We start from the raw sequence: 456641 nt of genomic DNA, 5'->3' as shown, positions 1-456641 counted from the left end.
GGGGCACACAAGGACCGGCACGAGAACATCGGCGCCGGTCATATCGGCGCGGAGCCGTTCCGTGAGCTGTTCACGCATCCGGCGACCGACGGGGTGCCGCTGATCATCGAGACGCCCGGCGGCATGGAGGGGCATGCGGCGGACGTGGCACGCCTGAAGGAGCTCCGGGGCGGCGCCGTTCTTCCGTAACCCAAACGGAATACCCCAGGGGGGTATCTGGTTTCCCTGGGTGTCAGGAACCGAGCGATCCGGCCCCGGAGGTCTCTCATGCAGCACGACTCGCGCCACGACCTGCGGCACGACACGCATCACCACCCCCAGGACGAGGGTGAGGCCGCCGGCTGGGCCATGGCCGCCCGGGCCACCCTGCACTGCCTCACCGGCTGTGCGATCGGTGAGGTCCTGGGCATGGTGATCGGCACCGCGCTCGGCTGGGGGAACGCGCAGACGATGGCGCTCGCGATCGTCCTGGCGTTCTTCTTCGGCTACGCGCTGACGCTGCGCGGCGTCCTGGGAACCGGGGTCGGCCTCCGCACGGCGGTCCGGGTGGCCCTGGCCGCCGACACCCTGTCCATCGCCGTGATGGAACTGATCGACAACGGGGTGATCGCCCTGTGGCCCGGAGCGATGGACGCCCACCTGGCGGACGTGAAGTTCTGGGCGGTCCTGGCCATCGCACTGGCTGCCGCGTTCGTCATCACGACACCGGTCAACAAGTGGATGATCGGCCGGGGCAAGGGCCACGCCGTGGTGCACCGCTATCACCACTGAGCCCGGCACGCCCGGGACCGCGGGATCAGAGCTCGGGGCCGTCCCCGGGCTCCTCCTGGTAGGAGTAGCGCTGTTCGCTCCACGGGTCGCCGATGTTGTGATAGCCGCGCTCTTCCCAGAAGCCGCGACGGTCGGCCGTCATGTACTCGATGCCGCGGACCCATTTCGGACCCTTCCACGCATACAGATGCGGGACGACGAGCCGCAGCGGGAATCCGTGTTCGGCGGTGAGCAGTTCACCGTCCTTGTGGGTGGCGAAGAGCGTCCCGTCGGAGGTGAAGTCGGCCAGTCGCAGATTCGAGCTGAATCCGTATTCGGCCCAGACCATCACATGGGTGACGTGGGGCGCGGGCGGCGCCAATTCCACGACCTCGCGGGCGAGGATTCCGCCCCATTCGGCTCCGAGCATGCTGAATTTCGTCACGCAGTGGAGGTCGGCGACGACGGACGAGAACGGCAGGGCCGAGAATTCCTGATGATTCCAGCAGTGTTTCTCACCGTCGGCCGTCGCCCCGAAGACCCGGAACTCCCAGCGGTCGGGCTTGAACTTGGGCACCGGGCCGTAATGGGTGACCGGCCAGCCGCGCTGCAGTCGCTGCCCCGGCGGTAGCCCGGACTGTTCCGCTGTGCCGCGTTCCCGGCTTTCCGGCTGACCCATGCCTCCATGGTGACAGACAGGCAGGGGTGGTCATGACCAGGGGAGAGCCGATTCGGGCAACTCGTACTAAGCATGCACTTACTGGACGACCGCCGGGTGCGATGCGAGGATGCGGCGCACACATGCCCAGTTCACCGGTTGGAAGGAGCCTCTGCGATGCAGGGCGACCCCGAGGTCCTCGAGTTCCTGAACGAACAGCTGACCGCCGAATTGACTGCCATCAATCAGTACTTCCTGCACGCGAAGATGCAGGACAACTTCGGCTGGACGAAGCTGGCCAAGTACACCCGGGCCGAGTCGTTCGACGAGATGAAGCACGCCGAGATCCTCACCGACCGGATTCTCTTCCTGGACGGTCTGCCCAACTATCAGCGGCTCTTCCACGTGCGGGTCGGCCAGACGGTGACCGAGATGTTCCAGGCCGACCGCCAGGTCGAGGTGGAGGCGATCGACCGCCTCAAGCGCGGCATCGAGGTGATGCGCGGCAAGGGCGACATCACGTCGGCGAACATCTTCGAGTCCATCCTGGCGGACGAGGAGCACCACATCGACTACCTCGACACCCAGCTGGAGCTGGTGGAGAAGCTCGGGGAGCCGCTCTACATCGCCCAGCAGATCGAGCAGCCGGAGAGCTGACCCGCTCGGGGCGGCCGTCCCGGGCCGGCCGGCCGCTCAGGCGGCGTCGGAGAGCCGGACGTCCTGCCCGGCACCGAAGGCGGCGGGCGCACCGGCCGGGGTGCCCGCCGGCTCCGTGCGGCCCTCCACGAGCTCGCGGCGCGGGCAGTCGCCACGGCCGAGAAGCGCCTGGATCCGGCGGACGCAGCCGCCGCAGTCCGTGCCGGCCTTGCAGGCGGAGGCGATCTGGCGGGGCGTGCCCGCGCCGTCGTCCGCATGCTGCTTGACCTGCTGCTCGGTGATGCCGAAGCAGGAGCAGACGTACATGCGGTTCGCCTCCCGACGGGGTCGATCAGTGCGCCGTCCCCGACTTTCGGTGAGGCTAACCTAACCTTACCCGTCACCACCGGCACACAAAAGCCCCGGGAGCGTCTGTGGGGCACGGATCACATGGATCCGTGCCCCACGCGCGTCGTCGGCGGCGGTGCTACTGGTCGCGGTACATCTCGGCGACCAGGAACGCCAGGTCGAGGGACTGGCTCCGGTTGAGGCGCGGGTCGCAGGCCGTCTCGTAGCGCTGGTGCAGATCGTCCACGAAGATCTCGTGGCCGCCGCCCACGCACTCGGTGACGTCGTCACCGGTGAGCTCGACGTGGATGCCGCCCGGGTGCGTTCCGAGGCCCTTGTGTACCTCGAAGAAGCCCTTGACCTCGTCCAGGACGTCGTCGAAGCGGCGCGTCTTGTGGCCGGACGCGGCCTCGAAGGTGTTGCCGTGCATGGGGTCGGTCACCCACACCACGGTGGCACCGGAGGCGGTGACCTTCTCGACCAACTCGGGGAGCTTGTCGCGGACCTTGTCGGCGCCCATGCGCACGATGAAGGTCAGCCGTCCCGGCTCGCGCTCGGGGTCGAGGCGGTCGATGTAGCCGAGCGCCTCGTCCACGGTCGTCGTCGGGCCGAGCTTGACGCCGACGGGGTTGCGCACCTTCGAGGCGAACTCGATGTGCGCGCCGTCCATCTGCCGGGTGCGCTCACCGATCCAGACCATGTGGCCCGACGTGTCGTACAGCTGACCGGTGCGCGAGTCGGTGCGGGTCAGCGACGACTCGTAGTCCAGCAGCAGCGCCTCGTGCGAGGCGTAGAACTCGACCGCCTTGAACTCGGCCGGGTCCGTGCCGCACGCCTTCATGAAGTTCAGCGCGTTGTCGATCTCGCGGGCCAGGGCCTCGTAACGCTGGCCGGACGGCGAGGACTTCACGAAGTCCTGGTTCCAGGCGTGCACCTGGCGCAGGTCGGCGTAACCACCGGTGGTGAAGGCGCGGACCAGGTTCAGCGTGGAGGCGGACGCGTGGTACATCCGCTTCAGCCGGTCCGGGTCCGGGATGCGGGCCTCCTCGGTGAAGGCGAAGCCGTTCACCGAGTCGCCGCGGTAGGTCGGCAGGGTCACGCCGTCGCGGGTCTCGGTCGACTTGGAGCGCGGCTTGGAGTACTGGCCTGCGATCCGGCCGATCTTGACGACGGGCACGGAGGCCGCGTACGTGAGGACGGCGCTCATCTGGAGCAGCGTCTTCAGCTTGGCCCGGATGTGCTCGGCCGACACGGCGTCGAAGGCCTCGGCGCAGTCACCGCCCTGCAGCAGGAACGCCTCGCCCTTGGCGACGGCTCCCAGGCGGGCACGCAGCTGGTCGCACTCGCCTGCGAAGACGAGCGGCGGATACGACTCGAGGTCCGCGACTACATCGCGCAGAGCCTCGGCATCGGGGTACTCGGGCTGCTGCGCCGCGGGAAGGTCTCGCCAGGTGTTGCCACCGGCGACGGAGGTATTGGCGTTCACGGTCACGCTCACCACATTACGGGGTCGGTGACCCCGTCCATCCGCGCGCTCAACACGTGAGACACCCGCTCGTTCGTGCGCTGCGTCCGCTAGGGTTCGGGACATGTTCGCGCCGACGATTCAGAACTGGTGGTGGACCGCTCATCCGGCGGCCCGCTGATTCATCGCGCGTACAGACTTCGCGAAGGCCGCCCGAGGGGCGGCCTTCTCTGCGTTTCGGAGCCGGGAGCCGTTCCTCCATCCGGAAGGAACGCCCATGCCCGACCGTGCCGAGCACGTCCCCGTCACCGAACTCGTCCAGCGGCTGCTCCGGGACGACTCCCCGCCCTTCGCGCTGCTCCGCAGGCGGACACCCGGCCGGGACCACGACACCGTCGAGGTCCTGATCGGCGGGGTGCACGAGGTGGACCGGCTCGCCGAGATCCCGGTGGGCGAGCGGCCCTCGCTGGCCCTGGTGCCCTTCCGGCAGATCGCCGAGCGCGGTTTCGACGTGCGCGACGACGGCACCCCGCTGGCCGTGCTGATCGCCGACGAGGCGTACGAGCTGCCGCTGGCCGACGTCCTGGCCGGGCTGCCCGCCCATGACGTACGGGTGGAGGGCGGTGCCTTCGACGTCCCGGACGAGGAGTACGCGGACATCGTCCGGCGGGTCGTCGAGGACGAGATCGGCCGGGGCGAGGGCGCGAACTTCGTGATCCGGCGGACCTTCGGGGGCGAGGTCCCCGGGTTCGGCAGGGCCGACGCGCTGGCGCTGTTCCGGCGGCTCCTGGCCGGTGAGCGGGGCGCGTACTGGACGTTCGTCGTGCACACGGGCGGCGGGAGCGGCGGAACCCGCGCATCGGGGCGGCGGGGGACGGGCGGTCGGACGCTGGTGGGGGCGAGTCCCGAGGTGCATGTGCGGATGTCCGGCGGGACGGTCGTGATGAATCCCATCAGCGGGACGTACCGCTACCCGGCCGGCGGGCCGACCGCCGAGGGCCTGCTGGCCTTCCTCGGCGACCGGAAGGAGACCGAGGAGCTCTCCATGGTGGTCGACGAGGAGCTCAAGATGATGTGCACCGTCGGCGACATGGGCGGCGTGGTGGTCGGCCCCCGGCTCAAGGAGATGGCCCACCTCGCCCACACCGAGTACGAGCTGCGCGGGCGTTCCTCGCTGGACGTGCGCGAGGTGCTGAAGGAGACCATGTTCGCGGCGACGGTCACCGGCTCCCCCGTGCAGAACGCCTGCCGGGTGATCGAGCGGTACGAGCCCGGGGGCCGCGGCTACTACGCGGGGGCGCTGGCCCTGCTGCGACGGGAGCCGGGCGGTACGCAGACACTGGACTCTCCGATCCTGATCCGGACGGCCGACATCTCGGCCACCGGGCGGCTGCGCGTGCCGGTCGGAGCGACGCTGGTGCGCCACTCCGACCCGGCGGGCGAGGTCGCCGAGACCCATGCGAAGGCGGCCGGGGTGCTGGCGGCGCTGGGCGTCCGGCCGGCCAGGCCCGAGGCGGAGGCGAACCGTCCGCCGCTGGCGTCCGATCCGCGGGTGCAGGCGGCCCTGGACGACCGGCGCGGCGGCCTCGCCCCGTTCTGGCTGCGGATGCAGGAGCGCACGCGGGAGCTGACCGGCCATGCGCTGGTGGTGGACGGCGAGGACACCTTCACCGCGATGCTGGCCCATCTGCTGCGCTCCTCGGGCCTCACGGTGTCGGTGCGCAGGTACGACGATCCAGGGCTGCGAGGCGCTGTGCGGGAGCACGCGGGCCCCGTCGTGCTGGGTCCGGGACCGGGTGATCCGGGGGATGCCTCCGATCCGAGGATGCGGCTGATGCGCGGGCTGACCGCCGGCCTGGTGCGGGACCACCGGCACGGTCTGCTGGGTGTCTGCCTGGGCCATGAGCTGATCGCGGCGGAGCTGGGCCTGGAGATCGTGCGGAAGACCGTGCCGTACCAGGGTGCGCAGACCCGGATCGAGCTGTTCGGCCGCCCGGAGACCGTGGGCTTCTACAACAGCTTCACCGCGCGGTGCGATGAGGCGGCGGCGACCGAGCTGGGTGCCCACGGCATCGAGGTGAGCCGGGACGCGCTCTCGGGGGAGCTGCACGCGCTGCGGGGGCGGGGCTTCGCGTCGGTGCAGTTCCACCCGGAGTCGGTACTGACGCTGCGGGGCTCCACGATCGTCACCGAGCTGCTGGCGGCGCTGCCGGTGCCCGGCTGAGGAACGTCCCCGTCGGGCCCCGGAGCGCCGGGGTCCTACGGGGCGGCGGGGGGCGCCGGGACGAGGATGTTCTCGCTGGGGCGGCCCGCGAGGTAGTCGGCGACGTTCCGGACCGTCGCTTCGATGATCTGGCCCACGGCGTCGCTCGTGTAGTACGCCTGGTGCGAGGTCACGATGACGTTCGGGAAGGTGACGAGCCTCGCCAGGGTGTCGTCGTCGATGCCCTCCAGGGACTTGTCCACGTAGAAGAGCCCCGCCTCCGCCTCGTACACGTCGAGTCCGACACCGGTGAAACGGCCGGCCCGCAGCTCGGCGACGAGTGCGGTGGAGTCGATCAGGCCGCCGCGGCTGGAGTTGACCAGGATCGCGTCGTCCTTCATCACGGACAGGGCGTCCTTGCCGATGATGTGCTGGGTGGCGGGCATCAGCGGCACGTGGAGACTGATCAGGTCGGCCTCGGCGAAGAGCCGTTCCTTCTCGACGTACGTCATGCCGAGCGCGGTGCAGGCCGGGTTCTCGGCGATGTCCCAGCCCAGCAGGTTCATCCCGAAACCGTGGGCGATGCGGGTGAACGCCTCGCCGATCTTGCCGGTGCCGACCACCCCGACCGTGCGGCCGTGCATGTCCCGGCCGAGCAGCCCGTCGAGCCGGAAGTCGAAGTCCCGGGTGCGGCTCACCGCGCGGACGATGCGGCGGTTGACGGCCATGGCCAGTGTCCAGGCGAATTCGGCGACCGAATGGGGTGAGTAGTACGAGACCCGGGAGACCTGCAGGGCGAGCCGCCCGGCGACCTCGAGGTCGATGTTGTTGAAGCCCGTGGAGCGCTGGGCGATCATCTGCGTGCCGCCCTCCGCGAGGGTCCGCAGGACCGAGCTGCCGAGGTCGGCGTTGACGCTGGTGGAGATGATCTCGTAGCCGGCCGCGATCGGGGCGGTGTCCTCGGTGAGGAAGACGTCCAGGCAGCGCACGTCGTGCTGCCCGGCGAAGGCTTTCTCGATCAGCGGCTTCTCGTCCGACTGCACACCGAATGCCAGGATTTCCACAAAGTCTCCAGGGATGGAGGTACGGGCCCTGCGAATATACGGCCCGCACCCCCGGATCGCCGCCGCTCGAAGAAGCCCCGGCCTCAGCGTACGGGCCGGGTCGGGGCGTGAGGCGCGCCGACGCCGTGCGGCCGGAAGCCGGTGGCGAGCCGCCGGCCGGACGCGCCGGGAGCGGCCGAGGACGTGGTCAGACGTCGTCGAGGCCGGCCTCGATCGCGTACCGCACGAGTTCCACCCGGTTGTGCAGCTGGAGCTTGCCCAGGGTGTTCTGGACGTGGTTCTGCACCGTCCGGTGCGAGATGACCAGGCGCTCGGCGATCTGCTTGTACGAGAGCCCCTTGGCGACCAGCCGCAGCACCTCCGTCTCGCGGTCGGTGAGCTGCGGGGCCTTCGGCTCGTTCGAGGCGGCCGGGGCGGGGTCGGAGGCGAGCCTGCGGTACTCGCCGAGGACCAGCCCGGCGAGGCCGGGGGTGAAGACCGGGTCGCCGGCCGCGGTGGCACGCACGGCGTCGGTCAGCTCCTGGGTGCTGGCCGACTTGAGCAGATAGCCGGTGGCGCCGGACTTCACGGCCTCCAGCACGTCGGCGTGCTCGCCGCTGGCGGAGAGCACCAGGACGCGCAGCCCCGGGCGGGAGCCGACGAGCTCCTTGCAGACCTGGACGCCGGGCATCCCCGGCAGGTTGAGATCGAGCACGAGGACGTCGGGGCCGGCGGCCCCGGCCCTGCGCACGGCCTGCGGGCCGTCCCCGGCGGTCGCGACGACGTCGAAGCCGGACTCGGCCAGATCGCGGGCCACCGCGTCGCGCCACATCGGGTGGTCGTCGACGACCATCACCTTGATGGGCCGCGCCTCGGACGCCTCGGTGTTCGGTGTGTTCATCTGACCGGTCCTGCCTTCCCCCGTGAAACCTTCGGAATCCTCAATTCGACCTCGGTGCCCTGGCCGGGTACCGAGATCAGCTCTGCCGTGCCGCCCAGGTCGCGCAGCCGCCCGCGGATCGACAGGGCGACGCCGAGCCGCCCCTCCCCTTCCGCCTGGTCGAGCCGGCCCTCCGGAATGCCGGGGCCGTCGTCCCGCACCGTGACGATCACCTCGTCCGGCTCGTCCTCGACCAGGATCCAGGCCTGCGCGTCCGCTCCGGCGTGGACCCTCACATTGTCCAGCGCCGCGCTCACCGCGGCGGCGAGCTCACGCGCCGCCCCGGGGGCGAGCAGCACCGGGGCGCCCGGCTCGGCGAAACTGACCCGGGAGCCCGCGTGCGGGGCGAGGAGGGTGCGCAGGTCGCATCCGGACGCCCCGGTCCCCTCCTCGTCGGAGTCCACCTCCACGGTGCGGACCACGGCGCCCTCGGCGCTGTCCTCGGAGACCCGGGTGGTGGGCACCAGTCCGCTGGAGACCAGGGTGCGCAGGGCGACCTCCTGCTCCCCCGCCATCCGGCCCAGCTCGGCGGCCTCGCCGCCCAGTGCGGTGCCACGGCGCTGCACCATGGCGAGGACCTGCAGGACGCTGTCGTGGATGTCGCGGGCGAGCCGCTCGCGCTCGCGGGTGGCGGCCTCGATCTCCAGGGCGCGGGCCAGGGTGCGCTCACTGGCGCGGGCCACCTCGACGACGTACCCGATGGCGATGGACGCGACCCAGACCAGCAGGACGTTGTGGACGGTGTCCCTGCTGGGCTCGCCGCGCTCGACGATGTTGGCCGCGGCGACGAGCGTGGAGGCGAAGGCCGCCCAGCGCCAGCCGCCCTTGAGCGCGAAGGCGAGGACCGAGCCGGCGGTCCAGATCGACGGAAGCGTCGAGCCGTCGACGTGCCGGGCGCTGAAGTCGGCGAGGGGGGTCAGCAGGATCCCGGCCAGGGCGACGGCGAGGTCGATGCCGAGGAAGCGCTTGGTGCAGCTCGCGGCGTTGGCCACCCTGGGAAGCGTGACCAGCGTCCACAGGGCCAGGACCGCGAGGAAGGCCATGGCCACCCAGGGCCGGTCGTACGGTGTGTCGCGGAGGCCCGCGAGCAGCACCGCGTAGATCAGGGTCAGTACGCGATACGCGGTCAGCGCCCGCCACAGCGGCTGCTCGACCGACATCCGTACGACCCGCTCACGCCTGGTCATGTCCCCTCCCCCGTATCCCCTGCCGCCCGGGCGGTGCACGACGCGGTCACGCGCCGGACCGCTCCGTGCCCTTCTTCTTCTTCGCCTCTTCCGCGAGCTGCCTCTTGGCCGCGGTCGCGTAGATGTCCACGTATTCCTGGCCGGACAGCTTCATGATCTCGTACATCACCTCGTCGGTCACCGAGCGCAGGATGAAGCGGTCGCCCTCCATGCCCTGGTAGCGGGTGAAGTCGAGCGGCTTGCCTATCCGGATACCGGGCCGCATCAGCTTGGGCATCACCTGGCCGGGCGGCTGGATCTTCTCCGTGTCGATCATCGCGACGGGGATGACCGGTGCGCCGGTGGCGAGGGCCACCCGGGCGAGGCCGCCGGGCTTGCCCCGGTAGAGCCGGCCGTCGGGCGACCGGGTGCCCTCCGGGTAGATGCCGAAGAGCCCACCGCTCTCGATGACCTGGATGCCCGCCCTTATCGCGGCCTCGCCGGCTCCGCGGCCGCCGGAGCGGTCCACCGGGAGCTGGCCGACCCCCTTGAAGAAGGCGGCGGTGAGCCTGCCCTTGACTCCGGGGGAGGTGAAGTACTCGGCCTTGGCGATGAAGGTCACCTTGCGGTCGAGGACGGCCGGCAGGAAGAAGGAGTCGGAGAACGACAGATGGTTGCTCGCGAGGATCGCCGGCCCCTGCTCGGGGATGTTCTCCAGGCCTTCCACCCACGGCCGGAAGGCGAGTTTCAGAGACCCGCCGATGGAGAACTTCATTGCGCCGTAGATCACTCGGGTGCCTCCTGTGTGCTGTCGGTCAGACCTTAGCCTGTGGGGCCCGCGGCCCCTTCCGCCCGGCACGGGGCCCTGTCCGCCGCGGGCCGACGCCGCTCGGGCGGTGACGGCCCTGGTCGGTGTCGGCCCGGTCGCGTACGGTGAGGTAATCCTTTTGCACTCCCCCCGCACGCCCCGTCCCGCTCATGAACAGGAGACCCCGGTGCCGGTCCTCCCTGGAGCCGAGCCGTTCCGCCACGAGGGCGGAGAGGTCGGCGTCCTCCTCTGTCATGGTTTCACCGGTTCCCCGCAGTCGATGCGTCCCTGGGCCGACTATCTGGCGGAGCGCGGGCTGACCGTGTCCCTCCCGCTGCTGCCCGGACACGGCACACGCTGGGAGGACATGGCGGTCACGGGCTGGCAGGACTGGTACGCCGAGGTGGACCGGGAGCTGCGGGTGCTGCGGGACCGGTGCGAGCAGGTCTTCGTCTTCGGCCTCTCCATGGGCGGCGCGCTGTCGCTGCGCCTCGCCGCGAAGCACGGGGACACGGTCACGGGCCTGGTGCTGGTGAACCCGGGGAACAAGGTGCACGGCCTGGCGGCGTACGCCCTGCCGGTCGCCCGGCATCTGGTGCGGACGACGAAGGGGCTGACGAACGACATCGCGCGGGAGGGCTCCGAGGAGATCGGCTACGACCGGGTGCCGCTGCACGCCGCGCACTCGGTGCGGAAGTTCTTCCGGCTGGTCGACGCCGACCTGCCTCAGGTCACCCAGCCGATCGTGCTGCTGCACAGCCCGCAGGACCATGTCGTGCCGCCGGCCGACTCCGCGCGGATCCTCAGCCGGGTCTCGTCCACGGACGTCGAGGAGATCCTGCTGGAACAGAGCTACCACGTGGCGACGTTGGACCATGACGCGGAGCGGATCTTCGATGAGAGTTACCGGTTCATCGGCCGCCTCGCACCCGGCGTCGGCAAGAAGGGGAGCACGTCCGGTGGCTGAGCACGACGCGGAGCGCGCGGGCAGTGACGAGGAGCGCGAACCGCGCCCCACGGAGGGGACGGCCGTCCCCGACGGTACGGAGGGGAGCGGGCAGCTCGACGAGGCCGCGGCCTGGGAGGCGATCGTCGCCGGATACGGCGAGGAGCCGCCGGACCCGCCGGGCGCGAAGCCGTTCAAGTCGGTCGAGGACCTCGCCCTGCTGGAGGACGACCAGCTCAACACCCTGCCGGGTACGGACCCGGACGCGGGCGACGACGCGGACAAGGGCACGGACAAGAAGGTGCCCGGCGGGCCGCCGGAGAAGCCGCTGGGCAGTTCGGTCGTCTTCGCCCCGGGGGTCGCCGGTCCGCGCGACTACGAGGTGGCGGAGCCCGTCGACGGCGATGCCGACGATCCGGACGACGGCGAGGAGGGGCACTTCGTCCCGCCCGAGCCGCCGCCGCTGCCGGAGGCCGATGTCACGGCGAAGTTCGCCTGGCTCGCGGTCGTCGGCGGCCCGGTGCTGATGCTGATCGCGGTGCTGCTGCAGTGGGAGATGACGTGGTGGCTCACCACGCTCTGCATCGGCGGCTTCCTGGGCGGCTTCGCCACCCTGGTGGCGCGCATGCCCCACGACGACGAGGACGACCCCGGCCCGGGCTCCGGCGCGGTCGTCTGACCGTGCCGCCGGGGCCCGGCGCCGCGGTCGACGGACTCAGCCCCCGGCGGGCACCCTGAGGGCGGCCAGTACGGGCAGGTGGTCCGTGGCCGCCCTCAGGTCCGCGTCGGTGATGCCGGGCAGCCCCACGGGCACACCGCAGCCGAGCACCTCGATCCCACCGGTCGCGAACACCGCGTCGATGCGCTTGCCCGGAGCGTGGGGCGGGAAGGTGTGCTCACCGCCCCACGGCCGTACGGACCAGCAGTCCTGGAGCCGCCCGGCCAGCTGCCGGAAGGCCTGCCCCGGCGGCACCTCGTTGAGGTCGCCCGCGACGACGGCGTGCGGGACGCCCATCGCCTCGACGCGGTCCAGCAGGAGCCCGGTCTGCACCAGCCGCTCCTCGCGCCGCAGGCTCAGATGGCAGCTCACCACGCCGAGCCGGGCCCCGGCGATCCGTACCACCGCCGTGGCCAGCCCTCGCCGGTGCAGCCCGGGGGTGAGTGGCAGCAGGACGTCCTCGGTGCGTTCCACGGTGGCGCGCAGGGAGCAGAGCAGCAGCGGCCCTGCCGCGGTGGCGCCGCCGCCCAGGATCACCAGGTCGGTCATGGCGGCGAGCCGGGCGGCGGCCTTGCGCCAGCGGAAGAAGCGCGGGGCCTCCTGGACGCACACCAGGTCGGGTGCGCAGGCGCGGATGACACGGGCCAGTGCCTCGGTGTCGTCGCGCAGCGAGCGGACGTTGTAGCTGAGCACCCGGATGACGGCCGAACCGTCCGGCTCGGTGCGGGAGTCGGGCAGCGGCATCGGCGTGGTGACCATGCGATGCACGATACGACGGACGCCCGCCGCTCCCCGGAGGGCGCGACGGGCGTCGGAGTGCTGCGTGGTGCCTAGCCCTGGCGGGCCAGGTCGGCGGCACCCACCAGGCCTGCCTTGCCGCCCAGTTGGGCTGCCAGGACCTGCGCGTGCGGGCGCCACTCGCCGCCGATCAGCCAGCGCCGGAACGACTTGCGGATCGGGTCGAGGACCAGTTCGCCCTCGTCCGAGACGCCGCCGCCGACGATGAACGCCGACGGGTCGAAGAGCGAGGCGAGGTCGGCGAGTCCGGCGCCGGCCCAGCGGGCCAGCTCGCGGAACGAGTCGACGGCCACCGGGCAGCCCTGACGGGCGGCCTGGCTGATGTGCTTGCCCTCGATGCCGTCCACCGTGCCGTCGCCGAGCGACAGCAGTATCCCGGCGTTCTCCGGGGTGGCGTTGGCGCGCTGCTTCGCGTACCGGACGAGCGCGCGCCCGGAGGCGTACTGCTCCCAGCAGCCCTGGCTGCCGCAGCCGCAGAGCAGCCCGTCCGGAACCACCCGGACGTGACCGAACTCCGCCGCCACGCCGAAGCGTCCACGGCGCAGCTTGTTGCCGATGATGATGCCGCCGCCCAGGCCGGTACCGAGCGTGATGCAGATGACGTCTTCGTGCCCCTGGCCGGCACCGAAGCGGTATTCGCCCCAGGCCGCCGCGTTGGCGTCGTTCTCGACGACGACCGGCAGGCCCGTGCGCTGTTCGACCTTGTCCTTCAGCGGCTCGTGCCGCCAGTTGATGTTCGGGGCGAACAGGACGGTGGCGCGCTTGTCGTCGACATATCCGGCCGCGCCGATACCGACGGCTTCGACGTCGTGGCCTTCGCTCGCTCCGGCCACGGCCGAGCTGATCGCGTCGACGATCCCTTCGGCGGTCGGCGGGGTCGATACCTTGAACGTCGAGAGGATCCGGCCCTCTTCGTCGACCACTCCAGCCGCGATCTTCGTGCCGCCGATATCGACGCCGATGGTGAGTCCCATGAATCCCTCAGTTTCGGTCGAGCCCCGCTACGGCCAACCGTACCCGAGCCGGGGACGGGTATTTCCGGCCCCGGGTCAGTCCAGGTCAATGTGTTCGCTGCCGCCGGGGCCCTCGTCACGCGGGTCGGAGGGGTCGTCGGCGGCCTTCTTCGCCGGACCGGACGTGCCCGGGGCTTCCTCCGCGGTGCCTCCGGCGCCCTCGGTGCCGCGGGTCCAGCGGCTCTCCTGGCCCTCCACGGCGGAGCGGTAGGCGGCCAGGAGTTCGTTGCCCGCTGCGGCGAGATGGTCGAAGAGGTCCGGATTGCGCTCGATGACGGGCTCGACCGCGGACCTGGCCTGCCGGATGACCTGCTGGACGGTGCCCTGGGCCGCCATGCCGAGCAGCGGCGACCGGTACGAGGAGACCTTGTCGGCCACCGCGTCGAGCAGCTTGCGCAGCTCCTCGGCGGTGGATCCGGGCCGCGGTCCGTGCTGGGCACGGCGGCGGGCCCTCTCCGCCTCCAGGTCCTCGGCGCAGGCCTCCGCCCACGCGTCGTCGTCGGCGGGACGATCGGTGGCTTCACTCATGGCGGACTCCTGCGACGCGGTTGCCTGGGGTGGCCGTGCGGGCCACCTCCTACCGACGTTACCCGAACGGTGATATGGCGTTCACGGTGTCCGGGGCCAGAGCGCCGGGTCCGGTGTGAACCGGACACGCAGAACGCCGTCGGTCAGCGCCGCCCCGGACACGGTGCAGCGGCGCAGTGCGGACTCCAGGCGGATGACCCGGTGGAACGGGCCCGCGGTGAGGAGCAGTTCGTCACCCCGGCGGACGAGCCGGAGGTCCTCCTTGAGGACGCCGGGCAGCGGCAGGCACCACAGGAGGACACCGGCGCTCCCGTCGCGGGCGTCCTCCGTCCACCAGGGGTCGTCGGCGCGGCCCGGTGTCCGGTCGTCCGGTGCGGGTACCGCGTCGAGGAGGGCGAGGTCGTCGAGGGTGCGCGGGTCGCGCCCGAGGTGGGCGGCCTCGCTCAGGGGTGTACCGGTCTCCCGCCGGCTCACCAGCCACTTCTCCTGGCGGGCGGCGAGATCGGCGAACCAGGGGTCGCACGAGTGCCGGGGCAGGACGCGGTTGGCCACGAGACCGTCGACGCGCAGCCCGTGCAGGGCCAGCCCGGTGCGGGCGGTGCGCAGGGCGTCCTCGGCGGCGGGTCCCGGTTCGGCGACCAGCCGTACGGTCGTGGCCCTGTCCCCGATCAGGGCCTCGACGGCGGCCAGCTCGGCGTCCTTGCGGGCGGCGGCCTCGTACAGCCACTGCGCCGGCATGGGGACACCGGCGAGCTGCGCGAGCATCGGGCGCAGCGCGCGGGCGGCCTGGCGTTCCCGGGGCAGGAGGCGGCGCAGGTAGCGGCGCAGCTGCCCGGGCAGGGCGAGCAGGGCGAGGGCGTCGGGCAGCGGGGGGAGGTCGACGACGAGCACGTCGTAGCCGTCCTCGGACCAGTCGCCCTCGGCCGCCCGGCGCAGGGCGTGCAGGAGGGCGAGCTCCGCGCTGCCGGGCAGCTCGGTGAGCTCCTCGCCGTCCAGCCGGCGGGCGCCGAGCAGGTCGAGCACTCCGGAGGCCCGGTCCTGGAGTGCGACGAATTCGCCGCGGAAGTGCTCGGCGGAGTCGACGCGGGCGTGATGGAGGCCGTCCGCGACCTCGGTGGCCGTGGTGGTGCCGTCCGGGAAGCCGGGTACGGCGTCGGTGGTGACCAGGAGCGTGCGGCGGCCGCCTCGGGCCGCTGCCAGCGCCGTCGCCGCGGCGACGGTGGTACGGCCTGCGCCGCCGGGGCCGGTGACGAGGACCGTACGCATGTGATCAGGCCTTCGGAACGGATTCGACGCGCTTCTTCAGCCCGGCGAGGGCGCGGTCGATGATGACCTTCTCCGCCTTGCGCTTGATCATGCCGAGGAGCGGGATCTTGACGTCGACGGCGAGCCGGTAGGTGACCTCGGTGCGGTCGCCGTCGCCCAGCGGGGCCAGCGCGTAACTGCCGTCGAGGGCGCGCAGCATCTGGGACTTGACGAGGGTCCAGCCGACCTCGTACTCGCTGTTCCAGGTGTAGGCGAGGACGTGGTCGTCCTTGATCGCTCCGGCGTCCAGCACCAGCCGGACCTGCTCGGCGCGGCCCCGGTCGTCGGTGGCCAGGATCTCGGCCTCCTTCACCTCGCCGGTCCATTCGGGATAGCGGGCGAAGTCGGCGATCACTCCCATGACGTCGGCCGGTGCCGCCTCGATCGTGATGCTCGAGCTGGTGTGTTCAGCCATCGCCGTGGCCCTCCAGTGCGGTGATACCGGTCGCGTTCGGCAGAGGCCTGCCGTGTGCAGGCTATCGCGTGCCCGCCCCCGCCCCGTCCACGCCCCGGCCGGTGGCCGCCGCCCGCGCCGTCACCACTCCAGGGCCCAGGGCCGTCCGGTCGAGGCGAAGTGGCCGACGTTGACGCACTCGGTGACGCCGATCCGCATCCGGCGGGCCAACGGCTGGTGGACATGGCCGAAAATCGCATACCGGGGGCGGGTGCGGTGGATGGCGTCCAGGAGCGCACGGCTGCCGCGTTCGAAGCGGCGGGCCACCGTGTCGTACGCCAGCTCGGGCACCTCGGGCGGGATGTGCGAGCACAGGACGTCCACCGGGCCGAGCGCCTCGACCTTGGCGGCGTACTCCTCGTCGTCGATCTCGTACGGGGTGTTCATCGGGGTCCTCAGGCCGCCGCCGACGAATCCGAACACCCGGCCGCCGATCTCGACGCGTTCGCCGTCGAGCACGGTGGTGCCGGGCCCGGCGTACTCCGGCCAGAGTCCGGGCACGTCGACGTTGCCGTAGGTGGCGTAGGTCGGCGTGGGCAGGACGGCGAACATCTCGGCGTACTGCCTGCGCACGGCCTGGAGGATCACGGCGTCGCGGTCCCGGCCCGCCCACAGCCGGCGGCCGAGGTCCCTCGCCTCCTCGAAGCGCCGCGCGGTGCGCAGCGCGACGATGCGGTCGGCGTTCTCCACGCCGAACAGGTCGGGGAAGATGCCGCGCGAGTGGTCGGCGTAGTCGAGGAAGAGGACGAGGTCGCCCAGACAGATCAGCGCGTCCGCGCCGTCCCCGGCCCGTGCCAGCGCCTCCGTGTTGCCGTGCACGTCGCTGACCACGTGCACGCGCGTCCTGCGGGCCGGTGTGCCCCCGCCGATCGGTCCGCCGCCCCGTACGCCTCGCATGGGGATCACCCTAGGTGCCACGCCCCGCGCCGGGTAGTGCCCGCCGGACCTGCGATTACTTCCGGCGCGTGAGGTGAGTGGACTAATGTGCGCGGGAGGACCACTTATATGTGTGATGCATAAGACATCTGGCCGGAAACCCCTATCCGGAACCCCGTACCGGTGGGTAACGTCCGGCCAGTCCAGTCGTGCTCACCCCACTGAGCACCTGCCAGTCTTGGACCGCATCCGGCACGTCGCACAGAGCCGTGGAACCGGAGCCCGATGAGGAGCAGCAGTCTTGCGCGAGTTCAGCCTTCCGGCCCTGTACGAGGTCCCTACGGACGGCAACCTGACGGATCTCATCCGCCGCAACGCCGCTCAGCATCCCGACGTCGCGGTCATGAGCCGCAAGGTGGACGGAGCCTGGACGGACGTCACGGCCACCCAGTTCCTCGCTGAGGTCTCCGAGGCCGCGCGTGGCCTGATCGCGGCGGGTGTGGAGCCCGGCGACCGGGTCGCGCTCATGTCCCGCACCCGCTTCGAGTGGGTGCTGCTGGACTTCGCCGTCTGGAGCGCGGGTGCGGTCACCGTGCCGGTCTACGAGACCAGCTCCGCCGAGCAGGTCCAGTGGATACTCGGCGACTCGGGCGCGGTCGCGGTCATCGTCGAGAGTGCGGCCCACGCCGAGTCCGTCGCCTCCTTGCGCGACCGGCTCCCCGACCTGCGGCACGTGTGGCAGATCGACGGGGGCGCGGTCGCCGAGCTCGCCGCGACGGGTGCCGGTGTCTCCGACGAGACCCTGGACCTGCGCATGGTGAGCGCCAAGGCCGATGACCCGGCCACCATCGTCTACACCTCGGGCACCACCGGTCGCCCCAAGGGCTGTGTGCTGACGCACCGCAGCTTCTTCGCCGAGTGCGGCAACGTGGTGGAGCGGCTGAAGCCCCTCTTCCGTACCGGCGAGTGCTCCGTCCTGCTCTTCCTGCCCGCCGCGCACGTCTTCGGGCGGCTGGTCGAGGTCGCCTCGGTGATGGCCCCGATCCGGCTCGGCTGCGTCCCGGACATCAAGAACCTCACGGACGAGCTGGCCTCCTTCCGGCCGACGCTGATCCTCGGTGTGCCGCGGGTCTTCGAGAAGGTCTACAACTCGGCGCGCGCCAAGGCCCAGGCCGACGGCAAGGGCAAGATCTTCGACCGCGCCGCCGGCACGGCGATCGCCTACAGCCGTGCGCTGGGCACGCCGCAGGGCCCGTCGCTCGGCCTGCGGATCAAGCACAAGATCTTCGACAGGCTGGTGTTCGGCAAGCTGCGGGCCGTGCTCGGCGGCCGCGGCGAGTACGCGATCTCCGGCGGGGCGCCCCTGGGGGAACGGCTCGGCCACTTCTTCCGCGGTATCGGCTTCACGGTGCTGGAGGGCTACGGCCTCACGGAGACCTGCGCGGCCACGGCCTTCAACCCGTGGGACCGGCAGAAGATCGGTACGGTCGGCCAGCCGCTGCCCGGTTCGGTCGTGCGGATCGCCGACGACGGCGAGGTGCTGCTCCACGGCGAGCACCTGTTCGCCGAGTACTGGAAGAACGAGGCCGCGACCGCCGAGGCGCTGGCCGACGGCTGGTTCCACACGGGCGACATCGGCACGCTCGACGAGGACGGCTATCTGGCGATCACCGGCCGCAAGAAGGAGATCATCGTCACGGCGGGCGGGAAGAACGTCGCCCCCGCCGTGATCGAGGACCGGATCCGCGCGCACGCCCTGGTCGCCGAGTGCATGGTGGTCGGCGACGGACGGCCGTTCGTCGGCGCCCTGGTCACCCTCGACGAGGAGTTCCTCTCACGCTGGGCCGAGGAGAACGGCAAGCCGGCCGGCTCGACGGCGGTGTCGCTGCGCGAGGACGCCGATCTGCTGGCCGAGGTGCAGCGGGCGGTCGACGACGGCAACGCGGCGGTCTCCAAGGCGGAGTCGGTACGCAAGTTCCGCATCCTGTCCGCGCAGTTCACCGAGGAGGCGGGTCACATCACGCCGTCCCTGAAGCTGAAGCGCAATGTCGTGGCGAAGGACTTCGCGGACGAGGTCGAGTCGATCTACCGCGGCTGAACGCGCACGCCTGAGGACCCGCACCACGGTGCGGGTCCTCAGGCGTGCGCGGGGCTTCGTCGTGCGCGCCGAGCGGCGTACGCCCTCAGAGCAGCGTCCGGAGCTCCTCGGCGAGCTGATCCCAGCGCCACTTCTCCTCGACCCAGGCCCTGCCCCGCTCCCCCATCCGCCGGCGCAGCTCGGGGTCGCCGAGCAGGGTGAGGATCCGGTCGGCGGACTCCTCGGCGGAGCCGCCCCGCACGACCCATCCGGTCTCGCCGTCGAGCACGGCGTCGGGAGCGCCGCCCGAGTCGCCCGCCACCACCGGCAGTCCGGTCGCGGAGGCCTCCAGGTACACGATCCCCAGGCCTTCGACGTCGAGTCCGCCGCGCCGGGTACGGCAGGGCATGGCGAAGACGTCCCCGGCCCCGTAGTGCGCGGGCAGTTCCTCCCACGGCACCGGTCCGGTGAAGCGCACGGAGTCCTGGACGCCCGTCTCGGCGGCCAGCTTCCTCAGCTGCCCGGCGTACGGTCCGCCGCCGACGATCAGCAGGACGGCCTCCGGCTCGCGGGCCAGGATCGCGGGCATGGCGAGGATGAGGGTGTCCTGGCCCTTGCGCGGGACGAGCCGGGACACGCACACGACGACGGGCCGGTCCGCGAGCCCGAGCCGGGCCCTGATCCGGTCCCCGCCGGAGGCCGGGTGGAAGGTCTTCTCGTCGACCCCGGGGGGCAGCTGGACCATGCGGCCCGCGGCGTCGGGGGTGAGCGCGGCGGCGATCCTGGAGCGGGTGTACTCGCCGAGGTACGTGATCGTGTCCGTGCCCTCGCCGATGCGGCGCAGCAGCTGCCGGGAAGCGGGCAGCTGGGCCCAGCCCGCCTCGTGCCCGTGCGTGGTGGCGACGATCCGGCGGGCTCCCGCCCTGCGCAGCGCGGGGGCCATCAGCCCCAGGGGGGCCGCCGCGCCGAACCAGACGGAGGAGCAGCCGTGGGCGCGCAGCAGCCGGGCCGCCTGCCGGGTCACCCGTGGGGTGGGCAGCAGCATCGTCGTACGGTCGCGTACGACGGTGAAGGGCTGTTCGGCGTCGAAGGCGGCGGTGGCCTCGGCACCCTCGGCGCCCCGCTTCCAGGTGGAGGCGTAGACGACGAGCTGTCCGGGGTCCAGGCGCAGCGCCATGTTGTGCAGAAAGGCCTGGATGCCGCCGGGGCGGGGCGGGAAGTCGTTCGTCACGATCAGGGTCTTGTCCATCGCCGCCGACAGTACCGGGCGTCCGCGCGGCCCTGTCCGACGGCTCCCGCACAGCCCGGGGCGGCATCATGAGGCTCATGCGTCTGTCCCTCGCGACCTGGACCCTCACCCGAGCGGCGCTGCTGCTCTGCGTCTTCAAGGTGTTCACCGTGCCGGGCCCGGACGTCACGAGCGATGTGTCGGTGATCTACCACGGCTGGTACGAGGTGTTCCTCGCCAGCTCGTACCCGCTGGACGACGTCACCTGGCAGTATCCGCCCGCCGCCGCGCTGGCCGTGCTGTCCCCGGCCCTGCTGCCCTTCCTGGAGTACGCGTCCGCCTTCTTCGTCCTCGTACTGCTCTGTGACGCGCTGGTGCTCGGGCTGCTGCTGTACGCGGCAGGGCGGCCCCGCACGCGTGCCGCGGGCGCCTGGGTGTGGGTGGTGGGTGTACCGCTGCTCGGTCCGACCGTGTACGCCCGGTACGACCTGATGGTGACGGCCGTCGCGGTGGCGGCGCTGCTGGCCGGGGTGCGCCACCCGCGGGTGCTGGGCGCGCTGGCCGCGTTCGGCGCGCTGCTGAAGGTGTGGCCGGTGCTGCTGCTGGTGGGCACCGCGCGGGGGCGGGCGACCCGGCGCGCCTGGCCGGCCGCGGCGGTGACGGCCGGTGGACTCGCCCTGGTGGCGGCACTGGCCCTGCCGGGCGCGTTCGCGTTCCTGACGTTCCAGCGGGACCGGGGCCTGGAGATCGAGTCGCTGGGGGCGCTGGTCATCCATGTCGCGCGGCGCTACGGCTGGGAGGGCGGGGTGGAACTGCGCTACGGCTCGATGGAGTTCACCGGCCCGCACGTCGCCCTGGTGAGCACGCTGGCACTGTGGCTGAGCGTGCTCGCCCTCGCCTGGCTGCTGGTGTGGCGGCTGCGGGCCCGGAGGTTCGTGGTGCACACCCCGGCGGACGCGGCGTTCACCGCGGTGCTGCTGTTCACCACGACCAGCCGGGTCATCAGCCCCCAGTACCTGGTGTGGCTGGTCGGTCTCGCCGCGGTGTGCCTGGTCTTCCGCGGCAGCCGGATGGCGCTGCCCGCGTGCCTGGTCCTGGTGGCCACCGGCGTCACCCTGCTGGAGTTCCCGCTGGGTTTCGCGCACGTGGTGGCCAGTGACGGGCGGGGCGTGGCGCTGCTGGCCGTACGCAACGGGCTGCTGGTCGCCGCGACGCTGACCGCCGGGTGGCGGCTGTGGGGCGGGACCGTCCCCGGTGCGCGGGGCGGGCGGGCGGAGGCGGCGCGGGTCAGCCGAGCCGGTCGCGCAGATACTCCCGCCAGCGCGCCGTGAAGTCCTGCGGTGTCGTGCCGAGCACCCTCTGCAGGGCGTGCTCCACCGCCCCGTCCCGCCCGGAACGGGCCCCGACGGCCTTGTAGAAGGCGATCAGCTCCTCCTCGCCCCAGTCCCGCACGATCAGCTCGCAGGCCAGCCAGCCGCCCTCGTACGCCCTCGCGAGCGTGTCCGCGTCCCCGCCGAAACCGAAGTCCTCGTCCACCGGCAGCCGCGCGGGCAGGTCACCGCGCCGTACCGCCTCCGCCAGCCCGGGGGCGAGCTCCTGGGCGGTGCGGCTCTCCTGGCGGTAGGCGGTCCGGTCGGCGAAGCCCTCGGAGAGCCAGACGGGCGTGGCGGCGGAGGTGTGGGACCGGGTCGCCACGTGGGTGGTCTCGTGGGTGAGGACGACCCGCTGCCCGAACTCGCCGAGCATTCCGTACGCCTGCGGGTTGACGATCACCCGGTCCGCGGGCCGCCGGCCGCTGCCGCCCACCTCGCCCGTCGTGACGGCCGCTATGCCCCGGTAGCTCGTCACGGGTGAGCCGAGGAGATCCGCCATGTCCTCCACCGACCCGGGTACGAGCACCACGACCCGCCCCGCCCACGGCTCCGGCCAGGCGCCGGAGACGGCGGGCACGGCCCGGTCCGCGGCGCCGGCGATCCGGCGCAGCTCCTGCGCCGGGCGGCCGACCCCCAGGACGAGGCTGTGCGTGCCCCGTACGACTTCGACGTCGCCCTGTTGCCAGAGCAGCCCCGGAGTGTCCTTGCCGGCCCGGTCGGCGGCGATGTACCAGGGGCCGTCGGCGCCGCGGCGCACCAGCTCCACGGTGCGGGACGAGGACATGGGGGCGTGGTCGTAGCCCTTGAACCGGTAGCGGAGCTCGACCTCGGCGCTGACCCGGCCGTTGCCCGTCCCGGAGACGCCGTTCACCTTGTACGCCCAGGACTCCAGGGGCACGTCGGCCAGATTGCGCAGCTCGGTGCGCTGGGCCTCCCGGAAGGCCTCGGCCCGCGGGTCGAGCGCGGCCAGGTAGGCGCCGGTGTCGTGCTCCATGACGGCGGCGGCGCGCCGGTCCAGGGTGGCGCCGATCTCCTCGGCCGTGATGCCGTCCGCGGTGTCCCGGGGCGCGGCGCAGGCGGACGCGAGCAGCAGTCCGGCGAGCACGGCGCCCGCCGTGCTCCGTCTGCGGGTACGCCCCCGCCGCGCGTCCTGCGTCCGAACAGCCATCCAGCCGATCGTACGGTCGGACGCGGGTGACCGGGAGGCGGGCATCATGCCGACGCGGTCGCAGCGCACCGGGGTACCCGGGCGGGGGCCTGGACGACCTGCCCGTTCCCCATGCCTGGGCCGCGCGGCGGACGACACGGCGACGCCCCGCCGGTGACCTGTGGGTCTCCGGCGGGGCGGGTGTCAGCGAGGGGTGCGGGAACCGGCCCGTCCGGGCGTCAGATCCGCACGCCGAACTGGAAGGTGCCCATGTAGTCCATCGACTCGTAACGGACCACGGTGCCCGGCTTGGGGGCGTGCAGGATCTGGTTGTTGCCCGCGTACAGGCCCACGTGCGACGTGTTGTTGAAGAACACCAGGTCGCCCGGCTTGAGGGCGCCGCGGCCGATCCGCGTGCCGTCGTTGATCTGGGTGTACGTGGTGCGCGTGATCTGGGCGCCGGCCTGGGCGTACGCCCACTGGGTCAGACCCGAGCAGTCGAACGAGTTGGGGCCGGTGCCGCCGGAGACGTACGGCTTGCCCTGCTGCGTGGAGGCGGCCTGGAGGGCTGCTGCGCCGAGGGCCGAGGCGGGGACCTCGTTGCCGAGCTGGACCCGCTCACCCGCGGCGCGGCTGGCGCGCTGCTCGTCCGCGTCCATCTTGGCCCGCTCGGCGGCGGTGAGGGTGTTGAGCAGCTTCTGGGCGTCGGCGAGCTTGCCCTGCTGCTTCTTCTTGTTCTCGTCGAGCGTCTTGCGGACGTCGGCGAGGTCGCCCATCTTCGCCTGGGCTTCCTTGCGCTGCTGCGCCAGGGCACGCTGCTTCGCTTGGATCTTCTGCAGCGACTCGGCCTGCTTGGCCGTCAGCTGGTCGAGGGCGGAGGCCTGGTCGAGGAAGTCGTCCGGGTCCGAGGAGAGCAGCAGCTGGACGGACGGGTCGAGACCACCGGAGCGGTACTGCGCGGTGGCGAGCGAACCGAGCTCGCCGCGCAGGGTGTTGAGCTCGTCCTGGCCGCGGGCGACCTTGTCCTGCAGAGCGTCGACCTGCTTCTTGAGCTTGCCCTGCGCCTCCTCGGCGCCGTTGGCCTTCTCGGTGGCGACCTCAGCCTCGTGGTAGAGCTTGTCGACCTTCGCCTTGACCTCGCTCTTGGTCGGCTTGGGGTCGGCGTGGGCGGCCTGAGAAGTCAGGGCCACGGCCGCAGCGGCGGTCGCGGTGAGCACGGTCACGCGGGTGCGGCTCGGCTGCTTGGGACGACGGTGGGACGCCACGAAGGCGAGCTCCTTCTTCCTCGAGCCGCCTACCGGGCTGTGGGGGACTGATCCCCGGCTCCGTACACGTCACGGATTCGGCGGTTCCTTCGCCGTCACCCCGGGTGGGCGATCATCCGTGCGAAGGTTCGAGGCCTGACCCTAGTGACCATCTTGTGATCAGTTCAAATCCTCGCAAGAAAAATCTCGTCACATCTGGCACTTCTTTACTTTCATCGCACGGCGTGTAGCGACCAGTTGACGGTACGTTCCGCAAATTCCGGCAAGTCACCCATGTCACACATGAGGCACTAGACGCGTGAAAGCCGCTTCAGGAGCAAGGCGGACGCGACCGGTCTGGCTCCCGCCTTCGCCACTCCGTCGGCCACCTCACGGTCGGTGGAGACCACCACGACGGGTCTGCCCGGCGGTTCGGCACGGGCCAGTTGCCTGATCAGCTCGTCGGCGGTCACCCCCGCCTTGCTGAACAGCACACGAACCCCCCGCGGCGGCGCGAGCAGCACCGGGGCGGCCAGCTCGGCGCCGTCGAAGACACAGGTCATCTCGGCGCCGGTCTGGGCGGCGAGGACCGAGAGCCCGCCCAGGAGCCGCAACCGCTGCTTCTCCAGCGGCATCTGCGGATAGCCGGTCTTCGTGACGTTGTAGCCGTCGACGATGAGATGCGCCTGCGGCAGCGCGAGGAGCTGGTCGAGCAGGGCCGGATCGGTCTCCGAAAGGGCTCTGGCCGCGATGTCCTTCGGCGACATCCGGCCCGGCTCCACCGCGTCGACGCCATCCGCCGGGCGGATCGACGAGGGCGGCAGGGCCAGTTCGCGGCGGAGCCCCTGCGCGGCGTCCAGCACGGTGTCCAGGAGCAGCCTCAGCCGCATGTCCTCGACCGAACGCCCCTCCCTGGCAGCCCTGCGGCCCGCCTCGACGGCGGTCTCCGCCTCGGCGAGGCGCGCCTTGAGCCGCCGGGACTCGCTCTCGGCCGCGGAGACCTGGGCCGCGGCCTCCACACGCACCACGTCCCTCTCGGCGCCGCTCCTGCGCAGGGCCGCCTCGCCGCGCTTCACCTCGCTGAGGGCGCTGCGCAGCTTGCGCTGCAGGGACTCGGCCTCCTTGCGGGACGCGTCCAGCTCCGCGCGGAGCCGTTCGGTCTCGGCCCTGATCTGGCCGCGCGCGGCGGCCAGCTCCTCGCGGAGCCGCTCCACCTCGAGCCGGGTCTCCTCGTCGGCCCGCTCGGCGTCGGCCCGCTGGACCTCCTCGCCGGCGGCGGCCACCAGCTTGACCCAGCCGGCCGGCCGCAGCACGTAGGCGGCGGCGGCCACGTCGACGGGATCGGCCGCGGCCGGCGGCGCACCGGACTCCAGCGCGCCGGCCAACTCCGGCTGGGTCTGACCGATCCGCTCCCCGATGCGCCGGCGGAACTCCGGGTCGCCCTCCAGCGCGGCAGCCATCGCGTTACCCGCGAACTTGGCCCGCCTGCTCGGGGTGAACCGGGCGTACTGCCGGAGCTGCGTGGGGAGTTCGCCGACGGTCAGGCCACCGAAGGCGTCCGAGACGAGCGCCACGACCTTGCGGCGCACGCCCTCGGGCAGGGGACGGTCGAGCGACTCCGCGGCACCGCCGGCCGCGTCGGCCGGCCGGGCGCCGCCTGTCGGCTGCTCCACCATCCATCACCCCAATGTGTCTGTCCGCGCGGCCCCGTCAGGAGTCGGCACCCGGCCTGTCGACCAGCTCGATCTGATCCACCGCGTTGCACCAACGGCAGCGGACCGACTCGATGGTCTCACTGACCACCTCGCGCTCCTCGACACTCGGCTTCCCGGCCAGGTCGAGATGTACGTACTCCACGACCTTGGAGGAGCGCGTCACATCGAACCGGGTGAGGTTGCCGCAGAGCGTGCAGCGCCAGCGGGTCCCGTCCGTCGGCAGGGGAACCGTCGTCATCGTTGCGTCCTCTTTCGTCGTTCGTCGAGTCCCGTGGGTGCCCAGGTCTTCGATCTCGCGGTGCGCCGTCGAACTGCGGATGTCCTCAGGTAACCCTACGGCCTGGCGCATACCCATCGACACGGCGAGGCGGTCCGTCCCTCTGCCTCCCGGTACGTCATGCTCTGTGCGTGATCGATTGGCGGGAGGCCGGCCGGCGGATCCGGGCCAGGGAACCGGGGGCGGTGACCGCGCCGGTCACCTACGGGCTCATCGCGCTGTGCTGCGCCGTCTTCCTGCTCAGCCCGCTCTCCGGCCTCGCCCCGGTCCGCGGCTCCGCCGACGCCCTGCTCGCGGCGCAGGCCGGCTACTTCGAGCGGTGGGGCGTGATCCCCAGCGAACTCCTGGACGGCTCCGCCCACGCGGCCCTCACCCCGCTCACGGCGCTCTTCGTGCACGGCAGCTGGCTGCACCTGCTGGGCAACATGCTCTTCCTGTACGTGTTCGGCTCGATGGCCGAGGAGCGCATGGGCCGCGCCGAGTTCGCCTTCTTCTACGTCTGCTGCGGCTACTTCGCCCTGGTGGTCTACGCGGTCGTGCACCCCGATTCCGACCAGACCCTGGTCGGCGCGTCGGGGGCGATCTCGGCGGTGCTCGGCGCGTTCCTCCACCTCTTCCCCCGGTCCCGGGTCACCAGCCTCTTCCCGTTCCTCTTCTTCCTGCCGCTGCGCTTCCCCGCATGGATCGTGCTCGTGTTCTGGTTCGTCCTGCAGTGGCTGGCGGCGCGGAGCGCGGGCAGCGGTCCGGGCGTGGCGTATCTCGCCCATGTGGCGGGCTTCGCCGCGGGGTTCCTCTACTCCTGGGGGCGCTTCCGGGGTGGGGTTAGGGTGAAGGCTCCAGCCAGGGCCACCGAGGGAGAAAGCAAGCCGTGATCACCGCGATCGTGCTCATCAAAACCAGCGTGGACCGGATTCCCGAGATCGCCGAGGCCATTGCCGCGCTGGACAGCGTCAGCGAAGTCTTCTCGGTCACCGGCACGTACGACCTGATCGCCATGGTCCGGGTGGCCAGGCACGACGATCTGGCCGACGTCATCCCCGGCCGCATCAGCAAGATCCCGGGCGTCGAGGGCACCGACACCCACGTCGCCTTCCGTACGTACTCGCAGCACGACCTCGAGGCGGCCTTCGCCATCGGTCTCGACGCCTAGCAATGCTTCGGGCCGGGGACGCGGCACCCCTCGTCCCCGGCCGAAGCCGTACGCGGTCCCGTCAGACCTGTGCCGCGCCCCGGTCCGGGACGCAGCGTCCGTCCTCCGTGCGGTAGGTCCACCGCGCGCCCGCGCCCACCAGCTCCCGGACCGCGCCCAGGAACCGCTCGATGTGCTCGTCCGGCGTACCGGCTCCGAAGCTCACCCGGATGGCGTTGAGCGACCCCTCCCCCGGCTCGGCCTCGGGCGCACCGCACTCGCCCGGGTCCTGCGGCTCGCTGCCCAGCAGCGTCCGGACGAGCGGGTGGGCGCAGAACAGTCCGTCGCGCACCCCGATGCCGTACTCCGCGGAGAGTGCCGCGGCGAAGTGCGAGCTGCTCCAGCCCTCGACGACGAACGAGATGACGCCGACCCGCGGGGCGTCGTCGCCGAACAGCGAGAGCACCTTGACCTCGGGAACCTCCGCCAGTCCCTCGCGGACCCGGGAGACGAGCCGCTGCTCGCGGGCGACCAGCCGGTCGAACCCGGCCTCGGTCAGGGCCCTGCAGGCGGCGGCGATGGAGTGGACGCCGATGACGTTGGGCGATCCCGCCTCGTGCCGGGCCGCCGTGGTGTGCCACTCCACGTCCACGCCGCCGTCGGTGCGCCGGGCGACCTTGCGCGAGGCGCCGCCGCCGGCGAGGTACGGCTCCGCGTCCCGCAGCCAGTCGGCGCGGCCCGCGAGGACGCCCGAGCCGAACGGCGCGTACAGCTTGTGCCCGGAGAAGGCGACCCAGTCGACGTCCAGCTCCGCGATGTCCACCGGGTGGTGGGGCGCCAGCTGCGCCGCGTCCAGCACGATCCGCGCACCGTGGGCATGGGCGGCGGCGGCCAGTTTCCCGACCGGCCACAGCTCACCGGTGACGTTGGACGCGCCGGTCACGCAGACGAGCGCCGGCCCGTGGGGCTCCCGCCCGGCCAGCGCCCGCTCCAGCGTCGCGACGGCCTCGGCCGGGGTACGCGGGGCGTCGAGGTACGTCACCCGGGCATCGCGCCAGGGCAGCAGCGAGGCGTGGTGCTCGGTCTCGAAGACGAAGACCTGGCAGTCGGCGGGCAGTGTGGCGGCGAGCAGGTTGAGGGAGTCCGTCGTCGAACGGGTGAAGACCACCTGGTCCTCGGGGCGGCAGCCGAGGAAGTCCGCGACCGTCGTGCGGCTGCTCTCGAAGAGGTCGGTGGAGAGCTGCGAGAGGTACCCGGCGCCGCGGTGCACGCTGCCGTAGTACGGGGCGTAGGCGGCCACGTCGTCCCACACCCGCCGCAGAGCCGGGGAACTCGCCGCGTAGTCGAGGGCGGCATAGGTGACGTCACCACCCGTCACCAGCGGAACAGTGACATCGGCACCCAGGACCGGCAACGGCGCACAAAAGGACTGGTCGAGGGCAGCGGTGGAGACGGACATGGCGAACTCCCGTAACAGGCAGGCGAAATCCTCGCGCCGGCGATACGCGGCAGCACGGGGAAGAAGGAAAAGACACAGGTGCGGAGAAGGGCGTGGAGCCCTAGCGCATTCGCTTGCTCACAAGAGGCTCCCTAGGGACCAGGACCCCGGGGGTTGGCATACACAGATGCCGAGGGGCCCGCGCTTGCCGCAGACCTCACTGCCTGCGGCCCGGTCTTCACCCGGGGCACCCCGCCACGGACGGAGGGTTGCCGGACAGCGGGCCGGGGCCGTAGTCGCTGTCACTCATGACCTGCGCAGCATCTTGCCATACCCGTCCGTACGCGCAAGGGCGCGGTCCGCGATCCGGACCGCGCCCTGCTGCACCTCGTACACCCCGGGCCGCTCCGGACCCGTCGGCCGGATCGGAACACGGCCCGGACGAAGGGACCTACGCGTTGCTCGCGGCCACCCAGCGCTCCAGCGCGCGCTTGGCCGCACCCGAATCGATCGACTCGGCGGCCCGCGCGATCCCGGCGGCGATCTGCTCGTTCAGCGTGCCCTCGCCCGGGTCGAGGGCGACCAGCGCGGCGGCCGAGTTGAGCAGGACCGCGTCGCGTACCGGACCGGTCTCCCCGTCCAGCAGCCGGCGGGCCACATCCGCGTTGTACGAGGCGTCGGCGCCGCGCAGCGCCTCGACCGGCACCAGCTCCAGGCCGACGTCACGCGGGTCGAACCGCTCCTCCCGCACGGTGCCGTCCCGGACGATCCAGACCCGGGAGGCCGCCGTGGTGGTCAGCTCGTCGAGACCGTCGTCGCCCCGGAAGACGAGCGCCGAATTGCCGCGGTCGGCGAGCACGCCCGCGACGATGGGCGCCATCCTCAGGTCGGCGACCCCGACGGCCTGGGACCGTACCCGGGCCGGGTTGGTGAGCGGGCCCAGGATGTTGAAGGTGGTCTGTGTGCCGAGCTCCTTGCGTGCCCTGGCCGCGTACCGCAGGGCGGGGTGGAACTTCACGGCGAAGCAGAAGGTGATGCCCGCCTCCTCCGCGACCTCGACCACGCGCTGCGGCGTGAGTTCGAGACTGACGCCGAGCTTCTCCAGGACGTCGGAGGCACCGCTCGCCGAGGAGGAGGCGCGGTTGCCGTGCTTGACGACCTTGGCGCCGGTCCCCGCGATCACGATCGCCGACATGGTGGAGATGTTGACCGTCTTGGCCAGGTCCCCGCCGGTGCCCACGATGTCGACCGTGCGGCCGGGCACGTGGATGGTCCGGGCGTGCGCGTACATGGCGTTCACGAGGCCGGTGACCTCGTCGACGGTCTCTCCCTTGGCCCGCAGCGCGACCGCGAATCCGGCGATCTGCACATCGGTGGCCTCGCCGCTCATGATGCGGTCCATGGCCCACGCGGTGTCCTCGGCGGTCAGGCTCTCGCCGCGCAGGAGCGGGGTCAGCACGCCGGGCCAGGAACGGGCCGCCACGCTGTCGCCGCCGTCCGGGGTCACCACGTTCATGGTCCGCTCCTGGGGTCCACTGCCGGTAAGGGGTCGCTGCACACCCTATCCAGCCCCGGGGACGGCGAAGAGCCCCGTCCATCGAATGGACGGGGCTCCTGCTGTGGCGTTCAGCTGAGGTGATCAGTGGTGGCCGTGGCCGCTGGTGATCTCCTTGTACTCCTCGGCGGTGGGCTTGGCGATCTGGTTGTTCTCGCCGTAGTAGCTCCTGCTGAGCCTGGCCCGCAGCCTCTGCAGCGCCGACGGCTTGCGCTCGACACCGTTCTTGTCGACCGTGGGGCCGATCTCGAACGGCTTGTACTGCTCGTGCGCCGTGAGCGTGTGCAGCTGCGCCGGGCTGAGCGGCTCGTGGATCTCCACGAACTCACCGTGCGGCAGGCGCTTGATGGTGCCGGACTCGCGCCCGTGCAGCACCTTCTCCTTGTCGCGGCGCTGGAGGCCGAGGCAGATCCGCCGGGTGACGATGAACGCCAGGACCGGGCCGACGAAGAAGGCGATCCGGACGAACCAGCTGATCGCGTTGAGCGACAGGTGGAAGTGCGTCGCCCAGATGTCGTTGCCGCCGCCGATCAGCATGACGAAGTAGACCGTCACCCAGGCGACACCGAGGCCGGTACGGGTCGGAGCGTTGCGCGGACGGTCCAGGATGTGGTGCTCGCGCTTGTCCCCGGTGATCCACGACTCGATGAACGGATAGAGCGCCAGCGCCGCGAGGACGACACCGAAGAGAACCAGCGGGATGAGCACGCCCAGGGCCAGCGTGTAGCCCCAGAGGTTGATCTCCCAGCCCGGCATCACACGGACGAAGCCTTCCGCGAAGCCCATGTACCAGTCCGGCTGGGCGCCCGTGGACACCTGGTCGGGCCGGTAGGGGCCGAGCGCCCAGATCGGGTTGATCGTGGCGATCGCGGAGAGGATCGCGATGAATCCGAAGACCAGGAAGAAGAACCCTCCGGCCTTCGCCATGTAGACCGGCAGCAGCGGCATGCCGACGACGTTCTTGTTCGTCCGGCCCGGACCCGCGAACTGCGTGTGCTTGTGGAAGAACACCAGGATGAGGTGGGCGACCACGAGACCGAGCATGATGCCCGGCAGCAGCAGGATGTGGATCGAGTAGAACCTCGAGATGATCTCGGTCCCAGGGAACTCCCCGCCGAACAGGAACATCGAGATGTACGTACCGACGAGCGGCATGGCCAGGATCGCGCCCTGCGTGAAGCGCACACCCGTACCGGAGAGCAGGTCGTCCGGGAGCGAGTAGCCGGTGAACCCGGTGAACATGCCGAGCACGAACAGCAGGAAGCCGAACAGCCAGTTGATCTCACGCGGCTTGCGGTACGCCCCGGTGAAGAACACCCGGAACATGTGCACGAACATGCCGGAGAGGAAGATGATCGCGGCCCAGTGGTGGATCTGGCGGACCAGCAGACCACCACGGACGTCGAAGCTGATGTCCAGCGTCGACGCGTACGCCGCGGACATGCGGATGCCCTGCATCGGCTCGTACGAGCCGTGGTAGACGACCTCGTTCATGCTCGGGTTGAAGAACAGCGTCAGATACACACCCGTGAGGATGATGATGATGAAGCTGTAGAGGCAGATCTCGCCGAGCATGAAGGACCAGTGGTCCGGGAAGATCTTGCGCATGTTGGCCTTGGCGAGGCCGTAGATGCCCAGCCGGCCGTCCGCCCAGTCGGCCACCCGCTCACCGGCGGGCGCCTTGCGCTGTGTTTCCGTCGCAGTACTCATCCGCGCTCCCAGAAGGCAGGACCGACGGGCTCTTCGAAGTCACCGAGCGCCTCGAGGTTGCCCTCGCTGTTCACACCGATCCGCAGCTGCGGGAGGGCGTGACCGGCCGGACCGAAGATGACGCGGGCGCCGTCGGAGAGGTCGAAGGTGGACTGGTGGCACGGGCAGAGCACGTGATGCGTCTGCTGCTCGTACAGGCTGATCGGGCAGCCGACGTGGGTACAGATCTTGGAGAAGGCCACGATTCCCTCGTGGGCCCACTCGCGCTCACGCTTGTCCTTGATGTTGTCCGGCTCGATGCGGATGATCATCAGGGCGGCCTTGGCGATCTGCGTCTGGAAGTCGTGCGCGTCCTCCTCCAGGCCCTCGGGCATGGCGAAGGTCAGCGAACCGACGACGATGTCCTCGGGACGCAGCGGCTCCATGGTGTTCATGTTGACGAGCTGCTTGCCCTTGGCCCACAGGGTCTTGCGGAGTTTCTTCTCCGGCAGCGGACCGAGGTCGCGCAGCAGCACCACACCGGAGAGCGGCACCAGGGCCAGCGCGCCGAACATGGTGTTGCGGATCAGCTTCCGCCGCCCGATCGCGGACTCCTTGGCACCGGCCGCGAAGTCGGCCATGACCTTGGCCTTGACCTCGGGCTCCGCCTCGATGGGGTGCCGGTCGTCGGCGACCTCCACGTCGGACATCAGGGTGCGCGCCCAGTGGACGGCGCCCGCGCCGATGAGGAAGAGCGCCAGACCCAGGGTCATCCCCAGGGAGAAGTTGAGCGCGCTCACGTGGCCGAGCGGCCAGATGAAGACGATCTGGTCGACCGGGAAGATGACGTAGGAGGCGATGAAGCCGATCGTCGACAGCATGGACAGCGTGAACATGAACGCGACGGCTCGCTCGGAGCGCCTCGCGGCCCGTTCGTCGATGTCCTGGATGCGCGGCTTGTGGGCCGGCAGCCCCGGGTCGGCGAACGGGTCGTCCGCAACCTCCACCGCGCCGTGCGCGGTGCCCTGCTCTACCGGCAGGTTCTTTTCTGGAATCTGTTGGCTACTCATGACTTCTTGGCCTTAGCGGTGTGGGCCGCGACCCATACGGCGATGGCGATCAGACCGCCCAGGCCGAAGATCCAGCCGAAGAGACCTTCACTGACAGGGCCGAGGCCACCGAGCGCGAGTCCGCCGGGGGTCGGGGACTCATCACCGTTGACGGTCTTGATGTACGCGATGATGTCTTTCTTCTCCTGCTCCGGCATGGTGCTGTCCGGGAAGGAGGGCATGCTCTGCGGGCCGGTCTGCATGGCCTCGTAGATGTGCTTCGGGCTCACGCCGTCGAGGGCCGGGGCGTACTTGCCGTTGGTCAGCGCGCCGCCCTTGCCGGTGAAGTTGTGGCACTGCGCACAGTTGGTGCGGAACAGGTCGCCGCCCTTGGCCACGTCCGCGCCCGCGGGGTCGACCTGGCTCTCGGTCGGCGTGATCGGACCGGCACCCAGCGACGCGACGTACGCCGCGAGCTGGTCGATCTCGGCCTGGGTGTAGATGACCGGCTTCTTCGGTACCTGGGCACCCGGCTGCTGCGCCGGCATACGTCCGGTAGCGACCTGGAAGTCGACGGCGGCGGAGCCGACGCCCACGAGGGACGGCCCGTCGGTGGTGCCCTGACCGCCGGTTCCGTGGCAGCTGGCGCAGCCTACGGAATAGAGCTTCTTGCCCTCGTCGATCGCGAGGGACTGGGCGGTTTCGTCGGCCTGCGCCTTACCCGCAGGAGCAAACGCGGCGTACAGCCCCCCGGTAGCCGCCAGCGCGAGGAGTAGTACGACGACCGCCGCCAGCGGATGGCGTCGTCGTGCGGAGAGCTTTTTCACGGATTACCCCGGTGTCAGGATCTTCTGCGTCGATGGTGGGTGGGTGCGAGCCCGGTTACTTGATCATGTAGATCGTGGCGAACAGGCCGATCCAGACGACATCGACGAAGTGCCAGTAATAGGACACGACGATGGCCGCGGTGGCCTGCTCGTGGGTGAACCTCGAGGCCGCGTATGTCCTGCCCAGAACGAGCAGGAAGGCGATGAGACCGCCTGTCACATGCAGACCGTGGAAGCCGGTCGTCAGGTAGAACACCGAGCCGTACGGGTCGGAGGACAGGGAGAGACCCGCGTCCTTGACCAGCTCGGTGTACTCGAGGACCTGACCTCCGATGAAGATCGAACCCATCACGAACGTGATGATGAACCAGGTGCGGAGCTTCTTCACATCGCCCCGCTCCGCGGCGAAGACGCCGAGCTGGCAGGTGAGAGAGGAAAGCACCAGGATCGTGGTGTTCGTCGCCGAGAACGGGAAGTTCAGATGGTCGGCCATCTCCTTCCAGTGGTCGGGTCCCATCACCGATCGCAGGGTGAAGTACATCGCGAAGAGGGCCGCGAAGAACATCAGCTCGGAACTCAACCAGATGATGGTTCCGACGCTGGTGAGGTTCGGCCGATTGACCGACGGGTGCGCGTGCCCGGTTTCTACTGTCGTTGCTGTCGCCACGACCGACATTATGTCGGTCGCTTATCCCGCCCTCACTCCGGGGGGTGCTGTTCGGTGTGTCAGTGGAGTGTGTCCTCACCGAACGGCCCATCGAAACGCTGTCATTACCGGTGCTGACAGGCTGTCCACCGGAGTACGATCCGCCCATCGGTTCATGCCCCGAGAGCCCCGAAGACACAGATGTCACGGAGGAACAATGCAGCCGACCGCCACGGTCCTGGTCTACAGCGACGACGCCAACACCCGCGAGCAGGTGAAGCTGGCAGCCGGCCGCAGGCCCGCGGCGGACGTGCCCGCGGTGGAGTTCCTGGAGTGCGCCACGCTGCCCGCGGTCCTGAGCGCGCTCGACCGGGGCGGTGTGGACGTCTGCGTGCTGGACGGCGAGACGGCGCCCGCGGGCGGTATGGGCGTGTGCCGGCAGATCAAGGACGAGATCTTCGACTGCCCGCCCGTGCTGCTGCTGATCGGGCGCCCGCAGGACGCCTGGCTGGCCACCTGGAGCCGCGCGGACGCGGCGGTGACGCATCCGGTCGACCCGGTCGGTTTCGCGGACGCCCTGGCCTCCCTGCTGCGCCAGAGGCTGTCCGTCCAGGCCTGACCGGGCCGCGTACGGTTCCTCCCCGGCGCGGCGCACTCCCCGGCCGGATCAGACCTGGGGGCGCAGCCGCGCCGTCTGGACGTCGGTGCCGGCGTCCGGGGTGCCGCTCCGCAGCGCGCTGCCCTTCTGCCAGCTGTCCCAGGGCAGGTTCCAGTCGCCGAAGCCGTTGTCGAACGGCGTCATCGTCTCGCCCTCGCTGCCGACGACCTTGACGATGTCGCCCTCACGCACGGTGTCGAAGAACCATTCGGCGTCGGCGGTGCTCATCCCCGTGCAGCCGTGGCTGACGTTGGCGTTGCCCTGTGCGCCCGTCGACCAGGGGGCCGCGTGGACGTACTCACCGCTCCACGTGACCCGGGTGGCGTAGTAGACCGGGAGGTCGTACGACTCGGACGAGCCGGCGGCGATGCCGATGCTCTCCCCGCGCATGCGTACGTAGTACTCCTTGCCCAGCACGACCTTGACGCCGTTGCGGGTGGAGAACCCGGGCTTGCCCGTGGTCACCGGGATGGTGTTGATCACCTCTCCGTTGCGCAGGACCGTCATGGAGTGGTCCGAGGCGTCGGTGATGGCCTCGATGCGGTCGCCCGTGGCGAGCTTGAGGGGCTTCGCGGCGGCTCCGTAGAGGGCGTTGGTGACCTTTATGCCCTTGAGGTTGCTGCGGACGTCGATGGTGGCGTCGGCGGGCCAGTACTCCTTGGGCCGGTAGTGCAGGTTCTTGTCGTCGACCCAGTACCAGGAGCCGGTGACGGCGGGGGTGGACCGGACCTGGAGCCCGCGTTCCACGGTGGCCCGGGCCGCCCGGCCGGTGACCGGAGCGCTGAGTTCCGCCGTCACGGGCTGTCCGACGCCGTAGGTGCCCGCCTGCGGGCCGAAGGCGACCTTCAGGAACTTCTTCGCCGAGGTCGTACCGAAGGCGTAGGTACGGGCGCCCGGGGCGCCGTCGCCGTCCTCCGTGGAGACCTTGACCGTGTACCGGGTGCCGGCCGCGAGCGAGGCGGTGGAGTGCCAGCGCTTCCCGTCGGCGTCGAGTTCGCCCGCCAGGTGCCGGCCGTCCGTGTCGACGGCCGTCACGTCCGTGATGCGGGCGTCGTCGTCCTTGACGGTGACTTCGAGGGGCCTGTCGGGGTCGGCCTTCTCGTCCTTGGCGGGACCGTTGAAGCTGACCAGGTCGGCCGCGTCGTGCGGCTTCAGGGACAGTGGATGGCCATCGGGCTCGCCACAGGCGGTCGCACCTGCAACCAGGGTCACGACCAGCAGAGTGCAGCTCACCAGGGTGCGGATGCGCGGCGTGTGGTTCATGAACCCACGCTAAGAAGATTCATCCGATCCAGCGCGTTCAATGACTGCAAACGGGGGCCCGTACCGCTCGGCGACGAGCGGTACGGGCCCCCGTACGGGTGCGGCCGTCCGTGAACGGCGCGGTGCTACTGGGTGCGGTTCTCGCCCCGGTAGTACTCGAAGACCCAGCCGAAGAGACCGATCAGGAGCAGCGGGGCCGAGAAGTAGGCCAGCCACCAGCCGAAGACGACGCCCAGGAACAGGAAGGCGCCACCCATGGCCAGCGAGAGCGGCTGCCAGCTGTGCGGGGAGAAGAAGCCCACGTCACCGGCTTCGTCCGCGATGTCGGCTTCCTTGTTGTCCTGGGCCATCTGGTCGACCCTGTTGGCCGTGAAGGCCAGGTAGAAGCCGATCATGACGGTCAGTCCGAAGGACAGGAGAAGCGCGGTGGTACCCACCGGCTCCTTGGCCCAGACGCCGTACGTGACGGCGATGACCAGCATGAAGACGCTCAGCCAGAGGAAGAGCTTGCCTTGGATCTTCACTTGCCGTCCTCCTTGCCGCCGACGAGGACCTTGTCACCCTCGGAGAGGTGGTCGAGCTGCTCGAGCGCCGCGATCTCCGGGTGGTGCAGGTCGAACGCCGGGGATTCGGAACGGATCCGCGGCAGGCTGAGGAAGTTGTGCCGCGGGGGCGGGCAGGACGTCGCCCATTCGAGCGAACGGCCGTAGCCCCACGGGTCGTCGACCTCGACCTTCTTGCCGTACTTCGCGGTCTTCCACACGTTGTAGAAGAACGGAAGCATCGACAGGCCGAGCACGAACGAGGAGACCGTCGAGATCGTGTTCAGCGCGGTGAAGCCGTCGGCGGCGAGGTAGTCCGCGTAGCGACGCGGCATGCCCTCGGCGCCGAGCCAGTGCTGCACCAGGAACGTGCCGTGGAAGCCGACGAACAGCGTCCAGAACGTCATCTTGCCCAGCCGCTCGTCCAGCAGCTTTCCGGTGAACTTCGGCCACCAGAAGTGGAATCCGGCGAACATCGCGAAGACCACGGTGCCGAACACCACGTAGTGGAAGTGCGCGACGACGAAGTACGAGTCGGAGATGTGGAAGTCCAGCGGCGGCGAGGCCAGGATCACGCCGGTCAGGCCACCGAAGGCGAAGGTGATCAGGAAGCCGACCGACCAGAGCATCGGTGTCTCGAAGGACAACGACCCCTTCCACATCGTGCCGATCCAGTTGAAGAACTTCACACCGGTCGGCACCGCGATCAGGAATGTCATGAACGAGAAGAACGGCAACAGCACACCGCCGGTGACGTACATGTGGTGCGCCCACACGGTCACCGAAAGGCCGGCGATGGCGATCGTCGCGCTGATCAGGCCGACGTAACCGAACATCGGCTTCCGGCTGAACACCGGAATGATCTCGGAAACGATGCCGAAGAACGGCAGGGCGATGATGTACACCTCAGGGTGTCCGAAGAACCAGAAGAGGTGCTGCCAGAGCAACGCGCCGCCATTTGAGGCGTCGAAGATGTGTGCGCCGAATTTCCGGTCGACCTCCAGCGCGAAGAGTGCCGCGGCCAGGACCGGGAAGGCCAGCAGGACCAGGACACCCGTCAGCAGGACGTTCCAGGTGAAGATCGGCATGCGGAACATCGTCATGCCGGGCGCGCGCATGCAGATGATCGTGGTGATGAAGTTGACCGCACCGAGGATCGTGCCGAAGCCGGAGAAGGCCAGGCCCATGATCCACATGTCGGCGCCGATGCCCGGCGAGCGGACCGCGTCCGACAGCGGGGAGTAGGCGAACCATCCGAAGTCCGCCGCGCCCTGCGGGGTGAGGAAACCGGACACCGCGATGATCGAACCGAAGAGGTACAGCCAGAACGCGAACATGTTCAGCCGCGGGAACGCCACGTCGGGCGCGCCGATCTGCAGCGGCATGATCCAGTTCGCGAACCCGGCGAAGAGCGGCGTCGCGAACATCAGCAGCATGATCGTGCCGTGCATCGTGAACGCCTGGTTGAACTGCTCGTTCGACATGATCTGCGTACCCGGGCGGGCCAGCTCGGCGCGCATGAAGAGCGCCAGGAGACCGCCGATGCAGAAGAACGCGAACGAGGTGACCAGGTACATCGTGCCGATGGTCTTGTGGTCGGTGGTGGTCAGCCACTTGACGACCACGCTCCCCGGCTGCTTGCGCCGTACCGGCAGCTCGTCCTCGAACGAGTCGTCTGCTGCCGCGGCACCCTGGGATTCGTTGAGGATGCTCACAGTGTGTTCGTCTCCGCATTCCTGGCCGGGTCCGTCTGCTCGATGCCTGCCGGCACGTAGCCCGTCTGACCCTTCTCCGCCAGCTCCTTGAGGTGCTGCCGGTAACGCTCGGGAGAGACGATCTTGACGTTGAAGAGCATCCGGGAGTGGTCGACGCCGCAGAGCTCGGCGCACTTACCCATGTAGGTGCCCTCCTTCTTCGGAGTCACCTCGAAGGCGTTGGTGTGGCCCGGAATGACGTCCTGCTTCATGAGGAACGGCACCACCCAGAAGGAGTGGATGACGTCACGCGAAGTCAGCACGAAGCGGACCTTCTCACCCTTCGGCAGCCACAGGGTCGGACCCGGGTTGCCGTTCTGCGGGTTGCGCGTACCGGGGATGCCCACGTCGTAGACGCCGCCGGCGTCCTTGGGGAAGTCCTTGCGGTACTTGTCGGGGATGGCGTCGAGTTCCTTCGGGATCTCGCCGCCGGCGGAGGGCTGGCCCTCCACGTTCTCGATGTAGTTGAAGCCCCAGCTCCACTGGTAGCCGACCACGTTGATGGTGTGGGCGGGCTTCGGGCTGAGCTCGAGGAGCTTCGACTCATCGCGTGCGGTGAAGTAGAAGAACACCGAGACGATGATGAGGGGGACCACTGTGTACAACGCCTCGATGGGCATGTTGTACCTGGTCTGCTGAGGTACCTCCACCTTGGTCCTGCTACGCCGGTGGAAGATGACGCTCCACAGGATCAGCCCCCAGACCAGGACACCCGTGGCGAGCGCTGCCGCCCACGAGCCCTGCCAGAGGGAGAGGATCCGAGGGGCCTCTTCCGTTACCGGGGTGGGCATACCGAGGCGGGGGAAATCCTCCCAGTTGTATTCACAACCGGAGGCTGTCGCCAGAACCAGGGCCGCAGTCAGCACCTGCGGCAGCTTCCGCCGCATCGGGCGCCGCGACGAGCGGTCGGAGCCGTTGGGACTCACGTAGCGCCTTCCCGAGAGTCTCGCCCGCACGGTCGGCGCGGCCGTTTCGCTTGGTCGGTCGCCGGCCCTGACGCGGGCAGGGGTTTGGATGTTTATGCGGACCAAACCCTACTGGACGCTATTTGGGGTCGCGCGGGGAGGGTGCCCAACGCGCCGCCCGACACCCCGAAGGGGTGGAATCCGGGCCTCCGGCCGCTGTCTGACGCCCCCTCTCCCCCGTCGGGCACCGGCCCGTCCCCGGGTGACGCGCCGCGCGGGCTAGCGTGGCGGTGTGTCCTACTTCGATGCCGCTTCCTCCGCCCCCCTGCATCCCGTCGCCCGCCAGGCACTGCTTGCCTCCCTGGACGAGGGCTGGGCCGATCCGGCCCGGCTCTACCGTGAGGGGCGGCGGGCCGGGCTGCTGCTGGACGCGGCCCGGGAGGCCGCGGCGGAGGCGGTCGGATGCCGGCCCGACGAGCTCGTCTTCACCTCGTCGGGAACGCGTGCGGTGCACTCCGCGATCGCCGGGGCTCTTTCCGGCCGTCGGCGTGTCGGCCGCCATCTGGTCCTTTCCGCGGTCGAGCACTCGTCGGTGCTCCACGCGGCCGCGGCGCTGGAGGCCGCCGGCGGATCGTTCACCGAAGTGCCGGTGGACCGGTCCGGGGCGGTCGACCCCTCCGGATTCGGCGCGGCGCTGCGCGCGGACACCGCGCTGGCCTGCCTGCAGTCCGCGAACCACGAGGTGGGGACCGAGCAGCCGGTGGCCGGGACCGCGGAGATCTGTGCGGCGGCGGGCGTGCCGCTGCTGGTGGACGCCGCCCAGTCGCTGGGCTGGGGACCGGTGCCGGACGGCTGGTCGCTGCTGACCGCCAGTGCCCACAAGTGGGGCGGGCCGGCCGGGGTCGGGCTGCTCGCGGTCCGCAAGGGCGTCAGGTTCGCACCCCAAGGCCCGGCCGACGAGCGGGAGTCGGGCCGGGCAGCCGGCTTCGAGAACATTCCGGCCGTCGTGGCGGCGGCGGCCTCCCTGCGCGCGGTACGCGCCGGGGCCGCCGAGGAGTCCGTACGGCTGCGCGCCCTGGTGGACCGTATCCGGGCCGCGGTGGGTGGCGGCCTGGTGCCCGACGTGGAGGTGGTCGGTGATCCGGTGCGGCGGCTGCCGCACCTGGTCACCTTCTCCTGTCTCTATGTCGACGGGGAGACCTTGCTCCACGAACTGGACCGGGCGGAATTCTCTGTTTCGTCCGGTTCATCCTGCACGAGCAGCACCCTGACGCCGAGCCATGTCCTCAAGGCGATGGGGGTGCTCACGGAGGGAAACATCCGGGTCTCGCTTCCGTACGGGACCACCGGGGCCGAGGTCGACCGCTTCCTCGCGGTGCTTCCGGGCGTGGTGGCCGGGGTACGGGAGCGGCTCGGCGCGCCGACCTCGGCGGCCCCCTCCCCCGCACCGCGTGCGTCGCTGGTCGTCGACGCGCTGGGCAGGCGCTGCCCGGTCCCGGTGATCGAACTCGCAAAGGTGATCGGAGAGGTACCCGTGGGCGGCACGGTGACGGTCCTCGCCGACGACGAGGCCGCCCGGCTCGACATTCCCGCCTGGTGCGAGATGCGCGAGCAGGAGTACGTGGGTGAGGAGCCGGCGGACCGGGGCTCGGCCTACGTGGTCCGCCGGCTCCTGTGAGCCCGCCCTAGGAGAGGTGAGCCCGGACCTCGGTGGCCGCCTCGTCCCCGTACGCCTTGGTGAAACGGTCCATGAAGTGGGTCCGGCGCAGGGTGTACTCCTGGGTGCCGACCGTCTCGATGACCAGGGTCGCGAGCATGCAGCCGACCTGGGCGGCGCGCTCGAGGCCGACGTTCCAGGCGAGGCCGGAGAGGAAACCGGCCCGGAACGCGTCGCCGACACCGGTCGGGTCGGCCTTCCGCTCCTCCTCGGCGCAGCCGACCTCGATCGGGTCCTCGCCGGCCTGCTCGATGCGGACGCCGCGGGCGCCGAGCGTGGTGACGCGGTGGCCGACCTTGGAGAGGATCTCCTCGTCGCTCCAGCCGGTCTTGGACTCGATGAGCCCCTTCTCGTACTCGTTGGAGAAGAGGTACGTGGCGCCGTCGAGGAGGATCCGGATCTCGTCGCCGTTCATCCGGGCGATCTGCTGCGAGAAGTCCGCGGCGAAGGGGATGTTCCGGGAGCGGCACTCCTCCGTGTGGCGCAGCATCGCCTCGGGGTCGTCGGCGCCGATGGAGACGAGGTCGAGGCCGCCGACCCGGTCGGCGACGCTCTTCAGCTCGATCAGCCGGGCCTCGCTCATCGCACCGGTGTAGAAGGAGCCGATCTGGTTGTGGTCCGAGTCCGTCGTACAGACGAAGCGGGCCGTGTGCAGGACCTCGGAGATGCGCACCGAGCCGGTGTCGACGCCGTGCCGGTCGAGCCAGGCGCGGTACTCGTCGAAGTCCGCCCCGGCGGCGCCGACCAGGATGGGCCGGGTGCCGAGCAGACCCATACCGAAGGCGATGTTGGCGCCGACGCCTCCGCGGCGCACGTCGAGGTTGTCGACCAGGAAGGAGAGCGAGACCGTGTGCAGCTGGTCCGCGACGAACTGGTCGGCGAATCGGCCGGGGAAGGTCATGAGGTGGTCGGTGGCGATGGAGCCGGTGACTGCAATGCGCACGGGGAGGCTGCTCCTGCGGAAGGCGAAGGGAACGCGTGAGCGCCCCCTCCGGGACGGCATGACAGTTCACGCTACCCGGTATCGCGACCGGCCCCGAAGGGGAAAACTACCCGATAGTAGGTCTTTCTACCTGAGGTCCCCCTGCGTACGGTGCGGATATGTCGAACAACATCGTTCCGCGCGAGTCCGAGACGAGCCTGGCCGAGCTGCGCGGGGACTGCGCACGCATGGCGCCGCACTGGGTCGTCCCCACGAAGACCGCCACCGAGCCGGTGGCGCCGTCCCGGATCCACGGGGTCACGGTGCCGCCCTCCTCGGCCCGGCTGATCGACGCCATGTCCGACTACGGGGACTGACCGGCCGGCGGCGCCCCGGCGCCCGCCGGGGGAACCGTGCGCTCCCCTGCTCCGTCCCACCGTTGTCCCCACTCGGGGTACGGGCGATGAGCCAGTGGCGGCTATGCAGTCGAAGGAGCGATCCGGTGAGCACCGAGCGACCCGAGAATGACGTGACCGGTACCCGGCGGCGGCGTTCGCCGCTCGCCGTGGCCTCGGTGGCGGCAGCCGTACTGGTGGCCGGTGGCGGCGGCGCCTACTGGGCCTCGACGGCTGCGGGCGAGGCCGGCCCGGGACTCCTCCCCGATCCCGGGACCGGCTCGCCTCCCGTGCTGTCGCTGGACGACGGCCCGTCGGCTCCTCCGACGGGCATCGCTCCGGGTGAGCCGGATCCCCGGGGCGGCGGGACTGTCTACCGCGCCGCGGGCGAGCTGCCCGACGGCCCGGACACGGCCGCCGTGCACCGCGCGAAGGGCGCGGTGACCGCGGCGGAGGTGGCGCGGCTGGCGAAGGCGCTCGGGGTGCCGGGAACACCGCGTACCGAGGGCACCGCCTGGAAGGTGGGCAGTGACGGGGACGGGTCGGGACCGGTTCTGCGGGTGGCCGGGCAGGCTCCCGGCACCTGGACCTTCGCCCGGTACGCCTCCGGTGGCCCGGACGCGTGCGAGTCGGCCGCGGTCTGCTCGAAGGACCCCGCGCCGGGCACCGGCTCGCCCGTGAGCGAGAAGGCCGCCAGGGCCGCGGCGCTTCCGGTGCTGAAGGCCGTGGGGCAGGACGACGCCGCACTCGACGCCCGCCAGCTGATGGGTTCCGTACGCGTGGTGAACGCCGACCCGGTGGTCGGCGGGCTTCCGACGTACGGCTGGTCGACCGGGATCCAGGTGGGTCCCGGGGGTGAGGTCGTCGGCGGCAGCGGGCAGCTGAAGGGTCTGGACAAGAGCGACACGTACCCGGTGATCAGTGCCGAGGAGGCGCTGAAGCAGCTGAACGCGGAGGCCCGGCGGGCCGCGAAGGACGGTACCGGCGGCTGCGCGACCCCCGTACCGCTGGAGGGCGACCCGGCCGCGCCGGACGGGACGGACTGCTCAGGCCCGGGCGGCACCCCGCAGACCACCACGGTGACGGTCGGGAAGGCGGCGCTGGGGCTCGCCGCGCGCTACGCGGACGGGGAGCGGGTGCTCGTGCCCTCGTGGCTGTTCTCCGTACGGCCCCGAGGGGGCGGCCCGGAGAACACGGTCGTGCGGGTGGCGGTGGCCCCGGAGTACCTGGCGAAGGAGACCGTCCGGCCGGCCCCGGAACCCACGAAGGTCCCGCAGGACCCGGGAACGGGCTCGGACGGCACCACGGCCGGGCAGCGGCAGATCATCTCGTACCGCGCCGAGGGCAGGACGCTGAAGGTGACCTTCTGGGGCGGCGTGTGCAGCACGTACGCGGCGCGCGCCGCGGAGAGCGGCACGGCGGTCCGGGTCACGGTCACCGAGTCGGAGCCGGAGCCCGGCAGGGCGTGCATCCTGATCGCCGAGGAAATGACCCGGACGGTGACGCTGGACGCCCCGCTGGGCGACCGGAAGGTGGTCGACGCGGTGTCGGGAGCCGCGGTGCCGCGCGGCTGACGGCCCCGTGCGCGCACACAGCGGCGGCGGCGCTCCCGGATCCCCCGGGTGCGCCGCCGCCGTCGTACGCACCAGGCTCAGCTGAAGGAGTCACCGCAGGCGCAGGAGCCCGTGGCGTTCGGGTTGTCGATCGTGAAGCCCTGCTTCTCGATCGTGTCCACGAAGTCGACGGAGGCGCCGCCCAGGTACGGGGCACTCATCCGGTCGGTGACGACCTTGACTCCGCCGAAGTCCTTCACGACGTCGCCGTCGAGCGAGCGCTCGTCGAAGAAGAGCTGGTAGCGCAGGCCCGAGCAGCCTCCGGGCTGCACGGCGACGCGCAGCGCGAGGTCGTCACGGCCCTCCTGCTCCAGCAGGGTCCTGACCTTGTCTGCGGCGGCGTCGGACAGGAGGATGCCGTCGCTCACGGTGGTGGTCTCGTCCGATACGGACATCTGCTTCTCTCCCGGGTTGTTCGGACTGCTTGCCGACGGTCCAACCATCGGGGCCGCGGATTCATTCCGGGCCAGGCGCTTGTCTGTTCCCTTCATGCTCGCACAATCCCCCGCGGGGGGATGCGTCACATCGACGCTATCGGCATCGTCAATCCGACGTGCGGCGGTTATGATAGATAGCGTCAATTAGACGAAAAGGCTTGTTCGCAGAGTTCGCAGAAAAGAAAGGGTGCGTGTCGTGACCACCGCCCAGCCCCTGGATGTCCAACCGACGCCCCTCGCCCTGCTGCTGCTCGGCCGCGAGGCCGACCCGAGGAGCGAGCGAGGCGTCGAATGCCCCGGCGACCTGCCCTCGCCGTCCGACCCGGACCTGGTGGAGCGCGCCCGCGCCGCCAAGGAGAAGCTCGGGGACAAGGTCTTCGTCCTCGGGCACCACTACCAGCGCGACGAGGTCATCCAGTTCGCGGATGTCACCGGCGACTCGTTCAAGCTGGCCCGGGACGCCGCCGCGCGGCCCGAGGCGGAGTACATCGTCTTCTGCGGCGTGCACTTCATGGCCGAGTCCGCGGACATCCTGACCGGTGACGACCAGAAGGTCGTGCTTCCGGACCTGGCGGCGGGCTGCTCGATGGCCGACATGGCCACCGCGGAGCAGGTCGCCGAGTGCTGGGACGTGCTGACCGAGGCGGGCGTCGCCGAGCAGGTCGTGCCGGTCTCGTACATGAACTCCTCCGCCGACATCAAGGCCTTCACCGGCCGGCACGGCGGCACGATCTGCACCTCCTCGAACGCGAAGCGCGCGCTGGAGTGGGCCTTCGAGCAGGGGGAGAAGGTCCTCTTCCTTCCGGACCAGCACCTGGGCCGGAACACGGCCGTGCGGGACATGGGCATGAGCCTGGAGGACTGCGTCCTCTACAACCCGCACAAGCCGAACGGCGGCCTGACCGCCGAGGAGCTGCGCGACGCGAAGATGATCCTGTGGCGCGGGCACTGCTCGGTGCACGGGCGGTTCTCGGTGGAGTCCGTCGAGGACGTACGCGCGCGCATCCCGGGCGTGAACGTCCTGGTGCACCCGGAGTGCAAGCACGAGGTGGTGGCGGCCGCGGACCACGTGGGCTCGACGGAGTACATCATCAAGGCCCTGGAAGCGGCTCCGGCCGGCTCGAAGTGGGCCATCGGTACGGAGCTGAACCTGGTACGCCGTCTGGCGAACCGTTTCGCCGCGGAGGACAAGGAGATCGTCTTCCTCGACAAGACGGTGTGCTTCTGCTCGACCATGAACCGGATCGACCTGCCGCACCTGGTGTGGACGCTGGAGTCGCTGGCCGAGGGGAACCTCGTCAACCGGATCCAGGTCGACCCGGAGACGGAGAAGTTCGCGAGGCTGGCCCTGGAGCGGATGCTGGCGCTGCCGTAGGGATCGCCGGGCCCCGGAAGCCCGAGGGGAAGGCCCCCGAACGCCGGTGCGGCGTCGGGGGCCTTCCTGTTGCCTCCGGGGGTCAGGCCTTGGCCGGCTCCGGCTCTTCGGAGGAGGCCTCCGCCGAGGAGCCGGGGGTCGCGATGCCGGACCTGGCCTCGCGCCTGGCCGCCTTCTTCCCGGCGCGGCGCTCCTTGCGGAGCTCGACCATCGCGTAGAGCGTCGGCACCAGGAGCAGGGTCAGCAGCGTGGAGGTGATCAGACCGCCGATCACCACGACCGCCAGCGGCTGCGAGATGAAGCCGCCTTCGCCCGTCACGCCGAGCGCCATCGGGAGGAGTGCGAAGACCGTCGCCAGTGCGGTCATCAGGATCGGGCGGAGACGGTGACGGCCGCCCTCGACGACCGCCTCGACGACGCCCATGCCCTGCGACCTGTACTGGTTGATCAGGTCGATCAGCACGATCGCGTTGGTCACCACGATGCCGATGAGCATCAGCATCCCGATCATCGCCGGGACGCCCATCGGGGTGCCGGTGATGACGAGGAGGCCGATGGCGCCCGTCGCCGCGAAGGGGATGGAGACCAGCAGGATCAGCGGCTGGACGAGCGAGCGGAAGGTGGCCACCAGCAGCATGAAGACGATCGCGATGGCCGCCAGCATGGCCAGCCCCAGCTTCCCGAAGGCGTCGTCCTGGTCCTGGGAGACGCCGCCGATGGTGGCGGTGGCGCCGTCCGGGAGATCCAGGGCGTCGATCTTCGTCTGGAGCGAGGCGCTGACCGCGCCGGTGTTGTCGCCCGTCGGCTTGGCCGTGATCGTCGCCGCGCGCTGACCGTCGATCCGGGTCATCGTGACCGGGCCGGGGACCAGCTTCACGTCGGCGATCCGGCCGAGCTCGACCGGGCCGAGCCTCAGGGCCTTCAGCTCGGCCGTCGTGGTGGCCGGGCTGGACGACCGCACGACGATGTCACGCTCGGTGTCGTCCATGATCGCCTTGCCGGACGGGGTGCCCCGCACCGCGCCGGCGACCGCCGCGCCGAGCGTGCTCTCGTTGAATCCGGCCTCGGCCGCCTTGTCGTTGGCCCTGACCGAGATGCGCGGAACGCTCTGCGCCAGGTCGCTCTGGACGTCGGTGACGTCGTCGAGTTCGGCGACCTCGGTCCGCACCGCTTCGGAGGCCTTCTTCAGGACGTCCGCGTCGGCGGCCTTCACCACGACGCTCAGGTCCTGGCTGCCGAAGCCGTCGCCGGCGGCGATCGTCGTGTCGCCGATGCCGTCGAGCTTGCCGAGGGCCTCGTCGATCCGCTCCTGCGTGGCGTCGAAGTCCGCCGCGTCCCCGAGGGTGACCTGGTAGGAGGCCTGATTGGCTCCCGTACCGCCGCCGAACGCCGCCATGAAGCCGGACGAGCCGACGGTGACCTGGTAGTCCTTGACGCCACTGTCGGCGGCGAGGACCTTCTCGACCTTCCGTGCGGCCGCGTCGGCCGCCTCCAGGCTGGTGCCGGGGGTCAGCTCCTGCTTGATGGAGAGGACTTCCTGCTCGCCCTGGTCGAAGAAGTTCGTCTTCAGCAGGGGCGCCATGCCGAAGGTGCCGAACAGCACCACGAAGGCGATGACGATGCTGGTGACACGGCGCCGGGTCGCGAAGCGCAGCACCGGGACGTAGATCCGCTGGAGCCGGCTCGCGGCTTCCTTCTCCTCGGCCTGGCGGCGCGCCTCGTCCGGGTTCTCCGCGGTGCCCCTGGGGGCGCGCAGGAACCAGTACGACAGGACCGGCACCACGGTCAGCGAGACCAGCAGGGAGGCCAGCAACGCCGCAGTGACGGTGAGGGAGAACGAACCGAAGAGCTGGCCGACCATGCCGCCGACCAGGCCGATGGGCAGGAAGACGGCGACGGTGGTGAGCGTGGACGAGGTGACCGCGCCGGCCACCTCCTTGACCGCGGTGATGATCGCCGACTGCCGCTCCTCGCCGTAGCCGAGGTGCCGCTTGATGTTCTCCAGGACCACGATCGAGTCGTCGACGACGCGGCCGATCGCGATGGTCAGCGCGCCGAGCGTGAGCATGTTCAGAGACAGGTCGCGGGTCCAGAGCACGATCAGTGCCAGCACCACGGAGAGCGGGATGGAGACCGCGGTGACAAGCGTCGAGCGGACGGACGCGAGGAAGACCAGGATCACGATGACCGCGAAGAGCAGGCCGAGCGCGCCCTCGGTGGTCAGACCGGAGATCGCCTTGGAGACGGCGGGGCCCTGGTCGGACACGACGGTGAGCTCGGCGCCGGCGCCGAGGTCCTTGCGCAGCTCCGGGAGCTTGTCGTGGACGGCGTCGGAGATGGCGACGGCGCTGCCGTCCTGGTCCATGGTCGCCACGACGGCGAGGCTCGGCCTGCCGTTCGTGCGGGTGATGGAGACCGCCGTGGAGGGCTCCTCCTTCACCGTGGCGATGTCACCGACGCGGACCGGCTTCCCGGGCCTGCCGGCCGCCGGGTCCTGCGCGGAGATCCTGAGGTCCTCGATCTGCTGGAGCGAGGTGAAGGAGCCGCCGACCTGGATGGTGCGGCTCTTGCCCGACTCGGCGAAGGAACCGGCCGGAACGGTCGCACCGCCGGCCTGCAGGGCCTGGGCCAGCGAGCCGGCGTTCAGTCCGGCCGCCGCCAGCTTCCTGTCGTCGGGGACGACGGAGACCTGGAGGTCCTGGACACCGTCGACCGAGACCTGGCCGACACCGTCGATGTCCTCGATCGCCGGGACGACCGTGCGGTCGAGCCGGTCGCTGAGCGCCTGCTGGTCCTCGTCGGACGTGACGGCGAGGACGACGGTCGGGATGTCGTCCGTCGAACCGGCGATGACCTGCGGGTCGACGTCGTCGGGCAGCTGGATGCGGGCGCGGTTGACGGCCTGCTGGATGTCGGCGACGAGCTGCTTCGTGCCTTCGTCACCGAAGTCGAAGCTCGCCATGATGACGGCGTTGCCCTCGCTGGCGGTCGAGGTGATCCCCTCGATGCCGTCGACGGCCTTGATCGCGTTCTCGAGGGGTTCGACGACCTGCTTCTCGACCACGTCGGGGGACGCACCCTGGTAGGGGGCCAGCACCGACACCATCGGGAGTTCGATGGTGGGCAGCAGCTGCTGCTTGAGCTGCGGGATCGCGATCGCTCCGAAAACGAGCGCGACGATCGAGATCAGCCCGATCAGGGCCCTTTGCGCGAGGCTGAATCTGGACAGCCAGGACATGGGTGGGTCTCTCTTCTGTGGCGTACGCGGCAGTGGGGCGGCTGATCAGGAACGAAGGCCGAAGGCCCGGGTCCGAAGATCAAACGAAGGGGACACAGCCTGCCCAGCTACACGATCGCCGATCCCGGGGGCGAATTCGTCGGTCCCCGGGTTGCTTTCTCATGAAGCGCATACCGCAGCTGGAGTACGCCGGATCTCCACCCCTCACTCGGTCCTGGGCCGCACCAGGCCGGATTCGTACGCGACGACGACCAGCTGGGCCCGGTCCCGTGCGCCCAGCTTCGCCATCGCCCTGTTCACATGGGTCTTGACGGTGAGGGGGCTGACCACGAGCCGCTCGGCGATCTGGTCGTTGGAGTGCCCGCCCGCGACCAGGACCAGCACCTCGCGCTCACGTCCGGTGAGCGCGGCGATCCGTTCGGAGTACCCGGCGGCGTCCGGGCCCACGCCGGCGCTCCCGCCCTGGGCGAGGAAGGTGGCGATGAGCCCCTTGGTCGCGGCCGGGGAGAGCAGCGCCTCGCCACCCGCGGCGATACGGATGGCGTTGAGCAGCTCGTCCGGTTCGGCGCCCTTCCCGAGAAAGCCGGACGCGCCCGCGCGCAGGGACTGCACCACGTACTCGTCCACCTCGAACGTGGTGAGCATGACGATCCGTACGTCCGCCAGACCGGGGTCCGCGCTGATCATCCGGGTGGCGGTGAGCCCGTCGGTGCCGGGCATCCGGATGTCCATCAGCACCACGTCCGCGCGGGTCGAGCGGGCCAGTGCGACGGCCTCGGCACCGTCCGCGGCCTCGCCGACGACCTGCATGTCGGGCTCCGAGTCGACCAGCACCCGGAACGCGCTGCGCAGCAGCGCCTGGTCGTCCGCGAGCAGCACCTTGATCGGTGTCATGCGCGTCCCCCCGTCCGTTCCGCGGTGGCCGGTCTCTCCGGCTCAGCCGTGCGGGACATGACGGGCAGGATCGCATGGACACGGAATCCACCGCCGTAACGGGGACCGGCGGTGAGGGTGCCACCGAGCGCGGTGACGCGTTCGCGCATGCCGATGAGGCCGTGCCTGCCGCCGCCGCCGTCGTCGTCGTGCCCGTCGGCACGGCCCGTACCGGCGCCCCTTCCGTTGTCGAGCACGGTGATCTCCGCCGTCGCCCCGACCCGTACGACGCTCACCTCGGCCTCGGCGTCCGCGCCCGCGTGCTTGCGTACGTTGGTCAGGGCCTCCTGGATGATCCGGTAGGCCGCGAGGTCGACGGCGGCGGGCAGCGGGCTGTCGCGGTCGGTGCAGGCCACCACGACGGGGAGGCCCGCGTTCCGGAAGGTGCCGACCAGCTCGCCGAGGACGGCGAGTCCGGGGGCCGGCTCGGTGGGCGCCTCCGGGTCGCCGGACTGGCGCAGCAGCCCGACGGTGGACCTGAGTTCGTTGAGCGCGCAGCGGCTGGCCTCCCGTACGTGGGCGAGCGCCTCTTTGGCCTGGTCCGGGCGCTTGTCCATGACATGGGCGGCCACCCCGGCCTGGACGTTGACCAGGGCGATGTGGTGGGCGACGACATCGTGCAGGTCCCGGGCGATCCGCAGCCGTTCCTCGGCGACCCGGCGGCGGGCCTCCTCCTCGCGGGTGCGTTCCGCCCGCTCGGCCCGTTCCCGGATCGCGTCCACGAACGCGCGCCTGCTGCGCACGGCGTCCCCGGCGGCACCGGCCAGACCGGTCCAGGCGAGGACGCCGACGTTCTCCTGGCCGTACCAGGGGGCCGAGCCGACCGCCATCGCTGCCACGGTCAGCACCACCATGGTCAGCAGGCCGACGCGCCAGGTGGTGGGGCGGTCGGTGCTGGCCGCGACGGTGAAGAGCGCGATGACGGAGCTCATCACCACGGGGGCGGGCGGGTCCATCAGGAGGAACTCGAGGGCGGACAGCACCCCGGTCACGGCGAGCACCGCCATGGGGTTGCGCCGCCGCAGGACGAGCGCCGCGGCCCCGAGCACCATCAGGAGGACGCTGAGGGGTTCGGGGGTACGGACGCCGAAGATGGGCCCGTGTCCCGGGTTCGGCTCGGCGAACGACGCGCAGAGCATGGCGGCGAGCACCGCCGTGGCGAGCGCCCCGTCGAGGGCGAGGGGGTGGCCGTGCAGCCAGCGCCGGGCACGCACGAGTCCGGTTCCGAGGGTGGTCACGTCGAGCCACGGTACGGCGTGCCGTCCACCGGACGTCCGTGCGGTGTCCGGACGCGGTCCCGCGGTGGCGTCGGGGAACCACTCCCGCAGCACCGTGCCCCGCACCGGTGGGACCGGTGCGGGGCACGGTGGGGAGTGTGGAGCGGGCGTACGGTCAGCCGGCGATGAGCCCGTCGTCGCCGAGCATCGCGCGCACCTCGTCGAGGGTGGCGTCCGGTGACGGCAGGATCAGCTCGGACGGCTCCAGGGAGTCGTCCGGCAGTGGCGAGCCGAGCTCGCGCACCTTGTCGAGGAGCGCGTGGAGCGTGGTGCGGAAGCCGGGTCCGTCACCGCTCTCCATCTCGGCGAGCAGTACGTCGTCGAGCTTGTCCAGCTCGGCGACGTGACTGTCGGCCAGGACGACCTGGCCCTCCCCCATGATCCGTACGATCATGACGCTGCCCTCACTGCTTGTCGAACTTGTGCGGAGACTGCTGCGACTGCGGTGCCGCGTCCTGCGCACCGCCCTCGATGGCCTGCTGCTGCGCGGAGGAACCGCCGGCGAGCTCGGCCTTCATCCGCTGCAGTTCCAGCTCTACATCCGTACCACCGGAGAGCCGGTCCAGCTCGGCGGCGATGTCGTCCTTCGCCGTCCCGGTCGGGTCGTCCAGGGCGCCGGAGGCCAGCAGCTCGTCGATGGCTCCGGCCCGGGCCTGGAGCTGCTGGGTCTTGTCCTCGGCCCGCTGGATGGCGAGGCCGACGTCGCCCATCTCCTCGGAGATGCCGGAGAAGGCCTCGCCGATCCGGGTCTGCGCCTGGGCCGCCGTGTAGGTGGCCTTGATGGTCTCCTTCTTCGTGCGGAAGGCATCCACCTTGGCCTGCAGCCGCTGGGCCGCGAGAGTGAGCTTCTCCTCCTCGCCCTGCAGCGTCCGGTGCTGCGTCTCCAGGTCGGTGACCTGCTGCTGGAGGGCGGCGCGCCGGGACAGCGCCTCACGGGCCAGGTCCTCGCGGCCGAGCGCGAGTGCCTTGCGGCCCTGGTCCTCCAGCTTGGACGACTGTCCCTGCAGCTGGTTCAGCTGCAGCTCGAGCCGCTTGCGCGAAGTCGCCACGTCGGCGACCCCGCGGCGCACCTTCTGAAGCAGCTCCAGCTGCTTCTGGTACGAGTAATCGAGGGTCTCGCGCGGATCCTCGGCCCGGTCAAGGGCCTTGTTTGCCTTCGCGCGGAAGATCATTCCCATACGCTTCATGACACCGCTCATGGGCTTCGCGCGCCCCCTTCTGACGGACTGGGCTCCAGCACTCCAACAGAACCCACAGTACGGGCCCTGTCTCCATTACCGCACTGTTCGGGCGTTGATGTGCTCCTCCCCAAGGACGACTGCGAGCGGTGACCGCTCCCGCCCAGGGAGTAGACGGCAATCGGGGGCACGCCGCACCGGAGTCCGTTCTGCCCCTGTCAGGACAGTTATCAGGACGCGGTCCGTTGCCGGATCGTTCCCGCCCGGTCCCGTGTTGCCCGCACCGACCCCGTACCCTTGGGTTTTGTGTTCCGTAGCCGTTCCAAGGAAGAGAAGGCCCCCACCGGCAAGGTGACGGCGGACCTCTCCAAGCAGCCCCGCGACCCTGAGGCTCCCAAGGGTCGCCCCACCCCCAAGCGCAGCGAGGCCCAGACGCAGCGCCGGCGAGCCTCCAGCGGCACGCCGACCGATCGCAAGGAGGCGATGAAGCGCCAGCGCGAAGCGCGACGCGCCGATCTGGCCAGGCAGCGTGAGGCACTCGCGTCGGGTGACGAGCGTTATCTGCCCGCGCGTGACAAGGGGCCCGTGCGGCGCTTTGTCCGTGACTTCGTGGACTCGCGCTTCTGCGTCGCGGAGTACTTCCTCCCGCTCGCGGTGATCATCCTGATCCTCAGCGTGATCCAGGTCCAGAACATCCAGAACATCTCCCTGATGCTCTGGCTCGGCGTGATCGTGCTGATCGTGGTCGACTCCGTCGGCCTCGGGTTCCGCCTGAAGAAGCAGCTGGCCCAGCGCTTCCCGGACGCCCCGAAGCGCGGCGCGGTGGCCTACGGCCTGATGCGTACGCTCCAGATGCGCCGGCTGCGGCTTCCGAAGCCGCAGGTCAAGCGGGGAGAGCGGCCCTGAGCACGGAGACCTCCGGTTTCACGGGGGTCTCTTCCCAGTGGCTCGAGGGGCTCGGCGGCCTGCGCAACACGGTCCGCCAGGAGCTCGTCGCCCGGCAGCTGGACGAGCAGATAGCCGCGCGCTTCCCCGTGGGGCGGCGGCTGCGGGTGCTCGACGTCGGCATGGGCCAGGGCACGCAGGCGCTGCGTCTGGCGCGGGCCGGGCACTCCGTGACGGGCCTGGAGTCCGACGGCGAGATGCTCAGGACCGCGCGGGAGTCGCTCGCGGGTGAGCCCGAGGGCATCCGGGAGCGGATGCGGCTCGTCGAGGGCGACGGCCGCGACACCGGGGTCCACTTCCTGCCCGGCAGCTTCGACGTCGTGCTCTGCCACGGCGTCCTGATGTACGTACCCGAGCCCGATCCGATGCTGGCAGGTCTCGCCCGGGTGCTGGCGCCCGGCGGCCTGCTGTCCCTGCTCGTGCGGAACGCCGACGCGCTGGCCATGCGGCCCGGGTCGGCGGGCGACTTCGCCGGGGCCCTCGCGGCGTTCGACACGGACACCTACACGAACCGGCTCGGCCTCACGGTGCGGGCGGACCGGCTCGGCACGCTGAGAGCCACGCTCGCCGGGATCGCCGCGCCGCTGCACGCCTGGTACGGCGTACGGGTCTTCACGGACAACGTGGGCAACGAGGTGGAGCTGCCCGGCGCCGAGCAGTTGGCACGTGTGCTGGACGCGGAGGACCGGGCGGGGCGTACCGATCCCTACCGCGGGGTGGCCGCGCTGCTGCACCTGTGCGGGGTGCGCGGCTAGGGTCCCCGGTCCGGATGCGGGGCTCGGGGCCGTACGCCTGACCGGCCCATCAGCGCGGGCCCCTCGCCGGGGGCCCTGGCGATACTCCGGGCATGGACGCATCCCCCGCACCCCCTTCCCCCTGCCGCTCAGGACGCCGCCGCCGGCTGCCCCTGGCCGCCGGCGTGGGCGTGCTCGCCCTGGTCTGCGGCTGCGCCGGGCCGGACACCTCCCCCTCCGGCGCCCCCGCGCGACAGGCCGTGGCCGCCCGCGCGGCGGACGGCCTGGAGGAGCGGTACCAGGACGTCATCACGGACGTGCTGCCCTCCGTCGTGCAGATCGCCGCCGGGGACGGCCTCGGCTCCGGCGTCGTCTACGACGACAAGGGCCACATCGTCACGAACGCCCATGTGGTGGCCGGCGGGAAGACCTTCGACGTCAGCGTCCCCACCGGCGAGAAGGTGTTCAAGGCCTCCCTGGTCTCCTCCTACCCGGAGCAGGACCTGGCGGTCGTGAAGCTGGACGACCTCCCGGCCGGGCTGAAGGCCGCGCGGTTCGACGACACCGACGAGGTCGAGGTGGGGCAGATCGTGCTCGCGATGGGCTCACCGCTGGGCCTGTCCGGCAGCGTCACCCAGGGCATCGTCTCCGCCGTGGGCCGGACCGTGAGCGAGAGCGGCCCGGGCGACGGCACCGGGGCGACGCTCGCCGGCATGGTTCAGACCTCGGCGGCGATCAACCCGGGCAACAGCGGCGGCGCCCTGGTGAACCTCGACAGCGAGGTGATCGGCATCCCGACCCTCGCGGCGGCGGAGGGCGACAGCGCCGCACCGGGAATCGGGTTCGCGATCCCGGTCTCGACGGTGCGGACGGTCGCCGACCAGATCATCAAGTCCGGCAAGGTCACCGACTCGGGCCGGGCCGCGCTGGACATCACGGGCCGTACGGTCCTCGACGCCGGCTACCGGCCCGCCGGGGTCGCGATCGTCAGCGTGGAGAAGGGCGGTGCCGCTCAGGACGCCGGGCTGCGCGCCGGGGACGTCATCACCCGGATCGACGGCACCCCCGTCACGACGATCACCTCGCTCTCCGAGGCCCTGGCGGACCACAGACCCGGCGACGAGGTCGAGGTGACGTACGTGCGCGGGGACGCGGAGAAGTCGGCCGAGGTCACCCTGGGCGAGATGTGACGAGGAGGGCCCCGGGGCGGGGACGGCAGCCGCCCGCCCGGGCCGAGGGCCTGGTGACGGGCGGGCCGGCGGGGCCTATTCGGCCTGGAGACTCATCGGGCCGTAGATCTTCGTCGTGTCCTCGAAGAGCGTCACCTGGTGGGCGCCGCCCTCCAGCAGCTCCTTCCAGAACTCACCGATCCAGGACTCCGCGTCGCCCTGGGTCGTGAACTCCTCCGGCTGCAGGGCCGGCTCCGTCTCCGTACCGTCGGACTTCTCGAACCGCCACGTCCACGCCATGTCCGCCTCCTGGGTCACGTTGCTGACCGCAAGCCTAGTGGTGCCCGGCCCGGGCGCGCAGGTGGTGCGTGGACACGGGAGGATCAGCAGCGTGGAACTTACTCTGCTCGGCACCGGCGCCCCCGACGGGCTGCCGCGGCCCCACTGCCCCTGCGCCGTCTGCGCATCGGCCCGCGGTGCGCGCGGGCGCGCCCCGACCGCGCTGCTCGTCGACGACGCCCTGCTGCTCGACCTCACCCCGGGCGCGGTGTTCGCCGCCGCCCGTGCGGGCCATTCGCTCAGCGGCGTACGGCAGGTGCTGCTGACCCACCCGCACGACGGTCCCGCCGTGGAACAGCCCCCTTCGCTGCCGCCCGCGGGACGGGTCCCGGACGGGCAGGAGCTGACGCTGATCACCGGTCACCGGATCCGGGCCGTGGCGATGGACGCTCCGGGTACCGGCTACGAGGTGACGTCGCCGGAAGGCGAGCGGCTGCTCTACCTGCCGCCGGGGGCCGCCCCCGCCGGGCTCGCCGGCCGGGCCGCGGAGCCGTACGACATGGTCGTCTGCGACGTGGTCGCACGCCCCGACGCCGTGGCCGGACTGCGGGCCGTCGGGGCTGTCGGGGCGGCCACCGAGGTGATCGCCGTCCATCTGGACCATGACGCGCCGCCCGGCGAGCAACTGCACCGCAGGCTCGCGGCGGGCGGGGCGCGCGCCGTGCCGGACGGGACGACCCTGCCGGTGGGTCACTACCGCGCGGTGCCCGATGTGCCCCGGCGCACGCTGGTGACGGGCGGCGCCCGGTCGGGGAAGTCGCTGGAGGCCGAGCAGCGCCTGGAGACGTTCCCCGAGGTGGTGTACGTGGCGACCGGAGGCCGCCGGGACGGCGACGCGGAATGGGTGGCCCGGGTCGGCCTGCACCGGGACCGCAGGCCTGCCGCGTGGCGCACCGAGGAGACGTGCGAGCTGGTGGGGCTGCTGGAGGCCGACGGTCCGCCCCTGCTGATCGACTGCCTCTCGCTGTGGCTGACGGACGCGATGGACCGGGTGGCCGCGTGGGACGACGCCCGATGGGCGGACGGCGGGGAGGAGGCCTTGCGGAAGCGGGTCGCCGAGCTGGTCCGCGCGGTGCGCGGGACGCGCCGTACCGTCGTCGCCGTGACCAACGAGACCGGCTCGGGGGTGGTCCCCGCGACGGCCGCCGGGCGGCGCTTCCGGGACGAACTGGGCCGCCTGAACGCCGCGTTCGCCGCCGAGTGCGAGCATGTGCTGCTGGTGGTGGCGGGGCAGGCGCTGGTGCTGCGGGGCTGAGTCCGCGGGGCCGGGGGCACGGAAGGCCGCCGGGTACTGTTCCGCACAGGAGCCCTCCGCCGGGCTCCGGCCCACCATGTGACGACCCGCGAGGCAGACCCCCGTGAATCTGGACGACTTCTCCGACCTGATCGAACGCCCCGACGGGGGTGTACGCCGTGATGCCGAGGAACGCCGGGAGCGGCTGGCCGTCCCCTCCGGCGCCCTCGGCCGCCTCGACGAGCTGGGCGAGTGGCTGTCGGCCGCTCAGCAGGCGGTGCCGGTCAAGCCGGTCGACCAGCCCCGCGTGGTGCTCTTCGCGGGTGACCACGGGGTGGCGGAGCTCGGGGTGTCCGGCCGGGCGGCCGGGACGGCGTACGAGCTGGTCAGGGCCGTGCTGGACGGCGCGAGCCCGGTGGCGGTGCTGTCCCGGCGCTTCTCGGTGCCGGTACGGATCGTGGACGCGGGTCTGGACTGCGACCCGGAGCTGCTGCCCGACGCGGTCGTGCGGCACCGGGTGCGGCGCGGCAGCGGCCGTATCGACGTCGAGGACGCGCTGACGGCCGAGGAGGCCGAGCAGGCGGTGCGTCTCGGGATGCGGATCGCCGACGAGGAGGCCGACTCGGGCACCGATCTGGTGGTGCTCGGCGACCTGAGCGTCGGCGGTACGACGGCGGCCGCGACCCTGATCGCGGCCCTGTGCGGTACGGACGCGTCGGTGGTGACCGGGCGCGGGGGTGCGGGCATCGACGACCTGGCGTGGATGCGCAAGTGCACCGCGATCCGGGACGCGTTGCGCCGGGCCCGGCCGGTCCTCGGCGATCAGCTGGAGCTGCTGGCCGCGGTGGGCGGCGCGGATCTGGCCGCGATGACGGGATTCCTGCTGCAGAGCGCGGTGCGCCGGATGCCCGTGGTGCTGGACGGTGTGGTCTCGGCGGCCTGTGCCCTGGTGGCCCAGCGAGCCGCCTTCCGGGCGCCGGACTGGTGGCTGGCCGGGCAGGTGAGCGGTGAGCCGGCGCAGATGAAGGCGCTGGACCGGATGGCGCTGACGCCGCTGCTGGACCACGGAGTGACCGTGGGCGAGGGCAGCGGCGCGCTGCTCGCGCTGCCGCTCGTCCAGGCCGCCGCCGCGCTGGCCGCGGAACTGCCCGAGCGGACCGAGGAGACCGAGGAGACCGGGGAGGAGTTTGCGGGCGAGCCTCCCGCGGAGGCGGACGCGGGAACCGCGGAGACCGCCACCGCCTGATCTCAGGTCCCGTGACCGGGACCTGGACCCGACGGCCCCGGCAGCGGTGTGCGGTCCGGTGCCCCGCCGATCAGGTCCTGGAACCTGCGGCGCGGCCCCGCCCAGCGCACGTCGTGGTGATAGGCCCTCAGCAGCGCTCTGGCACGGGCCCGGTGCCGGTTGCGGTAGAAGCGTCTGGCCCACGGCGAGACGGGCCTGGCCAGCCGGATCGCGGCGATCAGCGCGATGAACGGGACGAGGGTGCCGATCACCGCCATGCGCGCCTTGCCCTTGAACAGGGCGATCAGCACGAAGCCGAAGTTGACGAGGTAGGTCAGCACGACGCCCAGCCTGTTCTGCTGCTGATCGCCGGTCAGCTCGTCCACCCCCAGGGGCGAGAATCCGGCGAGCACGAGCACGACGAGCGAGGCGGTGAGGACGACGACCTCCACACTCTGGCGGCCCTCTTCGCTCCAGTAGACGTCGTCGAGGTGCAGGATCAGCGCGAACTCGTCGAGGACGAGGCCGGCTCCCACACCGAAGACGACGGCGCAGATCCCGGCGGCGACACCGTGCTGCCCGCTCGCCACCGCGCCGAAGCCGCCGACCACCGAGAGCACGACGCCCGGCACCACGTGGTGGACGTGCACCCCGCCGGGCGTGATGTTGCCGAACGGCCCCTTCCCGGCTCTGATCATCCGGGTGATGACACGGGTGACGGCGAACGTCAGCACGAAGGCGCTCAGGGCGAGCAGCAGCGGGAGCTTGCCCGGTTCGACGATGTTCTGGTGAAGCCAGTGACCCATGCCACCCACTCCCGACGATCCACTTCGCGGCTTTTGCGTGTGGTGGACAATCTAGCGCCCTGCCGCACCGGCTAGCCTGCGCGCCGTGACCTCCCTGAACAGCCACGGCATACGTTTCGCCTTCGGCACCCTGACCGTGCTCCCCGTCCGCGTCTCCCGCTGGGACCGCGAAGCCGCCCGCGCCGGCATGTTGTGCGCCCCGCTCGCCGGGCTGGCGGTGGGACTGTCGGCGGCCGCGTCCGGGGTGCTGCTGCTGCTCGCCGGATCAGGGCCCCTGCTGGCGGCGGTCGCCGCCACCGCGCTCCCCGCCGTGCTGACCCGGGGCCTGCATCTGGACGGGCTCGCGGACACCGCCGACGGGCTGGGCAGCGCCAGGCCGGCCGAGGACGCCCTGCGGATCATGAAGCGGTCCGACATCGGACCGTTCGGTGTGATCACCCTGCTTCTCGTCCTGCTGGCCCAGGTGGCGGCCCTGTCCGAGCTGTACGGGCGGGGCTGGGCGCACGGTGCGCTGGGGGCGGCCGCCGCCGCCGTCGTCGCCAGGCTCGCGCTCACGCTGGCCTCGCGCCGCGGCGTCCCGCCCGCCCGGCCGGATGGCCTCGGCGCGGCGGTGGCGGGCACCGTTCCGCTCCGCACCGCCACGGCCGTCGCCTGCGCCGTGGTCGCGGGCTGCGCGGGGGCCGGTGCGCTGCTCGGCGGGTACGGGGCCGTGCACCACGCCGTCGCGGCCCTGGCCGGACCGGCCGTGGCGCAGCTGATGCTGCGCCACTGCGTGCGGCGCTTCGGCGGGGTGACGGGCGACGTGTTCGGCGCGCTGGAGGAAACGGCCGCCACCGTGGTGCTGGTGGCGCTGGTCCTGGGCTGAGGGCCCGATCCGGCCGGAGGACCTCCGGGGTGGTCAGCAGGTCCGGCGCCAGACCCCGAGTTCGTACTTCTTGAGCAGCGAGCTCAGCCTCAGCTTCCGGGACTCCGCGCAGAAGTCCGCCACCGGCACCTCGTACTCCGCGTGGAAGACGGCCTTGCCCGCCTCGATGAACGGGGTGAGGGTCTCGCACTCGTCGTACTGCGCGCACTGCTCGTTGACCGCGAAGTCGAAGTCGTCCACCAGCTGCGGAATCTGCGGCAGGTCGTTCTTCAGGCCGACGGCCAGCCCGTGGTCGTGGGCGATACGGGCGATCAGCCGGTTGTAGCGCAGCTGGTCCCCGGCGGTCAGGGGGAAGCCCGTGGTGTTGAGGTAGCCGTCCATGTTGTCCGGCTCCACGGCGTCGAAGCCCTTCTCCGCGCACATGGCGATCCGGGCCTCCATCAGCGGTTCCAGGAGGTCGGTGCGGCGGATGTCGAGCCACCACTCACCCTCCCAGCCGTTGCTCCTGCCCCGTACGGAGGCGGGGAACTTCCCGGCGTCGGGCCGGAAGTCCTCCCAGGCGCCGGTGGAGAGGTAGCAGATGACCTTGCGTCCCTCACGGTGCAGCGCGGCCACCGTCCCCGCGTCCTGGTCGAACCCGTCGATGTCGTAGACCGGCGCGTCGACGCCGGTGTCCACCCGGCCGGAGAGCTGCCACTGCCAGTCCACACCCGGTTCCGGCTGCCAGCGCTCCACGGCCTTCGGCTCCACGGGGGCCGCCGGCTCCGGGCCGGGGGTGCAGCCTGCCAGTACGGCCAGCAGCACCGGTACGGCGCAGGGCACCGCCCACCGCGTCCTCGCGCTCCGCATGCCGTCTCCCCCACTCGCCCCGCCCAGGTCGACGACCCTATCGCCGAGGTCCGTCCCCCTCCGTACGGGGCCGGTCGGGGCGGGGCCGTGCGGCCGCACGGCCCCGCCCCCGTGAGCGGGAGGCCGGGGCGCGCGTAGGCTCGTTCCCGGCGCGTTGCGGCGGCATCTACGATGCGCTGGGCACGGTCGGCCCACCCCTCGACCGACACATAACTCAACGGAAGCGAGATTTCACCACCGTGACTGCTCTCACTCTCAGCACTGCCGGTGCGGCGACGCTGCGCGCCGACGCACTCGTCGTCGGCGTCGCCAAGGGCGCTGGGTCCAAGGCCCTGGTCCTCGCACCGGGCGCCGAGGCCGTGGACAAGGCGTTCGACGGAAAGCTCGCCACCGTCCTGGAGACCCTGGGCGCCTCCGGTGCCGAGGGCGAAGTGACCAAGCTCCCCGCGCCGTCCGGACTCAAGGTCCCGGTCGTCGTCGCGGTCGGGCTCGGTACGGTCCCGGGGAAGGGCGACGCGTACGACGCCGAGGCGCTGCGCCGCGCCGCGGGCAGTGCGGCCCGCACGCTCGCCGGTTCGAAGAAGGCCGGATTCGCCCTGCCGACGGAGTCCGCGGAGGACGCCGAGGCCATCGCGGAGGGCGCCCTGCTGGGCGCGTACGCCTTCACCGCCTACCAGGGCGGCGAGAACAAGGTCGCCCGCAAGGGCGTCGAGGCCGACGGACCGAAGCTGCCGCTCGCCGAGGTCGCCCTGCTCGGTACCAAGCCGCGCGACAAGGCGTACAAGGCGGCCGCCGAGCGCGCCCTCGCGGTCACCGAGGAGATCAACCGGGCCCGCGACCTGATCAACACCCCGCCCAACGACCTGTACCCCGAGTCCTTCGCCGCCGTGGCCACCGCCGCCGGCAAGGAGCACGGCATCAAGGTGCAGGTCCTCGACGAGAAGGCGCTCGTCAAGGGCGGCTTCGGCGGCCTGCTGGGCGTCGGCCAGGGCTCGGAGCACGGCCCCCGCCTCGTCCGGCTCGCCTACACGCACCCCAAGGCGCAGAAGACGCTGGCCCTGGTCGGTAAGGGCATCACCTACGACTCGGGCGGCATCTCGCTCAAGCCGGCCGGCCACAACGAGACGATGAAGTGCGACATGAGCGGCGCCGCCGCCGTGTTCGCCGCCGTCGTCGCGGCCTCCCGTCTGGGCCTGAAGGTCAATGTCACCGGTTGGCTGGCCCTCGCCGAGAACATGCCGTCGGGCAACGCCACCCGCCCGGGTGACGTGCTGCGCATGTACAGCGGCAAGACCGTCGAGGTGCTCAACACCGACGCCGAGGGCCGGCTCGTCCTCGCCGACGCGCTGACCCGCGCGTCGGAGGAGAAGCCGGACGCGATCGTCGACGTGGCGACCCTGACCGGCGCGATGGTGCTCGCCCTGGGCAACCGCACCTTCGGTGTGATGGCCAACGACGACGCCTTCCGCACGTCGATCCACGAGATCGCCGAGGAGGTCGGCGAGGCGTCCTGGCCGATGCCGCTCCCCGCCGACCTGCGCAAGGGCATGGACTCCCCGACCGCCGACATCGCCAACATGGGCGAGCGGATGGGCGGCGGCCTGGTGGCCGGCCTCTTCCTGCAGGAGTTCGTGGGCGAGGGCATCGCGTGGGCCCACCTGGACATCGCCGGACCCGCGTTCCACGAGGGCGCACCGTACGGCTACACGCCCAAGGGCGGCACCGGATCCGCGGTCCGCACCCTGGTCAAGCTGGCGGAGCGCACGGCCGCCGGCGACCTCGGCTGATCTTCGGGCACCGCGTTCGCGTGCGGCCTTCGCGCGCGATGTCCGCCTGCGGCGTTCGCGCCCGGCGGATACGGCCCCGGGCATGCGTCCGGGGCCGTACGCGTTCCTCTCAATGGCCCTGACCAGCTGTTTTCCCGAAACTTCGTACGCGCGGGTAACCGTCCGGACCGGATGTCCGTGCGGCCCGGAGCGGGGGCCCGCGTCCCGCCCGCCCTCAACAAGTGCGAAGATGGGTTCTCGGCAGGACAGGGCCCCCACCACAGGGCCGAATAACGCAAGCGGCCGAACACCAGCCGACCGGCCGGTCACACCCCAGCGACGGGGCCCGGCGTACGGCGCACATGCATGGAGGACGTGACGTGGCGAACGACGCCAGCACCGTTTTCGACCTAGTGATCCTCGGCGGTGGTAGCGGCGGTTACGCCGCGGCACTGCGCGGAGCGCAGCTGGGCCTGGACGTCGCACTGATCGAGAAGGGCAAGGTCGGCGGCACCTGCCTGCACAACGGCTGCATTCCCACGAAGGCGCTGCTGCACGCCGGCGAGATCGCCGACCAGGCCCGCGAGGCCGGTCAGTTCGGCGTGAAGGCCACCTTCGAGGGCATCGACATCGAGGCCGTCCACGCCTACAAGGACGAGGTGATCTCGGGCCTGTACAAGGGTCTGCAGGGACTCATCGCCTCGCGCAAGGTGCATTACATCGAGGGCGAGGGCCGGCTCTCGTCGCCCACCTCGGTGGATGTCGGCGGCCAGCGGATCCAGGGCCGCCACGTGGTGCTCGCGACCGGCTCCGTGCCGAAGTCGCTGCCCGGCCTGGAGATCGACGGCAACCGCATCATCTCCTCGGACCACGCGCTGAAGCTGGACCGGGTACCGAAGTCCGCGATCGTCCTGGGCGGCGGCGTCATCGGCGTCGAGTTCGCCTCGGCGTGGAAGTCCTTCGGGACCGACATCACGATCGTCGAGGGCCTGAAGCACCTGGTCCCGGTCGAGGACGAGAACAGCTCGAAGCTTCTGGAGCGCGCGTTCCGCAAGCGCGGCATCAAGTTCAACCTCGGCACCTTCTTCGACAAGGCCGAGTACACGCAGGACGGTGTGCGGGTCACCCTCGCCGACGGCAAGACCTTCGAGGCGGAGGTGCTGCTGGTCGCGATCGGCCGCGGTCCGGTCTCGCAGGGGCTGGGCTACGAGGAGGCCGGCGTCGCGATGGACCGCGGCTACGTCCTCGTCGACGAGTACATGCAGACCAACGTCCCGACGATCTCGGCCGTGGGCGACCTCGCCCCGACCCTCCAGCTCGCCCACGTCGGCTTCGCCGAGGGCATCCTGGTGGCGGAGCGGCTGGCCGGCCTCAAGACCGTGCCGATCGACTACGACGGCGTGCCGAAGGTGACGTACTGCCACCCCGAGGTCGCCTCCGTGGGTATCACCGAGGCCAAGGCCAAGGAGATCTACGGTGCGGACAAGGTCGTCGCCCTCAAGTACAACCTCGCGGGCAACGGCAAGAGCAAGATCCTGAAGACCGCGGGCGAGATCAAGCTCGTCCAGGTCAAGGACGGTGCCGTGGTCGGCGTCCACATGGTCGGTGACCGTATGGGCGAGCAGGTCGGCGAGGCCCAGCTGATCTACAACTGGGAGGCGCTGCCGGCCGAGGTCGCGCAGCTCATCCACGCCCACCCGACGCAGAACGAGGCGATGGGCGAGGCTCACCTGGCCCTTGCCGGCAAGCCTCTTCACTCCCACGACTGATTCCGGTCCCGGGCGCGACGACCGACCACTTCCGCACTTTCGTAAGGAGCAACTGAAACCATGTCGGTTTCCGTAACCCTTCCGGCGCTCGGCGAGAGCGTCACCGAGGGCACCGTCACCCGCTGGCTGAAGGCCGAGGGCGAGCACGTCGAGGCCGACGAGCCGCTGCTCGAGGTCTCGACCGACAAGGTCGACACCGAGATCCCCGCCCCCGCCTCGGGCATCCTGGCATCCATCAAGGTCGCCGAGGACGAGACCGTCGAGGTCGGCGCCGAGCTGGCCGTCATCGACGACGGCACGGGCGCGCCCGCCGCGGTTCCGGCCGCCGAGCCGGCCGCCGAGCCTGCCGCCGCCCCGGCACCTGCCGCCGAGGCCCCCGCGGCTCCGGCCGAGGCCCCCGCGCCCGCCGCCGAGGCCCCCGCGGCCCCGGCCGCCGCGCCGGCCGGTGGCGCCGCCGGTACCGATGTGACCCTCCCGGCGCTCGGTGAGAGCGTCACCGAGGGCACCGTCACCCGCTGGCTGAAGGAGGTCGGCGAGGAGGTCACGGAGGACGAGCCCCTGCTCGAGGTCTCCACGGACAAGGTCGACACCGAGATCCCCGCCCCGGTCTCCGGCGTGCTGCTGGAGATCGTGGTCGCCGAGGACGAGACCGCCGAGGTCGGCGCCAAGCTCGCCGTCATCGGTGCTCCGGGTGCCGCCCCGGCCGCCGCTCCGGCGGAGGCCGCTCCGGCGGAGGCCGCTCCGGCTCCGGCCGCCGCCCCGGCTCCCGCCGCTGCTCCGGCAGAGGCCGCTCCGGCTGCTCCCGCTCCGGCTGCGGCGGCTCCCGCCCCGGCCGCTCCGGCCCCGGCTCCGGCTGCCCCCGCCCCGGCCGCGGCTCCGGCCGCCCCGGCGCCCGTGGCCGCCGCCCCCGCGCCCGTCGCCCCGGCACCGGCCGCCCCTGCCACGCCTTCGGGTGACGACGGCGCGTACGTCACGCCCCTGGTCCGCAAGCTCGCCGCCGAGAACGGCGTCGACCTGGGCGCGGTCAAGGGCACCGGCGTCGGTGGCCGTATCCGCAAGCAGGACGTCGTCGCCGCCGCGGAGGCCGCCAAGGCCGCCGCCGTCGCTCCGGCTCCGGCCGCCGCCGCCCCGGCAGCCAAGGCCGCGCCGAAGCTCGAGGCGTCCCCGCTGCGCGGTCAGACGGTCAAGATGACCCGCATGCGCAAGGTCATCGGCGACAACATGATGAAGGCGCTGCACTCGCAGGCCCAGCTGACCTCGGTCCTCGAGGTCGACATCACCAAGCTGATGAAGCTGCGCAACCAGGCGAAGGAGTCCTTCGCCGCCCGTGAGGGCGTGAAGCTGTCCCCGATGCCGTTCTTCGTGAAGGCGGCGGCCCAGGCGCTGAAGGCCCACCCGGTCGTCAACGCCCGGATCAACGAGGACGAGGGCACGATCACGTACTTCGACTCGGAGAACATCGGCATCGCCGTGGACGCCGAGAAGGGTCTGATGACCCCGGTCATCAAGGGTGCGGGCGACCTGAACATCGCGGGTATCGCGAAGAAGACCGCCGAGCTGGCGGGCAAGGCCCGTGGTGGCGGCCTCACCCCGGACGACATGTCCGGTGCGACCTTCACCATCAGCAACACCGGTTCGCGCGGTGCGCTGTTCGACACCGTCATCGTGCCGCCGAACCAGGCGGCCATCCTGGGCATCGGTGCCACCGTCAAGCGTCCGGCGGTCATCGAGACCGCCGAGGGCACCGTCATCGGTGTCCGTGACATGACGTACCTCTCGCTCTCCTACGACCACCGTCTGGTGGACGGCGCGGACGCCGCCCGTTACCTGACGACGGTCAAGGCGATCCTCGAGGCCGGCGAGTTCGAGGTCGAGCTCGGCCTCTGAGCCGTGCAGCTGTAACCAGCCTCACCAGCGGCGCCCCCGTCCGGAACACTTCCGGACGGGGGCGCCGCCGTATTGTCTAGACACCACCGGTCGCCCTCGGACGCCGTGTTGGTGGAGAGCAGCAATGGTTTGCGCCGAAGGAGCCCGTCATGACCCCGCCCGTCGTCCACTCGCTGCGCGAGCAGATCCGCGAGCACATCGTGGACGGGATCGTCAGCGGGCGCTGGAAGCCGGGTGAGCGGATCGTCGAGCGCCGCATCGCGACCGAGCTGGAGGTCAGCCAGACGCCCGTGCGCGAGGCGCTGCGCGAGCTGGAGACGCTGAGGCTGATCGAGTCGGCACCCAACAAGGGCGTGCGGGTGCGGAACCTGACCGCGGCCGATCTGGAGGAGAGCTACCCCGTACGGGCCGGACTGGAGCAGATCGCGGCGGAGCTGGCCGCGCCGGCGCTGGGCGAGGACTGCTCGGCGCTGACGCCGCACGTGGCGGCCCTGTACGAGGCGGACCGGCTGGCCGACGGTGAGGCGCAGGTGCGGCACACCGTGGCCTTCCACCGGGAGATGGTGCGGGCGGCGGGGAACGCCGTCCTGCTGCACACCTGGGAGGGGCTGGGCATCGAGGTGTTCACCGCTCTGTCGATCCGCTGGCTGGGCACGGTGCAGAAGTCCTACGCGGAGGAGCACGAGGCACTCATCGACGCGTTCCTGCGGCGGGACCCGCGGATCGCCGTGCTGGTGAAGGAGCACGTCCTCGGGTGCGCTCCCCGGGCATGAGTCCCGGGTGCGCGCTCCACCCATGAGCCCGGTGAAGCGCCGAGCCCGCGCGGCGGCGTGAGCCGGAGTGGCGCCGTGGACCCCGCGGCGGCCCGCACCCATCTGCGGCATCCGTCGCTCGACTGTGCAGCTCAGAGCCCGTTTCACCCCGAATGGTCCCGTCACTGCGTGCCCCGTTCCGAGGCACCGAATGCCACTTTCTTCATATCAAGAATTTTTTCCCTTCACCCCTTTGATCGATCATCGATCGGCCACTTACAGTTCACTCGCGGGCCCACCGGCCCGATCGCCCTGTCCTGCCAGCCAGGGCCTTCTCCACCCCCCTCCACTCCGGAAGGCGGCGATCATGACCGACCCCGTAGCAAAGCTTCCGAGCGAGCTCGACCAGCTCCCGGACCGCGACCCCGAGGAGACCGCCGAATGGGCGGCCTCCCTGGACGCCGTCACCAAGGCCGCGGGCCCGCACCGCGCCGCGTACCTGATGCGGCGCTCGCTCCAGCACGCGGAGGGCGCCGGTATCGCGCTGCCCAAGCTGCTGGAGACCGATTACGTCAACACCATCCCCACCTCCGCGGAGCCCGCCTTCGACGGCGACCTGGAGATGGAATCGAAGATCACCGCGTGGAACCGCTGGAACGCGGCCGCGATGGTCACCCGCGGCGCCCGCTTCGGCGTGGGCGGGCACATCGCCACCTTCGCCTCGGCCGCCTGGCTGTACGAGACCGGCTTCAACCACTTCTTCCGCGGCAAGGAGGGAGGGGGAGGCTCCGGCGACCAGCTCTACATCCAGGGCCACGCCTCGCCCGGCATCTACGCCCGTGCCTTCCTCGACGGCCGGATCAGCGAACAGCAGCTCGACAACTTCCGGCAGGAGTCGGGCGGCGACGGCCTGCCGTCCTACCCGCACCCGCGGCGGCTGCCCTGGCTGTGGGAGTTCCCCACCGTGTCGATGGGTCTCGGCCCGCTCTCGGCGATCTACCAAGCGCGCTTCAACCGCTATCTGGCCAACCGCAAGATCAAGGACACGTCGGACTCGCACGTCTGGGCCTTCCTGGGCGACGGCGAGATGGACGAGCCCGAGTCGACCGCTGCCCTCGCCCTCGCGGCCCGTGAGCAGCTCGACAACCTGACCTTCGTCATCAACTGCAACCTGCAGCGCCTCGACGGCCCGGTCCGCGCCAACTTCCGCGTGGTCCAGGAGCTGGAGGGCGCGTTCCGCGGGGCCGGCTGGAACGTCATCAAGACACTCTGGGGCAACGCCTGGGACGAGCTGTTCCAGCTGGACACCACGGGTGCGCTGCTCCGCCGCCTCCGCGAGGTGCCGGACGCGCAGTTCCAGACGTACGCGACCCGCGACGTGGCCTACATCCGCGAGCACTTCTTCGGCGCCGAGCCCGCGCTCGCCGAGCTGGCGAAGCTGCTGAGCGACGCCAGCATCGCCGAGTGTTTCTACAGCTCCCGCGGCGGTCACGAGGCGCGCAAGGTGTACGCGGCCTACCGCGCGGCCGTGGAGCACAAGGGCGCGCCGACCGTGATCCTGGCCCAGACGGTCAAGGGCTACACGCTCGGCAAGGGCTTCGAGTCCAAGAACGCCAACCACCAGATGAAGAAGCTGTCGATCGACGAGTTCAAGGGCATGCGCGAGCTGCTCGGCCTCCCGATCCCGGACAGCGCCTTCGAGGACGGACTGGTCCCCTACGGGCACCCGGGCACCGACTCCCCCGAGGTCCGCTACCTCCAGGAGCGCCGCGCCGCCCTCGGTGGTCCGGCCCCCGCCCGGCGGGTGCACGCCGTGGCCCTGCCGCAGCCGGAGGAGCGCGCCTTCAAGGCCCTGTACAAGGGGTCCGGCAAGCAGGAGATGGCCACCACCATGGCGTTCGTCCGCCTGGTGAAGGACCTGATGCGGGACAAGGAGACCGGCAGGCGCTGGGTTCCGATCGTCCCGGACGAGGCCCGTACCTTCGGCATGGAGTCGCTGTTCCCGTCGGCCGGCATCTACTCGCCGCTGGGCCAGACGTACGAGCCGGTCGACCGGGACCAGCTGATGTACTACAAGGAGGCCAAGGACGGCCAGATCCTCAACGAGGGGATCACCGAGGCCGGCGCCATGGCCGACTTCATCGCCGCCGCCACGTCGTACGCGACGCACGGCGAGACGATGATCCCGTTCTACATCTTCTACTCGATGTTCGGCTGGCAGCGGACGGCCGACCAGATGTGGCAGCTCGCCGACCAGCTCGGCAAGGGCTTCATCGTGGGCGCCACGGCGGGCCGTACGACGCTGACGGGTGAGGGCCTCCAGCACGCGGACGGCCACTCGCACCTGATCGCGTCCACGAACCCGGCGTCGCTCAACTACGACCCGGCGTTCGCGTACGAGGTCGCGGTGATCGTCAAGGACGGTCTGCGCAGGATGTACGGCCCCGATGCCGAGAACGTCTTCTACTACCTGACGGTCTACAACGAGCCGAAGCAGCAGCCCGCGATGCCGGAAGGCGTCGAGGAGGGCATCGTCAAGGGCCTGTACCGCTTCAGGGAGGGCACGCCCGGCACGGCGGACGCGCCGCGCCTGCAGCTTCTGGCCTCCGGTACGGCGATCCACTGGGTGCTGGAGGCCCAGGAACTCCTGGCCGACGACTGGGGGGTCACGGCCGACGTCTGGTCCGCCACCTCGTGGGGCGAGCTGCGCCGCGACGCGCTGGAGGCCGACGAGGCGCTGCTCCGCGGCGAGGAGCGCGTGCCGTACGTGACCCAGGCGCTCTCCGGTGCGCCGGGCCCGGTCCTCGCGGTCAGCGACTGGATGCGCGCGGTGCCGGACCAGATCAGCCAGTGGGTGGAGCAGGACTGGTCGTCGCTGGGCACGGACGGCTTCGGCCTCTCCGACACCCGCGCGGCGGCCCGTCGGCACTTCGGTGTGGACCCGCAGTCGGTCGTGGTCGCCTCCCTGGCCCAGCTGGCCCGCCGCGGCGAGCTCCCGGCCTCGACGGTCAAGGAGGCCCGGGAGAAGTACGGGCTGTAGGGGGACGGGCGGGCAGGCGCGGGCGGGTCCGGCGCCTGCCCGCCGGCGTCGGCGGCACCCCCCACAATGGGTCCATGCGTGCTGCCCGGCTCATCAAGATGGTGCTGCTCCTCCAGTCCCGCCCCGCCATGACCGCCGCGGAGCTGGCGAAGGAGCTGGAGGTGTCGGAGCGCACCGTGACCCGGGACGCCCAGGCGCTCTCCGAGGCGGGCGTGCCGGTGTACGCGGACCGGGGCCGCGTCGGCGGTTACCGGCTCGTCGGGGGTTACCGGACCCGGCTGACCGGACTGGCCCGCCATGAGGCCGAGGTCCTCTTCCTGTCCGGGCTGCCCTCCGCGCTGCGCGAGATGGGGCTGGACGACGCCGCTTCGGCGGCCCGGCTGAAGGTCTCGGCGGCCCTGCTCCCCTCCCTCCGGGACGCCTCCAGGACCGCCGCCCAGCGCTTCCACCTGGACGCCCCCGGCTGGTTCCACGAGCCGGCCGTCCCCGAGCTGCTGCCCTCCGTCGCGGAGGCCGTCTGGGGCGACCGGCTGGTCCGGGTCCGCTACCGCCGCGGCGGCGCGCAGGAGGTCGAGCGGGAGCTGTCCCCGTACGGGCTCGTGCTGAAGGCCGGTGTCTGGTACCTGTGCGCCCGGGCCGAGGAGGACCTCCGGGTGTACCGGATGGACCGGTTCACCGCGGTCGCCGTCTCGGAATCCCGTTTCGTACGGGACGAGGAGTTCGATCTCCCCCGGTTCTGGGAGGAGCGGGCGGCCCAGTTCGCCCGGTCGATCCTGCGGACCGAGGTGACCGTACGGCTGTCCGAGGCGGGGGTGCGGCGGCTGCCGCACGCCGTGGACAGGGCCGCCGCCGCCGAGGCGCTGGCCGAGGCCGCCGGGCCCGACGAGGACGGCCGGCGGACGGTGACCCTGGCGGTCGAGTCCGAGGAGGTCGCGTACGGCCAGCTGCTCTCCCTCGGACCGGAGTTGGAGGTCCTCGCACCCGCCACCCTGCGCGAACGTTTCATCGATGCCGCCGAACGCCTGCGCGACCTCTATCGCTGAAGGCTTCATTTCGGTGTCTCCGCGTGCGTCGCCCGCCGCCAGGGCAGATGCTGGACCCGTGATGGACGAGACGGAGTTCTGGGAGATCATCGACAGCACCCGCGAGGCCGCCGAGGGCGACCCCGAGGACCATGCCGACCTGCTCGTCGAACGGCTGGTGCAGCTCGATCCGGACTCCGTGCTGGATTTCGCCAGACACTTCGAGGCCCGTTACCACCGCGCCTACCGCTGGGACCTGTGGGGAGCGGCCGCCGTGCTGCTCGGCGGGGCGAGTGACGACGCGTTCGACTACTTCCGGTGCTGGCTGATCGCGCAGGGCCGGGAGGTCTTCGAGGGCGCGATGCACGATCCGGACAGCCTCGCCGCGCTGCTGGGGGACTTCGACGAGGAGCTCGACGGGGACGGCGAGGAGCTCGGCTACGCCGCGGACGAGGCGTACGAGCAGCTCACCGGCACGGTGGCCCCCGACCTCGGGCTGCCGCCCCAGGTCTCGGAACCGGAGGGCACTGCCTTCGGCCTGGAGGACGACGCGGCGCTGGCGGAGCGGTTCCCCGCGCTCTGGGACCGCTTCGGACCGTCCTGAGCGGCCGGCCCGTGCCGTGCTGCTCAGGGCGCCAGTGAACGGCCCATCAGGATGTCGTCGACATACCGTCCGTGCAGGAAGAACTCACCGGGCAGCACTCCTTCGACGGTGAAGCCCTCCGATGCGTAGAGGGCCCGCGCGGGGGCGTTGTGCCCGAGCACCCGCAGGGTGAGCCGCCCGGCTCCCTGCCTGCGCGCCTCGGTGTACGAGGCGCGCAGCAGCGCCCGCGCGATGCCGCGGCCCCGCGCCCACTCGGCCACGGCGAGGCCCTGTATCTGGCGTACGTGGGCGTTGCAGGCGAGCGGGGTCGCCCTGGCAAGCCGGAGGTATCCGGCGATGCGCTCCTCCCCCGTCCCGGTGACGGCTCCGGCCACCAGGAAGTCCTCGGGCGGGTGCCGCTCGTCGAAGAAGGGCTCGTACGGGGGCTGCGGTCTCGGCTGGACGGCGTGCAGCGTCGACCAGGTGGCACGGTCGAGCTCCCCGAGTGCGCTGCGGTCCGCCTGTACGGCGGGACGGACGGGCAGGACGGAGAGGAACCACGGTTCGGACATGCCGGCAACTCTGCCACGCCGTGTTCCGCGTGCGGCAGGGTCCATGGGGCAAGATGACACCATGCCGCACTCCCGTATCGCCGTCACCGGATCGACCGGACTCATCGGAGCGGCGCTCGTGCGCTCGCTGCGCGCCGACGGGCACGAGGTGGTGCGCCTGGTGCGCCGTCCCGCCGCCACGGGCGACGAGGTGCAGTGGGATCCCAAGCGCCAGTACGTCGACGTGGCGGGGCTGGTCGGCTGCGACGCCGTCGTCCACCTCGCCGGTGCCGGGGTCGGGGACCACCGGTGGACCGAGGCGTACAAGCGGGAGATCCGGGACAGCAGGGTGCTGGGCACGGCCGCGATCGCCGAGGCCGTGGCCTCCCTGGACACACCGCCGAGGGTGCTGCTGTCCGGGTCCGCCATCGGCTACTACGGCGACACCGGGGACCGCGCGGTCGACGAGACCGCACCGCCCGGCGAGGGATTCCTGCCGTCCGTGTGCGTGGAGTGGGAGGAGGCCGCGGCCCCCGCCGAGGAGGCGGGTGTCCGCACGGTCCTCGCCAGGACCGGCCTGGTCGTCGCCCGGCAGGGCGGGGCCTGGGGGCGCCTGTTCCCGCTGTTCAAGGCGGGGCTCGGCGGGCGGCTCGGGAACGGTCGGCAGTACTGGAGCTTCATCGCCCTGCACGACCACGTCGCGGCCATGCGGCACCTCCTGGACACGGAGTCCCTTTCCGGTCCGGTGAATCTGACCGGCCCCTCCCCCGTCACCAACGGCCAGGTGACGGCCGCGATGGGGCGGGTGCTGCGCCGCCCGACCCTGCTCACCGCACCGGCCCCCGCGCTGCGGATCGCGCTCGGGGGCTTCGCCGAGGACGTCCTGGGAAGCCAGCGGGTGCTCCCCGGCCAACTTCTCGACTCGGGCTTCTCGTTCGCCTTCCCCGGAATCGACGAGGCCATCCGCGCCGCACTGCGCTGAGCCCGGCCCTCCCGTCTCCTGGTCGGGGACGACGGGACCGCACCGCGGTGCAGGTCAGCCGGACCGTCCCGGCCTCCTGGCGCCGGCCGCCGCCGCTCCGCCCGCCGTCCCCGGGACGGTCCGCCGGGCCGCCGTGCGACCCCGTGCACCGGTGCCCGGGGTGCGCGCGACTGTACCTGCATCGGCCATCCACCTAGCCTCGACCCGAACTCCGGCATTCCGGGGGCCTGTTGGGGGCAAGAACCCCCCACCAGTCGAGCCGACTCGGGGAGGGGCATGTGCTCACGGCAGACACGGCACGGCACGCGGATGTGGTCATCATCGGGGCCGGGGTCGCCGGCCTTGCGGCGGCCCACCAGCTGATCAGCGCAGGAGTGAGCGTCACCGTTCTGGAGGCCGCCGCGCAGGTCGGCGGCCGGATGGCCACCCATGAGGTGGACGGGTTCCGGCTCGACCATCCGGGCCCGCTGCTCAGCTCCGCGTACCCGGAGCTCCGCACGACGCCGGGTCTGGACGGGCTGGTGCTGCGGGACTTCGCTCCCGGCGTGCTCGTGCACACCGGGGGCCGCCAGTTCCGTGCCGGAGACGTGCGGAGCGCGAGGGGCGCGCTCAGGGCTGCGCGCTCCCGGTCGAGCGCCCCCCGGGCGCCCCTGGGCGGGGCGATCGAGCAGGCCAGGCTGGGCGCCTGGCTGGCCCGTCTCGCCGCCACTCCGGCGGCCCGGATCATGGCCCGGCCCGACCGGCCGGCGCTCTCGGCCCTGTCGGCACGCGGAATCCCGCCGCGTACGGTCAACGCCTTTCTGCGCCCGCTGCTCTCCGCACTGCTGGGCGACCCGGAGCTCACCACGTCCAGCCGCTGCGCCGACCTCACCCTGCGCAGTTACGCGCGCGGCCGGCTCTGCGTACCCTCGGGCGGTTCCTCGGCGCTGCCCGAGCTGATGGCGGCCTCGCTGCCGCCCGGCACCGTGCGGACCGGGGTCCACGTCACGGCCGCCGACATCACCTCCGTACGCACCAAGGAGCACGGTGAGCTGGGCTGTCGCTCCCTGCTGCTGGCCGCCGGCGCGGGGGCGGCCGCCGAGCTGCTGCCCGGGCTGCGGACGCCGGCCTTCCACCCGGTGACGGTGCTGCACCACACGGCTCCGGTGCCCCCGTCGACCGGCGCGAGTCTGCTGCTGGACGCGGACCGGTCCGGCCCGGTCGCGCACACCGCCGTGATGAGCGAGGTCGATCCCTCGCGGGCGCCGCACGGCCGGACCCTGATCACCTCCACGGTGCTCGGCCCCCCGCCGCCGGACCTCGACCGCACGGTCCGCGCCCATCTCGCCACGCTGTACGGCACGCCCACCCACGACTGGGAGCTGCTGACGGCCCATCACGACCCGGAGGCCGTGCCCGCGATGCCGCCCCCGCACGACCTGCGCCGGCCGGTCCGGGTGCTCGCCGGCCTGTACGTGTGCGGCGACCACCGCGACACGAGCACGGTCCAGGGCGCCCTGCACTCCGGGCGGCGTGCGGCCTCGGCGATCCTCGCGGACCTGGGGGTGCGGAAGGAGCCCGGGGGCGGCACGGCGCTGCCCGCCGCCGCGTAGCGGCCGGGTCAGCCCAGCGCGGCGACCCGGTCGCGGTACCCGCGCACGGCGACCGCGTCCCGGTAGGGCTCCAGGCGTCGCTCGAAGTCCCTTACGTACTCCGTCGCGCGCACCGACCGCATCTCCGAAGCCTGCTGGGCCGCCTCGGCGCCCAGCAGGCAGGCCTGGTCCAGCTCGCCGAGGCCGAGGCGCGCGGAGGCGAGGACCACCCGGCAGAACAGCCTGCTCCTGGCGTACGCCGGAGCGCGCAACTGGAGGGACCGCTCGGCGTGCTGCGCGGATACCCGGTACTGCCGCAGATCGCGGTGGCAGTGGCCGAATTCGTCGGCCAGCTGCGCCTCGTCGAAGTAGCGGGCCCAGTGCGGCACCTCGTCGCCGGGCCGGGCGGCCTGCAGGGAGCGTTCCGCCCGTACGAGCGCGGCGATGCAGGCCCTGGTCTCACCGAGCACGCCGTGTCCGCGGGCCTCGACCGCGTGCAGCAGAGCCATGACGACGGAGGGCGCGGACGAGCCGATGCCCTGCTGGGCGACTCGGGCGAGCTGGACGGCTTCCCTGCCGTGCCCGAGATAGACGGCCTGCCGGCTCATCGTGATCAGGACGAACGAGCCGTACGCCCGGTCGCCGGCGGCCTGCGCGAGCCGCAGCGCCTGGACGAAGTAGCGCTGGGCGAGGCCGTGCGCCGCGATGTCGTACGAGGTCCAGCCGGCCAGCCGGGTCAGGTCGGCGGCCGCCGAGAACAGCCGCCGGCCGATCGTCTCGCCGTAGCTCCCGCGGAGCATGGGCTCGGCCTCGTGCTCCAGGTACCTGACGAGGGCCTGCCGGGCGTGGCCGCCGCCGTACGCGTTGTCCAGGGTGCGGAAGAGCTCGCCGACCGAGCGCAGGGCTGCGACGTCTCCGCTGCCGACCCGCTGGCCGGGGCCGCGGTCGCTCTGCCGTTGGCGCGGGACGCCCGGGGGCGTTGCCGCGGGGCCGGGCGGACGGGAGGAGCCGTGGCCGCGGGTGCCGGCCGGGCCGCCGTGGACGCCCGGCCCGTGCGTGCCCGTGCCCGGTGCACCGGCCCCGTGCGCACCCGCCCCGTGTGCACGGGGACCGTATGCGCCTGCGGGGCCCTGGGGCTTGTCGGACCCGTCGGCGGTGTGCAGCCCGTTCACCGCCCGCGTCCCGTCGGCCTCGGCAGGGGTGCGCGGGGCGGGCAGACCGGGCGCGACCGTCACCGGTGCCGGCTCGCCGCGGCCGGTCCATTCGTCGGCCCGGCCGATCAGCCAGTCCCGGCTCGGGACGACCAGTCCGGCCGGGGTGAACGCGATCTTGCGCAGTTCCGCATGGCTGCCCGAGTCCTTCCGCCACAGCCCGCTGACGATGTCGACGGCCTCGGTGGGGGTGGCCGCGAACTCCAGGCCGGCGTAGACGGGCGCGCACGCGTCCAGGCCCAGGTCCTGCGCCGAGAGCCGCCGCCCGAGCCGCCGGGTGAAGACCTCGGCGATCAGCGCGGGAGTGGAGCCCCGCGGCTGCTGACCGCGCAGCCACCGGGTCACCGAGGTCTTGTCGTACCGCAGGTCCAGGCCGTGTTCGAGGCCCAGCTGATCCACCCTGCGGGCCAGGCCCGCGTGGGAGAATCCGGCTTCCGCGATGAGCGCAGCGAGCCGCCGGTTGGGGGTGCGCTGCGGAGGTCGTTCCGACATCAGCTCTAGGGTCTCCTGCCTTCGGGGCCCGGCGGGCAGCCCTTATGGAACGGCGCGAACTTAGCTGCCCCGGCTGCCGCATCGCCGACCTTCGCTTCACATTCATCCGATCGTGTGAGAATTGTGGACATCGCTGACAGAGGGCGGTGGGTCACGACCTGCCGGACAGCTGTGCGCGGAGCGGTCGTACAGTGGCTGAGGGCGCACATCAGTGCATGGTGACGTGGCTCCGGGGACACCCCCCGGTCTGCCGCCACCGCGAGTAGGGAGGCACCCGGAGTGAGTGAGCTGCGGTTCGTCCGTCTGGGATTCGGCGAGGAAGCGGTCGACTACCAGGAGGCCTGGCAGAAGCAGCGCGAGGTGCACGCCGCCCGGTTCGAGGACACGGTCCCCGACACCTGCCTGCTCCTCGAGCACCCGCCCGTCTACACCGCGGGGCGCCGCACGACCGACAGCGAGCGCCCACTGGACGGCACCCCGGTCATCGATGTCGACCGCGGCGGGAAGATCACCTGGCACGGCCCGGGCCAGCTCGTCGGCTACCCGATCCAGAAGCTGCCGCGTCCGGTCGACGTCGTCGCGCACGTGCGCCGGCTGGAGGACGCCCTGATCCGCACCGCCGCCGACTTCGGCGTGGAGACCTCCCGGGTCGAGGGCCGCAGCGGCGTCTGGGTCCTCGGCGACCCGGTCGAGGACCGCCCCGCACTCGGCGGGCTGTCGCTGGACTTCGATCCCCGGCTGCACGACGAGGAGTTCGACGCCCGGCTGAACGGCCCCGAGTACGCGCCGTCCAACGCCGGCCAGCGCCGCGAGGACCGCAAGCTGGCCGCGATCGGCATCCGGGTCGCCAAGGGCGTCACCATGCACGGCTTCTCGCTGAACGTGAACCCGGACAACACCTGGTTCGACAGGATCGTGCCGTGCGGCATCCGGGACGCGGGCGTCACCTCGCTCGCGTACGAGCTGGGCCGCGACGTCACGATCGCGGAGGTGCTCCCGGTCGCCGAGAAGCACCTCAGGAACATCCTGGAGAACGCGGAGCTCGCGCCCCGCGCCGTGGAGGCTCCCGCGACCACCGCCACCGCCTGAGACCCGCACGGGAATAGGCCCTGCCGGCCACAGGTTAGGCAGACGTAAGACCGTTCTAACCACGGGCGTACCCTGGTGTTCGCCGAAGAATCCAATGCAGCGAAAGCAAAGGGGAGTGCCGGAGTGTCCGCTGTCGCACCCGACGGGCGCAAGATGCTGCGCCTCGAGGTCCGGAACAGCCAGACCCCCATCGAGCGCAAGCCCGAGTGGATCAAGACCCGGGCGAAGATGGGCCCCGAGTACACGAAGATGCAGAAGCTCGTGAAGAGCGAGGGTCTGCACACCGTGTGCCAGGAGGCCGGCTGCCCGAACATCTACGAATGCTGGGAGGACCGCGAGGCGACCTTCCTCATCGGCGGTGACCAGTGCACCCGTCGCTGCGACTTCTGCCAGATCGACACGGGCAGGCCTGCGGCCCTCGACCGCGACGAGCCCCGGCGTGTGGGCGAGTCCGTGGTCACGATGGACCTGAACTACGCCACGATCACCGGCGTCGCACGCGACGACCTGGAGGACGGCGGCGCCTGGCTGTACGCGGAGACCGTGCGCCAGATCCACGCCCGGACCGCGGAGCGGGCGACCGGCGCCACCAAGGTGGAGCTGCTGATCCCCGACTTCAACGCGGTCCCCGAGCAGCTCGCCGAGGTCTTCTCCTCGCGCCCCGAGGTGCTCGCGCACAACGTCGAGACGGTCCCGCGGATCTTCAAGCGGATCCGCCCCGGATTCCGTTACGAGCGTTCCCTGGACGTCATCACGCGGGCCCGTGAGGCCGGCCTGGTGACCAAGTCCAACCTGATCCTGGGCATGGGCGAGACCCGCGAGGAAGTCAGCGAGGCGCTCCAGGACCTGTACGACGCGGGTTGCGAGCTCATCACGATCACGCAGTACCTGCGGCCCACCCCGCGGCACCACCCGGTCGAGCGCTGGGTGAAGCCGCACGAGTTCGTGGAGCTGAAGGACGAGGCCGACGCGATCGGCTACTCCGGGGTCATGTCGGGGCCGCTGGTGCGTTCCTCGTACCGCGCGGGCCGCCTCTTCCAGCAGGCGATGGACCGGCGGGGTGCGGGAGCCACGACGGCCACCGGCGCCGTGTGAATCCGAGCACAAGAAGCTACTGAGCAGTAATCGCCGTGACGACGCGGCCCGTGCACTCCCCGCAGGTCGGGGGCCCGTATGGGCCGCGTCGGCGTGCGCGGCGCCGAAATCAGGGTTTCATTGGTGTTTGACCGACCGGTCATGCACTGGTAACACCGAGCAGTGACCCTAGGTACACACGCAGCGGCAGCGCACGCAGCCGCTGCCGTCACTGCTTCCCGCTACTCAGTGCGCGCCGGGTGCGCGCATCCGCTCCGAGGGGGAACGACCATGATGCCCGCCGCGCCGGTACGAGCCAACGCGATCCCGTCCGTCACCACCGCACTCCGCGCCGTCGAGTCGCTGCTGCTGAGCAGCGGCCAGCGCACCGCCCGCCGGAACGCCTGGACGGCGGTCCTCGAGGACCGCCGCAGGGCCAAGGACCGGGTCGAGGCGGAGCATGTCCTGAAGGCTGTGGCCGACCACCGTTCCTAGCCCGCGCCGAGGCCACGTAAACTTCGGTACATGGCGAGGAAGGCACACACTGAAGGCGCGGACAGCGCCGAGAACGCGGGGCGGCTCAAGCAGATCGCCCTGACCTACAAGATGACCAAGCGGTCCGACCCCAAGGTCGGCCTTGTCGTCGCGGGTGTGGGAATCGTCACCTTCGGCGTCCTCCTCGCGATCGGTTTCCTGATCGACCACCCGATCTACGCGGGCATTCTGGGCTTCGTACTGGCCCTCCTCGCAATGGCGATCATCTTCGGGCGGCGTGCCGAGCGTGCGGCCTTCGGGCAGATGGAGGGACAGCCCGGCGCCGCTGCGGCCGTGCTGGACCGTGTCGGCCGTGGCTGGACCACGACGCCGGCGGTCGCGATGAACCGCAGCCAGGACGTCGTCCACCGGGCCGTCGGCAAGGCGGGCATCGTGCTGGTCGCCGAGGGCAATCCGAACCGGGTGAAGGGCCTGCTGGCGGCCGAGAAGAAGAAGATGGCCCGCATCGTGGTGGACGTGCCGGTGCACGACATCATCGTCGGTGACGGCGAGGGCCAGGTGCCGCTGAAGAAGGTGCGCACCAAGATGCTGAAGCTTCCGCGGGTCCTGACCGGACCGCAGGTCACGGCGACCAACGACCGGCTGCGGGCGATGGGTGACCTGATGAGCAACATGCCGCTGCCGAAGGGCCCGATGCCGAAGGGCATGCGGATGCCGCGCGGCGGAAAGATGCGCTGACGCAGCACGCACGAAGCGGGCGGCCCCGGACGAACACGTCCGGGGCCGCCCGCTTTCCGCTTCCGTCCACCTGCCGGCGCCGCATGTCCTCAGATGCGCACCTGGACCGCGCGGGCCAGCCGGTCGTGGAGGCCGCGGGTGTCGCGGTCCCAGACCAGCGCCGGGATCACCAGGACGAGGAGCACGGTCCGGACGATGACCCGGACCGCGCCGAGCCGTCCGCCGTCCTCGGCGACGACCCGCAGGCCCAGGATGCGCTTGCCCGGTGTGGAACCGATGGTTCCGACCGTCAGCAGGCTCATGACGAGGAAGACGGCGAGCGCCCAGTTCCCGGCCGTCTGTTGGTCACCGCGCGCGAGCAGCCCGTATGCGATCACCATGCACAGGGACCAGTCGATGAAGAGGGCCCCGACGCGCCGGCCGAGCGGGGCCACGGACCCCGGGCCTTCCTGGGGCAGGCCGAGGCGTTCGCCCCGGTACCCGAAGTCGGCGCCCATCTCCTCGGCCGCCGCGCGCGGCCCCGAGAGCCACGATCCGATTGCTTGCCTGTTGTCCACCCGTCCACGGTACTGCGCCCGTGTTTGTGACAGGCCGGGCGGGGCACTGAACAGGTCGCTGAGGTGCCGCTACCCCCCGGCCCGGTTAACTTGGGCGAAACAAATGGGTCATGCTGGAGAAATCCTGCCTGCCTATGGTCGGGTCCAGCGTGTGCCACCGCACTGGCCGCACAACGAGTTGCAACCCCGCCCTTTCCCGGGTCGGGAGTAGGAGGAGTTGGATGTTCCAGAACGCCGACGAAGTCCAGAAGTACATCGCCGACAACGACGTCAAGTTCATCGACGTCCGGTTCTGCGACCTGCCGGGTGTGATGCAGCACTTCACGATCCCGGCAGCGACCTTCGACCCGGCCGAGGAACTGGCTTTCGACGGCTCGTCGATCCGCGGCTTCCAGGCCATCCACGAGTCGGACATGGCGCTCCGCGCGGACCTGTCCACGGCCCGTGTCGACCCGTTCCGCCGCGACAAGACGGTGAACGTCAACTTCTTCATCCACGACCCGATCACCGGCGAGCAGTACAGCCGTGACCCGCGGAACGTGGCCAAGAAGGCCGAGGCGTACCTCGCCTCGACCGGTGTCGCCGACACCGCGTACTTCGGCCCCGAGGCCGAGTTCTACGTCTTCGACAACGTCCGCTTCCAGACGTCGGCGAACGAGAGCTTCTACCACATCGACTCCGAGGCCGGCGCCTGGAACACCGGTGCGACCGAGAACAACCGGGGTTACAAGGTCCGCTACAAGGGCGGCTACTTCCCGACCCCGCCGGTCGACCACTTCGCCGACCTGCGCGCCGAGATCTCCCTGGAGCTGGACAAGAACGGCCTCCAGGTCGAGCGCCAGCACCACGAGGTCGGCACCGCCGGCCAGGCGGAGATCAACTACAAGTTCAACACGCTGCTCGCGGCGGCCGACGACCTGATGCTCTTCAAGTACATCGTGAAGAACGTCGCCTGGCGCAACGGCAAGACCGCGACCTTCATGCCGAAGCCGATCTTCGGCGACAACGGCTCGGGCATGCACGTGCACCAGTCGCTGTGGCAGGGCGGCACGCCGCTCTTCTACGACGAGCAGGGTTACGCCGGTCTGTCGGACATGGCCCGCTACTACATCGGCGGCATCCTGAAGCACGCCCCGTCGCTGCTGGCCTTCACCAACCCGACGGTGAACTCCTACCACCGCCTGGTCCCCGGCTTCGAGGCCCCGGTCAACATGGTGTACTCGCAGCGCAACCGCTCCGCCGCGATGCGTATCCCGATCACGGGCTCCAACCCGAAGGCGAAGCGCGTCGAGTTCCGCGCCCCGGACCCGTCCTCGAACCCGTACCTGGCGTTCTCGGCCCTGCTGATGGCGGGCCTGGACGGCGTCAAGAACAAGATCGAGCCCCCGGAGCCGATCGACAAGGACCTCTACGAGCTGGCCCCCGAGGAGCACGCGGGCGTCCAGCAGGTCCCGACCTCCCTCCCGGCGGTCCTCGAGGCCCTGGAGCAGGACCACGAGTACCTCCAGGCCGGCGGCGTCTTCACACCCGACCTGATCGAGACGTGGATCGACTACAAGCGCACCAACGAGATCGCCCCGATCCAGCTGCGGCCGCACCCGCACGAGTTCGAGCTGTACTTCGATCTCTGAGAAGCGGGACCCGAGGGTCCCGTCGTCGGACACACCGGTGAGGGCCGCCACCCCGTTTTCAGGGGTGGCGGCCCTCACCCGTCTGGTCCGCGCCGAACCGAGCCGGCCGCTCGCCGTCAGCCCGCCAGCAGTTCGCGCAGTTCCGCGACCGCTTCGCGGAGCCGGTCCGCGAAGGCGTGCATCTGGTCGGCCACCGGCTGCGGGGTGCTCAGGTAGAGGTTGAAGCGGTCGGGCAGCAGGACGTAGGCGATGCCGATGCACGTGCTGCTCGTGGAGCCGAAGCCGAAGTACTGGATGTTCTCCGACGGTGCCGAGCTGGTGCTCAGGTAGTCGTCCCGCATCGTGAGCCAGCCCGGTGAGCGGTACAGGGCGGGCTGTTCGGTGATGCCGAGCTCGTCGCCGCGGCGGCGCTGGATGAGTTCCAGCTCCCACAGGTGCTGCTCGGGGGCTTCCCCGGCCTGGCATTCCCTGGCACGGGCCACATGGGCGGACGCGGCGGCGCGGAAGGCGGCGCGGCGGGTGTCGCGGCCGGCGGCGGGGTCGTCCATCGCGGCCACGAAGGCCTGCGTCTCGGGGGTGACGACGCGCATCGCCTCGGTGCGGCCGTGCCGGTACTGGCGGGTCGCGATCGACTCGTACGTGGCACCGAGGTGGCCCTTGGCACGCTGGTGGGCCAGCTGGTAGGCGGCCTGGACGAACGCGTCCGGGGAGACCCCGAGGGCCTTGGCCGCGGTGCTGCCGAAGTCGCCGAAGGAGACCGTGCTGGTGGCGGTGGCGTGTCCGTACGCGGCGAAGGCCTCGGCGGCGGACCGGACCTGGGCCCGCAGGGTGTCGTCCAGTTCGAACGCGAGGGGCTGCGGGACCGGCTGTCCCTGCGGGCGGGCGCCCGACCGACGGGCGTGTTCCTCGGGCGCGGTGCTGAGCAGTGCGTCGGTGAAGCTGAGGATGGTGGTGCCGTCCAGTTCGCAGTGCTCGACGTTGATGCCGGCCCGGCCGTCGGCGTAGACGACGAAGGAGACGGCCTTGTCGAACCAGCGGTTGCCCCGGTCCCCGTAGAGCAGTTCGTCGCAGGTGGCCTTGGTGTCCTCGGGGGCGAAGTCCTCCAGGCAGACGCAGAAGAGCGCGGTCTCGATGTCGTCCAGCGTCCTGGCGTTCCGTGGGTGGCGGGCGATGAGGGCGTCCCTGGCCGCCGCCCACTCGGCGCGCGCCATGGTGGTGAGGTGGCCGGCCCGGTCGGCCTCGTCCGTGTGCACGTCGGCCTTGGTCACGGCGCGCAGCCCGGCCTCGATCTCGTCGAGGCTGTGCGGGACGCCGTCCTCGCCGAGCACGTCCAGCCGGAACATGCTGCCCCGGAAGAACACCACGATATGCCGGGCCGTGGACGGGCCGGGCGCACGGTCGCTGTACGGGGCGCGGACGGTGTCCAGGGGGGCGCCGGGGATGCGGGTCGTGGAGAACAGGTACGCGTTCTGCACCATCGACTGGGGCACTCCGCGCTGCTCCACCGGCGCGATGAGGCCCTCGTCGAGCCGGTGCTTGTAGTGGAGCGCCCCCGCGACCAGCCCGGCCGCCCGGTCGAGCTGGCCCTGGCCGGTGTCCTGGAAGAGGAAGAAGAAGTTGGCGTTGAGCGCGATCCGGTCGCGGCGGCCGAGGTAGCGGTACGGCCAGAAGGTGTCGAGCCAGCTGTGCACGCCCTCCGTGGCGTCGTACTCCTCCAGCGCCGCGTGCAGGACGCGGCCGGGGCCGCCGGGCCGGAGGAAGGCGGCGACCTCGGCCTCGGTCGCCGCCCGTTCCTCGGCGGTCAGCAGCGGTGCGCACCAGGCGAGGAACCTCTCGCAGCTCGCTTCGAGCGTGGGCAGTGGCACGCGTGGCAGGCTCGCCTCCCGGGCGAAGGTGGCGCTGACCGGTGCTTCCTGGCTGACGTTCAATTCGGATCTGCTTTCGGTTGGTGGGTTCGGGGGCGGGCTCAGCCGGCGGGGTCCTGGTGCGGGCGGGAGACGTACAGCTGGGCGTACATCCAGCCTTCCTCCTCCAGGCCCCGCGCATCCACTCCTGCCGCTGCCATCCTGTCGAGGACGAGGGCCTGTTCCTGCGGGTCGGCGAACCTGCGCTGCTTGAAGACGTCGTCGACGCGGACGGTGCGGTATCCGAGTCCGGTAAGGGCGTCCTCGACCGGATCGAACGGGAACATCCTGAGCACGAAGTGCGCCATCCAGGGGCGGCGTTCGCCCTGGGCGTGCACGACGCGGGTGAGGGTCCGCTCGGTGACGTAGCCGATGCAGCCCGTCGAGATCACGAGGTCCGTCCCGGCGAGCCGGGCGTGCTGCTCCGGCGTGGGGTCGTCCGACTCCAGGTCGGCGTGGACCGTGTCGTCGAGGAATCCGGCCTCGCGGGCGTAGGTCAGGGCGCTGGTGGAGGCGTCCAGGCCGGTGAAGCGCAGGCTGCGCCCGGGGCCGCGGGAGCGGGAGAGGCCGTGGTCGCGGGCCAGGAGCTCCGCCCGGGAGAGGGTGGCCGCGTCGCCGTAGCGGGTGTACAGCTCGTCCATCGTCGTGTCGTACTTCAGCAGGGCGGCGTTGATCCCGTACGAGCAGCCGATGTCCAGGATCCTGGGGACCTCGACGTGTTCGGACTCCCGGTACTCCTCGATGAGCTTCTCGAAGTGGGGCTTGGCCTGTTGCGGGACGCAGTAGCCGAGGGGGCGGAGCACCTGGAAGTACGTGCGCGGGTCGGGCGCGGTGTAGATGTGGTCGAGCGAGACTTTTCCGGTCGCGTCGAAACGCAAAGGACCTACTCCTTGGTGGGTGGCGTGCGGGGCAGGATCTGTCTGCGCGGGCCGCCCGTCAGTCCAGCAGCCGGTCGCTCCGTACGGCCCGGCCTTCGGCGGCCAGGTGTTCGGGCAGGACGCGGCCGAAGAGCTGCCGGGTCCGTGCCACGCTCCCGATGACACCGGGGCGCTCGCTGTACGCGAAGATGGCCGAGTGGCGGGCCACGTCGCCGCGCACGGGGCTGACGCGGTGCAGTGAGTAGCGGCCCTTGAACAGCTGCAGGTCGCCCGGCCTGAGCGGCAGCCGGTCGCCCCGGGCGCTGCCGTCCAGTACGTCGCGGACGGCGTCGAAGCGCTCGTCCTCGGCGGACCTGATGTTCGGGCAGTACTCGAAGTCTCCGCCGGCCTCCGCCTGCTGGGTGAGCATGCTGACCGTGTACTCGTTGGTGTCGAAGTGCCAGGGGTGCTCCATCCCGGGGCGTACGACGTTGAGCACGAGTCCGGAGAGCGGGTCGGCGAGCTCGTGCAGATCCGGCAGTCCGAAGCAGTCGGCGACGAAGCGCCGGAACGGCGTGTGCCCGTAGAGCCGGGTGATGAGGGCGCCGTCGGGGATGCGGTCGCGTGCGACGAACGCGTTGCCCCGCTGGAGGGTGCGGCGGCCGGGATGGTCCTCGGGGAGGGCCGCGTCCACGGCGATGTTGTAGACGTTGACCGTCTCGACGTCGTAGTAGGCGTGGGGGGCGAGGGCGGCGCACTGCTGTCGCAGCATCTCCTGGAGCGACGGGCGGACGAAGTCCGGGAGTACGGTGCAGCCGACCGTGGCGAGTTCATGCCTCGCCCGCGCCACCACACCCTGCGCTTCGGCGCTTCCGGGGTCCGACAGGGGGTAGCGGTCCGTGTCGACCACCTGGTCGAGCGTGATGGCTTGCAGAGTGCTCAATTCGACCCTCTCCACGCGCGCTTCGGTAACTCCACTGAGGAGTGACGGAGTTGAAGTTCCCACAGTGCCCACCTCGTTGTCTGTGACACGTCACACTCTGTTCGCCGGTCAGTCCGGATCGTGCCTCGCCGCCGTCCCCGCCGTACACGTGAGGACGAAGGGCTTCGCGAAGGGAGGCACCCTGACCGTCACGCTCGGGCAGTCGGGCGGGAGGGCGGTCCGCTCGGTGACGGTGGACGACGGCACGCCCCGTACCGCCACGGCGTCCGGGGCGTTCGCCACGGCGACCTGCAGCGGCTTCCGAGCGCGGGACCTGCGGCGGGCGGGGACGCGTCTGTGCCCCCGGGCTTCCCGGGGGCACGGGCGGCGGGTGTCAGCGGCCGTAGCGGATCAGTCCGCGGACCATGCGGCAGGTGATGTCGGACGGCGGGTGGATGGCGAGGCGGTCGGCTGTCGCGCGGATTCGGTCGTTGTCGGCGCTCGACGGGTGGTGGACGCCCGTGTCGAGCAGGGCGATCGCCAGGCGCATGGCCTTGAGGCGGCGGTTGTGCGAGACGTACCACTCTCGGGGCCGGCCCGCGGGGAGCGGCTTCTTCGGCAGGGGCTTGTGGAACGGCTCGGTCGTGGCTGTGGCAACGGCCATGGACAACCTCCTGGCACAGTGGTGGAACCCTCACGAACTCCCTCCATCTTACCGCCCCCCACTGACAATCACTCCTGGCCAGAGGCTATTTCGGGGTTCCCTCCCGTACCCTTGGCCCCATGGAGATCTGGATCAATCCCGCCTGTTCCAAGTGCCGTAGTGCGGTGGATCTGCTCGACGCCGAGGGCGCCGAGTACACCGTCCGCCGCTACCTGGAGGACGTGCCCTCCCCCGACGAGATCCGCGCCGTGCTCGACCGGCTCGGGCTGGAGCCCTGGGACATCACCCGGACCCAGGAGGCGGACGCCAGGGAGCTCGGGCTCAAGGAGTGGCCGAAGGAAGCCGGTTCGCGCGAGCGGTGGATCTCGGCGCTGGCGGAGCACCCGAAGCTGATCCAGCGGCCGATCATCACCGCGCAGGACGGGACGGCCGTGGTGGCCCGGTCGGAGGAGGCCGTACGGGACGCCCTCGGGCGGTGAGCCGGCGCGCGCCGGGCCTCGGGGTGTGCGTGTCCGTATCCGGCGGGATCAGCGCTCGTCCGTGCCCGCGCGCTTCGCCGTGGCGAGGGCGATGCGGTTCCAGGTGTTGATCGCGAGGATCAGGGCGAGGAGTCCGGCCAGCTCCTGCTCGTCGAAGTGGGCCGCGGCGCGCTCGTAGACCGCGTCGGGCACTCCGGCGTCCGCGACGCGGGTGACCGCGTCCGTGAGGGCGAGGGCGGCCTGCTCCTTCGCCGTGAAGAAGTGCGCCGCCTCCTGCCATACGCCGACCATGTGCAGCCGTTCCTCGCTCTCGCCCGCCTTGCGGGCGTCGGTGGTGTGCATGTGGAGGCAGTACGCGCAGTGGTTGAGGTGGGAGGAGCGGATCTGGACCAGTTCCACCAGGGTCGGGTCCAGGCTCTCGCGGGCCGCCGCGTCCAGCCCGATCACGGCACGGAAGACCTTGGGGGCCGCCTTGGCGAAATTGAGCCGGACGGTGGAGGCGAGGGGGGCCGCGTCGGTGCCGGGCTTGATCTCTGTCGTCGTCATGAGTACGAATCTACGAGGTTCGGTGACCGGCGGCGGGGTGCATTCCAGTGACGGATTCATGGGTCAATTCGGCGGAGATCCTCGGCAGTGACCTGCCGTTGGAGCTCTCCGGCACGGGCGGTCGACGGGCCGTCCTGATGCGGGCGCTGCGCGACGCGGTCCGCAGCGGGAGGCTCGCGCCGGGGACCCGGCTGCCGCCGTACCGCTCGCTCGCCGCCGACCTCGGACTGGCCCGCAACACCGTGGCCGACGCCTATGCCGAGCTCGTCGCCGAGGGCTGGCTGGCCGCCCGCCAGGGCTCGGGTACGCGGGTCGCCGAGCGGGCGGCCCCTCTCGCCCGGGCCCACCGGCGGCGCACCCCGGAGCGGGCCACCCGCCCGGTGCACGATCTGGTGCAGGGCAGGCCCGACCCCTCCGCCTTCCCCCGGAGCGCCTGGGTGGCCTCGGCCCGGCGGGCGCTGACCCGGGCCCCGCACGACGCGTTCGGGCCCGGTGATCCACAGGGGCGGCCGGAGCTGCGGGAGGCGCTGGCCGGCTATCTCGCCCGGGTGCGCGGTGTGCGGACCTCGGCCGAGCGGATCGTGCTCTGCTCGGGCGCCGCGCACGCGCTGCGGCTGCTGGCGGAGGTGGTGGGCGGGCCGTGGGCCGTGGAGGCGTACGGACTGCCGTTCCACCGGGAGCTGCTGGGCGGCCAGGGGGTCCGGACCCGGCCGCTCGCGGTGGACGGGAACGGGGCGCTGGTCGGGGAGTTGGGGCGCGGCGAGCGTGCGGTGCTGCTCACTCCGGCGCATCAGTTCCCGACCGGTGGCCCGCTGCACCCGCAGCGCCGTGCGGCGGTGGTCGACTGGGCCCGGGCGACGGGTGGCCTGGTCGTGGAGGACGACTACGACGGGGAGTTCCGCTACGACCGGCATCCGGTGGGCGCCGTGCAGGGGCTCGATCCGGAGCACGTGGTGCTGCTGGGTTCCGTGAGCAAGAGCCTCTCGCCGACACTGCGCATCGGCTGGATGGTGCTGCCCGAGCGTCTGGTGGACGGTGTCCTCGCGGCGAAGGGTGAGCGGGAGCAGTGGTCGAGCGCCACGGAGCAGCTGACCCTCGCGGACTTCGTCGAGTCGGGGGCGTACGACCGTCAGGTGCGCCGGATGCGGCAGCGTCACCGGCGGCGCCGCGACCAGCTCATGGCGGCGCTGGAGCGGCGCGCCCCGCAGGTCCGGGTGTCCGGCATCGCCGCGGGGCTGCACGCCGTGCTGGAGCTGCCGCGTGGCACGGAGCGTTCGGTGGTGCGGGCCGCGGCCTGGCAGGGGCTGGCGGTCGAGGGGCTCGCCGGGTATCTGCATCCGGCCGCCGGGGCCGGGCGGGACGGGCTGGTCGTGGGGTACGCGACCCCGGCCGAGCACGCGTACGCGCCGGCCCTGGAGGCCCTGTGCCGGGCGCTGCCCCCGGAGTGACGGGGAACGGCCGTCGAGGGGGTGTCAGGACCGCAACGGTCCCAGGGCCGCCTCGGCCTGCGCGAGCACCTCCGTGAGCCGCAGCCCGAACCGGACGTCGCAGGGGTGGGCCACTCCCGTACGCGCCGCGCCGATCAGTGCGTCCAGCGCGGCCCGGAACGCGGCGAGCGCGCCGCCGCCGGGCAGCCGGGCCGTTCCCCGCTCGCCCCTGAATTCGACCTCCGTCCCCACCGCAGTGGTCATGCCGTCGGTGTCCCCCGGCCGGGTTTCCGGCCGGGACCGTATCCAGTGCGCCGCGGGGTGAGACGTCCCGGGGCCGCGGGGACCTGCCGTCCGACACCCGCGGGAAACCTCGGTAACACGGGGTTCACATTCGGGCAACGGACGGGAAATCGCACCTTGCCAAGCTGCGCACCATAGACCGCAGCACCCGCAAAGGATGGCTTCCGTGACGTTCAAGGCTGAGTACATCTGGATCGACGGCACCGAGCCGACCGCCAAGCTCCGTTCCAAGACGAAGATCATGACCGATGGCGCGGAGCTGCCCGTCTGGGGCTTCGACGGTTCGAGCACCAACCAGGCCGAGGGCCACGCCTCCGACCGGGTTCTGAAGCCGGTCTTCTCGTGTCCGGACCCGATCCGCGGCGGCGACGACGTCCTCGTCCTGTGCGAGGTCTTCAACATCGACATGACGCCTCACGAGTCCAACACCCGCGCCGAACTCCGCCCGGTCGCCGAGCGGTTCGCGGGCCAGGAGCCGATCTTCGGTATCGAGCAGGAGTACACGTTCTTCGACGGCCACCGTCCGCTGGGCTTCCCCGAGGGCGGCTTCCCGGCCGCGCAGGGCGGCTACTACTGCGGTGTGGGCTCGGACGAGATCTTCGGCCGTGACATCGTCGAGAAGCACCTCGACAACTGCCTGAAGGCGGGTCTGGCCATCTCCGGCATCAACGCCGAGGTCATGCCCGGCCAGTGGGAGTTCCAGGTGGGACCGGTCTCCCCGCTGGAGGTCTCCGACCACCTGTGGATAGCGCGCTGGCTGCTGTACCGCACCGCCGAGGACTTCGACGTCTCCGCGACGCTCGACCCGAAGCCGGTCAAGGGTGACTGGAACGGTGCGGGCGCGCACACCAACTTCTCCACCAAGGCGATGCGCGAGGGCTACGACGCGATCATCACGGCGGCCGAGTCGCTCGGTGAGGGTTCGAAGCCGATGGACCACGTCAAGAACTACGGCGCGGGCATCGACGACCGTCTGACCGGCCTGCACGAGACCGCCCCGTGGAACGAGTACAGCTACGGCGTCTCCGACCGCGGCGCCTCGGTCCGTATCCCGTGGCAGGTCGAGCAGGACGGGAAGGGCTACATCGAGGACCGCCGCCCGAACGCCAACGTCGACCCGTACGTCGTCACGCGGCTGATCGTCGACACCTGCTGCACCGCGTTGGAGAAGGCCGGCCAGGTCTGATCCGTACGGCACGATCCGACGGCGAGGGCGCCCACCGGCCGCGGTGGGCGCCCTCGCCGTCGGTGCGGGTGGGCCGGGGGCCATGCCCGACGCCACGGCGCTCGCGCCGTCACCGGACCGGCGCGAGCACCTCGGGGCTGAGGGCCGCCGGGGAAGAAGTCCCGGGTGAGGAAGGTAACTTCGCAGGACGGTACCGACGGGTGAGAGGACTCTGATGCGCAGCCGCGATCTCTGCTTCAATGGGGACATGGCCGGCTTCCAGCACACCTCGTCGGGTCGCAGCGACCTCGAGCCGTTCTGGCCCTCCCGTCAGCATCATGACTTCGACCGGGTGTGTTGCCGCGCGTGGATCGCGCAGGCCCTCTAAAGCCGCCTCACCCCGGCCTTCGGCCCGCGCGAACGACGTACGTCCCCCGACGACCTCTCGCGCGAAAGAGCTGACCCTCATGGCGAACACCCGTACTCTCTCCACCGCGTCCGCTGCCACCGCCGCGTCCGCGATGCCCGCTGCGGCCACCACCACCGCTCCCGCCGTCCCGTCCCCGAACCGCCCCCGGCTGCGTGCCGTGGAGCGTGACGAGCTCGCCGAGCTGACCGGCATCGCCGGCTTCCTGCCCCCGGGTGCCACCTGGCTGCCCGCCCCGCAGCACACGCTGCCCGCGCTGCCTGGCCGCCCGCCGATGGTCGGCTACCTGGTACTCGTCCCCGCCGACCAGCAGCCTGCCCTCGCCGGGGCCACGGCCCAGCACGGGCAGCTGGTGCCGGAGCCGGTCCAGGAGGCTCCGTCGCGCGGTCCCGTGCGGATCGACTCCACCCGGCGTACCGCAGCCGTGGACGGCGTCGTGCTCGACCTCACGTACCTCGAATTCGAGCTGCTGGCCCACCTGGTGGCGTACCCGCACCGGGTGCACACCCGTGATCAGCTGGTGACGACGGTCTGGGGATACGGGCACGTGGGCGACGGCCGCACCGTCGACGTCCATGTCGCCCGGCTGCGCCGCAAGCTGGGTGCGGAGCACCGCCGCTCGATCCAGACCGTCCGGCGTGTGGGCTACAAGTACGCCCCCTGATCTCTCTCCAACGCGGAGGAGGCCCCGGATGCCGGGGCCTCCTGCCGGTGCTCGTGCTGTCGCAGCGCGTGGAGCGGTCGTACGCACGGGAGTTGCCGGCCGACGGCGGCATCGGCCATCTGCTCAAGGACCGGGTGTTCGACGCGGACCAGTTCATCGACGCGGTGCGCCGGGTGGCGTCGGACGGGATGGCGACGGATCCCCAGGTGACGCCCGGGGCGCGCCGGAGTGACCATCGCACCAATCCCTCGTTCTGCTGAATGTGCCCCCACTGCGAGCAGTACCGTCGTCCGCCGGTCGTCCCTCTGCGGAGCAGGCCGGCGCGGAGCGGGCCGAGGCCGCCCTCACCGAGCACTACGCGCGGCTGGTGCGGATCGGGTACCTCGTCCTGCCGCCCTCGCTCGGCCGCAACCGCCGTGTGCTGACGGCGCACTGGCTCGCCCAGCGGTGCCTGCCCCGCGGGCACGCCGCGGAGCCGGAGGCCGTACTCCCGGCGGCCTCGGTCGATCCGGGGGGCGCCTACGCGTACGTGCGGCTGCGGGTGGTGCGTACCGCCCTGGAGGCCGGACTCCCCCTGTGGCGGTTCGCCCGGCCGCGGCGGGTGCAGCTGCCGCCCCTGCTGCCCCAGGTGTGGGGGCTGCGGCTCCTCCCGCACTCCTGCGGGGCGGACGAACTGGCCCTGGAGCAGGCGCTGTCCGAGGTGTCCGGGCCCTGCCGGGCCGCCCATGTGCTGCGGGGTCTCGAAGGGCTCGCGGACGACGAGGTGTGCCGGGTCCTCGCCGCGGCGGGCGTCGCGGACCCGGAGGCGGCGCTGCTGGAGGCCGGCCGGCTCACCGCGCCTTACGCACTGCTGGCCTCAGCGGAATTCGACCCCTGCTCGCTGCAGGCCCGGCCGGCCGATCTGCCGCGCCGCAGGCGGCGCGGACGGGCCGTGCTCGCCGGGCTCGGCGCTCTGCTCGTGTGCGGGACACTGCTGCTGATGCCGGGAGACGGCCTGGGCGGTCCCCGCACCACGGCGGCACCGCCCTATTCCCGTCACCCCGCCGCCGAACAGGCTCTGGACCCGGATGCGTTGCGCCGGGTGGCCGCCGACGTCTGGCGGAGCGCGGACCGTACCGACTTCCGTGCCTGGCCCACGCGTGGTGACCGGACCGAGGACACCCGGCTGCTGGGCCGTGCCCTCGCCGCGTGGGCCCGGCCCGGCCCGGGGGTGACCTCCTCGGCGACGCCCGGGACGCCCGTCGGCCCGCCGATGGGCCCGCCGCAGCTGCTGTACGCGGGCGAGTCCGGCGCGGCGGCGGTGGTGCTGTTCCACGACGGGCTGCGCGTCGTGCGCTACGCCGAGCCCCGCAACGCCGATCCGGCGGGCGGTGCCGCGCTCGACTTCGCCCGGGTGGACGGCGCGGACGCGGTGGCGGCGAGCGCCCTGGTCGTGCAGCGCCGGAAGGGCCGGATCCGCTATCTGACCGCGCCCTGGGTGCGCGAGGTGCTGGTGCGGGATCTGTTGGCACCCCACACCCCGGGACGGCCGTTGCGCCGCGACCGGCACGGGGTCACGGACGCGCTGACCGGGCCGGGGGACGGGCCGGCCTGCCGCTCCTGGCATGCCCTGGAGGTGCGGGACGGCACTGCGGCACGGCTGATGACGGACCTCGGTGAGCTGGCTCCGGTACGCCTCACCTCCGGTACGCCGTCCGCTCCGCACGACGTGTCGGGCCGGTCCGACCGGGAGAGCTGGGCACGCACCGCGTGTCTCCTCCCGGCCGTGCGCTCCCACGGGGTCCGGTCGGTGAACTCCTGGCCGTACGCGAAGCAGCCGCTGCCCGAAGGCGACGGGGAGGCGCTGTGGCTCTGCACCCGGGCGGAGACCTGGCGGGGCACCGGGAGCAGGGTGCTGGCCCAGTTCCAGGCGCCGCCGGAGCTGTCGGGCGGCGCCGGCACCCCGGGCGCGGTCGCGGCCCGCGCCGAGGGATCGCCCGACTGCGGGGTACGCAGACCGCGGGTGCTGGCGGGCGTGCTGTGGAAGTCGGAAGGCGGTCGGTGGTACGTACTCGCGGCGGGCTCCCGGCAGTTCGTCTCCGTGTCCGCGACGGGCGGCGTCGAGGGGCGCACGGACGGGCGGCTGCTCGCGGTGCGGGCCCGGGCGGGTGACCGGGCGCGCCTCGAAGGACTGCTGGCGGACGGCAGCCGGGTGGGGGCGCTGCCCTGAGCGGGCGGCCGGACGACCTGCGGCGACTCCCGTTAGGCTGGGGGTATGACGACCGGTGTGCGGCGCAGGATGGGCGTCGACGAGCGCAGGCAGCAGCTGATCGGCGTCGCCCTGGAGCTGTTCAGTCACCGTTCGCCCGACGATGTGTCGATCGACGAGATCGCGACCGCCGCCGGTATCTCGCGTCCGCTCGTCTACCACTACTTCCCGGGTAAGCAGAGCCTGTACGAGGCGGCGCTGGGCCGGGCCGCCGACGACCTGGCCGGCCGTTTCCTGGAGGCGCACGAAGGGCCCCTGGGGGCTCGGCTGCTGCGGGTGATGGGCCGGTTCTTCGACTTCGTCGAGGAGCACGGGCCCGGTTTCACGGCGCTGCTGCGGGGCGGCCCGGCGGGTGGCTCGTCCACGGCCAACGCCCTGATCGACGGGGTGCGCCGGACCGCGTACGAGCAGATCGTCGCCCACCTCGGGGTCGCGTCGCCGCCCGCCCGGCTGGAGCTGGTCGTCCGGTCCTGGGTGTCGCTGGCCGAGTCGACGGCGCAGCTCTGGCTGGAGGGTCAGCGCCACATCCCGCGCGCCGAGCTGGAGTTGCAGCTGGTCCACGACTTCGCCGCGCTGGCCTCGGTGAGCGCCGCGTACGACCAGGAGATGGCCGCCATCATACTGCGGGTCTTCGCGCAGGAGCCGGCTGACGGTCCGTTCGACGAACTGCTGGCGAAGCTCTCCGTCCTGGCGCCCGCCGCACCGCCCGTCCCGGAGCAGCGGCTGCCGTGACGGGGGCGTCCTACCGCTTTCGGTAGGACGGGTCGAGGTCCCTGGTCTCGGCCGAGACGTGGACGACGAGGTCGTCCACGGGCTTCAGATGGCCGGCCAGCAGCTCCAGGACGGACTCGGTCAGCCTCTCCTTGACCTGCGGGGTGCGGCCGGCCAGCAGGGCGATCGAGATGTGCACGATGGCGTCGCCGGCCGGGGCGTCCCCGACGACGGACTCGTCGACCCGCCGGAACCTGGTCTTGCAGTTGGGGAGCTTCGTGGTGACGGTCCCCGCGACCAGCGGGTGCAGGGCGAGGGCGAAGCCACGGCGGTCGAAGCTGTCGTCGAGCTCGGCGGAGTAGTCGACGGTGATCTGCGGCATCAAGCGCTCCTGGATGCGGGGTGGGTGCGGTGTTCCGGCCTCAGCTTTTCGTGATCGGCGCGACCGCACAAGGGAGTCCCGGCCGGCCGCGCGTGTCCGGCCGCCGCTCGGCCCCGCGGTCGTGGGCGGCGCCGGGCCGGCCCTGTTGCCCGGAGCGGCCGGCCCCGTCCCCGTTCCCCCGCGGAGGGACGGAGCCGTGACCGGCCGGTGTGAACAGGACGTACGCGCACGGTGTCCAGCCGTTCCGGCTCCTTCGCCGACGTCTGCGGTCACCGTGGCCCCGTGGGGGTCAGCGGGGCGAGAACACGGCGACCGTGCGGCCCGGGACGGTGAAGCTGCCCGATTCCCCCTCGTACGAGGCCTTCTTGACCGTGGGATCCGCGCCCGCCGCCTGGACGGGGTGCAGGGTGTAGTCCTCGCCGGCCAGCCCTGGGATGCGCTGGCTCTCGGCCCCGGGGGTGGCGTTCATGACGACGACCAGCTCGCCCAGCCGCATGGTGATCACCCCGGGTGTCTCGTCCTTGCCCGAGAGCGGGAAGGACAGGGTGTCCTGGACCTGCTCGGTGGTGGCGAGGTCGAACTCCTTCTCGGTGGTCCGGATGGTGAGCAGGTCCTGGTACGCGGCGGACGCGCCGGTGATCTGCGCACACCCCGGGGTCAGCGCGGGGGCCGTCAGCAGCGGCTTCGCGTAGGTCCACTTGTCCTTGTTGTCGGCGGCCGGCGGCAACCCGCGGCCGAAACCGTTGCCCTTGCGGCAGTCCCAGTGCAGCGCGTTGAACCAGTCGCCGCTGTCGTACGAGTTGCGGTCGAGCGACTTGGAGCGCAGCAGGTCGGTGCCGGCCTGCGAGAGCGACGGGCCCTGCGAGAGTGCGGCGGTCGCCATCGCCAGGACCTGCATGCGGGCCCGGTCGGTGGCCGGGGTGCCCGCGGGGAGCTTGAACGCGAGGGCGTCGTAGAGGGTCTCGTTGTCGTGGGCGTCGGCGTAGGCGAGCGCGTCGCCGGGCACCGCCGCGTATCCGGCGGGGGCCCCGTTGTAGTCGACGGCCGAGCCCTTGACCTCACGGCCCTGGGTGTCGGTGAAGGTGTAGTCGGCGAGGTTGCCGGTGAGGCCGACCTTGATCAGGTCCTGGTAGTGGAGGAGCCGGGCCTTCTGCTCGGCCTCGGTGCCGTTGGCGGGCGAGGTGTTGGGGTCGGTGTAGAGACCGGAGGCGAAGCCCTGGACGCGGGGGTCCTCGTCGAAGGGGCCGCCGCCGCGTACGGCGTCGCGGGCCCGGTCGGAGAAGGTGGCGATGCCGGTGCCGGCCATGTTCTTCTGGGTGGCCTGGACGAAGCGGGCGTCGTCGGCGATCTCGCCGAAGTTCCATCCCTCGCCGTACAGGATGATCTTCTTGCCGTCGACGCCGTCCTCGGCGACGGTCAGCTCGTCGAGGGCCTTGCGGACGGCGAGGATGTTCGCCTTGGGGTGGTGTCCCATCAGGTCGAAGCGGAAGCCGTCGACCTTGTACTCCCTGGCCCAGGTGACGATCGAGTCGACGACGAGCTTGCCCATCATGGTGTTCTCGGGTGCGGTGTTGGCGCAGCAGGTGGACGTGGCGACGGTGCCGTCCTCCAGGAGCCGCTGGTAGTACCCGGGCACGATCTTGTCGAGTACGGACTTGTCGTCCTGGCCGGAGGCGACGGTGTGGTTGTAGACGACGTCCATGACGGTCCGCAGCCCGGCGCCGTTGAGGCCCTGCACCATCTGCCGGAACTCGACGGTGCGCTTCGTGCCGTCGGGGTCGGAGGCGTACGAGCCCTCGGGCACCGTGTAGTGCAGCGGGTCGTACCCCCAGTTGAAGCCGTCCTTCGCCGCGGCTTCGGCGACGCAGGCCTGCTGCTCCTCGGAGTCGGGGGCGTGGACGGACAGGTCGCAGGCGGGCTGCCGCTGGTCCGCCTTCTTCTCGGGGACGGTCCCGATGTCGAAGGCGGGCAGCAGGTGGACGTAGCTGGTGCCGGAGCCGGCGAGCTCCCTGAGGTGCTTCATGCCGTCGGAGCGGGTGTCGGTGAAGGCGAGATACTCGCCGGGGTGCTTCGACGTCGCGTCCGTGACCGAGAAGTCACGGACGTGCAGTTCCTGGATCTGTGCGTCGCGCAGCGGTGCCGCGGCGGGCTTCTTCAGGCCGGACCAGCCGCTCGGGGCGAGCTTCGGGTCGGCGAGGTCGACGACGAGGCTGCGGGCCGAGTCGGCGGTGAGGGCGGTGGAGTAGGGGTCGGTGACCTTGTTGGTGACCGTCTTGCGGACGGTGGGCGCCCAGACGTTCACGGCGTAGCGGTAGGGCTTGCCGTTCCAGCTCTTCCTCCCGGTGACGGACCAGACGCCGGTGCGGTCGTCGCGGCGCATGGGGACGGTCTTCCCGTCGAGTTCGAGCGCGACGGTACGGGCGGTGGGGGCCCAGACGGAGAGCGTGGGGGTGCCGTTGCGGAAGACCGGGCCGAGATCGGCGCTGCTCGCGGCGTTCCCGTAGAGACTGTCCAGGATTCCGGCGGTCTGCACCCCGGTGGCGGCGAGCAGGGCGCCGTTGGCGGCGCGCTGGGTGGCGATCAGCTGGCCGCGCAGCGATTCCCGGACCCTGTCCCGGTCGCGGGGGTCGACGGTGAACGCCGGGTAGTCCCTGAGGTGCGGGTACTTCGCCTTCTGCGCGTCGGTGAGCTCGGTGCTGCCGAGCCGGAGCCACTGCCCCTCCTCGGACAGGGCGCCGTCGACGACGGAGATCCCGCCTTCCTTCGCGTACACGAGCTGCTGGCTCGTGGCGTCGGTCGCCTTGACCTTCCACACGACGGTGTGCGCGTCGATCCACTGGGCCTCGGCCCTGGTGAGATCGGGCGTGGGCACGCCGCCGGTCTGCGGCAGCAGGTAGCCGGGCTTACCGCCCAGCATCCAGACCTCGTGTCCGTACGAGGCGATGTCCAGGGACTGGTCGCTCGGCAGGTCCTTCTCGTCGCCTTTGTGCAGGATGTAGCTGAGCGAGGTGGCGCCGTCGGTGAGCGGAACCTCGAAGGTGGCGCCGTAGGCGTCGGTCCTCACGGGCGGCAGGGGCTTCGCCCAGTCCGTCGGCGAAGCGGCCCCGGTCCAGGTGTGCAGGCCCCAGCCGTCGTAGTCGCCGTCGGCGCGGTGGTAGTGCAGGACGGCCTTGGAGGTGTCCTGCGGCGGGGTCTCGGGTGCCTCGGTGGCCTGCCCGTCCTTGCCCTGCTCGACCCAGACCTGGCCGGTCCTCGCGAGGTCGACGGTGCGCTCGGGGCCGTCGGCGGTGCCGTCCTTCTCGATCGTGTAAGGGACGGAGGAGGCGCCCTCGGCGAGGTCGATCCAGGCGAAGGCGCCGTAGGCGTCCCGGCCGATGAAGTCGGCGCTCCGGTCGCCGGACTTCAGCTGCCAGCCCTCGTAGTCGCCGTCCGCGCGCCGGTAGTGGACGACGGCGTGGTCGCGGTCGACGGCGACGGGCTTCGGGGCGGGCGTGGCCTGGCCCGCGGTCGTGGAGGCGAGGGCGCTCGCGGTGCGTCCTGCCCGGTCGACGACGACGGCCTTGTAGCGCAGCGGGGTCCCGGCCCTCACCGAGTCGTCCAGGTGCTGGGTGACCTTGTAAGGGGCGTGGTCGGCGGAGCCGAGGGTGCGCCACGTGCCGTTGCCGGTCTGCGCGGCGAACACGACCCGGTTGAGCCCGCCGCCGTCCACGTCCGCGGTGATCTCGACGGTGCCGGTGGCTCCGGCGGCGGGTGCCTTCAGGGTGAGCGAGGGCTTGGTGGCGGGGCTGCCGAGCGGCTTGCCGGCCCGGAGCACGACGCTGGACAGCGCGGGCACCGTGACCTCGAGCGTCTTGTCCGCGCCGCTGCGGACGGTGCCGGAACCTCCGTACAGCGTACGGAAGTCCATGCCCGCCGACTCGGTGGCGAGCTCGACCGTCCGCGCCTCGGTGCCGTTGTTGGTGGCGACGACGTATTCGTACGGGCGCTCGGCGTCGGTGCGCGAGAAGGCGTGGACGGAGCCTTGCGCGTACCGCTCGGTCTGGACGCCGTCGCGCAGGGCCGGGTGCTCCCGGGTGAGCTCGGCGAGGGCCGCTATGGACCGGTAGATCGGGTGCCGGGTGTCGTACGCGTCCGAGGCGTGCGTGCGGTCGGTGCCCAGCTGGTCGTCGTCGAGGTAGTCGGCGGTCTTCGAGGCGAACAGCGTCTGGCGTGCGTCCTTGTCGCCGCCCGCTCCGGTGAAGCCCTGCTCGTCGCCGTAGTAGATCACCGGGTTGCCGCGGCCGAGGAACATCAGCTCGTTGGCGAGGCGGGCCCGGTCCAGGAGCTCGGCGTCGTCGGCCTTCGGGTTGTCCTGCTTCAGGAAGGTGCCGATCCGGCCCATGTCGTGGTTGCCGAGGAAGGTCACCTGCTCGTAGGCGTTGGCCTTGTCCGTGGTGTAGCGGTAGTCGTCACCGTAGACCGCGGCGAGCTTCGGGGCCGGGGCGCCCTGGGAGGCGTACTGTCTGGCGGCCTCCTGGAAAGGGAAGTCGAGCGTGGCGTCGAGCCTGCCCCGCGTGACGTACGGCGAGGTGATCGCGGTGTCGGCGGAGTAGACCTCGCCGAACATGAAGAAGTCGTCGCGGCCGCGCTTCGCCGCGTAGCCGTCGAGTGCGGTCGCCCACTGGGTCCAGAAGTCGAGGTCGACGTGCTTGACGGTGTCGATGCGGAAGCCGTCGATGCCGAAGTCGCGGACCCACCTCTCGTAGATCTTCTCCATGCCGGAGACGACCTCGGGCCGTTCGGTCCACAGGTCGTCGAGTCCGGAGAAGTCGCCGTACTCGGTGGACTCGCCGGCGTAGGTCGAGTCACCCCTGTTGTGGTACATGGTGGTGTCGTTGAGCCAGGCCGGGACCTTCTCGCCCGTCTTCACGGGGGTGTACGGGAAGGAGTCGGCGTCCACCTCCGCCATGCCCGCGCCGTCGTCGAAGGGGCGGCCGTCCTCGTCGAGGTACGGGAAGGCGCCCTTGGGCTTGTAGCCGTACTTCTTCTCGGCGTAGTCGACGGTGTCGGCGGTGTGGTTGGTGATGACGTCGAAGAAGACCTTCATGCCCTTGCCGTGGGCCTTGTCGATCAGCCTCGTCAGGTCGGCGTTGGTGCCGAAGTGCGGATCCACCTGGGTGAAGTCGGTGATCCAGTAGCCGTGGTAGCCGGCCGAGGCGTTGTCGCCGGTGCCCTGGACGGGCCGGTTCTTGAAGATCGGGGCGAGCCAGATCGCGGTGGTGCCGAGGCCCTTGATGTAATCGAGCCGCTGGGTCAGGCCCTTGAGGTCGCCGCCCTGGTAGAACCCCTTGTCCGTGGGGTCGTAGCCGGTCTCCAGCCGCGAGCCGGTCAGACCGCCCCGGTCGTTGGAGGTGTCGCCGTTGGCGAAGCGGTCCGGCAGCACGAAGTAGAACTGCTCGCGGGTCAGGTCGTGCCTGGACGGCTCCTCGGCGAGCGCCGCGTCCGAGGGCGGGGCAGGGGGTCTGGGCGCGGCGGACGCCGTGGCCGCCGGTACGACGGGCAGCAGCGCCGCGCACAGTGCGGCTACGGCCCCCCGCCGGAGGGTGGTTCGGGACACGGGCGGGTACTCCTCGGCTTTCGGGGATCAGGCGGTGTGGAGCGGTGCGGGCCGGGGACGCGCACCTCGCGTCCCCGGCCCGACCGGTGGTGTGATGTCAGCTGCGCCAGACGTCGCCGGTCAGCGTGACCTTGCCGGAGGACGGCACGGTCCCGGTGCGGTTGGCACCGCTCTCCCAGGTGACGTTGCCGCTCGCGTCCTTGCGCAGGTACTTGTACTCGAAGGACGTGCCGGCGGGCAGGGCGACGTCGAGCTTCCAGACGGGGTACGCCGCCGGGTCGAGCTTGAGCGCGCTGCCCGGAGCCCAGTTGCCGAGCGCGGCCTGGTTGCCGGTGACGTAGATGTTCTGGCCGGACTGGGTGGTGGCGTTGACGCCGAAGGAGACCCCGGACTCACCGGTTCCGGGACCCGGGGTACTGGTGCCGGTGCAGGTGCGCGCGCCGACGTGCAGGGCGACGGCGGTGTTCGCGCCCAGGGTGGCGGTGAACTGCCCCGAGCCGTTGACGGTGACGCCCTTGCCGGACTGGACGTCGCAGTAGTCGCCGGCGGCCAGCGAGGTCTGGAAGGTACGGGTCAGCGAGGAGCCCTCGTGGTTGATGGCGACGTACGCCTTGGAGCCGCGGCCGAAGGCGATCTGGTCGCCCCCGTTGTCCCACCAGTTCGAGACGGCCTGGCCGCGGGCGGCGTTGCGGAAGCCGACCATGGAGGAGATCTCGCGCCAGGCGTGCTGGCACTTCCAGCCGTCGCTGTAGCAGGCGTTGACCTGGCCGCCGTTGGGCGGGCCCGCGTCCTTGTCCGACCACTCGTAGCCGGAGTGGACGTCCGGGGAACCGTAGGGGTAGGCGAGCATGAAGACGCTCGCCAGGGTGTAGTTCGCGCCGTCCTTGTAGTTCAGGGTGTCGCCACCGCGCTCGGTGTCGTGGTTGTCGACGAAGACCGCCGACCTGCCCGACTCCATGAAGCCCCAGCCCTCGCCGAAGTTCTTCAGGTGGGCGAGGTTCTCGTTGTTGAAGACCTGCTTGAGGCTCCGGCCGTAGCGGAACTCCTGGACGTCGCCGCTGCCGAGGTACTCGGAGGGCGAGACGGCCTCGCCCGCCCCGTAGATCGCCTCGTGCTTCCAGTAGACGCCGGGGTTGCTGAGCCGGGACTTGATGTTCGCGAGGTCGGCCGCGGGCATGTGCTTGGCCGCGTCGATGCGGAAGCCGTCGACACCCAGCGACAGCAGGTCGTTGAGGTAGGTGGCTATGCGGCCGCGTACGTAGTCCTCGCCGGTGTCCAGGTCGGCGAGCCCGACCAGTTCGCAGTTCTGGACGTTGCCCCGGTCTCCGTAGTTGCTGATCTGCGACTGGCAGTCGTTCATGTCGCTGACCGAGTAGGTGCCCGGGTAGTCGTACTTGGTGTACGAGGACCCGCCCGTGCCGGTGCCGGATCCGGCCGACATGTGGTTGATGACCGAGTCGGCGATGACCTTCACACCGGCGCCGTGACAGGTGCTGACCATGTTGGCGAAAGCCGCACGGTCACCGAGCCGGCCGGCGATCTTGTAGCTGACGGGCTGGTACGAGGTCCACCACTGGCTTCCCTGGATGTGCTCCTGGGGCGGTGAGACCTGGACGAATCCGTAGCCGGCGGGTCCGAGGCTGTCGGTGCACGCCTTCGCCACGGAGGCGAACTTCCACTCGAACATCACCGCGGTGACGTCCTTCTCGCCGGGCGGCGCGGCCTGGGCCGGGCCGGCGGCGCCGAACCCGGTGGGGATGGCCAGGACGGCGGCGCCCGTGACCAGGGCGAGCGAGGCGGACAGCGGTCTGCGAGCCATGACGTTCCTCCTGCGGTGGGGGAAGTGCGGGGGGTGGCGGAGCAGCCTCACCTGGCAACGCGCCGTGCCGTCAAGGCTCCTTGAAGGTTCTTGCAGCAAGGATGCAAAACCTGGGGTGCAGCAGACCGTACGAGCCTGACCTGCCCTGGTCAACCCCCTGGACACAGTGCTCTTACATCCCGATCATCTCGCCGAAATATCGGAGATTTCTTCCTGCAAGGGCTTACGCAAGATATTGCGGGACTGTTAGGTTCATCCCGACTCCGGCCCGGTCGGCCGGGGGTCCGGCACGCCGGTCCCCACGCGCCCGGCCGGCCGGGCCGGTCACGCCACGGAGAGGCCCCGACGTCGCTTCCCCGCAGGCCCATCCAGGGCCGTCTTCGGGGCCTCTCCTGTGCGGGCCGCCCATCCTCCGGTCACCCGGCTCAGTAGGTGTGTCCCGGCCAGTGCGGGTCCTCCCAGCGGGCGGATCCGGAGAGGCCGAGCAGCCGTACCCGATGGTGCATCTCTTCAGGAGCGCCTTGCGAGGTGAGACGTGCGGGGGCACGGTCGGCGAGCCAGGCGCTCAGCTCCCTGATGCGCTTCTCGTCGTGTTCCCAGGCGTACCAGGGGAGTTCGTCTCCCAGCAGGTCGTACTCCCACCGGCCCAAGGCCTCCACCAGCCGCCGGCCGGCCGTGGGATGGGTCGTTCCGTCCCACACGGCGAGCCAGGGAGTCACCGTGCCCGAGGCCTCGGCGCACACGGCGAAGACTTCGTACGCCGGCACGGCGGTGTCGGGCGCCGTGAGACTGTCGGCCCACCACGCGTGCAGGAACTCCCTTACGGAAGCCGTCTGATCCGCGGGCCACTGCTGCCACCTGCCACGCCCGAAGGACTGGCCGACGTCCCCCATGTCGAAGAGTGGCTCCACCCGACCACCGGCCAGAGCCGCCGCGAACTGAGGCAGGATGCGGCGCAGTACGGCCCCGTGATCGCTCCAGTCGGTCGCCTGCCACGTACGCCGCAGCAGATCCGGGTCGAGTGCCACGTCCGGCGTCTTGAGCTGGGCGAGGTCTTCGGCGCTGCCCCAGTGGCACTCGCAGTTGTTCTCGTCGGGGACGGCCGTCATCCCACGGAAGGTGGTGGCGAGGCCGTGCAGCGCGGCGTCGAGGCGGAGGCGGGATGGTGTCCGGTCGGCAGGGGGCATGGGCTGTCGCCTTTGTGACTCCGGAAGGTCGCGCCGACCGAAGAGCGCTACGTTACCGGCCCTCGGTGCGCCCGGTCGGCGGGGTACCCGGAAGCACCGTGCGAGCGGGCGGGGCCGGGTCCCTTGCGGCCGGCACCGGATGTGCGACCTGGCGAGCCCTCACCGGTGGTGCACCATGCGCCTGGCCGGTCTCGATGCCCTCCACCACAGCGCCGTGCACCTTCACCCGTTGGACCACTCCCATGATGCGTGAGCTGCTGCTGGAGCTGCGGGTCCCGCGAGCCGGACCACGCGCCCACCGGAGCCGGTGAGCGCGTGGTCCCGGGCCGGGGCTGTGGGCACAGCATCATGCCGGGACGACCCGGCGTTCGCGCGGGAGACCGCCGCAGGGCTCTCGGCGGACGGCTGAGGGTCAGCGTCCGGGGAGTGCCTCCTCCCCGAAGATCTCCTCGGCGGTGGTGGCGAGGACTGCGCGCATGAGCCACTGGCGCAGGAGTTCCGGGTCGCGGCAGGTGGTGACCTTCTCGCGGGTGGCGTCGGTGATGCCGATGCCGCGTACACCGAGGATGATCAGGATGTTCTCGGCGCGGCCCTGAATGCGGCCCTGGGCCCGGCCCTGCGCGCGGCCCTGCGCGCGGCCCTGCGCGCGGCCTTCTTCCCGGATTTCCTCGGAGAGCGGCGAGGTGTAGAAGGAGAGATCGGCCACCTGGTTCCTCCGATGCTGTGCGGGCGGGGCCGATGCCGGTCGCCCCGAGTGGCGCACCGGCATCGGGACGACTCGTCACCGATCGGCGCAGGTGTCCTCGCCGAAGACCTCGCCGGCCGTGGTGGCGAGGAGTGCGCGAGCCAGCCATCGGCGGAGGAGTTCCGGGTCGCCGCAGGTGGTGACCTTCTCCCGGGTGGCATCGGTGATGCTGATGCCCCGCACGTCGAGGGTGAGCAGGAGATCCTCGGCGCGGCCCTGCGCGACGCCTTGGACGCGGCCTTCGTCCCGAATCTCTTCGGAGAGCGGCGAGGTGTAGAAGGAGAGATCCACGGCCACCAGGTTCCTCCACTGTTGTGCGGCGGGGCGGTTGCCCAGGCCTTTTGCGATGAATTCGACGAAGGGTTCAGCGATCGATTCCGGAGTGTCACGCAGAGCGGCGGACATCGTCTTCAGTATCACATCGACGTCCGGATTGTCAGCGTGTGTGATCGCCGAGAGCGTGGCGAGCGCGAGGTCTTTCCGGGCTTCGGCCACGTCGGTGATGACGGGCATGTTGTGGGGTCCCGCCACGAGAGGGCGGGTGGTGACCGTCGGCCATTGGGGCAGGCCGATCGTGAGGGGACGGGCCGCCCACGCGGCGGTCGCATGGTCCTGACAGATGACGAGGAGCAGGACCGGAAGCCGGTACTTGTTGTTGAGGTAGGTGACGTAGTAGGGCCAGCTGGCCGTCTTGCCGGGGTCCTTCTTGCCTTGGGCTTCGACGACGAGGAGGAAAGGGCCGCCGTTCTCCGTCCTGATGCGCAGCAGGGTGTCCACGCGCCGTTCGAGCGGCTCGGTTTCGGTGAGGTCGACGGTGACAGGCTCTGCCGACACGAGGGGCGGCAGTTCGAGCCCGAGGACGCCGGAGAGCTGGGAGAAGAGGTCCGGGTATTCCTGGAAGATGCGATGCATCGCTTCGTGCGGTGCGCTGACCATGGGTTTCCGTTCGGGATCAGGCGGCTGTGGGCAGGGCGGTGCGGCAGTCACGGCAGTGGCCGGGGTGCCGCGAGCGGAAGGCGCGGTCGCAGCGGTCGCAGTTCTGGAGCGGGATGACGATCGCGCCGCGTGTGGGTGGTGCGAGATCCCGGACGCCGGGCAGTGGCGGCGGGAGCAGGGCGGCGATGCGGTGCCGCAGGAGCTTGGCGGGGTGCTTGAGAGGGACCGGCAGGTCGGCGGTGAGGGCGTGCCGGACGGTGTCGGGGTGGGCACGGCGTTCGAGCCAGGTGACGACGCCAGGCACAAGCGTGCTGATGTCCGCCTCGGACAGGATGAGTTGGGGCGCGTGACGTCGCAGGTCGGAGAGGAGCGCGGCGGCCGTGCGCTGGAGCTCCGGGGTGAGCGTCTGCGGCTGCGGGAGTGGTACGGGCGCTGCTGTGCGGGCGGTAGGCGGTGGCACGAGGACGGCGGCGGGCTGTGCCGTGGGGGCGGGAGGCGTCATCGGTTGCGGCTGCGCCGGTGCGGGCGCGGCCGGGCCATGCGCGGGTCGGGGCTGAGCGGCCCTTGCGGCAGGAGCGTCCGCGCCCGGCTGGTTGTACGAGACCGTATGCGTGACGATGCGGCCGTCGGCCAGTCGTACGCGGCTGCGGTGCAGGTATCCGGCCGCCTCCAACTCCCGCAGGGCGGCGGCGATCCGGGTCTCGCTCTCCGGGAAGCGTTCGGCGAGACGCTTGATGCCGATCCTCGCTCCGGCCGGCAGCGACTGGATGTGCACGGCCAGGCCGACCGCGACGAGGGAGAGGCCCCGGTGCTGGGCCAGGTGGTTGCCGATGACGGTGAAACCCGCGGTGTGCCGGACGTTGCGGTGGATGACGCCGGATGCAGCGGGCTGGGCGCACGGGGGCGCGCTAATCTGCTGGGTACCCATCGGGAAGCTCTCTTCTTCCTCGGTGGTCAGGCCCTCGCTCGGGATGTCAGCCCGGCGGGGGCCGTCTCATGTCCGTGGTGGTCGGGGCGAGCATATGCCCGACAACACGTGCCAAATCCAGTTCAGTTGCCCTATGTCACCCGAGTGAGTGACGAGGCATGAACTACGACGGGTTGGGTTGGGAGGGGTCATTTCCCCACGTTCTTAAAAGCTCTGGACATCGCGGGCCGCCGCGTCGTGGCTCACCGGGTCGCGGGCTCCCGCGACCCGGTGACGGCTCTCATCGTGCGAGGTCGAGCTCGGCCCAGACCGTCTTGCGCGGGACGGGCCCGACGTCGACGCCCCAGCGGTCCGCGAGCGCCTCCACGATCAGCAGACCGCGCCCCGACTCCGCCCCGTCGGCGGGCGCGCCGACGGTGCCGGGCGCGGGCGGCGGACGCTCACCTCGGCAGTCGGTCACCTCGATCCGGAGGAGTACGTCACGGTGGACCGCGAGACGCAGGCGGAAGTCCCGGCCCGGCACGCGGCCGTGCACGGCGGCGTTCGCGGCCAGTTCGGCCACGATGTGCGCGGCCGACTCGGCGGGCAGCCCCCAGTCGCCCAGATGCGCCGTGGTGAGCAGGCGGGCGAGCCTGGCGCCCCGGCGGGTCGGGGAGAGCAGGACGGTGAACTGCCGGGCGGGAGTGCAATGTTCGGTTCGGGTGATTTCTTCGGTCACGTCACTCAGGGTGGCCCCGCTTGCGTACCGTGAAGGGCAATCGGACGGTTACGTACCGTGCTTGTCCCGGCGTTGTCCGGTGCTGTCCCGGCTGTCCGGGGTGACTCTCCGCGGACGACAGGGGTTGTGCGAGAACGGCAAGCGCGTCGGAAGTGGGGCACGGATGAGCGTGGATGAGGCTGGTACGGAGCGCGGGAACGACGGAGCGGACGAGCCCGGCTGGGAGGTCGATCCCGATGACGAGTCGGGAGTCGCCATGGCCGCCACGGTGGGACGCCAGGTCAAGGCCTGGCGTGAGGCGGCAGGCATGCGGGCCGGCGAGTTCGGAGCCGCGATCGGATACGGCGAGGACCTCGTCTACAAGGTGGAGGGCGGCCGGCGCATCCCCCGGCCGGAGTTCCTGGACAGGGCGGACGAGGTGCTCGGCGCGGGCGGGAAGCTCGCGTTGCTGAAGCGGGAGTTGGCGGAGGCGCGATACCCGAAGAGGATTCGGGAACTGGCGAAGCTGGAAGCACGGGCGGTGGAACTCTCGGCCTACGGCTGCCACAACTTCCATGGCCTGTTGCAGACGGAGGAGTACGCGCGGGCGCTGTTCGCGATGCGGCGGCCGTCGTTCTCGCAGGACGAGGTGGAAAGGCTGGTGGCCGCCCGTGTGGCCCGACAGTCCATCTTCGACCGGTCGCCTGCACCTGAGCTCAGTTTTGTCCAGGAAGAGGTGACGCTGCGGCGCCATCTCGGGGGCAGAATGGTGTTGCGTCGTCAGCTTGAACGCCTTTTGGAGCTGGGGCAGTTGCGCAATGTCGAAGTCCAGGTCATGCCGACTGGCCGCGATGATCACGCAGGTATGGGAGGGGAGATGCAGGTGTTGAAGTTCGGGGACGGCTCGGCCGTAGGACGCTCCGAGGGTGACTTCGGCAGTCGCCCGGTCGCAGACCCGAAACACCTCCGGATCATCGAACTGCGGTGTGGCATCATCCGGGCTCAGGCTCTCACGCCTCGGGAGTCGCTGGCCTTCATCGAGCAAGTGCTAGGAGAGACATGACCCCCAAGCCCTCCGCCGGGGAATCCACGGAGCCGGAGTGGTTCAAGAGCAGTTACAGCGACAGCAGCAACAGCAACGAGTGCGTTGAGGTTGCGCTCGCACCCGCCGCCGTGCACGTCCGCGACTCCAAGGACCTGCCCGGCCCCCGTCTCGGCTTCACCCCCACCGCGTGGGAAGCCTTCGTGACGTACGCCTCCGGGCACTGACTCCCCGAAGGCCCAGGTCACGCCACCTGCCGCCCGGAGGGAAGTCCCGGGCAGCAGGAGGACGGGCCGACAGGCGGACGGGGTCAGCCGGTCGGGAAGGTGTCCGGGGTCCTGATCCGGTCACGGATCCAGGCGCCGGCGGGCTTCAGTGACGAGGTGCCGGCCCAGGGGCCTCCGCTGTCGCAGGTGCCGGTCTCGAAGACGGCACCGGAGCGGTGGTCGTCGGAGAAGTTCCAGTTGACCCAGCTGATCTTCTTGGTCTTCATCAGGTCGAGGTAGCGCTGGGACATGGCGAAGTCGTTGTCTCCCTCACCCGAGTAGTTCTGGGTGCCGAACTCGGTGACGAACACGGGGAGCTCGTCGGCGGCCCGGGAGAGGGTCGCCAGGTACTCGTCGCGGTGCGAGTCGGCGTAGAAGTGGAAGGTGTACATGATGTTGGAGGCGCTGACCTGGTTGTTCACGACCTCGGATTCATCGGCTCCTTCGGACACACCGAACGAGGACCAGGCGCGGGTGCCGACGAGGACGGGGGCGTCCGGGTCGATGTTCCGGATGACCGGGATGATCTGCTCCGCGTAGCTCTTGATCTGCTGCCAGCTCACGCCACTGGGTTCGTTGGCAATCTCGTAGAGGATGTTGCTCTTCGTCCTGTTGCGGTTGGCGATGTCGGTGAAGAACTTCCGCGCGTTGCCGAGGTTGGCGTTCGGGTCACCCGGGCTGAGCATGTGCCAGTCGACGATGACGTACATCCCGCGGTCGGTCGCCTGCTGGATGAGGGAGTTCGCGAGATCGGTGAAGCGCTCGGGGTCGGTCTCGTAGCCGTCCTCCTGTACGTACGTGGAGACGCGCAGGACGTCGGCCTTCCAGTCGTTCGCCAGGGCGTCCAGCGAGCCGCCGGTCAGGCACTGCGGGTACCACTGCGTGCCGTGGCTGCTCATACCGCGCAGCTGGATCGGGTTGCCGTGCTCGTTGCAGAGCTTGGTGCCGCACACGGTGAGCTGCCCGTTGACGGCGACCGGGCTCGCACCGGGCGGCGGTTCGGTGGTCCCGCCGCCCTCGCAGGGCGCGCCGTTGACGGTGCAGTTGAAGGGCAGCCCGAGACCGTCGGCGTTGAAGCCGAAGCTCGTCGCCTGGCCGGGGGCGATGGCGCCGTTGTAGGAGACGTTGGTGAAGGTGTAGTGCTGCCCTTGCCGGGTCGCGGTGGTGGACCACTGGCCGGAGACGTTCGTCCCGGCCGGCAGGTCGAACTCGACGGTCCAGCCGTTCACCGCCGTGTCGCCGTTGTTGGTGATGGCCACGGCGGCGCCGTAACCGCTGTCCCATGCAGACGTCCGGGTGATCTCCGCGGTCATCCCACCGTCGGCGGTGGCGGCCGTCCGGTCCGGGAGGGGGGCGGCGGGCGCAGCCGGTGCGGCGGTGACGGTGAGGGCGAAGAGTAAGGCGCTGCCCAGTGCGGCGGCGACTGGGCGTATCCGAAAACGTGCCGGGCTCATGGAGGGCTCCGTTCACAGGTTCAGCCGGTTAGGAAACTTTCCTAACTGAAGGGAACCAAGGATCGGAGGTGTTTTGCAAGGTGCACGACAACACTCACGGGAGGGCCCGTCGCTCGGCCGTGGCCGGACGGGCAGTTGTGCCAGGGCCCCCGTTGCGCACACACGCCGGGGTGAGAGCGCCACGGACCCGTCCCCATACGCGGCGCTGCGACCTCGGGGAGTGGCGCCGTCAGCGGGCGGCTGTGCCGCCCCGCGTGGCCGAGGTGACGAGATCGCTCCTGACGAGGCGGTCGTCGTTCGTGGCGGCCGACGCCCAGGCTTCGGTGGTGGCGACCGCAGCCCAGTTCGAGTGCAGCAGCGCCATCAGGGTCTCGTGGACCTGGCGAGCGGAGGCGGTGCCGGCCTCGTTGGCGAGGTGGACGGCACCGGTCGCGTCGGAGAGCACCTCGATCGTGAAACCGAGAGGTTCGGCTGCGATTCGTCGCGGGACGGGTACTGGATGTTCAGCGGCCCGTCGAAGTACTCCTGCTGCACATCGATGAGGACAAGGGCTCGGCGTGGGGCGTTCAACGTTCTCTCCTGTGTCTGGTGGATCCGGCGCGGACGGCGCCGTGGACTCCATCCTCAGGGGACCGCGGGCACTACAGTGAGTGGCAGAAAAGCAGATATTCGATGAGATCAGGACAGGCATGCGTATCGCCATTCACGCCTTCGACGGGATCACCGCGTTCCACCTCGCCGCTCCGCTCCTCGTGTTCGGCGAAGTGGCCCGCCAGGATCTGGCCCCGGGGTGGACCACCACCGTGTGGAGCGCGGACGCGCACGCGGTCCGCACCTCGGAGGGCGTCGTGATCGGCGACCTCGCCGGGCCCGCCGCGGCCGAATCGGCCGACCTGCTCGTCTTCCCCTCCTGGCCCGCCGACCTCCGGGAACCGGACGACGAGATCGTCACCCTGATCCGGGACACGCACGCCCGCGGAGCGGGGATCGCCGGGCTCTGCCTGGGTGCGTTCGCCGTGGCAGGCAGTGGCGTGCTCGACGGGCGTACCGTGGCCACCCACTGGGCCTCGGCGGAGAGACTGGCCGAGCGGTACCCCGCCGTGGACGTGCGCGCGGACGCCCTCTACCTGGACCACGGTGACGTGCTCACCTCAGCCGGCACTGCCTCCGGGCTGGATGCCTGCCTTCACATCGTCCGCGACCGACTGGGCTCGGCGGCTGCCGCCGCCGTCGCGCGCCATCTCGTCATCGCACCCCACCGGGAGGGCGACCAGGCCCAGTACATAGATCGGCCCGTGCCCGACGACGCCGCGGGTCCCATCGGCGACACGATCACCTGGGCCCTGGCCAATCTTGACCAGCGCCTGTCCGTCACCGCACTCGCCACCCACGCGCACATGAGCGCACGCAACTTCTCCCGCCGCTTCCACCAGACGACCGGCATGAGCCCGGCCAGGTGGATCCTCACCCGCAGGCTCGACGAGGCTCGTCGGCTCCTGGAGACGACCACCTGGAGCATCACCCGCATCTCCGCGGCATGCGGGTTCGCCAGCGCCGTGACCTTCCGGCAGAACTTCACCGCGCACTACGCGACCACTCCGACGTCCTATCTCCACCGCTTCACCAACCACGCGGAGGCGACCGGCTCCGCACCGGAGCTCACCAGCCCCGGGGCGGGGGGAGCACAGGCGTAGGCACCCGGCCCCGCGCGCCTGCCCTCAGAGAGACCGCACCGCCGCCGTGGACCCGCGCACCACCAGCTCCGGCTGGAACACGTACTCCGTGCGCTGCACGGGGCTCCCGCCGATCTCCTCCAGCAGCGCCCCCACCGCGGCCGCCGCCATCGCCTGCACCGGCTGGCGCACCGTGGTGAGCGGCGGGTCGGTGAACGCGATGAGCTGCGAGTCGTCGAAGCCGACGACCGACACGTCGCGGGGGACGTCGAGCCCTCTCCCCCGGGCCGCCCTGACCACGCCGAGCGCCATCAGGTCGCTGCCGCAGACGATGCCCGTACAGCCCGCGTCGAGCAGGGCACCCGCCGCGACCTGGCCGCCCTCGACGCTGAACAGCGTCGAGCAGACGAGGAGTTCCGCCTCCTCGCGGTCCATGCCCAGCAGCGAGACGGCCGCGTCGACGAAGCCGTCGCGCTTGCGGCGGGAGGGCACGTAGCGCTGCGGCCCGATCGCCAGACCGATCCTCCGGTGCCCGAGCTCGGCGAGGTGCCCGACGGCCATCCGTACGGCGGCCGGGTCGTCGGGCGAGACGAACGGGGCGCTGATGCGCTCGTTGTAGCCGTTGATCAGGACGAACGGCACTCCCCGGTCGCTGAGCGCCGCGTACCGCGCCGGGTCCGCCGACGTATCGGCATGCAGCCCGGAGAGGAACACGATCCCGCCGACGCCTCGCTCGACGAGCTGTTCGACCAGCTCGTCCTCCGTGGCGCCGCCGGGCAGCTGGGTGCAGAGCACCGGCGTGTAGCCGTGCCCGGCGAGGACCTGCTCCACGGACTGCGCGAACGCCGGGAAGATCGGGTTGGTGAGCTCGGGGGTCACCAGCCCGATGAGCCCGGCGCTGCGCTGCCGCAGCCGTACGGGACGTTCGTAGCCCAGGATGTCGAGCGCCGCGAGCACCCGCTGACGCGTGGTGTCCGCGACACCCGGCTTCCCGTTGAGCACCCGGCTGACGGTGGCCTCGCTGACCGCGGCCTGACCGGCGATGTCGGAGAGCCGCAGCGCCGGTCCGGTCCTGGGTGCGGGGACGGTCACACCGTCCACCACACCGTGGTGTCGGCGGGCAGCTCGAAGGTGTCACCCTCGACGGTCACCGGGGCGCTGGCGAGCAGCACCGTACCGGGGACGGTGACGCGTACCGGTGCGCCCGTCGTGTTGACGGTGCAGACGAAGCCGGGGCGGCCGAGGGCCAGCACGCCCTCGGGGGCGTCCAGCCACCGCACGTCCGTGCCGGCGCCGAGGCCCGGGTGCTCGCGGCGGGCGGCGATGGCGGCCCGGTACAGCTCCAGCGTGGAGCCCTCCGTGCCGGTCTGCGCCTCGACGGAGAGCTCGCCCCAGCTGTCGGGCTGCGGCAGCCAGCTGCTGCCGCGGCCGAAGCCGTACGAGCTGCCCTCGCGGGTCCACGGGATCGGCACCCGGCATCCGTCGCGGAAGCCGTCCTGGCCCTCGGCGCGGAAGAACGACGGGTCCTGGCGGGCCTCGTCGGGCAGGTCGGTGACGTCCGGGAGGCCGAGCTCCTCGCCCTGGTAGACGTAGGCGGAGCCGGGCAGCGCCAGCATGAGCAGGGTCGCGGCGCGGGCCCTGCGCAGACCGAGCTCGCGGTCGCCGGGCGTACGGATCTGGGTGCCCAGCCCCGGCGGGTTGGCGAAGCGGGTGGAGTGCCGGGTGACGTCGTGGTTGGACAGCACCCAGGTGGTGGGGGCGCCCACCGGACGCATCGCGTCGAGCGAGGAGTCGATGACCTCGCGCAGCTCGGCGGCGTCCCAGGCGGTGGACAGGTACTGGAAGTTGAAGGCCTGGTGCATCTCGTCGGGGCGCACGTAGTTGGCGGTGCGCTCGACGGTGGGGGTCCACGCCTCGGCGACGGCGATGCGCTCGCCGGGGTACTCGTCGAGGATGACGCGCCAGCTGCGGTAGATCTTGTGCACACCGTCCTGGTCGAAGAACGGCATGACATCGTTGCCCAGCAGTTTCAGCTGGTCGTGCGATCCCAGGTCCGGCAGGCCCTCGGCCTTGACGAGGCCGTGCGCGACGTCGACGCGGAAGCCGTCGACGCCCATGTCGAGCCAGAAGCGCAGGATCGAGCGGAACTCGTCGGCGACGGCCGGGTGTTCCCAGTTGAAGTCGGGCTGCTCGGGCGCGAAGAGGTGCAGATACCAGTCGCCCGGCGTGCCGTCCGGGTCGGTGGTCCGGGTCCAGGCCGGGCCTCCGAAAATCGACTCCCAGTCGTTGGGCGGGAGTTCGCCGTCGGTGCCCTTGCCGGGGCGGAAGTGGTAGCGCTCGCGCAGTGCCGAGCCGGGGCCCTCGGCGAGGGCGCGCTTGAACCACTCGTGCTGGTCGGAGGAGTGGTTCGGCACCAGGTCGACGATGATGCGCAGGCCCAGGTCGTGGGCCTCGCGGATCAGCGCGTCGGCGTCCAGGAGCGTGCCGAACATCGGGTCGATGGCCCGGTAGTCGGCGACGTCGTAACCCGCGTCGGCCTGCGGGGAGGCGTAGAAGGGACTGAGCCAGACGGCGTCGACGCCGAGGTCCCTGAGATAGGGGAGCCGGGCGGTGATGCCCGCGAGATCGCCCATGCCGTCGCCGTTGCCGTCGGCGAAGCTCCGTGGATAGACCTGGTAGATCACCGCGTCCTGCCACCAGCCGGTGCGGTGGCCCGGGGCGTCGTCGGACGTGCCGGTGGAGGGGGCAGCGAGGTGCTGGGTCATGTCGTCCCTGGGGTGTCTGGGTGGGGAGCGGCGCCGGGACCGGGTCGGGGATCCGGCGCCGCCGTGACGTGGGGCGTGCGGTCGTGCGGGACCGGGTGCGTCAGCCCTTGACGGCTCCGGCGGACATGCCGGTGACCAGGTGCTTCTGCGCGAAGAGGAAGACCAGTGCGGCCGGGATGGCGATGAGCACGGACGCCGCGGTCATCGGGCCCCACTGGGCTCCGTACTGGTTGACGAACTTCTGCAGTCCGCCGGCGAGCGTCATGTTCTCGTCGCCGACCATGAAGGCGGAGGCATACGCCACCTCGCCCCAGGCGGTGATGAAGGAGTAGAAGGCGGTGACGGCCAGGCCGGGCTTGGCCAGCGGCAGGACGAGGCGCCAGAACGTGCCGAACGGGGTGAGGCCGTCGACCTGGCCCGACTCGTCGATCTCGCGCGGGATCGTGTCGAAGAAGCCCTTCATCATCCAGGCGCAGAACGGCACCGAGATGGTGAGGTAGGTGATGACGAGCCCGGCCGGCTGGTTCAGCAGGCCCATGCTCGCCATGATGTTGTAGATCGGCACGATGAGGACGGCGACCGGGAACATCTGGGTGATCAGCAGGGTCCACATCAGCCCGCGCTTGCCGGGGAAGCGGAAGCGGCTGACGGCGTAGCCGGTGGTGGCGGAGACGAAGACACCGATGACGGTGGAGAGTCCCGCGATGACCACGGAGTTGCCGAACCAGGTCAGGAACTCGGTGTCCTTGATCAGGTTCGTGTAGTTCTCGAACGTGGTCGCTTTGAAGAAGTCCGTCGTCGTGGCGAACTTGGCGGGCTTCAGCGAGGTCAGCAGGACCCACAGCACCGGGAAGACCGCGATCACCGACGCGATGACCAGGGTGAGGTGCAGGGCCACGGACGCGCCCGGCGAACGGTCGCCGCGCATCCGGGGCCTGCGGGCGGAGTGCCGGGCGGTGGGTGCCGTAACAGTGCTCACCAGTTGTCTCCCTGCGTGCGGAGCACTCGCCGGTAGACCGCGGCGAAGAGCATCAGGAGTACGAGGATCAGCACGCCCCAGGTGGAGGACTGCGCGAAGTCGCGCGGGCTGATCTCGAAGGAGAATTTGTACGCCTGGGTGACCAGGATCTGGGTGGCCTCACCGGGTCCGCCGCGGGTCAGCAGGAAGATCACCGGGAACATGTTGAAGGTCCAGATGGTGGAGAGCAGGATCACCGTGGTGGACACGGGGCGCAGTCCGGGAAGCGTGATGTGGCGGAAGCGCTGCCAGGCGGTGGCCCCGTCCATCTCCGCTGCCTCGTACTGCTCCGAGGGGATCGACTGCAGTCCGCCGAGCAGGGCGACCATCATGAACGGCACGCCGAGCCAGACGTTGACGGCGATGACGGAGAACTTGGCCCAGGTGGGGTCGTTCAGCCAGGGTATGCCGTCGATCCCGGCGCCGCCCAGGAGCTTGTTGAGCAGCCCGCGGTCCTCGTTGTAGAGGAAGCGCCAGGCGAAGACCGAGACGAAGCCGGGGATGGCCCAGGGCAGGATCAGGGCCATGCGGTAGGCGGAGCGCCCCGCGATGCGGCGGTTGAGGATGTTGGCGAGAGCCATGCCCAGGCAGAAGGTCACGCTCACGCAGGAGACCGTCCACACCAGTGTCCAGCCGAGCGTGCCGAGGAACTGGGTACCCGTCAGCGCGTCGACGTAGTTGTCCACGCCCACGAACTCGTAGGTGGCGGGCAGTTCGTTGACGCCGATGGACCGTGCGACGTTGCGCTCGTTGGCGTCGGTCATCGACAGCCAGATACCGCGGACCAGCGGGTAGCCGATGATCACGCCGATCACGAGCACGACCGGGGCGACCATGGTCCAGGCGTACCAGTGGACCGACATGGCCCGCCGGAACGTGCTCGGTGGAGCGGGGTTACCAGTACCGCGGCTCCGGCCGCGGGCGACGTCGTCGCCCGCGGCCTTCGCCACCGACTGGCTGGTGTGGACAGCCATCAGTCGGCCTGCCTTCCTGAGTTACTTCCAGCCCTTGAGGAGCTTGCGGTAGGAGTCGCCGGTCGCCGTGGCGGCCTTCTTCGGCGTGGTCTGGCCGGTGAGGACCTTGGTGTACTCGGTGACGAGCGGCGCGAAGAGGCTGCCGGTCTCCGGGATCCAGGGGCGCTCGACCGCGGTCTCGACGACCGGCTTGAAGAACTGGACGATCTCGCTGTCCACGGCCTCCTGCTTGGAGTACACCGAGGTGCGGGTCGGGAGCAGGTTCAGCTCACCGGCGGTCTGCGCCTGGGACTCGACCGAGGTCATGTAGTCGACGAAGGCGTACGAGGCGTCGAGGTTCTTGGAGCCCGCGTAGACGGCGAGGTTGTGGCCGCCCTGCGGGGCGCCCTGCGCGGCCGAGCCGGCCGGCACCGGGGAGATGCCCAGGTTGGCCTTGTCGGTGAACTCCTTGCCGGTCAGGGTGTCGGCGACGGCCCACGGGCCGTTGATCATCATCGCGACCTTGCCGTCCTTGAACGACGACTGCATGTTCTCCCAGCCGTCGGTGGCGTCGGTCTTCGCGGCGCCGGAGTCGACCAGGTCCTTGACGGTCTCGAAGGCCTTGACGCCCTCGGGCTTGTCCACCGTGACGGACTTCGTGCCGGCGTCGACCAGGTCGCCGCCCTCGCCGTAGAGGAAGGAGAGGAACCAGTACGCGTCGTCGCCGCGCAGGTAGAGGCCGGTCTTGCCGGTCTTCGTCTTGATCGCCTTGGAGGCGGTCTTCAGCTCGGCGACGGTCTGGGGGACCTCCACACCGGCCTCGGCGAAGATCTTCTTGTTGTAGAAGATGCCCATCGAGTCGATGACCTGCGGGACCGCGTACGTCTTGTCCTTGTACTTGGTCGACGCGGCGGCCTGCTCCAGGAAGTCGTCCTGGTCCTTCAGCGCGGCGGTGCCGTCCAGCGGGGCGAGGTAGCCGAGGTCCGCGAACTCGGGGGTCCAGGCGACCTCGGAACGGATGACGTCCGGGGCGCCGGCGCCGGCCTGAGCGGCGTTCTTGAACTTGTTCTGCGCCTCACCGAAGGGAACGTTGACGTACTTGACGTCGACCTCCGGGTGCTTCTTCTCGAAACCCTCGGCGATCTTCTTGAAGACCTTGTCCTCACTGCCGACGGTCGAGGTGTCCCACCACGTCACCGTGCCGGAGAGCTCGCCCGAGCTCTTGCCGCCACCGGTCTCGTCATCGCTGCCGCAGGCGGTCGCCGCGAGCGCCAGGGCCGCGACCAGGGCGGTGGCCGTTATGCCACGTCGCATCTGAACTCCTTCAACTGCCGTACCGCTCCGTCGCGGCGCCGGGTCGACGTGAACGTAACAAGGATGAAAGGCGACCGAAAGACTTTGCGGAAGATTTCTGCAAGCCCCGGTGATCGTTACATTGGCGTGTCCGCAAGGTTGCCGTCAAGCCTCTTGACGGAACCCCCCGGGACCTGCCAGCACCAGGCCAGACCCCGTCCGGCTGCGGTACGACGATCCGATCGCGCCCGGCGCCTGGTGTCCGCAAGACCTTGCAAGATGTTGCCAAAAGAGGGCCGGTGGGCTTTGGCCGCCGGGGCGGACTGCCCGGAAACCGCGCATGGTGGGCAATCCGACACGCGCCCGGTACAGTCCACCCATGACCGCACGGCTTGCCGATATCGCAACTCAGGCGGGGGTCAGCGAAGCGACGGTCAGCCGTGTACTGAACGGCAAGCCCGGTGTAGCCGCGACCACCCGTGAATCCGTCCTCGCGGCGCTCGACGTCCTCGGCTACGAGCGTCCGCTGCGCCTGCGCAGGCGCAGCGCCGGCCTGGTCGGCCTGATCACCCCCGAGCTGGAGAACCCGATCTTCCCGGCACTGGCCCAGGTCATCGGACAGGCGCTGACCCGGCAGGGCTACACGCCGGTGCTGGCGACCCAGACCCCCGGCGGCTCCACCGAGGACGAGCTCACCGAGATGCTCGTCGACCGCGGGGTCTCGGGCATCATCTTCGTCTCCGGACTGCACGCCGACACCTCCGCCGACATGCAGCGCTACGAGCAACTGCGGGCGCAGGGTGTCCCCTTCGTCCTGGTGAACGGCTTCTCGCCCAAGGTGCAGGCGCCGTTCATCTCTCCCGACGACCGGGCCGCGATGCGGCTCGCCGTGACGCACCTGGTGGCGCTGGGACATCAGCGCATCGGTCTCGCGGTCGGCCCCAAGCGCTTCGTGCCGGTGCTCCGCAAGATAGAGGGCTTCCACGCCACGATGCGGGAGCAGCTGGGCCTGACCGCGGAGGCGGTGGAGGAACTGATCCAGCACTCCCTGTACACGCTGGAGGGCGGCCAGGCCGCCGCCTCGGCGCTGATGGAGCGTGGCTGCACCGCAGTGGTCTGCGCGAGCGACATGATGGCGCTCGGCGCGATCCGGGCGGCCCGCCGGCTGTCGATGGAGGTTCCGCGCGACCTCTCGGTGGTCGGTTACGACGACTCGCCCCTCATAGCGTTCACCGATCCGCCGCTGACCACCATCCGGCAGCCGGTGACCGCCATGGGCCAGGCGTCGGTGCGCACGCTGCTGGAGGAGATCGGCGGGACCCCCGCTCCGCACAGCGAGTTCGTGTTCATGCCCGAACTGGTCGTTCGCGGTTCAACGGCCTCGGGTCCCGGTCCTTCCGCGGGACCCCGCCCTCCTCTTTAGGATGGAGAACGTGCGACCGGAACCCGACCGGAGGATGATCGGGCGGAGGGGGACGTATCTGGCAGACTCTGCGCCTATGGGTGAATCGCACGTGACCACACTGGAAGACCGCACTGCGGCCACCCCGTCATCCGTCACGAACGAACAGACGGCGACCGGGTCCACGAGGACCGTCGGGCACGGTCGGCTGCGCTCGTTGCGCTCCCCGCGCCGTCCCCGTCTCTGGTTCGAGATCCTGCTCATCGCGGTGAGTTACTGGCTGTACTCGCTCGTGCGCAACGCCGTGCCCGAGCAGAAGGCCGCCGCCCTGCGCAACGCGGACTGGATCTGGTCGCTGGAGCACGGGGTGGGGCTCGCGTTCGAGGAGACCTTCAACCAGGCCGTCAACTCGGTGACATGGCTGATCGTGTCGATGAACTACTACTACGCGACGCTGCACTTCGTGGTCACCATCGGCGCGCTGGTGTGGCTGTTCCGTCGTCACCCGGGCCGCTATGCGGCCGCCCGTCTGATCCTCTTCGCCACCACGGCCGTGGCGCTGCTCGGGTACTACCTGTTCCCGCTGGCCCCGCCCCGGCTGATGAGCGGCGGACACTTCATAGACACGGTGATGGTGCACCAGACCTGGGGTTCGATGGCCTCGGGCAACTTCAAGAACATGTCGAACCAGTACGCGGCGATGCCGTCGATGCACATCGGCTGGTCGCTGTGGTGCGGTCTGACCATCTTCGCGCTGGCTTCGGCGCCGTGGGCGCGGATCCTGGGCGTGCTGTACCCGGCTGCCACGCTGGTGGTGATCGTGGCGACGGCGAACCACTTCTGGCTGGACGCGGTGGGCGGGATGGCCTGCCTGATGTTCGGCTACGCGGTCTCGTACGCGTGGTACGGGGCGCTGCCCCACCGGCTGCCGCAGCAGGTGCCTCCGGCGGAGGGCGGGGGGCGACTGCGCGGGATGCTGCCGTTCCCGGCGCGGGCGCGGCGTGCGCCGACGGCGGCCTCCGGGCCCGCCCTGGAGCCCTCGGCGGCCCGTGCCGCGTCCCAGCCGGAGCCGGCCCCGGCCCACTCCGTCCCGCCCGGCTCGGCCTGACGAGCCCGGGCTCCTCCCGGATCCCCTCCTCGATCACCGGAGGGGCTCGGCGCGGCCGCGCCACCGGCCCCGACGACCCGCGGCCCGCCCTCACCCCGCCCCGTAGAACCGCTCCTCCACCACCGCCCGTGCCCGCCGGGTGATCCGCCGGTAGTCCTCCAGCATGTCCCCCGCGTGCCCGGGCTCGTACCCCAGGTAGCGCCCGACCGCCGTCAGCTCCCGCGGGTTCGAGGGGAACGTGTCGCCCGGCCGTCCCCGTACCAGCATCACCGCGTTGCGCACCCGGGTGGCCAGCACCCACGCCTCGTCCAGGGTCTGTGCCTCCAGCGCGGGGATCAGGTCCGCCGCGCAGGCCGCGGCCAGCGCCTCGCGCGTACGGGTCGTGCGCAGGCCGGGCTCGGCCCAGCCGTGCTGCATCTGCATCAGCTGCACGGTCCACTCGACGTCGCTGAGACCGCCCCGCCCCAGCTTGGTGTGGAGCGTCGGGTCGGCGCCCCGCGGAATCCGTTCGGACTCCATGCGCGCCTTGAGCCGCCGGATCTCGCGGACCGCGTCCTCCCCCAGACCCTCGACCGGATACCGGAGCGGATCGATCAGGTCGACGAAGGCACGCCCCAGCTCCGCGTCCCCCGCCACCGGCTCGGCGCGCAGCAGCGCCTGGCTCTCCCAGACGAGCGCCCAGCGCCGGTAGTAGGCCTCGTACGACTTCAGGGTGCGCACCAGCGGGCCGCTCTTGCCCTCCGGGCGCAGGTCGGCGTCGATGAGCAGCGGCGGGTCGGCCGTGGGCAGCTGCAGCAGCCGGCGCATCTCGGTGATGACGGTGTTCGCGGCCCGGGTGGCTTCCTCGTCGCTCACGCCCTCGCGCGGCGCGTGCACGAACAGGACGTCCGCGTCGGAGCCGTAGCTCAGCTCGTGACCGCCGAAGCGGCCCATGCCGATGACCGCGAACCGGGTCGGCAGGGTGTCGCCCCACTGTTCGCGCACGGCCGCGCGCAGCGCGCCCGAGAGCGTGGCGGCGTTCAGGTCGGTCACGGCGGAGCCGACCCGGTCGACGAGCGCGCCCGGGTCCTGTTCCGCCGGGCTGTCCTCGGTGCCGTACGAGCCGATCAGGTCCGCCGCCGTCGTACGGAACAGCTCCCGCCTCCGCACCCCGCGCGCCACCGCGACGGCGGCCTCGGCGCCCTGCGCGCGGCCCACCGCGGCCAGCACCTCCTGGTCCAGGTGCTCCCGGGTGCGCGGCTTCAGCCCTTCCGGGTCGCCGAGTATGGCCACGGCCTCGGGGGCGCGCATGAGCAGGTCCGGGGCGAGCCGGCCGGCGGAGAGGACCCGGGCGAGGTTCTCCGCCGCCGCCCCCTCGTCCCGCAGGAGCCGCAGGTACCAGGGGGTCTTGCCGAGCGCGTCGGACACCTGCCGGAAGCCGAGGAGCCCGGCGTCCGGGTCGGCGGAGTCCGCGAACCAGCCGAGCAGTACCGGCAGCAGGGTGCGCTGGATGGCCGCCTTGCGGGACACCCCCGACGACAGGGCCTCCAGGTGCCGCAGCGCGGCCGCCGGATCGGCGTATCCGAGGGCCTCCAGCCGGACGACGGCGGCCTCGGCGCTGAGCCGCCTCTCACCGGGCGCGAGCTGGGCCACGGCGTCGAGCAGCGGCCGGTAGAAGAGCTTCTCGTGCAGCCGGCGCACCACGGAGGCGTGCCGGCGCCACGCCTTGTTGAGCTCGGCGACCGGGTCCGTGCGCAGCCCGAGGGAGCGGCCCAGCCGCCGCAGGTCGGACTCGTCCTCGGGGACGAGGTGCGTGCGGCGCAGCCGGTAGAGCTGGATGCGGTGCTCCATGGAGCGCAGGAAGCGGTAGGCGTCGTCCAGCTGCGCCGCGTCCGCCCGCCCGACGTACCCGCCGTCGGCGAGCGCCCCCAGGGCCGTCAGCGTGGAGCCGGAGCGCAGGGTGCTGTCGCCGCGCCCGTGGACGAGCTGGAGGAGCTGCACGGCGAATTCGACGTCCCGCAGTCCGCCGGGTCCGAGCTTGAGCTCGCGGTCGACCCGGTCGACGGGGATGTTGTCGACGACGCGGCGGCGCATCTGCTGGACGTCGCCGACGAAGTTCTCCCGGTCGGCGGCCTGCCACACCAGGGGTGAGACGGCCTCCACGTACTCCGCGCCGAGCTCGGGGTCCCCGGCGACCGGCCGGGCCTTCAGCAGCGCCTGGAACTCCCAGGTCTTGGCCCAGCGCTGGTAGTACGCGAGGTGCGAGGACAGGGTCCGCACCAGCGGCCCGTTGCGGCCCTCGGGGCGCAGGTTGGCGTCGACCGGCCAGATGGTGCCTTCGACGGTGGTGTCGGAGCAGATCCGCATCATGTGGGCGGCGAGCCGGGTCGCGGCCTGCATGGCCCGGTTCTCGTCCGCCCCGTCGACGGGCTCCCCCACGAAGATCACGTCGACGTCGGAGACGTAGTTCAGCTCGTGCCCGCCGCATTTGCCCATCGCGATGACCGCGAGCCGGCACCGGGCGGCGTCGGCGGGCGCGTCGGTACGGGCGATGGCGAGCGCCGCCCGCAGCGTGGCCGTCGCCAGGTCGGCCAGCTCGGCGGCGACCTGGGCGAGATCCGTCGTCCCACACACGTCGCGGGCCGCTATCGACAGCAGGGACCTGCGGTAGGCGACCCGCAGCGAGTCCGGATCGACGGCGCCGGCGAGCATGTGCTCGAACTCCGCGACCCCGGGGTGCAGATCGGTGGCCTCGTACGTGACGAGCGCCTGCCAGTCGCGCGGGTGGCGGGCCAGGTGGTCGCCGAGGGCCTCGGAGGCGCCGAGGACGCCGAGGAGCCGGTCCCGCAGCGGCTTGGCGGTGACGAGTGTGTCCAGCAGGATCTGCCGCTCGTCGGCCTCCTCGGCCTCGACGAGCCGGACGAGGCCGCGCAGGGCGAGATCGGGGTCGGACGTCGCCCCGAGCGCGTCGAAGAGGACGGGATCGGACCGTACGGAGCCGAGCTCGGGGAGGTCGAGCAGCCGTTCGGCGGCGGACGGATCGGTGAAACCGTGCCGCAGCAGTCGGGTGAAGGTACTGCTCCTGCGTCCCGGCACCGTCGTCATTCCGTGTTCTCCTGACCGCCGACCACACTTGCCCGCTCCCCGAGCCTATCCGTGCGCCGATGATTTGGGCGCGGAGGCGGAGTCCGTACTCCACAGGCAGGATGACCGGAACGATCACGCACGACGCCCCCAGGAGGCCCGTCATGCCGGACAAGGACAAGGGCGAGGACGACGCCGCGCCCGGCACCACCCCCGAAACGGCGCTGGACACCCGCTACAGCGGCGAGGGTGCCACCGCGCGCCCGTGGCCGGAGGCGGTCGCGCTCCTGACCGACGCGGAGCTGTACTGGCTCTCCACCGTCCGGCCGGACGGCCGCCCGCACGTCACCCCGCTGATCGGGGTGTGGTCGGACGGTGCCCTGCACTTCTGCACCGGCCCCGCGGAACGCAAGGCGCGGAATCTGGCCGCCAACCCGGAGGTCGTCCTGACCACAGGTGCCAACGCCCTCGGCGAGGGCTTCGACGTCGTGGTCGAGGGCCGGGCCGCCCGGGTGACGGACGAGGAGCGGCTGATCGCGCTGGCCGAGGCGTGGGAGGCGAAGTACGGCGCCGACTGGCACTTCGGTGTCACGGACGGCATGTTCTCCAACGGGGCCGGCGGCCGTGCGGAGGTCTTCGCGGTGACCCCGCGCACGGCCTTCGGCTTCGCCAAGGGCGACCCGTACGGCCAGACGCGCTGGCTCTTCGCCTGAGCCGGCCGGAGCCCCTTCGGCTACCGGGGACTGGTCCCGATGACGACGGTGGCGTACAGCTCCTCGGAGACGACGACGCGCGCGAGGAGTCCGCTGCTCCCCACCGTCTCCTCGGCGCGCGCGGCCTGCCGTTCGCTCGTCTCGACCAGCAGACTGCCGCCCGGGGCCAGCCAGTCGGTCGCCTCGGCGACGACGCGCCGCATCACGTCGAGGCCGTCGCCGCCTCCGTCGAGCGCCACACGCGGCTCGTGGTCACGCGCCTCGGCGGGCAGCAGTTCGACGTCGCCGGTGGGTACGTACGGCACGTTGGCGAGCAGGACGTCGACCCGGCCCCGCAGCGAACGGGGCAGGGGCGCGAACAGGTCGCCCTCGTAGACCGTTCCGAGACCGCCCACGTTGCGCCGGGCACAGCGCACGGCGGCGGGTTCGACGTCGGCGGCGTGCAGTTCGACGCCGTCCAGCGACGAGGCCAGCGCCGTACCCAGCGCTCCGGAACCGCAACAGAGGTCGACCACGACCGCCGGGGCCGGTGTCAGCGCCACGGCCTGCCGGACGAGGAATTCGGTACGCCGCCGGGGCACGAACACCCCGGGGCCCACGGAGATCCGCAGCCCGCAGAACTCGGCCCAGCCGAGCACGTGTTCAAGCGGCAGACCGGCTACCCGGCGTTCCAGCATGGCGGTGAGTGCGGCGGGGCCGGCCGCCGTGGACAGAAGGAGTTCCGCCTCGTCCTCGGCGAAGACACAGCCGGCGGCACGGAGCGTGGTGACGAGGGCGGAGAAGGTGAGCGGCGGGGCGAATTCCTGCATGGAGCGGAGCCTTTCGGGCGAACCGATGGGCGCTCCGCGATCGCTCAGGCCCGGTCGGCCACGCGACGGCGAGGGGTGAGCGCCCAGCCTGCTGAAGCGGTAATGGGTCTCACCTCCTTGGTCGGTCCCGGTCTCGGGACGCGTCACACTACCGGAATCCTCCTGCCCGCCGCGCGGAAAGGAGGAACCCGGCCGGGCGCGGTGATCGACGGGATCCTCGACGGGATGGGCCGCGGCGTCGTCAGGGCGGCGACGGTGCCGTCACCGTGTCTCGACGTAGCAGGTGACCACCGGATCGGCGCCGACGCCCCACCGGGCCTCGCCGGGCCAGGTGTACCAGAAGTGGTCCTTCTCGGTTCCCTCCCGGGTCCAGGCGGCGGGCGCCGACCCGTACGCCTCCCGGCATGCCTCGCGGGCCATCCGCTTCGCCGCCTTGTCGCCCGGGTAGGCGGGGTCGAACCGCGCGTGGGCGAAGACGCGGACCTCGTGGGGCTGCGCGCAGGGGACGGACACCACCATGTCGAGGGTGCGGGTGCCCGTCGTGAGGTCGGCGCATCCGCCCTTCTCCACCTCACCGACCGCCGTGACGGCCTCCTTGGCGTCGAGCGTCCGCTCCGACGCCGCCGGCATGACCGGCGCGGATTTCCCGAAACCGCCCACCGTCAGAACGGCGCGCAGCCCCGTCATCCCGTCCAGGGCACTGTCCTTCTTGTCGAGCAGGCCCGAGAAGTCCGCCTCCACCCGGGTGACGCGCCCCTTGGCGTCCGCGGACATGCTGAGCGACACGGGCGTCGCCGTGCCGTTCGGGTCGATGTTCGCGGTCAGTTCGGAGCCCAGGTCCTTGGGGAACAGGCGCAGGGCGTTGAACGCGGTGAGCTTCGCCAGGTAGGTGCGGCCCGCCTTCCCGGTTGATGACTCCTTCACCTTCCCGGCCGGTGACTCCTTCACCTTCTGGGCCCCGCTCAGAATCTCCAGGAGTGTGCCGCCGAACGCGGACTCGGCCCCCCGCAGCGCGTCGACCGCGGCACCGGTGCCGAAGGCGTCCGAGGACCCTTCGTAACGGAGCCAGTAGCCCGCCTCGCCCGCACGCAGCCGGATGGTGTCCGGCTCGACCGCGACCTGGGTACGCGCGGGCGAACGGCCCGCCCCCAGCCGGACGCCCAGCAGCGCGTCCTTGGCCTCGTCCGGCAGGTCCTCGGCCGGCGTCCAGTCGATCGATCCGGCGGCCCGGCCGCCCGGGAAGTCGATCCGCCCCGAGGTCCTCTGCACCGTGTCGCCCGACGGAGAGGTGAAGGTCAGGATCTGGGTGAAGCGCGCGGTCCGCGCGGCCTGGGTCGCCAGCAGCGCCTGGCGGGGCTGCTGTCCGACCGGCACGTCGAAGACCGGGTGGGCGGGCTTGTCGTCCGCCGCGCCGCCGGAGCAGGAGGTCAGCAGCAGGGTGGCCGAGGCGGCGACGGCGCACAGCGGGAGGAGGTGGCTTCTGATCACGTCGGTTCGACCGTGAAACGGCCTGATCGGTTGTCCTTCCCCGGATAACGGAACGATCACCGGCGTCCGGCACCCCGGGCCGTCCCGGCGGCGGGGAGGCCCGGAGGACCGGAGCGCGCCGGCCCGCGGCCCCCGTGACGGGCGGCGACCGCCACCGGCCCGGGTCGCACAAGGCGCGGGTCACGGCATGGGCGGCCCTGTTGCGCGAACGACGACGGCGCCCCCGCACCGGGGAGACATCTGACGGCCCAGCCCGCCTGATACGCCTTCGGGCCGACGGAACCACACCGTCGGCCCGAAGCCACGTACAAGGGCTCTACCAGCGCTGACCTGCGCCTACAGCACCGGCAGGAGTGCCTTCAGCTCGAAGGCCGTGACCTCGCTGCGGTACTCCTCCCACTCCTGCTTCTTGTTGCGCAGGAAGAAGTCGAAGACGTGCTCGCCCAGCGTCTCCGCCACCAGCTCGCTCTTCTCCATCAGCGCGATGGCCTCGCCCAGGTTCTGCGGCAGCGGCTCGATGCCCATCGCGCGGCGCTCCGCGTCGGAGAGCGCCCAGACGTCGTCGTCGGCACCGGCCGGGAGTTCGTAGCCCTCCTCGATGCCCTTGAGGCCGGCGGCGAGCAGCACCGCGTACGTCAGGTAGGGGTTGGCGCCGGAGTCGATGGAGCGGACCTCGACGCGGGCCGAGCCGGTCTTGCCCGGCTTGTACATCGGGACGCGGATCAGCGCGGAGCGGTTGTTGTGGCCCCAGCAGATGTACGAGGGGGCCTCGCCGCCGGCGCCGGCCGAGCGGGAGGAACCGCCCCAGATGCGCTTGTAGGAGTTGACCCACTGGTTCGTCACGGCGGAGATCTCCGCGGCGTGCTTCAGGAGGCCCGCGATGAACGAGCGGCCGACCTTGGAGAGCTGGTACTCGGCGCCGGACTCGTAGAACGCGTTGCGGTCGCCCTCGAACAGGGAGAGGTGGGTGTGCATGCCCGAGCCCGGGTACTCCGAGAAGGGCTTCGGCATGAAGGTCGCCTGGACGCCCTGTTCCAGCGCGACCTGCTTCATGACCAGACGGAAGGTCATGATGTTGTCGGCCGTGGAGAGCGCGTCCGCGTAGCGCAGGTCGATCTCCTGCTGGCCGGGGGCGCCCTCGTGGTGGCTGAACTCGACCGAGATGCCCATCGATTCGAGCATGGTGATCGCCTGGCGGCGGAAGTCCATGCCGACGTTCTGCGGCGTGTGGTCGAAGTAGCCGGAGCTGTCCGCGGGGGTGGGGCGGGTGCCGTCGACCGGCTTGTTCTTCAGCAGGAAGAACTCGATCTCCGGGTGGGTGTAGAAGGTGAAGCCCAGGTCCGAGGTCTTGGCGAGGATGCGCTTCAGCACGTAGCGCGGGTCGGCGAAGGACGGCGAGCCGTCCGGCATCAGGATGTCGCAGAACATCCGGGCCGTCCCCGGAGCCTCCGCACGCCACGGCAGGATCTGGAACGTGCCCGGGTCCGGCTTGGCGATCATGTCCGATTCGTATACACGGGCGAAGCCCTCGATGGCCGAACCGTCGAAGCCGATGCCCTCGTCAAAAGCCTGTTCGAGCTCGGCCGGGGCCACGGCGACGGACTTGAGGTACCCGAGGACATCGGTGAACCACAGCCGTACGAAGCGGATGTCGCGCTCCTCAAGCGTCCTGAGGACGAATTCCTGCTGCTTGTCCATAGCCACATCCTTGCAGTTCAGACGGTCCGTGCACCACCGCCCGGGGTAGGGGAGACACTCCAGTATCACGACCCGGGATTTCACCCAGATTACGCACTCGGTGTGAGAGAGAGCACTCGGCCACCCACTACGATCGGCGCCCATGGTGTGCAAGGGGCGTGGCGGCAGGCCCGCGGCGCCGTGCGCATCCCTTTGCCGGCCCCGTTCCGTCCCTCCCTACTCCTTGGCAGAAGGACCCGACGACATGAGCTTCGACCGCAGGACCCCCGTGGACCCGATGCACGGCACCGACCGCACGGGCGGCCGCCGCACCCGTGTCGCCGCCATAGGCGTGGGTGCCGTCGTGGTCGCCGGACTGCTCGGTTTCGGCTCGTACGTGCTGCTGGAGCGGACCGCGTCGGAGGAATCGCGTGCGGACTCCGGGACGCAGGACGCCAAGCAGGGCGAACCGACCGGGCAGGAGAAGGGGGATCTGATCGCCGAGCCGGTCGCGGGCGAGAGGACGTGGGACGCGAAGAAGCTGACCCGCGACCACGTCACGACCGACGTGAGCTACCCCATGGAGCCCCCGGTCGGCGGGGACCACGCCCAGGCCTGGCTCAACTGCGACGGCGTCGTATACGAGAAGGCCGTCCGGAACGTCAACGCCGTGCACGCCCTGGAGCACGGGGCGGTGTGGGTCACGTACGACGACCGGGCGGCCGACGACGAGGTGCGCAAGCTCGCGTCCCGGGTCGGGAGCACCCCGTACACGCTGATGAGCCCGTACGCGGGCCAGGACGGGGCGATCATGCTGAGCGCCTGGGGCAAGCAGGTCACGGTGGACAGCGCCGACGACCCGCGAGTGGCCCAGTTCCTCGCGAAGTACGTCCAGGGCCCGCAGACGCCCGAGCCGGGTGCGCCCTGCACGGGCGGGATCGACGGGTGAGCCGGTCGCGCGGCCGGCGTACACGGTGGGTGGCGGGCTGCGCCGTGACGCTCGCCCTGCTGTTCGCGGGGGCGGCGGCGATCGCCTCCGCGCGGGGGGACGGGGCGGCTCCCGCTCCCCGTACGCCCTCGGCGGAGTCCGCGGACGCGGGCTTCGCCCGGGACATGGCCGTCCACCACCAGCAGGCCGTGGAGATGTCCTTCCTCGTACGGGACCGCACCCGGGACGAGGACGTACGGCGGCTGGCGTACGACATCGCCCACACGCAGGCCAATCAGCGGGGCATGCTGCTCGGCTGGCTGGACCTGTGGGGGCTGCCGAAGACGGCGCCCGACGGGCAGAGGCCGATGGCGTGGATGTCCGGCGGCCACGACGCGCACGACGCGCAGGGAACCCACGGCACGGCCGGGACGGGCGGCACGGAGCGGGGAGGGGCCGGATCCGGGGTCCACGACGGGGCCCTCATGCCCGGCATGGCCACCAGGACGGAGCTCGCCCGGCTCGGCGAGGCCGAGGGGAAGCGGGCCGAGATCCTCTTCCTGCAGCTGATGACCGACCACCACGAGGGCGGGGTCCCGATGGCGCGCGGCTGCGCCGAGCGGTGCACGGTGGGGGTGGAGAGGCGGCTCGCCCAGGGCATGGTCGAGGGGCAGCGGTCCGAGCTGGACCTGATGGAGGACATGCTCGCGGCCAGGGGCGCGAAGCCCCGCCCCTGAGGGCCCGCCCCGGGACGCGTGCACCCGAATGGGTGACAGCGGTCGCGTGCTCCGCACGGTCCCGAGCACGATGGATGCGCTCGGGGCCGTACGGCAATGCCCACCGGAACGCAGGAGGAAACCCATGACCACCGCCAAGGACATCATGCACACCGGCGCCCACTGGATCCCGGCCCACGAAACGCTGGACCGTGCCGCGCAGATGATGCGGGACCACAAGGTGGGCGCGCTGCCCGTCTCCGCCAACGGCGAGCAGGACAGGATGGTCGGCATCATCACCGACCGCGACATCGTGATCAAGTGCGTCGCGTCGGGGCACGATCCGTCGAAGGTCACGGCGGGCGAGCTCTGTGACGGAACGCCGCGCTGGATCGAGGCGACCGCCGATGTCGACGCGGTACTGGAGGAGATGCAGAGCCACCGCATCCGCCGGCTCCCCGTGGTCGAGAACAAGAGGCTCATCGGCATGATCAGCGAGGCCGATCTGGCGCTCCATCTCTCGGACCAGCAGGTCGCAGGCTGGGCGGAGAAGGTCTACGCCCGCTCCTGACCGCGCCCCGCCCGCCGCGGTGCGGGCGTCCCGGCCCGGTGTCCCGTGCGGCGAGGGACGCCGGGCCGCGACGGCCCGAATCGCTCCTGGCGGGCCCGGACCGGTGTCGGCAGGCCCGCCAGGACATCGCGTCAGAAAGACGATTACACTGGCCGCGTGCCTCAACTACGTCTCGCACTGAATCAGATCGACTCGACCGTCGGTGACCTCGCCGCCAACACCGAGTCCGTCGTCCACTGGACCCGGCACGCCGCCGAGCAGGGCGCCCATCTGGTGGCGTTCCCCGAGATGGTGCTGACCGGATACCCCGTCGAGGACCTGGCCCTGCGGTCGTCCTTCGTCGAGGCCTCCCGGGCGGCGCTGCGCGCGCTCGCCGTCCGTCTCGTCGACGAGGGCTTCGGCGAGCTGCCGGTCGTCGTCGGCTACCTCGACCGTTCCGAGCACGCCGCGGCGCGCTACGGGCAGCCCGCGGGGTCCCCGCGCAACGCCGCGGCGGTCCTGCACCGCGGGCAGGTCGCGCTGAACTTCGCCAAGCACCACCTGCCCAACTACGGCGTGTTCGACGAGTTCCGGTACTTCGTGCCGGGCGACTCGATGCCCGTGGTGCGGGTGCACGGCATCGATGTGGCGCTCGCGATCTGCGAGGACCTCTGGCAGGACGGCGGCCGCGTCCCGGCCGCCCGCGCCGCCGGGGCCGGGCTGCTGCTGTCGATCAACGCCTCGCCGTACGAGCGCGACAAGGACGACAGCCGGCTCGAGCTGGTCCGCAAGCGCGCGCAGGAGGCCGGCTGCACGACCGCGTACCTGGCGATGATCGGCGGCCAGGACGAGCTGGTCTTCGACGGTGACTCGATCGTCGTCGACAAGGACGGCGAAGTGATCGCCCGCGCCCCGCAGTTCGCCGAGGGCAGCGTGATCCTGGACCTGGACCTGCCGGCCGCCGCGTCCGAGGCCCCGTCCGGGGTCGTGAACGACGGGCTGCGCATCGACCACGTGGTGATCTCCGAGGAGCCCCTTCCGGCGTACGAGCCGGAGCTGGCCGGTGGCTACGCGGAGCGGCTCGACGACGACGAGGAGCTGTACTCGGCGCTGGTCGTGGGCCTGCGCGCGTATGCCGCGAAGAACGGTTTCCGCAGTGTGCTGATCGGGCTCTCGGGCGGCATCGACTCGGCGCTCGTCGCGGCCATCGCCTGCGACGCGCTGGGGGCCGCGAACGTGTACGGCATCTCGATGCCGTCGAAGTACTCCTCGGACCACTCCAAGGGCGACGCGGCCGAGCTGGCGCGGCGTACCGGGCTGAACTTCCGCACCGTACCGATCGAGCCGATGTTCGACGCGTACATGGGGTCGCTGGGGCTCACCGGTCTCGCCGAGGAGAACCTCCAGTCACGGCTGCGCGGCACGATGCTGATGGCCGTCTCCAACCAGGAGGGTCAGATCGTCCTCGCGCCGGGCAACAAGTCCGAGCTGGCGGTCGGTTACTCCACGCTGTACGGGGACTCCGTCGGCGCGTACGGGCCGATCAAGGACGTGTACAAGACGTCGGTGTTCCGCCTCGCGAAGTGGCGCAACCGTGCCGCCGAGGAGCGCGGGCAGACCCCGCCGATCCCGGAGGCCTCCATCACCAAGCCGCCGAGCGCCGAATTGCGACCGGACCAGGTGGACACGGACTCGCTGCCGGACTACGACGTGCTGGACCGGATCCTGGAGATGTACGTCGACCGGGACCAGGGTCTCGACGCGATCGTCGCGGCCGGCTTCGACGCGGAGCTGGTGGCGAAGACGCTGCGGATGGTGGACACGGCGGAGTACAAGCGGCGGCAGTACCCGCCGGGCACGAAGATCTCGCCGAAGGGCTTCGGGAAGGACCGCCGCCTGCCGATCACGAACCGCTGGCGGGAGTCGGGCTGACGCGGAAGGCGTACGCCGGGACCGTCCGGCGTACGCCTCCTGGGGCCGGGGTGCGCCTCAGCGCACCTCGGCCGCCTGCTTGCTGTGGACCGCGGCGGCACCCGCCACGACCCGTGAGGTTCCCGGGGTCCGGTCCAGGAACCCGGCCGTGACCGCCACCGCGAGACCGGCGACCGCCAGGACCGCGCCGACCAGGGCCGGTGACGTCCAGCCCCACCCCGCCGCGATGGCCACCCCGCCGAGCCAGGCGCCGCCCGCGTTGGCCAGGTTGAAGGCGGAGTGGTTGGAGGCGGAGGCGAGGGTGGGGGCGTCCTTGGCCTTGTTCATCACCAGCATCTGCAACGGCGTGGTGGTCATGAAGCCGATCCCGCCGAGCAGCACCACCATCACCAGCGCCGCCCACTGCACGTGCACGGTGAACGGGAAGACCACCAGGACGACGGCCAGCGCACCCAGCGACCCGTAGAGCGTGGGGCGCAGCGCCCGGTCCGTCAGCGGTCCGGCGGCCAGCGCGCCCAGGGTCATCCCGATACCGAACAGCGCCAGGACGAGCGTCACCGAGGATTCGCCGAAGCCCATCGCCTCGGTCGTCATGGCCGAGAGGTACGAGTAGACGGCGAAGACACCCGCGAAGCCGAGGACCGCGGTGAGCAGCCCGAGCAGGACCTGCCGGTTGCCGAGCGTCCGCATCTCACGGCGTACGTCCTGGTGTGCTTCGACCGGCATCCGCGGCACGAGCCGGGCGAGCGCGGCCATGGCGCCGACCCCGATCACCGAGACGACGACGAAGGTGGCGCGCCAGCCGAGGTGCTGGCCGAGCAGGGTGGCGGCCGGTACGCCGACGATGTTGGCGACGGTCAGCCCGAGGAACATGGTCGCGACGGCGCGTGCCTGCCGCCCGTCCGGGACGAGCCGGGCGGCGACGACGGCGCCGACCCCGAAGAACGCCCCGTGCGGCAGCCCGGCGAGGAGGCGGCCGGCCAGCAGCCAGCCGAAGTCGGGGGCGAACGCCGAGGCGAGGTTGCCGACGGTGAAGAGGGCCATCAGCAGCAGGAGCATCCGCTTGCGCGGGATGCGTGAGCCGAGGGCGGTGAGCAGCGGGGCGCCGATGACGACGCCGATCGCGTACGCGGAGACGAGGTGGCCGGCGGTCGGCACGGACGTTCCCAGATCGTCCGCGACGTTGGGCAGCAGGCCCATCATCACGAACTCGGTGGTGCCGATGCCGAAGGCGCTCACAGCGAGGGCGAGCAGGGCCAGGGGCATGGAGGAGACCTTTCGGGCAGGCGCGCGGCCCGGCCTGTGGAGCCGGGTGGCGGGAGGTGGTGGGAGCGTCGGCTTCGTTGCCGGTCCGGACTATGTATACGTCCGGAACAAAGTGTGGCAGACGTTTTATGCCTGGAGGTGAACGCTCCGTTGCGCCCAGGTGCGGACCGGGCCCGCTCCGGCAGCCCGGTGACGCCTGGACCGCTGGTCAGGGCGGACGCGGCGGTGGGCCGGAGCCGGTGCGGGAAGACGGTCAGCCGGCGGGTCCGGTGGCGAAGATCACGGGTGCTTCTGATGCCCGGGCCGGCGAGGAGGGCCCGGAAGGCCGGCACGCGGGCCTCGTGCCCCTGGGAAACGCCGGCCCGGGCCCCGGAGCGGCCGGACTCACGCTTCCGTGCGCGCGGGAGCGCGTGGGCGGCGCCACGGTGGACTGCCCGGTGGGTTCAGAGTTGGATGCGGGCCGCGATCGGGAGGTGGTCGCTGTCCGTGGCCGGGAGGGTCCATGACGAGAGGGGTTCGACGCCGCGGACCATGATCTGGTCGATCCTCGCCATCGGGAACGACGCCGGCCAGCTGAAGCCGAAGCCGTCGCCCGCCGCCCCCTGGGTGGAGCGCATCTGGGCCGTGACCGCGTTCAGGGACCGGTCGTTCATGGTGCCGTTGAGGTCGCCGAGCAGGGCCACCCGGTCGAGCCGCTCGTCGGCGATCGCCTCGCCCAGGGCGTCGGCGCTCTTGTCCCGCTGGTTGGCGGTGAAGCCCGCGTGCAGCTTGACCCGTACGGAGGGGAGATGGGCCACGTACACAGCGATCGAGCCGTCCGGCGTGATGACCGTGGCACGCATGGCGCGGGTCCAGCCCAGCTTGATGTCGACGGGACGGGAGCCCGTCAGGGGGTACTTGCTCCACAGGCCGACGGTCCCCTGCACCGAGTGGTGCGGGTAGCGGGCGGCGAGCGCCTTCTCGTACGCGGCCACCTGGCCGCCGGGCAGTTCCTGGAGGGCCACGACGTCCGCGCCGGAGCCCGCGACCTGCTGGGCGGTGCCCGCGGGGTCGGGGTTGCCCGCGTTGACGTTGTGTGTGGCGACGGTGAGGTTGCCGCCGGTGCCCGACTTGTCGGCGAACAGCAGGCCGCCGAAGACGTTCAGCCAGACGACGACCGGCAGGAGCAGGGCGATCAGCGCCGTCGCCGAACGCCGGACCAGGCCGAGGATCAGCAGCGGTGCCACGAGGAGGCCGAACCAAGGCAGGAAGGTCTCGATGAGGCTGCCGGTGTTGCCGATGGTGTTGGGGATCTCCGCGTGGAAGATCATCACCAGGGTCAGGAGGACCGAGCAGAGCGCGAGGAGGATGCCCCGCCGCCAGATGCCCCGGTCCATCGTCAGTCTGTGGCGCAGGGCCTGGAAGCCGGAGCCGGGCCCCTGCGGACCTCGGTCGGCGTTCTCGGTGTCCGCCCTGTACGCCTGCACCATCGCGCTGTCCTCACTGCCTTGCCCTACACATCGCCGCGCCTCACGACCCTAGGCGATGAACGGCGGTATTCCTGCCGTCGACGACGGCCGTACGCGCATCAGGACGACGGAAATGGTGTCGCGGGTTCCGCCCGAGGGGGTGGTTGTGGGGGCTTGTGGCGGAATGCTCATGCGCCGGCGGCTGCCGGGGTCTCGCCGGTGGCGTGCCGCTTCGGGGCGAGGCCCTGGAGCAGGACCCGGATGATGCGGTCGGCGAGGTCCGGGCAGGGGCGCCTCGGGGCGGTGGACGGTGCGTACGGGCATCGGGCCGAGGAACAGGCCAGGGGTTCGCCCGTCTCCAGCAGTTCCACGACGGCGTCGAGGATCGGCCGCTCCGCGGCGGCGCTGCGGGGCCCACTTCCCGGGAACGGCCCCGGGATGCCACCATGGAAGGGATCCGGGGACGCCGTCAGGGCGCCACGAGATGACGAAGGAGCCGTACGCCATGTCTGTTCAGGCTGCGCAGAATCAGGCCGCCACACCCTCCGCAGGTCCCTCCCCCGCCGCCGGCAAGGCGTTGTACGGGGGAAAGAGCACCCGCCGCGTCACCGTCAACGACATCGCCGCCGCCAGTGAGCGGGGCGAGAAGTGGCCCATGCTCACCGCCTACGACGCGATGACGGCGTCCGTCTTCGACGAGGCCGGCATCCCGGTCATGCTCGTCGGCGACTCGATGGGCAACTGCCACCTCGGCTACGAGACCACCGTGCCCGTCACGATGGACGAGATGGCCATGCTCTCCGCCGCCGTCGTGCGGGGCACCACGCGCGCCCTGATCGTCGCCGACCTGCCCTTCGGGGCGTACCAGGAGAGCCCCGTCCAGGCCCTGCGCAACGCCACCCGGCTGATCAAGGACTCCGGTGTCGGCGCGGTCAAGCTGGAGGGCGGCGAGCGGTCGCACGAGCAGATCCGGCTGCTGGTCGAGGCCGGCATCCCGGTCATGGGCCACATCGGCCTGACCCCGCAGTCCGTCAACACGATGGGATACCGGGTGCAGGGCCGCGGCGAGGAGGCCGCGCAGCAGCTGCTGCGCGACGCGAAGGCGGTGCAGGACGCGGGCGCGTTCGCCGTCGTCCTGGAGCTCGTGCCGGCCGAGCTCGCCGCCGAGGTGACCCGCACCCTGCACATCCCGACCATCGGCATCGGCGCCGGTCCCGACACGGACGCCCAGGTGCTGGTCTGGACGGACATGGCCGGACTGACCGGCGGCAAGGTGCCCCGTTTCACCAAGCAGTACGCGAACCTGCGCCAGGTGCTCTCGGACGCCGCGAAGGAGTTCGCCGGCGAGGTCGTCGGCGGAACGTTCCCGCAGGCGGAGCACACCTTCCACTGACGCCCCGCTGACCACTGCCGCACCACCGACAGCCCGCCGACTTCCCCCATCGGCGGGCTGTCGCCCTGCCGTCGGTCCGCTGTCGGTGACCTGTCGGTGGCGACCGGTGTGATGGTGGACATGACGCGAACCGACAGGAACCCCGGAAGCGGCACGAACGCCGTCGAGGTGCGCGGGCTGGTCAAGCACTACGGCTCGACCAAGGCACTGGACGGCGTGGACCTCCATGTGCGCGAGGGCACCGTCCTCGGTGTGCTCGGGCCCAACGGCGCCGGCAAGACCACACTCGTACGCTGCCTGTCCACCCTGGTCGTCCCGGACGCCGGCCACGCCGTCGTCGCCGGATACGACGTGGTGAAGCAGCCCCGGCAGCTGCGCCGCACCATCGGCCTGACCGGGCAGTACGCCTCCGTCGACGAGAAGCTCTCCGGCTGGGAGAACCTCTACATGATCGGGCGGCTGCTCGACCTGCCGCGCAGGACCGCGCGTTCCCGCGCCGACGAGCTGCTGGAGCGCTTCTCGCTCACGGAGGCGGCCGGGCGGCCCGCGATGGACTACTCCGGCGGCATGCGGCGCCGGCTCGACCTGGCCGCCTCGATGATCGGCAGCCCGTCCGTCCTCTATCTGGACGAACCCACGACGGGCCTCGACCCCCGTACCCGCAACGAGGTCTGGGACGAGGTGCAGCGCATGGTCGCGGAAGGGGCGACCGTCCTGCTCACCACCCAGTACATGGAAGAGGCCGAACGGCTCGCCGACGAGCTGACCGTCATCGACCAGGGCAGGATCATCGCCGGTGGCGGGGTCGACGAGCTCAAGGCGAAGGTCGGCGGCCGCACCCTGCAGATCCGGCCCTCGGACCCGGAACGGCTGGCCGCCATGGCGCAGGCGCTCGGGGAGGCCGGGCTCGACGGGATCGCCGGTGCGCAGGCCGTCCCGGACGAGGGCCTGCTGTACGTGCCGATCCTCAGCGACGAGCAACTGACCGCCGTCATCGGGCTGCTCGGCACCCGGGGCTTCTCGCTCGCCCATGTCGCCACCGCCCTGCCCAGCCTGGACGAGGTGTTCCTCGCCATCACGGGCGAGAAGTCCACCCACCCGGCCGGCACGATTCCCCAGGAGTTCGCGGCATGAGCACGGCGACACTGACGCCCACGCCCACCGGCCCCGCACCGGTGAGGACGCCCTCCGACGAGGGCCGGATCGGACTGCGCGGCAACCTGCGGCACATCGGGGCGCTGGTGCGGCGCAATCTGCTCCAGATCAAGAAGGATCCGGAGTCGATGTTCGACGTCCTCCTGATGCCGGTCGTCTTCACCCTGCTCTTCGTGTACGTCTTCGGCGGGTCCGTCGGCGGGAGCATGGGCGGCGGCCGACAGGAGTACCTCGACTACCTGGTCCCCGGCCTGATGGCGATGATGGGCATGAACATCGCGTCGGCGGTGGGTACCGGCGTCAACGACGACTTCCGCAAGGGCGTCATGGACCGGTTCCGCACGATGCCGATCGCCCGTTCCTCGGTTCTCGTCGCGAAGATCGTGGTCGAGCTCGGCCGGATGATGATCGCCACTGTCATCCTGCTCGGCATGGGTTTCGCGCTCGGCATGGAGCTGGGCACCTCGGTGGCCGGACTGCTCGCGGCCGTCGCGCTCTCGGCGGTGTTCGCCGGCGCGATCATGTGGATCTTCATCCTGCTCGGGCTCGCCATGAAGACGGCCCAGGCGGTTCAGGGAGTGGGGTTCCTGGTGCTGATGCCGCTGCAGTTCGGTTCGTCGATCTTCGCGCCGACCCGGACGATGCCGGGCTGGCTCCAGACGTTCACGGACGTCAACCCGCTGTCCAATCTGGCGGACGCGGTGCGCGGGCTGATGATGGGCGGACCGGTCGCCGACTCGGTGTGGGTGACCCTCGCCTGGGCATTGGGCATCACCGTGGTGGCGGGCCCGCTCGCGGTCAGCAGGTTCCGCAGGCGGACCTGATCACGGGGCGGGTTCCCGTTCCCGCACGTACGCGTCCGTCAGGGCGGTGGCCTCGTCCAGCGTGAGGCCGCCGCCCTCGGCGTACGCGGCGTCGAAGGCGGCGTCGTCCGCCAGGCCCGCACGGGCGAACTCCTCCGCGCGGGTACGGTTCTGCCGCTCCGTCACGTTCGGTACGTGGCCGTCCGGGAGCAGCGCCTCGTGCAGTCCGAGCAGCCGCGCCGCGTCCCTGCCCCGCCGCTCGCCGCCGAGCCCGCCCAGCGACCAGGCGACGACGACCAGGTGCAGGGCCGGCATGTGGGGTGCCACCATCTGCGACATCGGCTCCTGTGACCGCTCCAGCGCGCGGAAGGCCTGGCCCAGGCCCTCGGCGTACCGACCGTCCACATTGTCCAGCCAGGCCAGCAGGCCCAGCACGAACCCTTCGAAGAGCGCCACCGTCTCCGAGCCGAATTCCCCGCGCAGTGCTCCGAGCTGCTCCCGCGCCTCTGCCGTACGGCCGGTCCGTCCCAGCCACATGGCGAGGTAGAGCCGGGCGGCGGGCATCGCCTCGTGCCCGATCTGCCGGCCTCCGGCCAGCACCTCGCGCAGGAGGGACTCCCCCTCCTCGCCCCGGCCGGTCTCGCAGAGGGCGGAGGCGTACTTGGCGCGCAGCAGCGCGACCTGGGACCGGGCTCCGAGCCGCTCGGCGTAGGTGATCGCGGTACGGAAGTCCTCGGCCGCCGCGCCACTCTCACCGGCACGCTCGTGGGCCTCGCCCCGGGAGGAGAGCGCTTCGGCCGCGCCCCAGGTGTCGCCGACGCGTATGAAGATGTCCAGGCTCTCGTCCGCGTCCTGCCGGGCCCCGCCCGCCCAGCTGGGGCGGTTGGCCAGGACGTTGGCCCGCATCTGCAGGGCGGCGGCGAGCTCCCATTCGTAGCCGAACTCCCGGCAGGCGCGCACCGTTTCGTCCATGAGCTCGCGCAGTTGGTGGGCCTCCCCGGTGAAGAGGACGGCGAACAGCCAGAGCGATCCCGGTGTACGGCAGGTCTGGGGCTGTCCGGCCCGGTAGGTCCGGGCGATCGCTCTCAGCCGTGCCATGCCCTCGTCGGTGGTCCACTCGTCGGCCAGGTGATCCATGTTGACCAGCTGGATCAGCCGTACCCCGCGCCGGGCCTCCTTGAGCTGCTCGGGCTCCATCGGGGGCGGGCGGTCGGTGCACCGTTCCAGCAGGGAGGGGGCCGGTTCGAGGGGCTCGGCGAACGGGTCGGGGCCGAGTCGCACCGCGGCGTCGGCCCAGTGCCGGGCGTCGGCCCGCAGATCGCGCATCTGCCAGTACCAGCCGAGGGAGAGGACGAGGCAGAGGAGCTCGTGCTCGTCCCGGGCGGCCTCGGCACGGCGCAGGGCGGTGCGCAGATTCTCGTACTCGCGCCGGAACAGGGCGATGGCGTCCTGCTGCCCCGCGCCACGGAGCCGGGGCTCGGCGAGTCGGGCGAGCTCCCGGTAGTGGACGAGGTGCCGGCGCTCGACGGCGGCCCGCTCCCCGGCCTCGTCGAGCCGGTCCGAGGCGTACTCGGCGACGGTCTCCAGGAGCCGGTAGCGCATCCCGCCGTCGCTGTCGGGGGCCGCGACCACGAGGGACTTGTCGACCAGGGAGCCGAGGAACGCCACGACGTCGCGGGCGTCGACTCCCTCGACGGAGCAGACCTCCTCGGCAGCGGTCGGCGCACAGCCTCCGGCGAACACCGACAGCCGCCGGAGCACCGCGCGTTCGGCCGCGTCGAGGAGGTCCCACGACCAGTCGACGACGGCCCGCAGGGTCTGCTGGCGCGGCAGCACCGTACGGCTCCCGCTGGTGAGCAGGCGGAAGCGGTCGTCGAGCCGGTCGGCGATCTGGCGCGGGCCGAGCATCCGCAGCCGGGCCGCCGCCAGTTCGATGGCGAGCGGCAGACCGTCGAGGCGGTGGCAGATCTCGGCGCACGCCGCCGCGGTCCCCTCGTCGGCGTCGACGCGGAAGCCGGGCCGGGCGGCGGCGCCCCGGTCGGCGAGCAGGCGCAGGGCCATGGGGTCGGGCAGCGGGTCGACGGGGTGCAGCAACTCGCCGGGGACGCCGAGGGGTTCACGGCTCGTCGCGAGGAGGGTGAGGCCGGGGCAGTGGGCGAGGAGGTGGTCGGCGAGCTCCGCCGCGGCGTCGATCACGTGCTCGCAGTTGTCGAGCAGCAGGAGCATGCGGCGGCCGGAGCAGTACTCGGTGAGGGGGACGACGGCGTTCCCGGCACGGTCGGAGCCACGCTCGGCCGCGCGTTCGACGGCGCGGAGCTCCTCGGCTCCCGCACCCCGCAGCACGGTCTCCCGGGCACCGAGCGCGCCCAGTACGGCTTCGGCGACCGCGGCCGGGTCCTCGACGGGCGCCAGCTCGACGAACCAGACCCCGTCGGGCCAGGAGGAGGCGACCGTCTCGGCCGCCTCCTGGGACAGCCGGGTCTTTCCGGCGCCGCCTGGGCCGAGCAAGGTGATCAGGCGGGCCCGGGGCAGCTCCGCGCGCAGCGCGGCGATGTCCGTCTCCCGCCCCACGAAGCTGGTGAGCCTGGCCCGGAGGTTGCCGGGCCGGATGCGGACGGGCGCCGGCCCGGGCGGGGGCGGGTCCTGGTGCAGCAGTTCCTCGTACAGCTTCCGCAGCTCGGGTCCCGGTGCGGTGCCGAGGCGGTCGGCGAGCACGGTGCGCGCGTCCTCGTACGCCGCGAGGGCCTGAGCGGGGCGTCCGGCGGCCCGCAGCGCCGTGATCCGGAGCGCCTGCAGGGATTCGTCGGTCGGGTGGCCTGCGCAGAGCGCGGCGAGTTCGGGCAGGGCGTCCTCGGCGCGGCCCAGGGCGAGGACGGCGGTGATCCGGGTGCGGCGCGCCTCGACGCGCCGGGCCTCCCAGCGGGCCGCGGCGACTGCGCGGTCCGGCAGATCGGCGAGGGCGGGCCCGCGCCACAGGGCGAGCGCCTCGTCGAGGACGGTGACCGCCCGCGCCGCGTCGCCCGCCTCCAGGGCCCGCGCCCCCTCCCCCGCGAGCCGCTCGAAGCGGTGGAGGTCCACGGCGTCCGGGGCGACGGCGAGCCGGTAGCCGTTCTCCACCGAGTCGACCGCGTCCCGGCCGAGCGCACGCCGGAGCCGGCCCACGAGTGCCTGGAGGGCGCCGGGGGCATCGGCGGGCGGATCTCCGTCCCAGACCTCGTCCACGAGCATCCCGGCGGGGACCGTACGCCCGGGGCGCAGGGCGAGCACGGTGAGCAGGGCGCGCAGCCGCGCCCCACCGAGGGTCGCGGCCGTGCCGTCGTCGCGGAGCGCGCGGGTGGTACCGAGGATGCTGTAGTGCACGCGCCCATTGTCCGTGACGGCCGCGCGCTTCGTGGAACCACCACCGGTCCGCGAGACGTTCCCGCCGTGTCACCCGTAGTGTCGGGGCTCGCCGACTGACGTCCAGCCACCAGGAGTTCCGCAGATGACCACCGCAATCCGCCGGAGCGACCGGCGGGTCAGCCCGATCTTCCTCGGGATCGTCGCCGTCATGGCCGTGTCCGGGTGGGCGGTGTGGACGGACTTCGCCGAGCAGACCGGTTTCGCGGTCTTCCTGTTCGTCACGGCGGCCTGGATCGTCTCGCTGTGCCTGCACGAGTACGCGCACGCGCGCACGGCGCTGCACAGCGGGGACATCTCGATCGGGGCGAAGGGCTATCTCACCCTGAATCCGCTCGCCTACACCCACGCCCTGCTGAGCATCGTGCTGCCCGTGCTGTTCGTGATCATGGGTGGTATCGGTCTGCCCGGCGGTGCGGTCTACATCGAGCGGGGGCGGATCACCGGCCGCTGGAAGCACAGCCTCGTCTCGGCGGCCGGACCTCTGACGAACGTCCTGTTCGCGGTCGTCTGCACGGCGCCGTTCTGGCTGGACGCGCTGGACGGTGTGCCGCTGTCCTTCCGCCTGGCGCTGGCGTTCCTCGCGCTGCTCCAGGTGACGGCCGCGATCCTGAACTTCCTGCCGGTCCCGGGGCTGGACGGCTACGGGGTGATCGAGCCCTGGCTGTCGTACAAGGTCCGGCGCCAGGTGGAGCCGTTCGCGCCGTTCGGGCTGATCGCGGTCTTCGGACTGCTGTGGATCCCGGAGGTGAACGGCGTCTTCTTCGACGCGGTCGACGCGCTGCTGCGGGGGCTGGGGGTCAGCGAGATCGAGACGTACTGCGGGCTGGACACGTACCGCTTCTGGCAGGAGTGGTTCGGCGACCAGGACCCGGGCTGCGCGGTGCCGCGGGGGGCGTGAGCCCTCAGCTCGCGGCTGCTTCCGTCTCCGCCTTGTGCTTGCGGAGGTAGAACCACGTCATGTTCGAGGAGAGGCCGACGATCAGCACCCAGACGATCCCGAGGAGGACGCTGCCCTGGACGAAGGAGACCACGGCGGCGACGACGGCGAGGACACAGAGGGCGAGGGCGTAGAGAGCGAGGCGGGGCATGAGGGCTGGTGCTCCTGTCCGGGGATGGTGCGCGGTCCCGTCCAGTGTCCCTCATGCCCGTTTCGGCTCCGGGCACGGGCTCATACGTCGGTGGTGCGCAGCCCCGCGTGTGCCTTGTAGCGGCGGTTGACCGAGATCAGGTTGGCGACGAGCGACTCGACCTGGTGCGCGTTGCGCAGCCGGCCCGCGAAGACGCCGCGCATCCCGGGGATGCGGCCGGCGAGTGCCTGCACGGTGTCGGTGTCGGCGCGGGCCTCGCCCAGCACCATGACGTCGGTGTCGATCTCGTCGATCGCCTGGTCCTGGAGCAGCACCGCCGACAGGTGGTGGAAGGCGGCGGTGACCCGGGAGTCCGGCAGCAGGGCGGCGGCCTGCTCGGCGGCGCTGCCCTCCTCGGGCTTCAGGGCGTAGGCGCCCTTCTTGTCGAAGCCGAGCGGGTTGACGCAGTCGACGACGAGCTTTCCCGCGAGCTCCTCGCGCAGGGACTCCAGCGTCGCGGCGTGTCCCTCCCAGGGCACGGCGACGATCACGACGTCGCTGCGGCGCGCGCACTGTGCGTTGTCCGCGCCCTCGACGCCGAGGCCCAGCTCGGCGGCGGCGGCCTCGGCCCGGCCGGCGGCGCGGGAGCCGATGACGACCTTCTGCCCGGCACGGGCGAAGCGGTAGGCGAGACCGCGGCCCTGGGGCCCGGTGCCGCCGAGTACGCCGATGGTCAGCCCGGTCACGTCGGGGAGGTCCCAGGGGTCCTTGGCGGGGGGCTTGGCCGCGCTGCCACTGTCATTCGTAGTCATGACGCCGACCCTACTGTGAGGTAGGGAAGGGCACCCTGCGCCGTCGCCGCTCCGCGACATCCGTCACGGTGACGAGGACGATCGCGGCGGGCACCGCCACCGGCAGTGCTCGGTCCCGGACGTTCCCGTCCGGGTGGACTGCCGCGTTCCGGCAGTCCCGGGAGGGCGGCTGGGGGCATGATGCCGGGTCATGGATGCTGTGCGTGTCGCGCTGCTGCGTGAGGTGCTCGCCGGGACCGAGTGGCCCGCGGCGGCCCGGCGGTTCGCCCGGACCCTGCGGTCCTCGGTCGTGCCGCGGGGCGGCGGGCTGCTGCTGGTGGGGACCGAGGTGTACGAGCCGTGGCACCTGGCCGCGCACCTCGTGGACGAGTCCACCTGGTCGGGGCTGCCGCAGCTGCGCCCCACGCTCGTACGCCACCGGGTGGACCCGGACGATCCGGTGCACCTGGCCGTGGGCCTGGGCCGGATCGAGGCGGCCGGGCGGGGCGAGACCCTGCTCGTGGTGGCGCCGGAGCGGCCGGACGGCGGCCTGCTGGAGCGGGTGCACGACGCGCTTCGGGCGGGGGCGACGGTCCTGACGCTGGACGGGGGTGACGCGGAGGTGCGGGGGCTCGCCCATGAGGCGCTGACGGTGACCGCGGGGGCCGAGGTGGACCTGGACATCGTGCAGCACCTGGTCAGCGCGGCGGCGGGCGAGAACGGCACGCCCGCTCCCCGCGGGCGCCGCACGTTCCGGGACCGCTTGGCGCGGCTGGCCGACCAGCTGACGGCCCCGCCGCCGGCCCGTTGGTGACGCGGCCCCGCCGGACCCCCGACGTGAGGGCCGGCGGGCGGCGTCACCGGCCCCGCCGGGGTCCGAGCCCGGTTCGCTCAGGCGTCAGGTGTCTCGTTCGTGCGGTCGTGCCACTTCGGGTCGTTCTCCCATTCGAGGTTCCGCTCACGCGCCGTGTCCATCGCGTGCTGCGCCTCCTCACGGGAGGTGTACGGGCCGAAGCGGTCCTTCGCCGGGCACTCGGGGCCTTCCTCCACCTTCTTGTGCTCCAGGCAGTAGTACCATTCGCCCGGTTTGCCGACCGTACGCTTCTTGAACAGGGCCATCGTCGGATCCTTTCCTCGCTGACATGCTGCCCCAGGCCGGCTGGTTAGACTCGCCGGCATGTCTGGCCAGTCGCTTCTCGTACCAGGGGAGATCACTCCCGTCCGTTCCGTCCCGGGTAACATCCGGCGCCCCGAGTACGTGGGCAAGCCCGCCCCCACGCCGTACACCGGGCCGGAGATCCAGGACTCCGACACCGTGGAGCGCATGCGGATCGCGGGCCGAATCGCCGCACAGGCGATGGAGGAGGCCGCGAAGCACATCGCCCCGGGCGTCACCACCGACACACTCGACCGGGTCGCCCACGACTTCATGGTCGACCACGGCGCCTATCCGTCGACGCTCGGCTACCGCGGCTTCCCGAAGTCGCTCTGCTCGTCGCTCAACGAGGTCATCTGCCACGGCATCCCGGACTCCACGGTGCTGCGGGACGGTGACATCGTGAACCTCGACGTCACGGCGTACATCAACGGCGTGCACGGGGACAACAACGCCACCTACCTCTGCGGCGACGTCGACGAGGAGTCGCGGCTGCTCGTGGAGCGCACCCGGGAGTCGTTGAACCGGGCCGTCAAGGCCGTCCGGCCGGGGCGGCAGATCAACGTGATCGGGCGGGTCATCGAGTCGTACGCGAAGCGGTTCGGTTACGGCGTGGTGCGGGACTTCACCGGCCACGGGATCAATTCCTCGTTCCACTCCGGCCTCATCATCCCGCACTACGACAGCCCGCACGCGACGACCGTGATGCAGCCCGGCATGACGTTCACCATCGAGCCGATGCTGACGCTCGGGACGCATGAGTACGACATGTGGGACGACGGCTGGACCGTGGTGACCAAGGACCGCAGGCGGACCGCCCAGTTCGAGCACACGCTGGTGGTCACCGAGACCGGGGCGGACATCCTGACCCTTCCCTGACGCCGCGCCCGGGCCGGTCCGGGGCGCGGCCCTTTACCGACAGCCAGTCGGGAACATGTTGACTCAGGTAACCCTCAGCAGGAGGATCGACGCATCGGCGCGCGGCGTCGCACACGGCTGACGCCGACGACATGCCCCCTCGGCCCCCGGAGGCCCGCCTTGGACGCAAGCACCGCCACCGCCCCCTTCTCCACCCTCATCCGCACCGCCTCGCACGAGCAGCACACGGAGGCGGAGTCCTCCACCTTCATGAGCGACATGCTCGGCGGGCGGCTCGGGGTGGAGGCGTACACGCGGTACACCGAGCAGCTGTGGTTCGTCTACCGGGCGCTGGAGGACGGCGCGGAGGCGCTGCGCGAAGACCCGGTCGCGGGTCCGTTCATACAGCCGGAGCTGATGCGTGGCGCCGAGCTGGAGCGCGATCTGGCCCATCTGCGGGGCGACGGGTGGCAGGACGGCCTGGAGCCGCTGCCGGCCACCGCCGCGTACGCCGAGCGGGTCGCCGCGTGCGCCCGTGACTGGCCGGCCGGTTACATAGCGCACCACTACACCCGTTACCTCGGGGACCTCTCCGGCGGCCAGATCATCCGTGGCACGGCGGAGCGGACCTGGGGCTTCGCCCGCAAGGGCGACGGGGTGCGGTTCTACGTGTTCGAGGGCATCCCCAACCCGGCCGCGTTCAAGCGGGAGTACCGGGAGCTGCTGGACGCGGTGCACGCCGACGACCTGGAGAAGCAGCGCATCATCGACGAGTGCAAGCGCGCGTTCGCGCTCAACACGGCCGTCTTCCGCGAGCTCGGCGAGGCCTTCCCGCTCAGCGCGTGACCCCCGGACGCCGGCCGTCCGGGTACCGGCCGGCATCCGGACGTCACCCGTCAGCCCTCGGCGGCCAGCAGGACGCGGCCCCCGACCTCCACCGTGCCGTCCGGCGCGGGCGCGGTGAGGATCTGGGAGCCGCGGCCCTGCGTGATGTTGAGGGCCCGGCCGAGCTCGACGCACAGGAGCATGGCCGCCGCCCCCGTCGCCTCGTCCTCCTCGATCCCCCCGGTACGAGTCCCGGCTCCACCGGAGCGGCTGTCGCCGCGCTCGGCATCTCTCCGGGGAAATGCCCGCGCCCGTACGCGCCCGGCCGCCTCGTCCTCCCAGGCCCAGACGTAGAGCCGGCCCTCACCGGGCGGCGGTCCCGTCAGCGCCTCGACCTCGGCGGCCGACGCGTACTGCTCCAGCGTCCTGGGCTGCGCCCACTCCGGTCGGGCCGTGATCCAGGTGAACTCGCCGTCCTGGCGTGCGAACACGTCCCCCACGGTCAGCTCCAGGACCTCCAGGTCGAGCAGCCAGGCCGCGCCGACGACCGGATGTCCGGCGAACGGCAGCCGCAAACCGGGCGTGCGGATGTCGACGGTCCCGCGCTCCGGGTCGTCCACGAACACCGTCTCGCTGAAGCCGAGTTTCCGGGCGAGCGCCTGCCGGGACTCGTTGTCGGGGTACCTGCGCCCGTCGCGTACGACGCCGAGCGCGTTGCCGTGCCGGCCGTCCGGGCCGCAGAACACGCGCAGTACGTCGATGCCGTCGGGTACGTCGAAGTCGTTCACGTGGGCATTCAAGCACCGCGCGGGGAGCCGTGACGCCGCACGGCCGCACCGGCCGCCGGGGGCCGTCGCCCTGCCGGCCGGACCCCTTGACCTGCCCTTGACCTTCCCGTGGGTTCTCCATGAGCAGGTCGTGACCGGGCCGTTTCCCATCTCCTCGGGTGAGAGCTGAATCACCCCCGCACCGGGTGTCCATCAGGTAAGGCTCCGTTAAGTTAGGTCCGCCTCACCCGCTTTGTCCTCCCGTTCTTTCGTCCCTGTGGAGCCCGCATGCGAGCCCTTCGTTTCTCCGTCGTCACCGCTGCCGCGACCGTGGCCGCACTGACCGCCGTCACGGGCTGCGCAGAGAAGAGCGACAGCAAGGGGGACGGCGCCGTCGAGGTCATCGCGAAGGACGACTCCTGCGAGGTGTCGAAGAAGAAGATCCCGGCCGGCCATGTCGAGCTCGCCGTGGAGAACAAGGGATCCAAGGTCACCGAGGTCTACGTCCTGTTCCCGGACGACCGCATCGTCACCGAGCGCGAGAACATCGGCCCCGGCACCAAGGCGAAGATCACTGCCGAGATCAAGTCCGGCACGTACCAGATCGCCTGCAAGCCCGGCATGAAGGGCGAGGGCATCCGGCAGACCGTCGAGGTCACCGGCGGCAAGGTGGTGGCGCGCAGCCCCGAGATGGACACGGCTGTCGCCGGCTACCGCACCTACGTACAGGCGCAGGCCGACGAGACACTGCCCAAGGTGAAGGTCTTCACGGACGCCGTGGCCGCGGGCGACATCGAGGCCGCGAAGAAGGCGTACGCCGACTCCCGCATCGGCTGGGAGCGCACCGAGCCGGTCGCCGAGTCCTTCGGCGACATCGACCCGAAGGTCGATGTCCGCGAGGACGGCCTGGAGGACGGCCAGAAGTGGACCGGCTGGCACCGCCTGGAGAAGGCGCTGTGGCAGGACAAGAAGCTGGGGGCCGAGGAGAAGGCGCTCGCGCCCCTCCTCTACAAGGACCTCGTCGACTGGCAGAAGCGCGTCGGCAAGGCCGAGATCACCCCGACCTCGATGGCGAACGGCGCCAAGGAGCTGCTGGACGAGGTCGCCACCGGCAAGATCACCGGTGAGGAGGAGCGCTACAGCCACACCGACCTCGTCGACTTCAAGGCGAACGTCGAGGGCGCGGAGAAGTCCTACGAGCTCCTCAAGCCGATCGCGTCGAAGAACGACGCGGCGCTGACCGCCTCCCTGGACAAGCAGTTCGCGGCGCTGAACACGCTGCTGGACACCTACCGCCCGGACAGCACCTCCTACGACTTCACCTCGTACGACAAGGTCGGCGACGCGGACCGCAAGAAGCTCTCCGACGCGGTCAACGCGCTCGCCGAGCCGCTGTCCCGGCTGGCCGCGGCGGTGACGAAGTAATGGGGTACGGGAAGAACGGCGAGGCCGGGGAGCGGGAGCCCGCACCGTCCCGCCGCGCCCTGCTCGGCTGGGGCGGTGCGGGGCTGGCGCTCGGCGCCGTGGCCGCGGGCGGCGCGGTCGCCGCGGTGCGCTCGGACGGGGGTACGGAGCCGGCCGTGGACAGTGGCGCGGCCGTGCCGTTCCACGGTCCCCACCAGGCGGGCATCGCCACCGCCGTGCAGGACCGGCTGCACTTCGCCGCGTTCGACGTGACGACGAAGGACCGGGCCGAGCTGGTCGCGCTGCTCCAGGAGTGGACACGCGCCGCGGAGCGGATGACGGCCGGGCGGGCCGTGGGCGAGGGTGCGTACGGAGGGCTCGCCGAGGCGCCGCCGGACGACACGGGCGAGGCCCTGGGCCTGCGGCCGTCCCGGCTGACGCTCACCATCGGCTTCGGGCCGTCCCTGTTCGCCAAGGGCCGCTTCGGCCTGGAGGACCGGCGCCCCGAGGCGCTGGTGGATCTGCCGAAGTTCCCCGGCGACAATCTCGACCCCACCCGCAGCGACGGCGACCTGTGCGTCCAGGCGTGCGCGGACGACCCCCAGGTCGCGGTGCACGCGATCCGCAACCTCGCCAGGATCGGCATGGGCCGCGCCTCGGTCCGCTGGTCGCAGCTGGGTTTCGGCAAGACGTCCTCGACGACGCCCGACGCCCAGACACCGCGCAATATGATGGGATTCAAGGACGGCACCCGGAACATCGCGGGTACGGACGCCGCCGCGCTGAAGAAACACGTGTGGGTCGGCGGGGCGGACGACGCCGGGTGGATGACCGGGGGTTCGTACCTGGTGGCCCGGCGCATCCGGATGCACATCGAGACCTGGGACCGGGCTCCGCTCCAGGAGCAGGAGGACATCTTCGGCCGGGACAAGGGCGAGGGCGCTCCGGTCGGCAAGTCCAAGGAGCGCGACGAGCCGTTCCTGAAGGCGATGCTGCCGACCGCGCACGTACGGCTCGCCCACCCGGACACCAACGGCGGGGCGACGATCCTGCGCCGCGGCTACTCCTTCACCGACGGCACGGACGGTCTGGGCAGGCTCGACGCCGGGCTGTTCTTCCTCGCCTACCAGCGGGACGTCCGCAGGGGCTTCGTCCCCGTGCAGCGCAGCCTCGCGGCGAACGACGCGCTCAACGAGTACATCCAGCACGTGGGTTCGGCGGTCTTCGCCGTGCCGCCGGGCGTCCGCGACAAGGACGACTGGTGGGGCCGGGCGCTGTTCTCATGACCGACACCGTGGAAGGACCGGCATGTTCGGCAACTATCTGATCGGCCTGCGCGAGGGTCTCGAGGCCAGTCTGGTCGTCTGCATCCTCGTCGCGTACCTGGTCAAGACGGGCCGCCGTGACGCGCTGCGCCCGGTGTGGACCGGCATCGGCGTCGCCTGCGGCATCTCCCTGGCCTTCGGCGCGGCGCTCGAATTCGGCTCGCAGGAGCTGACGTTCGAGGCCCAGGAGATGCTCGGCGGATCGCTGTCGATCTTCGCTGTCGGGCTGGTCACCTGGATGGTCTTCTGGATGCGGCGGACCGCGCGGCACCTGAAGAAGGAACTGCACGGCAAGCTGGACGCGGCCCTGGCGATGGGCACCGGCGCCCTGGTCGCCACCGCCTTCCTGGCGGTGGGCCGCGAGGGTCTGGAGACCGCGCTGTTCGTCTGGGCGTCGGTGCGGGCGAGCGGCGAGGGCTCCTCGTCGCCCCTGGCCGGGGTCCTGCTGGGCATCATGACCGCGATCGTGCTGGGCTGGCTGTTCTACCGGGGTGCGCTGAGGATCAACCTCTCGAAGTTCTTCACCTGGACGGGCGGCATGCTCGTGGTCGTGGCGGCTGGTGTGCTCGCCTACGGGGTGCACGACCTCCAGGAGGCCCGATTCCTCGGTGGTCTGCAGAACAAGGCGTTCGACATCACGACCACGATCCCGCCGGACAGCTGGTACGGCACCCTGCTCAAGGGCGTCTTCAACTTCCAGGCCGATCCGACCGTTCTTCAGGTCACGGTGTGGGCGCTCTACCTCATCCCCACACTCACGCTGTTCCTCGCCCCGGTAGGGTTCGGACGGTCAGTGCGGACGACGGATCAGAAGGCGCAGAAGGCAACGGATGAGAAGGCTGGGTCGACTGGCGGCGGGTCTCGCGACGGTGACGGTGCTGAGCGTGACGACGAGCGGCTGCGTGACGGTGCACGGCGAGCTGGAAGTCGTACCGGGGGCGACGAAGTCTGAGGCCGCGCAGGCCCTCGACGACTTCACGGTCGCCTACAACAAGGCGGACAAGGCGTACGATCCGGCGCTGGACGCGGACCGGGTGACCGGTTCGCTCGGCGCGATCAACCAGGCAGGACTGACGGCCCGCCAGAAGAACAACCCCGAGGGCAACACGGCGCACAAGCCGCTGGAGCTGTCCGACGCCTCGTACATCATTCCCAAGAAGGCGGGCTGGCCGCGGTGGTTCGTCGCGGACAGTGACTCGAACCGCGACCGGGACGGCGGGAAGCTGGACACCCGCTGGCTGCTGGTCTTCGTCCGCGCGGCGGCGGACGCTCCGTGGAAGGCCGCCTATCTGGCGGTCCTCGCGCCGTCCCAGGTGCCGGAGTTCCACAAGGACGCCGACGGCTGGGCGCAGCCCGTGGGGGGCGAGGCCCCGGCGCTGGCCACCAGCCCGGCGGAGCTGAGCACGGCCTACACGGACTACCTCAAGGACGGCACCCCGGACGTCTTCGCCCCGGGGGCGACGACCACGGGCTGGCGGGACGCCCGGAAGAACACCCGGCGGGCGGGCTTCTCGTTCCAGTACGTCGACCAGGCGCTGGACACCGGGATGTTCGCGCCCCTGGGTCTGAAGACGCAGGACGGCGGGGCGCTGGTCTTCTTCAGCAGCAGGCACTTCGAGCGGCAGACGGCGGCGAAGGGGCTGCGGCCGGAGGTCACACCGGACGTGCGGGCCCTGCTGACCGGCGAGGTGACGACCACCCTCACCAAGGAGCGGGTCTCCAGCCAGCTGGTGTACGTGCCGAAGCGGGGCGCCGGGGACGCGGGCGGCAAGGTGCGCGTGCTGAACAGGCTGCCCGGGCTGGTCGCGGCACAGGGCTCCTGACCGCGGCCGGACACACCGCCCCCGCCGGGCCGCTGCCCGTCGGGGGCACTCCTCAGCGGCTGAGCGGCCAGGCCACCGCGTCGTGGTCGAGGTCGCTCGCGTCGGCCGTGTCCGCGTACTGCGCACAGGCGTCGGTGAGCGTCTCCAGGAGGTTCAGCGGGTCGGGCAGCGGATGCTCCGGGCCCCGGATCCAGTGCACGTCCAGCTCACCGGGGAGCCGGGCGGGCGGCAGGAGGACATAGCTTCCGCGGCAGTGCCAGCGCAGCCCCGGATGCTCGTCCATCGTCTCGGGGTGGCAGTCCAGCTCACAGGGCCACCACTCGTCCTCGTCCTCCGGGGTACCCCGGGTGGCGGTGAAGAAGAGCATCCGGTCCTCGCCGGACCGGGCCACCGGGCCGACGTCGACGCCCGCTTCGACGAGGCGCTCCAGGGCGGCGCGGCCGGCCGGGAACGGGACGTCGAGGACGTCGTGGATCATGCCCGTCGCGGTGATGAAGTTGGCCAGCGGCTGTCCCGCGGCCCAGCGCTCGATCTGGGCGCGGTCGGTGGTGGACTGCGTCTGCCAGGCGAACGAGACGGGGTGCCGCGCCGGAGTGGGGCAGCCGACGCGCTCGCACGAACACCGGTAACCGGACGGGTGCGCGGCGGGTGAGATCGGCATGCCTGCCTCGGCGACGGCCAGGAGCAGCGCGAGGCGGGCCGCGTGGTCGGCTTCCGGCTGTGGTTTCGGCCGCCGGCGCAGCCACTGGGAAATCCTGCTCTCTGTGCCGCGATTGCGGCCGGAATCGGCGCCCATCTATCCCCTCACCTCAGCGGTTACCTGTCCATCGTCCCACCATCCTGCTCCTCGGGTGGCCGGAGTCCCGAAGCGGGGTGCCGGGGCCGCCACGCAGAGGTGAGCGCACGCGTACCGGATGTCACGGCGGGCTGCCCCGGCTCAGGGCCTGGCCGACAGTCCTCCGAGGGCGTAGTCGACGAGCGTGTCCGCGTACGCGTGGGTGAGCGGAAGGGTTCTCAGCAGCCAGCGGTGGGTGAGCGGGGCGATCAGCAGCTCCAGCGCGATGCGCGGATCGATGTCCGCGCGCAGCTCTCCCGCCTCCTGCGCCGCACGCAGCCGTGTGACATACAACTGGATCGACGGTTCGAGCAGCCGCTCGACGAACTGGGCTCCCAGAACGGGATCGACGATGCCTTCGGCGGCCAGCGCGCGGGTGGGCGCCTCGGTGACGGGGTCGTTCAGTTCGTCGACGGTGGCCCGCAGGACGTGCCTGAGGTCCGCCGCCAGATCGCCGGTGTCCGGGATCACGTGACCGCCGTCGTCGCCCTCCCCCGCACCGGCCGCCTCCTCGGCCTGCCGGGCCGCCAGGTCGAGGAACGCCTCCATGAGAACGGCGGCCTTGGACGGCCACCAGCGGTAGATCGTCTGCTTGCCGACCCCGGCACGGGCGGCGATACCCTCGATCGTCGTCCGTGGGTAGCCCGCCTCGCCGACGAGGGCGAGGGCCGCGTCGTAGATCGCGCGGCGGGAGCGGTCGCTGCGGCGGCTGGAGTCGGGGACCTTCTGGGGTGACATCCACCCAACCTACACCTCACGGTCCGATACGTATCGTCTTGCTGACACGCCGGAGTCCGGCCGGCGTCCCGTGGGCACCGCTTGCGTGAACCACCCGTTCGGATCACTGCGCACCGGTCCGCGGCGGCGCACCATGAGTGCACGCACAGACCGTGCGCATCCCACCGTTCCGCAGCTCCGGCTGCCGTTCGTGAGGAGCCTGCATTGACTCGTGACGCCACCCCTCGTCGCTACCTGATGTGCGCCCCGGCCCACTTCGAGGTCACGTACTCCATCAACCCGTGGATGGATCCCTCGAAACCCGTGGACCTGCCCCTGGCCAACACCCAGTGGGAGGACCTGCGTGACCGTTACCGCTCGCTCGGCCACACCGTCGAGCTGCTCACCCCGCGTCCCGACCTGCCGGACATGGTGTTCGCCGCCAACGGGGCCACCGTGATCGACGGCCGCGTGCTCGGCGCCCTGTTCGCCTACCGCGAGCGGTACGCGGAGGCCGAGGCGCACCGGGAGTGGTTCCGGGCCGACGGCTGGACCGACATCCACGAGCCGGCCCACGTCAACGAGGGCGAGGGCGACTTCGCCGTCACCGCCTCGTACCTCCTGGCCGGTCGAGGCTTCCGGTCCAGTCCGCTGTCCCACGGCGAGGCGCAGGAGTTCTTCGGACGTCCGGTGATCGGCCTCGATCTGGTGGACCCGCGCTACTACCACCTGGACACGGCGCTGTGCGTCCTCGACGACGCGGCCGACGAGATCATGTACTACCCGGGGGCGTTCTCGCCGGGCAGCCGGGCCGTGCTCGCCCGGCTCTTCCCGGACGCGCTCCTCGCCGAGGAGGCGGACGCCGCGGCGCTGGGCCTCAACGCGGTCAGCGACGGACGCCATGTGCTGCTCCCCCAGGCCGCCGTGGGGCTGCTGGATCCGCTGCGGGACCGGGGCTTCGAACCGGTACCGATGGATCTGGGGGAGCTACTCAAGGGCGGGGGCAGCGTGAAGTGCTGCACCCAGGAGCTGCGGCCCCCGGGCGTGCCCGGGAGGCGCTAGTGCGCGTGGGGCGGCCAGGCGTCGCCCCACGCGGTGTCCCGGGCGGCGCGGTACAGCTCGCCGTGCCGCTTGGTGACCGTGGCACGCCGGAGGCCCTCGTCCCGGGTGCAGAGCTCCAGCAGGACCTGGCCCTTGCGGATCTGTGGCCTGCGGGTGACCCGCTCGCGTACCGGAGCGGTGGGGAAGCGGGTCGCCGCGACATAGCTGAACTTCTCGTCCTCATGGCTCAGCGAACCGCCCTTGACCTGGCGGTGCAGGGACGAGCGGCTGACCCGCGCCGAGAAGTGGCACCAGTCCCTGCCCGCTTCGATGGGACAGGTTCCGCTGTGCGGACAGGGTGCCGCGACGGTCAGCCCGGCGGCGACGAGCCGGTCGCGGGCCTCGATGACGCGGGCGTAGCCGTCGGGGGTGCCGGGCTCGACGATCACCACGGCTCGGGCGGCCGCCGCGGTGGCGTCCACCAGGGCCGCCCGGTCCGCGGGCGTGAGCTCCTTGAGCACGTACGAGACGGTCACCAGGTCCGTGGGCGCCAGCTCCAGTGCCGCACCGATCCGCGCCCGCTGCCAGGTGGCGGCCCGCAGCCCGGGGATGCCGGAGGCCTCGGCCAGCTCCCGGCCGAGCGCCAGGGCGGGCTCGGCCCAGTCCAGGACCGTCGTACGCGGCCCGTCCCAGGCCCCCGCGACGGCCCAGCTCGCCGCACCCGTGCCGCCCCCGATGTCGGTGTGCGTGGCGGGCTCCCACTCCGGTGCGGCGTCGCGGAGGGCGGCGAGGCAGGCACGCACGGCCTCGAAGGTCGCGGGCATCCGGTACGCGGCGTACGCGGCGACGTCCGAGCGGTCACGCAGGACCGGGGCGTCGGTGGGTGTGGTGCCCCGGTAGCTGGCGATGAGCCGGTCGACGGCCTGCGCGGCCTGGGTGGGCGGCAGCCCGTCGAGCAGCTCGGCCAGGGCCGTGCGCAGGGCTTCCGCGGTGGGGAGGGTGGCGTTCACCGCCGAATTGTAGGCGCAGCGGACGGTCCCTCCGCAGCCCGGTGGTCCGGCACGGAACCGCGACAGAACGGCGACGGAACCGAACTGCTCCTCGTCGCGGGGCTGTTGCTACGCTGACCGGCGCCGGGCCGGGGACCGGCGGGAATGGCTCGGGAAGCGCTCATCGGGGGGACCATGAGACAGAGGATCGTGCGCCTGGCTCTGGTCGGCGGGGTGCTCGTCCTGGCGCTGCTGCTCCTGCTGGCGACCTGCGGGGGCGGGGGTGAGGACGACGGCGAGCCGGGGAAACCGGCCGCGAAGAGCCCGGGCCCGGCGACGCGGCTGACGGTCCCCCCGGCGTACACGACGTCCGGCGGCTGGGAGGTCGTGGGGGCCGGGCCCGCCTGGGCGGTCTCGCACCCGGCCGGCCGGCTCGCCTATCTGGTGCGCGCCCCCGAGCAGCGGTACCGGCTGCGGACCGTCGATCTGGAGACCGGTCGCGACGGCTGGAGCGGCGAGGCCTGGCGGCCGCCGGACCCGCTGCACTTCCCGAAGCTGCTCACCGTCACCAAGGAGGACCGGCAGTTCTTCGTGACCTGGTCGTACGGCAAGGTCGGCGACGGTCCGGCGCCCGTCGAGACCTTCGTCTCCCTCGACGTCTACGACGCGGCGGACGGCGAGCGCCACCGGGTCGAGGTGCCGTGGTCCGGCGTGCCGACGGTCACGGCGACCGGCCCCGACCTCGTGATCAGCGACGGCGGGGCGGACAGCGCGGTGGTGGACCCGGTCACCGGCGAGGTCGCGGAGACCGCCGCCTCGGAGGTGACGTATCCCAAGGGCTGCACGGCGTGCGGGCAGCTCACCGAGGTGCGAGGACAGACCGCGCAGGGGCTGCTGCTGAGCGGGGCACGTGAATTCTGGGTGCGGGGCGGCTGGTTCAGCCGCAAGGTCGCGCCCGAGGGTGCCGACCCGCTCTCCGGGGTGCCGACGTCCGTGTCCCCCGGTCTGGTCCTGGCGAAGTGGCAGCTCGCCGGGGGGACGGAGCGGGCCGCGACCCACGAGCTGTGGACGGTGCATGACGCGGTGAGCGGGAAGCCGGCCGTCTCGGTGGAGTGCCACCGGCCGGCCATAGCGCCGGGGCGCCATCCGCAGGCCGTCGTCTCGCCTTCGGGCAGCTATCTCGTGGCGGGGAACCTGGCCTTCGACCTGGAGGCGAAGGACGGGTTCTGCTTCGAGGACGAGTCCGGGGCCCCGCAGTTGACGTTCGCCTCGGTCACGGACGGGGGTACGGCGTACGGTGCGCGGAACGCCCGGGACGCGGCCGACGCCCTGGAGGGCGGCGGCGACCCGGTCGCGATGAGCTTCACGACCTGGAGCTTCGACCCGCTGTCACCGGACACGCGGCTGCCGGACCTGGAGTCGTCCGGCATCGGTGTGTTCCGCTGGACGGACCGCAGGGACCGCGTGCACCTGCTGGGTTATCCACGCGTCGGCTGATCCGGCAGCCCGGCCCTGTTGCGCCACGGCCGGCACAGCACCAGGAAGCAGGCCACGGCGGAAAGGGAGCAGACGACCTGCACCACGGCCATGGGCACGGCCGTCCGCTCCCCCGCGATCCCGACGAGCGGTGAGGCGACGGCGCCGATGAGGAAGGACGAGGTGCCGAGCAGGGCGGAGGCGGATCCGGCGGCGTGCCGCGTCCGCATCAGGGCCTGGGTGTTGGTGTTCGGCATGGCCAGGCCCATGGCCGACATGAGCACGAACAGGCCGGTGGCAACCGGCAGCAGGCCGACCTCGCCGAAGACCCCGGAGGTCATCAGGAGCAGCGCGATCGCCGCCAGGGAGATGACCGCGAGGCCGAAGCCGAGTGCCTTGTCCAGGCTGACCCGGCCGACCAGGATCTTGCCGTTGATCTGGCCCACGGCGATCAGACCGACCGAGTTGATCCCGAAGAGCAGGCTGAAGGTCTGCGGCGAGGCCCCGTAGATCTCCTGCACGACGAACGGGGACGCGCTGACGTAGGCGAAGAGCGCGGCGAAGGCGAGGCTGCCCGCGACCATGTAGCCGGTGAACACCCGGTCGGCCAGCAGGCCGCGCATGGTGCGCAGCGCGTCGCCGATGCCGCCGGTGTGCCGGTCCGGCTCGGGCAGCGTCTCGTGCAGCCACTTCCAGACGACGAGGGTGAGCAGGACACCGACGACGGTGAGGACGGCGAAGATGCCGCGCCAGTCGGTGAACCGCAGGACCTGTCCGCCGATCACGGGCGCGATGACGGGGGCGACTCCCGAGATGAGCATCAGGGTGGAGAAGAACCTGGCCATCTCGTCGCCGTCGTAGAGGTCGCGCACCACGGCCCGGGAGATGACGATGCCGGCCGCGCCGGCCAGTCCCTGCAACAGGCGGAAGCCGATGAGGAGTTCCGCGGAGGGGGCGAAGGCGCAGATCGCGGTGGCGGCCACGTAGACGATCATGCCGAGGAGCAGTGGCCTGCGCCGGCCCCAGCGGTCGCTCATCGGCCCCACGACGAGCTGGCCGAGCGCCATGCCGGTGAGACAGGCGGTCAGGGTGAGCTGGACGGTCGAGGCCGGGGCGTGCAGCGAGTCGGTGACCGCGGGCAGCGCCGGGAGGTACATGTCCATGGACAGCGGCGGCAGGGCGGTGAGCCCGCCCAGGACCAGGGTGACCAGGAGCCCGGCACGCCGGGCGGCGGAGGCGGCAGCGGTACCGGGGAGGGTCGGTGGGTGTGCGTGGACCATGTGCTCTTCGTGTCGTTCCCGCTGGGCCCGGCTCACGCCGCTGTCCGGCATCATCGTCTCCGCTTCGTTGAATCCGCATCTATGCTCTCAGGTCAGTCGTAGTGGTCGATACCTTTTGTGAGGCGGGCGGCATGAGCGGGACTGTGCGTTGGGGCGTTCTGGCGACGGGCGGCATAGCCGCGACGTTCACGGCGGACCTGCTGGCGATGAAGGACCCCGGGGCAGAGGTCGTGGCGGTGGCCTCCCGTACGGAGGCGTCCGCGAAGGCGTTCGCCGACCGGTTCGGGATCGGGCGGGCGTACGGCAGCTGGGCGGAGCTCTTCGCCGACGACGACATCGATGTCGTGTACGTGGCCACGCCCCACTCCGCGCACCGGGAGGCTGCCGGGCTCGCGCTGGAGGCCGGGAAGCACGTGCTGTGCGAGAAGGCGTTCACGCTCAACGCGCGCGAGGCGCGGGAGCTGGTGGCCCTGGCCGGGCGGCGCGGGCTGTTCCTGATGGAAGCCATGTGGACGTACTGCAATCCGCTCATCCGCCGGATGACCGAGCTGGTGCGGGACGGCGCGATCGGCGAGATCCGCACGGTGCAGGCCGACTTCGGTTTCCTCGGCACCTTCGGGGCCGAGCACCGGCTGCGTGATCCCGCCCTGGGCGGCGGCGCGCTGCTGGACCTCGGTGTCTATCCGGTGTCGTTCGCGCAGCTGCTGCTGGGTGAGCCGGACCGGGTGCAGGCGGACGCGCTGCTGTCCCCCGAGGGCGTCGACCTCAACACCGGGATGCTGCTGGGCTGGGAGTCGGGGGCCACGGCGCTGCTGAGCTGCTCGATCGTCGGGGACCTGCCCACGACCGCGTCGGTCACCGGCACGGCCGGGCGCATCGACTTCCCGCAGGGCTTCTTCCACCCGGAGAGCTTCATCCTGCACCGGCCGGGCCGGGAGCCCGAGGAGATCACCACGGGCCCGGGCCCGCAGGGCCTTTCGGGCATGCAGTACGAGGCGGCCGAGGTGATGCGTGCGGTGCGGGCGGGCGAGACGGAGTCCCCCCTGGTGCCGCTGGAGGGCTCGCTCGCCGTGATGCGGACGCTCGACGCGGTGCGTGACCGCATCGGCGTCCGCTATCCGGCGGACGACCTCGCCTGACCGTCCCGGCCGGCCGTGCGGGGTCACGCGGGGGTGAGCCCCTGGTTCCCGGCCTCGGTGACGAAGGACGCGGCCGTGGTGACGGGCGCACCGGGCGTGGTCACGGCCGACACCGTACGGAAGTCGGTACGTGCCCGCTCCGTGCCGAGGGTGACGAGGGCGTAGCCGCGGCGGCCGTCGTAGAACCTCATGTGCGGGTTCGCCTGCGTCAGGTTGTTCCAGTTGGCCGGCTTCTGGGCGCCGTCCTTGCCACTGGAGATCGACGTGGCCACGATCTCTGTGCCGACGGTCCGGGAGGCCGGGTCGTCGAAGTCCTTCTTCAGGTCGAAGCCGTAGCCGACGTGCACGTCGCCGGTCAGCACCATCAGGTTGTCGATGCCGGCGGCCTCCGCCCCGGCCAGGATCCGCTGCCGGGAGGCCGGATAGCCGTCCCACGAGTCCATGGACAGCTTGTAGGCGTCGGTCGGCACGTTGCGCCGCCGGGCGAAGGTGACCTGCTGCGGGACGACGTTCCACCGGGCGTCCGAGGCCTTCCAGCCGTCGAGCAGCCAGCGCTCCTGGGCGGCGCCCGTCATGGTGCGCGACGGGTCCTCGGACTCCGGTCCGGGGACCCTCCAGCCGTCGCCGTACGCCTGGTCGCTGCGGTACTGGCGGGTGTCGAGGATGTCGAACTGGGCAAGCCGGCCGAACTGCAGGCGGCGGTAGAGCCGCATGTCCGGGCCGGTGGGGCGCTGCGGGGTGCGCAGCGGCTGGTTCTCCCAGTACGCGCGGTAGGCGGCGGCCCTGCGCAGCAGGAACTCCTCCGGCGGCACGCTGTTCTCGGGAAGGCCGCCCGCGTAGTTGTTCTCGGTCTCGTGGTCGTCCCAGGTGACGACGAAGGGGTGCGCGGCGTGAGCGGCACGCAGGTCGGGGTCGGACTTGTAGAGGCCGTAGCGCATCCGGTAGTCCTCCAGCGTGACCGTCTCGCGGTTGTAGTGCGCCGGCAGGACGAGGTCGGTGTGGTTGCGGGCGCCGCCGGTGGCGGTGACCGCGTACTCGTAGAGGTAGTCGCCGAGGTGGAAGACCACGTCGACGTCCTCGGCGGCGAGGTGCCGGTAGGCGGTGAAGTAGCCGTCGTGGTAGGCCTGGCAGGAGACGGCGGCCAGGGTCAGTGAGCTGGTGCGGGCGCCACGGGCGGGCGCCGTGCGGGTGCGGCCGGCGGGGCTGGTCCAGTTGCCCGCGCGGAAGCGGTAGTAGAACGTCCGGTCGGAGTCGAGGCCCCGGACGTCGGCGCGGACGCTGTGGCCGAACTCCGGGTGGGCGGTGACGGAGCCGCGCCGGACCACGCGGGTGAAGCGCTCGTCGCGGGCGATCTCCCAGCGGACCTGGACCCGGGTGGCGGGCAGTCCGCCGTCCGCCTCGTAGGGGCGGGGGGCGAGTCTCGTCCACAGGAGGACGGAGTCGGGCAGCGGGTCGCCGGAGGCCACACCGAGGGTGAAGGGGTCTTCGGTGATCTTCCGGGCGTCGAGCTCGGCGGCGCCCGCGACTCCGGCGGAGGGGAGGTTGACGGCGAAGGCCAGCGCGGCGGCGGCCCCGGTGACGGTGAGGAACCCGCGGCGGTCCACGCCGGCGGCTCCGAGCCGCCGGGCGGCGGCCCGCAGTTCGGCGGAATGCCCCCGCTGACCGGGCGTACTGCTCATCTGAACGGCTGTCATGTGCCCCTCCCCTGCCGGATGCTGTCAGAGGCATTGGACTGCGGGGCGACGACGTGCCGTTGGCGGGTACACAACATCCTTATGGCGGTGCGATGAGGACCGGATGCCGCCCGCCGTCAAACCTCCCGTACGCTGCCGGGCCATGAACGCTGAGCGGAGAATCGCCGTCGTCACGGGTGCGGGATCGGGCATCGGCAGGGCTGTCGCCCTCACTCTCACGGGTGCGGGATGGACGGTGGTGCTGGCGGGCCGGCGGGCCGGCGCCCTGGAGGAGACCGCCGCCGCGGCGCGGGGCGAGACGGTGTGCGTACCCACCGACGTGAGCGACCCGGAAGGGGTGGCCGCGCTCTTCGCCTCCGTACGGGACCGCTTCGGCCGCCTCGACCTGCTCTTCAACAACGCGGGGACGTCCGGACCGGGCGCGGTGCCGGTCGAGGACATCGCGTACGAGGACTGGCGGGCGGTGGTGGACGTCAACCTGACGGGGGCGTTCCTGTGCGCGCAGGCGGCGTTCCGGCTGATGAAGGAGCAGGATCCGCAGGGCGGCCGGATCATCAACAACGGTTCGGTCTCCGCCCATGCGCCGCGCCCGCACTCGATCGCGTACACGGCGACGAAGCACGCCGTCACGGGCCTCACGAAGTCGCTGTCGCTGGACGGGCGCCCGTACCGGATCGCCTGCGGGCAGATCGACATCGGCAACGCGGCGACCGACATGACGGACCGGATGCGGACGGGAACCCTCCAGGCCAACGGCGAGGTGGCCGTCGAGCCGGTGATGGCCGCGGCCGACGTGTCCCGGACGGTGCTGCACATGGCGCAGCTGCCGCTGGAGGCCAATGTGCAGTTCGCGACGGTGCTGGCGACGGCGATGCCGTACGTGGGCCGAGGATGACGGTTTCGCTTCATTTGATGCCCAGAACCGACCCCCAAATGACGGAGTTTAAGCACTTTCGCCGATTTCCCCTCCTGCGGCCGGGCAAGCGCGTGTTGCCCGTACGCGCGGGCTGGGGGTCCGCGGAACCGGCCAGGGGTGGCCCGGGGGTTCAGGGACCCCGGGCCACCCCGGAAGCCCTGCCCGACCTCGCCGGGGAATGTCCGCACGGGCGTCTCGGTTGACGTGCGCATGAGCCAACCGCCCCGCACCGAGGTCCTCCGCTACACCGCATTCTCCGCCGACCCCGACGGGGGCAATCCCGCCGGGGTCGTCCTGGACGCCACCGGGCTCGACGACGCGGCGATGCTGGCCGTCGCCGCCGGCCTGGGCTACAGCGAGTCGGCGTTCCTCACCGCGCCGGACGGCCGGGGCGGGTACACGATCCGCTACTTCAGCCCCAGGGCCGAAGTCCCGTTCTGCGGCCATGCGACGGTCGCGACGGCCATCGCCCTCGCCGAACGCGACGGCCCGGGCGATCTGGTGTTCACCACCCGCGCGGGCAAGGTCCCGGTGACCGTCGCCCGGGAGGGCGGCGAGCTCCGCGCGACCCTCACCAGTGTCGAGCCGCACGTCACGGAGATCGCCCCGGACGATCTGGCGGAGGCCCTGGCCGCCCTGCACTGGCGGGCCGCCGACCTGGATCCCGCGCTGCCGCCCCGCATCGCCTACGCGGGCGCCCGCCACCTGGTGCTGGCCGCCGCGACCCGGGAGCGACTGGCGGACCTGGACTACGACTTCGCCCGCCTGGAAGCGCTGATGCGCCTCTTGGACCTGACCACGCTCCAACTGGTGCGGCGCGAGTCGGAGTCCGTCTTCCACGTCCGCGACCCGTTCCCGGTCGGCGGGGTGGTCGAGGATCCCGCGACGGGCGCGGCGGCAGCGGCCTTCGGCGCGTACGCGCGCGAGCGCGGCATCGTCCCGGACAGCGCGGTCCTGACCCTGCACCAGGGCGCGGACATGGGCCGCCCCGGCACCCTCACGGTGGAGCTGCGCCCGGAGGACACCCGGATCAGGGTGAGCGGCACGGGCACCCGTATCGGCTGACCGGCACGACCGGCATCCTGATTGCCATGAACACACACCCCTGGGACACCATCGACGACTTGCACGACCGGCTGGACTCCGCGACCCGCATCCCGCCGGAGCAGGATCTCCTGCTGCGGATGCTGAAGCTGTCGGAGGAGGTGGGCGAGGTCGCCCAGGCCGTCATCGGGGTCACCGGCCAGAATCCGCGCAAGGGCGTCACCCACTCCTGTTATCTCTAGTGAGTCCTGAAGTTCAGTTACCTAAGTGACGTTTGCGCGTTCTCTACGTGACAGACAACTATCTTGGGGGACTTCAGTGACGTTAGCCGGACTCTCTTCCGAGCCCCGCGCCTACCGGGCCGAGAAGGCCATCAGGCCCGGTGACGGGGCAACGACGTGGATCGTCATCAGCAGGGACTACGAGATCCACCCTGAGGCGACTTCGTACCTGACCGCGCTGGCCTCCCAGGAGGACGCATCCGTCAATACCTTGCGCAGCTACGCGGGCCGGGTGGCGCTGTACCTGTCCTACTGTGCGGAGTTCGGCATCTGTTGGTCGGCACCCACCGTCGTGCAGCTTGCTCAGTTCCTGCACTGGCTAGTTGACGAACCCCTGCCGGCCAGGAGTCAGAGGATGCTCGCTGAGCCCCGGCACCGCAGCAAGAACACCGCGAACGCGATCATGACCACCTCGTGCCGGTTCCTGAGGCACTGCTCCCTGCACAGGTGGGTCGCCGCAGACCTGATCGCCCTATTGACCGAGCCGAGGCTTCTCCACCACATGCCGGTCGGTTACAGGACCGGTGAGGACGATCAGTACCGCACTGTCCATGCACGAAAGCTGAAGTTCAAAGTCGCGGTCTCCGGATACGAGCACCTGACCGACGAGCAGATCCTCCGCATCATCGACCTCACGTCCCATGCCCGCGACCGGTTCCTGGTGACGCTCCTGGCCGAAACGGGTGTGCGCATCGGGGAAGCACTGGGCCTGCGGCGGGAGGACATGCATCTGCTGTCGAACTCGAGGACGCTTGGGTGCCCCACGGTCGGCCCTCACATCCATGTGCGTCGTCGCCAGAACTCCAACGGAGCCCTGGCCAAGTCACGGCAGCCTCGATCGATCCCCGTCAGCAACGACCTGGTCGCTCTCTACGCCGACTACCAGTGGGAACGGGAAGCCGTACCCGAGGCAGCTTCCTGCGATATGACCTTCGTCAACTTGTTCCGTGCGCCTCTGGGCTCGCCAATGAAGTACCAAGCCACGTACGACCTGTTCGCGCGGCTTGCCAAACGAGCAGGCTTCGCCACCCGGCCGCACATGTTCCGACACTCGGCTGCGACCCGGTGGATTCGCCAGGGCAAGCAGCGCCACGTGGTGCAGAACTTGCTTGGTCATGTCAGCCAGCAGTCGATGGAGATTTACCTGCACGCCAGTGACCAGGAAAAGCGTGACGCTGTGACGGCGGTCTCGGAGATGCGAAGGGCCGCGCAACGGTGAACGTCAGGGCCGACCTGGCGGAATACCCGGACGTCACGACTCTGCCGACTGATGATCGCCTGCTCCGGTCCTGGAACACCTGGCTTCAGGACACCGTCGACATGAGCTGGAGGCCCGGTGAATGGCGTCCTCATGATCTGCTGTTCGTCGGCGACCCGGACAACCCACTCACTGGATCTCGACGCTGTCGTCATCCTCTCTGTGACTCCCCGACCGAGGGTCCGATGTACTGCGGAAGCTGCAGCATCGTTCACCGCAAGTCGAAGCTAACGGAATCCGAGTTCGAGCAGACCTTCGTCCTGCGTCCCAACCGCAGGTTCCACGCCACGCCTGAGCGATGCGTTGTACCAGCTTGCGGACGCGACGGCATCAAAGGGCGACTTTGCCACAGCCACTACTCGCTCTGGCGCGATCACGTGCGCAGGACGTACGGCCACCATGCCCGAATCGGCCGCTACGCAAGCGAGCGCGAATCATGGGCAGCCACCCAAGAACCATTCCCGGGGCTTCCGATGTGCGCGGTTCGCGGATGCCGAAGCGAGGAGAGCCTGCCGACCCACCTGTGCTACCCGCACCGCAACTTGTGGACGGCTTACGCCCGCGAGAGCGGGCGAGACAGCGACGGGGACCTGGGCGAGTGGACCAAAGCGCGGGTGCCGTTCCTCCTCCAGAACGAGTTCAGCCTCGTTCCCCTTGAAGAGACGACGTGTCTTGAGCTGCTTTACGCCCTTCAGCGCAGAGACGCGCGTGGCCAGGTTCTCCGCCCGACTCTGGTCAGGAAGCTCGTCAGGCTGTTCGCCGGGCTCCCCTCTGTGGCCCTCGCGGTTGGCACCACACCGGGCCCCTCCGACATCACATGCACCGGAACTCGGTCCCTGATCAAGGAGGTCAAGCGGGACATCAGCAGGGCACTCGACGCGTACCGCGGCATCGACGAGACCGCCAAACCGGTATGGGACCTGCGAGCGCTCAATACTCCGCTACCGGCACGCACGCGGACCGGGTATCGCGTGCGTGAGGGCGAGATCGACTTCACTCCCATCCTCCAGCCATGGCTTCGTGAAGTAGCCATGCACTGGGCTCGCACGACGAGTCCAGGTTCCTCGGCTCTTCGCGACCGGCTCCTGGCCTGCACGATCGCCTCTCAGGCCCTCGCTACGCGAAGTGGAGGCGCTGCCCCGGCCGCACTGGGCTTCGCGGACATGACGGCGGTCGTCAACGAGTTCAGGGTGGCCGTTCGCAGAGACGGGAAGCCCCGCAGCAACGACTCACGGGCCCGGCTGCTGAAGCTCTTCACGGAGCTCTTGGAATTCGGCCGCATCGAAGGAGTCCTTGATGCCCTCTCTCCTCGGTTCGTCCTCCATACGAACGAGCACCGCATCAAGCGGGACAAAGTCGATGAGGACAACATCGGCAAGGCCCTCCCCGAGTCGGTGGTCGCCCAGCTCGACAAGCACCTCGACGGCATTGCCGTAGGGATGACCTACGGCAGCATGCCGACCGACTGCATCCGGGCCATGTTCCGCACGGTCTACGTACTGCTGAGAGACACCGGGCGCCGCCCCAACGAAATCGGAGCTCTCGGCCTGAGCTGCCTGGAGTACGACGGCGGCGAATACCAGCTGATCTGGGACAACACCAAGGCAGGTCGGCTCCGGAGACGCCTTCCCTTGGACAGCGACACGGTCAGCGCAATCAAAGAGTGGACATCGGTCCGAGAGCGAGTCAACCTGCCTTCTCGGGCCCTCCCCTTCCTCTTCCCGGCGATCACCGATAACGCCGCCACTGGCCACCTGACCACCGGGAACATTGGCGCTGCCATCCGGTCGTGGGTCGATTCCATTCCGGAGATCTACTCCGAAGAACTCGACCCGGACGGCACACCGTTGCCTTTCGAACGGTCGCTGATCTACCCCTACGCCTTCCGCCACACCTTCTGCCAGCGATACGCCGACGCCGGTATGCCGCAGCACGTACTCCAGGATCTGATGGATCACAAGTCGGCCGACACCACCGCGGCTTATTACAAGGTGAGCATCAAGATGAAGCGGGAGGCCATCAACACCATCAAGGGCCTGACCACCGACCGCTTCGGCAATCCTTCCCCGATGAGATCGAGCACGGCCTACGAGATGCGGTCGGTAGCGGTGGCGTTCGGAAACTGCATCGAGCCAACCAACGTGAAGGCCGGCGGGAAGGCGTGCCCCATCCGATTCCAATGCGCTGGCTGCGGCTCGTACCGACCCGATCCCTCCTACCTGCCCGCTGTTGAGGAGCACATCCGTGCATTGAAGGCGGACCGTGAGGTCGCTGCCGCAGCAGGCGCAGCCGAGTTCGTCATCCGGAACCTGGACGACCAGATCGCCGCGTTCCAGGCCGTCCGTGAAAACCAGAAGGAGAAACTGGCTTCGATGCCCGATGAGATGCGACACGAGGTCGAGGATGCCAGCAAGGTTCTGCGAAGGCTCCGTGCTGGGGCCTCGACGGGGGCTGTCAGCCTGGGCATGCCCGCATTCGGTCCTCCGGAGGTAGTCGCATGACGACGGAGCCGCGTACGCCAGCTCGGGTGCTGCTTGAGTCCCGGCAGAAGGCCAGCCGGGAGAAGCGCGCAAGGGTGCTCGCTGTAGTGGACGAGATGAAGGCCGACGGCGACCCGATCACGTTCCTCGCAGTCGCCAAGCGGGCTGGCGTCTCAAACTGGCTTGTCTACGCCGAAGGGGTCCGCGAGCAAATCGAAGCCGCTCGCGCGGGCCAGGCGGTCGGGGTAACTCGGCAGCGCAAGGAAGGGGCGGCGGCCAGCGCCGCGAGCCTGGCGACCGACCTTGAGTTTGCGCGTGCCCAGGTCCGGGCGCTCACCGAGGAACGCGACCGGCTCAGGGCCGCGGTGCAGCGCAGCCTCGGCGAGCGGGTCGACGCCGTTTCGGCCAAGGACTTGCTCGCCCGTATTCAGGAGCTGACCATCGCCAACCAACGGCTCGCCGCGGAGTTGGCCCGAGCCGAAGCAGACCGCGACAGCCTGCAGGATGATTTGGCCGAGGCACAGGACGACCTGGCTGCCGCCCGGACGGCCCTACGGAACATGATGCGCGACCAGAACCGCGACTCAACATGATCTCCCCTCAGGTGGCTCGCAAAGAGCCCAAGACCAGCAGCAGCCGTGCGAAGCTGGGGCCGCCCCTGCCGACGCTGATCGCGCACATGCAACGACGTCCCCCTCCCCCGCACGGAAGACACGCCGATGAGCCGTCCCGCGATACCCGACCTGGCCTGGTGGCGCGGGGACCCTGAGCGATGGGAACTTCTGGAGTTCGACGGGCAGCACACTGAGGATGGGCTGCCCATGGACGCCCGCTGGGAGGACAGGCAACAGGTCCTCGAAGCCCTGGTCCGGGATCCTTGTCAGGACGACGGGAACTTCGCCCGGTTCCTGTTGCTTCAGGAGACACGGTGGCATGGGCACTCCTGGGGATTCAGCCACAGCATCGAACTCGCCGCCCTGCGGATCGCCGAAGAACGCCACGTCGAGGACGTCTGGCTCCTGTGGGAAGCCGTCTGCCGGAGCTTCGACACCTGGTGCGGCCTTCCTCACCACCTGCTGCTCGCCGCCGGAGTGTCCATCACCACGGAGTACGTCAAAGGCTCTGACCATCCCCAGCGGGACAACCTCTTGGAGCACCTCGGGAAGATCTCCCAGGTCACAGACGAGGAGGTCGTCCAGACACTGAGCAAGCGGCGCCGCTACTACGGCGAGATCCTCGACGAGCTGAGCGGGGAGTGAGACGGCGTGGAGATCACCGTGCAGTGGGTACGGACATCGTGGACCAAGGAGTCTCGGGGAGGTGAGAGCGCCGCGCGCAGGAATGCCGCCCCGATCGGGTTCCCTCTTCCACATGCATCGAGGTCGCTGGCGCACGTGGTGCGCATGCGTGAGGAGGACGGTTTTCAGTCTCAGGACGCTCTTGAGGACCTGGGCAAGGTCGATGTCCAACTCCGTGAAGCCGAAGGACGCCTGCGGGTCTTTCCGCGAGTGCAGCCTTTGTTTGCCCTGCCGCCGCGGCGACGACGCCTGCCGGCCGTGCGACTTGTTCCCGGGCAGTGGGTCCGTTGGCAGCTGAACTACCGCTTCAGCAGCGCACTGGGGATCCGGGGTTGGTCCTACTGGCTGGACACCTTCAATATCGCCTACGGACCGGTGACCACTGACCTGTTCTGTGGAACGCCTGACTTCTTCATCGACGAGCAGGGCCCCGTCCGCTAGCGCTGGCTGACTTGACCCGCGAGAGGTTGTGGCTCCCCTGCCATCATGTGCCCGTGGTCACCATGGATTCCTCAAACGCCCCGACCAACTACTCCGCGCCCAGCTGATGCAGGTGCTCAGCGGCATCGAGCCCTGGGACGATCAGGAGCAGACGCACCTCGCTGCAACAGCAGAGTGGATCAGCAGCGGAGCGCCTCTCTGCAGGACGCTGAAGCCCGCCACCCCCGCGAAGCACCTGGTCAGCTACTTCGTCGTGCTCGATGAGGCGCGCGAGGAGCTCCTACTCGCTGCCCACCGCAAGGCCGGCTTGTGGTTTCCCAGCGGCGGCCACGTCGAGCCGACAGAGGATCCGTGGCACACGGTCCGTCGTGAATGCCGCGAAGAGCTGCGCATCGAAGCCGTACCCGCCACGATCACCGGGGACCGCCCGATCTTCCTCACAGTCACACGGACTCGCGGCCAGGGCCAGCACACTGACGTGTCCTTGTGGTACGTCCTGCGGGGAGAGGCAGGCCAGGTCACTTCCTTCGACGAAGCCGAGTTCGACGCCATCAAGTGGCTCCCCTTGGACCAGGTCCTCGCCACACAAGAGGACACCCTCGACCCCCACATGCACCGATTCACTCGCAAGCTCATGAGTTTGCTGGCCCCTACGTAGGGCACGCGGCGATAACCTCCGGCCACCAGGAGAAGACGTGCCTCACGTAGCTGGCATCCATAGAGCGCTCTGACCAGCAGGTATTTGAATACAACCCCAGATAACTCCTGGCAGGACGTGGAGGCCGAGCTCTGCGATGTGGTCGTGGCGGCGATGGTCGCGCTGCGCACCCTCACCCCCGAGGCGGGCGCGACCTTCGACCGGCATCTGCGCCGCATCGCCGAACGGTCGGCGGGCGCACAGCGGTAGCGCTCCCTCAGCTCACGTAGACGCCCGCCCGTGCCGCCGCCGCCGCGGCCTCGGCCGCGCGGTCGGCGGCGGCCTCGTCGAGCGGGTCTCCGCTGGCCAGCAGCCGGTAGTAGAGGGGGGCCGAGACGGCGCGGATCACCTCGCCCGCGTCGGTGCCGGCGGGCAGTTCGCCCCGCTCGACCGCCGCGTCGACGCAGCCCGACCACTCCGCGATGCGCACCGCGTAGAAGCGGTGGAGTGCCTCGGCCGTGCGGGGGTCACAGGTGGCCGCCGCGATCACGGCGGCGAAGAGCGCACCCTGACGGGGGTCGGTCAGGGTGCGCACCACCAGTCGGGCGTTGGCTCGGAGGTCCTCGTCCAGGGAGCCCGTGTCCGTACGCGGTACGGACTGCTCCGCCATGTCCGTGAGCAGGTCGGCGACCAGACCGGTCGTACTGGACCAGCGGCGGTAGACCGTCGTCTTGCCGACCTCGGCGCGGCGTGCCACGTCGGCGAGATCGAGCCGGTCGAAGCCCTGCTCGACCAGCGCGTCACCGGCGGCCCGCAGGACGGATTCCCGCACCCGCGCCGTGCGCCCACCGGGCCGGACCATGCCCGGCTCCGCTCCTTCGACATCCATAACGGGTCTCCAGTTCCATTACTCGGCTCAGCCCTGCTACGGTAACTCTACCTTAACGGAACTTCAGACCCATTAACATTCCCCCTCCAGGAAAGGGCTCGCCATGTCCACGTCCCGCACGGCACCCGCCGCCCCGCCGCCGCCGGCCCCTCCCCTCCCGCGCATGACCGGACGACAGAAGCTCGTCCTCGTCCTGCTCCTGGGCGCACAGTTCATGATCGCCGTCGACTTCTCGATCCTGAACGTCGCGCTGCCCGCCGTCGGCGAGGGGCTCGGCTTCTCCCTCTCCCACCTCCAGTGGATCGCCACCTCCTTCGCGCTCGCCGCCGCCGGATTCACCCTGCTGTTCGGCCGCGTCGCCGATCTCGTCGGCCGCAAGCGCCTGTTCATCGGTGGCATGGTCGTCCTCGGACTGTCCTCCGTGCTGGGCGGCCTGGCCACCTCCCCCGAGGTGCTGCTCACCGCGCGGGTGCTGCAGGGCCTGGCCACCGCGGCCGTCACCCCGGCCGGGCTCGCGCTGCTCACCACGGCGTTCAAGGAGGGGCCGCTGCGCGAACGCGCTCTCGGCCTCAACGGCGCCCTGATGTCGGCCGGTTTCACCGCCGGGGCGATCCTCGGCGGGCTGCTGACCGATCTGCTCTCCTGGCGCTGGGCCTTCTTCGTCAACGTCCCCGTCGCCGCACTCGTCGTGGCCCTCGCCCCGTCCGTGATCGCCGACTCCCGGCCGGCCGTACGCCCCAAGCTCGACGTGCCGGGTGCCGTGACCGTCACCGGTGGTCTGCTGCTCCTCGTGTACGGGCTGACGCAGGCCGGCGAGTCCGGCTGGCTGACGCCCACGACCCTGGCCGCGCTGCTCGCGGGCGCGGCTCTCCTCGCCGCCTTCTGGTTCGTCGAGAAGCGGGCGGCGGCGCCCCTGGTCCCGGTGCACGTCCTGAAGCGGCGCAGCGTCGTCTGGGGCAACGCCACCGGGCTGATCGCCTTCGTCACCGAGACCTCCCTGGTCTTCCTGCTCACGCTCTACCTCCAGGAGGTCCTCGGCTACTCGCCGCTCGCCACCGGTCTCGCGTTCGGCGTCCTGGGCGTCGGGACCGTCGTCGGCGGGCTGCTCGGCGGCCGTGCGGTGGGCCGCTTCGGGAGCCGGCGCACGATCGTCCTGGGCGGTGTCGTCCAGGCCGCCGCCACCCTCTCCCTGGTGGCGCTCGGCACGTCCGGCGGCTGGATCCAGCTCCTGCTGGCCGCGACCTTCGTCGGCGGCGTCGGCAACATGCTGGTGATCGTGGGCTTCATGGTCACCGCCACCTCCGGACTCCCCGACGAGGAGCAGGGCCTGGCCACCGGGCTCGCCACGATGACACAGCAGGTCGGCATCACGATGGGCATCCCGGTGATGAGCGCGGTCGTCACCGCGCGGATGGGCACGGCGACGGGCCCCGACGCGGTGCTGTCCGGCGTCTCGGCCGCGGTCCTCGTCAACTCGGCACTCGTGCTGGCCGGTGCTCTGCTCGCCGGAGTCTTCCTCGGCCGGCCCGGCCGACGGGCCTGCGCCGGGTGAGTTCGGGCGCGGTCCCTGGACCCGTCAGCGACAGGGTGGCGGCCGTGCGCAGCCCTTGACCGCCCCCGCGTGGCCGCCGGACCGTTCTCGTCCCGGACCCTGCTCGGACGGGGCGGCCGGGGGCGTTCGTCCGGCGCCGGCGGGAGCGGGTTCATCCGGGCCGGACACCCGTTCGCCACCGGCCCCGGTCAGCCGGCGGACGTCCACCGGTACAGCACGTCGGGCTCCTTCTCCTCGTTGCGGCCGCCGTCGTCGTACGAGACCGCGACGAACCCGTGCCGCTCGTAGAAGGCACACGCGGCGGTGTTGCGGCGGAACGTGTACAGGCTCAGCTCCCCGCGCGAGGCCTCCTTGACCCGGTCGAGCAGCCGCGACCCGATGCCGCGCCGCAGCGCGTCCGGCCGCAGATAGAGCTGGTCGAGCTCGTCGCCGTCCAGGGCGGCGAACCCCAGCAGCTCCCCCTCCCCGTCCTCGGCCACCCACACCCGGCTGCCGGGCAGCAGGACATGGGTGATCCAGGCCCGTGTGTCCTCGTCGCCGTGGACACGGGGGAGGTAGGGCAGGACCGCCGCCCGCGAGGCCAGGAACACCCCGGTGACGGCCTCCGCGTCCCCGGGCGTCGCGGTGCGCAGCCGAACCCCCGCTCCGGCGAGAGGGTCTAGCACTTGGCCCGCCGCGGTTCTCCCGGCGCGGGCTGTCTCATGATGGGCTCCAGATGCCGGTCGTACATCGCGGCCCACTTCGAGCGACCTCCGCCGGACGAGTCCATGATCTCCGCCAGGGCGTCGCAGACCTCTTCGTGCAGGCCGGTCTCGTTCGCGGCCATCGCGACGCCGTAGCCCTCCGGATCTCCCCCGATGTTGTCGAGCGCCTTCGTCCTGTCGGCGTACTTGTCGGCGAGACCGGCGACGATCACGTCGTCGGTGGCCACCGCGTACACAGGGGTCCCGGGATCCAGCAGCGCCTCGACGCAGTCCTCGAAGCCGGGGCGGAGAACCTGCTGGCCGGCCAGCCCCTCCGTCCTGATCCAGGTCTCGTAGACCGACTTCTTGGCGGTGCAGACCTTCGCGCTGGGGTCCTTCTGCAGGTCGCTGAGGTCGTTGTAGGGCCTGTTCTTGCGTACCAGAAGCCCCTTGAGTGCCTGGTAGTAGGGACCGGCGAAGATCACGCCGTCCTTCTTCTCGCGTTCCTCGTTGATGCTGTACGAGGCCAGCACGATGTCCGCCCGGTCGGCCTCCTTCAGATAGTCGCTCCGGTTCCCGGAGTTCACGCGTACGAACGTCACCTGATCGTCGTCGAAGCCCAGATGCCGGGCGATCTCCATGCCCATGTCGACCTCGAATCCCTTGAACGTGCCCTTGCTCTCGACGCTCAGTCCGGGCTGGTCGTCCTTGACACCGATCCTCAGTACGTGGTGCGTGTCCCTGAACGTGGACGCCGCCTCGCTCCCGCCCGTCGTCCCCTTGCCGGACGCCGTGTCGTCCTTCGTACCGGTCCCGCCCTCCTGCCCCCAGAGGAACCATGCCCCTCCCCCGAGCAGCGCCGCGCAGAGCAGGGCGGCGGCCGGCACCGTCCACCGGTCCCTGCGCCCGCGGCCGGGCGCCGCGAGGCGGCCCGCACCGGGATCCGGGTCCTGGCCCGCGGGTTCCGCGGGCCTCGGGCCGGCGGGTGTGTCGAGCGCGAGGACGTCCCGGGTGACGGCCTGCAACATCTGCTCCGCCTCGGCGGCGTCCGGGCGCTGCAGGGGGTCCTTCCGCAGCAGTTGACCGATCAGTGCGGCGAGCGGCCCGGCGTACTTCATGGGCGGCACGGGCGACTCGCGTACGGCGATCAGCACTTCGTAGCTGGTCGCTCCGTCGAAGGGGCGCCTGCCCTCGACCATCTCGTAGAGCGTGACACCGAGCGCCCACAGGTCGGACGCGGCCGTCGCGGGGTGGGGCTGTGCCGCGGTGCGGCTGAGGAGCTCGGGTGCGAGGTACTGCGGCGTCCCGATGATCTCGTGCGACCGGGTCACCTGCACGGCGCCCTCGAACGTGGCGATCCCGAAGTCCATGAGGAGGGCCCGCCCGTCGGGCCGGAACAGGATGTTGTGGGGCTTCACGTCACGGTGCAGCACCCCGGCCTCGTGCACGGCGGACAGTCCGCGCAGCACCTGGAGCCCTATGCGTGCCGCATGCGGTACGGACAGTTGCTGCTGCTCGCGCAGGAGGTCGGCCAGGGAGCGCGAGTTGAGCAGCTCCATCACGATCCAGACCTGGTTGCCGTCCTCGATCACGTCGTGCACGGCGACCACGTTCTGGTGCCCGATCCTGGCGATGGCCTGGGCCTCACGGCGCGCCCGGTTCACCCACTGCGCCTGGGCGGCCGGTGTCACGGCCCCGGGATACAGCAGCCCCTTCACCGCCACCTTCCGGTCGAGACGCGTGTCGAGGGCCTCCCAGACCACTCCCATCCCACCGTGCCCGAGCTGTCTCTGCAGCCTGTAGCGGTCGGCGATCACCGTGTCCGGACCGATGCGCATGCCCTCGCTGTCCATCCGACCCCCTGTTCCGTGCTGCTGTGGTGAGCAACCATAGACGCTCCGTCAGGGCGTCGAGGTTGCACCGCGGGAGGGTGAGAGCCGCCTCCCGGCGCGTGGGGGACCGTCGTTGCCGCCCGCGCCAGGCGTTGCCGCAGCCCTCGTCGCAGCGGTCGTCGAGGCAGGGGGACGTCCGCGGGAAACCGCAGTGGAAAACTGTGTACCCGGGTCGGCTCGCTCCCACGGTCCGGGCATGCCGCCCCGGCTGCCGTACTGCGGACGTTGATGCGTATCGTCTCGTGGCTCACGTCCAGCGACCACACCTGCGGGCCTCACCGGCTCCGGCCTCCTGGGCCTACTGACGTCCCTGGTGGCAGGTCCACCCGTCAGACCGCGACCGAGAGCAGGTCCACCATGAAGACGAGTGTCGAGCCCGCCGGGATCAACGGCGAGGGTGACTGGTTGCCGTAGCCGAGGCGCGGGGGAACGATGATCTCGCGCCGGCCGCCGACCTTCATCCCTCTGACCCCGCGGTCCCAGCCCTTGATGACCTTGCCACCGCCCACGGCGAACTTGAACGTCCGGCCCCGGTGCCAGGAGGTGTCGAATTCCTTTCCGGACTCGAAGGTGACCCCCACATAGTGGACCTGGACCACCCTGCCCGGCTTCGCCTCGAGCCCGTCCCCGACGACGAGGTCGCGGATCGTCAGCTCGGTGGGAGCGTCCTCCGGAAGGTCGATCTCGGGCTTCGTCAGTTCACTCATCGCCGCCTCATTCGCTCGCCGCCGGAAGCCTCGTACGGACCGGCCAGGCGCATGGTCACTCCATGCAGTAGAGCATCATGCTGCCGTGAACGCTGATCCCCCGGAGTGCGTCAGGCCCGACGGAGCACGATGCTCGGCGTGACCGGGCGTGCTGCGCCCTCGGTACGCTGCGCTCGTACGCGAGGACGGCGAGGCCCTGTTCCGCTCCCCGCGTCCGTGGGTATGCCCCCTGGTCCGTGGCCCGCTGCATCGTGAGGCCCGGCCACCTACGGTCGCGGCCGAGCCGGAGTGGGTGGCTGATCAGGAATCGGGGCAGAGCGTCTTGCGCAGCCCGAAGTTGATGTGACTTCCGTCCTCGTCGGTCAGCGTGACGCCGTCGTAGGAGAACCGCTGCGCTGCACTGTGGTCCGGGTTCGTCCCGCCGCCGTCGAGGGAGGCGCACTGGTTGCGGGCCGCGTCGATGGCCTTGTCCTCGTCATGGGTGAGCTCGCCGTTGACGTCATGGATGGCTGCGAGGACGGCGTCGCGCTCGGCGCCGGTGGGCTCGGGCGGCATGCCGGCGTTCTCGTCGGCGCCGCCGCTGTCCGCGGCACTCGACGCCGCGGGGGCGGTGCTCCTGGTGGCGTCGGCCTCGCTGTCGCTGCCCTTGTCGCTGCTGCAGCCGACGACGGTGACGGCGAGTATGGCGACGACGGCCGCGGTGGTGGTGCGGATGCGCATGGTTCCCCCTTGGTATGGCACGAGTAGCACCATGCTGCGGCAGGTGGGGCGCTGGGGCCTGCGGCGGTGATGGAGTTGTGACGTGACGCTGACGCGTTCGAAGCGATCCGCTTCCCACGGCGGTCGCTGCCTCCAGGCCGGATCGCCGTGCCGGGGCTCGCGATACTGCGGCCGCAGGTTCCCGTCGGGATGAGGCGAGAGAGTTCGCTGGTCCGAGGGACCCCCCTCCGCCGCCTGACGGGGCAAGCCCACGAAAGAGCGGAAAGGGCCTCCGCCCCCGGAGAGACCGCCCTCTCCAGGGCAAAGCCGCAGGTGGCGGCAGACGAGTCGGGCTGTACGCCGGGTTCTGTCGCCCGGTCGCCTCGCGGCGGCCGGGGAGACGGCCATCCATCTAGGACCGGCATTGCTGCCGGCCTCGTGCGGTCTACCCGCGAACTCGGGCGGGCAGCCCTCGGACGTTCGCGCAGGACCGTCTCGCGACGGTCCCTCTTGACCTTGCTCCGGGTGGGGTTTACCTAGCCGCCTGAGTCACCTCAGGCGCTGGTGGTCTCTTACACCACCGTTTCACCCTTACCCGGGACCGAGGTCCCGGGCGGTCTGCTTTCTGTGGCACTGTCCCGCGGGTCACCCCGGGTGGCCGTTAGCCACCACCCTGCCCTGTGGAGCCCGGACGTTCCTCGGGAGGATCCGAAGATCCTCACGCGGCCGTCCGCCCGGCTCGTCTGCCGTGCCGTCCATGTTACCCGCCGGGTTCCCGGCCCAGGACCGAGAAGGCCGCGATGCCCGTCTCCCAGGCAGCCGCGAGGTCGGCGCCCGGGTGGAAGCGGCCGTTGAGTTCCAGGACCACCATTCCGTGGGCGAAGGCCCAGGCCGCCCGCGTCCGGCCCTCGTCGCCGCCCGCCGCGCGGAACAGCGGGGCCGCGGCGGCGTCCGCCGCCCCCAGGGGCAGGACGGCGCTGCCCATGGTGAGGAGGTAGAGGTGCGGGTGCGCCAGGGCGTGGGCGCGGTAGGCGGTGGCGAGACCGGCGAAGGAGCAGGGGTCCTCGCACTCCGCGGCCTCCAGCACCTCGGCGGTCTCCCGGAGCATCTCGCCGGCCAGCGCCGTCACCACGGACGACTTGTCCGGGAAGTGTTTGTAGAGCGTCGGCGCCTTCACCCCCACCCGGTCGGCCAGCCGGCGCATGGTGAGCGCCTCGGCGCCCTCCTCCTCCAGGAGGGCGCGTGCGGCGGCGATGATCTGCCGGGGGCGGCCGGCCGGGGGGACGCCGGCGAGGTCACTCATGTGTGAGCCTCCTTCGGAGGCAGTCGGTACGGAGTCGGTACGCGGTCCGTATCCGAGGACTTGATCGTACGAGAGGGGGACAAGCCGGTCGCCGGGGACCTTGACCTTGCCGCGACGTCAGGGTTTCTACTGGCCTCATGCGTATCGGAGAGATCGCCGCGCTCGTCGGAGTCACCTCCCGGGCGGTGCGGCACTACCACCACATCGGTCTGCTGCCCGAGCCCGGGCGCCGGGCCAACGGCTACCGGGCGTACGGCGTCCGGGACGCGGTCCTGCTGGCCAGGATCCGGCGGCTCACCGAGCTCGGTCTCGGCCTCGACGAGGTGCGGGACGTGGTGGCGGACGACGCCGGGCGCGAGCTCGTCGAGGTGCTGGGCGAGCTGGACGCCGATCTGGCCCGCCAGGAGCGGGAGATCGGGGAGCGGCGGCGGCAGCTCGCCCGGCTGAGGGACGGGCCGGTGAACGGCCGGGAGCCGGTGTCCCCGGCGCTCGCCGAGCTGCTCAAGGCGGCGCCCGCCACGGACTCCCCCACCGCCGCCAAGGACCGCGAGCACCTGTCGTTGCTGGAGGGGGCGGACGGTGCCGCCGAGATGTACGCCGCGTTGCGGCCGCTGGCCGAGGACCCTGGCGTCCTGGCCCTGTACGAGCGGCTCGACGAGCTGGCCACGGCCCCCGCGGACGATCCGCGCATCGCCCCGCTGGCCGCCGATCTGATCGCCGCCGTGCCCGCCGGGGTGCTCGAAGCGATCCCGTCCGGCGGACCGGTCGGGCCGGGCTTCGGGGAGGCGCTGCTGGCCGACTACCCACCGGCGCAGGCCGAGGTGGTGCGCCGGATCATGGCCGCGCTGACCGTGCGACCGGACGGGGGGACGCGATGAGTGTCCGGATCGCACGTGCGGCTGCGTGGGGTGTCGTGCCGGCCGAACTGGCCCTGGTGGCCTGCCTGACGGCCGGCGTACGGATACCGGTCGCCGTCCTCCTCGGCGTCGAGGTCCTCGTGCTCGCCGTGCTGGTGGTGGAGGGCGTGACGCTGTGGCCCCTCTACGCGGCGGGGAGGCGGGCGGGGGCGGGGCGCCGGGAGGCGCTGCGGGCAGCGCTGCGGACCCTGGTCCCGGTGACGGTCCGACGGCTGGTGGCACACGAGGTGCGGGCCCTGCACAGTCTCGGGCTGTGGGTGCTGCGTCGCCGCCACGGCGTTCCGGAAGGGGCGCTGGCCGTCCCGTACACCGGGCCGCAGACGGCGATGATGTACGGGCTGGTCTTCGTCTCCGTCGTCGAGACGGTGACGCTGGCCCTGGTGATCCCCTGGCCGTTCGTGCACCACGCGCTGCTCGTGATCGACGTGTACGGGGTGGTCCTGCTCCTCGCCCTGCACGCGGCCTGCGTGACCCGGCCGCATGTGGTCGGCGAGGACGGTTCGCTGCGGATTCGCTACGGAGGGCTCTTCGACCTGCGGGTCCCCGCCTCCTCGGTCGCCACCGCCCGGGTCGAACGGCGTTGCACCGACGGCAGGCTGCTTCAGCTGCACGCGAACGAGGCGCTCGAGCTCGCCGTCGGCAACCTGACGACGGTGACGGTGGAGTTCACCGGACCTGTCACCTTCGTACGCCCTCTCGGGAAGCGGGGCAGCGCCCGCACCGTCCGCTTCCACGCGGACGACCCGCGCGCCGTCGTGGCCGCTCTCACACAGCAGCCGACCGCGCCTCCGCCCCGCATTATGTAGGTTCCCTGAGAAAGTACGGCAGGCCCGGGAACCGGGAGTCAGGGGAGCGGACAGCGTGGGCACCGCACACACAGCGTTCTGGGAACCGCGGCTGCGGCGGACACTCGCGGGTGAGGGCTCCCAGCCGGTGCTCGTGCTGGTGGAGGGGACCGCCGGCGCGGGGAAGACCCACCTCGTCCAGCAGCTCGCGGCGGGTTCCGCCGCCGGGGCAGCCGTCTCGCGGTGGGCGTGCGGCGAGGGCGGGGCGATGCCGGAGCCGGAGCCGACAGGGCCGCTGCTGCTCCTGGTCGACGACGTGCACCTCGCCGCCGGCGGGGAACTCGAACGACTCCGCCTCCTGCTGGAGCGCCCCCGGCCCGGGCTTGCCGTCGTGGCCACGTACCGCCCGGAGGAACTGGCCACGGCCGGGCTGCCCATGGGAGCGCCACCGCCCCGATACCCACCGCGGCTGACCGTCCTGCGGCACCGGATCGAGCCGTGGAGCACGGACCAGGTACAGGCTGCCGCGACGGCGGAGCTGGGTGGTCGCTGCACCGCGGAGGCGGTCCGGCGGCTGCATGAGCGGTCGGGCGGCGTCCCCCAGGTGGTGCTCGACCTGCTGGCGGTACTGCGCGGCAGCACACGGCAGCGGTGCACGGCCGCCGACGTGGACGCCGCCGGTGTGCCGGTGCGCCTGGCCGAACTCAGCCTGGGCCGCACCGCCGCCTTGCCCCCCGGGCAGCGGGTGGTCGTCTGGGCGGCGGCCGTACTCGACGGGCCGGCGACCGGCGATGATCTGATCACCGTCTCCGGGCTCGGCCAGGCAGCGGGCAGGCAGGCGCTGCTCGCCGCCCTCGCCTGCGCGGCCCTGACGGAGTCCGACGAGTGCCGCTACGGGCTGCCCGGTCCACTCGCGGCCCTCGCCGTGTACGCGTCTGTGCCGGGGCCGGTACGACAGGAGCTGCACGGGCGGGCGGCCGATGTGCTGGGACGGAGGAATCCGGTGCCCTGGGTGTCGCTGGCCGGACACAACCGGGCCGGCGGGCGCGTACGCGGCTGGCTGCGCGCCGTGGAGCAGGCCGCCCGTGAGGCCGCCGGGTCGGGGCGGCACCAGGAGGCCATCGGCCTGCTCGAGCAGGCCCTCGCCTCCGAGTCGGTGCCGCCGCAGACGCGCGCCCGGCTGGCGCCCGCGCTGGCGCGCAGCGCGGTCGTCGGGCTGCGCTCCGACCAGACCGTCAAGGTGCTGACACAGATCGTCGAGAACCCGGCCCTGCCCGCGACCGTGCGGGGCGAACTCCGGCTCGATCTGGGGCTGATCCTGTGCAACCAGGTCGGCACGGGTGACCAGGGCTGGCGGGAACTGGAACGGGCCGCGGCCGAACTGCGCGAGGACCGGCCCGACCTGGCCGCGCGGGCGATGTCCGCGCTCGCCATGCCGTACTGGCCCGGGTCCTCGATCGACATCCACCGGACGTGGCTGGAGGGCGCGGCCGAGGCGGCGGCAGACAGCGGGGACGAGGCCGTCCGCACGGCCGTCGCCGCCAACCATGTGGGTTTCGCCATGAGTTGTGGCGACCCACAGGCGTGGCAGCTCGTCGACGAGCTGCCCACGGACAGCCCGGACCCCGGGTGCCGCCAGCACGCGGCTCGCGGACTGTGCAACGCGGCCGACTCGGCGTTGTGGCTCGGTCACCACCGGCGCGCGGAGGAACTGCTGACCCAGGGGCTCGAGTTGTCCGGGAGGAGCGGCGCACCCTATGTCGAGCACACGGCACTGGGAGCCCGGCTGCTCCTGGAGTGGCTCACCGGACGGTGGGCAGGACTGGCCGACCGGTGCGAGACCTTCGTCTCCGCGACCGCGGACATGCCGGTGATCAGCGCGGACGCCCGCATGGTGCGCGGACTGCTCGCCCTGGCGCAGGGGGACTGGGGTTCGGCGCAGTCCTGGCTGTCAGGCACCCACGCCTCGTCGCGCGAGCACATGCCGGCCCCCCTGGCCGCGGCCACGTCGGGGGCCCTGATCCGGCTGGCCCTGGCTCGCCAGGAACTGCCCGGAGCCGCGCAGGAGGCACGGTCCGCCTGGGAGAAGGTGAAGGCGAAGGGGATCTGGACGTGGGCCGCCGATCTGGCGCCCTGGGCCGTCGAGGCGATGGCCCGCACGGGCGAGAACGAAGCTGCTCGGGCCGCGATCGCCGAGTTCACCGCGGGGCTCGACGGCCGGGTCGCCCCCGCCGCGCGGTCGGCGGTCATCTGGAGCCGTGCCGCGCTGGCCGAGGCGGAGGGCCGGTGGGGGGACGCCGTCCCGCTGTACCAGGAGGCCGCGGCCGCGTACGCGGCTCTTCCGCGCCCGTACGCGGAGGCCCTGACCACGGAAGGGGCCGGCCGCTGTGCGCTGGAGGCCTGCGTCGCGGAAGGCCACGACACGGACACCGTGAAGGCGCGGGCACTCGCCGATCTGGGCACCTGCACACAGCGCTTCACGGAGCTCGGCGCCGTCTGGGACACCGCCCGCGCCCGCGCCCTGCTCCGCTCGCACCGGCCCGTCAGGCAGGCGCGTCCGCCGGGCCGCCCCTCGTACGGTGACTGCCTTTCACCTCGTGAGCATGAGGTCGCCGAGCTCGCGGGGGCCGGGCTGACGAACCGTGACATCGCGACGACTCTGCATCTCTCACCGCGGACGGTCGAGCAGCACGTGGCCCGGGCCATGCGCAAACTCGCCACCCCTTCCCGGCAACATCTGGCCGAACTGATCGGCACGAACGCCCCGCAACAGGCCCTGAATAGCGCTTCATACGGCACTGAATCGGACCAACCGGTTACGTCCGGGGGTTAAACAGGTATCCGTAGCGGTCCCCGCCCGTATAGGCCGGTGCGCGTTCCGGCCGTAGGTTCCAAGCCAGCTGGTCGGCCGGACAACACATGCGCAGCGGGGGAGCTGCCGTGCGTGTCCGGTCCGGCCGGTGACACGCACGGCTGAAGGGAGCCGCGTGCGGGCGCCGTGGCCGACAGGCCGTCAGCGACCGCACCGTGCGACCCCGGCATCCGGACATGAGTGCACACCCCACCTCGTGGCACTCGCGGTCCAGGGCTCCCTTCACCCGTACGTGCGTGCGGCCGCCATCCCCACCCCCTGCTTCCTGGTACGGCATCCAGGATGCCCGACTTGTCATGAACCGGACTAGTGCGCCCGGTTCCCGCTGTCGGGCGACCCTCTTGAAAGGCAGCAACGTGAACGGTTCCAGACGCTTTCGCATATCGCTCCTCGCGGTGACGACCACCGCGCTTCTGTGCACGGGCACCCTCACCTCCGTCGCCGCGCCCCTTCCCGCCCCCGGCGGGCAGGAGGCCACCCCGGCGGCGGCCCCCGGCGCCCAGCCCGTCGAGCGGCTCATCGTCGGCTACAAGGCCAAGGCCGCGGAGGCCAGGTCCGACGACGCCGCGGACAAGGACGCGGAGGCGAAGGGCCGCAAGGCCGGTGAGTCCCTCGGCTTCGACCGCCGTCTCGGCACCGGAGCGGCGCTGGTCGACCTCGGCGCCGAGCTCGGCACGACGGACACCGAGGACGTCATCGCGGCCTTCCGCGCCGACCCCGACGTCGCGTACGCCGTCCCCGACACCCGGATGTACGCCACGGCCGTCACCCCGAACGACACCGAGTACAACCGCCAGTGGGACCTGTTCGAGGCCACCGCCGGCATGAACGTCCCCGGCGCGTGGGACAAGGTGACCGGCACGGGCGTCAAGGTCTCGGTCATCGACACGGGATACGTGGCCCACTCGGACCTCGCCGCCAACACGGTCGCCGGATACGACTTCATCTCCGACCCGTTCATGGCGAACGACGGCGGCGGCCGGGACAGCAACGCCGCCGACCCGGGCGACTGGATGAAGACGGGCGAGTGCGGCAACAACTACCCGGCGCGGGACTCCTCCAGCTCCTGGCACGGCACCCACGTCGCCGGCACCATCGCCGCATCGACCGGTAACAGCAAGGGCATCGCGGGCATCGCGTACAACGCCACGGTCCAGCCCGTCCGCGTGCTGGGCAAGTGCGGCGGGACAACGGCCGACATCATCGACGGCATCACCTGGGCCTCCGGCGGCACCGTCTCCGGCGTGCCGTCCAACGCCAACCCCGCCGACGTCATCAACATGAGCCTCGGCGGCGGCGGCGCCTGCGACGCCGGCACCCAGAGCGCCATCAACGGCGCGGTGGCCCGTGGCACGACCGTCGTCGTGGCGGCGGGCAACAGCAACGCCAACTCCGCCAACTTCAACCCGGCCAGCTGCAACAACGTCATCAACGTCGCCGCGAGCGACCGCGAGGGCAACCGGGCCTCGTACTCGAACTACGGCACCATCATCGACATCACCGCCCCCGGCGGCGAGACGGCGGTGAGCTCCGCCAACGGCATCTGGTCCACCCTGAACAGCGGCACCGCCGGCCCCGTGAGCGAGAACTACAAGGCCTACCAGGGCACCAGCATGGCCGCCCCGCACATCGCCGGCCTCGCCGCGCTGATGATGGACAACAACCCGGCCATGACCCCCGCGCAGGTCGAGTCCGCGATCAAGGCCAACGCGCGTCCGCTGCCCGGCACCTGCTCCGGCGGCTGCGGCGCCGGCCTCGCGAACGCGGCCGCCACGCTCGGCGGCGGAACCTCCGAGCCGCCCACCGGCACCGTGTTCACGAACTCCAGCAACGTGAGCATCCCGGACAACGGCGGTGCGGTCACGTCCTCCCTCGCCGTGACCGGCATCAGCGGCAACGCCCCGACGGCCCTCAAGGTCTCCGTCGACATCAAGCACACCTACCGCGGCGACCTGCTCGTGGAGCTCGTCGCCCCGAACGGCTCGTCCGCCCAGCTGAAGGGCACCAGCTCCAGCGACAGCGCGGACAACGTCATCACCACCTACACCGTCGACGCCTCCGGCGTGGCCGCGACCGGCACCTGGAAGCTGCGGGTGACCGACATCTACAGCGGTGACACCGGCTACATCGACTCCTGGGGCCTGACCTTCTGACGGGTCCGCACCAAAAACGCCCGACCGTGGCCTGCCGAGACTCTCGGCAGGCCCTTCGGCGTACCCGGCGGTCCCGCGGGACCGGGTGTCTCCCCGGCGCCGGGGAGACGCCCCGGAGCGGCCCGCCCGGCCACCCGCGGGACCAGCGGGATCAGGCCCGCGGGCGGTCCCCGGACGGGGCGCGGGGGAAGCCGGGGACGAGGACCCGCGCCCCGGACCGGAGCGAGCGCGCCCGTACCATGGGAACTCCTGACGTGCGCGAAGGAGAAGCCGTGCTGGTGCTGCTGCCACCCTCGGAGGGAAAGGCCGCCTCGGGGCGCGGAGCACCCCTGAAGCAGGAGTCCCTGTCCCTGCCCGGCCTCGCCGGGGCGCGGGCCGCGATCATCGACGAGCTGGTGGAGCTGTGCCTGGCCGACGAGGACAAGGCCCGTGAGGTGCTCGGCCTGAGCGAAGGACTGCGCGGCGAGATCGCGAAGAACGCGGACCTGCGCACGGCCGGGACCAGGCCGGCCGGGGAGATCTACACCGGGGTGCTGTACGACGCCCTCGGCCTGGCCTCGCTGGACCCGGCGGCCAGGAGGAGGGCCGGGAAGTCGCTGCTGGTCTTCTCCGGCCTGTGGGGCGCGGTGCGGGTGGGCGACCGGATCCCCTCGTACCGCTGCTCGATGGGCGTGAAGCTGCCGGGGCTGGGCGCACTCGGCGCCTACTGGCGCGGCCCGATGGCGTCGGTCCTGCCCGAGGCGGCCGGGGACGGGCTCGTGCTGGATCTGCGGTCGTCGGCGTACACCGGGGCGTGGAAGCCCGCGGGCGCGGTCGCCGAGCGCACCGCGAGCGTGCGGGTGCTGCAGTCCCGGGTGGTGGACGGGGTGGAGAGGCGGTCGGTGGTCAGTCACTTCAACAAGGCGACCAAGGGCCGGATGGTCCGCGATCTGCTCGTGGCCGGGGCGAGGCCGAAGCAACCCGCGGAGCTGGTGGACGTGCTGCGCGACCTCGGGTACACGGTGGAGGCGAGGGCCCCGGAGCGGGCCGGGCGGGCATGGGCGCTCGATGTGGTGGTCACGGAGATCCACTAGCAGTCGTTGCAGCATACGCAACGCCCATTGCGTAGGGCGCGGTTCGCGCGGCAGGATGAGCCCATGACCTCCTCCGCGCCCGCCGCCCTGCCCGCGTCCGCTTCCGTCCTGGACCTCGCGCCCGTCGTCCCCGTCGTCGTCCTGGAGGACGCGGCCGACGCGGTGCCGCTGGCCCGGGCGCTCGTGGCGGGCGGACTTCCGGCGATCGAGGTGACGCTGCGGACCGCCGCCGCGCTCGACGCGATCCGGGCGATCGCCGCCGAGGTCCCGGGGGCCGTGGTGGGTGCGGGCACGGTGATCTCCGTGGGGCATGTGACCGGGACGGTCTCGGCCGGGGCGCGCTTCCTGGTCAGTCCGGGCTGGACGGACACCCTGCTGGACGCGATGAAGGCGTCGGGCGTGCCCTTCCTGCCGGGGGTGTCCACCACGTCCGAGGTGGTCGCGCTGCTGGAGCGCGGGGTCACCGAGATGAAGTTCTTCCCGGCCGAGGCGGCCGGCGGCACCACCTACCTCAAGGCCTTGTCCTCGCCCCTGCCCCAGGCACGGTTCTGCCCGACCGGCGGCATCTCGCTCGCTTCGGCACCGGCCTATCTGGCGCTGCCGAACGTCGGCTGCGTGGGCGGCAGTTGGATGGTTCCCGGCGACGCCGTCGCGGCGAAGGACTGGACGCGGGTGGAGCGGCTGGCCCGGGAGGCGTCGGCGCTGCGGAGCTGAGCAGCGGGCCGGGCCGGCGGTTCAGCGCAGCGTCTGGACGGCGTAGAGCGTGCCGATGCCCAGGGCGAACGAGCCCAGCAGGAGCCGCAGAGCCGTTTCGGGGATGCGCGGCTGGAGGCGGGCTCCGAGATAGCCGCCGCAGAGTCCGCCGAGGCCGCAGGCGAGGCCGAGGGCCCAGTCGGGCGCGATGTCGCCCGTGGTGGTCAGGGACAGCAGGGCGTACGTGCCCGCCCCCACGAGGGAGGTCACGAACGTGCAGGCCAGGGCGGCGGGCGCGACCTTGGCGACCGGCACCCCGCGCCCCACGAGGATCGGCCCGAGCAGCGAACCCCCGCCGATCCCGTAGACCCCTCCCGCGACGCCGACGGCCAGGGCGAGGCCGGTGGTGGCGCGGGGGGACGGTTCCGCGGCGACGGCGCCGCGGCGCGAGGGGCGGAGGGTACGGGCGCACAGCCAGGCACCCAGCGGGAGCAGCAGGACGGCGATGAACAGCCGGAAGACCGCCGGGCCGGGCACGGCGAAGACCCGGATCACCGCGCCGGTCACCACCCCGGGCACCGCTCCCACGACGAGCAGCCGGGTCAGCCGTCCACGCAGCCGGCCGCTGCTGCGGTAGCGCAGGAGGGCCCCGGGGCACGAGACCACGTTGTAGAGCAGGTTGGTGGGCGTCACGGCGGGGCTCGGCACTCCGAGCACGCTGACCTGCACCGGCAGCAGGAACACCGCGCCGGACACGCCCACGGGTGCGGTCGCCACCGAGATCAGCAGCCCGGCGACGAAGCCCAGCAGCCCCGTGGACCAGGCCATGCCCGCTACCGCAGGTGCGAGGTGTCGTTGAGCAGGCGCAACGAGGGATTGCCGTCCGCGTAGTACGCCACCGTGGAGACGGAGGCGGGCGAGAGCTCCATGCGGAAAAGGGACTCCGGCGGGGCGCCCAACGCCAGCCTGACCAGGGTCTTGATCGGGGTCACGTGCGTGACCAGGAGTGCCGTGCGGCCCGCGTAGCGGGAGATCAGGCGGTCGCGGGCCGCCGACACCCGGTCGGCCACCTCGGCGAAGCTCTCGCCTCCGCCCGTGGGGGCCGCGTCGGGGGACGCGAGCCAGGCGGTCAGATCGGAGCCGTGGCGCTCCCGCACCTCGGCGAAGGTGAGGCCCTCCCACGCGCCGAAGTTCGTCTCGCGCAGGCAGTCCTCGATGCGGACCTCCAGGCCGAGCCGGCCGGCGACAACGGCCGCCGTCTCGCGGCAGCGGCGCAGCGGGGAGCTGACGATCTCCTGGACCGTGCCCCGGGCGGCGAACGCCTCGGCGGCGCGCGCGGCCTGGTGGCGGCCGACGGCGGAGAGCTCGGGGTCGCTGCCGCCGCTGCCGGAGAACCGCTTCTCGGGGGTGAGCGCCGTCTCGCCGTGCCGGAGCAGGACGAAGGTGGCGGGCGCTCCCAGGTCGGGACCGCTCCCCCAGCCCACCTGCGGGGCGGCCGGCGCGGGGCGGGCGGCGGCCAGTGCGGCGCGGACCTTCGCCGCGCCCGCGGCCGCGTCCCCGGGCGGACCGGCCGGGTGATCCGGGGCGGCGGGCGTGCGCGCCGGGGCGTCCAGGGCGGCCGTCGAGGACGACGGCTCCCACTGCCTGCCCAGCCTGCCCGCGTCCATCGCCTCGTTGGCGAGCCGGTCGGCGTGCTTGTTCTCGTTGCGCGGGATCCACTCGTACGTGACGGAGGAGGGGGGCAGGATGCCCGCCGCCTCCGCCGCGAGCGGCTTCATGTCGGGGTGCTTGATCTTCCAGCGGCCCGACATCTGTTCGACCACCAGCTTGGAGTCCATCCGGACACGCACCCGCACGTCCGCGTCCGGGAACAGCGCCTTCGCCGCCTTCAGGCCGGCGATCAGGCCCTTGTACTCGGCGACGTTGTTCGTCGCGACGCCGATGTACTCGGCGGCCTCGGCGAGCGGCGAGCCACTGACCGGGTCGATGACGACCGCGCCGTAGCCGGCGGGCCCCGGGTTGCCCCGGGAGCCTCCGTCGGCCTCGACGACCAGCTGGCGGGGAACGGGCATTACAGGCCCGACTCCGAGGTGCGGACCAGGATGCGGTGGCAGTTCTCGCAGCGCAGCACGGTGTCGGGGGACGCCGCCTTCACGTCGTTGACCTCGGTGATGTTCAGCTCCAGCCGGCAGCCCTCGCAACGGCGCTGGTAGAGCCGGGCGGCACCGACGCCGCCCTGCTGGGCGCGCAGCTTGTCGTACAGCTTCAGCAGGTCGGCCGGGACGGAACCCGCGACGACCTCGCGGTCCTTGGCGACGGTGGCCGCCTCGGCGTCGAGCTCGTGGGTGGCCGCGTCCCGGCGGGCGGTCGCGTCGTCGACCTTCGCCTGGACGGCGCCTACGCGCTCGGTCAGTTCGGTGACGCGCTCCTGGGCGGACTCGCGGCGCTCCATGATCTCCAGGACGACGTCCTCGAGGTCGCCCTGGCGCTTGGCCAGCGAGGTGATCTCGCGCTGCAGGCTCTCCAGGTCCTTCGGCGAGGAGACCGCACCGGAGTCGAGCCGCTGCTGGTCGCGGGCGGCGCGCTGGCGCACCTGGTCGACGTCCTGCTCCGCCTTGGTCTGCTCGCGGGTGGTGTCGCTCTCCTCGGTCTGCGAGGCGACCAGCAGGTCGCGCAGCTGCGCGAGGTCGCTGTTGAGCGCGTCGATCTCCGCGTGCTCGGGCAGGGACGTGCGCTTGTGGGAGAGCTGCGACAGACGTACGTCGAGGGCCTGGACTTCGAGGAGTCGGATCTGGTCGGCGGGCGCGGCGTTCAGTTGGGGGCTCCAGAAGAGTGGTGGGTGGTCCAGGGGTCGGTGACCTGCTTCGAGACATGGACCCGCAGGTCCCATCCGTGGCGGTCGGAAATCGCGTCGAGCTGCGCGGCGGCCTGCTCGCACCAGGGCCACTCGGTGGCCCAGTGTGCGGCATCGACCAGGCCGAGCGGCGAGTGCTGGACGGCCTCGGAGGCCGGGTGGTGGCGCAGGTCCGCGGTGAGGAAGGCGTCGACGCCCGCCGCCCGTACGGCGTCGAAGAGGCTGTCGCCGGAGCCGCCGCTCACCGCGACCCGCCGCACCACGGCGTCCGGGTCGCCCGCGAGCCGGATGCCCTGCGCGGTGGCGGGCAGCCGGGCCGCGGCGCGGGCGGCGAGGTCGCGGAGGGTCGTGGGGTGGTCGAGCTCGCAGATCCGGCCCAGGCCGCGGTGGCCCTGGGGGTCGGTGGGGTCGGGCACGAGGGGGCCGGTGACCCGCAGGTCGAGCGCGCCGGCGAGGGCGTCGGAGACTCCCGGGTCGGCGCTGTCGGCGTTGGTGTGCGCGACGTGCAGGGCGATGTCGTGCTTGATGAGCCCGTGCACGACGCGGCCCTTGAAGGTGGACGCCGCGACCGTCGTCGTACCGCGCAGGTAGAGCGGGTGGTGGGTGACGATCAGCTGGGCGCCGAGGGTGCGGGCCTCGTCGGCGATCTGCTGGACGGGGTCGACGGCGAAGAGGACCCGGTCCACCTCCGCCTCCGGGTCGCCGCAGACCGTGCCGACCGCGTCCCAACCTTCGGCCCGCTCGGGGGGCCAGAGGGCGTCGAGCTCGGCGATGACTTCAGACAGACGGGGCACGGAGGAAAGGCTACCTGTCCGGCGCACCCCGTCGGCCCTGGCCGCGGGCACCCGTACGGGCGGACCCGCGGCCGGTCACGAATCGTTACTTCGCGACCTCTTCGGTTGCCCGCGCCCTCCGCCAGGCACGAGGGGACGGCGGCGTCCCCCGGGAGGGGCGTAGCCGACCCGCTTCACGCCGAGCGGGAGCACCTCACCTCGTTCCGGGGTAGCAGCGGCAGCACAGTCACCCCCCTCCCTTCAGGCGAATCCGGACATCACCACCCTTCTGTGTGAAGTGCGGTGGCTGGTGTTGTTCGGCAGGAAGTGCGAAAACTAGCTTCGGTTGCCGGAGGTGACCGCACCATGACTGCCTGTGCCATCGAGAACGGGACCGCCGGAGCGGCGGCGGGTGCCACGACGCCCCAATCTGCACCCGGACCTGCGGGACCGGACGAGCCCGCGGAGCCGGAGAAACCCCGCGCGAGCGCCGGAGGGCCGGGTGGGACCGCCGGCCTCACGGAACCCGCGGGACCCGGCGTGCCCACAGCCGACGTGCCGGTGCGGGCGCCGGCGTCCGGTGCCCGTACGGGCCCCGGCGCGGCCGTCACGTCCGCCGGGACCCTCGGAACCGGCTGGACCCGCGTGGCCACGAACGCCGCGCCGGTCCGTGGAACCGGTCCGGCGCGCGGGACCGGTGGGTCCGGCCCGGCCCGGGGTCCCGACGGGTCCGGCGCGACCACCCCGTCCGGCCGGAGCGGCGAGCGGCACCGGGCCGCCGCACCCCTGAGGGCCGGTGGGGACGAAAGGCCGGTCCCGCGCGGCGGGTTCGGCGGGCGCGCCCCGCTCCGGGCCGCCGGCCGCCCTGTGTGCTCCGAGGCGCCCCGGCGTCTCGTGCCGCCCGTCCTCACCATCGCCGCCGACCACTCGTACGCCGCCCGGCTCACCACCGCCGCCGGGAGCGGTCCCGCCTGGTTCCCGGAGCGCTGGACACTCGACGGCCCCGAGCCGTACGCCGTGTCCCTCCCCCTCGACCAGCCGGAGGAAGCCGACTCCGACGTGCTGCCGCTGTCCGACGGGCGGGTGCTGATCCGGCGGCGGGTGGCCGGCCGGCACGCCTTCTCGTTGCTCTATCCGACCGGGCCCGGTACGGGTGAACTCCCCCTGGGCGCCCTCGAATGCGCGGAGCTGGTCCTCCTCCCGCCGCCCCCGGACGGCATGAGCGCCTATGCCCTGCTCCCCGGCGAACGCTCCACCGCCGTCTGGCTGGTCGCGGGCGGCGCCTCGGGACCCGAGCACGTCGCGGAGGTGCCGGGGCATTGCTCGGGCGGTGCCTGGCTGGACCGTGAGGGGCGTCTGCTCGCCCTGGACCGGCGGTTGCCGGGCGGCGGTCCGGTCAAGGCGGTCACCGTGGACCTGGTGCGGGGCGGCGAGGTGACGCCGCTGCTGCAGATCACGCCGGACAGCGACGACCGGCTGCTGCTGGCCGATGCCGACAGCGGGCTGCTGCTGATCCGTTCCGACGCCCCGGGCCACGACCGTCTCGGCTGGGGCGTGCTCGGCAGCTGTCTGCCGGTGCGCTTCCCGGAGTGCCTGCGTCCGGCGGACGTGGCCGTGACGCCGTTCGCCGTGCAGCCGGGGCAGGTGCTCATGCCGGAGAGCTGCGCGGTGGCGCTGCGCATCGACGGGGCGGCGGGCAGCTGGGTGGGGCTGTGGCGTCCCGCCGGGCGCCGTCTGCACCAGTGCGCGGCGCCCGCGGGCTGGCTGGCCGGGGCCGGGTTCTGGACCCGGGAGGGGGTCCTGCACCTGCCGTACGAGCAGGCCGGTGCACCGTGCGCCGTCGCGTTGGTGGAAGCCCCGGTGGACGAGGAACACCGACCTGCCACGAACGGAACGGAACCATCCGCGGCAACCGTGTCTCCTGGTGTGTGCAGGCCCGTTCCACTCGCCCAGGCACCTCTCACCGGCCGCACGGCACGGGGACAATAAACCCGTGCCGGGCCACGCAGTCGTTGCGCGCGGGGACCGACGGTGACCACGTCGGGTGGCGGTGGCGGGGCTTGCGGCACACACGTACGCGATTTCGACGGGGTGACTTCCCACATGTCTGAAGCCCGAACCGACACGGCCCGGACGCGTCCGCCGGGGGCGCACGCGCAACAGGACGGAGCCGGCTCCGGAAAGCACCGAGGAGGCGCGTCGGCGGAGAGCACGGCCGCGCAGCCGCACGGCCGCCACCGGCGTCCCTCCGAAGGGGGTGGCAGAACGGCGGCCTGAACCGCGCCGCTCGGCACCGAGGGCCGTCACAGCCGCCCGGCCGTGACGGCCCTCGGTGTGTGCCCGCCCCTCGCGAGCGCCCGCGCGCGCTCCCGTCGTTCCGCGTCCCCGCGGCCGCCCTACGCGTCCCCGCCGACGGGCGCGTGCGCGTCGGGCTTCGTCAGGACGGACGTTGCGGCCGGCTCCTCCGGGCGCCTGCGGGGACGCCCCGGCAGCCAGAACAGCATCAGCGCCGCCCCGGCCAGCAGCACCACGGTGGACGTGCGGAAGGCCAGCGCGTATCCGGCCGTGATCTCCGCCGCCCCGGTGGCACCGCCGGTGCGGGCCGCGGCGACCGTGGAGAGCACCGCGAGGCCCAGCGCGCCGCCCATCGTGCGTGAGGTGTTGACCAGCCCGGAGACGAGTCCGGCGTCGCCCGGTGCCGCGCCGGACGTCGCGAGCGCGGCCAGTGGGGTGGAGGCGAGTCCGGCCCCGGCCATCATCAGGATCCCGGGGAAGCAGACCGCGGTGAGGTACGAGCCGTGCACCCCCATGGTGGTGGACTGCCAGCCGAAGCCGGCGGCCGCGACCAGGACACCGAGGACGGCCAGGGTCCTGGGGCCGGTCCGCGCCATGAGCCGGGGCGCGGCCTTCGAGCCGAGGACGACGGCGGCGGAGGTCGGCATCAGGGCGAGGCCGGCCTCCAACGGCGTGTAGCCCAGCACGTTCTGGGCGTAGACGGTCATGAAGTACCACATGCTGAACGTCGCCGACCCCATGAGCAGCATCGACACGTTCGCCGACGAGACGGCCCGCACGCCGAGCACCCGCAGAGGCATCAGCGGGGCCGCCGTCCTCCACTCCACCAGGACGAAGACGCCCAGCAGCGCCAGACCGCCGGACAGGGGGACCAGCGTGGCGGAGGCGGTCCAGCCCGCGGCCTCGGTCTGCACGATGCCGTACGCCACCGCGGCAAGGCCCGCCGTGACGAGCACAGCGCCCGGCAGGTCGACCCGGCGCCGGTCGCCGGCCCGGCCCTCGGCCAGCCACAGCGCGGCGCCTGCCAGGACGAGCGCGCCGACGGGCACGTTGATGAGCAGGACCCACCGCCAGGAGAGGACGTCGGTGAGCACCCCGCCGATGAGCCCGCCGGCCGCTCCGCCGCCGGCCCCGACCGCCATCCAGGTGCTGATCGCCCTGGTGCGGGCGTGACCCTCGGGTACGGTCGCGGTGAGGATGGTGAGGGTGGCCGGGGAGAGCACGGCGGCGCCGAGCCCCTGGGCGGCGCGGGCCGCGAGCAACTGCCAGCCCTCCTGGGCGAGTCCGCCGGCCAGTGAGGCCGCGGTGAAGAGGCCCAGCCCTATCAGGAACATCCGCTTGCGGCCGTAGATGTCGGCGGCCCGCCCGCCGAGCAGCATGAATCCGGCGAAGGCGATCGAGTAGGCGTTGACGACCCACTGCAGTCCGGGGCCGCTCAGAGCCAGGTCGGTACGCATGGACGGCAGGGCCACATTGACGACGGACACATCGAGGACGACCAGGAACTGGCCGGTACAGGCCGCCACGACCACGGCCCAGGTGCGGGTCCTCGATCGGGCGGGCAGCCGCGTGGGCGGGGGGACGTCAACCATGGGTGCCATACTCGCAGGCACCCCGTGCCCCGTACATCGGTTTCGGGCCGCGACCGGGCCTCGGCCCAGGGGCGTAGGACCTCGCTCCGCACTGCCGCGCGTTCCCCTCCGTTCGCCGGAATACCTCGCGCGTAGGGAAGGTTCAGGGTGCACACACGTGGCGGTGGGTGCCGTCCGTCGGCGCGCGCTCCCGCATGCTCGATCCCGTTCTCCCCCTCTTCCCCGCCCTGCCCGGAGGCCACACGTATGCGACGGACGACGAACGAACCCGGGCTGCTCCCCGGCCCGCGCAAGGGGGGCAGGGCCGGAGTCGTCCCCGTGCTCGCGTTCGCGGGAATCACCGTCGCGGTGATGCAGACGCTGCTCGTCCCCGTCATCAAGGACCTGCCGGTCCTCCTCGACACCGGCCCGGCCGACGCGACCTGGGTGATGACCGCCACACTTCTGGCCGGTGCGGTCTCGACCCCGATCATGGGGCGGCTCGGCGATCTGTACGGCAAGCGGCGGATGCTGCTGGCCAGTCTCGCCGTGATGGTGGCCGGATCGCTGGTCTGCGCCTCCACCGACGATCTCGTCATCATGATCGTCGGCCGCGCGCTCCAGGGCTTCGCCATGGGCGCGATCCCGCTCGGCATCGGCATCATGCGCGACGTCCTGCCGCGCGAGAGGCTCGGCTCGGCGATGGCCCTGATGAGCTCCTCCATAGGCGTCGGCGGTGGACTCGCCCTGCCCGCGGCCGCGCTCGTGGCCCAGCACGCGGACTGGCACGCGCTCTTCGTCGCGTCGGCGGTGCTGGGGGTGGTGGCCATGGCGCTCACCGTCCTGGTCGTTCCGGAGCCGTCGCTGCGCGCTCCCGGGCGCTTCGACGTCGTCGGGGCGCTGGGCCTGTCGCTCGGCCTGGTCTGCCTGCTGCTCCCCGTGACCAAGGGCGGCGACTGGGGCTGGACCTCGCCCACCACGCTCGGGCTGATCGCCGCGTCCCTGGTGATCCTGGTGCTGTGGGGGCTGTTCGAACTGCGCAGCCCGGCACCGCTGGTCGACCTGCGCACCAGCGCCCGGCGCGAGGTGCTGCTCACCAACCTCGTGTCGATCATGGTCGGGGTCGCCTTCTACGCCGTCTCGCTGGTCCTGCCGCAGCTGCTCCAGCTGCCCGCGTCGACCGGATACGGGCTCGGGCAGTCGATGGTGGTGGCCGGGCTGTGCGTGGCACCGCTGGGCCTGACGATGATGTTCGTGGCCCCGCTGTACGCCCGCCTCTCGGGCCGCCGCGGCCCGAAGGCCACCCTGATGCTCGGCATGCTGGTCATCGCGATCGGCTACGGGGCGGGGCTGGGACTGATGAGCGCCGCCTGGCAGACCGTGGTGATCGCGGTGGTGCTCGGGGCCGGGATCGGGCTCGCGTACTCCTCGCTGCCCGCACTGATCGTCGGGGCCGTCGACCCGTCGGAGACCGGTGCGGCCAACGGTCTGAACACCCTGATGCGGTCGATCGGCACCTCGCTGTCGAGCGCGGTCATCGGCATGGTCCTGGCGAACACCTCGGTACGGATGGGGCCGGTGGACGTACCGACCATGGAGGGCTTCCGGACCTCGTTCGTGATCGCGACGGGTGCGGTGCTGGCCGGGCTGGTGCTCGCGGCGTTCCTGCCGGCGCAACGGCCCGCGCGGCCGGTGCTGCTGGCGAGCAGCGCGGGCGACGCGGCCGAGGCGGCGGCCACCGCCGCCGCCGCACCCGCCACGGCGCCCGTACAGCGCTGACGCGCGGGTCCGGGCGGCGTCGCGTGCGCCCCCGCCGAGATCCCCGGCGTGGGCGTGCGACACGATGGGGCGCCGATCGACGCCCGTACCACCTGGAGGAATCCGTGACCGCCGAGTCCGCCGTCGCACCCGAGCCGGAGGTCCTCGCCGCCTTCGAGGCCGCCAAGGGCTTCATGCCGCTGCGCGAGGGGCTCGCCCTGTACGCCGCGGCCACCGGAGCCGCCGCGCTCGGACTCCCGCTGCTGGAGGTCGGCACCTACTGCGGGCGGTCCACGATCCTGCTGGCCGCCGCGGCCCGCGCGGCCGGGGTGACGGCACTGACCGTCGATCACCACCGGGGCAGCGAGGAGCAGCAGCCCGGCTGGGAGTACCACGACCCGTCCGTGGTGGATCCCGAGGTCGGTCTGATGGACACGCTGCCCGCCTTCCGCCGGACCCTTCACGCGGCCGGCCTGGAGGAGCACGTGGTGGCGCTCGTCGGGCGGTCCTCGCAGGTCGCGGCCGTCTGGGGCGGACAGCTCGGCCTCGTCTTCATCGACGGCGGGCACACCGACGAGCACGCGGGCGGCGACTACGAGGGCTGGGCCCCGAAGGTCGCCGGCGGCGGGCTGCTCGTCATCCACGACGTGTTCCCCGACCCGGCGGACGGCGGCCAGGCCCCGTACCGCGTCCACCGACGGGCCCTGGCCTCCGGCGCGTTCAGCGAGATCTCGGTGACGGACTCGCTGCGCGTTCTTCGGCGTACGGGAACGGGGATCTGAGGTCACGGATAGCATCGCGAGGTGCGTGACGACGACAGCGTTCCCCCCGCCCGGCGCCCGGCGGCGCGCCTCCGGCCCCTGATCATCGCGGTCGCCCTGGTATCCGTCTGCCTGACCACGGCGGGCTGCGGGGGCGGCGGCGCGACCGGCCGGGCCGAGCCGCGTCCCGGCGGCGGGGCGGCCCCGACGTCCGGGTCCCCTTCGTCCGACCCGGCCGTGTCCGAGTCGCCGTCGTCGCCCTCGAAGAGCCCGTCCCCGGCGCCCACGTCCGCGAAGCCGCTGCCCGAGGGCCCGTTGACCGGCCGGACCGTGGTGATCGACCCCGGGCACAACCCGCGCAACCGCGACCACACCCGGGAGATCAACAGCCAGGTGGACATCGGCACGGGGCGCAAGGAGTGCGACACCACGGGAACCGCCACCGACGCGGGGTACGCGGAGGCCCGGTTCACCCTCGACGTGTCGCGCCGGCTGCGCACCCTGCTGGAGGCCGAGGGCGCGAGGGTCGTCCTCACCCAGGACGACGACCGCCCGTTCGGCCCGTGCGTCGACGAGCGCGCCCGGATCGGCAACGCCGCCGGTGCCGACGCCGTCGTGTCGGTCCACGCGGACGGTTCCGCGGTGGGCAACCGGGGCTTCCATGTGATCCTTCCCGCAGCGGTGCGCGGCGGCGCGGCGGACACCGCGGAGATCGTGGCTCCTTCCCGCGATCTCGGCGAACGGATCGCGGGCCATTTCGTACGCGCCACCGGAAGCGCCCCTTCCAACTACATCGGCGGCGGTACCGGGCTGGACACCCGCGAGGATCTCGGCGGCCTGAATCTGTCGACCGTGCCCAAAGTCTTCGTCGAATGCGGCAATATGCGTGATCCGAAGGACGCCGCCCTGCTCACGAGCGCGGCCTGGCGTCAGAAGGCGGCCGTCGGCATCGCCGGGGGCATCAGCAGCTATCTGGAGAGATAGCCCGCGGGGACGGTGGCTGCCGGTCCGAGGTCCGGGCAGGACCACAACCCGCCCGGGCAGACGATAGATTCATCCGTACGATGGGGAGCCGCCCCCGAGCTTCGCGCCGTACCCGCCGTACAGGCGGCATCGACGACCGCCCCGACGAGACGACCGACTAAGGACCTTCACGTGAATATCCGCTCCCTCACTCGAGGCGACGGCGTGGTGATCGGAGCAGCGGTCGTGCTGTTCATCGCCTCTTTCCTCGACCTCTCCGGCTTCGACTGCCCCTCGGGCGTCGACTGCTCCGGCTACAGCGCGAACGCCTGGGACTCGCTCTCGCTCCTGATGAGCATCTATCTGGCCGGCATCATCGGCGCGGCGCTGCTGATCGTGAGCCGCGCCATGCCGGGCCGCAAGGTCGCGGGTTTCGAACTCGGCCAGTTCGGCGCCGCGTTCGCCGTGTTCGCGCTGTGGACCATGTTCTGGACGATCATCGACGCCAACGACGCCGGTGCCGGTCTGATCCTGGGCCTGCTCGCGACCATCGTGCTGGCCGGCGGTGCGGTGGCCACTCCGCTGGTTCCCGCGCTCAAGGCCCCGCTCCTCGGCGCCCCGCGTCCGGCGCAGGCGGTGCAGTCGCCGTACGGCCAGCAGCCCGGCCAGGGCTACGGCTACCCGGGTGGCCAGCAGCAGCCCTACGGTGCGCAGCCGGGTCAGCCCCAGCCGTACGGTGCACAGCCCGGCCAGTCGCAGGGCGGTCGGACGGAGCCGCCGCAGGCGGCTCAGCAGGCGCCGCAGGGCGGCGGGGCACCGGCCGGTGACTTCACGCCCTTCTGGTTCGCGGTGCCGGTGGCACGTCCGCTGTACGGCGAGGACGGCGCCCCGACCCCGATCGCGGAGCTCGCCCCGGGGACCTGGTACCTCGCGGTCGAGCAGCGCGGTCCGGGGCTCATCGCCCAGACGCAGGACGGCCGTCGTGGCGTGCTGCAGGACACCACGGGCATCCAGCGCGGCTGATCCCGCGTATGACGACGGCCCCCGCCCGGAAGGGCGGGGGCCGTCGTCATACGCGGGATCACTGCCGCTCCACGCCGCGGGGTTTCACTCACCGCAAAGCGGCAACCCGGAGAACATGTCTCCCAGAACAGGCTCAGGAAGCAGTACCGCCGCACGTGTCATCGCCGTCGTCGCGGACATCATGGCCTTCATCATCATCCTGTGGATCCTGATGTACCTGCTCGACGCCAACCGGGCCAACGACCTGGTGCAGTTCGTCCGGGACTCGGCCCACTGGCTGGCCGGCTGGTCGTACGACCTGTTCACCTTCGACGAGGCGTGGGCGCGGGTCGTCGCCGGCTACGGTCTGGCCGCAGCCGTCTACCTCTTCATCGGTCACGCCGTGGCGGGCCGGGTCCGCCGCTTCTAGTGCCGCAACAGGCGACGTTCGCCCGTCCCGAACGGAGCTGCCCGGGCCTAGGCGTTCTGGCGGCAGCAGTCCGGTTCCAGACCGGCCGGCAGCCGTTCGCCGCCGAAGACCGCGGTGGTCGCCTCGTCCCCCCCGAGCGCGGCCACCGCGAGCAGCAGCGAACCCGCCGTCCACGTGGTGAGTTCCTCCGGCCAGAAGGCACGCTCGCCCTCGAAGACGTACCCCGTCCAGTACAAGCCGCCCTCGGCGCGCAGGTGCTGGACGGACTGCAGGATCTCCAGGGCCCGGTCGGACTCCCCCGTCACCCAGAGGGCCAGGGCCAGTTCGCAGCTCTCGCCGCCCGTGACCCAGGGGTTGGGCAGCACGCAGCGCACGCCGAGGCCGGGAACGACGAAGCTCTCCCAGCCCTCCTCGATCCGCTTCGTGGCGGCGGGCCCGGTGAGCGCGCCGCCGAGGACCGGGTAGTACCAGTCCATCGAGTAGCGGCTCTTGTCCAGGAAACGCTCGGGGTGGCTGCGGATCGCGTGGCCGAGTGCTCCGGTCGCCAGCTCCCAGTCGGGCTGCGGTTCCTCGCGCTCCTCGGCCAGGGCCAGGGCGCAGCGCAGCGCCTGGTGGATGGAGGAGGAGCCGGTCAGCAGGGCGTCGGTGACGGGGGTTCCGTCGGCCTCGCGCTTCCAGCCGATCTGCCCGCCGGGCTGCTGGAGCCGCAGCACGAACTCGATCGCGGCGTAGACCGTCGGCCACATGCGGTCGACGAACGCGTCGTCGCCGGTGGCGAGGTAGTGGTGCCAGACGCCGACGGCCACGTAGGCGCAGAAGTTGGTCTCGCGGCCGAGGTCCGTGGGCTGCTCGGCGTCGCCGTCGTGGTAGGCGGCGTACCAGGAGCCGTCCTCGTTCTGGTGGCGGGCCAGCCAGGCGTAGGCGCGCGCGGCGGCCTCGTGCTCGCCGGCCGCGTCGAGGGCCATGGCGGCCTCGATGTGGTCCCACGGGTCGAGGTGGTGGCCGCGGAACCAGGGCAGTGCCCCGTCCTCCCGCTGCACGGCGCGCAGCGCGGCCACGGTCTCGGCGGCCTGCCCGGCGGTGAGGACTCCGGGCAGGACGAGGTGCTCGGTCCGCTCGGGGGTGCTCACGCCTCGGCCCTGGGGAGGTGCGGCTTGGTCGCGTACGCCACGAAGCTCTTTCCGACGACGGGGTTGAGCAGCTGCTCGGCGACCCGGGTGGCCAGGGGCTTCTTCATGATGTCCCAGACCAGCAGCTTGTGGTAAGCCCGCACCGGCAGCGCCTTGTCGTTGTCCACGCCGAACGCGCACTTGAGCCACCAGTACGGGCTGTGCAGGGCGTGCGCGTGGTGGGTGCCGTAGGGCTTGAGTCCGGCGCCGCGGATCCTGCCGAGCAGCTCGTCGGCCTTGTAGATCCGGATGTGCCCGCCCTCGACCTCGTGGTACGCGTCGGAGAGCGTCCAGCAAACCTTCTCGGGACCGTAGCGGGGCACGGTGATCGCGATCCGGCCGCCGGGCCTGAGCACGCGGACCATCTCGGCGAGCACGCCCTTGTCGTCGGGGATGTGCTCCATCACCTCGGAGATGATCACGACGTCGAACGACTCGTCGGGGAACGGCAGGTTGAGCGCGTCGCCCTCCATCGCGGTGGCGGTGGCGCCCTCGGGCGCCTCTCCGGCCTCCTTCATCGCGGCGAACCACTTCGCCACTTCGCGGATCTCCTCGGCGTTCCGGTCGAGTGCCACCACCTGGGCGCCGCGCCGGTAGCACTCGAACGCGTGACGGCCCGCGCCGCAGCCCAGATCGAGCACCCGGTCGCCTGCGGCGAGCGGGAAGCGGGTGAAGTCGACGGTCAGCACGGGGGCCTGCCTTCGAGGTCGGAGGTACGGATTCGGGAGATAGGGGTTCAGGGAGCCACGGGGGCGGTCACCTGCGGACACCCCGGGCGGCGATCGCCTGACGGTACAGCTCGACGGTTCCGACGGCCGCCTTGGCCCAGGTGAAGCGGGCCAGCACCCGGTCGCGCCCGGCAGCGCCGAGTCGGGCGCGCAGGCCGGGGTCGCCGAGCAGCCGGCCGAGCGCGGCGGCCAGGGCGTCCGCGTCGCCGGGCGGGACGGCGAGGCAGGTCTCGCCGTCCGGGCCGGTGACCTCCGGGATCGCGCCGCCGGTGGTGGCCACGAGCGGTGTGCCGGTGGCCATCGCCTCGGCGGCGGGCAGGGAGAAGCCCTCGTAGAGCGACGGGACGCAGGAGATCTGGGCGCTGCGGACCAGGTCGACGAGTTCGGCGTCGCTGATGCCCTTGACGAACTCGACGGCGTCCCGGAGTCCGTACCGCTCGATGGCCTGCGCGACGGGCCCGTCCTCGGCCCGCTTGCCGACGACGACGAGGTGCGCCCGCGGGTTCTCCGTACGGAGCTTGGCGAGTGCCTCGACGAGGTGGACGAGGCCCTTCAGCGGGACGTCGGCGCTGGAGGTGGTGACGATGCGTCCGGGCACCTCGGCGACCGAGGGATCGGGCGACCACAGGTCGGTGTCGGCCCCGACGTGCACGACCCTGACGCGGTCCCGGCGTACCCCGAGCTGCTCGACGATCTCCTGCTGGGAGGAGCCGGAGACGGTGAGGACGGACGGCAGCCGGCGGGCGACGCGCTTCTGCATGCGGGTGAAGCCGTACCAGCGGCGTACGGAGAGCCGACGGCGGGTGGATTCCGCGGCGTCCAGGTCGAGTTGCCGGTCGACGGTGATGGGGTGGTGGATCGTGGTGACGAGGGGTGCGCCGAGATCGCCGAGCAGGCCGTAGCCGAGCGTCTGGTTGTCGTGCACGACGTCGAAGTCGCCGCGCCGGGCGAGGAGATGGCGCCGGGCCCGCAGGCTGAAGGTGAGGGGCTCGGGGAAGCCGCCGGTCCACATGGTGGCGACCTCGGCGAGGTCGATCCAGTCGCGGTACTCGCCGCGTCCGGGGGTGCGGAACGGGTCGGGCTGCCGGTACAGGTCGAGGCTCGGCAGCTCGGTGAGCGGCACGCCCTCGTCGAGTACGGGGTAGGGCTGGGCGCCCAGCACTTCGACGCTGTGTCCCAGCCGGGCCAGCTCGCGGCCGAGGTGGCGCACGTAGACGCCCTGGCCGCCGCAGAAGGGGTTGCCCTTGTAGGTGAGGAGCGCGATGCGCAACGGCCGCCCACCGTCGGCGCCCGGCACGCCGCCTCCCGCGAGGGGGCCCGTCTCTATGGCCTCAGCGGTCACACTCGGCCCCCTTCTCACTGCGTTTTCGCCGGAGCGTAACCGGTCGCGTTAATCTAGAACAAGTTTCACACTTGTTCATTCAACAAGCATCGAATCTACCGGCAGGTAGGTCGGTGGTGACGGCCGGATCAGGTGATTCGCGCCACGGCGGGTGCCCTGGCATGCTGTGCGCGCCCGGGAGACGGCGTCCGGCCGGACAGGGAACGGGTTCCCTTCTTCCGGCGCGGGCCGCGACATGGGCGCCGGCGCGGACGGAAGCCTTGGACGGGGACAGATGACAGCGCAAGCCGGAGCGGCGGCATCGCCCCTGACGGAACGTCAGGAGGCTCGTCGGCGCCGCATCCTGCAGGCCGGTACGCAGCTCGCGGGCCGGGGCGGTTTCGAGGCCGTGCAGATGCGCGAGGTGGCCGAGGCCGCCGGGGTCGCCCTGGGCACGCTGTACCGCTACTTCCCCTCCAAGATCCATCTGCTGGTCGCCGTCATGCAGGACCAGCTCCAGCACCTGCGGCTCACGCTCCGCAGGCGTCCGCCCCGCGCGGACGGCGCCGCCCAGCGGGTCGCCGAGACCTTGTTGCGGGCCTTCCGGGCGCTCCAGCGCGAGCCGCACCTGGCGGACGCGATGGTGCGGGCGCTGACGTTCGCGGACCGCGGTGTGAGCCCCGAGGCGGACGCCGTCTCACGGCTGACGACGGAGATCATCCTGGACGCGATGGAGCTGGAGGACCCCACCCAGGAGCAGCTGTGCGTGGTCCGCGTCATCGAGCACACCTGGCACTCGGCGCTGATCACCTGGCTGTCGGGGCGGGAGTCGATCGCCCAGGTGGAGCGGGACATCGAGACGGTGTGCGGGCTGATCGACCTGCCGGCGGACCCGCGCCGGGACGCTCTCATGTGACGTGCCCACACCGGCCCCCGCCCAGGTGAGGTGCCCTGCACCATATCGACGGCGCCACGGTGTTCATACGGTTCGGCCCACGTCACCCGAACCATGCCGAGGAGCCGGTCCCATGCGTCGCAGAGCTGTAGGCACCATCCAGCACAGAACCCTGACGGCGGCCGTGCTCGCCACCGCCGGCATTCTCCTGGCGGGGTGTACCGCCGCCGGGCAGGCCGGCGGCGAATCCGGCTCCGGCGAGGACGAGGCCGTCAAGGTGGGCCTGGTCTACTCCCGCACCGGACTGCTCGCCGCGTACGGCAAGCAGTACCGCGACGGATTCATCGCGGGCCTCGACCACGCCACCCAGGGCACCGGAAAGGTCGACGGACACCCCATCGAGGTCTCCGAGCATGACGACGCGGGCGACCCGGGCAAGGCGGTCTCCGCCGCGAAGAACCTGATCGGCAAGGGCTACAAGGTGCTGGCGGGCACCACCGACTCCGGCGTCGCCCTCCAGATGGCCCCGCTGGCCGCCCAGAACAAGGTGCTGTACGTCAACGGCCCGGCCGCCACCGACGCCGTGACCGGGATCAACGAGTACACCTTCCGCTCCGGCCGGCAGTCCTACCAGGACATCGTCACGGCGGGCACGATGCTCGGCGACCCCAAGGGCAGGACGGTCACCGTCCTCGCCCAGGACTCGACGTTCGGCCAGGCCAACGTCGCAGCCGTCAAGGCGGTGCTCGGTGCCAAGGGCGCGAAGGTGGACTCCGTCCTCGCTCCGCCCAGTGCCACGGACCTGACCCCGTTCGCCCGGCAGGTCAAGTCGGGCGGGCCCGATCTGGTCTTCGTCGCCTGGGCCGGTGCGACGGCCCCCGCCCTGTGGACCGCGCTGGACCAGCAGGGTGTGCTGACGGCGAGCAAGGTCGTCACCGGGCTGGCCGGGACGGCCTCGTACCCGGTGTTCGGGGCCGCCGGAACCAAGGTCTCGTTCCTCGCGCACTACTTCCCCGGCGCGGGCGGTGGCAACGCCGTGGAGAAGGCCATGATCGACGGCGTCACGAAGGCGGGTGGCACGCCCGACCTGTTCTCCGCGGACGGTTTCACCGCGGCGCAGATGATCGTGCGGGCCGTCGAGGAAGGCAGTGCCACCGACACCGCCGCCATGGTGAAGGCCCTGGAGGGCTGGAAGTTCGACGGGGTGAAGGGCGAGACACAGATCCGGGCCGAGGACCACGCCCTGGTGCAGCCGATGTTCGTGGCCAGGCTGAACGGGCAGGGCGCCACCGCCGAGCCCGAGCTGGTGAGCGCCCGGCCGATGAACGACGTGGCACCGCCCGTCACGCCCTCGGCGGGCTGACCGGTGACCGCACACACCACCACCGCCGCGCACGGCACGGGGGCGCGTACGGACGCCCCCGTGCTCCGGCTGGACGGTCTCGGCTGGAGCGTCGGCGGGGCGACCATCCTCCAGGACGTCTCCCTGAGCGTCCACGAGGGCGAGTTCCTGGCCTTCATCGGCCCCAACGGCGCGGGCAAGACCTCCCTGTTCAACCTCATCAGCGGGATCAATCCGCCCACTGCGGGCACCCTCGCCCTGGACGGCACGGACCTGACGGACCTGCCCGTGCACATCCGTGCCCGGCGTGGCATCGGGCGGACGTTCCAGACCTCCAGCCTCTGGCCGCAGATGACCGTGGCCGAGCACGTCCGGCTGGCCGCGCAGGCCCGCCACGGCGGCTCGTACCGGCTGTGGCGGCGTGCTTCCCGCTACACCGCCGAAGTGAGCGGCGTGCTGGAGCGCACCGGCCTCGGCCACCGCGCCGGGGCCACGGCCGCGGAGCTCTCCCACGGCGAGAAGCGCAAGCTGGAACTCGCGGTGCTGCTCGTGGGAGAGCCCCGGCTGATGCTGCTCGACGAACCGATGGCCGGGGTGAGCGCCGAGGAGGTCCCCGCGCTCACCGAACTCATCCGCACCCTGCACCGCGACGAGGGCCGTACCGTCCTCATGGTCGAGCACCACATGGACGTCCTGCTGGGTCTCGCCGACCGGCTCGCCGTGATGCACCACGGCCGGCTGCTCGCCCTGGACACGCCTCAGGCCGTGACCGCCGACCCCCTCGTCCAGCAGGCCTACCTCGGGGAGGGCCTGTGACAGCCGGACCGAAGATGCTTCTCGCCGTCCGCGGCCTGCGGGTCCTGATCGGCGGCAGGCACATCCTGCACGGCGTGGACCTGGACGTGGCACCCCAGGGGGTGACCGCGCTGCTCGGCCGCAACGGGGCCGGGAAGACCACGACCGTACGCGGCGTCCTCGGCCTCGTCCCGCGCACCGGGAGCGTGCGGTTCGACGGCGAGGAGACCGTGACGCTGCCCACCCACACCCTGATCCGGCGGGGCATCGGCTACGCCCCCGAGGACCGCGGCGTCTTCGCGGGCCTGACGGTGGCGGAGAACCTGCGACTGGCCGAACGCCGCGGCGCGGGCGAGCCCGCGTACGCCCTCGTCCACGAGCTCTTCCCCGAACTGAAGCAGCGCGCCCGCCAGCCGGCCGGGACACTGTCCGGCGGGCAGCAGCAGATGGTGGCCATCGGCCGGACCCTGCTCAACGGCAACCGGCTGATCATCGCCGACGAACCCACCAAGGGCCTGGCCCCCAAGGTGGTCACGGAGGTCACCCAGGTGCTGGAACGGGCGGCCGAGGCGGTCCCCGTGCTCCTCGTCGAGCAGAACCTCGCCGTCGTACGCCGCCTCGCCGCACACTGTGCGGTGCTCGCCGACGGCCGGACGGCCCATCAGGGCGCGGCGGACGGGCTGCTGGGCGACGCGGAGGCGACCTGCCGGCTGCTCGGCGTGGGACCGGGTTCGCTCACCACACATCCCGCGGAGGCGGATTCCTGATGTCCACCATCGTGCTGCTCACCATGACGGGCCTCGGCCTGGGTGCGCTCTACTTCCTCATCGCATCCGGCCTCTCGCTGATCTTCGGCCTGATGGACGTGCTCAACTTCGCCCACGGGGCGCTGCTCTCCATCGGTGCCTACGGCACCTGGTGGGCGGCTTCCGGGAATCTTCCCGGCGCGGGCCCCGGCGGCTGGGGCTTCGTCCTCGCCGTCCTGTTCGGCACGGCGGTGGGCACCCTCGCCGCCGTGGTGCTGGAGCTCGGAGTCGTACGCCCGCTGTACACCCGGCCGCGCGAGCAGATCCTCGCCACGGTCGGCGTGGCACTGGCGGTGCCCGCGCTGCTCTCCGGGATCTGGGGATCGGATGCCCGGACCTTCCCCGGCCCCGAGGCGCTCTCCGGCACCTTCGGGCTGCTGGGCGCGGACGTGCCGGTGAACCGGCTGGTCCTGATCGCGGCGGCGGCCGTCGTCCTCGTCGTCCTGCGTCTGTTCCTCGGCCGGACCCGGCACGGCCTGGTCGTGCGGGCCGGGGTCGAGGACCGGGCGATGGTGACCGCGCTGGGCATCGACGTCCGCAAGGCGTTCACCCTCGTGTTCGCCATCGGCGGCTCGGTCGCCGCGCTCGGCGGAGCCCTCGGCGGGCTGTACTTCGGCTCCGTCGACCCCCGGCAGGGCACCTCGCTGCTGATCTTCGCGTTCGTCGTGGTGGTCACCGGCGGCATGGGCTCGGTGACCGGTGCCGCGGTGGCCGCCGTCGTCATCGGCCTGGTCCAGCAGTTCGCCAACTACTACACGGCGGCGGGCCTCGGCGACCTGGCCGTCGTCGTCATGCTCGCCGCGCTGCTGCTCGTCAGGCCGCGCGGACTGACCGGGAGGCTCGCGTGAGTACCGCCACGGAGACACACGACCGTACGGAGGGCGCGCCCGCGCCCTCCCCCGCCCCGGCCCGGGGCAGCACGGCCCGGCTGCTGCGCTGGTGGCCCGCCGCCGTACTCGTCCTCCTGATCATCGCGCCGTTCAGCGCGCTTCCCCTGCCGGGCCTGCTGGAGGGGCCGCTCGGCAGCCCGGGAAGCCTCCAGCTCCTCGCCACCTGCCTGCTGTTCGGCGCCCTGGCGACCGGCTACGACCTGCTGCTGGGCCGTACGGGGCTCCTCTCCTTCGGGCACGCCCTGTACTTCGCGGTGGGCAGCTACGCCACCAACACGTTCCTGCTCGAGGCGGGCCTGCCGTTCGCCGCGGCCGCCGCACTGGGTCTCTGCTCCGGGATCGCGCTCGCCCTGGTCCTGGGGGCGGTGAGCCTGCGGGTCACCGGCATCGGCTTCACCATGGTGACGCTGGCGTTCGCGCAGGCCGGCTCGATCGTCGTCGCCCGCAACCCCGGCGGCTTCACCGGCGGCGAGGAGGGCCGGGCGGCCCCTGCGGAGCTGCTGCCGTCCTGGGTGGTCGGCATCGGCAACACCGCCAACCTGTACTGGATCACCCTCGCCTACCTCGTCCTGACCCTCGGTGTCGTCCACCGGGCGGTCCGCTCCCCCACCGGCCGGGTCTGGGAGGGCATCAAGGAGAACGAGCGCCGGGTGGAGGTGCTGGGGCTGAAGCCGTACGGCTTCAAGCTGACGGCCTTCGTGCTGGCCGGGGGGCTGGCGGCGGCCGGCGGGCTCGTCCACCTCCTGCTCACCGGCGGCTCCACCCCGCAGACGACGACCTCGGACTTCACCCTGGCCCTTCTCGTGATGGTGGTGCTGGGCGGCTCCGGAACCCGCTGGGGGCCGATGGTCGGGGGCATCCTCTACGCCTGGGCGGACCACCGGCTCGGCGACCTCGCGGGATCAGGGGCGGTGGCCGATCTGCCCGCGGTGCTGCGGGTGCCGCTCTCCCAGCCCCTGTTCCTGCTCGGGGCGCTGTTCGTGGTCGTGGTACACGTACTCCCCGGCGGCCTGGCCCGCCTGCCGTCCCGTCTGCGCGGAACCCGCAAGGAGAACAGATGACCCCGTACGAGGAGATCCGCGTACCCGTGACCGGCGGGGAACTCGCCGCGCTGCGCTGGCCGGCCCGGGACCCCGGGGCTCCGGTGGTCCTGGCCCTGCACGGCATCACCGCCAACGGGCTCTCCTGGGGCCCGGTGGCCCGGCAGCTGGCCGGCCGGGCCACTCTGATCGCCCCGGACCTGCGCGGCCGGGCCGCCAGCGCCGCGCTGCCCGGGCCGTACGGCATCGCCGCGCACGCGGACGACGCGGCGGCGCTGGCCGACGCGCTGGGGCTGGACCGGGTGGTGCTGGCCGGCCACTCGATGGGGGCCTTCGTGGCGGCGCAGGCCGCCGTACGGCACCCGGACCGCTTCGGCCCGTTGGTCCTGGTCGACGGCGGGTTCGGCTTCCCGGCGCCCACCCACCTGTCCGCGGACGAGCTGATCACTGCCGTGATCGGCCCGGCCATGGCCCGGCTGACGATGACGTTCCCCGACCGCGCCGCGTACCGGGGTTTCTGGCAGGCCCACCCCTCGTTCTCGGACGAGGGGTGGTCGCCGGAGGTCGACGCGTACATCCAGCGCGACCTGACGGGGGAGGAACCCGCTCTGCGCTCCAGCTGCCGTCTGGAGGCCGTCCGCACGGACGGGACGGACCTGTTCGAGGAGCACGTGCTGTCGGCCGTTCACACGCTCGCGGGGCGGACGACGCTGCTGTGGGCGGAACGCGGCCTGATGAACGAGGAGCAGGGTCTGTACGACGAAGCGAGGCTGGCCAGGGCCGGCCTGGCCGACACGGAGGTCCGGGCGGTCCGGATCGCGGGCGTCAACCACTACACGGTACTCACGGGCGAACGGGGCTCCGCCCTCATCGCGGACAGTCTGCTGGAGCACTCCGGCAGCACGTGAGCCCGGGAGGACCGCGCGCGGGCGGCCCGGACCAGGGTCTTTCGTTCGGATCAGGCCGGATCGGCGAGCCGGCGTGACCGGAACGGGAGGCCCTAGCCATCCCGGCCGCCCGACAGCAGGTGCAGCCGCAGCGCCAACTGCAGCTCCAGCGCCCGGTCCGGCTCGTTCCAGTCGCGGCCCAGCAGCACCTGGATCCGGTCCAGGCGCTGCACCACCGTGTTCACGTGCACGTGGAGTTCGTCCTTGGCCCGGATCAGGCTGCCGCCCGCCCCGAAGTACGCGCGCAGCGTCCGGACCAGGTGCGTGCCGCGCCGTTCGTCGTAGCGCAGGAGCGGGCCGAGGACCGCGGTGACGAAGCCGTCCACGTCCTTCGCGTTGCCCAGCACCACGCCGAGGAAGCCGAGCTCACCGACGCAGGCGCCCTCGCCCGTGCGCCCCAGCACCCGCATCGCCCGCAGGCAGCGCGCCGCCTCCCCGTAGGCGGCGGCGAGTTCGCGGGCGCCCCGGGCGGGGCCCGTGCCGGCGACGGTGACGGGTGCCTGGACGAGGTGGCCGAGCTGTGCGGCCGCCGCCCGCGCCGCGTCGCCGACGGGCACGCCGCCGCCGGCACAGTCGATCAACAGCACCACCGTGCCCGCGTGTTCGGCGCTCACCCCGTGGATGTCCCCGCCGAACAGGTAGCGCATCGCCGCGCCGCCGAGCTTCTCCCGGGCCGCCGCCTCCGCGACCAGCAGCAGATGCGGCCGGTCCAGGTCGACGCCCAGGCGCCGGCCCCGCTCGGCGAGTCCGGCCGGATCGCGTTCCGGGTCGCTGAGCAGGTCGCTGATCAGCTCGCCGCGTATCCGGTTCTCGGTCTCGGCGACCGTGCGGCGCAACAGCAGCAGCAGACCGGTGACGACACCGGCGCGTTCGAAGAGCCGCCGGTCGGAGTCGTCGAGCCGGTCGGCCCTGTGCAGGACGAGACTGGCGAGGAGCTCCTGGCCCGCGAGCACGGCACAGATCCACCGGCCGTCGCGGTGTACGGCGCGTGCCACGTGACGGGACTCCTCGGCGGTCCCGGCGAGCCAGTCGGCGTCCATGCTGTCGGCGGCGAATCCGGAGCCGTCCGGCCGTACGGCAGCCAGCAGGCGCCCGCCCGGGTCATGGACGGTCAGTGGGCTGTCGAGCAGCCCGGCGACGGACACGGCGACGTCCTTCACGTCGCCGCCGCGCAGCACCAGGTCGGTGAGCCGGTCGTGGGCCTCCTCGGCGCGCTGCATGGCGGCCGAGTGGGCGCGTACGGCGGCGTTGGCCTCGGCCAGTTCGGCGTTCGCGCCGGCGAGTTCCGCCAGCGCCGACCGGGTGTCGTCCAGGGCCCGGGCGGTGTCGATCGCGATCGCGGCGTGCGCGGCCAGCGAGCAGAGCAGGGCGACTTCGTCGGGGCTGAAGACGCGCGGGGCCCGGTCGGCGGCGAAGAGGACGCCGATGACCTTTCCCGTACCGCCGCGGCTGGAGCCGAGGAGCAGGGGGACGCCGAGGATCGCGACGAGGCCCTCGTCCAGCACACCGGCGTTGATGTTGCGGGTGTGGCGGAAGCGTTCGTCGGTGCGGTAGTCGGGGGTCGCGTACGGGCTCGCGGTCTGTGCCACCAGTCCGCCGAGCCCCTCGCCCAGTTCGAGGCGCAGCCGCTGGAAGAGCACGGACACCGACCCGTCGGTGACCCGCATGTAGGTGTCCCCGGCCTCCTCGTCGGGGAGCGTGAGGTAGGCGGTGTCGGTGCCCAGCAGCATCCGGGCCCGGCGCACGATGGCCTTGAGCACGTCGTCCAGGTCCCGGGAGGCCGCCAGGTCGCCCGCCGTGTCGAAGAGGGCGGTGAGCTGGAGTTCCCGCCGCCGGTGCTGGCGCAGGGCGCCCCTGATCCGCAGGGCGGTGGCCGCCGCCCGCTCCACCTCGGCCAGCTCGGCGGCGGACACCCCGGCGGCCCTGGCCTCCGAGGTGACGCCGCCGAGCGCCTCGGCGGGGGCGTCGTCGGCCAGCAGGTCGAGGAGGCGTGCCAGCAGGGGCGCGGCGGAGGGGGACGGTTCAGACATGGGCGGCCATCGTTCGTCGGGGGGCGGGCGGAAGGTCAGTTGGCGGTCCAGCCGCCGTCCATCGCGAGGGAGGTTCCGGTGACGTGCCCGGTGCCGGGACCGCACAGCCACAGGACGGCCCCGGCCACGTCGCCGGGTTCGATGAGCCGTTTGACGGCGCTGCGCTCCAGCATGACCCGGCCCACCACCTCCTGTTCCGAGATGCCGTGGCTGCGGGCCTGATCGGCGATCTGGTTCTCGACCAGGGGGGTGCGCACATAACCGGGGCTGACGCAGTTGCTCGTCACCCCGTGGGGCGCCGCTTCGAGTGCGACCACCTTGCTCAGTCCCTCCAGTGCGTGTTTGGCCGACACGTAGGCCGATTTGTAGGGGCTGGCGCGCAGCCCGTGGACGGACGAGATGTTGACGACGCGCCCCCAGCCGCGTTCGTACATGCCGGGGAGCGTCCGGCGCAAGATGCGGAACGGTGCCTCCACCATCACCCGGTGGATCAGTGTGAAGCGGTCCGGCGGGAAGTCGTGCACCGGTGCCACATGCTGCAGCCCCGCGTTGTTGACCACGATGTCCGCGTCGGCGGGCAGCGCGTCCACCGCCTCGGCCACGGAGAGGTCGGCCACCCAGGCCGTTCCGCCGATCCGCTCGGCCAGGTCCTCGGCGGCGTCCGCGGCCTTGTCCACCACGTACACATGGGCGCCCGCGGCGGCGAGCGCCTGGGCGCAGGCCAGTCCGATGCCGCTCGCCGCACCGGTGACCAGGGCGGTGCGCCCGGCCAGGAACCGGTCTGCGGGAGGTGTGGGGGGTGCGTGGTCCGGGATCCGGGAAGTCTGCATGGGCGTCACGGTAAGGAGGTCACCGCCCGCATCACACGGGGTCGGTGCACACACCCTGGGGCGACGGCATGGTGGTGGCGTACATGGTGCGGGGCGGGCGGCGGGCGCGCGGTCCGGGCGGTGCTCCGCGGCCCCGCGGCGGCGCAAGGGGAGCGCCGCACACTGCGGGACACGGCGGATGTCCGCCTGCCACATGGGCGGGGCGCGCCCCGGCCCATAGGTTCCGGCAGCAATCCGCACGTCCGACCAGGGAGGCCCCACCGTGCGCCCACCGACCATCCGACGCCTGCTCCGCCGCGTCGCCTGCGCCGCCGTTCTCGCTCTGCTCGCCACGACCCCGGGCACCGCCGCGGCCGCCCCCACGGCCCCCGTGGCCGCCGGCCTGCAGCAGGTCACGGGCTTCGGCTCGAACCCCGGCAATCTGCAGATGTACGCCTACACGCCCGACGACCTGCCGGCGGGTGCGCCGCTGGTCGTGGCCCTGCACGGCTGCACGCAGACGGCCACCGCCTACTACACCCACTCGGGCTGGCCGCAGTACGCCGACCGGTGGGGATTCGACGTGGTCTTCCCGCAGACGACGGCGGCGAACAACCCGCTGTCGTGCTTCGGCTGGTTCGACCCGGCCGAGAGCACCCGGGGCCGGGGAGAGGCCGCGTCCGTGGTGCAGATGGTCGAGTACGCGAAGCGGACGTACGGCTCGGACGGCCGCCGGGTGTACGTCACCGGGCTCTCGGCGGGCGGCGGTATGACCGCCGATCTGCTGGCCGCCTATCCGGACGTCTTCGCGGGCGGGTCCGTGGCCTCCGGGCTGCCCGCGCAGTGCGCCACGAGTCAGGCGGCGGCGTCCGGCTGCCAGACGGGGCCGCAGAAGCTGACGCCCGCCCAGTGGGGCGACAAGGTCCGCGCCTCCTACCCGGGCTGGACCGGGCCGTGGCCCCGGGTCGCGATCTGGCACGGCACCTCGGACTACACGGTGTACCCCGCCAACGCAGCCGCGCTGCGTGACCAGTGGACCGATGTCCGGGGCATCGGCCAGACCCCGTCCCGTACCGAGAGCCTGCCCGGCGGCACGACCCGGAGCGTGTACGAGGACGCGTCCGGGCAGTCGGCCGTGGAGACGTTCATGGTGTCCGGCATGGGGCACGGGCTGGCGGTGGACCCCGGATCGGGCGACGGCCAGTGCGGGTCGACGGCCGCGTACTTCCTGGACACCATCTGCTCGACGTACCGCACGGGCGTGTTCTGGGGTCTGGACCGGGACACGCCGGGCGACGGGCTGCCGGCCCCGGCCGGTCTGACGGTCACCGGGGTCACGGACAGCACGGCGTCGCTGGCGTGGAACGCGGTCGGGGGAGCCGCCTCGTACCGGGTGTACCGCGACGGCGTCCAGGTGGCCTCGACGGCCTCGCTCTCCGTCACGGACACCGGGCTGAGCGCCGGGGTCCCGTACCGCTGGACGGTGGCGGCGGCCGACTCCTCGGGCACGGTGGGGGCCGTGTCGTCCTCCGTGACGGCGACCACCTCGGGCGGTACGGAACCCGTCCGGTGCTTCACGGCGACGAACTACGCGCACGTGACGGCGGGACGGGCGCACACCTCGGGCGGATACGTCTACGCGAAGGGCTCCGGGCAGAACATGGGCCTGTACAACGTGTTCGTGACCCATACGCTCAAGGAGTCACCGGCGGGCCACTTCGTGATCGCCGACTCCGGCTGTCAGGCCGGGTCCTCGTAGTCGGCCCTGATCTCCTTCGGCAGTTCGCAGCCGTCCTCGACCGCGGTGAGCGACACGATCTGCCCGGTGCCGGAGCCCTCCGCCGCGTAGTGCCGGGCGTACACCTTCCAGCCCCGCTTGGCGAGGGTGCGGAAGGTGACGTCCTGCTCGGCGTGGCTGGAGACGATCTCCCATTCCTGCTGGCGCAGCTGCCGCACGGCCGCCTCGAAGGCCCCGGCCGCGCCCGCGGCCGGCACGTCGCCCGTCCAGGGCGCGACGCACGTGTGCCAGTCGCCCGCGGGCAGGGCGGCCGTGGAGGTGTCACCGGCGGGGAGTCCCGCGGTCCCGGCGGCGGCGGCCGTCTCGCCGGCCACTGTCTCCCTGGTGAACGGCACGGTGGGCTCGGGTGACGGTTCGGGCGCGGTCCCGTCCTCGCCCACGAGGCCGCAGCCCGCGGTCACCGTCATGAACGCGCTCACCGCGGCGGCCACGGCCACCGTTCTTCTCGTACCCACTGGTGCTTCCCGCCCCGGTCGTTCCGGCGGTCTCCCGCCTGCTGATCCCCGCCGGAGTTTCGCACGGGCCTTGACCTGCTGTGAAGCCCTTCTCCCGGAGCGCGGCCGGCTGCGGTGGCCGTGCGCCCGGGGAGGCCGCGGAGCGCCCCGGTACAGTGAGCGGGTCGTCATCATGCCCGTACGGGGGGAAGCCGGTGCGAATCCGGCGCTGACCCGCAACCGTCATCCGCCCGCAGCGGCGGTCAGCCGGAATGCCCCGTGCGTGAGTGTGACCGGCTCGTGCCACCGGAACCCCGGTGGCCGGCACCGTCGAGGCATACGGGGCCGGAGCCCGGCGCGTCCGTGCGCCCGAGCCCGGTCCTCGCAGGAGAGGCCCAGCCCGTCATGACCGTACGCCGCCGCGCGGCAGCGCTCGCGATCACCGCCGTGCTCTGTGCCGGGGCCGCCCCCGCGGCGGTCGCCGCCCCGAGCCCGTCCCCCTCCGCGTCCGCGGAGCTGCCGCCCGGTCTGTACGGCACGAAGGACCCGACGTACGACGGTGTGTGGCGCCAGTCGGTGGCCTTCCTGGCCCAGAAGATCGAGCTCGTCACGCCCGCCACGCAGTCGGTGGACTGGCTCGTCGGCCAGCAGTGCGCCGACGGGTCATTCACCTCGTACCGTGACGCCTCCGCGCCCTGCGACGACACGACGGTGGCGGACACCAACGCGACCGCGGCGGCGGTCCAGGCCATGGTCGAGCTGGCCGTGCACCGCGAGGTCGTGGACAAGGGCGTCGCCTGGCTGAAGTCCGTACAGAACGAGGACGGCGGCTGGGGCTACAACCCGGGCAGCCCGAGCGACGCCAACTCCACCGCCGTCGTGATCGGCGCGCTGGCCCGGGCGGGCGTACCGCTGGCCGCGGTCACCAGGGAGGGCGGCGGCACGCCGTACACGGCGCTGCAGTCGTTCGCCCTGCCGTGCGGGGGCAAGGACGGCGGGGCGTTCGCCTACCAGCCGGACAAGGACGGCACGCTCACGGCCAACGCGGACGCCACGGCGGCAGCGGTGCTCGGCGCGATGGGCAAGGGCATGGCGGCCGGCACCTCCAACGCGGTGAAGGCGCCCTCCTGCGCCGAGGGCACGGACCTGACCCCGGAGCAGTCCGCGCAGAACGGCGCCTACCACCTCGCGGGCGCCCTGGCCGGCTCCGGTCATCTGGAGCTGCCGCCGATGCCGGGCGCCGAGGACACCGAACCGCAGCCCGACTTCGGCAACACCGCCGACGCCGTGGTCGCGCTGGCGGCGTCCGGCCACAAGGACAAGGCGGCCGGAGCGGTCGCGTACCTGGAGAAGAACGCTCAGGACTGGGCCGAGGAGGGCGGCCCCGCCGCCATCGCCCAGCTGGTGCTCGCCGCGCACGCGACCGGGACCGACGCCCGCGACTTCGGCGGCGTCGACCTCGTCAGGCAGCTCAACGCGACGGGCCCCGCGCCCGCCGCCACCGCCGTGCCCTCGCCGACCGCGACCGCGCGGGAGCCGAAGGACACGAGCAGCGACGACGGCGGGCTCGGCGTCTGGTGGCTCATCGGCATCGGACTCGCCTTCGGCGCGGGCATCGGCTTCCTGCTCAGCGGACGCCGGAAGAACCAGCAGCTGTGAGGCGCCCGTCGGGCACCGCGGCGCTGCTCCTGCTCATCGGCGCTCTGCTGACCGTGGCGGGCGCGGGGAGCGCGCAGGCGGCCGGGTACCGCTACTGGTCGTTCTGGGAGGGCGACGGCGGGAAGAGCTGGACGTACGCCACACAGGGCCCCTCCCTGGTGCGACCCGACGATGGCGCGGTGCAGGGCTTCCGCTTCGCGGTGAGCGAGGACTCCCAGGACTCGGCGCAGCCGCGCCGGGCCCCGGACTTCGGGGCGATCTGCGCGGGCACCCCGGCGAAGGACGGCCTCAAGCGGATCGCGCTGGTCATCGACGCGGGCACGGCGGCGGACGCCCCGGACGGCGAGACGCCGCCCACGCCGCGCACCGCCTGTGCGCGGGTGGCCCCGGACGCGAGCACCGCGGAGGCGCTCGCCTCGGTGGCGAAGCCGCTGCGGTACGACGGTTCGGCGATGCTCTGCGCGATCTCGGGCTATCCCGGGTCCGGCTGCGGTGAGCAGGTCGACGGGGACTCCGGTGCCCCGGAGTCCGGCTCCGGCGGCTCGTCCGCCTCGGACGCCTCGGACGCCGCGGACGGCGGCTCCGCCGGCGGCGGTCCGTCGGCCGGTGTGCTCACCGGGATCGGTGCGGTGCTCCTGCTCGGTGTCGCCGCAGTGCTGCAGGCCCGTCGCCGCCGATGACCCGCTCCACCGGCGCGGCCCGGCTCCACCGTGCCCTGCGCGCACCCGAGGCGACCCGCAGCAACGCGCTGCCGGCCGGGGCCTGGTGGCTGTGGGCGCTCGGCCTCGCCGCGGCCGCCTCCCGTACGACCAATCCGCTGCTGCTCGGCCTGCTGGTGGGCGTGGCGGGCTATGTGGTGGCGGCCCGCCGCACGGACGCACCGTGGGCCCGTTCGTACGGGGCGTTCATCAAGCTGGGGCTGTTCGTGGTCGGTGCGCGGCTGGTCTTCTCCGTCCTCCTCGGCTCGCCGGTCCCGGGTACGCACCTCCTGTTCACGCTCCCCGAACTGCCGTTGCCCGACTGGGCGCAGGGCGTCAGGATCGGCGGCCGGGTCACCGCCGAGCAGGTGGTCTTCGCCCTGTACGAGGGGGCGAAGCTGGCGGCCCTGCTGATCTGCGTCGGTGCGGCGAACTCGCTCGCCAGCCCGGCCCGGCTGCTGAAGTCGCTGCCGGGAGCGCTGTACGAGGCGGGGGTGGCCGTGGTCGTCGCGATGACGTTCGCGCCGAATCTGGTCGCGGACGTGGTGCGGCTGCGGACCGCCCGCCGGCTGCGCGGCCGCCCGACCGGCGGGATCGGGGCGGTGCTCCAGATCGGGCTGCCGGTGCTGGAGGGCGCCCTGGAGCGTTCGGTGGCGGTGGCGGCGTCGATGGACGCGCGGGGGTACGGGCGCACGGCCCAGGTCCCGGCCGCCGTCCGCCGCACCACGAACGCGCTGACGCTCGGCGGGCTGCTGGGCGTGTGCGCGGGCACGTACGGGCTGCTGGCCGCCGAGGGCGCCGTGTACGGGCTGCCGCTGCTGCTGGCCGGGCTGGTCGCCGCCCTGGCGGGGCTCCGGCTGGGCGGCCGCCGTACGGTCCGCACCCGCTACCGGCCGGACCGGTGGGGCGCGCGTGCCTGGCTGGTCGCGGGTTCCGGCGCGGCCGTGGCCGGGGCGATGATCTGGGCGGCCGCCGTCGGCCCGGCGGCGCTGCGCCCCGGTGTCGTACCGCTGACCGCCCCCGTACTGCCGCTGTGGCCCGCCGCCGCGGTGCTGATCGGGCTGCTGCCCGCCGCCGTGGCGCCCGTCCCGCCGCCGGCCTCCCCCAAGGACTCCGAGGAGCAGGCGTGATCCGGTTCGAGCAGGTTTCGGTGCGGTACGAGGGAACGGACCGTCCCACGCTCTCGGGGGTCGATCTCACGGTCCCCGAGGGGGAGCTCGTGCTGCTCGTCGGCCCGTCCGGGGTCGGCAAGTCGACTTTGCTGGGTGCCGTCTCCGGTCTCGTACCGCACTTCACCGGCGGTGTGCTGACCGGCCGGGTCACGGTGGACGGCCGGGACACCCGTACCCACAAGCCCCGTGAGCTCGCCGATCTGGTGGGCACGGTGGGTCAGGACCCGCTCGCGCACTTCGTCACCGACACCGTCGAGGACGAGCTGGCGTACGGCATGGAGTCGCTGGGCCTGGCCCCCGACGTGATGCGGCGGCGGGTCGAGGAGACGCTGGACCTGCTGGGCCTGGCGGAGCTGCGCGACCGGCCGATCGCCACGCTGTCCGGCGGCCAGCAGCAGCGGGTCGCGATCGGCTCGGTCCTCACCCCGCACCCGAAGGTCCTGGTCCTGGACGAGCCGACGTCCGCCCTGGACCCGGCCGCCGCCGAGGACGTCCTGGCGGTGCTCCAGCGGCTGGTGCACGACCTGGGCACGACCGTGCTGATGGCCGAACACCGGCTGGAGCGCGTGGTGCAGTACGCCGACCGGGTCGTTCTGCTCCCGTCGCCGGGAGCCGCCCCGGTGACGGGCGCGCCCGCGGACGTCATGGCCGTCTCGCCCGTGCGCCCGCCGGTCGTGGCCCTGGGCCGGCTGGCCGGCTGGGAGCCGCTGCCGCTGTCGGTGCGCGACGCGCGGCGGCGGGCGGTGGACCTCCGGGAGCGGCTGGCCTCCGTGCCGCTCCCGGCGCCCGGGACGACGGCCCCGTCCCCGGAAGCCGCCCCAAAACCGCTCCCCGCTCCCGCCGCCGCGCCCCCCGGGCTGTTCGGCCGGCTGCTCGGCCGCCGTCCGCGCACCGCGCCCGAGCCCCTCGACGACGCCGTCACCCGGGTCGAGGGCCTCGGGGTGCGGCGCGGGCGCGTCGAGGCGCTGCGCCGGGTGACGCTGTCCGTCGCGCCCGGGGAGACCGTGGCCCTGATGGGCCGTAACGGCGCGGGCAAATCGACCCTGCTGAGCACGCTCGTCGGGATGATCGAACCGACCACGGGCTCGGTCCTCGTCGGCGGTCTGCACCCGTCCCGTACGGCGCCGCGCACCATGGCGCGCCGGGTCGGACTCGTACCGCAGGAGCCGCGCGACCTGCTGTACGCGGACACGGTCGCCGCCGAGTGCGCGGCGGCCGACTCCGACGCGGGCGCTCCGCCCGGCAGCTGCCGGGCCCTGGTGTCCGAGCTGCTGCCCGGTGTGCCGGACGACACCCACCCCCGCGACCTGTCCGAGGGGCAGCGGCTCGCCCTCGCGCTCGCCCTGGTGCTCACCGCCCGTCCCCCGCTGCTCCTCCTGGACGAGCCGACGCGAGGCCTCGACTACGCCGCGAAGGCCCGGCTCGTCGGGGTGCTGCGCAGGCTGGCCTCGAAGGGGCACGCGATCGTCCTGGCCACGCACGACGTGGAACTGACGGCGGAGCTGGCCCACCGGGTGGTGATCCTCGCCGACGGCGAGGTCGTCGCCGACGGGCCGACCCGGCAGGTGGTGGTCTCCTCCCCCGCGTTCGCCCCGCAGACCGCGAAGATCCTGGCCCCGCAGCAGTGGCTGACCGTGGCACAGGTGGGCACGGCGCTGGAAGCGTCCACCTCCGGGGAGCCCGTCGCGTGACCGGCTCCCGTCCGGCGCGCCCGGTCCGGATCGGCCCGCGTGCCGCTGCCGCACTCGTCCTGGTCAGCGCCATCGGGGTGATGGCCTTCGGCTGGCCGCTGCTGGCCGGCGAGGGCTCCGGTGTCACCGCCCATGCCCAGGGCGCGCCGTGGCTGTTCGCGGCGCTGCTCGTCCTGCTCGTCGGCGTGGTGGTCGCGACGGTCGCGGACGGCGGCCTGGACGCGAAGGCGGTCGCCATGCTCGGCGTCCTCGCGGCGGTGGGCGCCGCGCTGCGCCCGCTGGGTGCAGGGACGGCGGGCCTGGAGCCCATGTTCTTCCTGATGGTGCTGAGCGGCCGGGTCCTGGGGCCGGGATTCGCCTTCGTGCTCGGCTCGGTGACGTTGTTCGCCTCCGCCCTGCTCACCGGAGGGGTGGGGCCGTGGATGCCGTTCCAGATGCTGTCGATGGGCTGGTTCGCGATGGGCGCGGGCCTGCTGCCCGGTCCACAGCGGCTCCGCGGCCGGGGCGAGGTGCTGATGCTCGCGGCGTACGGGTGCGTGGCGGCGTTCGCGTACGGCACGGTGATGAACCTGCAGGGCTGGACGCTCGTGGCGGGGCTCGGTTCCGGGATCTCCTTCGTCGAGGGCGGCCCGCTGCACGAGAACCTGGTCCGCTTCCTCGCGTACTGCCTGGCGACCTCGCTCGGCTGGGACCTGGGCCGCGCCGTCCTGACCGTGGTCCTGACCCTCACGGTCGGACCCACCCTGCTGAGGGCCCTGCGCCGGGCCACCCGGCGTGCGGCGTTCGAGGCCCCCGTCACCTTCGAGGCTCCGAAGGGATGACCGGCCGCCGGTGCGGAGGCCCGGCCCCGCGCACCGGCCGCCGGGCCTCCCGGGGATCATGAGGCGCATGAACGCCCTGCTCTCCGGCTTCGCCCCCGTCTGGACGCTGACCGCCGTCGGTTACGCGGCCGGGCGGAGGCGGTGCTGGGCCGGTTCGTCTTCCATGTGGCCATGTGCTCGGACCTTCGCCCGGCTGAGCCGTTCGAGTCCCGGCACCCTTCGGCCTGCGTGCGGGTCCTACCGCTCGCCGCCCGCGGGCCGGGCCACCGGCACCGCGTCGCCGCCGCCCTCGTCCGCCGTACGGCCGGGCAGCGGCTCCGCCGCGTCGTCGGCCCGGGGCCGCAGGCGCCGGGGCCCGGACAGCACATAGGTCAGCCCGAAGCCCAGGGCGACGACCAGCGCGCCGCCGACCGCGTCCAGCACCCAGTGGTTGCCCGTGGCGACGATGGCGGAGACCGTGAACAGCGGGTGCAGCAGACCGAGGGCCTTCATCCACGCCTTCGGCGCGAGCAGCACGATCACCACCCCGCACCACAGCGACCATCCGAAGTGCAGCGACGGCATCGCCGCGTACTGGTTGGTCATCGACGTCAGCGTCCCGTAGTCCGGCTTCGAGAAGTCCTGCACCCCGTGCACCGTGTCGATGAAGCCGAGGCCCGGCATCAGCCGGGGCGGTGCGAGCGGGTAGAGCCAGAATCCGACCAGGGCGAGGACCGTGGCGAAGCCGATGGAGCTGCGGGCCCAGCGGTAGTCCGGGGGCCGGCGCACGTACAGCACACCCAGGATCGCGAGCGGCACGATGAAGTGGAACGTCGAGTAGTAGTAGTCGAAGAAGTCCCGCAGCCAGGCGATGTCGACGACCGCGTGGTTGATCCGGTGCTCGATGTCGATGTGCAGCCACTGCTCGACGGAGTGGATCTGCCGGCCGTGCTCCTCCGCCGTGGAACGGCCCGCGGTAGCCGCCAGCCGGACCTGCGCGTACGCGGAGTAGACGACCCTGATCAGCAGGAGTTCCAGCAGGAGGTTGGGGCGGCCGAGCACCCGTCTCCAGAAGGGCACCAGGGGCACCCATGCGAAGCGGGACGCGACCGGACGGGCGTGGTCGGTGGGAACGGGGCTCTGCCAGTACGGCGACGTGCGGGCCAGGAACGGCGCCGCGCAGGCCGCGCCGAGGGCCGCGATGAGCAGCACGTTGTCGCGTACGGGAAGGAGCACCCCGACGTTCGGGAGCAGCATCTTCCCCGGCAGGGTGACGACGAGCACCACGACGGCCGGCCACACCAGCCGGTCCGAGGCGCGGGTACCGACCCGGCCGACGACGGCGAGCAGCACCCAGAGCAGCTGGTGCTGCCAGGTGGTGGGCGAGACGGCGACGGCCACGCAACCGGTGACGGCAACCGCCAGGAGGAGCTGTCCGTCCCGCGCGTAGCGGGCCGCGCGCCGCAGTCCGACGACGGTGACGGCGGCGGCCAGCGCCAGGAACAGCCCGGTCTCCAGGGGGCCTTCGAAGCCGAGGCGGAGCAGCGCACCGTGCAGGGACTGGTTGGCCAGGCTGTCCGGGTTCTCGCCGAGTCCGGCGCCCGCGGGATGGCGCACCCAGTACGTCCACGAGTCGTGCGGCATCGCCGCCCAGGCCAGCACGGTGCACAGGGCGAAGGCCGCGCCACCGGCAGTCGCGGCCCGCCGCCGGCCGGTGAGCCAGAACAGGACGGCGAAGAGCAGGACGGTGGGCTGCAGGGCGGCGGCGATGCCGGTCAGCACGCCCGGCAGGCGTTCGCCGCGCGCCACGAAGCAGGCGAGGACGACCAGCAGGACGGGCAGGATGCTGGTCTGGCCCAGGTACAGGGTGTTGCGTACGGGCAGCGACACCATCAGCAGGGTGACCGCCACGGGGGCCGCGAGGAACGCGGTGCGGCGGCTGACAGGGCCGGGCAGGGCGCGGGCCGCGACGAGGCCGAGCGCCACGACGAGCAGCAGCGAGCCGAAGGTCCATGCGACGCCGAGTGCCTGTTCGGCCGAGGTGGTCATGGGTTTGAGCACCAGCCCCGCGAACGGCGTGCCGCTGAACCTGCCGGGGCCGTACAGGGACCCCGCGGCATGCAGAACACCGTCGCCGCCCGTCCAGGCCGTCAGGTCGGCGAGGCGTTCGCCGGGCCGCTCCCGCAGCACCACCGCCATCTGCCGTACCGCCAGCACGGCGATGACCAGCCAGAGGACGACCCGGGCCGCCCCGGCCCTCGTCCCCGGGTCCGCCGCCACGTTCCCCCGCACACTGCGCTCCGCATCTGCCACGCTGCGCCGACCCTCCCACCGTTGCGTGCACTGTCCCCTCGGCCCGGGTGTGCGGATGAAGCTTCGCACCGCCCTGGGAGGTAGACACAATCAACCTCCTCCATGCCTGACTGTCACCCCGCATTTGCCCGAAAGAATGCCCAGAACATGAACGCCGCTCCTGCGGGCCTCCCGGAACCGGATGATCCGGCCACTCGTCCGATCACGTATCCGGCCGTACGCGCGCCGGGCTTCCGGGGGAGATGGATCATGCGTCACGGACGGGGACGGAGCGGTACGTTCAGGCGGGTGCTGTCGCTGCTGCTGGTACTGGCGGCCCTGCAGCTCGGCTCGCTGATCGGCCCGGCCTACGCCTGCGGATGCGGGGCGATGGTCACGGCCGGCGAGACGCGGCTCTCGGTGGGCCGGGAGACCTCCGTCGTGCACTGGGACGGGCGGACGGAGCAGATCGTCATGCGGCTCACGGTCGACGGCGACGCACCGGAGGCCGCCTGGATCATGCCCGTGCCGCACCGCGCCTCCGTGGAGCTGGGCGATCCCGGCCTGTTCGAGGAACTGGCGGAGATCACCGCACCGGAGTACCGGGACCGGAACTACTTCTGGCCGCGCGAGGGCGACTGGCCGCTGGACCGGACGGACGGTGCGGGCGCCCCCGCCTCCGGTGCGGACGGGGCGCCGGAGGTCGGAGTGGTGGACCGGGAACGGCTGGGTCCGTTCGATGTCGCCCGGCTGACCGCGACGGACCCGGAGGCGCTGCGCGGCTGGCTGGAGTCGAACGGCTTCGAGCTGCCCGACCGGCTGGCGACCGCCCTGCGGCCGTACGTCGCCCAGGAGTGGGAGTACGTCGCGGTGCGCCTGGCACCCGAGGAGGACGGGGCCGCCCTCGGCGGCGCGCTCGAACCCCTGCGGCTGAGCTTCGCCAGCGACCGGCCCGTGTACCCGATGCGGCTCTCGCAGCTCGCCCGGAACGGGCAGTCCCTGGGCCTTTACGTGATCGCGGAGCACCGGATGGAGCCGGCCGGAAGCATCGGCGGGCAGGCACCCGAGGTGACGTACGCCGGGCGGCTGGAGCGGACCGCGGCCGGCGGCGCGCTCGGTGAACTCATGGCGGGCGGGCCCGCGTTCCTGACCGCGATCGACCAGTCCTTCCCCGAGCCGGAGCTGATCGACGGCGACCACGAACTGCGCGCGGCCACCGCCGACACCCCCTACCGGACCGTCCACCACGTCGACAGGCTGCTGACGGTGGGCGGCTTCCCGGTCTGGCTGCTGACGGTGCTCACCACGGCGCTGCTCCTCGCCGTGGCCGTCCCGCCGGCCCTGCGGGCGCGGCGGCGGCCCTGACCTCAGCCGTCGTACGTCGGGGCGTCCGCCTGCCAGCCGGCGACCAGGGGGACGTCCGAGGCTCCGTCCAGGACGACGACTCCGAAGGGGCGGTCGAACGCGATGTGCCGCACCACCCGCGGGCGGGGAGCGGCCCCCGACCGCATCGCCACGACCGTGACCGCCGCGGCCTCCACGCCCTCCTCCGCGATCTTCAGGACGGCTTCCTGCACCACGTCGGAGACATGGAGGGACTGGGGCGAGAGCCCGGAGAAGTCCGCCTCGGCCGCGCTGGTCGCGAGCCGTAGCCCGAGCGCGGGCAGCTGTTCGGTCACCTGGACCTTTGTGCGCAGGGTGAAACGCGGAAGCCCGATGGTCACCTGGTCGGCATCCGGCGCGGCACGCCCTTCGCGAGGCGCCCACGCCGCGCGCAGTACCTGAGCCGGCCCCGCACCCCGCTCCCCCAGGACGAGCCTGATCCGCGCCGGGGCGGCACCGTCCGGCTCCGTACGGCAGCGCAGCTCCACGACGTCCGCGCCCGCCACCGTCCAGGCGTCCCGCACCGGCACCGACGCGTGCATCGTCGCCGCGGGGCGGGTCCGGCCCGCCGTGTCGGTGAACAGGACGTCCGCGGTGCGGTGCGCGTCGAACGGCCTCTCCCAGAGCGCCTTCAGCGCCAGTGCGTTGACCAGCGCGAGCGCGACGTCCCCGGCCGGCTCCAGCGGCAGCCGCTCGATCAGGCCGCCGGTCCGTTCGCACACCCAGGCATCCATCGCGTCCGGGTCCATCGGCCCGAAAGCGATGTCGGGCAGCGCCTGTTCGTACTCCGGGAGGACGGGCACCCTGGCCCACACCCGGGTGGCCACGCGCAGCGCCCCGGTCCCTCCCCAGTCCCGCGCCGCCCCGGTCACGACGGCCGCGGCCTCCCGGTCCGCGACCCCGAGCAGAGCCCGCAGTTCCGCGGCCGTCTCCCCGCGGGCCCCGGCCGCTACGGCGGCCAGTGCCAGCCAGAGACCGGCGGGCGAGCACACGAAGCTCCCGTCACCGTCGCGCGCCAGCTCCCGTATCCACTGCTCGCCGAGCCGCCGGACGGCTGCGTCCCGGGTCGCCGGGCCGGTGTCCCGCATCATCTCTGCCCCCTACACATAAATGGTTCGTCGTCTCCGGTGGTACCGCAGCAGAATGGCCCGATGACGTGGACCGTGGCCCCCGAACGCTTCGACACCCCCGACGCGGCACTGCTGCGGCGGGACTACTACGACGAGGTGGCGAGCCGCTACTGGGGCCGGCCGGCGACCCCCGGGGAGATCGACGAGGGCCTCGCCGACGACGGTGCCGAACGGCTCGCCCCGCCCACCGGGGAGTTCCTCGTCGGCCGCCGCGGGGACGAGCCGGCGAGCTGCACGGGCCTGCTGCTGGTCGACGCGGACACCGCGGAGCTGACCCGGGTGTTCGTACGGCCCGCGTATCGCGCCACGGGCGGCGGGGGGCTGCTGCTCGCGGCCGCCGAGCGCGCGGCACGGTCCTTCGGGGTGCGGCGGATCCGGCTGGACACCCGCGACGACCTGGTGGAGGCGCGCGGGCTGTACACCAAGCACGGGTACCGGGAGATCCCGGCGTTCAACCAGGGGCCGTACGCGGAACACTGGTTCGCCAAGGAGCTGTGACCAGGCTTCAGGGCCTCCTGGTCCCGGCCCCGGTTCGCCCCTGGTGGCTGGAGGTGGTTCTCCGTCAGGCCGAGTGGTCACGGCGCGGTTCGGGCATGTGCGGGCGCTCCTTGCTCGACCCGCTCACCTCGGCGGTCAGCTCCGTCACGAGGCGGACCAGGTCGGTGGGCCGCTCCGGGCCCCACCAGTCCCCCAGCATCTCGGCCAGGGACTCCTCACGGGCCTGCGCCAGCCGGACCACGGCCTCGGCGCCCCGGTCCGTGAGCACCAGCTGCAGCCCTTCGCGACGGGCCAGGCCGCGCCCCTCCACCTGCCGGGCCGCCTCGATGATCACTTTCAGCGGCACCGGGGCGACATCGGCGAGGATGGCCGGTTCGACGGTGCCGTGCCGTTTGATCCGCAGCAGCAGCCAGCTGGAGGCGGGCAGCAGGTCGTACCCGGCCTTGGCGGTGATCTTCTCGTAGATCTCCCGGCGCCCCTCCCGGGTGGCCAGCACCGACAGGGCACGGGCGCACTCGTCGTACGAGGACCGCTGGACCGGGTTCGACGCCAGGGTCTCGCTGGGCTCGGGGGCGGTCACCGAACCCCGCAGGGGGTCCTCCTTGAGGAACCAGGCGAAGGCGAAGGCGACCACGACGACGGGGGCCGCGTAGAGGAAGACGTCGGTGATCGAGGACGAGTACGCGCTGAGCACCGAGGAACGCAGATCCGCGGGGAGGCGGCTGATGGCCCGCGGGTCCCCGGCCAGGGCCTCGGCGTCGACCCCGGGGGGCAGGGAGCGGCCGGCGAGCGCCTCGCCGAGCTTGCCGGTGAGCCGGTTGGTGAAGAGGGTGCCGAAGACGGCCACGCCGAACGACGCGCCGATGGACCGGAAGAAGGTCGCTCCGGACGTGGCGACCCCGAGGTCCTGGTAGCTGACGGCGTTCTGGGCGACCAGCACCAGCACCTGCATGACCAGGCCGAGTCCGGCGCCGAAGACGAAGAAGCAGAGGCTCATCCGCAGGGTGGAGCTGGTCTCCGACAGTTGGTGCAGCAGCATCAGGCCGGCCGCGGTGACGGCGGTGCCCACGACCGGGAAGACCTTCCAGCGGCCCGTCCGGCTGACGATCTGGCCGGAGCCGGTCGAGGTGATCAGCATGCCGAACACCATCGGCAGCATGTGCACGCCGGACATCGTCGGCGTGATGTCGTGCACCACCTGGAGGAAGGTCGGCAGATAGGTCATCGCGCCGAACATCGCGAATCCGATGACGAAGCTGATGACGGCGACGAGGCTGAACGTCCTGATGCGGAACAGCTTGAGCGGCAGCACGGGTTCAGCCGCCCGCCGCTCGGTGCGGACGAACGCCACGAGGAGCACCACGGCGAGGACCGCGAGGGCGATGATCCGGGCGGAGTCCCAGGCCCAGGTGGTGCCTCCGAGGGACGCGACGAGAACGAGACAGGTGGCGACCGAGGCGATGAGGAAGGTGCCCAGGTAGTCGATGGTGTGCTTGGTGCGCCGGACCGGGATGTGCAGGACCGCGGCGATGACGAGCAGCGCGACGACGCCGATCGGCAGATTGATGTAGAACACCCAGCGCCAGCTGAGGTGCTCGGTGAAGAGGCCGCCCAGGAGCGGCCCCAGGACACTGGTCACGCCGAAGACCGCACCGAACAGCCCCTGGTACTTGCCTCGTTCACGCGGGGTGACGATGTCTCCGACGATGGCCATGGACAGGACCATCAGTCCGCCGCCGCCGAGCCCCTGGAGCGCGCGGAAGCCGATCAGCTGCGGCATGTCCTGGGCCATGCCGCAGAGGGCCGATCCGAGGAGGAAGATGACGATGGCCGTCTGGAAGAGCTTCTTCCGGCCGTACTGGTCGCCGAGCTTGCCCCAGAGCGGGGTGGCCGCCGTCGCCGCCAGCATGTAGGCGGTCACCACCCATGACAGATGGTCCAGGCCGCCCAGCTCGCTGACGATGGTCGGCAGGGCGGTGGAGACGATCGTCTGATCGAGTGCGGCGAGCAGCATGCCGAGGAGCAGTGCGCCGATGGCCACCAGGACACCCCGCCGGGACCTGCCCTCACCCGGCGCGAGTGCGAGGGGCTGCGGGCTCAGCTGCTCGGCCATGAACGTCTCCTCCGGTCCGCTTCCACCCCATCCTGGCCGCTGTGCCCCGTTATGGCCTGCCGAGCAGCGGTGCGGGCGTTGGGCTTCCCGGCGGCGGCCTGCATAATCGCAGGCAGTTCAAAGGGGAGGGGAACCCACGATGACCGGACATATGTGCCCGGAGTGCGGTGGCGAGCAGGGCGCGAGACCGGGGACGGGCGCGGATCCCGGGAGCAGGGGACCCGCCTGCGCCTGCGGGGCCCGCACGGCCCGGTTGCCCGGTGAGGAACACCGGGCCGCACGCTCGGCGGAGATGGCCGCGGCCGAGGACTTCGACCCGCTGCGGATCAGGCCGTACGTGACGCTGTCGAACGACGACACGCAGGGGCAGGCCGCACCCGCCGCGGCCACGACGATGCCGCTCTTCCTGGGCGGCCCGGCCGGCGGCGCGGCCGGCGGTCCTGCGGGCCCGCCTCCGGACCCGGGCGCGGCGGACGAGACCCACCGGCGTAGCGCCGCGGCCTACGCGGGCAGCGGCCCCGAGCCCGTACAGCCGCGGCGCCGCCGGCCGTTCGCCGTCCTGGCCGTGGGGGCGGCCGTGGTCGCGGTGGTGGGGACGGCCGCCTTGGCGGGAGGCCTGTTCGACAAGGAGGACATCCGGGAGGAGGCCCTGCCCGAGATCGCGACGAGCGTCCCGGACGCGAGCGAGGGACCGGCCGCCTCCGTGTCGGAGTCCCCGTCCGCGTCCGCCTCTCCGGTCCCGTCCCCGTCCGCCTCGGCATCGCCGTCCGCCTCTCCCTCCACCTCCGCCCCGAAGAGCCCGTCGGCCTCCCCTTCTGCCACCACCGCCTCCGGGACGCCGTCGCCCTCGGCGGCGGCTACCGGGGCACCGAGCGAGTCGGCGGCGCCGCCCGCCCAGCTCACCGGGCCGACGCTGCGGCGCGGTGACCAGGGCCCGGAGGTGGCCGAGCTCCAGCGCCGGCTGCAGGAGAAGTGGCTCTACCACGAGCGGGACAACGGAAACTTCTCGGACCGGGTGGAGCGGGCCGTGCGGGAGTTCCAGAACTGGGTGTCCGTCCGGACCGATCCGCCGGGTGTGTACGGGCCGGAGACCCGTCGAGCACTGGAGGCCCAGACGACCGGTGAGGGGCGGGACACCTGAGGTCCGGGGGGCCGTCGGACCCGCGGGAAGGGCGGCGCGACCTGCGGGATTGGCGTTCCGGCCACGGTTTTTGTATCGTGATGGAACAAAGTAGCCTCCGCCCGTTCTCCCTGACCGGCGGGCGGGGCTGCTTGTTCTCCTGAGGAGCACGTACGCGCTCCTCGCTGTTCCCCCGCTCTGGAGCCTGCCGATGTCGGCCACCGTCCTCGTAGCCCGCGCCCTCCTGCTGGACATGGACGGCACCCTGGTCAACTCCGACGCGGTGGTGGAGCGCTGCTGGCGGCGCTGGGCGCTCGCGCAGGGCCTCGACCCCGAGGCGGCGCTCAAGGTGGTCCACGGACGCCAGGGTTACGCCACGATGGCCGCCCTGCTGCCGGACCGCCCGATGGAGCAGAACCACGCGGAGAACCGGATCATGCTCGCCGAGGAGACCGCCGACATCAACGGTGTGGTGCCCATCGCGGGTGCCGCCGCCTTCATGGCCTCCCTCGCCGCCCTCCCCCACGCGCTCGTGACCTCGGCCGACGAGGCGCTCGCCCAGGCCCGGATGACGGCCGCAGCCCTGCCGGTGCCCAAGACCCGGGTCACCGCCGAGCTGGTCGGCGCCAGCAAGCCTGATCCCGAGGGCTTCCTCAAGGGCGCGGCCGAGCTGGGCTTCGACCCTGCGGACTGCATCGTCCTCGAGGACTCCGAGGCCGGCATCACCGCCGGCCGGGCGGCCGGCATGCGGATCGTGGGCATCGGCCCGCGCGCGGCGGCGCTCTCCCCCGACGCCCACGTCGAGGACCTGACGCAGCTCCGGGTGGAAGTGGCCGGCGACGGCTCGATCCGCCTGCACATCGAAGCCCGTTAGCGGCACCCCTCCCCGGACCCCGGCGCGACGGGCCACCACCCGCACCCACACCGCCACCGGGGCCTGCGGTGCGCGCGGTCGCACCGCGCCCGCCTCCAGGCCGGGCAGCCGGTGATCCCGCGCCCGTCCACGCCGCCAGGCGGACTCCGGCGCGACGAAGCCGAGCAGCGGCCCCGGCGAGCACATCACCCAGCCGATGAGCAGGGGCGCGACGCCCGGTCGCACGGCGGCAGCCGGCCGGCGACCCGGATCTCGCGGAGGGCGGCCGGGTGAAGCCCGGGCGATGACGGCGGCGGCAGCGTCCCCGGCCTGGCACACCGTCACTGACCGCCCGTATCCACCCGGTTGAACCGCGGCTCGCCCAAGCTCCGCGCTCGAACAGACTTCGGACCGGACGTCAGACCTGGCTCCCTACCTCTTGATGTGACGTGCGCATGTCGCCACTCTGTTACCTGGCGACCATCCCACAGAAACCCGGTGCCGCCACGATGACCTGGCCCACAGGTCATCCGCCCGAGGTCCCCCCACGTCAGAGGAGTTCGCATGTCCGGTATCTACGCGCGTCGCATAGCCGTCGTCGCCGCCACCGCCGCACTCGCCGCCACCACCGGTCTGCTCACGGCCCCGACCGCCCAGGCCGCGATGCCCACCCCGGTCAGCGCCTCGACCGCCCGTACGTATCTGAGCGAGCTCTCCGTCCGCACCGAGGGTTCCTCCACCGGCTACAGCCGCGACATGTTCCCGCACTGGATCACCCAGTCGGGCGCCTGCAACACCCGCGAAGTGGTCCTGAAGCGGGACGGCACCAACGTCGTCCAGGACTCCGCCTGCGCGGCGACCAGCGGCAGTTGGTACTCGCAGTACGACGGCGCCACCTGGACCGCCGCCTCCGACGTGGACATCGACCACATGGTCCCGCTCGCCGAGGCCTGGCGCTCCGGCGCGAGCAGCTGGACCACGGCGCGGCGCCAGTCCTTCGCCAACGACCTGACCCGGCCTCAGCTCATCGCGGTCACGGACAACGTCAACCAGTCCAAGAGCGACCAGGACCCGGGCGAGTGGCTGCCGCCGCGTACGGCCTACCGCTGCACGTACGCGCGCGCCTGGGTGCACGTGAAGCACTACTACGGCATGTCGGTGGACTCGACCGAGAAGAGCGCGCTGCAGTCCGTGCTGAACGGCTGCTGACCCACCTCACTCCGGCCACCGGGACACCCCGTGCCCGGCCGGAACCAGCCCGCCCTCCTCCGTCGTTCCGTACCGTACGGAGCCATCGGTCACGGCGACGCGAGGAGGGCACACATGGCCGGGCTACGCCTGGGACCACTGCTGCGGTATGTCGACTGGGAATCAGGCTCCCGGGCGACCGTCTGGGTCGAGACGACCAGGCCCTGTACCGCTGAGGTCCGCTGCGCGGACGGGGCGTCGGGCTCCTCCCCCACCTTCGCGGTCGAGGGCCACCACTACGCGCTGGTCGTGGTGACGGGACTGACGCCCGGCTCGGCCACGGCGTACGAAGTGCTGCTCGACGGCCGCCGCGCCTGGCCCCTCGAAGGCTCCCGTAATCCTCCGAGCACGATCACCACCCCCGCCGTACCGCAGCCGGAGGAGGCCGGGCCCGTCCGGATCGCCTTCGGTTCCTGCCGCTGGGCGGCTCCGCCCGCCCGGGATCACGACCCTTCCCCGCACTCGCGGCCGCGTTCGAGCGGGGGAGACCCCATCGGCCCGGACGCCCTCGACACCCTGGCCGCCCGGCTCGCCGCCGATCCGACGGCCGTACGCCCCGACGTACTGCTGCTGCTCGGCGATCAGGTGTACGCGGACGAGACGTCGAAGGCCACCCGGCAGCGGATCGCGGCGCGGCGCGGTCTCGAGGAGTCGCCCGGGGCCGAGGTCGCGGACTACGAGGAGTACACCCACCTCTACGACGAGTCCTGGCGCGACCCGGACGTACGCTGGCTGCTCTCCACGGTCCCCAGCTGCATGATCTTCGACGACCACGACGTCATCGACGACTGGAACACCAGCGGCGCCTGGCTGGAGGACATGCGGCGCACGCCGTGGTGGCACGAGCGGATCGTCAGCGGGCTGATGTCGTACTGGGTGTACCAGCACCTCGGCAACCTCTCCCCCGACGCCCTGGCGGCCGACCCGACGTACGCGGCGGTACGCGCCGCCCCGGACGCCACCGAGACGCTGCGCCGCCACGCGGCCGAGGCCGACGCCGATCCCACGCGCACCCGGTGGAGCTACCGGCGTGTTTTCGGCCGAGTAAGGCTGCTCATGGTGGACACCCGTGCGGCCCGCGTCCTGGACGAGCAGGAGCGGTCGATGCTCGACGCCGGGGAGGCCCGCTGGATGCGCGAGGAGGTCCTCACCGACCGGGCCGCGTACGACCATCTGCTGATCGGCACCTCGCTGCCGTGGCTGCTGCCGCCGCTCGTCCACGACGCGGAGACGTGGAACGCGGCACTGTGCCGCGGAGAGCGTGGCGGGCCGGACGGGCGCTGGGCGCGCATCGGGGAGAAGATGCGCCGCGCCTCCGACCTGGAACATTGGGCCGCCTTCCCCGAGTCCTTCCGTCAGCTGTCGGAGCTGCTGCGGGAGGCGGGCCGCGGTCCCGGCGCCCCGGCGACGGTATGCGTGCTCTCGGGCGATGTGCACCACGCCTACATCGCGGAGCCCCAGTGGTCCGATTCCGCGCCGGACGACACACCCGGGGCGCGGATCCTGCAGCTGACCTGCTCTCCCGTGCACAACTCGATCCCCGCCACGATAAGAGTCGGCTTCCGTTTCGGCTGGAGCCGGGTGGGCCGGTGGCTCGGCCGGGGGCTGGCGCTCCACGGACGGGCGGGGGCCGCACCGATGCGCTGGCACAAGTCGGGCGGACCATGGTTCGGCAATCAGCTGATGACCCTCACGCTGCATGGCCGGAATGCCGCGCTGACATTGGTTCAGGCCAGAGAAAGGCCCACGGGCGCCGAGCTGGAGACCGTCCTGGAACGCACCCTGACGTCGAACGAATGAGCGGTTTTCAGCCAGTTAGAAAATGTTGAACTTGCAAGCAATCGCCAGGTTTACCTAACCTGAGGGGCCCCAATCGGTTCACGTCCCCAGACCGAAGGAGCCCACCCCCCTCGTGTTCAGACATTTGGACAGGGCCCAGCCCTATGTACTCGGCCTCTTCCGTGCCGTCATCGGATTCCTCTTCGCCTGCCATGGCGCCGCCTCACTCTTCGGCGTGCTCGGCGGCGCCATGGGCAGTGGCGGAACCGTTCCCGCCGGCACGTGGCCGGGCTGGTACGCAGCCGTGATCCAGCTCGTCGGCGGCACCCTGGTCGCCCTCGGCCTCGGCACCCGCTTCGCCGCCCTCATCGCCTCCGGGTCCATGGCGTACGCGTACTTCAAGGTTCACCAGCCTGAATCGCTGTTCCCCCTGCAGAACGGCGGCGAGCCCTCCGCGGTCTTCTGCTGGGCCTTCCTCCTGCTGGTCTTCACGGGCCCCGGCGCCGTGGCCGTGGACCGGCTCTTCTCCTCGCGCGCCCGTCCCACGCACGAGGACGAGCCCAAGCGCGAACAGGCTCCGGCCGTCTCGGTCTGACCGACCGCCGCCCCACCCGTGCATGCGCCCCGGCCGCCGTCGTCACAGGCGGCCGGGGCGTACGTGTCCTGTCCGACGTCACCGGACCTCCGGCGAACTCCGGGCCAACGGCGGGCGTATTCTGGAGCGCTGGCCCTGCCGCTCCTGCCGCTCCCCTGCGACGTCGCGGCGTTGACACGGTGATACGGAACGGGGAGTAGGAAAGTGCTCGAGAGTATGGGTGCGCTGACAGGCAGCCCATGGATCTACGCGGTGGTCGCCCTCTCGGTACTTCTGGACGTCTTCCTGCCCGTCCTGCCCAGTGGCGTGCTGGTGATCGCGGCCGCCACGGCTGCAGCGGGCACGACCACCGTCACGGCAGTGGCCGGAGAGGCCACCCGGCAGGTCCCGTCCCTCCTGGTGCTGACCCTGAGCGCGGCCACCGCCTCGGTGCTCGGCGACCTCGTGGCCTACCGTCTCGCCTGGCGCGGCGGCGACCGCCTGGACCGGGCCATCGCCCGGTCCCGCCGTCTCACCGGCGCACAGGAGCGCCTCGGCGCGGCCTTGAGCCGTGGCGGCGGCGCGCTCGTCGTCGTCGCCCGTTTCGCACCGGCCGGCCGGTCGGTCGTCTCGCTGGGCGCGGGCGCCGCCCACCGCCGGGTGCAGGACTTCCTGCCCTGGTCGGCCCTGGCCGGGGTGGCCTGGGCGGGCTACAGCGTGAGCCTCGGCTACTTCGGTGGCCAGTGGCTGGGCGCGACCTGGCTGGGCACGGCCGTCTCGGTGCTCGCCCTGTTCCTGGCGGGCGCGCTGGCAGCGCTCGTCGTCCGGCGGCCCGCCCACCTCCCGGCAGTGGCGGCCACCGGAGCCCCTGCCGGCCTCTGACAGCCCGCCGGGCGGCTCACACCCGGGCGGCGCCCCGTACCTCCAGGCCGTCCAGCAACCGGTGGGTCGCCTCCGCGATCTCGGCGACGGCCCGGTCGAAGACCTCCTGGTTGTGCGCGGCGGGCGCGCGGAAGCCGGACACCTTGCGCACGTACTGCAGGGCGGCTGCTCTCATCTCCTCCTCGGTGGCCTCCTCGGGGATGGCGGGCGGGCGAAGGGTCTTGATACTGCGGCACATGTCTCCAGTGTGGACCGCACCACTGACAGGGCACCCGGTCTCAAGCGCCGTCGACCCGCTCGACGGCCGGGATGACGTAGGTCCCGTCGAGAACGGCCTGCCCGGGCACGTAGAGCCGCATCACCGGCCCGAACCCCCTGTCGGGTACCGGCAGCCAGTTGGCCGCACGGGCGGGGTCCGCCGGCGGGTCCACGGACAGGTGGAGGGTCAGCGAACCGTCGGCGGCGTACACGAGCCCGGGCGTGCGGTCCCCGACCGCGTACCGGTCCGCGGGATTCGCGACCAGGTGGTGCCCCGGGACGTCGTACACGGTCACCGACCAGAACGCCCGGACCGGCGGCGGCACGAGGCGCAGCACGTAGCGGTGCGCACCGTCGAGCGGGCGCCCCCGGGAGTCGTGGGAGGTGTGCGCGTACACCGCCTCGTACCCGTGGGGCATCCACAGCGCCTGGCGCGCCGCCACCGCCCTGAACAGGTACGACGCCTCCCGGTCCGCGATCTGCCACTCCGGCGAGCCGACCGTGCCGACGCCGTGGTGGTCGAGGTTGTGGTCCGCCAGGTGCGGACGCGCCTCCCACGCACCCGGCGCCCCTTCCACCGGGCGTCCCGCCTTCTCCACCCGCGCCCGGCCCAGACCGAGCCCCTCCGTCAGCGCGCGGACGAGCCCGGAACCGGCCGGCACGTAGGGCGAGGGCCCCTCTTCCAGCAGCCCCAGGGGCTGGAAACGGTCCTGGTACGCGCGGTCGGCCGCACCGGGCGGAAAGTCGGCCATCCACACCCGGAGCTGCTCGAAGAACCGCAGCGCCTCGGGTACCCCGGACTCGGGCGCGGGGAGCCCGGTCCGGTGCGCCGACGCGCCCAGGTGCGTGAGGGTGAGCTCCTGCTGCAGTGCGCGCACCCGGGGCAGGTCCTGGCGGCCGTCGCAGGCGATGCGGCCGATGAGGGACACGACGGAGGTGGGTGCGTCGATCACGCCCGTCACCCCGTCGGGCACCGTCCCGGCCCATCCGGGCGGCACGATCAGCCAGTCCCCCTCGCCCGTGCCGGTGGCCCGGCTGCCGAGATAGGCGAAGGAATTGCTCCACGCGTCCACGAACTGCAGCACGTAGTACGCACCGCCGGTGTCCGGTACGTGCAGCCGGACCGGGCCGCCCGACAGATCGAGCTGGGCGAGCGCGTCGACGATGTCGCTCGTGCCGTACGGGACGTGCGCCTCCGGTGTGGCCGGCCCCTCAGCGTGGGCGAAGTCGTTGAACGGGGCAGGTCCCAGCACCCCGAAGCCCTCCTGCAGTCCCGCCTGGACCGCGCACAGCTCGCGGACCAGCGGCGACCCGTAGACGTACGCGTCGGCGGCGAGGAGAGCCGTGCCCTGTCCCACGTCAGTGGGCCACCTTCGGCAGGTCCGTGCACAGGGCCCGGATCACAGCCGTCACATCGAGCTCGGAGGCGTACCCGCCGATACGTGCGGACGGGTCGAAACGTGTGTTCGCGTCGAAACGTGCGTACGCGTCGTCCGAGGCGAGGCCGACGGCCCTCTCGGCCGCCCACGCGCTGCCGGGGCCGACTCCTCGCGGGCCACCGGGCGCGGGCGTCGGCGGTGCTGTCTGAGCCATGGATTCCTCCATTCGACGGACCGCCCCTCAGACCCCGGGGGCAGCTCCGAACGGCCTGGCGTCCCGACCGGGGCGTCACCCGCCACCCGGGGGCGGCTGGGACACGGAGGCCTCGCCCGGGGCACTCACCCCCAGGTGTCGAGGTCTCCGCCTCGCCACTCGATCAGCTCCGGCCGGTCCAGGTCGATCTCCTCGACCCCCTCGGCGAACCCGGCCTGCCGCAGGAACGAGGCCACGTCCCCACGCCCGTGCGCGAGCCCGACGATCTGCCCGCGCACGGTCACCCGCCGCCCACCGGACGGCGAGGGCGGATACACGATCACAGGCGGATGACCGGACATGCCTCCACGGTCCCCCGACCCCCGGCGGACCGCATCCCGGGGCTCGGGGGGACACCTTCGGTCGATGTCCGTGACCTCGGAGCGTCGAGCGATCAGCTCGGCGCCGCCTCCATCCCCGGGAGCGGCGATGGAGGAGTGACTTCCGGCGTCCCACCGCGCATCCCGGCAGACCGTGACCGGCTCCTCACGCGTTCTCGGTGAAACGGACGGACCAGGCGTAGCCGCTCAGATTCTCGTGCGGTACCCGGCGGACTTCTCTGACCTGGCAGCCGTCGTGAGCGTACTTACGGGCGAACCGGTCGAGGCGCTGCGCGTCGGTGAGCTCCTCCATGGACAGCGGCGCGCCGATGACGAGGTCCTCGTGAACGGCGGAACTCCTCGCCGCACCGTCCGAGCAGACCGGGCAATGATGCGTTTCGGGTAGGGCCATACGACCAGTGTCCTCCACATCCGGATTCCCCGACGTGCACGGCGCACATGGCCGTACCTCAGGCAAGGCGGATCACCGGATCACCTATGGGTGCCGACAGCCGCGGTGGTCGCGGCACTTCTCTGCTCGTACTGCTGGGCCCGGGAACGGATCGACGCGGGGGTGGTGGAACCGTGAGTACGGGCAGCCGCGGAGTGCTGGGAGTCATGGGCACAGCGGCGGACGGAGTCGAGCAACCAGGCACCGGACTGGTGAAGCCGGCCATCACCCACGGCCGGCAGGTGGCCGTGACCCTGACGCCGAATGCGGGCCGATGGCTGAACGCGGACGGCGAGCGGAACCGGCTGGAGGCACTGACCGGTCTGCCGGTGCGGAACACCCCACGCCTGCCGGCCGAGCCCCGCCCCCACCCGGTCGCCGACCGCTACGTCGTCGCCCCGGCGAGCGGGAACTGCATCACCGAACTCGCAACCGCCGTCGCCGACAACCAGGCGCTGACCCAGGTGAGCGAGGGCATGGGCACAGTCGGCATCCCGGTCGTGCTGTTCCCGCGGATCAACGCCGCACATGTTCGCCATCCCGCGTGGGAACACCACATCAAGGCCCTCGAACCGGCGAGCGTGCACCTCGTCCACGGGCCGGACGTGTGGCCGCTGCACGACCCCCGTGAGGAACCGGCAGATCGACCACTGCCCGGGCGAGACATCTTGCGGTTCCCTCCCTCTCGCCGGCCGGAGGCCCGCTGATAGAGGAACTGCCGAGGCCACCGGTGCGGCCATGTGGCCCGGGTCGTGATCAAGGGCCGAACTTGTCGTCGATGTGAGTCGGAGATGACGGATGACACGCATCCCGTGAGGCACCGCGCCAACTGCGTTGGTTACAGGGAGGATCGACAGCTGGGAAGCTTTAGCCGTGTGGACAGCGGTGTTGGTCCTGCTCCTTGTGCTCGGTCTGGCCTCGGCGATCAACCAGGCGCGCAACCAGCGGTGGTACACCGCTGGTGGAATTCTCTTCCTCGTCCTGGGCGTTGATCTGATGCTGCTCGGCAGCGTGGAACGGAAGACCTGTTGCTCTTCCTGCTGGGTGTAGCGCTCTCCCTCGTCGGGTTCGGCATGGAATTCATGGCGCACCGGAGGACTCGCGCTTCCCGAGCCGGAGCGGATGCCTGAAGTCCCGGTTAAAAGGTTCCCGTACCTGGAAGGCCGAATCAAGCTTGCGGCTGAGTTCCGGAGGGTTTCAGCATCTGCTCTTCAGCTGCCCTGCGCGGTCGCGCCAAGGTTGACGCAGCACGCCGGTCATCTGCATGCTTTTGCTCTATGGCAGCTCGCAGCTCCCCAGGGGTCGGCCATGGCGCGCGCCGGTGGATCATGCGGTGGCAGTTGGCACATATGAGGGCAAGATCGGTGAGCTTAGTCCGGCCTTCGCCAGCCTCGTGCAGTGGAACGACGTGGTGGCACTCGATATACCCCCTTCCGCGGTCACCGTAGACCTGTTCGAAATCAAAGCCGCATGCCTCACACGAAAGCTGGCGGCCCAGGCGCAACACCGCATCGATCTTCCTCTTACGCAAAGCCTTGTTCCGCTCGCGGCTCCGGTGGCGGCTGAGCAGCAACCTGCCCTCGGGTGCGCTGCAGTCGTCTCCCTCCTCTGCCTCGGGCGGCAGGTCCTGGAAATCTCCGGCGCCAAGGCCTTGCCGGATGCGCCGGGCTACCTCCGACATCTCAGCCGGCCGGGCAAGAAAGTCGTTCATGACTTCGACATCCAGCGCGTTACCGTTCGTGGGCTTGCCCGTATAGTCGGGGTGGCGGGACGTGATGTCAACCGTTTTGCGCGCTACGCCGTTGGGGTTCCGGAACAGCTCGTTGCGCAGTTCTTCAGGATGGATCGGCATGGTCTGGAGCAGTGCAGACAGCTCGATCACACGTGGGTCGTCGAACTCCAGTCGCTTCCAACCATTGGCCATGGCCAGGTCGCAGGCAAGGATGATTTCGTCACGAGTCCAGTCGGGGCTCCGAGACGAGCGGATTGTGAAGCCAAGTCGGGCTAGCCACCTGGCAGCGTGAGACCTTCCGCCGCTCAGCTCGTCCGGCCTCAGCGCTCGACCTTGATCGAACTTGTGAGCCACGCCGGCAATGGCCTTCGAGTCGTAGGTTCGTTCCTCATGTACGAGGAAATACCCAGTCGCCGGCTTGTACCCGTACCTGGACAGAAATTCGTCTTGACCCAGTTCGTCGTACTCCGTCAGAGCCTTGACAACACCGTCTCGACTGATCGCACCTTTGCGCATGGTGGAAGCGTAAGGCCACAGCACTGACAGCCAGTCAGGTACCAGCAAAATTCAGCTGGTTCCCATCCCGTCCGCCTTCGACCCACGCGCCGTTGAGCGGTCGTGGTTCAGGACGTCAAGGTGGAGTGCACCACTGTACGAACGACCTTGACGCCCTGGGCGCCTCGGCTGCTCGGCCCCCGCCTGGCAAAGACGGTTGAGATGGAAGCCCACCACGCTCGCCCAACGGGACGTCCTGGCTGCTCATGAGCCATGTCGCCCCCACGGAAGCTGACGAGCGTCAGAGCGACCCTGGCCAGGTGAATCGGTCGGGGGCCGTTCCCGTGGGCGTCGTCCGACAACGACCGCTGTTCCCCCGCTGTTTCCCGACCGAACGGGCACCGGAGGGGCATGGAGGCCTGTCGACTCTGGCGCTACCAGGCCTGTCGCGGATCTTGGCGTTGTGTCGAGAGCTTTGCCAGCACGGTGCTGTCCGTGTCCGTTCGCCATAGATACCCCGGACTCGGCGCGTAGTTCTCAGAGGGGGGAGCCGCGGAATGAAAGCGCTGAGTGCGCGGGAGTGGCACCTCGACAAGTCTGCCGTCATGAATCATCCATAGGCCGAAGCAATCGTCCTCCTCATCATGGATCAACACCTGCACATGGCCCGGGTTCGGCCACGGAAGCGATTCGAGATGCTTCAGCAGCCCGGTGCGCGGCTCCACACGGTTGAACTCAATGACCCATCCACCGACGAACAAGTCGAGGGGTTGGAAGTGACCGCGCCAGCTACGCGACTCGTCAGGGCGGGTCAGCGGTTCCATGACCTCATCCGCGTACGTCGCCAACACGATGACCTGCGCAATTCTGCTCATGCCGTAGTATCGCTGCACGCCACACGTCAGCAGCTACCCCTTTTGGGCGCAGCTCTGTGTTGGCCACTCATCCCGGGACGGAGGGGCGTTGATCCGGGTGTCGGAGAGCTAGAGTCCCATGGCAAAGCCGTCAGCTCATGAATTTCGGGGCGACGAGGCCACGGGTACGAGAGCTGCCAGCACTTCTACCTCGAAGTCGAGTTCCCCGACGGGCGTCCGGACGCTCGCCGCGCGCAGTTGCAGAGCCGGATCGCGATATTGCCGGGCGTCGTCGAAGTCGAGCTGCGCGCGATCGAAGGGTGCTGACTTCTTCGTCCCGAATCAACTTGGCTGAGGGCTATGCCTTGGACCGGCGTGTCTCTCACCTGCGCTGAGGGTCCGCAGACGTACGCGCTCGTCCGCCGCTGCCTGTCGCTGTTGTCACGCAGTTGGACACTCACCGCCCCAAGGGGCGCCGCAGGACGCAGACACTCCCCTGCCTGCCCTGTGCGTGGCCCCGCTCCGCTGGGAACGACTGCAGCAGACCGCACGGCGTGAGGCTGCCGGTGCTCAGTGGGAGGAGACCGGCTACGTCTTCACCACCCGTACCGGCCGGCCGATCGAGCCGCGAAACCTCTACCCTCGTTCACCCGAGTCGCGAGGGCTGCCGGGCTTCGCGTGGTTCGGCTGCACGACGCCCGACACGGCTGCGCGACTCTGCTGAACGCCGCCGGGCCGCTCTCCGCGTAGTGATGGAGATCCTCGGGCACAGTCAGATCGTGGTCACGATCAACATCTACGCCCGCGTCGTCCAGGACACCAGCGCGAGGCCGTGAGTCACCTGGACCGCATGCTGAAGCGTCAGCGTCCCGACTGTGGGTGACACGCCCGTTGATGTCAGAAGTGGATGTCAAAGACCCCCAGCCATGATCGGCTGGGGGTCTTTGTGTTGGTGGGCGCGGACGGTTTCGAACCGCCGACATCTGCTTTGTAAGAGCAGCGCTCTACCCCTGAGCTACGCACCCGTGGATGAGGCAACAGGTTACATGGCTTACGCCCCCGGCCGGCAATCCGGTTACGGGCCCGTCAGGACCTGCGGTTCCCGGAGCCCGAGCAGGGGCTCGCAACCGTACGGTGGTGCGGGCTCGCCGGAGCCGCCGTACGCGGGCGAGACCGGGGGCGGGGCGCATGCGGGGGATATCCCCACCCCGGAGACGGTAGCCGACCGGATCGCCCCGGGGGTCCGTCCTTCCTTACGGTGGGACCACACCGGCAGCGCTAGCAGGGGGACCCGATCACGATGACCAGCCGTACCCGCACCCACGCCCTCGTGGCCACCGGCGCAGCCGCCCTTCTCCTCGCGACGCTCAGCGGCTGCGGCACGGGTGCCGACGACGCGCCCGTCGAGAAGAAGGCGTTCGCGTATGACGGGAAGGCCCTCACCATCGACAGTGGGAACTCCACGCTGGACGTCGTGCCCGCCGATGTGGAGCAGATCGAGGTGACCCGCCGGGTCGACGGGTGGGTCGTGCTCGGCAGCGGTCCGGACGCCGTCTGGAAGCTGGAGGGCGACAAGCTGACGCTCGGGGTGGAGTGCAGCGCGATGATCAGCAACTGTGACGCGCACCATCAGGTGAAGGTGCCCCGTGGCACCGCGCTGACGGTCGACTCGGACAACGGGACGGTCACCGCCTCCGGGTTCGGTACCCCGCTCTCCCTGTCCTCCGACAACGGCGACGTCGTCGTGCGTGACGCCAGTGGGTCGCTGGAGCTCTCGACCGACAACGGGACCGTCCTGGCCGAGCGGGTCTCGGCGGCGTCCGTGGTCGCCCGGTCGTCCAACGGGGAGGTCGAGCTCGGGTTCAGCGGTGTTCCGGATCTCGTGGACACCGTCACGGACAACGGGAGCATCACCATCGGCCTGCCGAGGAGCGGAGGGGCGTACGCCGTGTCCGCCTCGACCGACAACGGTGGCGTCGACATCGGCGTACCCCGCAGCGAGACCAGCGGCCACGTGGTGAAGGCACGCAGCGGGAACGGGGAAGTCACGGTCCGAACAGCGAACTAACCGGCCCGTGTGTTCGTCCTTACTGGTGGGAGAATGAACCCGGCAGGGCGAAACGGCACGGGAGAGGGATGTGACGGCGACACACGCACGGCCCCGGGCGAAAGCGAGTCGTGACTCCGCCGTCAAGGACGTCCTGGTGCTGATGCTGCTGCCGGTGCCGCTGTTCGCGGCCTCGCTGTCGGCGGCCTTCGCGGGCGGGGGTACGCGGCGTTGGTTCGGGGGGCGTGGTGAGAGCCAGCGGGCCGACGCGCAGGCAGCGAAGGACGATGCCGCCGCCGCTTTCTACGAGCTGGACACCGCTCAGCGGGACCTGAAGATCTCGATCGAGACGATCACCGCGGTGGATGGTTCGCCCCGTGCCCGCAAGGCGGCGGAGGACTTCGCGGCCCTCGGCCGGCGGATCGACGAGGTCAGCCACGCGTACATCACCGCCGTCGACGCGCACGACCTCGACCGGGACGATCTGGAGCCGTCCGCCGCTGCCGGTGCCCGGACGCAGCTGACCCGGGCCAAGGACGATCTCGTACGGGTGAAGGGCGAGCTCGACCGCTTCGCCCAGGGGCTCGGACCACTGCTCGGCAGCGCGGAGACGATGCTCGCCCGGCTCGCGCCCGCCGTGGAGCGTGCCCGTCAGGCGCTGCTGGCCGCGAGCAACGCCCTGGACACGGTACGCGCTTCCGGGCTGCGTGCGGACGACCTCGCGGCTCGGCTGGCGGCTCTCGCCCCGGAGCTCACCAAGCTCAACCAGGGCGCCGGGCGCCACGGGGTGGCCGAGACCCTGCAGCGGGCGGACCGTGTGCTGCGCGATGCCGAGGCGGTGCGGGCCGAGGCGGACCGGCTGCCCGAGCGCGCCGCGGAGATCGACCGGCGGCTCGTGTCCCTGCGGACCCGGGCCCAGGCGCTGACGACGCGCTCCGGGCAGGTCGAGCCGGTGCTCAGCGAGCTGCGGCGGCGTTTCTCGGCCGCCTGCTGGCAGGATCTGCAGCCGGTTCCCGAGCAGGCGGCGGCCAACGTCCGGCAGGCCGAGGAGAAGCTGGCGGAGGCCGCCACAGCACGGGCCGAGCAGCACTGGGCCGACGCGACGGCCCGGCTGAGCACGGTGCGGGCCCTGCTCAACGCCACCGACGAGGCGGTGTCCGCCGCCGGTGACCGGTTGCAGCGGCTGGACGCGGTGGCCAAGGACCCGCAGACGGAGATCGACCGCACCCGGTTCGCGATCCGGGATGCCCAGCGCCTTGCCATGGCCGGGCGCCACAGGCCCGACCCACGTCATGCGCGTCCGCTGGACGAGGGCGTGGCCCGGCTGGAACGGGCGATCGCCGGGCTGGAGGGGCGGCATCCCGATTACTGGCACTTCCTCACCGAGACGGAGGCCGTGCGACAGGCGACGACCCGGGTGGTCTCCGCGATCCGCGAGGAGCTGGGCGGCGGCGCCTGAGCGGCGCGATGAGCCACCGGCACCCGACAGCGCGATCCGGCCCCGGCCCGCTGGGCGACTCCAGTCCGATTTGTCCCCCGCTGTCGGTGGGCAGATGCTGGAGGTACGCAGCGGCTCCCGCCGCGCGTTCACGGCCGCACGCGGCCTAAGGAGGCCGTCATGGCCACACAGGTCCTGCATCCCACGGGCCGGCGCCGCAAGGCCACCCGGCTCGATGAACACCTGCCGGTCGACCACCGGCTCAGCCGGGTCTACCGGGTGGGCGCCGGCCTGATGGGGCTGCTGCTCCTCGCCTTCGGCATCCTGGGACTGATCGACCGCATCGGCTTCTTCGACACCGGCGGTGACACGGTGGGCGGCCTCAACACCAACGGTGCGCTGAGCGTGCTGTCCATCTGTGTCGGTCTGCTGCTCTTCGCCGGAATGGTGATCGGCGGCAATTTCGCCTCGACCCTGAACATGTTCCTGGGCATCGCCTTCATCCTCAGCGGGTTCGTGAATCTGGCGCTGCTGGACACGGGGCTCAACTTCCTCGCCTTCCAGATGCAGAACGTGCTGTTCAGCTTCGTGGCCGGGCTACTGCTGATGATGTTCGGCATGTACGGGAGGGTCAGCGGCGGTCTGTCCCACGACAATCCGTACTGGCGGGCCCGCCACCCCGAGCAGGCAGCCCGCGAGGAACGCCGCAGGCGGCCCCCGATGCCCGAGATCACGCGGGAAAGGCCCTAACCTGGGGGCATGCCTCGTTACGAGTACCGTTGCCGCCCCTGCGGCGAGACGTTCGAACTCAGCCGTCCCATGGCCGATTCCTCCGCCCCGGCCTCGTGCCCCGCCGGGCACGAGGACACCGTGAAGCTGCTCTCCACCGTGGCCGTGGGCGGCTCCGCCGCTGCGTCCGCACCCGCTCCGTCGGCCGGGGGCGGCGGTGGCGGAGGCTGCTGCGGCGGGGGCTGCTGCGGCTGAGCCGTCACCCCCACCTCGCGCACCCGCCGGTGCCGTGTCGTACGCCCGCGCCGTGTCGTACGCCCGGCGGCGCCCTGCCGCTACACGCGGCGTGAGAGCGTGAGCCCGTCCGCCACGGTCAGCAGCACGCTGTCCATCCGCGGATCGGCGCTCACGTGGTCGTTGAACTCCTTGATCGCCGCCGCGCTGCCGGTCGCAGCGGGATCGGTGACGCCCCCGTGGAAGAGGACGTTGTCCGCGACGACGAGCCCGCCGGGGCGCATCCGGGGGACCAGCTCCTCCCAGTACGGGATGTAGTTGCCCTTGTCCGCGTCCAGGTAGGCCAGGTCGATGTGCGGCTCTTCGGGCATGGCGCGCAGGGTGTCCAGCGCGGGCGCGATCCGCAGGTCGATCCGGTCGGCGACGCCCGCCTTCTTCCACGCCTCGCGGCCGTAGGCGGTCCATTCCTCCGAGATGTCGCAGGCGATCAGCCGCCCGTCCGCGGGCAGCGCCCGGGCCATCGACAGCGCCGAGAAGCCGGTGAAGGTGCCCACCTCCACGATGTGGCGGGCCCTTGTCAGCCTGACGAGGAAGGCGAGCAGCGGCCCCTGCTCCTGCGCGGACTGCATGCCCGCGTGGTCCGGGAACCGGGCGTAGGTGGTCTCCACGAGCTCGCGCTGCACGGCCTCCAGCGGCGGGTTGTGGGCGAGCATGTACGCGTACAGCTCATCGGTGATCGCGGTCTGGTTCCCCTTGGACACGGCACTTCTCCCTCGGTCGCGGCAGCCCGCCACAGGTTGCCGCGGGCGGGCCGGGCGCGCTCAGCGACCCGCCTGCCGCCGCGGGTCGGCGGCGAGCAGGAGCCGGCGCAGGATCTCCTCGCCCGCGGCGACGCCCCGGTGCCGGAGCCTATCGGTGTTCGGGGCCGTCCAGCCGCTGTCGGCTAGTTCGCCGTGGCCCGGTCGCCAGCCATGGTCGGCGGCGAGGAGCAGATCGGCGTCCAGGAGCGAGTCGCCGGCGGCGAGCGTCGTCGTGGCGCCGCAGCGGCGGGCCACCTCCGCCATCGCGGCGCTCTTGGTGAGCGGTCTGGGTACGGCGTAGATCTTGCGGCCCTGCAGGGACACGGTCCAGCCACGGGGGTCCGCCCATGCGGCCAGCTCCTTCACCCAGCCCTCGGGCAGGGCCTGGCGCTCGACCACGAGGTAGACGAAGACGCCCTCGGCCACGCGCTCCTTGAGGAGCCAGGCGGGGTCGGCCGTGGCCAGGAGGTGGGCCCGGACCTCGGCGAGGGAGGCGCACTCGTCGGCGAGGCGGCCGGCCACCCGGACCTGCCAGTCCGGGTCGGAGACACCGTCGACCAGGAGGTGCCCGCCGTTGGCACAGATGGCGTACCGGGGCGCGGGGCCGGGGAGGTGGATGCGCCCGTACTGCTCCCGGGTCCGGGTGGTGGTCGGTACGAAGACCGTGGTGCGGGCCAGCTCGGCGAGCAGTGCGGCGGCCTTCTCCGTCATGTAGGAGAGCGGCTTGTGGTCGTAGACCTCCACGCAGAGCAGCCGCGGGGCCTCCTCGTCCGGCATGGCCAGCTGGAGCGCGGCCGCCGAGTAGATGAGGGTGCGGTCGAGGTCGCTGGCCACCAGCGTCACGGGGGCACCATGGGTCTCGGGGACCACAGGCATCACGGGTGTGGTCACTTCGCCGCCACCGCCGTGCCGTCCGCGCCGGTCGCGCCCCGGGTGAACTTCGGGTGGATGAGTCCGACACAGGTGTACGGGAGTCCGTCGACCTCCTCGACGGGGACGCCGCGCTGCTCGGCGAGCAGCCGTACGTGATCGAGGTCCGCGCCCGCACCGCGCTTGGCGAGGATCTTCCAGGGCACGCGGCGCAGCAGCACCCGGGTCGTCTCGCCGACCCCGGGCTTGACGAGGTTCACGTCGTGGATGCCGTACTCCTCGCTGATCCGCTCGACGGCGGCCCAGCCCTCCCAGGTGGGGGCGCGGTCCGCGGCGAGCAGTTCCTTGGCCTCGGCGTCCACGGCGTCGGCGACCTCGTCGAAGCGGGCGGCGACCGTGTCCAGGAAGAAGCCGGAGACGTCCAGGTCCGCGAGCTCCCGGTAGAACTTCCCACCGTGGAAGTCGTGCGGGCCGACCAGGTCGGAGCGCAGGACCGTACGGGAGATCAGCCCGGACACCGTGGAGTTGAGGCAGGCGGACGGGATGAGGAAGTCCTCGCGTGTTCCGTACGTCCTGACGCAGCCGCCCGGGTCGGCCAGTACGGCGATCTCCGGGTCGAAGCCGTCGAACCCTTCGAGGGCGGCGGCCAGCTCCCGGGTGATGGCGCCCTTGCCGGTCCAGCCGTCGACGAAGACGACGTCCGCCGGGTCGTGGTGGGCGGCCAGCCAGCGCAGGGCGTTGGCGTCGATGCCGCGGCCCCGGACGATGGAGACGGCGTAGTGCGGCAGGTCGAGTCCGTGCCGGTGCTGCGCCCAGCGGCGCATGAGCACGCCGACGGGGGTACCGGCCCGGGCGAGGGAGACCAGGACGGGGCGGGGGCCGCGTTCGGCGAGGACCGTCTCGGTGACGGTGCCGACGGCCCGGGCGATACGGGCCGCGGAGGTGGCCAGGGCCGCCTTGAAGAGCTCCTGGTACTGCGGGGTGGGCTGGTACTCGACGGGCAGCGATTCGGCGTAGTGCGCGCCACCGCCCTGTATCGCCTCCTCGCGCTCCTCGGTGGGGGCCTCCAGCACCGTGTCCGAGAGGTCCTGGAGCAGCCAGCCGACGTCGTCCGCCGCGTAGGAGGAGAAGGCGGGGCCCCGGAGGGGTTCGGGCAGCATGGAGGCTTCCTGCCTTTCGAGGACGGGCGAGGGGACGTACGAGGGGACGACCGCGAGCAGGACCTGGTCGGTGTGTGCGGCGAGCCGGGCCAGCAGGCCGTCGGGGGCGTGCAGTGCCGGAGTGTCGGCGGTGGAGTCGACGACTGCGACGACGGCGTCGAAGCCGGCTCCCGCGACGTTGTAGGCGTACCGGTCGCCGGGGCCGTCGGCGGGGTCGTCGTGGGCCGGGAAGACCAGGCGGCTGCGTATGGCGTAGCCGGGGTCGTCGACTGCGAGCACGGGCGAGCGGGTGGTGGTGGAGTAGCGCACGTCGGCCGCGGTGGCGTCCTCCAGGGCGGTGCCGAGCCGCAGCGGCGCGTACATCAGCTCCTCGAAGCCGAGGACGAGCACCCTGCGGGCGTCACCCAGCGCGTCGGCGACCCGGGCGGCCAGACCCGGCAGGGCCGCTTCGAGGGCCGCGCGGTGGACGGGGGTGAAGCCGTGGCGTCCGCCGTCGGGGACACCGGACGGCCAGTCCAGCTCGACCCGTACGGGGGCCGGGCGGGGGCCACGCGGGGCGGGCGCCGAGGCGCCCTCCTCGTGGGCGGCGACGAGGCTGCGGCCCTTCTCCAGGACCCCGTCCGGCAGGCGCACGGTGCCGCAGGCGCGGGCCACCAGGTCCACGCGGGCGCCGATCTCCTCGGCGAATTCGGCGAGCCTCCCCCGGTCGGCCCCGGACCGCATGTCCACGAGCGCCACGATGACGTACCGGTCGCGGGGGTAGCGCTCGTGGAGGGCGCGGATGGTGTTGAGGACGGTGTTGCCGGTGGAGAACTCGTCGTCGACCAGCACCAGCGGCGCCCCCTGTCCCGCGCTGTTCAGCAGGTCCGGGTCCTCGGGCAGCAGCAGGTGGGACGAGGCGTGCGAGTGCGACTCCTCGAAGCCGCCCGCCGGTGCGAGACCGGCGACGGGGCGACGGGTGGAGTGGAGGTACGGGGCCACCCCGAGCCCGTCCGCGACGGCATGGCCGAGGCCCGTCGCCGTCTCCGCGTATCCGAGGACCACCGCGCGGCCCGCCTCGGTCTCGCCCAGCAGGTCCCGCACGCGCTCGCCGAGCTCGAAGCCCGCCCCGTACACGACGGACGGCCGCTGGGGCACGTGTTTGCCCAGCACGTTCGACACGAGCAGGTGGGCCCGCTTCGGGTTGCGGCGCAGGGCGAGGCCCAGCAGCTCCCGGAGTTCCCCGTCGCCGACGAGCTCGACTCCGAGCCGCTCCGCGACCCAGTTACCCGACCACTCCACGTCCACTGCCTCTTCCTTCGGTGCCGATACGTGCTCGCCCATGACCGCGCTCAGTCCGTCAGACCCGCGGCCAGGAGCTCCACGAAGCCGATGTCCTCCCGCGCCACCCCGAAGACCTCGGCCCTGTGCAGGGTGCGCTCGGCCCAGGCGCGGTGCGGTTTCACTTCATTCATCTTGTTCGTGTAGGCCGATCGCAGCACTCCGCCGCCGCCCCGCTCGGGCCGGAGGATGTCCTGTGCGTCGGTGTACTCCTCGTGGCTGACGACCGACAGCGCGTGCACGGGCTGCACGTGGGAGGGGTGGATGCATGTCTTGCCGAGCAGGCCGTTGGCCCGGTCCAGCTCGATCTCCCGCAGCAGTCCGTCGAGGTCGTGCTCGATCAGGGCGGTGCGCAGCTCCTCGGCCCGCCCCATGAAGGGGCTGCGGCGCAGCTGGGGCTTGAACATGCGCTCCTGGCGGCGGAAGTACTCCCACACGGGTCCGGTGATGGTGAACCCGGTGCCGTCCGCCCGGCCCAGCACATTCACGACGTCGCCGATGACGGCGCCGACGATCTGGACGTCGTACGCCGTCATGTCGGGGGCCCGGCGCAGGCCGTACGCCGAGCAGAAGTCGGTGACGCCGAGTCGCAGCGCGAGTACGCGCTGACGGTACTTGTCGACGGTGCGGGCGATTCCCCGGAGGGTTTCGGCCCTGCTTTCCAGATGCAGCAGTTCGGGAGATTCGAGGACGGGCATCGCGAACAGCCGGTGCCCGCCGGCCACTTCGGCGGCGGTGAGGGCTTCCAGGAACAGCTCCCCCCGCTCCTCCGTGAATTTCGGAAGTACAAATCCAGACAACAACCGGACCGCGCTCCCGAGGCGCACCACGAGGTCGGAGATCTGCTCGGGTTCACGGACCCGGATGAAGAGCAGCGGCACGTCCGCGGCCCGCGCCTCAAGGTCCCGGAACTGCCGGACCAGGTTCGCCTCGGCACCGACCACTTCGGCGTCGTCGATCGAATCCTCCAGGCAGAGCACCATGGAGACGACACCGCGGCCGGCCATTTTGATCACGTCCTCGGCCAGCCGGGGCCGGGTCGCGGGGCTGTAGAGAGTGGCTCCCAGGGCCATCGACAGCATGCGCGCGGAGGAGCTCGCGTCGAATTCGCACGGCTCCTTGAAGAACAGGCCCTCACGGGCGACGGGCGAGATGTGCCCGAAATGACGCATGTGATTCCCCCGTACTGCCTGACAGGCCGGACAACGTATGGCCGGTAATAGTACGTTCGGTCAGGTGTCGGCGGTTCCCCCACCGTATGAACTTCGGGTAACCCGGCTCTTTCTCACACCCGTCACGGCGCGCCTCCGTGCCGCCTTCGAACAGACCCTGGCCTACTGGTCCGGACCCCCGCGTTGTCCGGGCGGCCCCCCAGCAGGCAGGATGACCGGCATGACGCACGCGATGCTGAAGGGCTCGAACGTTCCTCTCGACGCCACGGCCGTACGAGCCGTGCTGCGCTGGACCCCGGGCACCGGGGTCCCTGATGTGGACGCCTCCGCCCTGCTGCTCGGCGCCTCCGGCCGGGTGCGTTCCGACGAGGACTTCGTCTTCTACAACCAGCCCCGGCATCCCTCGGGCCTGGTACGCCGGCTGCCCAAGCGCGGCGTCGCCGAGTGGCTCACGGACACGATCGAGGCGGACCTCTCCGCGCTCGACCCCTCCGTGGACCAGGTGGTCATCGCCGCGTCCTGCGACGAGACGGCCTTCGAGCGGGTCCGGGACCTGCGCATATCGCTGTACGACGCGGCGTCCGCGGACGGTGAACCGCTCGCGGTCTTCGACGTGCGGGCGGAGACCGGCGAGGAGACCGCCATCATCTGCGGCGAGCTGTACCGGCGCGGCGAGGGCTGGAAGTTCCGTGCGGTGGCCCAGGGCTACCCGACGGGACTGGTCGGACTGGCCACCGCCTTCGGGATCTCGGTCGACGAGGCCGAGGCCGCCGCCGAGCCGGAGTCCTCGGCCGCACCCGTCACGCCCGCGCAGGAGCCCTCCGCACCCGTGCCCGACCTCCAGGCGACGGTTCAGCACCAGCAGCCCGCGTACGGCTACCCGCAGCCCTCCGTGGAGCCCAGGCCGCCCGCCTACGGCTACCCGCAGCCGTCCCCGGAGCCGGCCTACGGCTACCCGCAGCCCGCGGCCGCTCAGCCCGCGTACGGATATCCGCAGCCCGCGGCCGGAGCCGCGCACGCCGCCGACCCGAACTTCGTGCTTCCGCCGCAGGGCCCGCAGTTCCTCCGGTCCTGAGCCGGCCCCGCGGTCGCCCTCCACCGGGGGCACTCAGGCCCGCGTCTTGTAGCCGCGCCCCCACTGCATGCCGAAGCCGTACATCCGGTCCAGCTCCGACTGGAAGCCGTACACGAACTTCACCTCGCGCCGCACGATCAGCTCGCCCTTGACGTTCTCCACCGTGAACACGGCGCAGGAGCGGGCCTGCGGGGCCCGTTCGTCCAGCTCGATCTCGATCCGCGGGCCGTTGCCCGGGTAGAGCGTCACCTTGGCGTGCGTACGGTCGAAGGCCGGGGTCTGGTCGTAGATGTAGACGAAGAACAGCAGCCGTTTGATCTCGTCCCGCTTGTCGAGGTTCACATAGACCGTCTCGCCCGACGGCGCCCCGAAGCGGTCGTCCCCGCTGAGCCTGATGTACGGCGGCGTGTTCAGGTCTCCTATGAGGTTGCCCAGCGGCTGCACCACGCCCTTGGTGCCGTCCGTGAGCTCGTACATGCAGCCCAGGTCCAGGTCGACGTTGACCATGCCCTGCGTGTGGGCCTGGACCACATCGGGTGTGAAGAGCTTCAGCGGGCGCAGCAGCCGGCCGCTCTGCCGCGACCTGCCCCCGATGTCCGAGGTGCGCATCCGCCATGACAGGTTGACGCGCAGATTCCCCGACAGCGCTCCCTGTTTGTTCAGCGAGACCGTCGCATTGCGCTTGGAGAGCACGACGGAGTTCGTCGCGGAGTTACCCGAATCGAACTGTGCCGCCCGCCCCGGCCGCAGGCCGTCCCAGAAGGCCATCCCTACCCCCACCTGTAGTCGCTACCGCCCCGGCCCCGCGCACATGCCCGTACGTCACAGCGGGGCGGCCGCCGGGCCGGGTCCGGGTGTTCCCGGAGAACCGCCGCCGTGGGCCGCCCCGCAGAGAGAGCGTTCCTCATTCCCTACCCGGTCACACCCCGGAGGAGACTTCCACCTTGGAATCGGAGCCGCCGGCCGCGGCGATCGCCTTGTTGCGGCGCACCGAGGACCAGAAGGACCAGCCGATCAGCACGACTCCGACGAGGCCCGTGATGAGCTCGTTGATCTGGTGCTGGATGGTGATGAGGAGAATGATGGACAGCGCGCCGATCGCGTAGTGCGCGCCGTGCTCCAGGTAGACGTAGTCGTCCAGCGTGCCCTGGCGGACCAGGTACACGGTGAGCGAACGCACGTACATGGCACCGATACCGAGGCCGAGGGCCATCAGCACGATCTCGTTGGTGATGGCGAAGGCGCCGATGACGCCGTCGAACGAGAAGGACGCGTCGAGGACCTCGAGGTAGAGGAACATGAAGAACGCGGCCTTGCCCGCGAGGACGACCCCGGAGACCGGCTTGCCGGCCTTCCTGGCCTCTTCCTCGGCCTCGTGCTCGCGCTCCTCCTCCTCTTCGAGCTTGTTCTCGAAGAAGCCGGAGAGCCCACCCACGACGAGGTACGTGATCAGACCGGCGATGCCGGAGAGCATGACGGTCTCCGCCTTGTTCGCGTGACCGCCACCGTGCTGGTGGGCCTGGGTCGCGAACGTCATCGCGGTGATCATCAGGATGATCAGCGCGACACAGACCGACAGCATGTCGACCTTGCCGAGCTTGGCGAGCGGGCGCTCGATCCAGCGGAGCCACTGGATGTCCCGGTCCTCGAAGATGAAGTCGAGGAAGATCATGAGCAGGAACATGCCACCGAAGGCGGCGATGGACGGATGCGCGTCCGTCACCAGTTCCTTGTACCTGTCGGGATCATTGAAGGAGAGGTCAATGGCCTCGATCGGCCCGAGCTGGGCGCTGACGGCCACGATCACGACGGGGAAGACCAGCCGCATACCGAAGACCGCGATGAGCACACCGATCGTGAGGAAGATCTTCTGCCAGAAGGCGCTCATCTTCTTCAGGATGCCGGCGTTGATCACCGCGTTGTCGAAGGACAGCGAGATCTCCAGGACCGACAGGATCGCGACGATGCCGAATGCCTGCCACCCCCCGTAGAACACCGCTGCGACCAGGCCGAGCGCGGTGACCGCGAACGACCAGCCGAAGGTTTTCAGAACCACTGGCTACCCCATCATTCATGTAACGGGTCTCCCCCGATGAGTACGGGGCTCCCCCGCGCCGTGCGCGGCTTTACGAAACGTTGACCCCGAAGTCTAGAGCGATGCCTCGCAGCCCCGACGCGTACCCCTGTCCGACTGCACGGAATTTCCACTCCCCGCCGTAGCGGTACAGCTCACCGAAGATCATCGCCGTTTCCGTCGAGGCGTCCTCACTGAGGTCGTAGCGCGCCAGCTCCTGCCCGTCCGCCTGGTTCACCACGCGGATGAAGGCGTTGCTGACCTGCCCGAACGTCTGCCCACGATTGTCGGCCTCATGGATCGAGACCGGGAAGAGGATCTTGTCGCAGTGCGCCGGCACCTCCGTGAGGTTCACGATGACCGACTCGTCGTCGCCCTCGCCCTCGCCCGTGAGGTTGTCGCCGGTGTGCTCGACGGAGCCGTCGGGGCTGGTGAGGTTGTTGTAGAACACGAACCACTCGTCACCGAGCACCCGGCCCGACTGGCACAGCAGCGCGCTGGCGTCGAGGTCGAAGTCGGCTCCCGTCGTGGATCGTGCGTCCCAGCCGAGCCCGACCAGCACCTGGGTGAGATCGGGTGCGGCCTTGGAGAGGGAGACATTGCCTCCCTTGGCGAGCGTGACGCCCATGGTGTGTCCTCCCCGAGTCGATGGACGGTCATCGAGCGCACGGCGCCTCCGGGCGCGGGACGCTCTGCCTGGCGCGTCCGGCGCCGCACACGACGTGCGGCGCCGGACGGGTGGAGCTGGGAGCGGCTCAGACGTTGACGCCGAAGTCCTGCGCGATGCCGCGCAGGCCCGACGCGTACCCCTGGCCGATGGCACGGAACTTCCACTCCGCGCCGTTGCGGTAGAGCTCACCGAAGACCATGGCGGTCTCGGTCGAGGCGTCCTCGCTCAGGTCGTAGCGTGCGAGCTCACTGTTGTCCGCCTGGTTCACCACGCGGATGTACGCGTTGCGCACCTGGCCGAAGCTCTGCTGCCGGCTCTCGGCCTCGTAGATCGAGACCGGGAAGACGATCTTGTCCACGTCGGCGGGGACGCCCGCGAGGTTGACCTTGATGACCTCGTCGTCGCCCTCGCCCTCACCGGTGAGGTTGTCACCGGTGTGCTCGACCGACCCGTCGGGGCTCTTGAGGTTGTTGAAGAAGACGAAATTCCCGTCGCCGCTGACCTTGCCCTCGGTGTTCGTCAGCAGAGCGCTGGCGTCGAGGTCGAAGTCACCGCCGGTGGTCGTACGGGCATCCCAGCCCAGACCGACGATGACCGCGGTCAGGTTCGGCGCGGCCTTGGTCAGCGAGACGTTGCCGCCCTTGCTGAGGCTGACTCCCACGAGTCCTCCAAAAGTTTTGAGAGGGCCGGCAGACACCAGCGCCCCCGTCGTGCGTTGGCATCGGATCAACGATTGGATCCTAGTGACCGGTTCCCGGCCAAAACAGGCTTTTGACCGGGCGCCGCCTGGAGATCCGGGATTCAGATCGAGTCGAGGGCCTTGAGGTAGTCGTTCAGGTCACGCGCGTCCGGCAGCGCGTTGACGACGGTCCAGCGGACCACGCCCGCCTTGTCGATGATGAAGGTGCCGCGCACCGCGCAGCCCTTGTCCTCGTCGAAGACGCCGTACGCCCGCGAGGTCTCGCCGTGCGGCCAGAAGTCCGACAGCAGCGGGTACTCCAGACCCTCCTGCTCGGCGAAGACGCGCAGGGTGTGGATCGAGTCGTTGGAGACGGCGAGCAGCTGGGTGTCGTCGTTCTCGAACTTCGGCAGCTCGTCACGGAGCGCGCAGAGCTCCCCCGTGCAGACACCGGTGAAGGCGAACGGGTAGAAGAGCAGCACCACGTTCTTCTCGCCGCGGAAGTCGGACAGCTTCACAGTCCGCCCGTGGTTGTCCTTCAGTTCGAAGTCCGGAGCCGGCGTGTCGACCTCGATCGCCATGAGACGTGTCCCTTCGCAGCGTCACCAATTGCCCGGACTGGTCCGTCCGGGTGAGTCCCCACCCTACGCAGAGCCGCCCACGGGCGCGTACGAAGGCCCCCGGGCTCCCGTCCGCGGGTACGGGCGCGTACGAAGGCCCCCGGCGGCGCGGTGCCGTCGGGGGCCTCGGTGACGAAAGGGGTTCAGCGCTTGGCCTTGGCCCCCTTGGGAGTGACCAGACGGCTGCCCGTCCAGTCCTTGCCCGCGCTGATGCTCTTGGTCTGGGCGAGACCAGCTGTCTGGGCAGCCTCGTTGATGTCGCTCGGTTCGACGTATCCGTCGCGGCCGGTCTTGGGCGTCAGCAGCCAGACCGCCCCACCGTCCTCGATCAGACCAATGGCATCCACCAGCGCGTCCGTAAGGTCGCCGTCCTCGTCGCGGAACCAGAGCAGGACGACGTCAGCGACATCGTCGTAGTCCTCGTCGACGAGTTCCTGGCCGATTGTGGCCTCAATGCCCTCACGGAGCTCCTGCTCGACGTCGTCGTCGTAGCCGATCTCCTGGACCACCTGTCCGGGCTCGAACCCAAGCCTTGCGGCCGTGTTGGTCCGTTCCTCCGCGTGGTCCGCGGTCGCGCTCACGGGTTGCCTCCTGATCATGTTTCGGAAAATGCTTCGGCCACGCGCGTGCGCGGGGCATTGGCCGTAGTCCACACGGGCTCGGCGAATCGCGCAAGTACCCGGCGGCCGAGACCGCCTAAACGGTGACGTTCCCTGCCACGTCGCCGCAACGTCCGGCATGTCTCCTGCGGGGCCCGGAACGGTGTCCGGACCCTTTACGTCCTTCCTCAGCTTATGCCGTTTCGGTCCGCCATTCGGAGTCGAACAGCCTTTGGGAACGCATGGCCGGGTTGGGCGTATGGTTGCGGTTTGGGCCGGAGCGCCCTCGTTCCACCGGCGCCGGGGCCCGCCCCGGCTTCGGGGAACCTCGTGTTACTCCACAGTAGAGATGACGTTCAGGCCCTCGCGGTACACGATGGAGTCTGCGTACAGAAGGCACTCGGGGGAACGTTCCCCCGCAACCAGGCCCCGAAGAGCACCACCGAACAGCGAAGGAACAGCGTGGCTTCCGGATCCGATCGCAACCCGATCATCATTGGCGGCCTTCCGAGCCAGGTCCCGGACTTCGATCCAGAAGAGACCCAGGAATGGCTCGACTCCCTCGACGCCGCCGTCGACGAGCGAGGCCGTGAGCGGGCCCGCTACCTGATGCTCCGCCTCATCGAGCGCGCCCGCGAGAAGCGCGTCGCCGTGCCGGAGATGCGCAGCACGGACTACGTGAACACGATCGCCACGAAGGACGAGCCGTTCTTCCCCGGTGACGAGGAGATCGAGCGCAAGGTCCTCAACGCGACCCGGTGGAACGCCGCGGTGATGGTCTCCCGCGCCCAGCGCCCCGGGATCGGGGTCGGTGGCCACATCGCCACCTTCGCCTCCTCGGCCTCGCTGTACGACGTGGGCTTCAACCACTTCTTCCGCGGCAAGGACCAGGGCGACGGCGGCGACCAGATCTTCTTCCAGGGACACGCCTCCCCGGGCATCTACGCCCGTGCCTTCCTGCTCGACCGGCTGAGCGAGGCACAGCTCGACGCCTTCCGCCAGGAGAAGTCGAAGGCGCCGAACGGCCTGTCCAGCTACCCGCACCCGCGGCTGATGCCGGACTTCTGGGAGTTCCCGACCGTCTCGATGGGCCTCGGCCCGCTCGGTGCGATCTACCAGGCGCGGATGAACCGCTACATGGAGGCGCGCGGCATCGCCGACACCTCCAAGTCGCACGTCTGGGCCTATCTGGGTGACGGCGAGATGGACGAGCCCGAGTCGCTCGGCCAGCTGTCCATCGCCGCCCGTGAGGGTCTGGACAACCTCACCTTCGTGGTCAACTGCAACCTGCAGCGCCTGGACGGCCCGGTCCGCGGCAACGGCAAGATCATCCAGGAGCTGGAGTCGCAGTTCCGCGGTGCCGGGTGGAACGTCATCAAGCTGGTCTGGGACCGCACCTGGGACCCGCTGCTCGCGCAGGACCGCACGGGCATCCTGGTCAACAAGCTGAACACCACCCCGGACGGCCAGTTCCAGACGTACGCCACCGAGACCGGCGCGTACATCCGCGACCACTTCTTCGGTGACGACCCGCGGCTGCGCGACATGGTCAAGGACATGTCCGACGACCAGATCCTGCACCTGGGGCGCGGCGGCCACGACCACCGGAAGGTGTACGCGGCGTACGCGGCGGCCAAGGCCCACAGGGGCCAGCCGACGGTGATCCTGGCGCAGACGGTCAAGGGCTGGACGCTCGGACCGAACTTCGAGGGCCGCAACGCGACCCACCAGATGAAGAAGCTCACGGTCGACGACCTGAAGCGCTTCCGCGACCGGCTGCACATCCCGGTCGCGGACAAGCAGCTGGAGGACGGCAACCCGCCGTACTACCACCCGGGCCGCGACTCGGAAGAGATCCAGTACATGCACGACCGCCGTCAGGGTCTGGGCGGGTACGTCCCGTCCCGGGTCGTGCGGGCGAAGCCGCTGCCCTTGCCCGACGACAAGGCGTACGCGACCGCTAAGAAGGGTTCGGGTCAGCAGTCGATCGCCACGACCATGGCGTTCGTCCGCGTACTGAAGGACCTCATGCGGGACAAGGAGATCGGCAAGCGCTTCGTGCTGATCGCGCCGGACGAGTACCGCACCTTCGGCATGGACGCGTTCTTCCCGAGTGCGAAGATCTACAACCCGCTCGGCCAGCAGTACGAGTCGGTGGACCGGGAGCTCCTCCTCGCGTACAAGGAGTCGCCGACCGGCCAGATGCTGCACGACGGCATCTCCGAGGCCGGCTGCACGGCCTCGCTGATCGCGGCGGGCTCGGCGTACGCCACGCACGGCGAGCCGCTGATCCCGGTGTACGTCTTCTACTCCATGTTCGGTTTCCAGCGCACCGGTGACCAGTTCTGGCAGATGGCCGACCAGCTCTCGCGCGGTTTCGTGTTGGGCGCGACCGCCGGCCGTACCACGCTGACCGGTGAGGGCCTCCAGCACGCGGACGGTCACTCGCAGCTCCTGGCGTCCACGAACCCGGGCTGCGTCGCGTACGACCCGGCGTTCGGGTACGAGATCGCGCACATCGTCCAGGACGGTCTGCGCAGGATGTACGGCGGGACCCCCGAGGAGAACGAGGACGTCTTCTACTACCTGACCGTCTACAACGAGCCGATCCAGCACCCGGCCGAGCCCGCCGACGTGGATGTCGAGGGCATCCTCAAGGGCGTGTACCGCTACCGCGCCGGCGAGAAGGGCCAGATCCCGGCCCAGATCATGGCGTCCGGTGTGGCGGTGCCGTGGGCGGTGGAGGCGCAGCGGATCCTCGCCGACGAGTGGAACGTGAAGGCGGACGTCTGGTCGGCGACCTCCTGGAACGAGCTGCGCCGTGAGGCCGTGGACGTGGAGCGGTACAACCTGCTCCACCCGGAGGAGGAGCAGCGCGTCCCGTACGTGACGCGGAAGCTCTCCGGCTCCGAGGGCCCGTTCGTGGCGGTCTCGGACTGGATGCGTTCGGTGCCCGACCAGATCGCGCGCTGGGTGCCCGGTGCGTACCAGTCGCTGGGTGCGGACGGCTTCGGCTTCGCCGACACCCGCGGGGCGGCCCGCCGCTTCTTCCACATCGACGCGCAGTCGATCGTGCTCGCGGTGCTCACGGAGCTGGCCAAGGAGGGCCGGATCGACCGTTCGGCGCTGAAGACGGCGGTCGACCGGTACGACCTCCTGGACGTGGCCGCGGCCGACCCGGGCCCGGCCGGCGGCGACGCGTAACGGCACGGACACACGGCACGGACACATGGCGCGGGTGTACGCCGCGCGCGGGTGTACGCAGGGCGGCGGAACCTCGGGGTTCCGCCGCCCTGCGGCGTTCCGCGGCCGGTCAGCCGCCCGCGGTCCCGAAGGCCGTCACGGTCAGCTCTCCCAGATCTTGAAGGCCCTCACGGTGTACGGCGACCGGGGCACCCAGGTGCCGCCGCCCGGGTACGTCTCGAATTCCCCGGTCTCCCCGCACTCGGCCGACTGGTAGGTGGTGACGGGACGCCCGGTGCGGTTGACGAGGGACTGGGCGTGGCCGCCGGCCGGCAGCGGGACACAGCTCTCGATGTCGACGGTGGACAGCTCGTGGGTCTGCCCGGCCCCCGCGAAGTCGGCTTTCGTCCAGAGGCAGAGCTGCCCCGCCCCGCAGGGCGCGAGCCCTGCCGGGGTGGTCTGCGGGGCGCTGCGGGAGCGCCCCTGCTCGGCGGACCCGTGGTGGGCGGCGGGCGCGGTGCCGGCCAGTGCCGTGGCCGGGACGAGCGCGGTGGCCGCCAGGGTGGCGGCGAGAACGGTCGTGCGCATGGTGGATCAACCCCCGTGGTCGAGCGAATCGATGTCCGCACTCTGACCTGCGCGGGAGCGCACCGGGAAGGGGCCGGGCGACGGACCACCCTGATAGGCGACAGCCCCGCCGGAACCGTCCGGCGGGGCTGTCGTGTGCACCGTGTTGACGCCTGGTCGCCGGTGGGTGCGGGGGTCAGATGTGACCGGCTCCCGCGCCAGCCTCGGCGTTCGCACCGCGCTTGGTGAGTGTGGCGACCAGGGCCGCGACCACCGCGACGATGCCGGCGACCATGAACGCGGAGCTCATGCCCGACACGAACGTGTCATGGGCGACGCCCGTGATCTTCGCCGCGATCTCCGGCGGGGTGCCGGGCGCGACGGGCGGCATGCCGACCTTGATGGCCGCGGATGCCTGGTCGAGCTGCGCCGGGTCGACCGGCGGAAGGTCCGCGGCCTTCCAGTTGTCGCCGAGCTCGGCGTCGACCTGCGCGGCCATGACGGCACCCAGGACGGCCGTGCCGAGGCTGCCGCCGACCTGCATCGCCGCCTGCTGCAGCCCGCCCGCGACACCGGAGAGCTCAAGCGGGGCGTTGCCCACGATGACCTCGGTGGCGCCGACCATGACCGGTGCGAGGCCGAAGCCGAGCAGGCCGAACCAGAGCGACATGGTCAGGGTGCCGGTGCCGGTGGTCAGCTGCGACATGCCGAACATGGCGATCGCGACGGACACCATGCCGCCGACGAGCGGCACCCGCGGGCCGAACCTGGTGATCGCGGCGCCGGCGAGCGGCGATCCGACGATCATCATCCCGGTCAGCGGCAGCAGGTGCAGACCGCTGTCGACCGGGCTCATGCCGTGGACGTTCTGCAGGTAGAAGGTGACGAAGAACAGGCCGCCCATGAAGGCGAAGGCCATCAGCACCATGAGGACCACACCGGCCGAGAGCGGCAGGGAGCGGAACATGGTCAGCGGGATGAGCGGCTCGCGGACGTTCTTCTGGGAGAGGGCGAACACGAAGAACAGAACGATCGCGGCGCCGAGGAAGCCGAGGGTCCTGGCATCGCCCCAGCCCCACTCGGATCCCTTGATGAGCGACCAGATCAGGCAGAACATCGCCTGCGAGAGCAGCACGATGCCGCCGATGTCGAAGGACCTGGGCGCGTTCGCGGCGCGGTGGTCCCTGAGGATCACGAGGCCGAAGACGAGCGCGAGCACGCCGACCGGCACGTTGATGAAGAACACGGACTGCCAGCTGACGTGCTCCACGAGCACACCGCCGAGGATGGGGCCGCCCGCGGTCGAGGCGCCGATCACCATGCCCCAGATGCCGATCGCCATGTTCAGCTTCTCGGCGGGGAAGGTGGCGCGCAGCAGGCCGAGCGCCGCGGGCATCAGCAGGGCGCCGAACAGGCCCTGCAGCACTCGGAAGACGATCACGAGCGTCACACTGTCGGCGAGGCCGATGGCCGCCGAGGAGGCGGCGAACCCCGCGATGCCTATCAGGAAGGTCTGGCGGTGGCCGAAGCGGTCACCGAGCTTGCCCGCGGTGATCAGCGAGACCGCGAGCGCGAGCATGTAGCCGTTGGTGATCCACTGGACGTCGGCGAGCGAGGCTCCGAGGTCCTGCTGGATGGCGGGGTTGGCGATCGCGACGATCGTGCCGTCGAGGGCCACCATCATCACGCCTATGGCGACGGCGAAGAGCGTCAGCCAGGGATGGCCGCGCAACCCCTTCACCGGTGCGGGAACGTGGGTGTCTTCAGGCTCCTGCGGCGCCTTCTCGACAGCGGTCTGACTAGTCATGCGCTGGAGATTAGTGTCAGCGTCTGACAGTTGACAAACCATTTCACAAGACAGTAACTGTCACGTAGCCCGTAGGTAGGCTGAGACGGTCAAAGCGACAGAAAGAGGTCCGTTACGTGACGTGCGGGCAGACAACCGGGGCCCCTGCGCCGGGGCCTCCGGCCGGCTTGCGCGAGCGCAAGAAGAAGCGCACCCGCGACGCCCTGCTGCACACCGCTCTCGAGCTCTTCACCACCCAGGGGTACGACCGGACCACCGTCGACGAGATCGTCGACGCCGTCGAGGTGTCCCAGCGCACCTTCTTCCGCTACTTCACGAACAAGGAGGCGGCCGCCTTCGCCGTCCAGGAGACGGTCGAGCTGAACTTCCTCGCGGAGCTGCGCCGGCGCCCGGCCGCCGAGTCCCCCTTCGAGGCCATGCGCCGGGCCGCGCTGAACGCCTGGGACAGTATCGCCGATGCCCCCGGGGGGAACATCACGGTCGCGCTCCAGATGCGGACGTACCGGATGATCGAGTCGACCCCCGCACTCCTCGCCGCCCACATGCGGCGCAGCATCGACCTGGAGCACCAGATCACCCTGCTGGTTGCGGAGCGTGAGGGACTGGATCCTGACACCGATCCCCGGCCCCGGGTGGCCGTCGCCGCATTCTCCGGCGTGATGCGACTGACCGGTCAGCTGTGGGGGCAGCGCCAGGACGCGAGCGTCGAGGCGCTGCGCGATCTGACCGAGCTCCACCTGGACCACCTCCAGCCTGCGCTCTCCGAGGGCTGGCGCGCCGCTTAGGCGGACCGCACAGCTGTGCCGCACGCCTCACCGCCGGGTCATGACCGAACTCACAACGACCGGGCCGCCCCGGACCGTGCCGCATTCGGGACGGCCGCCCGACGCACCGGAGCGTGGGCGGGCCACCCACGCAGCGTGAGAGTCCCGCGTCCGATTCCCCGCGGCCGGGTGATCCGCGTCACCCCCGTAACGGGGGCCTGTGCATGTCTTTTAGGGTGGGGCGCAGTGACTTCCTTCGATTCCTCCCCCACGCTCACCGCTTGGCGCGCGCTGCTCGCCGTAGCGGTCGTGTTCGTGATGCTGGCGACCACCGGGTGGACCGCCGTGCGCCATCAGCACTCCGCCGCACCGCGCGAGATCGCGCTCGCCTCCTGGGCGAGGGACCGGATAGCCGGTCACTCACTCCCGGACACCGACGCGCCGGCGTACCGGCTGGCCCACTTCTTCGCGACGCTCACGTCGGGGCAGCAGGTCGCGCTCGCCGACAAGTACCCGCTCGTGGTGGGGAATCTGAACGGCGCCCCGGTCACCCTGCGGTACCGGGCCAACCGCCATGCCCTGGTGCAGGCCCGGGCCCTGGAGCAGCAGCGCACTCAGGACACGAGACTCTCGTCCCACGGCCGCCACCAGGCCCTGCTCCGGCTGGAACGCTTCAGATCGCTGCTCGCGGGTGACCGGCAGATCCTCGCCTTCGACCCGTCGGGCCGGGGTCACGCGGCCGAGGTCTTCGGCGACCTCGACCGGGCGCGGCGGGTCTCGGTCGTCGTCCCCGGGGTCGACACGAATCTGCTGACGCTGGAACGCACCGGCCGCAGGAAGAACGCGGCGCCCGTCGGTATGGCGCAGTCGCTGTACGCCGCCGAGCGCGCGGCCGGCCCCGGCTCCCGTACCGCGGTCATCGCCTGGGCCGATTACACGGCGCCCGCCGGGATCGGCATGGACGCCGCTCTGGGCAGGCTGGCGGCGGAAGGCGCCGTGCGGCTGAACGCGCTGGTGGGCGCACTGCCCGGCACCTCGTCCGTCTCGCTGTTCTGCCACAGCTACGGCTCCGTGCTGTGCGGTGTCGCGGCCCGTGGGCTGCCGTCCCGGGTGTCCGACATCGCGGTCGCGGGCAGTCCGGGCATGCGGGCGGACAGTGCGGCCGGTCTGCACACCCGGGCCAGGGTGTGGGCGATGCGGGACGGCGACGACTGGATCGAGGACGTGCCGAACATGGCGGTCGGCGGTCTCGGCCACGGCGCCGATCCGGTCGACCCGGGCTTCGGCGCGCGGATCGTGTCGGCGAGCGGCGCGATCGGGCACAGCGGCTATTTCGAGCCGGGTACGACCAGCCTCAGCAACTTCGCCGCCATCGGCGTGGGCGCCTACGACTCGGTCAGCTGCTCGACCGCCGACCAGTCGTGCCACCGCGATATTGCCGGCGAGCCGGGTGCCTGACGCGCGTGGAGGGCCGCGGGCGGCCTTGCCGGTTTCCGACCGTACCGAGGGGGGACGCGCGGACCTGTGCCGCATACGATGAGGCACATGGGTGATGTGCTGGCGGGGATTCATGCCACCTGGGAGTTCGACACCGACTCCGTGCTCATCCGCTTCGAACGGGGGATCCGTACGCCGAGGCTCTTTCTGAGTCTGCGTGAACGCCGCATTCCGTACGCGGCGTTGTCATCGGTGACACTGACCCCGGGCAAGCGGGGCACGGTGGTCCTGCACGCGGTGCCGAGACCCCGTGCCGATCCGCTGCTGGAGGCCGCGGCCGGGCAGCTCAAGGAGAGCTGCGATCCCTGTCGCCTGGTGCTGCCGGCCGGGAGCGAGACGCTCGCGGAGTACTACGCCGGCGAGCTGCGGGCCCTCCTGGGGGAGGAGGCGTCCCTGCCCGCCGACCGCTTCATGGTGACGGCTCCCGAGCCTCCGATGCACTTCAAGGCCTACGACGGCCGGGCCGCTTTCGACGGGAGACTGGTCTCGTTCCGTTGGTCCCGGACGGGTGCCTCCAGCGCCAAGTGGAAGGCGGGCGACCAGAGCTTTCCCGTGGCGGACCTGGGCGGGATCGAATGGCGCTCGCCCGAGGCCTTCGAGGGGTACCTCCGGCTGCTGCCGCGCGGCGCGTGCGCGGATCCGGGGGAGCCGGCCGAGGGCGGTCCCGGTCCTGACCCGGCCCGGGGCACCGCCCTTGCCGTCCGGCGCGTCCCTCCGGACCAGGACCCGGCGGCCGTCGTGTTCGGCCTGGGGTACGGACCGGTGCACGAGTCGCTGCCGTTCGCCGCGGCCGTCCTGGAGTCCGCCCGCCGGACCCAGTCCGTGCCCGTCGCGACCGCTCCCGTCCCGGTGGGCGGCGGGCGCCGCGACCCTGCGGACATCGCCGAGCGGATGCGCTACCTCGGGGATCTGCACCACGCGGGCCTGGTGACGGACGCGGAGTTCAGCGCGAAGAAGGCGGAGCTGCTCGCCGAGCTGTGAGCCCTGCCCACGGCCTCCTGCCCGGTGCCGGGCTCCGAGCCTCCGGTGCCGGGCCACGAGCCCCGCCCCCTACCCGGGTACGGGGCGGGGCGCCCGCGATCAGCCCCACGGTATGACGCCACCCCGCACACCCCGTGCCTACTCTGACCCGATCATGACCACGTCTTCCCCCGGGCCCCCGTCCCCCGCCGACGGTCTGCTGAGCGCCGCCCGCCGCAATCTGCGCGAGCTCGCCCAGTCCCTGTCCCACCCGTCCCACCCGCCGACCCCGCCGCTCGCCGGTTCTCCGAGGCTATGGCTGCGGCTGCTGCCGTACGCCGTCGTGCTGGCTCTGACCGCTGTCTTCGTCCCTGTCACCATCGAGGTACTGACCGGCGACTACGAGGTGTCCGGCGGGATCGCCGGGGCGCTGGCCGTCGGACAGGCCGCCCCCCTGCTGATGCTGGCGCACCGGCCGCTGCAGGCCTGGTGGATCGTCTTCGCCGCCGACCTCCTGGGCGCCCTGGTGCTCCTGGGGCGGCCGGAGCAGCCCGGGACCATCTGGCCGTGGACCTCGCCGGCCATCGTCGGCTATCTCTTCGTGCTGCTGGCCCTGGGCCTGCGGGAGAACCGGCGGACCGTGATCGGCGTATGGCTGGCGACGGGCACGGCAGGGCTGCTGCTGCATCTGATCGCGCCCGCGCGCAGCGACGGCGGCGCGCTGCTGCTGCTCGTCCTCGGTGCGGTGGTGCTGGTGATCGGGGCGGCGGTACGGGAGCGGAGCGAGGCCCAGCGCCGGCTCGTGGAGCAGGAGACGATCAGCGAGGCCGAGCGTGCGCAGCGGACGCTGCTGGAGGAGCGCACCCGGATCGCCCGAGAGCTCCATGACGTGGTCGCGCACCACATGTCGGTGATCACCGTGCAGGCCGACTCGGCCCCGTACAGGATCAGTGGGCTCTCCGAGGAGGCGCGGGCGGAGTTCACGTCGATCGCGGCGGCCGCCCGGGAGTCCCTGGCCGAGATGCGCCGTCTGCTGTCGGTGCTGCGCAGTGACGGCAGCCGGGGCGAGCTGGCCCCGCAGCCTGGCCTCGGCCGGTTGCAGCAGCTGGTGGAGGCGACGGTGCGGGCGGGGCTCCCGGCCGAGCTCTCGCTGGCGGCGGACGTGCGGGGGGCGGTGGAGCGCGGCGACGTGCCGCAGGCGGTGGAGCTGTCGGCGTACCGCATCGTGCAGGAGTCGCTGGCCAATGTGGTGCGGCACGCGCCGGGTGCGCGCACCCGGGTGTCGGTCACGGCGGGCGACGGCCATCTGACGGTGCTGGTCGTCAACGACGCGGCGCGGAAACCGGGTTCGCCGCTGGAGGCGTCGGGGACGGGACACGGACTGGTCGGCATGCGGGAACGCGTACGGTTGACCGGCGGCACGCTCGACACCGGCCCGCTGCCGGACGGGGGCTTCCGGGTGGCCGCGCGGCTTCCGCTGCCGCCGTCCGAGCCGCCCCCGGCATCCCTGTCCCCGGAGGAACCGTGACCATCCGCGTGATCATCGTCGACGACCAGGCCATGGTGCGGGCCGGTTTCGCCGCGCTGCTGGCCGCGCAGAGCGACATCGACGTGGTGGGCGAGGCGCCGGACGGGCGCAAGGGGGTCGAGGTCAGCAGGACGGTGCATCCGGACGTCGTCCTGATGGATGTGCGGATGCCCGAGATGGACGGACTGGCCGCGGCCCGCGAGCTGTTGAGCCCGCCGACGGGTGTGGTCCACCGGCCGAAGGTCCTGATGCTCACCACCTTCGACGTGGACGACTACGTGTACGAGGCGCTGCGCGCCGGGGCCTCCGGATTCCTGCTGAAGGACGCCCCGCCGGCCGACCTGATCTCCGCGGTGCGGGTCGTGGCGGCGGGCGACGCGCTGCTGGCGCCCTCGGTGACCCGGCGGCTCATCGCCGACTTCGCGCGTCAGCGGCCGGCCGCGCCCTCCAGCGGTCCGGCGCTGCGGCTGACCGGCCTGACACCGCGTGAGACGGAGGTGCTGGAGCTGATCGCCCGGGGCCTGTCGAACCAGGAGATCGCGGCGCGGCTGGTGCTGGCCGAGCAGACGGTGAAGACGCACATCGGGCGGGTGCTGGCCAAGCTCGGCCTGCGGGACCGGGCCCAGGCGGTGATCTTCGCGTACGAGTCGGGGCTGGTGACCCCCGGGGAGGCGTGAGGCCTTCCCGCCACGTCCCCCCGGTGGCACCCGGGGAGGCGTGGGGCTTTCCCCCCGTACACCCCCTACCCCGGTACCACCTGAGGGTTGGCCCCGCAGTGTGACGCCCTGTCACCCGTCGTCTTCCTACCTTCCTCCCCGGCACACCGACCGGTGTGCGCACGCCGTAGGGGGAGGACACGATGCGCCGATACGCGAGGACACTGGTCGCGGTCGCACTGGCGGCCACAGTGGTGGCGGGGACGGCCGGCTGGGCGTCGGGCGACACCCAGCGGGCGGTGACGGGACCGCCGCCCGGCAGCGACTCGTGGCGCGCCGACGAGGTGCGGGGACGGGAGCTGCCCGATCCTGCTCGCGCGACGCCGGATCAGGTGCGTTCCTTCTTCCGGGTGTTGAGCACGGCTGATCGGCAGGAGCTTCTGGAGCGGCACCCGTTGGTCGTCGGCAATCTGGACGGCGTGCCGCTGGAGCTCCGCTACCGCGCCAACGCCCGTGCGCTGAGCGCCTCCCACGACCCCCGGTACGCCCGCCTCGCCGCACCCGGTCGGCAGATCCTCGCGTTCGACCCCCGGGGCCGCGGCCAGGTCGCCGAGGTGTTCGGGGACCTGCGCTCCGCCCGTCATGTGTCCGTCGTCGTACCGGGTTCGGACATCGACGCCGGGACCTTCGACCGGCGTGGCGACGTGTACGGCACTCCGGCGGGAATGGCCGCTTCGCTGCACGCCGAGACGGGCCGGGACGGTGCCGTGATCGCCTGGGCCGGATACACCACGCCCGTCGGTCTGGGCCTGGACGCGGCGACGGGCGCACTGGCCGAGGCGGGCGCCAAGCGGCTCACCCGCTTCACGGCCGGGCTCGCCGCCGACGGGCTGCCCGCGCCCGTCGTGTTCTGCCACAGCTACGGCTCGGTGGTGTGCGGGCTCGCGGCGCACCGGCTCACCGCCACGGATCTGGTCGTGCTCGGCTCTCCGGGGATGCGCGCCGACGACGTGGCCGATCTGCGCACCGGGGCCCGGGTCTGGGCGGCCAAGGACGACACCGACTGGATCGACGACGTGCCGCATGTGCGGGTGGCCGGTCTCGGGCACGGCGCCGACCCGGCCGGCGCGCGGTTCGGGGCCCGCCGGGTGCCCGCCGAGGACGCGAAGGGGCACACCGGCTACTTCGCTCCCGGCACGGACTCGCTCCGTGCCTTCGCCGCCATCGCCGAAGGGGCCTCCCGATGAGCGTGCGGCAGTTGGCCTCCCGGATCGACGAGCGGACCCCCGTCCACCGCGACCGCGCGGCCGACGGGCTGCGCGCTCTCGCCCTGCTGGCGGTGCCAACCGGTCACTGGCTGCTCGGCGGATTCACCCTGGACGGCGACGGCGCGCTGCACAACGCCAGCCCGCTCTCCGCCTTCGCCGTCTTCTCCCCGGTGAGCTGGGTGCTCCAGATGCTGGGCGTCTTCTTCCTGGTCGGCGGCTACGCCTCCGTCCTCTCCTACCACCGCAGACCGTCCACCGACGGCGCCTGGCTGCGCGCCCGGATGGTCAGGCTGGGCAGGCCGGTGCTCGGCGTGACCGCCGTGTGGGCGCTGATGATTCCGGTGCTGTACGCGGCCGGGGTGCCCGAGGACACCTTGCGTACGGGCGCGAAGCTGGTGATCCAGCCGCTCTGGTTCGTCGGGGTCTACGCGGTCGTCACGGCACTCACGCCGTACTGCGTGCGCCTGGCCGGGCGGCTCGGCGGCTGGGCGGCGGCCCCGCTGATCGGCTCGGTCGCGGCGGTCGACTTCCTGCGCTACGGCCCGTACGCGGATGCCGTGCCGCCCTGGCTGGGCGTGCTGAACATCCTGCCCGGCTGGCTCTTCGCCTATCAGCTCGGCGTCTCCTGGGGGGAGGGCCGCCTCACCCGGTGCGGGGCCCGTCTGCTGCTCGTCGGCGGCACGGCGCTGTTCGCCGTACTGCTGCTCGTCTTCCACTACCCGGCGTCGATGGTCGGCGTACCCGGCGAGGCACGGACCAATTCGCATCCGCCGTCCCTGCTGGTCCTCGCGCTGGCCTCGGCGCAGAGCGGCGCGGCCCTCCTCCTGCACGGCCCGATCGGCAGGGCGCTGCGCCGTCCGGCACTGTGGGCCCCGGTGGTGGTGATCAACCTGTCCGCGATGACGATCCTGTGCTGGCACCAGACGGCGATGCTGGCCGCGGCCGTCCCCGCGTCGTTCGCGGGCGCGGTACCGGGGCTGACGACGAGCCCGGACTCGGCCGGCTGGATCATCGCCCGGCTGGCCTGGATGCCCCTGTTCGCCGCCCTCCTGCTCCTGATCGCCCGCTACGCCCGCCGGTTCGAGGAGCCCTGGGAGGCGGGCACGCGCGGCGCGAAGGCGCGCCGGGCAGCGGCGGGGCTGCTCGCGGCGGGCTTCGCGGTCTTCGCGCTACGGCTGGCCTGAGGCCGCCTGCCCTCGTGCAGGGGCCGTGCTGCTCGGAGTCCACGTCCCCCGCGCAGTCGCTCCTCGGCGGTACTCCCGGGCTGTGCTCGGACGCTCGCCCGAACTGCCGCACGAGAACCCGTCCATGCCACGGGACAGGCGCACGAGTAGTGACAAGTGGGGCGTGGGTTCGTTTCCCAGGCGTGAGTACATCTGATGCCCCCACAGCAACGGCAACCGCAACGGGCACTGGCTACGCATCCTTCGTTCCGGGACATTCACCGAGAGGAGTGGGAAGCGTGCCCGGCCCCAGGACTGCGGAGCCCCGACCCGAGGTGCAACCGCGTACGGTGCCCCCCGCGGCGAAGAGAGGGACGGAAACGCCGATGTACGGGCAATTGATCAGACTCTGGACTGCTCGCGGCAGCACGCTCCCCGGCGTCCCGGATCCGGAGTGGCAGCGGCTTGTCTCCTACCGGCACCACCAGGAGGAGACGGAGCGGACGTTGCGGATACTTCACCTTCGCGACACCACGCCACTCGCATGACCTGACGGCCGGAATCAATCCCGGTGCACGAACAAAGAGCACGAACGGCCGGGAACATGACGCGGGATGATTGTCGCCAAGTACTATCTCGCAGGCCCAATCGGGTCATTTCGGCATTTCGCAGAAACAATTCAGCCGCACCGACGTTGACCGACCGTGGAAGCCAGGGAGATGTGGAAGCGGCACGCCGTTTTGGCCGACGCCTTCTGTGGTGCGGACGACCGGGTGCGTGAGGCGCAGTCGGTATTCGACGGGGCCCAGGCGGAGCGTGCGAGAACTCTTGCCGCTTTCGCCGTCACTGTGGGTAGTGACGCCGCTGTTGCCGAGTTGCTGGGGCTGAACGAGCGCGAGGTGCGGCTCGCCCGCCGTACCGTCGGAAAGAGCGATGCCCGCTCGCTCGCCGGAGCACTGCTCAGCCATCCGCCGGCCGACGCTCCGGACGTGGCCGCGGCGACGGGAGCCGTTCCCGGGAACAACAGCCCCCTGCCCCTCCCCCAAGGCGGGAATCCCGCGGCCAAGGTACGACTGGAGCCCACTCAGTGCTCCATTCCGTCACCCCGCGTGGAACAGCTCCCGGCCCAGCAGTCGACACCTGCGGGGCCCCTGGGACCGGAGGAGTGGTCGCACGCCCGCGACGCCCTGCTGGTGGACGGCTGGAACAAGGGTACGGATGCCGCGGCCCTCGCCGCCCAGCTCGGCATCGGGCTCACTCAACTGGTCTCGCGGGCGCAGTTGCTGTACGCGAACGGGCGCCTCACGCAGGCACGCCGCGACCGGGGCCGGCACAGGCGCCTCTCGAACGAATTCGCCCGGGCCGCCGAGACCGCCCACGGCTTCGGCCGCGCCCTGTCCTCGAGCGCGAACGAGAACCGTTCATGGTCACCGCCGGCCGACGCCCCCGGCCAGGCGAGAACCGCTCAGTACGCGCCTTACAGCCAGGACGGCAGCGAATTCCTCCGCTCGCACGTCGACGCGACGCCCGGGAACTCCGCCTACCCGGCGCAACAGAGGTGGGCCCACGACTATCCGGCCGAGCGCTGACACGAGCCTCCGGGCGCCCGCCGGGCAGCGGCCGGGCTGCTCACGGCGGGCCTCGCGACCTCCGCGCCCCGCCCGGCCCGAAGCCACCGGGGCCGGCTACTCGCGCGCGGTGGCCGTGCTGCTCATGTCCGGGTACCTGTCCCCCGCCACCTGGCCCGCCAGTGGCTCCAGCAGCTCCAGCTCCTGCTCGGACAGGGACAGCCTGGTCGCCCCGAGGTTCTCCAGCAGACGGCTGCGCTTGCGGGTGCCGGGGATCGGCACCACGGTCAGACCGTGCACCTGTGCCCTCTGCTGCACCCAGGCCAGGGCCACCTGCGCGGCCGTCGCCCCATGGGCCGCCGCGATCTTGTGCACGGGCTCCAGCAGGGCGGCGTTCCTCTTCGCGTTCTCGCCGGTGAAGCGCGGCTGGTGCTTACGGAAGTCGTCGTCCGCCAGGTCCTTGACCGCGTCGGCGAACGCCCCGGTCAGGAACCCGCGGCCGAGCGGCGAGTACGGCACGAGGGTCACCCCGAGCTCCGCTGCGGCGGGCACGGCGCTGTGCTCCACGTCCCGGCTGAAGAGCGACCATTCGGACTGGAGGGCGGCGATCGGGTGCACGGCGTGCGCCTCACGGAGCTCGGCCCCGGTCACCTCGCTCAGTCCGAGCTGCCTGACCTTGCCCTGCCGCACCAGCTCGGCCATCGCGCCCACCGACTCGGCGAGCGGGACGAGCGGATCGCGGCGGTGCATGTAGTACAGGTCGATGACGTCGGTGCCCAGCCGTCGCAGGCTGCCCTCGACGGCCTCGCGGATGTACGCGGGATCGTTGCGCACGCCCCGGTAGTGCGGGTCGTCGGTCCGCTCTATGGCGAATTTCGTGGCCAGCGTGATCTCGTCCCGGTGCGCCCCGACGAACGGCGCGAGGAACGTCTCGTTGGCCCCGCGTCCGTAGACGTCCGCCGTGTCGAAGAGGGTGACGCCCGCGTCCAGCGCCGCCTCCAGGGTGTCCCGGGCCGCCGCCTCGTCGGTTTCCCCGTAGAACTCGCTGATCCCCATGCAGCCGAGCCCCTGCACGCCCACCTGCGGGCCTTGACCGCCGAGCTGTACGGTCGCGATCTTTCCGGTCTCGCTCATGTGGTCAGACCCTTTCCGATTCCGGCGCCGTACGGGCGCCACCATAGAAGTCGATCTTGAAGTCGAGCACGGCGAGCGTCCCCTGGAGCTCCGCGATACGGGACCGCACGTCGCGCCGGGTCGACTCCAGCAGTTCCTGTCGTTCGGCGAAGGTGTGCTCGCCCTGCCGGACCAGCTCCGCGTACCTGACCATGCCGGCGACCGGCATGCCGGTCAGCCGGAGTTTGCCGACGAAGGACAGCCAGTCCAGGTCGCGGTTGCTGAAGCGGCGCTGGCCCGTGTGCGAGCGGTCCACATGCGGCATCAGCCCGATCCGCTCGTACCAGCGCAGCGTGTGTGCCGTGAGCCCGCTGAGGGCCACGACCTCGCTGATGGTGTAGCGGTCCTGGCCCTCGGGACGCGGGTGCGCCGTCGGGGCCGAGGCACAGGTGTCCGTGCGTGCGGAAGTGCTTTCCCTCACCGTCATGTCCTCCACGCTAGAACCTTGGAGTGCGCTCCAAGCAAGCGATACGGGGGCGATCGCGGATTCGGGCCCCGTTAGGCTCATACGCATGCACAGCCTGGCGATGATCGAGAACTGGCCCGTCCCCACCGCGGCAGCCGCCGTCGTCACGTCGGACGGCGCGCTCCTGGGTACCCATGGTCCCACCGCGCACCGCTTCCCGCTGGCCTCCGTCACCAAGCCGCTCGCGGCCTACGCGGCGCTGGTGGCGTACGAGGAGGGCGCCGTCGAGCTGGACGAGCCGGCCGGCCCCGAGGGCTCGACCGTCCGCCACCTCCTGGCGCACACCAGTGGCCTCGCCTTCGACGAGCACCGGGTCACGGCGCCCGCCGGCACCCGCCGGCTGTACTCCAACGCGGGCTTCGAGGTGCTCGGCGACCACATCACGAAGGCCACGCAGATCCCGTTCGCGGAGTACGTGCGCCAGGCGGTCCTGCAGCCCCTGGGCATGACCTCGACGACGGTGGACGGCTCCCCGGCCAAGGACGGCGTCTCGACCGTGGACGACCTGGTCCGCTTCGCTGCGGAGGTCCAGGCCCCGCGCCTCCTCGATCCGCGTACGGTGCTGGAGGCCCAGACCGTCGTCCACCCGGGCCTCAAGGGCGTGCTCCCCGGCTACGGTCACCAGAACCCCAACGACTGGGGACTCGGCTTCGAGATCCGCGGCTCCAAGTCACCGCACTGGACGGGGCTCTCCTCCTCCCCCGCCACCTTCGGCCACTTCGGCCAGGCCGGCACGTTCCTGTGGATCGATCCGGCGGCGGGCGCGGCCTGCGTCGCGCTGACGGACCGGGCGTTCGGCCCCTGGGCGACCGAGGCCTGGCCGCCGTTCACCGACGCGGTGCTGGCGGAGCTGTCCGCCTCCCGCTGAGAGGCCCTCCGGCCGACGTACATCTCCACGTACCAGGCGCAGTTGGTCTACGGGCTGCTGCGGACGGAGAAGTACGCGCGAGCCCTGTTTTCCGTGGACGACCCCAGCAGGGTCGAGGGGTCCTCGTACAGCGGCACCAACGGCGGCGACTGCGTCGAGGTGGCCGACGGCTGCTCCGCCTCCGTCCCCGACAGCAAGAATCCCGCCGGACCCGTGCTCGTGGACGGGCTTCGCTGACCGAACGGACGGAGGCCGGCGGCACCGTGAGCGCATCACAGCGGTCACGGTGAAGACGCATCTGCTGCGGGAGTTCGCCGAGCTCGGGGCCGGCGCCCCGTAGGCACGCGGTGGTCATGGCGCTCGAACCGGGCCTGCAGAAGAGGCGTCCGTGCGCCTCACACCGAGGCGAGCTCCCACATCAGCACCTCGGCGGCCGTCAGGGCCACCAGCTCCAGCCCTCCGGACTCCGTGATCCGTGCCGAGTCGCCCGCCGCCAGCTCCTCACCGCCGACCCGCACCTCGCCCCGTACGACATGGACGTACACGCCCGCCGCTTCCGGCACCGCGGTGCGCTCACCCTCGGCCAGGCGGCGGACATGGAGCATGGCGCGCGACTCGGGCAGGGCGTACGGCGTGGAGTCCGCGATCCCGGCGACATGCGTGTACGACGGCTCCCCGCCGGGTTCCAGCGGGGCCAGCCACATCTGAATGAACGTCAGCGGACCCTCGCCGTCGTTGCGTTCGACATGCCGCACCCCGGCGGCCGAGCTGAGGTGCTGGACGTCCCCGGCACGTACGACGGTGGCGTGGCCCGCCGAGTCCCGGTGGGTGAGCTCGCCCTCCACCACCCAGGTGACGATCTCGGTGTGGCTGTGCGGATGCTCGTCGAAACCGGCGCCCGGGGAGAGACGCTCCTCGTTGCAGGCCAGCACCGGCCCGAAGCGCAGGTTGTCGGGGTCGTAGAAGCGCCCGAAGGAGAATGCGTGCAGCGTCTCGATGCCCGCGGAGACACCCGGGGCCGGGTCCCCACCGCGGAAGCGGTCGCCGGAGCGGCGTACGTCCATCACACGTCCACGGTAGCCCCGCCCGGCGACCCGCCCGCCCCTCCCCTCCGCGCACCTGCCCCGATAAGGCAGTCTTGTGTCCGTGCCCCGACCCGATCCTGAGCAACCCGCCTCGAACGCCGCCCACCTCCACGCCGCGACCCTGAAGCGGCTGGAGCGGTCCTCCGGCCGTCTGGCCGCCAACGCCATCGCCCGCATGGACGAGACGCTGTCGTGGTACCGGGCGATGCCACCGGAGAACCGGTCCTGGATCGGTCTGGTGGCCCAGGCGGGCATCGCCGCGTTCACCGAGTGGTTCCGGCACCCGGAGACCCCGCAGGCCATCTCCACCGATGTGTTCGGCACGGCTCCGCGCGAGCTGACCCGGGCCATCACACTGCGGCAGACCGTCGAGATGGTGCGGACGACGATCGAGGTCATGGAGTCCGCGATCGACGAGGTGGCGGCCCCCGGCGACGAGTCGGTGCTGCGTGAGGCGCTGCTCGTCTACGCCCGCGAGATCGCCTTCGCGACCGCCCAGGTGTACGCCCAGGCCGCCGAGGCCCGCGGGGCGTGGGACGCCCGGCTGGAGTCCCTCGTGGTGAACGCGGTGCTGTCCGGCGAGGCGGACGAGGGTGCCGTGTCACGCGCCGCGGCGCTCGGCTGGAACTCCCCCGAGCACGTCTGCGTCGTCCTCGGCACCGCCCCGGACGGGGACAGCGAGCTCACCGTGGAAGCGATCCGGCGGGCTGCCCGGCACGCCAAGCTCCAGGTGCTGACCGGGGTGCTCGGTCACCGGCTGGTCGTCATCGCCGGCGGCAGCGACAACCCGCTGAACGTGGCGAAGTCGCTGATCGGCCCGTATGCCGCCGGTCCCGTCGTCGCCGGTCCCGTGGTGCCCGACCTGCTGGCCGCCACCCGGTCCGCCCAGGCCGCCGCCGCCGGGCTCAAGGCGTGCTCGGCGTGGCAGGACGCCCCGCGCCCCGTACTGTCGGACGATCTCCTTCCGGAACGCGCGATGGCCGGAGACCCCGCCGCGCGCGACCAACTGGTGGAGGAGATCTACAGACCGCTCGAAGAGGCCGGTTCGGCACTGCTGGAGACGCTGAGTGTCTATCTGGAACAGGCGAGCAGCCTGGAGGGCGCGGCCCGGATGCTGTTCGTGCACCCCAATACCGTGCGCTACCGGCTGCGACGTGTGACCGACGTCACCGGCTGGTCACCCTCCGACGTCCGCTCCGCGTTCACCCTGCGGATCGCCCTCATCCTGGGGCGCTTGGCCGCCGGAGATACTCAGTCCTAGACTTTTGTCGGACTTCAACAATTCCCCTGACGGTTCTTCGTCCCTGTCCCCACGGGCCTACGGAGCCGTCCACAAGAGAGAGTGTGAGGGTGCTCGTACTCGTCGCTCCCGGCCAAGGCGCTCAGACGCCCGGCTTCCTGACTCCCTGGCTCGAACTCCCCGGCGCCGCCGACCGCATCGCGGGCTGGTCCGACGCCATCGGGCTCGACCTTGTCCACTACGGCACGAAGGCCGACGCGGACGAGATCCGCGACACGGCGGTGGCCCAGCCGCTGCTGGTCGCCGCGGGTCTCCTCTCCGCCGCCGCCCTGGACGCATCGCCCGGCGTCGTCGCGGGCCACAGCGTCGGTGAGATCACCGCCGCGGCGCTCGCCGGCGTCATCGACGACGAGGCGGCGCTCCGCTTCGTACGCACCCGAGGGCTCGGCATGGCCGAGGCCGCCGCGGTCACCGAGACGGGTATGGCCGCGCTCCTCGGCGGGGACCCCGATGTCTCTGTCGCCCACCTGGAGAAGCTGGGGCTCACCCCGGCGAACGTCAACGGCGGCGGCCAGATCGTCGCCGCGGGCACCGCGGAGCAGATCGCCGCGCTGGTCGAGGACATGCCCGAGGGCGTGCGCCGTGTCGTGACGCTCAAGGTGGCGGGCGCGTTCCACACGCACCACATGGCTCCAGCCGTGGAGAAGCTGCGTACGGCCGCCGCCGGCCTGACGGTCGCCGACCCGAAGGTGACGTACGTGTCGAACGCCGACGGGAAGACGGTCGCCACCGGCGACGAGGTCATCTCGCGGCTCGTCGGCCAGGTCGCCAACCCGGTCCGCTGGGACCTGTGCATGGAGACCTTCAAGGAGCTCGGGGTCACGGCGTTCATCGAGGCCGCCCCCGGCGGCACCTTGGTGGGGCTCGCCAAGCGCGCGCTGCCCGGCGTGAAGACGCTCGCGCTCAAGACCCCCGACGACCTCGACGCCGCCCGCGCGCTCATCTCCGAGCACGCCGGCGCCTAAGGAGCCCGAGAGCATGTCGAAGATCAAGCCCAGCAAGGGCGCCCCGTACGCACGGATCATGGGTGTCGGCGGCTACCGCCCGACCCGTGTCGTGCCCAACGAGGTGATCCTCGAGACGATCGACTCGTCCGACGAGTGGATCCGCTCCCGCTCCGGCATCGCCACCCGGCACTGGGCCTCCGACGAGGAGACCGTGTCGGCGATGTCCGTGGAGGCCGCCGGCAAGGCGATCGCCGACGCCGGGGTCACACCCGGGCAGATCGGCGGAGTGATCGTCTCCACCGTCTCGCACTTCCAGCAGACCCCGGCCATCGCGACCGACATCGCCCACAAGATCGGCGCGGGCAAGCCCGCCGCCTTCGACATCTCGGCCGGCTGCGCGGGCTTCGGCTACGGCCTCACGCTCGCCAAGGGCATGATCGTCGAGGGTTCCGCGGAGTACGTCCTCGTCATCGGCGTCGAGCGCCTCAGCGACCTCACCGACCTTGAGGACCGCGCGACGGCCTTCCTGTTCGGCGACGGTGCGGGCGCGGTCGTCGTCGGCCCCTCCGAGGAGCCGGCCATCGGCCCCACGGTCTGGGGCTCCGAGGGCGACAAGTCCGGAACGATCAAGCAGACCGTGGCGTGGGACGTCTTCCACGCCGACCGGCCGGAGAAGTTCCCGGCCATCACGCAGGAGGGCCAGGCGGTCTTCCGCTGGGCCGTCTTCGAGATGGCCAAGGTCGCCCAGCAGGCACTGGAAGCGGCCGGGATCTCCCCGGAGGATCTGGATGTCTTCATCCCGCACCAGGCCAACATGCGGATCATCGACTCGATGGTGAAGACGCTCAAGCTGCCGGAGCACGTCACGGTCGCCCGTGACGTGGAAACCACCGGCAACACGTCGGCCGCCTCGATTCCGCTCGCAATGGAGCGGCTTCTGGCGACCGGTCAGGCCAAGAGCGGCGACACGGCGCTCATCATCGGCTTCGGGGCGGGTCTCGTCTACGCCGCGACGGTCGTTACCCTCCCCTAGGCACACCGGACCTTTCGGTCCGTACGCCCGAACCCTGCAGAAACACATCGAAGGAGCGCCAACATGGCCGCCACTCAGGAAGAGATCGTCACCGGTCTCGCCGAGATCGTCAACGAGATCGCCGGTATCCCGGTCGAGGACGTCCAGCTGGACAAGTCCTTCACCGACGACCTGGACGTCGACTCGCTGTCCATGGTCGAGGTCGTCGTCGCCGCCGAGGAGCGCTTCGACGTCAAGATCCCCGACGAGGACGTCAAGAACCTCAAGACGGTCGGCGACGCCGCCGATTACATCCTGAAGCACCAGGGCTGATCCCAGCCCGTCCCGTGTGTCGCCACCCGGCGGTGGCGCCGCTGATTCACGACCCTCTACACGTGGAGAAGATTTTCCAGTGATCCCGACCAATCGCACCGTGGTCGTCACCGGTATCGGCGCAACCACTCCGCTGGGTGGCGACTCCGCATCGACCTGGGAAGGTCTGATGGCGGGCCGCTCCGGCGTCAAGCCCCTCGAGGGCGAACGTTTCGCCGAACTGCCTGTCCGGATCGCGGCCCTCGCGGCCGTGGACCCGAGTGAGGTCCTTCCTCGCCCGCTCGCCCGCAAACTGGACCGCTCGGCGCAGTTCGCGCTGATCGCGGCCCGCGAGGCGTGGGCCGACGCGGGTTTCACCGGCAAGGCCGGTGAGGACGAGAAGATCCGCCCCGAGCGTCTGGGTTCCGTCATCGCCTCCGGTATCGGCGGCGTGATCACCCTGCTCGACCAGTACGACGTGCTCAAGGAGAAGGGCGTACGCCGCGTCTCCCCGCACACCGTTCCCATGCTCATGCCCAACGGCCCGGCGGCCAACGTCGGTCTGGAGGTCAACGCCCAGGCCGGTGTCCACACCCCGGTCTCCGCCTGTGCGTCGGGTGCCGAGGCCATCGGCTACGCCGTCGAGATGATCCGCACCGGCCGTGCAGACGTGGTCCTCGCCGGTGGCACCGAGGCGGCCATCCACCCGCTGCCGATCGCCGCGTTCGCCAACATGATGGCGATGTCCAAGAGCAACGACGAGCCCGAGAAGGCCTCGCGCCCGTACGACACGGCCCGTGACGGCTTCGTCCTCGGCGAGGGCGCCGGCGTCGTCGTCCTGGAGTCCGCCGAACACGCCGCCGCGCGGGGCGCCAGGGTCTACTGCGAGGTGCTGGGCCAGGGTCTGTCCGCGGACTCCCACCACATCGCGCAGCCCGAGCCCACCGGGCGCGGGATCGCCGCCGCGATGCAGAATCTGCTGGACTCCACGGATCTGAAGCCGTCGGAGGTCGTACACCTGAACGCGCACGCCACCTCCACCCCCCAGGGTGACGTGGCCGAGCTCAAGGCGCTGCGCAAGGTCCTGGGCGACGACCTGGACCACGTGGCGATCTCCGCCACGAAGTCGATGACCGGTCACCTGCTGGGTGGCGCGGGCGGCATCGAGACCGTGGCGACGGTCCTGGCGCTGCACCACCGGCTGGCCCCGCCGACCATCAACATCGAGAACCTCGACGAGGCGGTGGAGGCGAACGTCGTGCGCGACAAGCCGCAGCCGCTGCCGGAGGGGCCGATCGCCGCGATCAACAACTCGTTCGGCTTCGGCGGCCACAACGTGGTGCTGGCGTTCCGGTCGGTCTGACCCCCGCCCGTACGCCCGTGAGGCCCGCTCCCCGTTCTTCGGGAGGCGGGCCTCACGCGCGGTGCGGGCCTGTGGCGGGGACGTCTCGCGGACCTCGGGACAGGGTCCCGGGGCGGGTCACACGACCTGGTGGAGCCACCGCACGGGCGCGCCCTCGCCCGCGTGCCGGAAGGACTCCAGCTCGTCGTCCCAGGGCTTGCCCAGGAGCTTGGCGACCTCGGCCTCCAGGTCCGTCTCCCCGCGCACGGAGCGTGCCAGTGCGGCCCGCAGCCGGTCCTCGGGGATCAGGATGTCGCCGTGCATGCCGGTGACCGCGTGGAAGATGCCGAGGCCGGGCGTGGAGCTGTAGCGCTCGCCCTCCGCCGTCGGGCACGGCTCGGCGGTCACCTCGAAGCGCAGCAGGTCCCAGCCGCGGAGTGCGGAGGCGAGCTGCGACGCGGTGCCGGCCTGGCCCTTCCACGAGAATTCGGACCGCCAGGTGTCGGGCGCGGCCGGCTGCCTGATCCAGTCCAGCTGGACCCGCACCCCGAGCACGTTCGCCACGGCCCATTCGATGTGCGGGCACAGCGCGCGCGGTGCGGAGTGAACGTACAGAACTCCACGTGTCGTCACCGGGACCTCCAGTGTGGGACGAGGTTCGCCTTCCCCAGCGGCCTAGCGCCCGTAACGGCTCTTTCCGGCCGGCTCCCGAGGTTGTCATCATTAAACAGCATCGGGAGTGAATCTCCTGAAAAGAGACATTATGTGACATGAGGTAATTTACCGGAGCCGCCGCCCGTGCGTCGGGTGGACAGGCGGCCTCCACTGGTTCGACGGGGAAAAGCTACCGTGCGCCGGGGCCGGGTGTGTGACGTACCGTCGGTCCCGGGGCCATGATTCGCTCAGCATTCACCCGCGGGCGCGCGCCGGCCCGCCACCTGGGACTGCCGGGTGTGCCAGAGGCACCATCATCTGTGTGACCGGAGGGGAACGGGGATGCCTGAGCGTTCGTCGCGCCGTGGTGTCCGCACCGCCGCCGCCACGCTGACGGCGGCCGTGTGCGCCGGCGCCGCCCTGCTGGCGGGCTGCGCGGGCGGACCGGAGGGGACCACGGGCAGCGCGGCCGGGCCGCGGAGCCCCTCCCCCTCCCCGGCCCCGGTGTGGGATGCGAGCCCGGCCTCGCTGGCCGCCGTCGGTGACTCCGTCACCCGGGGCTACGACGCCTGCTCGGTGCTGGCCGACTGCCCGGAGGTGTCGTGGGCGACGGGCACCGACGACGGGGTCCGCAGTCTCGCGGTGCGGCTCCTCGGAGCGTCGAGGGCGGCCTCGCACAGCTGGAACCACGCCGTGTCGGGTGCCCGGATGGCGCAGCTGCCGGAGCAGATGGCGCTGGCCGGCAAGGAGAAGCCGGAGCTGGTCACGGTGATGATCGGCGCGAACGACGCCTGCCGCGACTCGGTGGACGTCATGACTCCGGTGGCGGACTTCGAGGCGGCCTTCGAGACGTCGATGCGGCGGCTGCGCGGCACGGCGCCCGAGGCCCAGGTGTACGTGTCGAGCGTGCCGAATCTGAAGCGGCTCTGGTCGACCGGGCGCGAGAACCCGCTGGGAAAGCAGATCTGGAAGCTCGGGATCTGCCGGTCGATGCTGGGGGACGCGGACGACATGGGCGCGGCGGCCGTCGAGCGGCGGAACACCGTGCGGGAGCGCGTCGTCGCGTACAACGGGGTCCTGCGCGAGGTGTGTGCCCGGGACCCCCGCTGCCGGTACGACGGCGGGGCGGTGTTCGACTACCGGTTCACCGGTGAGCAGCTCAGCCCGTGGGACTGGTTCCACCCGGGGCGCGACGGCCAGGCGCGGCTGGCAGAAATCGCTTACCGCAATGTCACGGCGCCCGGACCCCCCGCGTAAAGTCGGTGATCATGACGACGGGCACAGCGGTACACAGCGAAGACTTCTCCCCGCTCGCGGACGGCACCGCCGTGCGGCGCTGGACCCTGGAGCGCGACGGCACCCGGGTGCGCGTGCTGACGTACGGAGCCGTGGTGCAGTCGGTCGAGGTGCCCGGCCGGGACGGCACCCGGACCGGTGTGGCCCTCGGGCTGCCGGACACCGCGGGGTACGAGACGTACGCGGGGCCGTACTTCGGCGCCCTGGTCGGACGGTACGCGAACCGGATCGCCGGGAGCTCGTTCGTCCTCGACGGGCGCACGCACCGCGTGACGCCCAACGAGGGCCGCAACCACGTGCACGGCGGGACCCGGGGCTTCGACAAGCGGGTGTGGGACGCCGAGGAGGTGCCGGACGGGGTGCGGCTCTCCCTGGTCTCCGAGGACGGCGAGGAAGGCTTCCCGGGGCGGCTGGAGGTCTCGGTGACGTACACACTGGACGCGGGCGGGGCGCTGCGGATCGGCTACCGGGCGACGACGGACGCGCCGACGGTGCTGAATCTGACGAACCACACCTACTGGAACCTGGCCGGTGCGGACAGCGGGAGCGCGCTCGGGCACCGACTGCGGCTCGCGGCGGGGCGGATCACTCCGGCGGACGCGGAAGCCATCCCGACGGGTGAGTTCGCGGCGGTGGACGGGACCCGGTTCGACTTCCGGGAGCCGAAGCCCGTGGGCGCCGGGTACGACACCAACTACGTGCTCGACGCGACCGGTGACGGACCCGCGGCCGAGCTGTACGACCCGGCGTCCGGACGGGTGCTGACGGTCACGACGACGGAGCCGGGGCTGCAGTTGTACACCGCCGACCACTTCGACGGGCGGCCGTTCGTGCCGTGCGGCGGGATCGCGCTGGAGACGCAGCACTTCCCCGACTCCCCGAACCGTCCGGAGTTCCCGAGCACGGTGCTGCGGCCGGGCGAGGAGTTCGTGTCCACGACGGTGTACGGGTTCTCGGTGCGCTGACGCTCAACTCCCGTTGTACCGGGTGCTGTCAACACTCACGGGGCGAGATCACCGGCGGGTGAACCGTGGCGTCGGGGGCGCGTCCGCGACGGTGTCGGGCGGTGCGGCACAGCAAGGTGATCAACATGACCTCACCAGCTGATGATTCGTCTTCCGTCCTGCCTTCCCGCCGGTCCCTGATCGCGGGCGCCACGGCGGGTGCCGCGGCCCTCGCCGTGGCCACGGCCCCGTCCGCGGCGTCCCTGACCGCCGGCGGGGTGCCCCGAGCGGCCCCGGCCGCCGCGGGTTCCGACCGGGCCGCCTGCCTCACCGTCGCCCGCGCCATCCTCGTGCGCGACGGGAACGACCGTGACCTGGTGCCCGGTTACCGCGAGATCCTGCTGGGGAAGGGACTGCCCCGGACCCGTGCCGCGCGCAGGAAGGTGCTGGTGGTGGGCGCGGGACCGGCCGGGCTCGCCGCGGCTCGGCTGCTCCACGAGGCCGGCCACACCGTCACCGTGATCGAGGCCAACGGCAACCGTGTCGGCGGTCGTATCAAGACCTTCCGGGCGGGCGGCCACGAGAAGGCGGAGGCGCCCTTCGCGGACCCGAAGCAGTACGCCGAGGCCGGTGCGATGCGCATCCCGGACAGCCACCCGCTGGTCACCGGGCTGCTGGACGGCTACGAGCTGAAGCGGCGCCGCTTCCACCTGGTCGACGTGGACGGCGAGGGGCGCCCCGCCAACCGCTCCTGGATCCACGTCAACGGCATCCGGGTCCGTCGCGCCGACTACGCGCAGAAGCCCCAGGCGGTCAACCGCTCCTTCGGTGTGCCCGCGGCCCACGAGAACACGCCCGCCTCGCAGATCGTCCGGGACGCGTTCGCACCCGTGCGCAAGGAGATCGAGGGCAAGGAGGGGACCGCGCTGGTCGAGGGCTGGGCGACCGTGCTGCAGCGGTACGGGCACTGGTCGATGTACCGGTACCTGACGGAGGCCGCCGAGCTCGACGAGCGCACCATCGACCTCATCGGCACCGTCGAGAACATGACCTCGCGGCTCCACCTCGCCTTCCTGCACAGCTTCATCGGGGCCTCGCTGATCAGCCCGGCCACCTCCTTCTTCGAGCTGCCCGACGGCACCGCCACCTTGGTCGACGCGATGTACGCGCAGGTCAAGGACTTGGTGCGCCTGGACCGCCGGGCCACCCGGATCAGCCACACCGAGGACGGGGTCACTGTCGAGACGGTCTCCGAGGGCCGGGGCGGTCCCGTCGTCCGGGAGACGTTCACCGGCGACCGGGCCATCGTCACCGTCCCCTTCTCAGGGCTGCGGCACATCCCCATCACGCCCAGGCTCTCGTACGGCAAGCGGCGCGCGATCACCGAGATCCACTACGACACCGCGACCAAGGTGCTGCTCGAATTCAGCCGCCGCTGGTGGGAGTTCGACGAGGCGGACTGGAAGCGGGAGCTGGAAGCGGTGCGTCCCGGCCTGTACGAGGACTACCGGCTGGGCAGGGCTCCGGCCGACGGTTCACTGCTGGGCGCGCACCCCTCGGTGCCCGGCGGCCACATCCCCCCGGGCCAGCGGGTGCACTACGCGGCCTGCCGGGCCACCGTCCGTGACCAGCCCGAGGCGGCGCACGTCATCGGCGGCGGCTCGGTGACCGACAACGCCAACCGGTTCATCTACCAGCCCTCGCACCCGGTCGAGGGCAGCCGGGGCGGGGTTCTCCTGGCTTCGTACAGCTGGGCCGACGACGCCCTGAAGTGGGATTCGCTGGACGAGGACGAGCGCTACCCACGCACCCTGGGCGGCGTCCAGGAGGTGTACGGGCAGCGTGTCGAGGTGTTCTACACGGGTGTGGGCCGGACCCAGTCCTGGATGCGCGACCCGTACGCGTACGGCGAGGCGTCCGTCCTCCTGCCGGGCCAGCACACGGAGCTGTTCCCCGATGTGGGCACCCCGGAGGGGACGCTGCACTTCGCCGGCTGCCACACGTCCGTCAAGCCGGCCTGGATCGAGGGCGCGCTGGAGTCCGCCGTCAGGACGGCGCTGGAGGTGCACGGGGGCTGAGGGCTCAGCGGGCGAGGCCCAGGGTGACGCCGAGGCCCACCAGGACCGAGCCGATGGCGCGGTTGAGGACCTTCTGCCTGCGCAGCATCGCGGTGCGCAGGTGGGAGTGGGAGAAGAAGAGTGCCACCAGGCCGAACCATCCGAAGTGGGCCAGGGACATGAACAGGCCGTAGCCCGCCTGCTGCCAGAGGGCCGTGTCCGGCCCGACGACCTGGGTGAAGGTGGACACGACGAAGAGCGTGGTCTTGGGGTTCAGCGCGTTGGTGAGGAAGCCGGTGCGCAGGGCCCCGAGCCTGCTCAGCCCGGACTCGGAGCCGAGGTCGACGTCGAGGTCGGCGCGGGCGAGGAACGTGCGTACCCCGATGTAGACGAGGTAGCACGCACCGGCCAGCTTGATCGCGGTGAACAGCGCGGTGGACGAGGCGATCAGCAGGCCGACGCCGAGCATGGTGTACGTGACGTGGACGAGGACGCCCGCCGCGACCCCGGCGGCCGCGACGAGCCCGGTCGTACGGCCGTAGAGGTAGCTGTTGCGCACGATCATCGCGAAGTCGGCGCCCGGGCTGATGACCGCGAGCACGGTGATGAGCGCGACGGCGAGGAGCTCGGTCACGGCGGGCCCCTCCTCAGCCCTTGTGCAGGGTGTACGGCGAGGCGGCCGGCTCCGGGGGCGCCGTGAGCTCGCGGACCAGCAGGGTGGCCCCGGCGACGGCTCCCGGCATCAGGAACACGGCGACGAAGGGCACGAGGAAGGAGAGGCCGAGCGGGACGCCGAAGCCGAGGACCATCATGCGGCGGCCGCGCAGCAGGACGAGCCGGTCCTTGAGGGCCATGCCCCGGCGCTGGAGGGCGACGGCGGTGAGCTCCTCGGCGAGGAAGTAGCCGGAGACGCAGAAGCCGATCACGGGGACGACCGTCTGACCGAGGACGGGGACGAATCCGAGGGCGAAGAGCAGCACGCCGTACAGCGCGACGCGCAGCAGGATACGGACGGAGTCGCGGGCGGAGATCCACAGCTCGCGCCAGAGCGGCAGGCCGGACTCGGGGACGTCACCGCCCTCGCTGCGGTCGACCTCCTCGGAGAGCGACTCGTAGAACGGCTGGCCGACCAGCAGGGTGACGGCGGTGAAGGTGATCACCGCGAGGAAGAGTCCGAAGACGAAGACGAGGACGACCAGGGTGTTGCGCAGGAGCCCCAGCCAGGGCGAGGACCAGTCGTCGGCGAAGGGGGTGGCCCAGGCGACGAAGTCGTCGGCGCCGTAACCGAGTCCGGTCAGCGCTCCGGCGTACACGACCAGGGTGACCAGCCCGGGCAGCAGGCCGAATCCGAACCACCGGCCGTGTCCGAAGGCCCAGCGCTGTCCTTTTATCAGGTATCCGAAACCCGCCCCGAGATCACTCATGGCGTCAGCGTACTTGCGCGAACCATTGACACTGCCCCGGGCCCGTCATTACGGTCACGCCAGAATTTCGAACGAGTGACGAAATACCGAACACGTCGAAAGGCAACACCCGTGCGCATCACCGGAATCAGCACGCATGTCGTCGGGACGCCGTGGCGCAACCTCACCTATGTGCAGGTCCATACCGATGAGGGTCTCACCGGGGTCGGGGAGACCCGGATGCTGGGCCGGACGGACGCGCTGGTCGGCTATCTGCGGGAGGCGTCCGCCAACCACATCGCGGGTTCCGATCCGTTCGCGGTGGAGGACCTCGTCCGCCGGATGAAGTACGGCGACTACGGGCGGGCCGGGGAGATCGTGATGTCCGGCATCGCGGTCGTCGAGATGGCCTGCTGGGACATCAAGGGCAAGGCCCTCGGGGTCCCGGTCTGGCAGCTGCTCGGCGGGAAGGTGACCGACCGGGTCAAGGCGTACGCCAACGGCTGGTACACCACCGAGCGCACCCCGGAGGCGTACCACAAGGCGGCGCAGGCGGTCGTGGAGCGCGGATACCGGGCGCTGAAGATCGACCCCTTCGGTACGGGGCACTTCGAGCTGGGCCAGGAGGAGAGCCGGTACTCGGTGTCCCTCATCGAGGCCGTACGGGACGCGATCGGGCCCGACACCGAGCTGATGCTGGAGATGCACGGACGGTTCAGCCCTTCCACGGCGGTGCGGATCGCCCGTGAGATGGCACCCTTCAGGCCCGCCTGGCTGGAGGAGCCTGTGCCGCCGGAGAACCTCAGGGCGCTGAGCAAGGTCGCGGAGAAGGTCGACCTGCCGATCGCGACGGGTGAACGCATCCACGACCGGATCGAGTTCCGGGAGCTCTTCGAGTCGCAGGCCGCCGACATCATCCAGCCGGACGTCGGCCACATCGGCGGCATCCTGGAGGCCCGCAAACTCGCGGCGACCGCGGAGACCCACTACACGCTGATCGCCCCGCACAACGTGGGCGGTCCGGTCCTGACGGCGGCGAGCCTCCAGCTCGCGGGCTGCACACCCAACTTCAAGATCCTCGAACACTTCAACGACTTCGCGGACGCCGACATCAAGAAGGTGGTCAAGGGCGCGCCGTACGTCGATCCCGCCACCGGCTGCTTCGAGCTCTCCCACGCCCCGGGCCTCGGCGTGGAGCTGGACGTGGACGCCGCGGCCGAGTTCCCGCAGCAGCAGGCGCGGTTCGACCTGTGGGCGGACGGCTGGGAGAAGAGGCAGCCCAAGTGAGCACGCTCTCGCGTTCGCTGACCGTCGAGCGACCGGGCAGCCACCGCCTCTCCGAGGGACCGCCCCCGGAGCCGGGTCCCGGCGAGGTCCGGGTGCGGGTCGCCGCGGCGGGGATCTGCATGAGCGACCGCGAGGTGTACGACGGCCATCGCGACCCGGCCTACGTGCGCTATCCGGTCGTGCCCGGTCACGAGTGGTCGGGGACCGTGGACGCCGTGGGCGAGGGTGTGGGTCCCGAGCTGCTCGGGCGGCGTACGGTCGCCGAGGGCTTCCGGGCCTGCGGGCGCTGCGAGCGGTGCCGGTACGGGGAGACCTCCCTGTGCACGGCGGGGTACGACGAGACGGGATTCACCAGGCCCGGAGCCTTCGCCGACCACGTGGTGGTCCCGGCGCGGCTGCTGCACCTGCTGCCCGACGACGCCGATCTTCGGGCCGCGGCCCTGCTGGAGCCCGCCGCGGTGATCGCGGCGGCGGTGCGGGCCGGGGCGCCCGAGCCCGGCGAGCGGATCGCCGTACTGGGGGCGGGGACGCTGGGGCTGCTCGCGGTCCAGCTGCTGGCGGCGGTGTCGCCCGCGGAGCTGACCGTGATCGACCCGCGGGGGGAACGGGCCTCACTGGCCCTGGACTTCGGCGCGGGCGAGGCCCGTACCCCCAAGGAGGCCGAGGAGGTGCGGGGCCGCTACGACCTGGTCGTGGAGACCGCCGGAGCACCGTCCACCGCTGCCGACGCGTGCCTGCTGGCGCGGCGCGGCGGGCGGGTGGTGCTCACCGGGATGTTCACCCCCGGGGCCGTGGGGATCGATCCGGTGCATCTGTCGCTGAGCCAGCTCACCGTGCGCAGTGTCTTCGGGGCTCCTTCGGCCGCCTGGTCGTACGCGGTGCGGGCGTTCGCGGCCGGGCTGCTGGATCCGGCACCGCTGATCACCCACGAGTTCCCGCTGGAGCGGTTCGCCGAGGCGGTGGCGCTGGTCGGCGCCGGGGGCCCGGAGACCGGGAAGGTGCTGCTGCGCCCGTGACGGGTCCGTCCTGAGATCGCCCGCACCGGGCGTGCGCGCCGGCCCACACCCCATGATCCGAACTTCGTCCGAAATACCGAACATGAAGGACCAGTCGTGAAAGACACCCCTGTCCCCGCCCCCGGTGCCGCCGGCCCGCGCCGCCCCGGCGACGCGGTGCTCACCGCGCTCGGCCTCGGCCCGGCGCCCCTCTCCCCCGCCGACGCCTCCCCGCACTCCTTCCCCGACGGGGGGAGCTGGCGCACCGAGGTGCCGTCCGTGGAGGGTCCGGAGGCGCTCGGTGTGGTGCTGAAGGAGTCCGCCAGGCTCGACGTACCCGTGCACCGCGTCAGTCAGGGCAGCGGGGTCTGGATGCTGACCGACGCGGAGATCACCGAGATGGTGGAGGGCTGCGCCGAACGCGACATCGAGCTCTGCCTGTTCACGGGGCCGCGCGGTACCTGGGACACCGGCGCCTCGGTCCGGACGGACTCCGGCGGCGCCGGGCTGCGGTCCCGGGGCCACGACGCCCTGGCCGGCTGCGTCGAGGACGCGCTGCGTGCCACCGAGCTGGGGGTGACGTGCCTGCTCGTGGCGGACGAAGGGGTGCTGTGGACCCTGCACCGGCTGCGCGAGCAGGGCGTCCTGCCCGCGGACACCACCTTCAAGGTGTCGGCGCTCATCGGGCCGGTGAACCCGGCCTCGTACGCGGTGTTCGAGCAGCTCGGCGCCGACTCCATCAACATCCCGTCCGACCTGACGCTCGCCCAGTTCACCGAGATCCGCCGGGTCTCCCGGGCCCCGATGGACCTCTACATCGAGGCGCCGGACGACCTCGGCGGCTACGTGCGGATGTACGAGGCGGCCGAGCTGGTGCGCCGCGGCGCCCCGATCTACCTGAAGTTCGGTCTCTCCAGGACCCCTGGCATCTACCCCTACGGCCATCAGCTGCGCGACGTCGCGCTGAACTCGGCCCGCGAGCGTGTCCGACGCGGCCGCCTCGCCCTCGATCTGCTGGCACGGCACGGCGCCGACGGCGACATGTCGCCGCTCGGCTCCCGCCACCCCGGCCGGCTCAACCGGTTCCCTCTGACCCCGAAGGACTGACATGCGCACCACACGAGCCGCAGCAGCAACGACCGCCGTCGCACTCTCCCTGGTCCTCGCCGCCTGCGGGCAGAGCAGCGAGGGCGGCAGCAAGGTGGACAAGAAGGGCGGCAAGGACTCCACCGTCGGCATCGCGATGCCGACCAAGTCGTCCGAACGGTGGATAGCCGACGGCAGGAACATGGCCGCCGAGTTCAAGAAGCTCGGGTACAAGACCGATCTGCAGTACGGCGAGGACGACGTCGACCAGCAGGTCTCGCAGATCGAGAACATGATCACCAAGGGTGTGGACGTCCTGGTGGTCGCGGCCATCGACGGCCGGGCGCTGGGTGACGTCCTGCGTCAGGCGGGCGAGCAGGGCGTCGAGGTCATCTCCTACGACCGGCTGATCCTGGGCACCGAGGACGTCGCGTACTACGCCTCCTTCGACAACGAGAAGGTCGGTGAGCTGCAGGCCGGCTACATCGTGGAGAAGCTCGGGCTGAAGGACGGCGGCGAGAAGGGGCCGTTCAACGTGGAGCTGTTCGCCGGGTCGCCGGACGACAACAACACCCGGTACTTCTTCCAGGGGGCGTGGAAGACCCTCAAGCCCTACATCGACAAGGGCCAGATCGTGGTCCGCTCCAAGCAGACCGCGCTGGACCAGGTCACCACCCTGCGCTGGGACGGCGGCACGGCCCAGAAGCGTATGGACGACCTGCTCACCAGCGCGTACTCCTCGGCCTCGGTGGACGCGGTGCTCTCCCCGTACGACGGCATCTCCATCGGCATCATCTCGGCGCTCAAGTCCGACGGCTACGGCACGAAGGCGAAGCCGTACCCGATCGTCACCGGGCAGGACGCCGAGGTCGCCTCGGTGAAGTCGATCATCGCGGGCCAGCAGACGCAGACCGTGTACAAGGACACCCGTGCGCTCGCCAAGCAGGCCGTGCAGATGGCGGACGCCGTCCTGAACGACAGGAAGCCCGAGACCAACGACACCACCACCTACGACAACGAGAAGAAGGTCGTCCCGGCCTTCCTGCTGGACCCGGTGAGCGTCGACAGGACCAACTACCAGGCCGAGCTGGTGGACTCGGGCTACATCAAGGAGAGCGACCTCACGTGACCGGGGCACTCAGGGACAACGGCCCCGTGGACGGCGGCGGACCCGTTCTGGAGATGCGGTCCATCGTCAAGACCTTCCCCGGCGTCAGGGCACTGTCCGACGTCTCGCTGACGGTCGCCGAGGGCGAGGTGCACGCCATCTGCGGGGAGAACGGGGCCGGCAAGTCGACCTTGATGAAGGTCCTCAGCGGCGTGCACCCGCACGGCAGTTACGAGGGGGACATCCTCTTCCGCGGCGAGCCCTGCGCCTTCAAGGACATCCGGGCCAGCGAGGCGCGCGGCATCGTGATCATCCACCAGGAGCTCGCCCTGGTGCCGTACCTCTCCATCGCCGAGAACCTCTTCCTCGGCAACGAGCACGCGAGGCGGGGTGTGATCGACTGGAACGAGACGCTGAAGCACGCCGCGGCGCTGCTGAAGCGCGTCGGTCTCGACGAGCACCCGCAGACGCGGGTCGCCGACCTCGGGGTAGGCAAGCAGCAGCTCGTGGAGATCGCCAAGGCCCTGGCCAAGGAGGTGCGGCTGCTGATCCTGGACGAGCCGACCGCCGCGCTCAACGACGCGGACAGCGAACGGCTCATCCAGCTCATCAGGGAGCTGAAGGCCCAGGGCATCACCTCGATCATCATCTCGCACAAGCTGGGCGAGATCGCCGCGGTCGCCGACTCCGTCACCGTCATCCGGGACGGCCGCACGGTCGAGACCCTGGACGTGGCGGACGGGTCGACGACCGAGGACCGGATCATCCGGGGCATGGTCGGGCGGGATCTCGACCACCGTTTCCCGCCCCGCTCCCCGTACGAGGGCGAGGCGGGCGCCCGCCCCGCCCTGGAGATTCGCGACTGGACCGTGCACCATCCCATCGACCAGCACCGCAAGGTCGTCGACGGGGTCTCCGTCGACGTCCGGCGGGGCGAGATCGTCGGGCTGGCCGGGCTGATGGGCGCGGGCCGCACCGAGCTCGCGATGAGCGTCTTCGGCCGCTCGTACGGCCGGGGCATCAGCGGCACCGTCCTCAGGGACGGCCGGGAGGTCCGCACCCGCACGGTCCCCGAGGCCATCGCGCACGGCATCGCGTACGTCACCGAGGACCGCAAGCAGTACGGCCTCAACCTCATCGACACCATCGGCCGCAACATCAGCCTCAGCGCCCTGGGCAAGGTGGGGCGGCGCGGCATCGTCGACGAGCACGAGGAGACCCGGGTCGCCGAGTCGTACCGCACCTCGATGAACATCAAGGCCCCGACCGTCTTCGAGCAGGTGGGCCGGCTCTCCGGCGGCAACCAGCAGAAGGTCGTCCTCAGCAAGTGGATCTTCGCGGGTCCGGACGTGCTGATCCTGGACGAGCCGACCCGGGGCATCGACGTCGGCGCGAAGTTCGAGATCTACACCGTCATCGACAGGCTCGCCGCCGAGGGGCGGGCGGTCCTCCTCATCTCCTCCGAACTGCCGGAGCTGCTCGGCATGTGCGACCGCATCTACACGATGTCCGCCGGCCGGCTCACCGGGGAGGTCCCGCGCGCGGAGGCCACCCAGGAAGTTCTGATGCGCCACATGACCAGCGACAAGAGGTAACGGAACATGTCCACGGCCACCACCGAAACTCCGAAGGGCCCCACCCCGCACGGGTCCTCCACGCGCGCGCTGCTCCTGGACGCCGCCCGGCGCAACATGCGCCAGTACGGCATGCTCATCGCCCTCGGTCTGATCGTCGCGCTGTTCGGGATCTGGACCGACGGCGTCCTGCTCAGGCCGAACAACGTCACCAACCTGGTCCTCCAGAACAGCTACATCCTGGTCCTGGCCATCGGCATGATGATCGTGATCATCGCCGGCCACATCGACCTGTCGGTCGGCTCACTGGCCGCGTTCGTCTCGGCGGCCTGCGCCGTGATGATGGTCGAGCACGACGTGCCCTGGGTCCTCGCCCTCGTCCTCGCCCTCCTCCTGGGGGCGGTCGCCGGCGCCTGGCAGGGCTTCTGGATCGCGTACGTCGGGATCCCGTCGTTCATCGTGACCCTGGCCGGGATGCTGCTCTTCCGGGGCGGTACCCAGATCCTGCTCGGCAGCCGGTCCATCGGGCCCTTCCCCGACGGCTTCCAGAAGATATCCACCGGGTACCTGCCGGAGCTCGGCCCGGACACCAACTACCACAACCTCACCCTGCTGCTCGGGTTCCTCGTGCTGGCCGTGGCCCTGATCCAGGAGGTCCGCGACCGGAACCGGCAGAAGGAGTACGCCCTCGACGTCCTGCCCCGCAGCATCTTCCTGGCCAAGTGCGTGGCCATCGCCGCGGCGGTACTGGCCTTCACCATGACGCTGGCCAGTTACCGCGGTGTCCCGGTCGTCCTGCTGCTGCTGGCCGTGCTGCTCATCGGCTTCGGCTACCTCATGCGCAACGCGGTCATCGGCCGCCATGTGTACGCGCTCGGCGGCAACCAGGCCGCGGCGAAGCTGTCCGGGGTCAAGGACAAGCGGGTCACCTTCCTGGTCTTCGTGAACATGGGCGTCCTGGCCGCCCTGGCCGGGATCGTCTACGCGGCCCGGCTGAACGCGGGCGTCCCCCAGGCCGGAACCAACTTCGAACTGGAGGCCATCGCCGCCGCGTTCATCGGCGGCGCCTCGATGAGCGGCGGCGTCGGGACGGTCTTCGGCGCGGTCATCGGCGGCCTGGTCCTCGGCGTACTGAACAACGGCATGTCCCTGGTGGGCATCGGCACCGACTACCAGCAGGTGATCAAGGGCTTCGTCCTGCTGGCCGCGGTCGGCTTCGACGTCTGGAACAAGCGCAAGGTCGGCTCGTAACACCCCCTCACGAAGGAGTTGTTCCATGACCCGTACCAGCAGACGCACCGTCCTGGCGGCCACGGCGGCCGCCGGGCTGGCCGTGGCGGCAGGCGCCCCCGCGCACGCCGCGACGGGCGGACGCGCCCCGTCGAAGGAACTGTTCGGCACGCTCGACGACGGGACGAAGGTGTACCGCTGGACGCTCGTCAACGGCGGGACCCGGCTGAAGGTCCTCTCGTACGGCGGGATTGTCCAGTCTCTGGAGATCCCCGACCGGCGCGGCCGGACGGCGAACGTCTCGCTCGGCTTCGCCGGCCTCCCGGACTACGTGGCGAAGTCCCCCTATTTCGGCGGGCTGATCGGGCGGTACGGGAACCGCATCGCGCAGGGCCGGTTCACTTTGGACGGGGCGACCCACCAACTGCCGGTCAACGACGGCCCCCACAGCCTGCACGGCGGCGACCGGGGCTTCGACAAACGGGTCTGGGACATTGAGCCGTTCACCGCGCGCGGTGAGGTCGGCCTGGTGCTGACCCGGACCTCCCCGGACGGAGAGGCGGGCTACCCGGGCACCCTCGCCGTCCGCGTCGTCTACACGCTGACGGCGCGCGGCGCGTGGCGCATCGACTACACGGCCACCACCGACCGGGCCACGGTCCTCAACCTCACCAGCCACACCTACTTCAACCTGGCGGGCGAGGGCAGCGGGAGCGCCGACGCGCACCTGCTGGAGCTGGCCGCCTCGCGCTACACCCCCGTCGGCGCGACGCTCATCCCGACCGGCGAGCTCGCGAGGGTGGCGCGCACACCGTTCGACTTCCGGCGGCCGAGAGCCGTCGGGGAGGCCGTCCGCACACCGCACGAGCAGATCGGCCACGGACAGGGCATCGACCACAACTACGTACTGGACAAGGGGATCACGGCCCGCCCCGAGTACGCGCTGACCGTGACCGACCCCGGCTCGGGCCGGGTGATGAAGATGTACACGACCGAGCCCGGCATGCAGGTCTACACGGGGAACTTCCTGGACGGCACGCTGACCGGGACCTCGGGCCGGGTGTACCGGCAGGGCGACGCGTTCTGCCTGGAGTCCCAGCACTTCCCGGACTCCCCCAACCAGCCGTCGTTCCCCTCGACGGTGCTGCGCCCCGGTGCCACGTACCGGTCGACGACGGTGCACGCGTTCTCGGCACGCTGACCACGGGCGGCTCCCTCTTCCGTGCGGAGGGGGAGCCGCCCGGTGTGCTCAGACCAGCCGGATCATGTTCCAGGACAACGGCTCCAGGGCGGCCGTCAGCGTGCCGCCGGCCAGCACGGTCCCCTCGGCCGGGTGCGGCGCGACCCGCTCGGGCTCGGCGAGGGTGTTGCGCGCCTCGGGGTCGGCGTCGGCGATCACCTGGTGCTCGGCGACGGCACTCAGGTCCATTGCGCGCAGGGCGACTTCGAGCGGCAGCGCCGTGTCCTGGCTGCGGTTGACCGCGAAGACGGTGACGGCCCCGGACTCCGGGTCGCGCACGGCGGTGGCGTGCAGCAGATCCGCCTCGCCGTACTTCGCCGTCCCGTACGTGGGCGAGTCCACCCGCACGTCCAGTACCTGGCCACGCCCGTGGCGCGCGGCCTGTGCGAAGGGGAAGAAGGTCGTCTGGCGCCAGGCGGGACCGCCGGGCTCGGTCATGATCGGCGCGATCACGTTGACCAGCTGGGCGAGGCAGGCGACGGTGACCCGGTCGGCGTGGCGCAGCAGCGCGATGAGGAGGCTGCCGAGGACGACGGCGTCCGTGACGCTGTAGTTGTCCTCCAGCAGTCGCGGGGCCTCGGGCCAGTCCAGCGGGTTCTCCGCCGCGTCCTGCTGGAAGCGGGCCATGTACCAGACGTTCCACTCGTCGAAGGAGAGGTTGATCTTCTTCGTCGACTTGAGCCGGGCACCGATGTGGTCGCAGGTGGCGACGACGCTCTCGATGAAGGACTCCATGTCCACGGCCGAGGCGAGGAAGGAGTCGCGGTCGCCGTCGGTCTCCTCGTAGTAGGCGTGCAGGGAGACGTGGTCGACGAGGTCGTACGTCTCGGCGAGGACCGTCGCCTCCCACGCGGCGAAGGTCGGCATGGCGCGGCTGGAGGAGCCGCAGGCGACGAGTTCGACGGACGGGTCCATCTGGCGCATCGCGCGCGCCGTCTCCGCGGCGAGGCGCCCGTACTCCTCGGCGGTCTTGTGGCCGGTCTGCCAGGGTCCGTCCATCTCGTTGCCCAGGCACCACAGCCTGATCCCGAAGGGGTCCTTGTCGCCGTGCGCGATGCGGCGGTCGGACAGTTCGGTGCCGGAGGGGTGGTTGGCGTACTCCTGGAGCTGGATGGCTTCCTGGACACCGCGGGTACCGAGGTTGACGGCGAGCATCGGTTCGGCCTGCGGGCCGATCTTCCGGAGGAAGCCGATGTACTCGGAGAGGCCGAAGCGGTTCGTCTCGGTGGAGCGCCACGCGAGGTCGAGACGGCGGGGGCGCTCGTCGGCGGGGCCGACGCTGTCCTCCCAGCGGTAGCCGGAGACGAAGTTGCCGCCGGGGTAACGGATGGCGGTGACGCCGAGTTCGCGGACGAGGTCCAGGACGTCGGTGCGCAGTCCCGCCTCGTCGGCGGAGGGGTGGCCGGGTTCGTGGATGCCGTCGTAGACGCAGCGGCCGAGGTGTTCGACGAAGGATCCGAAGAGCCGGGGGTTCACCTCGCCGACGGTGAAGGCGGGGTCGAGGGTGAAGCGCGCGGTGCGGGTCATGACTTCCTCACGGGTCGACTGCCTACCGATCACGGACGTTCGATATTTCGAATGACGCTCGTAACTTCGAACGGACCGTAGATTCCCCTCTCGCCGGAGGTCAATGCCCTTGCGCGATCTCACGGCGGGTCACGTCCGAGGGCCGCACCCCGGCGTGACGGGATGCGGCCCTCGGACGTACGCGGAGCAGGATGAGGCGACCGACGGCTCGGCCCGGATGTCGCCGTGGGTCACCTTGGAGCAGGCGCACCCCGTGCGCCGGGACTCGCGCCCACGACCGCCCGCGCCCGCCTCAGCGCGCGGTGTCGAGCGAGACGATCATCTTGCCGGTGTTCTCGCCGCGCAGCAGGCCGAGGAACGCGTCGAAGCCGTTCTCGATCCCTTCGACCTTCGTCTCCGCGTACTTGAGCTCACCGGAGGCCAGCCATCCGGCCACCTCCTGGACGAACTGCGGCTGCAGGGCCGCGTGGTCGCCGACCAGCATGCCCTGGAGGCGCAGCCGCTTGCCGATGACCATCGCGAGGTTGCGCGGGGCCGGGGTGGGCTCCGTGGCGTTGTACTGCGCGATCATTCCGCAGATGGTGGCGCGGCCGTGCACGTTGAACGAGGAGATCGCGGCCTCCAGGTGCTCGCCGCCGACGTTGTCGAAGTAGACGTCGATGCCGTCCGGGGCGGCCTCGCGGAGCTGGTCCCTGACGGGCCCTTCCTTGTAGTTGAAGGCGGCGTCGAAGCCGTACCCCTCGACGAGGAGCTTGACCTTCTCGTCGGAGCCGGCCGAACCGATGACCCGGGAGGCGCCCTTGATCTTCGCCATCTGACCGACCTGGCTGCCGACCGCACCGGCCGCGCCGGACACGAAGACGGCGTCGCCCTCCTTGAAGGACGCGACCTCGAACAGGCCCGCGTAGGCGGTCAGACCGGTCATGCCGAGCACGCCGAGGTACGCGGAGAGCGGGGCGAGCGAGGCGTCGACCTTCACCGCGTGCTTGGCGGGGACGTCGGCGTACTCGCGCCAGCCGAGGCCGTGCAGGACGTGGTCGCCCACGGCGAAGCCTTCGGCGCCGGACGCGACGACCTCGCCGACCGCGCCGCCGTCCATGGGGTGGTCGAGCTTGAAGGGCGGGGTGTACGACTTCACGTCGTTCATCCGGCCGCGCATGTAGGGGTCGACCGAGAAGTACAGGTTGCGGACGAGGACGCGGCCCTCGCCGGGAGCGGTCACCGGCGCCTCACGCAGCGCGAAATCCGAGGCCTCGGGCCAGCCGTGCGGGCGGGCGACGAGGTGCCATTCACGGCTGGACGTGGGAAGTGCTGCAGACATGGGCTCGGGTTCTCCTCGATGGCTCACGGGGCGGGAAGCGAAGAATGCTTCATGATGTGAAACAACCATGCTCCCGAATATTTCACCTTGTCAAGTAATTGGGTAAGCTGAGTGTCATGGCCACCTCGCGCTCGGATCCGCTGACCCTCGACGTCATAGAACTCATCGGCGGCGTCGTGGCGCGCTACCACGAGGAGTACGACCGGGCCGCGGCCACGCACGCACTGACCGGCGCCCAGGCACGGGTGCTCGGTCTGCTCTCCCTCGAACCGATGCCCATGCGCAAGGTCGCCCGGAAGCTCAAGTGCGAACCGTCGAACATCACGGGCATAGTCGACCGCCTGGAGCTCCGCGGCCTGGTGGAGCGCCGCCCCGACCCGGCCGACCGGCGGGTGAAGCTGGCCGCCCCGACCGCGGAGGGCATCCGGACGGCCCGGCAGCTGCGCGACGCGCTGGACTTCGCCCGGGAGCCGCTCGCGGAGCTGTCCACGGCTGAGCGCACGGTGCTGCGCGACCTGCTCCGCCGGATGCTCGGCACGGCGGCGGAGGGCAGCGGCTCCTAGAGCCCTCCCGGGCGCCTGCCGGGGTGCTGCCCCAGGTGCGCCCGGCGGTGCCCTCTCAGGTGCAGAACCAGAGCCACCGGGTACAGGTCTCGCTCGGCGACGGGGTGGGTCCGGGGTCCTCCGGAGGCTCCGGCTGCGTCGGGTCCACGGTCGGCGCCGGGCTCGACGACCCGGCGGGCGGCTCGGAGCCGTCCGGGTCCGGGGGCGTGGAGGGTGAGGACGAGGGCGGCGGGGCGTCCGCGGAAGCCGGGTCCGACGCGGAGGGCCCGGGCCCGTCCGGCTCCGCGGAGCCGGACGGATCCCCTTCCGGGGAGCGGGAACCGGGCACCGGGACCGTGGTGGGCGCGTCCACCGGCCCCGGGGCGTCGTCGGGCACGCTGCTCGCCGAGGGGTCCGGGACGGCTTCGGCGGCGGAGGCCGAGGACTCGCTCACGTACTGCGCGGCGCCGTCGTCACCGCCGGGCTCGATGGCCAGCTCGGCCAGGCTCAGCGCCCCGACGGCCAGCAGCACCCCGAGCGCGGCCAGCAGCACCCCGCGCCCGCGGCGCCGGTGCGCCCGACGGCCACGCCCCCGGGCGGCGGCGTCCCGGGCACGACGGCGGTGCCCGCCGGCCCCGACGGGCTCGAGGGTTTCACCCGGCCGCTCCGGCTCGTGACCGGAGTACGCCGGGCCGGCGTAGGGGACCAGCGCCTCGGCGGGGGTTCCGCAACCGGCGCAGGCCAGGGCGCCGTTGAGGTGCCGTCGGCACGGGTGGCAGTAGTCCATGTCGCCCGCAGACTAGACGGGCGAGGAAGGACGGAGGAAGCCGCACAGGTGAGGATCCTGTGTGGAATACCGGATTCCGGCGTGCGCCGTCCGATACGCGTGAGACGCGGCAGGATGGGCGCCATGACCGCTCCCGCCCCGTTCGGGCCGCTCCAGTTCCAGCTCGTCCTGCTGCGCCGGATGTCCGACCACCAGCCCGGCCTGGTGGAGGACGCCCGGCACGAGCTGAGCGCCTCGCTCGCCGAGATGCGGGAGGCGAACCGCCGCTGGCAGGCCATGCTGCGCGCCCCGCGCGGCCGGGGCGCACTGCGCCGCTACCGCTCGGTGCTCGGCGAGCCGGAGAGCTCGGTACGCCGCGAGGCCGGCGATCTGGAATACGAGGCCCTGCTGTGGCCGCTGCCGCTCTGGCCCGGTCTGCGGTTCGAGGTGATGGCCGGCCCCGGCGGTGCCGTGTGGAACGAATGGCTGGTCCGCGCCCCGGGAGCGGCCGGCCCCGAGCTGCGCACCGTCGGGGACCTTCGCCCGTGGTCCTGCACCGTGGACGAGGTGGCCAGGGCCTTCGCGCCGGTCCGCCCGATGGAGGGCAGTGCGCCGACCCGTTGGGCACTCGCCCTCACCGACCCCGTCGACCACCGGCCGTACGTCGCCGAGTTCACCTGGGGCCTGTTCCAGAGGCTGCTTCCCGGCGGCTCCTGACATCTGGCGGCCCGTCAGCCCGGTTCCCCCCTACGGCTCACCCAGCGCGCGCCGCCCCCTCCGCGGCGGGACGATGCCAGGAGAGCCGGCTGCCGCCGGTGCCCCCCGTCAGCGCTCTCGGGAGACCTGCCGTGACCGTCAGTCTTGAGCAGTTGCGCCGTTGCCATGTCGCCGTCGACCTCGGGGCCGCGAGGACCCGCGTGTACATCAAGGGGGTGGGGCTCGTCGTCGACGAGCCCAGTGTCGCCGCCGTGAACACCCGTACCGGCTCGCTCATCGCCGTCGGTGCCCTCGCCGAGCAGATGACCGGCCGTACGCCCGGGTACATCCGGGTGGTCCGCCCGGTCTCCGGCGGGACCGTCGTCGACATCGAGATGGCCCAGCGCATGCTGCGCCACCTGCTGGGCGAGAAGCTCCGCCGCCAGCTGCGCCGCAAGCCCCGGCTGCGTGCCGCGGCGTGCACCCCGCACGACGCCGATCCGCTGGCACAGCGGGCGACGGTCGAGACTCTCGTGGGACTCGGTGCGCGCCGGGTCGAGCTGGTCGACACCCTGATCGCCGCGGCCGTCGGCTGCGGGCTGCCGGTGGAACAGCCCACCGCCACCATGATCATGGTGTGCGGGGCGGCCACCACGCAGATCGCGGTGCTCTCGCTCGGCTCGATCGTGACGGCCGTCCGCATCCCGATCGGCGGCGAGGCCATCGACCAGGCGGTCATCCAGCATCTGCGCCAGCACCACGAACTGATGCTGCCCAGCCAGTCCGTGCGCCCCCTGCAACTGGCGCTCCGGGGCAACGGGCTGACGCTCGGCGGCCCGGCGACGACCGAGATCCACGGCCGCGACGTGGCCACCGGCCTGGCCCGTTCGGTCCAGGTCGACACCGCCGCCGTACGGCAGGCGATCCACACCCCGCTCACCGCCGTGCTCGACGGCCTGGGCAAGGTGCTGCGCGACTGCCCGCCCGATCTGGTGGCCGACATCGCGGACTCCGGGATCATGATGGTCGGGGGCAGCGCCCTGCTGCCCGGGCTCGACCAGATGCTGCGCGAGGCGACGCGCGTGCCGGTGCACATCGCCGAGCGCCCCGATGTGTGCTCCGTGCTCGGGCTCGGCGCCATGCTGGACGGCAAGGTCCAGCCGCTGGTCCTCGATCCGCTCGCCGGCTGAGATCCTCCGGCGATCCCCGTGGCCGAGACCGGTCTCGAACTGCGGACCACCCTCCAGCACCTCGTGGACACCGCCACCGCGCTGACCGGTGCACGCTACGGCGCCCTGGCCGTCCTCGACCCGGACAGCCACCGCGTCGTCGACCTGTTCACCACCGGTCTGACCGAGGCCGAACGGCGGCGCATCGGCCGTCTCCCGGACGGCCGCACGGGTGTCCTCGGGGCCCTCGTCGACGACCCGCGACCGCTGCGTCTGGACGATCTGACCACAGACCCGCGCTCCTGCGGCGTGCCTCCGGGGCACCCACCGATGCACTCCTTCCTCGGCTCCCCCATCCGGGTGCACACCGAGGTGCTCGGCACTCTCTGCGTCACCGGGAAGAGCTCGGGGCACTTCACCGACACGGACACGGCGCTGCTGCGGCTGCTCGCCTCCCAGGCCGGTGCGGCGATCGGCGGCGCCCATCTGTACGAGGTGGCACGGCAGCGGGAGCAGTGGATCGAGGGAGCCGCCGCCGTCACCAGGGTGCTGCTGGCCGGCACCGGCACGACGGACGCCCTGATGACCGTCGCCGAGCGGGCCAGGGTGCTCGCCGGCGCGTCGGCCGGGGTGATCCTCCAGCCGACCGGGGACGGCGGGATGGAGATCGTCGCCGCCTCCACCCGCGACGACCCGGCCGGCCTCGTCGGCACCGTCATCGAGCCGGGCTCCCCCGTCCTCGTCCAGCTGCTGGGCGGCGAGGAGGTGTTCATCGAGGACTCGGCGACCGATCCGCGGATGACGACGCACGTACGGTCCCGGTTCGGCCCCAGCATGATGCTGCCGCTGCAGAGCGGCGGGCGGCTCATCGGCACCCTCGCCCTGCCCCGGCGTCGCGGCGGCCCGCCGTACACGGCGGTGGACCGGCTGCTGGCCTCGCAGTTCGCCTCCCAGGCCGCGCTGGCCCTGGTGATGGCGGACGCCCAGCACTACCGGGAGCAGCTCGCCGTCTACGAGGACCGCGACCGGATCGCCCGCGATCTGCACGACCTCGTCGTGCAGCGGCTCTTCGCGACGGAGATGATGCTGGAGTCGACCCGCCGCAAGGCCCTGACGGACGACAGCGAGACCGCCGGGCTGCTGGCGACGGCGGTCGACGAGCTGGACTCCACGATCCAGGAGGTGCGGACCGCGATCTTCGCGCTGCAGCAGCCGCCGGCCGACGCCCCCACCACCTTCCGCGGCAAGGTGCTGCGCGAGACGGGCGGTGCGGCCGCGGTGCTGGGTTTCCAGCCGTCGGTGCACTTCACGGGGGCGGTGGACGCCCTGGTGCCGGAGCCGGTGGAGGGGCAGCTGCTCGGTGTGCTGCGCGGGGCGCTCGCCGCGGCGCACCGCCGGACGGGGGTGTCGGCCATCGAGGTGGAGGTGGACGCGACGGCACGGCTGCCCGACGGGCGCGCGGCGGTGCGTCTGGTGGTCGCGGACGACGGGCGCACCGGGAGCGGCGCCCGGTCGCCGACCGTCATCTGGCAGGCGCCGCTCTGAGCGCGATGCGCGTGTTGGAGTGGGCGACGCCGGCGTCCCGCTTCAGTCGGCGCAGCAGGGCGTCCAGGGAACCGGGGTCGGCGGCCGTGGCCCGTACGAGATAGTCGTGGCCGCCCGTCACGTGCACCACCTCGGTGATGCCCGGCAGGGTGAGCACGGCGCGCTCGAACTCCTCGTTCGACGTGTCCAGGCGCAGGGACACGTCGATGAAGACGACGAGCCCCGACCGGGTGTCGGCGGCCGGGTCGACGATGACCGTGAAACCGCGGATCACCCCGTCGCGGCGCATGCGGCGTACGCGGTCGCCCGCCGCGTTGGCGCTGAGCCCCACGCGTACGCCCAGGTCGCGGTACGAGATCCGGGCGTCCTCCTGGAGAATGCCGAGGATCTCTCTGTCCAGACGGTCCATACCTGCGATTGTGGCAGCCCGGGCCCGGAAGCGGCGGGTGAGCGGTGCCCGTCCGGGCCCCGGGCGTGGCCCCGGCCCTAGGCGCGTCTGCCGGAGAGGGCTTCCCCGGATGGCTCAGTCCGGCGGGCCCCGGCGGGGCCGCGACCGTTGACTTGGCCCGTGGACACAGCCGTCGAGCAGGCCTCAGCCCCGGACCGGGAACTGCCCGCCGCCTACCGGAACCTGATCATGGCCACGGTCGGCTTCACCCTCACCTTCTGGGCATGGAACCTGATCGCGCCGATGTCCGGGGACTACAAGGAGCGGCTCGGGCTCGACTCGATCCAGCAGTCGTTCCTCGTCGCGGTGCCCGTGCTCGTCGGTTCGCTGGGCCGTATCCCGGTGGGCGCGCTGACCGACAAGTTCGGTGCGCGGCTGATGTTCCCCATGGTGTCTGCGCTGACGATCGTCCCCGTGCTGCTGCTGATCTGGGCGAAGGACTCCTACGGGGCGATGCTCGCCGTCGGCTTCCTGCTCGGTATGGGCGGTACGACGTTCGCGATCGGCATCCCGCTCGTCAACTCGTGGTTCCCGCCAGCGAAGCGGGGGCTCGCCCTCGGTGTGTTCGGGATGGGCATGGGCGGCGTCGCGCTGTCCGGCTACTTCACGCCCCGTATCGCGGAGCACGGGGACGATCTCCCGTTCCTGATCGTCGCCGGGGCGCTCGTGGTGTACTCGCTGCTGGCCGCCGTCCTGATCAGGGACCGCCCGGGCCGGAAGATTCCGGCAGACTCGCTCGCCCACCGGCTGGGGCAGGCGGGGCGACTGCGGGTCACCTGGGAGCTGTCCGCGCTGTACGCGATCGGCTTCGGCGGCATCGTCGCCTTCGGGGTCTACCTGCCGACGTACCTGAAGACCTGGTACGACATGTCACCGACCGAGGCGGGCACCAAGGCGGCCGGGTTCGCGCTGGTCACGGTGATCTTCCGGCCGGTCGGCGGCTGGCTCTCGGACCGGATCCATCCGGCCGTGGTCGCGGCGGCGGCGCTGCTGGCCGCGGCGCTCATGGCGATCGTCCAGGCCTTCGACCCCGGTCTGGATCCGGTCGGCACGATCGCGCTGCTCTGCATGGCGGCCGGGCTCGGCACCGCGAGCGGCAGCGTCTTCGCCCTGGTCTCGCAGGTGACACCGCAGGCCAGGGTGGGCAGCGTGACGGGCATCGTCGGTGCGATGGGCGGTCTCGGCGGTTTCGTACCGCCGCTGGTGATGGGCGCGATCTACAGCGCGAAGGAGTCGTACTCGATCGGCTTCATGCTGCTGTCCGACGTGGCGCTGGCCGGGTGTGTGTACGCGTACGGGCGGATGCGGACCCTGCGGCCGGTGGACTGAGCGGGCAGGCGTACGAGCGCCTCGCCGGTGCCCGGCTCCGGAGTGGCGCACATCTCCAGCCGGATTCCTCCGGCGCCGGAGCCGGTTGGCCCTAGGCTCGGAGCGTGATCTCTCTTCTGCCTGCGCTCTGCGAGACGTCCGGCTCAGCCGCTTCCCGGGAGGCCGTCCGGTTCGGCGGACACGCCCTGACCTACGCACAGCTGGCCGGCGCCTCCGCCTCGCTCGCGGGCCGGATCGCGGGCGCGGGGCGGGTCGCCGTCTGGGCCACCTCCACCCCGGAGACGGTGGTCGCGGTGGTGGCGGCCCTGCGGGCGGGGGTGCCCGCCGTGCCGCTCAACCCGAGGACGGGCGGGCAGGAGCTGGCGCACATCCTCGCCGACAGCACGCCCTCGGTGGTGCTGGCCGGGTCCGGCGACGAGCTGCCCGCCGCACTGGGCGGGCTGGAGCGGATCGACGTCGACATCGCGGTGGTGTCCCCCCACGCGCCGCTGCCCGAGCCGTCCCCGGAGTCCCCCGCCCTGATCGTGTACACCTCCGGCACGACGGGTCCGCCGAAGGGCGCGGTGCTCCCCCGTCGGGCGGTCGCCGCCTCGCTGGACGCGCTGGAGGACGCGTGGCAGTGGACCGGCGACGACGTCCTCGTGCACGCCCTGCCGCTGTTCCATGTGCACGGACTGATCCTGGGCGTCATCGGCCCCCTGCGGCGGGGCGGTTCGGTGCGCCACCTCGGCCGGTTCACCGCCGAGGGAGTGGCCCGGGAGCTGCTCGCCGGGGGCACGATGCTGTTCGGCGTCCCCACGATGTACCACCGGCTGGCGGGGGCGCTGTCCGATCCGGCCGTCTCCGGGAGCCTCACCAAGGCCCTGGCGGGCGCCCGGCTGCTGGTCTCCGGCTCGGCGGCGCTGCCGGTCCACGACCACGAGCGGATCGCGGCGGCCACCGGCCGCCGGGTCATCGAGCGGTACGGGATGACGGAGACGCTGATGAACACGGCTGTACGGGCCGACGGCGCCGCGCGCGCGGGGACGGTCGGCCCGCCGCTGTCCGGCGTGGAGCTGCGGCTCGTCGAGGAGGACGGCACCGTGCTCGACGACCCCACGTCCATCGGCGAGATCCAGGTACGCGGCCCGAACCTCTTCACCGGCTATCTGAACCGCCCCGACGCGACGGCTGCCGCCTTCACCGGGGACGGCTGGTTCCGTACGGGCGACATGGCCACGATCGACCCCGACGGCTACGTACGGATCGTCGGGCGGAAGGCCACCGATCTGATCAAGAGCGGCGGTTACAAGATCGGCGCGGGCGAGATCGAGAACGCGCTGCTGGACCACCCCGGGGTGCGCGAGGCCGCCGTCACCGGGGAGCCGGACGCCGATCTCGGCGAACGGATCGTCGCGTGGGTGGTGCCGGCCGACCCGGGGTCGCCGCCGGGTGAGCGGGAGCTGGCGGACCATGTGGCGGACCTGCTGGCCCCGCACAAGCGGCCGCGCGTCGTCCACCACCTCGACGTCCTGCCCCGCAACGAGCTGGGAAAGATCATGAAGAGGTCGCTCGGTGCCTAGCGCGCACGGCGAAGGCCGCGTATCGGCGAGGGAGGCGATCGCCGCTCTCACCGGGAGCTTCACCGAGCACCGTCCGCCCGAGCACCCTGCGCGGGCGGACGGCCCGCTCGGCTGGAGCGGTTACGACGACTCCCGGGCCCGCGCCGCGGCCCGGACCGGCGAGGAGGAGTCCGTCCTCTACGGGGTCGCCACCGTCGAGGGCCTGTCCTGTGTCCTGGTCTCCTTCGAATTCGGCTTCCTGGGCGGCTCGCTGGGCGGGCGCACGGGGGACCGGCTGGAGGCGGCATACGCGCTCGCCGGTGAACGGCGCCTGCCGCTCGTCTCGCTCGTCGCGACCGGGGGCAGCCGGATGCAGGAGGGCATGATCGCGCTGATACAGCTCCAGCGGGTGGCCCGCGCCTCGGCACGGCTGCGCGCGGCGGGGCTGGCGCAGATCGCGGTGCTGCGGGATCCGACGACCGGTGGCGGCTGGGCGACCGTGGGGGCGGGTGCCGATGTGGTGCTGGCGCTGCCGGGGGCCCAGATCGGGTTCGCCGGGTCCCGGGTACGGCCCGCCGACGCGGACCCGTACGCCTACTCGGCCGAGGGACAGCTGGCGGCGGGCCAGGTCGACGCGGTCGTGCCGGCCGGGGAGCTGTCCGGGACGCTGGGCCGCTGGCTGTCCGTGCTCACGGTCGCCGGACCGGCGCCGGCACCGGCACCGGTCCCGGCCGCGCTGTCGGGCACGGCGCTCCCGGCGACCGGCTGGGACGCGGTACGGCAGGCCCGTGCGGCGGTGCGGCCCCGGGCCGGGGCGTACCTGGACGCATACTTCGACTTCCGGCTGCCCCTGAACGGCGACCGGTGCGGCGGCAGCGATCCGGGGCTGCTCTGCGGGGCGGGACTGCACGACGGACGGCCCGTGGTGTACGTGGCCCAGTGCGGCACCGCGACCCGCCCGGCCGGCTACCGGACGGCGGCCCGGGTGATCCGTCTCGCGGACCGGCTCGGCCTTCCGGTGCTGACCCTGATCGACACCCCCGGCGCGGCCAACGACGCGGAGGCGGAACGGGCGGGCGCGGGTGCGGCGATCGCCGACACCTTCGCGGCGATCGCGGCCGCCCGGGTGCCGGTGACGACCCTGGTCATCGGCGAGGGCGGCTCGGGGGGCGCGCTGGCCCTCGCCTCCCCGGACCGCACCCATGTCACCGCGGACAGCTATTTCTCGGTGATCGCACCGGAGCTGGCGGCCGCCATCCTGAAGCGCGGCCCCGCGGAGGTGCGCGCCACCGCGGACCAGCTCCGCATCCGCCCTCAGGACCTGGTGGACCTGGGGGTGGCCCGCTCGGTCGTGGGCCCGGCCCCGCTGACCTGAGGCCGCCGCGGCGTGGGCTCGGGGTGTCGTGCACCGCTACGGCCGCGGGCTCCGGGCGTCGTACCGTGGCGCGGCCCGCGCCGCCGCGGCCCGGGCGGGCACACCGGCGGTACACCGGCGACGACGGCTCCGACGCGTACACCCCGCAGCCAGGCGCGGTGTTTGCACGTGCTGGTCCCGGTCATACGACAGGTGTTCCTGACGCCGAGCACAGCAAGGTGTGAATGACATGGCTGCCGATGAGAAGACCCAGGCCAAGACCGAGCAGGCCAAGGGCAAGGTCAAGGAGGCCGCCGGCCGTGCGGTCGGCAACGAGCGCCTCACCGCCGAAGGCCGGGCCGACCAGACCAAAGGCGACGCCCGTGAGGCCAAGGAGAAGGCGAAGGACGCCTTCAAGCACTGACCCCTCCGGGAGCGCGACGCGTTCCCTCCGGCATGCGGGTGGCCCGGCGGTTGCCGGGCCACCCGCATGCCGCCGTGCCGGGGGCGCGGCCGTAGCCGGGCTGCGGGGCGGGCGCCGGGCCGGAGGGATCCGCCCCTCCCGCCACTGCGCGGGTGACGTACCCCGGGGGGGGGGTCAGTCGACGGCATCGCCGTGCCGCGGCTTCGGGGCGCCGGGGGGCACGAAGCAGGCGGAGACGGTCTTCCCCGACTGCTGTGGATGCGTCGTCCAGGCGTCGGCGAGCGCGTCGACGATGGCCAGCCCGCGCCCTCCGGTCGTCGTGAGGTCTTCGGGCTGCCGGGCCGGAGGCAGAGGATCGGAGTCGTGGACGCTCACATGCAGGCAGTGGCTGTCCCAGGTGAGGACCAGCTGGGCGTCACTGTGCGCGTGCACGTGAGCGTTGGTGATCAGTTCGGAGACACTGAGCAGTATCGCGTCCACGGTTTCCGGCGCGTCCTTCGTCCACGCCAGGGACGCCAGGTGCTCCCGCGTCCAGCGCCGGCCGGCCCGTACCCCCTGTGAAGCGGGGAACGACTGAGCCCATCCCACGGCGCACAGTGAGGTGTTCCTCGTCATCGGCCCTCCTCGCTCGCTCTCCCTGTTCCCCTACCCCCGCCTTCGAGGCCCACCCCTGGGAGTGGTCAGGGTGCTCCGAACGGGTGTCGGCCCGCGCGCGCCGCCTGTGGGAACGAGCCGGATGCGGTGGCCGGGTTACGGTCGATCGGCCGGCGCCGGCCGACGTACGGGAGGTGCTGCTGTGTCGACTGCGGGGCCGCGATCCACCGTCGCGATACTCCCGGTCATCCTGGGACTCTCCGTCGCTTTCACGATCACGGCCATCGACCCGCTGGTCCTCAGTCTGAACATGCCGCAGGTCAGCCGGGCACTCCACGTACCGCCCGATGTCGTCGGGTTCCTGGGAGGAGCGGCGACGCTGGTCGTCGCCGCCGCCGTGCTCGCCGTAGGCAGTCTCGGGGACGCCTTCGGACTCAAACGGCTGCTGATGCTGGGGCTGGTCGGCGTCATCGTCGTCAACCTGTTGTCGGCGCTCTCACCCGGCTACGTGTTCCTGCTGGTGATGCGCCTCCTCGACGGCCTCGCGCTGGCCGCGTTGCTGGGTGTGTCGCTGGCGCTGCTCAAGGTGTCGGTGCCACCGGAGAAGCGGCCGACGGCCATCGGCGTCTTCATGGCCATCGAAATGGTGCTGTGCGGGGTGACCCCCGCGGTCGGTGGCTGGGTGGTGGAGGCGGTCGGCTGGCGGTGGCTGTTCCTGCTCGCTCCCTTGCTGTCGCTGGTCGCGCTCGGACTGACGGCCCGGTACGTCGCCGAGCCTCCCCTCACGCAGCGCCGTGAAGTCGATGTCGTCGGCATCAGCCTGGTCGGCGTCGCCCTGCTGACCCTCGTCCACGGCGTCTCCGAGGCGGAGAACGGGATCACCCAGCTCCAGGCCTGGCTTCCGTTGGTGATCAGTGGGGCCGCCGGCGTGCTGTTCGTGCTCCGTGAGCGTCGGACGCCGGACCCGGTCCTCGACCTGTCGCTGTTCCGCAGCGGCCCGTTCGCCGTGGCCGCGCTCGCCAGCCTGACGCTGAACTTCCTGGCCGCCGGGTTCAGTTTCGCCCTGGGGCAGTTCGGCAGTGTGATCCTGTCGCTGCCCCCGCGCACGATCGGTCTGCTGTACCTGCCCGGCACGTTGTTGGTCGCGGGCGCCGTCGTCCTCGCCGGGCGCCTGATCGGGAAGTACACCCCCCGGCCGGTCCTCATCACCGGGCTGCTGGTGCTGGCCGCGAGCGGTCTGCTGATGGGGGCCACCGCCGCGCCCACCATGGCGCTGTGGATCCTCGTACTCGCCACCTGGCTCACCAACCTCGGGTCGCTGGTGGCCTCCGCCGCGGTGGCGGAGACCATCCTCTCGCACGCACCACCCGGGAAGTCCGGCGCCGTGGCCTCCGTGCAGCCGGCCTTCGGAATGACCGGTTACGCGCTCGGCCCCGCCGTCTACCTCCTGCTTCTCAATCTCTTCTTCCAACGGCAGTGGCTCAACGACGCCGAGCAGCGTGGGCTGTCGGTGGCCGAGGCCGATCAGGCCGTGGACGCCACACGAAGCGCGATGGCGCAGAGTCCGGGCACCGCCGGATACGACCCCAACCTGCTGCGGCAGTCCGGGCTGGACCTCGGGCTGGACTTCACCGACGGCCTGCGGCTCACCATGCTGGTCGTGAGCATCCTGCCGCTCGCCCTGGCTGTGGCGGCGTACCGGCTCATGCCCCGCAGGACCGGGAGCACACCGTAGGAGCTCACGAGTACGCGGTCCGGCCGGGCGTGACGCACGTCTGCCGGCTGTGGGTCCTGGCCCCGGCCGCGAGCGTCCCCGGCAGGAGGACCGGCCGTCCGGCAGGGGATGCACAGTAGGACACGGCGGGCCAGCATGGGAGGAGGCAGATGTACCCGATCGGAGGTTCCCATGGCTGACAACGAGACTTTCGTCCGCGACCTCTTCAAGGCGTGGAACGCCCGGGACTACGACGCCATCGCAGGGTCCGTCGCTCCGGACTGCACCCTCGTCGAGGAAGGCAGCGGAAGGACGCTGGAGGGTCCGGAGGGCTTCACCCAGCTCGCGAAAGCCATGTTCGACGCGATGCCCGACGGCCGCTTCGCCCTCGATCACCTCACGTCCCAGGGGGACACCGTGGTCGTCGAGTACACGGGCAGCGGGACCCAGACCGGGGACCTGGTCCTGCACGCGGGCACCGTGCCCGCCTCGGGGCGTCACGTCACGGTGCACGCGTGCGACGTCTACAAGGTGAAGGACGGCAAGATCAAGGAGGGTCGCGCCTATCTGGACACCGGCGCGATCATGAGCCAGCTGGGTCTGACCGAGCAGCTGCAGGGCTGACCGGGCGGATCACCCGAGGGAATCCGGAAGGGGTACGAACCTCCGCGCATACGGCCGGTGGCCCGGTGGCCCGCCCGGACGGGCCACCGGACACGGCGAACGGCGGTCAGGAGGCCTCCACCGGACGCTCGGCCGGACGTCTCTCCGTGGCGCCGGAGTCACCCTTGTCACCGGTGATTCCGATGGCCCGGGCCACACCCGCCACGACCAGGGCGGTGGCGACGAGCACGGCGCTCAGCACCAGCGGGGAGCGGTGGCCGAGGCCGGCGCCCAGGGCGAGACCGCCCAGGGCGGGTCCGGCGGCGGCGCCGACGTTCAGCGCGGCGGTGGCGAACCCACCGGCCAGCGTGGGGGCGTCCGAGGCCGTGTAGAGGGCCTGCGCGATCAGCGTGGAGCCCACGCCGAACGAGAGCGCCCCCTGGACGAGGACGAGGATCAGCGCCACGACCGGGTTCGCGGCCGTGAGGGCGAAGATCAGCCAGCCCGCCAGCAGCGCCGTGCCCCCGACCGCCAGCATCTGGCCGGGACGGCTGTCCGCCAGCCGGCCACCCACGTTGACCCCGACGAAGGACCCGATGCCGAACAGCGCAAGCGCGGCGGGCACCCACCCGGAGCTCAGATCCGTCACGTCGGTGATGACGGGCGTGAGGTAGGTGAACGAGCAGAACGTCGCTCCGTTGACCAGCGCCCCGAGCACGAGCGTCATGATCAGCCGAGGCGTGCGGAGCGCCCGCAGTTCGTGGCGGACGCTGGGTGCCACAGGGTCGACGGGCGTCGTCGGCACGGACCGCATCACCGCGAGGACCGCAGGGGCGGAGATGATCGCGACGCCCCAGAACGCCGAGCGCCAGCCCCAGACCTCGCTCAGTACGGCGCCGAGGGGAACTCCCGCGACGCAGGCGAGGGTGACGCCGCTCAGGAGCACCGAGGTCGCCCGGCCCTTGGCCCGGGATCCGGCCATGCTCGCCGCGGTCGCGAGGCCGACGGCGAGGAAGCCCGCGTTGGCCAGTGCGGCGATCACCCGCGTGACGAAGAGGACCTCGAAGCTGTGGGTGAGGGCGCCCACGACGTGGGCGAGGAGGAAGGTGATGAGGAAGGCGAGCAGCGCCCGGCGGCGCGGCCATCGCAGGCTCAGCATCGCGACCGGCGGTGCACCGACGATCATGCCGACGGCGAAGGCCGAGGTGAGCGAGCCGATGGCCGGGAGGGAGACGCCGAGGTCGGCGGCCATGTCCTCCACCAGCCCGGACAGCATGAATTCCGACGTTCCCTGGGCGAATACGGCCAGCCCGAGAACGTAGACGGCGAATGGCATGAAGAAACTCCGACTACATCGCAGAAAAAGGGGAGGCGCGACGCATGGACCGAAGGTCATGCGGTCGCGTGGGAGACGTCCCGGAGAAAGCTCCGGGCGTGGTCCCGCGATGCGGTCGATCCGTGGCGGATACGCGACGCACTGCTCGGCGACGGGGCCGAAGGAAGCAGGGTCGTCAGAGGGTTACGCGATGAGCCGCCACCGGATCACCGGTGGCCCGCTTCTTTCCGCCTCAGGACTGGACATGGTTCTCAACGTAACAACGCCCGGATCGCCGTGTCCAGCGTGTTGGCACCCCCTGCGTCCCGGCCCCCCGCTGCCTGCGGACGGGTGCGGCACCGTCGCCGCGGGCCCTCCGCCCGTGCGTTCAGGACCGTCGGGAACACCCCCGTCCGGCGTTTCGCACGGTCCGACCCGGCCTTCGCGCAGGAGACGCGGTCGTTGCTGACGCTCCACCAGGCGTGCGGACGGTCACGGCCGGTGCCGCAGAGTCCTTTCCGGGCACCGACCACCATCGCCGTCCGGACCACGCGCGACCTGGTCATCCACGCCGCCGGCATCGTCACGCGAACCTCGACGGAGCCCGCCTCATCGAGCGGCGGTCCTGGCCGGCCTCCCACCCCCCGCTCAAGAAGGACCGCCGGATGCAGCACTATGGTCGACCTCCCGGAGGCCACGGGAAGGTTAATTCTGCGTAGCAGAATAGCGACCCCGCGTTGAGCAAACTGTTGCAGCCTCCCCTCATGACGCAGAACACATCCCCGGCGGCACACCGGACCGCATTCCTCGTGACCGCCCTGTGCTGGGTGATCGTCCTCTTCGACGGATACGACCTCATCGTCTACGGAACCGTCCTTCCGGAGCTCTTCGAGGAGCCCGGCTGGGGCCTGACCAAGTCCACGGCCGGCCTGCTCGGCAGCCTTGCCTTCCTCGGCATGCTCGTCGGCGCCGTCCTCGCCGGAACGCTGGCCGACCGCCTCGGCCGCCGACGGACCATCCTCGGCTGCACCATCTGGTTCTCCGTCTTCACCGCGCTGTGCGCGTTCGCCCCGAGCCCCGAGGTGTTCGGCGTACTGCGGTTCCTCGCCGGGTTGGGCCTCGGTGGCCTGGTGCCCAGCGCAAACGCGCTCGCCACCGAGTTCGTCGGCCCGCGCCACCGGGCAGTGGTCTCCACACTGATGATGTCCGGCGTCCCGATCGGCGGGACCGCCGCGGCTCTCGTGGGCATCGGCGTGATGCCCCGGTTCGGATGGCGGACCATGTTCCTGATCGCGCTGCTCGCCGTCCTGGTCGTCATACCGCTGTGTCTCAAGCTGCTGCCGGAGTCTCCCCTGTGGCTCCGCTCTCGCGGCGAGCACACGCGGGCCGCCGAGATCGAGCAGCGGTTCGGCCTTCCGCCGGGCGCCGACCACGACCTCGTACCACAGGCCGAGCGGCGGTTGCGCTCGCTGCTGCGTCCCCCGTACACCAACGCCACCCTGCTGTTCTCGCTGGCGACCGCGGTGACGCTCTTCGCCTGGTACGGCCTGGCCACCTGGTTGCCCCAGCTGATGCGGGAGAGCGGCTTCGACCTCGGGTCGTCCCTGTCCTTCCTGCTCGCACTCAGCCTGGGCGCCGTGTTGGGGTCGCTCGTGACCGCCTGGGGCGGAACCCGTATCGGCTCCATCCCGACAGCCGTCATCGCCGCCCTCGCCGCAGCCATCGGCCTGGCGACCCTGCTGACCCATCCGCACTCCGCGGTGGCATACGGGGCGCTCGTGCTCGCCGGTGTCGGCACTCACGGCACCCAATGCCTGATCATCGCCGCCGTCGCCAACCACTACCCCGCCCACCTGCGCGGATCGGCACTGGGATTCTCGCTCGGCTTCGGACGGATCGGCGCGGTCCTCGCGCCTCAGGCGGGCGGCTGGCTGCTTGCCGCCGGGCTCGGCGTGAACTCCAACTTCCTGGCCTTCGCCCTGGCCGCGGCGGTCGCCGGCGTCCTCCTGCTGCTCTGCCCGCGTCCGACCAGGTCGACGACCGCCGACGATGCCGGCTCCGCTCTCGACGACAACGGAAATGTCCCGGCTTACGAGAAGAGGGCCGTGTAGTCCGGTAGTTCCCGGCCCAGCTCCTTGACGGGGCCGGTGTGGTCGCGCCCGACGCGGATGGCCTTCGACGGGTTGGGAACGACCCCCGGCCTCCGCGGGGAATCAGTGCCTCCGTGTATCGCATCGTGGGGACGCCACGGCTCCAGCCGATCGAAGGCCCTCGGCTTTCGGCCCCCTTGCCGGGGATGGATCGTGCCCCGGCGCCTATCGCTCATCACTGTGACCGCGACCTCAGACCCGCCACTGCACCGTTCCAGCCGCGACCACCCCGTCATCGAGCAGGCGAAGAAGCCGGCGGAGAAGGGCTACGTCGTCGTCTCGTACAACGTCCGCGGATTCTGGCAGTCCGAGGGCGAGATCGAGGTGGCCGGTCCCCAGGACATCGTCCCGGCTGTTTCGGGAGCAGGACACGCAGGTCAGCGTCGCCGACCTGATGAAGGCGGCCGGCTCGGTCCCTCCGAGACCATGTCCGCACACGTCGAGGAGGCCGACGCCGAGGAACTGGAGATCGTCGCCCGGCCCCGTGGTCACGCTCGATGCCGAGAGAAACGAGCTGCACCGGTTCTAGAGGATGCTGACCCACAACGACGGCCACTCCTGCAGGCATGGGGGGGTGGCCGCAAAGTGGCGGCTGCCGCCACCGCGGCGCCTTTCAGCGGAATACGTCTATTCGACCGTCGGTGATGCACCGGTGCTTCCTTCCAGATGGCCAGCCAACTGGATAGATGCTTATCGATGCAAACGCCAGGGAGGCGACGCGCCGACGAACACCAGCTGACGGAACACGACTGGATGGATGACTTGCGCGTGACCTACGCCCACCGCGACGGGGCCCTGCACAGCACCTCAACTTCGGCGGGGCATCGGCCTCGCGCACTTCTCATCGTGCAGAAGGCTTTCCCGAGGAGCGCGGCCGACGTCTCCACCCAGACGCTCAGACGGCCGCCGGCGTCTTCTCGGGCTCGGCAACCGCCTCGGTGTCGGTGAGAGCCGCGAGGTAGCGCTCGGCGTCCAGGGCTGCCGCGCAGCCGGAGCCCGCGGCGGTGATCGCCTGGCGGTAGGTGTGGTCGACCACGTCTCCCGCGCCGAATACGCCGGGGATGTTCGTGCGGGTCGAGGGTGCCTCGACCTTCAGGTATCCCTCGTCGTCCAGGTTCAGCTGGCCGGCGAAGAGCTCCGTGCGCGGGTCGTGGCCGATCGCGATGAACAGGCCGGTGGCATCGAGGGCGCGCGTCCGGCCACTGAACGTGTCGCGCAGGACGAGACCGGACAGTGCGCCGCCCTCCTCCCTGATCTCCGCGATCTCACTGTCGAAGGCGAAGGCGATCTTGTCGTCGGCGAACGCGCGGCTCTGCATGACCTGGGAGGCCCGCAGCGTGCTGCGGCGGTGGACGACCGTGACGGAGCGGGCGAACCGGGTGAGGAAGGTGGCCTCCTCCATCGCGGTGTCACCGCCGCCGACGACCACGATGTCGCGGTCGCGGAAGAAGAAGCCGTCACAGGTCGCGCAGTAGGAGACCCCGCGGCCCGACAGTTCGTCCTCGCGCTCCAGGTTCAGCTTGCGGTGCTGCGATCCGGTGGTCACGATCACGGCGTGGGCCCGGTGGATTGCTCCGCTGCTGTCGGTGACCGTCTTGATGTCGCCCGTGAGGTCGACGGCGACGATGTCGTCCGGGACCAGCTCGGCGCCGAACCGCGTCGCCTGGGCCCGCATGTTGTCCATGAGGTCCGGGCCGACGATGCCCTCGGGGAAGCCGGGGAAGTTCTCGACCTCCGTGGTGTTCATGAGCGCGCCGCCCGCGGTCACCGAGCCTTCGAAGACCAGCGGCTTGAGGTCGGCGCGCGCCGTGTAGATCGCGGCGGTGTATCCGGCGGGGCCGGAGCCGATGACGATGACGTTCCGGACGTCCGTGTCGGCACTCACTTGGACGTCTCCGGCGCGATCTCCTTGATCAGGCCCTCGACCATGACCTTGATCTCGTCGCGGATCGGGCGCACCGCTGCCACGCCCTGGCCGGCCGGGTCTTCGAGCTTCCAGTCGAGGTAGCGCTTGCCGGGGAAGACGGGGCAGGTGTCGCCGCAGCCCATGGTGATGCAGACGTCCGACTCCTTGACCGCGTCGACGGTGAGGATCTTCGGGGTCTCGGCGGAGATGTCGATGCCGACCTCTGCCATCGCCTCGACGGCGGCCGGGTTCACGGCGTCGCCCGGGTTGGATCCGGCGGAGCGGACCTCGACGCGGTCCCCGGCGAGGTGGGTGAGCCAGGCGGCGGCCATCTGGGAGCGGCCGGCGTTGTGGACACAGACGAACAGAACAGAGGGCTTCTCGGACATCAGGAGGTCTCTCTCGTCACACGGTCGAATCAGGCACCCACGACATCAGTACCCGGTGGCGTCAGCAGCCACTGATGTGAGAATATCAGCCCATGATGACGTCAGTCGACACTGAACTGATCCGGGTGCTGGGCGATCCGCTCCGGCTCCGGATCGTGACCCTGCTCGCCCGCGAGACGCTGTGCACCAGCCACCTGGTGGAGGAGACCGGTGCGAAGCAGACCAACCTGTCCAACCATCTGAGGGTCCTGCGCGAGGCCGGGGTGGTGGAGACCGAACCGTGCGGCCGCTTCACGTACTACAAGCTCCGCCCGGACGTCATCGCCCAGCTCGCCGGCCAGTTCGCCGACCTGGCCGAGTCCGCCCGTACCGCTGCCGAGAACAAGAGGGCCTGTCCGTGACCCCCACGCAAGCACCCGCGACCACCGAGGAATCCTCGGTCGTCCAGAAGCTGTCCACCCTGGACCGCTTCCTCGCCGTCTGGATCCTCCTGGCCATGGCTCTTGGCCTCGGCCTCGGTCGGCTGATCCCGGGCCTGAACGACGCACTGGCGAAGGTGGAGGTCGGCGGCATCTCGCTGCCGATCGCCGTGGGCCTGTTGATCATGATGTACCCGGTGCTCGCCAAGGTCCGGTACGACAAGCTCGATGCCGTCACCGGCGACCGCAAGCTGATGATCTCCTCGCTGGTCATCAACTGGATCATCGGCCCGGCCGTCATGTTCGCCCTGGCCTGGATCTTCCTGCCGGACCTGCCCGAGTACCGCACCGGCCTGATCATCGTCGGCCTGGCCCGCTGCATCGCCATGGTCATCATCTGGAACGACCTCGCCTGCGGCGACCGCGAAGCCGCGGCCGTCCTCGTCGCCCTCAACTCCGTCTTCCAGGTCATCGCCTTCGGCCTGCTCGGATGGCTCTACCTCGACCTGCTGCCCGGCTGGCTCGGCCTGGGCGACGGCGAGAACCTCGACATCTCCATGGGGAAGATCGCCCTCAACGTCGTTATCTTCCTCGGCGTCCCCCTGCTCGCCGGCTTCCTCACCCGCCGCCTGGGCGAGAAGAGGATGGGCCGCGAGTCCTACGAGGCGAAGTTCCTGCCGAAGATCGGCCCCTGGGCCCTTTACGGCCTGCTCTTCACGATCATCATCCTCTTCGCTCTCCAGGGGAAGACGATCACTTCGCAGCCGCTGGACGTGGTCCGCATCGCGCTCCCGCTGCTCGTGTACTTCGCGATCATGTTCTTCGGCAGTTTCCTGATCGGCAAGGCCATCGGCCTGGCCTACGACCGCACCACGACGCTGGCCTTCACCGCCGCCGGGAACAACTTCGAGCTCGCCATCGCCGTGGCCATCGCCACCTTCGGCGTCACCTCCGGCCAGGCCCTCTCCGGCGTCGTCGGCCCGCTCATCGAGGTCCCCGTTCTGATCGCCCTCGTCTACGTGGCCCTGGCCTGGCGCAGGAAGTTCGCCCCGTCCGCGATCACCACGCAGCACTGATGCACCGCCTCGGTTCCCGCCCGCATCCCGCCGTACGCGCCCCGGCCCGCTTCACCGTCCGCCCGGTGCCGCGCAGGCGTGGGGCGGGAGCTGGGGTGCCCGACGTTGCCCCGGGGGTGACCTGGTGACACGCGCGGTTCCCCTCCTGCTGGAACGCGGCTACTCCACCAGCGAGGCAGCATGGGCACTCGGACTGGGCGGCGCCGGGCAGACCCTGGGACGCACCCTGTACGCGGCCATCGCCTCACCGCCCGCACGACCACGCTGATCGCGCTCGGCGGCCTCACCGCCGCGGCGCTCGCGCTCGCCCCCGGCCCGTACCCACTCCTGATCGCTCTGTCGATCGTCGCCGGGATGGCCCGCGGCAACCTCACACTGCTCCAGGCCACCGCGATCACCGACCGATGGGGCACCAACCCACTCGGCCGCCTGTCCGGCCTCCTCGCGGCATACGGGATCCACTCTTCCCAGGGGCGGCGGGTCACCCACCCAGAGGCGAAGGACTTCAGGAGCCCCCACGTCATCATCGTCTCAGAATGCGGCTACGTTCCGTAACGAAAGGCTCGACGGGTTGGCGGTCCCGCCGGCGATAGCACCAATGCATCGGCTGATGACGTGGCCAAAACTTCTGGGTCGAACCCGCCGGCCGCCACTACCCGCACCGCCCCGACCCAGCTGCGGCACCGGGCCGGGCGCGAGTGTGGAAACGGCTGATGTCACGCCGCCTGTGCTCCCATCAGCCGGATGATGAGGTCGTCGAGGCTGACCAGGCCGGTCAGCCTGCCTTCCGTATCGCGTACGACGGCGAGCGAGGCCCTGCGGTGCTGGAGTTGCTCGACCGCGTGGGCGACGGTGTGGTTCGGGGCCAATTCCGGTACGGGGCGGGCGAGTTCGCGGGCGGTCAGAGCCCGGCCCTGGGCACGGGCGACCAAGGCGTCGCGGGCATGCACCGAACCGAGGACCGTTTCACCGTCTCGTACGAGCAGCCGGGTGTGGTTGACCGCTGTCGCGGCGGCCAGGATCGCGCCGGTGTCGGCGTCGGCTGCGACGTAACTGATCTGTGCGGCGGGCACCTGGAGCTGTGCCACCGGGGTCTGCGGTTCGCTCAGGGAGCGGGTGATCAGGCCGGAGTCGGTCTCGCTGATCAGGCCCAATCGCTCGGACTCCTCGACCAGGTGGGCGAGCTGTTCGCGGTTGTGTACGGAGGTGAGTTCGTCGCGGGGGGTGACGCGGCACAGCCGTACGAGGGTGTTGCTGACCTTGTTGAGCAGCCAGATCAGCGGCCGTACGAGACGGATCAGGGCCCGGAAGGGTGGAGTGAGGAGCATGGCGGAGCGCTCGGGGTGGGCGATGGCCCAGGACTTGGGGGCCATTTCGCCGAGCACCATGTGCAGGAAGACGACCACGGTCATGGCGACGGCGAAGGCGATGCCGTAGCTCAGTCCGCTGGGCAGGCCGAGCTTCTCCAGGAGTGGGTCCAGCTCGTGCGAGATGGCGGGCTTGGAGATCGAGCCGAGACCCAGGGTGCAGATGGTGATGCCGAGCTGGGCGCCGGCGAGCATGAGGGACAGTTCGCGCATGCCCGCGAGAGCCGACTTGGCGCCGCGTCGGCCTTGGGCGGCGGCTCGTTCCATCCGGTGGCGCTTGGCGGCCACCAGGGCGAACTCGGCCGCGACGAAGAAGCCGCTGCCGATCAGCAGGAGGAGGGTGATGAAGAGAGCCAGGGGGAAGCTCATGCGGTCGGCTCCTCATCGGTCGGAGCGGCATGTGCATCCGCGTCCGGGGTGGTGTCCGGCATGCGCTCCAGGCGGACGCGGTCGGGGACGTGGCGGTCGAGGGTGCGGACCTCGATGAGGACGGTACCGACGGTAAGGCGGTCGCCGATGGCCGGGAAACGGCCCAGCCGGTCCACGATCAGGCCGGCGGCGGTGTCGTAGTCCTCTTCCTCGGGAAGTTCGATGCCGGTGGCTTCGGCGATCTCGTCAAGGCGCCGACCGGCATCGACCAGCCACCCGCTTCCATCTGCGGCCGCGATCTCGGTCACCTGGTCGGACTCGTCGGTGATGTCACCGACCAGCTCCTCGGCGATGTCCTCGAAGGTGACGATCCCGGCGAAGCCGCCGTGCTCGTCGAGAACGACTGCGAATTCCTGCTTGTGCTCCTGCATCTGCTCGACGGCGCCGGGCAGCGGCAGCGTGTCGGGCAGCAGCAGCGGGGGCCGGGCCAGCTCACCGGCGGTGAGCCGCTCGAAGTGGGCGGCCGGTAGCCGCATCAGTTCACGTACGCCGATGACGCCCGTGATGTCGTCGTGGCGCTCACCCGTGACCGGGTAGCTGGAGTGGCCGTGCTTGGCGATCAGCTGCACGACGTCGGTGGCGGGCGCGTCGGCGCGTACGTACGCGACATCGACGCTCGGCACCATGACTTCGTCCAGGGTGCGCTCGGAGAACTCCAAGGCGTGGTCGAGGAGCTCGGCGTTGGCGCGGGGCAGGTGGCCCTGTTCGTGGGACTCGCCGATCAGGTGGCTGAGTTCCTCCAGGGTCGCGCCGTGGTGCAGTTCCTCGACCGGCTCGATGCCGACCTTACGCAGCAGCTTGTTGGCCGCGGCGTCGAAGAGGTGCACTACCGGGCCGACCACCTTGAGGTAGGCGAGGGTGGAGGCCGACAGTGACTTGGCGAGCCGCTCGGGCACGGCCAGCGCGAGGTTCTTGGGGGCCAGCTCACCCAGCACCATCTGCACGACGGTGGCCATGACGAAGGCGAGCGTCACCGAGACGGCGGAGACCGCGCCGTCGGAGAGGCCGGTGCCGGTCAGCGCGGGCCGCAGCAGCGCGGAGACGGACGGCTCGGCGAGGAAGCCGACGACCAGGCCGGTCATGGTGATGCCCAGCTGGGCACCCGACAGCATGAAGGAAAGCCGTTCAAGTACCTTCACGGCGCGCGCCGCGCGCTTGTCACCCGATTCGGCCTCACGTGCGAGCGCGAGCCGGTCGGCGGCGACGTACGCGAATTCCTGCGCGACGAAGTAACCGGTACCTGCGGTCAGGACAAGGACGGCCAGCAGGCCGAGTACGGCGTTCATCGGACAACCCGGGGACTGGATCCCGGACTGTCGGGGTCCGTCAGACTGGCGGACAAGACGTGCTCCTTCAAAGGGTACGGATGAGGACTACGGGTCAGCTGGGACCGAAGTTCCCTGGCCCGAGTATCGGGGGATCTGTGGTGAGCCGCTCGGCCGTCAGGCGGCTGGGCCGACCAGTTCTTCCAGTACGTCTTCCATGGTGACGAAGCCGAGGACCGTGCCCTTGTCGCCGGTGACCGCCGCGAGGTGGCTGCCGGCGGCGCGCAGCGCTGTGAGGGTGTCGTCCAGGGGCGTGTCGATCTTGACGAGTGTCACCGCGTGGAGGGCCGTGCACGGGAAGGGCTGGTCGCGGTCGATGACGCCGAGCGTGTCCTTGATGTGGAGGTAGCCCAGGACGGCGCCGCTGGGCCCGGTGACCGGGAAGCGGGAGAATCCGGCAGCTGCGGCGGTGCGCTCCAGCTGGGCTGGGGTGATCGTGTGGTCAACAGTGATCATCTTCGGTGCGGGGACGAAGATCTCGCCGACCGGTCGCGTGCCCAGCTCCAGCGCGTCACGCAGCCGCTCGCCGTCCGCCGGTGAGAGCAGACCGGCCTCACTTGAGTCGCGGACCATACGGGCGAGCTCGTCGTCGGTGAAGACGGACGCGACCTCGTCCCTCGGCTCGACTGCAAGTAGCTTCAGCAGGGCGTTGGCGAAGGCGTTGATGGAGAAGATCACCGGCCGCAGCGCACGGGTGAGGGCGACCAGCGGCGGGCCCAGCACCAGCGCCGTCTTCACCGGGGCGGCGAGCGCGATGTTCTTGGGCACCATCTCGCCGATCAGCATGTGCAGATAGGTCGCCAGGGTCAGCGCGATCACGAAGGCGATCGGGTGGACCAAGCCGTGCGGGACGTTCGCCGCTTCGAAGCCCGGCTCCAGCAGATGGGCGATCGCGGGCTCGGCGACCGCGCCCAGCACCAGGGAGGAGACGGTGATGCCGAGCTGGGCCGTGGCCATCATCGCGGAGATGTGCTGCAGCCCCCACAGAGTCAGGCGGGCGCGCTTATGGCCCGCGTCGGCCTGCGGCTCGATCTGACTGCGGCGTACGGAGATCAGGGAGAACTCGGCGCCGACGAAGAACGCGTTGGTCAGCAGCGTCAGGGCGCCGATGGCCAGCTGGAGAACGGTCATCGGGCCATCTCCTTGGCACCCCGCTGCGGGACAGCCGCGGGCTCGGATCCGGGTTCGGTGATGTGCACGCGGTCTGCCCGGTGGTGCTCGACGTCGAGGACGTCCAGTTGCCAGCCGTCGATGACGACCGTGTCGCCCTCGCGGGGGATGCGTGCCAGGTGGGTGGCGATCAGTCCGGCCACGGTCTCGTACGGCCCGTCGGGGGCGGTCAGGCCGATGCGGGCGAGTTCGTCGATCCGTACGCCGCCGTCGGTCTCCCAGCTTGCGCGGCCGTCCGCGGTGGGCGGGGCGGGCAGCAGATCCGGGATCTCGGCGGGATCGTGCTCGTCGCGGACCTCGCCGACGACTTCCTCGACGATGTCCTCCACGGTCGCGACGCCGGCCGTGCCGCCGTACTCGTCGACGACCACCGCCATCGTGCGGTGCGCGCGCATCCGCTCCAGGAGGCGGTCGGCGGGCAGGGAATCGGGCACCAGCAGCGGCGTGGTCGCCAGCTCGGTGATCGGCGTTACCGGTCGCTTGGCAGGGTCGAGGGCGAGGACGTCGCGGATGTGGACGGTGCCGATGACCTCGTCCAGGCTGTCGCGGTAGACCGGAAAACGGGAGAGCCCGGTGGCGTACGTCAGATTCGCCGCATCGGCTGCGGTGGCGTGGGCCTCCAGGGCGCGGACGTCGACGCGCGGCGTCATGACGTTCTCGGCGGTCAGCTCGCTCAGGTGCAGGGTACGGACGAACAGCTCGACGGAGTCCGCCTCGATCGCACCCTCGGCAGCCGAGTGCCGGGCCAGCGAGGCCAGCTCGGCGGGGGTGCGGACGGAGGCCAGTTCCTCGGCAGGCTCCAGGCCGAACCCTCGTACGAACCGGTTCGCGGTGCTGTTCAGGTGATGGATGAAGGGTCCGAAAGCGGCGGTGAAGCCGCGCTGCGGGCCGGCCACCACCTTGGCGACGGCCAGGGGGCGGGAGATCGCCCAGTTCTTGGGCACCAGCTCGCCGACGACCATCAGCACGACCGTCGAGACCGTGACGCCCAGGACCGTTGCCACTGAGGACGTCGCCGCACCGAGCCCCATTGCTTCGAGCGGACCGCGCAGCAGGGCCGCGAACGACGGCTCGGCGAGCATACCGATCACCAGTGAGGTGACGGTGATGCCGAGCTGAGCGCCAGACAGCTGGAACGTCAGCTTGCGCACCGCCTTGAGCGCGCTCTCGGCGCCCCGCTCTTCCGCCTCGACGGCTCGCTCCAGCTCACCGCGCTCGACGGTGGTCAGCGAGAACTCAGCGGCGACGAAGAGCGCACACGCGAGGGTGAGGGCAAGGGCCAGGAGCAGCAGAAGCACTTCGGTCACCGTGCCACCCCCGCTTCCTGGCTCACATGGTGTGCACAGGCGGTGGCACGGTTCGTACTGGGAGGCTCGCCCATGACGGGTCGCTCACTCCTTCTCTGCTCGGCTCGACAGAACTGTTGGGGACCAGTGTCCCCAACCTCACAGTAAAGAGATGGTAAATACGGATGCCGGATGGTTCCGCACCGGAGTCTCTCCCGCGCCCTCAGAGCCTCACACTCCCGTCCGTGCCGCATGCGCCGCGCCCCGGCACGCGCAGGACCTCGGGGACGCCACCAGGCTGGATTCCATGGCGTCCAGTGCCTGGCGGGCCGCGACGAGCTGTGCTCGCAGAGACTCTGCCGGGTCGCCCACCTGTGGCTGCTGCCCAGGCAGAGTGCGTTCCCGTTCCTTCTCCAGCTCCCGGGCTTCCTCCAGCGAATTGATGACGACGCCGATGAGGAGGTTGACCAGCAGAAACGAGCCGAGCAGGACGAACGAGCCGAAATAGAGGATGGTCCAGCGGGAGATCTCCAGGCCACCGCGTACGGCGTCGCCGAGGCCGTCGAGCGTCATGAGGAGAAAGAGCGTGAGAGCCGCGCGGCCGAGTGACCCGTAGTGCTCCGGGTCGTAGTCGGCGAAGAACACCCAGCCGACCATGGCGTACACGTACAGCAGGAGCGCCCCGACGAGGGCGAAGCTGAGGGTGCCGGGCAGACTCTTGCCGACGGCGACGATCACGATCCGCAGCTGCGGCAGGAAACGCGCCGCACGCAGCACGCGCGCCAGGCGCAGGAGCCGCAGCACGGTGGCGTTCTCACGGGCGAACGGCATGAAGGCCAGGCCCACGACGAGCAGGTCGAACACGTTCCAGGGGTCACGGAAGAAGTCCCTGGGGCGGTCGGCGTGAGCGGCTGCCCGCAGAAGTATTTCGGTGGTGAAGGCGGCCAGGAAGAAGTGCTCAGCAGCCTTGAGGACACCGTGCCATTGATGCACGACACCGCTGTACGTCTCGATTCCGAGCAGGACGGCGTTGGCCGCGATGAGACAGAACACGACGCTCGAGAACGCGCTGGAGTCCACGATGCGGCAGCTGCGGTATGCGAGCCCGCGCCGCAGATGCGCAGCCGTCCGTTCGGACATGGGTGCTTCGTTTCCTCACAGACCTGTTTCAGACATTTCCCGCGAGCCGCAGCAGGATGCGGCCCAGGCGGGCGACCGCCCCCTATGCTTCTACATGCCTGTAGAAAATACGAGCCCGACCCGGCCAATCATTTACTTTTCAGGAGGACTTCATGGCATCGATCGACCTGGACAAGGTGCTGGACAAGGCGTGGACGGACAAGAGCCTGCCAGAGATACTCGCCGCCCCCGTCGGAGCCCTGAAGGGCGTCTCGGACCGTGACGGCGAACTGCTCCAGGAGGCATTCGGCGTCAAGTCCGTCCAAGACCTCGCCGAGTTGAAGTACGTCCGCTGGGCACAGGCCCTTGCGGCGCTGGACACGGCAGCCAAGTAAACGCAATAGGTGGGTTGCCACACCTCGGGGGTGAGGCAACCCACCGCCCCGAACCACCACGTACACCTGAAGGAGAGAACGCCACGATGGTGTTCAAAAAGCTGCTCGGATCGCTCGGCGTAGGCGGCCCCACCGTGGACACGGTCCTGGAAGGCGGCCCGGTCCAACCCGGCGGGACCCTGCGCGGACAGCTCCACCTCCTCGGCGGGAAAGCCGACTTCGACATCGAGCAGATCACCCTGGAGCTCATCGCCCGCGTCGAGGCGGAGCACGACGACGGCGAAGCCGAAGGGACGGTGGCCTTCGAGCGCTTCAGTCTCGGAGGTGGATTTCGGCTCGCCGAGGGCGAGCGCCGAAGCATCCCGTTCGCGGTGACGGTGCCATGGGAGACCCCTGTCACCGAACTCCACGGCCAGCCGCTCGGTGTGGTGCTGGGCCTGCGTACCGAACTCGCGGTGGCGGGCGGCAAGGACAAGGGCGACCTGGACCCGCTGACAGTCCGGCCGCTGCCTGCGCAGGAGGCTGTCCTGGAGGCGCTCGGGCAGCTCGGCTTCGGCTTCAAGTCGGCAGACCTGGAGTACGGGCACATCGGCGGCACCAGCCAGCAACTGCCCTTCTACCAAGAAGTCGAGCTCACGCCGGCTCCGCAGTACGCGCACGCCATGCGGGAGATCGAGGTGACCTTCCTGGCCAACCCGGGCGGCATGGAGGTCGTACTGGAGGCCGACAAGCCCGGCGGCCTCTTCTCCTCCGGCCACGACGCCGTCAACCGCTTCACCGTCAGCCACCAGGACGTCGATCAGCGCGACTGGAACACCGAGGTCGAAAGCTGGGTACGCCAACTGGCTTCCGGACACGGCGCCCACGCCCCACACGATTACGGCCACGGCCACGGCCACGGCGAGCATCATCACAGCGACAGTCACCACCGCTCCGGACCCGGCATGGGCACCGTGGTCGCCGCCGGTGCGGCGGGGCTGGCCGTCGGCGTCGTCGGCGGCATGGTGGCCGCCGAAGTCGTCGACGAGGTGGGCGACTTCTTCGAGGGAGACGATGAAGAGGAAGAAGAGGGCTGATGCACGCCAAGCCCTCCTGATAGCTTCTACATGACTGTAGAAGAGTGCGGGTGTCCGGGTCGGCCCCCCTTCCGGCCCGGACACCTCCAGACGCATATGGAGTTCTTATGGCCCTGTGGGATCGCTTCAAGGAGTCCGCGTCGACGATGCAGACGCAGCTCATGGCGAAGAAGAACGACCTCAAGAGCGGCTCCTTCCGCGACGCGAGCATGGCGATGTGCGCCCTGGTCGCCGCCGCCGACGGCACCGTCGACCCGACCGAGCGGCAGCGGGTGGCCCAGCTCATCGCCACCAACGACGTACTGCAGAACTTCGCCCCGGACGACCTTCGGCGCCGCTTCGACGAGAACCTGAACAAGCTGACCGCTGACTTCGCCTTCGGCAAGGTCAGCGTCCTTCAGGAGATCGCCAAGGCGAAGAAGAAGCCCGCCGAGGCCCGCGCCGTCATCCAGATCGGCATCGTCATCGGCGGCGCCGACGGTGACTTCGACAAGGACGAGCAGGCCATCGTCCGCGAAGCCTGCTACGCGCTGGACCTGCCGCCCCACGAGTTCGACCTGTAGCAAGCGGGGCACACGCATCTCACACGACGTACCAGAGGAGCAGGCGTGGAGATCTCAGGCATCATCAGCGCGATCGTGATCGGCGTCATCATCGGTGTGCTGGGACGGCTCGTCCTTCCTGGCCGGCAGCACATCGGCATCCTGTGGACGCTCCTCGTCGGTATCGGCGCGGCCTTCCTGGGCACCGCCATCGCAGCCGGGCTGGGTGTCGCGGACTCCAAGGGCATCGACTGGATTGAATTGCTGATCCAGATCGCTCTCGCCGTCGTGGGTGTGGCTGCCCTGGAACGCGTCAAGTCCCGGCGCTGACAACCTGTACCGGATTCGAGGAGAACGGTGGGCCCGCGGCATTCAGCCGCGGCCCACCGGCGTTCCCGAGCCGGCTGATCGGCGTCAAAGAAATCGAGCAGACGCCTTCAGCGGATGCCGTTGAAGTCCGCGCCCACAACGAGAGTGACGGTGCCGGACACTGCGTCCGCGTCCGGCTTCGCCGTGACACCGGGCAGCCGGGAAGCGAGCACCCCGGCCTGCCTTTCGAGGCCTTGGGGATACGTGACCGTGGTCTTCTCCGCAGAGGCCGGCGCATTGCCGGTGCCGGTGATGCTGTAGCCCGCCACCCTCAACGTTTCGGCGACCTTCGCGGCCTGGCCGGGCACCCCGCTGCCGTTGAGGACCTGCACGCGCACCGATGCGGCGTACACCGGCGCCTTGGAGTCGGCCGCCAGCTTCTCCTTGTCGACCTCCTGGTCCTTGGCCAGCGAGGTGAACAGCTCGGCGGCCTGCGGGTACTGCCACACCACGTTGGCCTTGTCGGAGGGTACGTCCGCCTCGCGTCCGTAATTGGGCACGGTCAGGAAGGTCAACCGGTCACTCGGGATGTTCTTGATCTCGTTCGCAAGACCGGTCAGCGGTTTGATCCCCGCCAACCTTTCGTCAGTGGTCAGGGACTTGGTCGCTGAGTCCAGGAAGTCGTACAGGGCGGTGGGGTTGGTGAGCTTCTGCTGAGCCTTGGCGGCGAGGGCTTGCATGAACTCCTGCTGGCGGCCGATGCGCCCGAGATCCGAGCCGTCACCGACGCTGTAGCGGGTGCGGACGTATCCGAGGGCGTTCTCGTCCTTGATCGTCTGGCACCCGGCCTCCATGTCGAGGTGTGCCTTCTTGTCGTGGATCGCTGTCTCGGGGCAGACCTCAATACCGTCGAGGGCGTTGACCATGCCCTTGAAGCCCTGGAAGTCGACGGACATGAAGTGGTCGATGCGCAGGCCGGTGGACTGTTCCACCGTCTTGATCGTGCAGGCGGCGGCCCCGGAGACCTCGCCACTGCTCCCCCCGATGGCGAATGCGGCGTTGATCTTCGAATGGCCGGGAGTGGACGTCGTCCCGTTTCCGCGATCGCAGGCGGGCAGGCTCACCCAGGAGTCCCGCGGCAAAGACACCACGGTGGCCCACTCCCGGTCCGCGGACAGATGCATGACCATCAGCGTGTCCGACTGCATGGTGTCCAGGTCCTTGCCGTACTTCGCGTTGTCACCGTCCCGCGAGTCGGATCCCACAACCAGGATGTTCTTTGATCCCGGACTCAGGTTGACCGGCCTGTCGCCGCCCAGCTTGTTGTCCACGTCCGCGGAATTGATGTTCCCGTCCAGCCCCTGGTAAACCCATGCCCCCGCCCCGGCCGCCACCAGCATGAGGACAGCCAGCGCCCCACCGGTCCACAGTGTTATTCGCCCGCGTCGGGTCAGCCGGGCGGACCGTTCTTCCACCTTGCGGCGCCGCCGCGTCGGCTGTGCCCGGCGGCCATGCCGACTCCTGTCCTGCGTACCCACCTGGCGTCCTCCGGGCCTTCGCGCTCGTTCATCCACAACCGCCGCTGATGCGGTGCGTGAACTCTACAGCCACGTAGAAAAAGGCGTTCCGGCACAGGATGTACCGGATTATCCATAGGTGGCAGATTGCAGAACGAAGAACAGCGCGATCGCCGCGTTGAGTGCGGACAAGGTCGATGCGGCCGTTCCGGCTGCGGCGACGATGGCGGCGATACCGGCCGCAGTCAGGGCAGGCGGCCAGCCACCGGCCGGCGGAACCGGCCCCAGCAGCGCGGCGACGCGTCGCGGTACCGGACCGGCCTCGGCGAAGGCGGCCAAGCCGGGTACGGCGGCGCGCCGGGAGATCAGCGCGGCCTTACCGACGGCCCGGGCCGTCATCCGGCGGTCCCCGGTGACCCGAGCGGCTTCCTCGTCGGCCCAGCGTTCCGTGCTGTAGCCCACCGCTGAACGGAGCGGGCGCAGCAGCGGGTTCGCGCAGCCTGCGAGCTGCACCGTGAGAAGAAGACGGTGGTGCCGTCCGGCGAGGTGGGCGCGTTCATGGGCGAACAGCGCGCGGCGCTCCGCCTCGTGCAGGCCGGACAGCATGCCGGTGGAGACCAGGATCCGGCCGGGTGAGCCCGGCAGCGCGTACGCGTACGGCACCTCATCCGTGAGTACGGCGATGTCCGAGGCGTCGGGGAGCGGGGCCAGCGTGCGGTGAGCACGGATGCGGAATCCGTAGTGCCGTCGGACCGTGACCGCGCACGCCGCCACCACGAGAGCCAGGACACCGATGGACGCTTTGCCGGCCACCTCGTCGTACGGAACCGCCTCCCGCACCTCCGGGTCGGACCAGCTGTCGGGCAGCGGATTACCGGGCAGCTGTGCGGTTCCGACGACCACAAGAAGCCCGAGGCACAGCGTGCTGCATGCGGCGAGGATCGCCCCCACCCAGGTCAGCAACAGCGCCGCGTTGCGCGGATGCAGATGCTGTTCGGCCAGCCGCGCGATCGGCAGTGCGGTCAGCGGCAGGATCAGGGGCAGGAAGACGAAGACGCCCATCGGTCAACGTTCCGGATCGTCAGCTTCATTGAGGAGGGAGCGCAGGAGCTGTTCGTCGTGCGAAGAGAGGGAGGAAACGAAACTGGAGAGCACCGCATCGCGGTCTTCCTGATTGTCGAGCAGCTTGCGCATGCGCATGGCCACAAGACCGGCACCGTCCGCCACCGGCGTCCACTCAAAGGACCGGCCGACCCTGGTGCGGGACACCGCCCTCTTCGCGTACAGCCTGGTCAGGATCGTAATGACGGTGGTGTACGCCAGATCGCCGCCGAGCTGTTCCTGCACCCACGCGGCGGTCACCGGGCCGGGTGCCGAGCCGAGCGCCGACACCACCTGCATCTCAAGTTCACCCTGGCGCCTGCGACCGCGCCCATCCGGGCTCGTCCTCTCCGTGCCGTCAACCATGGCGCGGCCTCCTTTCCGTCCCGCCGCTCCGAACGTACGAGCGTTGAGGAGGCATCGTACTGCTCGCCCCACCGCCTGCCTCTCCCAGCGACCGAGGTGGCTGTGTGACCGGAAGGCGCCTACCGACATGCCCCGTTCGCACCCCTCCTTGTTTCTACGTTGCTGTAGATTTCAGATCGTGTCATACGAGGGTCCGGAGCGGCGTGCCGTTCTCGGGCCCAGGTCTTGAGAAGGGAATCGACATGGGTGTGAGCCTCGCCAAGGGAGGCAACGTCTCGCTGAGCAAGGAGGCGCCAGGGCTGTCCGCCGTACTGGTGGGCCTGGGCTGGGACGTCCGTACGACGACCGGCACCGACTACGACCTCGATGCCAGTGCACTGATGGTCAACGAGGCCGGGAAGGTCGCGTCCGACCAGCACTTCATCTTCTTCAACAACCTGACCAGTCCGGACGGCTCGGTCGAGCACACCGGCGACAATCTCACCGGCGAGGGCGAAGGTGACGACGAGGTGATCAAGGTGAACCTGGCCGCCGTGCCCGCCGACGTATCGAAGATCGTCTTTCCGGTCTCCATCCACGATGCCGAAGCCCGGGGCCATAGTTTTGGCCAGGTCCGCAACGCCTTCATCCGCGTGGTCAACCAGGACGGCGGCACCGAGCTCGCTCGTTACGACCTGAGCGAGGACGCGGCCACCGAGACCGCCATGGTCTTCGGCGAGCTCTATCGCAACGGTGCCGAGTGGAAGTTCCGCGCAGTGGGCCAGGGCTACGCCAGTGGACTGGCGGGCATCGCCACCGACTTCGGCGTCAACGTCTGACACCAGCGCGACCGGGGTGCGGGCGAGACCCGCACCCCGTGGCCGGTTCACCCACCACATCCAGAGAGCGGACCCGATGTTCGGATTCAGCGAACTCGCGATACTCCTGATCGTCGTCCTTGTCTTCTTCGGCGCCAAGAAGCTCCCCGAGCTGGCCCGCAACGCAGGCAAGGCAGCACGCATCCTCAAGAGCGAGAGCAAAGCGATGAAGGCAGAGGGGTCTAGCGAGCAACAACAGGACCCTCGCATCATCCAGGTGCGGCCTGGCGAGAGGACCGCCGAGCGGCCCGACGACGGGACGGGGACCGGCAACGGCCCGGTTCAGACTTGACCGCGCCAGCACATCCCCCAACCCGCCACCACGAACCGACGAAGAGGCAGCACATGTCCGTGAACCTGACCAAGGGCCAGCAGATCAGCCTGAGCAAGTCCGACGGCGGTGCGCTCACCGTCGTACGGATGGGGCTGGGCTGGAAAGCAGCCCAGCGCAAGGGATTCCTCGCCAAACTCACCGCCCGGGAGATCGACCTGGACGCCTCGGCGGTGCTTTTCGCCGACAAGAAGCCGGTGGACGTCGTCTTCTTCCAGCACCTCGTCAGCGACGACGGCTCCGTCCGACACACCGGTGACAACCGCGTCGGCGGCGCCGGCCAGGGGGGCGACGACGAGTCGGTCCTCGTGGACCTGCAGCGCGTGCCCGTGCACGTCGACCAGATCGTCTTCACGGTGAACTCCTTCACCGGCCAGACCTTCGAGGAAGTTGACAACGCCTTCTGCCGTCTCCTCGACGAGACCACAGGCCAGGAGCTGGCCCGCTACACGCTCACAGGCGGAGGCCGCCACACCGCACAGGTCATGGCCAAGGTGCAGCGAAGCGGCTCCGGCTGGCAGATGGCAGCGATCGGCAGCCCCGCCGACGGACGCACCTTCCAGGACCTCATGCCGGCGATCGCCACGCACCTGTAGGCACAAACGGCCTACAGGTCTCCCTGCTCCGAGCATCGCCTGCACCCTCATCCGCTACCGCCGACCGGCCACATGGGACGCCCTCCTAGCAATCAGTAATCGCACCGCCACGCCCGGGTCGGTTCGGCGCTCCGGAGGTAGCTTGGTAGGGAAGGCCTCCTGAGGAGGGTGATTCGATGCCGTGGTTCGTGTGGCTGCTCGCCGCTGCGGCACTGGGCGTCGCAGAGTTCTTCACCCTGACACTGGTCCTGGGGATACTGGCGGGCGCCGCGTTGGTTGCCGCCGTCGTAGCTGGTGTCGGTGTCGGCATTTTCGGCCAGCTCATAGCCTTGGGCGCAGCAGCAGCGGCGGGTCTCGCCATCGTCCGTCCCATCGCGCTGAGGCATATGGCACAGCAGCCCATGACCCGCGAGGGCAGTGACGCGCTGATCGGCAAGCGGGCCGAAGTCATGCAGGAGGTCACCGCGACCCGCGGCCTGATCAAACTCTCCGGCGAGGAGTGGTCCGCCCGCGCCCTCGACGAGAGCCTGGTGATCCCGGTGGGAGCGCTGGTGGAAGTCATGGAAATCGAAGGCGCCGCGGCCATCGTCTACCCCCGCGAGCTCCTTCCATGAACGGCTGAACACATAGCAACGGAGGCAGGCGCTGTGGACCCGGTTGTCATCCCCATTCTCGTGGCGGCCATCGTCGTCATCTTCCTCGTCGCCTCCACCGTGCGGATCGTCCCGCAGGCGCGCCGTTACAACATCGAGCGGTTCGGGCGATACCGCAGAACGCTCCAGCCCGGCCTGAACCTGGTCCTGCCGGTGGCGGACCGCGTCAACTCCAAACTCGACGTGCGCGAGCAGGTCTACTCGTCCGAGCCCAAGCCGGTGATCACCGAGGACAACCTCGTGGTGAATATCGACACCGTGCTCTACTACCAGATCACTGACCCGCGATCGGCGGCCTACGAAGTCGCCGACTATCTGCACGCGATCGATCAGCTCACCGTGACCACGCTGAGAAACGTCATCGGCAGCATGGACCTGGAGGGAACGCTCACCTCGCGGGAGGAGATCAACGCCCGGCTCCGCGCCGTCCTCGACGATGCCACCGGCAAATGGGGCATCCGGGTCAACCGCGTCGAGATCAAGGCCATCGATCCACCGCACACCATCAAGGAAGCGATGGAGAAGCAGATGCGGGCCGAGCGCGACAAGCGCGCGGCCATCCTGCACGCCGAAGGGGAGCGCCAAGCCAAGATCCTCACCGCCGAAGGCACGAAGCAGAAGGACATCCTGGAGGCACAGGGCACGCAGCAGGCCATGATCTTGCGGGCGGACGGCGAGGCAAAGGCGGTAGAGCTCGTCTTCCAGGCAGTCCACCGCAACAACGCCGACCCGAAGGTCCTTGCCTACAAGTATCTGGAGACGCTCCCTCACCTGGCGAGCAGCGACAACAACACGTTCTGGGTCATCCCGGGAGAGCTGACAGAAGCAGTTCGGACCGTCACCAGCGCGTTCGGTGACCAGTCGACGGCGGGTGCTCCCACATCCGTGCAGCCTGAGGAAGCAGCCGCCACCGGCGACACTTCGGAAGGGAACCGGATTCCGGAGCTCGATACCGGCTCGACGCTCCCGCTCGACGCTGCCAGGGCTACGGACGAGGCCGAGAAGCAGGCCGCCGCCGCGGTGAGCGACGCGAAGGCAGAGGCCGAGGCTGCGAAGTCGCCCCAGGTGCCGCGCCGGGGACAGACGTCCGGCGAGTGAGCCCACCCCCGGTGTCGGCTACGCACGCACCGGTGGACGTCTTCCACCTGGGCGGATCGTCCTTCCGGTTCAGGCGGATCGCCCCCGGTCAGGACTTCGACGAGGCCGCCCGATCATGCCTCGATCGCCACGAGACGGCAGCGGCCTGAAAGCCACACCCAGCAACCCTGGGCGACCCGGCCCTGTGAATGGCTCGATCGGCCCGGTCAAGAAGGCAGAGCGGCCTGACCCGTAGCCGGATGGGTCTGACTATTCGCCTCGATTGCAGAGCCTGCCCCTGCTGTCGACGGGGAGGTAGCGGTGGGGGGAAGGCGATCCACTCGTCGCACCCTCCACACGTGCGTGGCGGTGGTGCGTCGTTCGCGGGCGACGCCGTCGGGTAAGGCCCGAACAACGTCGCCCGAAGTTGATCTCATGACTGATCTGCTTCAGGAGCTCCGGGACGGCCGCGAAGGAGAAACCGCTCAGGACGCCGAGCGGACGGCTGTCACGATGAGGTTGCTCTGATAGCCGCCTCGGTCGGGATCGGACGGGGCGCGCAGGTGATGAGGGCAAGGACTGGTTCGCCCTCACGCCGGAAGACGTCGGCAGGCATCCGGTCCTTCTTGACGATGCGTCGGGCGACGATCTCATACGCGATCGTCGTGTCGTCTCCTCGCTGGACGTCGACGCGGTCGGCGCGTACGTCGTAGAGGGCTGCGAGCTCGCCGAGTCCTCCTGTACGCGAGTCGACGTGTCCGACGAGGACGGCCGAGCCGTGAGCGTCGCCCGGCGCCGGCCCGAAGCGGTACCAGCCCGCCTGGGCCGGACGCCACCCACCGGGCCATCGCCGGCGTGCTCTCCGACCGGGCCTCCCAGCGGGGCACTCGCGACAAGCCGAGACCCGAACTCGTTCTCGTCAGCTCGGTGGCCTGCTGAATCACCTATCAAGCTGGCTACTGCGGTGATCAAGCGCTGACCGGATTCACTGAAGAGTCAGTCGCGTACGTCTCGTTGCTGCACGTCCTTCAGGACCATCCCCACCGCGGCGAAGTCGTTGTCCACGTGGAGCACAGTGTGACCGTGATGGACGGCCGTCGCACACACCAGGAGGTCGATCGCTCCGGCGGAGCGGTGCCGCCCTCGCTGGGTGAGTTTGTACTGCGCGGTGTCGACCCAGCGCCACGCGCTCTTGGGAACTGGGGCAGGGCGGCAGAGGTCATCCACCTCTTCTGCCAACTCGTCCCGATGAGCAGGGCTTGTGGCCGAGTAGAGGAACTCCACCCTCGTGGGCTCGCAGATATGGAACACACCGGCGGCGATATGTCCCTCCCAAGGCCGCACCGCCCCTGGCGTACGGAAGAGGTGCCACAGGGCTGACGTGTCGAGGAGGTACGTGATCACTCGAAAACTGCCCGTCGAGCGCGCTTGGCCGCCGCATGCGCCGCAGCCGCAGCCTCGAACTCGCCCCGCTCACCCCGCGCGGCCAGCTTCTCGGCAGCCTCCAGCCGCTTGATACGCGCCACGTAGTCCCGCAGAGCCCCGTTGACCGTCTCCTTCTTCGTCGAGACACCCATCAGCCGCATCGCCTCGGCCAGGGCCTCGTCATCCAGATCGACCTGAGTCACAGACATACCAGCCACCTCCCGCTCAGAGTCCATGATGTACATAACCACGACACATCACCAACATTTGCGGGCCACGGAACGAAACCGGCATCCGCAGGCCACACGCCGAGCAGGTGTCGTCGATGCCTCCAGGCAGGATCACAGCCTGAGCAGACATGGGAGCAAACACCACGCATCCCACGGAGAAATGACCAAAATGCCAGGTCACAGCCCCACGAAGCTCCTGAGCAATCAGAACGCCGCACATCCGCTGCACCGATTCGAGGTGCCGGAGGGCGCAAAGACCACGTTTCCGCAGGTCAGAACGTTTCCGCAGGGTGAAACTGGTGGGGCGGGTGGGACTCGAACCCACGGCCGACGGATTATGAGTCCGCTGCTCTAACCGGCTGAGCTACCGCCCCGTCTCGGCGTGGCGCGTACATGTGTGCGCGCCGTCTGCCGCAGCATAGCCGGTCATACGATCTCTTGCTGCGGGTGGCTGTCTTCGCGTGACCATGAAGACAGCCCTGCGTGCTGCCCGGTTCCGGGCGCCGGCACATCCGCCCCTGAAGCGTCACCGGAGCGTCCACGAAGGCCCTGCGGGGCACGCGAAAAAGGACCCCGAAGGGTCCTCTTCCGTTCCGCTCCCCCGACTGGACTCGAACCAGTAACCCTCCGGTTAACAGCCGAATGCTCTGCCAATTGAGCTACAGGGGATCGCGCTCCCCCGACTGGACTCGAACCAGTAACCTGCCGGTTAACAGCCGGCTGCTCTGCCAATTGAGCTACAGGGGATTGCTGCGTTGCCTCGAATCGTACCTGCCTGGCGGCTGCCGAGCGGCGCGCGTTCGCTGCGACACATACATTAGCGCAAGCAGGGGGGTGCTCCGCCAATCGGTATCGCCCGGGGTGATCTCCGGTCCGCGTGGGTAGGCGGGCAGCACACGTCGCACAGAGCGAAGGAAGGGTGGCAGCCATGCGGTACCGGCTCACGTTCATCGCCGGAGTGGCCCTCGGTTACGTGCTCGGCACGCGAGCCGGGCGCGAGCGCTACGAGCAACTGAAGAAGTCCGCGCAGCGGCTCTCCGAGAATCCCGCTGTGCGCAACGCCGCGGAGTCGGCCGCGCAGGGCGGCCGGGAGTTCGCGGGCAAGGCGTACCACTCCGTGAGTGAGAGGGTCGGGGACAAGATGCCCGTCTCCGTCTCCGACCGGGTGCGCACGCTGCGGGAGCGCAGTGGCCACAACGGTCACACCGGCAGCGACGACTGGGGCACCACGAACACCTGAACCGGGCCCCGTGCCGGGTGCCGGGTGGCGCCCGGTACGGAATGGTCTGCGGGTGCGGCAGAATCTTGGGTATGGGCATAGTCGCCGGCTTGGACAGTTCATCCGCCTTCACCCACATCGTCGTCTGCGACACGGACACGGGTGAGGTGCTGCGGCAGGGGTACGCCGCGCATCCCATCGAGGCCAAGGCCTCCGAGGTGGATCCGCAGGCGTGGCTGCTCTCACTCGGTGAAGCGGCCGCCGGCGGGCTGCTCGAGGGCGTGCAGGCCATCGGTGTGTCCGCGCAGCAGCACGGGCTGGTGCCGCTGGACCATCAGGGCAATCTCGTACGTCCCGCGCTGCTCGGAAACGACCGGCGGGCGCAGGTCGCCGCGGCCGATCTGATCGACGGGCTGGGCGGGCGGCAGGCCTGGGCGGAGGCCGTCGGGGCCGTGCCGCAGGCCGCGCAGCCGGTGTCGAAGCTGCGCTGGCTGGCCAGGACCGAGCCGGAGAACGCGCAGCGGGTCACCGCCGTCATGCAACCCCACGACTGGCTGGTGTGGCAGCTGCTCGGCAGGCCCGCCCGCCGGACCACCGACCGCGGTGCCGCGTCCGGCACCGGTTACTGGTCGGCGGGCTCGGGCTCCTACCGGCCCGATCTCGTGGAGCTCGCACTCGGCCATCAGGCCATGCTGCCCGAGGTGCTGGGCCCGGCCGACGCCGCCGGGACGACGCCCGAGGGGCTGCTGATCTCGGCGGGCACGGGCGAGACGATGGCCGCTGCGTTCGGGCTCGGGGTCGCGGTCGGGGACGCCGTGGTGTCGCTGGGCGCCTCGGGTTCGGTGATGGCCGTGCACCACGAGGCGCTGGCCGACCCGAGCGGGATGATCACCTCGTTCGCCGACGCGACGGGGATGCACCTGCCGGTGGTCCACACCTCGAACGCGGTGCGGGCGCTGCGTGGCTCCGTCGAGATGCTGGGCCTGGACGATCTGGACGAGCTGTCCGCGCTGGCGCTGAAGTCGACACCGGGTGCCTCGGGGCTCGTGCTCCTGCCGTACCTGGAGGGTGAACGCACCCCTCAACTGCCGCACACGGCCGGGACGCTGAGCGGTCTGCGGCGCGAGTCGATGAAGCCCGAGCATCTGGCGCGGGCGGCCTTCGAGGGGATGCTGTGCTCGCTGGCCGACGCCCTGGACGTGCTGCGCGGCCGGGGCGTGGAGGTGCGCCGGGTGTTCCTGCTGGGCGCGGCGGCCGAGCTGCCGGCCGTGCAGGCCCTGGCGCCCGCGGTGTTCGGTACGCAGGTCGTCGTACCGCAGCCCGCCCAGTACGCGGCGCTGGGTGCTGCCCGGCAGGCTGCCTGGGCGCTGGGGGTGTCGCAGGGGGCGCTCGACCCGCGCACTCCCCCGGCCTGGCAGGGTGCGGCGGCGCAGGTGCTGGATCCGGGCGAGGAGCTGACGGTGGGCCGTGCCGTGCGCCAGCAGTACGGGGCGACCCGGGACCAGATCCACCCGGGGGCGTTCGGCGGATCGGTCTGACGGGTGCGTGGCCCGGGTGCCGGGGCTTCCCGGCCCGGGCTTTCTTGACCCGGGCTTGAGGAAAAGCGTTGGCCGTCCTGGTGCGGCGTACCGGAGGATGGACCGGCCTCTGCCGTTCGCCGACTCCGAGAGAACCGCGTGCTCATAAAACTCCTGCGGACCTATCTCGGTCCGTACAGAAGACCGATCCTGCTGCTGGTGCTGCTCCAGCTCCTGCAGACCTGCGCCACGCTCTATCTGCCCAGCCTCAACGCGGACATCATCGACAACGGTGTCGTGAAGGGGGACACGGGCTACATCCTGGAGTTCGGCGGCGTGATGATCGTCGTCAGCATCGCCCAGGTCCTCTGCAACGTCGGCGCCGTCTACTACGGCGCCCGGACCGCCTCCGCGCTGGGGCGTGACGTGCGGGCCTCGGTCTTCGACCGGGTGCAGTCGTTCTCCGCACGCGAGTTCGGACGCTTCGGCGCTCCCTCGCTGATCACCCGCACGACCAACGACGTGCAGCAGGTCCAGATGCTCGTCCTGATGGCCTTCACCCTGATGGTCTCGGCGCCGATCATGTGCGTGGGGGGCATCATCATGGCGCTCGGCCAGGACGTGCCCCTGTCGGCGGTGCTGCTGGCCGTGGTGCCGGTGCTCGGCATCGCGGTGAGCCTCATCGTCAAGAGGATGCGACCGCTGTTCCGCACGATGCAGGAGCGGCTCGACACGGTGAACCGGGTGCTGCGCGAGCAGATCACCGGCAACCGGGTCATCCGGGCCTTCGTCCGCGACGGCTACGAGGAGGAGCGCTTCCGGGGCGCCAACACCGAGCTGACGGACGTCGCCCTGTCGACGGGCCGGCTGATGGCGCTCATGTTCCCGACCGTGATGACGGTGGTGAACCTGTCGTCCGTCGCCGTGGTCTGGTTCGGCGCCCACCGCATCGACGGCGGCGGGATGCAGATCGGTGCGCTGACCGCGTTCCTCGCCTATCTGATGCAGATCGTCATGTCGGTGATGATGGCCACCTTCATGTTCATGATGGTTCCGCGCGCCGAGGTCTGCGCCGAGCGCGTCCAGGAGGTCCTGGAAACCGATTCGAGCGTGGTGCCGCCGGCCGCCCCCGTCAGGGAGCTGCTCACCCACGGCCATCTGGAGCTACGGGGCGCCGAGTTCCGCTACCCCGGTGCCGAGGAGCCCGTGCTGCGCTCGGTCGATCTGGTGGCGCGGCCCGGCGAGACGACCGCGGTCATCGGGTCGACGGGCAGCGGGAAGTCGACGCTGCTCGGGCTCGTACCGCGACTGTTCGATGTGACGGACGGCGATGTGCTGGTCGGAGGTGCGGACGTGCGGACGGTGGATCCCGTCCTGCTGGCGAGGACCGTGAGCCTGGTTCCGCAGAAGCCGTATCTGTTCTCCGGGACGGTCGCGACGAATCTGCGGTACGGGAACCCGGACGCGACGGACGAGGAGCTGTGGCACGCCCTGGAGGTGGCCCAGGCGAAGGACTTCGTGGAGCAGCTGGAGCACGGTCTGGACGCGCCGATCGCGCAGGGCGGCACCAATGTCTCCGGTGGGCAGCGGCAGCGGCTCGCGATCGCGCGGACGCTGGTGCAGCGGCCGGAGATCTACCTCTTCGACGACTCCTTCTCGGCGCTGGACTACGCGACGGACGCCGCGCTGCGCGGTGCGCTCGCCCGGGAGACGGCGGGAGCGACCGTGGTGATCGTGGCGCAGCGGGTGTCCACCATCCGTGACGCGGACCGGATCGTGGTGCTGGACGAGGGCCGGGTCGTCGGGACGGGCAGCCACCGCGAGCTGATGGACGGCAATGAAACGTACCGGGAGATCGTGCTCTCCCAGCTGACGGAAGCGGAGGCCGCCTGATGGCCGGGCCGGGCGGACGGATGATGGCCGGTGGGCCCACCGAGCGGTCCATGGACTTCAAGGGGTCCGGGAAGCGGCTGGTGAGGAGGTTCAGCAAGGAGAAGTCCTCGCTGTATCTGATGCTGGGCGCCGGGACGCTGAGTGTGGCGCTGTCGGTGGTCGGGCCGAAGATCCTCGGTGCGGCCACGGACCTGATCTTCGCGGGGGTCGTCGGCCGGCAGATGCCGGACGGCCTGTCGAAGGCCGAGGCCGTCGACGGACTGCGGGAGGAGGGCAGCGGCGGGCTGGCCGACATGCTGTCCGGGGTGGACTTCGTCCCCGGCGAAGGCATCGACTTCGGTGCGGTGGGGAACGTCCTGCTGGCGGCGCTGGTGGTGTACGTCCTCGCCGGGCTCCTGATGCTCGTGTCGACCAGGCTCTCGATCCGGGTGATCAACCGGGTCGTGTTCCAGCTCCGCGAGGACCTCCAGACGAAGCTGGCGCGGCTGCCGCTGTCGTACTTCGACCGGCAGAAGCGCGGCGAGGTGCTGAGCCGGGCGACGAACGACATCGACAACATCTCGCAGACGATGCAGCAGACGATGGGCCAGCTCATCAACTCGGCTCTGACCATCGTCGGCGTACTGATCATGATGTTCTGGATCTCGCCGCTGCTCGCCCTGGTGGCGCTGGTGACCATCCCGCTGTCGGTGCTGGTCGCGGCGCAGGTGGGCAGGCGGTCGCAGCCGCAGTTCGTGGCGCAGTGGAAGGTGACGGGCAGGCTCAACGCCCACATCGAGGAGATGTACACCGGGCACACCCTGGTGAAGGTCTTCGGGCGGCAGAACGAGTCCGCGAGGGACTTCGCCGAGCAGAACGACGCGCTGTACGAGGCGGGCTTCAAGGCACAGTTCAACAGCGGGATCATGCAGCCGCTGATGATGTTCGTCTCGAACCTGAACTATGTGCTGGTCGCGGTCGTCGGCGGTCTGCGGGTCGCTTCGGGTGCGCTGTCGATCGGTGACGTGCAGGCGTTCATCCAGTACTCGCGGCAGTTCTCGATGCCGCTGACCCAGGTCGCCTCGATGGCGAACCTGGTGCAGTCGGGCGTCGCGTCGGCCGAGCGGATCTTCGAACTGCTGGACGCCGAGGAGCAGGCGCCCGATCCGGTGCCGGCCGAGCGGCCCGCGAAGCTGCGGGGCAGCGTGGCTCTGGAGAAGGTGGCCTTCCGGTACGACCCGGAGAAGCCGCTCATCGAGGATCTTTCGCTGCGGGTGGAGCCGGGCCACACGGTCGCGATCGTCGGTCCGACCGGCGCGGGCAAGACGACGCTCGTCAATCTCCTGATGCGGTTCTACGAGGTCACGGGCGGCCGGATCACCCTCGACGGGGTCGACGTGGCGAAGATGTCGCGCGACCAGCTGCGCTCGGTCATAGGCATGGTGCTCCAGGACACCTGGCTGTTCGGCGGCACGATCGCGGAGAACATCGCCTACGGGGCCTCGCGCGAGGTCACCCGGGAGGAGATCGGGGAGGCTGCGCGGGCGGCCCACGCCGACCGGTTCATCCGTACGCTGCCGGACGGCTACGACACGGTGCTCGACGACGAGGGGTCCGGGGTCAGCGCGGGCGAGAAGCAGCTGATCACCATTGCGCGGGCCTTCCTGTCGGACCCCGTGATCCTGGTGCTCGACGAGGCCACCAGCTCGGTGGACACCCGTACGGAGGTGCTGATCCAGAAGGCGATGGCGCGGCTCGCGCACGGCCGGACGAGCTTCGTGATCGCGCACCGGCTGTCAACGATCCGGGATGCCGATGTGATCCTCGTGATGGAGAACGGCTCGATCGTCGAGCAGGGCACGCACGAGGGACTGCTGGAGGCCGGGGGTGCCTACGCCCGGCTGTACGCGGCGCAGTTCGCGCAGGCGCCGGCCGAGATCGACTGACCGCCGGCGGGGAGAGCGCCGGGAACGGTTCCTGACTCCCCGCGGGTCCCGGGCTCCGGCCCCGGACCCGCGGGGACCGGGGCTCAGTCCAGGTAGCCGCGGAGCTGGTCGGCGAAGGCGTGGTCGCGCAGCTTGTTCAGGGTCCTGGACTCGATCTGCCGGATGCGTTCGCGGGTCACGCCGAAGATGCGGCCTATCTCCTCGAGGGTGCGGGGCCGTCCGTCGTCCAGTCCGTAGCGCAGCTGGACCACCTTCCGCTCGCGCTCGCCGAGCGTGGAGAGCACAGCCTCCAGGTGTTCGCGCAGGAGGAGGAAGGCGGCGGACTCGACGGGTGAGGCCGCGTCGCCGTCCTCGATCAGGTCTCCGAGGGCGACGTCGTCCTCCTCCCCGACGGGAGCGTGCAGGGAGACGGGTTCCCGGGCGAGGCGCAGGACCTCGCCGACCCGCTCGGGCGTCAGATCGAGCTGGGCCGCGACCTCTTCGGCGGTCGGCTCGTAGCCGCGCTCCTGGAGCAGGCGGCGCTGGACGCGTACGACGCGGTTGATCAGCTCGACGACATGGACCGGGACCCTGATGGTCCGGGCCTGGTCGGCGAGGGCCCGGGACATCGCCTGGCGGATCCACCAGGTCGCGTACGTGGAGAACTTGTAGCCCCGGGCGTAGTCGAACTTCTCCACCGCCCTGATCAGCCCGAGGTTCCCCTCCTGGACCAGGTCGAGCATGGTCAGGCCCCGGCCGACGTACCGCTTGGCCACCGAGACGACGAGGCGCAGGTTGGCCTCGATGAGGCGGCGTTTCGCCATCCGTCCCATGACGACGATCCGGTCCAGGTCGAACGCGAGCCGGGAGTCCGGGTCCGGGGTGCCGGCCAGGCGTTCCTCGGCGAAGAGCCCCGCTTCGACGCTGCGGGCGAGGTCCACCTCCTCGGCGGCGGTGAGCAGCGGGATCCGGCCGATCTCCCGCAGGTACTGCCGGAAGAGATCGGACGACGGGCCGCCGGCTTCCTGGCGGCGCGGCTCCGGGGCCTCGGGGACCTCCACGGGGTCCTCCCTCACCGGGTCGGGTGCGCCCGGGGGCGGGACGGCCGCCTCCGGGTGGCGGTCGGCCCGGTGCTGAGCGGGAATCGCCGGGACATGCCCGGTCGGGGTCGTCACGGTCCGGGTCTGCACGGGGGCGACCTCCAGGTGATCGCTGCCGGACCGCGGTGATGGGGGGCCCGCCCTGGGTGGACCGTCCGCGCTCCGATGACTCAGGCACCGCCACCCAGTGTGGCGTACGACACATCACTGCCACGAGGGGCGTGCGGTGACTTTCTGGGTCCGTCCGTGACCCGCGGGTCACCTCGCGGGGCGGGCCGTGGTACGGATCAGAGCGCGGCCGCGCCGTGGCTCCGCAGCGACTGGGCGTACTGCTGGAGTACCCAGACCTCGTTCTGCGCGGCGGCCAGATGGTCCGGGGCCACGTTGCTCCCGAGGCGGGCGAGGCTGCCCTGGACGTCGTCGATCCTGCGGTCGACGGCGCGCAGGCGGACCTGGACGAGCTGCATGCCCGCGTAGGTCTCGTCGATCGACTTGCCGTGGAACACCTCGACGGCGAGCTCCGTGACGAGGTTGCGCACGGTGTCGTTCGGGGCCGCGTCCAGGACGGCGGCCAGGTACTCGCGGGTCTCGGCCATGCCCTGCTCGGCGCCACCCGCCTCCGCGACGCACTGGCGCACGGCCGCGTACGGCGGGGCGGTGAATTCGTCGATGCCGTAGGCGTCGAAGGCTGGGGAGACCAGCGCGGGCTTCTGCAAAGCGAGCTTGAGCAGCTCGCGCTCGGTGCGGTGGGCGGGGCTGCGGAGGTTCAGCGCGGGGCCGGAGGGTGCCTTGGGCGCCTGGACCTGCTGCTGCGGGGGGCCGCCGCGGGAGGGCCCGGCCTGTCCGGTCCCGCGCTCGCCCCGGTCGCGGGCCCAGCGGGCGATCTGGCCGACGCGCTTGACCACGAACTGGGTGTCGAGGATGCCGAGCAGGCCGGCCAGCTGGACGGCGACCTCGTGCTGCGAGGAGCTGTTCTTGATCCGGGCGACCACAGGCGCCGCCTCGTCGAGCGCCGCGGCGCGGCCGGCCGGGGTCTCCAGGTCGTACCGGCCGACGATCTGGCGCAGCGCGAACTCGAAGAGCGGGGTGCGGGGTTCGACCAGGTCGCGGACGGCGTCGTCGCCCTTGGCCAGGCGCAGGTCGCACGGGTCCATGTTGTCCGGCGCGATCGCGATGTACGTTTCGGCGGCGAACTTCTGGTCGTCCTCGAAGGCGCGCAGGGCCGCCTTCTGCCCGGCCGCGTCGCCGTCGAAGGTGAAGATCACGCGGGCGCTGCCGTTGTCCATCAGGAGCCGTCTGAGGATCTTGATGTGGTCGTTGCCGAACGCCGTGCCGCAGGTGGCGATGGCGGTGGTGATCCCGGCGAGGTGGCAGGCCATGACGTCGGTGTAGCCCTCGACGACGACGGCCCGGCTGGCCTTGGCGATGTCCTTCTTGGCCAGGTCGATGCCGTACAGCACCTGGGACTTCTTGTAGATCGAGGTCTCGGGGGTGTTGAGGTACTTCGGGCCGTTGTCGTCGTCGCGGAGCTTGCGGGCACCGAAGCCGACGATCTCGCCGGAGGTGTCGCTGATGGGCCACATCAGCCGGCCGCGGAAGCGGTCGATGGGGCCGCGGCGGCCGTCCTGCGAGAGGCCGGAGCTGATGAGCTCCTTGTCGCTGAAGCCCTTGCCGCGCAGGAACCGGGTGAGGTGGTCCCAGCCGGCGGGGCTGTATCCGACGCCGAAGTGGGCCGCCGCGTCCTGGTCGAAGCCGCGCCCGGCGAGGAACTTCCGGCCGATCTCCGCTTCGGGGCCGTCGAGCTGCTCGCGGTAGAAATCGGCGGCGATCTTGTGGGCCTCGACCAGCCGGATGCGCTCGCCGCGCTGGTGGGAGGGGTTGTAGCCGCCCTCCTCGTACCGCAGGGTGATGCCCGCCTTGGCGGCGAGGCGCTCGACCGTCTCGGAGAAGGTGAGGTGGTCGATCTTCATCACGAAGGCGATCGTGTCGCCGCCCTCCTGGCACCCGAAGCAGTGGAAGAGACCCTTGCTCGGGCTGACCTGGAAGGAGGGGGACTTCTCGTCGTGGAAGGGACACAGGCCCTTGAGGTTTCCGCCGCCCGCGTTGCGCAGTTGGAGGTACTCGGAGACTACGGCGTCGATCGGGACCGCGTCCCGTACCGCCTTCACGTCGTCGTCGTTGATCCTGCCTGCCACGGGTGAAGTCTACGGGTGGGGCCGGACGTCCGGGACCGGCCGGCGGCGGGAGCGGAGGTGTCCGCCGCCGGCCGGTCCCGGATGCCGGACCGGTCAGAGCAGGGACCGCAGCGGCACCGACGGGTCTCCCAGGGCGTCCGGGTCGGTCTGCCGGCCGGACCGGATGAGCTCCTGGACGGTCTCGGTGACGTCCCACACATTGACGTTCATCCCGGCGAGCACCCGGCGGTCCTTCAGCCAGAACGCGATGAACTCCCGCTTTCCGGCGTCCCCGCGGATGACCACCTGGTCGTACGAGCCCGGCGGAGCCCAGCCCGAGTACTCCAGGCCGAGGTCGTACTGGTCGGAGAAGAAGTACGGGACCCGGTCGTAGGAGACCTCCTGGCCCAGCATGGCCCGCGCGGCGGCCGGGCCGCTGTTCAGGGCGTTGGCCCAGTGCTCCACCCGGAGCCGGGTGCCGAGCAGCGGGTGGTCCACGGCCGCGATGTCCCCGGCGGCGAAGATGTGCGGGTCCGAGGTGCGCAGCGTGGCGTCCACGGCGACTCCGCCGCCCTGCGCCCGGTCGGCCATGTCGAGCCCGGCGGCCTCGGCGAGGGCGGTGCGCGGCGCGGCACCGATCGCGGCGAGCACGTCGTGGGCGGGGTGCTCCTCGCCGTCGTCGGTGCGGGCGGCGAGGACCAGGCCGTCCTCCCCGGTGATCTCGGTGAGGCGGGCGCCGAAGTGGAAGCGGACCCCGTGCTCGGTGTGCAGGTCGGTGAAGATCTGGCCCAGCTCCGGGCCGATGACGTGGTGCAGCGGGGTCGCGGAGGGTTCGACGATGGTGACCTCGGCGCCGTAGCCACGGGCCGCGGCGGCGACCTCCAGGCCGATCCAGCCGCCGCCGGCGATCACCAGGTGGCCGTTGTCGCGGCCGAGGGAGGCGAGGACGTTGCGCAGCCGGTCGGCGTGGGCGAGGCGGCGCAGGTGGTGGACGCCGACCAGGCCGGTCCCCGGGATGTCGAGGCGGCGGGGTTCGGCTCCGGTGGCGAGCAGCAGCTTGTCGTAGTGGACGACGGTGTTGTCCCCGAGCTGGACGGACCGCCCCTCCCGGTCGATGGAGGTGACGACCTGGCCGAGGTGGAGCTCGATGTCGGCCCCGGCGTACCAGGCCGTCTCGTGGACGTAGACGCTGTCCCGCTCGTCCTTGCCCGCGAGGTACCCCTTGGACAGGGGAGGCCGTTCGTACGGATGGTCGCGCTCGTCCCCGATCAGGATGACCCGGCCGGTGAAACCCTCCGCCCGGAGCGTCTCGGCCGCTTTCGCTCCTGCCAGTCCTCCGCCGACGATGACGAACGTCCGGTTTGCGTCGACCACGTGAAGCCTCCTCGGTGCTGTGCTGCGCGGCGCCACCACCTGCGAGCGTCCCGCACGCGGCGTGATGGCGAAAGGGGGTGTGCCCCCATCAGGTCACATCCAGGTCTCGTGTGGCCCGGTCACGGTCCAGTCTGCCCAACCCCGGTGAATGTCCGGTGCAGGGAGCGGGCCGAGGCGTCCGTGAGGGCGGCGATCTGGTCGACGAGGACCCGCTTGCGGGCCCGGTCGTCGGGTGCGGCCTCGTACAGGGCGCGGAACTGCGGCTCCAGGCCCTCGGGGGCGCGGGCGGTGAGCGCGGCGGCGAGTTCGGCGATGACGACCCGCTGGCCGGCGCGGATGACCTCCTGCTCGGCGCGCTGCATGACGTAGCGGTCGGCGACGGCCTTGAGTACGGCGCACTCGTTGCGGACCTCGGCCGGGACGACGAGTTCGGCCCCGTACCTGCCGAGCCGTCCCGGGCCGTACGCCTCGTGGGTGGCGGCCTCGGCGGCGAGGCAGAACCGCCCGATGAGCTGGCTCGTCGCGTCCTTCAGCCGGGCCTGGGCCACTGCGGAGCCGTCGTAGCCGTGCGGCCACCACTCCTGGCCGACGAGCCGGTCGAGGGCGTCGGCCAGCTCCTGCGGATCGGTGTCCGCGGGGACGTACCGGCCGATGGCGACCTCCCAGATCTCCCCGCGCTCGGGTGCGGCGAAGAGGCAGCTGGGGTCGATGTGCCCGGCGTGCAGCCCGTCCTCGAAGTCGTGCACCGAGTACGCGACGTCGTCGGACCAGTCCATGACCTGGGCCTCGAAGCACTTCCGGTCCCGCGGTGCGCCCTTGCGGACCCATTCGAAGACCGGCAGGTCGTCCTCGTACACCCCGAACTTCGGCGAGCCGGGATCCGTCGGGTGCTCGCCCCGGGGCCAGGGGTACTTGGTGGCGGCGTCCAGCGCGGCCCGGGTCAGGTTCAGTCCGACGCTGACGAGCTCACCGCTGCGGGTGTCGCGGACGAACCGCTTGGGTTCGAGCCGGGTCAGCAGGCGCAGCGACTGGGCGTTGCCCTCGAAGCCGCCGCAGTCCGACGCGAAGTCGTTGAGTGCCTGTTCGCCGTTGTGGCCGAAGGGCGGGTGGCCCATGTCGTGGGCGAGGCAGGCCGCTTCGACGAGGTCGGGGTCGCAGCCGAGTGCGGCGCCGAGCTCCCGGCCGACCTGGGCGCATTCCAGGGAGTGCGTGAGCCTGGTCCGGGGGCTGGCGTCCCAGGCGTGGCCGCGGGTCCCGGGCGTGACGACCTGGGTCTTCCCGGCGAGCCTGCGCAGGGCGGCGGAGTGCAGCACCCGGGCCCGGTCGCGCTGGAACGCGGTGCGGCCGGGCCGTTTGTCGGGCTCGGCGTCCCAGCGCTCGGTGTCGCCCGCGCCGTACGGCGTCGTGCCGTGCTCCTGTGTGATCCGGGTGTCGTGCGTACCGTCCATGACCTCGACAGTAACGGCCTGCCCACCGCGGGGAGGGGATCGGCGGGGGCGTCATGCGGTTCCGGCCCGCCGGGCGGGGCGGACCACGGTTCAGGCGGACGCCAGCAGGTCTGCGTGCGTCGGGGCGCCGTACGCGGGCGAGCCCTCGGCCAGGGCCTGGTCGTAGCGGTGCAGCAGGAGGCGTGCCATCGCCGGGTGCGCCCCGAGCGGTGCGGCGGCGATCCCGTCCACGGCGTCGGCCGCCGCCGTCGCGAAGCGGCCGGGTGCGGTGAAGTACGAGGCGAGGGCGACCCGGTGGCGGCCACGGGCGGCGAGGGCGCGCAGGGCGGCCGGCACGGTGGGGGTGGCGGCCGAGGAGTACGCGGCGACGACGGGCACCCCTCCGAGGCGGTCGCTGAGCATTCCGGCGGTGCGGCGGGCGTCGACGGCCGAGTCGGGGTCGCGCGATCCGGCGGCGGCGAGCACCACGGCGGTGCCGCGGCTCGTACCGTCCCCGGTCTGCCAGCCGGCCTCGACGAGGCGCTCGTACAGTGCCTCGACGAGCAGCGGGTGCGGCCCGAGCGGTGCGGCGACACGGGTCCGCAGGTGCCCGGCCGCCGCGGCTGCCAGGGGCAGGTCGTGCCGGACGTGGTGGCCGCGGCCGAGGAGCAGCGGCACGAGGACGGCGTCGCCCGCCCCGATGCCGTCCAGCGTCTTCGGCAGCAGGGGCTCGTTCAGCTCGATGTGCCCGGGCCGGACGTCGAGTCCGGGCCGCAGCTCCCGTACCCGGTCCAGGAGTTCCAGGACGGTGCGCAGGGCCTGCGGGTCCCGGCTTCCGTGCGCGACGGCGACCAGGGCCGGGGCGGGGCGGCGGACGTCGTTCCGGGTGCGGTGCATGGGGCTGCGGGTTCCGTTCCGGGAGACGAGGCTGAGCTGGATTCCGAGCTGCGAGGTGACACGGGTGAGGAGGTGCGCCGCGCTGTCGAGGGGCGGGGGCTCACGAGGGTGTTCCGGTGCCGTCTCCGTCATGAACCGATGATGACGGGCGGACGTTGCCGGGCCGTTTCCCACCGGTGACGGGTGTTTTCCGCCGCCTCACGGGGCGGCGGAATGCGATGTCAGGGCGGATGCCGGGGCGGGCCGCGAGGAGCGACCGCCGCGCCGTCCTCGTCCCTCTCGCCGTTGGAGGTCCTGGTACGGCGAACCTTTTCGCTCTCCCACTCGTCTCGTTCCCTGAGGGGTCGGGTACGGAACAGGGGGACCGCGCATGCGGCTGGGGGGACTGAAGCGGCCTACGGTGCCGAACCGGCTGGGCACCGCACGGCCACGGCTTCCGCGCACCCGGCGCGGGCAGCGGTGGCTCGTGCAGGGGCTGATGGTCGCCTGTGTGGTGGCCCTGGCACCCGCGACCTGGCTGCACACGAGGGCGGACGCCCGGGTGCGGACGACGGCGGACGCCCCCGCGCAGCAGGTGGCCGTGGTGTTCGGGGCCGGGCTGTGGCAGGGCAGGCCGTCTCCGTACCTCGCGCACCGGCTGGACGCCGCGGCCGAGCTGTACCGGACGGGCGGATCGTCAGCGACTACGCCGGTTTCGACACCTGGGACTCCTGCGTCCGCGCCAAGAAGATCTTCGGGGTCGACCGGGCGGTGCTGGTGAGCCAGGGCTTCCACATCCGGCGGGCGATCGCCCTGTGCCGGTCCGCCGGGATCGACGCGTACGGGGTGGGGGTCGACGCCGTACACGATGTGACCTGGTACTACGGCGGGACGCGGGAGGTGTTCGCGGCGGGCAAGGCGCTCCTGGACACCGTGTTCGAACCGGACCCGCACTTCCTGGGGCCGCGCGAGCCGGGGGTGACCGAGGCGCTCGCCGCGGACCTCACCGCCGGGGAGGGCGCGGGCTGAGGTGCGCGTACCGGGGGCGTAACCGGACGCACCGGTGCTCGTAATACCCGGCTCGCAGGCTGGGAGCATGGCCCGCACCGAGACGTCCACCCATTGCCCGTACTGCGCGCTGCAGTGCGGGATGAAGCTGCGACCGGTCACCGACGGCACGGTGGTCGAAGTCGTCGAGCGCACCGATTTCCCCGTCAACCGGGGGGCCCTGTGCGGCAAGGGGCGTACCGCTCCGGCCGTGCTCCGGGCCGGTGTCCGGCTGACCGGGCCTCTCGTGCGCGGCGCGGCGAGCGGCGAGCTCGAACCGGCCGGCTGGGACGAGGCCCTGCAGCGGATCGCCGACGGGCTGGGCAGGACGCGGGCCGAGCACGGGGCGGACGCCGTGGGGGTGTTCGGCGGTGGCGGACTGACCAACGAGAAGGCGTACGCGCTGGGGAAGTTCGCCCGGGTGGTGCTGGGCACCTCGCAGATCGACTACAACGGCCGCTTCTGCATGTCCTCGGCAGCTGCGGCGCACCAGCGGGCGTTCGGGCTGGACCGCGGGCTGCCGTTCCCGCTGGAGGACATCCCCCGGACCGGATGCGTGATCCTGGTGGGGTCGAACCTCGCGGAGACGATGCCGCCCGCGCTGCGGTATCTGACCGAGCTGCGGGAGAACGGCGGGCGGCTGATCGTCATCGATCCGCGCCGGACCAGGACGGCCGAGCAGGCTGATCTGCATCTGGCGCCCCGGCCGGGCACGGATCTGGCGCTCGCGCTCGGCATGCTGCATCTGGTCGTGGCGGACGGGCGGGTCGACGAGGAGTTCGTCCGCACCCGGACGAGCGGCTGGGACGAGGCCAGGGCCGGGGCGATGGCGCACTGGCCGGAGCTGGTGGAGCGCATCTCCGGGGTGTCGGTGCCTCAGCTGCGCGAGGCCGTGGAGATGTTCTGCGGGGCGGAGAGCGGGATGGTGCTCACCGCGCGTGGGCCCGAACAGCAGGCCAAGGGCACGGACACGGTGGGTGCCTGGATCAACTTCTGCCTGGCGACCGGCCGGGCGGGGCGTCCGCTGTCCGGGTACGGCTGCCTGACCGGACAGGGCAACGGCCAGGGCGGCCGGGAACACGGTCAGAAGGCCGACCAGCTGCCCGGTTACCGCAAGCTCACCGACCCTGCGGCCCGGCGCCATGTGGCCGGGGTCTGGGGCGTGGACCCGGACTCGCTGCCGGGGCCGGGACGCAGTGCGTACGAACTGCTGGACGCGCTGGGGCGCGATGTGAAGTCGCTGCTGGTGATGGCGTCCAACCCGGTCGTGTCCGCGCCGCGTGCCGGGCACGTCGAGGAGCGGCTGCGGTCGCTGGACTTCCTGGCGGTGGCGGACGTGGTGCTGTCGGAGACGGCGGCGCTGGCGGACGTGGTGCTCCCGGTGACCCAGTGGGCCGAGGAGACCGGGACGATGACCAGTCTGGAGGGCCGGGTGCTGCTGCGACAGCGGGCGGTCACTCCCCCGCCCGGGGTGCGCGGCGACCTGGAGGTGCTGAACGCGCTGGCCGGGCTCCTGGGGCACGGGAAGGGGTTCCCGGCCGATCCGGAGGAGGTCTTCGACGAGCTGCGGCGGGCCTCGGCGGGCGGACCCGCCGACTACGCGGGCATCACCTACGCCAGGATCGTGGCGGAGGACGGGGTGTTCTGGCCCTGCCCGGACGAGGAGCACGCCGGGACGCCCCGGCTGTTCCTGGAGCGGTTCGCGACGGACGACGGGCTGGCCCGGTTCGTCCCGGTCGTCCACCGGCCGGCGGCGGAGGAGACGGATGCCGCGTACCCGGTGGTGCTGACGACGGGCCGGGTCGTGTCCCAGTACCAGTCGGGGGCGCAGACCCGCCGGGTGGCCGAGCTGAACGCCGCCGCGCCGGGCCCCTTCGTGGAGCTCCATCCGCGGCTCGCCGAACGGATCGGGGTGGCCGAGGGCGACGCGGTCGCGGTCACCTCCCGGCGGGGGCGGGCGGTGGCGCCCGCGCGGATCACGGTCGCGATCCGGCAGGACACCGTGTTCATGCCGTTCCACTGGCCGGGCGAGGGCCGGGCCAACACCCTGACGAACCCGGCCCTGGACCCGGTGTCGCGGATGCCGGAGTTCAAGGTGTGCGCGGTGCGGGTGGAGGCCGGGTGAGCCAGTCCCCGCCGGGGACGGGCGTGCCGCCGGTGCGCAGGGAGCGGGTGACGGTGGTGGCCGCGAAGTAGACCCAGGCGCGGACGGGCTCCCCGGATCCCGGCCCGGTCACCGGGACGGCGCGGCGGACCACCCGCTCGTACAGATTGCGCGGGTGGTCAGGGCCCAGGTACTCCTCCAGGTCGTCCAGGAGGCCCAGCAGTTGCGCGTACGATCCCGGCGCGGCGGTGACGAGTGCGCCGTGGACCGTGCCGTGGCCCTCGACGGCGTACGGGTATCCGGGGCCTTCGTACAGGAGGGCACCCGGCAGCACGGCCGGGCGCTCCGCGCTCGTGCGGCCCCGCAGGAACCGGTCGTGGTTCCGTTGACCCGGGAGCAGAGTGCCGTACACGAAGAACGGCGGTCCGGTGCCGGTCACAGGGCCGCCGCCGCTGCCGTCTGAGCCGTCACCCAGCCGAGGTAGCGGGCGCTGCCCCGGACGATCCGCGTGGCGATGATCTCCGGGGTGTCGTAGTCGTGCGCCGCGACGAGGTGGGCCTCCAGCTCGTCGTACCGCTGGGCGGTGGTCTTGAACAGCACCTGCCACTCCTCGCTGGTCTCGATCGCGTTGCGCCAGCGGTAGACCGAGGTGACGGGTGCGGAGATCTGCGCGCAGGCGGCGAGCCGCGCCTCCACCGCGCCCTGGGCCAGGGCGTGGGCCTTCTCCTCGCTGTCCGTCGTGGTCTGTACGGTCAGCCATGCCGGCTCGGTCATGCGTGGGTCTCCTCGGTCTCGTCGGTGCGGGCTGCCCTTCGATTGTCGGCCCGGCCCGGTCCAGCCGCCGTACGGACGCGATTGTCCGGCCTCGCGCAGAGCTCGTCCCCACCGGACCAGTTGGCCGAGCGTCGTGCTCGCCGGGGCGTTCAACGGCTGCCGGGCCGGCCCTCACCCGGCCGGGGCCGGGTGCAGCACCATGGGGTCATGCAGATCCACATCGAGGCCTCAGAACTCCCGGGCCGCACCTGCCGGCCCGGCACCGTCTTCGCCGGTTTCGACAACATCCACGTCGGCGTGCAGCGCACGGACCGGCCCGACGAGATGCTCGGCCTGCATCCCGGCGACGCCGCCTCGGCCTCCTGGACCCTGGACTGCACCGCCGTGTCCACCGGAGACGGCATCGAGGTCTCGGGGCCGTACGTCCAGAACAGGCTCGGCGGCCGCTTCGTGTACCTGTCCTGGGGGTCGGTGGACGGGTCCGGGACCTTCACCATGTTCCGGCGGGCCAAACTCATGTTCGCCGACGTCACTCAGGACGTCCTGGAAGCCGCCGTGCTGACCGGGCACCTCACCGCGCGGTTGCGCCTGACCGACGACAGGGGGCTGCCGCGGTGCGCCCGCGTGCGCCCGCCGGACATCGCGTGGTCCGCCACGGACGGGACATGACACCGCCCTCACCGGTCCCGAGGGGGGTGGGCCGATGAGGGCGGTTGCCGTGGGGGCGGCCGGAGGGCTGCCGTCCCGTGGGGGGTGTGGACCGTGTTCCCGGCCTCCACGGGACCATGCGTGTGATGTGCGTCATATCGTGCGACAGGAAGGCATCACCCGATCGGCACCGGGCGGGCCGAGCGGTCGGCGCCACCACCGCGACCTGCGCCGGGCCGGTGGGGCGGGCGCTCTCCACTGGCCCGCACGGGTGAAAGCTGACTATGCGTCAGCAGGCGGCGGGCGGGCACCGGACGTTGTCTCGGAGGCAGGACACATCCGTCTGCCCGGAGGATTCCCATGCGCAGCCCTGCCCGCCTCGTGACCGGTACCGCCGCCGCGGCCCTCACCGCCGCCGCGCTCGGCCTCGCCACCACCCCGTCCGCGTACGCCCAGGGCGCGGCGGCGAGGCAGGAGTCGTCCGCCTGGCAGGTCCCGCGGGCGAATCCGGGGACCGATTCCGAGGAGGCAGGCTCCGGTGCGGGGACCGACCCGAAGCCGAAGACGGAACCCGGGGCGGATACCGACCCCGGTACGGGGACGGAGCTGACGGAGACGGAGCTGACCGACACCGAACTCATGGAGACCGGGCTCATGGAGACCGAACTCACCGAGACGGAGCTGACCGACACGGAGCTGACGGAGACGGGGGCACGGCCCGGAACGAGCCCGCGGCCCGAGCCCGTCAAGCCGCCGCCCGGGACGAAGCCCACACCGGTCCAGCCGTCCGCACCCCCGGCCAGGGCCTGGCCCGAGCGTCCCTCCGGGCACGTCAGGACCGGTGTCGGTGGCAGTGCCGGACCCGACACCGCCCAGCTCGTCGCGGGCGCCGCGGTCCTCGGCGCGGCGGCCGTCGGCGGCGCCCGGCTCGTGCGCCGACGTCACGCGGACGGCGCGCAGGCCGGCTGACGGCCACACCGCGAGGACGACGACGTGGACAGGACGACCCTGAGGTCCCGGGCATGGCTGGTGGGCGTCGCCGCGCTGTGCGGCGTCTGGCTCGTCCAGAACGGTGCGGCCACCCGGACCGTCGCGCCGCAGCCGGCCACCACCGAGGCCTTCGCCGCCGGCCCCGAACTGCGGCCCGGCGCACCGGTCGCCGGACCGCTGCGCGCCTCCGAGCCGGTCAGGATCCGCATCCCGGGCATCCGGGTGGACGCCCCCATGACGGGCCTGGCCCTGGGCCCGGACGGCAGCCTCGACGCACCGCCGGCCGAGGACCGCAACCTCGCGGGCTGGTTCAGGAACGGCACTCCGCCCGGCACGAAGGGCACCGCGATCGTCGCCGGCCATGTCGACAACGCCGAAGGGCCGTCCGTCTTCTACTCGCTCGGGTCGCTGAAGAAGGGCGCCCGGGTCGAGATCGACCGCGAGGACGGCCGCACCGCCGTCTTCTCGGTCGACGCGGTCGAGGTGTACGACAACGAGGACTTCCCCGACCAGCGGGTCTACGGCGCCTCGGCGCATGCCTCCCTGAGGCTGATCACCTGCGGCGGCGGCTTCTCGCGGGAGACCGGCTACCTGGGCAACGTGGTGGCGTACGCCCACCTCACCGACGTGCGGTGATCACGCGTTCCACTGGTCGAAGCCGAGCTTGGCGACGAGCGAGAAGACCACGACCAGCAGGACCCCACGGACGAAGTCGCTGCCCTTCCTGAGCGCCATCCGCGCCCCGAACATGCCGCCAGCCAGGTTGAACACGGCCATCAGCGCGGCCAGCTGCCACAGCACGGTGCCCTGGTAGGCGAACATCGCCAGCGCACCGGCGTTGGTGCAGACGTTCACGATCTTCGCGGTCGCGGACGCCGTCACCAGGTCGAGGTGGAGCACGGCGGTCAGGGCCAGCACCAGGAAGGTGCCCGTGCCGGGCCCGAACAGCCCGTCGTAGAAGCCGATGCCGCCGCCGACCAGCACGATCGCGGTGACGGTCCGAGCCCGGGTGACCTTACGGCCGGTCCCGTCGCCGGCCACCGCCGTGCCGAAGGAAGGCCGCAGCATGACGAAGGCCGCCACACCGAGCAGCACCACCATGATCACCGGGCGCAGCACATCGCTGCTGATCCCCGCGGCGAAGAAGGCGCCCGTCATCGACCCGGCCAGGGCCATGAGCCCGATCCGTACGGCGGTCCCCACCTGAACCGGCGCCTTGCGCACGTAGGTCACGGCGGCGCCCGAGGTGCCGACGATGGCGACCGCCTTGTTGGTGCCGAGGATGTGGGCGGCCGGAACGTTCGGCAGGCCGAGCAGCAGAGCGGGCAGGAGAAGGAGACCTCCGCCGCCCACCACGGCGTCGATCCAGCCCGCCGCGGCGGCGGCCAGGCAGAGCAGGACGAGGGTGGTCAGCGTTGTCTCGGGCATGTCCGTGACCTTAGGCAGGCGACAGGTGCCCAGTCCAACCAGTTGCCCGGCCCTCACAGAGGGCGTCCGCGCGCGCTGAGCGCAAGGTTCCTCCCGGGAAACAGGAGGGATGCGGTCGGGTAACACCGGCCCCGCAGTCTCTCTGCCATGAGGACACAGAGCGGGAACGCGGCACGTGTGGTGGTGATCGGCGCCGGGATGGCGGGCGCACGGCTCGCCGCCCGGGTCCCCGGTGTCACCGTGATCGGCGAGGAGGAGCACGCACCGTACAACCGGGTGCTGCTCGCCGAGGTACTCGCCGGACGGTACGAGCCGGACGTCATCGCGCTGCCGCCCGCCGAGGCGCGGCGCGGGGTGCGGGTCGTACGGATCGACCGGGCGGACCGGCTGGTGCACTGCGACGACGGCAGCGTCGTCGGGTACGGGCGTCTGGTGCTGGCCACCGGCTCCAACCCGGTGCTGCCGCCGCTGCGGGGCCTCGGCAGCGCACTGCCGGACGGGGTGCATCCGTTCCGCACCCTCGACGACTGCCTGGCCCTGCGGGCGGCCGCACGCCCCGGCGTGCGCGCCGTCGTGATCGGTGGCGGACTCCTCGGAGTCTCGGCCGCCCGCGCGCTGGCCGAGTGCGGCGCCCAGGTGGTGCTGGCCCAGCAGGGCGAGCACCTCATGGAGCGGCAGCTGGACGCCGAGGCGGCCGGGCTGCTGCGGCGTCACCTGGAGGCCATCGGCGTCGAGGTGCACACCGAGTGCCGGGTGCGCGGTCTGCGCTGCACCGAGGGTGCCGCCCCCGCGCTGCGCGCCGTGGAGCTCGCCGACGGCTACGAGCTGGCGGCCGAGATCACGGTGCTGGCCTGCGGGGTCCGCCCCAGGACCGGCCTGGCGCAGGCCGCCGGGCTCGACGTCCGCAAGGGCGTCGTCGTCGACGACGAGCTGCGCACCTCGGACCCGTACATCCACGCGGTCGGCGACTGCGCCGAACACCGCGGCACCGTGTACGGGCTGGCGGGCGCCGCGCTGGAACAGGCGGACGTGCTGGCCGGGGTGCTGGCCGGAGGGCCGGCCCGCTACGAGGGCACCCGGGCGCTGACCCGGCTCACGCTGCGCTCCCCCGCTGCCGCCCCTGTCCCCGCCGGTGCCCCCGGCGGTCTCGACCTGGCCGCCTTCGGTGACTCCCGCCCGATGCCCGGCGACGACGTGATCCGGCTGGCCGACGCCACCCGGGGTGCGTACCGCACGGTCGTCGTCCGGGGCGACCGGCTGGCCGGCGGGGTGCTGTTCGGCGACCTCGCCGCGGTCGGCACCCTCTCCCGGACCTGGCAGGACGACACCCCCCTCCCCGCCGACATGTCCCTGCTCCACCTGCTCACCAACGACGGAGGCTTCTGATGCCGGTGTCCACTCCCCCGACCGCCCCCACCGCAGGAGTGCCGACGATCGTGGTCGTCGGGCACGGCATGGTCGGCCAGAGGTTCCTGGAAGCCCTCGCCGACCGCGGGCTGACGGCCGCCGCGGGCACGGCCCGGGTCGTCGTGCTCTGCGAGGAGCCCCGCCCCGCCTACGACCGGGTACAGCTGACCTCGTACTTCTCCGGGAAGACGCCGGAGGACCTCTCGCTCGTCGAGCCGGACTTCATGGAGCGCCACGGCATCGAGCTGCGCGTCGGCGACCCGGCGGAGAGCGTCGACCGTGAGGCGCGCACGGTCACCGCGCGCTCCGGGGAGACCTTCTCCTACGACACGCTGGTGCTGGCCACCGGCTCGTACCCGTTCGTGCCGCCCGTTCCCGGCAAGGACGCCGAGGGCTGCTTCGTCTACCGCACCATCGAGGACCTCCTCGCGATCGAGGAGTACGCGAAGACCGCGAAGACCGGCGCGGTCGTCGGCGGCGGGCTCCTCGGCCTGGAGGCCGCGGGCGCGCTGAAGGGGCTCGGACTCGACACGCACGTCGTGGAGTTCGCCCCCCGGCTGATGCCGGTCCAGGTCGACGAGGGCGGCGGCGCCGCGCTGCTGCGCACCATCGAGAACATGGGTCTCTCCGTCCACACGGGTGTCGGCACCCAGGAGGTCACCGCGGGCGAGGACGGCCGGGTCAACGGCATGTCGCTCTCGAACGGTTCCTCGCTCGCCACCGACCTCGTCGTCTTCTCCGCCGGTGTACGCCCCCGGGACCGGCTGGCCCGCGACTGCGGTCTGGCGGTCGGCCCGCGCGGCGGCATCATCGTCGACGAGGAGTGCCGCACCTCGGACAGTTCCGTGTTCGCGATCGGTGAGTGCGCGCTGGCCTCGGACGGCCGGGTGTACGGGCTGGTGGCGCCGGGCTACGAGATGGCGGTGGCGGTCGCCGAGGTGATCGCGGGCAACGCGGCCTCGTTCACCGGCGCCGACCTGTCGACGAAGCTGAAGCTGCTCGGTGTGGACGTCGCCTCGTTCGGGGACGCGCACGGGGCGGCCGAGGGCTGCCTCGACGTGGTCTACGCGGACTCCCGCTCGGGTGTCTACAAGAAGCTGGTGATCGGCCAGGACGGCACCCTGCTCGGCGGTGTCCTGGTCGGGGACGCCGACCAGTACGGCACGCTGCGGCCGATGACCGGCACGGTCCTCCCCGTCGCACCGGAGCAGCTGGTGCTGCCCGCCGGCGCGGGCGGCCCGGTCACCCTCGGCCCGTCCTCGCTGCCCGACGAGGCCGTGATCTGCTCCTGCCACAACGTGACCAAGGGCGCGATCTGCGAGCACACCACGCTGCCCGAGGTGAAGAAGTGCACCAAGGCGGGCACGGGCTGCGGAAGCTGCGTCAAGGTCATCGGCCAGCTGCTGCCGCAGCCGGAGGACCAGGGCCTGTGCGGCTGCTTCGCGTACACCCGCAGCGAGCTGTACGAGATCGTCCGCACCCTGGGCGTCACGACGTTCGCCGGCCTGCTGGACTCGCACGGCCGCGACGCGGCCAAGGGCGGCGACGGCTGTGAGGTCTGCAAGCCGACGGTCGGTTCGGTCATCGCCTCGCTGGCGCCGACGGTCGGTGCGAGCGGCTACGTCCTGGACGGCGAGCAGGCGGCCCTCCAGGACACCAACGACCACTTCCTGGCCAACCTCCAGCGCAACGGCTCCTACTCGATCGTGCCGCGCATCCCCGGTGGTGAGATCACCCCGGAGAAGCTCATCGTGATAGGCGAGGTGGCCCGGGACTTCGGCCTCTACACGAAGATCACCGGTGGCCAGCGGATCGACCTGTTCGGCGCCCGCGTCGACCAGCTCCCGCTGATCTGGACCCGCCTCGTGGACGCGGGCTTCGAGTCGGGGCACGCGTACGGGAAGTCGCTGCGCACGGTGAAGTCCTGTGTGGGGCGGACCTGGTGCCGCTACGGCGTCCAGGACTCGGTGAAGATGGCGATCGACCTGGAACTGCGCTACCGGGGCCTGCGCTCCCCGCACAAGCTGAAGTCGGCGGTGTCCGGCTGCGCCCGCGAGTGTGCGGAGGCCCGCGGCAAGGACTTCGGGATCATCGCGACCGCCCAGGGCTGGAACCTGTACGTCGGTGGCAACGGCGGCGCCACACCGCGCCACGCGGACCTGCTGGCCCAGGACCTGTCCGACGCCGAGCTGGTCCGCCTCATCGACCGGTTCCTGATGTTCTACATCCGTACGGCGGACCGGCTGGAGCGCACCTCGACCTGGCTGGACCGGATCGAGGGCGGCCTGGACCACGTACGGGACGTCGTCGTCCACGACTCGCTGGGGCTGTGCGACGAGCTGGAGCGGCTGATGGCCGACCACGTCCGCGGCTACCGCGACGAGTGGGCCGAGACCATCAACGACCCGGAGCGGCTGCGCCGCTTCGTGACCTTCGTCAACGCACCCGACGCACCCGACCCGTCGGTGAAGTTCGTCCCCGAACGCGACCAGGTCAAGCCCGACCTGGACCTCCTCGCGGGACCCGTGCTTGCCATCCGCACTCTTGAAGGGACTCCCTCCTGATGACGACCCGGACGATGGAGACGGCGCAGGACACCCGGACGATCCAGCTCGCGGACGGGGACGGCTGGCTCACGGTCTGCGACCGTGGGCTGCTGACCCCGGGGCGCGGTGTGGCGGCCCTCCTCCCGGACGGCCGGCAGGTCGCCCTGTTCGTGGACCGGGCGGGGCGCGCCTACGCGATCGACAACCGCGACCCGTTCACCGGTGCGTACGTCCTCTCCCGGGGGCTGGTCGGCTCCGCGGCCGGGCGGCCGTTCGTGGCGTCGCCGCTGCTGAAGCAGCGCTTCGACCTGGAGACGGGCGCCTGCCTGGACGACGACGGGGTCACCGTCCCGGTGTTCGCGGTCCGTACGCACTGATCGCGGCCCGTTCACCACCTGTTGACGCTCCGTCAACCAGGTACCTCTACGGTCCTGACGTTCGACCCGCCGGGCCGTCCGGACCGGCGGGCCCTCACGTCACCCGTGGAGTGATCGTGGAACGTCGGACCTTCTTGCGCACAGCGGTGATCGGCGGCTCGGCCGCGGCCTTCGGCGGCACCCTGTGGCGGGGTGCCGCCTTCGCCGGCCCGGCCCAGCCGGCCGCCGGCCCGTACGGCGCCCTGCAGAGCGCCAACGGCAACGGCATCCTGCTGCCGAGCGGCTTCACCAGCAGAATCGTCGCCCGCTCGGGACAGACCGTCCCCGGCACCTCGTACACCTGGCACAGCGCACCCGACGGAGGTGCCACTTACGCCGACGGCAGCGGCTGGATCTACGTCTCCAACGCCGAGGTCTCCTCGGGCAGCGGCGGCGGGGCGAGCGCGGTGCGCTTCAACTCCTCCGGAACCGTGACCTCCGCCTACCGGATCCTGTCCGGCACCAACAACAACTGCGCCGGCGGCAGCACCCCGTGGAAGACCTGGCTGTCCTGCGAGGAGGTCAGCCGGGGGTTCGTCTACGAAACGGACCCCTGGGGCGTGAACGCGGCCGTCCAGCGGCCCGCCCTGGGCCGCTTCAAGCACGAGGCCGCCGCGGCCGACCCCGACCACGGGTACATCTACCTCACCGAGGACGAGACGGACGGCCGCTTCTACCGCTTCCGCCCCACCACCTGGGGCAACCTGTCCTCCGGCACCCTGCAGGTGCTGGTGGCGGGCTCCGGCACCTCGGGCCCTGTGACGTGGACGACGGTCCCCGACCCGGACGGCTCGCCCACCCTGACCCGCTACCAGGTCTCCGGCGCCAAGGTCTTCAACGGCGGCGAGGGCTGCTTCTACGCGGCGGGCACCTGCTGGTTCACCACCAAGGGCGACAACCGGGTGTGGGCGTACGACGCGAACGCGTCCAGCATCTCGCTCGCCTACGACGACTCGCTGGTCACCGGCGGCGGCGCCCCGCTGACCGGCGTGGACAACGTCACCCGGTCCGTCTCGGGCGACCTGTACGTCGCCGAGGACGGCGGGAACATGGAGATCTGCCTGATCACCCCGGACGACACCGTCGCGCCGTTCCTGCGGATCAGCGGCCAGTCCGGCTCGGAGATCACCGGGCCGGCCTTCTCCCCGGACGGCACCCGGCTCTACTTCTCCTCGCAGCGCGGGACGAGCGGGAGTTCCTCCGGCGGCATCACGTACGAGGTCACGGGGCCCTTCCGTAGCTGAGCGGGACGACGGCCGCACGGTGCCGGTGCCGGCTCCGTGCGGCTGTCCCTCCGGCCATCAGGCCTGGCCACCGCTCTCGACCGCCGCCGGGTCCATCCACACGACCTCCCAGATGTGGTGGTCCGGGTCCTGGAAGGAACGGCCGTACATGAAGCCCATGTCCATCGGCTCGTTGGCGGGCGAGCCGCCGGCGGCGAGCGCGGCGTCGGCCAGCTCGTCGACCGCTGCCCGGCTGTCCGCGCTCAGGGCGAGGAGGACCTCCGTCGTCTTCGAGGCGTCGGCGATCTCCTTCTTGGTGAAGTCCTTGAAACGCGGCTCGCTGATGAGCATGGCGAAGATCGTGTCGCTGATGACCAGACAGGCCGTCGTCTCGTCACTGAACTGGGGGTTGAAGCCGAAGCCGAGCTTCCCGAAGAAATTCTTCGTCGTCTCCAGGTCCTTGACCGGCAGGTTCACGAAGATCATCTGAGGCATGGTTCCCACTCTTCCGTCCCGGCACTTCGCGTGCTCCGTGGCGCCGTGTTCCAGCGCTTTCGAGAGGTAGACCGCGGGGCCCGGCGAAACTCATCGCTCGCGGGGGAATTCCCCGCCGCGCGGCCGGGGCCGTTCCCCCGCGGGCCGGCATGATCCGAACGAGAGGCCCCGCCCGGGCCGGGAGCGGTACCGCGGGCCCTGCTGGAGGAGCGCCGCAGACGGTCAGGACACGGCGAGCGGGGCGCCGCCCCTGAGCAGCGACGCGCCCAGCGGGGTGAGCGTGTGCAGGACCGAGCTGCCGTGCCGCAGGGTCAGGACCAGGCCTGCCTCGCGCAGTACGCAGGCGTGCTGGCTCGCGGAGGCCAGGGACACGCCGGTCCTGCGGGCCAGCTCGCTGGTCGTGCAGCCCTTCCCTATGGCCTGGAGGATGGCGGACCGGGTGTGCCCCACCAGCCGCCCCAGCCAGGGGCCGGGCTCGGCGAAGACCGGGGCGCCCGGGTGGGTGACCGGATAGACGAGCACCGGTGGGAGGCGCGGGTCGCGGTAGACGACCGGGGTGCCGCGGCAGAAGAACGAGGGCTGCAGGAGCAGGCCCCGCCCGTCCAGGTGCAGCTCCCGCTCGACGGGGTAGTCCGCCTCCAGCACGGGTGCCCGCCAGCGGATCATGGACGGCAGGGTGGCCAGGAGCTCGTCCGCGCCGCCGTCCAGCAGTGCGCGGCCACGGATGGCCCGGTCGGCCTCCACGCTCGCCTGGATGTGCGGCCAGTACGGCTCGACGGCGGCGCGGTGGTAGCTGCGCAGGGCGGCGATGAGGCGGCCCAGCGGCTCCGTACGCCCCTCGGCGAGCGCGTCCAGCAGCGCGGCGGGCGACCGGCCGCCGCCGACCGGTGCGCGCGGCACGGAGGGTCTACTTTCGGCCAGCAGGGCCAGTTCGCCGTGGAGGCGGTCCGCGGGAGTGTCGCGGAGCGCCTCCATTCCGATGTCGAGGCCGAATGGCTCGGCGCCTTCCTGGGAGGGCGTCAGGAAGTCGGGGAAATAACCGCGGGGCGGAACGACCGCCGACAGCAGGCGTGCCTCACCATTCAACCGGGCCCGGGATTCCGTCCGCCATTTCCCGAACACCGTGGAACCCCGTCGGTCCCTCAGTCGGTGAAAACTGAGAATGGTTTCCCACATTGCGTCAGGCCTCGTGGCCATCCGCACTCTGGAAAGGTCCACCCCGGACACATGGATACGCAGCACCGAACCCCCACCTGTTGCAACCGCAATCGCCCCCATCAAAGGGTATGCATGCCGTCACAGGAGGTCACCACGGGGTTTCGGCCACAGTTGAAACGCCTCGCCCGCATCCGCGCCAGCCGAAAGGCTGTACGACGTCGGGTGCGAATCCGGCACCACCGAAAGAGCGGGTGAGGGCCGTGGGGGGCTTCACCTGTTCGGCGGCGGTGGTGGCGGTGCGGCTCCGTACCCGGCGGGGGTAAGCCGGGTGCGGTCCATGGATGGGGATCCATGGACCGCACCCCGGTCCGTTCGGCCGCGGGATTTGCTCACCGAACGAAGAAAAGAAACAACCTTAAATGGTTCGTAATTCAATTGAAGAAGCGGCAGCACCCCCGCACAGGGTGCTGCCGCTTCCGGGTTTTCCGGAGCCGTCGGCGGATCGGTGAGGGTACGGAGGATCCGCCGGCGGCGCCGGAGTCGCGAGGGCTCGTTGCCGGCCGGGGCTCAGCGGCTGTCGCTGCCCTGCGATCCGGCGGCGGCGCGGCCCGCTTCCAGCCGCGCGACCGGGATGCGGAACGGCGAGCAGGAGACGTAGTCCAGGCCCACCTCGTGGAAGAAGTGCACCGACTCCGGGTCACCGCCGTGCTCACCGCAGACGCCGAGCTTGAGGTCGGGACGCGTGGCCCGGCCGGCCTCCGCGGCACTGCGCACGAGCGCGCCGACGCCGTCCTTGTCGATCGTCTCGAACGGCGACACCCCGAAGATGCCCTTCTCCAGGTACGCGGTGAAGAACGAGGCCTCCACGTCGTCGCGGGAGAAGCCCCACACCGTCTGGGTGAGGTCGTTCGTACCGAAGGAGAAGAACTGCGCGGCCTCGGCGATCTGACCGGCGGTCAGCGCGGCCCGGGGCAGCTCGATCATCGTGCCGATGGTCAGCTTGAGGCTGGTGCCGGTGGCGGCCTCGACCTCGGCGATGACCTGGTCGGCCTCCTCGCGGACGATCTCCAGCTCCTGGACCGTGCCCACGAGCGGGATCATGATCTCGGCGCGCGGGTCGCCCTTGGCGTTCTTGCGGAACGCCGCCGCCTCCGCGATCGCCCGGACCTGCATCGCGAACAGACCGGGGATGACCAGACCGAGACGGACACCGCGCAGACCCAGCATCGGGTTCTGCTCGTGCAGCTTGTGCACGGCCTGCAGGAGGCGCAGGTCGTTCTCGTTGGCGTCCTTGCGGGACTCGGCGAGCGCGACGCGCACGGAGAGCTCCGTGATGTCGGGCAGGAACTCGTGCAGCGGGGGGTCGAGCAGCCGTACAGTGACGGGCAGCCCGTCCATCGACTCGAACAGCTCGATGAAGTCGGCCTTCTGGAGCGGCAGCAGCGCGGCCAGCGCGGTCTCGCGCTCGTCGTCGGTGTCCGCGAGGATCAGCTTCTCGACCAGCTCGCGGCGCTCGCCGAGGAACATGTGCTCGGTGCGGCACAGGCCGATGCCCTGGGCGCCGAAGCGGCGGGCCCGCAGGGCGTCCTCGGCGTTGTCCGCGTTGGCGCGCACCCGCAGCCGGCGCACCCGGTCCGCGTACGCCATGATCCGGTGCACGGCGGCGACCAGCTCGTCGGCGTCGTCGGCGCCCGCGTGCATGCGGCCCTCGAAGTACTCGACGACGGGGGACGGTACGACGGGTACCTCACCGAGGTACACCTTGCCCGTGGAGCCGTCGACGGAGACGAGGTCGCCCTCCTCGACGACGGTGTCGCCGACGGTCAGCCGGCGGCGCTTGGTGTCGACCTCGATCTCCTCGGCGCCGCAGACACAGGTCTTGCCCATGCCGCGTGCGACGACGGCGGCGTGCGAGGTCTTGCCGCCGCGCGAGGTGAGGATGCCTTCCGCGGCGATCATGCCGTCGAGGTCGTCGGGATTGGTCTCCCGGCGGATGAGGATGACCTTCTCGCCGGACCGGGACCACTTGACGGCGGTGTACGAGTCGAAGACGGCCTTGCCGACGGCCGCACCCGGGGAGGCGGCGATGCCGCGGCCCAGGAGCACGGTGCTGGCCTCGTCGTCGAAGCGCGGGAACATCAGCTGCGCGAGCTGTGCGCCGTTGACGCGCTGGAGCGCCTCGGCCTCGTCGATGAGGCCCTGGTCGACGAGCTGGGTGGCGATCCGGAAGGCGGCGCCGGCGGTGCGCTTGCCGACCCGGGTCTGGAGCATCCAGAGCTGACCGCGCTCGATGGTGAACTCGATGTCGCAGAGATCCCTGTAGTGGGTCTCCAGCGTCTCCATGATCTTGATCAGCTGGTCGTACGACGTCTTGTCGATCGACTCGAGCTCGGCGAGCGGCACCGTGTTGCGGATACCCGCGACCACGTCCTCGCCCTGCGCGTTCTGCAGGTAGTCGCCGTAGACGCCCTGGTGGCCGCTGGCCGGGTCACGGGTGAAGGCGACGCCCGTACCGGAGTCGGGGCCGAGGTTGCCGAAGACCATCGAGCAGATGTTGACGGCCGTGCCGAGGTCGCCGGGAATGCGCTCCTGGCGGCGGTAGAGCTTGGCCCGGTCGGTGTTCCACGAGTCGAAGACCGCCTTTATGGCCAGATCCATCTGCTCGCGCGGGTCCTGCGGGAAGTCGCGTCCGGCATCCCGGGTGACGATCTTCTTGAACTGCTTGACCAGCTTCTTCAGGTCGGCCGCGTCGAGGTCCACGTCGACGGTGACGCCCTTGGCCTCCTTCGCGGCCTCCAGCGCCTCCTCGAAGAGCTCGCCGTCGACACCGAGGACGGTCTTGCCGAACATCTGGATGAGACGGCGGTACGAGTCCCAGGCGAAGCGCTCGTCGCCGGACTGCGCCGCGAGCCCGACGACGGATGCGTCGGAGAGGCCGATGTTGAGGACCGTGTCCATCATGCCGGGCATCGAGAACTTGGCGCCGGAGCGGACGGAGACCAGCAGCGGGTCGTCGGCCTGGCCGAGGTTCTTGCCCATCTGCTTCTCGAGCGCCACGAGATGCGCACTGACCTCGTCGCGCAGCTCGGCCGGCTCGTCACCGCTGTCGAGGTAGACCTTGCAGGCCTCGGTGGTGATCGTGAAGCCCGGAGGGACGGGCAGCCCGAGATTGGTCATCTCGGCGAGGTTGGCACCCTTGCCGCCCAGAAGGTCCTTCAGATCCTTGTTGCCCTCGGTGAAGTCGTAGACGAACTTCTGAGAATCTTTGTTTTCCGACACGGGTCTCGACTCCTCGAGGACGCGGTGGCTGCCCTGACGGCGAGGAACATACCCAGATCGAAGGTGTCTGGGTACGCCCACGTGCGCGTCACGAGGTCCCAACCACCCGTCCGCCAGCAGATCGAAAGTGACGCCTCGGATCGCCCGGAGAGGCATCTGTGTTCACTTCCTGAAGTGAAGACTACACAGCGTTGCCATTGTCGCGTATTTCGTATACCGAAAGTCGCGAATGCATCGATCGATCAAAGTAGAGACCCCTGGCACCCAGTGCCATCATTTGAGAAATACATCATCCGAAAGAGCGCTCATCTGAGCCTGACACTCCTCAGAGGTGGCGAGAATCACGCCCAGGACCGCGCTCAGATGTCACCATCCGGACGCCCGGCGGCCGACCGCTGGTCACCCGTTGGGCGCACCGACGTCGCAGAGCGTGAACAGGAACGGGCCAAAGGGAACAGGCATGCCGCGTCTCCCGTCGAATCATGCGAGATCGCACGCAAAAGCCCGCTCACATGAGCGGGCTCTTGGTTGGGCACTCGGTGCCCCGGTACGACGGTGGCGTGCTCAGCCGCCCGAGGTGTCCAGCTCGGCCTCGGCGCTCACGCCCGCGCAGTCGTAGGGGTCCTTGAGCCAGCCGTCCGGCAGCGCCACGCGGTTGTTGCCGGAGGTGCGTCCGCGGGGGCCGTCCGCGCCGTCCGGCCACGGCTGGTCGAGGTCCAGCTCCTGCAGCTGACCCCCCAGCTCCTCCAGGGAGGAGGTGACCGCGAGCTTCCTGCGCATCTCCGAGCCCACGGCGAAGCCCTTGAGGTACCAGGCCACGTGCTTGCGGAAGTCGATCACACCCCGGCTCTCGTCGCCGATCCACTCCCCCAGCAGCGTCGCGTGGCGCAGCATGACATCCGCGACCTCACGCAGGGCCGGCGCCTGCCGGGTCCGTGTGCCCTCGAAGGCGCCGACCAGGTCGCCGAAGAGCCAGGGCCGCCCCAGGCAGCCGCGGCCCACGACCACACCGTCGCAGCCGGTCTCACGCATCATCCGCAGCGCGTCGTCCGCGCACCAGATGTCGCCGTTGCCCAGGACGGGGATCTCCGGAACGTGCTCCTTGAGGCGGGCTATGGCGTCCCAGTCGGCGGTGCCGCCGTAGTGCTGGGCAGTGGTCCTGCCGTGCAGGGCGACGGCCGTGACGCCCTCCTCGACGGCGATACGGCCCGCGTCGAGGTAGGTGGTGTGGTCGTCGTCGATGCCCTTGCGCATCTTGATGGTGACCGGGAGGTCGCCCGCGCTCGCGACGGCCTCACGGAGGATGGCCCGGAGCAGCGGCCGCTTGTACGGCAGCGCGGAGCCGCCGCCCTTGCGGGTGACCTTGGGGACCGGGCAGCCGAAGTTCAGGTCGATGTGGTCGGCGAGGTCCTCGTCGACGATCATGCGGACCGCCCTGCCGACGGTGACCGGGTCCACTCCGTACAGCTGGATGGAGCGCGGGGTCTCGCTCACGTCGAAGTGGATGAGCTGCATGGTCTTCTCGTTGCGCTCGACCAGCGCCCGCGTGGTGATCATCTCGCTGACGAACAGCCCCTTGCCGCCGGAGAACTCGCGGCACAAGGTGCGGAACGGGGCATTGGTGATGCCGGCCATGGGGGCGAGCACGACCGGCGGCTGCACGGTGTGCGGGCCGATCCGGAGCAGCGGGAGGGCGGGGGCGAGCGTGGTCATCCACCCATTGTCGCGTACACCGGACGGGCCCGGATGCCGACCGCCGCCGGAGACGGACACCGGCCGGGCCGGGGTGGGCGGCCGGGACGCCTCCGGTGGCCGTCGCGCCGGCCACCCCGCTGGGCCCGCGGCCCCGCCGGCGATGGGGTGAGGGACACGGGGAGGGGGAAAGCGGGTGGGCCCGGATCGCCGTGGTGATCCGGGCCCACCGTCGCTACCGGTGCGTCAGCTCTGCGCTGCCGCGCCGCTCCGGTCTCAGGAGGCGTCAGAGGAGGCGTCCGCCTGGGCGGAGCCGGAGCCCTCGGCGCGCTCGCGCATCTTGCGCACCAGCTCCTGCTTCTGTTCGGCCGCCGTCCTGCGGTCGGCGTTGCGCGCGGGGCCCGCGCCCTGCTGCTCGGCGCGGGACAGCTTCTTGCGCTGTCCGCCCACACCGAGGAGGTTGTTGCGGCTCTTGGCCACGGGGTTCTCCCATTCGTGGTGAGAAGTGAGGTCTGAAGTGATCAGGGATCTCAGGGATCGATTCGATGGGCGACGGGCCCTCGGCCCGTCACACGCTCACTCGTAGATCTGGAAGAACGAAGACATGCCGAAAAATGTACCCCGGTCCGGGACGACCTCTCACCCTGTTTTCGGCCTGAGCCGCGGCGCCTGCTCAGGCGGTCGGGCTCAGGCGGCCGGGTCGACGGTCGCCTGGTGGGCCTCGGCCAGGTGCTCCTCGGCTTTCAGCCAGGGCAGGAACTGCGCCCCTTTGCGCCAGCCGCAGGTGTCGCAGGTCAGCTGGCGCTGCATCCCGGACTTCCGTACCTGGACGATGTGCCGGCGGCCGTGCTGGTCCCATCTGCTGACCTTGCTCGTGGTCATGGACGCCATCCGAGCCCTCCTGTCGGGGGTGTGCCCAGCAGTGTGCACGAAGCCCCCGGCTCCCTGTGCGGGAACCGGGGGCTTAGTCAGGAAACCGCGTACCGTCAGCAGCCCAGCAGGCGGGAGCCGAGGTAGCCCTGGATCTGGTCCAGGGAGACGCGCTCCTGCTTCATGGTGTCGCGCTCGCGCACGGTCACCGCGTTGTCGTCGAGGGTGTCGAAGTCGACCGTGACGCAGAACGGCGTACCGATCTCGTCCTGGCGGCGGTAGCGGCGGCCGATGGCGCCCGCGTCGTCGAACTCGATGTTCCAGTTCTGCCGCAGGTCGGTGGCGAGGCCCTTGGCCTTGGGCGACAGCTGCGGGTTGCGGGACAGCGGCAGGACCGCGACCTTGACCGGCGCCAGGCGCGGGTCGAGACGCATCACGGCGCGCTTCTCCATGACGCCCTTCGCGTTGGGCGCCTCGTCCTCGCTGTAGGCGTCGAGGAGGAAGGCCAGCAGCGAACGGCCGACACCGGCCGCGGGCTCGATGACGTACGGGGTCCAGCGCTCGCCCGACTCCTGGTCGAAGTACGACAGGTCCGTGCCCGAGGCCTTGGAGTGCGCCTTGAGGTCGTAGTCGGTGCGGTTGGCGACACCCTCCAGCTCGCCCCACTCGCTGCCGCCGAAGCGGAAGCGGTACTCGATGTCAGCGGTGCGCTTGGAGTAGTGGGAGAGCTTCTCCTGCGGGTGCTCGAACCACCGCATGTTCTCCTCGCGCAGGCCCAGGCCGGTGTACCAGTTCCAGCGCTGCTCCATCCAGTACTCCTGCCACTGCTCGTCCTCGCCCGGCTTGACGAAGAACTCCATCTCCATCTGCTCGAACTCGCGCGTGCGGAAGATGAAGTTGCCCGGAGTGATCTCGTTCCGGAAGGACTTGCCCATCTGCGCGATGCCGAACGGCGGCTTCTTGCGCGAGGTCTGCTGCACCTGGCCGAAGTTGGTGAAGATGCCCTGGGCGGTCTCGGGACGCAGGTAGGCGACGGAGCCGGAGTCCTGGGTCGGACCGAGGTGGGTGGACAGGAGCCCGGAGAACTGCTTGGGCTCCGTGAACGTGCCCTTGTTGCCGCAGTTGGGGCAGTTGAGGTCGGCGAGGCCGTTGACCGGCGGCTTGCCGTGCTTCTCCTCGTACGCCTCCTCCAGGTGGTCGGCGCGGTAGCGCTTGTGGCAGGAGGTGCACTCGGTGAGCGGGTCGGAGAAGGTGGCCACGTGGCCGGAGGCGACCCAGACGTCGGGGGCCAGGATGACCGACGAGTCGAGACCGACCACGTCCTCGCGCGAGGTGACCATGTAGCGCCACCACTGGCGCTTGAGGTTCTCCTTCAGCTCGACGCCCAGCGGCCCGTAGTCCCAGGCGGCCCTCTGGCCGCCGTAGATCTCACTGCAGGGGTAGACGAAGCCACGGCGCTTGCTCAGGCTGACGATGGTGTCGATCTTGTCGGCGGCCACGGTGCTCTCTTCATTGCGACGGCGAAACTGGACAGGGGCGGCGCGGAGCGCCTCGAGGGAGTGATGCTCAGGTGACGCTGCGGGCGAATGGCTCAGATTACCGGCGGGCGCACCCCCTGGATCAAATCGGCAGGGGGTACAGCGGCCCGCATGGTGTGATCCGGGCATCTCATCAGCCTTGTTGACAATCGTTTCCACTTTTGTTGAAAATGACTGTCATGAACGTACGTCGCCTGATACCCACCGCCGCCGTCGCCGGAGCAGTCACCCTCGGCCTCACCGCGCTCTCCGCCTGCTCCTCCTCCGACGCGGCCGACCGCAAGAGCGGCGACAAGCTGAGCGTGGTGGCGTCCTTCTACCCGATGCAGTTCCTGGCCGAGGAGATCGGCGGATCGCACGTGTCGGTGACGACCTTGACGAAGCCGGGTGTGGAGCCGCACGACCTGGAGCTCTCCCCCCAGCAGATCGGCGGGCTGAGCGACGCCGACCACATCCTCTTCCTCAAGGGCATCCAGCCCGCCGTCGACGACGCCGTCGCGCAGGCCGGTGTCAAGAACACCGTGGACGCGGCCACCCTCACCACGCTCGAGAGCCACGGCTCCGAGGTCGACGGCCACGACCACGGTGCCGAGGAGCACGAGGAGCACGCGGGCGAGGAGCACGCCGAGGAGGCGGGCCTCGATCCGCACATCTGGCTGGACCCGGTGAAGTACGCCGAGGTCGCCCAGGGCGTCGGGAAGTCGTTGGAGAAGGCCGACCCCGACAACGCCGCGGACTACCGCAAGAACACCCAGACCCTGGTCGCCGAGCTGAACAAGCTGGACAAGACCTTCGAGGACGGGCTGAAGAACACCGCGACGAAGACGTTCATCACCACGCATTCGGCCTTCGGGTACCTCGCCGAGCGCTACGGCCTCACCCAGGAGGGCATCGCCGGCCTCGACCCCGAGACCGAGCCCAGCCCGGCCCGGATCGACGAGATCCACGCCGTCGCCGAGAAGAACAAGGCGACCACCGTATTCTTCGAGACGCTCGCCAGCGACAAGACCGCCAAGACCTTGGCGAAGGACCTCGGCCTGAAGACCGGCGTCCTGGACCCGCTGGAGGGAATTACCGACAAGTCCGCGGGCGCTGACTACATCGAGGTCATGCAGTCCAACCTGGCCGCGCTGCAGAAGGCCCTCGGCGCGAAGTGACCCGAGCAGCACCCCGAACCACTCGCAGCACCGGAGGCGATCGTGCCTGAGCCCAGTACGCCAGAACCCGTGATCAGCATGCGCGGAGCCACGGCGACGCTCGGTGCTCGCCCGGTGCTGCGCGGGGTCGACCTCACCGTGCGCCGCGGCGAGGTCGTGGCCCTGCTCGGGGCCAACGGCTCCGGCAAGTCCACCGCCGTGCGCTCCGTCATCGGCCAGGTACCGCTCACCGGCGGGACCGTCGAGCTGTTCGGTACGCCGCTGCGCCGCTTCCGGCAGTGGGCCCGCGTCGGGTATGTACCGCAGCGCACCACGGCGGCCGGCGGCGTCCCCGCCACGGTCCGCGAGGTGGTGGCCTCCGGGCGGCTGTCGCGTACGAGGTTCGGGCTGCCCGGCAGGGCGGACCGGGCCGCGGTGGCCCGGGCCATCGAGCTCGTCGGCCTCACCGGCCGCGCCAAGGACTCCGTGAACGCCCTGTCCGGCGGCCAGCACCAGCGGGTGCTGATCGCCCGCGCGCTCGCCGCCGAGCCCGAGGTGCTGATCATGGACGAGCCGATGGCCGGCGTCGACCTGGCCAGCCAGGAGATCCTCGCGACGACGCTCCGCGAGCAGGTCGCCGACGGGGCGTCGGTGCTGCTCGTCCTGCACGAGCTCGGTGCCCTGGAGCCGCTGATCGACCGGGCGATCGTCCTGCGCGACGGCTGCGTCCTGCACGACGGGCCGCCCCCCGAGGCGGTGGGCCAGCACGCGCTGCCCGGCCACGACCACGTACACCCCCACGCGGCCTCCGAGCCCGTCCGGACGGGACTGCTGAGCTGATCATGCTGGAATTCCTGAACCCTCCCTTCATGCAGCGGGCCCTGATCGCTGCCGTCCTCGTCGGTATCACCGCCCCGGCCATCGGCATCTATCTGGTCCAGCGCCGCCAGGCACTGATGGGCGACGGCATCGGCCACGTCGCGATGACCGGTGTCGGCCTCGGCTTCCTGCTCTCCACCAACCCGGTCTGGATGGCGACGCTCGTCGCCGTGGCGGGTTCGGTCGTGATGGAACTCATCCGCTGGTACGGACGCACCCGCGGCGACATCGCCCTGGCCATGCTGTTCTACGGCGGTATGGCGGGCGGGGTGATGCTGATCAACCTCTCCGACACCGGCTCCAACGCCAATCTGACCTCGTACCTCTTCGGCTCCCTGTCGACGGTCTCCGAGGAGGACGTCACCGCGATCGTCGTGCTGGCCGCCCTGGTGATCCTGGTCACGGTGGGGCTGCGGCGGCAGCTGTTCGCGGTCAGCCAGGACGAGGAGTTCGCCCGGGTCACCGGGCTGCCGGTGCGCGTGCTCAATCTGCTGGTCGCCGTGACGGCCGCGGTCACCGTGACCGTGGCGATGCGGGTCGTAGGACTGCTGCTGGTCAGCGCGCTGATGGTGGTGCCGGTCGCCGCCGCCCAGCAGATCTCGAAGTCCTTCAAGGTGACGTTCGTCCTGGCCGTCGTCATCGGTACGGCCGTCACCCTGGCGGGAACCGTGACCTCGTACTACCAGGACGTGCCGCCGGGCGCGACGATCGTGCTGCTGGCCATCGCCGCGTTCGTCGTGCTGACCGCGCTCGCCACGCCGCTGGCACGCAGGCGCGCCAAGGACCACGCCGGCGAGGCGGACCGGTGCACCCTTGAGGTACCGGGTGCCCGCCCGGCCTCGGACGACGTACGGGTGTGACCGTGCCGCCGGGACGGGCTGGCACAATGGCCCGACACACGTACGGGCGACACGAGGAGGCAGCTGTGGCGACGGCGCCGATCAGTGGCACGAACGCGGCTCCGGTGCGCGGCCGGTCCACCCGGCAGCGGGCGGCGGTCGCGGCGGCGCTCGACGAGGTCGACGAGTTCCGCAGCGCCCAGGATCTGCACGATGTACTCAAGCACCGGGGCGACTCGGTCGGGCTGACCACGGTCTACCGGACGCTCCAGTCCCTCGCCGACGCCGGTGAGGTCGACGTCCTGCGCACGACGGACGGCGAGGCGGTCTACCGCCGCTGCTCGACGGGTGATCATCATCACCATCTGGTCTGTCGCGTATGCGGCAAGGCCGTCGAGGTCGAGGGCCCGGCCGTGGAGCAGTGGGCCGAGACCATCGCCTCTCAGCACGGCTATGTGAACGTGGCCCACACCGTGGAGATCTTCGGGACCTGTGCGGACTGCGCGGGCACCGAGAGCTGACCCCGGGCGCGGGACGACCGTCACCGGCGGGGGCCCCGCGCTCGGGGCCCCCGCCGCGCGGTGTCAGCTCTTGGTGATCTCCTCGGCGCCGCCGAAGCGCCGGTCGCGCCGGGCGAACTCCAGACAGGCGTTCCACAGGTCACGGCGGTCGAAGTCCGGCCACAGGACGTCCTGGAAGACCATCTCGGCGTACGCGCTCTGCCAGATCAGGTAGTTGGACGTGCGCTGTTCGCCGCTGGGGCGTACGAAGAGGTCCACGTCCGGCATGTCCGGGTAGTAGATGTACTTCGCGAACGTCTTCTCGTTGACCTTCGAGGGGTCGAGCTTCCCGGCCGCGACGTCCTGCGCTATGCGCTGCGCGGCGTCGGCGATCTCGGCCCGGCCGCCGTAGTTGACGCAGAAGTACAGCGTCATCCTGTCGTTGTCCTTGGTCTGCTCCTGGGCGACCTGGAGCTCCTGGACGACGGACTTCCACAGCTTCGGCATGCGGCCGACCCAGCGGATACGGATGCCGAGCTCGTCCATCTCGTCCCGGCGGCGGCGGATGACGTCCCGGTTGAAGTTCATCAGGAACTTCACCTCGTCGGGCGAGCGCTTCCAGTTCTCCGTGGAGAAGGCGTACAGGGAGAGGTTCTTGACGCCCATCTCGATGCAGCCCTTGAGCACGTCCATGACGACGCCCTCGCCGACCTTGTGGCCCTCGGTGCGCGGGAGGCCGCGCTCCTTGGCCCAGCGGCCGTTGCCGTCCATCACGACCGCCACGTGCTTGGGAACCAGCTCGCCGGGGATCCTCGGCGGGGTGGCGCCGGAGGGGTGCGGCTCGGGGGTCTTGTACTCACGCCGGTTACGTCCGCCGAGCATCCCGCGTACTGCCATGAGCTTCTCTCGTCTCCCTGTGTCACTTCTCTACGTACCGCAGCGAGCGCAGGCCGCGCTCCAGATGCCAGTGCAGATAGGCGGACACGAGTCCGCTCCCCTCCCTGACATGACGCGCCTCGGACGCGTCCGCCGTCTCCCAGTCGCCGGTGAGCAGCGCGCTCAGCAGCTCGACGGCCTCCGCCGAGGGTACGACGCTGCCGGGCACCCGGCAGTCGCCGCACACGACGCCGCCCGCCGCGACGGAGAAGAACCGGTTCGGTCCGGGCATTCCGCACTTGGCGCAGTCGTCGAAGCTGGGTGCGTATCCGTTGACGGCGAGGGAACGCAGCAGGAACGCGTCGAGGATGAGGTTCGGTGCGTGTTCGGCGCGCGAGAGGGTGCGCAGCCCGCCGACCAGCAGCAGGTACTGCTGGACCGCGGGCTCGCCCTCGTGGTCGGTGAACCGTTCGGCGGTCTCCAGCATCGCGGTGCCCGCGGTGTAGCGGCCGTAGTCGGAGACGATCCCGCCGCCGTACGGCGCGATGGTCTCGCTCTGGGTGCACAGGGGGAGGCCGCGGCCGATCAGTTCGCTGCCGCGTGCGAAGAACTGCACGTCCACGTGGGAGAAGGGTTCGAGCCGGGCCCCGAATTTGGACTTGGTGCGCCGCACTCCGCGCGCGACGGCGCGCACCCGGCCGTGGCCGCGGGTGAGGATCGTGATGATCCGGTCGGCCTCGCCCAGCTTCTGCGTGCGCAGCACGACGCCGTCGTCCCGGAACAAGCTCATGCGCCCATTGTCGCCCACCGGGGCGGGCGGCTGTCGACGGTCCTCGTTCCCGGTGGCCCGCGGGCACGGCCGGGCCGGTCCCGCAGGCGGTGATCACGCGTTGCGCGCGGTCCCGGCGCACGGCCTGCCCCTACGGGTCCTCGCGGTGAGCGGGCCGGGGCGTCCCGGCGATCGGCGTGGTCCCACGGCGGGCGACGGGGCCGGGCACCTGACCCTCGCGGCAGGGGAGACGGTCCGGACCGCGACAGCACGGCCGCCCCGTCGAAGCCGCCCCCGGGAAGGGGTCCCACGACCGGCGTGCCGCCCCGGGCCGCCTGCGCGCCGCCCTGGGCCCAGGGTGGCGGCTCCGGGCCCGGAGCCGCCGCCCTGGGCCCACCAGGCTCCCGACGGCGTACGCCAAGGGCTACGAAGGGGTGCGCGCGGCTGCCGCCAGCAGGTCCGCCGTGTCGGTGGGGCAGAGCTGGAGCGCGCTGCCCACCGTCGTCAGCACCTCGCGTTCGGCCTGGCTGTACGGGCCGTCGGCGAGCGCGATCCTGGCGCCCTGCAACAGGACCGCCTCACGGCCGGCCACGGCCAGATGCGGGGCCAGCGGCTGCAGCACCTCGTGCAGCTCGATGGCGAGGGCCGCTCCGCAGGCCTCGGCCGCGGGGTCGTGGCCGTCGCCGGCCCCGGTGTCCGCGGCGAGCACCTCCACGATGGTGAACAGCTGCTCCTGCGTGCAGTCGTCGAGTCCGGCGTCGCGCACGGTGGCCGCGGCGGCCTCCAGGACCGTACGGGAGGTGGTGCCGCCCGCAGCGAGCACGGCGAGCGTGACGGTGTGCACGGCCTCCCGGAGCATCGCGGAGAAACGCGTGGTGGTGGGGTGGTCGAGGACGTCGGTCGGGAAGTGCCCCAGGCAGGCGGCGCACTCCACGACGGGTCCCGCGCTGCCCCGCCGCAGCAGCGGCACGCCGATCACGGTGAAGCGGTGGCGGCCGGTGAGGCGCCGGTAGTTGCGGTCGCCCCCGCATCCGGGGCAGAAGAACTCGCCGTCGCCGACGGTGTCCCAGACGGTGCGGAGGCCGTAGATGCGCAGTCTCATGGCGCGTTGTCCTTTGGCTGACCGCACGTCGCACACCTCCGTAACGCTCCGGCAACATTGCCGTGTGGGACGTGATGTTAGCCACATGCGTGAGGTGCCGTCAGTATCCCGGAGGTCACAACACCCGGAGTTGGCCGAACCCCGCCCACCCGTGGCGGGTGGACGGGGCTCTCAGGCCGGGTGGCTTCACGGCTTATCGGATGTTTGTCCGCCGTGCCGCGAGAGTGTCAGCGGGTCGCGCGGTTGACCGCGGAGACGACCGCCTTGAGCGAGGCGCGCGTGGTGTTGGCGTCGATACCGATGCCCCACAGCACCTTGCCGTCGATCGCGCACTCGATGTACGAGGCGGCCTGGGCGCTCGCACCCTCGCTCATCGTGTGCTCGGTGTAGTCCAGCAGGCGGGCGTCGATGCCGATCGCCTGCAGCGCTTCGAAGAACGCGGAGATCGGACCGTTGCCCGTACCGGTCAGCACGGTGTCCGCGCCGTCGACGGTGGCCTCGACCGTGATCGTGTCCTGGCCGTCCGAACCGGTGGTGGTCTGACCGGAACGGATCTGGACGCGCCCCCAGGCGTCGTCCGGGTTGGGCAGGTATTCGTCCCGGAAGGTCGACCAGATCTGACCCGGCGTGACCTCGCCGCCCTCGGCGTCGGTCTTGGCCTGAATGATCCGGGAGAATTCGATCTGCATCCGGCGCGGCAGGTCGAGCTTGTGGTCGTTCTTCAGGACGTACGCGATCCCGCCCTTGCCGGACTGCGAGTTGACCCGGATGACGGCCTCGTAGGAGCGGCCGACGTCCTTCGGGTCGATCGGCAGGTACGGCACCGCCCATTCGATCTCGTCCACGGTCTTCCCCAGGGCGGCCGCGTCGGCCTCCATGGCGTCGAAGCCCTTCTTGATGGCGTCCTGGTGGGAGCCGGAGAAGGCCGTGTAGACCAGGTCGCCCGCGTAGGGGTGGCGCGGGTGGACCTCCATCTGGTTGCAGTACTCGCTGGTGCGGCGGATCTCGTCGATCTGCGAGAAGTCGATCTGCGGATCGACGCCCTGCGAGAAGAGGTTCATGCCCAGGGTGACCAGGTCGACGTTGCCGGTGCGCTCGCCCTGGCCGAACAGGCAGCCCTCGATGCGGTCTGCGCCCGCCATGATGGCCAGCTCGGCCGCGGCGACAGCGGTGCCGCGGTCGTTGTGGGGGTGCACGGACAGGCAGACGTGTTCGCGGCGGGACAGGTTGCGGGACATCCACTCGAACCGGTCCGCGTGCGTGGACGGCGTCGAACGCTCCACGGTGGCGGGCAGGTTCAGGATGATCTCGCGGCCCTCCTCCGGCTGCCAGACGTCGCAGACGGCCTCGCAGACCTCCAGGGCGAAGTCCAGCTCGGTGTCGGTGAAGATCTCCGGGCTGTACTGGTAGCCGAAGATCGTGTCGTCGCCCAGGATCTTGTCCGCGTACTCCATGACCAGCCGGGTGCCGTCGACGGCGATCTGCTTGACCTGCTCCTTGGAGCCGCGGAAGACCACGCGGCGGAAGGTGGGCGCGGTGGCGTTGTACAGGTGCACGGTGGCGCGGCGCGCACCGACCAGCGACTCCACGGTCCGCTCGATCAGCTCCTCGCGGGCCTGCGTCAGGACGGAGATCGTCACGTCCTCGGGGATCGCGCCCTCTTCGATGATGGAGCGTACGAACGCGAAGTCGGTCTCGCCGGAGGACGGGAAGCCGACCTCGATCTCCTTGTAGCCCATGCGTACGAGCAGGTCGAACATCTCGCGCTTGCGGGCGGGGGACATCGGGTCGATCAGTGCCTGATTGCCGTCCCGCAGGTCCGTGGACAGCCAGCGGGGCGCCCGGGTGACGCGGTTGTCCGGCCAGGTGCGGTCGGAGATGTCCACGGCCTCGTACCCGCGGTACTTGTGGACCGGCATCCCGGAAGGCTTCTGCAGCTGCGTCGCGTTGGTGACCGGGGTGGGTCCACCCACGGGGGCAGCGGCGTTCTCGGCGTGGTGTACGGCAGTCATGGCGTAGGGCTCCTCTGGGGTCCAGCAGGGGCGGCCGACTGTGTCGCTGCAACAGCGAACTCCGCGGGGAGGGAGCCGGCCTACGACTACAGGCCCTCGCCGCGGCAGCTAAGAAGGAGCAGCCCGAAACGCATGATGCGGCAACACTAACCGAGGGGCGCCTGATACGTCGTTCCGTATCAGTATGCGGGATCATGCCCAGGTGAGGGCGAAACAGTGACTCATCACTCTATTTCGTCAATTCCCGTCGCAACCAGTGACAGCACAATCACGGAGTGCCACAGTTGGGTGCATGCAGCCTCGCACCAACGGGTTCCAGCCCGTCTTCTGCACCATCGTGCCGCCCCACCTCCTCGACAAGCTGTCCCAGGCCGACGACCCGCTCCTGGCCGGTCCCGCCCGGCGCACCCTGGAGGCCGACGGGGTGCGGCGCCACCACCGGCAAATGACCGCGATGGCCTGGGCGCCCCACCCGCCGCGCACCGCGGATCCGGTCCCCACCAAGCCCCACCGCACCGTGTACGACTGCCGCCACGGCACGGACCTGCCGGGCCACAGGGTCCGCGACGAGGGCGACCAGGCCACCGGTGATGCCAGCGTCAACCGCGCGTACGCGGGACTCGGCGCCACCTTCGAGCTGCTGCTCACGGAATACGGCCGCAGCTCGATCGACGGCAAGGGACTGCCGCTGACCGGCTCCGTGCACTACGACGAGAAGTACAACAACGCGTTCTTCGACGGCGAGCAGATGGTCTTCGGGGACGGGGACGGGGAGATCTTCCTCGACTTCACGGTCGCCATCGACGTGATCGCCCACGAACTGGCGCACGGACTGACCCAGTACACGGCGAACCTGACGTACGAGGGCCAGTCGGGCGCGCTCAACGAGTCGGTGTCGGACGTGTTCGGCTCGCTCGTCAAGCAGTACTCGCTGGGCCAGAGCGCCGAACAGGGTGACTGGCTGATCGGCGCGGGGCTGCTCGCGCCCCGGGTGAGCGGGGTCGCGCTGCGCTCGATGAAGGCTCCGGGCACGGCGTACGACGACGACGTGCTCGGCAAGGACCCTCAGCCCGCCTCGATGGACGACTACATCGAGACGGACGAGGACAACGGCGGGGTGCACCTCAACTCCGGCATCCCCAACCGTGCCTTCCATCTGCTGGCCACCGCGCTCGGCGGCCACGCGTGGGAGCGGGCCGGCCGGATCTGGTTCGACGTCCTGACCGGGGGTGAGCTGGCCCGGAACGCCGACTTCGCGGACTTCGCCCGGCTGACGGTCACGACGGCCCGGAGCAGGTTCGGCGAGGGCGACGAGGTGGAGGCCGTGCTGAAGGCCTGGTCGGAGGTGGGCGTGCCGACCGGATGAGCGGGTAGGTACGAGCGGTCCGTCCGGGCGGGATCAGGCAGGAGCCGGTACGCATGCGCATTCAGGTGAGCCGGACCGGCGGGTTCGCCGGCATCGCTCGTCGTGGTGAGGTCGACACCTCGGGGCGGCCGGACGCCGCGGAGTGGGAGGCCCTGGCAGAGGCGGCGCTCGCCGCCGGCCGGGGCGGCCCGCCCGCAGGGGTGCCGGACGGCTTCCACTACCGGATCACGGTCGGCGACCGGACCGTCGACTGCGCGGACCCGCGGCTGACCGAGGCGCAGCGGGCATTGGTCTCCCGGGTCCTGAAGGAGGGCGCGTAGCCCCGGCGTACCGCTCTCGCGGGGACCGCCGGGGCTACGGCGTACCGCTCAGAAACCCAGCTTGCGCAGCTGCTTGGGGTCGCGCTGCCAGTCCTTGGCCACCTTCACATGCAGGTCCAGGAAGACCGGCGTGCCCAGCAGGGCCTCGATGTGCTTGCGGGACTTCGTGCCGACGTCCTTCAGCCGCTGGCCCTTCGGGCCGATGATGATGCCCTTCTGGCTGGGGCGCTCGATGTAGACGTTCGCGTGGATGTCGAGCAGCGGCTTGTCCGCCGGACGGTCCTCGCGCGGCAGCATCTCCTCGACGACGACCGCGATGGAGTGCGGCAGCTCGTCGCGTACGCCTTCGAGCGCGGCCTCGCGGATCAGCTCCGCGACCATGACCATCTCGGGCTCGTCGGTGAGGTCGCCCTCCGGGTAGAGCGGCGGGCTCTCGGGGAGCAGGGGGGCGATCAGGTCGGCCAGCAGGCCGACCTGGCCCGCCCCTCGCCCACCACCCTTGTTCGGGGCGCTGCGTCCCGCCTCCTGCTCCTCCTTGACGGCGGAGACCGGGATGATCTCCGCCCACTCGAAGCCGAGCTCGTCGGCGAGGCGGGAGACGGCCAGCAGCTGCTCGGCGAGCGCCTTGGAGTCGACCAGGTCGGACTTGGTGATGATCGCGATCTTCGGGGTCTTCTTGATCCCGGCGAGTTCCCTGATGATGAACTTGTCGCCGGGGCCGAGCTTCTGGTCGGCGGGCAGGCAGAACCCGATGACGTCGACCTCGGCCCAGGTGGTCCGGACGACGTCGTTCAGCCGCTCCCCGAGCAGTGTGCGCGGCTTGTGGAGTCCCGGTGTGTCCACCAGGATCAGCTGTGCGTCCGCACGGTGCACGATGCCTCGCACCGTGTGCCGGGTGGTCTGGGGGCGGTTGGAGGTGATCGCCACCTTCTGACCGACCAGAGCGTTCGTGAGGGTGGACTTGCCCGCGTTGGGGCGGCCCACGAAGCAGGCGAAGCCGGCCCGGTGGGGGGCGTTGTTCTCAGCCTGCTGCGCAGCAGCTTCTGTGTTCGGTCGAGCGCTCATGGCGCCCATTCTCCCCGATCCCGGCGGCGGCGTTGCACAGCAGGGCGGCGCCGCACCGGTTCAGCCCGCGGACACGGAACTCCGGAGCGTCCCGTCGGGGCCGGCGAGCAGCACGGGTGTGCCGGGTCCGCCCAGGTCACGGACGGCTGCCCGGTCCTCGGCCGAGGGGGCGGCGGCCTCGGAGACGATGGCGGCGGCCTCCAGGGATGTGGCACCGCCGGCCACCGCCATCGCGACGGCGGTCTGCAGCGCGCTGAGCTTCAGCGAGTCCAGGGCCACGGTGCCCGCGGCGTACGTACGTCCCGTCTCGTCCCGCACGGCGGCACCCTCCGGCACTGCGTTGCGGGCGCGGACGCTGCGGGCCAGCGTGACGATCTTGCGGTCCTCGGGTCCGAGGTCGTTGCTGTCGGTCATGTGCTGAGCATACGAAGCGGGCGGGCACATCACCAGGTCCGGGCGGGCACCCGCGGCTGGGCGGACCCCACGGCCCTACGGCCGGTCCAGCCGGAGGCGCTCCGCCTTCGGAAGACCGGCCACCACCAGGTCGTAGCTGTCCTCGACGAGCTCCCGGACCATCCGGCCCGGCAGCTTCTGGACGGTCACCGTGTTCCAGTGCCGCTTGTTCATGTGCCACCCCGGTTCGATCGCGGGGTGCTCCTCGCGAAGCCGCACCGCGTCGTCCGGATCGCACTTGAGGTTGACCTTCAGCGGCCTCCCGTCCAGCGCGCTGAGGGCGAACATCTTCCCGAGGACCTTGAAGACCGAGGTCTCGGGTCCGAAGGGGAACTCCTCGGCGCTCGCGTTGAACTCCAGGCAGAACGCGCGCAGTTCCTGGGGCGTCATTCCGGTTCCGTTCCCTCCGGTTCCACCAGCACCGTGACGATCTTGTTCCTGCGGCCGGCCGGGGACTCCGCCGTCAGCCGCAGCCTGCGCCCGTCGGGAAGGTCCACCACCGCCGAGGCTCCGGAGATCGGGACGCGCCCGAGGGCCTTCGCCAGCAGGCCGCCGACCGTCTCCACGTCCTCGTCGTCGTACTCGTCGAGTCCGAACAGCTCCCCGAGGTCGCCGATGTCGAGCCGTGCGGTCACCCGGTAGCAGCCGTTCTCCAGCTCCTGGACCGGTGGGAGCTCGCGGTCGTACTCGTCGGTGATCTCGCCGACGATCTCCTCGAGGATGTCCTCGATGGTGACGATGCCGGCCGTGCCGCCGTACTCGTCGATGACGACGGCGACGTGGCTGCGGTCCTGCTGCATCTCGCGCAGCAGGTCGCCCGCGTTCTTCGTGTCGGGGACGAACGCGGCGGGGCGCATCGCCGTGGAGACCAGGTCGGCCTCAGCCTCCCGGTTGACGTGCGTCTTGCGGACCAGGTCCTTGAGGTAGACGACGCCGACGATGTCGTCCTCGTTCTCCCCGGTGACCGGGATCCGCGAGAAGCCCGAACGCAGGGCGAGGGTCAGCGCCTGGCGGACCGTCTTGTAGCGCTCTATGCAGACCAGGTCGGTGCGGGGCACCATCACCTCGCGTACGAGGGTGTCGCCGAGCTCGAAGACCGAGTGCACCATGCGGCGCTCCTCGTCCTCGATGAGCGACTCCTGCTCGGCGAGGTCGACCATCGCACGCAGTTCGGCCTCGCTGGCGAAGGGGCCCTTTCGGAAGCCCTTGCCCGGGGTCAGCGCGTTGCCGATGAGGATCAGCAGCTGCGGGATCGGGCCCATGATCCTGGCCAGCGGCAGCAGGACGTACGCCGCAGCGGTGGCGGTGTTCAGCGGGTGCTGGCGGCCGATGGTGCGCGGCGAGACCCCGATGGCCACGTAGCTGACGAGGACCATCACGCCCATGGCGACGGCCAGCGCCTCCCAGGTCTCCGGGAACTCCTTCAGGCAGGCGTATGTGACGAGCACCCCGGCCGACATCTCGCAGGCGACCCGCACGAGCAGGGCCACGTTGAGATAGCGGGTGGGGTCGGCGGCGACCTGCTCCAGCTTGGCGCTGCCGCGCCGCCCGGCCCGGACGGCCTCCGCCGCCCGGAAGCTGGACGTGCGCGCGATGCCGGCCTCGGCGCAGGCGGCGAGCCAGCCGACGACGACCAGCAGGACGGCGCCCGAGATGAGGGGGACGCTCACGAGACGGTGGGGGCGGGGGACGGGCCGGTCAGCCCGCGCTCACCGCGCCAGCCGTCGACGATGGCCGCCTGGAGGCCGAACATCTCGGCCTTCTCGTCCGGCTCCTCGTGGTCGTAGCCGAGGAGGTGCAGCACCCCGTGGACGGTGAGGAGCTGCAGCTCCTCGTCCATGGAGTGCTGGGTGTCCGCCTCTTCGCCCTGCTTCTTCGCGACCTCCGGGCAGAGCACGATGTCGCCGAGGAGCCCCTGCGGGGGCTCCTCGTCGTCCTTGGCCGGCGGACGGAGTTCGTCCATCGGGAAGGACATGACATCCGTCGGGCCGGGAAGGTCCATCCACTGGATGTGGAGCTGCTCCATGGCGGCGGTGTCCACCACGATCACCGAGAGTTCGGACAGCGGGTGGATCCGCATCCGGGCGAGGGCGTAGCGGGCGATGTCGAGGATCGCCTGCTCGTCGACCTCGGTTCCGGACTCGTTGTTGACGTCGATCGACATGGTGCGCTGCGACTACTTCCCGTTGCGGCCGTTGCGGCCCTCTTCGTTGTCGTACTTCTCGTACGCGTCGACGATACGGCCGACCAGCTTGTGCCGGACGACATCCTGGGAGGTGAGCCGGGAGAAGTGCACGTCCCGCACGTCTTCCAGGATCTCCTGGACCTGACGCAGACCGCTCTTCGTCCCGCTCGGGAGGTCGACCTGGGTGACGTCGCCCGTGACGACGATCTTCGAGTCGAAGCCGAGCCGGGTGAGGAACATCTTCATCTGCTCGGCGCTGGTGTTCTGCGCCTCGTCGAGGATGATGAAGGCGTCGTTCAGCGTACGGCCACGCATGTACGCCAGCGGCGCCACCTCGATCGTGCCCGCCGCCATCAGCCGCGGGATCGAGTCGGGGTCGAGCATGTCGTGCAGCGCGTCGTAGAGCGGGCGCAGATACGGGTCGATCTTGTCGAAGAGCGTGCCGGGCAGGAAGCCGAGCCGCTCCCCCGCCTCCACGGCGGGCCGGGTCAGGATGATCCGGCTGACCTGCTTGGACTGCAGGGCCTGGACCGCCTTGGCCATGGCGAGGTAGGTCTTGCCGGTGCCCGCGGGGCCGATGCCGAAGACGATGGTGTGCTTGTCGATCGCGTCGACGTACCGCTTCTGGTTGAGCGTCTTGGGGCGGATGGTGCGGCCGCGGTTGGAGAGGATGTTCTGGGTGAGCACCTCCGCGGGGGTCTCGGCGCCGTCCCCGGTGCCGTTCCCGCTCGCCCTGAGCATGGCGATCGAGCGTTCCACAGCGTCCTCCGTCATCGGCAGCCCGGTGCGGAGCACCAGCACCATCTCGTCGAACAGGCGTTGGATCAGGGCGACGTCCGCCGCGCTGCCAGTCGCGCTGATCTCATTGCCCCGGACATGGATGTCGACGGCCGGGAACGCCGTTTCGATCACGCGCAGCAGGGAGTCGCCCGATCCCAGGAGCATCACCATCGGGTGTGCGGCAGGAATCCTGATCTGGGCTCGCGCCTGCGGCTGTATAGGTGACTGAGTCATGGGCCGGCCCTCGGGCCTGCGCATACCTCCCGTTGCAGGGCAGTCGCTGCTCGACGGCCTCTGGAGTACCAGCGTACGACTCCGCGCCGACAACACCGAGAGGTTTTACCGGGTGATCATCAGCCCTTCACTGGCGGAAGCCGATGGTCGGGACGGCGCGGCGCAGCGGCCAGGCCCGGCTCGTGGCGGGCAGCAGTTCCTCCAGGAACGCGTACCGCTCCAGTGCCGCCGGGTCCTGGTCGGCGCAGGTGCGTACCTGCTGCCACCAGCCGGCGATCTCCGCCCAGCCGGGTGCGGACAGCGATCCGCCGAACTCCTGGACCGAGAGCGCGGCGGTCAGTCCGGCGAAGGCGAGCCGGTCGGCGAGCGGCCAGCCGGCCAGGGTGCCGGTGACGAACCCGGCGACGAAGACGTCGCCCGCCCCGGTGGGGTCCAGCGCCTGAACGGCGATGGCGGGCACGTCGGCAGCGGTCCCGGTCGCCCGGTCCACGGCGTACGCACCCTCCGCGCCCAGGGTGACGACCGCGAGGGGCACCCGTTCGGCCAGGGCGTGGGCGGCTGCGCGCGGGCAGTCGGTGCGGGTGTAGCGCATCGCCTCCTCGGCGTTGGGGAGGAAGGCCAGGCAGTGCCCGAGGTCGGGCAGGGCGTCCAGGTCCCAGCGGCCGGTCTCGTCCCACCCGACGTCGCCGAAGACCAGGGCGCCGTTACGGGCGGCGCCCGCCACCCACGGCTCACTGCGGCCGGGGGTCAGCGACGCGATGGCGGCGCGGGCCCGCGGCGGGCAGCGCGGGAGCGGGCGGCCGGGCTCGGCGGCGGGGGCGGGGGCGGGCGCCTCGTGGCCGTGCGAGACCATCGTGCGCTCGCCCTCGTAGGCCATGGAGACGGTGACCGGAGAGTGCCAGCCGGGGACCGTGCGCGACATCGACAGGTCGATGCCCTCACCCTGTTCCAGCGCGTCCCAGCAGTACTCGCCGTAGTGGTCGTCCCCGAACGCGGCGGCCAGCGAGGTGCGCAGGCCGAGCCGGGCGAGTGCGGTGGCCATGTTGGCGACGCCGCCGGGGCTGGAGCCCATCCCCCGGGCCCAGGACTCGGTGCCGCGCACGGGCGCCCTGTCCAGGCCGGTGAAGATGATGTCCAGGAAGACCGGGCCGGTCAGGAAGACGTCGCAGGCCGGGTCCTGCGGGGCGCGCAGCCCCACCAGCGGGTCGATGCCTGAGGTTTCTGTGCTCACCGTGCGCTCCCGGCCGTGGCGGATCTGGACAGTGCGAGATCCGGTCAGTGTGCCCGAATCGCTCGCGTATCCGGAGGGTCCGCGCCGTGGCGCTCACACTCGCTCCGACCTGCGCAAACGTGAGCTGCTACCCGGCCGGAAGACACGTAAACCCACAAGTGACCCAGATCACATCGGGGCAGCTTTCCGTCCGCTGTGCACGCTTGATACAAATTGGCCCGCGAGCACCGTTCGGGACAGTTGCCGACGAGTGTCGCATCTCCCGCTTTTTCTTGCTTCGCCCTCCCCTGCGCCACCCCCCGCTCCCCCCTGCCCGGATCTGCCGGGCCCCGCCTCACCCTCCCCTGCCTTCTTCTGCCTCTTCTGGCATGTCCTCAGGAACGCCCATGTCCTCGCGCCCCCGCGCCGCGTGGCCCCTGGTCGCCGTGTTCACCGCCGGTTACCTCGCCGCCTATCTGCTCCCCACCGTCGTCGGCCGTCTCAGCACCTCTCTGGGGCTGAGCTCCGCCCAAGCAGGTCTGGTCGGCAGTGCGCTGCTGCTGAGCTCGGCCTCGGCCGGTTTCGCCCTGGCGGGACGCGTCGAGCGGTACGGGTCACGGAGTCCGGCGCGCGTCGGACTGGTGCTGGCCGTGCTGGGCTACGGCTGCGCCGCGCTGACCGCGTCGGTGCCGCTGGTGGTCGCGGGTGTCGTGGCCGGCGGATTCGGCTCCGGCACGGCGACGGCGGTCGCGGCGGCCGGCATCGCCGCCGAGCGCGATCCGCACCGGACCTCTTCCCTGGGGCTGCTCAGCGTCTCGGCGACGGCGGGCCTCCTCTATCTGACGGTCCCCCACCTCGGCGGCGGCCACCGCCTGCCGTTCGCTTCGGTCGCCCTGGTCGCGCTGCTCGCCTGGCCCGCCACGTCCCGGCTGGGCGGCCCCCTGCCCGTGGGCGCCGCCACGACCGTCCAGGGTCGGCTGCCGCACCGCCGTTCGGGCCTGGTGCTGGCGGGCGGGATGCTCGTCTGGTCCATGGCGCAGAACGCCCTGTGGGGGGTCAGCAGCCGGATCGGTGTCGTCCAGGTGGGGCTCTCCGAGGTGACCGTCGGCGCGGTGTTCGCGGCCGCGCTGGGGGCAGGGCTCCTCGGCGTCTTGGGTGCCGGGATGCTGGGCGCCCGGCTCGGCCGTGCCGTGCCGATCGGGCTCGGGACCGTGATCATCGCGATGAGCATCGTGCTCAGCTCCTCGGCCGACGACCTCGGTGCCTTCGCGACCGGCGAGATCACGTGGAACGCCTTCTACCCGGTGGTCCTGTCGTATCTGATCGGTCTGGCGGCCTCGCTGGACGTACGCGGCCGCTGGGCGGTCCTGGCGGGCTCGGCCTCGTCGGTCGGCGTGGCCTGCGGACCCGTACTCGGCAGTGTGCTGTCCGAGCAGGCCGGCTACGCGGTGATGGGCCTGATCCTGGGCGCCGCCACGCTGCTGGTCGCCGCCCCCGTGACCGCCGTCGCGCTGCACACCGGCGGGCGCCCGCTGGTTCCCGGCTCCGTCCGCCGCAGGGGTGGTGCCCCGGCGGCGCTGCTCGCCGCGACGACCGGCAGCCTGTCCGGCGCGGTGCCCAAGCTGGGAGCACCGGAGCAGGCCGTCACGGAGATCAGCGTTCCCGCGCTGCGCCGCAGGCGGCTCGTCAGGAGCGCGTTCCGGACGGCCGGCCCGGCGGGCGGATCCGGTCAGTCGAACGCGTACGCCTCGACCTCGGACAGGTAGCGCGCCCTTCGTTCCTCGTCGTGGTCGAGGAAGGCCGCCTCGAAGGAGTTCCGGGCGAGGGTGCGCAGCTGCTCGCGGTCCAGGCCGAGCGCCTCGTGGACCGCCTGGAAGTTGTCTCCCGCGTATCCGCCGAAGTAGGCGGGGTCGTCGGAGTTCACCGTGCAGAGCAGCCCGGCGGCCATCATGGCAGGCAGCGGGTGGTCCTCCAGGGTGTCGACCGCACGCAGCCGTACGTTGGACAGCGGGCAGAGCGTCAGCGGGATCCGCTCGGAGACCAGCCGGTCCACCAGCTCCGGGTCCTCCATGCAGCGCAGTCCGTGGTCGACGCGCTCGACACCCAGGACGTCCAGGGCCTCGCGGATGTACTCCGGCGGACCCTCCTCGCCGGCGTGGGCGACCTTGCGCAGGCCGAGGGCCGTGGCCGCCGCGTACACCTCGCGGAATTTCGCGGGCGGGTGGCCGGCCTCCGCCGAATCGAGGCCGACGGCGCTGATGCGGTGCAGGTACGGCTTCGCGGCTTCCAGGGTCTCCAGCGCCGACTCGGCGGACCGGTCGCGCAGGAAGCACATGATCAGCTGGGTGGAGATGCCGTGCGTCTCCTCGCTGCGCTCCAGCGCCCTGCCGAGCCCTTCGACGACGGTGCCGATCGGGACACCGCGGTCGGTGTGGGCCTGCGGGTCGAAGAAGATCTCCGCGTGGCGGACGCCCTGGGCGGCGGCGCGGGCGAGGTAGGCGTCGGCCAGTTCGGCGAAGTCGTCCTCGGTGCGCAGTACCGCCATGAGGGCGTAGTAGAGGTCGAGGAAGCTCTGCAGACCGTCGAAGAGGTAGGCGGTGCGCAGCTCCTCGGTGTCCGCGTAGGGCAGGTCCACACCGTTGCGTCCGGCGAGGGCGAAGGCCAGCTCGGGTTCGAGGGTTCCTTCGATGTGGAGGTGGAGTTCGGCTTTGGGGAGGTGCACAGGGTTCTCGTTACTGGTGGCGGGTGGGTACGGGGACCGTGATCAGGTCCTGGGCGATGGTCAGTTCGCCTTCGAAGCCGGCTGCCCTGGCCTGGCGCTCGAAGGCCTCGGGGTCGTGGTAGCGCTGCGAGAAGTGCGTCAGCACGAGGTGCCGTACGCCTGCTTCCTTCGCCACCCGGGCCGCCTGGCCGGCGGTCAGGTGGCCGTGGTCGGCGGCGAGCCGGCTGTCCTCGTCGAGGAAGGTGGACTCGATGACCAGCATGTCGCAGCCCTGGGCGAGCGCGTACGCGCCGTCGCAGAGCCTGGTGTCCATGACGAAGGCGAACCGCTGCCCGCGCCGGGGCTCGGAGACCGCGTCGAGCGGGATGCCGCGCAGGACGCCGTCGCGCTGGATCCGACCCACGTCCGGACCGCGGATGCCGTGCTCGGCGAGCTTCTCGGGGAGCATGCGCCGCCGGTCGGGTTCGGTCAGACGGTAGCCGTAGGACTCGACGGGGTGCGAGAGCCGGTGGCTGTCGAGGGTGTACGCCTCCGTGGTGGCGAGGACCCCGTCGGAGGCGACCGGGACCTCGGCCAGGTCGACGGACCGGCGGTAGGCCGTCGCGTACCGCAACCGGTCGAAGAAATGCTGCCCGCTCGCCGGGAAATGGGCGGTGACAGGGTGCGGGACCTGGTCCAGGTTGATCCGCTGGATCACCCCGGCCAGCCCCAGCGAGTGGTCCCCGTGGAAGTGTGTGACACAGATCCGGTTGATGTCATGGGCGGCCACACCTGCCCGCAGCATCTGACGCTGGGTGCCCTCGCCGGGGTCGAAGAGGATGCCCTCGCCGTCCCAGCGCAGCAGATAGCCGTTGTGGTTGCGGTGACGGGTAGGGACCTGGCTGGCGGTGCCGAGGACCACGAGTTCGCGTGCGGACACGGTGCGCGGACCTGTCTAGCCGGGGGGCCACTGCATCCCGCGTCCGCCCATGACGTGGGCGTGCGCGTGGAAGACGGTCTGGCCCGCACCGGCACCGGTGTTGAGCACGATGCGGTAGCCGCTCTCGACGATCCCCTCGGCGGCGGCGACGAGGCCTGCCTCGCGCAGCACGTCCGCGGCGATCTGCGGTTCGGCTCCGGCGAGCGTGGCGGCATCCGGGTAGTGCGCCTTCGGGATGACGAGGATGTGCGTGGGGGCCTGCGGGTTTATGTCGCGGAAGGCGACGGTCGTGGCGCTCTCGCGGACGATGGCCGCCGGGATGTCGCCGGTGACGATCTTGCAGAACAGGCAGTCGGTCTGCGGCTCTCCCGCCATGGCCCGGCCTCCTCGGTCTTGGGTGATCGTGATCAGTACACCGGCATGCTATCCGGCCGTGCCCGGCGGGTGGCCGGTCAGCGTGTCCAGGGCCTGTCGGGGGCGCCGCCGGCTCCCCGGGGGCGGCACCCTGGCGGCCTGCGGGTGCTCAGCCCCAGCGCCCGGTGCGTCCCATCAGAAGTGCCGCCGCGGCCGTCCCCGCGGTCGAGGTCCGCAGCACGCTGGGGCCGAGCCTGTACGCAGGCGCTCCCGCCTCGGCGAACACGGCGAGTTCCTGGGGGGAGACCCCGCCCTCGGGGCCCACGACCAGCACGATCGAGCCCTGGGCGGGGAGTTCGGCGGTGGCGAGCGGCGCGCTGCCGGTCTCCCGGTCCTCGTGCAGGACCCCCGCGAAGTCGGCCGCGGCCAGCAGCCCGGCGACCTGCCTGGTCGTCATCGCGTCCGCGACCTCCGGGAACCGCACCCGGCGTGACTGCTTCCCCGCCTCCCGGGCGGTGGTGCGCCACTTCGCCAGGGATCTGAGCCCGCGGTCGCCCTTCCACTGGGTGATGCAGCGTGCCGCCTGCCAGGGCACGATCGCGTCGACGCCCGTCTCGGTCATCGTCTCGACGGCGACCTCCCCGCGGTCACCCTTGGGCAGTGCCTGGACGACCGTGATCCGGGGCGCGGGCGCCGGCTCCTCGTGGACCGTGGCGAGGCCGGTGACGACGAGCCGGTCCTTGCCCTCGGCCGCCCGCACGACGCCTTCGGCCCAGCGGCCCTGCCCGTCGGTCAGGACGAGGTCCTCCCCCGGGTTCAGCCGTTTCACGGACACGGCGTGCCGTCCCTCGGATCCCTCCAGAACGAACTCCGGCCCGCTGGGCATGCGTTCCACGACGAAGACCGATGCCGTCACCGGGCACTCCTCCCACTCACTGCCGCGCGTGCGGCTTCCGTTTCGGCGGCGAGCAGTTCCACGAGTTCCCCGGCGGGCAGCTCGCGTGCCATCCGGTGGCCCTGGCCGGCCCACAGGGCCATGCCCTGGGCGTCGCCGGCCTTGGCCGCCGCCCTGCGCAGCCCGCTGGTCAGCTGATGGACCTGCGGGTAGGCCGCGGGCGCGTACCTGCCGTGCTCACGTACGAAGCGGTTGACCAGCCCGCGCGCGGGGCGGCCGGAGAAGGCCCGGGTCAGGGTCGTCGTCACGAACAGCGGGTTGGTCAGTGCCTGCTTGTGCAGCGGATGCGCTCCGGACTCGGGGCAGACCAGGAAGGCCGTGCCGAGCTGCGCCGCGTCGGCGCCCGCCGCGAGCACCGCCGTGATCTGGGAACCGCGCATCAGCCCGCCGGCCGCGACGAGCGGCAGCCGCACGCTCTCGCGGACCTCGGCGACGAGGGTGAGAAGACCGGTTCCGGTGAGGCCGCCCTGCGGGTCGTCGCGGTGCGTCGACTGGTGGCCGCCCGCCTCGGTCCCCTGGACGCAGACCGCGTGGGCGCCCGCCCACTCGGCGTTTCGCGCCTCCTGGGGCGAGGTGACGGTGACGACGGTGAGCGTACCGGCCGCGGCGAACGCGTCGAGGACCTCGCGGGTGGGGCAGCCGAAGGTGAAGGAGACCACGGGGACCGGATCCTCCAGCAGGATCGCGACCTTGGCCTCGTAGCCGTCGTCGCCGCTGGAGTCCGGGTCGCCGAGCGGGGTCTCGTACCAGGAGGCCTCACCGGCGAGCTGGTGGCGGTAGACCTCCACGGCGCTCGGGTCGGCGAGCAGGGGCTGCGGCATGAAGAGGTTGACGCCGAAGGGCCGGGCGGTCAGCCGGCGCAGCTCTTTGATCTCGTGGTACATCCCGTCCGCCGTCTTGTAGCCGGCGGCCAGGAAGCCGAGCCCTCCGGCGTCGGCGACGGCCCCGACCAGCTGCGGGGAGGAGACACCGCCCGCCATCGGGGCCTGCACGATCGGATACCGGCAGAGATCGGTCAGCGCCAAGGACATGACGGCATCGTGCCACGTCCTGTGCGGCGCGCCGAATCAGCCGGCGGCCGCCGGGAGGTCCGGCCGCCGTACGCGCACCGCCCGCCGGTACGGGACCGGCGGGCGGTGCGGTGACGACGTCGTGCCGGGTTCAGCGGCCGTTGAAGGCGTCCTTCAGCCGGGAGAACAGGCCCTGCTGGCCCGGCTGGAACTGACCGGTGGGCCGCTCCTCGCCGCGCAGCTTCGCGAGCTCCCGCAGGAGGCGCTCCTGCTCGGGATCCATCTTCGTCGGGGTCATGACCTCGACGTGCACGATGAGGTCGCCGCGCCCGCCGCCGCGCAGATGCGTGATGCCGCGCCCGTGCAGCGGGACCGACTGGCCGGACTGGGTGCCGGGCCTGATGTCGATCTCCTCCAGCCCGTCCAGCGTCTCCAGCGGCACCTGGGTACCGAGCGCCCCGGCTGTCATCGGGATGGTGACGGTGCAGTGCAGGTCGTCGCCGCGCCGCTGGAACACCGCGTGCGCCAGCTCGTGGATCTCGACGTACAGATCGCCGGCCGGGCCGCCGCCGGGGCCGACCTCTCCCTCGCCCGCGAGCTGGATGCGGGTGCCGTTGTCGACGCCCGCGGGAATCTTCACGGTGAGGGTGCGCCGCGAGCGGATGCGGCCGTCACCGGCGCACTCGGGGCACGGGGTCGGCACGACGGTGCCGAAGCCCTGGCACTGCGGGCAGGGCCGCGAGGTCATGACCTGGCCGAGGAAGGACCGGGTGACCTGGGAGACCTCGCCGCGGCCGCGGCACATGTCACAGGTCTGCGCGGAGGTGCCGGGGGCCGCGCCCTCGCCACTGCAGGTCGTACAGACGACCGCCGTGTCGACCTGGATGTCCTTGGTCGTGCCGAAGGCCGCCTCGTTGAGGTCGATCTCCAGCCGGATCATGGCGTCCTGGCCGCGCCGGGTCCGCGAACGGGGCCCGCGCTGGCCGGCGTTGCCGAAGAACGCGTCCATGATGTCGCTGAAGTTGCCGAAGCCGCCGGCTCCGAAGCCGCCCGCGCCGCCGCCACCGCCGGAGGCGGACAGCGGGTCGCCGCCGAGGTCGTAGACCTGCTTCTTCTGCGGGTCCGACAGCACCTCGTAAGCGGCGTTGATCTCCTTGAACCGCTCCTGGGTCTTCGGATCCGGGTTGACATCCGGGTGCAGCTCGCGGGCGAGCCTGCGGAATGCCTTCTTGATCTCGTCCTGAGATGCGTCGCGGCGCACGCCGAGTACGGCGTAGTAGTCCGTGGCCACTTACGACTCCGCCAGGATCTGTCCGACGTAACGTGCCACTGCGCGTACCGCTCCCATCGTTCCGGGGTAGTCCATGCGGGTCGGTCCGACCACGCCGAGTTTGGCGACTGCCTCGTCGCCCGAACCGTAGCCGACCGCGACGACGGACGTGGAGGTGAGGCCCTCGTGGGCGTTCTCGTGCCCGATCCGTACGGTCATGCCTGAGTCCGTGGCCTCACCGAGCAGCTTCAGCAGGACGACCTGTTCCTCCAGCGCTTCCAGCACCGGCCGGATCATCACAGGGAAGTCGTGCCCGAAGCGGGTGAGGTTGGAGGTGCCGCCGATCATCAGCCGCTCCTCCGTCTCTTCGACCAGAGTTTCGAGAAGGACGGAGAGCACCGTCGAGACGGTCCCCCGGTCCTCGTTCTCGAAGGACTCCGGCAGGTCCTGCACCAGTTGCGGAACGTCCGTGAAACGGCGTCCGACGACCCGGCTGTTGAGCCGGGCCCGCAGATCGGCGAGAGAGGTCTCGCCGAACGGGGCGGGGCAGTCGATCATACGCTGTTCGACCCGGCCCGTATCCGTGATCAGTACGAGCATCAGGCGGGCCGGAGCGAGCGAGAGCAGTTCCACGTGTCGCACCGTCGAACGGGTCAGCGAGGGGTACTGCACGACGGCGACCTGCCGGGTCAGCTGCGCGAGCAGCCGGACCGTGCGGCCCACGACGTCGTCGAGGTCGACCGCGCCGTCGAGGAAATTCTGGATGGCCCGGCGCTCCGGCGAGGACAGGGGCTTGACGCCCGCGAGCCTGTCGACGAAGAGCCGGTATCCCTTGTCCGTGGGGATGCGCCCCGCACTGGTGTGGGGCTGGGCGATGAAGCCCTCGTCCTCCAGCACGGCCATGTCGTTGCGGACGGTGGCCGGGGAGACCCCGAGTCTGTGCCGCTCCGTGAGCGCCTTGGAGCCCACGGGCTCCTCGGTGCCGACATAGTCCTGGACGATGGCGCGCAGCACTTCGAGTCTGCGTTCGCTGAGCATCGCGCACACCTCCAGCTGTGGTTCTCCGGTGTCTGTCTGGCACTCTGTGCGTTCGAGTGCCAGCAATCCCCCCGGTCAGTGTACGGGGGCGGGGTGGGGCCGGGGCAAGGGCGACCGGCCACGCTGTCGCGGGAGTGCGCAGGTCGTTGCCGATAGCGTTGCCTCATGGACGCCTCTTGGGAAGACTTCGGCTGGGAGCGGTTGGGCAACGGTACGGGACGCCGGCGCCTTCCCGTCTGGGACGCGACCGCCGCTCTGGTGGCGGGAGCGGACGGTGTGCTGCTCTACGACACGGGTTCGACACTCCGCGAGGGGGCCGAGCTGCGGGCCCAGGCGGAGGCCCTGTTCGGCCGGAGGGTGACGCATATCGCACTGAGCCATCCGCACTTCGACCATGTGCTGGGCACCGCCGCGTTCGCCGGGGCGGAGGTCTACGGGGCGGTCGGCACGGCGGAGCTGCTGGGTCACGGGGCGGCGGAGCTGCGTGCGGACGCGGTGCGGCACGGCATGAGCGAGGAGGACGCCACCGCGGCGACGGACGTGCTCGTGGCGCCGCACCACCAGGTGAGCGGGGAGTGGACGCTCGACCTGGGCGGCGGGCTCCAGGTGCTGCTGGCCAACGTGGGCCCGGGTCACACCGGCCACGACCTCGCGGTGCTGGTGCCGGGATCCCCCGTCGTGGTGCTCTGCGGCGATCTGGTCGAGGAGTCCGGCGAGCCGCAGGCAGGCCCGGACGCGGTCCCGTCGCACTGGCCGGCCGCACTGGACCGGCTGCTGGAGCTGGGCGGCGAGGACGCGCTGTACGTGCCGGGGCACGGCGCGGTGGTGGACGCCGCGTTCGTACGGGCGCAGCGCGACCGGCTGGCCACCGGTCACGGCGTGTCCTGAGCGGGCCGCCCTCTATCGTCGTGCCATGCGCAGCTACCAGCCGGACCTGACTCCGCCGTGGAAGAGGTCAGCCCCCGCCCCCGAGGTCCCCGCCGAGCCCGATCTGGTCGTGGAGGAGGCGGTCAGCGGCTTCTGCGGTGCGGTGATCCGGTGCGAGAGGACGGCCCAGGGGCCCACGGTCACGCTGGAGGACCGCTTCGGCAAGCACCGGGTGTTCCCGATGGAGCCGCGCGGCTTCCTGCTGGAGGGCCGGGTGGTCACCCTCGTACGCCCGTCGGCCGGCGGGCCCGCACGTCCGGCCCGGACCGCCTCCGGTTCGGTGGCGGTCCCGGGCGCGCGGGCACGGGTGGCCCGGGCCGGACGGATCTACGTCGAGGGCCGGCACGACGCCGAGCTGGTCGAGCGGGTCTGGGGCGACGACCTGCGCATCGAGGGCGTGGTCGTGGAGTACCTGGAGGGTATCGACGACCTCCCGGCGATCGTGCGCGCGTTCTCCCCGGGCCCGGACGCCCGGCTCGGCGTCCTGGTCGACCATCTGGTGCCTGGCTCCAAGGAGTCCCGTATCGCCGCCGAGGTCACGGACGCGGACGTCCTGGTCGTGGGGCACCCGTACGTCGACGTGTGGGAGGCGGTGAAGCCGTCGTCCGTGGGGATCCCCGGGTGGCCGGCGGTGCCGCGCGGCCAGGACTGGAAGACGGGGGTGTGCCGGGCGCTGGGGTGGCCGCAGAACACGGGTGCGGCCTGGCAGCACATCCTGTCCAGGGTCGGCTCGTACAAGGATCTGGAACCGCAACTGCTGGGCCGCGTGGAGGAATTGATCGACTTCGTCACCCTTCCGGCCTGATGTCACGAGGCCGTTGACGAGGATCCGGTACCGATCCCCATGAATGGCTGCGGCACATGCGCACCATCGGTTATTGAGGGGGGAGGGCTCGGCGGGCCCGGCGTGCTCGATGTCTTCCACGGGCCCGGCGTGCGCGCGGGGCCGGCGTGTTCAGCGGGCTGAGGGGGAGGCCGGGGGCGGATGGCGCGCGAAGTGTGGCGGGACAGTGCGGAGAACGAGGCGGCTTCCGCCGTCTTCCACCTGATGCAGGAACTGATCGACCAGTACCGGGTCAACCGGCCCGTGATGCCCCTCGTCGTGGCGCAGGCCGCGGACGCGGGCGCCGGGCCGGACATCGACGCCAGGGTGGAGCAGATCGTCCTGCAGGTCCACCGGGCGAACCAGCTGCGCCGTGTCCCGGTGAAGCTGCTCGACGGCCACGGCGACACCGCGTACGAGGCGGCGCTGTCCATGGTGCGCACGCTGACCGAGCGCCCCTGGGAGACCCGGAGCACCTCTCAGTACAAGCCGTTCGTCTTCCCCCGCTCCCGTCTCCTGGACGCCATCGAGCAGGCCACCGCGACGGTCGTCCGAACGCCGGACCGGGGCTCGCCGGGTGAGCGCGACGAAAGGATTCTGGAGCAGCTGGGCAGCCTGCGCTGGCGGGCACGGCGGTCGGGGCGCAACACCTGGTGGGACTCGCTGCGCGCGTCGATACGGCCGGAGACCTTCGTGGGCGCCGTCTTCATCGCTGTACTGAGCGTGCTCCTGGGCGAGATCGGCTGGCTGCTGACCGCCCTGGTCGCCGCCGCCGCCCTGCTGGGTCTGGCCGTCGTGCGGCTGGTGACCACGGCCGCGCCGCCGCTGCTGTGGCTGCGCCGGGCCAGCAGATGGCTCGCGACCACCTCCTCGCTGGCCGCGTCCAGCACCGCGTATCCGTCCGACGGCTGGTCGTGGTTCTCGCCGAGCGGTTCGTGGCGGGTGATCCGGGCCCGGGCGGCCGCCGTGGCGGAGCGGGTGGCGGACGCGGGGGCGGGCGACGAGCACGCGCGCCAGTTCCATCTGGAGCTGCGGGTCCAGGCCATGCTGGAGGACCTGCTGCACAACTACCGCCCGCACGCCCTGGACTGGCGGCGCAGCAAGCGCACCGTGCCACCGCTGGTGCTCCTGCCGACGGCCACCCATGACAACGGCGGGGTCCTGCTGATCAACGCGATCAACAATGTGCGCTCCCGGCGCAGCGAGGTGGACCCGCTGCTGCTCCTGGCCTCGCTTCCGGCCGCCCAGATCATGCGGCGCACCCCGCCGCTGCCCCCGGAGCCGCCCCCGCATGCCGGCGCCAGGTCGGGGGCCCGCGCGCGGTACGAGTCCTGGGTCGGCGACCTGAGCGTGGGGCAGGCCCCCGCGGCGGCCGTGACGCTGGCCTGGGTACTGCGGCTGCCCCTGTCCACCGGCAAGCTGACCCATGAGCACGCCCATGCGCAGCTGGCCACCCAGCGCGCCCGGCGGACCTGGGCCTGGTGGGTGATGTCGCGGACGACCGTCGCCCTCCTGCTGGTCGGCGCACTGCTGGGGACCTTCCTGTGGAGCGAACACTGGAAGGAGACGTACTGCCACGGTCCGCTCGTCGGCCGGAGCACGGACGCGGTCAGGCTGTCCGGTCCCGGAGGGGGCAAGGAGTGCGTCGGGGTGGCGACGGCCCCCGAGGTGCGCTTCGCCGAGGGCAACGGTCTGCGGCTGAGCGGGGTGGGCAAGGGCGTCACCTTCGAGCGGATCGAGCAGGCGATCCGGGAGCAGAACGCCGACATCGGGCCCGGTGACGACCATGTGACCATCGTCTACGCCGGCCCCCTCACCGGAACGGACAAGAACAAGGAGGACACCCGCAAGGGCCTGGAGGAGCTGACCGGTGTCTATCTCCACCAGCGGTCCGTCAACGCCGACCGTTCCGTCAAGCTCCGGGTCCTGACGGCCAACGGCGGCCAGGACATGCTCCGGCAGACGACGGCGGTCGAGAAGATCGTCGAGGTCGCCGAGCGGGACCCCTCCGTGGTCGGTGTGGTCGGCCTGGGCCGCAACACCACCGAGAGCGCGACGGCCACCGGGCTGCTGCAGGCCGCCGGACTCCCCGTCGTGAACACCACCAACTCCGACAGCGGTCTCGCCCGCGCCTACCCGAACTACTTCGGCCTCGCGGCGACCGACGAGGAGCAGGCGAACGCGCTCGGTCTGATCGCCGGGCAGCTCGCGGAGACGCTGGAGGACCCGCAGGCCGTCGTCCTGTCCAGGAAGGTGGGCAACGAGGACAAGGACCGCTACACCACCGAGCAGCGCAGGGTGGGCGAGGAGATGCTCAAGAAGTCCGGCTTCACCCTGGCGGCGGATCCCGACCGCACCCAGTACTCCCTCGCCAAGGACGGCGGATCCGCCAACCTCGACGGCCCCCTGCACGACATCTGCGGAGCGGAACGCGTCCCCGACGCCCTCTACTTCGCCGGCCGGGTCGAGGACGTCAACACCCTGATGTCCGGCCTCGGCCAGATCGCGGGCTGCTCGGATAAGGACATCACGGTCTTCACCGGGGACGACATGGCCAAGGCACGCTTCGACGACGCGACGAAGCTCGCGGAGAAGGTGACGCTCTACTACGGCGCGCCGGCGCCCATGAACCGGGGTGGCGGCCGGGCGTTCTACGAGGACTCCCGCAAGTCCCTGGAGTCGCTGCTCCGGGACGGTCAGCGTCTGGACCCGCTGCCGAGGGGCGCGGCCCCGTACGAGGACAAGCTGTTCGCCAGTGGGCAGAGCGTCATCTCGTACCAGGCCACAGCGGCCCTCTACGCCGCCGCGACCCGGAGCGACAACCCGCAGAGCGCGGCGGAGACCTGGGCGACGCTCTACTCGGTGGCGCTCCATGACATGCCGACCGGGACGGTCACCTTCCGCGGGACGATCCCCTACGCGGACCAGAAGATGCACGGTCTCAACGTCATGAAGGTCACACGGCCGGGCCCGGACGCGAGGACCGAGGTGGTGTGCGGCCGTGCGGCGGGTGACCCGGCGGTCCTCACCCGCAGGGCCTGCCCGTCGGCGTAGCCGGGGTGCGGGCCCTCAGTCGACGAGGTCCCGCACCACGGCGTCGGCCAGCAGGCGCCCGCGCAGGGTGAGGACCGCACGGCCCCCGGCGTACGGTCCTGGCTCCAGCAGTCCGTCCGTGACGGCCCGGCCGGCCGCCGCGAGCCCCGCGGGTGCGAGCAGCGACAGCGGGCATCCGTCGACGAGCCTCAGCTCCAGCAGGATCCGCTCGACCCGCCGGTCCTCCTGGGTCAGGACCTCGCGCCCGGCCCCGGGCGAGCGGCCCCCGGCCAGGGCCTGCGCGTACGCCCCGGGGTGCTTGACGTTCCACCAGCGCACCCCGCCGACGTGGCTGTGCGCGCCGGGTCCGGCACCCCACCAGTCGGCGCCGCGCCAGTACAGCTCGTTGTGCAGGCACCTGCCCTCGGGCGTGCGCGACCAGTTCGACACCTCGTACCAGGAGAAGCCCGCCGCGGCCATCGCCTCGTCGGCGATCAGATAGCGGTCGGCGTGGGTGTCGTCGTCGGTCATCGGGACCTCGCCGCGGCGGATGCGGCGGGCCAGCTGGGTGCCTTCCTCGACGATGAGCGCGTAGGCCGACACGTGGTCGGGGCCCGCACCGATCGCCGCGTCCAGGGAGGCCCGCCAGTCGTCGTCGGACTCCCCCGGGGTGCCGTAGATCAGATCGAGGTTGACGTGCTCGAAGCCGGCCTCGCGCGCCTCGGCGACACAGGCCTCGGGCCTGCCGGGCGTGTGGGTGCGGTCCAGGACCTTCAGGACGTGCTGCCGGGCGCTCTGCATCCCGAAGGAGACCCGGTTGAAGCCGCCTTCCCGCAGCGCCGCCAGATACGCCGGGTCGACGGACTCCGGATTGGCCTCCGTGGTGATCTCCGCGTCGTCCGCCAGCCCGAACTCCTCGCGGATCGCCCCGAGCATCCGGACCAGGTCGGCAGCGGGCAGGAGGGTGGGCGTACCGCCGCCGACGAAGACCGTGCGGACGGGGCGGGGGTCGTCGCCGAGCACCTTGCGGGCCTGGCGGACCTCCTCGGTCAGATGCGCCGCGTAGTTGTCCCGGGAGGCCAGCGCACCGCCGGAGCCGCGCAGCTCGGTCGCGGTGTAGGTGTTGAAGTCGCAGTAGCCGCAGCGGGTGGCGCAGTAGGGCACGTGCAGGTAGAAGCCGAGCGGCCGGCCGGCGGCGCCTTCCAGGGCATGGCGGGGCAGCGCCCCGTCGTCGGGCACGGGCTCACCATCGGGCAGTACGGAAGGCATACCGTCCATTGTCGCTCGCCGGCGGAGCTTCCCCGCCCACGCTCCTGTTCAGTCGACCTGGAGGACGAGCAGGGCCAGGTCGTCGTCGGGCGGGCGCTCCGCGAACGCGTGGACGGCGTTCTTGATCCGGTGGGCGATCCGGTCGGCCGACAGCCCGGCACAGCCGGACAGGGCGTGGGCGAGACCGTCTCCGTCGTCGAACATCAGCCGCCCGGACCGCCGCTCCGTCACCCCGTCGGTGACGCAGAGGAGGCTGTCACCGGGCGCCAGGTCGAAGCTCTGGCTCTCGTACGCCACGTCCTCGACGATCCCGAGCAGGACCTGGGGCTCGGCGGCCGGACGTACGGATCCGTCGGGGCGCAGCAGCAACGGAAGGGGGTGGCCGGCGCTGGCCACGGTGCAGCGGACGCCGCCGTCGGGGAGCGGCACGATGTCGCCGTAGAGCAGGGAGAGGAAACGGGACTGTGTGCCGTCCTGGATCTGTGCCCCGCCCGCCGCCGCGACCATCAGGGCGGCGGCCTCGGCCGCCTCCATGGCGTCGTCGAGGAGGAGCCGGTTGAGCCGGTCGAGCACCTCGCCGACGCGGAAGCCCTCCCGGGACAGCAGCCGGAGCCAGGGACGGGCGAGGCCGGTGACGACGGCGGCTTCGGGGCCGCTTCCCTGGACGTCGCCGAGGACGAAGCACCAGCGGCCGCCGGGGCACGGGAAGAGGTCGTAGAAGTCGCCGCCGACGACACCGTCGTCCCCGGGCTCGTACACCAGGGCGCTGGTGACGCCGGGTATCTCGGCGACCTTGCTGGGCAGCAGGCCGCGCTGCAGGATGCGGCTGATGGTGGCCTGCCGGGTATACGCGCGGGCGGCGCCCACGGCGAGGCCGACCCGGCGTACGAAGTCGGCGATGAGCACGCCCACCCCGTCGGGGAAGAGCGCGACCCCCTCACGGCCCACGAGCACGGCGCCGAGCGTGCGCCCGCCCGAGGTGATGCGGTGGGCGAGCGCGGCACCGCCGCCGCCGCGCCCCGCGACGGCGTCCCCGGGCCACGGGATGGGTACGGGGCCGCTGCCGACGCTGCCGGGCAGGCGGAGCGGCTCCCGCTCCAGTGCGGGGCGCAGCGTCTCGGTGCCTTCCTTGTCGCTGTGCCAGACCCCGGCGAGGCGTGGGACGGCCGCGGGACCGCCGCCCTCGTCCTCCAGCCAGATCGCACACCAGTCCGCGAGCCTGGGCACCATCAGCCGGCCCGCTATGGACGCCACCAGGTCCTCGTCGAGCTGGCCCGCGAGCAGGTCGGAGGCCTCGGCGAGGAAGGAGAGCGCCCCGCGCCCGGACCGGTCGGCGTCGTCGCGTTCGGCCCGCCGGACGGTGGGGGCGGGGATCTCGGCGCGCGGGCCCCGCCGGTGGACGGCGTCCTCGGCCGGCGTGGGGGCGGGGAGGCCGTCCCAGTCGTCGGCCTGGAGCCGGGCCCAGACGGTCTTGAGTCCGGTGCGATAGGTGATGCCCCAGGATTCGGCGAGGGTGGCGACGAGCTGCAGTCCCCGGCCGTACTCGGCGGGATCGGGCCGCTCGGCCCCGCCGTCACGCACCGAACGGGCGGGGTGGTGGTCGGTGATCTCCAGCACCAGCGCGGCGGGCTCCGCCCCGGCCCCGTCCTCCAGCCTGAGGAGCAGCTCGACCGTCGTGCCGGCGTGCACGACCGCGTTGGTGACCAGCTCGTTGGCCACGGTCACCGCGTCGTCGGTGAGGCGGTCGCCGAAGGCCCCGGCGGAGGGCAGGCCGACCGCGGTCCAGTCGACGAGCGCGGCCCGGACGAACCGGCGGGCCGCGGAGGGGGCCAGGGGGATTCCGGGCAGGCTCGTGCGGGCGACCGTGCGCGCGTCGTCGTCCTGACCGGCGACAACGCCTCCGGGACGGTGAACGATGTCCCGCTGGATCGGAATGGGCCCCACGGTGCGGCTCCTGACGGTTCTCGCGATACACCGCTGACGTTCTACGACAGAGTGACAGACCGGACGGGTCCATAAGCACCGAGTGACCGAAGTGGGCGGAGCCGAACGGGGACGAGCCGGACGGCGAACGGGGCCGGCAGGTGCTCCCGCACCCGCCGGCCCCGCCTGTGACCTGCTCCTCGGCCCCGTGCCGGGCGCCCTTACGCCTCGCGGGAGCCCGCGTACATGTCGTCGATGAGGTCCTTGTACTCACGCTCGACGACCGGCCGCTTCAGCTTGAGGCTGGGGGTCAGCTCGCCGTGCTCGATGTCGAGGTCGCGCGGCAGCAGACGGAACTTCTTGATGGTCTGCCAGCGCTGCAGGCCCTCGTTGAGCCGCTTCACATAGCCCTCGATGAGCTCCACGGCCTGCGGGGAGGCCACCACGTCGGCGTACGGCTTGCCGCCCAGTCCGTTCTCCTGCGCCCAGCCGAGGATGGTCGGCTCGTCGAGGGAGATGAGGGCGGTGCAGAAGTTACGGTCCGCACCGTGCACCAGGATGTTGGAGACGAACGGGCACACCGCCTTGAACTGGCCCTCGACCTCGGCCGGGGCGATGTACTTGCCGCCGGACGTCTTGATCAGGTCCTTCTTGCGGTCGGTGATCCGCAGGTAGCCGTCCTCGGAGAGCTCGCCGATGTCGCCGGTGTGGAACCAGCCGTCGGACTCCAGGACCTCGGCGGTCTTCTCGGGCAGCTGGTGGTAGCCCTCCATCAGGCCGGGGCCGCGCAGCAGGATCTCGCCGTCGTCCGCGATCCGGACCTCGGTGCCGGGGAGCGGCTTGCCGACGGTGCCGGTGCGGTAGGCCTCGCCCGGATTGACGAAGGAGGCGGCACTGGACTCGGTGAGGCCGTAGCCCTCCAGGATGTGGATCCCGGCGCCGGAGAAGAAGAAGCCGATGTCGGGGGCGAGCGCGGCGGAGCCGGAGACGCAGGCGCGGAGCCGGCCGCCGAAGGCCTCCCGGATCTTGGCGAAGACGAGCGTGTCGGCGACCTTGTGCTTCGCGCCGAGCACGAACGGCACGGAGGCCTGCCCGGTACGGCGGAAGTTGTCCTGCGAGACCTTCGCGTACTCGCGGGCCACGCCGGCCGCCCACTGGAAGATCTTGTACTTGGCGCCGCCGCCGGCCCGCGCCTTGGCCGCGACCCCGTTGTACACCTTCTCGAAGATCCGGGGGACGGCTGCCATGTAGGTCGGCTGGACCACCGGAAGATTCTCGATGATCTTGTCGACACGGCCGTCGACCGCCGTGACGTGGCCGACCTCGATCTGCCCGGAGGTGAGGACCTTGCCGAAGACGTGCGCGAGCGGGAGCCAGAGGTACTGGACGTCGTCCGCGTTGATCAGGCCGGTCGCCACGGTGGCCTTGGCCATGTACGACCAGTTGTCGTGCGGCAGGCGCACGCCCTTGGGGCGGCCGGTGGTGCCCGAGGTGTAGATCAGGGTCGCCAGCTGGTCGGCGGTGATCGCCGCGACCCGGTCGGTGACCGCCTCCGGGTTCTTCTCCAGGTAGGCGGCACCCCGGGCCTCGAGCTCGGCCAGGGTGAGGATCCAGCCCTCCGGGTCGCCCTCCGCGGGCTCGACACCGGCCGGGTCGATGACGACGACATGGGCGAGCGCGGGCAGCCCGGCCCGGTTCTCCCGGGCCTTCGCCAGCTGCGTGGCGTCCTCGGCGATCAGGACACGGCTGCCGGAGTCGGCCAGGATGAAGGCGGACTCCTCGGTGTTCGTGGACGGGTAGACCGTCGTGGTCGCGGCCCCCGCGCACATCACGCCGAGGTCGGCGAAGATCCACTCGACACGGGTGGACGAGGCGAGCGCGACACGCTCCTCCGGCCGGACACCCAGACCGATCAGGCCGGCCGCGATCGCGTACACCCGGGTCGCCGCCTGCGCCCAGGTCAGCGACTTCCAGTCGTCCGGGCCCTGGCCGGAGGCCGGCGGCACGGGATAGCGGTACGCCTCCCCGTCCGGGGTGGCCGCCACGCGGTCGACGAAGAGGGCCGCCACGGAGGGCGGTCGGCTATCGATCAAGGTCTGTGTGTCGCTCACGACGTCCTCCGGGCCTGCGGCATTGCTACGACCGGCTGCTGGGTACTGGTGCGGGATAGGGGGGCTGCTGCTGCCTGTATTCCTGGTTCTCGTGCCCGCTCGACCTTGCTTAACTGGCGAGTAACTAACGGGTGGTGATCAGACTAGAGCGCACGGGTCCGCGACGTAAGGGGCAACAGGCCGCCGCTTCATAACGAACGGGCCCCTGTGCCGCAGACGTCTGCGGCACAGGGGCCCGTCGGGCTCTCCTCTGGGACCGGTCCCCGAAGGAGGGGCATGGCTACTTCTTGGCCTTGCCCTCGCCGGCCGACTCGTCGGTCGACAGGACGGAGATGAACGCGTCCTGCGGCACCTCCACGTTGCCGACCATCTTCATCCGCTTCTTGCCTTCCTTCTGCTTCTCCAGCAGCTTCCGCTTACGGGAGATGTCACCGCCGTAGCACTTGGCGAGGACGTCCTTGCGGATGGCGCGGACGGTCTCACGGGCGATGACCCGGGAGCCGATGGCCGCCTGGATCGGCACCTCGAAGTTCTGCCGGGGAATAAGCTTCTGCAGCTTGGCGACGAGCCGGACGCCGTACGCGTACGCCTTGTCCTTGTGCGTGACCGCCGAGAAGGCGTCGACCTTGTCGCCGTGCAGCAGGATGTCGACCTTGACGAGCTGGGCCGACTGCTCGCCCGTGGGCTCGTAGTCGAGCGAGGCGTAGCCGCGGGTCTTGGACTTCAGCTGGTCGAAGAAGTCGAAGACGATCTCGGCGAGCGGCAGGGTGTAGCGGATCTCGACCCGGTCCTCGGACAGGTAGTCCATGCCGAGCAGGGTGCCGCGCCGGTTCTGGCACAGCTCCATGATCGCGCCGATGAACTCGCTGGGCGCCAGGACCGTGGCCCGGACGACCGGCTCGTGCACCTTGTCGATCTTGCCCTCGGGGAACTCGCTCGGGTTGGTGACGATGTGCTCGGAGCCGTCCTCCATCTCCACGCGGTAGACCACGTTGGGGGCGGTGGCGATGAGTTCGAGCCCGAACTCGCGCTCCAGGCGCTCGCGGATCACGTCGAGGTGGAGCAGGCCGAGGAATCCCACACGGAAACCGAAGCCGAGCGCGGCCGAGGTCTCCGGCTCGTACACCAGGGCGGCGTCGTTGAGCTGGAGCTTGTCCAGGGCCTCGCGCAGGTCCGGGTAGTCCGAGCCGTCCAGCGGGTACAGACCGGAGAACACCATCGGCTTGGGGTCCTTGTAGCCGCCCAGCGCCTCGGTGGCCCCCTTGTTCAGGGAGGTGATGGTGTCACCGACCTTGGACTGCCGGACGTCCTTCACACCGGTGATGATGTAGCCGACCTCACCCACGCCGATGCCGTCGGCCGGGGTCATCTCCGGCGAGGAGACACCGATCTCCAGCAGTTCGTGGGTGGCGCCGGTCGACATCATTTTGATGCGCTCACGCTTGTTGAGCTGGCCGTCGACGACCCTGACGTAGGTGACGACTCCTCGGTAGGGGTCGTAGACCGAGTCGAAGATCATCGCGCGGGCCGCCTCGTCCGCCCGGCCGACGGGGGCGGGAACGTCCCTGACCACCCGGTTGAGCAGGGCATCCACCCCGACACCGGTCTTCGCGGAGACCTTGAGCACGTCCTCGGGCTGGCAGCCGATGAGGTTGGCCAGCTCCTCGGAGAACTTCTCGGGCTGCGCGGCGGGCAGGTCGATCTTGTTCAGCACCGGGACGATGGTGAGGTCGTTCTCCATCGCCAGGTAGAGGTTGGCGAGGGTCTGCGCCTCGATCCCCTGGGCCGCGTCGACGAGCAGGACCGTACCTTCGCAGGCGGCGAGGGAACGGGAGACCTCGTAGGTGAAGTCCACGTGGCCGGGGGTGTCGATCATGTTGAGGATGTGGGTCGTGCCCGTGTCCTCGCCCTCGGTGGGCGCCCACGGCAGGCGGACCGCCTGGGACTTGATGGTGATGCCGCGCTCGCGCTCGATGTCCATCCGGTCGAGGTACTGAGCGCGCATCTGCCGCTGGTCGACCACGCCCGTCAGCTGAAGCATCCGGTCGGCAAGCGTCGACTTGCCGTGGTCGATGTGCGCGATGATGCAGAAGTTGCGGATCAGCGCCGGGTCGGTACGGCTCGGCTCGGGCACGTTGGTAGGAGTCGCGGGCACGCAGGGTCCTGATTCTTGAGACGCCGAACGCCGTGTCTCGGGTCGATGTCGGGTCGGTCGGATCGATACGTAGGCTCCATCGTCCCACGCCTGCGGGGCAAGGACCGGTTTGGGCCGGTCCGAGAGTGACTGGTACCGTGGGCAGCTGTGCCTCGTGGCCCTCAGAAGCGGCGTGGCGCACATAGGAGATCCAACGAACCTGAAAAGGCTCTTTCGTGGCGAACATCAAGTCCCAGATCAAGCGGAACAAGACGAACGAGAAGGCGCGCCTGCGCAACAAGGCCGTCAAGTCCTCGCTCAAGACCTCGATCCGCAAGGCCCGTGAGGCTGCCGCTACCGGTGACGTCGAGAAGGCCACTGTGGCCGTCCGCGACGCGTCCCGTCAGCTCGACAAGGCTGTCTCGAAGGGTGTCATCCACAAGAACGCCGCCGCCAACAAGAAGTCGGCGCTGGCGCTCAAGGTTGCCGCCCTCCAGGGCTGAACTACTGATGTGAAAGCCGGAACGGACTCAGCGGGCCCTCTCTCCCGCTCCTGACCGGCACCCCGTGCCGCACACCGAACCTGCGTTCGCCACGCGGGTGCGGCACACAGAGCGTGAACCGCGGGCCCCGTTCGCGTCCTCCCCAGGACTGCGACCGGGGCCTTCGTGCTGCCCGGCCTCCGGCCTGCCCGAGTGGCTCCCGCGTGCTGCGGGAGGGGCTCTTGCGGGTGCGCGCGGGCATCGGCGGGTCGCCGTGGTTACAGGCATCGGCGGGTCGCCGTGGTCACGGGCTCACGGGCGCCGGAGGGGAGCCGGAAGAGGGCGCGGGGAAGCCCTAGCGTCCGCCGGACCGTGCGGCTCGCGCGACGGCCACGACGGCCTTCTCCAGGGCGTATTCCGGATCGTCACCGCCGCCCTTGACCCCCGCGTCGGCCGCCGCGACCGCGCGCAGCGCGTCCGACACCCCGTCCGGCGTCCAGCCACGCATCTGCTGACGTACCCGGTCGATCTTCCAGGGGGGCATACCGAGCTCGCGCGCGAGGTCCGCGGGCCGGCCTCCCCGGGCGGACGACAACTTGCCGATCGCCCGGACGCCCTGGGCGAGGGCGCTGGTGATCAGGACGGGCGCGACCCCGGTCGACAGCGACCACCGCAGCGCCTCCAGCGCCTCCGCCGCCCTGCCCTCGACCGCACGGTCGGCGACGGTGAACGAGGACGCCTCCGCACGGCCGGTGTAGTAGCGGCCGACGACGGCCTCGTCGATGGTGCCCTCGACGTCGGCGGTCAGCTGAGACACGGCGCTCGCCAGCTCGCGCAGATCGCTGCCGATGGAGTCCACGAGCGACTGGCACGCCTCGGGGGTCGCGGAGCGCCCGAGAGTCCGGAATTCCGACCTGACGAAGGAGAGCCGCTCGGCGGGCTTGGTCGTCTTCGGGCACGCGACCTCACGCGCCCCCGCCTTCCGGACGGCGTCCAGCAGGCCCTTGCCCTTGGCCCCGCCCGCGTGGAGGAGCACGAGGGTGATCTCCTCGGCGGGCGCGGAAAGGTACGCCTTGACGTCCTTGACCGTGTCGGCCGAGAGGTCATGTGCGTTGCGCACGATCACGACCTTACGCTCGGCGAAGAGCGACGGGCTGGTCAGCTCGGCGAGCGTGCCGGGCTGCAGCTGGTCGGAGGAGAGGTCGCGGACGTCCGTGTCGGCGTCGGAGGCACGGGCGGCTGCCACCACGTGCTGCACGGCACGGTCCAGGAGCAGGTCCTCCTGGCCCACGGCGAGCGTCACGGGGGCGAGCGGATTGTCGGTGGAACTACTTCTGGTGGCCATCGCGGTCCAGCATCCCACGCCCCTGTGACAGGGCCGCGGGGCTGCCCGCCCGGGCATACCCCCGCAGGGCTGCCCGGGCGGGCATACCGGAGAATGACCGGGTGAGCGATGTGAGACATGTGCTGGTGCTGCCCGACCGCGACACGGCCCAGGACGCGGCCGAGGAACTCGCCGACCGGTTCGGTGTCACGGAGGAGCCTCAGCTCGTACGGGATGCTCTGGCGGGCGAGGACGACGCCGAGGACGCCCAGTGGCTGGTGGTCGTGGAGGATCCCGCCGGGCGCCTCGACTCCGGGGCCCTCGATGCGTTCGCCGCGGAGTACGAGGGATGGCTGGAGGCGCCGTAGCGGGCCGGGGACCGAGTCAGCCCTCCTTCGGCTGGTGGGTGTCGCTCATGTCGCGCACGGCTCCCTCCGGGTTCCGTCGCACCACGGGCAGCTCGGCGAGACGGAGCCCGAAGTGGTCGCGGTAGGCGGCGAGAACCTCGGCGTCCGAGCTTAGCTCCGTCTTGTGCCGCTCGCCCCGGACCGTCGTGACCAGGGTGCGGCCACTGAGCGTCAATCGCCCTGCCTGTGTGCGCCGTGAGCAGACGAGGGACTGCGTGAAGTGCGAATCCGGCGACGTCCGGTGATACCAGGACCCGCCCCGGAAGTCCGCGAGCACCCGTGGCCGCAGGTCCAGGCGGAACTGCCGCGAGCCGCCGCGCAGCAGATCCAGGTCTCCCTGCGGCGCCTCCCTGAAGCGGAACACACCGCACGGATCGTCCTGCTCGGTACGGTCGTCCAGCGCGAGCGGGTGAATGGCGTGGTCGCCGAACCCGACGTCGGCCAGCCACGGACCCGTACCGTCGTCGGTCTCCACGCGCAGTGCCACGTGGTCGTAGGGGATACCCAGGCGTCCGCCGTCGCCGAAGACCCGCGCCTGGAGCAGGGTGACGCGGAAGCCGAGCTCGCGCAGCAATGTGGCGAAGGCGCCGTTGAGTTCGTAGCAGAAGCCGCCCCGGCGGTCCGTCACGATCTTGTCGAGAAGCCTCTCCTCCTCCAGGACGACGTCCTCGCCGAGATGGACCGAGAGATTCTCGAAGGGCACCGCCCTCAGGTGCAGGAGCTGGAGTTCGCGCAGGGCTGCCGCATCGGCACGCGTGGGGCGTGCGGCACCGATGCGCTCCAGATAGGCATCCGCCACACCCTTCCCGTCCTGCCCGTCCTTCCCGTGCGTCGCGCCTTTCCCGTTCACGCTGCCCTTCTCGTCCCTGCCGCTCACGCCGCCGTTCATGCTGTTCATGCCATTCGTCGGCTTCATGGCGGAAGTCTGTCCTGGGACACGGCACCACGCCATGAGCCCCAGGTCCTAGGTCCGCCGACGGAGGCCCTGACGGCTGCGGACGGCTGACCTGCGGGTCATGACGGGGCAGGAGCCGGCACGCGGCCCGGAGCGGCGCGAGCAGGACGTGACCGACCGCACCGAGCGGGACGGGGCCGCCTGGGTGGCGACCGCCTCCGCGGGCGGTGTGCCGTGCCTGGTGCCGTCGTCGTTCGTGAGGGACCGGGACACGCTCCTGAGAGCCACCCGGCGCACCGCTCCGACCGCGGTCGACGTGATGCCGCACGGGCAGGCCAGGGCCGCTCCCGGGCACACCCGCGACGTGGTGCTGATCGAGGGAACGGTCGAGATCGTGGAAGGGGCGTAGCTTCCCGCCGCTTCGGGTGACGCCTTCGCCGCGAAGCTCCACCGGGACCCGGGCGGCCGCCTCGCGTGGGTGTACCTGCGGATCACGCCGTACACGGTCAAGGCGTGGCGGGAGGCGAACGAACTCGCAGGCCGCGCGTTGAGGGTCGACGGCACCTGGCTCGTCCGACGGGCGGCTCCCGCACCTGACTGCCGGCTCCGCGCTCATGAGCGGCCTGCCGCGCGCAGTCCCGCACCGGAACCCGTGACGGCGATGGCCCCGTCGGTGTCCGTACGAAAAACCTTCGCACCCCCTGCTGTGAGCGCCTCGACGGTACGGGCCGCGGGATGCCCGTACGGGTTGTCCGTACCACAGCTGATGAGGGCCAGCCTCGGGCGCGCGCTGCGCAGGAGGGCGGTGTCCTGGTACGCGGAGCCGTGGTGCGCCACCTTGAGCACGTCCACCCGGGGCAGCGCAGGGTAATGGCGCAGCATCCCTCGCTGGGCCGGGGGTTCGAGATCGCCGAGGAGCAGCAGGGTCAGCCCTCCTGATCGCACGAAGAGGGTGACGCTCGAGTCGTTCGGCTCCTCCGTCACGACGGCAGGTACCGCACCCCGCGCATCGGCCGCCGGCCAGAGAACCCGCCAGTCGAGCGGGCCGATCCGCCGCCGCTCCCCCTCTCCGGCCGGGATCACCGGGACGTTCGCCGTCGCCGCCGTTCTCTTCACGAAGGCGGCCTGGTCCGCGGGTTCGTCGAGACTCGTGGTCTGGATCGCGGCGACCTTCCGGCCCCGCAGCGCACCCGGCAGACCGCGCACATGATCGGCGTGGAAGTGGGTGAGCAGCAGGAGCGGCACGCGTGTGATGCCGAGATCGCGCAGGCACCGGTCGACGAGACGCGGGTCAGGGCCGGTGTCGACGACCACGCCGGTGCCCTCCCCCGCGGCGAGCACCATGGCATCCCCCTGCCCCACGTCGCACATCACGAACGCCCAGTCCGGCGGCGGCCATCCGGTCATGATCCTGGTGAGCGGCACCGGTCTCAGCACCGCGAGGACCAGGGCGAGCACGGCGGCGGAACAGACCCAGGGGTGACGAGCGAGACGGCGCGCGGACAGCACCAGCGCGGTCGTGAGGACGGCCAGGAGGGCCGCACCCCGCCAGCCGCCCGGCCAGTCGGCCTCCGCTCCGGGAAGGGCCGCACCGGTGCGGGCCACGGACGCGATCCACCCGACCGGCCAGCCGGCGACCAGCGCGAGAGCCTCGGCCGCCGCCATCGACACCGGGGCCACGGCGAGCGCGGCGAATCCGAGGACCGTGGCGGGAGCCACCGCGAATTCGGCCAGCAGATTGCAGGGGATCGCCACCAGGCTGACCCGTGAGGCGAGGACCACGACGACCGGGGCGCAGACCGCCTGAGCGGCGCCGGCTGCGGCCAGCACCTCGGCAAGCCTCGGCGGCACCCTGTGCCGTTGCAGAGCGCTGCTCCACCGTGGCGCGAGGGTCAGGAGCGCCCCGGTGGCCAGCACGGACAGCAGGAACCCATAACTGCGGGCCAGCCACGGGTCGTAGAGCACCAGCAGCAGAACAGCCGCGGCCAGTGCGGGGATCAGCGATCTGCGCCGACCCGTGCCGATGGCGAGAAGGGTGATCAGGCCACAGGCCGCCGCTCGTAGAACGCTCGCCTCGGGGCGGCAGACGATCACGAAGCCGAGCGCGATCCCGCCCCCGATCAGTGCGGTCATCCGCAGGGAGATCCCCAGCCGGGGTGCCAGGCCGCGGCGTTCGCTGCGCAGGGCCGTTCCCGGTGGCCCGATGAGGAGGAAGAGGAGAATCGACAGGTTGGCACCTGACACGGCGAGCAGGTGGGTGAGGTCGGTGGCCTTGAAGGCGTCGTGCAGTTCGGGCGTGACCCTCGAGGTGTCGCCGACCACCAGGCCTGGGAGGAGCGCCCGCGCGTCGGAGTCGAGCCCGTCGCTGGCCTTCCGCAGGCCGGAACGCAGCTGTCCCGCGGTGCGTTGAAGGAGGGTCGGCGCCGCGATGACCCGCGGCGGATCGTCCGCGTCCGTGCCGAGTACGGCGGCGATGCGCTCCCCCTCGAGGCGCGGTGGTGCCAGCCGGCCGCTGATCCGGAGCCCGGTGGAGGGGAGCAGCCGCTGCCACTGTGCGGCGGCGGCGCCGGGCGCGACCATGACGAGCACCGGGGTACGGAGCCTGGTGACGGTGCCGTCCGGGCCGGTCAGCCGGTCGATCTCGGCGTCCAGCAGCAGGGACACGGGGGTGCTGTGGTCGCCCCGGACCCGCGGCCGGGTCTGCCGGGGGTCGGATGTGACCGTCAGCTCCGCTTCGACCCTGGTGTACCTCTCCGCGAGTCCGGGGACGGGACCGCTCCGGGTATCCGCGCCATGCAGTCCGGCGGCCGCGGCCCCGGCCGCCGCGCAGAGCAGCACACCGGCGGCGGCGGTGGTGCGCAGCCGTGCGTACGGCTGCCCATCGGCGGTGCGCCGGGCAGCCCTTGCGCGCCCCGCACTGACCGCTGCCACCACCAGCGGCCCCGCCAGGAGCGTCAGGGCCGCGCAGGCGCACAGGACTGCTCCCACGGCCGCCGACCGGCCCGACGTGCCCAGGGCGAGTCCGGCGGCGGCCCACGCCGCGAGGGCGGGCGGGACGAGCCGGAGATCGACCGGACCTTCCTGATACGGGTCCGCCGAGCCCAGTCGCCGCCCCGAGGCCGTGTGGACGTCGGGGCTGCTCATGGCCGGACCAGTGGCCGAAGGTCTGCGAACCGCCGGTCACCGATGCCTTTGACCTCACGGAGCTCGTCGACCGACCGGTAATCGCCGTGCTCGGTGCGGTAGTCGACGATGTGCTGGGCGAGCACCGGTCCGACACCGGGCAGGGTGTCGAGTTGTTCCACGGTGGCCGTGCTGAGACTCACCGGTGCTGCCGGGCCGGCCCGTACCGCCCCGGACCCGCTGCCCCCCGCTGTGCCTCCCGCGGCCGCCTGGACTGCGGGCAGGCCCACCAGGATCTGCTCGCCGTCGGCCAGGACGCGCGCTCGGTTCAGCCCGGTGACATCCGCGCCCGCGCGCACTCCTCCAGCGGCGCGCAGGGCGTCGGCGACGCGCGAGCCCGACGGCAGATGCCGGATCCCGGGCCGGCGCACCTTTCCGCTCACATCGACGACGATCCGACCGCCGGACGCGGGGGTGGGCGGAGATCCGACGGACGGCCCGGGGAAGAGGCCCGCACCGCGAGGACCTGAGGAGGCCGGTGCGGCCGCGGCGTCCTTCACCCGCTCGGGGGCCTGCACGGACTGGGGACGTCCTGACCAGAAGTGTGTCGCGGCAAGGACGGCGGCCCCGGCCAGGAGCAGGGCGAGCGCGGCAAGTGATCTCGGCTCCAGACCGCATCTGAGCTGCACCCACAGCGGTAACCGTTCCCGCAGAGCCGGCCCGGCCGTCCGCCACCTCGGCAACCGCACAGCGGAGCCCGCGAGACCGGTGTGAGCAGTAGCGGAGGGCGCAGGGGAAGCCACTGCGAAGCCGCCCGGCTCGGAACCGCCCCGTTCCGGGGTGAGCGGCTCCGAGGCGACCGGCTCCGGGGCCGGCTCCGGGGCCGTGGCCGTGGCCGTGGCCCAGGAGGGTGCCGCGCGGGTGGGTCCGGACCGACGTGGAGGGGGTGTCACGGTCTCCGGCGCGCTACGAGGCCCGTCGGCCAGGAGCGCATCCGCCCTGAGCCGTGACGCCGCGGCGACCTCGGCATCGCGCCCACGCGCGGTCCGTCGTCGGCGCCCGTGGGCGCCGGGCCCGGTGCCCGCCACTCCCCCGGGTCCGACACCGGGCCCGGAACCGGGTCCGACGCCTGGTCCGACACCTGGTCCGTGCCGGAATCTCGGCTCGGCGTGGCCGGGTGGTCCGCCACGCGCAGCACGCCGCACCGCGCGATGTGACGCGACTCGGTGCGTCGAGCGGCTGGTCGGCCGGACGGTTGCGCGGCTGGGTGCACGAGGCGATCGGAGGGTCATGCCTCACGACGCTAGACACTTCGGCCCGATCCCGCCGAGCAGCCCCGATTCCGGTGGATAACTCTCCAGTTGTGGATATCTCCGTCACCCGCCGGGGTGGACTTCAGCGCGGTGAGACCACCGCTCCCAACAGCCCTGGCCCGGTATGGGCGCCGATCACCGCGCCCACTTCGCTCACATGCAGTTCGACGAGTCCGGGAACCCTCTCACGCAGTCGCTCCGCCAGTCGCTCCGCCCGGTCGGGCGCCGCCAGGTGGTGCACGGCGATGTCCACCGCACCTGATCCGGCCTGCTCGGCGACGATCTCCTCAAGCCGTGCGATCGCCTTCGACGCCGTCCGCACCTTCTCCAGCAGTTCGATGCGTCCGCCGTCCAGTTGAAGCAGCGGCTTGACCGCGAGGGCGGACCCGAGCAACGCCTGAGCAGCGCCTACGCGCCCCCCGCGGCGCAGATAGTCCAGCGTGTCGACATAGAAGTACGCGGAGGTACCCGCGGCCCGCTTCTCCGCCGCGGCGACGGCCTCGTCCGGTCCCCCGCCCGCCTCGACGGCCTCGGCGGCGGCCAGCGCACAGAATCCCAGAGCCATGGCGACCATGCCTGTGTCGACCACGCGCACCGGCACCGGCGCGTCCTTCGCAGCGAGCAGCGCGGCGTCGTACGTGCCCGAGAACTCGGCCGAAAGATGCAGGGAGACGATGCCGGTGACCCCATCCCGGGCGGCGGCGCGGTAGGCGGCGGCGAAGACTTCCGGGCTGGGACGGGAGGTGGTCACGGAGCGGCGCTTCTGCAGCGCCACGGCCAGCGACCGGGCCGAGATCTCCGTGCCTTCCTCCAAGGCCTGATCACCCAGGACGACGGTCAGCGGCACAGCGGTGATGCCGTGCCGTTCCATCGTCTGGCGCGGCAGGTAGGCCGTTGAATCGGTGACGATCGCGACATGGCGGGACATGAGCCGGAGGTTACCTTCCGGAAGGGGGACACGGCAGCCCGGGCCCGGCCTGCTCATCATTTCCGATCGGTTCGGAACGTATCCCGCAGGTCTTGTGCACAGCCGGTCGGTCTCAGTTCGTGGTCTCCGGCCTGGCGGCCTTCTGCCACGGGTAGCCGGTCCGCAGCCGGGGGTCCGGAGGCGTGAGCGCCTGCGGCGCCTCCTCGGCGGCCGGTCGGCTCCAGCTCTGCCCCGCCCCGCCACTGTCCGACGGCTCCTCCGTCGTCCAGTGCCGCAGGGCACCCGCCTCGACGTCGATCTGCGCGTTCAGTGCCGCGAGATCGTCGTCGGCGAACTGCCGCGCGCGGTCACGCGCCGCCCAGCGCAGTGACTCGGCCGAGTGCGTGATGCGTTCCGTGCGCTCCTTCAGTCCCGGCAGCAGTGTGGCCACCGTCGCCCGGTCCGGCTCGCGCTCCAGCCGCTTGAGATCGTTGTCGAGCTCACGCCCGTGCACGCTCAGCCGCTCGAACAGCCCAAGGGACTCCGACAGTGACGCGTCTTCCGTCGCCCCGGCGTTCAATGCTTCCTGGGTGGCCCGCAGCGATGTCCGCAGGGCCAGCCGCAACTGCGCGAGCTCTCCCGCCACACCCGGCTGGCCGTAGCTCTTCGCCCGCAGCGTGGTGTCCTCCACGGAGCGGCGGGCCTGCGTGATCGTGCGGTCCACACCGCGCTTGGCCGCGCGTACGGCCTTGACACCGACGTACACCCCGAGCGCCGTGAACGCGACGAACAGCAACGTCAGGATCAGGATCACGGCTTCCATGTGCGCCCCTCGATGGTCGGATCGGCCCCCGATGTGCGGTGCCCCCTCCTACCGTAAACGGAACAGGCAGGCCAGGGGTTCCACCGGAACCCCCAACCTGCCCGTAGGGGAAAGCCCTGGCCTCGGCCGGCCGACGACCCTCAGCCGTTACGCGGGGACGATGTTGACCAGCTTCGGCGCCCGCACGATGACCTTGCGGATACCGGCCCCGCCCAGCGCGGCGACGACGCCCTCGTCGGCCAGCGCCAGCGCCTCCAGCTCCTCGTCCGTGATGGACGGGGAGATCTCCAGGCGGGCCTTGACCTTGCCCTTGATCTGCACCACACAGGTGACGGTCTCGTCCACCACGTACGCCGGGTCGGCGACCGGGAAGTCCTGGTGGACGACCGACGTGGTGTGACCGAGCCGGCGCCACAGCTCCTCCGCCACGTGCGGGGCCAGGGGCGCGACCAGCAGCACCAGCTGCTCGGCCACCGGCCTCGACAGCGGACCGCCCGCCTTCGTCAGGTGGTTGTTCAGCTCGGTGACCTTGGCGATGGCGGTGTTGAAGCGCATTCCCGCCATGTCCTGGCCGACCCCGTCGATGGCCTTGTGCAGCGCCCGCAGCGTGTCCTCGTCGGCCTCCGCGTCGACCACGGTGACCTCACCGGTCTCCTCGTCGACGATGTTGCGCCACAGCCGCTGCAGCAGCCGGTACTGGCCCACCACGGCACGCGTGTCCCACGGCCGCGAGACGTCCAGGGGACCCATGGCCATCTCGTACAGCCGCAGCGTGTCGGCCCCGTACTCGCCGCAGATCTCGTCGGGCGTCACGGCGTTCTTCAGGGACTTGCCCATCTTGCCCAGGACCCGGCTGACCTTCTCGCCCTGGTGGTAGTAGCCGCCGTCGCGCTCCTCGACCTCGGTGGCCGGAACCGCGATCCCACGGCTGTCCCGGTACACGAAGGCCTGGATCATGCCCTGGTTGTACAGCTTGTGGAACGGCTCGGCGGACGAGATGTGCCCCAGGTCGTGCAGCACCTTGGACCAGAACCGCGCGTACAGCAGGTGCAGCACGGCGTGCTCGGCGCCACCGACGTACAGGTCCACACCACCGGTGGGCCGGCCCTCTCGCGGTCCCATCCAGTACTGCTCGATCGCCGGGTCGACCAGCTGCCGGTCGTTGTTCGGGTCCAGGTAGCGCAGCTCGTACCAGCAGGAACCGGCCCAGTTCGGCATGGTGTTGGTCTCGCGGCGGTAACTTCGCAGACCAGCCCCGTCGCCCAGGTCCAGGGTGACGTTGACCCAGTCGGCGTTCCGGGACAGGGGGGTCTCGGGCTGGGTGTCGGCGTCCTCCGGGTCGAAGGTGCGCGGCGAGTAGTCCTCGACCTCGGGCAGCTCCAGGGGCAGCATCGACTCGGGCAGCGGGTGGGCGATGCCCTCCTCGTCGTACACGATCGGGAAGGGCTCGCCCCAGTAGCGCTGACGGCTGAACAGCCAGTCGCGCAGCCGGAAGTTGACGGTGCCCTCGCCGACGCCGTGCGCCTGCAGCCACTCGGTGATCTTCACCTTGGCGTCGACGACGCCCAGGCCGTCCAGGGAGATCTCGTCGTTCGCGGAGTTGACCAGCTTCGCGTCATACGAACCGAACGCGTCCTCCCAGGTGGAGGTGTCCGTTCCGCGGTCGTCCGACGGCTCGACGACACAGCGCATCGGCAGTTCGAAGGCGCGCGCGAAGGCGAAGTCGCGTGGGTCGTGCGCCGGCACGGCCATGATCGCGCCGGTGCCGTAACCCATCAGTACGTAGTCCGCGATGAAGACGGGGACCTTGTCGCCGCTGACCGGGTTGGTCGCGTACGCACCGGTGAAGACACCGGTCTTGTCCTTGGCCTCGGCCTGCCGCTCCACGTCGGACTTGGCCGCGGCCTGCTTGCGGTACGCGGTGACGGCCTCGGCCGGGCTCGGGTGCCCGCCGGTCCATACGGGATGGGTGCCCTCCGGCCAGGCGGCGGGGATGATCCGCTCGACCAGCTCGTGCTCGGGCGCCAACACCATGTAGGTGGCGCCGAACAGGGTGTCCTGGCGCGTGGTGAAGACGGTGACCGCACCGGCGCCGTCGACCGGGAAGTCGACGCGCGCGCCCTCGGAACGGCCGATCCAGTTGCGCTGCTGCAGCTTGATGGCCTCGGGCCAGTCCAGCCCGTCGAGGTCGTTCAGCAGCCGGTCGGCGTACGCGGTGATCCGCATGTTCCACTGGCGCAGCTTGGCCTTGAAGACCGGGAAGTTGCCCCGCTCGGAGCGGCCGTCGGCCGTGACCTCCTCGTTCGCCAGCACGGTGCCCAGCCCGGGCGACCAGTTGACGGGCGCGTCGGAGGCGTACGCCAGGCGGTACTGCCCCAGGACGTCGGCGCGTTCGGCGGCGTTCAGCGCACCCCACCCGCGGCCGTCCGGGGTCCGGCGCTCCCCGTTCTCGAACTGGGCGACCAGCTCGGCGATGGGGCGGGCCCGGTCGGCCTCGGTGTCGTACCAGGAGTTGAAGATCTGGAGGAAGATCCACTGGGTCCACTTGTAGTAGTCCGCGTCGATCGTCGCGAAGGAGCGGCGCTTGTCGTGTCCCAGGCCCAGTCGGCGCAGCTGGACCTTCATGTTCTCCATGTTGGCCTCGGTGGAGGCCCGCGGGTGGGTGCCCGTCTGCACGGCGTACTGCTCCGCGGGCAGACCGAAGGCGTCGAAGCCCAGCGTGTGCAGGACGTTGTGTCCGGTCATCCGCTGGTGACGTGCGTAGACATCGGTGGCGATGTAACCCAGCGGGTGGCCGACGTGCAGGCCCGACCCCGATGGATAGGGGAACATGTCCATGATGAATTTCTTCGGCTTGGCGGCCAGTTCGGGGTCGCCCGCCAGGTCACCGGTCGGGTTGGGCGCCTCGTACGTCCCCTCGGCGTCCCAGAAGTCCTGCCAGCGTGCCTCGATGTCGGCGGCCATCGCTGCCGTGTAGCGGTGCGGCGCGGCCGCCTCGGCCGCGGTGTTCGTCTCGCTCATGATCCTCAAAGCTCCATCGATCGTCATCTGCCGGGCGCCCACGTCCACGGACACACGTCTACGGACATACGTCTACGGAAACGAAAAATCCCCTCGCACAGGAGGGGACGCCGCGCCGAGTCCGACCAGGCGTTCTCACCGGTCGGGAGTGATCAGCGCGGCTCGCTAAGCAGAAGGCCTACGGCACGCATGGCGCCAGGGTACCGCACGGGCCCGGGGCCCGGACCGGGACACATGCGCCGAGCCGCCCCGACGGCCCCGTTCATCCACGAGCCCTCACACCCGCGGCATCGCCACGAACTCCGCGCAGGACCCGCACACTCCGGGGTTACTCCGCGTATTGCCCCATCACCCGCCTGGTGCTCCTCCCTGGTGCAAGGGGTGCCCCTGCGGTACGTCCTGCAGCCGGCCGGTGCGCCACCGCTGCCCCAGGGGGTGCCGACCAGCGGCCACCACGGCGACCAAATCGACGCGGTCGCCCCGCACGCCGCCATGGCCTCCATGGCGTCCCTGGCGGCGACGGGAACGCTCTCGGCGCGGGCGCCATCCCTCCAGACCCTCGTAGCGGGCGGCAGGCAGCGGCAGAGTCCATTCCGAGCGGCGAGAGGCCGGCGGTCGACTGGACGCTCTGCCAGGCCACGGGTTGTGCGCGGACATCGTTCCCGGGCTGATCAGGCTCGGCCCGACGGCTGTCCGGCGCTCGCGGACGCCGCCGTTCCGATGCATCTGCGGGGCCGTGCCCGGCGTGCCGTCCGGCGCCGGCACTCCGTATCGAGCAGGCGCCTGGCGAGCGTGCGGCGCAAGCCACTGGGCAGCGGACGCAGTTGGCCCGCCCCCGCCCGCCGGGCACAACGAGAAGCGGGTCATCCGATTCGGATGACCCGCTCCTTCACTGTGGAGCTAAGGAGAATTGAACTCCTGACCTCCTGCATGCCATGCAGGCGCTCTACCAACTGAGCTATAGCCCCGCGTTACTCATCGCTCGGTTTCCCTGGCGACATCGAGAACATTACACGGTCCCCCCGGCCCATCAAAAATCGTTTCCACTCCCGCCCGATATGCCCGCCCCGCAAGGCCCTGACCAGCGGGAGGTCCGGCCGTCCGATCCTTGTCAGGCGGTGGCGAAGGAGTAGAACCGCTTGAGGGTGCAGTGCTCCTCCAGGAGCCGCCCGTAGATGGGTTCCCCCTCCAGCTCACGGTAGGTCTCGATGGGGTCGCCCTTTATGATCAGCGCCCGCGCGCACTCTTCGCACCAGTACTGGAACTCCGCGTTGACCGGGTCCATGTCCCTGACGATGGGCGTACCGCTGCCGCACCAGTCGCACTTCCGCCTGTGTGCACCCATCCGGTCAGCTCCGACTACGGCCGCAGGCCATGCGCGCGAAGGAGTCCTCCTGGGTGGTGGCGGGACCGGCGTTCGTGGTGGGGCTACGGGGCAGGTCCGGGACCTCTACGCGGCTCTCAGGCATCGCGCTCCCTCCCGATCGGTCCGTCGCCCCCTCCGGCGCTTCGATTCTGCCATGACCCCGCAAGAGGATCAGCCCGCCGACCGCCCGGCCCCCCGCCTTTGTCGCAAAGGAGCCGCACGGGACCGCTCGCCGCATCGGCACGGAAGGAGCCGGAGCACCCGGGCGGCCCTTGTCCCCGACGGGTCACGGCAGTTGGGCGGGGCCGCGAAGGCCGGCATGCCGGGCCGGGACGACCGTACGAAAAAGGATCCCGCCCCCTGCCGGGGACGGGATCCTTACTGTGGAGCTAAGGAGAATTGAACTCCTGACCTCCTGCATGCCATGCAGGCGCTCTACCAACTGAGCTATAGCCCCGCTGTTCGCTGTGTTTCCCTGCGTTTCCGCGCTGCGAACAAGAAGAACTTTAGCCTGCGACCGGCCGGAAAGTGAAATCCGGCCCTCGCCACCCGACGTCGCCCTCCGGACACCCGCTAGTCGTCGTCCCCGAGGACAGGCTCGGGGAGCGTCCCGGCGTTGTGCTCCAGCAGGCGCCAGCCGCGCGCGCCCTCGCCGAGGACGGACCAGCAGCAGTTGGAGAGCCCACCGAGTCCCTCCCAGTGCTGCGACTCCAGCCCGAGCAGACGGCCGATGGTCGTCCGGATCGTGCCGCCGTGGCTCACCACGACGAGCGTGCCCGCGTCGGGGAGCTTGCCGGCGTGCTCCAGAACCACCGGGGCCGCACGGTCGGCGACCTCGGTCTCCAGCTCGCCACCACCCCGGCGCACGGGCTCGCCGCGCTTCCACATGGCGTACTGCTCGCCGTACTGCTCGACGATCTCCTCGTGCGTGAGCCCTTGCCAGGCGCCCGCATACGTCTCGCGCAGCGCGGAGTCATGTGCGACGTCGAGGCCGGTGACCGCGGCGAGCTCACCGGCCGTGGCCGCTGCCCGCCGCAGGTCGGAGGCGACGATCGCGTCCGGCTTCAGCGAAGCGAGCAGCCGGGCGGCCCTGCGGGCCTGCCCGACGCCGGCCTCGGTCAGTTCGATGTCCGTGGAGCCCTGGAAACGGCGCTCCAGATTCCACGCCGTCTGGCCGTGCCGCCAGAGGACGATCCTGCGGCCCCTGCCGCTCCTGCTGCCGTTCAGCTCTGCTCACCTTCCGTGACACCGTGGAGCTGTGCGTGCTCCTCGGCCTTGCCGCGGGTCTTGAGCGCGTCCTCGGGGAGCGCGATCTCCGGGCAGTCCTTCCACAGGCGCTCGAGCGCGTAGAACACACGCTCCTCGCTGTGCTGGACGTGGATCACGATGTCGACGTAGTCGAGGAGGATCCAGCGGGCGTCGCGGTCGCCCTCGCGGCGAACCGGCTTGGCGCCGAGCTCCTTCTGCAGCCGCTCCTCGATCTCGTCGACGATCGACTTGACCTGGCGGTCGTTGGGGGCCGAGGCCAGCAGGAAGGCGTCGGTGATCGACAGCACGTCGCTGACGTCGTAGGCGATGATGTCGTGCGCGAGCCGGTCGGCTGCCGCCTGGGCAGCGGCGTTGATGAGCTCGATGGAGCGGTCCGTGGCGGTCACATGCAGGCTTTCGTCGGCGGTCAGATCAACCTCTAGGGTCTCACGGACCGCCGACAGCCCTTACGACGTCTGTTCCGGCATCTTGTAGTTCTGCCCGAGCAGGACGGACACGTCGGCGTTCGTGGCCGGCTCGCCCTTCTTCACCGCGTCCTCGGACAGGCCCAGGGTCTTGGCGACCTCGACCGCCTTGGCCTTGTCCTCCGCGGTCCGGTAGAGCACCTCGGACGATGCCGCGGGGTCCGTCGTGCCGCTGTCGACGAAGGCGTATCCGCCGTTCACGAGCTGGACCCTGGCGAACTCGGAGCCCTTCGTGTCGCCCGTGGCGTTCTTGATGCCGACGCGTACCGCCGCGTCCGGGTCCGGAGCCTTCACCGCGCCACCCAGGACGTCCTCGACGACACTCGCGGTGGCCTCCTCGGTGAGGGTTCCGTCGTCCTGGACGGGAAGCAGCGCCGTCTTGTAGTCGCCGACCTTGGCGTGACCTGCGAGTTTCGCCAGCGAGGCACCCAGGTCGCGTTCGGGCAGCGACGGGTCGAGGATCTGCGCCAGCGTCTCGACGGTGACGGTCGCCGCCTCGGGGTCCTCGGACATCTTGCGCAGCACGCTGCGCAGGACCTGACCGAAGCGCAGCAGCTGCTTGGCCTGTGGCTCGCCCGGGGCCTGGTAGGTGGCGTAGGCGACGGCCATCTGACCGCTCAGCGTCTGCGCCTCCCCCTTGTTCACGAGCGGCGCCGCCCCCTTCTTGGCATCGGGCACCGCGGTGTCGGTGTCGACCTCGATGTTGCCCACGAGCTCGACGAGGTTCTCCAGGTACGGGGTGTCGAGCCGCCAGGTGCCGCTGATCTTGGTGCCGAGCAGGGTGTCGATGGCCTCGCGGGTACCGGTGGAACCGTCGTCGTCGACGGACTTGCCGAGCGTGGTGGTGGAACCGTCGTCCGTGGCCACGGCGAGCGAGTTGGGCAGCAGGACGGTGGTGCCCTGTCCGGTGGTCACGTTGTCGACGAGCAGCACCGTGGAGGTGCCGCCCTTCTTGGTGTGGTGGAGGTGGACGACGATGACGTCGCGCTTCTGCGGGCCGGTCGCCGTGGACTCCTGGCCGTCCTGGCCCGAGACGCCGGGGATCTTGCCGGCGAACCAGAGGTAGCCCGCGCCGCCGGCCACGACGAGGGCCACGACGACTATCAGCGCGACCATCCGGTTACGCCCGCGGCGCCGCGCTTCCTCGCGCCGCTCGCTGCGGCTCTCGGTGAATTTCAGCCAGTCGATGACATCTTCGGAGTCCTCGTCGGGCTCCTCGATGAAGGAGAACTGCTCCGTGCGGTAGTCCCGGTCGGCGCGGCGCTGTCCGGGCACGACGGCTTCGGGGAGGGGTTCGGGCTCCCCCTGGGGTTCCGCCTCCGGCGGAGCGGCCACCTGGTTCTGCGGGGTGTTCCACTGCTGCGTGGAATCCTCCACGGCCTGCTGCCGGCCCGTGTCGTACCCGTACGTGCCGTAGGCGCCGTCGTACCCGTAGTCCTGCTGGGGCTGCTGCTGAGCGGCGTACGGGTCGTACTGCTGCTGCGTGCCGGCGTACGGGTCGTGGCCGTATCCCTGGTCCGGGTAGACCGGCTGCGTCTGCCCGTCCTGCTGGGACTGCTGCGGCTGCTGAGCCTGCTGCTGCGCATACGGGTCGTACTGCTGCTGCCCCTGCTGCTGATAGACCGGCTGCCCGTACTCGTCGTAGCCGATGATCTGCGGCTGCTGCTGGTAGTACGGGTCGTACGGGTTCTGTCGGTCGTTCACCGGTGCCCCTCTGCGTGGCTTATTCGGCGCGGTACAGCTGGCGCTTGTCGATGTAGCGGACCACACCGTCCGGCACCAGGTACCAGACCGGTTCCCCCTGCGCGACCCTCGCCCGGCAGTCCGTGGACGAGATCGCCAGCGCGGGCACCTCGACGAGCGAGACGCCGCCCGCGGGCAGCCCGTCGTCCGTCAGTACATGGCCCGGCCGGGTCACACCGATGAAGTGGGAGAGCGAGAAGAGCTCCTCGGCGTCCCGCCAGGTGAGGATCTGGGACAGCGCGTCGGCGCCGGTGATGAAGAAGAGGTCCGCGTCACCGTGGGCCGTACGCAGATCCCGCAGCGTATCGATGGTGTATGTCGGTCCACCGCGGTCGATGTCGCTGCGGCTGACCGAGAACTGCGGGTTGGAGGCCGTGGCGATGACCGTCATCAGATAGCGGTCCTCGGCCGGGGACACGTGCTTGTGGCTCTTCTGCCACGGCTGCCCGGTCGGGACGAAGACGACCTCGTCGAGGTGGAACTGGGCGGCCACTTCACTGGCCGCCACCAGATGTCCGTGATGGATGGGGTCGAACGTCCCGCCCATCACGCCGAGTCGGCGCTTGCCGCGTCCGGTAGGCACTTCCTGCTCTCCCATGCGTGCAGACCCTACTGGCACGGCTGTTCGCCTGTACCTCAGCGGTCTCGGTTGAAGCGGGTGGTGATCCACAGCAGGAGCAGCAGCACGACGAGCGCGCCGCCACCGGTGAGGTACGGGCTGAGGCTTTCGTGGTTGCCACCCTGCTCGCCGCCCTCGGAGGCGAGGGTGACCAGCTGGTGCGCGGTGCTCGTGAGGCTCATCTTCTGCAGGACCTATCGCTCGGGAGTCGGAAGGAAGACGTCGCGGACATCGTATGCGGGTGTCACGGGCACGCTCACGCCGACTCAGTCGTTGTTGTCGTCGTCGCGGTATCCGCGCAGCAGGAACCAGGCGAGCAGGGCAGCTCCGAGGAGCGATACGACGAGCACGACGCGAAGTGTGCTGCCCGCCCCCTGGTCCTCGGATACCGCGGCGAGCAGTGCGGCGGTGTGCGGCATTTCGGGCGCTCCTCAAAGTTATCCACAGCCCCCCGCACACCGTAGCGCCAGCACATACGCTGGCGTGTGTCAGGGGGACGAGCAACGTCTCGTACGAACAGGGGGCCATCCATGACCGACAACAGTCACGAGAGCGTGCCGAGCAGGCAGCGCAGGCGATTCCCGGGCATCTCCTCTCGTGCCTACGAGCATCCGGCGGACCGCTCGGCCCTGGTGGCCCTGCGCAAGCTGAGCGGTTTCGACACCGTGTTCAAGGCACTCAGCGGACTGCTCCCCGAGCGGAGTCTGCGGCTGCTCTTCCTGTCGGACTCCGTCCGCGTGAGCGACGCCCAGTTCGCGCATCTCAACGACATGCTGCGGGACGCGTGTTACATCCTGGACCTGGAGAAGGTCCCGCCGATGTACGTCAACCAGGACCCGCAGCCGAACGCCATGTGTGTCGGTCTCGACGAGCCGATCATCGTGGTGACGACCGGGCTGGTGGAGCTGCTCGACGAGGAGGAGATGCGGGCCGTCGTAGGCCACGAGGTGGGTCACGCGCTCTCCGGTCACGCGGTGTACCGCACGATATTGCTCTTCCTCACCGGCCTCGCGCTGAAGGTCGCGTGGATCCCGCTCGGCAATGTCGCGATCATGGCGCTGGTGACGGCGCTGCGCGAGTGGTTCCGCAAGTCGGAGCTGTCCGCCGACCGGGCCGGGCTGCTGGTCGGGCAGGACCAGCAGGCCTCGATGCGCGGTCTGATGAAGATCGCGGGAGGCAATCATCTCCACGAGATGAATGTGGACGCCTTCCTCGCCCAGGCGGACGAGTACGAGAAGGGCGGCGACCTCCGTGACTCCGTACTCAAGATCCTCAACGTGCTGCCGAGGTCGCACCCCTTCACCACCGTGCGGGCGGCCGAGCTGAAGAAGTGGTCCGAGACCCGGGACTACCAGCGCATCATGGACGGCCACTACCCCCGGCGCGACGAGGACAAGGACGCCTCGGTGACGGATTCCTTCCGGGAATCCGCCTCGCACTACGCGGACACCGTGCGCACCAGCAAGGACCCGCTGATGAAGCTCGTGGGTGACATCGCGGGCGGGGCGGGGGACCTGGGCGGCAAGCTCCGCGACAAGTTCACCGGCGCGGCAGGCGGGAGCGGTGGCTCCGCCGGAAGGGGCGGTGCCCCGGCGGGCGACGCTACGGGCGACTCCGAGGGGACCTGGCGGCGTCCGGACCCCGGGGAGAACCCGGGGACGGGGAGCTGACCTCCAGCGTCCCGCACATGCCCGCGATGGGCAGGCCCGTGGCGTACGGGTCGGTGCCGGCCGGTCCCCGGGGGTCGGACTGCTCGCCGGCGAGCAGCGGACGCAGGGCACCGGCCGAGTCGGCGGAGCACGACTGCGGCCCGGCCTGGACATGCGCGCTGCGCAGCTCCAGCCGGTGCAGCCGGAGGTCCTCCCGGTCGAGGAGGAAGTGCAGCACGCGCCGCACGGTGAACAGCGAGGCGTCGTCCGCCCGGTGAGGAGCGGAGGTGGCGGAGCGCAGCACGTACGTGAAGGTGTGGTCGGACACCACCTCCAGGGTGTCCGCCCCCGCCTCCGCGTAGGAGAGGGTTCCCCGGACCCGGATCTCCGGGTCGGCCAGTTCCACCTCCGCCGGGTCGAAACGGACCAGCCAGCCCGTGGCGATGTGCTCGCCGTCGTCGGCCGGTGAGTTAACGCTCCGGTCGAACTGGGCCGCCTGTTCCGGGTCGAGCAGTCTTCCGACCGGCCGGACGACCCCACCCGTGAGTACGTCGGGGTCGAGGGAGGACTCCACCAGGTAGTCCTTGACCGTGGTCAGGGCAATGGTCACCTGGCTGTCCGAGAAGTTCTCGGTCCGCCGGACCCCTGGCAGGTTGATTCCGGAGGCGCCGGTCCGGAATTCCGCGGCCGGGCCTTCGTCCAGAAGGGCTTCCGGGGTTCCCCCGGGCACCGCGCCCTGCGGAGCGAGGGGGATCATGGTCGTCCGCAGCGGCTCGGCATGCCGGCCGACGGGCGTCGGGTAGGGGTTGCGAAAGCCGATGTAGACGGCGGTGGCGAACGCCAGCGTGATCAGCAGGACGAGGGCTGTGGCGGCCCGGGATCGCCGGCGGGTGGCGCCGCCCGGCAGGGAGCGTACGGCGCGCGCGGGTTCGCCCATCCGTTCCTGCGCAGAGAATTCCTGCAGCCGGGCAGCACGGACGAACGATTCGTCGAAGACGAGGGAGCGGTACTCGTCCTCGCCGCCCGAGGGGTTCTCGGGCGGATCTTCCGGCGGTTCTCCGCGGCCTGTCATGGCTTCTCCCGATCTCCGCGCCGGCGGCGAGGCGGGCGCTGGGTCCGCCTCAGCCGAAGGGCATCGGGCGGACCTGTCCGTCACGGGTTCGATCGACACATGAACAGATGAGTGGCCCTCTCCCCGGGGACGGGGACGGGAGGAGAGACCGGGGTCATACCTTCAGACTAGGTCGATCGTCATCAAGGTAAACGCGCTGCAGGTAGGAGCGCAGTCGGGAGCGCGAGGTGGGACCGTGACCGGGAGCGCCGGTGGTGGGCTGATCGCGGGCGCCGGTGGGACGGGCCGGCTGCGCCACCTGCCCGGGGCCGCTGATAGCGCCGCATCGGTCAGCTCCCCCGTCCCCGTCCCTGCCCCCGTCGCCGGGATCATCGGCTGCGCGTCGTCGCGTTACGCGGGTCTGTGGACCACGCGGGGCGGATGGGCCATACGTGTGGGTACGGAGGCGCCCCGGACACGCGCCGAGGCCGAGCCGCGCCACCGCCTGCCCGCAACCGCACCGCTTCGACGATGGGCCGCAGCGAGTGACGGCCGCGGCGCACCCCCGAAGCCGTGAGTTGCGTGCGCACCGCTTCGCCGGACCCGGCCCCGCGCCATCCCACCACCCGCCCCTGCGGGCGATCGGCGTCTCACGGTGTGCGCGGGACCGCGGACACCGCCGGGCGTGAGTGGTCGGCCGAGGCGGACGGGGCGGCGCCCGGTGCGTCGACGCCGCTCGTCGCCGGGGGCGGGGCCTGGTCCTGCCGGTTGCCCGCGGCACCTCGGTAGACGGCGGTGAACGCCAGAGCGACCATGCCGATCCCCATCAGGACGGCGAGCAGCCAGGCGACCGGCCGGTGCCAGCGTGCGGTGCCCCGGTAGGGCCGCAGAGCACCTCCATGGCGCCCGTACGGGCCCTGGTCGTACTCGTCGGCGCCGTGGAACCCGTTCGAGTGATGGACATCCCCGAAGGGTCTCCCGCGGCCGTGTGCGGCGTCCGGCCCGTAAGCGTCGTCGTAGAGGTCGTCGTCCATGGAGCCGCCGGCGGAGCGGGCCCGGCCGGCCTCGGCCTCGGCGCGGGCCTGGGCGGCGGCGAGCAGTCGTTCCACCGCCGTGGGTTCGTGGATCTCGGCGGACCGCACGAAGTCCTCGTCGAACACCACGGAGGCGAAGTCCTCGTCCGCGCCCCCGCGGTCGTCGTCGGGCTCCCAGCCGTCCGGGAACGGCCTGCCCCCCACGTCGTCCGGCACAGCTTCAGCGTAGCCCCGGCGGGGCGTTTTGGGCAGAGAGCCCGCAAACTCCTCGCCGGGCCACGCGGGGCCCCGGGGCCCACCCTGCTAGCGGATGTGACCGTCCCCCGTGACGATGTACTTCGTCGACGTGAGCTCCGGCAGCCCCATCGGCCCGCGGGCGTGCAGCTTCTGCGTGGAGATGCCGATCTCGGCGCCGAATCCGAACTGACCGCCGTCCGTGAAGCGCGTGGACGCGTTCACGGCAACGGTCGTGGAATCCACCAACTGGGTGAACCGGCGGGCCGCGGCCTGCGAGGTGGTGACGATCGCCTCGGTGTGGCCCGACGACCAGAGGCGGATGTGCGCCACGGCCGACTCCAGCGACTCCACGACCGCGGCCGCGATGTCGTACGAGAGGTATTCGGTCTCCCAGTCCTCCGTCGTCGCCGCGACGACCGTGGCCTTGGACCCCTCGGCGTACTCCAGCACCCGCTCGTCGCCGTGCACGGTCACCCCGGCCTCGGCCAGCGCCTCCAGGGCCCGCGGCAGGAAGTCCGCCGCGACGTCCTTGTGGACCAGGAGCGTCTCGGCGGCGTTGCAGACACTCGGGCGCTGCGCCTTGGAGTTGATCAGGATGCCGACGGCCATGTCCAGATCGGTCTGCGCGTCCACGTACACATGGCAGTTGCCGGTACCGGTCTCGATGACCGGGACGGTGGACTCCTCCACGACGGTGCGGATCAGGGAGGCGCCGCCGCGCGGGATCAGTACGTCGACCAGGCCGCGGGCGCGCATCAGTTCACGGACCGAGTCGCGGCTCTCCCCCGGGACGAGCTGCACCGCGTCGGCCGGGAGGCCGGAGCCGCCCACCGCGTCGCGGAGGACCCGCACGAGGGCGCTGTTGGAGGCGTACGCCGACGACGATCCGCGCAGCAGTACGGCGTTGCCGGACTTCAGGCAGAGGGCGGCGGCGTCGACCGTCACGTTGGGCCGTGCCTCGTAGATGATGCCGACCACTCCGAGCGGCACGCGCACCTGGCGCAGGTCGATGCCGTTGGGGAGGGTGGAGCCGCGGACCACTTCGCCGACCGGGTCGGGCAGCGCCGCCACATCGCGCACGTCGGCGGCGATCGCGCGGATCCGCTCGGGGTTGAGCGTCAGCCGGTCGACGATCGACTCGCTCGTCCCGGCCTCGCGGGCACGCGCAACGTCCTCGGCGTTGGCCTCGACGATCTCGCCGGCGCGCACTTCGAGCGCGTCCGCGATCGCCAGCAGCGCGTCGTCCTTCGCCGCGCGCGGGAGGGGCGCGATGTCGGCGGCGGCGGCGCGGGCCCGGTAGGCGGCCTGGACGACCGGGGACATGTTGTCGTAAGGCGAGAGCGTGGTCATGCCCGCAGGGTAGTGCGCACATGCGGGCATCCGTCACGAATCCCGTGATGCGAGACGGGCGCCCGCGGTCAGTACGGGTGCACGCCGACCGGGGCGGCCGGCGGCGGACCGTAGCCCTCGGCGACGCGCTGGTGGTAGGTCTCGCGGTCGATGACCTCCAGGCCGACGATCTCCCAGGGCGGTAGTCCGGCGCTGGAACGGTGTTCGCCCCACAGCCGCAGCGCCACCGCCGCCGCGTCGTGGAGGTCCCGCGCCTCTTCCCAGTAGCGCACTTCCGCGTGGTCGTTGGCATACCGACTGGTCAGCAGGAACGGATGGTCGTGCGCCAGTTGTTCGAGTCCGCGTCTGACCTCCTTCAGCGGGGTCTCACTTCCGGAGACGCTGAGGGTGATGTGCCACAGCTTGGACCGGGCCTGGGCCTCGGTCGTCACCACCGGTTCCTGCTCAAGGGTCCGGTCGATGGGCGGACCGCCGAAGTCGGCCCCTGCTCCGACGCTGGTCAGGGCACGGCTGCCCGTTCCGCGGGGCGGCGCCCCCGGGCGCGCTCGTCTCACCGGCGGCCTCCTGTGAATATGTAGCTGGGCTGACCCGTCGTGTCCCCTGACAAAGTTGACCAGTCCGGGGCCGGGCTTGGGGCGGTTTTGGTGAAGGTCTCCGCCCGAAGGCTGGACTTTCAGCCGTTTCAGGGGGAGAGGCGGGGCGTGAGGACGACGAGATCGTCCCTGTGTACGACCTCGCGCTCGTAGGCGGGGCCCAGTTCGCGGGCCAGGTCGCGGGTGGAGCGGCCGAGCAGCTGGGGGATCTCCTTGGCGTCGAAGTTGACGAGTCCGCGGGCGACTGCCCGGCCCGCGGGGTCGCGCAGTTCCACCGGGTCTCCCGCGGAGAATTCGCCCTCGACCGCGCTGATCCCGGCCGGCAGCAGCGAGGTGCGGCGCTCGACGACGGCCTTCACGGCTCCGTCGTCCAGGGTGAGCGCGCCCTGCGGGGTCGACGCGTGGGCCAGCCAGAGCAGCCGGTCGGCCGAGCGGCGCCCGGTGAGGTGGAAGTACGTACCGGTGTCGCGGCCCGCGAGGGCGTCGGCGATCCGGCTCGCGGAGGTGAGGACGACCGGGACTCCGGCGGCTGTGGCGATCCGCGCCGCCTCGACCTTGGTGACCATGCCGCCGGTTCCGACGCCCGCCTTTCCGGCACTGCCGATCGTGACGCCCTCCAGGTCCGCAGGTCCGCTCACCTCGGCGATGCGGGAGGTACCGGGGGTGCTGGGGTCGCCGTCGTAGAGGCCGTCGACGTCCGAGAGGAGGACGAGGAGGTCGGCGTGGACCAGATGGGCGACGAGCGCGGCCAGCCGGTCGTTGTCACCGAACCGGATCTCGTCGGTGGCCACGGTGTCGTTCTCGTTGACGACGGGCAACGCGCCCATCTCGAGGAGCTGGCCGAGGGTGCTGTACGCGTTGCGGTAGTGCGCCCGCCGGCTGGTGTCGTCGGCGGTGAGGAGCACCTGGCCGACGCGCACGCCGTAGCGGGCGAACGAGGCGGTGTACCGGGCGACGAGCAGCCCCTGGCCGACGCTGGCCGCGGCCTGCTGGCGGGCCAGGTCCTTGGGTCTGCGGACGAGCCCGAGCGGGGCGAGGCCGGCCGCGATCGCACCGCTGGACACGAGGACGATCTCACGCTCCCCGCCGCTCCTGACCTTGGCGAGTACGTCGACGAGGGCGTCGACCCGGTCGGCGTCCAGGCCGCCGGCCGCGGTGGTGAGCGAGGAGGATCCGACCTTGACCACGACCCTGCGGGCGTCGGTCACGCCCGGCCTCCGCGCCGCTCCGCTCCCTGAGGGTGTGCGGAGTGCGCCTTCGGATTCCCTTGCCCCTGACACGTACGCCCGTCCCCATCACGTCGTCCTGCTCGGTTCCCCCAATCTACGCGAGGCCGCAGGGGACGCGCCGAACCGTCTCAGCGCACGCCCGGGCCCGGGTGAGGCCTCGGCAGGAACCGGTTCCGGCCTCTGCCCGGCCCCCCGTTCCGGCCTCGGTGCGAGCTCCGCTCCGTCTGCCGGGCCTGCCATACCCGTTCGACCGCCCCTACCGGAACGGGTGGCGCCTGGGCGACTTCCGGTATGCCTCAGAAATGAGCCATTTACGTAATCTCCACCAGTCATTCATCGGGCTACGCTTTACGCGTGACTGATGAACCGACCCGCAAAAAGCGCATTCTTCTCAGATCGGGCAAGAGCCCCTTCGATGTGGCCTCACTCGAACAATCCCTCCACAGAGATGTCTTCGCGACGAACGCGGGCAACCTGATCTTCAGCGACGCGGCGCACAAGCTACTGACGACGCCGCGGACAGAGGTCTTCTCCAACGGGATCCGCACGGTCGCGTCCGAGGCCGCGCGGATCAACGAGGAGTACGACGCGTTCGTCGTACCCCTGGCCAACGCCTTCCGCCCGACGTTCGAGCGCCCGCTGCAGCGCATGACGCAGCTGATCAAGAAGCTGCGCATCCCGGTCGTCGTGCTGGGTGTCGGCGCTCAGGCCGATCTCGCGTACAACGCGTCCCGGCTGAAGCCGATGGAACCGACCGTCAGGGAATTCGTCACGGAGGTGCTCAACCGCAGCGCGTCCATCGGCGTGCGGGGCGAGTTCACGGAGCAGTACCTCAAGGGCATGGGCTTCCGGGACGTCGAGGTCATCGGCTGCCCCTCCATGTTCATGCACGGTGACACGTTCCGGGTCGAGAAGAAGGCCGAGGCGCTCACCCCGGAGTCCCGCATCTCGGTGAACGGTTCGCACAGCGCCGTACGTTCGCACGGCCTCGACGCCATCATCCGGCGGGCCCACGAGCGCTACCCGCATCTGCGGTTCGTCGGACAGAACCTTCTGGAGGCCGAGCTGCTGCACTGGCGGGAGACGGCGAACCCGATCGGCGCGCTGACCGCGATGCCGACCCACCCGTCCCACCCCATGTACCGCGAGGGCAAGGTCCGGCTCTACGTCGACCCGGCCACCTGGATCAGCGACCTGCGGGAGTTCGACTTCTCGTTCGGTTCGCGCATCCACGGCAACATCGCGGCGCTGCTGGCGGGCGTTCCGAGCACCGTGCTCTGCAGCGACTCCCGGACCCTGGAGCTGTGCCGCTACTTCGGCATCCCGCACCGCAAGATCTCCGAGACCCCCAAGGACATCGACCCCGCCGAGCTGTACGCGGCAGCCGATTTCGATGATCTCGTCAACGGCCACAAGGAACGCTTCCTCCGGTTCACCGGCTTCATGGAGAAGAACGGCCTGGAGAACACCTTCACCCATGGTGACGGCGGCGCCGCCTTCGACGCGGAGATGAGCAAGCTCACCCTCCCGCCGGCCGTCAGCCCGTGGATCGGCAGCGACCCGGCGTCGCTGGCCGGCCGCTTCAGCTGGATGCGTGGCCGGATGGAGGAACTGACCGAGCAGAACGCCAAGTTGCGGAGCCAGCTCGCCAAGAAGGCCTCCCCGGTCAGCATCAGGGTGCAGGCCGACGACGGAGCGGCCGCGTGGCCGTCGGCCTATCGGCGCGCCCGGCGCGTGGTGGGGCGTCCCGTCCGGAGGCTGCTGCGCCCCGAACAGTGAGGAAGCCGGTCCACTGCCACGGGTCGGCACAGGGTCTCAGACCTTGTGCGCCCGTCGCGGCACGTGCAGGGTGGCCCGGGCCGTCCTTCGCACCTTGCGCGCCAGGCGCCGCAGGAAGACGGCAGTGGACTGACGCCCCGGTACATCGATCCTCCGGCCGCCGATCCGTTCGGTCACCGTCACCTCGTACGCGGCGTCGGACAGCCCGGCCCCCTCGCCGAAGTGCGGGTAGGTCAGGTAGAGCCGGCCCCGGGCGCCCTTGCGTACGGCCTTCGGCACGTTCTTGTCCCGCATGAACCGCAGGACGTCCAGGAGCAGGTCGAGCCGGCCCATCGAGACACAGGTCAGCCGCAGTCGTTCGTGGACCTTGAGCCGGCGTGCCAGGCCCGCCGACCAGTAGGCGTCCAGCAGCGGGGCGGCCAGCCGCATCTTCTTCTGCTGTACGGCCTCGGACTGCCTGAGCAGGGCCGGCCCGAACTGGGGGAGCAGCGTGATGACGAACGGCCGGACCATCAGCGCGTCCCGCTCGGGGCCCGGCGGGACATGGGCGGCGATGAGTCCCATGAGCGCCCGCGCCGAATCGAAGCGCAGCAGATAGGTACCGCTCTTCGTCACGTGTTTGCCGTCGTCCCGGCCCACCAGGTAGTAGCAGGTGTAGTCGGCGACGACGGAGACCCCGTTGCCCCGCAGGTACGCCTCCATGGTGAAGAGGGCGTCCTCGCCCGTCTTCAGCCCTTCATCGAAGGTCATTCCGAGCCGCACGAGGAGTTCCCGCCGGAAGAGCTTCTGGGCGCTCAGCGTGAATTTGATGTTGGATGAATAGAGGTCCGCCCGCTCGACGGTTTCCTTCCACATCGACTTGGCCGCACCGCGGTTGACGCCGACGACCTTTCCGAGCACCACGTCCGTGCCGGCCCGGTCACCCATGGAGACCATGCGCTCCAGGGCCTCCTCGCCGAAGTAGTCGTCCGCGTCGAGGAAGAAGACGTACCGGCCCCGGGCGAGCCCGAGGCCCACATTGCGCGGGCCGCTGGGGCCGCCGGAGTTCTCCTGGCGGACGACACGCATCGGAATCGCGGTCCGGACGGCGAATTCCTCGAGGTACTCCCCCGTGCCGTCCGTCGAACCGTCATCGACGGCGATGATCTCCATGCGCTCGGCCGGGAGCGTCTGCGCCTCGACGGACTCCAGGCATCGGATCAGATAGGGCATCGCCTCGTAGGCCCCTATGACGACGCTGACATCTGGCTGGCTGGTGGTCATCGCTCCCCGGTTCGCACATATCCGTATCAATCAGGGGAAACGATAGAACGACGCCTCATCGCGCGCTTTGTACCCGGACACGCAGAACGGCCCGTACGTTCCCCTCCCTCAGGGGAGACGGACGGGCCGTCGAGGAGGTTGCGTCGTGATCCGGACGTCTTGCGAACATCTGGATGACGGCTGGATTACACCGGACGGTCAGCGGATCACGGACGGTCCCGTGCCGACTCCCGCGTCGGCATCCGGATCGGCCGCGGCCGCGGCCTCGGCGACCACTTCCGCCACCCCGTCCCCGGCGCCGCTGGAATCGGCCTCGGGGTCGGGCAGAGGAGCGGTCTGCACCCCGATCCGCTGGGCGACGCCCGCGTTCCTGGCCTCGGCCTTGGCCGCGAGCGCCCGCACCGCGGCGTTGAACTGCTCCATCGAGGTCGGCTCATCCGGGCCCAGCAGGTAGCTCTTGAGCTCGTGGCGGGCTTCGGCCAGCGGGTCCGCCGACGCGTCGGCGACGGCGTCCAGCAGCACACCGATCTCCTCGGCACTGTTGGAGAGGATGACGGCGGCCCGTACGGCGGTGTTCTGGCGCTTGAACTCCTCCGCGCCGAGCTGGGCCGAGTCCGTGACCGCGTACGGCTTGCCGCTCGCGATGAAGTCGGAGACGACGCTGGAGATGTCCGAAACCATGGCGTCGGACTGGTTGAAGCAGTCGTACAGCTTCGGCTGCGCCCCGGACACCGTCCGGTGCTCCCACCATCCGAAGGAGCGCCAGTAGGCGTCGTTCCACTCGGCTCGCAGCGTGGCGATCTCGGCCTGGCGTGCGGGGTCGGCGAGCGAGACGCGCGACTGCTCCGACTCGTCGCCGCCGGACCGGCCGGGCTGCGCCAGCTCGGCCAGCCTCGACTCGATCCGGGCCAGCTCGGCCCTGGCCGCGCTGTGCCCGGCCGCGGCCGCGGAGGCCTCCTTCGCCCAGCGCGGGTCGGCGGCACGCTCCTGGGCGGCCTTGGCGATCCGGGCCTTGATCCGGCCGTGGACGGCCTTGGCCTTGGCGTTGCGGATCCCGGTGAAGGGGTGCGGCTTGTAGATGACCCGGACGGGCCTGTCCGCCTCCAGCAGCCGGCGGACGATGTTCTCACCGGCCAGCAGCAGCGAGGTGTTGCCGGGGTTGTCGTCCCAGCCCTCCCAGGTGGGCGCGTACAGCACCGTCGGGATGGGGTTCTTCGCGGCGCCGGTCCAGCTCTCGATGGGCGCCAGCTGCGGGCGTCCGACCTCGACGATGTCCTCGTCCCGGATGCCGACATCGGCCAGTGCGTACCGGTCGCGGCCCGCACGGCCGGCCGTCCACACCTCGTCGTACACCTTGGAGAAGGGGTTGACGCTGGCCAGCTTGTCGCTGTCGCCGTGCCCGATGAAGACGTGCTTCATCGTCGGGACGCGCAGCATGTGGATGTTCTTGCCGACATTGGCGGGGTACAGGCAGACCCGGACGGTGGAGAGGTCCAGGTTCATCAGGTGCGTCCCGGCGGGGATGCAGAGCACGGGTACGGCGGTGTCGGCGAGCTGGGCGACCAGGTTGCGCTCGCGCATGACGATCAGTGGGCGGCCCTCGACGGCGGCCATGGTGTCGAGCCACATGTTGCCCTGGTACGCGGACTCGTTGGAGCCGGAGAAGTAGAGCACCACGGTCGGCTGGTACTCGCGGAGCCAGGTGTCCAGGGCCTTGAGCACGGCGGGGGCCGACGGCACCCGGCGGGCCCGGCGCAGATACGGGACGAGCAGGGCGTTGTAGACGGCGGCCAGCAGCACGGTGACCCCGGCGCCGATGAACCCGAGGAGGTCCTCACCCGTGCCTGCGGCGATCAGGATCCCGGCCACGGCAGGGATGTCGAGGTGGAGCATCTTCTCGGCGGAGCGGTGCAGCAGCGAGCGCGGCGGCGCGTCGGGGATGCGGACGGCGTGCAGGTCCACGTTGCGGGTGACGACCGGCATGGTGCGGCGCAGCCGGATCAGGGTCGTCAGGGCGCCGTGCGGGGCCTGCAGGCCGTAGAAGACGAGGAAGCAGGCGACCGCCGAGTAGAAGAGCGGTTCCTCCGCGAGGTCCAGCCGGGCCAGCAGCAGGATGATCATCAGCTGGCGGAGCAGGAAGCGGATGGAGAGCCCCGCCCGCACCTTGCCGAGCCTGTTGATCAGATAACTGCCGCGCTGATGCAGATACCAGTCCGCGGCATACGTGACAGCCGTGGCCGCCGCGAAGAACCAGATGTCGGGGAGAAGCGCGGCAATCATGACGCAGGGATAACCCAGCATCATCAGTATCGCTGCCGTCAGTTCTGACCGACTGCCCACACGGGCCAGGCGAATGGCTGTCGAAATCACGAAGGACCTGCTCCAGGGGGTGCCGGTTGTTTCACGTATTGAGGGAAATGTGAAGGTGCGGCTTCACGCATTCGGGCCTCTGCAGTCGCATTTCCGCGATCACAGAGGCCCGTAAAAGTGCATTTGTCAAGAATTATTACACATCTTCCTGACGGTCCAACACCGAGGCCAGTGCCTGCTCGAATCCGGAGGATTCGGCGGCTTCGCGCGTCGGGTCCTGCTGGCGTACGTCGATGACGTGGCCCGTCATCGTGGAGAGCAGCACATCGAGCGAGGTGCGTGCCACGGCCTCGGAGGAGAGCAGCGAGCCGTCCGGCTCCTGGCCGAACGCCTTGGTGCGCATGGGGGTCGCGGTGCGCTCCGGGTTCACACAGTTGACCCGGACGCCCTCGCCCGCCCATTCGTCCGCCAGCGCCTGCGTGAGGTTCACCATGGCGGCCTTGGTGGAGGAGTAGAGGCTGTATTCGGCGCGGCCCCGGGTATAGCTGCTGGAGGTGTAGAGCAGCAACTGGCCCTGCGTCTCCGCCAGGTACTTGTAGGAGGCGCGGGCGATCTGGACGGGCGCCAGGTAGTTGACGTTCAGCGCTTCCTGGATCGTCGTGTTGTCGGTCTCGGCCAGCTTGCCGATGCGCAGCACGCCCGCGGTGTTGATGACGTAGTCGATGCGGCCGGTCTCCGCGTACGCCTTGGACAGCGCGTCGTCGACGTGCTCCGGGTTCTCGACGTGCGTACCGGTCGTGGAACGGCCCAGCGCGTACACGCTCGCGCCGTACTGCTCGGCCAGCGTGGCAATGTCGGCACCGATGCCGTACGAACCGCCGAAGACGACCAGGGTCTTGCCCGAGAGCCGCTCCCGGTACGCGGCCTCGTCGGCCTGGCGCGGGGCCGCCGTGGAAGCCAGCTGGAAGAGCTTGTCGGTGATGAAGACGTCGACCGGCTGAGTCACCTTCATGTTGTACTCGTCGCCCGCGACCACGTAGATCGGCACGTCGGGGAGGTACCGCAGTACGACCGAACAGTCGTCGGTGGCCTGGAAGTTGGGGTCGCCGCCCGCGATCGCGTACGCCTTGCGGATCGTGGAGAGCTTGAACGCCTGAGGGGTCTGCCCGCGGCGCAGCCGGGACCGGTCCGGGACGTCCGTGATGAATTCGCCGTCCTCGCCGTGGGTGCGGGTCACGATGATCGTGTCCGCTGACGGGATGGCCACATCCACCGCCTGGTAGCGGTCGAGGGCCGCGACGCAGTCCTTGATGACGCGCTGCGACAGGAGCGGACGGACCGCGTCGTGGAAGAGGACATTGCGGTCCTCGCCCTCGGCGAGGCCCTCACCGAGAGCCTCGATGGCACGCTCGGTGGTCTCGTTGCGGGTGTTGCCGCCTTCGATGACCTTGATGACCTTGGTCAGGCCGGCCTTGGCGACGATCTTCTCGACGTCGGGCACGAAGCCGGGGGCCATCAGCACGATGACGTCGTCGATGTCCTCGGCGTTCTCGAAGATGGTCAGCGTGTGCTCGATGACTGCCTTACCGGCGATCTTCAGCAGCTGCTTGGGGATCGACAGTCCCACACGCTGACCGGTTCCACCGGCGAGCACGACCGCAGTGGTCCGGGGCTTGGCTTCATGCGGCACAGACACAGACGACCTACCTTGCGATGACAGGGGGAGACAGTGTGATGGTCGCACTCTCCGTGACCGTCCCGCAAGGCGGACGTTTACCGCTGCTCGCCTTGGGGAAACCCGCAGTTCACTGCCTGGCCAGGCAGGTTGGGCCCACGGGGCCCGCAACTGGAGTGACGGACTCCACAGACGTGTTACGCAATCCGCACACCGTGGACCCCCATACTGCCCCCTACCTGGCAGTTCTCTGTGAATCCGGGCGCCCCAGCCGAAGAGGGGCGCCCGGCACCGCGTCTAGAAGGGGTCGAACTCGTCGTACTCGCGCTGCGCGTCGTCGCGCTCGGACTCCCGCTCCCGGCGGCGCTGCGCCGCGGGGCGCGGAGCCTCCAGGCGGTGGTCCTCGCCACGACGGCCCAGCATCTCCGCACCGGCGGCCATGCTCGGCTCCCAGTCGAAGACGACCGCGTTCTCCTCGGGGCCGATGGCCACGGCGTCGCCGGCCTGTGCACCGGCCTTGCGCAGCGCGTCCTCGACACCGAGGCGGTTGAGCCGGTCCGCGAGGTAGCCGACCGCCTCGTCGTTGTTGAAGTCGGTCTGACGGATCCAGCGCTCGGGCTTCTCACCGCGCACGCGGTAGATGCCCTCATCGTCCCGCTCCACGGTGAAGCCCGCGTCGTCGACGGCCTTGGGGCGGATGACGACCCGCGTCGACTCCTCCTTCGGCTTGCCGGCGCGCGCCTCGGCGATGATCCCCGCGAGGGCGTACGAGAGCTCGTTGAGGCCCTTGTGCGCGATGGCCGAGACCTCGAAGACGCGGTAGCCGCGTGCCTCCAGGTCCGGACGGATCATGTCGGCGAGGTCCTGGCCGTCCGGGATGTCGACCTTGTTGAGGGCGACGATGCGCGGCCGGTTCTCGAGGCCGCCGTACAGCCGCAGCTCCTCCTCGATCATGTCGAGGTCGGAGACGGGGTCGCGGTCCGACTCCAGCGTCGCGGTGTCCAGGACGTGCACGAGGACGGAGCAGCGCTCGACGTGCCGCAGGAACTCCAGGCCGAGGCCCTTGCCCTGGCTGGCGCCCGGGATGAGCCCGGGAACGTCCGCGATGGTGTAGACGGTCGAGCCCGCGGTGACGACGCCGAGGTTGGGCACGAGGGTCGTGAACGGGTAGTCCGCGATCTTCGGCTTGGCCGCGGAGAGCACCGAGATCAGTGAGGACTTGCCGGCGCTCGGGTAGCCGACGAGCGCGACGTCGGCGACGGTCTTGAGCTCCAGGACGATGTCCCGGCTCTCTCCCGGCTCGCCCAGCAGCGCGAACCCGGGTGCCTTGCGCCGGGCCGAGGCCAGCGCGGCGTTGCCGAGGCCGCCGCGGCCGCCCTGGCCCGCCACGAAGGTGGTTCCCTGGCCGACCAGGTCCGCCAGGACGTTGCCCGCCCCGTCGAGGACGACGGTGCCGTCCGGCACCGGGAGCACGAGGTCCTGGCCGTCCTTGCCGGAACGGTTGTCGCCCGCTCCGGGCTGGCCGTTCGTGGCCTTGCGGTGGGGGCTGTGGTGATAGTCCAGGAGCGTGGTGACGGCCTGCTCGACGACGAGGATCACGTCGCCCCCGCGTCCGCCGTTGCCCCCGTCAGGGCCGCCCAGCGGCTTGAACTTCTCACGGTGGACGGAGGCGCAGCCGTGGCCCCCGTTACCCGCGGCGGCATGCAGCTCGACGCGGTCCACGAAGGTGGTCATGGTTGGTGCCTCCAGGTACTGCGGATAAATACGGAATTGTCTCTTGACGTAACACGCCGAGGGCGGACCCGCTTCCCCGATTACCGGGAAAGCTGAGATCCGCCCTCGGAAGGTGCTGTGTCGTCTCGCCGTTGCCTGACTCAGGCAGCGACGGGAACGATGTTCACGACCTTGCGGCCACGGTGGGTACCGAACTCCACCGCACCGGCGGTCAGCGCGAACAGCGTGTCGTCGCCGCCACGGCCGACGCCCGTGCCCGGGTGGAAGTGGGTGCCACGCTGGCGGACCAGGATCTCACCGGCGTTCACGGCCTGACCGCCGAAGCGCTTCACGCCGAGCCGCTGGGAATTGGAATCGCGCCCGTTCCGAGTGGACGATGCGCCCTTCTTGTGTGCCATGTCTCCTCAGTCCCTTACTTCGCAGCCGCGGGGATGCCGGTGACCTTGATCGCCGTGTACTGCTGGCGGTGGCCCTGGCGACGGCGGTAGCCCGTCTTGTTCTTGTAGCGAAGGATGTCGATCTTCGCGCCCTTGTGGTGGTCCACGATCTCGGCCTGGACCTTGATGCCGTCCAGGACCCAGGGGTCGCTGGTCACGGCGTCGCCGTCGACAACGAGCAGGGTCGAGAGCTCGACCGTGTCGCCAACCTTGGCGGTGGGAATCTTGTCAACCTCAACGATGTCGCCGACAGCAACCTTGTGCTGGCGACCACCGCTGCGCACGATGGCGTACACGCGGATCTCTCTCTCACTCGGAACGGATCCCCTGATGCCAGCCGTTCGCGCAGGCCGAGGCCCGCGACGGTCCGGAAGGATGAGCGGCCTCCCCCGGGGACGGATCCACCGGGAGGGATGTGCTCAGGGGTAGGCGCATGGAAACACGCCGAGGGTCAAGGCTACGGGGCGGGGTGCGGAGGGTCAAACCGAGCCCCGGGCGCCCTCGCCACGAGTCGCCACCTCCTGCCGGACGATGCCCGGAGCGCCGGGCGCGCCACGAGCGTGCACGAACGAACAGTTACCAATGCGCACCCGGCCGAAGGGCAGCGACACCCCGTCTTCGCGAACCCAGGGGATCCCACCGGCGCGCAGAAATGAACGACGGGCCCTCATCACCCAGAACCCCGAAACAGTGGCCGAGACCTAATGCCGGATCGCGACCGATAATCGCGTTTAAAATACCCCGAAGGTCATCCACCCCAAGGAAATCATCCCCTTCCGGCCACACACGCCTTCATTTTCCGTCATGTCCCAACATGAAGCTGGCGAACGGATCACCCCTGGGGGAGAGTCATCGCGGCAGACAGCCAGCTGGATACCACGACGGAATGCAGGTCCACCGATGAGAGTCACCCCGGACAGGGATGCGACGTCCATCAGGACCGAACGGACCGTGAAATGAGAGGGAATTCCATGGAGTGGAAGAAGAAGTCGGCAGCCATTCTTTCGACGCTTGCCATTGCCGGCGGAGGAATGATGCTGACCGCCACGCCGGCTTCGGCGGTGGCGGACTGCCCGGCAGCCAGACTGTGCATCTATGACGGCACTAACTTCACCGGCGACAGAATCACCAGCGCCAGCACCAATGCTTGTTTCTATCCGTGGGACACGAGCGCGTTCGGCTCCATTCGATCCTACGTCAGCAATTCTTCGGTCACCGCCAAGGTGTGGGAGTACAACGGCAGTAGCTACACAGCGGTTCGCACCATGCCCGCCGGTGGCTTCAGCAGCGACATCGGAACCGCAGTCGGCGGGGGCTTCTGGGACAAGGTCTGCCTGGGTAACGCAACCCCCTGAGCCGCGCTGGCCGCCCCGAGGGGCAGGGAAATATGAACACATGACCCCGGTGTGGCCCCGAGCGCCGTCCCGCACGGCGCTCGGGGCCACAGCTCTGTGCACATCCGAGACAGAAGGCCGAGATCCGCAAATGCTCTTGTCCGGTACGGCGAGGACGCTCCTTGTCGCTGCCCTCACCATGGCACTGGTAGCCATGGCACCCACCGCGGCCCGCGCCGACAGCGGCAGCGTCACACGCGTCCGACTGGCCGAGGACATACAGATTCCGCGCGGCACCACAGTCGAGCTCCTCAGGCGCACACTGGCATTGGCCGCCGGCGAGAAGCGGCACCTGAAGACCCGGCTGGAAACAACAAGTTCCACGACTGGAATCGTCGGGCTGACCAACCGCATCAAATGCACCGACTCGACCGGTGCACCCGCATCGGTCGTGTCCGCCTCGGCAAGGAACCACGAGGGATACGACACCAGCACCTATGCGATACCAGGCCATCTGCCGATCTACGCCGATCTCCTCTTCACATCACCGGCGGTGGGTGTGTACACCTGCATGCTTTACGGTTCGGCCTATTCGACCTTGCCGGGCAGCTATTATCTGACCGCCGTCGCCGACAGCACGTGGCTGGAAGTCAGCGACTCCGACCAGAAGGGCGCCCAATGGTGGCAGAACCCGGCCTGCGAAAGTGCTGACACCACCGGCTCGTGTACCTATGTCGGCGATGGTGCGACCGATCCCGATGCCTGGGTATTTTACGACGACGGAACTCCGGTCCACCAATGGAAGGCGAATTCGTCCGCCACGACTGTGACGGCTCAGGCCAATGTCGAATTGACGACCTGCTACAAAGGGACCGCCTCCTGCGCGGACGGGACAGACAAGTACGAACGTGGCACTGACGCGGTAGTAGACACTCGTTTCGAATTCGTCCAGCTCGGCACTACCGGTCATGCGTGTCGCACGCACAGCTCCGCGTCGCGGAAGGCGATCGGCGATGACGGGCACCATTACGTCGCGTACTTCTCGTTGCCGAACATGAGCATCGACACAACGTGCGGTACCCGGACCTTCATCATGCGTGTCTATATCAAGCACGTGTCGGGCCAGACCGTGAAAATCGACGGCGTCCAGAACGGAGCGACCTCACTCACCAACGGCATCGCCTTCAACCACGACTAGTGTCGGAGTGCGGTGGGCGGCCGGTGGATGAACCCGATATCACCGTGCCCGAAGCGCAGAGCCCGGAAGGCGTGTACGCGTGCTCCCCACCCGCGTACACGCCTGCGGTTCCGGGAGATCGTATGCTCGCCGGGCAAGTCCGCTCTCCGGAAGGCGTAACACGTGAACTACAGGGTCCAGCCCACCGCTCAGGTCGACGAAAGCGCCGAGATCGGCGCCGGCAGCAGCGTCTGGGAGCTCGCTCAGATCCGTGAGGGGGCCAAGCTCGGCGAGGGCTGCGTGGTGGGCCGCGGCGCCTACGTGGGGACCGGCGTGCAGATCGGCAACAACGTCAAGCTGCAGAATTACGCACTGGTGTACGAGCCGGCCGAGCTCGGCGACGGTGTCTTCGTCGGTCCCGCGGTGGTCCTCACCAACGACCACAACCCTCGCTCTGTCGACCCCGACGGCAGGCAGAAGCGCGGCGGTGACTGGGAGGCCGTGGGCGTGAAGGTCTCCGAGGGGGCTTCCCTCGGCGCACGGTCCGTCTGTGTCGCACCGGTACGCATCGGACGCTGGGCCATGGTCGCTGCGGGCGCAGTGGTGACCAAGGACGTGCCCGACTTCGGCCTGGTCGTCGGCGTGCCGGCTCGCCGGATCGGCTGGGTGGGCCGGTCCGGAGTCAAGCTCGTCGAGCGGGCGGACGAGCCCGGTGTCTGGGAGTGCCCACAGACGGGCGCCCTGTACGGCGAGCGCGACGGTGTCCTTACGGAGCGAACCGCCGGGGCGCTCTGACCGAGTCGGGCAAGGTGGCCACCGAGACATTTGGCGTCTACCCCACGTTTGACCATCAGTCGCTCTTCCATTACCTCAGCGAAGCCCGTACGGTCCGAGTTCCTGACTCGAACGTGGAGCTTCGTTGTGCTGACACCTCGCCTCTCCGACGCACACCTCGTCGGTCTCGCACGCTGGGCCACCGACCGGATGGCACGCGTCAAGAAACCGGTCCTGGCGGAGCGTGTGCTCGGCGTGGCCGGTCACCGTATACAGGATCCGCGGACCAAGGCAGACGTCCTCATCGCGGCTGCTGAAGCCAGGCTCGACCTCGGGTATGTGCCCAGACACCTGACGCAGGCGTACGCGGCAGAACTGGCGTGCGCCGATCAGCACCACAAGGCCGGCCGCCGCAGCGCTGCCGCGGCTTCTGTTGCCAAGGCGCTGATCCTCGCCTTCCACAGGGTCGCCCATCTGGACGGCCTCACTTCGCCGCTCGCCACCGATCCGGCCAGGTACACCGCGCCGCTGCGCCGCAGCCGTGCGCTCAGGGCCCTGCGGGCACCTCGCGGGCGCGAGGTGCCCGCAGCAGCGCCTCCGGCCGACCGGCCTGTGCGTCTGCTCTTCATCCACAGCGGCAACGACAACTTCCTGCCCGTGATCCTGAAACGCTACCGGGACCACGCGGATGTGGACGTGCGCGTCCTGAACACGGCGGAGGACGCGTCGACGGCCCCTCTCGCCAAGGGCATGGGCCGGATGATCGCCGGTGGCCTCGGGGCACGGAACGAATACGTGAACGAGGCGGATCAGGTGCTCCGCCCGCATCTCGACTGGGCCGACATCGTGTTCGTCGAATGGTGCACTGCGGCCGCCGCCTTCCTCACGCTCGTCGACCCCGGCACCACCCGGGTCGTGATGCGCCTGCACAGTTTCGAGGCATTCAGCTACTGGCCGCATCTGGTGGACTTCTCCCGCGTGGATGATCTGGTCTTCGTCAGCGAGCACGTGCGGGACCTTGCCCTGGCCTTGCTTCCCGGGTTGCGGGATCCAGGCGCTCCTGTCATCCATGTCGTGGACAACGCGGTCGAACTCACCCGCTTCGCACTGCCGAAGACATCCGACGCCCGCTTCACTCTTGGTCTGGTGGGCGCCGGGCAGGTCGCCAAGGACCCTCGATGGGCGCTGCAGGTGCTGCGAATCCTCCGGCAGACGGACGAGCGCTACCAACTGCACCTGATCGGAGGAGCCCTGAACCCGTCCGCCAGTCCGGCGCTCCACCACTATCAGAAGGCGTTCGCGACGGAACTGGAACCACTCGTCGCCGCCGGCACCGTGCGGGTGCTCGGGCACACGGACGATGTGCCCGAGGCGCTGACGAGTGTCGGAACGGTACTCAGCACATCCGTCCGCGAGGGCTGGCCTCTGAGCATCATGGAGGGCGCTGCGAGCGGCGCGGTCCCTGTGGTGCGTGACTGGCCGTTCTTCGCCGAAAAGCCGCACGGCGCCCGTTCCCTCTTCCCCTCCCACTGGGTGGTGTCCACGCCTGCCGAGGCGGCCCAGCGGATTCTGGCGGTCAACGAATCCGCGGAAACGTGGCTGCAAGCCGGTCATGAGTCCTCCAAGCATGCAATCTCCGCCTGGGACTGGCAGACCGTCTGCACGGTTTTCGACCGGTTGCTGCTCACACGGTTCGCGGAGCTCCCCGCACAGCGGGCCGCAAGGGCGAATGCGGAGTGAGATCCCGGTAATGGCGCCATGTCGGTGGGAAACCCCCGGCCACCGCAATCTCGTCGGCTCTTTAGTATGACCAGGCACAGCACCGACTCCCGGTGCCCGGTTCAAGCCTAACGAGGCCGCCCATGCCCCAGACCAAGGTCCAGCTAACCGGCCAGGCGGTTGTCCCTGCGGCAGCCACGCAGCTCGGCCCCGTCAGGGCTCCCGGGCCGCGGCTGCACGCCTTGGACGCGCTGCGGATCGTCGCCGCGCTCGCCGTACTCGCCTTTCACTTCACCGGGGTGGACGCTGCGACGAAGGCCAACTGGGGGGTGAATCCCAAGGAATTGTTCCCCTGGCTCTTCCCGGTGACTTCCTACGGCTCCTACGGTGTCCAGCTCTTCTTCCTAATCAGCGGATTCGTGATCTGCTTGTCCGCGTGGGACCGCACCCCGGGGCAGTTCGTGCGGGCCCGGTTCCTGCGGCTGTTCCCGGCCTATTGGTTCTCGGCTGTCGTGGCGTTCGTCGTCTGGCGCACGCTTCCTGACGGCGCCCGCACGGGTCCGAGTATCAGTGAATCACTGACGAACCTGACGATGCTTCAGGTGCCGCTGTCCGCGCAACATCTGGTAGGTGCGTACTGGACCCTCTGGGCGGAGCTCACCTTCTACCTGCTCTTCCTTCTGGTGATCTGCAAGGGTCTCGACTACCGCCGCGTCAGCGTCTTCTGCTGGTTGTGGCTCCTGGCGAGTGTGCTGATCCAGCAGGAGAACCAGCAGGTACCTGTCCTCGGGATCTTCGCCCAGCCACTGAACACGGCGCTCTTCGTCGGCGGCATCACGATGTACCTGATGTACCGGTTCGGCCCCGACCTCAAGCTCTGGGGCCTCCTTGCCGCAAGCTGGCTGGTCATGCAGAGCGATCTGGTCCAGCACGCCGATGGTCTGCGTCACGACCGGGGGATGGACCGGCATCCCTACGTCGCGCTGGCACTGGTGACCCTCTTCTATCTGCTCGTCCTCGCCGTCGCGCTGCACAAGCTCGACCGGATCAGCTGGACAGGATTCGCCACCCTGGGCGCGCTCGTGTACCCGCTCTACCTGCTTCACGAAGAGCTCGGCTGGGCCCTGATCCGGAACCTGTACGGACACCTGGGCGCCTGGCCCACACTTCTGGTGACCACCGCCGTCATCCTGCTGGCGGCCTGGCTGCTGCACCGGCTCGTGGAACGCCCCTCGCAGCGCTGGCTACGTGCGCGGCTGGACCGGGAGGCGCGGGAGCCGTCCGCCCACGCCGAGCGGTCCACCCTCGTCTGACCCAGCTGCGGAATCGGCGACGGGGCCCCACCCGGTAGCACCAGATGGGGCCCCGTAGGCCGACGTGGGAGGTCAGCCGCCGATGACGACGCGGCGGACGCCCGCCCAGTTGGCCGGGTCCGTCGTGCGGCGCCCGTCGACCAGGACGCGGACGTCCGGCAGGTCGGCGGCGGCGAGCTCGCGGTACTCGGCGTGGTCGGCCTGCAGGATCGCGGCCGTGACGGCCTGGCCCTCGTGCGGCACGAGGCCGTGCGCGGTCAGCTCGTCGGCCGTGTACATCGGGTCCGAGACGAACGGCACGGCGCCACGGGCCTTCAGCGCCTCCACGACCCCGAAGACGCCGGAGAAGGCGGTCTCCTTGACGCCACCGCGGTAGGCGGCGCCCAGCACCAGCACACCGACACCGTCCAGGTCGCCGTAAGCGGCGGCCAGCAGGTCGACGGCGTACTCGGGCATCGCGGCGTTGGCCTCACGGGCCGAGCGCACGACGGTGGCCTCCGGGTCGTTCCACAGGTACATCCGCGGGTAGATCGGGATGCAGTGGCCGCCGACGGCGATGCCGGGCTGGTGGATATGGCTGTACGGCTGGCTGTTGCAGGCCTCGATGACCTTCTTGACGTCGATGTCGTTCTTGTCGGCGAACCGGGCGAACTGGTTGGCCAGACCGATGTTGACGTCGCGGTAGGTGGTCTCGGCGAGCTTGGCGAGCTCGGAGGCCTCCGCCGTGCCGAGGTCCCAGACGCCGTTCGGGCGCGGAAGGTCCTCGCGGTCGTCGAAGTCGAGCACGGCCTCGTAGAACTCCACACCGCGCTGCGAGGACGCCTCGTCGATGCCGCCCACGAGCTTGGGGTAGCGGCGCAGGTCGGCGAAGACACGGCCGGTCAGCACCCGCTCCGGGGAGAAGACGAGGTGGAAGTCCACACCCGGGGTGAGGCCGGAGCCCTCGGCGAGCATGGGCGCCCAGCGGGTACGGGTGGTGCCGACGGGCAGCGTGGTCTCGTAGCTGACGAGGGTGCCCGGCTTGAGGCCCGCGGCGATCGCCTTCGTCGCGGAGTCCATCCAGCCGAAGTCCGGCGTGCCCTCCGCGTCCACGAACAGCGGGACGACGACCACCACGGCGTCGGACGCGGCGACCGCGGCCGTCGTGTCCGTCGTCGCGGAGAGGAGGCCCGCGCCCACGGTCTCCTTGAGCTTGACGTCCAGGTCGTGCTCGCCGGGGAACGGCTCGGTGGCCGCGTTGACCAGCTCGACGACCTTCTCGTTGACGTCCGCGCCAATGACCTTGTGGCCCTTGGCGGCGAACTGCACGGCGAGCGGAAGGCCGATCTTGCCGAGCGCGACTACACAGATGTTCATCGGGTTACTTTCCTCTTCAGCCTGGACAGCATGTGGCGCAGCCGCTTGCCCGCACCGGGTTTGATCTCCCACAAGGGGGCCGTCGTGATCACGAGCCGGCCCTTGGGGTTCTGGTTCGCCGACACCCTGTACGGGACGGCCTGTCGCCAGCGGCGGGCCAGGGGCAGTGGCCTGCCGCCGGTCTTCACCGGGATCTCGTACGTCGAGCCCGCCACGTCCACGTACACGCGGACGCCGAGCTTCGACTTCGCGGCGTGGACGGGGATCCGGCCACGCACCACCGTCGCCCGGCCGTCATCGGCCACGGTACGGGTGAACTCGCCCTCGAGGACGGGCGGTTCCTGCTCCGCCGGCAGCCGGCGCGCGCCGGCCTTGTCCGCGCTCTTCGGCATCGCGCCCTTGGCCAGGCGCACGGTCAGCGATCCGGTGTCGCCGAGGACGCCGGTCCGTGCAGTGAGGACCAGGTGCAGGTCGTCGCCGGTCTGGTCCCACTCCGCGGCGACCAGCTCCGTCCCCTGTGCCAGGCGTCCGGGCACAGCCTCGCCGACCAGCTCGTAGGAGCGGTCGGGAAGGCCGAGGGCCTCGTCGCGGAAGCCGGGGTACAGGGCGAAGGCCCTGCCGTCCTCGAGGTGGAAGGGCGGGGCTCCGTGCTCCGCCTCCTCGGTGACGGCCCGGATCAGCTCGTCCACGGCACCCGCCCGTGCGAGACAGATCCGCACCCGGCGCTTGACGTCCAGGGAGTCCCTGAGCTCGTCGGTGAGGTACTCGTCGGCGAGCGCGGCGATCCCCTCGCAGACCTCGCGCCGGGTGTCGGCGTCCAGGGTGACGAAGTCGTCCTGGACGAGCTTCGCGAGCTCCCAGGTGAAGTGACGCTTGAACAGCGCGTCCCGGTCGGGGCCCGCCTCCACGAGGGAGGCGGTGTGCTTCATGATCGCGGCCGTGCAGCGCAGCCGGGACAGATGGTTGGCCCGGTAGGTGATGTTGCTCGCGTCGCCGCGCTTCACCGCGTAGTAGAAGGTGTAGTCCGAGAGCACCGAGATCTTCCGGGCCCTGACACACGCCTCGATGGTGAAGGGCTGGTCGCTTCCGACCGGCAGGTCCTCGGGGAACCGCAGCCGGTGCTCCTCGACCAGCGAGCGACGGAAGAGCTTGGTGTTCGCCAGGGTGAACGGCAGGCTCGAACGGAAGAGGCTGATGTCCGGGTCGTTCTTCTTGTACAGCTTCTGGTGCACATAGCGGCCGTTGGTTCCGACCATCTTGCCGACGACGACGTCGGAGTCGTGCTCGTCCGCGTAGGCCACCATCCGCTCCAGGGCTTCCTCGCCCAGGTAGTCGTCGGAACCTATGAAGTACACGAACCGGCCGGTGGCCACGTCCAGAGCCCTGTTGCTGGGCGCGGCGGGGCCGCCCGAGTTGGCCTGGTGGATGACCTTGACCGTGCCGGGGTATCGCTCGGCGAACCGGTCGAGCTCGGCGCCGCTCTCGTCGGTCGATCCGTCGTCGACCGCCACGATCTCGAGCCGGTGGAGGCCGATGCTCTGCCCGACGAGCGAGTTCAGACACTCCGTCAGATAGGGCATCGTGTTGTAAACGGCGACCACCACACTGACGTCAGGAGCCGTCGTCATAGTCTGTCTTCCGCCTTCTCGCGGTCGGGGAGCAGGTTGGTGTAGAGGCCGTCGAGGACCTCCGCCTGTGCTTCCCAGGTCCAAGTGTCCAGCAGTCCGGGCTTGTCGTAGGCAGCGCGGTAGCGTTTTGGATCGGCCAGCACCTGCTTGATCGCCCGGACCAGATCGGGAACGTCCTCGGCGATGCAGACCTCGCCCTGCCCGGTTGATCGGGTCACCTCGGACATGGTCTTCACATCACTGACGACCAGCGGCAGCCGGGCGTGCGAGTACTCGAAGAACTTGGTGATCAGAGCGATCTCGTGATTCGGCCAGTGGTGGATCGGGATACAGCCGGCATCTGCGGCGGAAAGGAACTGCACAACCTGCCAGTGAGGTACGTACGGAACCGCGTGCAGACGGCCGCCCACCCCCAGCTCCTCGGCCCTGACCAGGAGGCCCTTTATGTAGCCGGCCGCCGGACTGGGAACGACGAATGCCATATGCACGCCATCCAGATGCGGCAGTGCCTCCACCATGTCCCCGAGGCCGCGCTGCGGACCGGGCGAGCCGCTGTAAACGACCAGCGGGACGTCCGGGCCGATGCCGCAGAGTTCACGCAGATCCCGGACCGGCTCGGCGTCGCCCTCGTCGAGCAGTTCGACCGGTCTGTCGGGCGCGTTGAGAACGACCGTGGGCTGCTCGGCCAGGGAGTGCCGCTCACGCAGCAGATCGGCGAGGCCCTCAGAGACCGTGACCACCGCGTCGGCGTACGGGGCGAACTCACTTTCGTGCGCCGTGTTACCCGGGATCCAGTGCGCGTTGTCCTCCCACGGACGGACGCCCGGAAGGAACTCATGTGCGTCCCAGACCAGCTTGACCTTCCGGCCCGCGGCCCTGGCACGGACCGCCGCGCGGGCACCGACACCGAGCATCCGGAAGTCGTTGGCATGGATCAGGTCCGGCTTGAGGGCGTCGATCTCCTTGCCGTACGTGAGCTCGTAGTCCCACAGCGCGGGCTCGAGCCTGCGCCACGCCCTGTTCCCCTTGACGGTCTTCCAGGCCGCGGTGAACGCCCGGTCCAGCGGCCCCTGAAGCCGGCGGCCGGCCGCCTGAGCCTGGGCGGATTGCCTGGAACGGAGCTCGATCCAGCGCTGCATCACCTTCGACACCGGTCCGGCGACCGCGAGGCGGGCCTGTTCCGTCCTGCGGAATGCCGGGGTACCGACCGCCTGCGGTGCCACCTTGAGTGCGGCGCGGCGAGTCGCCACATCAGCACGCCAAGCCTTGGCCCACTGCCTGCGGTAGGCGCCGAGCGGACCGGGCGGATACGCCAGAGGACGGCGCAGCAGAGAGCGGTGCCGCTCGGCATGCCGCTTCGCCAGTGGCGTCTTCAGCGGCAGCAGCCGCACGTCGGCGTCGCCCAGCTTCCAGCTGCGGCCGCTGCCGGAGCGGACCAGGCCCAGCAGCGTTACCTCCCAGCCGGCTGCAGCCATGGACTCGGCAGCCTTCTGTACGCGCGAATCACCTTCGACCTTGTTGTCGACCAGCATGACGACCCGGCCCTTGACGGGCCGATCGGTGCCGAGTCCCTGCGTCTCCATCAACAACCTTTCCCCGGGACGCGTCACTTGAGGAAACCGCTCAGTACCTGGGCGGTCCAGCGTCCGTCATGGTAAGTACGCGCGAATTCCACCGAGGCGCGGCCGATTGCCACGGTGCCCTCACGATCGGCGATCAGAGAGCGCATCACCTCGCGCAGGGTGTCCGGAGTGGCGCTGACGATGGGCAGTTCCCCGTTCGTCGCCGCCTTCACCGCGTCACTGATGTAGCCGACCACCGGCTTTCCGGCAGCCATTGCCTCCACGGCGAACGTGCCGTAGCTGCCGGTGGTGAACTGGTCCAGGACCAGATCGCTCTCCTTGACCAGTTCCTGCATCTCTGCCCAGGGAATGCCCTCGGCCAGCCTGAAGTCGATCAGGCCGCTGTCGTGCAGTTCGGTGAGCACCGGCATGATCCGGTCCGTTCCTTTCGTCCAGCGCTTGGACGGGGCGTGCAGCACGATGGGCCGCGCGCGCTCCAGCACGGGACGGTCGACCGCCCACGAGGCGACATCGACGACCAGCGGCGCCCATTTGGCGGACGGCAGATCATCCAGCAGGTCAGGAGTGGTGACGAAGAGTGGCAGACCGCATTCGTCGGCGATCCGCCGGTTGGTCTCCGCCTTGATCTGAAGCTTTTCGGCGATGCCGTCCGGGGCATCCCGGAACAGCGAGTACTCGTGGCGCTCCAGGTGCCGGGCAGGGTTTCGGATGTCGCTTCCGTGCGAGAGGAACGCCACCTTGATACGAGCCGTGCGCAGCGCTGCCAGATCGCCGGCGATCGTATCGCCGTTGAGGCGCCCGAAGACCGGCATGAATGCATCGACAATCAGATGGCTGTAACGGCCGACAACACGCTTCACCTGTTCAAGCTGAACATCGAGCTCGCCGAGCCGGGAGGCATCGACATAGACGTCGGCCGGGTAGTCGAACGTATCAGTCCGCCGATTCATTACGACCTCGACCGATACATCCGGATTCGCCTGCGACACCGCCTGGGCGAACGCCGCGCCCTGACCGGCATAGTTGGCCGGCCCTATACCCAGCTTGACGGGAGTGGAGCCGAGCGGGGTCCAGACCGGGACGCCGGACTTGCCGCTACTCGCTCCGAGGGGCACTCCCGCGGGAGTCTCCTGGACGGTCCAGGACACCTCGGTGACGGGCACTGGAGGCGTCTTCCTCGACAGCGTGCGGTACAGCTCGAGGAGGCCCGCGCTCTGCTGCTCCCAGGAGAGCTCCTTGAGCACCTCCTCGGTGATGTGCCCGGCAAGCTCGTCCCGGCGCTCCAGCGCGCGGGACGCGGCAGCGGCGAAGGTCGTCGGGTCGTCCCAGGTGAAGACCTCACCGAGCCCCTTCTCCTCCACGTACGCCTTGATCACACGGACATCGCTCGTGACCAGCGGGAGACCTGCCTGGAGGTACTCGGAGACCTTCGTCGGCAGGGAGACCTCACAGTTGGGGACCCGTTTGAACGGGGTCAGGCCCACGTCCGCCGAGGACAAGTAGTCGGCAACCTCGTGCTGCGCGACGTAGGGCACCAAGTGGATGCGGTCGCGCACACCCAGCGTCTCGGCGGTCGCCAGCAGTTGCTCCAGGAGCGGCGTCACCCTGCTGCAGACAAGGGCCAGATGCACGCCGGGCAGCTCGGGGAGCCCGTCGATGACAGCGTCAACACCGCGTTCCGGGCCCAGCCACCCGGAGTACACCATGAGTGGGACCTCGGGTCCCAGCCCGCATACCTCGCGGACGGACGACCGCACCGATCCAGAGCCGATCACCTCGCGGACCGGCGAGTTGCCCACAACCAGGGGAAGGCTGGAGAGGTCGTGGTCGCTCTTGAGCAGCTCGGCCAGCTGCGAGGACACGGTGACAACCGCGTCCGCCCGGCCGATGTGCTCGGACTCGGCTGCCGGGAGGGCATAGGCCTGGCGCGGGTTGGGCCATTCGACACCACGAATGTACTCGTGCGCGTCGTATAGCCAGGCACACCGGTGCCCCCTCGCCCGGAGCCGGGCGGCGCTGCGCGCAGCCGTCACGATCATGGTGGCGTCGTTGGCGTGGATGACGTCCGGCTTGAGTTCCTCAATCACAGGACCGAACGCCAGATCGAGATCGACCAGCTGCGGCCAGTCACGGCGCCAGTCACGGACCGGATCCGGTTCCTGCGGCGTACGGCGCTGTTCCCACTTGAAGGCACGCACGCGCAGCTTGTAGACGGCGCGGCGCGCACGCAGCACGGCCTTCAGCGACGCTCGCCGGGGCGCGCCCGACCACGTCGTCTCGGCGGACGTCTGGCGCACCCATGCCCGGTAGGAGGCACGGTAACGGCTCAGCGCCGCTTGGTCCTGGATACGGAACTGCGTCACGGCACCGCGGAGCGGATGAGCCCTACGGGCCTTGACCGACCGCACGTACTCCGTGGCCACGGGGACCCTGACCACCTGGATCGGACCCATCCTCGACCGCTGGACACGTTTGGTGTCGCTCCTGCCGATCAGCGTGACGTCCCAGCCGTCGCGGGCCGCCGCCACAGCCGTCTTCTGGACCCGCGAGTCACCGGTGATGCCGTTGGCCACGATCACGGCGAGCCGAGGTCGGCGGGCAGGGGATTTCATTCCGTACTTCCTCCGGTGGAAGACAAACGAACCGGTACCTGCTGGGCACTCCCCAGGAGTGCCCAGCGGACCGGGCGGATGAGCGATGGTCCGCTGCGGGGACGTCAGCCTGCCGCACTGTCGGTGTCCATACGGACGGTCGTACCGCTCACCGCCGACTCGAGCACCGCCGCCGCCACCTCAACGGTACGCAGTCCCTGCCGCAGCGTGCAGATATCGGCCGCCTCGCCCCGCACGGCGTCCCGGAACAGCTCGTGCTCGACGAGCAGCGGCTCGCGCTTCGGGATCGCGTAGCGGATCATGTCGCCCTCGGAGACACCGCGGAACGCGCGCAGCGCCTCCCACTCGGTGGTCACCGCCGCGTTCGAGTGGAACGTGAGGTCGGCGGTGAGCGTGTCGGCGATGTAGCAGCCGCGCTCGCCGGTGACCGAGGTGAAGCGCTCCTTGAGCGGGCTCAGCCAGTTGACCAGGTGGTTGACCATGGTCCCGTCGGAGAGCTGGCCCACCGCGGAGACCATGTCCTCGTGCGGGCGGCCGGACTTCGACACGGTGTGGGCCGCGATCGAGGTGTACGTCTGGCCGGTCACCCAGCCCGTCAGGTCGATGTCGTGCGTGGCGAGGTCCTTGACCACGCCGACGTCAGCGATCCGGTGCGGGAAAGGGCCCTGCCGGCGGGTGACGACCTGGAAGACGTCGCCGAGCTCGCCGGCCTCCAGGCGGCTGCGCAGCGAGCGCAGGGCCGGGTTGCAGCGCTCGATGTGGCCGACTCCGGCCACCAGGTCGCGCGATTCGAAGGCCTCGACGAGGCGGCGGGCGCCCTCGACGGTGTCGGCCAGCGGCTTCTCGATCAGGGCGCAGACACCGGCGTCGGCCAGCCGCAGGCCGACCTCCTCGTGCAGCGCGGTCGGGCACGCCACGACGGCGTAGTCGACGCCGAGCGCGATGAGCTCCTCGACGGTCGACAGGACGGGGGCGCCCTGCGCCCAGCCGTTCTTGTCGCCCATCGGGTCGACGACGCCGACCAGCGTCACGCCGTCGAGGCCGGCGAGCACACGGGCGTGGTGGCGCCCCATGGATCCGAGGCCGATGAGTCCGGCCCGCAGTACGGCGGCGGTCACAGGTTCTCCCCCAGGGCGTTCACGGCATCGGCGATGCGCGCCAGATCGCCCTCGCCGAGCGACGGGTGGACGGGCAGCGAGACGACCTCGGCGGCGGCACGCTCGGTCTCGGGCAGGTCCCAGGTACGGCCGGCCTTCTGGTCCGGCTCCCAGTACGGCTTGAGCCGGTGGATCGGCGTCGGGTAGTAGACGGCGTTGCCGATGCCCGCCTCGGTGAGCTTCGCCATCGCGGCGTCGCGGTCGCCCCGCACCCGGATCGTGTACTGGTGGTAGACGTGGCGGGCGCCCTCGGCGACCGGCGGCGTCGTCACGCTCGGCGCGCTGATGTGCGCGTCGAGGTACGCGGCGTTGGCGCGGCGCTGCTCGGTCCAGCCGCCGACCTTGGTCAGCTGCACGCGTCCGACGGCGGCGGCCACGTCCGTCATGCGCATGTTGGCGCCGACGATCTCGTTGGCGTACCGCTGCTCCATGCCCTGGTTGCGCAGGAGGCGCAGGGTTCGGGCGAGCTCGGCGTCGGCCGTGGTGACCATGCCGCCCTCGAGGGAGTGCATGTTCTTGGTGGGGTAGAAGCTGAACGTTCCGCCCGCGCCGAACGCGCCGACCGGGGTGCCGTTCAGGGCCGCGGCGTGAGCCTGGCAGGCGTCCTCGACCACAGCCAGTTTGTGCTTCTCGGCGATAGGCATGAGCTTGTCCATGGCCGCCGGGTGACCGTAGAGGTGCACCGGCATGATGGCGGCGGTGCGCGGCGTGACGGCCGCCTCGACGGCGGCCGGGTCCAGGCCGTAGCTCCCGGGCTCGATGTCGGCGAACACCACGTCGGCGCCGACGAGGCGGACCGCGTTGGCGGAGGCCGCGAAGGAGAAGGAGGGGACGATCACTTCGTCGCCCGGTCCGATACCGAGGGCGAGGAGCAGCAGATGCAGCGCGGAGGTACCGGAGTTGACGGCGACGCAGTGGCGGCCGTCGACCAGCTCGGAGAAGCCCTCCTCGAAAGCCGCGACCTCAGGGCCCTGCACCACACGACCGCTGCGCAGCACGCGTACCGCGGCCTCGATCTCTTCTTCACCGATGACCGGGCGGGCAGCAGGAATCGGCTGCTCGTTGATGCTCGTCATGGACGTCCTCCTTGAACACCGCAAGAGCTCTTTACAGGCAGAGGTCTGGGGTGCGGGACGTCTCACGAGGCCGCGCATAACCCCACCGGCACAATGCCGACGCCCTACCGAGGAATCTGGGCCCGGTCTGTCCTGAACCGGGTCGGTCACCGACCGTAGTTTCCGTCCAGGAACCTCACAGCCAGCGACCGCCGTCACATTATCAGGGATTTCTCAGCTGATTTCGGGCCTGTTAACCCGCACGTGCATCAGTTCTGAAACAAAACACGTGTCCCGCTCCACAGCCTGAGGAGCGGGACACGCGCAGATGAACAACCGATGACGAAATGCTCAGCCGGCCGACGGTTCCGACGGCTCGGACGAAGCCGAAGCCGTCACGGAAGGCGACGACTGTTCGGCGGCGACGGTCTTCTTCGCGGCTGCCTTCTTCGTCGTCGTCTTCTTCGCGGCGGTCTTCTTCGCGACCGTCTTGGCGGCGGTCTTCTTCGTCGCCGCCTTCTTGGCCGTGGCCTTCTTCGCGGTCTTGCGGGCCGCCGTCTTCTTGACCGGTGCCTCCGCTGCCGGGGCCTCGTCGTCCGCCGCCGGGGCGGCGGGCGTGTCGGAGGCGGTGGCCGGCTCGGCCGCGGGGGTGCCCGTGACCACCACGACCGCTGCCTCGTCCGCACCGGCCGGCGGACCCGCCGGAGAGGTGGCCTTGCGGGTCGCCCTGCGCCGGGCACGCGGCGGGGCGGCCGGAGCCGGCTCCTCCGCTGCCGGAGCCGCCGGGGCCGGAGCCTCGGCCGCCGGGGCCTCCACGACCGGGTCCTCGACCGCGACGGGCTCCGCCGCGGGCTCGGCCGGCTGGACCGGCAGCGCGACGTCGGCCGCCTTGGGCGAGCCCGCCGGGGCGGTCGCCTTCCGGGTGGCCCGGCGGCGCGTACGTGCCGGGGGTGCGGCCTCGGCCTCCTGGGCCGGAGCGGCCGCCGGGGTCTCGACGGCCGGCTCGGGCCGCGGCTCCTCCGCGGCCTGCTCCGCCTCGACGACCTCGACGACCTCGACGACCGGAGTCGGCTCGGCGGCCGGAACCGGCTCTGGTGCGGTGACCGGAGCGGCCGCGCCGGCCTGCGGTGCGCCGGCCGGGGCGGTCGCCTTGCGGGTCGCACGCCGGCGGCCCCGGCCTCGCGTCGCTGCCGCCTCGGCCTCGGCCGGGCTGCTGTACAGCTCCTCGTCCACGGCGAACTCCGGCTCGGGCAGCGCGACCGGGGCGGCGGCCTCGGCAGCCACCTCGGCCTCGCTCTCGGCCGGGTGCTCGGCGTGCTCGTGGTCCTGGACGTGCTGCTCGTGCTCGTGGTCCTGGCCCACGCCGCCGCGCCCGCGCTTCTTGGAGCGCTTGCCGCCGCCACCACCGGTGGACGTGGGCTGCTCCATGTGCACGATGACGCCGCGGCCGTTGCAGTGGACACAGGTCTCGGAGAAGGACTCCAGCAGTCCCTGGCCCACCCGCTTGCGGGTCATCTGGACCAGGCCCAGCGAGGTGACCTCGGCGACCTGGTGCTTCGTACGGTCCCGGCCCAGGCACTCCAGCAGGCGCCGCAGCACCAGGTCCCGGTTGGACTCCAGCACCATGTCGATGAAGTCGACGACGACGATGCCGCCGAGGTCGCGCAGCCGGAGCTGGCGCACGATCTCCTCGGCCGCCTCCAGGTTGTTCTTGGTGACGGTCTCCTCGAGGTTGCCGCCCTGACCGGTGAACTTGCCGGTGTTGACGTCGACGACGACCATCGCCTCGGTCTTGTCGATCACCAGCGAGCCGCCGCTCGGCAGGTAGACCTTGCGGTCCAGTGCCTTCATCAGCTGCTCGTCGATCCGGTACGTCGCGAAGACGTCGACCTCGGAGGTCCAGCGCGACAGACGGTCCTTGAGGTCCGGTGCCACGTGCGAGACGTAGCCGTGGATGGTCTCCCAGGCGTCGTCACCGCTGACGATCACCTTCGAGAAGTCCTCGTTGAAGATGTCGCGGACGACCCGGACGGTCATGTCCGGCTCGCCGTAGAGCAGCGTCGGCGCGTTGGAGCTGCCGCTGTTCCTGGACTTCTTCTGGATCTCCTCCCACTGCTGCTGAAGCCGCTCGACGTCACGGCGCAGCTCGTCCTCGCTCGCGCCCTCGGCGGCGGTGCGCACGATGACGCCCGCGTCCTCGGGGACGATCTTCTTGAGGATGGTCTTCAGCCGGGCGCGCTCGGTGTCGGGGAGCTTGCGGCTGATGCCGGTCATCGAGCCCTCGGGCACGTAGACCAGGTAGCGGCCTGGCAGCGAGACCTGGCTGGTCAGGCGGGCGCCCTTGTGGCCGATCGGGTCCTTCGTCACCTGGACGAGGACCGACTGGCCGGACTTCAGGGCGGTCTCGATGCGGCGCGGCCCGTGGGCCATGCCGAGCGCCTCGAAATTCACCTCGCCGGCGTACAGGACCGCGTTACGGCCCTTGCCGATGTCGACGAAGGCGGCCTCCATGGACGGCAGTACGTTCTGCACCTTGCCCAGGTAGACGTTGCCGACGTAGCTGGTGGCCTGCTCCTTGTTGACGTAGTGCTCGACGAGCACGTTGTCCTCGAGGACGCCGATCTGGGTGCGCTCGCCGCTCTGGCGGACGACCATGACCCGCTCCACGGCCTCGCGGCGTGCCAGGAACTCGGCCTCGGTGATGATCGGGACGCGCCGGCGGCCCTGCTCGCGGCCTTCGCGGCGGCGCTGCTTCTTGGCCTCCATACGGGTCGAGCCCTTGATGGACTGCACCTCGTCGAAGCCGGTGCCGGGCTCACGCTCGGCCTCCTTGCGGCGCGGCTCGCGCACCTTGACGACCGTACGCTCCGGGTCGTCGGCGCCCGTGGCCGCTTCCTCGCCCGAGGCGTCCCCACTGCGACGGCGGCGCCGGCGACGGCGACGGCTGCTGCTGGACCCGGAGGCGGCGGACTCGTCCTCGTCCTCGTCCTCGTCGTCCTGGGTCCGCTCGTCCTCGGAACGGTCCGCGGCGGCGTCGTCGTGCTGCTCGGCGTCCTCCGCGTCGTTGGTCTCACCGCGACGGCGGCGGCGGCCACCGCGACGGCGACGGCGGGAGGGACGGTCCCCGTACTCGTCCGATTCATCGCCCTCGTGCTCGGCGTCCGTCTCGGACTCGGTCTCCGCCTCGTGCTCGTCCTCGACGGGCTGCTCGACGGCGGGGAGCGTGATGGGCGTCGCGGCCGGCTCGGTCTCGACGGCCTCGCCACGACGGCGGCGGCGACGGCGCGAACCGCCCTGCGGTGCCTCGGCGGCCTCCGCGGGTGCCTCGGTCCCGGGCTCGGGCTCGGGCTCGGCGGCCTGCTTGCCCACGGCCTTGCGCGGGGCGCGCTCGGGAGCCTTCGGCTCCTCGAACTCCTCGTTCTCCTCGTACGGAGATCCGGACGCGGCGGCAGCGGCTGCGGCAGCGGTCTCCGGGGTCTGGAACATCGGCTCGGCGAAGACCGGCGCCTGGAAGACGGCCACGGCGGGGCGCGTCGCGCGGCGGCCCTTGCGGACCGGCTCCTCGACCTTGCCGGTGAACTCCGGGCGGCCCGCGGCGGCGGTGGCGCGGCGGCGCTGGCGCCCGCGCGGCGCGGCCTCCTCGACCTCTTCGGTCTCGGCGGCCAGTTCCTCGGCGACGGCGGCGGGGAGGCTCTCGCCGGCCTCGGCGGGCTCCTCGACGGACTGCGGGGCACCCGCCGGAGCGGTCGCCTTGCGGGTGGCGCGACGACGGCCGCGGGGAGCGGCTTCGGCAGCGGGAGCCTCGGCGGCCGGTTCGGCAGGCTCGGGCGCGGTCGTGGTCTCGGCCACGGCCGGGGCTTCGGCGGCCTGCGGCGCACCGGCGGGAGCCGAGGCGCGGCGGCGGGCACGGCCGCGCGGTGCGGGGGCGGGCTCGACGGCCTCCGCGGCCACGGGGGCTTCGGCGGCCACGGGGGCTTCCGCGGGCTCGGCTGCGGCGGCGGGCTCGGCGGCCTCCACCGGCTGCGGGGCGCCCGCCGGAGCGGTCGCCTGGCGAGTGGCGCGACGACGGGCACGGGGAGCGGCTTCGGCGGCAGGCGCCTCGACGACCTCCTCCGCTTCGGCCGGAACCTCGGCGGCAGGCTCGGCCACGACCTCGGCAGCCGGCGGCGCACCGGCCGGAGCCGTCGCCTTACGGACCGCACGACGACGCCCACGGGCCGGCGGAGCGGCCTCGGTCTCGACAGGCGCCTCGACGACCTCCTCCGCTTCGGCCGGAACCTCGGCGGCAGGCTCGGCCACGACCTCGGCAGCCGGCGGCGCACCGGCCGGAGCCGTC

General features: G+C 71.1%; 403 protein-coding genes, 6 tRNA genes, 1 other RNA gene, 15 pseudogenes and 2 riboswitches (1 of these 427 running past the window's edge). Of the genes and pseudogenes, 206 read left to right on the top strand and 219 right to left on the bottom strand.

Annotated elements, in window-relative coordinates; translation table 11 throughout:
* On the top strand, nucleotides 1-189 hold the 3' portion of the coding sequence (locus AB0F38_RS04115; protein WP_361886213.1) for a deoxyribonuclease IV. Its footprint begins 678 nt before the window's first position; only the last 189 of its 867 coding nucleotides appear in the window; its start codon lies off the left edge, out of view; the stop codon is at nucleotides 187-189.
* A 78-nt stretch (nucleotides 190-267) separates the two neighbouring features.
* A complete protein-coding gene (locus tag AB0F38_RS04110) occupies nucleotides 268-771 on the top strand; it encodes a DUF4396 domain-containing protein (RefSeq protein WP_361886210.1) in 504 nt (167 codons plus the stop codon).
* 25 nt (nucleotides 772-796) lie between these two features.
* Here the strand turns inward: AB0F38_RS04110 and AB0F38_RS04105 are convergent, their stop codons facing one another.
* The gene (locus AB0F38_RS04105) at nucleotides 797-1429 is read right to left on the bottom strand and encodes a sulfite oxidase-like oxidoreductase (protein WP_361886206.1); all 633 of its coding nucleotides are present in this window, start codon (nucleotides 1427-1429) and stop codon (nucleotides 797-799) included.
* Nucleotides 1430-1585: 156 nt separating this feature from the next.
* Between AB0F38_RS04105 and bfr the strand changes: the two genes are divergently transcribed.
* Nucleotides 1586-2065 (top strand): bacterioferritin, encoded by a 480-nt coding sequence (bfr, locus tag AB0F38_RS04100; protein ID WP_361886203.1) that lies wholly within the window; start codon nucleotides 1586-1588, stop codon nucleotides 2063-2065.
* A gap of 36 nt (nucleotides 2066-2101) precedes the next feature.
* On the opposite strand, the gene AB0F38_RS04095 is transcribed toward bfr, so the two are convergent.
* Together AB0F38_RS04095 and AB0F38_RS04090 are read right to left on the bottom strand one after the other, a co-directional pair.
* Complete coding sequence (locus tag AB0F38_RS04095) at nucleotides 2102-2371, bottom strand: (2Fe-2S)-binding protein (protein ID WP_361886200.1); 270 nt, start codon at nucleotides 2369-2371, stop codon at nucleotides 2102-2104.
* Nucleotides 2372-2531: 160 nt separating this feature from the next.
* On the bottom strand, nucleotides 2532-3878 hold the full coding sequence (locus AB0F38_RS04090) for a class II 3-deoxy-7-phosphoheptulonate synthase (protein ID WP_361886765.1): 1347 nt from the start codon (nucleotides 3876-3878) through the stop codon (nucleotides 2532-2534).
* Nucleotides 3879-3981: 103 nt separating this feature from the next.
* On the opposite strand from AB0F38_RS04090, the gene AB0F38_RS04085 reads away from it, so the two are divergent.
* On the top strand, nucleotides 3982-4038 hold the full coding sequence (locus AB0F38_RS04085; protein ID WP_173317642.1) for a trp operon leader peptide: 57 nt from the start codon (nucleotides 3982-3984) through the stop codon (nucleotides 4036-4038).
* Nucleotides 4039-4134: 96 nt separating this feature from the next.
* On the top strand, nucleotides 4135-6081 hold the full coding sequence (locus tag AB0F38_RS04080) for an anthranilate synthase family protein (protein ID WP_361886198.1): 1947 nt from the start codon (nucleotides 4135-4137) through the stop codon (nucleotides 6079-6081).
* 35 nt (nucleotides 6082-6116) lie between these two features.
* On the opposite strand, the gene AB0F38_RS04075 is transcribed toward AB0F38_RS04080, so the two are convergent.
* From AB0F38_RS04075 to AB0F38_RS04060, 4 genes are all read right to left on the bottom strand, one after another.
* The gene (locus AB0F38_RS04075; protein WP_361886195.1) at nucleotides 6117-7124 is read right to left on the bottom strand and encodes a 2-hydroxyacid dehydrogenase; all 1008 of its coding nucleotides are present in this window, start codon (nucleotides 7122-7124) and stop codon (nucleotides 6117-6119) included.
* A 187-nt stretch (nucleotides 7125-7311) separates the two neighbouring features.
* Nucleotides 7312-8004 (bottom strand): response regulator transcription factor, encoded by a 693-nt coding sequence (locus tag AB0F38_RS04070; RefSeq protein ID WP_361886192.1) that lies wholly within the window; start codon nucleotides 8002-8004, stop codon nucleotides 7312-7314.
* Nucleotides 8001-9230, bottom strand: coding sequence for a DUF5931 domain-containing protein (locus AB0F38_RS04065; RefSeq protein WP_361886189.1), 1230 nt, complete (start codon nucleotides 9228-9230; stop codon nucleotides 8001-8003). Before AB0F38_RS04065 ends, AB0F38_RS04070 begins: the two co-directional genes overlap by 4 nt.
* Nucleotides 9231-9276: 46 nt before the next feature.
* A complete protein-coding gene (locus tag AB0F38_RS04060) occupies nucleotides 9277-9999 on the bottom strand; it encodes a lysophospholipid acyltransferase family protein (RefSeq protein ID WP_361886186.1) in 723 nt (240 codons plus the stop codon).
* A gap of 205 nt (nucleotides 10000-10204) precedes the next feature.
* Between AB0F38_RS04060 and AB0F38_RS04055 the strand changes: the two genes are divergently transcribed.
* Nucleotides 10205-10984, top strand: coding sequence for an alpha/beta fold hydrolase (locus tag AB0F38_RS04055; protein WP_361886183.1), 780 nt, complete (start codon nucleotides 10205-10207; stop codon nucleotides 10982-10984).
* Nucleotides 10977-11642: a hypothetical protein gene (locus AB0F38_RS04050; RefSeq protein WP_361886181.1), complete on the top strand. Its 666-nt coding sequence runs from the start codon at nucleotides 10977-10979 to the stop codon at nucleotides 11640-11642. Before AB0F38_RS04055 ends, AB0F38_RS04050 begins: the two co-directional genes overlap by 8 nt.
* A 36-nt stretch (nucleotides 11643-11678) precedes the next feature.
* Here the strand turns inward: AB0F38_RS04050 and AB0F38_RS04045 are convergent, their stop codons facing one another.
* The 6 genes from AB0F38_RS04045 to AB0F38_RS04020 form a co-directional block, all read right to left on the bottom strand.
* Nucleotides 11679-12440: an endonuclease/exonuclease/phosphatase family protein gene (locus tag AB0F38_RS04045; protein ID WP_361886178.1), complete on the bottom strand. Its 762-nt coding sequence runs from the start codon at nucleotides 12438-12440 to the stop codon at nucleotides 11679-11681.
* 71 nt (nucleotides 12441-12511) lie between these two features.
* Nucleotides 12512-13453, bottom strand: coding sequence for an ROK family glucokinase (locus tag AB0F38_RS04040; RefSeq protein WP_361886175.1), 942 nt, complete (start codon nucleotides 13451-13453; stop codon nucleotides 12512-12514).
* A gap of 75 nt (nucleotides 13454-13528) precedes the next feature.
* Nucleotides 13529-14020: a DUF5304 domain-containing protein gene (locus AB0F38_RS04035; RefSeq protein ID WP_361886173.1), complete on the bottom strand. Its 492-nt coding sequence runs from the start codon at nucleotides 14018-14020 to the stop codon at nucleotides 13529-13531.
* Between the two features lie 81 nt (nucleotides 14021-14101).
* A complete protein-coding gene (locus AB0F38_RS04030; protein WP_361886170.1) occupies nucleotides 14102-15286 on the bottom strand; it encodes an ArsA-related P-loop ATPase in 1185 nt (394 codons plus the stop codon).
* 4 nt (nucleotides 15287-15290) lie between these two features.
* Nucleotides 15291-15740, bottom strand: coding sequence for an SRPBCC family protein (locus tag AB0F38_RS04025; RefSeq protein WP_361886167.1), 450 nt, complete (start codon nucleotides 15738-15740; stop codon nucleotides 15291-15293).
* Between the two features lie 120 nt (nucleotides 15741-15860).
* Entirely contained in the window at nucleotides 15861-16676 is an 816-nt protein-coding gene (locus AB0F38_RS04020) for a metallophosphoesterase (RefSeq protein WP_361886164.1), read from the bottom strand.
* 280 nt (nucleotides 16677-16956) lie between these two features.
* Here AB0F38_RS04020 and AB0F38_RS04015 point away from each other — a divergent pair, with 280 nt between their 5' ends.
* On the top strand, nucleotides 16957-18753 hold the full coding sequence (locus AB0F38_RS04015) for an AMP-dependent synthetase/ligase (protein WP_361886161.1): 1797 nt from the start codon (nucleotides 16957-16959) through the stop codon (nucleotides 18751-18753).
* An 85-nt stretch (nucleotides 18754-18838) separates the two neighbouring features.
* On the opposite strand, the gene AB0F38_RS04010 is transcribed toward AB0F38_RS04015, so the two are convergent.
* On the bottom strand, nucleotides 18839-19981 hold the full coding sequence (locus tag AB0F38_RS04010; RefSeq protein WP_361886159.1) for a glycosyltransferase family 4 protein: 1143 nt from the start codon (nucleotides 19979-19981) through the stop codon (nucleotides 18839-18841).
* Between the two features lie 77 nt (nucleotides 19982-20058).
* On the opposite strand from AB0F38_RS04010, the gene AB0F38_RS04005 reads away from it, so the two are divergent.
* Nucleotides 20059-21291, top strand: coding sequence for a glycosyltransferase family 87 protein (locus AB0F38_RS04005; protein ID WP_361886156.1), 1233 nt, complete (start codon nucleotides 20059-20061; stop codon nucleotides 21289-21291).
* Here the strand turns inward: AB0F38_RS04005 and AB0F38_RS04000 are convergent.
* The 4 genes from AB0F38_RS04000 to AB0F38_RS03985 all read right to left on the bottom strand — a co-directional run bounded on the left by AB0F38_RS04000 (nucleotide 21248) and on the right by AB0F38_RS03985 (nucleotide 25677).
* The gene (locus tag AB0F38_RS04000) at nucleotides 21248-22501 is read right to left on the bottom strand and encodes a hypothetical protein (RefSeq protein ID WP_361886152.1); all 1254 of its coding nucleotides are present in this window, start codon (nucleotides 22499-22501) and stop codon (nucleotides 21248-21250) included. The two genes, AB0F38_RS04005 and AB0F38_RS04000, sit on opposite strands and share 44 nt — an antisense overlap.
* Before the next feature lie 218 nt (nucleotides 22502-22719).
* Nucleotides 22720-23745: an NlpC/P60 family protein gene (locus AB0F38_RS03995; RefSeq protein ID WP_361886149.1), complete on the bottom strand. Its 1026-nt coding sequence runs from the start codon at nucleotides 23743-23745 to the stop codon at nucleotides 22720-22722.
* Between the two features lie 290 nt (nucleotides 23746-24035).
* Nucleotides 24036-25397: an NYN domain-containing protein gene (locus AB0F38_RS03990; RefSeq protein ID WP_361886146.1), complete on the bottom strand. Its 1362-nt coding sequence runs from the start codon at nucleotides 25395-25397 to the stop codon at nucleotides 24036-24038.
* A 37-nt stretch (nucleotides 25398-25434) separates the two neighbouring features.
* A complete protein-coding gene (locus AB0F38_RS03985; RefSeq protein WP_361886144.1) occupies nucleotides 25435-25677 on the bottom strand; it encodes a hypothetical protein in 243 nt (80 codons plus the stop codon).
* A 170-nt stretch (nucleotides 25678-25847) separates the two neighbouring features.
* On the opposite strand from AB0F38_RS03985, the gene AB0F38_RS03980 reads away from it, so the two are divergent.
* Nucleotides 25848-26588, top strand: coding sequence for a rhomboid family intramembrane serine protease (locus AB0F38_RS03980; RefSeq protein ID WP_361886141.1), 741 nt, complete (start codon nucleotides 25848-25850; stop codon nucleotides 26586-26588).
* Entirely contained in the window at nucleotides 26585-26866 is a 282-nt protein-coding gene (locus tag AB0F38_RS03975) for an Lrp/AsnC ligand binding domain-containing protein (RefSeq protein WP_003969641.1), read from the top strand. Before AB0F38_RS03980 ends, AB0F38_RS03975 begins: the two co-directional genes overlap by 4 nt.
* A gap of 61 nt (nucleotides 26867-26927) precedes the next feature.
* On the opposite strand, the gene AB0F38_RS03970 is transcribed toward AB0F38_RS03975, so the two are convergent.
* From AB0F38_RS03970 to AB0F38_RS03945, 6 genes are all read right to left on the bottom strand, one after another.
* Nucleotides 26928-28304 carry an aminotransferase class V-fold PLP-dependent enzyme gene (locus tag AB0F38_RS03970; protein WP_361886138.1) on the bottom strand — a complete coding sequence of 459 codons (1377 nt, stop codon included), beginning with the start codon at nucleotides 28302-28304 and terminating at the stop codon, nucleotides 26928-26930.
* Between the two features lie 175 nt (nucleotides 28305-28479).
* Nucleotides 28480-28597: riboswitch (SAM riboswitch) on the bottom strand.
* A 137-nt stretch (nucleotides 28598-28734) separates the two neighbouring features.
* Nucleotides 28735-29799 carry an anthranilate phosphoribosyltransferase gene (gene trpD / locus AB0F38_RS03965; protein ID WP_361886135.1) on the bottom strand — a complete coding sequence of 355 codons (1065 nt, stop codon included), beginning with the start codon at nucleotides 29797-29799 and terminating at the stop codon, nucleotides 28735-28737.
* A gap of 123 nt (nucleotides 29800-29922) precedes the next feature.
* Nucleotides 29923-31548 (bottom strand): cytochrome bc complex cytochrome b subunit, encoded by a 1626-nt coding sequence (locus AB0F38_RS03960; RefSeq protein ID WP_361886132.1) that lies wholly within the window; start codon nucleotides 31546-31548, stop codon nucleotides 29923-29925.
* The gene (locus AB0F38_RS03955; RefSeq protein WP_361886129.1) at nucleotides 31545-32597 is read right to left on the bottom strand and encodes a Rieske 2Fe-2S domain-containing protein; all 1053 of its coding nucleotides are present in this window, start codon (nucleotides 32595-32597) and stop codon (nucleotides 31545-31547) included. The genes AB0F38_RS03960 and AB0F38_RS03955 overlap by 4 nt, the downstream gene beginning before the upstream one ends.
* On the bottom strand, nucleotides 32594-33403 hold the full coding sequence (locus tag AB0F38_RS03950) for a c-type cytochrome (RefSeq protein WP_361886126.1): 810 nt from the start codon (nucleotides 33401-33403) through the stop codon (nucleotides 32594-32596). Before AB0F38_RS03950 ends, AB0F38_RS03955 begins: the two co-directional genes overlap by 4 nt.
* 55 nt (nucleotides 33404-33458) lie before the next feature.
* Nucleotides 33459-34079 carry a heme-copper oxidase subunit III gene (locus tag AB0F38_RS03945; protein WP_056784286.1) on the bottom strand — a complete coding sequence of 207 codons (621 nt, stop codon included), beginning with the start codon at nucleotides 34077-34079 and terminating at the stop codon, nucleotides 33459-33461.
* A gap of 187 nt (nucleotides 34080-34266) precedes the next feature.
* Between AB0F38_RS03945 and AB0F38_RS03940 the strand changes: the two genes are divergently transcribed.
* The gene (locus tag AB0F38_RS03940) at nucleotides 34267-34668 is read left to right on the top strand and encodes a hypothetical protein (RefSeq protein ID WP_361886122.1); all 402 of its coding nucleotides are present in this window, start codon (nucleotides 34267-34269) and stop codon (nucleotides 34666-34668) included.
* 48 nt (nucleotides 34669-34716) lie between these two features.
* On the opposite strand, the gene AB0F38_RS03935 is transcribed toward AB0F38_RS03940, so the two are convergent.
* The 4 genes from AB0F38_RS03935 to coxB form a co-directional block, all read right to left on the bottom strand.
* Entirely contained in the window at nucleotides 34717-35970 is a 1254-nt protein-coding gene (locus tag AB0F38_RS03935; RefSeq protein WP_361886119.1) for an Ig-like domain-containing protein, read from the bottom strand.
* Nucleotides 35971-36095: 125 nt separating this feature from the next.
* Entirely contained in the window at nucleotides 36096-36494 is a 399-nt protein-coding gene (locus tag AB0F38_RS03930) for a cytochrome c oxidase subunit 4 (RefSeq protein WP_361886116.1), read from the bottom strand.
* Nucleotides 36491-38227: a cytochrome c oxidase subunit I gene (gene ctaD / locus AB0F38_RS03925; RefSeq protein WP_361886113.1), complete on the bottom strand. Its 1737-nt coding sequence runs from the start codon at nucleotides 38225-38227 to the stop codon at nucleotides 36491-36493. Before ctaD ends, AB0F38_RS03930 begins: the two co-directional genes overlap by 4 nt.
* Nucleotides 38224-39192 (bottom strand): cytochrome c oxidase subunit II, encoded by a 969-nt coding sequence (gene coxB / locus AB0F38_RS03920; protein WP_361886110.1) that lies wholly within the window; start codon nucleotides 39190-39192, stop codon nucleotides 38224-38226. The genes ctaD and coxB overlap by 4 nt, the downstream gene beginning before the upstream one ends.
* Nucleotides 39193-39463: 271 nt before the next feature.
* Between coxB and AB0F38_RS03915 the strand changes: the two genes are divergently transcribed.
* Complete coding sequence (locus AB0F38_RS03915) at nucleotides 39464-40849, top strand: aminotransferase class V-fold PLP-dependent enzyme (protein WP_361886107.1); 1386 nt, start codon at nucleotides 39464-39466, stop codon at nucleotides 40847-40849.
* 7 nt (nucleotides 40850-40856) lie between these two features.
* Here AB0F38_RS03915 and AB0F38_RS03910 read toward each other — a convergent pair whose 3' ends face one another.
* Nucleotides 40857-41831, bottom strand: a complete 975-nt coding sequence (locus AB0F38_RS03910; protein WP_361886104.1) for a carbohydrate kinase family protein — start codon at nucleotides 41829-41831, stop codon at nucleotides 40857-40859.
* Nucleotides 41832-41989: 158 nt separating this feature from the next.
* Here AB0F38_RS03910 and AB0F38_RS03905 point away from each other — a divergent pair, with 158 nt between their 5' ends.
* Together AB0F38_RS03905 and AB0F38_RS03900 are read left to right on the top strand one after the other, a co-directional pair.
* Nucleotides 41990-42187, top strand: coding sequence for a hypothetical protein (locus tag AB0F38_RS03905; protein WP_361886101.1), 198 nt, complete (start codon nucleotides 41990-41992; stop codon nucleotides 42185-42187).
* A gap of 125 nt (nucleotides 42188-42312) precedes the next feature.
* Nucleotides 42313-43779, top strand: a complete 1467-nt coding sequence (locus tag AB0F38_RS03900; RefSeq protein WP_361886098.1) for a hypothetical protein — start codon at nucleotides 42313-42315, stop codon at nucleotides 43777-43779.
* A 77-nt stretch (nucleotides 43780-43856) separates the two neighbouring features.
* Here AB0F38_RS03900 and AB0F38_RS03895 read toward each other — a convergent pair whose 3' ends face one another.
* A complete protein-coding gene (locus AB0F38_RS03895) occupies nucleotides 43857-44213 on the bottom strand; it encodes an iron-sulfur cluster assembly accessory protein (protein WP_056784314.1) in 357 nt (118 codons plus the stop codon).
* 229 nt (nucleotides 44214-44442) lie between these two features.
* Between AB0F38_RS03895 and nadA the strand changes: the two genes are divergently transcribed.
* Entirely contained in the window at nucleotides 44443-45630 is a 1188-nt protein-coding gene (nadA, locus tag AB0F38_RS03890) for a quinolinate synthase NadA (RefSeq protein ID WP_361886095.1), read from the top strand.
* Between the two features lie 82 nt (nucleotides 45631-45712).
* On the opposite strand, the gene AB0F38_RS03885 is transcribed toward nadA, so the two are convergent.
* From AB0F38_RS03885 to AB0F38_RS03865, 5 genes are all read right to left on the bottom strand, one after another.
* A complete protein-coding gene (locus AB0F38_RS03885; RefSeq protein WP_361886092.1) occupies nucleotides 45713-48868 on the bottom strand; it encodes an efflux RND transporter permease subunit in 3156 nt (1051 codons plus the stop codon).
* A 204-nt stretch (nucleotides 48869-49072) separates the two neighbouring features.
* The gene (locus AB0F38_RS03880; RefSeq protein WP_361886089.1) at nucleotides 49073-49762 is read right to left on the bottom strand and encodes a response regulator transcription factor; all 690 of its coding nucleotides are present in this window, start codon (nucleotides 49760-49762) and stop codon (nucleotides 49073-49075) included.
* On the bottom strand, nucleotides 49759-51039 hold the full coding sequence (locus AB0F38_RS03875; protein ID WP_361886086.1) for a histidine kinase: 1281 nt from the start codon (nucleotides 51037-51039) through the stop codon (nucleotides 49759-49761). The genes AB0F38_RS03880 and AB0F38_RS03875 overlap by 4 nt, the downstream gene beginning before the upstream one ends.
* 154 nt (nucleotides 51040-51193) lie before the next feature.
* Entirely contained in the window at nucleotides 51194-51472 is a 279-nt protein-coding gene (locus tag AB0F38_RS03870; RefSeq protein WP_361886083.1) for a hypothetical protein, read from the bottom strand.
* A gap of 10 nt (nucleotides 51473-51482) precedes the next feature.
* On the bottom strand, nucleotides 51483-52265 hold the full coding sequence (locus AB0F38_RS03865) for a PspA/IM30 family protein (protein WP_361886080.1): 783 nt from the start codon (nucleotides 52263-52265) through the stop codon (nucleotides 51483-51485).
* A gap of 297 nt (nucleotides 52266-52562) precedes the next feature.
* On the opposite strand from AB0F38_RS03865, the gene AB0F38_RS03860 reads away from it, so the two are divergent.
* The 3 genes from AB0F38_RS03860 (at nucleotide 52563) to AB0F38_RS03850 (ending at nucleotide 55125) form a co-directional block, all read left to right on the top strand.
* The gene (locus tag AB0F38_RS03860) at nucleotides 52563-53162 is read left to right on the top strand and encodes a DUF3043 domain-containing protein (protein ID WP_361886077.1); all 600 of its coding nucleotides are present in this window, start codon (nucleotides 52563-52565) and stop codon (nucleotides 53160-53162) included.
* A gap of 59 nt (nucleotides 53163-53221) precedes the next feature.
* Nucleotides 53222-53956, top strand: coding sequence for a methyltransferase domain-containing protein (locus AB0F38_RS03855; protein ID WP_361886761.1), 735 nt, complete (start codon nucleotides 53222-53224; stop codon nucleotides 53954-53956).
* 92 nt (nucleotides 53957-54048) lie between these two features.
* Nucleotides 54049-55125 (top strand): trypsin-like peptidase domain-containing protein, encoded by a 1077-nt coding sequence (locus AB0F38_RS03850; RefSeq protein WP_361886074.1) that lies wholly within the window; start codon nucleotides 54049-54051, stop codon nucleotides 55123-55125.
* Nucleotides 55126-55200: 75 nt separating this feature from the next.
* Here AB0F38_RS03850 and AB0F38_RS03845 read toward each other — a convergent pair whose 3' ends face one another.
* Nucleotides 55201-55404: a hypothetical protein gene (locus AB0F38_RS03845; RefSeq protein ID WP_056784341.1), complete on the bottom strand. Its 204-nt coding sequence runs from the start codon at nucleotides 55402-55404 to the stop codon at nucleotides 55201-55203.
* A gap of 91 nt (nucleotides 55405-55495) precedes the next feature.
* On the opposite strand from AB0F38_RS03845, the gene AB0F38_RS03840 reads away from it, so the two are divergent.
* A complete protein-coding gene (locus AB0F38_RS03840; RefSeq protein WP_361886071.1) occupies nucleotides 55496-56698 on the top strand; it encodes a bifunctional adenosylcobinamide kinase/adenosylcobinamide-phosphate guanylyltransferase in 1203 nt (400 codons plus the stop codon).
* Between the two features lie 103 nt (nucleotides 56699-56801).
* A complete protein-coding gene (cobT, locus tag AB0F38_RS03835; protein ID WP_361886068.1) occupies nucleotides 56802-57923 on the top strand; it encodes a nicotinate-nucleotide--dimethylbenzimidazole phosphoribosyltransferase in 1122 nt (373 codons plus the stop codon).
* Nucleotides 57924-57925: 2 nt separating this feature from the next.
* On the opposite strand, the gene AB0F38_RS03830 is transcribed toward cobT, so the two are convergent.
* A complete protein-coding gene (locus tag AB0F38_RS03830) occupies nucleotides 57926-58708 on the bottom strand; it encodes a hypothetical protein (protein WP_361886066.1) in 783 nt (260 codons plus the stop codon).
* Between the two features lie 85 nt (nucleotides 58709-58793).
* Here AB0F38_RS03830 and cobS point away from each other — a divergent pair, with 85 nt between their 5' ends.
* The gene (gene cobS / locus AB0F38_RS03825) at nucleotides 58794-59573 is read left to right on the top strand and encodes an adenosylcobinamide-GDP ribazoletransferase (protein WP_361886063.1); all 780 of its coding nucleotides are present in this window, start codon (nucleotides 58794-58796) and stop codon (nucleotides 59571-59573) included.
* Between the two features lie 33 nt (nucleotides 59574-59606).
* Here cobS and AB0F38_RS03820 read toward each other — a convergent pair whose 3' ends face one another.
* Nucleotides 59607-60422 carry an endo alpha-1,4 polygalactosaminidase gene (locus AB0F38_RS03820; protein ID WP_361886060.1) on the bottom strand — a complete coding sequence of 272 codons (816 nt, stop codon included), beginning with the start codon at nucleotides 60420-60422 and terminating at the stop codon, nucleotides 59607-59609.
* A 239-nt stretch (nucleotides 60423-60661) separates the two neighbouring features.
* Between AB0F38_RS03820 and AB0F38_RS03815 the strand changes: the two genes are divergently transcribed.
* The 7 genes from AB0F38_RS03815 to AB0F38_RS03785 all read left to right on the top strand — a co-directional run bounded on the left by AB0F38_RS03815 (nucleotide 60662) and on the right by AB0F38_RS03785 (nucleotide 71262).
* The gene (locus tag AB0F38_RS03815; RefSeq protein ID WP_361886057.1) at nucleotides 60662-62209 is read left to right on the top strand and encodes a leucyl aminopeptidase; all 1548 of its coding nucleotides are present in this window, start codon (nucleotides 60662-60664) and stop codon (nucleotides 62207-62209) included.
* 359 nt (nucleotides 62210-62568) lie between these two features.
* Nucleotides 62569-63957, top strand: a complete 1389-nt coding sequence (gene lpdA, locus AB0F38_RS03810) for a dihydrolipoyl dehydrogenase (protein WP_361886054.1) — start codon at nucleotides 62569-62571, stop codon at nucleotides 63955-63957.
* 60 nt (nucleotides 63958-64017) lie between these two features.
* The gene (gene sucB / locus AB0F38_RS03805) at nucleotides 64018-65844 is read left to right on the top strand and encodes a 2-oxoglutarate dehydrogenase, E2 component, dihydrolipoamide succinyltransferase (RefSeq protein ID WP_361886051.1); all 1827 of its coding nucleotides are present in this window, start codon (nucleotides 64018-64020) and stop codon (nucleotides 65842-65844) included.
* Between the two features lie 149 nt (nucleotides 65845-65993).
* Nucleotides 65994-66617 carry a GntR family transcriptional regulator gene (locus AB0F38_RS03800; protein ID WP_329211843.1) on the top strand — a complete coding sequence of 208 codons (624 nt, stop codon included), beginning with the start codon at nucleotides 65994-65996 and terminating at the stop codon, nucleotides 66615-66617.
* A gap of 346 nt (nucleotides 66618-66963) precedes the next feature.
* Entirely contained in the window at nucleotides 66964-69636 is a 2673-nt protein-coding gene (aceE, locus tag AB0F38_RS03795) for a pyruvate dehydrogenase (acetyl-transferring), homodimeric type (protein ID WP_361886048.1), read from the top strand.
* 74 nt (nucleotides 69637-69710) lie between these two features.
* Nucleotides 69711-70679 carry a WYL domain-containing protein gene (locus tag AB0F38_RS03790; RefSeq protein WP_361886045.1) on the top strand — a complete coding sequence of 323 codons (969 nt, stop codon included), beginning with the start codon at nucleotides 69711-69713 and terminating at the stop codon, nucleotides 70677-70679.
* A gap of 61 nt (nucleotides 70680-70740) precedes the next feature.
* Nucleotides 70741-71262, top strand: coding sequence for a DUF4240 domain-containing protein (locus AB0F38_RS03785; protein WP_361886758.1), 522 nt, complete (start codon nucleotides 70741-70743; stop codon nucleotides 71260-71262).
* Nucleotides 71263-71285: 23 nt separating this feature from the next.
* On the opposite strand, the gene AB0F38_RS03780 is transcribed toward AB0F38_RS03785, so the two are convergent.
* Nucleotides 71286-71813, bottom strand: a complete 528-nt coding sequence (locus tag AB0F38_RS03780; RefSeq protein ID WP_361886042.1) for a GNAT family N-acetyltransferase — start codon at nucleotides 71811-71813, stop codon at nucleotides 71286-71288.
* Between the two features lie 61 nt (nucleotides 71814-71874).
* Between AB0F38_RS03780 and AB0F38_RS03775 the strand changes: the two genes are divergently transcribed.
* Nucleotides 71875-72774 carry a TIGR01777 family oxidoreductase gene (locus AB0F38_RS03775; RefSeq protein ID WP_361886039.1) on the top strand — a complete coding sequence of 300 codons (900 nt, stop codon included), beginning with the start codon at nucleotides 71875-71877 and terminating at the stop codon, nucleotides 72772-72774.
* A 278-nt stretch (nucleotides 72775-73052) separates the two neighbouring features.
* On the top strand, nucleotides 73053-74366 hold the full coding sequence (locus AB0F38_RS03770) for an NAD(P)/FAD-dependent oxidoreductase (RefSeq protein WP_361886036.1): 1314 nt from the start codon (nucleotides 73053-73055) through the stop codon (nucleotides 74364-74366).
* 8 nt (nucleotides 74367-74374) lie between these two features.
* Here the strand turns inward: AB0F38_RS03770 and AB0F38_RS03765 are convergent, their stop codons facing one another.
* Nucleotides 74375-76048 carry a regulator gene (locus tag AB0F38_RS03765; protein ID WP_361886033.1) on the bottom strand — a complete coding sequence of 558 codons (1674 nt, stop codon included), beginning with the start codon at nucleotides 76046-76048 and terminating at the stop codon, nucleotides 74375-74377.
* 279 nt (nucleotides 76049-76327) lie between these two features.
* Here AB0F38_RS03765 and lipB point away from each other — a divergent pair, with 279 nt between their 5' ends.
* The 4 genes from lipB (at nucleotide 76328) to AB0F38_RS03745 (ending at nucleotide 79444) form a co-directional block, all read left to right on the top strand.
* Nucleotides 76328-77137, top strand: a complete 810-nt coding sequence (lipB, locus tag AB0F38_RS03760; protein ID WP_361886030.1) for a lipoyl(octanoyl) transferase LipB — start codon at nucleotides 76328-76330, stop codon at nucleotides 77135-77137.
* Nucleotides 77138-77260: 123 nt separating this feature from the next.
* Nucleotides 77261-78232, top strand: a complete 972-nt coding sequence (gene lipA / locus AB0F38_RS03755; protein WP_361886027.1) for a lipoyl synthase — start codon at nucleotides 77261-77263, stop codon at nucleotides 78230-78232.
* Between the two features lie 273 nt (nucleotides 78233-78505).
* Complete coding sequence (locus AB0F38_RS03750; protein WP_361886755.1) at nucleotides 78506-78706, top strand: hypothetical protein; 201 nt, start codon at nucleotides 78506-78508, stop codon at nucleotides 78704-78706.
* 30 nt (nucleotides 78707-78736) lie between these two features.
* Entirely contained in the window at nucleotides 78737-79444 is a 708-nt protein-coding gene (locus tag AB0F38_RS03745) for a DUF4191 domain-containing protein (protein WP_361886024.1), read from the top strand.
* 89 nt (nucleotides 79445-79533) lie between these two features.
* Here the strand turns inward: AB0F38_RS03745 and AB0F38_RS03740 are convergent, their stop codons facing one another.
* Nucleotides 79534-80001, bottom strand: coding sequence for an RDD family protein (locus AB0F38_RS03740; RefSeq protein ID WP_361886021.1), 468 nt, complete (start codon nucleotides 79999-80001; stop codon nucleotides 79534-79536).
* 221 nt (nucleotides 80002-80222) lie between these two features.
* On the opposite strand from AB0F38_RS03740, the gene glnA (AB0F38_RS03735) reads away from it, so the two are divergent.
* Nucleotides 80223-81632 (top strand): type I glutamate--ammonia ligase, encoded by a 1410-nt coding sequence (gene glnA, locus AB0F38_RS03735; protein ID WP_361886018.1) that lies wholly within the window; start codon nucleotides 80223-80225, stop codon nucleotides 81630-81632.
* A gap of 116 nt (nucleotides 81633-81748) precedes the next feature.
* On the opposite strand, the gene AB0F38_RS03730 is transcribed toward glnA (AB0F38_RS03735), so the two are convergent.
* The 4 genes from AB0F38_RS03730 to AB0F38_RS03715 all read right to left on the bottom strand — a co-directional run bounded on the left by AB0F38_RS03730 (nucleotide 81749) and on the right by AB0F38_RS03715 (nucleotide 85979).
* Nucleotides 81749-83560, bottom strand: a complete 1812-nt coding sequence (locus tag AB0F38_RS03730; protein ID WP_361886015.1) for a choline/carnitine O-acyltransferase — start codon at nucleotides 83558-83560, stop codon at nucleotides 81749-81751.
* Nucleotides 83561-83598: 38 nt separating this feature from the next.
* Entirely contained in the window at nucleotides 83599-84414 is an 816-nt protein-coding gene (locus tag AB0F38_RS03725; protein WP_361886012.1) for a class I SAM-dependent methyltransferase, read from the bottom strand.
* A gap of 58 nt (nucleotides 84415-84472) precedes the next feature.
* Complete coding sequence (locus tag AB0F38_RS03720) at nucleotides 84473-85336, bottom strand: arpA protein (RefSeq protein ID WP_361886009.1); 864 nt, start codon at nucleotides 85334-85336, stop codon at nucleotides 84473-84475.
* Nucleotides 85337-85709: 373 nt separating this feature from the next.
* Entirely contained in the window at nucleotides 85710-85979 is a 270-nt protein-coding gene (locus AB0F38_RS03715) for a hypothetical protein (protein WP_361886006.1), read from the bottom strand.
* Nucleotides 85980-86098: 119 nt separating this feature from the next.
* Between AB0F38_RS03715 and AB0F38_RS03710 the strand changes: the two genes are divergently transcribed.
* Nucleotides 86099-86458 (top strand): ArsC/Spx/MgsR family protein, encoded by a 360-nt coding sequence (locus AB0F38_RS03710; protein ID WP_361886003.1) that lies wholly within the window; start codon nucleotides 86099-86101, stop codon nucleotides 86456-86458.
* A gap of 48 nt (nucleotides 86459-86506) precedes the next feature.
* Here AB0F38_RS03710 and AB0F38_RS03705 read toward each other — a convergent pair whose 3' ends face one another.
* Nucleotides 86507-87004, bottom strand: coding sequence for a carboxymuconolactone decarboxylase family protein (locus AB0F38_RS03705; protein WP_361886001.1), 498 nt, complete (start codon nucleotides 87002-87004; stop codon nucleotides 86507-86509).
* A gap of 47 nt (nucleotides 87005-87051) precedes the next feature.
* Here AB0F38_RS03705 and AB0F38_RS03700 point away from each other — a divergent pair, with 47 nt between their 5' ends.
* A complete protein-coding gene (locus AB0F38_RS03700; protein ID WP_361885998.1) occupies nucleotides 87052-88452 on the top strand; it encodes a PLP-dependent aminotransferase family protein in 1401 nt (466 codons plus the stop codon).
* 24 nt (nucleotides 88453-88476) lie between these two features.
* Here AB0F38_RS03700 and AB0F38_RS03695 read toward each other — a convergent pair.
* Nucleotides 88477-88686, bottom strand: a pseudogene (locus AB0F38_RS03695) (gfo/Idh/MocA family oxidoreductase); the annotation flags it as partial.
* Nucleotides 88687-88900: 214 nt separating this feature from the next.
* Between AB0F38_RS03695 and glnII the strand changes: the two are divergent.
* From glnII to AB0F38_RS03670, 5 genes and pseudogenes are all read left to right on the top strand, one after another.
* A complete protein-coding gene (gene glnII, locus AB0F38_RS03690) occupies nucleotides 88901-89920 on the top strand; it encodes a glutamine synthetase (RefSeq protein ID WP_361885995.1) in 1020 nt (339 codons plus the stop codon).
* 446 nt (nucleotides 89921-90366) lie between these two features.
* Nucleotides 90367-90990, top strand: coding sequence for a winged helix-turn-helix domain-containing protein (locus AB0F38_RS03685; RefSeq protein ID WP_361885992.1), 624 nt, complete (start codon nucleotides 90367-90369; stop codon nucleotides 90988-90990).
* Nucleotides 90991-91031: 41 nt separating this feature from the next.
* Nucleotides 91032-91199 (top strand): annotated as a pseudogene (locus AB0F38_RS03680) (DNA-binding response regulator); the annotation flags it as partial.
* A 53-nt stretch (nucleotides 91200-91252) separates the two neighbouring features.
* A complete protein-coding gene (locus AB0F38_RS03675) occupies nucleotides 91253-93199 on the top strand; it encodes a hypothetical protein (protein ID WP_361885989.1) in 1947 nt (648 codons plus the stop codon).
* A gap of 45 nt (nucleotides 93200-93244) precedes the next feature.
* On the top strand, nucleotides 93245-93970 hold the full coding sequence (locus AB0F38_RS03670; protein ID WP_361885986.1) for a TetR/AcrR family transcriptional regulator: 726 nt from the start codon (nucleotides 93245-93247) through the stop codon (nucleotides 93968-93970).
* 10 nt (nucleotides 93971-93980) lie between these two features.
* On the opposite strand, the gene AB0F38_RS03665 is transcribed toward AB0F38_RS03670, so the two are convergent.
* From AB0F38_RS03665 to AB0F38_RS03650, 4 genes are all read right to left on the bottom strand, one after another.
* Entirely contained in the window at nucleotides 93981-94331 is a 351-nt protein-coding gene (locus tag AB0F38_RS03665) for a 5-carboxymethyl-2-hydroxymuconate Delta-isomerase (RefSeq protein ID WP_361885983.1), read from the bottom strand.
* Nucleotides 94332-94620: 289 nt separating this feature from the next.
* Nucleotides 94621-99927, bottom strand: a complete 5307-nt coding sequence (gene pulA, locus AB0F38_RS03660) for a pullulanase-type alpha-1,6-glucosidase (protein WP_361885981.1) — start codon at nucleotides 99925-99927, stop codon at nucleotides 94621-94623.
* Nucleotides 99928-100024: 97 nt separating this feature from the next.
* Nucleotides 100025-101746, bottom strand: coding sequence for a carbohydrate-binding module family 20 domain-containing protein (locus AB0F38_RS03655; RefSeq protein ID WP_361885978.1), 1722 nt, complete (start codon nucleotides 101744-101746; stop codon nucleotides 100025-100027).
* A gap of 425 nt (nucleotides 101747-102171) precedes the next feature.
* Nucleotides 102172-102933, bottom strand: coding sequence for a hypothetical protein (locus AB0F38_RS03650; RefSeq protein ID WP_361885975.1), 762 nt, complete (start codon nucleotides 102931-102933; stop codon nucleotides 102172-102174).
* A gap of 166 nt (nucleotides 102934-103099) precedes the next feature.
* Here AB0F38_RS03650 and AB0F38_RS03645 point away from each other — a divergent pair.
* Nucleotides 103100-103413 (top strand): annotated as a pseudogene (locus AB0F38_RS03645) (hypothetical protein); the annotation flags it as partial.
* Here the strand turns inward: AB0F38_RS03645 and AB0F38_RS03640 are convergent.
* The 4 genes from AB0F38_RS03640 to AB0F38_RS03625 form a co-directional block, all read right to left on the bottom strand.
* A complete protein-coding gene (locus tag AB0F38_RS03640; RefSeq protein WP_361885972.1) occupies nucleotides 103346-103639 on the bottom strand; it encodes a hypothetical protein in 294 nt (97 codons plus the stop codon). The pseudogene AB0F38_RS03645 and the gene AB0F38_RS03640 overlap by 68 nt on opposite strands.
* Nucleotides 103640-103714: 75 nt before the next feature.
* Nucleotides 103715-104614, bottom strand: a complete 900-nt coding sequence (locus tag AB0F38_RS03635) for a hypothetical protein (RefSeq protein WP_361885969.1) — start codon at nucleotides 104612-104614, stop codon at nucleotides 103715-103717.
* A 16-nt stretch (nucleotides 104615-104630) separates the two neighbouring features.
* On the bottom strand, nucleotides 104631-105542 hold the full coding sequence (locus AB0F38_RS03630) for a helix-turn-helix domain-containing protein (protein WP_361885966.1): 912 nt from the start codon (nucleotides 105540-105542) through the stop codon (nucleotides 104631-104633).
* Nucleotides 105543-105822: 280 nt separating this feature from the next.
* Nucleotides 105823-106260, bottom strand: a complete 438-nt coding sequence (locus AB0F38_RS03625; protein ID WP_361885964.1) for an ATP-binding protein — start codon at nucleotides 106258-106260, stop codon at nucleotides 105823-105825.
* Between the two features lie 163 nt (nucleotides 106261-106423).
* Here AB0F38_RS03625 and AB0F38_RS03620 point away from each other — a divergent pair, with 163 nt between their 5' ends.
* Entirely contained in the window at nucleotides 106424-107302 is an 879-nt protein-coding gene (locus tag AB0F38_RS03620; RefSeq protein ID WP_361885961.1) for a helix-turn-helix transcriptional regulator, read from the top strand.
* Nucleotides 107299-107508 carry a DUF397 domain-containing protein gene (locus AB0F38_RS03615; protein ID WP_361885958.1) on the top strand — a complete coding sequence of 70 codons (210 nt, stop codon included), beginning with the start codon at nucleotides 107299-107301 and terminating at the stop codon, nucleotides 107506-107508. The genes AB0F38_RS03620 and AB0F38_RS03615 overlap by 4 nt, the downstream gene beginning before the upstream one ends.
* An 83-nt stretch (nucleotides 107509-107591) precedes the next feature.
* Here the strand turns inward: AB0F38_RS03615 and AB0F38_RS03610 are convergent, their stop codons facing one another.
* Together AB0F38_RS03610 and AB0F38_RS03605 are read right to left on the bottom strand one after the other, a co-directional pair.
* Nucleotides 107592-109001 carry a cellulase family glycosylhydrolase gene (locus tag AB0F38_RS03610; RefSeq protein ID WP_361885955.1) on the bottom strand — a complete coding sequence of 470 codons (1410 nt, stop codon included), beginning with the start codon at nucleotides 108999-109001 and terminating at the stop codon, nucleotides 107592-107594.
* Nucleotides 109002-109230: 229 nt separating this feature from the next.
* Entirely contained in the window at nucleotides 109231-109446 is a 216-nt protein-coding gene (locus AB0F38_RS03605; protein ID WP_361885952.1) for a hypothetical protein, read from the bottom strand.
* Between the two features lie 244 nt (nucleotides 109447-109690).
* Between AB0F38_RS03605 and AB0F38_RS03600 the strand changes: the two genes are divergently transcribed.
* Nucleotides 109691-110695 carry a helix-turn-helix domain-containing protein gene (locus AB0F38_RS03600; RefSeq protein WP_361885949.1) on the top strand — a complete coding sequence of 335 codons (1005 nt, stop codon included), beginning with the start codon at nucleotides 109691-109693 and terminating at the stop codon, nucleotides 110693-110695.
* A gap of 24 nt (nucleotides 110696-110719) precedes the next feature.
* On the opposite strand, the gene AB0F38_RS03595 is transcribed toward AB0F38_RS03600, so the two are convergent.
* From AB0F38_RS03595 to AB0F38_RS03575, 5 genes are all read right to left on the bottom strand, one after another.
* Nucleotides 110720-111778 carry a LacI family DNA-binding transcriptional regulator gene (locus tag AB0F38_RS03595; protein WP_361885946.1) on the bottom strand — a complete coding sequence of 353 codons (1059 nt, stop codon included), beginning with the start codon at nucleotides 111776-111778 and terminating at the stop codon, nucleotides 110720-110722.
* Nucleotides 111763-113439 carry a glycoside hydrolase family 13 protein gene (locus AB0F38_RS03590; protein ID WP_361885943.1) on the bottom strand — a complete coding sequence of 559 codons (1677 nt, stop codon included), beginning with the start codon at nucleotides 113437-113439 and terminating at the stop codon, nucleotides 111763-111765. The genes AB0F38_RS03595 and AB0F38_RS03590 overlap by 16 nt, the downstream gene beginning before the upstream one ends.
* A 100-nt stretch (nucleotides 113440-113539) precedes the next feature.
* On the bottom strand, nucleotides 113540-114367 hold the full coding sequence (locus AB0F38_RS03585) for a carbohydrate ABC transporter permease (RefSeq protein ID WP_361886752.1): 828 nt from the start codon (nucleotides 114365-114367) through the stop codon (nucleotides 113540-113542).
* A gap of 47 nt (nucleotides 114368-114414) precedes the next feature.
* Nucleotides 114415-115431 carry a sugar ABC transporter permease gene (locus AB0F38_RS03580; protein WP_361885940.1) on the bottom strand — a complete coding sequence of 339 codons (1017 nt, stop codon included), beginning with the start codon at nucleotides 115429-115431 and terminating at the stop codon, nucleotides 114415-114417.
* Nucleotides 115432-115452: 21 nt separating this feature from the next.
* A complete protein-coding gene (locus AB0F38_RS03575; RefSeq protein WP_361885937.1) occupies nucleotides 115453-116724 on the bottom strand; it encodes an extracellular solute-binding protein in 1272 nt (423 codons plus the stop codon).
* Nucleotides 116725-117082: 358 nt separating this feature from the next.
* Here AB0F38_RS03575 and AB0F38_RS03570 point away from each other — a divergent pair, with 358 nt between their 5' ends.
* Together AB0F38_RS03570 and AB0F38_RS03565 are read left to right on the top strand one after the other, a co-directional pair.
* Nucleotides 117083-118126: a LacI family DNA-binding transcriptional regulator gene (locus AB0F38_RS03570; RefSeq protein ID WP_361885935.1), complete on the top strand. Its 1044-nt coding sequence runs from the start codon at nucleotides 117083-117085 to the stop codon at nucleotides 118124-118126.
* Between the two features lie 76 nt (nucleotides 118127-118202).
* The gene (locus AB0F38_RS03565) at nucleotides 118203-119213 is read left to right on the top strand and encodes a phosphatase PAP2 family protein (protein ID WP_361885932.1); all 1011 of its coding nucleotides are present in this window, start codon (nucleotides 118203-118205) and stop codon (nucleotides 119211-119213) included.
* A 90-nt stretch (nucleotides 119214-119303) separates the two neighbouring features.
* On the opposite strand, the gene AB0F38_RS03560 is transcribed toward AB0F38_RS03565, so the two are convergent.
* The gene (locus AB0F38_RS03560) at nucleotides 119304-122297 is read right to left on the bottom strand and encodes a bifunctional [glutamine synthetase] adenylyltransferase/[glutamine synthetase]-adenylyl-L-tyrosine phosphorylase (RefSeq protein ID WP_361885929.1); all 2994 of its coding nucleotides are present in this window, start codon (nucleotides 122295-122297) and stop codon (nucleotides 119304-119306) included.
* A gap of 143 nt (nucleotides 122298-122440) precedes the next feature.
* On the opposite strand from AB0F38_RS03560, the gene AB0F38_RS03555 reads away from it, so the two are divergent.
* Nucleotides 122441-122989 (top strand): pyridoxamine 5'-phosphate oxidase family protein, encoded by a 549-nt coding sequence (locus AB0F38_RS03555; RefSeq protein WP_361885926.1) that lies wholly within the window; start codon nucleotides 122441-122443, stop codon nucleotides 122987-122989.
* Nucleotides 122990-123009: 20 nt separating this feature from the next.
* Here the strand turns inward: AB0F38_RS03555 and AB0F38_RS03550 are convergent, their stop codons facing one another.
* The 3 genes from AB0F38_RS03550 to glnA (AB0F38_RS03540) form a co-directional block, all read right to left on the bottom strand.
* The gene (locus AB0F38_RS03550) at nucleotides 123010-123798 is read right to left on the bottom strand and encodes a putative protein N(5)-glutamine methyltransferase (protein WP_361885923.1); all 789 of its coding nucleotides are present in this window, start codon (nucleotides 123796-123798) and stop codon (nucleotides 123010-123012) included.
* Nucleotides 123799-124059: 261 nt separating this feature from the next.
* Nucleotides 124060-125286: a hypothetical protein gene (locus AB0F38_RS03545; RefSeq protein WP_361885920.1), complete on the bottom strand. Its 1227-nt coding sequence runs from the start codon at nucleotides 125284-125286 to the stop codon at nucleotides 124060-124062.
* Nucleotides 125287-125622: 336 nt separating this feature from the next.
* A complete protein-coding gene (gene glnA / locus AB0F38_RS03540; RefSeq protein ID WP_057573648.1) occupies nucleotides 125623-126984 on the bottom strand; it encodes a type I glutamate--ammonia ligase in 1362 nt (453 codons plus the stop codon).
* 244 nt (nucleotides 126985-127228) lie between these two features.
* On the opposite strand from glnA (AB0F38_RS03540), the gene AB0F38_RS03535 reads away from it, so the two are divergent.
* The 4 genes from AB0F38_RS03535 (at nucleotide 127229) to AB0F38_RS03520 (ending at nucleotide 131089) form a co-directional block, all read left to right on the top strand.
* A complete protein-coding gene (locus AB0F38_RS03535; RefSeq protein ID WP_361885917.1) occupies nucleotides 127229-127912 on the top strand; it encodes a DUF3105 domain-containing protein in 684 nt (227 codons plus the stop codon).
* Entirely contained in the window at nucleotides 127909-128628 is a 720-nt protein-coding gene (locus AB0F38_RS03530) for a DUF305 domain-containing protein (protein ID WP_361885914.1), read from the top strand. The genes AB0F38_RS03535 and AB0F38_RS03530 overlap by 4 nt, the downstream gene beginning before the upstream one ends.
* A gap of 124 nt (nucleotides 128629-128752) precedes the next feature.
* Nucleotides 128753-129178 carry a CBS domain-containing protein gene (locus AB0F38_RS03525; RefSeq protein ID WP_361885911.1) on the top strand — a complete coding sequence of 142 codons (426 nt, stop codon included), beginning with the start codon at nucleotides 128753-128755 and terminating at the stop codon, nucleotides 129176-129178.
* A gap of 156 nt (nucleotides 129179-129334) precedes the next feature.
* Nucleotides 129335-131089 (top strand): NAD+ synthase, encoded by a 1755-nt coding sequence (locus AB0F38_RS03520; protein WP_361885909.1) that lies wholly within the window; start codon nucleotides 129335-129337, stop codon nucleotides 131087-131089.
* Between the two features lie 57 nt (nucleotides 131090-131146).
* Here AB0F38_RS03520 and AB0F38_RS03515 read toward each other — a convergent pair whose 3' ends face one another.
* The 3 genes and pseudogenes from AB0F38_RS03515 to AB0F38_RS03505 all read right to left on the bottom strand — a co-directional run.
* A complete protein-coding gene (locus AB0F38_RS03515) occupies nucleotides 131147-132355 on the bottom strand; it encodes an MFS transporter (RefSeq protein WP_361885906.1) in 1209 nt (402 codons plus the stop codon).
* A gap of 443 nt (nucleotides 132356-132798) precedes the next feature.
* Nucleotides 132799-133824 carry an endonuclease/exonuclease/phosphatase family protein gene (locus AB0F38_RS03510; RefSeq protein ID WP_361885903.1) on the bottom strand — a complete coding sequence of 342 codons (1026 nt, stop codon included), beginning with the start codon at nucleotides 133822-133824 and terminating at the stop codon, nucleotides 132799-132801.
* Between the two features lie 167 nt (nucleotides 133825-133991).
* Nucleotides 133992-134142: pseudogene (locus tag AB0F38_RS03505) on the bottom strand (TetR family transcriptional regulator); the annotation flags it as partial.
* A 166-nt stretch (nucleotides 134143-134308) separates the two neighbouring features.
* Between AB0F38_RS03505 and panB the strand changes: the two are divergent.
* The 3 genes from panB to AB0F38_RS03490 all read left to right on the top strand — a co-directional run bounded on the left by panB (nucleotide 134309) and on the right by AB0F38_RS03490 (nucleotide 137175).
* Complete coding sequence (gene panB / locus AB0F38_RS03500; RefSeq protein ID WP_361885900.1) at nucleotides 134309-135196, top strand: 3-methyl-2-oxobutanoate hydroxymethyltransferase; 888 nt, start codon at nucleotides 134309-134311, stop codon at nucleotides 135194-135196.
* 111 nt (nucleotides 135197-135307) lie between these two features.
* Nucleotides 135308-136330, top strand: coding sequence for an ATP-binding cassette domain-containing protein (locus tag AB0F38_RS03495; RefSeq protein ID WP_361886750.1), 1023 nt, complete (start codon nucleotides 135308-135310; stop codon nucleotides 136328-136330).
* Nucleotides 136327-137175, top strand: a complete 849-nt coding sequence (locus AB0F38_RS03490; protein WP_361885897.1) for an ABC transporter permease — start codon at nucleotides 136327-136329, stop codon at nucleotides 137173-137175. Before AB0F38_RS03495 ends, AB0F38_RS03490 begins: the two co-directional genes overlap by 4 nt.
* Here AB0F38_RS03490 and AB0F38_RS03485 read toward each other — a convergent pair whose 3' ends face one another.
* Nucleotides 137176-140514, bottom strand: coding sequence for a BTAD domain-containing putative transcriptional regulator (locus AB0F38_RS03485; protein ID WP_361885894.1), 3339 nt, complete (start codon nucleotides 140512-140514; stop codon nucleotides 137176-137178).
* Nucleotides 140515-140638: 124 nt separating this feature from the next.
* Here AB0F38_RS03485 and AB0F38_RS03480 point away from each other — a divergent pair, with 124 nt between their 5' ends.
* The gene (locus AB0F38_RS03480; protein ID WP_361885891.1) at nucleotides 140639-141454 is read left to right on the top strand and encodes a site-2 protease family protein; all 816 of its coding nucleotides are present in this window, start codon (nucleotides 140639-140641) and stop codon (nucleotides 141452-141454) included.
* 4 nt (nucleotides 141455-141458) lie between these two features.
* Here AB0F38_RS03480 and AB0F38_RS03475 read toward each other — a convergent pair whose 3' ends face one another.
* Both AB0F38_RS03475 and npdG read right to left on the bottom strand, forming a co-directional pair.
* Entirely contained in the window at nucleotides 141459-141644 is a 186-nt protein-coding gene (locus AB0F38_RS03475; RefSeq protein WP_361885888.1) for a hypothetical protein, read from the bottom strand.
* Nucleotides 141645-141724: 80 nt separating this feature from the next.
* Nucleotides 141725-142435, bottom strand: a complete 711-nt coding sequence (gene npdG, locus AB0F38_RS03470) for an NADPH-dependent F420 reductase (RefSeq protein WP_361885885.1) — start codon at nucleotides 142433-142435, stop codon at nucleotides 141725-141727.
* Nucleotides 142436-142625: 190 nt separating this feature from the next.
* On the opposite strand from npdG, the gene AB0F38_RS03465 reads away from it, so the two are divergent.
* Nucleotides 142626-143228, top strand: coding sequence for a hypothetical protein (locus tag AB0F38_RS03465; protein ID WP_361885883.1), 603 nt, complete (start codon nucleotides 142626-142628; stop codon nucleotides 143226-143228).
* 77 nt (nucleotides 143229-143305) lie between these two features.
* Here the strand turns inward: AB0F38_RS03465 and AB0F38_RS03460 are convergent, their stop codons facing one another.
* A complete protein-coding gene (locus AB0F38_RS03460) occupies nucleotides 143306-143533 on the bottom strand; it encodes a hypothetical protein (protein ID WP_361885880.1) in 228 nt (75 codons plus the stop codon).
* A 58-nt stretch (nucleotides 143534-143591) separates the two neighbouring features.
* On the opposite strand from AB0F38_RS03460, the gene map reads away from it, so the two are divergent.
* Nucleotides 143592-144449 (top strand): type I methionyl aminopeptidase, encoded by an 858-nt coding sequence (gene map / locus AB0F38_RS03455; protein WP_361885878.1) that lies wholly within the window; start codon nucleotides 143592-143594, stop codon nucleotides 144447-144449.
* Nucleotides 144450-144608: 159 nt separating this feature from the next.
* Entirely contained in the window at nucleotides 144609-145274 is a 666-nt protein-coding gene (locus AB0F38_RS03450; RefSeq protein WP_361885875.1) for a biliverdin-producing heme oxygenase, read from the top strand.
* A gap of 50 nt (nucleotides 145275-145324) precedes the next feature.
* Here the strand turns inward: AB0F38_RS03450 and AB0F38_RS03445 are convergent, their stop codons facing one another.
* Nucleotides 145325-146041 (bottom strand): PhzF family phenazine biosynthesis protein, encoded by a 717-nt coding sequence (locus AB0F38_RS03445; RefSeq protein WP_361885872.1) that lies wholly within the window; start codon nucleotides 146039-146041, stop codon nucleotides 145325-145327.
* A gap of 267 nt (nucleotides 146042-146308) precedes the next feature.
* On the opposite strand from AB0F38_RS03445, the gene efeO reads away from it, so the two are divergent.
* From efeO to AB0F38_RS03425, 4 genes are read left to right on the top strand one after another with little or no spacing between them, the layout of a single operon-like run.
* On the top strand, nucleotides 146309-147445 hold the full coding sequence (efeO, locus tag AB0F38_RS03440; protein WP_361885869.1) for an iron uptake system protein EfeO: 1137 nt from the start codon (nucleotides 146309-146311) through the stop codon (nucleotides 147443-147445).
* Complete coding sequence (gene efeB / locus AB0F38_RS03435) at nucleotides 147445-148710, top strand: iron uptake transporter deferrochelatase/peroxidase subunit (protein WP_361885866.1); 1266 nt, start codon at nucleotides 147445-147447, stop codon at nucleotides 148708-148710. Before efeO ends, efeB begins: the two co-directional genes overlap by 1 nt.
* A gap of 22 nt (nucleotides 148711-148732) precedes the next feature.
* The gene (gene efeU, locus AB0F38_RS03430) at nucleotides 148733-149701 is read left to right on the top strand and encodes an iron uptake transporter permease EfeU (protein ID WP_361885863.1); all 969 of its coding nucleotides are present in this window, start codon (nucleotides 148733-148735) and stop codon (nucleotides 149699-149701) included.
* Nucleotides 149589-150572, top strand: coding sequence for a hypothetical protein (locus AB0F38_RS03425; RefSeq protein ID WP_361886747.1), 984 nt, complete (start codon nucleotides 149589-149591; stop codon nucleotides 150570-150572). The genes efeU and AB0F38_RS03425 overlap by 113 nt, the downstream gene beginning before the upstream one ends.
* Before the next feature lie 52 nt (nucleotides 150573-150624).
* Here AB0F38_RS03425 and AB0F38_RS03420 read toward each other — a convergent pair whose 3' ends face one another.
* Nucleotides 150625-151368 carry a bifunctional DNA primase/polymerase gene (locus AB0F38_RS03420; protein ID WP_361885860.1) on the bottom strand — a complete coding sequence of 248 codons (744 nt, stop codon included), beginning with the start codon at nucleotides 151366-151368 and terminating at the stop codon, nucleotides 150625-150627.
* 141 nt (nucleotides 151369-151509) lie between these two features.
* A complete protein-coding gene (locus AB0F38_RS03415; protein WP_361885857.1) occupies nucleotides 151510-152145 on the bottom strand; it encodes a TetR/AcrR family transcriptional regulator in 636 nt (211 codons plus the stop codon).
* Nucleotides 152146-152337: 192 nt separating this feature from the next.
* Between AB0F38_RS03415 and ddaH the strand changes: the two are divergent.
* A pseudogene (gene ddaH / locus AB0F38_RS03410) lies at nucleotides 152338-153186 on the top strand (dimethylargininase); the annotation flags it as partial.
* Here the strand turns inward: ddaH and AB0F38_RS03405 are convergent.
* Nucleotides 153183-154175 (bottom strand): small ribosomal subunit Rsm22 family protein, encoded by a 993-nt coding sequence (locus AB0F38_RS03405; RefSeq protein ID WP_361885854.1) that lies wholly within the window; start codon nucleotides 154173-154175, stop codon nucleotides 153183-153185. The pseudogene ddaH and the gene AB0F38_RS03405 sit on opposite strands and share 4 nt — an antisense overlap.
* Nucleotides 154176-154349: 174 nt before the next feature.
* Between AB0F38_RS03405 and AB0F38_RS03400 the strand changes: the two genes are divergently transcribed.
* Nucleotides 154350-155651 carry a hypothetical protein gene (locus AB0F38_RS03400; protein WP_361885852.1) on the top strand — a complete coding sequence of 434 codons (1302 nt, stop codon included), beginning with the start codon at nucleotides 154350-154352 and terminating at the stop codon, nucleotides 155649-155651.
* On the opposite strand, the gene AB0F38_RS03395 is transcribed toward AB0F38_RS03400, so the two are convergent.
* Nucleotides 155633-156961 carry a Bcr/CflA family multidrug efflux MFS transporter gene (locus AB0F38_RS03395; protein WP_361885849.1) on the bottom strand — a complete coding sequence of 443 codons (1329 nt, stop codon included), beginning with the start codon at nucleotides 156959-156961 and terminating at the stop codon, nucleotides 155633-155635. The two genes, AB0F38_RS03400 and AB0F38_RS03395, sit on opposite strands and share 19 nt — an antisense overlap.
* An 80-nt stretch (nucleotides 156962-157041) precedes the next feature.
* Between AB0F38_RS03395 and AB0F38_RS03390 the strand changes: the two genes are divergently transcribed.
* Nucleotides 157042-158049: a Gfo/Idh/MocA family oxidoreductase gene (locus AB0F38_RS03390; RefSeq protein ID WP_361885846.1), complete on the top strand. Its 1008-nt coding sequence runs from the start codon at nucleotides 157042-157044 to the stop codon at nucleotides 158047-158049.
* Between the two features lie 23 nt (nucleotides 158050-158072).
* Here AB0F38_RS03390 and AB0F38_RS03385 read toward each other — a convergent pair whose 3' ends face one another.
* Nucleotides 158073-159743 (bottom strand): alkaline phosphatase D family protein, encoded by a 1671-nt coding sequence (locus tag AB0F38_RS03385; protein WP_361885844.1) that lies wholly within the window; start codon nucleotides 159741-159743, stop codon nucleotides 158073-158075.
* A gap of 142 nt (nucleotides 159744-159885) precedes the next feature.
* On the opposite strand from AB0F38_RS03385, the gene AB0F38_RS03380 reads away from it, so the two are divergent.
* The 10 genes from AB0F38_RS03380 to AB0F38_RS03335 all read left to right on the top strand — a co-directional run bounded on the left by AB0F38_RS03380 (nucleotide 159886) and on the right by AB0F38_RS03335 (nucleotide 168368).
* Nucleotides 159886-160638 carry an SDR family oxidoreductase gene (locus tag AB0F38_RS03380; protein WP_361885841.1) on the top strand — a complete coding sequence of 251 codons (753 nt, stop codon included), beginning with the start codon at nucleotides 159886-159888 and terminating at the stop codon, nucleotides 160636-160638.
* A 231-nt stretch (nucleotides 160639-160869) separates the two neighbouring features.
* Nucleotides 160870-161724, top strand: coding sequence for a PhzF family phenazine biosynthesis isomerase (locus AB0F38_RS03375; protein WP_361885839.1), 855 nt, complete (start codon nucleotides 160870-160872; stop codon nucleotides 161722-161724).
* A gap of 26 nt (nucleotides 161725-161750) precedes the next feature.
* On the top strand, nucleotides 161751-161945 hold the full coding sequence (locus tag AB0F38_RS03370) for a MazG-like family protein (RefSeq protein ID WP_361885836.1): 195 nt from the start codon (nucleotides 161751-161753) through the stop codon (nucleotides 161943-161945).
* 76 nt (nucleotides 161946-162021) lie between these two features.
* Entirely contained in the window at nucleotides 162022-163203 is a 1182-nt protein-coding gene (locus AB0F38_RS03365) for a tyrosine-type recombinase/integrase (protein ID WP_361885833.1), read from the top strand.
* A gap of 653 nt (nucleotides 163204-163856) precedes the next feature.
* The gene (locus AB0F38_RS03360) at nucleotides 163857-165743 is read left to right on the top strand and encodes a tyrosine-type recombinase/integrase (protein ID WP_361885830.1); all 1887 of its coding nucleotides are present in this window, start codon (nucleotides 163857-163859) and stop codon (nucleotides 165741-165743) included.
* On the top strand, nucleotides 165740-166315 hold the full coding sequence (locus tag AB0F38_RS03355; protein WP_361885827.1) for a DUF6262 family protein: 576 nt from the start codon (nucleotides 165740-165742) through the stop codon (nucleotides 166313-166315). The genes AB0F38_RS03360 and AB0F38_RS03355 overlap by 4 nt, the downstream gene beginning before the upstream one ends.
* A 126-nt stretch (nucleotides 166316-166441) precedes the next feature.
* Nucleotides 166442-166981 (top strand): hypothetical protein, encoded by a 540-nt coding sequence (locus tag AB0F38_RS03350; RefSeq protein WP_361885825.1) that lies wholly within the window; start codon nucleotides 166442-166444, stop codon nucleotides 166979-166981.
* A 6-nt stretch (nucleotides 166982-166987) separates the two neighbouring features.
* Nucleotides 166988-167461: a hypothetical protein gene (locus tag AB0F38_RS03345; RefSeq protein ID WP_361885822.1), complete on the top strand. Its 474-nt coding sequence runs from the start codon at nucleotides 166988-166990 to the stop codon at nucleotides 167459-167461.
* Between the two features lie 106 nt (nucleotides 167462-167567).
* A complete protein-coding gene (locus tag AB0F38_RS03340; RefSeq protein ID WP_361885819.1) occupies nucleotides 167568-168119 on the top strand; it encodes an NUDIX domain-containing protein in 552 nt (183 codons plus the stop codon).
* An 84-nt stretch (nucleotides 168120-168203) separates the two neighbouring features.
* Entirely contained in the window at nucleotides 168204-168368 is a 165-nt protein-coding gene (locus AB0F38_RS03335; protein ID WP_361886794.1) for a hypothetical protein, read from the top strand.
* A gap of 7 nt (nucleotides 168369-168375) precedes the next feature.
* Here the strand turns inward: AB0F38_RS03335 and AB0F38_RS03330 are convergent, their stop codons facing one another.
* Nucleotides 168376-168987, bottom strand: a complete 612-nt coding sequence (locus AB0F38_RS03330; protein ID WP_361885816.1) for a TetR/AcrR family transcriptional regulator — start codon at nucleotides 168985-168987, stop codon at nucleotides 168376-168378.
* 103 nt (nucleotides 168988-169090) lie between these two features.
* Between AB0F38_RS03330 and AB0F38_RS03325 the strand changes: the two genes are divergently transcribed.
* A complete protein-coding gene (locus tag AB0F38_RS03325) occupies nucleotides 169091-170539 on the top strand; it encodes an MFS transporter (protein WP_361885813.1) in 1449 nt (482 codons plus the stop codon).
* A gap of 188 nt (nucleotides 170540-170727) precedes the next feature.
* On the opposite strand, the gene AB0F38_RS03320 is transcribed toward AB0F38_RS03325, so the two are convergent.
* The 6 genes from AB0F38_RS03320 to AB0F38_RS03295 all read right to left on the bottom strand — a co-directional run bounded on the left by AB0F38_RS03320 (nucleotide 170728) and on the right by AB0F38_RS03295 (nucleotide 175823).
* Nucleotides 170728-171204, bottom strand: coding sequence for a GNAT family N-acetyltransferase (locus tag AB0F38_RS03320; protein WP_361885810.1), 477 nt, complete (start codon nucleotides 171202-171204; stop codon nucleotides 170728-170730).
* A complete protein-coding gene (locus tag AB0F38_RS03315; protein ID WP_361885807.1) occupies nucleotides 171198-173075 on the bottom strand; it encodes a serine/threonine-protein kinase in 1878 nt (625 codons plus the stop codon). Before AB0F38_RS03315 ends, AB0F38_RS03320 begins: the two co-directional genes overlap by 7 nt.
* Before the next feature lie 368 nt (nucleotides 173076-173443).
* Complete coding sequence (locus AB0F38_RS03310; RefSeq protein ID WP_361885804.1) at nucleotides 173444-173821, bottom strand: FKBP-type peptidyl-prolyl cis-trans isomerase; 378 nt, start codon at nucleotides 173819-173821, stop codon at nucleotides 173444-173446.
* Nucleotides 173822-174121: 300 nt separating this feature from the next.
* Nucleotides 174122-174541 carry a hypothetical protein gene (locus AB0F38_RS03305; RefSeq protein ID WP_361885801.1) on the bottom strand — a complete coding sequence of 140 codons (420 nt, stop codon included), beginning with the start codon at nucleotides 174539-174541 and terminating at the stop codon, nucleotides 174122-174124.
* 319 nt (nucleotides 174542-174860) lie between these two features.
* Nucleotides 174861-175262, bottom strand: an RNA gene (gene rnpB / locus AB0F38_RS03300) — RNase P RNA component class A.
* 18 nt (nucleotides 175263-175280) lie between these two features.
* Nucleotides 175281-175823 carry a TetR/AcrR family transcriptional regulator gene (locus AB0F38_RS03295; protein WP_361885798.1) on the bottom strand — a complete coding sequence of 181 codons (543 nt, stop codon included), beginning with the start codon at nucleotides 175821-175823 and terminating at the stop codon, nucleotides 175281-175283.
* Between the two features lie 137 nt (nucleotides 175824-175960).
* Here AB0F38_RS03295 and AB0F38_RS03290 point away from each other — a divergent pair, with 137 nt between their 5' ends.
* The 6 genes from AB0F38_RS03290 (at nucleotide 175961) to eda (ending at nucleotide 184337) form a co-directional block, all read left to right on the top strand.
* Entirely contained in the window at nucleotides 175961-176701 is a 741-nt protein-coding gene (locus AB0F38_RS03290; protein WP_361885795.1) for a MerR family transcriptional regulator, read from the top strand.
* Nucleotides 176698-177546: a hypothetical protein gene (locus AB0F38_RS03285; RefSeq protein ID WP_361885792.1), complete on the top strand. Its 849-nt coding sequence runs from the start codon at nucleotides 176698-176700 to the stop codon at nucleotides 177544-177546. Before AB0F38_RS03290 ends, AB0F38_RS03285 begins: the two co-directional genes overlap by 4 nt.
* Nucleotides 177547-177601: 55 nt before the next feature.
* The gene (locus AB0F38_RS03280; RefSeq protein ID WP_361885789.1) at nucleotides 177602-180358 is read left to right on the top strand and encodes a helix-turn-helix transcriptional regulator; all 2757 of its coding nucleotides are present in this window, start codon (nucleotides 177602-177604) and stop codon (nucleotides 180356-180358) included.
* Between the two features lie 434 nt (nucleotides 180359-180792).
* The gene (locus AB0F38_RS03275; RefSeq protein ID WP_361885787.1) at nucleotides 180793-182550 is read left to right on the top strand and encodes a S8 family serine peptidase; all 1758 of its coding nucleotides are present in this window, start codon (nucleotides 180793-180795) and stop codon (nucleotides 182548-182550) included.
* A gap of 272 nt (nucleotides 182551-182822) precedes the next feature.
* The gene (gene yaaA, locus AB0F38_RS03270) at nucleotides 182823-183623 is read left to right on the top strand and encodes a peroxide stress protein YaaA (RefSeq protein ID WP_361886744.1); all 801 of its coding nucleotides are present in this window, start codon (nucleotides 182823-182825) and stop codon (nucleotides 183621-183623) included.
* Nucleotides 183624-183686: 63 nt separating this feature from the next.
* Nucleotides 183687-184337: a bifunctional 4-hydroxy-2-oxoglutarate aldolase/2-dehydro-3-deoxy-phosphogluconate aldolase gene (eda, locus tag AB0F38_RS03265; protein WP_361885784.1), complete on the top strand. Its 651-nt coding sequence runs from the start codon at nucleotides 183687-183689 to the stop codon at nucleotides 184335-184337.
* 21 nt (nucleotides 184338-184358) lie between these two features.
* Here eda and AB0F38_RS03260 read toward each other — a convergent pair whose 3' ends face one another.
* Genes AB0F38_RS03260 through AB0F38_RS03245 form a run of 4 tightly spaced genes read right to left on the bottom strand, consistent with a single transcriptional unit; the run spans nucleotide 184359 to nucleotide 187964 of the window.
* Nucleotides 184359-185144 carry a sulfite exporter TauE/SafE family protein gene (locus AB0F38_RS03260; protein ID WP_361885781.1) on the bottom strand — a complete coding sequence of 262 codons (786 nt, stop codon included), beginning with the start codon at nucleotides 185142-185144 and terminating at the stop codon, nucleotides 184359-184361.
* A gap of 5 nt (nucleotides 185145-185149) precedes the next feature.
* A complete protein-coding gene (locus AB0F38_RS03255; RefSeq protein WP_361885778.1) occupies nucleotides 185150-186388 on the bottom strand; it encodes a bifunctional RNase H/acid phosphatase in 1239 nt (412 codons plus the stop codon).
* The gene (locus AB0F38_RS03250; RefSeq protein WP_361886742.1) at nucleotides 186388-187131 is read right to left on the bottom strand and encodes a C4-type zinc ribbon domain-containing protein; all 744 of its coding nucleotides are present in this window, start codon (nucleotides 187129-187131) and stop codon (nucleotides 186388-186390) included. The genes AB0F38_RS03255 and AB0F38_RS03250 overlap by 1 nt, the downstream gene beginning before the upstream one ends.
* Nucleotides 187128-187964, bottom strand: coding sequence for a Nif3-like dinuclear metal center hexameric protein (locus AB0F38_RS03245; protein WP_361885775.1), 837 nt, complete (start codon nucleotides 187962-187964; stop codon nucleotides 187128-187130). Before AB0F38_RS03245 ends, AB0F38_RS03250 begins: the two co-directional genes overlap by 4 nt.
* A 345-nt stretch (nucleotides 187965-188309) precedes the next feature.
* On the opposite strand from AB0F38_RS03245, the gene AB0F38_RS03240 reads away from it, so the two are divergent.
* Nucleotides 188310-189932, top strand: a complete 1623-nt coding sequence (locus tag AB0F38_RS03240) for a hypothetical protein (protein WP_361885772.1) — start codon at nucleotides 188310-188312, stop codon at nucleotides 189930-189932.
* A 407-nt stretch (nucleotides 189933-190339) separates the two neighbouring features.
* Here the strand turns inward: AB0F38_RS03240 and AB0F38_RS03235 are convergent, their stop codons facing one another.
* Nucleotides 190340-191830: an MFS transporter gene (locus tag AB0F38_RS03235; protein WP_361885769.1), complete on the bottom strand. Its 1491-nt coding sequence runs from the start codon at nucleotides 191828-191830 to the stop codon at nucleotides 190340-190342.
* Nucleotides 191831-192076: 246 nt separating this feature from the next.
* Here AB0F38_RS03235 and AB0F38_RS03230 point away from each other — a divergent pair, with 246 nt between their 5' ends.
* From AB0F38_RS03230 to AB0F38_RS03210, 5 genes are all read left to right on the top strand, one after another.
* Nucleotides 192077-193588, top strand: a complete 1512-nt coding sequence (locus AB0F38_RS03230) for an MFS transporter (RefSeq protein WP_361885766.1) — start codon at nucleotides 192077-192079, stop codon at nucleotides 193586-193588.
* 104 nt (nucleotides 193589-193692) lie between these two features.
* Nucleotides 193693-194349: a class I SAM-dependent methyltransferase gene (locus AB0F38_RS03225; protein WP_361885763.1), complete on the top strand. Its 657-nt coding sequence runs from the start codon at nucleotides 193693-193695 to the stop codon at nucleotides 194347-194349.
* A 21-nt stretch (nucleotides 194350-194370) separates the two neighbouring features.
* Entirely contained in the window at nucleotides 194371-195312 is a 942-nt protein-coding gene (locus AB0F38_RS03220; RefSeq protein WP_361885761.1) for an N-acetylmuramoyl-L-alanine amidase, read from the top strand.
* Between the two features lie 171 nt (nucleotides 195313-195483).
* Complete coding sequence (locus AB0F38_RS03215) at nucleotides 195484-196314, top strand: hypothetical protein (protein ID WP_361885758.1); 831 nt, start codon at nucleotides 195484-195486, stop codon at nucleotides 196312-196314.
* Nucleotides 196315-196429: 115 nt separating this feature from the next.
* On the top strand, nucleotides 196430-196723 hold the full coding sequence (locus AB0F38_RS03210; protein WP_361885756.1) for a hypothetical protein: 294 nt from the start codon (nucleotides 196430-196432) through the stop codon (nucleotides 196721-196723).
* A gap of 47 nt (nucleotides 196724-196770) precedes the next feature.
* Here the strand turns inward: AB0F38_RS03210 and AB0F38_RS03205 are convergent, their stop codons facing one another.
* From AB0F38_RS03205 to AB0F38_RS03195, 3 genes are all read right to left on the bottom strand, one after another.
* A complete protein-coding gene (locus AB0F38_RS03205) occupies nucleotides 196771-197853 on the bottom strand; it encodes a prenyltransferase (RefSeq protein ID WP_361885754.1) in 1083 nt (360 codons plus the stop codon).
* Entirely contained in the window at nucleotides 197850-198581 is a 732-nt protein-coding gene (locus tag AB0F38_RS03200; protein ID WP_361885751.1) for a class I SAM-dependent methyltransferase, read from the bottom strand. Before AB0F38_RS03200 ends, AB0F38_RS03205 begins: the two co-directional genes overlap by 4 nt.
* Before the next feature lie 67 nt (nucleotides 198582-198648).
* Nucleotides 198649-199962 carry a glycosyltransferase family 4 protein gene (locus AB0F38_RS03195; protein ID WP_361885748.1) on the bottom strand — a complete coding sequence of 438 codons (1314 nt, stop codon included), beginning with the start codon at nucleotides 199960-199962 and terminating at the stop codon, nucleotides 198649-198651.
* A 274-nt stretch (nucleotides 199963-200236) separates the two neighbouring features.
* Between AB0F38_RS03195 and AB0F38_RS03190 the strand changes: the two genes are divergently transcribed.
* The 7 genes from AB0F38_RS03190 to AB0F38_RS03160 all read left to right on the top strand — a co-directional run bounded on the left by AB0F38_RS03190 (nucleotide 200237) and on the right by AB0F38_RS03160 (nucleotide 206617).
* Nucleotides 200237-200857: a TetR family transcriptional regulator gene (locus AB0F38_RS03190; RefSeq protein WP_361885745.1), complete on the top strand. Its 621-nt coding sequence runs from the start codon at nucleotides 200237-200239 to the stop codon at nucleotides 200855-200857.
* Nucleotides 200858-200969: 112 nt separating this feature from the next.
* Complete coding sequence (locus AB0F38_RS03185) at nucleotides 200970-202199, top strand: substrate-binding domain-containing protein (RefSeq protein WP_361885743.1); 1230 nt, start codon at nucleotides 200970-200972, stop codon at nucleotides 202197-202199.
* A gap of 3 nt (nucleotides 202200-202202) precedes the next feature.
* Complete coding sequence (locus AB0F38_RS03180; RefSeq protein WP_361885740.1) at nucleotides 202203-202994, top strand: ABC transporter ATP-binding protein; 792 nt, start codon at nucleotides 202203-202205, stop codon at nucleotides 202992-202994.
* 14 nt (nucleotides 202995-203008) lie between these two features.
* Nucleotides 203009-203740 (top strand): ABC transporter ATP-binding protein, encoded by a 732-nt coding sequence (locus AB0F38_RS03175; RefSeq protein ID WP_361886739.1) that lies wholly within the window; start codon nucleotides 203009-203011, stop codon nucleotides 203738-203740.
* On the top strand, nucleotides 203740-204627 hold the full coding sequence (locus AB0F38_RS03170; RefSeq protein WP_361885737.1) for a branched-chain amino acid ABC transporter permease: 888 nt from the start codon (nucleotides 203740-203742) through the stop codon (nucleotides 204625-204627). Before AB0F38_RS03175 ends, AB0F38_RS03170 begins: the two co-directional genes overlap by 1 nt.
* Nucleotides 204624-205730, top strand: a complete 1107-nt coding sequence (locus AB0F38_RS03165; protein ID WP_361885734.1) for a branched-chain amino acid ABC transporter permease — start codon at nucleotides 204624-204626, stop codon at nucleotides 205728-205730. The genes AB0F38_RS03170 and AB0F38_RS03165 overlap by 4 nt, the downstream gene beginning before the upstream one ends.
* Entirely contained in the window at nucleotides 205727-206617 is an 891-nt protein-coding gene (locus AB0F38_RS03160; RefSeq protein WP_361885731.1) for an alpha/beta hydrolase, read from the top strand. Before AB0F38_RS03165 ends, AB0F38_RS03160 begins: the two co-directional genes overlap by 4 nt.
* 92 nt (nucleotides 206618-206709) lie before the next feature.
* Here the strand turns inward: AB0F38_RS03160 and AB0F38_RS03155 are convergent, their stop codons facing one another.
* Nucleotides 206710-208686, bottom strand: coding sequence for a GAF domain-containing protein (locus AB0F38_RS03155; RefSeq protein WP_361885727.1), 1977 nt, complete (start codon nucleotides 208684-208686; stop codon nucleotides 206710-206712).
* A gap of 35 nt (nucleotides 208687-208721) precedes the next feature.
* The gene (locus AB0F38_RS03150) at nucleotides 208722-209516 is read right to left on the bottom strand and encodes a 3-hydroxybutyrate dehydrogenase (protein ID WP_361885724.1); all 795 of its coding nucleotides are present in this window, start codon (nucleotides 209514-209516) and stop codon (nucleotides 208722-208724) included.
* Between the two features lie 262 nt (nucleotides 209517-209778).
* On the opposite strand from AB0F38_RS03150, the gene AB0F38_RS03145 reads away from it, so the two are divergent.
* A complete protein-coding gene (locus tag AB0F38_RS03145; RefSeq protein WP_361885721.1) occupies nucleotides 209779-211254 on the top strand; it encodes a PHB depolymerase family esterase in 1476 nt (491 codons plus the stop codon).
* Here the strand turns inward: AB0F38_RS03145 and AB0F38_RS03140 are convergent.
* Nucleotides 211236-211748: a hypothetical protein gene (locus AB0F38_RS03140; protein WP_361885718.1), complete on the bottom strand. Its 513-nt coding sequence runs from the start codon at nucleotides 211746-211748 to the stop codon at nucleotides 211236-211238. The two genes, AB0F38_RS03145 and AB0F38_RS03140, sit on opposite strands and share 19 nt — an antisense overlap.
* A 154-nt stretch (nucleotides 211749-211902) precedes the next feature.
* A riboswitch (cobalamin riboswitch) is annotated at nucleotides 211903-212026 on the top strand.
* Between the two features lie 106 nt (nucleotides 212027-212132).
* Between AB0F38_RS03140 and AB0F38_RS03135 the strand changes: the two genes are divergently transcribed.
* The 5 genes from AB0F38_RS03135 to AB0F38_RS03115 are packed head-to-tail and all read left to right on the top strand — an operon-like array spanning nucleotide 212133 to nucleotide 217768.
* A complete protein-coding gene (locus AB0F38_RS03135; protein ID WP_361885715.1) occupies nucleotides 212133-213386 on the top strand; it encodes a prenyltransferase/squalene oxidase repeat-containing protein in 1254 nt (417 codons plus the stop codon).
* Complete coding sequence (locus tag AB0F38_RS03130; protein ID WP_361885712.1) at nucleotides 213383-214066, top strand: SCO2322 family protein; 684 nt, start codon at nucleotides 213383-213385, stop codon at nucleotides 214064-214066. Before AB0F38_RS03135 ends, AB0F38_RS03130 begins: the two co-directional genes overlap by 4 nt.
* A complete protein-coding gene (locus AB0F38_RS03125) occupies nucleotides 214063-215214 on the top strand; it encodes an energy-coupling factor transporter transmembrane protein EcfT (protein ID WP_361885709.1) in 1152 nt (383 codons plus the stop codon). Before AB0F38_RS03130 ends, AB0F38_RS03125 begins: the two co-directional genes overlap by 4 nt.
* Nucleotides 215211-216947, top strand: a complete 1737-nt coding sequence (locus AB0F38_RS03120) for an ATP-binding cassette domain-containing protein (protein WP_361885706.1) — start codon at nucleotides 215211-215213, stop codon at nucleotides 216945-216947. Before AB0F38_RS03125 ends, AB0F38_RS03120 begins: the two co-directional genes overlap by 4 nt.
* Nucleotides 216944-217768: an ECF transporter S component gene (locus AB0F38_RS03115; protein WP_361885703.1), complete on the top strand. Its 825-nt coding sequence runs from the start codon at nucleotides 216944-216946 to the stop codon at nucleotides 217766-217768. Before AB0F38_RS03120 ends, AB0F38_RS03115 begins: the two co-directional genes overlap by 4 nt.
* A 237-nt stretch (nucleotides 217769-218005) precedes the next feature.
* On the opposite strand, the gene AB0F38_RS03110 is transcribed toward AB0F38_RS03115, so the two are convergent.
* Complete coding sequence (locus AB0F38_RS03110) at nucleotides 218006-220060, bottom strand: bifunctional glycosyltransferase 87/phosphatase PAP2 family protein (protein WP_361885700.1); 2055 nt, start codon at nucleotides 220058-220060, stop codon at nucleotides 218006-218008.
* A 249-nt stretch (nucleotides 220061-220309) separates the two neighbouring features.
* On the opposite strand from AB0F38_RS03110, the gene AB0F38_RS03105 reads away from it, so the two are divergent.
* Nucleotides 220310-221404 (top strand): DUF2330 domain-containing protein, encoded by a 1095-nt coding sequence (locus AB0F38_RS03105; RefSeq protein ID WP_361885698.1) that lies wholly within the window; start codon nucleotides 220310-220312, stop codon nucleotides 221402-221404.
* A 2-nt stretch (nucleotides 221405-221406) separates the two neighbouring features.
* Here the strand turns inward: AB0F38_RS03105 and AB0F38_RS03100 are convergent, their stop codons facing one another.
* On the bottom strand, nucleotides 221407-222513 hold the full coding sequence (locus tag AB0F38_RS03100; protein WP_361885695.1) for a serpin family protein: 1107 nt from the start codon (nucleotides 222511-222513) through the stop codon (nucleotides 221407-221409).
* Nucleotides 222514-222573: 60 nt separating this feature from the next.
* Here AB0F38_RS03100 and AB0F38_RS03095 point away from each other — a divergent pair, with 60 nt between their 5' ends.
* Nucleotides 222574-223050 carry a GNAT family N-acetyltransferase gene (locus AB0F38_RS03095; RefSeq protein ID WP_361885693.1) on the top strand — a complete coding sequence of 159 codons (477 nt, stop codon included), beginning with the start codon at nucleotides 222574-222576 and terminating at the stop codon, nucleotides 223048-223050.
* A gap of 64 nt (nucleotides 223051-223114) precedes the next feature.
* Here the strand turns inward: AB0F38_RS03095 and AB0F38_RS03090 are convergent.
* Nucleotides 223115-225166: pseudogene (locus tag AB0F38_RS03090) on the bottom strand (MDR family MFS transporter); the annotation flags it as partial.
* Nucleotides 225167-225302: 136 nt separating this feature from the next.
* On the opposite strand from AB0F38_RS03090, the gene AB0F38_RS03085 reads away from it, so the two are divergent.
* The 6 genes from AB0F38_RS03085 (at nucleotide 225303) to AB0F38_RS03060 (ending at nucleotide 231619) form a co-directional block, all read left to right on the top strand.
* Nucleotides 225303-226304 carry a peptidoglycan-binding domain-containing protein gene (locus tag AB0F38_RS03085; RefSeq protein ID WP_361885690.1) on the top strand — a complete coding sequence of 334 codons (1002 nt, stop codon included), beginning with the start codon at nucleotides 225303-225305 and terminating at the stop codon, nucleotides 226302-226304.
* 190 nt (nucleotides 226305-226494) lie between these two features.
* Nucleotides 226495-227157 carry an HAD-IA family hydrolase gene (locus AB0F38_RS03080; RefSeq protein ID WP_361885687.1) on the top strand — a complete coding sequence of 221 codons (663 nt, stop codon included), beginning with the start codon at nucleotides 226495-226497 and terminating at the stop codon, nucleotides 227155-227157.
* A gap of 543 nt (nucleotides 227158-227700) precedes the next feature.
* The gene (locus tag AB0F38_RS03075; protein WP_361885684.1) at nucleotides 227701-228345 is read left to right on the top strand and encodes an HNH endonuclease family protein; all 645 of its coding nucleotides are present in this window, start codon (nucleotides 227701-227703) and stop codon (nucleotides 228343-228345) included.
* Nucleotides 228346-228459: 114 nt separating this feature from the next.
* Entirely contained in the window at nucleotides 228460-230184 is a 1725-nt protein-coding gene (locus AB0F38_RS03070) for an alkaline phosphatase D family protein (protein WP_361885682.1), read from the top strand.
* A gap of 112 nt (nucleotides 230185-230296) precedes the next feature.
* Entirely contained in the window at nucleotides 230297-230758 is a 462-nt protein-coding gene (locus AB0F38_RS03065; RefSeq protein WP_361885679.1) for a DoxX family protein, read from the top strand.
* 204 nt (nucleotides 230759-230962) lie between these two features.
* Nucleotides 230963-231619: a VTT domain-containing protein gene (locus tag AB0F38_RS03060; RefSeq protein WP_361885677.1), complete on the top strand. Its 657-nt coding sequence runs from the start codon at nucleotides 230963-230965 to the stop codon at nucleotides 231617-231619.
* 16 nt (nucleotides 231620-231635) lie between these two features.
* Here AB0F38_RS03060 and AB0F38_RS03055 read toward each other — a convergent pair whose 3' ends face one another.
* From AB0F38_RS03055 to AB0F38_RS03035, 5 genes are all read right to left on the bottom strand, one after another.
* Nucleotides 231636-231857 (bottom strand): DUF2277 domain-containing protein, encoded by a 222-nt coding sequence (locus tag AB0F38_RS03055; protein WP_361885674.1) that lies wholly within the window; start codon nucleotides 231855-231857, stop codon nucleotides 231636-231638.
* A gap of 40 nt (nucleotides 231858-231897) precedes the next feature.
* Complete coding sequence (locus AB0F38_RS03050; protein ID WP_361885671.1) at nucleotides 231898-233235, bottom strand: DUF1254 domain-containing protein; 1338 nt, start codon at nucleotides 233233-233235, stop codon at nucleotides 231898-231900.
* A gap of 1 nt (nucleotide 233236) precedes the next feature.
* Nucleotides 233237-233470 carry a hypothetical protein gene (locus AB0F38_RS03045; RefSeq protein ID WP_361885669.1) on the bottom strand — a complete coding sequence of 78 codons (234 nt, stop codon included), beginning with the start codon at nucleotides 233468-233470 and terminating at the stop codon, nucleotides 233237-233239.
* A gap of 125 nt (nucleotides 233471-233595) precedes the next feature.
* Nucleotides 233596-233811, bottom strand: a complete 216-nt coding sequence (locus tag AB0F38_RS03040; RefSeq protein ID WP_361885666.1) for a hypothetical protein — start codon at nucleotides 233809-233811, stop codon at nucleotides 233596-233598.
* A 184-nt stretch (nucleotides 233812-233995) separates the two neighbouring features.
* Entirely contained in the window at nucleotides 233996-234241 is a 246-nt protein-coding gene (locus AB0F38_RS03035; protein ID WP_361885663.1) for a hypothetical protein, read from the bottom strand.
* 173 nt (nucleotides 234242-234414) lie between these two features.
* On the opposite strand from AB0F38_RS03035, the gene AB0F38_RS03030 reads away from it, so the two are divergent.
* Both AB0F38_RS03030 and AB0F38_RS03025 read left to right on the top strand, forming a co-directional pair.
* A complete protein-coding gene (locus AB0F38_RS03030) occupies nucleotides 234415-234987 on the top strand; it encodes a flavoprotein (protein ID WP_361885660.1) in 573 nt (190 codons plus the stop codon).
* A gap of 166 nt (nucleotides 234988-235153) precedes the next feature.
* Entirely contained in the window at nucleotides 235154-235330 is a 177-nt protein-coding gene (locus AB0F38_RS03025; RefSeq protein WP_361885657.1) for a hypothetical protein, read from the top strand.
* 118 nt (nucleotides 235331-235448) lie between these two features.
* Here the strand turns inward: AB0F38_RS03025 and AB0F38_RS03020 are convergent, their stop codons facing one another.
* Nucleotides 235449-236528 (bottom strand): HNH endonuclease, encoded by a 1080-nt coding sequence (locus AB0F38_RS03020; RefSeq protein ID WP_361885654.1) that lies wholly within the window; start codon nucleotides 236526-236528, stop codon nucleotides 235449-235451.
* Nucleotides 236529-236941: 413 nt separating this feature from the next.
* Nucleotides 236942-237382: a hypothetical protein gene (locus tag AB0F38_RS03015; protein WP_361885651.1), complete on the bottom strand. Its 441-nt coding sequence runs from the start codon at nucleotides 237380-237382 to the stop codon at nucleotides 236942-236944.
* A gap of 472 nt (nucleotides 237383-237854) precedes the next feature.
* Here AB0F38_RS03015 and AB0F38_RS03010 point away from each other — a divergent pair.
* A pseudogene (locus AB0F38_RS03010) lies at nucleotides 237855-238244 on the top strand (tyrosine-type recombinase/integrase); the annotation flags it as partial.
* 67 nt (nucleotides 238245-238311) lie between these two features.
* Here AB0F38_RS03010 and AB0F38_RS03005 read toward each other — a convergent pair.
* Nucleotides 238312-238386: transfer RNA gene (locus AB0F38_RS03005), tRNA-Val, on the bottom strand.
* 275 nt (nucleotides 238387-238661) lie between these two features.
* On the opposite strand from AB0F38_RS03005, the gene AB0F38_RS03000 reads away from it, so the two are divergent.
* The 4 genes from AB0F38_RS03000 (at nucleotide 238662) to AB0F38_RS02985 (ending at nucleotide 241830) form a co-directional block, all read left to right on the top strand.
* Nucleotides 238662-239429, top strand: a complete 768-nt coding sequence (locus AB0F38_RS03000) for a DUF4097 family beta strand repeat-containing protein (RefSeq protein WP_361885648.1) — start codon at nucleotides 238662-238664, stop codon at nucleotides 239427-239429.
* A gap of 70 nt (nucleotides 239430-239499) precedes the next feature.
* Entirely contained in the window at nucleotides 239500-240867 is a 1368-nt protein-coding gene (locus tag AB0F38_RS02995; protein ID WP_361885645.1) for a hypothetical protein, read from the top strand.
* Between the two features lie 159 nt (nucleotides 240868-241026).
* Nucleotides 241027-241596: a DUF4383 domain-containing protein gene (locus AB0F38_RS02990; RefSeq protein WP_361885643.1), complete on the top strand. Its 570-nt coding sequence runs from the start codon at nucleotides 241027-241029 to the stop codon at nucleotides 241594-241596.
* A 9-nt stretch (nucleotides 241597-241605) separates the two neighbouring features.
* A complete protein-coding gene (locus AB0F38_RS02985; RefSeq protein ID WP_361885640.1) occupies nucleotides 241606-241830 on the top strand; it encodes a zinc ribbon domain-containing protein in 225 nt (74 codons plus the stop codon).
* 80 nt (nucleotides 241831-241910) lie between these two features.
* On the opposite strand, the gene AB0F38_RS02980 is transcribed toward AB0F38_RS02985, so the two are convergent.
* From AB0F38_RS02980 to AB0F38_RS02965, 4 genes are read right to left on the bottom strand one after another with little or no spacing between them, the layout of a single operon-like run.
* Entirely contained in the window at nucleotides 241911-242570 is a 660-nt protein-coding gene (locus AB0F38_RS02980; RefSeq protein WP_361885637.1) for an O-methyltransferase, read from the bottom strand.
* 60 nt (nucleotides 242571-242630) lie between these two features.
* On the bottom strand, nucleotides 242631-243485 hold the full coding sequence (locus tag AB0F38_RS02975) for an HAD family hydrolase (protein WP_361886736.1): 855 nt from the start codon (nucleotides 243483-243485) through the stop codon (nucleotides 242631-242633).
* A gap of 11 nt (nucleotides 243486-243496) precedes the next feature.
* A complete protein-coding gene (locus tag AB0F38_RS02970; protein WP_361885635.1) occupies nucleotides 243497-245962 on the bottom strand; it encodes a phosphoribosyltransferase in 2466 nt (821 codons plus the stop codon).
* Nucleotides 245963-245970: 8 nt separating this feature from the next.
* Entirely contained in the window at nucleotides 245971-247131 is a 1161-nt protein-coding gene (locus tag AB0F38_RS02965; protein WP_361885632.1) for an HpcH/HpaI aldolase/citrate lyase family protein, read from the bottom strand.
* A gap of 211 nt (nucleotides 247132-247342) precedes the next feature.
* Between AB0F38_RS02965 and AB0F38_RS02960 the strand changes: the two genes are divergently transcribed.
* Complete coding sequence (locus tag AB0F38_RS02960; protein ID WP_361885629.1) at nucleotides 247343-248206, top strand: TerD family protein; 864 nt, start codon at nucleotides 247343-247345, stop codon at nucleotides 248204-248206.
* Between the two features lie 33 nt (nucleotides 248207-248239).
* Here the strand turns inward: AB0F38_RS02960 and AB0F38_RS02955 are convergent, their stop codons facing one another.
* The 6 genes from AB0F38_RS02955 to AB0F38_RS02930 form a co-directional block, all read right to left on the bottom strand.
* The gene (locus tag AB0F38_RS02955; protein WP_361885627.1) at nucleotides 248240-248974 is read right to left on the bottom strand and encodes a Tellurium resistance; all 735 of its coding nucleotides are present in this window, start codon (nucleotides 248972-248974) and stop codon (nucleotides 248240-248242) included.
* A gap of 151 nt (nucleotides 248975-249125) precedes the next feature.
* Entirely contained in the window at nucleotides 249126-250262 is a 1137-nt protein-coding gene (locus AB0F38_RS02950; RefSeq protein ID WP_361885624.1) for a DUF475 domain-containing protein, read from the bottom strand.
* 70 nt (nucleotides 250263-250332) lie between these two features.
* On the bottom strand, nucleotides 250333-250908 hold the full coding sequence (locus AB0F38_RS02945; protein WP_361885621.1) for a TerD family protein: 576 nt from the start codon (nucleotides 250906-250908) through the stop codon (nucleotides 250333-250335).
* 127 nt (nucleotides 250909-251035) lie between these two features.
* Nucleotides 251036-251611: a TerD family protein gene (locus tag AB0F38_RS02940; RefSeq protein WP_361885618.1), complete on the bottom strand. Its 576-nt coding sequence runs from the start codon at nucleotides 251609-251611 to the stop codon at nucleotides 251036-251038.
* Between the two features lie 140 nt (nucleotides 251612-251751).
* Nucleotides 251752-252210, bottom strand: a complete 459-nt coding sequence (locus AB0F38_RS02935) for a peroxiredoxin (RefSeq protein WP_361885615.1) — start codon at nucleotides 252208-252210, stop codon at nucleotides 251752-251754.
* A gap of 182 nt (nucleotides 252211-252392) precedes the next feature.
* Complete coding sequence (locus AB0F38_RS02930; RefSeq protein WP_056784969.1) at nucleotides 252393-252830, bottom strand: DUF3052 domain-containing protein; 438 nt, start codon at nucleotides 252828-252830, stop codon at nucleotides 252393-252395.
* Nucleotides 252831-253310: 480 nt separating this feature from the next.
* On the opposite strand from AB0F38_RS02930, the gene aceE (AB0F38_RS02925) reads away from it, so the two are divergent.
* On the top strand, nucleotides 253311-256052 hold the full coding sequence (aceE, locus tag AB0F38_RS02925) for a pyruvate dehydrogenase (acetyl-transferring), homodimeric type (protein ID WP_361885612.1): 2742 nt from the start codon (nucleotides 253311-253313) through the stop codon (nucleotides 256050-256052).
* A gap of 141 nt (nucleotides 256053-256193) precedes the next feature.
* Here aceE (AB0F38_RS02925) and AB0F38_RS02920 read toward each other — a convergent pair whose 3' ends face one another.
* Both AB0F38_RS02920 and AB0F38_RS02915 read right to left on the bottom strand, forming a co-directional pair.
* Nucleotides 256194-256619: a peptidase inhibitor family I36 protein gene (locus tag AB0F38_RS02920; RefSeq protein WP_361885609.1), complete on the bottom strand. Its 426-nt coding sequence runs from the start codon at nucleotides 256617-256619 to the stop codon at nucleotides 256194-256196.
* A gap of 175 nt (nucleotides 256620-256794) precedes the next feature.
* Complete coding sequence (locus AB0F38_RS02915; protein ID WP_361885607.1) at nucleotides 256795-258405, bottom strand: MFS transporter; 1611 nt, start codon at nucleotides 258403-258405, stop codon at nucleotides 256795-256797.
* 116 nt (nucleotides 258406-258521) lie between these two features.
* On the opposite strand from AB0F38_RS02915, the gene AB0F38_RS02910 reads away from it, so the two are divergent.
* From AB0F38_RS02910 to AB0F38_RS02875, 8 genes are all read left to right on the top strand, one after another.
* A complete protein-coding gene (locus AB0F38_RS02910) occupies nucleotides 258522-259190 on the top strand; it encodes a TetR family transcriptional regulator (RefSeq protein WP_361885604.1) in 669 nt (222 codons plus the stop codon).
* Nucleotides 259191-259415: 225 nt separating this feature from the next.
* Nucleotides 259416-260627 carry an alpha/beta hydrolase gene (locus tag AB0F38_RS02905; protein ID WP_361885601.1) on the top strand — a complete coding sequence of 404 codons (1212 nt, stop codon included), beginning with the start codon at nucleotides 259416-259418 and terminating at the stop codon, nucleotides 260625-260627.
* Nucleotides 260628-260714: 87 nt separating this feature from the next.
* The gene (locus tag AB0F38_RS02900; RefSeq protein ID WP_361885599.1) at nucleotides 260715-261647 is read left to right on the top strand and encodes a DUF4429 domain-containing protein; all 933 of its coding nucleotides are present in this window, start codon (nucleotides 260715-260717) and stop codon (nucleotides 261645-261647) included.
* A 154-nt stretch (nucleotides 261648-261801) separates the two neighbouring features.
* The gene (locus AB0F38_RS02895; protein ID WP_361885596.1) at nucleotides 261802-263154 is read left to right on the top strand and encodes a sensor histidine kinase; all 1353 of its coding nucleotides are present in this window, start codon (nucleotides 261802-261804) and stop codon (nucleotides 263152-263154) included.
* Nucleotides 263151-263831: a response regulator transcription factor gene (locus AB0F38_RS02890; protein ID WP_361885593.1), complete on the top strand. Its 681-nt coding sequence runs from the start codon at nucleotides 263151-263153 to the stop codon at nucleotides 263829-263831. The genes AB0F38_RS02895 and AB0F38_RS02890 overlap by 4 nt, the downstream gene beginning before the upstream one ends.
* A gap of 182 nt (nucleotides 263832-264013) precedes the next feature.
* Nucleotides 264014-265057: an alpha/beta hydrolase gene (locus AB0F38_RS02885; protein WP_361885590.1), complete on the top strand. Its 1044-nt coding sequence runs from the start codon at nucleotides 264014-264016 to the stop codon at nucleotides 265055-265057.
* Nucleotides 265054-266262 carry an acyltransferase gene (locus tag AB0F38_RS02880; RefSeq protein ID WP_361885587.1) on the top strand — a complete coding sequence of 403 codons (1209 nt, stop codon included), beginning with the start codon at nucleotides 265054-265056 and terminating at the stop codon, nucleotides 266260-266262. The genes AB0F38_RS02885 and AB0F38_RS02880 overlap by 4 nt, the downstream gene beginning before the upstream one ends.
* 683 nt (nucleotides 266263-266945) lie before the next feature.
* Nucleotides 266946-267830 carry a hypothetical protein gene (locus AB0F38_RS02875; protein WP_361885584.1) on the top strand — a complete coding sequence of 295 codons (885 nt, stop codon included), beginning with the start codon at nucleotides 266946-266948 and terminating at the stop codon, nucleotides 267828-267830.
* Nucleotides 267831-267926: 96 nt separating this feature from the next.
* Here the strand turns inward: AB0F38_RS02875 and AB0F38_RS02870 are convergent, their stop codons facing one another.
* Nucleotides 267927-268943: an aldo/keto reductase gene (locus AB0F38_RS02870; RefSeq protein WP_361885582.1), complete on the bottom strand. Its 1017-nt coding sequence runs from the start codon at nucleotides 268941-268943 to the stop codon at nucleotides 267927-267929.
* Between the two features lie 4 nt (nucleotides 268944-268947).
* Nucleotides 268948-269409, bottom strand: a complete 462-nt coding sequence (locus AB0F38_RS02865; protein ID WP_361885579.1) for a MerR family transcriptional regulator — start codon at nucleotides 269407-269409, stop codon at nucleotides 268948-268950.
* 85 nt (nucleotides 269410-269494) lie between these two features.
* Between AB0F38_RS02865 and AB0F38_RS02860 the strand changes: the two genes are divergently transcribed.
* The 3 genes and pseudogenes from AB0F38_RS02860 to AB0F38_RS02850 all read left to right on the top strand — a co-directional run bounded on the left by AB0F38_RS02860 (nucleotide 269495) and on the right by AB0F38_RS02850 (nucleotide 270553).
* Nucleotides 269495-270316, top strand: a complete 822-nt coding sequence (locus AB0F38_RS02860) for a serine hydrolase domain-containing protein (protein WP_361885576.1) — start codon at nucleotides 269495-269497, stop codon at nucleotides 270314-270316.
* 21 nt (nucleotides 270317-270337) lie between these two features.
* A pseudogene (locus tag AB0F38_RS02855) lies at nucleotides 270338-270409 on the top strand (Scr1 family TA system antitoxin-like transcriptional regulator); the annotation flags it as partial.
* Nucleotides 270401-270553, top strand: a complete 153-nt coding sequence (locus AB0F38_RS02850; protein ID WP_361886733.1) for a DUF397 domain-containing protein — start codon at nucleotides 270401-270403, stop codon at nucleotides 270551-270553. The pseudogene AB0F38_RS02855 and the gene AB0F38_RS02850, both read left to right, overlap by 9 nt.
* A 158-nt stretch (nucleotides 270554-270711) precedes the next feature.
* On the opposite strand, the gene AB0F38_RS02845 is transcribed toward AB0F38_RS02850, so the two are convergent.
* Nucleotides 270712-271383, bottom strand: coding sequence for a pirin family protein (locus tag AB0F38_RS02845; protein ID WP_361885573.1), 672 nt, complete (start codon nucleotides 271381-271383; stop codon nucleotides 270712-270714).
* A gap of 79 nt (nucleotides 271384-271462) precedes the next feature.
* On the opposite strand from AB0F38_RS02845, the gene AB0F38_RS02840 reads away from it, so the two are divergent.
* The 5 genes from AB0F38_RS02840 (at nucleotide 271463) to fabF (ending at nucleotide 276335) form a co-directional block, all read left to right on the top strand.
* On the top strand, nucleotides 271463-272662 hold the full coding sequence (locus tag AB0F38_RS02840) for a helix-turn-helix domain-containing protein (protein WP_361885570.1): 1200 nt from the start codon (nucleotides 271463-271465) through the stop codon (nucleotides 272660-272662).
* An 89-nt stretch (nucleotides 272663-272751) separates the two neighbouring features.
* Nucleotides 272752-273666 carry an ACP S-malonyltransferase gene (locus AB0F38_RS02835; RefSeq protein WP_361885567.1) on the top strand — a complete coding sequence of 305 codons (915 nt, stop codon included), beginning with the start codon at nucleotides 272752-272754 and terminating at the stop codon, nucleotides 273664-273666.
* A 13-nt stretch (nucleotides 273667-273679) separates the two neighbouring features.
* Nucleotides 273680-274681, top strand: a complete 1002-nt coding sequence (locus AB0F38_RS02830; RefSeq protein ID WP_361885564.1) for a ketoacyl-ACP synthase III — start codon at nucleotides 273680-273682, stop codon at nucleotides 274679-274681.
* A gap of 63 nt (nucleotides 274682-274744) precedes the next feature.
* Nucleotides 274745-274993: an acyl carrier protein gene (locus AB0F38_RS02825; protein WP_014045780.1), complete on the top strand. Its 249-nt coding sequence runs from the start codon at nucleotides 274745-274747 to the stop codon at nucleotides 274991-274993.
* 79 nt (nucleotides 274994-275072) lie between these two features.
* Nucleotides 275073-276335 carry a beta-ketoacyl-ACP synthase II gene (gene fabF / locus AB0F38_RS02820; RefSeq protein ID WP_361885561.1) on the top strand — a complete coding sequence of 421 codons (1263 nt, stop codon included), beginning with the start codon at nucleotides 275073-275075 and terminating at the stop codon, nucleotides 276333-276335.
* Nucleotides 276336-276452: 117 nt separating this feature from the next.
* Here the strand turns inward: fabF and AB0F38_RS02815 are convergent, their stop codons facing one another.
* Complete coding sequence (locus AB0F38_RS02815) at nucleotides 276453-276947, bottom strand: DUF3145 domain-containing protein (RefSeq protein WP_361885558.1); 495 nt, start codon at nucleotides 276945-276947, stop codon at nucleotides 276453-276455.
* Between the two features lie 363 nt (nucleotides 276948-277310).
* On the opposite strand from AB0F38_RS02815, the gene AB0F38_RS02810 reads away from it, so the two are divergent.
* The 3 genes from AB0F38_RS02810 (at nucleotide 277311) to AB0F38_RS02800 (ending at nucleotide 281286) form a co-directional block, all read left to right on the top strand.
* A complete protein-coding gene (locus AB0F38_RS02810) occupies nucleotides 277311-278225 on the top strand; it encodes an SGNH/GDSL hydrolase family protein (RefSeq protein WP_361885555.1) in 915 nt (304 codons plus the stop codon).
* A gap of 11 nt (nucleotides 278226-278236) precedes the next feature.
* On the top strand, nucleotides 278237-279229 hold the full coding sequence (locus tag AB0F38_RS02805) for an aldose epimerase family protein (protein ID WP_361885552.1): 993 nt from the start codon (nucleotides 278237-278239) through the stop codon (nucleotides 279227-279229).
* A gap of 125 nt (nucleotides 279230-279354) precedes the next feature.
* On the top strand, nucleotides 279355-281286 hold the full coding sequence (locus tag AB0F38_RS02800; protein ID WP_361885549.1) for an NAD(P)/FAD-dependent oxidoreductase: 1932 nt from the start codon (nucleotides 279355-279357) through the stop codon (nucleotides 281284-281286).
* Nucleotides 281287-281290: 4 nt separating this feature from the next.
* Here the strand turns inward: AB0F38_RS02800 and AB0F38_RS02795 are convergent, their stop codons facing one another.
* A complete protein-coding gene (locus tag AB0F38_RS02795; protein WP_361885546.1) occupies nucleotides 281291-281899 on the bottom strand; it encodes a LysE family transporter in 609 nt (202 codons plus the stop codon).
* Between the two features lie 13 nt (nucleotides 281900-281912).
* Nucleotides 281913-282689 (bottom strand): EI24 domain-containing protein, encoded by a 777-nt coding sequence (locus AB0F38_RS02790; RefSeq protein WP_361885544.1) that lies wholly within the window; start codon nucleotides 282687-282689, stop codon nucleotides 281913-281915.
* A 111-nt stretch (nucleotides 282690-282800) separates the two neighbouring features.
* Here AB0F38_RS02790 and AB0F38_RS02785 point away from each other — a divergent pair, with 111 nt between their 5' ends.
* The 7 genes from AB0F38_RS02785 (at nucleotide 282801) to AB0F38_RS02755 (ending at nucleotide 291149) form a co-directional block, all read left to right on the top strand.
* Nucleotides 282801-283955, top strand: a complete 1155-nt coding sequence (locus AB0F38_RS02785) for a mandelate racemase/muconate lactonizing enzyme family protein (RefSeq protein ID WP_361885541.1) — start codon at nucleotides 282801-282803, stop codon at nucleotides 283953-283955.
* A complete protein-coding gene (locus AB0F38_RS02780; protein ID WP_361885538.1) occupies nucleotides 283952-284971 on the top strand; it encodes an alcohol dehydrogenase catalytic domain-containing protein in 1020 nt (339 codons plus the stop codon). The genes AB0F38_RS02785 and AB0F38_RS02780 overlap by 4 nt, the downstream gene beginning before the upstream one ends.
* 96 nt (nucleotides 284972-285067) lie before the next feature.
* Nucleotides 285068-286057: a hypothetical protein gene (locus AB0F38_RS02775; RefSeq protein ID WP_361885535.1), complete on the top strand. Its 990-nt coding sequence runs from the start codon at nucleotides 285068-285070 to the stop codon at nucleotides 286055-286057.
* 1 nt (nucleotide 286058) lies between these two features.
* A complete protein-coding gene (gene chvE, locus AB0F38_RS02770) occupies nucleotides 286059-287165 on the top strand; it encodes a multiple monosaccharide ABC transporter substrate-binding protein (RefSeq protein WP_361885532.1) in 1107 nt (368 codons plus the stop codon).
* A gap of 53 nt (nucleotides 287166-287218) precedes the next feature.
* Nucleotides 287219-288739: a multiple monosaccharide ABC transporter ATP-binding protein gene (gene mmsA / locus AB0F38_RS02765; RefSeq protein WP_361886730.1), complete on the top strand. Its 1521-nt coding sequence runs from the start codon at nucleotides 287219-287221 to the stop codon at nucleotides 288737-288739.
* Nucleotides 288740-288745: 6 nt separating this feature from the next.
* Nucleotides 288746-289969 (top strand): multiple monosaccharide ABC transporter permease, encoded by a 1224-nt coding sequence (gene mmsB / locus AB0F38_RS02760; protein ID WP_361885529.1) that lies wholly within the window; start codon nucleotides 288746-288748, stop codon nucleotides 289967-289969.
* A gap of 25 nt (nucleotides 289970-289994) precedes the next feature.
* Nucleotides 289995-291149, top strand: a complete 1155-nt coding sequence (locus tag AB0F38_RS02755; RefSeq protein WP_361885527.1) for an aldose epimerase family protein — start codon at nucleotides 289995-289997, stop codon at nucleotides 291147-291149.
* A gap of 48 nt (nucleotides 291150-291197) precedes the next feature.
* On the opposite strand, the gene AB0F38_RS02750 is transcribed toward AB0F38_RS02755, so the two are convergent.
* Nucleotides 291198-292715 carry an alpha-N-arabinofuranosidase gene (locus tag AB0F38_RS02750; RefSeq protein ID WP_361885524.1) on the bottom strand — a complete coding sequence of 506 codons (1518 nt, stop codon included), beginning with the start codon at nucleotides 292713-292715 and terminating at the stop codon, nucleotides 291198-291200.
* A gap of 292 nt (nucleotides 292716-293007) precedes the next feature.
* Complete coding sequence (locus AB0F38_RS02745; RefSeq protein ID WP_361885521.1) at nucleotides 293008-294036, bottom strand: NADP-dependent oxidoreductase; 1029 nt, start codon at nucleotides 294034-294036, stop codon at nucleotides 293008-293010.
* A gap of 116 nt (nucleotides 294037-294152) precedes the next feature.
* Here AB0F38_RS02745 and AB0F38_RS02740 point away from each other — a divergent pair, with 116 nt between their 5' ends.
* Nucleotides 294153-294599 carry a MarR family transcriptional regulator gene (locus tag AB0F38_RS02740; protein WP_361885518.1) on the top strand — a complete coding sequence of 149 codons (447 nt, stop codon included), beginning with the start codon at nucleotides 294153-294155 and terminating at the stop codon, nucleotides 294597-294599.
* Nucleotides 294600-294654: 55 nt separating this feature from the next.
* Here AB0F38_RS02740 and AB0F38_RS02735 read toward each other — a convergent pair whose 3' ends face one another.
* Nucleotides 294655-295365, bottom strand: a complete 711-nt coding sequence (locus tag AB0F38_RS02735; protein WP_361885515.1) for a hypothetical protein — start codon at nucleotides 295363-295365, stop codon at nucleotides 294655-294657.
* A 123-nt stretch (nucleotides 295366-295488) separates the two neighbouring features.
* Between AB0F38_RS02735 and AB0F38_RS02730 the strand changes: the two genes are divergently transcribed.
* The 3 genes from AB0F38_RS02730 (at nucleotide 295489) to AB0F38_RS02720 (ending at nucleotide 298754) form a co-directional block, all read left to right on the top strand.
* Nucleotides 295489-296061: a hypothetical protein gene (locus tag AB0F38_RS02730; protein ID WP_361885512.1), complete on the top strand. Its 573-nt coding sequence runs from the start codon at nucleotides 295489-295491 to the stop codon at nucleotides 296059-296061.
* Between the two features lie 131 nt (nucleotides 296062-296192).
* The gene (locus AB0F38_RS02725) at nucleotides 296193-297230 is read left to right on the top strand and encodes a rod shape-determining protein (RefSeq protein WP_361885509.1); all 1038 of its coding nucleotides are present in this window, start codon (nucleotides 296193-296195) and stop codon (nucleotides 297228-297230) included.
* An 18-nt stretch (nucleotides 297231-297248) separates the two neighbouring features.
* Entirely contained in the window at nucleotides 297249-298754 is a 1506-nt protein-coding gene (locus tag AB0F38_RS02720; protein ID WP_361885506.1) for a GAF domain-containing protein, read from the top strand.
* On the opposite strand, the gene AB0F38_RS02715 is transcribed toward AB0F38_RS02720, so the two are convergent.
* The gene (locus AB0F38_RS02715; RefSeq protein WP_361885503.1) at nucleotides 298732-299163 is read right to left on the bottom strand and encodes an Lrp/AsnC family transcriptional regulator; all 432 of its coding nucleotides are present in this window, start codon (nucleotides 299161-299163) and stop codon (nucleotides 298732-298734) included. The genes AB0F38_RS02720 and AB0F38_RS02715 overlap by 23 nt on opposite strands.
* A gap of 228 nt (nucleotides 299164-299391) precedes the next feature.
* Between AB0F38_RS02715 and AB0F38_RS02710 the strand changes: the two genes are divergently transcribed.
* From AB0F38_RS02710 to AB0F38_RS02695, 4 genes are all read left to right on the top strand, one after another.
* Complete coding sequence (locus AB0F38_RS02710; protein WP_361886727.1) at nucleotides 299392-300531, top strand: MFS transporter; 1140 nt, start codon at nucleotides 299392-299394, stop codon at nucleotides 300529-300531.
* Between the two features lie 104 nt (nucleotides 300532-300635).
* Nucleotides 300636-302093 carry an acyl-CoA synthetase gene (locus AB0F38_RS02705; protein ID WP_361885501.1) on the top strand — a complete coding sequence of 486 codons (1458 nt, stop codon included), beginning with the start codon at nucleotides 300636-300638 and terminating at the stop codon, nucleotides 302091-302093.
* Entirely contained in the window at nucleotides 302086-303447 is a 1362-nt protein-coding gene (locus AB0F38_RS02700) for a carboxyl transferase domain-containing protein (protein WP_361885498.1), read from the top strand. The genes AB0F38_RS02705 and AB0F38_RS02700 overlap by 8 nt, the downstream gene beginning before the upstream one ends.
* A 229-nt stretch (nucleotides 303448-303676) precedes the next feature.
* Entirely contained in the window at nucleotides 303677-303850 is a 174-nt protein-coding gene (locus tag AB0F38_RS02695) for a CsbD family protein (protein WP_361885495.1), read from the top strand.
* Between the two features lie 174 nt (nucleotides 303851-304024).
* Here the strand turns inward: AB0F38_RS02695 and AB0F38_RS02690 are convergent, their stop codons facing one another.
* Complete coding sequence (locus AB0F38_RS02690) at nucleotides 304025-304465, bottom strand: ATP-binding protein (RefSeq protein WP_361885492.1); 441 nt, start codon at nucleotides 304463-304465, stop codon at nucleotides 304025-304027.
* Between the two features lie 181 nt (nucleotides 304466-304646).
* On the opposite strand from AB0F38_RS02690, the gene AB0F38_RS02685 reads away from it, so the two are divergent.
* Both AB0F38_RS02685 and AB0F38_RS02680 read left to right on the top strand, forming a co-directional pair.
* Nucleotides 304647-306179 (top strand): MFS transporter, encoded by a 1533-nt coding sequence (locus AB0F38_RS02685; protein WP_361885490.1) that lies wholly within the window; start codon nucleotides 304647-304649, stop codon nucleotides 306177-306179.
* A 171-nt stretch (nucleotides 306180-306350) separates the two neighbouring features.
* Nucleotides 306351-306782 carry an ester cyclase gene (locus AB0F38_RS02680; protein WP_361885487.1) on the top strand — a complete coding sequence of 144 codons (432 nt, stop codon included), beginning with the start codon at nucleotides 306351-306353 and terminating at the stop codon, nucleotides 306780-306782.
* A 106-nt stretch (nucleotides 306783-306888) separates the two neighbouring features.
* On the opposite strand, the gene AB0F38_RS02675 is transcribed toward AB0F38_RS02680, so the two are convergent.
* On the bottom strand, nucleotides 306889-308097 hold the full coding sequence (locus tag AB0F38_RS02675) for a Cmx/CmrA family chloramphenicol efflux MFS transporter (RefSeq protein WP_361885484.1): 1209 nt from the start codon (nucleotides 308095-308097) through the stop codon (nucleotides 306889-306891).
* Between the two features lie 743 nt (nucleotides 308098-308840).
* Here AB0F38_RS02675 and AB0F38_RS02670 point away from each other — a divergent pair.
* From AB0F38_RS02670 to AB0F38_RS02660, 3 genes and pseudogenes are all read left to right on the top strand, one after another.
* Nucleotides 308841-310187 carry an aromatic acid/H+ symport family MFS transporter gene (locus tag AB0F38_RS02670; protein ID WP_361885481.1) on the top strand — a complete coding sequence of 449 codons (1347 nt, stop codon included), beginning with the start codon at nucleotides 308841-308843 and terminating at the stop codon, nucleotides 310185-310187.
* Nucleotides 310188-310460: 273 nt separating this feature from the next.
* Nucleotides 310461-310571: pseudogene (locus tag AB0F38_RS02665) on the top strand (CocE/NonD family hydrolase); the annotation flags it as partial.
* Nucleotides 310567-310635, top strand: a pseudogene (locus AB0F38_RS02660) (TetR/AcrR family transcriptional regulator); the annotation flags it as partial. The pseudogenes AB0F38_RS02665 and AB0F38_RS02660, both read left to right, overlap by 5 nt.
* A gap of 486 nt (nucleotides 310636-311121) precedes the next feature.
* Here AB0F38_RS02660 and trxB read toward each other — a convergent pair.
* The gene (gene trxB, locus AB0F38_RS02655) at nucleotides 311122-312111 is read right to left on the bottom strand and encodes a thioredoxin-disulfide reductase (RefSeq protein WP_361885478.1); all 990 of its coding nucleotides are present in this window, start codon (nucleotides 312109-312111) and stop codon (nucleotides 311122-311124) included.
* The gene (locus AB0F38_RS02650) at nucleotides 312108-312521 is read right to left on the bottom strand and encodes an arsenate reductase ArsC (RefSeq protein WP_361885475.1); all 414 of its coding nucleotides are present in this window, start codon (nucleotides 312519-312521) and stop codon (nucleotides 312108-312110) included. The genes trxB and AB0F38_RS02650 overlap by 4 nt, the downstream gene beginning before the upstream one ends.
* A 92-nt stretch (nucleotides 312522-312613) precedes the next feature.
* Between AB0F38_RS02650 and AB0F38_RS02645 the strand changes: the two genes are divergently transcribed.
* The 3 genes and pseudogenes from AB0F38_RS02645 to AB0F38_RS02635 all read left to right on the top strand — a co-directional run.
* Nucleotides 312614-312922: a metalloregulator ArsR/SmtB family transcription factor gene (locus AB0F38_RS02645; protein ID WP_030585793.1), complete on the top strand. Its 309-nt coding sequence runs from the start codon at nucleotides 312614-312616 to the stop codon at nucleotides 312920-312922.
* Entirely contained in the window at nucleotides 312919-314016 is a 1098-nt protein-coding gene (arsB, locus tag AB0F38_RS02640) for an ACR3 family arsenite efflux transporter (protein WP_361885471.1), read from the top strand. Before AB0F38_RS02645 ends, arsB begins: the two co-directional genes overlap by 4 nt.
* 136 nt (nucleotides 314017-314152) lie before the next feature.
* Nucleotides 314153-314466: pseudogene (locus AB0F38_RS02635) on the top strand (MFS transporter); the annotation flags it as partial.
* A gap of 266 nt (nucleotides 314467-314732) precedes the next feature.
* Here AB0F38_RS02635 and AB0F38_RS02630 read toward each other — a convergent pair.
* The 5 genes from AB0F38_RS02630 to AB0F38_RS02610 all read right to left on the bottom strand — a co-directional run bounded on the left by AB0F38_RS02630 (nucleotide 314733) and on the right by AB0F38_RS02610 (nucleotide 320733).
* Nucleotides 314733-315752, bottom strand: a complete 1020-nt coding sequence (locus AB0F38_RS02630; RefSeq protein ID WP_361885468.1) for a hemolysin family protein — start codon at nucleotides 315750-315752, stop codon at nucleotides 314733-314735.
* A complete protein-coding gene (locus AB0F38_RS02625) occupies nucleotides 315749-317098 on the bottom strand; it encodes a hemolysin family protein (protein WP_361885466.1) in 1350 nt (449 codons plus the stop codon). The genes AB0F38_RS02630 and AB0F38_RS02625 overlap by 4 nt, the downstream gene beginning before the upstream one ends.
* 156 nt (nucleotides 317099-317254) lie before the next feature.
* Nucleotides 317255-318268, bottom strand: coding sequence for a hemolysin family protein (locus tag AB0F38_RS02620; RefSeq protein WP_361885463.1), 1014 nt, complete (start codon nucleotides 318266-318268; stop codon nucleotides 317255-317257).
* Nucleotides 318265-319614 carry a hemolysin family protein gene (locus AB0F38_RS02615; protein ID WP_361885460.1) on the bottom strand — a complete coding sequence of 450 codons (1350 nt, stop codon included), beginning with the start codon at nucleotides 319612-319614 and terminating at the stop codon, nucleotides 318265-318267. The genes AB0F38_RS02620 and AB0F38_RS02615 overlap by 4 nt, the downstream gene beginning before the upstream one ends.
* 210 nt (nucleotides 319615-319824) lie before the next feature.
* Complete coding sequence (locus tag AB0F38_RS02610) at nucleotides 319825-320733, bottom strand: ion transporter (RefSeq protein WP_361885457.1); 909 nt, start codon at nucleotides 320731-320733, stop codon at nucleotides 319825-319827.
* Nucleotides 320734-320885: 152 nt separating this feature from the next.
* Here AB0F38_RS02610 and AB0F38_RS02605 point away from each other — a divergent pair, with 152 nt between their 5' ends.
* From AB0F38_RS02605 to AB0F38_RS02590, 4 genes are all read left to right on the top strand, one after another.
* Complete coding sequence (locus tag AB0F38_RS02605) at nucleotides 320886-321107, top strand: hypothetical protein (RefSeq protein WP_361885454.1); 222 nt, start codon at nucleotides 320886-320888, stop codon at nucleotides 321105-321107.
* Between the two features lie 86 nt (nucleotides 321108-321193).
* A complete protein-coding gene (locus AB0F38_RS02600) occupies nucleotides 321194-322183 on the top strand; it encodes a sporulation protein (protein WP_361885451.1) in 990 nt (329 codons plus the stop codon).
* Between the two features lie 107 nt (nucleotides 322184-322290).
* Nucleotides 322291-322746, top strand: coding sequence for a TerB family tellurite resistance protein (locus AB0F38_RS02595; protein ID WP_361885448.1), 456 nt, complete (start codon nucleotides 322291-322293; stop codon nucleotides 322744-322746).
* Between the two features lie 45 nt (nucleotides 322747-322791).
* Nucleotides 322792-323055, top strand: coding sequence for a GlsB/YeaQ/YmgE family stress response membrane protein (locus AB0F38_RS02590; RefSeq protein ID WP_361885445.1), 264 nt, complete (start codon nucleotides 322792-322794; stop codon nucleotides 323053-323055).
* 107 nt (nucleotides 323056-323162) lie between these two features.
* Here AB0F38_RS02590 and AB0F38_RS02585 read toward each other — a convergent pair whose 3' ends face one another.
* The 3 genes from AB0F38_RS02585 to AB0F38_RS02575 all read right to left on the bottom strand — a co-directional run bounded on the left by AB0F38_RS02585 (nucleotide 323163) and on the right by AB0F38_RS02575 (nucleotide 326018).
* Complete coding sequence (locus tag AB0F38_RS02585; protein ID WP_361885442.1) at nucleotides 323163-324434, bottom strand: LCP family protein; 1272 nt, start codon at nucleotides 324432-324434, stop codon at nucleotides 323163-323165.
* Between the two features lie 246 nt (nucleotides 324435-324680).
* Entirely contained in the window at nucleotides 324681-325613 is a 933-nt protein-coding gene (locus AB0F38_RS02580) for a M56 family metallopeptidase (protein ID WP_361885440.1), read from the bottom strand.
* Nucleotides 325614-325616: 3 nt separating this feature from the next.
* Entirely contained in the window at nucleotides 325617-326018 is a 402-nt protein-coding gene (locus AB0F38_RS02575; protein WP_361885438.1) for a BlaI/MecI/CopY family transcriptional regulator, read from the bottom strand.
* A gap of 242 nt (nucleotides 326019-326260) precedes the next feature.
* Here AB0F38_RS02575 and AB0F38_RS02570 point away from each other — a divergent pair, with 242 nt between their 5' ends.
* From AB0F38_RS02570 to AB0F38_RS02550, 5 genes are all read left to right on the top strand, one after another.
* Entirely contained in the window at nucleotides 326261-326836 is a 576-nt protein-coding gene (locus AB0F38_RS02570) for a TerD family protein (protein WP_361885436.1), read from the top strand.
* 76 nt (nucleotides 326837-326912) lie between these two features.
* Nucleotides 326913-327167, top strand: a complete 255-nt coding sequence (tatA, locus tag AB0F38_RS02565; protein ID WP_361885433.1) for a twin-arginine translocase TatA/TatE family subunit — start codon at nucleotides 326913-326915, stop codon at nucleotides 327165-327167.
* Nucleotides 327168-327220: 53 nt separating this feature from the next.
* Complete coding sequence (locus AB0F38_RS02560; RefSeq protein ID WP_361885430.1) at nucleotides 327221-327802, top strand: TerD family protein; 582 nt, start codon at nucleotides 327221-327223, stop codon at nucleotides 327800-327802.
* Between the two features lie 176 nt (nucleotides 327803-327978).
* Nucleotides 327979-328416: an NfeD family protein gene (locus AB0F38_RS02555; RefSeq protein WP_361885427.1), complete on the top strand. Its 438-nt coding sequence runs from the start codon at nucleotides 327979-327981 to the stop codon at nucleotides 328414-328416.
* 33 nt (nucleotides 328417-328449) lie between these two features.
* Nucleotides 328450-329553 carry an SPFH domain-containing protein gene (locus AB0F38_RS02550; protein ID WP_361885423.1) on the top strand — a complete coding sequence of 368 codons (1104 nt, stop codon included), beginning with the start codon at nucleotides 328450-328452 and terminating at the stop codon, nucleotides 329551-329553.
* Between the two features lie 487 nt (nucleotides 329554-330040).
* Here AB0F38_RS02550 and AB0F38_RS02545 read toward each other — a convergent pair.
* The 6 genes and pseudogenes from AB0F38_RS02545 to AB0F38_RS02520 form a co-directional block, all read right to left on the bottom strand.
* Nucleotides 330041-330295 (bottom strand): annotated as a pseudogene (locus tag AB0F38_RS02545) (class F sortase); the annotation flags it as partial.
* Nucleotides 330296-330528: 233 nt separating this feature from the next.
* Nucleotides 330529-330936, bottom strand: coding sequence for a PIN domain nuclease (locus AB0F38_RS02540; protein WP_361885420.1), 408 nt, complete (start codon nucleotides 330934-330936; stop codon nucleotides 330529-330531).
* Nucleotides 330933-331166, bottom strand: coding sequence for a type II toxin-antitoxin system VapB family antitoxin (locus AB0F38_RS02535; protein WP_361885417.1), 234 nt, complete (start codon nucleotides 331164-331166; stop codon nucleotides 330933-330935). Before AB0F38_RS02535 ends, AB0F38_RS02540 begins: the two co-directional genes overlap by 4 nt.
* A 318-nt stretch (nucleotides 331167-331484) precedes the next feature.
* A tRNA-Ile gene (locus tag AB0F38_RS02530) sits at nucleotides 331485-331561 on the bottom strand.
* Nucleotides 331562-331783: 222 nt separating this feature from the next.
* Nucleotides 331784-331856: transfer RNA gene (locus tag AB0F38_RS02525), tRNA-Asn, on the bottom strand.
* A 5-nt stretch (nucleotides 331857-331861) separates the two neighbouring features.
* Nucleotides 331862-331934, bottom strand: a tRNA-Asn gene (locus AB0F38_RS02520).
* Nucleotides 331935-332115: 181 nt separating this feature from the next.
* Between AB0F38_RS02520 and AB0F38_RS02515 the strand changes: the two genes are divergently transcribed.
* The 4 genes from AB0F38_RS02515 to AB0F38_RS02500 all read left to right on the top strand — a co-directional run bounded on the left by AB0F38_RS02515 (nucleotide 332116) and on the right by AB0F38_RS02500 (nucleotide 337741).
* Complete coding sequence (locus AB0F38_RS02515; RefSeq protein WP_361886724.1) at nucleotides 332116-332427, top strand: YtxH domain-containing protein; 312 nt, start codon at nucleotides 332116-332118, stop codon at nucleotides 332425-332427.
* A 71-nt stretch (nucleotides 332428-332498) separates the two neighbouring features.
* On the top strand, nucleotides 332499-333944 hold the full coding sequence (locus AB0F38_RS02510; RefSeq protein ID WP_361885414.1) for an FGGY family carbohydrate kinase: 1446 nt from the start codon (nucleotides 332499-332501) through the stop codon (nucleotides 333942-333944).
* A 138-nt stretch (nucleotides 333945-334082) separates the two neighbouring features.
* On the top strand, nucleotides 334083-335816 hold the full coding sequence (locus tag AB0F38_RS02505; protein ID WP_361885411.1) for an ABC transporter ATP-binding protein: 1734 nt from the start codon (nucleotides 334083-334085) through the stop codon (nucleotides 335814-335816).
* Complete coding sequence (locus tag AB0F38_RS02500) at nucleotides 335816-337741, top strand: ABC transporter ATP-binding protein (RefSeq protein WP_361885408.1); 1926 nt, start codon at nucleotides 335816-335818, stop codon at nucleotides 337739-337741. Before AB0F38_RS02505 ends, AB0F38_RS02500 begins: the two co-directional genes overlap by 1 nt.
* 83 nt (nucleotides 337742-337824) lie before the next feature.
* Here the strand turns inward: AB0F38_RS02500 and AB0F38_RS02495 are convergent, their stop codons facing one another.
* The 5 genes from AB0F38_RS02495 to AB0F38_RS02475 all read right to left on the bottom strand — a co-directional run bounded on the left by AB0F38_RS02495 (nucleotide 337825) and on the right by AB0F38_RS02475 (nucleotide 344824).
* Entirely contained in the window at nucleotides 337825-338910 is a 1086-nt protein-coding gene (locus AB0F38_RS02495) for an RNA polymerase sigma factor (protein ID WP_361885405.1), read from the bottom strand.
* A 197-nt stretch (nucleotides 338911-339107) separates the two neighbouring features.
* Nucleotides 339108-341015 carry a DNA primase gene (dnaG, locus tag AB0F38_RS02490; RefSeq protein WP_361885402.1) on the bottom strand — a complete coding sequence of 636 codons (1908 nt, stop codon included), beginning with the start codon at nucleotides 341013-341015 and terminating at the stop codon, nucleotides 339108-339110.
* 93 nt (nucleotides 341016-341108) lie between these two features.
* Nucleotides 341109-342368 carry an FAD-dependent oxidoreductase gene (locus tag AB0F38_RS02485; protein WP_361885399.1) on the bottom strand — a complete coding sequence of 420 codons (1260 nt, stop codon included), beginning with the start codon at nucleotides 342366-342368 and terminating at the stop codon, nucleotides 341109-341111.
* 119 nt (nucleotides 342369-342487) lie between these two features.
* Complete coding sequence (locus AB0F38_RS02480) at nucleotides 342488-343816, bottom strand: deoxyguanosinetriphosphate triphosphohydrolase (protein ID WP_361885397.1); 1329 nt, start codon at nucleotides 343814-343816, stop codon at nucleotides 342488-342490.
* Nucleotides 343817-343906: 90 nt separating this feature from the next.
* Nucleotides 343907-344824 (bottom strand): sirohydrochlorin chelatase, encoded by a 918-nt coding sequence (locus AB0F38_RS02475; protein WP_361885394.1) that lies wholly within the window; start codon nucleotides 344822-344824, stop codon nucleotides 343907-343909.
* A gap of 238 nt (nucleotides 344825-345062) precedes the next feature.
* On the opposite strand from AB0F38_RS02475, the pseudogene AB0F38_RS02470 reads away from it, so the two are divergent.
* Nucleotides 345063-345700 (top strand): annotated as a pseudogene (locus AB0F38_RS02470) (ElyC/SanA/YdcF family protein).
* A 67-nt stretch (nucleotides 345701-345767) separates the two neighbouring features.
* Nucleotides 345768-347843 (top strand): molybdopterin oxidoreductase family protein, encoded by a 2076-nt coding sequence (locus tag AB0F38_RS02465; protein ID WP_361885391.1) that lies wholly within the window; start codon nucleotides 345768-345770, stop codon nucleotides 347841-347843.
* Here the strand turns inward: AB0F38_RS02465 and AB0F38_RS02460 are convergent.
* Nucleotides 347809-348261, bottom strand: a complete 453-nt coding sequence (locus AB0F38_RS02460) for a gamma-glutamylcyclotransferase family protein (RefSeq protein ID WP_361885388.1) — start codon at nucleotides 348259-348261, stop codon at nucleotides 347809-347811. The genes AB0F38_RS02465 and AB0F38_RS02460 overlap by 35 nt on opposite strands.
* Complete coding sequence (cutA, locus tag AB0F38_RS02455; protein WP_361885385.1) at nucleotides 348258-348596, bottom strand: divalent-cation tolerance protein CutA; 339 nt, start codon at nucleotides 348594-348596, stop codon at nucleotides 348258-348260. The genes AB0F38_RS02460 and cutA overlap by 4 nt, the downstream gene beginning before the upstream one ends.
* Nucleotides 348597-348803: 207 nt before the next feature.
* Between cutA and AB0F38_RS02450 the strand changes: the two genes are divergently transcribed.
* The 3 genes from AB0F38_RS02450 to AB0F38_RS02440 all read left to right on the top strand — a co-directional run bounded on the left by AB0F38_RS02450 (nucleotide 348804) and on the right by AB0F38_RS02440 (nucleotide 350870).
* Nucleotides 348804-349265, top strand: coding sequence for a DUF5990 family protein (locus AB0F38_RS02450; RefSeq protein ID WP_361885383.1), 462 nt, complete (start codon nucleotides 348804-348806; stop codon nucleotides 349263-349265).
* Between the two features lie 339 nt (nucleotides 349266-349604).
* Nucleotides 349605-350213 carry a hypothetical protein gene (locus tag AB0F38_RS02445; RefSeq protein WP_361885380.1) on the top strand — a complete coding sequence of 203 codons (609 nt, stop codon included), beginning with the start codon at nucleotides 349605-349607 and terminating at the stop codon, nucleotides 350211-350213.
* A 24-nt stretch (nucleotides 350214-350237) separates the two neighbouring features.
* On the top strand, nucleotides 350238-350870 hold the full coding sequence (locus tag AB0F38_RS02440; RefSeq protein WP_361885377.1) for a class F sortase: 633 nt from the start codon (nucleotides 350238-350240) through the stop codon (nucleotides 350868-350870).
* Here the strand turns inward: AB0F38_RS02440 and AB0F38_RS02435 are convergent, their stop codons facing one another.
* Nucleotides 350871-351662 (bottom strand): TSUP family transporter, encoded by a 792-nt coding sequence (locus tag AB0F38_RS02435; protein WP_361885374.1) that lies wholly within the window; start codon nucleotides 351660-351662, stop codon nucleotides 350871-350873. It lies immediately after the preceding gene.
* A 147-nt stretch (nucleotides 351663-351809) separates the two neighbouring features.
* On the opposite strand from AB0F38_RS02435, the gene AB0F38_RS02430 reads away from it, so the two are divergent.
* The 4 genes from AB0F38_RS02430 (at nucleotide 351810) to AB0F38_RS02415 (ending at nucleotide 357275) form a co-directional block, all read left to right on the top strand.
* Complete coding sequence (locus tag AB0F38_RS02430; RefSeq protein ID WP_361885371.1) at nucleotides 351810-353048, top strand: FAD-dependent oxidoreductase; 1239 nt, start codon at nucleotides 351810-351812, stop codon at nucleotides 353046-353048.
* Nucleotides 353048-355633 carry a nitrite reductase large subunit NirB gene (gene nirB, locus AB0F38_RS02425; protein WP_361885368.1) on the top strand — a complete coding sequence of 862 codons (2586 nt, stop codon included), beginning with the start codon at nucleotides 353048-353050 and terminating at the stop codon, nucleotides 355631-355633. Before AB0F38_RS02430 ends, nirB begins: the two co-directional genes overlap by 1 nt.
* A complete protein-coding gene (gene nirD / locus AB0F38_RS02420; protein WP_361885365.1) occupies nucleotides 355633-355992 on the top strand; it encodes a nitrite reductase small subunit NirD in 360 nt (119 codons plus the stop codon). Before nirB ends, nirD begins: the two co-directional genes overlap by 1 nt.
* A 116-nt stretch (nucleotides 355993-356108) precedes the next feature.
* On the top strand, nucleotides 356109-357275 hold the full coding sequence (locus tag AB0F38_RS02415) for an alkaline phosphatase PhoX (protein ID WP_361885363.1): 1167 nt from the start codon (nucleotides 356109-356111) through the stop codon (nucleotides 357273-357275).
* Between the two features lie 57 nt (nucleotides 357276-357332).
* Here AB0F38_RS02415 and AB0F38_RS02410 read toward each other — a convergent pair whose 3' ends face one another.
* The 7 genes from AB0F38_RS02410 to AB0F38_RS02380 form a co-directional block, all read right to left on the bottom strand.
* Nucleotides 357333-357749, bottom strand: coding sequence for a VOC family protein (locus AB0F38_RS02410; RefSeq protein WP_361885361.1), 417 nt, complete (start codon nucleotides 357747-357749; stop codon nucleotides 357333-357335).
* Between the two features lie 222 nt (nucleotides 357750-357971).
* A complete protein-coding gene (locus tag AB0F38_RS02405) occupies nucleotides 357972-358991 on the bottom strand; it encodes a helix-turn-helix domain-containing protein (RefSeq protein WP_361885358.1) in 1020 nt (339 codons plus the stop codon).
* Nucleotides 358992-359474: 483 nt separating this feature from the next.
* The gene (gene ppdK, locus AB0F38_RS02400) at nucleotides 359475-362186 is read right to left on the bottom strand and encodes a pyruvate, phosphate dikinase (protein WP_361885355.1); all 2712 of its coding nucleotides are present in this window, start codon (nucleotides 362184-362186) and stop codon (nucleotides 359475-359477) included.
* Nucleotides 362187-362750: 564 nt separating this feature from the next.
* Nucleotides 362751-363899: a tRNA dihydrouridine synthase DusB gene (gene dusB, locus AB0F38_RS02395; protein ID WP_361885352.1), complete on the bottom strand. Its 1149-nt coding sequence runs from the start codon at nucleotides 363897-363899 to the stop codon at nucleotides 362751-362753.
* A gap of 255 nt (nucleotides 363900-364154) precedes the next feature.
* Complete coding sequence (locus AB0F38_RS02390; protein WP_361885349.1) at nucleotides 364155-364358, bottom strand: DUF6243 family protein; 204 nt, start codon at nucleotides 364356-364358, stop codon at nucleotides 364155-364157.
* Nucleotides 364359-364565: 207 nt separating this feature from the next.
* Entirely contained in the window at nucleotides 364566-364769 is a 204-nt protein-coding gene (locus AB0F38_RS02385; RefSeq protein WP_361885346.1) for a hypothetical protein, read from the bottom strand.
* Nucleotides 364770-364864: 95 nt separating this feature from the next.
* Nucleotides 364865-366247: a glycine--tRNA ligase gene (locus tag AB0F38_RS02380; protein ID WP_361885343.1), complete on the bottom strand. Its 1383-nt coding sequence runs from the start codon at nucleotides 366245-366247 to the stop codon at nucleotides 364865-364867.
* Nucleotides 366248-366465: 218 nt separating this feature from the next.
* Between AB0F38_RS02380 and AB0F38_RS02375 the strand changes: the two genes are divergently transcribed.
* The 4 genes from AB0F38_RS02375 to AB0F38_RS02360 all read left to right on the top strand — a co-directional run bounded on the left by AB0F38_RS02375 (nucleotide 366466) and on the right by AB0F38_RS02360 (nucleotide 369661).
* The gene (locus AB0F38_RS02375) at nucleotides 366466-367443 is read left to right on the top strand and encodes a metal ABC transporter substrate-binding protein (protein ID WP_361885341.1); all 978 of its coding nucleotides are present in this window, start codon (nucleotides 366466-366468) and stop codon (nucleotides 367441-367443) included.
* A 78-nt stretch (nucleotides 367444-367521) separates the two neighbouring features.
* The gene (locus AB0F38_RS02370) at nucleotides 367522-368262 is read left to right on the top strand and encodes a metal ABC transporter ATP-binding protein (protein WP_361886722.1); all 741 of its coding nucleotides are present in this window, start codon (nucleotides 367522-367524) and stop codon (nucleotides 368260-368262) included.
* Nucleotides 368262-369161, top strand: coding sequence for a metal ABC transporter permease (locus tag AB0F38_RS02365; RefSeq protein ID WP_361886720.1), 900 nt, complete (start codon nucleotides 368262-368264; stop codon nucleotides 369159-369161). Before AB0F38_RS02370 ends, AB0F38_RS02365 begins: the two co-directional genes overlap by 1 nt.
* A 65-nt stretch (nucleotides 369162-369226) precedes the next feature.
* On the top strand, nucleotides 369227-369661 hold the full coding sequence (locus tag AB0F38_RS02360) for a transcriptional repressor (protein WP_361885338.1): 435 nt from the start codon (nucleotides 369227-369229) through the stop codon (nucleotides 369659-369661).
* Between the two features lie 63 nt (nucleotides 369662-369724).
* Here AB0F38_RS02360 and AB0F38_RS02355 read toward each other — a convergent pair whose 3' ends face one another.
* The 4 genes from AB0F38_RS02355 to leuA all read right to left on the bottom strand — a co-directional run bounded on the left by AB0F38_RS02355 (nucleotide 369725) and on the right by leuA (nucleotide 374399).
* Nucleotides 369725-370537 carry an isoprenyl transferase gene (locus tag AB0F38_RS02355; protein ID WP_361885336.1) on the bottom strand — a complete coding sequence of 271 codons (813 nt, stop codon included), beginning with the start codon at nucleotides 370535-370537 and terminating at the stop codon, nucleotides 369725-369727.
* A 22-nt stretch (nucleotides 370538-370559) separates the two neighbouring features.
* On the bottom strand, nucleotides 370560-371306 hold the full coding sequence (recO, locus tag AB0F38_RS02350) for a DNA repair protein RecO (RefSeq protein WP_361885333.1): 747 nt from the start codon (nucleotides 371304-371306) through the stop codon (nucleotides 370560-370562).
* A gap of 403 nt (nucleotides 371307-371709) precedes the next feature.
* On the bottom strand, nucleotides 371710-372387 hold the full coding sequence (locus AB0F38_RS02345) for a TerB family tellurite resistance protein (RefSeq protein ID WP_361885330.1): 678 nt from the start codon (nucleotides 372385-372387) through the stop codon (nucleotides 371710-371712).
* 227 nt (nucleotides 372388-372614) lie between these two features.
* The gene (gene leuA / locus AB0F38_RS02340; RefSeq protein WP_361885327.1) at nucleotides 372615-374399 is read right to left on the bottom strand and encodes a 2-isopropylmalate synthase; all 1785 of its coding nucleotides are present in this window, start codon (nucleotides 374397-374399) and stop codon (nucleotides 372615-372617) included.
* Between the two features lie 292 nt (nucleotides 374400-374691).
* Between leuA and AB0F38_RS02335 the strand changes: the two genes are divergently transcribed.
* Together AB0F38_RS02335 and AB0F38_RS02330 are read left to right on the top strand one after the other, a co-directional pair.
* Nucleotides 374692-375765, top strand: a complete 1074-nt coding sequence (locus AB0F38_RS02335) for a M4 family metallopeptidase (protein WP_361885324.1) — start codon at nucleotides 374692-374694, stop codon at nucleotides 375763-375765.
* A 53-nt stretch (nucleotides 375766-375818) separates the two neighbouring features.
* Nucleotides 375819-376085 carry a protealysin inhibitor emfourin gene (locus AB0F38_RS02330; RefSeq protein WP_361885321.1) on the top strand — a complete coding sequence of 89 codons (267 nt, stop codon included), beginning with the start codon at nucleotides 375819-375821 and terminating at the stop codon, nucleotides 376083-376085.
* Between the two features lie 48 nt (nucleotides 376086-376133).
* Here the strand turns inward: AB0F38_RS02330 and AB0F38_RS02325 are convergent, their stop codons facing one another.
* From AB0F38_RS02325 to AB0F38_RS02295, 7 genes are all read right to left on the bottom strand, one after another.
* On the bottom strand, nucleotides 376134-377159 hold the full coding sequence (locus AB0F38_RS02325; RefSeq protein WP_361885319.1) for a GTPase Era: 1026 nt from the start codon (nucleotides 377157-377159) through the stop codon (nucleotides 376134-376136).
* A gap of 51 nt (nucleotides 377160-377210) precedes the next feature.
* Nucleotides 377211-377564 (bottom strand): cytidine deaminase, encoded by a 354-nt coding sequence (locus AB0F38_RS02320; RefSeq protein ID WP_361885316.1) that lies wholly within the window; start codon nucleotides 377562-377564, stop codon nucleotides 377211-377213.
* A gap of 75 nt (nucleotides 377565-377639) precedes the next feature.
* Nucleotides 377640-377993, bottom strand: coding sequence for an MmcQ/YjbR family DNA-binding protein (locus AB0F38_RS02315; RefSeq protein ID WP_361885313.1), 354 nt, complete (start codon nucleotides 377991-377993; stop codon nucleotides 377640-377642).
* On the bottom strand, nucleotides 377990-379273 hold the full coding sequence (locus AB0F38_RS02310) for a hemolysin family protein (protein ID WP_361885310.1): 1284 nt from the start codon (nucleotides 379271-379273) through the stop codon (nucleotides 377990-377992). Before AB0F38_RS02310 ends, AB0F38_RS02315 begins: the two co-directional genes overlap by 4 nt.
* Nucleotides 379270-379767, bottom strand: coding sequence for an rRNA maturation RNase YbeY (ybeY, locus tag AB0F38_RS02305; protein ID WP_361885307.1), 498 nt, complete (start codon nucleotides 379765-379767; stop codon nucleotides 379270-379272). Before ybeY ends, AB0F38_RS02310 begins: the two co-directional genes overlap by 4 nt.
* A gap of 12 nt (nucleotides 379768-379779) precedes the next feature.
* Nucleotides 379780-380802 (bottom strand): PhoH family protein, encoded by a 1023-nt coding sequence (locus tag AB0F38_RS02300; RefSeq protein WP_361885305.1) that lies wholly within the window; start codon nucleotides 380800-380802, stop codon nucleotides 379780-379782.
* Between the two features lie 127 nt (nucleotides 380803-380929).
* Nucleotides 380930-382033 carry a PfkB family carbohydrate kinase gene (locus tag AB0F38_RS02295; RefSeq protein WP_361885302.1) on the bottom strand — a complete coding sequence of 368 codons (1104 nt, stop codon included), beginning with the start codon at nucleotides 382031-382033 and terminating at the stop codon, nucleotides 380930-380932.
* Between the two features lie 386 nt (nucleotides 382034-382419).
* On the opposite strand from AB0F38_RS02295, the gene AB0F38_RS02290 reads away from it, so the two are divergent.
* Nucleotides 382420-383778, top strand: a complete 1359-nt coding sequence (locus AB0F38_RS02290) for an MFS transporter (RefSeq protein WP_361885299.1) — start codon at nucleotides 382420-382422, stop codon at nucleotides 383776-383778.
* On the opposite strand, the gene AB0F38_RS02285 is transcribed toward AB0F38_RS02290, so the two are convergent.
* The 7 genes from AB0F38_RS02285 to hrcA all read right to left on the bottom strand — a co-directional run bounded on the left by AB0F38_RS02285 (nucleotide 383742) and on the right by hrcA (nucleotide 390280).
* Nucleotides 383742-384734: an adenosine deaminase gene (locus tag AB0F38_RS02285; protein WP_361885296.1), complete on the bottom strand. Its 993-nt coding sequence runs from the start codon at nucleotides 384732-384734 to the stop codon at nucleotides 383742-383744. The genes AB0F38_RS02290 and AB0F38_RS02285 overlap by 37 nt on opposite strands.
* Before the next feature lie 10 nt (nucleotides 384735-384744).
* Entirely contained in the window at nucleotides 384745-385653 is a 909-nt protein-coding gene (locus AB0F38_RS02280) for a ribonuclease Z (protein WP_361885293.1), read from the bottom strand.
* A gap of 15 nt (nucleotides 385654-385668) precedes the next feature.
* Nucleotides 385669-386028, bottom strand: coding sequence for a histidine triad nucleotide-binding protein (locus tag AB0F38_RS02275; protein WP_361885290.1), 360 nt, complete (start codon nucleotides 386026-386028; stop codon nucleotides 385669-385671).
* A 148-nt stretch (nucleotides 386029-386176) separates the two neighbouring features.
* The gene (locus AB0F38_RS02270; protein WP_361885287.1) at nucleotides 386177-386923 is read right to left on the bottom strand and encodes a 16S rRNA (uracil(1498)-N(3))-methyltransferase; all 747 of its coding nucleotides are present in this window, start codon (nucleotides 386921-386923) and stop codon (nucleotides 386177-386179) included.
* Complete coding sequence (locus tag AB0F38_RS02265) at nucleotides 386920-387993, bottom strand: nitronate monooxygenase (RefSeq protein ID WP_361885284.1); 1074 nt, start codon at nucleotides 387991-387993, stop codon at nucleotides 386920-386922. The genes AB0F38_RS02270 and AB0F38_RS02265 overlap by 4 nt, the downstream gene beginning before the upstream one ends.
* 130 nt (nucleotides 387994-388123) lie before the next feature.
* Nucleotides 388124-389263: a molecular chaperone DnaJ gene (dnaJ, locus tag AB0F38_RS02260; protein ID WP_361885281.1), complete on the bottom strand. Its 1140-nt coding sequence runs from the start codon at nucleotides 389261-389263 to the stop codon at nucleotides 388124-388126.
* Complete coding sequence (hrcA, locus tag AB0F38_RS02255) at nucleotides 389264-390280, bottom strand: heat-inducible transcriptional repressor HrcA (RefSeq protein ID WP_361885278.1); 1017 nt, start codon at nucleotides 390278-390280, stop codon at nucleotides 389264-389266.
* A gap of 165 nt (nucleotides 390281-390445) precedes the next feature.
* On the opposite strand from hrcA, the gene AB0F38_RS02250 reads away from it, so the two are divergent.
* From AB0F38_RS02250 to AB0F38_RS02240, 3 genes are all read left to right on the top strand, one after another.
* The gene (locus tag AB0F38_RS02250) at nucleotides 390446-391168 is read left to right on the top strand and encodes an MBL fold metallo-hydrolase (protein ID WP_361885275.1); all 723 of its coding nucleotides are present in this window, start codon (nucleotides 390446-390448) and stop codon (nucleotides 391166-391168) included.
* Between the two features lie 25 nt (nucleotides 391169-391193).
* Complete coding sequence (locus AB0F38_RS02245) at nucleotides 391194-392012, top strand: DUF3097 domain-containing protein (protein WP_361885272.1); 819 nt, start codon at nucleotides 391194-391196, stop codon at nucleotides 392010-392012.
* Nucleotides 392013-392192: 180 nt separating this feature from the next.
* Nucleotides 392193-395084: an ABC transporter substrate-binding protein gene (locus AB0F38_RS02240; RefSeq protein WP_361885269.1), complete on the top strand. Its 2892-nt coding sequence runs from the start codon at nucleotides 392193-392195 to the stop codon at nucleotides 395082-395084.
* 15 nt (nucleotides 395085-395099) lie between these two features.
* On the opposite strand, the gene hemW is transcribed toward AB0F38_RS02240, so the two are convergent.
* The 4 genes from hemW to lepA form a co-directional block, all read right to left on the bottom strand.
* A complete protein-coding gene (gene hemW, locus AB0F38_RS02235; RefSeq protein WP_361885266.1) occupies nucleotides 395100-396341 on the bottom strand; it encodes a radical SAM family heme chaperone HemW in 1242 nt (413 codons plus the stop codon).
* 39 nt (nucleotides 396342-396380) lie between these two features.
* On the bottom strand, nucleotides 396381-398276 hold the full coding sequence (locus AB0F38_RS02230; protein WP_361885263.1) for an ATP-binding SpoIIE family protein phosphatase: 1896 nt from the start codon (nucleotides 398274-398276) through the stop codon (nucleotides 396381-396383).
* A 200-nt stretch (nucleotides 398277-398476) separates the two neighbouring features.
* Entirely contained in the window at nucleotides 398477-400366 is a 1890-nt protein-coding gene (locus tag AB0F38_RS02225; RefSeq protein WP_361885260.1) for an AMP-binding protein, read from the bottom strand.
* Between the two features lie 280 nt (nucleotides 400367-400646).
* Nucleotides 400647-402521, bottom strand: a complete 1875-nt coding sequence (gene lepA, locus AB0F38_RS02220) for a translation elongation factor 4 (RefSeq protein WP_361885257.1) — start codon at nucleotides 402519-402521, stop codon at nucleotides 400647-400649.
* A gap of 215 nt (nucleotides 402522-402736) precedes the next feature.
* Here lepA and rpsT point away from each other — a divergent pair, with 215 nt between their 5' ends.
* Nucleotides 402737-403003 (top strand): 30S ribosomal protein S20, encoded by a 267-nt coding sequence (rpsT, locus tag AB0F38_RS02215; protein ID WP_361885255.1) that lies wholly within the window; start codon nucleotides 402737-402739, stop codon nucleotides 403001-403003.
* Nucleotides 403004-403337: 334 nt separating this feature from the next.
* Here rpsT and holA read toward each other — a convergent pair whose 3' ends face one another.
* Entirely contained in the window at nucleotides 403338-404327 is a 990-nt protein-coding gene (holA, locus tag AB0F38_RS02210; protein ID WP_361885252.1) for a DNA polymerase III subunit delta, read from the bottom strand.
* 101 nt (nucleotides 404328-404428) lie between these two features.
* Here holA and AB0F38_RS02205 point away from each other — a divergent pair, with 101 nt between their 5' ends.
* Nucleotides 404429-404674, top strand: coding sequence for a hypothetical protein (locus tag AB0F38_RS02205; RefSeq protein ID WP_361885249.1), 246 nt, complete (start codon nucleotides 404429-404431; stop codon nucleotides 404672-404674).
* A gap of 16 nt (nucleotides 404675-404690) precedes the next feature.
* Here AB0F38_RS02205 and AB0F38_RS02200 read toward each other — a convergent pair whose 3' ends face one another.
* Nucleotides 404691-405629 (bottom strand): arylamine N-acetyltransferase, encoded by a 939-nt coding sequence (locus AB0F38_RS02200; RefSeq protein ID WP_361885247.1) that lies wholly within the window; start codon nucleotides 405627-405629, stop codon nucleotides 404691-404693.
* A gap of 100 nt (nucleotides 405630-405729) precedes the next feature.
* On the opposite strand from AB0F38_RS02200, the pseudogene AB0F38_RS02195 reads away from it, so the two are divergent.
* Nucleotides 405730-406182: pseudogene (locus AB0F38_RS02195) on the top strand (pyridoxamine 5'-phosphate oxidase); the annotation flags it as partial.
* A 38-nt stretch (nucleotides 406183-406220) separates the two neighbouring features.
* On the opposite strand, the gene AB0F38_RS02190 reads toward AB0F38_RS02195, so the two are convergent.
* The 5 genes from AB0F38_RS02190 to leuS all read right to left on the bottom strand — a co-directional run bounded on the left by AB0F38_RS02190 (nucleotide 406221) and on the right by leuS (nucleotide 414795).
* Nucleotides 406221-408752 carry a ComEC/Rec2 family competence protein gene (locus AB0F38_RS02190; RefSeq protein ID WP_361885244.1) on the bottom strand — a complete coding sequence of 844 codons (2532 nt, stop codon included), beginning with the start codon at nucleotides 408750-408752 and terminating at the stop codon, nucleotides 406221-406223.
* Nucleotides 408749-409420 carry a ComEA family DNA-binding protein gene (locus tag AB0F38_RS02185; RefSeq protein WP_361885241.1) on the bottom strand — a complete coding sequence of 224 codons (672 nt, stop codon included), beginning with the start codon at nucleotides 409418-409420 and terminating at the stop codon, nucleotides 408749-408751. Before AB0F38_RS02185 ends, AB0F38_RS02190 begins: the two co-directional genes overlap by 4 nt.
* A gap of 706 nt (nucleotides 409421-410126) precedes the next feature.
* Complete coding sequence (locus AB0F38_RS02180) at nucleotides 410127-410972, bottom strand: DegV family protein (protein ID WP_361885239.1); 846 nt, start codon at nucleotides 410970-410972, stop codon at nucleotides 410127-410129.
* Nucleotides 410973-411084: 112 nt separating this feature from the next.
* The gene (locus AB0F38_RS02175; RefSeq protein ID WP_361885237.1) at nucleotides 411085-411774 is read right to left on the bottom strand and encodes a hypothetical protein; all 690 of its coding nucleotides are present in this window, start codon (nucleotides 411772-411774) and stop codon (nucleotides 411085-411087) included.
* A gap of 147 nt (nucleotides 411775-411921) precedes the next feature.
* A complete protein-coding gene (gene leuS, locus AB0F38_RS02170; protein WP_361885235.1) occupies nucleotides 411922-414795 on the bottom strand; it encodes a leucine--tRNA ligase in 2874 nt (957 codons plus the stop codon).
* 378 nt (nucleotides 414796-415173) lie between these two features.
* Here leuS and AB0F38_RS02165 point away from each other — a divergent pair.
* A pseudogene (locus tag AB0F38_RS02165) lies at nucleotides 415174-415575 on the top strand (ferredoxin); the annotation flags it as partial.
* Between the two features lie 115 nt (nucleotides 415576-415690).
* Here AB0F38_RS02165 and AB0F38_RS02160 read toward each other — a convergent pair.
* The 9 genes from AB0F38_RS02160 to AB0F38_RS02120 all read right to left on the bottom strand — a co-directional run bounded on the left by AB0F38_RS02160 (nucleotide 415691) and on the right by AB0F38_RS02120 (nucleotide 420675).
* Nucleotides 415691-415763: transfer RNA gene (locus AB0F38_RS02160), tRNA-Ala, on the bottom strand.
* A 143-nt stretch (nucleotides 415764-415906) separates the two neighbouring features.
* Nucleotides 415907-416140, bottom strand: a complete 234-nt coding sequence (locus AB0F38_RS02155) for a hypothetical protein (RefSeq protein WP_033305681.1) — start codon at nucleotides 416138-416140, stop codon at nucleotides 415907-415909.
* A gap of 405 nt (nucleotides 416141-416545) precedes the next feature.
* Nucleotides 416546-416618: transfer RNA gene (locus tag AB0F38_RS02150), tRNA-Ala, on the bottom strand.
* A 116-nt stretch (nucleotides 416619-416734) separates the two neighbouring features.
* Complete coding sequence (locus AB0F38_RS02145; RefSeq protein WP_361886718.1) at nucleotides 416735-417388, bottom strand: histidine phosphatase family protein; 654 nt, start codon at nucleotides 417386-417388, stop codon at nucleotides 416735-416737.
* Complete coding sequence (gene rsfS / locus AB0F38_RS02140) at nucleotides 417385-417816, bottom strand: ribosome silencing factor (RefSeq protein WP_056785448.1); 432 nt, start codon at nucleotides 417814-417816, stop codon at nucleotides 417385-417387. Before rsfS ends, AB0F38_RS02145 begins: the two co-directional genes overlap by 4 nt.
* A gap of 60 nt (nucleotides 417817-417876) precedes the next feature.
* Complete coding sequence (locus tag AB0F38_RS02135; protein ID WP_361885232.1) at nucleotides 417877-419598, bottom strand: LCP family protein; 1722 nt, start codon at nucleotides 419596-419598, stop codon at nucleotides 417877-417879.
* A gap of 19 nt (nucleotides 419599-419617) precedes the next feature.
* Nucleotides 419618-420235: a nicotinate-nucleotide adenylyltransferase gene (gene nadD, locus AB0F38_RS02130; protein ID WP_361885230.1), complete on the bottom strand. Its 618-nt coding sequence runs from the start codon at nucleotides 420233-420235 to the stop codon at nucleotides 419618-419620.
* Nucleotides 420236-420273: 38 nt separating this feature from the next.
* A complete protein-coding gene (locus AB0F38_RS02125; RefSeq protein WP_361885228.1) occupies nucleotides 420274-420438 on the bottom strand; it encodes a hypothetical protein in 165 nt (54 codons plus the stop codon).
* Between the two features lie 84 nt (nucleotides 420439-420522).
* Entirely contained in the window at nucleotides 420523-420675 is a 153-nt protein-coding gene (locus AB0F38_RS02120; RefSeq protein ID WP_361885224.1) for a hypothetical protein, read from the bottom strand.
* Between the two features lie 111 nt (nucleotides 420676-420786).
* Here AB0F38_RS02120 and AB0F38_RS02115 point away from each other — a divergent pair, with 111 nt between their 5' ends.
* The gene (locus tag AB0F38_RS02115; protein ID WP_361885222.1) at nucleotides 420787-421926 is read left to right on the top strand and encodes a M48 family metallopeptidase; all 1140 of its coding nucleotides are present in this window, start codon (nucleotides 420787-420789) and stop codon (nucleotides 421924-421926) included.
* Here the strand turns inward: AB0F38_RS02115 and AB0F38_RS02110 are convergent.
* The 5 genes from AB0F38_RS02110 to proB all read right to left on the bottom strand — a co-directional run bounded on the left by AB0F38_RS02110 (nucleotide 421859) and on the right by proB (nucleotide 427378).
* Nucleotides 421859-422977: a hypothetical protein gene (locus AB0F38_RS02110; RefSeq protein WP_361885220.1), complete on the bottom strand. Its 1119-nt coding sequence runs from the start codon at nucleotides 422975-422977 to the stop codon at nucleotides 421859-421861. The two genes, AB0F38_RS02115 and AB0F38_RS02110, sit on opposite strands and share 68 nt — an antisense overlap.
* Nucleotides 422978-423606: 629 nt before the next feature.
* Nucleotides 423607-424206, bottom strand: coding sequence for a hypothetical protein (locus AB0F38_RS02105; RefSeq protein WP_361885218.1), 600 nt, complete (start codon nucleotides 424204-424206; stop codon nucleotides 423607-423609).
* 87 nt (nucleotides 424207-424293) lie between these two features.
* Nucleotides 424294-425577 carry a glutamate-5-semialdehyde dehydrogenase gene (locus AB0F38_RS02100; RefSeq protein ID WP_361885216.1) on the bottom strand — a complete coding sequence of 428 codons (1284 nt, stop codon included), beginning with the start codon at nucleotides 425575-425577 and terminating at the stop codon, nucleotides 424294-424296.
* Between the two features lie 68 nt (nucleotides 425578-425645).
* The gene (locus AB0F38_RS02095) at nucleotides 425646-426131 is read right to left on the bottom strand and encodes a hypothetical protein (protein ID WP_361885214.1); all 486 of its coding nucleotides are present in this window, start codon (nucleotides 426129-426131) and stop codon (nucleotides 425646-425648) included.
* A 128-nt stretch (nucleotides 426132-426259) separates the two neighbouring features.
* A complete protein-coding gene (proB, locus tag AB0F38_RS02090; protein ID WP_361885212.1) occupies nucleotides 426260-427378 on the bottom strand; it encodes a glutamate 5-kinase in 1119 nt (372 codons plus the stop codon).
* Nucleotides 427379-427753: 375 nt separating this feature from the next.
* Between proB and AB0F38_RS02085 the strand changes: the two genes are divergently transcribed.
* Nucleotides 427754-429178 (top strand): polysaccharide pyruvyl transferase family protein, encoded by a 1425-nt coding sequence (locus AB0F38_RS02085; protein WP_361885210.1) that lies wholly within the window; start codon nucleotides 427754-427756, stop codon nucleotides 429176-429178.
* A gap of 36 nt (nucleotides 429179-429214) precedes the next feature.
* Here AB0F38_RS02085 and AB0F38_RS02080 read toward each other — a convergent pair whose 3' ends face one another.
* From AB0F38_RS02080 to rplU, 6 genes are all read right to left on the bottom strand, one after another.
* A complete protein-coding gene (locus AB0F38_RS02080; protein WP_361885208.1) occupies nucleotides 429215-430441 on the bottom strand; it encodes a glycosyltransferase family 2 protein in 1227 nt (408 codons plus the stop codon).
* 198 nt (nucleotides 430442-430639) lie between these two features.
* Nucleotides 430640-432721, bottom strand: a complete 2082-nt coding sequence (locus AB0F38_RS02075; protein ID WP_361885206.1) for a hypothetical protein — start codon at nucleotides 432719-432721, stop codon at nucleotides 430640-430642.
* Between the two features lie 226 nt (nucleotides 432722-432947).
* On the bottom strand, nucleotides 432948-434447 hold the full coding sequence (locus tag AB0F38_RS02070) for a bifunctional cytidylyltransferase/SDR family oxidoreductase (protein ID WP_361885204.1): 1500 nt from the start codon (nucleotides 434445-434447) through the stop codon (nucleotides 432948-432950).
* Nucleotides 434448-434723: 276 nt separating this feature from the next.
* Nucleotides 434724-436160, bottom strand: a complete 1437-nt coding sequence (obgE, locus tag AB0F38_RS02065) for a GTPase ObgE (RefSeq protein ID WP_361885202.1) — start codon at nucleotides 436158-436160, stop codon at nucleotides 434724-434726.
* A gap of 140 nt (nucleotides 436161-436300) precedes the next feature.
* Nucleotides 436301-436558, bottom strand: coding sequence for a 50S ribosomal protein L27 (rpmA, locus tag AB0F38_RS02060; protein WP_056785490.1), 258 nt, complete (start codon nucleotides 436556-436558; stop codon nucleotides 436301-436303).
* A gap of 14 nt (nucleotides 436559-436572) precedes the next feature.
* Nucleotides 436573-436893 carry a 50S ribosomal protein L21 gene (rplU, locus tag AB0F38_RS02055; RefSeq protein ID WP_018551604.1) on the bottom strand — a complete coding sequence of 107 codons (321 nt, stop codon included), beginning with the start codon at nucleotides 436891-436893 and terminating at the stop codon, nucleotides 436573-436575.
* 675 nt (nucleotides 436894-437568) lie between these two features.
* Here rplU and AB0F38_RS02050 point away from each other — a divergent pair.
* The 5 genes from AB0F38_RS02050 to AB0F38_RS02030 all read left to right on the top strand — a co-directional run bounded on the left by AB0F38_RS02050 (nucleotide 437569) and on the right by AB0F38_RS02030 (nucleotide 442914).
* The gene (locus AB0F38_RS02050; protein WP_361885199.1) at nucleotides 437569-437952 is read left to right on the top strand and encodes a peptidase inhibitor family I36 protein; all 384 of its coding nucleotides are present in this window, start codon (nucleotides 437569-437571) and stop codon (nucleotides 437950-437952) included.
* A gap of 193 nt (nucleotides 437953-438145) precedes the next feature.
* Complete coding sequence (locus AB0F38_RS02045) at nucleotides 438146-439129, top strand: hypothetical protein (RefSeq protein WP_361885197.1); 984 nt, start codon at nucleotides 438146-438148, stop codon at nucleotides 439127-439129.
* A gap of 162 nt (nucleotides 439130-439291) precedes the next feature.
* Nucleotides 439292-439903 (top strand): acyltransferase, encoded by a 612-nt coding sequence (locus AB0F38_RS02040; protein ID WP_361885195.1) that lies wholly within the window; start codon nucleotides 439292-439294, stop codon nucleotides 439901-439903.
* Between the two features lie 225 nt (nucleotides 439904-440128).
* The gene (locus AB0F38_RS02035) at nucleotides 440129-441622 is read left to right on the top strand and encodes a glycosyltransferase (RefSeq protein ID WP_361885193.1); all 1494 of its coding nucleotides are present in this window, start codon (nucleotides 440129-440131) and stop codon (nucleotides 441620-441622) included.
* Between the two features lie 122 nt (nucleotides 441623-441744).
* Nucleotides 441745-442914, top strand: coding sequence for an acyltransferase (locus AB0F38_RS02030; protein ID WP_361885191.1), 1170 nt, complete (start codon nucleotides 441745-441747; stop codon nucleotides 442912-442914).
* A 72-nt stretch (nucleotides 442915-442986) separates the two neighbouring features.
* Here the strand turns inward: AB0F38_RS02030 and AB0F38_RS02025 are convergent, their stop codons facing one another.
* The 7 genes from AB0F38_RS02025 to AB0F38_RS01995 all read right to left on the bottom strand — a co-directional run.
* Nucleotides 442987-444270: a nucleotide sugar dehydrogenase gene (locus AB0F38_RS02025; protein WP_361885189.1), complete on the bottom strand. Its 1284-nt coding sequence runs from the start codon at nucleotides 444268-444270 to the stop codon at nucleotides 442987-442989.
* Nucleotides 444267-445898, bottom strand: coding sequence for a glycosyltransferase (locus tag AB0F38_RS02020; RefSeq protein ID WP_361885186.1), 1632 nt, complete (start codon nucleotides 445896-445898; stop codon nucleotides 444267-444269). Before AB0F38_RS02020 ends, AB0F38_RS02025 begins: the two co-directional genes overlap by 4 nt.
* Complete coding sequence (locus tag AB0F38_RS02015) at nucleotides 445895-447481, bottom strand: glycosyltransferase family 4 protein (protein ID WP_361885184.1); 1587 nt, start codon at nucleotides 447479-447481, stop codon at nucleotides 445895-445897. Before AB0F38_RS02015 ends, AB0F38_RS02020 begins: the two co-directional genes overlap by 4 nt.
* A gap of 23 nt (nucleotides 447482-447504) precedes the next feature.
* A complete protein-coding gene (locus AB0F38_RS02010) occupies nucleotides 447505-449715 on the bottom strand; it encodes a glycosyltransferase (protein WP_361885182.1) in 2211 nt (736 codons plus the stop codon).
* Between the two features lie 482 nt (nucleotides 449716-450197).
* Nucleotides 450198-451211, bottom strand: a complete 1014-nt coding sequence (locus tag AB0F38_RS02005) for a Gfo/Idh/MocA family oxidoreductase (protein WP_361885180.1) — start codon at nucleotides 451209-451211, stop codon at nucleotides 450198-450200.
* Complete coding sequence (locus AB0F38_RS02000) at nucleotides 451208-452326, bottom strand: DegT/DnrJ/EryC1/StrS family aminotransferase (RefSeq protein ID WP_361885178.1); 1119 nt, start codon at nucleotides 452324-452326, stop codon at nucleotides 451208-451210. The genes AB0F38_RS02005 and AB0F38_RS02000 overlap by 4 nt, the downstream gene beginning before the upstream one ends.
* A gap of 330 nt (nucleotides 452327-452656) precedes the next feature.
* Nucleotides 452657-456641 (bottom strand): Rne/Rng family ribonuclease (locus AB0F38_RS01995; RefSeq protein WP_361885176.1); only part of this gene is annotated, 3985 nt, incomplete at its 5' end.

It is taken from the genome of Streptomyces sp. NPDC025273 (assembly GCF_040638585.1).
GTDB lineage: Bacteria > Actinomycetota > Actinomycetes > Streptomycetales > Streptomycetaceae > Streptomyces > Streptomyces cinereorectus.
This window is presented reverse-complemented; position numbering and strand designations above follow the sequence as displayed.

Excerpts from the sequence above, each read along its gene's own strand:
- AB0F38_RS04005 (WP_361886156.1), top strand. The coding sequence starts at position 20,059 with ATGCGTCTGTCCCTCGCGACCTGGACCCTCACCCGAGCGGCGCTGCTG.
- AB0F38_RS03715 (WP_361886006.1), bottom strand. The coding sequence starts at position 85,979 with ATGGCCGTTGCCACAGCCACGACCGAGCCGTTCCACAAGCCCCTGCCG.
- glnA (WP_057573648.1), bottom strand. The coding sequence starts at position 126,984 with ATGGACAAGCAGCAGGAATTCGTCCTCAGGACGCTTGAGGAGCGCGAC.
- AB0F38_RS03370 (WP_361885836.1), top strand. The coding sequence starts at position 161,751 with ATGAACACACACCCCTGGGACACCATCGACGACTTGCACGACCGGCTG.
- AB0F38_RS03240 (WP_361885772.1), top strand. The coding sequence starts at position 188,310 with ATGACTGCCTGTGCCATCGAGAACGGGACCGCCGGAGCGGCGGCGGGT.
- AB0F38_RS02805 (WP_361885552.1), top strand. The coding sequence starts at position 278,237 with ATGACGACGGGCACAGCGGTACACAGCGAAGACTTCTCCCCGCTCGCG.
- AB0F38_RS03565 (WP_361885932.1), top strand. The coding sequence starts at position 118,203 with ATGGGTGAATCGCACGTGACCACACTGGAAGACCGCACTGCGGCCACC.
- AB0F38_RS03705 (WP_361886001.1), bottom strand. The coding sequence starts at position 87,004 with ATGACGACGACAGAGATCAAGCCCGGCACCGACGCGGCCCCCCTCGCC.
- AB0F38_RS03870 (WP_361886083.1), bottom strand. The coding sequence starts at position 51,472 with ATGATCGTACGGATCATGGGGGAGGGCCAGGTCGTCCTGGCCGACAGT.
- AB0F38_RS04010 (WP_361886159.1), bottom strand. The coding sequence starts at position 19,981 with ATGGACAAGACCCTGATCGTGACGAACGACTTCCCGCCCCGCCCCGGC.
- AB0F38_RS03325 (WP_361885813.1), top strand. The coding sequence starts at position 169,091 with ATGTCCACGTCCCGCACGGCACCCGCCGCCCCGCCGCCGCCGGCCCCT.
- AB0F38_RS02465 (WP_361885391.1), top strand. The coding sequence starts at position 345,768 with ATGGCCCGCACCGAGACGTCCACCCATTGCCCGTACTGCGCGCTGCAG.
- AB0F38_RS04000 (WP_361886152.1), bottom strand. The coding sequence starts at position 22,501 with ATGGCTGTTCGGACGCAGGACGCGCGGCGGGGGCGTACCCGCAGACGG.
- AB0F38_RS02115 (WP_361885222.1), top strand. The coding sequence starts at position 420,787 with ATGACCGACAACAGTCACGAGAGCGTGCCGAGCAGGCAGCGCAGGCGA.
- AB0F38_RS04040 (WP_361886175.1), bottom strand. The coding sequence starts at position 13,453 with ATGGGACTCACCATCGGCGTCGATATCGGCGGCACGAAGATCGCGGCT.
- AB0F38_RS03160 (WP_361885731.1), top strand. The coding sequence starts at position 205,727 with ATGACCCCGTACGAGGAGATCCGCGTACCCGTGACCGGCGGGGAACTC.
- AB0F38_RS03150 (WP_361885724.1), bottom strand. The coding sequence starts at position 209,516 with ATGCAGACTTCCCGGATCCCGGACCACGCACCCCCCACACCTCCCGCA.
- panB (WP_361885900.1), top strand. The coding sequence starts at position 134,309 with ATGTCTGTTCAGGCTGCGCAGAATCAGGCCGCCACACCCTCCGCAGGT.
- eda (WP_361885784.1), top strand. The coding sequence starts at position 183,687 with ATGACCTCCTCCGCGCCCGCCGCCCTGCCCGCGTCCGCTTCCGTCCTG.
- AB0F38_RS04020 (WP_361886164.1), bottom strand. The coding sequence starts at position 16,676 with ATGCGAGGCGTACGGGGCGGCGGACCGATCGGCGGGGGCACACCGGCC.
- AB0F38_RS03630 (WP_361885966.1), bottom strand. The coding sequence starts at position 105,542 with ATGGGTACCCAGCAGATTAGCGCGCCCCCGTGCGCCCAGCCCGCTGCA.
- AB0F38_RS03045 (WP_361885669.1), bottom strand. The coding sequence starts at position 233,470 with ATGGCTCAGACAGCACCGCCGACGCCCGCGCCCGGTGGCCCGCGAGGA.
- rpmA (WP_056785490.1), bottom strand. The coding sequence starts at position 436,558 with ATGGCACACAAGAAGGGCGCATCGTCCACTCGGAACGGGCGCGATTCC.
- AB0F38_RS02750 (WP_361885524.1), bottom strand. The coding sequence starts at position 292,715 with ATGACCCGCACCGCGCGCTTCACCCTCGACCCCGCCTTCACCGTCGGC.
- efeO (WP_361885869.1), top strand. The coding sequence starts at position 146,309 with ATGCGAGCCCTTCGTTTCTCCGTCGTCACCGCTGCCGCGACCGTGGCC.
- AB0F38_RS02100 (WP_361885216.1), bottom strand. The coding sequence starts at position 425,577 with ATGACCACGCTCTCGCCTTACGACAACATGTCCCCGGTCGTCCAGGCC.
- aceE (WP_361886048.1), top strand. The coding sequence starts at position 66,964 with ATGACCGACCCCGTAGCAAAGCTTCCGAGCGAGCTCGACCAGCTCCCG.
- AB0F38_RS02755 (WP_361885527.1), top strand. The coding sequence starts at position 289,995 with ATGACCCGTACCAGCAGACGCACCGTCCTGGCGGCCACGGCGGCCGCC.
- AB0F38_RS03190 (WP_361885745.1), top strand. The coding sequence starts at position 200,237 with ATGACAGCGCAAGCCGGAGCGGCGGCATCGCCCCTGACGGAACGTCAG.
- AB0F38_RS03750 (WP_361886755.1), top strand. The coding sequence starts at position 78,506 with ATGCCCGCCGCGCCGGTACGAGCCAACGCGATCCCGTCCGTCACCACC.
- AB0F38_RS03355 (WP_361885827.1), top strand. The coding sequence starts at position 165,740 with ATGACGACGGAGCCGCGTACGCCAGCTCGGGTGCTGCTTGAGTCCCGG.
- AB0F38_RS03600 (WP_361885949.1), top strand. The coding sequence starts at position 109,691 with ATGCGTATCGCCATTCACGCCTTCGACGGGATCACCGCGTTCCACCTC.
- AB0F38_RS03210 (WP_361885756.1), top strand. The coding sequence starts at position 196,430 with ATGTCTCCCAGAACAGGCTCAGGAAGCAGTACCGCCGCACGTGTCATC.
- glnA (WP_361886018.1), top strand. The coding sequence starts at position 80,223 with ATGTTCCAGAACGCCGACGAAGTCCAGAAGTACATCGCCGACAACGAC.
- tatA (WP_361885433.1), top strand. The coding sequence starts at position 326,913 with ATGTTCGGATTCAGCGAACTCGCGATACTCCTGATCGTCGTCCTTGTC.
- AB0F38_RS02475 (WP_361885394.1), bottom strand. The coding sequence starts at position 344,824 with ATGACGGAGACGGCACCGGAACACCCTCGTGAGCCCCCGCCCCTCGAC.
- AB0F38_RS02110 (WP_361885220.1), bottom strand. The coding sequence starts at position 422,977 with ATGACAGGCCGCGGAGAACCGCCGGAAGATCCGCCCGAGAACCCCTCG.
- AB0F38_RS02335 (WP_361885324.1), top strand. The coding sequence starts at position 374,692 with ATGCAGCCTCGCACCAACGGGTTCCAGCCCGTCTTCTGCACCATCGTG.
- AB0F38_RS03635 (WP_361885969.1), bottom strand. The coding sequence starts at position 104,614 with ATGGTCAGCGCACCGCACGAAGCGATGCATCGCATCTTCCAGGAATAC.
- AB0F38_RS02500 (WP_361885408.1), top strand. The coding sequence starts at position 335,816 with ATGGCCGGGCCGGGCGGACGGATGATGGCCGGTGGGCCCACCGAGCGG.
- AB0F38_RS02935 (WP_361885615.1), bottom strand. The coding sequence starts at position 252,210 with ATGGCGATCGAGGTCGACACGCCGGCTCCGGACTTCGAACTGAAGGAC.
- efeB (WP_361885866.1), top strand. The coding sequence starts at position 147,445 with ATGGGGTACGGGAAGAACGGCGAGGCCGGGGAGCGGGAGCCCGCACCG.
- mmsB (WP_361885529.1), top strand. The coding sequence starts at position 288,746 with ATGTCCACGGCCACCACCGAAACTCCGAAGGGCCCCACCCCGCACGGG.
- AB0F38_RS02645 (WP_030585793.1), top strand. The coding sequence starts at position 312,614 with ATGATGACGTCAGTCGACACTGAACTGATCCGGGTGCTGGGCGATCCG.
- AB0F38_RS03790 (WP_361886045.1), top strand. The coding sequence starts at position 69,711 with ATGCGTGCTGCCCGGCTCATCAAGATGGTGCTGCTCCTCCAGTCCCGC.
- AB0F38_RS03020 (WP_361885654.1), bottom strand. The coding sequence starts at position 236,528 with ATGCGCAAAGGTGCGATCAGTCGAGACGGTGTTGTCAAGGCTCTGACG.
- AB0F38_RS02515 (WP_361886724.1), top strand. The coding sequence starts at position 332,116 with ATGCGGTACCGGCTCACGTTCATCGCCGGAGTGGCCCTCGGTTACGTG.
- AB0F38_RS03655 (WP_361885978.1), bottom strand. The coding sequence starts at position 101,746 with ATGGCTCGCAGACCGCTGTCCGCCTCGCTCGCCCTGGTCACGGGCGCC.
- AB0F38_RS03315 (WP_361885807.1), bottom strand. The coding sequence starts at position 173,075 with ATGGACAGCGAGGGCATGCGCATCGGTCCGGACACGGTGATCGCCGAC.
- AB0F38_RS03000 (WP_361885648.1), top strand. The coding sequence starts at position 238,662 with ATGACCAGCCGTACCCGCACCCACGCCCTCGTGGCCACCGGCGCAGCC.
- dusB (WP_361885352.1), bottom strand. The coding sequence starts at position 363,899 with ATGACCACGCTCGCCCCCGCCCTCCCGCTGCTCCGGATCGGCCCGCAC.
- AB0F38_RS02410 (WP_361885361.1), bottom strand. The coding sequence starts at position 357,749 with ATGCCTCAGATGATCTTCGTGAACCTGCCGGTCAAGGACCTGGAGACG.
- AB0F38_RS03960 (WP_361886132.1), bottom strand. The coding sequence starts at position 31,548 with ATGAGTACTGCGACGGAAACACAGCGCAAGGCGCCCGCCGGTGAGCGG.
- AB0F38_RS04045 (WP_361886178.1), bottom strand. The coding sequence starts at position 12,440 with ATGGTCACCACGCCGATGCCGCTGCCCGACTCCCGCACCGAGCCGGAC.
- AB0F38_RS03105 (WP_361885698.1), top strand. The coding sequence starts at position 220,310 with ATGCGTCACGGACGGGGACGGAGCGGTACGTTCAGGCGGGTGCTGTCG.
- AB0F38_RS02680 (WP_361885487.1), top strand. The coding sequence starts at position 306,351 with ATGGCTGACAACGAGACTTTCGTCCGCGACCTCTTCAAGGCGTGGAAC.
- AB0F38_RS02245 (WP_361885272.1), top strand. The coding sequence starts at position 391,194 with ATGCGCAGCTACCAGCCGGACCTGACTCCGCCGTGGAAGAGGTCAGCC.
- AB0F38_RS02620 (WP_361885463.1), bottom strand. The coding sequence starts at position 318,268 with ATGACCGTTCTCCAGCTGGCCATCGGCGCCCTGACGCTGCTGACCAAC.
- AB0F38_RS03095 (WP_361885693.1), top strand. The coding sequence starts at position 222,574 with ATGACGTGGACCGTGGCCCCCGAACGCTTCGACACCCCCGACGCGGCA.
- AB0F38_RS02630 (WP_361885468.1), bottom strand. The coding sequence starts at position 315,752 with ATGAGCTTCCCCCTGGCTCTCTTCATCACCCTCCTCCTGCTGATCGGC.
- AB0F38_RS03935 (WP_361886119.1), bottom strand. The coding sequence starts at position 35,970 with ATGAACCACACGCCGCGCATCCGCACCCTGGTGAGCTGCACTCTGCTG.
- AB0F38_RS02480 (WP_361885397.1), bottom strand. The coding sequence starts at position 343,816 with ATGGACGGTACGCACGACACCCGGATCACACAGGAGCACGGCACGACG.
- AB0F38_RS02985 (WP_361885640.1), top strand. The coding sequence starts at position 241,606 with ATGCCTCGTTACGAGTACCGTTGCCGCCCCTGCGGCGAGACGTTCGAA.
- AB0F38_RS03830 (WP_361886066.1), bottom strand. The coding sequence starts at position 58,708 with ATGGGTCACTGGCTTCACCAGAACATCGTCGAACCGGGCAAGCTCCCG.
- AB0F38_RS03885 (WP_361886092.1), bottom strand. The coding sequence starts at position 48,868 with ATGTCCTGGCTGTCCAGATTCAGCCTCGCGCAAAGGGCCCTGATCGGG.
- AB0F38_RS02810 (WP_361885555.1), top strand. The coding sequence starts at position 277,311 with ATGCCTGAGCGTTCGTCGCGCCGTGGTGTCCGCACCGCCGCCGCCACG.
- AB0F38_RS02015 (WP_361885184.1), bottom strand. The coding sequence starts at position 447,481 with ATGGAGACGCAGGGACTCGGCACCGATCGGCCCGTCAAGGGCCGGGTC.
- AB0F38_RS03800 (WP_329211843.1), top strand. The coding sequence starts at position 65,994 with ATGACCCCGCCCGTCGTCCACTCGCTGCGCGAGCAGATCCGCGAGCAC.
- AB0F38_RS03865 (WP_361886080.1), bottom strand. The coding sequence starts at position 52,265 with ATGAAGCGTATGGGAATGATCTTCCGCGCGAAGGCAAACAAGGCCCTT.
- AB0F38_RS03820 (WP_361886060.1), bottom strand. The coding sequence starts at position 60,422 with ATGCGGAGCGCGAGGACGCGGTGGGCGGTGCCCTGCGCCGTACCGGTG.
- AB0F38_RS04110 (WP_361886210.1), top strand. The coding sequence starts at position 268 with ATGCAGCACGACTCGCGCCACGACCTGCGGCACGACACGCATCACCAC.
- AB0F38_RS03895 (WP_056784314.1), bottom strand. The coding sequence starts at position 44,213 with ATGTCCGTATCGGACGAGACCACCACCGTGAGCGACGGCATCCTCCTG.
- AB0F38_RS03260 (WP_361885781.1), bottom strand. The coding sequence starts at position 185,144 with ATGGCCTGGTCCACGGGGCTGCTGGGCTTCGTCGCCGGGCTGCTGATC.
- AB0F38_RS03340 (WP_361885819.1), top strand. The coding sequence starts at position 167,568 with ATGCAGGTGCTCAGCGGCATCGAGCCCTGGGACGATCAGGAGCAGACG.
- AB0F38_RS02670 (WP_361885481.1), top strand. The coding sequence starts at position 308,841 with ATGACGCAGAACACATCCCCGGCGGCACACCGGACCGCATTCCTCGTG.
- AB0F38_RS03555 (WP_361885926.1), top strand. The coding sequence starts at position 122,441 with ATGCCGGACAAGGACAAGGGCGAGGACGACGCCGCGCCCGGCACCACC.
- AB0F38_RS03375 (WP_361885839.1), top strand. The coding sequence starts at position 160,870 with ATGAGCCAACCGCCCCGCACCGAGGTCCTCCGCTACACCGCATTCTCC.
- AB0F38_RS03850 (WP_361886074.1), top strand. The coding sequence starts at position 54,049 with ATGGACGCATCCCCCGCACCCCCTTCCCCCTGCCGCTCAGGACGCCGC.
- AB0F38_RS02580 (WP_361885440.1), bottom strand. The coding sequence starts at position 325,613 with ATGGGCGTCTTCGTCTTCCTGCCCCTGATCCTGCCGCTGACCGCACTG.
- AB0F38_RS02745 (WP_361885521.1), bottom strand. The coding sequence starts at position 294,036 with ATGTCTGCAGCACTTCCCACGTCCAGCCGTGAATGGCACCTCGTCGCC.
- AB0F38_RS03670 (WP_361885986.1), top strand. The coding sequence starts at position 93,245 with ATGACGACCGGTGTGCGGCGCAGGATGGGCGTCGACGAGCGCAGGCAG.
- AB0F38_RS02575 (WP_361885438.1), bottom strand. The coding sequence starts at position 326,018 with ATGGTTGACGGCACGGAGAGGACGAGCCCGGATGGGCGCGGTCGCAGG.
- AB0F38_RS02345 (WP_361885330.1), bottom strand. The coding sequence starts at position 372,387 with ATGAGACTGCGCATCTACGGCCTCCGCACCGTCTGGGACACCGTCGGC.
- AB0F38_RS03580 (WP_361885940.1), bottom strand. The coding sequence starts at position 115,431 with ATGGCTGTCCACACCAGCCAGTCGGTGGCGAAGGCCGCGGGCGACGAC.
- AB0F38_RS02865 (WP_361885579.1), bottom strand. The coding sequence starts at position 269,409 with ATGACGGTGAGGGAAAGCACTTCCGCACGCACGGACACCTGTGCCTCG.
- AB0F38_RS02375 (WP_361885341.1), top strand. The coding sequence starts at position 366,466 with ATGAACGTACGTCGCCTGATACCCACCGCCGCCGTCGCCGGAGCAGTC.
- map (WP_361885878.1), top strand. The coding sequence starts at position 143,592 with ATGTCTGGCCAGTCGCTTCTCGTACCAGGGGAGATCACTCCCGTCCGT.
- AB0F38_RS02355 (WP_361885336.1), bottom strand. The coding sequence starts at position 370,537 with ATGGCAGTACGCGGGATGCTCGGCGGACGTAACCGGCGTGAGTACAAG.
- AB0F38_RS03475 (WP_361885888.1), bottom strand. The coding sequence starts at position 141,644 with ATGCCCCGCCTCGCTCTCTACGCCCTCGCCCTCTGTGTCCTCGCCGTC.
- hemW (WP_361885266.1), bottom strand. The coding sequence starts at position 396,341 with ATGGACGGTATGCCTTCCGTACTGCCCGATGGTGAGCCCGTGCCCGAC.
- efeU (WP_361885863.1), top strand. The coding sequence starts at position 148,733 with ATGTTCGGCAACTATCTGATCGGCCTGCGCGAGGGTCTCGAGGCCAGT.
- AB0F38_RS04035 (WP_361886173.1), bottom strand. The coding sequence starts at position 14,020 with ATGAGTGAAGCCACCGATCGTCCCGCCGACGACGACGCGTGGGCGGAG.
- AB0F38_RS02690 (WP_361885492.1), bottom strand. The coding sequence starts at position 304,465 with ATGACGAGGAACACCTCACTGTGCGCCGTGGGATGGGCTCAGTCGTTC.
- AB0F38_RS02570 (WP_361885436.1), top strand. The coding sequence starts at position 326,261 with ATGGGTGTGAGCCTCGCCAAGGGAGGCAACGTCTCGCTGAGCAAGGAG.
- AB0F38_RS03170 (WP_361885737.1), top strand. The coding sequence starts at position 203,740 with ATGTCCACCATCGTGCTGCTCACCATGACGGGCCTCGGCCTGGGTGCG.
- AB0F38_RS03080 (WP_361885687.1), top strand. The coding sequence starts at position 226,495 with ATGTCGGCCACCGTCCTCGTAGCCCGCGCCCTCCTGCTGGACATGGAC.
- AB0F38_RS02020 (WP_361885186.1), bottom strand. The coding sequence starts at position 445,898 with ATGACGACGGCTCCTGACGTCAGTGTGGTGGTCGCCGTTTACAACACG.
- AB0F38_RS03285 (WP_361885792.1), top strand. The coding sequence starts at position 176,698 with ATGAGTGTCCGGATCGCACGTGCGGCTGCGTGGGGTGTCGTGCCGGCC.
- AB0F38_RS02920 (WP_361885609.1), bottom strand. The coding sequence starts at position 256,619 with ATGCGCACGACCGTTCTCGCCGCCACCCTGGCGGCCACCGCGCTCGTC.
- AB0F38_RS02155 (WP_033305681.1), bottom strand. The coding sequence starts at position 416,140 with ATGGGTGCACACAGGCGGAAGTGCGACTGGTGCGGCAGCGGTACGCCC.
- AB0F38_RS02535 (WP_361885417.1), bottom strand. The coding sequence starts at position 331,166 with ATGTCTGTGACTCAGGTCGATCTGGATGACGAGGCCCTGGCCGAGGCG.
- AB0F38_RS02175 (WP_361885237.1), bottom strand. The coding sequence starts at position 411,774 with ATGGAAGCCGTGATCCTGATCCTGACGTTGCTGTTCGTCGCGTTCACG.
- AB0F38_RS03310 (WP_361885804.1), bottom strand. The coding sequence starts at position 173,821 with ATGAGTGAACTGACGAAGCCCGAGATCGACCTTCCGGAGGACGCTCCC.
- AB0F38_RS03515 (WP_361885906.1), bottom strand. The coding sequence starts at position 132,355 with ATGCCCCTGGCCCTGCTCGCCCTCGCTGTGAGCGCCTTCGGCATCGGC.
- AB0F38_RS03465 (WP_361885883.1), top strand. The coding sequence starts at position 142,626 with ATGGATGCTGTGCGTGTCGCGCTGCTGCGTGAGGTGCTCGCCGGGACC.
- AB0F38_RS03610 (WP_361885955.1), bottom strand. The coding sequence starts at position 109,001 with ATGAGCCCGGCACGTTTTCGGATACGCCCAGTCGCCGCCGCACTGGGC.
- AB0F38_RS02030 (WP_361885191.1), top strand. The coding sequence starts at position 441,745 with ATGCCCCAGACCAAGGTCCAGCTAACCGGCCAGGCGGTTGTCCCTGCG.
- hrcA (WP_361885278.1), bottom strand. The coding sequence starts at position 390,280 with ATGCTCAGCGAACGCAGACTCGAAGTGCTGCGCGCCATCGTCCAGGAC.
- AB0F38_RS03420 (WP_361885860.1), bottom strand. The coding sequence starts at position 151,368 with ATGGGCGCCGATTCCGGCCGCAATCGCGGCACAGAGAGCAGGATTTCC.
- AB0F38_RS03775 (WP_361886039.1), top strand. The coding sequence starts at position 71,875 with ATGCCGCACTCCCGTATCGCCGTCACCGGATCGACCGGACTCATCGGA.
- AB0F38_RS03070 (WP_361885682.1), top strand. The coding sequence starts at position 228,460 with ATGGCCGGGCTACGCCTGGGACCACTGCTGCGGTATGTCGACTGGGAA.
- AB0F38_RS03940 (WP_361886122.1), top strand. The coding sequence starts at position 34,267 with ATGCAGCCGACCGCCACGGTCCTGGTCTACAGCGACGACGCCAACACC.
- AB0F38_RS02740 (WP_361885518.1), top strand. The coding sequence starts at position 294,153 with ATGGCCACCTCGCGCTCGGATCCGCTGACCCTCGACGTCATAGAACTC.
- AB0F38_RS02800 (WP_361885549.1), top strand. The coding sequence starts at position 279,355 with ATGACCTCACCAGCTGATGATTCGTCTTCCGTCCTGCCTTCCCGCCGG.
- AB0F38_RS03295 (WP_361885798.1), bottom strand. The coding sequence starts at position 175,823 with ATGAGTGACCTCGCCGGCGTCCCCCCGGCCGGCCGCCCCCGGCAGATC.
- AB0F38_RS02025 (WP_361885189.1), bottom strand. The coding sequence starts at position 444,270 with ATGAACATCTGTGTAGTCGCGCTCGGCAAGATCGGCCTTCCGCTCGCC.
- AB0F38_RS03905 (WP_361886101.1), top strand. The coding sequence starts at position 41,990 with ATGTCGAACAACATCGTTCCGCGCGAGTCCGAGACGAGCCTGGCCGAG.
- AB0F38_RS02610 (WP_361885457.1), bottom strand. The coding sequence starts at position 320,733 with ATGTCCGAACGGACGGCTGCGCATCTGCGGCGCGGGCTCGCATACCGC.
- AB0F38_RS03685 (WP_361885992.1), top strand. The coding sequence starts at position 90,367 with ATGGCGAACACCCGTACTCTCTCCACCGCGTCCGCTGCCACCGCCGCG.
- AB0F38_RS02900 (WP_361885599.1), top strand. The coding sequence starts at position 260,715 with ATGGGTGATGTGCTGGCGGGGATTCATGCCACCTGGGAGTTCGACACC.
- AB0F38_RS03765 (WP_361886033.1), bottom strand. The coding sequence starts at position 76,048 with ATGTCGGAACGACCTCCGCAGCGCACCCCCAACCGGCGGCTCGCTGCG.
- AB0F38_RS02200 (WP_361885247.1), bottom strand. The coding sequence starts at position 405,629 with ATGAAGCCGACGAATGGCATGAACAGCATGAACGGCGGCGTGAGCGGC.
- AB0F38_RS04080 (WP_361886198.1), top strand. The coding sequence starts at position 4,135 with ATGCCCGACCGTGCCGAGCACGTCCCCGTCACCGAACTCGTCCAGCGG.
- AB0F38_RS03380 (WP_361885841.1), top strand. The coding sequence starts at position 159,886 with ATGAACGCTGAGCGGAGAATCGCCGTCGTCACGGGTGCGGGATCGGGC.
- AB0F38_RS02000 (WP_361885178.1), bottom strand. The coding sequence starts at position 452,326 with ATGACGAGCATCAACGAGCAGCCGATTCCTGCTGCCCGCCCGGTCATC.
- AB0F38_RS02450 (WP_361885383.1), top strand. The coding sequence starts at position 348,804 with ATGCAGATCCACATCGAGGCCTCAGAACTCCCGGGCCGCACCTGCCGG.
- AB0F38_RS03535 (WP_361885917.1), top strand. The coding sequence starts at position 127,229 with ATGAGCTTCGACCGCAGGACCCCCGTGGACCCGATGCACGGCACCGAC.
- AB0F38_RS03945 (WP_056784286.1), bottom strand. The coding sequence starts at position 34,079 with ATGTCGGTCGTGGCGACAGCAACGACAGTAGAAACCGGGCACGCGCAC.
- AB0F38_RS03040 (WP_361885666.1), bottom strand. The coding sequence starts at position 233,811 with ATGTCCGGTCATCCGCCTGTGATCGTGTATCCGCCCTCGCCGTCCGGT.
- AB0F38_RS03290 (WP_361885795.1), top strand. The coding sequence starts at position 175,961 with ATGCGTATCGGAGAGATCGCCGCGCTCGTCGGAGTCACCTCCCGGGCG.
- AB0F38_RS03615 (WP_361885958.1), top strand. The coding sequence starts at position 107,299 with ATGACCCCCAAGCCCTCCGCCGGGGAATCCACGGAGCCGGAGTGGTTC.
- AB0F38_RS02290 (WP_361885299.1), top strand. The coding sequence starts at position 382,420 with ATGTCCTCGCGCCCCCGCGCCGCGTGGCCCCTGGTCGCCGTGTTCACC.
- AB0F38_RS04065 (WP_361886189.1), bottom strand. The coding sequence starts at position 9,230 with ATGACCAGGCGTGAGCGGGTCGTACGGATGTCGGTCGAGCAGCCGCTG.
- AB0F38_RS03305 (WP_361885801.1), bottom strand. The coding sequence starts at position 174,541 with ATGCGCATCCGCACCACCACCGCGGCCGTCGTCGCCATACTCGCCGTC.
- leuA (WP_361885327.1), bottom strand. The coding sequence starts at position 374,399 with ATGACTGCCGTACACCACGCCGAGAACGCCGCTGCCCCCGTGGGTGGA.
- AB0F38_RS02300 (WP_361885305.1), bottom strand. The coding sequence starts at position 380,802 with ATGACTCAGTCACCTATACAGCCGCAGGCGCGAGCCCAGATCAGGATT.
- AB0F38_RS02120 (WP_361885224.1), bottom strand. The coding sequence starts at position 420,675 with ATGCCGCACACCGCCGCACTGCTCGCCGCGGTATCCGAGGACCAGGGG.
- cutA (WP_361885385.1), bottom strand. The coding sequence starts at position 348,596 with ATGACCGAGCCGGCATGGCTGACCGTACAGACCACGACGGACAGCGAG.
- npdG (WP_361885885.1), bottom strand. The coding sequence starts at position 142,435 with ATGACTACGAATGACAGTGGCAGCGCGGCCAAGCCCCCCGCCAAGGAC.
- AB0F38_RS02715 (WP_361885503.1), bottom strand. The coding sequence starts at position 299,163 with ATGGACCGTCTGGACAGAGAGATCCTCGGCATTCTCCAGGAGGACGCC.
- AB0F38_RS02880 (WP_361885587.1), top strand. The coding sequence starts at position 265,054 with ATGAGCGTGCGGCAGTTGGCCTCCCGGATCGACGAGCGGACCCCCGTC.
- AB0F38_RS02075 (WP_361885206.1), bottom strand. The coding sequence starts at position 432,721 with ATGATTGCCGCGCTTCTCCCCGACATCTGGTTCTTCGCGGCGGCCACG.
- AB0F38_RS03880 (WP_361886089.1), bottom strand. The coding sequence starts at position 49,762 with ATGACACCGATCAAGGTGCTGCTCGCGGACGACCAGGCGCTGCTGCGC.
- AB0F38_RS02510 (WP_361885414.1), top strand. The coding sequence starts at position 332,499 with ATGGGCATAGTCGCCGGCTTGGACAGTTCATCCGCCTTCACCCACATC.
- AB0F38_RS03780 (WP_361886042.1), bottom strand. The coding sequence starts at position 71,813 with ATGTCCGAACCGTGGTTCCTCTCCGTCCTGCCCGTCCGTCCCGCCGTA.
- obgE (WP_361885202.1), bottom strand. The coding sequence starts at position 436,160 with ATGACCACCTTCGTGGACCGCGTCGAGCTGCATGCCGCCGCGGGTAAC.
- AB0F38_RS03620 (WP_361885961.1), top strand. The coding sequence starts at position 106,424 with ATGAGCGTGGATGAGGCTGGTACGGAGCGCGGGAACGACGGAGCGGAC.
- AB0F38_RS03460 (WP_361885880.1), bottom strand. The coding sequence starts at position 143,533 with ATGGCCCTGTTCAAGAAGCGTACGGTCGGCAAACCGGGCGAATGGTAC.
- AB0F38_RS02600 (WP_361885451.1), top strand. The coding sequence starts at position 321,194 with ATGGTGTTCAAAAAGCTGCTCGGATCGCTCGGCGTAGGCGGCCCCACC.
- nirD (WP_361885365.1), top strand. The coding sequence starts at position 355,633 with ATGACGACCCGGACGATGGAGACGGCGCAGGACACCCGGACGATCCAG.
- AB0F38_RS03385 (WP_361885844.1), bottom strand. The coding sequence starts at position 159,743 with ATGACAGCCGTTCAGATGAGCAGTACGCCCGGTCAGCGGGGGCATTCC.
- AB0F38_RS03100 (WP_361885695.1), bottom strand. The coding sequence starts at position 222,513 with ATGATGCGGGACACCGGCCCGGCGACCCGGGACGCAGCCGTCCGGCGG.
- AB0F38_RS02965 (WP_361885632.1), bottom strand. The coding sequence starts at position 247,131 with ATGCGTCATTTCGGGCACATCTCGCCCGTCGCCCGTGAGGGCCTGTTC.
- AB0F38_RS02650 (WP_361885475.1), bottom strand. The coding sequence starts at position 312,521 with ATGTCCGAGAAGCCCTCTGTTCTGTTCGTCTGTGTCCACAACGCCGGC.
- AB0F38_RS02385 (WP_361885346.1), bottom strand. The coding sequence starts at position 364,769 with ATGGCGTCCATGACCACGAGCAAGGTCAGCAGATGGGACCAGCACGGC.
- AB0F38_RS03510 (WP_361885903.1), bottom strand. The coding sequence starts at position 133,824 with ATGGTGCAGGCGTACAGGGCGGACACCGAGAACGCCGACCGAGGTCCG.
- AB0F38_RS03495 (WP_361886750.1), top strand. The coding sequence starts at position 135,308 with ATGGTGGACATGACGCGAACCGACAGGAACCCCGGAAGCGGCACGAAC.
- AB0F38_RS02970 (WP_361885635.1), bottom strand. The coding sequence starts at position 245,962 with ATGGGCGAGCACGTATCGGCACCGAAGGAAGAGGCAGTGGACGTGGAG.
- nadD (WP_361885230.1), bottom strand. The coding sequence starts at position 420,235 with ATGGGAGAGCAGGAAGTGCCTACCGGACGCGGCAAGCGCCGACTCGGC.
- leuS (WP_361885235.1), bottom strand. The coding sequence starts at position 414,795 with ATGAGCGAGACGAACACCGCGGCCGAGGCGGCCGCGCCGCACCGCTAC.
- AB0F38_RS04095 (WP_361886200.1), bottom strand. The coding sequence starts at position 2,371 with ATGTACGTCTGCTCCTGCTTCGGCATCACCGAGCAGCAGGTCAAGCAG.
- AB0F38_RS02730 (WP_361885512.1), top strand. The coding sequence starts at position 295,489 with ATGACCGCTCCCGCCCCGTTCGGGCCGCTCCAGTTCCAGCTCGTCCTG.
- AB0F38_RS03985 (WP_361886144.1), bottom strand. The coding sequence starts at position 25,677 with ATGACGACGGTTCCCCTGCCGACGGACGGGACCCGCTGGCGCTGCACG.
- AB0F38_RS02370 (WP_361886722.1), top strand. The coding sequence starts at position 367,522 with ATGCGCGGAGCCACGGCGACGCTCGGTGCTCGCCCGGTGCTGCGCGGG.
- AB0F38_RS03075 (WP_361885684.1), top strand. The coding sequence starts at position 227,701 with ATGTCCGGTATCTACGCGCGTCGCATAGCCGTCGTCGCCGCCACCGCC.
- AB0F38_RS04070 (WP_361886192.1), bottom strand. The coding sequence starts at position 8,004 with ATGAACACACCGAACACCGAGGCGTCCGAGGCGCGGCCCATCAAGGTG.
- AB0F38_RS03525 (WP_361885911.1), top strand. The coding sequence starts at position 128,753 with ATGACCACCGCCAAGGACATCATGCACACCGGCGCCCACTGGATCCCG.
- trpD (WP_361886135.1), bottom strand. The coding sequence starts at position 29,799 with ATGAACGTGGTGACCCCGGACGGCGGCGACAGCGTGGCGGCCCGTTCC.
- AB0F38_RS02250 (WP_361885275.1), top strand. The coding sequence starts at position 390,446 with ATGGACGCCTCTTGGGAAGACTTCGGCTGGGAGCGGTTGGGCAACGGT.
- AB0F38_RS03400 (WP_361885852.1), top strand. The coding sequence starts at position 154,350 with ATGAGACAGAGGATCGTGCGCCTGGCTCTGGTCGGCGGGGTGCTCGTC.
- AB0F38_RS02885 (WP_361885590.1), top strand. The coding sequence starts at position 264,014 with ATGCGCCGATACGCGAGGACACTGGTCGCGGTCGCACTGGCGGCCACA.
- AB0F38_RS03035 (WP_361885663.1), bottom strand. The coding sequence starts at position 234,241 with ATGGCCCTACCCGAAACGCATCATTGCCCGGTCTGCTCGGACGGTGCG.
- AB0F38_RS02435 (WP_361885374.1), bottom strand. The coding sequence starts at position 351,662 with ATGCCCGAGACAACGCTGACCACCCTCGTCCTGCTCTGCCTGGCCGCC.
- AB0F38_RS03490 (WP_361885897.1), top strand. The coding sequence starts at position 136,327 with ATGAGCACGGCGACACTGACGCCCACGCCCACCGGCCCCGCACCGGTG.
- AB0F38_RS02675 (WP_361885484.1), bottom strand. The coding sequence starts at position 308,097 with ATGCCATTCGCCGTCTACGTTCTCGGGCTGGCCGTATTCGCCCAGGGA.
- AB0F38_RS02050 (WP_361885199.1), top strand. The coding sequence starts at position 437,569 with ATGGAGTGGAAGAAGAAGTCGGCAGCCATTCTTTCGACGCTTGCCATT.
- holA (WP_361885252.1), bottom strand. The coding sequence starts at position 404,327 with ATGGCCACCAGAAGTAGTTCCACCGACAATCCGCTCGCCCCCGTGACG.
- AB0F38_RS02595 (WP_361885448.1), top strand. The coding sequence starts at position 322,291 with ATGGCCCTGTGGGATCGCTTCAAGGAGTCCGCGTCGACGATGCAGACG.
- AB0F38_RS03185 (WP_361885743.1), top strand. The coding sequence starts at position 200,970 with ATGCGTCGCAGAGCTGTAGGCACCATCCAGCACAGAACCCTGACGGCG.
- AB0F38_RS02790 (WP_361885544.1), bottom strand. The coding sequence starts at position 282,689 with ATGAGTGATCTCGGGGCGGGTTTCGGATACCTGATAAAAGGACAGCGC.
- bfr (WP_361886203.1), top strand. The coding sequence starts at position 1,586 with ATGCAGGGCGACCCCGAGGTCCTCGAGTTCCTGAACGAACAGCTGACC.
- AB0F38_RS02605 (WP_361885454.1), top strand. The coding sequence starts at position 320,886 with ATGGCATCGATCGACCTGGACAAGGTGCTGGACAAGGCGTGGACGGAC.
- AB0F38_RS03745 (WP_361886024.1), top strand. The coding sequence starts at position 78,737 with ATGGCGAGGAAGGCACACACTGAAGGCGCGGACAGCGCCGAGAACGCG.
- AB0F38_RS03650 (WP_361885975.1), bottom strand. The coding sequence starts at position 102,933 with ATGCCCCCTGCCGACCGGACACCATCCCGCCTCCGCCTCGACGCCGCG.
- AB0F38_RS02585 (WP_361885442.1), bottom strand. The coding sequence starts at position 324,434 with ATGCTGGTGGCGGCCGGGGCGGGGGCATGGGTTTACCAGGGGCTGGAC.
- AB0F38_RS03665 (WP_361885983.1), bottom strand. The coding sequence starts at position 94,331 with ATGCCGCAGATCACCGTCGACTACTCCGCCGAGCTCGACGACAGCTTC.
- AB0F38_RS03575 (WP_361885937.1), bottom strand. The coding sequence starts at position 116,724 with ATGCGACGTGGCATAACGGCCACCGCCCTGGTCGCGGCCCTGGCGCTC.
- AB0F38_RS04025 (WP_361886167.1), bottom strand. The coding sequence starts at position 15,740 with ATGGCTGAACACACCAGCTCGAGCATCACGATCGAGGCGGCACCGGCC.
- AB0F38_RS03390 (WP_361885846.1), top strand. The coding sequence starts at position 157,042 with ATGAGCGGGACTGTGCGTTGGGGCGTTCTGGCGACGGGCGGCATAGCC.
- AB0F38_RS02870 (WP_361885582.1), bottom strand. The coding sequence starts at position 268,943 with ATGAGCGAGACCGGAAAGATCGCGACCGTACAGCTCGGCGGTCAAGGC.
- ybeY (WP_361885307.1), bottom strand. The coding sequence starts at position 379,767 with ATGTCGATCGACGTCAACAACGAGTCCGGAACCGAGGTCGACGAGCAG.
- AB0F38_RS03235 (WP_361885769.1), bottom strand. The coding sequence starts at position 191,830 with ATGGTTGACGTCCCCCCGCCCACGCGGCTGCCCGCCCGATCGAGGACC.
- AB0F38_RS04105 (WP_361886206.1), bottom strand. The coding sequence starts at position 1,429 with ATGGGTCAGCCGGAAAGCCGGGAACGCGGCACAGCGGAACAGTCCGGG.
- AB0F38_RS03330 (WP_361885816.1), bottom strand. The coding sequence starts at position 168,987 with ATGGATGTCGAAGGAGCGGAGCCGGGCATGGTCCGGCCCGGTGGGCGC.
- AB0F38_RS03155 (WP_361885727.1), bottom strand. The coding sequence starts at position 208,686 with ATGTCTGAACCGTCCCCCTCCGCCGCGCCCCTGCTGGCACGCCTCCTC.
- AB0F38_RS03845 (WP_056784341.1), bottom strand. The coding sequence starts at position 55,404 with ATGGCGTGGACGTGGCGGTTCGAGAAGTCCGACGGTACGGAGACGGAG.
- AB0F38_RS02735 (WP_361885515.1), bottom strand. The coding sequence starts at position 295,365 with ATGGACTACTGCCACCCGTGCCGACGGCACCTCAACGGCGCCCTGGCC.
- AB0F38_RS02990 (WP_361885643.1), top strand. The coding sequence starts at position 241,027 with ATGGCCACACAGGTCCTGCATCCCACGGGCCGGCGCCGCAAGGCCACC.
- AB0F38_RS03785 (WP_361886758.1), top strand. The coding sequence starts at position 70,741 with ATGGACGAGACGGAGTTCTGGGAGATCATCGACAGCACCCGCGAGGCC.
- AB0F38_RS02825 (WP_014045780.1), top strand. The coding sequence starts at position 274,745 with ATGGCCGCCACTCAGGAAGAGATCGTCACCGGTCTCGCCGAGATCGTC.
- AB0F38_RS02445 (WP_361885380.1), top strand. The coding sequence starts at position 349,605 with ATGCGCAGCCCTGCCCGCCTCGTGACCGGTACCGCCGCCGCGGCCCTC.
- AB0F38_RS02710 (WP_361886727.1), top strand. The coding sequence starts at position 299,392 with ATGGCCACGGTCGGCTTCACCCTCACCTTCTGGGCATGGAACCTGATC.
- AB0F38_RS02180 (WP_361885239.1), bottom strand. The coding sequence starts at position 410,972 with ATGTCCCGCCATGTCGCGATCGTCACCGATTCAACGGCCTACCTGCCG.
- AB0F38_RS02960 (WP_361885629.1), top strand. The coding sequence starts at position 247,343 with ATGACCGGCATGACGCACGCGATGCTGAAGGGCTCGAACGTTCCTCTC.
- AB0F38_RS02275 (WP_361885290.1), bottom strand. The coding sequence starts at position 386,028 with ATGGCGGGAGAGCCGCAGACCGACTGCCTGTTCTGCAAGATCGTCACC.
- AB0F38_RS03395 (WP_361885849.1), bottom strand. The coding sequence starts at position 156,961 with ATGCCGGACAGCGGCGTGAGCCGGGCCCAGCGGGAACGACACGAAGAG.
- AB0F38_RS02560 (WP_361885430.1), top strand. The coding sequence starts at position 327,221 with ATGTCCGTGAACCTGACCAAGGGCCAGCAGATCAGCCTGAGCAAGTCC.
- AB0F38_RS02625 (WP_361885466.1), bottom strand. The coding sequence starts at position 317,098 with ATGAACGCCGTACTCGGCCTGCTGGCCGTCCTTGTCCTGACCGCAGGT.
- AB0F38_RS02330 (WP_361885321.1), top strand. The coding sequence starts at position 375,819 with ATGCGCATTCAGGTGAGCCGGACCGGCGGGTTCGCCGGCATCGCTCGT.
- AB0F38_RS03015 (WP_361885651.1), bottom strand. The coding sequence starts at position 237,382 with ATGAGCAGAATTGCGCAGGTCATCGTGTTGGCGACGTACGCGGATGAG.
- AB0F38_RS02860 (WP_361885576.1), top strand. The coding sequence starts at position 269,495 with ATGCACAGCCTGGCGATGATCGAGAACTGGCCCGTCCCCACCGCGGCA.
- AB0F38_RS02830 (WP_361885564.1), top strand. The coding sequence starts at position 273,680 with ATGTCGAAGATCAAGCCCAGCAAGGGCGCCCCGTACGCACGGATCATG.
- AB0F38_RS03710 (WP_361886003.1), top strand. The coding sequence starts at position 86,099 with ATGGAGATCTGGATCAATCCCGCCTGTTCCAAGTGCCGTAGTGCGGTG.
- AB0F38_RS03585 (WP_361886752.1), bottom strand. The coding sequence starts at position 114,367 with ATGCGCGGCGACCGTTCGCCGGGCGCGTCCGTGGCCCTGCACCTCACC.
- AB0F38_RS03560 (WP_361885929.1), bottom strand. The coding sequence starts at position 122,297 with ATGACGACGGTGCCGGGACGCAGGAGCAGTACCTTCACCCGACTGCTG.
- AB0F38_RS02555 (WP_361885427.1), top strand. The coding sequence starts at position 327,979 with ATGCCGTGGTTCGTGTGGCTGCTCGCCGCTGCGGCACTGGGCGTCGCA.
- AB0F38_RS03230 (WP_361885766.1), top strand. The coding sequence starts at position 192,077 with ATGCGACGGACGACGAACGAACCCGGGCTGCTCCCCGGCCCGCGCAAG.
- nirB (WP_361885368.1), top strand. The coding sequence starts at position 353,048 with ATGCCGGTGTCCACTCCCCCGACCGCCCCCACCGCAGGAGTGCCGACG.
- AB0F38_RS03955 (WP_361886129.1), bottom strand. The coding sequence starts at position 32,597 with ATGAGTAGCCAACAGATTCCAGAAAAGAACCTGCCGGTAGAGCAGGGC.
- AB0F38_RS04030 (WP_361886170.1), bottom strand. The coding sequence starts at position 15,286 with ATGCGTACGGTCCTCGTCACCGGCCCCGGCGGCGCAGGCCGTACCACC.
- chvE (WP_361885532.1), top strand. The coding sequence starts at position 286,059 with ATGCGCACCACACGAGCCGCAGCAGCAACGACCGCCGTCGCACTCTCC.
- AB0F38_RS02240 (WP_361885269.1), top strand. The coding sequence starts at position 392,193 with ATGGCGCGCGAAGTGTGGCGGGACAGTGCGGAGAACGAGGCGGCTTCC.
- AB0F38_RS02045 (WP_361885197.1), top strand. The coding sequence starts at position 438,146 with ATGGCACCCACCGCGGCCCGCGCCGACAGCGGCAGCGTCACACGCGTC.
- AB0F38_RS03175 (WP_361886739.1), top strand. The coding sequence starts at position 203,009 with ATGCTTCTCGCCGTCCGCGGCCTGCGGGTCCTGATCGGCGGCAGGCAC.
- AB0F38_RS03590 (WP_361885943.1), bottom strand. The coding sequence starts at position 113,439 with ATGACCCAGCACCTCGCTGCCCCCTCCACCGGCACGTCCGACGACGCC.
- AB0F38_RS02975 (WP_361886736.1), bottom strand. The coding sequence starts at position 243,485 with ATGCCTGTGGTCCCCGAGACCCATGGTGCCCCCGTGACGCTGGTGGCC.
- AB0F38_RS02915 (WP_361885607.1), bottom strand. The coding sequence starts at position 258,405 with ATGACTAGTCAGACCGCTGTCGAGAAGGCGCCGCAGGAGCCTGAAGAC.
- sucB (WP_361886051.1), top strand. The coding sequence starts at position 64,018 with ATGTCGGTTTCCGTAACCCTTCCGGCGCTCGGCGAGAGCGTCACCGAG.
- AB0F38_RS03055 (WP_361885674.1), bottom strand. The coding sequence starts at position 231,857 with ATGTGCCGCAGTATCAAGACCCTTCGCCCGCCCGCCATCCCCGAGGAG.
- AB0F38_RS03550 (WP_361885923.1), bottom strand. The coding sequence starts at position 123,798 with ATGCAGGAATTCGCCCCGCCGCTCACCTTCTCCGCCCTCGTCACCACG.
- AB0F38_RS03415 (WP_361885857.1), bottom strand. The coding sequence starts at position 152,145 with ATGTCACCCCAGAAGGTCCCCGACTCCAGCCGCCGCAGCGACCGCTCC.
- AB0F38_RS02695 (WP_361885495.1), top strand. The coding sequence starts at position 303,677 with ATGGCTGCCGATGAGAAGACCCAGGCCAAGACCGAGCAGGCCAAGGGC.
- AB0F38_RS02945 (WP_361885621.1), bottom strand. The coding sequence starts at position 250,908 with ATGGGCGTCACGCTCGCCAAGGGAGGCAATGTCTCCCTCTCCAAGGCC.
- AB0F38_RS03125 (WP_361885709.1), top strand. The coding sequence starts at position 214,063 with ATGACCCGCTCCACCGGCGCGGCCCGGCTCCACCGTGCCCTGCGCGCA.
- AB0F38_RS02430 (WP_361885371.1), top strand. The coding sequence starts at position 351,810 with ATGAGGACACAGAGCGGGAACGCGGCACGTGTGGTGGTGATCGGCGCC.
- AB0F38_RS02955 (WP_361885627.1), bottom strand. The coding sequence starts at position 248,974 with ATGGCCTTCTGGGACGGCCTGCGGCCGGGGCGGGCGGCACAGTTCGAT.
- AB0F38_RS03255 (WP_361885778.1), bottom strand. The coding sequence starts at position 186,388 with ATGCCCGTTCCCCGCCAGCTGGTCGTCGAGGCCGACGGAGGCTCCCGG.
- AB0F38_RS03970 (WP_361886138.1), bottom strand. The coding sequence starts at position 28,304 with ATGTCCGTCTCCACCGCTGCCCTCGACCAGTCCTTTTGTGCGCCGTTG.
- AB0F38_RS02190 (WP_361885244.1), bottom strand. The coding sequence starts at position 408,752 with ATGAGCAGCCCCGACGTCCACACGGCCTCGGGGCGGCGACTGGGCTCG.
- AB0F38_RS03350 (WP_361885825.1), top strand. The coding sequence starts at position 166,442 with ATGAGCCGTCCCGCGATACCCGACCTGGCCTGGTGGCGCGGGGACCCT.
- AB0F38_RS02125 (WP_361885228.1), bottom strand. The coding sequence starts at position 420,438 with ATGAGCCTCACGAGCACCGCGCACCAGCTGGTCACCCTCGCCTCCGAG.
- AB0F38_RS02315 (WP_361885313.1), bottom strand. The coding sequence starts at position 377,993 with ATGACGCCCCAGGAACTGCGCGCGTTCTGCCTGGAGTTCAACGCGAGC.
- AB0F38_RS02265 (WP_361885284.1), bottom strand. The coding sequence starts at position 387,993 with ATGTCCTTGGCGCTGACCGATCTCTGCCGGTATCCGATCGTGCAGGCC.
- AB0F38_RS03135 (WP_361885715.1), top strand. The coding sequence starts at position 212,133 with ATGACCGTACGCCGCCGCGCGGCAGCGCTCGCGATCACCGCCGTGCTC.
- AB0F38_RS03085 (WP_361885690.1), top strand. The coding sequence starts at position 225,303 with ATGACCGGACATATGTGCCCGGAGTGCGGTGGCGAGCAGGGCGCGAGA.
- AB0F38_RS02325 (WP_361885319.1), bottom strand. The coding sequence starts at position 377,159 with ATGGGCGCCATGAGCGCTCGACCGAACACAGAAGCTGCTGCGCAGCAG.
- AB0F38_RS02895 (WP_361885596.1), top strand. The coding sequence starts at position 261,802 with ATGACCACGTCTTCCCCCGGGCCCCCGTCCCCCGCCGACGGTCTGCTG.
- AB0F38_RS03480 (WP_361885891.1), top strand. The coding sequence starts at position 140,639 with ATGACCACCGCAATCCGCCGGAGCGACCGGCGGGTCAGCCCGATCTTC.
- recO (WP_361885333.1), bottom strand. The coding sequence starts at position 371,306 with ATGAGCTTGTTCCGGGACGACGGCGTCGTGCTGCGCACGCAGAAGCTG.
- AB0F38_RS02320 (WP_361885316.1), bottom strand. The coding sequence starts at position 377,564 with ATGACCGACAGCAACGACCTCGGACCCGAGGACCGCAAGATCGTCACG.
- mmsA (WP_361886730.1), top strand. The coding sequence starts at position 287,219 with ATGCGGTCCATCGTCAAGACCTTCCCCGGCGTCAGGGCACTGTCCGAC.
- AB0F38_RS03570 (WP_361885935.1), top strand. The coding sequence starts at position 117,083 with ATGACCGCACGGCTTGCCGATATCGCAACTCAGGCGGGGGTCAGCGAA.
- AB0F38_RS02080 (WP_361885208.1), bottom strand. The coding sequence starts at position 430,441 with ATGACCACCAGCCAGCCAGATGTCAGCGTCGTCATAGGGGCCTACGAG.